This is a genomic window from Mesorhizobium dulcispinae (genome assembly GCF_033977345.1).
Classification (GTDB): Bacteria; Pseudomonadota; Alphaproteobacteria; order Rhizobiales; family Rhizobiaceae; genus Mesorhizobium; species Mesorhizobium dulcispinae.
The window spans coordinates 1-375,980 of sequence record NZ_JAVIIY010000005.1 but is presented as its reverse complement, the minus strand read 5'-3'; the positions used below and the strand labels follow the sequence as shown (position 1 = coordinate 375,980).

At 64.3% G+C, this 375,980-nt stretch carries 327 protein-coding genes, 2 other RNA genes and 6 pseudogenes; 143 read left to right on the top strand and 192 right to left on the bottom strand.

Translation table 11 applies throughout. The features are described 5' to 3' along the window. Positions 1-197: 197 nt before the first annotated feature. Together ilvC and RFN30_RS14750 are read right to left on the bottom strand one after the other, a co-directional pair. On the bottom strand, positions 198-1,217 hold the full coding sequence (ilvC, locus tag RFN30_RS14755) for a ketol-acid reductoisomerase (protein WP_292417513.1): 1,020 nt from the start codon (positions 1,215-1,217) through the stop codon (positions 198-200). 128 nt (positions 1,218-1,345) lie between these two features. Continuing rightward, on the bottom strand, positions 1,346-2,023 hold the full coding sequence (locus tag RFN30_RS14750) for a TetR/AcrR family transcriptional regulator (protein WP_320262810.1): 678 nt from the start codon (positions 2,021-2,023) through the stop codon (positions 1,346-1,348). Between RFN30_RS14750 and RFN30_RS14745 the strand changes: the two genes are divergently transcribed. Beyond that, positions 2,001-2,561: an anthrone oxygenase family protein gene (locus RFN30_RS14745; protein WP_430699043.1), complete on the top strand. Its 561-nt coding sequence runs from the start codon at positions 2,001-2,003 to the stop codon at positions 2,559-2,561. The genes RFN30_RS14750 and RFN30_RS14745 overlap by 23 nt on opposite strands. A gap of 21 nt (positions 2,562-2,582) precedes the next feature. On the opposite strand, the gene RFN30_RS14740 is transcribed toward RFN30_RS14745, so the two are convergent. Then, a complete protein-coding gene (locus tag RFN30_RS14740) occupies positions 2,583-3,038 on the bottom strand; it encodes a MarR family winged helix-turn-helix transcriptional regulator (RefSeq protein ID WP_320262808.1) in 456 nt (151 codons plus the stop codon). 96 nt (positions 3,039-3,134) lie between these two features. Here RFN30_RS14740 and RFN30_RS14735 point away from each other — a divergent pair, with 96 nt between their 5' ends. Together RFN30_RS14735 and RFN30_RS14730 are read left to right on the top strand one after the other, a co-directional pair. Continuing rightward, positions 3,135-3,440 (top strand): Rieske (2Fe-2S) protein, encoded by a 306-nt coding sequence (locus RFN30_RS14735; protein ID WP_320262807.1) that lies wholly within the window; start codon positions 3,135-3,137, stop codon positions 3,438-3,440. Between the two features lies 1 nt (position 3,441). Continuing rightward, complete coding sequence (locus RFN30_RS14730) at positions 3,442-4,161, top strand: glutathione S-transferase family protein (RefSeq protein ID WP_320262806.1); 720 nt, start codon at positions 3,442-3,444, stop codon at positions 4,159-4,161. An 89-nt stretch (positions 4,162-4,250) separates the two neighbouring features. On the opposite strand, the gene RFN30_RS14725 is transcribed toward RFN30_RS14730, so the two are convergent. After that, positions 4,251-4,664 carry a winged helix-turn-helix transcriptional regulator gene (locus RFN30_RS14725; protein ID WP_320262805.1) on the bottom strand — a complete coding sequence of 138 codons (414 nt, stop codon included), beginning with the start codon at positions 4,662-4,664 and terminating at the stop codon, positions 4,251-4,253. Positions 4,665-4,834: 170 nt separating this feature from the next. Between RFN30_RS14725 and RFN30_RS14720 the strand changes: the two genes are divergently transcribed. Beyond that, the gene (locus tag RFN30_RS14720) at positions 4,835-5,728 is read left to right on the top strand and encodes an SDR family oxidoreductase (protein ID WP_320262804.1); all 894 of its coding nucleotides are present in this window, start codon (positions 4,835-4,837) and stop codon (positions 5,726-5,728) included. Positions 5,729-5,763: 35 nt separating this feature from the next. Here RFN30_RS14720 and RFN30_RS14715 read toward each other — a convergent pair whose 3' ends face one another. The 4 genes from RFN30_RS14715 to RFN30_RS14700 all read right to left on the bottom strand — a co-directional run bounded on the left by RFN30_RS14715 (position 5,764) and on the right by RFN30_RS14700 (position 11,639). Beyond that, positions 5,764-6,804, bottom strand: a complete 1,041-nt coding sequence (locus tag RFN30_RS14715) for an SDR family oxidoreductase (protein ID WP_320262803.1) — start codon at positions 6,802-6,804, stop codon at positions 5,764-5,766. A 34-nt stretch (positions 6,805-6,838) separates the two neighbouring features. Further along, positions 6,839-8,755, bottom strand: a complete 1,917-nt coding sequence (locus RFN30_RS14710; RefSeq protein ID WP_320262802.1) for a potassium transporter Kup — start codon at positions 8,753-8,755, stop codon at positions 6,839-6,841. Positions 8,756-8,904: 149 nt separating this feature from the next. Beyond that, positions 8,905-10,818 (bottom strand): potassium transporter Kup, encoded by a 1,914-nt coding sequence (locus tag RFN30_RS14705; protein WP_320262801.1) that lies wholly within the window; start codon positions 10,816-10,818, stop codon positions 8,905-8,907. Between the two features lie 80 nt (positions 10,819-10,898). Continuing rightward, positions 10,899-11,639, bottom strand: coding sequence for a pyridoxine 5'-phosphate synthase (locus RFN30_RS14700; protein ID WP_320262800.1), 741 nt, complete (start codon positions 11,637-11,639; stop codon positions 10,899-10,901). A 278-nt stretch (positions 11,640-11,917) separates the two neighbouring features. Between RFN30_RS14700 and RFN30_RS14695 the strand changes: the two genes are divergently transcribed. Continuing rightward, positions 11,918-12,322, top strand: a complete 405-nt coding sequence (locus RFN30_RS14695) for a SpoIIAA family protein (RefSeq protein WP_320262799.1) — start codon at positions 11,918-11,920, stop codon at positions 12,320-12,322. Positions 12,323-12,443: 121 nt separating this feature from the next. On the opposite strand, the gene RFN30_RS14690 is transcribed toward RFN30_RS14695, so the two are convergent. The 9 genes from RFN30_RS14690 to RFN30_RS14650 form a co-directional block, all read right to left on the bottom strand. After that, positions 12,444-13,571, bottom strand: a complete 1,128-nt coding sequence (locus RFN30_RS14690; protein ID WP_320262798.1) for an ATP-dependent DNA helicase — start codon at positions 13,569-13,571, stop codon at positions 12,444-12,446. 146 nt (positions 13,572-13,717) lie between these two features. Then, positions 13,718-14,068, bottom strand: a complete 351-nt coding sequence (locus tag RFN30_RS14685) for a nitrile hydratase accessory protein (protein ID WP_430699042.1) — start codon at positions 14,066-14,068, stop codon at positions 13,718-13,720. Then, positions 14,055-14,714: a nitrile hydratase subunit beta gene (gene nthB, locus RFN30_RS14680; RefSeq protein ID WP_320262796.1), complete on the bottom strand. Its 660-nt coding sequence runs from the start codon at positions 14,712-14,714 to the stop codon at positions 14,055-14,057. The genes RFN30_RS14685 and nthB overlap by 14 nt, the downstream gene beginning before the upstream one ends. A 13-nt stretch (positions 14,715-14,727) precedes the next feature. Then, positions 14,728-15,333, bottom strand: a complete 606-nt coding sequence (gene nthA, locus RFN30_RS14675) for a nitrile hydratase subunit alpha (protein WP_320262795.1) — start codon at positions 15,331-15,333, stop codon at positions 14,728-14,730. A 127-nt stretch (positions 15,334-15,460) separates the two neighbouring features. Continuing rightward, positions 15,461-18,613 (bottom strand): efflux RND transporter permease subunit, encoded by a 3,153-nt coding sequence (locus tag RFN30_RS14670; protein WP_320262794.1) that lies wholly within the window; start codon positions 18,611-18,613, stop codon positions 15,461-15,463. After that, complete coding sequence (locus tag RFN30_RS14665; RefSeq protein ID WP_320262793.1) at positions 18,610-19,887, bottom strand: efflux RND transporter periplasmic adaptor subunit; 1,278 nt, start codon at positions 19,885-19,887, stop codon at positions 18,610-18,612. Before RFN30_RS14665 ends, RFN30_RS14670 begins: the two co-directional genes overlap by 4 nt. A gap of 487 nt (positions 19,888-20,374) precedes the next feature. After that, the gene (locus RFN30_RS14660) at positions 20,375-20,971 is read right to left on the bottom strand and encodes a LysE family translocator (protein ID WP_320262792.1); all 597 of its coding nucleotides are present in this window, start codon (positions 20,969-20,971) and stop codon (positions 20,375-20,377) included. Positions 20,972-21,092: 121 nt separating this feature from the next. Then, the gene (gene ilvN, locus RFN30_RS14655; protein ID WP_320262791.1) at positions 21,093-21,668 is read right to left on the bottom strand and encodes an acetolactate synthase small subunit; all 576 of its coding nucleotides are present in this window, start codon (positions 21,666-21,668) and stop codon (positions 21,093-21,095) included. A gap of 83 nt (positions 21,669-21,751) precedes the next feature. Then, a complete protein-coding gene (locus tag RFN30_RS14650) occupies positions 21,752-23,533 on the bottom strand; it encodes an acetolactate synthase 3 large subunit (protein WP_320262790.1) in 1,782 nt (593 codons plus the stop codon). 336 nt (positions 23,534-23,869) lie between these two features. Here RFN30_RS14650 and RFN30_RS14645 point away from each other — a divergent pair, with 336 nt between their 5' ends. Further along, entirely contained in the window at positions 23,870-25,792 is a 1,923-nt protein-coding gene (locus RFN30_RS14645; RefSeq protein ID WP_320262789.1) for a sigma-54-dependent Fis family transcriptional regulator, read from the top strand. Positions 25,793-26,060: 268 nt separating this feature from the next. Then, a complete protein-coding gene (locus tag RFN30_RS14640) occupies positions 26,061-27,869 on the top strand; it encodes an NAD(P)-binding domain-containing protein (RefSeq protein ID WP_320262788.1) in 1,809 nt (602 codons plus the stop codon). 45 nt (positions 27,870-27,914) lie between these two features. Here the strand turns inward: RFN30_RS14640 and RFN30_RS14635 are convergent, their stop codons facing one another. The 4 genes from RFN30_RS14635 to tmpA all read right to left on the bottom strand — a co-directional run bounded on the left by RFN30_RS14635 (position 27,915) and on the right by tmpA (position 31,526). Further along, on the bottom strand, positions 27,915-29,075 hold the full coding sequence (locus RFN30_RS14635) for a PcfJ domain-containing protein (protein WP_320262787.1): 1,161 nt from the start codon (positions 29,073-29,075) through the stop codon (positions 27,915-27,917). A gap of 484 nt (positions 29,076-29,559) precedes the next feature. Further along, positions 29,560-29,760: a hypothetical protein gene (locus tag RFN30_RS14630; protein WP_320262786.1), complete on the bottom strand. Its 201-nt coding sequence runs from the start codon at positions 29,758-29,760 to the stop codon at positions 29,560-29,562. Between the two features lie 27 nt (positions 29,761-29,787). Next, on the bottom strand, positions 29,788-30,378 hold the full coding sequence (gene tmpB / locus RFN30_RS14625; protein WP_320262785.1) for a (R)-1-hydroxy-2-trimethylaminoethylphosphonate oxygenase: 591 nt from the start codon (positions 30,376-30,378) through the stop codon (positions 29,788-29,790). Next, positions 30,375-31,526: a 2-trimethylaminoethylphosphonate dioxygenase gene (tmpA, locus tag RFN30_RS14620; protein ID WP_320262784.1), complete on the bottom strand. Its 1,152-nt coding sequence runs from the start codon at positions 31,524-31,526 to the stop codon at positions 30,375-30,377. Before tmpA ends, tmpB begins: the two co-directional genes overlap by 4 nt. A 112-nt stretch (positions 31,527-31,638) precedes the next feature. Here tmpA and RFN30_RS14615 point away from each other — a divergent pair, with 112 nt between their 5' ends. Further along, positions 31,639-32,523, top strand: a complete 885-nt coding sequence (locus RFN30_RS14615) for a LysR family transcriptional regulator (RefSeq protein WP_320262783.1) — start codon at positions 31,639-31,641, stop codon at positions 32,521-32,523. On the opposite strand, the gene RFN30_RS14610 is transcribed toward RFN30_RS14615, so the two are convergent. Genes RFN30_RS14610 through RFN30_RS14600 form a run of 3 tightly spaced genes read right to left on the bottom strand, consistent with a single transcriptional unit; the run spans position 32,515 to position 33,971 of the window. Continuing rightward, the gene (locus RFN30_RS14610) at positions 32,515-33,054 is read right to left on the bottom strand and encodes a GNAT family N-acetyltransferase (RefSeq protein WP_320262782.1); all 540 of its coding nucleotides are present in this window, start codon (positions 33,052-33,054) and stop codon (positions 32,515-32,517) included. The genes RFN30_RS14615 and RFN30_RS14610 overlap by 9 nt on opposite strands. Before the next feature lie 37 nt (positions 33,055-33,091). Further along, positions 33,092-33,400: a hypothetical protein gene (locus RFN30_RS14605; RefSeq protein WP_320262781.1), complete on the bottom strand. Its 309-nt coding sequence runs from the start codon at positions 33,398-33,400 to the stop codon at positions 33,092-33,094. A gap of 4 nt (positions 33,401-33,404) precedes the next feature. Beyond that, positions 33,405-33,971 carry a helix-turn-helix domain-containing protein gene (locus tag RFN30_RS14600; RefSeq protein ID WP_320262780.1) on the bottom strand — a complete coding sequence of 189 codons (567 nt, stop codon included), beginning with the start codon at positions 33,969-33,971 and terminating at the stop codon, positions 33,405-33,407. Between the two features lie 152 nt (positions 33,972-34,123). On the opposite strand from RFN30_RS14600, the gene RFN30_RS14595 reads away from it, so the two are divergent. Then, a complete protein-coding gene (locus RFN30_RS14595) occupies positions 34,124-35,953 on the top strand; it encodes an ATP-binding protein (RefSeq protein WP_320262779.1) in 1,830 nt (609 codons plus the stop codon). A gap of 277 nt (positions 35,954-36,230) precedes the next feature. On the opposite strand, the gene RFN30_RS14590 is transcribed toward RFN30_RS14595, so the two are convergent. Beyond that, complete coding sequence (locus RFN30_RS14590; protein ID WP_320262778.1) at positions 36,231-37,022, bottom strand: GGDEF domain-containing protein; 792 nt, start codon at positions 37,020-37,022, stop codon at positions 36,231-36,233. Between the two features lie 125 nt (positions 37,023-37,147). Further along, positions 37,148-38,092 (bottom strand): tRNA (adenosine(37)-N6)-dimethylallyltransferase MiaA, encoded by a 945-nt coding sequence (gene miaA / locus RFN30_RS14585; protein ID WP_320262821.1) that lies wholly within the window; start codon positions 38,090-38,092, stop codon positions 37,148-37,150. Between miaA and serB the strand changes: the two genes are divergently transcribed. Then, on the top strand, positions 38,082-38,969 hold the full coding sequence (gene serB, locus RFN30_RS14580) for a phosphoserine phosphatase SerB (protein WP_320262777.1): 888 nt from the start codon (positions 38,082-38,084) through the stop codon (positions 38,967-38,969). The genes miaA and serB overlap by 11 nt on opposite strands. Further along, the gene (locus RFN30_RS14575) at positions 38,966-39,538 is read left to right on the top strand and encodes a GNAT family N-acetyltransferase (RefSeq protein WP_320262776.1); all 573 of its coding nucleotides are present in this window, start codon (positions 38,966-38,968) and stop codon (positions 39,536-39,538) included. The genes serB and RFN30_RS14575 overlap by 4 nt, the downstream gene beginning before the upstream one ends. Before the next feature lie 40 nt (positions 39,539-39,578). Here RFN30_RS14575 and RFN30_RS14570 read toward each other — a convergent pair whose 3' ends face one another. The 6 genes from RFN30_RS14570 to RFN30_RS14545 form a co-directional block, all read right to left on the bottom strand. Then, positions 39,579-41,093, bottom strand: a complete 1,515-nt coding sequence (locus RFN30_RS14570; protein ID WP_320262775.1) for a DegQ family serine endoprotease — start codon at positions 41,091-41,093, stop codon at positions 39,579-39,581. 146 nt (positions 41,094-41,239) lie between these two features. Next, complete coding sequence (locus RFN30_RS14565) at positions 41,240-41,425, bottom strand: DUF2065 domain-containing protein (RefSeq protein WP_320262774.1); 186 nt, start codon at positions 41,423-41,425, stop codon at positions 41,240-41,242. Between the two features lie 6 nt (positions 41,426-41,431). Continuing rightward, positions 41,432-42,373 (bottom strand): protease modulator HflC, encoded by a 942-nt coding sequence (hflC, locus tag RFN30_RS14560; RefSeq protein ID WP_320262773.1) that lies wholly within the window; start codon positions 42,371-42,373, stop codon positions 41,432-41,434. Continuing rightward, positions 42,373-43,470 (bottom strand): FtsH protease activity modulator HflK, encoded by a 1,098-nt coding sequence (gene hflK / locus RFN30_RS14555; protein ID WP_320262772.1) that lies wholly within the window; start codon positions 43,468-43,470, stop codon positions 42,373-42,375. Before hflK ends, hflC begins: the two co-directional genes overlap by 1 nt. Before the next feature lie 245 nt (positions 43,471-43,715). Then, a complete protein-coding gene (locus RFN30_RS14550; RefSeq protein WP_320262771.1) occupies positions 43,716-44,234 on the bottom strand; it encodes a dihydrofolate reductase in 519 nt (172 codons plus the stop codon). Next, positions 44,234-45,247, bottom strand: a complete 1,014-nt coding sequence (locus tag RFN30_RS14545; protein ID WP_320262770.1) for a DUF4424 domain-containing protein — start codon at positions 45,245-45,247, stop codon at positions 44,234-44,236. Before RFN30_RS14545 ends, RFN30_RS14550 begins: the two co-directional genes overlap by 1 nt. A 192-nt stretch (positions 45,248-45,439) precedes the next feature. Here RFN30_RS14545 and cobF point away from each other — a divergent pair, with 192 nt between their 5' ends. Continuing rightward, positions 45,440-46,204 carry a precorrin-6A synthase (deacetylating) gene (cobF, locus tag RFN30_RS14540; RefSeq protein ID WP_320262769.1) on the top strand — a complete coding sequence of 255 codons (765 nt, stop codon included), beginning with the start codon at positions 45,440-45,442 and terminating at the stop codon, positions 46,202-46,204. 62 nt (positions 46,205-46,266) lie between these two features. Here cobF and RFN30_RS14535 read toward each other — a convergent pair whose 3' ends face one another. From RFN30_RS14535 to modA, 4 genes are all read right to left on the bottom strand, one after another. Next, positions 46,267-46,608: a winged helix-turn-helix domain-containing protein gene (locus RFN30_RS14535; RefSeq protein ID WP_095783782.1), complete on the bottom strand. Its 342-nt coding sequence runs from the start codon at positions 46,606-46,608 to the stop codon at positions 46,267-46,269. 85 nt (positions 46,609-46,693) lie between these two features. After that, positions 46,694-47,806, bottom strand: coding sequence for a molybdenum ABC transporter ATP-binding protein (gene modC, locus RFN30_RS14530; RefSeq protein WP_320262768.1), 1,113 nt, complete (start codon positions 47,804-47,806; stop codon positions 46,694-46,696). Beyond that, positions 47,803-48,507 (bottom strand): molybdate ABC transporter permease subunit, encoded by a 705-nt coding sequence (gene modB / locus RFN30_RS14525; RefSeq protein WP_320262767.1) that lies wholly within the window; start codon positions 48,505-48,507, stop codon positions 47,803-47,805. Before modB ends, modC begins: the two co-directional genes overlap by 4 nt. A gap of 19 nt (positions 48,508-48,526) precedes the next feature. Continuing rightward, positions 48,527-49,321, bottom strand: coding sequence for a molybdate ABC transporter substrate-binding protein (gene modA, locus RFN30_RS14520; RefSeq protein ID WP_320262766.1), 795 nt, complete (start codon positions 49,319-49,321; stop codon positions 48,527-48,529). A gap of 159 nt (positions 49,322-49,480) precedes the next feature. Here modA and RFN30_RS14515 point away from each other — a divergent pair, with 159 nt between their 5' ends. Further along, a complete protein-coding gene (locus tag RFN30_RS14515; protein WP_320262765.1) occupies positions 49,481-49,687 on the top strand; it encodes a TOBE domain-containing protein in 207 nt (68 codons plus the stop codon). A gap of 37 nt (positions 49,688-49,724) precedes the next feature. Here the strand turns inward: RFN30_RS14515 and RFN30_RS14510 are convergent, their stop codons facing one another. Both RFN30_RS14510 and RFN30_RS14505 read right to left on the bottom strand, forming a co-directional pair. Continuing rightward, positions 49,725-50,519, bottom strand: a complete 795-nt coding sequence (locus RFN30_RS14510) for a thymidylate synthase (RefSeq protein WP_320262764.1) — start codon at positions 50,517-50,519, stop codon at positions 49,725-49,727. A 143-nt stretch (positions 50,520-50,662) separates the two neighbouring features. Further along, positions 50,663-50,974, bottom strand: coding sequence for a DUF2853 family protein (locus RFN30_RS14505; protein WP_320262763.1), 312 nt, complete (start codon positions 50,972-50,974; stop codon positions 50,663-50,665). 169 nt (positions 50,975-51,143) lie between these two features. Between RFN30_RS14505 and ssrA the strand changes: the two genes are divergently transcribed. Together ssrA and RFN30_RS14495 are read left to right on the top strand one after the other, a co-directional pair. Further along, positions 51,144-51,504: a transfer-messenger RNA gene (gene ssrA, locus RFN30_RS14500) on the top strand. Between the two features lie 103 nt (positions 51,505-51,607). Then, positions 51,608-52,164: pseudogene (locus RFN30_RS14495) on the top strand (AAA family ATPase). Positions 52,165-52,208: 44 nt separating this feature from the next. Here the strand turns inward: RFN30_RS14495 and RFN30_RS14490 are convergent. Beyond that, positions 52,209-53,414 carry a multidrug effflux MFS transporter gene (locus tag RFN30_RS14490; RefSeq protein ID WP_320262762.1) on the bottom strand — a complete coding sequence of 402 codons (1,206 nt, stop codon included), beginning with the start codon at positions 53,412-53,414 and terminating at the stop codon, positions 52,209-52,211. 229 nt (positions 53,415-53,643) lie between these two features. Here RFN30_RS14490 and RFN30_RS14485 point away from each other — a divergent pair, with 229 nt between their 5' ends. From RFN30_RS14485 to RFN30_RS14470, 4 genes are all read left to right on the top strand, one after another. Beyond that, positions 53,644-54,327 (top strand): TetR/AcrR family transcriptional regulator, encoded by a 684-nt coding sequence (locus RFN30_RS14485; protein WP_320262761.1) that lies wholly within the window; start codon positions 53,644-53,646, stop codon positions 54,325-54,327. Between the two features lie 117 nt (positions 54,328-54,444). Continuing rightward, complete coding sequence (locus RFN30_RS14480; protein ID WP_320262760.1) at positions 54,445-54,978, top strand: SspB family protein; 534 nt, start codon at positions 54,445-54,447, stop codon at positions 54,976-54,978. A gap of 8 nt (positions 54,979-54,986) precedes the next feature. Further along, on the top strand, positions 54,987-55,184 hold the full coding sequence (locus tag RFN30_RS14475; RefSeq protein ID WP_320262759.1) for a DUF4169 family protein: 198 nt from the start codon (positions 54,987-54,989) through the stop codon (positions 55,182-55,184). Positions 55,185-55,193: 9 nt separating this feature from the next. Next, positions 55,194-55,421, top strand: a complete 228-nt coding sequence (locus tag RFN30_RS14470; RefSeq protein ID WP_292112422.1) for a ribbon-helix-helix domain-containing protein — start codon at positions 55,194-55,196, stop codon at positions 55,419-55,421. Positions 55,422-55,515: 94 nt separating this feature from the next. Here RFN30_RS14470 and RFN30_RS14465 read toward each other — a convergent pair whose 3' ends face one another. Further along, positions 55,516-55,722 (bottom strand): hypothetical protein, encoded by a 207-nt coding sequence (locus RFN30_RS14465; protein ID WP_320262758.1) that lies wholly within the window; start codon positions 55,720-55,722, stop codon positions 55,516-55,518. Between the two features lie 187 nt (positions 55,723-55,909). On the opposite strand from RFN30_RS14465, the pseudogene RFN30_RS32395 reads away from it, so the two are divergent. Beyond that, a pseudogene (locus RFN30_RS32395) lies at positions 55,910-56,011 on the top strand (MarR family transcriptional regulator); the annotation flags it as partial. Between the two features lie 52 nt (positions 56,012-56,063). On the opposite strand, the gene RFN30_RS14460 reads toward RFN30_RS32395, so the two are convergent. After that, positions 56,064-60,161, bottom strand: a complete 4,098-nt coding sequence (locus tag RFN30_RS14460; protein ID WP_320262757.1) for an AsmA family protein — start codon at positions 60,159-60,161, stop codon at positions 56,064-56,066. A 211-nt stretch (positions 60,162-60,372) separates the two neighbouring features. Here RFN30_RS14460 and RFN30_RS14455 point away from each other — a divergent pair. Beyond that, positions 60,373-61,340, top strand: a pseudogene (locus RFN30_RS14455) (Dyp-type peroxidase). A gap of 15 nt (positions 61,341-61,355) precedes the next feature. On the opposite strand, the gene RFN30_RS14450 reads toward RFN30_RS14455, so the two are convergent. Next, positions 61,356-62,771 carry an FAD-binding oxidoreductase gene (locus tag RFN30_RS14450; protein ID WP_320262756.1) on the bottom strand — a complete coding sequence of 472 codons (1,416 nt, stop codon included), beginning with the start codon at positions 62,769-62,771 and terminating at the stop codon, positions 61,356-61,358. A gap of 165 nt (positions 62,772-62,936) precedes the next feature. On the opposite strand from RFN30_RS14450, the gene RFN30_RS14445 reads away from it, so the two are divergent. Both RFN30_RS14445 and RFN30_RS14440 read left to right on the top strand, forming a co-directional pair. After that, positions 62,937-63,422 carry a thioesterase family protein gene (locus RFN30_RS14445; protein ID WP_320262755.1) on the top strand — a complete coding sequence of 162 codons (486 nt, stop codon included), beginning with the start codon at positions 62,937-62,939 and terminating at the stop codon, positions 63,420-63,422. A 142-nt stretch (positions 63,423-63,564) separates the two neighbouring features. After that, positions 63,565-63,762, top strand: a complete 198-nt coding sequence (locus tag RFN30_RS14440) for a hypothetical protein (RefSeq protein ID WP_140674600.1) — start codon at positions 63,565-63,567, stop codon at positions 63,760-63,762. Between the two features lie 68 nt (positions 63,763-63,830). On the opposite strand, the gene RFN30_RS14435 is transcribed toward RFN30_RS14440, so the two are convergent. Next, positions 63,831-64,307, bottom strand: a complete 477-nt coding sequence (locus RFN30_RS14435) for an Lrp/AsnC family transcriptional regulator (RefSeq protein WP_320262754.1) — start codon at positions 64,305-64,307, stop codon at positions 63,831-63,833. 88 nt (positions 64,308-64,395) lie between these two features. Here RFN30_RS14435 and RFN30_RS14430 point away from each other — a divergent pair, with 88 nt between their 5' ends. Further along, positions 64,396-65,310 carry an EamA family transporter gene (locus RFN30_RS14430; RefSeq protein WP_320262753.1) on the top strand — a complete coding sequence of 305 codons (915 nt, stop codon included), beginning with the start codon at positions 64,396-64,398 and terminating at the stop codon, positions 65,308-65,310. A 38-nt stretch (positions 65,311-65,348) separates the two neighbouring features. On the opposite strand, the gene RFN30_RS14425 is transcribed toward RFN30_RS14430, so the two are convergent. Next, positions 65,349-66,224, bottom strand: a complete 876-nt coding sequence (locus RFN30_RS14425; protein ID WP_320262820.1) for a dienelactone hydrolase family protein — start codon at positions 66,222-66,224, stop codon at positions 65,349-65,351. 140 nt (positions 66,225-66,364) lie between these two features. Here RFN30_RS14425 and RFN30_RS14420 point away from each other — a divergent pair, with 140 nt between their 5' ends. Then, positions 66,365-66,748 (top strand): hypothetical protein, encoded by a 384-nt coding sequence (locus tag RFN30_RS14420; RefSeq protein WP_320262752.1) that lies wholly within the window; start codon positions 66,365-66,367, stop codon positions 66,746-66,748. Positions 66,749-66,764: 16 nt separating this feature from the next. Further along, positions 66,765-66,887 carry a hypothetical protein gene (locus RFN30_RS14415; protein ID WP_320262751.1) on the top strand — a complete coding sequence of 41 codons (123 nt, stop codon included), beginning with the start codon at positions 66,765-66,767 and terminating at the stop codon, positions 66,885-66,887. Between the two features lie 19 nt (positions 66,888-66,906). Here RFN30_RS14415 and RFN30_RS14410 read toward each other — a convergent pair whose 3' ends face one another. Next, positions 66,907-69,225: a glucose/quinate/shikimate family membrane-bound PQQ-dependent dehydrogenase gene (locus RFN30_RS14410; RefSeq protein WP_320262750.1), complete on the bottom strand. Its 2,319-nt coding sequence runs from the start codon at positions 69,223-69,225 to the stop codon at positions 66,907-66,909. Between the two features lie 183 nt (positions 69,226-69,408). On the opposite strand from RFN30_RS14410, the gene RFN30_RS14405 reads away from it, so the two are divergent. After that, entirely contained in the window at positions 69,409-72,042 is a 2,634-nt protein-coding gene (locus RFN30_RS14405; protein WP_320262749.1) for an ATP-dependent helicase, read from the top strand. 10 nt (positions 72,043-72,052) lie between these two features. Here the strand turns inward: RFN30_RS14405 and RFN30_RS14400 are convergent, their stop codons facing one another. From RFN30_RS14400 to RFN30_RS14380, 5 genes are all read right to left on the bottom strand, one after another. Further along, positions 72,053-73,111 carry an ABC transporter permease gene (locus RFN30_RS14400; RefSeq protein ID WP_320262748.1) on the bottom strand — a complete coding sequence of 353 codons (1,059 nt, stop codon included), beginning with the start codon at positions 73,109-73,111 and terminating at the stop codon, positions 72,053-72,055. Then, positions 73,111-73,905: an ATP-binding cassette domain-containing protein gene (locus tag RFN30_RS14395; RefSeq protein ID WP_320262747.1), complete on the bottom strand. Its 795-nt coding sequence runs from the start codon at positions 73,903-73,905 to the stop codon at positions 73,111-73,113. Before RFN30_RS14395 ends, RFN30_RS14400 begins: the two co-directional genes overlap by 1 nt. A gap of 82 nt (positions 73,906-73,987) precedes the next feature. Then, positions 73,988-75,001 carry a substrate-binding domain-containing protein gene (locus RFN30_RS14390; protein ID WP_320262746.1) on the bottom strand — a complete coding sequence of 338 codons (1,014 nt, stop codon included), beginning with the start codon at positions 74,999-75,001 and terminating at the stop codon, positions 73,988-73,990. Positions 75,002-75,120: 119 nt separating this feature from the next. Continuing rightward, positions 75,121-76,029, bottom strand: a complete 909-nt coding sequence (locus RFN30_RS14385) for a sugar phosphate isomerase/epimerase family protein (RefSeq protein WP_320262745.1) — start codon at positions 76,027-76,029, stop codon at positions 75,121-75,123. After that, entirely contained in the window at positions 76,026-77,057 is a 1,032-nt protein-coding gene (locus tag RFN30_RS14380; RefSeq protein ID WP_320262744.1) for a Gfo/Idh/MocA family protein, read from the bottom strand. Before RFN30_RS14380 ends, RFN30_RS14385 begins: the two co-directional genes overlap by 4 nt. 194 nt (positions 77,058-77,251) lie before the next feature. Between RFN30_RS14380 and RFN30_RS14375 the strand changes: the two genes are divergently transcribed. The 3 genes from RFN30_RS14375 (at position 77,252) to RFN30_RS14365 (ending at position 81,602) form a co-directional block, all read left to right on the top strand. Then, the gene (locus RFN30_RS14375) at positions 77,252-78,277 is read left to right on the top strand and encodes a LacI family DNA-binding transcriptional regulator (protein WP_320262743.1); all 1,026 of its coding nucleotides are present in this window, start codon (positions 77,252-77,254) and stop codon (positions 78,275-78,277) included. A gap of 163 nt (positions 78,278-78,440) precedes the next feature. Next, complete coding sequence (locus RFN30_RS14370) at positions 78,441-79,922, top strand: esterase-like activity of phytase family protein (RefSeq protein WP_320262742.1); 1,482 nt, start codon at positions 78,441-78,443, stop codon at positions 79,920-79,922. A 207-nt stretch (positions 79,923-80,129) separates the two neighbouring features. Further along, positions 80,130-81,602 carry an MATE family efflux transporter gene (locus tag RFN30_RS14365; protein ID WP_320262741.1) on the top strand — a complete coding sequence of 491 codons (1,473 nt, stop codon included), beginning with the start codon at positions 80,130-80,132 and terminating at the stop codon, positions 81,600-81,602. Between the two features lie 21 nt (positions 81,603-81,623). On the opposite strand, the gene RFN30_RS14360 is transcribed toward RFN30_RS14365, so the two are convergent. Then, positions 81,624-82,832 (bottom strand): MFS transporter, encoded by a 1,209-nt coding sequence (locus RFN30_RS14360; protein WP_320262740.1) that lies wholly within the window; start codon positions 82,830-82,832, stop codon positions 81,624-81,626. A gap of 142 nt (positions 82,833-82,974) precedes the next feature. Between RFN30_RS14360 and RFN30_RS14355 the strand changes: the two genes are divergently transcribed. Beyond that, complete coding sequence (locus RFN30_RS14355) at positions 82,975-83,550, top strand: TMEM175 family protein (protein WP_320262739.1); 576 nt, start codon at positions 82,975-82,977, stop codon at positions 83,548-83,550. 69 nt (positions 83,551-83,619) lie between these two features. On the opposite strand, the gene RFN30_RS14350 is transcribed toward RFN30_RS14355, so the two are convergent. Then, complete coding sequence (locus tag RFN30_RS14350) at positions 83,620-83,901, bottom strand: hypothetical protein (protein ID WP_126099445.1); 282 nt, start codon at positions 83,899-83,901, stop codon at positions 83,620-83,622. A 172-nt stretch (positions 83,902-84,073) separates the two neighbouring features. Between RFN30_RS14350 and RFN30_RS14345 the strand changes: the two genes are divergently transcribed. After that, positions 84,074-84,940, top strand: a complete 867-nt coding sequence (locus RFN30_RS14345) for an SDR family NAD(P)-dependent oxidoreductase (protein ID WP_320262738.1) — start codon at positions 84,074-84,076, stop codon at positions 84,938-84,940. A 28-nt stretch (positions 84,941-84,968) separates the two neighbouring features. On the opposite strand, the gene RFN30_RS14340 is transcribed toward RFN30_RS14345, so the two are convergent. The 3 genes from RFN30_RS14340 to RFN30_RS14330 form a co-directional block, all read right to left on the bottom strand. After that, on the bottom strand, positions 84,969-85,394 hold the full coding sequence (locus RFN30_RS14340; protein ID WP_320262737.1) for a low affinity iron permease family protein: 426 nt from the start codon (positions 85,392-85,394) through the stop codon (positions 84,969-84,971). Between the two features lie 301 nt (positions 85,395-85,695). After that, positions 85,696-86,337 (bottom strand): DapH/DapD/GlmU-related protein, encoded by a 642-nt coding sequence (locus tag RFN30_RS14335; protein WP_320262736.1) that lies wholly within the window; start codon positions 86,335-86,337, stop codon positions 85,696-85,698. 79 nt (positions 86,338-86,416) lie between these two features. Then, on the bottom strand, positions 86,417-86,953 hold the full coding sequence (locus RFN30_RS14330) for a CreA family protein (protein WP_320262735.1): 537 nt from the start codon (positions 86,951-86,953) through the stop codon (positions 86,417-86,419). Between the two features lie 174 nt (positions 86,954-87,127). Between RFN30_RS14330 and RFN30_RS14325 the strand changes: the two genes are divergently transcribed. From RFN30_RS14325 to RFN30_RS14315, 3 genes are all read left to right on the top strand, one after another. Continuing rightward, the gene (locus tag RFN30_RS14325; protein WP_320262734.1) at positions 87,128-87,712 is read left to right on the top strand and encodes an SCO family protein; all 585 of its coding nucleotides are present in this window, start codon (positions 87,128-87,130) and stop codon (positions 87,710-87,712) included. Between the two features lie 78 nt (positions 87,713-87,790). Further along, positions 87,791-88,663 carry a 50S ribosomal protein L11 methyltransferase gene (locus tag RFN30_RS14320; RefSeq protein ID WP_320262733.1) on the top strand — a complete coding sequence of 291 codons (873 nt, stop codon included), beginning with the start codon at positions 87,791-87,793 and terminating at the stop codon, positions 88,661-88,663. 97 nt (positions 88,664-88,760) lie between these two features. Further along, on the top strand, positions 88,761-90,605 hold the full coding sequence (locus RFN30_RS14315; RefSeq protein WP_320262732.1) for an aminopeptidase P family protein: 1,845 nt from the start codon (positions 88,761-88,763) through the stop codon (positions 90,603-90,605). Positions 90,606-90,608: 3 nt separating this feature from the next. Here RFN30_RS14315 and RFN30_RS14310 read toward each other — a convergent pair whose 3' ends face one another. From RFN30_RS14310 to mraZ, 23 genes are all read right to left on the bottom strand, one after another. Then, on the bottom strand, positions 90,609-90,905 hold the full coding sequence (locus tag RFN30_RS14310) for an AzlD family protein (protein WP_320262731.1): 297 nt from the start codon (positions 90,903-90,905) through the stop codon (positions 90,609-90,611). Further along, on the bottom strand, positions 90,902-91,630 hold the full coding sequence (locus tag RFN30_RS14305; protein ID WP_320262730.1) for an AzlC family ABC transporter permease: 729 nt from the start codon (positions 91,628-91,630) through the stop codon (positions 90,902-90,904). The genes RFN30_RS14310 and RFN30_RS14305 overlap by 4 nt, the downstream gene beginning before the upstream one ends. 206 nt (positions 91,631-91,836) lie before the next feature. Further along, on the bottom strand, positions 91,837-92,523 hold the full coding sequence (locus RFN30_RS14300; RefSeq protein WP_320262729.1) for a DUF2461 domain-containing protein: 687 nt from the start codon (positions 92,521-92,523) through the stop codon (positions 91,837-91,839). Then, complete coding sequence (gene ligA / locus RFN30_RS14295; protein ID WP_320262728.1) at positions 92,523-94,730, bottom strand: NAD-dependent DNA ligase LigA; 2,208 nt, start codon at positions 94,728-94,730, stop codon at positions 92,523-92,525. The genes RFN30_RS14300 and ligA overlap by 1 nt, the downstream gene beginning before the upstream one ends. Before the next feature lie 139 nt (positions 94,731-94,869). After that, positions 94,870-96,543 (bottom strand): DNA repair protein RecN, encoded by a 1,674-nt coding sequence (gene recN / locus RFN30_RS14290; RefSeq protein ID WP_320262727.1) that lies wholly within the window; start codon positions 96,541-96,543, stop codon positions 94,870-94,872. A 10-nt stretch (positions 96,544-96,553) separates the two neighbouring features. Continuing rightward, complete coding sequence (locus tag RFN30_RS14285) at positions 96,554-97,423, bottom strand: outer membrane protein assembly factor BamD (RefSeq protein ID WP_320262726.1); 870 nt, start codon at positions 97,421-97,423, stop codon at positions 96,554-96,556. Between the two features lie 202 nt (positions 97,424-97,625). Then, positions 97,626-98,573: a UDP-3-O-acyl-N-acetylglucosamine deacetylase gene (gene lpxC / locus RFN30_RS14280; RefSeq protein WP_320262725.1), complete on the bottom strand. Its 948-nt coding sequence runs from the start codon at positions 98,571-98,573 to the stop codon at positions 97,626-97,628. 354 nt (positions 98,574-98,927) lie between these two features. Further along, complete coding sequence (gene ftsZ, locus RFN30_RS14275; RefSeq protein ID WP_320262724.1) at positions 98,928-100,583, bottom strand: cell division protein FtsZ; 1,656 nt, start codon at positions 100,581-100,583, stop codon at positions 98,928-98,930. A gap of 67 nt (positions 100,584-100,650) precedes the next feature. After that, positions 100,651-101,958, bottom strand: coding sequence for a cell division protein FtsA (ftsA, locus tag RFN30_RS14270; protein ID WP_320262723.1), 1,308 nt, complete (start codon positions 101,956-101,958; stop codon positions 100,651-100,653). Next, complete coding sequence (locus tag RFN30_RS14265) at positions 101,955-102,896, bottom strand: cell division protein FtsQ/DivIB (protein ID WP_320262722.1); 942 nt, start codon at positions 102,894-102,896, stop codon at positions 101,955-101,957. Before RFN30_RS14265 ends, ftsA begins: the two co-directional genes overlap by 4 nt. Beyond that, entirely contained in the window at positions 102,884-103,810 is a 927-nt protein-coding gene (locus tag RFN30_RS14260; protein ID WP_320262721.1) for a D-alanine--D-alanine ligase, read from the bottom strand. The genes RFN30_RS14265 and RFN30_RS14260 overlap by 13 nt, the downstream gene beginning before the upstream one ends. A 311-nt stretch (positions 103,811-104,121) precedes the next feature. Continuing rightward, complete coding sequence (gene murB / locus RFN30_RS14255) at positions 104,122-105,087, bottom strand: UDP-N-acetylmuramate dehydrogenase (protein WP_320262720.1); 966 nt, start codon at positions 105,085-105,087, stop codon at positions 104,122-104,124. After that, positions 105,084-106,490 (bottom strand): UDP-N-acetylmuramate--L-alanine ligase, encoded by a 1,407-nt coding sequence (murC, locus tag RFN30_RS14250; protein ID WP_320262719.1) that lies wholly within the window; start codon positions 106,488-106,490, stop codon positions 105,084-105,086. The genes murB and murC overlap by 4 nt, the downstream gene beginning before the upstream one ends. Beyond that, a complete protein-coding gene (gene murG, locus RFN30_RS14245; RefSeq protein WP_320262718.1) occupies positions 106,487-107,611 on the bottom strand; it encodes an undecaprenyldiphospho-muramoylpentapeptide beta-N-acetylglucosaminyltransferase in 1,125 nt (374 codons plus the stop codon). The genes murC and murG overlap by 4 nt, the downstream gene beginning before the upstream one ends. A gap of 6 nt (positions 107,612-107,617) precedes the next feature. Then, positions 107,618-108,769, bottom strand: coding sequence for a putative lipid II flippase FtsW (gene ftsW, locus RFN30_RS14240; protein WP_320262717.1), 1,152 nt, complete (start codon positions 108,767-108,769; stop codon positions 107,618-107,620). Then, the gene (murD, locus tag RFN30_RS14235) at positions 108,769-110,169 is read right to left on the bottom strand and encodes a UDP-N-acetylmuramoyl-L-alanine--D-glutamate ligase (RefSeq protein WP_320262716.1); all 1,401 of its coding nucleotides are present in this window, start codon (positions 110,167-110,169) and stop codon (positions 108,769-108,771) included. Before murD ends, ftsW begins: the two co-directional genes overlap by 1 nt. An 8-nt stretch (positions 110,170-110,177) precedes the next feature. Further along, entirely contained in the window at positions 110,178-111,260 is a 1,083-nt protein-coding gene (gene mraY / locus RFN30_RS14230; RefSeq protein ID WP_320262715.1) for a phospho-N-acetylmuramoyl-pentapeptide-transferase, read from the bottom strand. A 26-nt stretch (positions 111,261-111,286) separates the two neighbouring features. Then, a complete protein-coding gene (locus RFN30_RS14225) occupies positions 111,287-112,720 on the bottom strand; it encodes a UDP-N-acetylmuramoylalanyl-D-glutamyl-2,6-diaminopimelate--D-alanyl-D-alanine ligase (RefSeq protein ID WP_320262714.1) in 1,434 nt (477 codons plus the stop codon). Continuing rightward, on the bottom strand, positions 112,717-114,171 hold the full coding sequence (locus RFN30_RS14220; RefSeq protein ID WP_320262713.1) for a UDP-N-acetylmuramoyl-L-alanyl-D-glutamate--2,6-diaminopimelate ligase: 1,455 nt from the start codon (positions 114,169-114,171) through the stop codon (positions 112,717-112,719). The genes RFN30_RS14225 and RFN30_RS14220 overlap by 4 nt, the downstream gene beginning before the upstream one ends. 54 nt (positions 114,172-114,225) lie before the next feature. Continuing rightward, positions 114,226-115,950 (bottom strand): peptidoglycan D,D-transpeptidase FtsI family protein, encoded by a 1,725-nt coding sequence (locus RFN30_RS14215; protein ID WP_320262712.1) that lies wholly within the window; start codon positions 115,948-115,950, stop codon positions 114,226-114,228. Further along, positions 115,947-116,342, bottom strand: coding sequence for a cell division protein FtsL (gene ftsL, locus RFN30_RS14210; protein ID WP_320262711.1), 396 nt, complete (start codon positions 116,340-116,342; stop codon positions 115,947-115,949). Before ftsL ends, RFN30_RS14215 begins: the two co-directional genes overlap by 4 nt. A gap of 4 nt (positions 116,343-116,346) precedes the next feature. Then, on the bottom strand, positions 116,347-117,363 hold the full coding sequence (gene rsmH / locus RFN30_RS14205) for a 16S rRNA (cytosine(1402)-N(4))-methyltransferase RsmH (RefSeq protein ID WP_320262710.1): 1,017 nt from the start codon (positions 117,361-117,363) through the stop codon (positions 116,347-116,349). Beyond that, a complete protein-coding gene (gene mraZ / locus RFN30_RS14200; protein ID WP_320262709.1) occupies positions 117,360-117,818 on the bottom strand; it encodes a division/cell wall cluster transcriptional repressor MraZ in 459 nt (152 codons plus the stop codon). The genes rsmH and mraZ overlap by 4 nt, the downstream gene beginning before the upstream one ends. Positions 117,819-118,215: 397 nt before the next feature. On the opposite strand from mraZ, the gene RFN30_RS14195 reads away from it, so the two are divergent. Then, entirely contained in the window at positions 118,216-119,331 is a 1,116-nt protein-coding gene (locus RFN30_RS14195) for a cystathionine gamma-lyase (RefSeq protein ID WP_320262708.1), read from the top strand. A 5-nt stretch (positions 119,332-119,336) separates the two neighbouring features. Here RFN30_RS14195 and RFN30_RS32390 read toward each other — a convergent pair whose 3' ends face one another. From RFN30_RS32390 to RFN30_RS14160, 7 genes are all read right to left on the bottom strand, one after another. Next, a complete protein-coding gene (locus RFN30_RS32390) occupies positions 119,337-119,444 on the bottom strand; it encodes a hypothetical protein (protein ID WP_430699045.1) in 108 nt (35 codons plus the stop codon). A 185-nt stretch (positions 119,445-119,629) separates the two neighbouring features. After that, positions 119,630-119,905, bottom strand: a complete 276-nt coding sequence (locus RFN30_RS14185) for a type II toxin-antitoxin system ParD family antitoxin (RefSeq protein ID WP_292112573.1) — start codon at positions 119,903-119,905, stop codon at positions 119,630-119,632. A 149-nt stretch (positions 119,906-120,054) separates the two neighbouring features. Then, positions 120,055-120,455, bottom strand: an RNA gene (rnpB, locus tag RFN30_RS14180) — RNase P RNA component class A. Between the two features lie 58 nt (positions 120,456-120,513). Next, positions 120,514-121,224, bottom strand: coding sequence for a lytic transglycosylase domain-containing protein (locus RFN30_RS14175; RefSeq protein ID WP_320262707.1), 711 nt, complete (start codon positions 121,222-121,224; stop codon positions 120,514-120,516). Between the two features lie 186 nt (positions 121,225-121,410). Continuing rightward, positions 121,411-122,178, bottom strand: a complete 768-nt coding sequence (locus RFN30_RS14170) for a peptidoglycan recognition protein family protein (protein WP_320262706.1) — start codon at positions 122,176-122,178, stop codon at positions 121,411-121,413. Then, positions 122,175-122,894, bottom strand: coding sequence for a TerB family tellurite resistance protein (locus tag RFN30_RS14165; protein ID WP_320262705.1), 720 nt, complete (start codon positions 122,892-122,894; stop codon positions 122,175-122,177). The genes RFN30_RS14170 and RFN30_RS14165 overlap by 4 nt, the downstream gene beginning before the upstream one ends. 133 nt (positions 122,895-123,027) lie before the next feature. Continuing rightward, on the bottom strand, positions 123,028-123,228 hold the full coding sequence (locus RFN30_RS14160; RefSeq protein WP_126099249.1) for a hypothetical protein: 201 nt from the start codon (positions 123,226-123,228) through the stop codon (positions 123,028-123,030). A 173-nt stretch (positions 123,229-123,401) separates the two neighbouring features. On the opposite strand from RFN30_RS14160, the gene RFN30_RS14155 reads away from it, so the two are divergent. The 3 genes from RFN30_RS14155 (at position 123,402) to RFN30_RS14145 (ending at position 129,148) form a co-directional block, all read left to right on the top strand. Beyond that, a complete protein-coding gene (locus RFN30_RS14155) occupies positions 123,402-127,031 on the top strand; it encodes a hydantoinase B/oxoprolinase family protein (protein ID WP_320262704.1) in 3,630 nt (1,209 codons plus the stop codon). Positions 127,032-127,223: 192 nt separating this feature from the next. Next, complete coding sequence (locus RFN30_RS14150) at positions 127,224-128,471, top strand: BtaA family protein (RefSeq protein WP_320262703.1); 1,248 nt, start codon at positions 127,224-127,226, stop codon at positions 128,469-128,471. Then, on the top strand, positions 128,468-129,148 hold the full coding sequence (locus tag RFN30_RS14145) for a class I SAM-dependent methyltransferase (protein ID WP_320262702.1): 681 nt from the start codon (positions 128,468-128,470) through the stop codon (positions 129,146-129,148). The genes RFN30_RS14150 and RFN30_RS14145 overlap by 4 nt, the downstream gene beginning before the upstream one ends. On the opposite strand, the gene RFN30_RS14140 is transcribed toward RFN30_RS14145, so the two are convergent. Further along, positions 129,142-130,530 carry a serine hydrolase domain-containing protein gene (locus tag RFN30_RS14140; RefSeq protein WP_320262701.1) on the bottom strand — a complete coding sequence of 463 codons (1,389 nt, stop codon included), beginning with the start codon at positions 130,528-130,530 and terminating at the stop codon, positions 129,142-129,144. The genes RFN30_RS14145 and RFN30_RS14140 overlap by 7 nt on opposite strands. 281 nt (positions 130,531-130,811) lie before the next feature. Here RFN30_RS14140 and RFN30_RS14135 point away from each other — a divergent pair, with 281 nt between their 5' ends. Together RFN30_RS14135 and RFN30_RS14130 are read left to right on the top strand one after the other, a co-directional pair. Further along, complete coding sequence (locus RFN30_RS14135) at positions 130,812-131,603, top strand: glycoside hydrolase family 25 protein (RefSeq protein ID WP_320262700.1); 792 nt, start codon at positions 130,812-130,814, stop codon at positions 131,601-131,603. A gap of 173 nt (positions 131,604-131,776) precedes the next feature. Further along, positions 131,777-132,955, top strand: a complete 1,179-nt coding sequence (locus tag RFN30_RS14130; RefSeq protein WP_320262699.1) for a lytic murein transglycosylase — start codon at positions 131,777-131,779, stop codon at positions 132,953-132,955. A 20-nt stretch (positions 132,956-132,975) separates the two neighbouring features. Here the strand turns inward: RFN30_RS14130 and RFN30_RS14125 are convergent, their stop codons facing one another. Beyond that, complete coding sequence (locus tag RFN30_RS14125) at positions 132,976-133,869, bottom strand: LysR family transcriptional regulator (protein ID WP_320262698.1); 894 nt, start codon at positions 133,867-133,869, stop codon at positions 132,976-132,978. A 120-nt stretch (positions 133,870-133,989) separates the two neighbouring features. Between RFN30_RS14125 and RFN30_RS14120 the strand changes: the two genes are divergently transcribed. After that, complete coding sequence (locus RFN30_RS14120; RefSeq protein WP_320262697.1) at positions 133,990-134,721, top strand: SDR family oxidoreductase; 732 nt, start codon at positions 133,990-133,992, stop codon at positions 134,719-134,721. A 100-nt stretch (positions 134,722-134,821) separates the two neighbouring features. Here RFN30_RS14120 and RFN30_RS14115 read toward each other — a convergent pair whose 3' ends face one another. Further along, the gene (locus RFN30_RS14115; protein WP_320262696.1) at positions 134,822-136,042 is read right to left on the bottom strand and encodes an alanine racemase; all 1,221 of its coding nucleotides are present in this window, start codon (positions 136,040-136,042) and stop codon (positions 134,822-134,824) included. 211 nt (positions 136,043-136,253) lie between these two features. Here RFN30_RS14115 and RFN30_RS14110 point away from each other — a divergent pair, with 211 nt between their 5' ends. Next, a complete protein-coding gene (locus tag RFN30_RS14110) occupies positions 136,254-137,174 on the top strand; it encodes a DMT family transporter (RefSeq protein ID WP_320262695.1) in 921 nt (306 codons plus the stop codon). A 379-nt stretch (positions 137,175-137,553) separates the two neighbouring features. Here the strand turns inward: RFN30_RS14110 and metF are convergent, their stop codons facing one another. Both metF and RFN30_RS14100 read right to left on the bottom strand, forming a co-directional pair. Continuing rightward, positions 137,554-138,471: a methylenetetrahydrofolate reductase [NAD(P)H] gene (gene metF, locus RFN30_RS14105; protein WP_320262694.1), complete on the bottom strand. Its 918-nt coding sequence runs from the start codon at positions 138,469-138,471 to the stop codon at positions 137,554-137,556. After that, positions 138,471-139,493 (bottom strand): ArsR/SmtB family transcription factor, encoded by a 1,023-nt coding sequence (locus RFN30_RS14100; protein WP_320262693.1) that lies wholly within the window; start codon positions 139,491-139,493, stop codon positions 138,471-138,473. The genes metF and RFN30_RS14100 overlap by 1 nt, the downstream gene beginning before the upstream one ends. Before the next feature lie 136 nt (positions 139,494-139,629). Between RFN30_RS14100 and tsaA the strand changes: the two genes are divergently transcribed. The 3 genes from tsaA (at position 139,630) to RFN30_RS14085 (ending at position 141,428) form a co-directional block, all read left to right on the top strand. Next, on the top strand, positions 139,630-140,136 hold the full coding sequence (tsaA, locus tag RFN30_RS14095) for a tRNA (N6-threonylcarbamoyladenosine(37)-N6)-methyltransferase TrmO (RefSeq protein WP_320262692.1): 507 nt from the start codon (positions 139,630-139,632) through the stop codon (positions 140,134-140,136). Beyond that, the gene (locus RFN30_RS14090; RefSeq protein ID WP_320262691.1) at positions 140,133-140,447 is read left to right on the top strand and encodes a DUF2293 domain-containing protein; all 315 of its coding nucleotides are present in this window, start codon (positions 140,133-140,135) and stop codon (positions 140,445-140,447) included. The genes tsaA and RFN30_RS14090 overlap by 4 nt, the downstream gene beginning before the upstream one ends. 138 nt (positions 140,448-140,585) lie before the next feature. Beyond that, positions 140,586-141,428 carry an SDR family oxidoreductase gene (locus RFN30_RS14085; protein ID WP_320262690.1) on the top strand — a complete coding sequence of 281 codons (843 nt, stop codon included), beginning with the start codon at positions 140,586-140,588 and terminating at the stop codon, positions 141,426-141,428. Positions 141,429-141,464: 36 nt separating this feature from the next. Here RFN30_RS14085 and RFN30_RS14080 read toward each other — a convergent pair whose 3' ends face one another. Next, complete coding sequence (locus tag RFN30_RS14080; RefSeq protein WP_320262689.1) at positions 141,465-142,082, bottom strand: MOSC domain-containing protein; 618 nt, start codon at positions 142,080-142,082, stop codon at positions 141,465-141,467. Further along, positions 142,057-142,863, bottom strand: coding sequence for a TetR/AcrR family transcriptional regulator (locus RFN30_RS14075; protein WP_320262688.1), 807 nt, complete (start codon positions 142,861-142,863; stop codon positions 142,057-142,059). The genes RFN30_RS14080 and RFN30_RS14075 overlap by 26 nt, the downstream gene beginning before the upstream one ends. On the opposite strand from RFN30_RS14075, the gene RFN30_RS14070 reads away from it, so the two are divergent. Next, entirely contained in the window at positions 142,850-143,281 is a 432-nt protein-coding gene (locus RFN30_RS14070; RefSeq protein WP_320262687.1) for a tautomerase family protein, read from the top strand. The two genes, RFN30_RS14075 and RFN30_RS14070, sit on opposite strands and share 14 nt — an antisense overlap. A 157-nt stretch (positions 143,282-143,438) precedes the next feature. Further along, positions 143,439-144,005, top strand: coding sequence for a methyltransferase family protein (locus tag RFN30_RS14065; RefSeq protein WP_320262686.1), 567 nt, complete (start codon positions 143,439-143,441; stop codon positions 144,003-144,005). A gap of 5 nt (positions 144,006-144,010) precedes the next feature. Here RFN30_RS14065 and RFN30_RS14060 read toward each other — a convergent pair whose 3' ends face one another. The 3 genes from RFN30_RS14060 to ettA form a co-directional block, all read right to left on the bottom strand. Beyond that, positions 144,011-145,132: a beta-ketoacyl-ACP synthase III gene (locus tag RFN30_RS14060; protein WP_320262685.1), complete on the bottom strand. Its 1,122-nt coding sequence runs from the start codon at positions 145,130-145,132 to the stop codon at positions 144,011-144,013. 124 nt (positions 145,133-145,256) lie between these two features. Next, positions 145,257-146,024: a trans-aconitate 2-methyltransferase gene (gene tam, locus RFN30_RS14055; protein WP_320262684.1), complete on the bottom strand. Its 768-nt coding sequence runs from the start codon at positions 146,022-146,024 to the stop codon at positions 145,257-145,259. 46 nt (positions 146,025-146,070) lie between these two features. Then, complete coding sequence (gene ettA, locus RFN30_RS14050) at positions 146,071-147,720, bottom strand: energy-dependent translational throttle protein EttA (RefSeq protein ID WP_320262683.1); 1,650 nt, start codon at positions 147,718-147,720, stop codon at positions 146,071-146,073. Between the two features lie 265 nt (positions 147,721-147,985). Here ettA and RFN30_RS14045 point away from each other — a divergent pair, with 265 nt between their 5' ends. After that, positions 147,986-149,263 (top strand): GGDEF domain-containing protein, encoded by a 1,278-nt coding sequence (locus tag RFN30_RS14045; protein WP_320262682.1) that lies wholly within the window; start codon positions 147,986-147,988, stop codon positions 149,261-149,263. A gap of 18 nt (positions 149,264-149,281) precedes the next feature. Here the strand turns inward: RFN30_RS14045 and RFN30_RS14040 are convergent, their stop codons facing one another. After that, positions 149,282-150,292 (bottom strand): ribonuclease T2 family protein, encoded by a 1,011-nt coding sequence (locus RFN30_RS14040; RefSeq protein ID WP_320262681.1) that lies wholly within the window; start codon positions 150,290-150,292, stop codon positions 149,282-149,284. A 207-nt stretch (positions 150,293-150,499) separates the two neighbouring features. Between RFN30_RS14040 and RFN30_RS14035 the strand changes: the two genes are divergently transcribed. From RFN30_RS14035 to RFN30_RS14025, 3 genes are all read left to right on the top strand, one after another. Beyond that, positions 150,500-151,432 (top strand): alpha/beta fold hydrolase, encoded by a 933-nt coding sequence (locus tag RFN30_RS14035; protein WP_320262680.1) that lies wholly within the window; start codon positions 150,500-150,502, stop codon positions 151,430-151,432. Positions 151,433-151,514: 82 nt separating this feature from the next. Then, positions 151,515-152,690, top strand: a complete 1,176-nt coding sequence (locus RFN30_RS14030) for a CaiB/BaiF CoA transferase family protein (RefSeq protein ID WP_320262679.1) — start codon at positions 151,515-151,517, stop codon at positions 152,688-152,690. Next, positions 152,687-154,336: a thiamine pyrophosphate-binding protein gene (locus RFN30_RS14025; protein WP_320262678.1), complete on the top strand. Its 1,650-nt coding sequence runs from the start codon at positions 152,687-152,689 to the stop codon at positions 154,334-154,336. Before RFN30_RS14030 ends, RFN30_RS14025 begins: the two co-directional genes overlap by 4 nt. A 51-nt stretch (positions 154,337-154,387) precedes the next feature. Here RFN30_RS14025 and RFN30_RS14020 read toward each other — a convergent pair whose 3' ends face one another. Next, complete coding sequence (locus RFN30_RS14020) at positions 154,388-154,834, bottom strand: CHRD domain-containing protein (protein WP_320262677.1); 447 nt, start codon at positions 154,832-154,834, stop codon at positions 154,388-154,390. A 165-nt stretch (positions 154,835-154,999) separates the two neighbouring features. Next, entirely contained in the window at positions 155,000-156,283 is a 1,284-nt protein-coding gene (locus RFN30_RS14015; protein WP_320262676.1) for a cystathionine gamma-synthase family protein, read from the bottom strand. Positions 156,284-156,405: 122 nt separating this feature from the next. On the opposite strand from RFN30_RS14015, the gene RFN30_RS14010 reads away from it, so the two are divergent. Next, positions 156,406-156,864 (top strand): Lrp/AsnC family transcriptional regulator, encoded by a 459-nt coding sequence (locus tag RFN30_RS14010; RefSeq protein ID WP_320262675.1) that lies wholly within the window; start codon positions 156,406-156,408, stop codon positions 156,862-156,864. 38 nt (positions 156,865-156,902) lie between these two features. On the opposite strand, the gene RFN30_RS14005 is transcribed toward RFN30_RS14010, so the two are convergent. The 4 genes from RFN30_RS14005 to RFN30_RS13990 form a co-directional block, all read right to left on the bottom strand. Then, positions 156,903-157,874 carry an ABC transporter substrate-binding protein gene (locus tag RFN30_RS14005; RefSeq protein ID WP_126099219.1) on the bottom strand — a complete coding sequence of 324 codons (972 nt, stop codon included), beginning with the start codon at positions 157,872-157,874 and terminating at the stop codon, positions 156,903-156,905. A gap of 39 nt (positions 157,875-157,913) precedes the next feature. Then, positions 157,914-159,068, bottom strand: coding sequence for an ABC transporter permease (locus tag RFN30_RS14000; protein ID WP_320262674.1), 1,155 nt, complete (start codon positions 159,066-159,068; stop codon positions 157,914-157,916). Then, complete coding sequence (locus tag RFN30_RS13995) at positions 159,065-159,943, bottom strand: ABC transporter permease (RefSeq protein ID WP_320262673.1); 879 nt, start codon at positions 159,941-159,943, stop codon at positions 159,065-159,067. Before RFN30_RS13995 ends, RFN30_RS14000 begins: the two co-directional genes overlap by 4 nt. Positions 159,944-160,353: 410 nt before the next feature. Continuing rightward, the gene (locus RFN30_RS13990; RefSeq protein WP_320262672.1) at positions 160,354-161,145 is read right to left on the bottom strand and encodes an ABC transporter ATP-binding protein; all 792 of its coding nucleotides are present in this window, start codon (positions 161,143-161,145) and stop codon (positions 160,354-160,356) included. A 116-nt stretch (positions 161,146-161,261) separates the two neighbouring features. Here RFN30_RS13990 and RFN30_RS13985 point away from each other — a divergent pair, with 116 nt between their 5' ends. Next, on the top strand, positions 161,262-161,666 hold the full coding sequence (locus tag RFN30_RS13985; RefSeq protein WP_430694677.1) for a cupin domain-containing protein: 405 nt from the start codon (positions 161,262-161,264) through the stop codon (positions 161,664-161,666). 23 nt (positions 161,667-161,689) lie between these two features. On the opposite strand, the gene RFN30_RS13980 is transcribed toward RFN30_RS13985, so the two are convergent. The 4 genes from RFN30_RS13980 to aptA form a co-directional block, all read right to left on the bottom strand. Beyond that, positions 161,690-162,067, bottom strand: a complete 378-nt coding sequence (locus RFN30_RS13980; RefSeq protein ID WP_320262670.1) for a hypothetical protein — start codon at positions 162,065-162,067, stop codon at positions 161,690-161,692. Between the two features lie 2 nt (positions 162,068-162,069). Beyond that, positions 162,070-163,521: a dihydropyrimidinase gene (gene hydA, locus RFN30_RS13975; RefSeq protein WP_320262669.1), complete on the bottom strand. Its 1,452-nt coding sequence runs from the start codon at positions 163,519-163,521 to the stop codon at positions 162,070-162,072. A 62-nt stretch (positions 163,522-163,583) separates the two neighbouring features. Beyond that, positions 163,584-164,834: a Zn-dependent hydrolase gene (locus tag RFN30_RS13970; RefSeq protein WP_320262668.1), complete on the bottom strand. Its 1,251-nt coding sequence runs from the start codon at positions 164,832-164,834 to the stop codon at positions 163,584-163,586. Positions 164,835-164,905: 71 nt separating this feature from the next. Further along, entirely contained in the window at positions 164,906-166,234 is a 1,329-nt protein-coding gene (aptA, locus tag RFN30_RS13965) for an omega-aminotransferase AptA (RefSeq protein WP_320262667.1), read from the bottom strand. A 254-nt stretch (positions 166,235-166,488) separates the two neighbouring features. On the opposite strand from aptA, the gene RFN30_RS13960 reads away from it, so the two are divergent. Continuing rightward, entirely contained in the window at positions 166,489-167,118 is a 630-nt protein-coding gene (locus RFN30_RS13960; protein ID WP_320262818.1) for a TetR family transcriptional regulator C-terminal domain-containing protein, read from the top strand. 282 nt (positions 167,119-167,400) lie between these two features. On the opposite strand, the gene RFN30_RS13955 is transcribed toward RFN30_RS13960, so the two are convergent. Next, positions 167,401-168,273: a helix-turn-helix transcriptional regulator gene (locus tag RFN30_RS13955; RefSeq protein WP_320262666.1), complete on the bottom strand. Its 873-nt coding sequence runs from the start codon at positions 168,271-168,273 to the stop codon at positions 167,401-167,403. Between the two features lie 103 nt (positions 168,274-168,376). Between RFN30_RS13955 and RFN30_RS13950 the strand changes: the two genes are divergently transcribed. After that, positions 168,377-169,222 carry an SDR family oxidoreductase gene (locus RFN30_RS13950; RefSeq protein WP_320262665.1) on the top strand — a complete coding sequence of 282 codons (846 nt, stop codon included), beginning with the start codon at positions 168,377-168,379 and terminating at the stop codon, positions 169,220-169,222. Further along, positions 169,219-169,941, top strand: a complete 723-nt coding sequence (locus RFN30_RS13945) for an SDR family oxidoreductase (protein WP_320262664.1) — start codon at positions 169,219-169,221, stop codon at positions 169,939-169,941. Before RFN30_RS13950 ends, RFN30_RS13945 begins: the two co-directional genes overlap by 4 nt. A gap of 27 nt (positions 169,942-169,968) precedes the next feature. Here RFN30_RS13945 and RFN30_RS13940 read toward each other — a convergent pair whose 3' ends face one another. The 6 genes from RFN30_RS13940 to RFN30_RS13915 all read right to left on the bottom strand — a co-directional run bounded on the left by RFN30_RS13940 (position 169,969) and on the right by RFN30_RS13915 (position 175,507). Next, positions 169,969-170,463: a DUF3592 domain-containing protein gene (locus RFN30_RS13940; protein ID WP_320262663.1), complete on the bottom strand. Its 495-nt coding sequence runs from the start codon at positions 170,461-170,463 to the stop codon at positions 169,969-169,971. Between the two features lie 145 nt (positions 170,464-170,608). Continuing rightward, positions 170,609-171,067 carry a carboxymuconolactone decarboxylase family protein gene (locus tag RFN30_RS13935; RefSeq protein WP_320262662.1) on the bottom strand — a complete coding sequence of 153 codons (459 nt, stop codon included), beginning with the start codon at positions 171,065-171,067 and terminating at the stop codon, positions 170,609-170,611. Positions 171,068-171,078: 11 nt separating this feature from the next. After that, positions 171,079-171,606 (bottom strand): RrF2 family transcriptional regulator, encoded by a 528-nt coding sequence (locus RFN30_RS13930; protein ID WP_320262661.1) that lies wholly within the window; start codon positions 171,604-171,606, stop codon positions 171,079-171,081. Positions 171,607-171,986: 380 nt separating this feature from the next. Then, complete coding sequence (gene preA, locus RFN30_RS13925) at positions 171,987-173,300, bottom strand: NAD-dependent dihydropyrimidine dehydrogenase subunit PreA (RefSeq protein WP_320262660.1); 1,314 nt, start codon at positions 173,298-173,300, stop codon at positions 171,987-171,989. Positions 173,301-173,302: 2 nt separating this feature from the next. Continuing rightward, on the bottom strand, positions 173,303-174,667 hold the full coding sequence (locus RFN30_RS13920) for an NAD(P)-dependent oxidoreductase (RefSeq protein ID WP_320262659.1): 1,365 nt from the start codon (positions 174,665-174,667) through the stop codon (positions 173,303-173,305). Between the two features lie 114 nt (positions 174,668-174,781). Beyond that, positions 174,782-175,507 carry a gamma-glutamylcyclotransferase gene (locus RFN30_RS13915; RefSeq protein ID WP_320262658.1) on the bottom strand — a complete coding sequence of 242 codons (726 nt, stop codon included), beginning with the start codon at positions 175,505-175,507 and terminating at the stop codon, positions 174,782-174,784. Between the two features lie 177 nt (positions 175,508-175,684). On the opposite strand from RFN30_RS13915, the gene RFN30_RS13910 reads away from it, so the two are divergent. After that, entirely contained in the window at positions 175,685-176,461 is a 777-nt protein-coding gene (locus tag RFN30_RS13910) for a VOC family protein (protein WP_320262657.1), read from the top strand. Between the two features lie 127 nt (positions 176,462-176,588). On the opposite strand, the gene RFN30_RS13905 is transcribed toward RFN30_RS13910, so the two are convergent. Further along, a complete protein-coding gene (locus tag RFN30_RS13905; protein ID WP_320262656.1) occupies positions 176,589-177,077 on the bottom strand; it encodes a hypothetical protein in 489 nt (162 codons plus the stop codon). A gap of 202 nt (positions 177,078-177,279) precedes the next feature. Here RFN30_RS13905 and RFN30_RS13900 point away from each other — a divergent pair, with 202 nt between their 5' ends. Further along, positions 177,280-177,678 carry a DoxX family protein gene (locus RFN30_RS13900; RefSeq protein ID WP_320262655.1) on the top strand — a complete coding sequence of 133 codons (399 nt, stop codon included), beginning with the start codon at positions 177,280-177,282 and terminating at the stop codon, positions 177,676-177,678. A gap of 18 nt (positions 177,679-177,696) precedes the next feature. Here the strand turns inward: RFN30_RS13900 and RFN30_RS13895 are convergent, their stop codons facing one another. Next, a complete protein-coding gene (locus RFN30_RS13895; protein WP_320262654.1) occupies positions 177,697-180,123 on the bottom strand; it encodes a GcvT family protein in 2,427 nt (808 codons plus the stop codon). A gap of 243 nt (positions 180,124-180,366) precedes the next feature. Next, positions 180,367-181,905 carry a trimethylamine methyltransferase family protein gene (locus tag RFN30_RS13890; RefSeq protein WP_320262817.1) on the bottom strand — a complete coding sequence of 513 codons (1,539 nt, stop codon included), beginning with the start codon at positions 181,903-181,905 and terminating at the stop codon, positions 180,367-180,369. Positions 181,906-182,116: 211 nt separating this feature from the next. Between RFN30_RS13890 and RFN30_RS13885 the strand changes: the two genes are divergently transcribed. Beyond that, positions 182,117-182,707 (top strand): transglycosylase SLT domain-containing protein, encoded by a 591-nt coding sequence (locus RFN30_RS13885; protein ID WP_320262653.1) that lies wholly within the window; start codon positions 182,117-182,119, stop codon positions 182,705-182,707. Between the two features lie 25 nt (positions 182,708-182,732). On the opposite strand, the gene RFN30_RS13880 is transcribed toward RFN30_RS13885, so the two are convergent. The 6 genes from RFN30_RS13880 to RFN30_RS13855 all read right to left on the bottom strand — a co-directional run bounded on the left by RFN30_RS13880 (position 182,733) and on the right by RFN30_RS13855 (position 197,311). Then, on the bottom strand, positions 182,733-184,931 hold the full coding sequence (locus RFN30_RS13880) for a dipeptide ABC transporter ATP-binding protein (protein WP_320262652.1): 2,199 nt from the start codon (positions 184,929-184,931) through the stop codon (positions 182,733-182,735). Between the two features lie 47 nt (positions 184,932-184,978). Beyond that, positions 184,979-186,136, bottom strand: coding sequence for an ABC transporter permease (locus RFN30_RS13875; RefSeq protein ID WP_320262651.1), 1,158 nt, complete (start codon positions 186,134-186,136; stop codon positions 184,979-184,981). 12 nt (positions 186,137-186,148) lie between these two features. Next, entirely contained in the window at positions 186,149-187,183 is a 1,035-nt protein-coding gene (locus RFN30_RS13870) for an ABC transporter permease (RefSeq protein WP_320262650.1), read from the bottom strand. 222 nt (positions 187,184-187,405) lie between these two features. After that, entirely contained in the window at positions 187,406-189,058 is a 1,653-nt protein-coding gene (locus RFN30_RS13865) for an ABC transporter substrate-binding protein (protein WP_320262649.1), read from the bottom strand. 274 nt (positions 189,059-189,332) lie between these two features. Continuing rightward, positions 189,333-195,380, bottom strand: coding sequence for a translocation/assembly module TamB domain-containing protein (locus RFN30_RS13860; RefSeq protein WP_320262648.1), 6,048 nt, complete (start codon positions 195,378-195,380; stop codon positions 189,333-189,335). 2 nt (positions 195,381-195,382) lie between these two features. Continuing rightward, complete coding sequence (locus RFN30_RS13855) at positions 195,383-197,311, bottom strand: autotransporter assembly complex protein TamA (RefSeq protein WP_320262647.1); 1,929 nt, start codon at positions 197,309-197,311, stop codon at positions 195,383-195,385. Between the two features lie 277 nt (positions 197,312-197,588). Here RFN30_RS13855 and RFN30_RS13850 point away from each other — a divergent pair, with 277 nt between their 5' ends. From RFN30_RS13850 to RFN30_RS13805, 10 genes are all read left to right on the top strand, one after another. After that, positions 197,589-203,069 (top strand): alpha-2-macroglobulin family protein, encoded by a 5,481-nt coding sequence (locus tag RFN30_RS13850; RefSeq protein WP_320262646.1) that lies wholly within the window; start codon positions 197,589-197,591, stop codon positions 203,067-203,069. Between the two features lie 67 nt (positions 203,070-203,136). Continuing rightward, a complete protein-coding gene (gene pbpC, locus RFN30_RS13845) occupies positions 203,137-205,242 on the top strand; it encodes a penicillin-binding protein 1C (RefSeq protein WP_430699016.1) in 2,106 nt (701 codons plus the stop codon). 247 nt (positions 205,243-205,489) lie between these two features. Further along, positions 205,490-206,203 carry a M15 family metallopeptidase gene (locus RFN30_RS13840; RefSeq protein ID WP_320262644.1) on the top strand — a complete coding sequence of 238 codons (714 nt, stop codon included), beginning with the start codon at positions 205,490-205,492 and terminating at the stop codon, positions 206,201-206,203. A 199-nt stretch (positions 206,204-206,402) separates the two neighbouring features. After that, positions 206,403-207,431: a sulfate ABC transporter substrate-binding protein gene (locus RFN30_RS13835; RefSeq protein ID WP_320262643.1), complete on the top strand. Its 1,029-nt coding sequence runs from the start codon at positions 206,403-206,405 to the stop codon at positions 207,429-207,431. A gap of 110 nt (positions 207,432-207,541) precedes the next feature. Then, entirely contained in the window at positions 207,542-208,393 is an 852-nt protein-coding gene (gene cysT, locus RFN30_RS13830) for a sulfate ABC transporter permease subunit CysT (protein ID WP_320262642.1), read from the top strand. Next, the gene (gene cysW / locus RFN30_RS13825; RefSeq protein WP_320262641.1) at positions 208,386-209,270 is read left to right on the top strand and encodes a sulfate ABC transporter permease subunit CysW; all 885 of its coding nucleotides are present in this window, start codon (positions 208,386-208,388) and stop codon (positions 209,268-209,270) included. The genes cysT and cysW overlap by 8 nt, the downstream gene beginning before the upstream one ends. A gap of 67 nt (positions 209,271-209,337) precedes the next feature. Then, a complete protein-coding gene (locus RFN30_RS13820) occupies positions 209,338-210,381 on the top strand; it encodes a sulfate/molybdate ABC transporter ATP-binding protein (RefSeq protein ID WP_320262640.1) in 1,044 nt (347 codons plus the stop codon). 204 nt (positions 210,382-210,585) lie between these two features. Next, a complete protein-coding gene (locus RFN30_RS13815; protein ID WP_320262639.1) occupies positions 210,586-211,572 on the top strand; it encodes a sulfate ABC transporter substrate-binding protein in 987 nt (328 codons plus the stop codon). A 246-nt stretch (positions 211,573-211,818) separates the two neighbouring features. Next, positions 211,819-212,268, top strand: coding sequence for an RrF2 family transcriptional regulator (locus RFN30_RS13810; protein ID WP_320262638.1), 450 nt, complete (start codon positions 211,819-211,821; stop codon positions 212,266-212,268). Positions 212,269-212,465: 197 nt separating this feature from the next. Next, entirely contained in the window at positions 212,466-213,617 is a 1,152-nt protein-coding gene (locus RFN30_RS13805) for a hypothetical protein (RefSeq protein ID WP_320262637.1), read from the top strand. Positions 213,618-213,739: 122 nt separating this feature from the next. Here RFN30_RS13805 and RFN30_RS13800 read toward each other — a convergent pair whose 3' ends face one another. The 10 genes from RFN30_RS13800 to RFN30_RS13755 all read right to left on the bottom strand — a co-directional run bounded on the left by RFN30_RS13800 (position 213,740) and on the right by RFN30_RS13755 (position 226,116). Then, complete coding sequence (locus tag RFN30_RS13800; RefSeq protein ID WP_430699044.1) at positions 213,740-214,234, bottom strand: gluconokinase; 495 nt, start codon at positions 214,232-214,234, stop codon at positions 213,740-213,742. A 53-nt stretch (positions 214,235-214,287) separates the two neighbouring features. Then, entirely contained in the window at positions 214,288-215,274 is a 987-nt protein-coding gene (locus RFN30_RS13795) for an ABC transporter permease (protein ID WP_320262635.1), read from the bottom strand. Continuing rightward, positions 215,271-216,251, bottom strand: a complete 981-nt coding sequence (locus RFN30_RS13790; RefSeq protein WP_320262634.1) for an ABC transporter permease — start codon at positions 216,249-216,251, stop codon at positions 215,271-215,273. The genes RFN30_RS13795 and RFN30_RS13790 overlap by 4 nt, the downstream gene beginning before the upstream one ends. Beyond that, a complete protein-coding gene (locus tag RFN30_RS13785; protein ID WP_320262633.1) occupies positions 216,248-217,795 on the bottom strand; it encodes a sugar ABC transporter ATP-binding protein in 1,548 nt (515 codons plus the stop codon). Before RFN30_RS13785 ends, RFN30_RS13790 begins: the two co-directional genes overlap by 4 nt. 78 nt (positions 217,796-217,873) lie before the next feature. Continuing rightward, complete coding sequence (locus tag RFN30_RS13780; RefSeq protein ID WP_320262632.1) at positions 217,874-218,998, bottom strand: sugar ABC transporter substrate-binding protein; 1,125 nt, start codon at positions 218,996-218,998, stop codon at positions 217,874-217,876. Positions 218,999-219,292: 294 nt separating this feature from the next. After that, a complete protein-coding gene (gene gntR, locus RFN30_RS13775; protein WP_320262631.1) occupies positions 219,293-220,321 on the bottom strand; it encodes an HTH-type transcriptional regulator GntR in 1,029 nt (342 codons plus the stop codon). 192 nt (positions 220,322-220,513) lie between these two features. Next, positions 220,514-221,296 carry an ATP-binding cassette domain-containing protein gene (locus RFN30_RS13770; RefSeq protein WP_320262630.1) on the bottom strand — a complete coding sequence of 261 codons (783 nt, stop codon included), beginning with the start codon at positions 221,294-221,296 and terminating at the stop codon, positions 220,514-220,516. After that, positions 221,289-223,538, bottom strand: a complete 2,250-nt coding sequence (locus RFN30_RS13765; protein ID WP_320262629.1) for an ABC transporter permease — start codon at positions 223,536-223,538, stop codon at positions 221,289-221,291. Before RFN30_RS13765 ends, RFN30_RS13770 begins: the two co-directional genes overlap by 8 nt. 81 nt (positions 223,539-223,619) lie before the next feature. Beyond that, positions 223,620-224,702: a substrate-binding domain-containing protein gene (locus RFN30_RS13760; RefSeq protein WP_320262628.1), complete on the bottom strand. Its 1,083-nt coding sequence runs from the start codon at positions 224,700-224,702 to the stop codon at positions 223,620-223,622. Between the two features lie 241 nt (positions 224,703-224,943). Further along, positions 224,944-226,116 carry an MFS transporter gene (locus RFN30_RS13755; RefSeq protein ID WP_320262816.1) on the bottom strand — a complete coding sequence of 391 codons (1,173 nt, stop codon included), beginning with the start codon at positions 226,114-226,116 and terminating at the stop codon, positions 224,944-224,946. Between the two features lie 233 nt (positions 226,117-226,349). Here RFN30_RS13755 and RFN30_RS13750 point away from each other — a divergent pair, with 233 nt between their 5' ends. Beyond that, positions 226,350-226,637, top strand: a complete 288-nt coding sequence (locus RFN30_RS13750) for a DUF3175 domain-containing protein (protein WP_320262627.1) — start codon at positions 226,350-226,352, stop codon at positions 226,635-226,637. A gap of 197 nt (positions 226,638-226,834) precedes the next feature. Here RFN30_RS13750 and RFN30_RS13745 read toward each other — a convergent pair whose 3' ends face one another. Continuing rightward, a complete protein-coding gene (locus tag RFN30_RS13745; protein WP_320262626.1) occupies positions 226,835-227,611 on the bottom strand; it encodes a FadR/GntR family transcriptional regulator in 777 nt (258 codons plus the stop codon). Between the two features lie 101 nt (positions 227,612-227,712). Next, positions 227,713-228,609 (bottom strand): NAD-dependent epimerase/dehydratase family protein, encoded by an 897-nt coding sequence (locus RFN30_RS13740; protein WP_320262625.1) that lies wholly within the window; start codon positions 228,607-228,609, stop codon positions 227,713-227,715. On the opposite strand from RFN30_RS13740, the gene RFN30_RS13735 reads away from it, so the two are divergent. Beyond that, positions 228,593-229,705 carry an NAD(P)-dependent oxidoreductase gene (locus tag RFN30_RS13735; protein WP_320262815.1) on the top strand — a complete coding sequence of 371 codons (1,113 nt, stop codon included), beginning with the start codon at positions 228,593-228,595 and terminating at the stop codon, positions 229,703-229,705. The genes RFN30_RS13740 and RFN30_RS13735 overlap by 17 nt on opposite strands. A 19-nt stretch (positions 229,706-229,724) precedes the next feature. Here RFN30_RS13735 and RFN30_RS13730 read toward each other — a convergent pair whose 3' ends face one another. Both RFN30_RS13730 and RFN30_RS13725 read right to left on the bottom strand, forming a co-directional pair. Next, positions 229,725-230,516 (bottom strand): FadR/GntR family transcriptional regulator, encoded by a 792-nt coding sequence (locus tag RFN30_RS13730; RefSeq protein ID WP_320262624.1) that lies wholly within the window; start codon positions 230,514-230,516, stop codon positions 229,725-229,727. Positions 230,517-230,680: 164 nt separating this feature from the next. Continuing rightward, the gene (locus RFN30_RS13725) at positions 230,681-231,670 is read right to left on the bottom strand and encodes a sugar-binding protein (RefSeq protein ID WP_320262623.1); all 990 of its coding nucleotides are present in this window, start codon (positions 231,668-231,670) and stop codon (positions 230,681-230,683) included. 453 nt (positions 231,671-232,123) lie between these two features. On the opposite strand from RFN30_RS13725, the gene RFN30_RS13720 reads away from it, so the two are divergent. The 11 genes from RFN30_RS13720 (at position 232,124) to RFN30_RS13670 (ending at position 242,410) form a co-directional block, all read left to right on the top strand. Next, entirely contained in the window at positions 232,124-232,867 is a 744-nt protein-coding gene (locus RFN30_RS13720; protein WP_040970155.1) for an ATP-binding cassette domain-containing protein, read from the top strand. Positions 232,868-232,922: 55 nt separating this feature from the next. Then, on the top strand, positions 232,923-233,921 hold the full coding sequence (locus RFN30_RS13715) for an ABC transporter permease (protein WP_320262622.1): 999 nt from the start codon (positions 232,923-232,925) through the stop codon (positions 233,919-233,921). 207 nt (positions 233,922-234,128) lie between these two features. Beyond that, a complete protein-coding gene (locus RFN30_RS13710) occupies positions 234,129-234,956 on the top strand; it encodes an AraC family transcriptional regulator (protein WP_320262814.1) in 828 nt (275 codons plus the stop codon). A 127-nt stretch (positions 234,957-235,083) separates the two neighbouring features. Beyond that, positions 235,084-235,527 carry an SRPBCC family protein gene (locus tag RFN30_RS13705; RefSeq protein WP_320262621.1) on the top strand — a complete coding sequence of 148 codons (444 nt, stop codon included), beginning with the start codon at positions 235,084-235,086 and terminating at the stop codon, positions 235,525-235,527. 15 nt (positions 235,528-235,542) lie between these two features. Continuing rightward, positions 235,543-236,337 carry an FAD binding domain-containing protein gene (locus RFN30_RS13700; protein ID WP_320262620.1) on the top strand — a complete coding sequence of 265 codons (795 nt, stop codon included), beginning with the start codon at positions 235,543-235,545 and terminating at the stop codon, positions 236,335-236,337. 59 nt (positions 236,338-236,396) lie between these two features. Then, a complete protein-coding gene (locus RFN30_RS13695) occupies positions 236,397-236,879 on the top strand; it encodes a (2Fe-2S)-binding protein (RefSeq protein WP_320262619.1) in 483 nt (160 codons plus the stop codon). Between the two features lie 11 nt (positions 236,880-236,890). After that, entirely contained in the window at positions 236,891-238,258 is a 1,368-nt protein-coding gene (locus tag RFN30_RS13690) for a xanthine dehydrogenase family protein molybdopterin-binding subunit (protein WP_320262618.1), read from the top strand. A gap of 1 nt (position 238,259) precedes the next feature. Then, a complete protein-coding gene (locus RFN30_RS13685) occupies positions 238,260-239,264 on the top strand; it encodes a xanthine dehydrogenase family protein molybdopterin-binding subunit (RefSeq protein ID WP_320262617.1) in 1,005 nt (334 codons plus the stop codon). Positions 239,265-239,272: 8 nt separating this feature from the next. Continuing rightward, on the top strand, positions 239,273-240,154 hold the full coding sequence (locus RFN30_RS13680; protein ID WP_320262616.1) for an AAA family ATPase: 882 nt from the start codon (positions 239,273-239,275) through the stop codon (positions 240,152-240,154). A 232-nt stretch (positions 240,155-240,386) separates the two neighbouring features. Next, positions 240,387-241,523 carry a vWA domain-containing protein gene (locus tag RFN30_RS13675; protein WP_320262615.1) on the top strand — a complete coding sequence of 379 codons (1,137 nt, stop codon included), beginning with the start codon at positions 240,387-240,389 and terminating at the stop codon, positions 241,521-241,523. After that, positions 241,523-242,410 (top strand): amidohydrolase family protein, encoded by an 888-nt coding sequence (locus tag RFN30_RS13670; RefSeq protein ID WP_320262614.1) that lies wholly within the window; start codon positions 241,523-241,525, stop codon positions 242,408-242,410. Before RFN30_RS13675 ends, RFN30_RS13670 begins: the two co-directional genes overlap by 1 nt. Before the next feature lie 280 nt (positions 242,411-242,690). Here RFN30_RS13670 and RFN30_RS13665 read toward each other — a convergent pair whose 3' ends face one another. The 6 genes from RFN30_RS13665 to RFN30_RS13640 all read right to left on the bottom strand — a co-directional run bounded on the left by RFN30_RS13665 (position 242,691) and on the right by RFN30_RS13640 (position 250,326). After that, the gene (locus RFN30_RS13665; RefSeq protein WP_320262613.1) at positions 242,691-243,098 is read right to left on the bottom strand and encodes a carboxymuconolactone decarboxylase family protein; all 408 of its coding nucleotides are present in this window, start codon (positions 243,096-243,098) and stop codon (positions 242,691-242,693) included. A gap of 384 nt (positions 243,099-243,482) precedes the next feature. Further along, positions 243,483-244,979, bottom strand: a complete 1,497-nt coding sequence (locus tag RFN30_RS13660; protein WP_320262612.1) for a sugar ABC transporter ATP-binding protein — start codon at positions 244,977-244,979, stop codon at positions 243,483-243,485. Beyond that, positions 244,979-246,034 (bottom strand): SMP-30/gluconolactonase/LRE family protein, encoded by a 1,056-nt coding sequence (locus RFN30_RS13655; RefSeq protein WP_320262611.1) that lies wholly within the window; start codon positions 246,032-246,034, stop codon positions 244,979-244,981. The genes RFN30_RS13660 and RFN30_RS13655 overlap by 1 nt, the downstream gene beginning before the upstream one ends. Next, a complete protein-coding gene (locus tag RFN30_RS13650; RefSeq protein WP_320262610.1) occupies positions 246,031-248,154 on the bottom strand; it encodes an ABC transporter permease in 2,124 nt (707 codons plus the stop codon). Before RFN30_RS13650 ends, RFN30_RS13655 begins: the two co-directional genes overlap by 4 nt. A 73-nt stretch (positions 248,155-248,227) precedes the next feature. Further along, positions 248,228-249,253, bottom strand: a complete 1,026-nt coding sequence (locus RFN30_RS13645) for a sugar ABC transporter substrate-binding protein (RefSeq protein ID WP_320262609.1) — start codon at positions 249,251-249,253, stop codon at positions 248,228-248,230. A gap of 86 nt (positions 249,254-249,339) precedes the next feature. Then, the gene (locus RFN30_RS13640) at positions 249,340-250,326 is read right to left on the bottom strand and encodes an ABC transporter permease (RefSeq protein ID WP_320262608.1); all 987 of its coding nucleotides are present in this window, start codon (positions 250,324-250,326) and stop codon (positions 249,340-249,342) included. A gap of 515 nt (positions 250,327-250,841) precedes the next feature. On the opposite strand from RFN30_RS13640, the gene RFN30_RS13635 reads away from it, so the two are divergent. Both RFN30_RS13635 and RFN30_RS13630 read left to right on the top strand, forming a co-directional pair. Continuing rightward, positions 250,842-251,843 carry an ornithine cyclodeaminase family protein gene (locus RFN30_RS13635; RefSeq protein ID WP_320262607.1) on the top strand — a complete coding sequence of 334 codons (1,002 nt, stop codon included), beginning with the start codon at positions 250,842-250,844 and terminating at the stop codon, positions 251,841-251,843. After that, a complete protein-coding gene (locus tag RFN30_RS13630) occupies positions 251,840-253,345 on the top strand; it encodes an HAL/PAL/TAL family ammonia-lyase (protein ID WP_320262606.1) in 1,506 nt (501 codons plus the stop codon). The genes RFN30_RS13635 and RFN30_RS13630 overlap by 4 nt, the downstream gene beginning before the upstream one ends. A gap of 83 nt (positions 253,346-253,428) precedes the next feature. Here the strand turns inward: RFN30_RS13630 and RFN30_RS13625 are convergent, their stop codons facing one another. The 14 genes from RFN30_RS13625 to RFN30_RS13560 form a co-directional block, all read right to left on the bottom strand. Further along, on the bottom strand, positions 253,429-254,232 hold the full coding sequence (locus RFN30_RS13625; RefSeq protein WP_320262605.1) for a 3-methyl-2-oxobutanoate hydroxymethyltransferase: 804 nt from the start codon (positions 254,230-254,232) through the stop codon (positions 253,429-253,431). Between the two features lie 36 nt (positions 254,233-254,268). Next, positions 254,269-254,583: a MocE family 2Fe-2S type ferredoxin gene (locus RFN30_RS13620; RefSeq protein ID WP_320262604.1), complete on the bottom strand. Its 315-nt coding sequence runs from the start codon at positions 254,581-254,583 to the stop codon at positions 254,269-254,271. A gap of 28 nt (positions 254,584-254,611) precedes the next feature. Further along, a complete protein-coding gene (locus RFN30_RS13615; protein WP_320262603.1) occupies positions 254,612-255,709 on the bottom strand; it encodes a fatty acid desaturase family protein in 1,098 nt (365 codons plus the stop codon). Between the two features lie 21 nt (positions 255,710-255,730). Continuing rightward, complete coding sequence (locus RFN30_RS13610) at positions 255,731-256,645, bottom strand: sugar phosphate isomerase/epimerase family protein (RefSeq protein ID WP_320262602.1); 915 nt, start codon at positions 256,643-256,645, stop codon at positions 255,731-255,733. A gap of 51 nt (positions 256,646-256,696) precedes the next feature. Further along, a complete protein-coding gene (locus RFN30_RS13605) occupies positions 256,697-257,776 on the bottom strand; it encodes a Gfo/Idh/MocA family protein (protein WP_320262601.1) in 1,080 nt (359 codons plus the stop codon). 83 nt (positions 257,777-257,859) lie between these two features. Beyond that, on the bottom strand, positions 257,860-258,957 hold the full coding sequence (locus RFN30_RS13600; RefSeq protein ID WP_320262600.1) for an ABC transporter ATP-binding protein: 1,098 nt from the start codon (positions 258,955-258,957) through the stop codon (positions 257,860-257,862). Continuing rightward, positions 258,957-259,745 carry an ABC transporter permease gene (locus RFN30_RS13595; protein ID WP_320262599.1) on the bottom strand — a complete coding sequence of 263 codons (789 nt, stop codon included), beginning with the start codon at positions 259,743-259,745 and terminating at the stop codon, positions 258,957-258,959. The genes RFN30_RS13600 and RFN30_RS13595 overlap by 1 nt, the downstream gene beginning before the upstream one ends. After that, entirely contained in the window at positions 259,745-260,614 is an 870-nt protein-coding gene (locus RFN30_RS13590; protein WP_320262598.1) for an ABC transporter permease, read from the bottom strand. The genes RFN30_RS13595 and RFN30_RS13590 overlap by 1 nt, the downstream gene beginning before the upstream one ends. A 27-nt stretch (positions 260,615-260,641) precedes the next feature. Beyond that, positions 260,642-261,700: an ABC transporter substrate-binding protein gene (locus RFN30_RS13585; RefSeq protein ID WP_320262597.1), complete on the bottom strand. Its 1,059-nt coding sequence runs from the start codon at positions 261,698-261,700 to the stop codon at positions 260,642-260,644. A gap of 40 nt (positions 261,701-261,740) precedes the next feature. Continuing rightward, a complete protein-coding gene (locus RFN30_RS13580; RefSeq protein ID WP_320262596.1) occupies positions 261,741-262,715 on the bottom strand; it encodes a PfkB family carbohydrate kinase in 975 nt (324 codons plus the stop codon). Continuing rightward, entirely contained in the window at positions 262,712-263,743 is a 1,032-nt protein-coding gene (locus RFN30_RS13575) for an ADP-ribosylglycohydrolase family protein (RefSeq protein ID WP_320262595.1), read from the bottom strand. Before RFN30_RS13575 ends, RFN30_RS13580 begins: the two co-directional genes overlap by 4 nt. Positions 263,744-263,745: 2 nt before the next feature. Beyond that, positions 263,746-264,471 (bottom strand): GntR family transcriptional regulator, encoded by a 726-nt coding sequence (locus tag RFN30_RS13570; RefSeq protein WP_320262594.1) that lies wholly within the window; start codon positions 264,469-264,471, stop codon positions 263,746-263,748. A 121-nt stretch (positions 264,472-264,592) separates the two neighbouring features. Then, positions 264,593-265,786 carry an MFS transporter gene (locus tag RFN30_RS13565; RefSeq protein WP_320262593.1) on the bottom strand — a complete coding sequence of 398 codons (1,194 nt, stop codon included), beginning with the start codon at positions 265,784-265,786 and terminating at the stop codon, positions 264,593-264,595. A 101-nt stretch (positions 265,787-265,887) separates the two neighbouring features. Continuing rightward, positions 265,888-266,658, bottom strand: a complete 771-nt coding sequence (locus tag RFN30_RS13560) for an IclR family transcriptional regulator domain-containing protein (protein WP_320262592.1) — start codon at positions 266,656-266,658, stop codon at positions 265,888-265,890. Positions 266,659-266,767: 109 nt separating this feature from the next. Between RFN30_RS13560 and RFN30_RS13555 the strand changes: the two genes are divergently transcribed. Genes RFN30_RS13555 through pcaF form a run of 3 tightly spaced genes read left to right on the top strand, consistent with a single transcriptional unit; the run spans position 266,768 to position 269,625 of the window. Further along, entirely contained in the window at positions 266,768-267,625 is an 858-nt protein-coding gene (locus RFN30_RS13555; RefSeq protein WP_320262591.1) for a CoA transferase subunit A, read from the top strand. Continuing rightward, on the top strand, positions 267,622-268,419 hold the full coding sequence (locus RFN30_RS13550) for a CoA-transferase subunit beta (RefSeq protein WP_320262590.1): 798 nt from the start codon (positions 267,622-267,624) through the stop codon (positions 268,417-268,419). The genes RFN30_RS13555 and RFN30_RS13550 overlap by 4 nt, the downstream gene beginning before the upstream one ends. Next, positions 268,420-269,625: a 3-oxoadipyl-CoA thiolase gene (gene pcaF, locus RFN30_RS13545; protein ID WP_320262589.1), complete on the top strand. Its 1,206-nt coding sequence runs from the start codon at positions 268,420-268,422 to the stop codon at positions 269,623-269,625. Positions 269,626-269,638: 13 nt separating this feature from the next. On the opposite strand, the gene pobA is transcribed toward pcaF, so the two are convergent. From pobA to pcaD, 6 genes are read right to left on the bottom strand one after another with little or no spacing between them, the layout of a single operon-like run. After that, positions 269,639-270,811: a 4-hydroxybenzoate 3-monooxygenase gene (gene pobA, locus RFN30_RS13540; RefSeq protein WP_320262588.1), complete on the bottom strand. Its 1,173-nt coding sequence runs from the start codon at positions 270,809-270,811 to the stop codon at positions 269,639-269,641. Positions 270,812-270,869: 58 nt separating this feature from the next. Then, entirely contained in the window at positions 270,870-271,922 is a 1,053-nt protein-coding gene (locus RFN30_RS13535) for a 3-carboxy-cis,cis-muconate cycloisomerase (protein WP_320262587.1), read from the bottom strand. Between the two features lie 11 nt (positions 271,923-271,933). Further along, on the bottom strand, positions 271,934-272,548 hold the full coding sequence (pcaG, locus tag RFN30_RS13530; protein ID WP_320262586.1) for a protocatechuate 3,4-dioxygenase subunit alpha: 615 nt from the start codon (positions 272,546-272,548) through the stop codon (positions 271,934-271,936). Continuing rightward, on the bottom strand, positions 272,548-273,300 hold the full coding sequence (gene pcaH, locus RFN30_RS13525) for a protocatechuate 3,4-dioxygenase subunit beta (protein WP_320262585.1): 753 nt from the start codon (positions 273,298-273,300) through the stop codon (positions 272,548-272,550). Before pcaH ends, pcaG begins: the two co-directional genes overlap by 1 nt. Further along, the gene (gene pcaC / locus RFN30_RS13520; protein ID WP_320262584.1) at positions 273,293-273,703 is read right to left on the bottom strand and encodes a 4-carboxymuconolactone decarboxylase; all 411 of its coding nucleotides are present in this window, start codon (positions 273,701-273,703) and stop codon (positions 273,293-273,295) included. Before pcaC ends, pcaH begins: the two co-directional genes overlap by 8 nt. After that, positions 273,696-274,508 carry a 3-oxoadipate enol-lactonase gene (gene pcaD / locus RFN30_RS13515; protein WP_320262583.1) on the bottom strand — a complete coding sequence of 271 codons (813 nt, stop codon included), beginning with the start codon at positions 274,506-274,508 and terminating at the stop codon, positions 273,696-273,698. The genes pcaC and pcaD overlap by 8 nt, the downstream gene beginning before the upstream one ends. Before the next feature lie 120 nt (positions 274,509-274,628). Here pcaD and RFN30_RS13510 point away from each other — a divergent pair, with 120 nt between their 5' ends. Continuing rightward, a complete protein-coding gene (locus tag RFN30_RS13510) occupies positions 274,629-276,290 on the top strand; it encodes an alkaline phosphatase family protein (protein WP_320262582.1) in 1,662 nt (553 codons plus the stop codon). Positions 276,291-276,298: 8 nt separating this feature from the next. On the opposite strand, the gene RFN30_RS13505 is transcribed toward RFN30_RS13510, so the two are convergent. The 5 genes from RFN30_RS13505 to RFN30_RS13485 all read right to left on the bottom strand — a co-directional run bounded on the left by RFN30_RS13505 (position 276,299) and on the right by RFN30_RS13485 (position 281,189). After that, a complete protein-coding gene (locus tag RFN30_RS13505) occupies positions 276,299-277,153 on the bottom strand; it encodes a sugar phosphate isomerase/epimerase family protein (RefSeq protein ID WP_320262581.1) in 855 nt (284 codons plus the stop codon). Between the two features lies 1 nt (position 277,154). Further along, positions 277,155-277,931, bottom strand: coding sequence for an ATP-binding cassette domain-containing protein (locus RFN30_RS13500; protein ID WP_320262580.1), 777 nt, complete (start codon positions 277,929-277,931; stop codon positions 277,155-277,157). Next, positions 277,928-278,920 carry an ABC transporter permease gene (locus RFN30_RS13495; protein ID WP_320262579.1) on the bottom strand — a complete coding sequence of 331 codons (993 nt, stop codon included), beginning with the start codon at positions 278,918-278,920 and terminating at the stop codon, positions 277,928-277,930. Before RFN30_RS13495 ends, RFN30_RS13500 begins: the two co-directional genes overlap by 4 nt. Positions 278,921-279,051: 131 nt before the next feature. Beyond that, positions 279,052-280,041 (bottom strand): sugar ABC transporter substrate-binding protein, encoded by a 990-nt coding sequence (locus tag RFN30_RS13490; RefSeq protein ID WP_320262578.1) that lies wholly within the window; start codon positions 280,039-280,041, stop codon positions 279,052-279,054. Between the two features lie 74 nt (positions 280,042-280,115). Beyond that, positions 280,116-281,189, bottom strand: a complete 1,074-nt coding sequence (locus tag RFN30_RS13485) for a LacI family DNA-binding transcriptional regulator (protein WP_320262577.1) — start codon at positions 281,187-281,189, stop codon at positions 280,116-280,118. Between the two features lie 144 nt (positions 281,190-281,333). On the opposite strand from RFN30_RS13485, the gene RFN30_RS13480 reads away from it, so the two are divergent. Together RFN30_RS13480 and RFN30_RS13475 are read left to right on the top strand one after the other, a co-directional pair. Next, complete coding sequence (locus RFN30_RS13480; RefSeq protein ID WP_320262576.1) at positions 281,334-282,365, top strand: hydroxyacid dehydrogenase; 1,032 nt, start codon at positions 281,334-281,336, stop codon at positions 282,363-282,365. Positions 282,366-282,587: 222 nt separating this feature from the next. Next, positions 282,588-282,896, top strand: coding sequence for a hypothetical protein (locus RFN30_RS13475; protein WP_320262575.1), 309 nt, complete (start codon positions 282,588-282,590; stop codon positions 282,894-282,896). Between the two features lie 52 nt (positions 282,897-282,948). Here RFN30_RS13475 and otsB read toward each other — a convergent pair whose 3' ends face one another. From otsB to RFN30_RS13435, 8 genes are all read right to left on the bottom strand, one after another. Continuing rightward, positions 282,949-283,773, bottom strand: a complete 825-nt coding sequence (otsB, locus tag RFN30_RS13470) for a trehalose-phosphatase (protein ID WP_320262574.1) — start codon at positions 283,771-283,773, stop codon at positions 282,949-282,951. Beyond that, on the bottom strand, positions 283,770-285,563 hold the full coding sequence (locus RFN30_RS13465) for an alpha,alpha-trehalose-phosphate synthase (UDP-forming) (protein WP_320262573.1): 1,794 nt from the start codon (positions 285,561-285,563) through the stop codon (positions 283,770-283,772). The genes otsB and RFN30_RS13465 overlap by 4 nt, the downstream gene beginning before the upstream one ends. Before the next feature lie 251 nt (positions 285,564-285,814). Further along, entirely contained in the window at positions 285,815-287,977 is a 2,163-nt protein-coding gene (locus RFN30_RS13460) for an amylo-alpha-1,6-glucosidase (protein WP_320262572.1), read from the bottom strand. A 42-nt stretch (positions 287,978-288,019) separates the two neighbouring features. Next, the gene (locus RFN30_RS13455) at positions 288,020-289,078 is read right to left on the bottom strand and encodes a glycosyltransferase family 4 protein (RefSeq protein ID WP_320262571.1); all 1,059 of its coding nucleotides are present in this window, start codon (positions 289,076-289,078) and stop codon (positions 288,020-288,022) included. Positions 289,079-289,175: 97 nt separating this feature from the next. Further along, positions 289,176-289,994 carry an ABC transporter permease gene (locus tag RFN30_RS13450; protein ID WP_320262570.1) on the bottom strand — a complete coding sequence of 273 codons (819 nt, stop codon included), beginning with the start codon at positions 289,992-289,994 and terminating at the stop codon, positions 289,176-289,178. A 2-nt stretch (positions 289,995-289,996) separates the two neighbouring features. Then, a complete protein-coding gene (locus tag RFN30_RS13445; protein ID WP_320262569.1) occupies positions 289,997-291,280 on the bottom strand; it encodes an ABC transporter permease in 1,284 nt (427 codons plus the stop codon). 18 nt (positions 291,281-291,298) lie between these two features. Beyond that, complete coding sequence (locus tag RFN30_RS13440) at positions 291,299-292,351, bottom strand: ABC transporter substrate-binding protein (RefSeq protein ID WP_320262568.1); 1,053 nt, start codon at positions 292,349-292,351, stop codon at positions 291,299-291,301. Position 292,352: 1 nt separating this feature from the next. Beyond that, the gene (locus tag RFN30_RS13435) at positions 292,353-293,501 is read right to left on the bottom strand and encodes an ABC transporter ATP-binding protein (RefSeq protein ID WP_320262567.1); all 1,149 of its coding nucleotides are present in this window, start codon (positions 293,499-293,501) and stop codon (positions 292,353-292,355) included. Positions 293,502-293,802: 301 nt separating this feature from the next. On the opposite strand from RFN30_RS13435, the gene RFN30_RS13430 reads away from it, so the two are divergent. The 5 genes from RFN30_RS13430 to RFN30_RS13410 all read left to right on the top strand — a co-directional run bounded on the left by RFN30_RS13430 (position 293,803) and on the right by RFN30_RS13410 (position 302,720). After that, positions 293,803-295,191 carry an aminotransferase-like domain-containing protein gene (locus RFN30_RS13430; protein ID WP_320262566.1) on the top strand — a complete coding sequence of 463 codons (1,389 nt, stop codon included), beginning with the start codon at positions 293,803-293,805 and terminating at the stop codon, positions 295,189-295,191. Positions 295,192-295,199: 8 nt separating this feature from the next. Continuing rightward, entirely contained in the window at positions 295,200-296,444 is a 1,245-nt protein-coding gene (locus tag RFN30_RS13425) for an NAD(P)/FAD-dependent oxidoreductase (RefSeq protein WP_320262565.1), read from the top strand. A 281-nt stretch (positions 296,445-296,725) separates the two neighbouring features. Beyond that, on the top strand, positions 296,726-298,435 hold the full coding sequence (locus RFN30_RS13420; protein ID WP_320262564.1) for a thiamine pyrophosphate-binding protein: 1,710 nt from the start codon (positions 296,726-296,728) through the stop codon (positions 298,433-298,435). A gap of 20 nt (positions 298,436-298,455) precedes the next feature. Then, positions 298,456-301,326: a peroxidase family protein gene (locus RFN30_RS13415; RefSeq protein WP_320262813.1), complete on the top strand. Its 2,871-nt coding sequence runs from the start codon at positions 298,456-298,458 to the stop codon at positions 301,324-301,326. After that, positions 301,323-302,720 (top strand): hypothetical protein, encoded by a 1,398-nt coding sequence (locus RFN30_RS13410; RefSeq protein WP_320262562.1) that lies wholly within the window; start codon positions 301,323-301,325, stop codon positions 302,718-302,720. The genes RFN30_RS13415 and RFN30_RS13410 overlap by 4 nt, the downstream gene beginning before the upstream one ends. Positions 302,721-302,781: 61 nt before the next feature. Here RFN30_RS13410 and RFN30_RS13405 read toward each other — a convergent pair whose 3' ends face one another. The 7 genes from RFN30_RS13405 to RFN30_RS13375 form a co-directional block, all read right to left on the bottom strand. Then, entirely contained in the window at positions 302,782-303,552 is a 771-nt protein-coding gene (locus RFN30_RS13405; protein ID WP_320262561.1) for an L-iditol 2-dehydrogenase, read from the bottom strand. A gap of 28 nt (positions 303,553-303,580) precedes the next feature. Beyond that, on the bottom strand, positions 303,581-304,339 hold the full coding sequence (locus RFN30_RS13400) for an SDR family NAD(P)-dependent oxidoreductase (protein WP_320262560.1): 759 nt from the start codon (positions 304,337-304,339) through the stop codon (positions 303,581-303,583). A 35-nt stretch (positions 304,340-304,374) separates the two neighbouring features. Continuing rightward, the gene (locus tag RFN30_RS13395; protein ID WP_320262559.1) at positions 304,375-305,103 is read right to left on the bottom strand and encodes an SDR family oxidoreductase; all 729 of its coding nucleotides are present in this window, start codon (positions 305,101-305,103) and stop codon (positions 304,375-304,377) included. 22 nt (positions 305,104-305,125) lie between these two features. Further along, positions 305,126-306,373, bottom strand: coding sequence for a sugar ABC transporter permease (locus RFN30_RS13390; RefSeq protein WP_320262558.1), 1,248 nt, complete (start codon positions 306,371-306,373; stop codon positions 305,126-305,128). Then, positions 306,370-307,185: an ATP-binding cassette domain-containing protein gene (locus RFN30_RS13385; RefSeq protein WP_320262557.1), complete on the bottom strand. Its 816-nt coding sequence runs from the start codon at positions 307,183-307,185 to the stop codon at positions 306,370-306,372. The genes RFN30_RS13390 and RFN30_RS13385 overlap by 4 nt, the downstream gene beginning before the upstream one ends. A gap of 161 nt (positions 307,186-307,346) precedes the next feature. Then, complete coding sequence (locus tag RFN30_RS13380) at positions 307,347-308,414, bottom strand: ABC transporter substrate-binding protein (protein ID WP_320262556.1); 1,068 nt, start codon at positions 308,412-308,414, stop codon at positions 307,347-307,349. Between the two features lie 227 nt (positions 308,415-308,641). Further along, positions 308,642-309,520 carry a helix-turn-helix domain-containing protein gene (locus RFN30_RS13375; RefSeq protein ID WP_320262555.1) on the bottom strand — a complete coding sequence of 293 codons (879 nt, stop codon included), beginning with the start codon at positions 309,518-309,520 and terminating at the stop codon, positions 308,642-308,644. 279 nt (positions 309,521-309,799) lie between these two features. Between RFN30_RS13375 and RFN30_RS13370 the strand changes: the two genes are divergently transcribed. The 7 genes from RFN30_RS13370 (at position 309,800) to RFN30_RS13340 (ending at position 319,251) form a co-directional block, all read left to right on the top strand. After that, a complete protein-coding gene (locus RFN30_RS13370; protein WP_320262554.1) occupies positions 309,800-310,402 on the top strand; it encodes an ANTAR domain-containing response regulator in 603 nt (200 codons plus the stop codon). Positions 310,403-310,404: 2 nt separating this feature from the next. Beyond that, complete coding sequence (locus tag RFN30_RS13365) at positions 310,405-311,631, top strand: CmpA/NrtA family ABC transporter substrate-binding protein (protein ID WP_320262812.1); 1,227 nt, start codon at positions 310,405-310,407, stop codon at positions 311,629-311,631. 363 nt (positions 311,632-311,994) lie between these two features. Next, a complete protein-coding gene (locus tag RFN30_RS13360) occupies positions 311,995-312,174 on the top strand; it encodes a hypothetical protein (protein WP_320262553.1) in 180 nt (59 codons plus the stop codon). Positions 312,175-312,238: 64 nt separating this feature from the next. Further along, the gene (locus RFN30_RS13355) at positions 312,239-313,540 is read left to right on the top strand and encodes an MFS transporter (RefSeq protein WP_320262552.1); all 1,302 of its coding nucleotides are present in this window, start codon (positions 312,239-312,241) and stop codon (positions 313,538-313,540) included. Between the two features lie 16 nt (positions 313,541-313,556). Further along, on the top strand, positions 313,557-316,007 hold the full coding sequence (nirB, locus tag RFN30_RS13350; protein WP_320262551.1) for a nitrite reductase large subunit NirB: 2,451 nt from the start codon (positions 313,557-313,559) through the stop codon (positions 316,005-316,007). A gap of 241 nt (positions 316,008-316,248) precedes the next feature. Next, complete coding sequence (nirD, locus tag RFN30_RS13345) at positions 316,249-316,578, top strand: nitrite reductase small subunit NirD (RefSeq protein ID WP_320262549.1); 330 nt, start codon at positions 316,249-316,251, stop codon at positions 316,576-316,578. A 3-nt stretch (positions 316,579-316,581) separates the two neighbouring features. Continuing rightward, the gene (locus tag RFN30_RS13340; protein ID WP_320262548.1) at positions 316,582-319,251 is read left to right on the top strand and encodes a nitrate reductase; all 2,670 of its coding nucleotides are present in this window, start codon (positions 316,582-316,584) and stop codon (positions 319,249-319,251) included. Between the two features lie 16 nt (positions 319,252-319,267). Here RFN30_RS13340 and RFN30_RS13335 read toward each other — a convergent pair whose 3' ends face one another. Next, a complete protein-coding gene (locus tag RFN30_RS13335; protein ID WP_320262547.1) occupies positions 319,268-320,485 on the bottom strand; it encodes an NAD(P)/FAD-dependent oxidoreductase in 1,218 nt (405 codons plus the stop codon). 15 nt (positions 320,486-320,500) lie between these two features. Beyond that, a complete protein-coding gene (locus RFN30_RS13330) occupies positions 320,501-321,265 on the bottom strand; it encodes an HpcH/HpaI aldolase family protein (RefSeq protein WP_320262546.1) in 765 nt (254 codons plus the stop codon). Between the two features lie 110 nt (positions 321,266-321,375). Between RFN30_RS13330 and RFN30_RS13325 the strand changes: the two genes are divergently transcribed. The 22 genes and pseudogenes from RFN30_RS13325 to RFN30_RS13220 all read left to right on the top strand — a co-directional run bounded on the left by RFN30_RS13325 (position 321,376) and on the right by RFN30_RS13220 (position 344,767). Then, positions 321,376-322,266 (top strand): 2-hydroxy-3-oxopropionate reductase, encoded by an 891-nt coding sequence (locus RFN30_RS13325; RefSeq protein ID WP_320262545.1) that lies wholly within the window; start codon positions 321,376-321,378, stop codon positions 322,264-322,266. 3 nt (positions 322,267-322,269) lie between these two features. Further along, positions 322,270-323,082, top strand: a complete 813-nt coding sequence (locus tag RFN30_RS13320) for a shikimate dehydrogenase family protein (RefSeq protein ID WP_320262544.1) — start codon at positions 322,270-322,272, stop codon at positions 323,080-323,082. Beyond that, positions 323,075-323,881, top strand: coding sequence for an SDR family NAD(P)-dependent oxidoreductase (locus tag RFN30_RS13315; protein ID WP_320262543.1), 807 nt, complete (start codon positions 323,075-323,077; stop codon positions 323,879-323,881). The genes RFN30_RS13320 and RFN30_RS13315 overlap by 8 nt, the downstream gene beginning before the upstream one ends. Positions 323,882-323,891: 10 nt before the next feature. Continuing rightward, positions 323,892-324,239, top strand: coding sequence for a RidA family protein (locus tag RFN30_RS13310; RefSeq protein ID WP_320262542.1), 348 nt, complete (start codon positions 323,892-323,894; stop codon positions 324,237-324,239). A 76-nt stretch (positions 324,240-324,315) separates the two neighbouring features. Next, the gene (locus RFN30_RS13305; protein ID WP_320262541.1) at positions 324,316-325,104 is read left to right on the top strand and encodes a FadR/GntR family transcriptional regulator; all 789 of its coding nucleotides are present in this window, start codon (positions 324,316-324,318) and stop codon (positions 325,102-325,104) included. A 296-nt stretch (positions 325,105-325,400) separates the two neighbouring features. Beyond that, positions 325,401-326,111 (top strand): SDR family oxidoreductase, encoded by a 711-nt coding sequence (locus RFN30_RS13300; RefSeq protein ID WP_320262540.1) that lies wholly within the window; start codon positions 325,401-325,403, stop codon positions 326,109-326,111. An 11-nt stretch (positions 326,112-326,122) separates the two neighbouring features. Then, complete coding sequence (locus RFN30_RS13295; protein ID WP_320262539.1) at positions 326,123-326,872, top strand: SDR family NAD(P)-dependent oxidoreductase; 750 nt, start codon at positions 326,123-326,125, stop codon at positions 326,870-326,872. 83 nt (positions 326,873-326,955) lie between these two features. Then, entirely contained in the window at positions 326,956-327,903 is a 948-nt protein-coding gene (locus RFN30_RS13290; RefSeq protein ID WP_320262537.1) for a LysR substrate-binding domain-containing protein, read from the top strand. An 87-nt stretch (positions 327,904-327,990) separates the two neighbouring features. Further along, entirely contained in the window at positions 327,991-329,025 is a 1,035-nt protein-coding gene (locus RFN30_RS13285; RefSeq protein ID WP_320262536.1) for an amino acid ABC transporter substrate-binding protein, read from the top strand. 77 nt (positions 329,026-329,102) lie between these two features. Further along, positions 329,103-330,269, top strand: coding sequence for an ABC transporter permease subunit (locus tag RFN30_RS13280; protein ID WP_320262535.1), 1,167 nt, complete (start codon positions 329,103-329,105; stop codon positions 330,267-330,269). Between the two features lie 4 nt (positions 330,270-330,273). Then, positions 330,274-331,353 (top strand): amino acid ABC transporter permease, encoded by a 1,080-nt coding sequence (locus tag RFN30_RS13275; RefSeq protein WP_320262534.1) that lies wholly within the window; start codon positions 330,274-330,276, stop codon positions 331,351-331,353. Positions 331,354-331,364: 11 nt separating this feature from the next. Continuing rightward, positions 331,365-332,120 (top strand): amino acid ABC transporter ATP-binding protein, encoded by a 756-nt coding sequence (locus tag RFN30_RS13270; RefSeq protein ID WP_320262533.1) that lies wholly within the window; start codon positions 331,365-331,367, stop codon positions 332,118-332,120. A 22-nt stretch (positions 332,121-332,142) separates the two neighbouring features. Beyond that, positions 332,143-332,895 (top strand): SDR family NAD(P)-dependent oxidoreductase, encoded by a 753-nt coding sequence (locus RFN30_RS13265; protein WP_320262532.1) that lies wholly within the window; start codon positions 332,143-332,145, stop codon positions 332,893-332,895. A 40-nt stretch (positions 332,896-332,935) separates the two neighbouring features. Then, a complete protein-coding gene (locus RFN30_RS13260; protein ID WP_320262531.1) occupies positions 332,936-334,663 on the top strand; it encodes a dihydroxy-acid dehydratase in 1,728 nt (575 codons plus the stop codon). 50 nt (positions 334,664-334,713) lie between these two features. Continuing rightward, positions 334,714-335,448 carry an aspartate/glutamate racemase family protein gene (locus tag RFN30_RS13255; RefSeq protein WP_320262530.1) on the top strand — a complete coding sequence of 245 codons (735 nt, stop codon included), beginning with the start codon at positions 334,714-334,716 and terminating at the stop codon, positions 335,446-335,448. Between the two features lie 13 nt (positions 335,449-335,461). Continuing rightward, positions 335,462-335,635 (top strand): annotated as a pseudogene (gene glnQ / locus RFN30_RS13250) (glutamine ABC transporter ATP-binding protein GlnQ); the annotation flags it as partial. 54 nt (positions 335,636-335,689) lie between these two features. Continuing rightward, positions 335,690-337,090: an FAD-binding oxidoreductase gene (locus RFN30_RS13245; protein WP_320262529.1), complete on the top strand. Its 1,401-nt coding sequence runs from the start codon at positions 335,690-335,692 to the stop codon at positions 337,088-337,090. A gap of 267 nt (positions 337,091-337,357) precedes the next feature. Next, positions 337,358-339,028, top strand: a complete 1,671-nt coding sequence (locus RFN30_RS13240; RefSeq protein ID WP_320262528.1) for a thiamine pyrophosphate-binding protein — start codon at positions 337,358-337,360, stop codon at positions 339,026-339,028. Further along, positions 339,025-341,121 (top strand): hydantoinase/oxoprolinase family protein, encoded by a 2,097-nt coding sequence (locus RFN30_RS13235; protein WP_320262527.1) that lies wholly within the window; start codon positions 339,025-339,027, stop codon positions 341,119-341,121. The genes RFN30_RS13240 and RFN30_RS13235 overlap by 4 nt, the downstream gene beginning before the upstream one ends. Then, a complete protein-coding gene (locus RFN30_RS13230; protein WP_320262526.1) occupies positions 341,118-342,752 on the top strand; it encodes a hydantoinase B/oxoprolinase family protein in 1,635 nt (544 codons plus the stop codon). The genes RFN30_RS13235 and RFN30_RS13230 overlap by 4 nt, the downstream gene beginning before the upstream one ends. Then, complete coding sequence (locus tag RFN30_RS13225) at positions 342,749-343,951, top strand: pyridoxal phosphate-dependent aminotransferase (protein ID WP_320262525.1); 1,203 nt, start codon at positions 342,749-342,751, stop codon at positions 343,949-343,951. The genes RFN30_RS13230 and RFN30_RS13225 overlap by 4 nt, the downstream gene beginning before the upstream one ends. 3 nt (positions 343,952-343,954) lie before the next feature. Continuing rightward, the gene (locus RFN30_RS13220) at positions 343,955-344,767 is read left to right on the top strand and encodes an NAD-dependent epimerase/dehydratase family protein (protein WP_320262524.1); all 813 of its coding nucleotides are present in this window, start codon (positions 343,955-343,957) and stop codon (positions 344,765-344,767) included. 34 nt (positions 344,768-344,801) lie between these two features. Here RFN30_RS13220 and RFN30_RS13215 read toward each other — a convergent pair whose 3' ends face one another. Next, positions 344,802-346,178 carry an aspartate aminotransferase family protein gene (locus RFN30_RS13215; RefSeq protein WP_320262523.1) on the bottom strand — a complete coding sequence of 459 codons (1,377 nt, stop codon included), beginning with the start codon at positions 346,176-346,178 and terminating at the stop codon, positions 344,802-344,804. Positions 346,179-346,397: 219 nt separating this feature from the next. Between RFN30_RS13215 and RFN30_RS13210 the strand changes: the two genes are divergently transcribed. Together RFN30_RS13210 and RFN30_RS32385 are read left to right on the top strand one after the other, a co-directional pair. Then, positions 346,398-347,507 (top strand): NAD(P)/FAD-dependent oxidoreductase, encoded by a 1,110-nt coding sequence (locus RFN30_RS13210; protein WP_320262522.1) that lies wholly within the window; start codon positions 346,398-346,400, stop codon positions 347,505-347,507. Between the two features lie 89 nt (positions 347,508-347,596). Further along, a pseudogene (locus RFN30_RS32385) lies at positions 347,597-347,659 on the top strand (3-hydroxyacyl-CoA dehydrogenase family protein); the annotation flags it as partial. Positions 347,660-347,732: 73 nt separating this feature from the next. Here the strand turns inward: RFN30_RS32385 and RFN30_RS13205 are convergent. From RFN30_RS13205 to ehuB, 5 genes are read right to left on the bottom strand one after another with little or no spacing between them, the layout of a single operon-like run. Next, positions 347,733-348,476, bottom strand: a complete 744-nt coding sequence (locus RFN30_RS13205; RefSeq protein ID WP_320262521.1) for a GntR family transcriptional regulator — start codon at positions 348,474-348,476, stop codon at positions 347,733-347,735. Continuing rightward, the gene (ehuA, locus tag RFN30_RS13200; RefSeq protein WP_320262520.1) at positions 348,473-349,252 is read right to left on the bottom strand and encodes an ectoine/hydroxyectoine ABC transporter ATP-binding protein EhuA; all 780 of its coding nucleotides are present in this window, start codon (positions 349,250-349,252) and stop codon (positions 348,473-348,475) included. The genes RFN30_RS13205 and ehuA overlap by 4 nt, the downstream gene beginning before the upstream one ends. Continuing rightward, positions 349,249-349,908, bottom strand: a complete 660-nt coding sequence (gene ehuD / locus RFN30_RS13195; protein ID WP_320262811.1) for an ectoine/hydroxyectoine ABC transporter permease subunit EhuD — start codon at positions 349,906-349,908, stop codon at positions 349,249-349,251. Before ehuD ends, ehuA begins: the two co-directional genes overlap by 4 nt. Further along, positions 349,905-350,633 carry an ectoine/hydroxyectoine ABC transporter permease subunit EhuC gene (ehuC, locus tag RFN30_RS13190; RefSeq protein ID WP_320262519.1) on the bottom strand — a complete coding sequence of 243 codons (729 nt, stop codon included), beginning with the start codon at positions 350,631-350,633 and terminating at the stop codon, positions 349,905-349,907. Before ehuC ends, ehuD begins: the two co-directional genes overlap by 4 nt. A 54-nt stretch (positions 350,634-350,687) precedes the next feature. Beyond that, positions 350,688-351,545 (bottom strand): ectoine/hydroxyectoine ABC transporter substrate-binding protein EhuB, encoded by an 858-nt coding sequence (gene ehuB, locus RFN30_RS13185; protein ID WP_320262518.1) that lies wholly within the window; start codon positions 351,543-351,545, stop codon positions 350,688-350,690. A gap of 245 nt (positions 351,546-351,790) precedes the next feature. Between ehuB and RFN30_RS13180 the strand changes: the two genes are divergently transcribed. From RFN30_RS13180 to RFN30_RS13155, 6 genes are read left to right on the top strand one after another with little or no spacing between them, the layout of a single operon-like run. Further along, positions 351,791-352,963 carry a M24 family metallopeptidase gene (locus tag RFN30_RS13180; RefSeq protein ID WP_320262517.1) on the top strand — a complete coding sequence of 391 codons (1,173 nt, stop codon included), beginning with the start codon at positions 351,791-351,793 and terminating at the stop codon, positions 352,961-352,963. 11 nt (positions 352,964-352,974) lie between these two features. After that, positions 352,975-354,162 (top strand): M24 family metallopeptidase, encoded by a 1,188-nt coding sequence (locus tag RFN30_RS13175; RefSeq protein WP_320262516.1) that lies wholly within the window; start codon positions 352,975-352,977, stop codon positions 354,160-354,162. 17 nt (positions 354,163-354,179) lie between these two features. Further along, entirely contained in the window at positions 354,180-355,436 is a 1,257-nt protein-coding gene (locus RFN30_RS13170) for a sarcosine oxidase subunit beta family protein (protein WP_320262515.1), read from the top strand. A gap of 13 nt (positions 355,437-355,449) precedes the next feature. Next, positions 355,450-355,731 (top strand): sarcosine oxidase subunit delta, encoded by a 282-nt coding sequence (locus RFN30_RS13165; protein WP_320262514.1) that lies wholly within the window; start codon positions 355,450-355,452, stop codon positions 355,729-355,731. Then, entirely contained in the window at positions 355,728-358,670 is a 2,943-nt protein-coding gene (locus RFN30_RS13160) for a sarcosine oxidase subunit alpha family protein (protein WP_320262513.1), read from the top strand. Before RFN30_RS13165 ends, RFN30_RS13160 begins: the two co-directional genes overlap by 4 nt. After that, the gene (locus tag RFN30_RS13155) at positions 358,663-359,187 is read left to right on the top strand and encodes a sarcosine oxidase subunit gamma (protein WP_320262512.1); all 525 of its coding nucleotides are present in this window, start codon (positions 358,663-358,665) and stop codon (positions 359,185-359,187) included. The genes RFN30_RS13160 and RFN30_RS13155 overlap by 8 nt, the downstream gene beginning before the upstream one ends. Positions 359,188-359,343: 156 nt before the next feature. On the opposite strand, the gene RFN30_RS13150 is transcribed toward RFN30_RS13155, so the two are convergent. After that, positions 359,344-359,958 carry a Crp/Fnr family transcriptional regulator gene (locus RFN30_RS13150; protein WP_320262511.1) on the bottom strand — a complete coding sequence of 205 codons (615 nt, stop codon included), beginning with the start codon at positions 359,956-359,958 and terminating at the stop codon, positions 359,344-359,346. A 499-nt stretch (positions 359,959-360,457) separates the two neighbouring features. Further along, positions 360,458-361,084 carry a hypothetical protein gene (locus RFN30_RS13145; protein ID WP_320262510.1) on the bottom strand — a complete coding sequence of 209 codons (627 nt, stop codon included), beginning with the start codon at positions 361,082-361,084 and terminating at the stop codon, positions 360,458-360,460. A gap of 410 nt (positions 361,085-361,494) precedes the next feature. Here RFN30_RS13145 and RFN30_RS13140 point away from each other — a divergent pair, with 410 nt between their 5' ends. The 10 genes and pseudogenes from RFN30_RS13140 to RFN30_RS13095 all read left to right on the top strand — a co-directional run. Continuing rightward, positions 361,495-363,585 carry a GumC family protein gene (locus RFN30_RS13140; protein WP_320262509.1) on the top strand — a complete coding sequence of 697 codons (2,091 nt, stop codon included), beginning with the start codon at positions 361,495-361,497 and terminating at the stop codon, positions 363,583-363,585. A 20-nt stretch (positions 363,586-363,605) separates the two neighbouring features. Beyond that, positions 363,606-364,169: a transcription termination/antitermination protein NusG gene (nusG, locus tag RFN30_RS13135; protein WP_320262508.1), complete on the top strand. Its 564-nt coding sequence runs from the start codon at positions 363,606-363,608 to the stop codon at positions 364,167-364,169. Positions 364,170-364,585: 416 nt separating this feature from the next. Continuing rightward, a complete protein-coding gene (locus RFN30_RS13130) occupies positions 364,586-366,190 on the top strand; it encodes a hypothetical protein (protein WP_320262506.1) in 1,605 nt (534 codons plus the stop codon). 189 nt (positions 366,191-366,379) lie between these two features. Beyond that, the gene (locus RFN30_RS13125) at positions 366,380-367,594 is read left to right on the top strand and encodes a glycosyltransferase (RefSeq protein WP_320262505.1); all 1,215 of its coding nucleotides are present in this window, start codon (positions 366,380-366,382) and stop codon (positions 367,592-367,594) included. A 136-nt stretch (positions 367,595-367,730) separates the two neighbouring features. Beyond that, positions 367,731-369,095 (top strand): polysaccharide biosynthesis/export family protein, encoded by a 1,365-nt coding sequence (locus RFN30_RS13120; RefSeq protein WP_320262504.1) that lies wholly within the window; start codon positions 367,731-367,733, stop codon positions 369,093-369,095. A 336-nt stretch (positions 369,096-369,431) separates the two neighbouring features. Beyond that, a complete protein-coding gene (locus RFN30_RS13115) occupies positions 369,432-371,288 on the top strand; it encodes a type I secretion system permease/ATPase (RefSeq protein ID WP_430694675.1) in 1,857 nt (618 codons plus the stop codon). Further along, positions 371,285-372,604 carry an HlyD family type I secretion periplasmic adaptor subunit gene (locus RFN30_RS13110; protein ID WP_320262502.1) on the top strand — a complete coding sequence of 440 codons (1,320 nt, stop codon included), beginning with the start codon at positions 371,285-371,287 and terminating at the stop codon, positions 372,602-372,604. The genes RFN30_RS13115 and RFN30_RS13110 overlap by 4 nt, the downstream gene beginning before the upstream one ends. Positions 372,605-372,672: 68 nt before the next feature. Beyond that, the gene (locus RFN30_RS13105; RefSeq protein WP_320262501.1) at positions 372,673-373,620 is read left to right on the top strand and encodes a sulfotransferase family protein; all 948 of its coding nucleotides are present in this window, start codon (positions 372,673-372,675) and stop codon (positions 373,618-373,620) included. A 71-nt stretch (positions 373,621-373,691) separates the two neighbouring features. Further along, entirely contained in the window at positions 373,692-375,197 is a 1,506-nt protein-coding gene (locus tag RFN30_RS13100; RefSeq protein WP_320262500.1) for a lipopolysaccharide biosynthesis protein, read from the top strand. Positions 375,198-375,355: 158 nt separating this feature from the next. Then, positions 375,356-375,980, top strand: a pseudogene (locus RFN30_RS13095) (RTX toxin); the annotation flags it as partial.

The window sequence follows — 375,980 nt, the reverse complement described above, 5'->3', positions numbered from 1 at the left end:
CCACAACCCGTTCGCGAAGATCGTCCGAAAGAGGTCGCGTCATCAGATGCTGGCCTCCATTCCAGCCAGCATCTTGAATCACAAATCCGACAAATCAGGAATCCCCTCCGATTCCGTCAAATCTTGAACCGCTCTAGCGGCGCAAAAAAGCCGGCGGAGTACTCCGCCGGCTTTCACCTACACTGTGGGTGCGAGGCTTAGTTCTTCGCCTTGTCGACCAGCTTGTTCTTGGCGATCCACGGCATCATGGCGCGCAGCTTGGCGCCGACTTCCTCGATCTGGTGGCTATCGTTCATGCGGCGGATGCCCTTGAAGCGGGACAGGCCGGCGCGGTACTCCTGCATCCATTCCGAGGTGAACTTGCCGGTCTGGATGTCCTTCAGGATGCGCTTCATCTCGGCCTTGGTGTCGGCGGTGATGATGCGCGGGCCCGAGACATATTCGCCCCATTCGGCGGTGTTCGAGATCGAGTAGTTCATGTTGGCGATGCCGCCCTCATAGATCAGATCGACGATCAGCTTCACCTCGTGCAGGCACTCGAAATAGGCCATCTCCGGCGCGTAGCCGGCTTCCACCAGCGTCTCGAAGCCGGCGCGGATCAGCTCGACCAGGCCGCCGCATAGCACCACCTGCTCGCCGAACAGGTCGGTCTCGCATTCCTCGCGGAAGTTGGTCTCGATGATGCCCGAGCGGCCGCCGCCGACGCCGCAGGCATAGGAGAGCGCGAGGTCGAGCGCATTGCCCGAGGCATCCTGGTTGACGGCGACCAGGCACGGCACGCCGCCGCCCTTCTGGTATTCGCCGCGCACCGTATGGCCGGGCCCCTTCGGCGCGATCATGACGACGTCGACCGAAGCCTTCGGCTCGATCAGGCCGAAATGCACATTGAGGCCGTGCGCGAAGGCGATCGCGGCGCCGTCGCGGATGTTCGGCGCGATCTCGTTTTTGTAGATGTCGGCCTGCAGTTCGTCGGGCGTCGCCATCATCATCAGGTCGGCCCATTTGGCGGCATCCGCCACGCTCATCACTTTCAGCCCGTCGGCCTCGACCTTCTTGGCGGTCGCCGAGCCGGCCTTCAGGCCGATGGCGATCTCCTTGACGCCGGAATCCTTGAGGTTGAGCGCATGCGCCCGGCCCTGGCTGCCATAGCCGATGATGGCGACCTTCTTGCCCTTGATCAGATTGAGATCGGCGTCACGATCGTAATAAACACGCATTTCGTCTTCCTTCCCGTTTTGAAGCTAGAGCATGATGCCGAAAAGTGTGAAGCGGTTTTCGGACGACATCATGCTCTATCTCTTTGATTTAGAACCGGATTCAGATTTCAGGTCCACTTGACCTGAAATCATCCGGTTCTAGAGGCCTTGCGGCCGGTTGTTTGCTCCCTGGTCTTCGGCCCGTGGAGAGCGAGAAACTGCTGCGTCGCGCGGGCGGCGTCGCCGCCGATCGTCGCCTCGGTCAATTGCAGCCGGTCGCCGAGCAGAAGCCGGATCTGCACGTCGCGGCCGACCAGCCCGAAAAAGGTCCGGAACGCTGTCTCGGCGTCGTCGAAGTCGAGCAGCCCGGCCTGTCGTCCCGCCTCCAGCACCGGCTTCAGGCGCCTGGCCAGCGCGAAGCGGCCATTCTGCAGCACGATCGCGCCAAGGTCATCTTTGCCGGAACCGGCATGGCCGACCGCCACCCGGTTCAGCGCGACGGACGTGTCACTGGAAATCACCCTCAGCCAGTCTGACGCGAAGCGCTCGAGGCTTGCCGTCAACGAGGCAAGGTCGAGACCTTTGCGGTCGACCGGCGCCACACGTACCTTTGAGGCCTGCCACTGCACCGTTGCCGTCAGCAGCCCGTCGCGGTCGCCGAACCATTTGTAGAGCGTTTCCTTGGAGCAGCTTGCCCGGCGCGCCACCGCAGTCATGGTGAGGTTGTCGCCTTCCTCGACCAGCAGGCGAAGTGCCGCGTCCAGAACGGCCTGTTGCCGCTCGGTCAGCGCCTCGCTGTTGTCGATGTCTGGCACGCTGTGCAACACACTTCCCTCGGGATACGGCCACCACGGGTCAATTGGCGTACCGTACGTTACGGTTCGGCTTCTATGCCGTATTGCCCGCAGCCATGCAAGCGCTATTTTCCGTCGATGGCTTCTCTTGCCGGAGGACGGAATGGCGGCCGCCTTCACGGGCGCCGCAGTCTATGTCAGCGTCGCGGAGCAACCGGCGCGGCTGGCCCTGGACGACAAGGCACTGCTGCGGGAATGGCAGCCTTCCTACAAGCGCGGCGCCGCCATGCAGGGTTCCATTGCGATAGTCGCCTGCGTTCTCGGACTGATTGCCTGGTGGCAAACCGGCGTAGCTGGCTTTTTGGCCGGCGCGGTGGCGATCATCTTGCCCTGGCCATGGACGCTGCTGGTGATGATGCCGACCAACCGTTTGCTGGAAGCGATGAAGGTCGAGGCCGACAATCCGCAGGCAAGATCAATGATCGTCAAATGGGGCAAAATGCATCTGGTCCGCGTCGCGCTTGGCGCGCTGGCCACGATCGCGTTTGTTTGGGCCTCGCATCCATCCTGAAAGGCCGGTCGGGCCGCGCAGTCATTCCGTGATTGGCGGGTCGCGCAACCTTCCGAGCAAACCAGCCAGCGTCCCTAGCTCCTTGGCGGAAAGCTTGTCGCCCATCAGATCGGCGATCGACGCGCCATAGACCGCCCAGATGTGGCGCCGCGTCTCCCGCCCCGCGGGCGTGATGCGCACTGTCTGGCCACGGCCGTCATCCGAGACAGGCAGCTTTTCAACCAGACCCTCCGCTTCCAATCGGGCTAGCAGCCGCGAGACGTTGTACTGCGCCAGCAGCACGCGATCGATCAGCTCGAAGGGCCGCAAGCCGCCCTCCCCCGCCTCGGCGAGCTCGTGCAGCACGTCGTACCAGGCGAGCGGCGGCAGGCCGCCGGCTTTCAGGGCATCCTCGGTCCTTTCGACCAACTGACGCGACACGCGCATCAGCCGGCCCCAGGCTTTGATGGTTTCGGGCGCAGGAGATTTTCTCGTCATGGAGGAACTCTATTCAATAGATGCAATTGCATCAAGCTTGACGATCGATGCAGATGCATCCATATAGATGCAATTGCATCGAAAAGGAGTTCTCCGATGAAAACTGAAATCTGTAAAGTGGCCGACATCCCTCAGACCGGCAGCCTGATCGCGCCCTTCTTCGGCCGCGAGGTCCATGTCTGGCGCAGCGGCGAGCGCATTCGCGCCGCTGCCAATGCCTGCCTGCATTTCGGCGGACCGCTCGATTGCAAGGACGGCGCCTTGGTCTGCCAATGGCACGGCGCCCGCTTCGACATGGAAAGCGGCGAGCGTATCGAAGGCCCGGCACCGAAGGGCTCGCGCCTGATGTTCCTGTCGACCCGCGTCGAGGACGGCGCGCTGAACTATGTCTGGGGAGAGTGAGATGACAGCAAGGCTCACCCTCGTCAGCCATCACCTTTGCCCCTACGTCCAGCGCGCGGCGATCGCGCTTGCCGAGAAAGGCGTGTCGTTCGAACGGGTCAATGTCGACCTTGCCGCCAAACCGGACTGGTTCAAGGCCATCTCGCCGCTCGGCAAGGTGCCGCTGCTCCGTGTCGGGCGAGATGACGCGGAGGAGGTCATTTTCGAATCTGCCGTCATCCTCGAATTCCTTGAGGAGACGGAGGCCAATCCGCTGCACCCGGCCGATCCGCTCATGCGGGCCAGGCACCGCGCCTGGATCGAATTCGGCTCGGCCATCCTTAACGGCATCGGCCGCTTCTATTCCGCAGCCGACGAGGCAGCTTTCTCCAAGGAAAGCAAAGCGCTGTCCGAAATGTTTGAACGCGTGGAGGCGGAACTGTCGGCGAGGCGGAGCGGTCCGTGGTTCGCCGGCGACCGCTTCTCGCTGGTCGACGCCGTCTACGGGCCCATCTTCCGCTACTTCGACACCTTCGACGGCATCGGCGATTTCGGCATTCTCGATGGCAAGCCTCTTGTCCACGCCTGGCGCGAGGCCTTGAGCAAGCGAGAATCGATCAAGGAAGCGGTCGATGCCGACTATCCGCGGCGGCTGCATGCCTTCCTGCTGGCGAAGGGATCTTATCTTTCGGAGATCATCAGGCTGCAGGCCATTGCAGCACCGCTAGCCCGGTCTGCCTGAACGGGTCATCATCGTACCGGTGACCATGGCGGCGACGAACTGCGAACTTGGCGGGACTTTCGCCAGCGCCGCCACCAGCCGGCCGCGCCTCAGGCTCGGGAAGACGCGTCGAACGTCGCGCGCGCCTCTCGCACTGCATCGTGGTTGAGCTCGGCCCATTGGATCAGCATCTGCAGGGGCGCAAACATCGAGCGGCCGAGATCGGTGAGACTGTATTCGACGCTTGGCGGCTTGGTCGGGAAGACCTCGCGATGCACATAGCCGTCCCGCTGCAGATCATAGAGCGTCTGCGTGAGCATGCGCTGCGAGATGTCGGGAACCAGCCGGCGCAATTCGCCGAACCGATAGGGTTTTTCAGCCAGCGCCATGACCAGCAGCGAGCTCCATTTGCCGCTGATGCCCTGGATCACGTCGCGAACCGGGCAATCAGCGAAATTACCGCCGCCGGTCATAGCTTTATAAACCTCGAGCTTCGATTTCAGATTGAAGATCTTGCTGTCCATGGCGACATCCTGTGGTCGAAGCGGCGGCCGGCCGATGGTTCCCCGGCTGTGCCTACCTCCCGAAAAACTGCCTTCTTTACGACCTGCGGTCAATTCCTATTTTAGCGCTGGTCTCTTTTTGAGACCGTCAATCGCACCCGCCCTCGGCGCAACTTCGGGAAAACCCTACCATGACCGAAACCCTCCTCGTCACCGGCGCTTCCGGCCATCTCGGCCGCGCCGTGATCAACCATCTGCTCGATGCGCGAAAGGTCGCGCCGGCCAACGTCATCGCCACCACGCGCAACCCCGAAAATCTCGCCGATCTCGCGGCGCGCGGCGTCATTGTCAGGGAGGCCGATTTCGATGACCCGGCCTCGCTCGAGAAGGCGTTCAAAGGCGCCGACCGTGTCCTGATCGTCTCGACCGGCGAGCTCGACCTCAAAAGCGACCGGCGCTTGAAGCAGCACCAGGCGGCAGTGGCGGCCGCCAAGGCGACCGGCGTCTCGCACCTGCTCTATACCTCGATGCCCAATCCCGAGCCGGTCTCGCCGGTGCTGTTTGCCGGCGATCACTACGGCACCGAGCAGGCGATCAAGGCGAGCGGCATTCCCTACACCATCTTCCGCAACGGCTGGTATCAGGAGAACCTGTTCCTGGCGCTGCCGCACGCCATCGCGTCGGGCAAGTGGTACAGTTCGGCCGCCGATGGGCGCATCGCGCACGGCGCGCGCGACGACATGGCCGCGGCAATCGCCGCAAGCCTCGCCTCCGGCTCCAAGGAAAGCCACGTCTATACCCTGACCGGCCCGCAGGCCTACACGACGAACGAAATTGCCGCGCTGGTAAGCGAAGTCACCGGCAAGCCGCTGGAGGTTATCCAATTGCCTGACGAGGCTCTGACCGAGGGCGTCAAGGCGGCCGGCCTTCCCGAGGACTTTGCCCGCATCATCGTCTCCTTCGACGCCAACACGCGCTCCGGCCGTATCGGCATGGTGACCGACGCGATCGAGACGTTGTCGGGTCGCAAGCCGCGGACGCTGAAGCAGTTCCTCGAAGCGAACAAAGCCGCTTTGCTCGGCTGAAACCGGCGCGCCCGGCGGCCGTTCCGCCGGGCGCGCTATTTTGACTTTCTGAGCAATCCGAGCCGGACCAGGCTTTCGCCAGTCGCAGCAAGCGCTTCCTCGCGCGATCGCGGCGCCCAGCCGAGCATGCGCATGGCCTTGGCGCCGGTTGCGTTCCGCGCCTTGCCCAGTTCCGTCACGATCTGAGCCGCTTGCCCGTCGAACAGCCCCACGATCCGGACCAGCCAGTCCGGCAGCACTCTCGTGGTAACGCGCGACGCAGCATTGCCCAGCCGCGCTTTCAGCGTCCGCGCGATTTCCAGCACCGTCATGAAATCGCCGCTGATAGCCAGGAACCGCTCGCCCTTGGCGGCGGGACTGGTCATGGCGCGCAGATGCAAATCCGCCACGTCCCGCGCGTCGACCAAGCCAAACGACATGCGCGGCAAACCCGGCATCTCGCCGTCCATCAGGCGTCTGATGAAATCCGTCGAGGTCGAATGATCCGGGCCGAGCACCGGTCCAAAAATCCCAACTGGATTGACGACAGCCAGTTCCAACGCTCCGCCTTCGCGACCAACAAAGTCCCACGCGGCCCGCTCGGCCAGCGTCTTCGACTTCACATAGGCGCTCACCTTTTCCGACAGGTCGCTCCAGTTCTCTTCGGTGAACGGACGGCCCGGAACCGGCGTCTGGCCATAGCCGATGGCGGCGAAGGACGAGGTAAGCACGACCCGTTCGACGCCCGCATCGCGCGCAGCCCGCAATACACGCAACGCCCCTTCGCGCGCCGGAACGATCAGCTCGTCTTCGTGCTTGGGCACGCCGGGCGGAAACGGCGAAGCGACGTGAAGGACGTACCGGCACCCGGCGGCTGCTTCCCGCCAGCCTGCATCGGCCGTGAGATCGGCATAGGCGAAGCAAAGCGCATCGCCCGGCTCGGCGCCGCCGACCTTCAGCATGGCGAGAACATCGGCTTCGCGCTTAGCCGAGCGGACGGTCGTGCGTACGCGGTAGCCTGCCTTCAGAAGCGCGAGGACGCAGTGAGCGCCGAGGAACCCCGAGCCGCCGGTAACGAGCACCAACTCACCGCTCATGCCCGCCTCGCGATCCCTCTAGCGTTGCGGCCCCTCAAATGGCCACCTGCGTGCCGATCTCGACGACGCGCCCCGTGGGGATCTGGAAGTACTCTGTCGCATCCGCCGCTGTTTTCGCAAGCCCGATGAACAGCCTGTCCTGCCAGATCGGCATGCCGGAATTGGGCGAGGCCTTCAGCGAACGCCGCGACAGGAAGAAGGACGTCGTCATGATGTCGAACTTCCAGCCCTGCTTACGGCAGATCGCCAGCGCGCGCGGGATGTTCGGCTGCTCCATGTAGCCGAAGGTCAGCGTCACCCGCATGAACAGCTCGTTGACAGTCTCCATCTTCACTCGCTCACTGTCCGGCACCACCGGCTGCGGCGCCGTCACCACCGAGAGGATGACGTTCTGTTCGTGCAGCACCTTGTAGTGCTTGAGACTGTGCATCAGCGCGGTCGGCGCGCTCAGCGGATCGCTGGTCAGGAAAACGGCCGTGCCAGACACTAGCTGCGGCTTTTTCTTGAGAAGGTTCGCCGCCAGGAAGTCGAGCGGGATCTCGTTGCGGCGGGTCTTTTCGAAGAGGTAACGGCTACCGCGCACCCAGGTCCACATGCCGAGGATGATGGCGAAGGCGACCGCGAGCGACGCCCAGCCGCCCTCGAACACCTTGACGATGTTGGCGGCGAAGAAGCCGACATCGATCAGCGCGAACGCCGCCGTCAGCGCGACGGCCGGCCAGATGTTCCACTTCCAGATGCGCGTCATGACGACGAAGAGCAGCGTCGTCGTCACCAGCATGTTCCCCGTGACCGATATGCCGTAGGCCGAGGCCAGTCTGCTCGAAGCGCCGAAGCCGACCACCAGCAGCATCACCACAAGCGCCAGCAGCATGTTCACGCGCGGCATGTAGACCTGGCCGGACTGTTTCTCCGACGTGTGCAGGATCTCGAGTCGCGGCAGCATGTTGAGCTGCACCGCCTGCCGGGTCAGCGAATAGGCGCCGGAGATCACCGCCTGGCTGGCGATGACCGTCGCCGCTGTGGCCAGCGCCACCATGGGGATGAGAGCCCAGCCCTCGTTCATCTCGAAGAACGGATGACCGACCGTGCCACCCTGGGCGAGCACGAAGGCACCCTGTCCGGCATAGTTCAGCAGCAGACAGGGGAAGACAATCGCCAGCCACGCCAGCACGATCGGCTTGCGGCCGAAATGGCCAAGGTCGGCATAGAGTGCCTCGGCGCCCGTAACCGCCAGGAAAACCGCGCCGATGGTGACGAAGGAAACGTCGGGCGAATTGATCAGGAACGCGACGATGTAATGCGGGCTGATCGCCCACAGGATCTCTGGATCGTCGATGATGTGATTGAGGCCGGAGAGACCAATGGCCAGGAACCATACCGCGGTCACGGGACCGAATACGAGGCCGACGCCACCCGTGCCGAACCGCTGCACGGCAAACAGGATGGCGAGGACAAGCAGTGTCAGCGGCACGACATAAGGCTGGAAGGCAGGCGTCACCACCTCCATACCTTCGACCGCCGAAAGCACCGAGATCGCGGGGGTGATCACCGCATCGCCGAAGAACAACGACGCCCCAATGATGCCGATGCCGAGAATGATCGCCGAGCGCGTCGGAAAGCTGCCGCGCGCCAGCGCCATCAGCGATAGCACACCGCCCTCGCCGCGGTTGTCGGCGCGCAGCACGAACATGATGTATTTTACAGTGACCGTGATGGTGAGCGACCAAATGATCAGCGACAGCACGCCGAGAATATCGGCCCGGTTGGCGACGTCGCCGCCGGACGAAGCGTGCAAAGCCTCGCGGAACGCGTAGATCGGGCTGGTTCCGATATCGCCATAGACGACACCCAGCGCGCCCAGCATCAGCACCTTTGTGCTGTGCTGCTCTATTTCCGGAATCCCGGTTTGATCGACGGGTTCTGTCTCAGCACCATTCGCAAGGGCCATGGACGACGCTCCGATAAAATGCGCGGTGCTCTACGCTTGCTGCAGCGCAATATCAAGTGCCCTGGCGTTAGGGCTCCCATGCCGCCGGTGCAGGGCTTGGCCTGTACCGGTTCATTTAAATCTATTGCGCAAAGTGCCGGCTTGAAGGGTCAGATCGCGACCTGCGTGCCGATTTCGACCACACGCCCGGTGGGGATCTGGAAGTACTCCGTCGCATCCGCCGCTGTTTTCGCAAGCCCGATGAACAGCCGGTCCTGCCAGATAGGCATGCCGGAATTGGGCGAGGCTTTCAGCGAGCGCCGCGACAGGAAGAAGGATGTCGTCATGATGTCGAACTTCCAGCCCTGCTTGCGGCAGATCGCGAGCGCGCGCGGGATGTTCGGCTGCTCCATATAGCCGAAGGTCAGCGATACCCGCATGAACAGCTCGTTGACCGTTTCCACCTTGACGCGATCGCTGTCGGGCACGACAGGCTGCGGTGCCGTCACCACGGAAAGGATGACGTTCTTTTCGTGCAGCACCTTGTAGTGCTTCAGGCTGTGCATCAGCGCGGTCGGTGCGCTCAACGGGTCGCTGGTCAGGAACACCGCCGTGCCCGACACGAGTTGCGGCTTCTTCTTCAGGAGATTTATCGCCAGAAAGTCGAGCGGGATCTCGTTGCGGCGGGTCTTGTCGAACAGATAGCGGCTGCCGCGGATCCAGGTCCACATGATCAGGCCCATGATCGATGCCACCGTGATCGATACCCAGCCGCCTTCGACGATCTTGACGACATTGGCCGAGAAGAAGCCGAGGTCAATGACGCCGAAAAGCAATGCCAGCGCCAAGGCAGCCGCCAGCTGCCACTTCCAGAGCCAACGCATGACGACAAACAGCAGCACCGTTGTCATCAGCATCTCGCCGGTCACCGAAATGCCGTAGGCGGCGGCCAGCGCGCTAGAACTGCCGAAGCCGACGACCAGAAGCATCACGCCGAGCGCGACCAAGAGATTGACCCTGGGCATATAGATCTGGCCGCTCTGCATCTCGGACGTGTGCTGCACTTCGATGCGGGGCAAAAGACTGAGCTGCACAGCCTGCCTGGTCAGCGAGAAGGCGCCGGAGATCACCGCCTGGCTGGCAATGACCGTCGCGGCCGTTGCCAGGCCCACCATCGGCATCAGTGCCCATTCGGGCAGCATCTGGAAGAACGGGTTCGTCGGCTTGCCGCCATGGGAGAGCACGAAGGCGCCCTGCCCGAAATAGTTCAGCAGCAGGCAAGGGAAAACCACCGAAAACCATGCCAGCACGATCGGCTTGCGGCCGAAATGACCAAGGTCGACATAGAGCGCCTCGGCGCCGGTGACCGCCAGGAACACCGCGCCGACGGTGACGAAGGCACCCGTCGGCGTCGTGGCCAGATAGTAGACAGCGTAATATGGGTTGATCGCGAGCAGGACGGACCAATCGTCGACGATATGATAGAGGCCGGCAGCGCCGATCGCCACGAACCATGTCGCCGTGATGGGTCCAAACACGGCCGCCACCTTGCCCGTGCCGAACCGCTGCACGGCGAAAAGCACCGCCAGGATCACCAGCGTGATCGGAACGACATAGGCATCGAGCGCCGGCGTGACGACCTCCAGGCCTTCAACCGCCGAAAGCACGGAGATCGCCGGCGTGATGATCGAATCGCCGAAGAAGAGGGCCGCGCCGCAAAGACCGATCGCCAGGATGAGGCTGGAGCCCTGCGGATAGGCGCTGCGCGCCAGCGACATCAGCGACAGCGTGCCGCCTTCGCCCTTGTTGTCGGCCCTCAGCACGAAGGCGACATATTTGATCGTGACGATGATCGTCAGCGCCCAGACGATCAGCGACAGCACGCCGAGCACATCGTGACGGGCAACCGAGCTCGACGAAGCATGCAGCGCCTCGCGGAAGGCATAGATCGGGCTGGTGCCGATATCACCGTAAACGACACCGAGCGCACCAAGCATGAGAACCTTGGTGCTGTGCTGCCGCTCGGCTTCGGCATGGCCCGAACGTTCGAGGGATTCTGTTTCGCCAGTGTTGGCTAGCACCATGAACCCCATTTCATCAGATACACTACGCTCCCAGGCTGCCGCAAAGCGCGGGACTCACCGAAAGAGCTACGCAAGGCGCCCTACCATCCGCAGGCCTTCAAGAACCGCCCAACCGTGCCGGCCATGCCATACTCCAGCGCATCGGCTGTCAACCCATGTCCGATCGATACTTCGGCCAATGCCGGAATGCGTTTGGCCAATGTCGGCAGGTTGGCCACCGTCAGATCGTGGCCGGCATTGACCCGGAGCCCCGCCGCGAGTGCCGCATCCGCGGTTTTTCCCAGTCTTTCCAATTCTTTGGCCGCCTTGGCGGAATCGGAATGGTAACCGCCATAGGGCCCGGTATAGAGCTCGATCCGGTCGGCGCCGGTATCGCGCGCGGCATTCACGCCGGCCGGATCGGCATCGGAAAACAGCGACACCCGAAAACCGCCCTTCTTCAGCCGCTTGACGATCGGTGTCAGGAACGCCGCCTGCGCGGCGAAGTCCCAGCCATGGTCCGAGGTCGCCTGCGCCGGGTCGTCGGGCACCAGCGTCACCTGCTCCGGCTGGTTCTTTTCGACAAGCGCCAGGAAATCCTTGGTCGGATAGCCTTCGATGTTGAATTCCGCCTTTGGGAACTCATCGTCGATCAGCGCCCTGATCTCCGGCAGGTCGGAGTGTCTCGTATGCCGCTCGTCGGGACGCGGATGGACCGTCAGTCCGTGCGCGCCGGCGGCAAGCGCGATGCGCCCGAGCCCTGTAACGCTCGGCCACGGCAGGTCGCGGCGGTTGCGCAGCATGGCGACAGCGTTGAGGTTGACCGAAAGCTTTGCGGGCATGATCCGACGTCCAGTTGGAGCAGTTCCAGGAAAAGTGCGTAGCGGTTTTCCGTCCGGAATTGCGTAGCAACAAATACTCAGAGCGGCTCGGCGGTTCTGTCAAACGCTGAACCGCTCTGCGTTTGGCGGGCATCTATAGCGCCTTTGCAGGGAACAGATAGAGGGTTTCCGGTGTTCCAGGGACGAGATGGTGGTTAAGGCTCTCTGTTTTAACTCAATTCCTGACGGAAAACCGTTTCGCACTTTTCCCGGAATTGCCGTAGCGCAAGGATTTGCCTGTGAAGTCCCTCGAAGCCGTGCCGGCGATACGCCGCCTCGATACAAACCGTGACGCGCTTTTTGCCATCGATGTCGTCGGCGATGTTTCGCCGGCGGACGCGGAAAACCTTTTCGGCCTGCTGGAAGCCGCCTATGCCCTGCACCCGAGGATCGACGTGCTGGTGAGGCTGACCGATGAGGAGAGCGTCGATTGGGCCAACATTTCGGAAAATACGATCCGACAAGGCGTGGCCGACGCGCTGGAGCATGTCGTCCGTTGCGCGGCTATCGGGGAACCGCGCTGGGCACCCCTTGTCGGAGGGCTCTTCCCGAAGGCGTTGCCGTTCGAGTTCAGGCATTTCGACAGTGACGACGAAACCGCAGCCTGGCAGTGGCTCGGCGCCAGGCCGGTGAGCGAAACTTAGAGCAATTCCAGGAAAAGTGTGAAACGGTTAGGCTCGGCGACTTCGCCGTAGCCCTCCGACCGGAATTGCGTCAAAACAAGGAGGTAGAACGGTTTGCCGTTTCAGTGAACGGCGAACCGCTCTACCGCACGATCGTCAGCCGCTCGGCGGCGCGGGTGATTGCCGTGTAGAGCCAGCGCTGTCGCGTCTCCTTGAATGCCCAGCTCTCGTCGAACAGTACGACATCGTTCCACTGCGAGCCCTGGGCCTTGTGCACGGTCAGCGCATAGCCGTAGTCGAAATCGTCGAAGCGTTTCTTCTGCTGCCAGGGGATCTCGGCCTCCGGATCCTCGAACGCCGCCTTCAAGAGCTTGATCTTGGCGACGCCGCGGTCGGGATCGTCCTCCTCGGGCGAAACCAGCAGGTTGATCCCGGGCTTCATAGTCTCGCGCGACGAGGTCATCACCTTCCATAGCGAGCCGTTGAGCAGCCCCTTGGCCGGATCGTTGCGCAGGCAGACCAGCTTGTCGCCGGCCTGCGGATAGTCGGCATTGAAACCCTTCAGCTCGCGCAGCCGCTGGTTATAGCGGCGTCGCGTGCGGTTGGTGCCGACCAGCACCTGGTCCGCCTTCAGCACGAGCTCCTGGTTGACGCCTTCCCTGCCGATCACCTGCGCCGTGCCGTAGTCGCCATGCATGAACTCGCGGCCTTCGCGCACGTCGAGCGCCAGCCGGATGATCGGATTGTCCTGCGCCTGGCGATGGATCTCGGTGAGCAGCACGTCCGGCTCGTGCTCGGTGAAGAAGCCGCCGCCCGAGATCGGCGGCAGCTGGGCGGGGTCGCCAAGCACCAGGATCGGCGTGCCGAAGCTCATCAGGTCGCGGCCGAGCTGCTCGTCGACCATCGAGCATTCGTCGATGACGACCAGCTTGGCGCGCGCGATCGGGCTTTGCCGGTTGAGCGCGAAGGTCGGCGACATCGAAGTCTTGCCGGTCACTTCGTCCTCGACCGACTCCTCGCCCTTCGGCCTGTAGATCAGCGAATGGATGGTGCGGGCGTTGACGGCCCCCTTCGAGCGCAGCACCTGGGCTGCCTTGCCGGTGAAGGCGGCGAACTGCACCTGCCCGTCGACATGCTCGGCGAAATAGCGCGCCAGCGTCGTCTTGCCCGTGCCGGCAAAGCCGAACAGGCGAAAGATCTGCGGCCGGCCGTCCTTCAGCCAGCGGCCCACCGCCTTCAAAGCCTCGTCCTGTTGGGGAGAGAATTCCATCAACGCGACAGACCGGATTCGCGAGCGAAATACAAGATTGGCGTGCCATCACCGGCGCTACCGGTGACGATCTCATTTGCTACAGGCCTGGCACGCTATCAGGCGCAAACAAGAACGTAAAGGGAACAAACCTGTTTTGGGTCCAGCTACCTGCCAAGTCCGGGATCGTTCTCCAGCAGGATCGGCTTGCCGTGCGGCGTGGCGTGCGCGGCGCGCTCCCAGGCGGCCGCGAGCGCGTCGACCTCGACTTTGCCGGCAACACCCTTTGTCGACAGCAATTTTTCCAGCGCCGCCAGCCAATGCTCGTAATAGTCACGGCCGTCACTCGCGGCGCCCGGCTTCTTCACCTCGGCGGACAAAGCCTCCGCCCACTCACTCCACGAAAACAGGCCCTCGTCGTGCAACGCGACCGTCATCGCGAAAGCCTGCGCCTGCCATGGTTCGGCGAATACCGGATCATCGAATCCGTCCGGCAGTTTGACCTCATGCCGGCTCAAGATAGCTCTCCCAGGCATCGATCGAGACGCTGAGCGTTGGATCGGCGCCCTCGCCCCAGATCTCGCCCCCATCGAAAACCACGGTATAGACCCATTGCGGGTTCTCGCCCTTGCCATGCGCATTGCTGTCGGGGAACACGAAGCCGTCGCGCACCGCCTCGATCGTCCCCTTCTTGCCGCGCGCATAGCGCGGCAGGCGCGTATGGCCGGTAGGGTTGAAATTCTTCGTCCGTACCCGGTCGCCCGCTCGGAATCGCGCCGGCGTGGCGACCGGACGATCGCAGGGCCCGCCCTTGGCGAGCACGGCGGGCACATCCGCAGCCTTCAGCACGCGCTTGGGTGTCGCGGCCGGATCGACCGCCTTGCCGGCCGAAAGGTCGCGCTGCGTGATGAAGCCGTGGCGCTTCAAGAGCACTTCCAGCGCCTTGATCCAGATCTGATAGTAGCTGGACGCATAATAGTCAGCCGGATGCAGCGACTCCCGCGCATGCCGGCTCTCATCGATGTTCCAGGCGCCCAATGCGCCGGCGGTGAGCGTCACGCCCAGCGCGCGCTTTTCCCATTCGGCGTGGAAATAGGGCTCGTCCTTCTCGGGGGCGACCGGCCCGAAACCCATCTGCCCGCCGAGATCCTGCGGCCCGTTCATTGAGGCTCCCCGTTCATGCCGGCTCCTTGGCCAGCGCTGTGCCGATCATCGCGTCGCGGCTGACCAGCCCGGCAAGCTGTTCCTCGCTCCAGCCCTCGGTGCCCTCCGGCCGCATCGGCACCACCAGATAGCGAAGCTCGGCCGTCGAATCCCAGACGCGGATCTTCTTGCTCTTCGGCAGCGTCAGCCCGAATTCTTCCAGCACGCCGCGCGGATCGATCACTGCCCGCGAGCGATAAGGCGGCGCCTTGTACCAGACCGGCGGCAGGCCGAGCACCGACCACGGATAGCAGGAGCAGAGCGTGCAGACGACGAGGTTGTGCGTCTCTTCGGTGTTGAAGACGGCCTGCATGTGCTCACCTTGCCGGCCGGTATAGGAGAGCGACGCGATCGCCGCCGTCGCGTCGCGCTTCAGCCAGTCGGCATAGGCGGGATCGCTCCAGGCCTTGGCCACCACCCTTGCGCCGTTGCGCGGGCCGATCTTCGTCTCGTAGGTATCGACGATGACGTCGATGGCCGCCGGGTCGATCAGGCCTTTCTGGATCAGGATCGTCTCAAGCGCGCGCACCCGCGCCGCGAACGGGTCGAGCTCGTTGTCGTGGTCATGATCATGGGACATGACGCCAGACTAGGATCGCCGCCGCGTTGCCGCAAGAACGAGACCTTGGGCCAAGCGCGGCCGCTTGGATTTTTGTTTTTTGAAACATGGTCTTCCGCGAAAAGTCCGCAACTTTTCGGGATCGTGCCTATTCGGCGGCCACCTTTTTCGGTTCGGCCTCTTCCTCGAAAAGCGAGGGCTGCTCGCTGCTTTCGACCGCATGCAGTGTCGGCCGGCTCTTCTTCGACGAGAAGCTGACCAGCCAGCCGGAGAAGTTCTCGAAATAGACATAGATCACGGGCGTGACGAACAGCGTGAGCGCCTGCGAGGCGAGCAGACCGCCGACCACCGCGACGCCGAGCGGCTGGCGCAGTTCGGCGCTGGCGCCGGTGCCGAGGGCGATCGGGAACGTGCCCATCAATGCGGCGAGCGTCGTCATCATGATCGGCCGGAAACGCATCAGGCAGGCCTTGTGGATGGACTCCTGGGCCGACATGCCCTGCCGCCTGAGCTCCAGCGCGACGTCGACCATCATGATGCCGTTCTTCTTGACGATGCCGATCAGCATCAGGATGCCGATCACCGCGATCACCGAGAGATCCATGCCGGCAAAGCGCAACGCCAGCACCGCACCGAGCACCGCCGACGGCAGGCCGGTAAGGATGGTGAGCGGATGGATGAAGCTCTCATAGAGCATCCCGAGCACGATATAGATCGTGAGAATCGCGCCGCCGATCAGCAGGCCCTGGTTGGCGAGCGAATCCTGGAAGGTCTTGGCGGTGCCGGCGAAGCTGGTCGAGATCGCTTTCGGCATGCCGATCTGCTCTTTCAGCTGGTCGATGCGGGTCACCGTGTCGCCGAGCGATACGCCCTGCGGCAGGTTGTAGGAGAGCGTCACCGCCGGCAGCTGGCCGAGCTGATTGACGGTCAGCGCGCCCGCCGTGCGATCGACATGGGCGAAGGCGCCGAGCGGCACCAGGCTGCCGCTCGCCGTCCGCACCTGGATGGCCAGCATCCGCTCCGGCGACCACTCGATCCTGGGATCGAGTTCCATGATGACCTGGTAGCTGTCCGCCGAGCCGAAGATTGTGGAGACCTGTGCGGTGCCGAAGCCGCCATAGAGGCTCGAACGCAGCGTGTCGGTATCGATGCCGAGCTGGGCGGCCTTGTCGCGGTCGACCACCAGTGTTGCCTGGAGTGAGTTGTTCTGCAGGTCACTGGTGACGTCGGTGAACGTCGTGTGATCGGCAGCCATGGCGTCGTTAAGCTTCTGCGCCCAGATATCGGTCTGGGCGGTATCCAGTCCCTGCACGACCAGCTGATAGGCGCTGGCGGACGACCGCGAACCAAGTCTCAGGTTCTGCACTGGCTGCATATAGGCCTCGATGCCGGCGACGCCGGCCAGCTGCCGCCTCAGGTCCGAGAGCACCTTCTCGATATCGGGGCGCTGGCTCTTGTCCTTCAGCTGAACGTAAAGCTGCCCCTGGTTCAGCGCATTGTTGCCGCTCCCCGCCGACCATGCGACGTGGTCCACATAGGGCGAGTGGGAAAAGACGTCAGCCACCTGCCCCTGCAGCTTGGCCATGGCGGCGAACGAAATGTCCTGGCGAGCGATGGTGGTCACCGAAATCTGGCCGATGTCTTCCTGCGGGAAGAACCCTTTCGGCGAGGCCTGGATCACCCAGACCGACAGCGCCGCCGTTCCGACGAAGACAAGGAACACCAGGAAAGTGTGCCGCAGGCAGAAGGTCAGGAGCCAATTGTAGCCACGGGTGAAGATGTCGTGCCTCTGACCGTCCCCATGCGCCTGGCGGTCGGCTTTCGTCACCGACAGTAGCCGCGAGCACAGCATTGGCGTCAGCGTCAGCGACACGAACATCGATGCCAGGATGGCCACCGTCACCACGACCGCGAACTCATTGAAGATGCGACCGATCACGCCATCCATCAAAAGCACCGGAATGAATACCGCCACCAGCGAGATGGAGATGGAAATGATGGTGAAGCCGATCTCGCGCGCGCCCTTCAGCGAAGCGTCGAAGGCCGACATGCCGTCTTCCTCCATGTGGCGGAAGATGTTTTCCAGCATGACGATGGCGTCGTCGACGACGAGGCCGACCGCAAGCGTGAGGCCCATCAGCGAGATGTTGTCGATGGAGAACCCGAACAGGAACATCGCACCCAGCGTTGCGATCAGCGAGATCGGCACGGCCACCGCCGGAATGATCGTTGCGGTGACACGGCGCAGGAACACGAAGATCACCATCACCACCAGGGCGATGGTCAAAAGTAGCGTGAACTGCACGTCGTCGACGGCCTGGCGGATCGAGGTCGACCGATCGTTGAGCAGCTTGATGCTGGCCGCGCCGGGCATCTGGTCCTGGAAGGAAGGCAGCATCGCCTTCACGTGATCCACCACTTCGACCGTGTTGGCGTCGGGCTGACGCTGCACAGCCATGATGATCGCGCGGGTACCGTCGTACCAGCTCGCCGTTGTCGTGGTCTGCACGGAATCGATGACGCGGGTCACCTCGCCCAATCGTACCGGACGACCGTTCTTGGTGGCGATGATCAGGTTGGAGAAGCCGGCAGCATTGGTCAGCTGGGTGTTGGCCGTGATGGTGAGCTGCTGTTTGTTGTTCTGCAGGACGCCGAGCGGCGTGTTGCTGTTGGCGGAAGCGATCGCCGTCTGCAATTGATCAATGGAGATGCCCCGCGCGGCGAGCGCCGTTGGGTCGATCTGGACGCGTACCGCATATTTCTGCTGGCCGAAGATTGAAACCTGCGCCACGCCATCGATGGTGGAAAGCGAAGGCGAGATGACGTTTTCGGCGAAGGCATCGAGCTCGGTGAGCGGAACCGTGTCGCTGACCAGCGACATCAAAAGGATCGGCGCGTCGGCGGGATTGACCTTGCGGTAGCTCGGCGGCGAGGTCATCTGTGGTGGCAATTGCCTCTGCGTGCGCGCTATGGCCGCCTGGACATCGGCCGCGGCGGCGTCGATGTCCCTGTTGAGCACGAACTGGATGGCGATCGAGGTCTGGCCAAGCGAGTTGGTGGTCGAGATCGTATCAATGCCGGCGATAGTGGAGAACTGCTTGATCAGCGGCGTCGCCACCGATGTCGCCATGGTTTCCGGTGATGCGCCCGGTAGCTGGGCCGAGACATTGACTACCGGAAATTCGGCGCTCGGCAGTGCCGCCACTGGCAGGAACTTGTAGGCGAAGATGCCGCCCAGCACGAGGGCGAACGACATCAGCAGTGTGGCGACGGGCCTGCGTATGCAGAATTCGGAGATCATGGCCGCGCCTCACCGGCTTTGCCGGCTTCCGCGACCTTGGGAGCGGCCTGATCGGCGCCATTGCCGGCCGTCTTGCCTTCGTGGACGGCGGCGCCGTTCTTCAGCCTTGTCTGGCCCTCGACGACGACTTTTTCACCGCTCTTCAGACCCTGGCTGATGGCGGTGTTTTCGCCTTCCGTCAGCGCCACCTGCACCGGCCGCATCTCGACGGTGTTGTCGGGCTTGACAACATAGACGAACGGCCCCTTCTGGCTGGGCTGCACGGCGACCGTTGGAACCGAGGTCATCTGCGGCATCGTGCCGGCATCGAGCACGACGTTGACATACTGGCCCGGCCACAGCGAAAGATCGGCGTTCGGTATGCTCGCCCGCGTGGCGATGGTGCCGGAAGCGGTATCGACGCTGGAATCGACGAAGTCGAGCGTGCCCTTGCCGATCGGCGTCGGATCGCCGTCCTTGGTCAGCGTCACGTCCCCTTGCTGCGGGTTCGCGATTTCCTTGTGCAGCAGCGCCAGATTGCTCTCAGGCAAGGTGAAATCCACCTGCAGCGGATCCATCTGCGTGATGGTGACAAGCGGCGTCGCGTTGCTCGAGTTGCCGTTGCTGGTTGTGACGAGGTCGCCGACGGAGACGTTGACCGCTCCCAGCCTGCCCGAGATGGGCGCGGTGATCGACGCGTAGCTCAACTGGACCGTATCGGCGTCGATCGTCGCCTTGTCGGCATCGATAGTGGCGGCCGCGGCCTTTTGCGCCGCCAGCGCCTGATCGTAGGTCTGCTGCGTGCCCGCCTGCCTGGCGACGAGGTCCTTGGCGCGCTGCAGATCGGCCTGGGCGCTCACCAACAGCGCCTGGTCCTTGGCGAGCGTCGCCCGGTCCTTGGCGAGTTGCGCCTTCAGCGCGCGATCGTCCAGCGAGAAGAGGAGATCGCCGGCCTTGACCATCTGCCCGTCCTTGACGGCGATCGACACGATCTGGCTGGAGACACGGGCGTTCACGCTGACCACCTCCGGCGAAGAGACGAAACCGATGGCGTAGCGGCGGATCGGAAAATCGGCGATCGTCGCGGTTGCCGAGACGATCGAGGCCGAACGCGGGCCGCCACCGCCGCCCTTCGGACCATCCGACGCCTTGGCCGTCTTCTCCGCGCTATCTGTCGCTGCCCGCTGACCCGAGATCAACTGCTGGACCTTGCCTATGGCGGTGGGCGAGAGATAAAGGCCGACACCTGCGAGGCAGGCCAGCGCAACGACTGCAAGAGCGATTTTTCTGCGCATCGACCATAAGTCCTCTACCGACACGCCGAACCCGGTGGTCTTATTCTAGCTCGATTCACGGCACGTCGCCGCGATTTTCGCCGAATAGATAGGACAAGGCTTTGGCGGGAAAGGGCCAAAGGGCGGCATTACGAAGATTTAATGTGCACTGCACAATCGCTGTGCAGCCGGCTAACGGGAGCTGGATCCGGCTTCTCAGCCGGTTCAAAAGGCCGCCAAAATGTATCGAGATTCAGGTCAGGCCGAGTCGAAAACCGTGGCTTGCGAGAACCGGCCTACGCCGACCGTAGCCGTCATAGAGCGGAGGCACCTATCAGGGCTTCGGCCGGCGAAGGCCGGAGCGGAGCGGACATTCGGTCCGTGAGCACCGGCCTACGCCGGCCGTAGCCTTAACTGCAACCGCTACTCATGAGTGCTTCTGCCGGCGAAGGCCGGAAGCGCAGGAAGCCGGCGTTTGCAGGCCGGCCTCACCTGAATATCGATACATCTAGCGGAGCATCGGCCAGAGCGTTGCCGCCAACAGCAGACCCATGGCGATGTTGAACCATTTCAGGCGCATGGGATCCGACAGGAAGCCGCGCAACGCGGTGCCGAACCCGGCCCAGACGGAGACGCTGGGCAGGTTGACGATGGTGAAGGCGATCGAGATCAGCGCCACCGAAACGAACGGGTGGTCGGGGTTGGTGTAGACGGCCATGGCGGTGATCGCCATCACCCACGCCTTGGGGTTGACCCATTGGAACGCGGCGGCGTCGATGAAGCGCATCGGCCGCGCCTCCGCCCCTTTTTTGTCGCTCATCGAGCGCGACATGGCGATCTTCCAGGCGAGGTAGAGCAGGTAGGCGGCGCCCGCGATTTTCAGCGCCGTGTGCAGCGCCGGAAACGCCGTCAGCACCGCGCCGAGCCCGAAGCCGACGGCCAGCAGCAGGATCAGAAAGCCGATGCTGATGCCCAGCATGTGGGGAACGGTCCTGACGATGCCGAAATTAACGCCGGAGGCCAGCAGCATCAGGTTGTTCGGCCCCGGCGTGATCGAGGTCACGAAGGCATAACCCAAGAGAGCAAGGAACGCGTTGAGAGACATCGTATCCTCCCTAGATACGTCAGCCTTATTGTCCTTTTTTGGCAGACGCGCAAAAGCCACGAATGGGCGACTGCAGGACCAGAGAGGGATTGATGCAGCGCAAGCAGCGATTGGCGCGCGCTCACATACCCTGCGGGCCGCGGTTCATCGCAGCGACGCCGGTGCGGCAGATTTCGACCAGGCCGAGCGGCTTCATGATGGCGATGAACTGATCGAGCTTGGAGCCCTTGCCGGTGATCTCGAAGATGAAATGCTCGGTATTGGCGTCGATGACGCTGGCCCGGAACGCGTCGGCCAGCCTCAGCGCCTCGACGCGGGCGTCGCCGGTGCCGGCGACCTTGACCAGCGCAAGCTCGCGCTCCAGCGGCCGCTCCTGGCCGAGTTCATGCGAGCGCACGGTTAGGTCGACCACGCGGTGCACCGGCACGATGCGCTCGAGCTGGTGCTTGATCTGCTCAAGCACATGCGGCGTGCCGCGCGTCACGATGGTGATGCGCGACAGATGCTTCTCGTGCTCGGTCTCGGACACCGTAAGGCTTTCGATGTTGTAGCCGCGCCCCGAGAAAAGGCCGATGACCCGGGCGAGCACGCCCGGCTCGTTGTCGACCAGCACGGAAAGCGTGTGCGTTTCCGGCTTCTCGGTTTCCTTGGAGATGAAATAGGCGGAGCCGGTCGGTTGAAGGTGCTGTGCGTTCATGACGTGAATCTCGATTTCAGACTTTTGAGCTAATTCTCTGTTTGTGCATGGCTTTCTCTCGACAGCCCCGCCTTGGTGGCTGCCTACACCAGTTCCCTGCCCTTGGCGTCGATGGCGTTGGCCACCGCCTCGTCGGTCGCCTCGTCCGGCAGGAGCATCTCGTTGTGCGCCTTGCCCGACGGGATCATCGGGAAGCAATTGGCCAAAGTCGCCACGCGGCAGTCGAACAGCACCGGCTTCTTCACCGAGATCATTTCCCGGATCGCGTCGTCCAACTCGTCCGGCTTGTCGCAGCGGATGCCGTGGCCGCCATAGGCTTCCGCCAGCTTGACGAAATCCGGCATCGCCTCGGTGTAGGAATGCGACAGCCGGTTGCCGTGCAAGAGCTGCTGCCACTGGCGCACCATGCCCATATATTGGTTGTTCAGGATGAAGATCTTGATCGGCGCCTCGTACTGCACCGCCGAGCTCATCTCCTGCATCGTCATCTGCACCGAAGCGTCGCCGGCGATGTCGATGACCAGCGCGTCGGGATGCGCGATCTGCACGCCGAGCGCTGCCGGCAGGCCATAGCCCATCGTGCCCAGGCCGCCGGAGGTCATCCAGCGGTTCGGCTTGTCGAAATGATAGTGCTGCGCCGCCCACATCTGGTGCTGGCCGACCTCGGTGGTGATGTAGGTATCCATATCCTTGGTCAGCGCGTAGAGCCGCTGGATGGCGTATTGCGGCATGATCACGTCGTTGTTCATCTTGTAGGCAAGCGAGTCCCGCGCGCGCCATTTCGCGATCTGCTCCCACCACGGATAAAGCGCCTTCTTGTCGGCCTTGGCGGTCGCCCGCCACAGCCGCACCAGATCCTCCAGCACCCGGCCGACATCGCCCAGGATCGGCACGTCCGCATGGACGTTCTTGTTGATCGAGGACGGATCGATATCGATGTGGATCTTCTTCGAGTTCGGCGAGAATGCGCTGAGCCGGCCGGTGATGCGGTCGTCGAAACGCGCGCCGATGCAGATCATCACGTCGCAGTCATGCATCGCCATGTTGGCTTCGTAGGTGCCATGCATACCGAGCATGCCGATCCAGTTCTTGCCTGACGCCGGATAGGCACCGAGGCCCATCAGCGTCGAGGTGATCGGGAAGCCGGTGAGATCGACCAGCTCGCGCAGCAGGTGGCTGGCTTCCGGGCCGGAATTGATGACGCCGCCGCCCGAATAGATGATCGGCTTCTTGGCGGAGGCCATAAGCTCGACCGCTGCCTTCACCTTTTCCAGATCGCCCTGGACCTTCGGCTGGTAGCTGGTGCGCGGCGCCGTCTGCGGCGGCACGTAGACGCCCTTGGCGAACTGCACGTCCTTCGGAATGTCGACCACGACCGGGCCGGGGCGCCCGGTGGTCGCGACATGGAAGGCCTCGTGGATGGTGGCGGCAAGCTCGTTGACGTCCTTCACCAGCCAATTGTGTTTGGTGCAGGGCCGAGTGATGCCGACCGTGTCGCATTCCTGGAAGGCGTCGGAGCCGATCAGCGAGGTCGGCACCTGGCCGGTGAGACACACCAGCGGGATGGAATCCATCAGCGCGTCCTGCAGCGGCGTCACCGCGTTGGTGGCGCCGGGACCGGACGTCACCAGCAGCACGCCGGCCTTGCCGGTCGAGCGCGCATAGCCTTCCGCCGCGTGCCCGGCGCCCTGCTCGTGCCTGACCAGAATGTGCTCGACCTCGTCCTGTTGGAAAATTTCATCGTAGATTGGGAGAACTGCGCCGCCCGGATAGCCGAAGACGTGCTTGACGCCGTTGTCCTTCAGCGCCTGCACCACCATTTCGGCGCCCGTCATTTCACGCCGCTCGTTCTGTCCACTGCTCATCGGTTTGGGTCCCGTATTGTTCGCCGCCTGGCGATTGCTGGTCGTTTAGTTGGGTTTTGGGCAATAAAAAAGGCCCCCGAGGGAGCCTGTGGGATGCGCATGGGAGGTTTTCGCCCGGCGGTTACACCGCCTTGCCCACGCGCCAGCCTACGAGAATGAGTGCTGTTTTCATGGCGGCGGACAATAAGGGCCAAAACGCGGACTCGTCAATGGGGTGCCGCGCGAATTCACCCGCCTGTGAGATCGGCGGCCCTCGCGCTACCATAGTACAGTTGAGCGCGCGGGGCTGAAGCACCACTATTGCCCGGCAAAGGACGTTGCCTGCGAGGAGGACGCATGGCCGGCGAACGGGAGCATATCCGCGAGATCGAGCAGGTTCTGTCGGGCGCGCGATCGGCCCGCGACGACATTGTGGTGCAGTCCTGGCTGCGCTGCGTCGACACGCACCGGCTCGACCCTGCCCGGCCGACCGAAGCCTATATCGTTCCCGACACTCAGTTGCGCGAGCACCGCGAGCAATCCGAACGGCTGATCGCCATTGCCCGCAGCGGCCTGGAGACACTGTTCAAGCAGGTGGCGGGCCAGAACTACGTCCTGTTGCTGGCCGACGCGAAGGGCGTCACCGTCGATTTCCTCGGCGATCCGCTGTTCATGGACCAGTTGCGCAAGGCCGGGCTCTATCTCGGTTCGGAATGGTCGGAGAGCCGCACCGGAACCTGCGGCGTCGGCTCCTGCATCGTCACCGGCGAGGCCATGACCATTCATCAGACCGACCATTTCGACACCACCCACACGCCGCTTTCCTGCACCGCCGCGCCGATCTTCGACACCAAGGGCGAGCTGACCGCCGTGCTCGACATATCGCTGCTGCGTTCGCCGCAGCCGAAGGGCAGTCAGAATCTGGCGCTGCATCTGGTGACCGCCTCGGCGCGCCGCATCGAGCTCGCCAATCTGATGGCGCAGATGCACTCCGAATGGGTGTTGCGCTTCTCGCGGTCGCCTGAGTTCCTCGACGTCGATCCGGAGGCGGCGATCGCGCTCGACGCCTCGGGCCGCATCCTCGGCACGACACGCGGCGCAGCACTGCTTCTGGCGCAGGCCGGCGGTGTCGACTGGAGGCACTCGCCCTCGCCGATCGGCCAGCCGATCTCGCGCTATCTCGACATGGGCATCGACGACCTGCCGAACCTGACGCGCGGGCGTCCGACCGAGGAGCGGCTGGTGTTCGGCCGCAACGGCGGCGCCCTCTTTGCGCACGCCATCGAGCCGCAGCCGCAGAGCATGCGCCGCGCTCCCGCTGAAGTGCTGCCGAAGCCGATTGCCGAGCTTTCGGGCGGCGATCCGGCAATGGCGGCGATGCAGATCAGGGCCGCCAAGCTGGCGCGCACGTCGATTCCGATCCAGATTCATGGCGAAACCGGCTCAGGCAAGGAGGTTCTTGCCCGCGCGATCCATGACAGCTCCGGGCGCCATGGCCCGTTCGTGGCCATCAACTGCGCGGCCATCCCGGAACATCTGATCGAGAGCGAGCTTTTCGGGCACATGGCGGGCGCCTTCACCGGGGCCGCGTCCAAGGGGCGCAAAGGGCTGATCGAGAGCGCCGACGGCGGTACGCTGTTCCTCGACGAGATCGGCGACATGCCCTACGCGCTGCAGTCGCGGCTGTTGCGGGTGATCGCCGAGCGCGAACTGATCCCGGTCGGCGGCACCGAGCCGCGGCCCGTCGACATCAAGGTCATCTCGGCCTCGCACCATGACCTGCGCAAGCTTGTCGCCGAGGGCCGTTTCCGCGAGGACCTTTTCTACAGGCTGAACGCCGCCTCGCTGGCCCTGCCGGCGCTGCGCGAGCGCACCGATTTCGAATGGCTGTTGGACCGGCTGGTGGCCGAGCGCGCCCGCCTTGCCGCCCGGCCGGCGAAACTGTCGCCAGCGGCGCGGCTGGCGCTGATCCGCCACGGCTGGCCCGGCAACATCCGCGAGCTCGTCAACGCCATCGATCTGGCGGTGGCGCTTTGCGACGACGGCACGATCCAGCCCGCCGACCTGCCCGACTTCGCGATGCCGCATGCGGCGCCATCGGTCCCGCATGCGAAGCTTGTCGCGCTACGGCCGCCCTCGCCCGGTGAAGAGCGAGAGGCGCTATTGAGCGCGCTGGTAGCGGCAGGCTGGAACATTTCCGAGGCCGCGCGCCGCCTTGGCATCGACCGCACAACGGTGCATCGCCGGATGAAGCGCCTGCGCCTGGAAGCACCGAACTAAAGCAATTCGAGGAAAAGTGTGAAGCGGTCTTCCGTCCGGAATTGCTTCAAAACAAAGAGATAGAGCGGTTCACCGTTTCCGTGAAACGGTGAACCGCTCTAGCGTTGCGGCGGCTGTGGCGCGCTGTAGCGCGCGCAACACTGCCGCAACAGGCAAGACGACGGAACAGCGCCCTAACAAATTGATTCCATTGTAATCCTCACCGGGCACCATGGTTGGCACGCCGCTTGCTGTTCGTACCTGAACTCTAGCAAGCGGAGGAGAACACATGCTCGAGAGGACACCAACCACCAAGGCGCAGGCGCTGCTCGACAAAATCGGCAAGGCGCTGGAAGCCGGCGACATCGACACCGCCGTCAACTGCTTCCAGGCCGACTGCTATTGGCGCGATCTCGTCGCCTTCACCTGGAACCTGAGGACGATGGAGGGCCGCGACCAGATCCGCGACATGCTGCGGGCGACGCTGGCCAACACCAAGCCGACCGGCTGGACGGTGGCCGAGGGCGAGGAAGCGACCGAGGACGGTGGCATCGTCACCGCCTGGATCACCTTCGAGACCGGCGTGGCGCGCGGCTTTGGCCTCGTGCGGTTCAAGGGCGACTTGATCTGGACGCTGCTGACCACCATTGCCGAGCTGAAAGGCCACGAGGAGAAGGCCGGCTTCACCCGCCCGCTCGGCGCCAAGCATGGCCACGGCAAGGGCCGCAAGACATGGCGCGAGGAGCGCGACGACGAGATCGCCGAGCTCGGCCACACCCGGCAGCCCTATGTCGTCATCATCGGCGGCGGCCAGGGCGGAATTGCTCTTGGTGCCAGGCTGAAACAGCTCGGCGTGCCGACCATCATCGTCGAGAAGAACGAGCGTCCGGGCGACTCCTGGCGCAAGCGCTACAAGTCGCTCTGCCTGCACGACCCCGTCTGGTACGATCACCTGCCCTATATCGACTTTCCGAAGAACTGGCCGGTCTTCGCGCCGAAGGACAAGATCGGCGACTGGCTGGAAATGTACACCAGGGTGATGGAGCTGAACTACTGGTCCTCCACCACCGCAAAATCCGCCACATATGACGAGAAGGCCAAGGAATGGACCGTCGTCGTCGAACGCGACGGCAAGGAGATCGTGCTGAAGCCGAAGCAGCTGGTGCTGGCGACCGGCATGTCCGGCAAGGCGAACTGGCCGAAATACAAGGGCCAGGACATCTTCAAGGGCGAGCAGCAGCATTCCTCGACCCATCCGGGCCCGGACAAATATGTCGGCAAGAAGGTCGTCGTCATCGGCTCCAACAACTCCGCCCACGACATCTGCGCGGCGCTGTGGGAAGCAGGCGCGGATGTGACCATGGTGCAGCGCTCGTCCACGCATATCGTCAAGTCCGACACGCTGATGGATATCGGCCTCGGAGCCCTCTATTCCGAGCAGGCGGTCGAGAACGGCATGACGACGCGAAAAGCGGACATGATCTTTGCCTCGCTGCCCTATCGCATCCTGCACGAATTCCAGATTCCGCTTTACCAGCAGATGAAGGAGCGCGACGCCAAGTTCTACCAGGATCTGGAAAAGGCCGGCTTCATGCTCGACTGGGGCGACGACGGCTCGGGCCTTTTCATGAAGTATCTGCGCCGCGGCTCCGGCTATTACATCGATGTCGGCGCCTGTGACCTCGTCATCGACGGCTCGATCAAGCTGAAGAGCGGACCGGGCGCAGCGGTGCAGGAACTCACGGAAACCGGCGTCAAGTTCGTCGACGGCACAGAACTGCCGGCCGACCTGGTGGTCTATGCCACCGGCTACGGCTCGATGAACGGCTGGGCCGCGGACCTCATCTCACAGGACGTGGCGGACAAGGTCGGCAAGGTCTGGGGCCTCGGCTCCGCCACCACCAAGGACCCCGGCCCGTGGGAAGGCGAGCAGCGCAACATGTGGAAGCCGACACAGCAGGAAGCGCTGTGGTTCCACGGCGGCAACCTGCACCAGTCCCGACACTACTCGCAGTATCTGTCGCTGCAACTGAAGGCCAGGCAGGAAGGCATCGCGACGCCGGTCTATGGGCTGCAAGAGGTCCATCACAAGGGCTAGTCATCAAAGGACCCGCGCGGCCTCTCCGCCGCGCGGGTCTTTGTTTCAGGCCCTGAGCACCACGCCTCTCGCCTTGGCCCAGCGCTCGACGACCTTGCGCTCCTCCGGCAGGGCCAGACGATTGCCGAAACCGCGCACCTGGACCGCACGGTTCTGGGGATCGAGCTCGATCGTCAAGAGCCGCTCGATCTTGCCCAGCGCCGTGCGCCGCAGCACCCAGATCGAGGCGTTGCCGGCGATGCATTTGGCCGCGCACGTCGACACGCAGTGATGCATTGCGCGGCTCTCGGCGACCAGATCCTCGGCCGTCTTCAGCTGCCGGACGAAGAAGCGCTCGCCGCGCACCTTCGCCTCCTTCGCCGATGGCTGCCATTCCCAGTCTTCGAGGCGCGAGCCGTCCCAGGCGCCGCGCTCGGCCTGCGTTCCGGCGCCTCGCTGGGTGCGTCCGGCGGCGCGGCGGCGCATGGCCTCGATGCGTTCGATCGCGGCGATGTCGCGGTGCCAGTCCACCATCTGCCGGCGCAGCGAGGCAAGCGTGCGCCCCTTCAGGCTGTAGGCCGCATCACGCTGATGCATGGCGCCGATGTAATCGCAAAGATCGTCGATCTCCTCCTTCGAGGCGGGATGTCCACAGAAGAAGCGCGCCACCTCGCGCCAGAAGGCCAGTTCGTGGCGCGGTGTGCGCGCGATCTTGGTGCGCGCAAGCCGGACCGCCAATCCCTGGTCATCCGTGTAGGACCGGGCGATCGCCAGCCAGAACGCCTCGGCGAAACCAAAATCGCCGGACACGTTGAGGAAGCAATGCACCTCCTTGCGCGACAGCCATGCGTTGGCGCCCGCCTTGTAGAGCGAGTCGCCGCGCGCCACCGTCACATACCAGGCCTTGCGGAGCGCAATCTCGTTGGCGTCCAGCCCCGTGCTGTCCAACCAGACGCTCTCGAGCGCGGCCGAAACCGGATAGCGCGCATAGAGATAGCGCGCCGCGGCCAGCCGCAGGCGCGCGCGGTCGCGCGTCTTCAGCTTCGGGCGCCACAGCGCGCCGTCGCGGATCGCCATGCCGGCAAGACCCGAGCGTGCGTCGTCCAGCGCCCGTTCGAAATCCGGAACGGGACGCGCTGCGGCGAAAATCTGCCGCAGCCTTGCATCATAAGCTTCAATGCGTTCGCGCTCGGCGTCCTGCCTGCGCTGGATCATAGACCTGGCCATGGCCGTTCTTCCCTGTTGGAACCCTGTCAGCCGCGCGCATTTCCAGCGTCGGCACGGACAGTGACGATCTGGATTGCGGGATCATTGACAGGTCTCCTTTCGGGGATGACGGGTTATGGATGGCGCGCTCTGTAGACGCGTTGCAAACTTGACGCAAGCGCCATTCTCTCAATGTTTACAATGGCCTGCCGGAGTGTTGCAAAGCCGCATCTGAGGCTTTCGGGCAGCCGCCATCGTTCGCGGAAAGCGCTCGGCTCGCCGTCGTTTCGTTCCACGCTGCATCAACGCGTGGAGAGGATAATGCTCACCGCACATCGCGGACGGCGTCGCATCGTCGGGAGGTGGGAGACCCGCAGGGGGGTCAACTGGTCCGTACGCCGCGAAGGCGCAAAATGCGTGAACAAGATCTCATCTTCGCCTCCATAAAAAGCGTTGTCGGTTCCGGCACGGCCGTTGAAACGGCCTGGCCGCATGTCGGGCGCGGCTAATACATGCGTTCGAGCAGGACAGCAAGGCGCCGGTCGTGCTCGGCGTCGCCGGGCTTGAACAAGCCGTCTGCATCTCGCTGGTCAGGCCCGGCGCGGGAAGCAATCAGGCCCAGCGCACCTGCGACAGGCAAACGGTCGCGGCAGTCGTCCGGCCGGTATGCACGCAGCGCGTTCTCGCCGTCGAAGCAAAAGCACATGGCCGTCTCCTCCCCGGTGATGCCTGGCTAAGCCGCCTTTTCAGCCGCAAATCTTTCCACCACGCGCCGCAGCAGCGGCACGTAATCGCGAAAAGCGCGTGTCTTCATGTTGGCGATCTTGCCGCCCTCATCCCAGATGCGCACCCGCACCGCTTCCTCGTGGAAAGGGTTGCCGCGGAACTCCGCCACCTCCTCGGCGCTCATCGGCCCGCCTTGCAGCGACAGCGTGTGGACCGAAGCCGGCGAGAGCTTGCCGAAATAGTTCGGGTCGGTTGCGCAGAGGTAGCGCTTGGCCGCGACGTGCAGCCGCACACATTCGACGATGACCGGTGGAAAGAATGGCGCCAGCACCTCGCCGCCCGCCTCGTCATGGTGCTTGTCCTCGACATCGTCGGGAGAATAGGTGCCGAACTCGCTGGTGTAGTGGCCGATGTCGTGCAGCAGCGCCGCAGCCACCAGTTCCTCCGGCGCGCCGTCCTGTTCGGCAAGCCACGCGCCTTGCAGCATATGCTCCGACATGGTGACCGGCTCGCCGAGATAGGATTCCGCCCCGCGGCGCTCGAAGATATCGGCGATGAATTCGACGATGTTGCCTGTGTTCAATTCCTGCGGGTTCATTCCGCCGCCTCCCTGAAATCGTATTCGATCGCGGCAAGCGTCGACAGCAGGCCGTCCTTATCGGCGTAGCAGCCCTGCAGCCAGCGCTTGCCGCTGCCGGAAAACGCCTTGCGCGCATGCATGACGCGGGTGTTGTCGACGATGAAGGATTGCCCCGCCTCGAGCTTGAAGGTCACCTCGAAGGAAGGGTCCTCGATCAGCTCGGCGAACCGGCGATAGGCGGCGTAGTATGTGTCCATCTCGGCGAACGGCACGTCGACGGTCGGCGCCAGCGAGCGGTTGTTGAAGCGGATGCAGATGAGTTCGCCGTCGGGTCCGAGTTCGATCATCGGCCGCTTCGACTGCAGCCGAACGCCGGAAGAGCCGGCATATTCGAAGCGCGCGGGATAGGAGGAGAGCAGCCGGAAACCCGCAGGGTTTTCCGCCTGCAGCGCGGCGGCGACCGCAAATCCGTCGACGACGCTGGATTCGCCGCCGTCGACCGTATTGTCGATGCAGGCCAGGATCTGCAACGTCGGCACCGGATCGCGATAGGGATTGTCGGTGTGCGCCTGCAGGCCGAGATTGGTATAGGCGAGATTGTTCGGATTGACCTCGGCCCGCACCTCGAACCAGCGCCCGTAATTGGTCTCCCTGATGTAACCGAAGAGATCGGCCACCTTGCACAGCGCCCCGGATTCGGCCGGCAGACCGTCCATGACGGCGAAGCCAAAGCGCCGCACGGCGGCCAGCCATTGCCGCAGGACGTTGCTGTCACGGCTGGCCTCCGTATAGGCCGCGCGCGGCACCGAACTCTGCATCGTGGCCTTGGTCCACCGCTGAATGTCGCTACCTGTCCAGCCGGGCTGCCGATCCTCCTCGCGGTCGTATGCATGGGCGTGAAGCCAGTCTGCCGGAAAGCCGACGGTCTTGTCTTCCGGAACGAAGGTGACTTCCAGCGTTTCGCCCTTGATCGAGGCAGCGCCGATCCGTGTCTCCGCTGGAATGTCGAGAATGGTGATCAGCCGCTGGCCGTTGCCGGCGCTGCGTGTCTTGTCGTCCAGCGCATTGTCGCGCAGCCACATGGCGTGGAAGCGGCAACGCGTTCCGTCCTCCCAGCCGAGTTCGATCGTTCGCCCGTCATCGGCAAGCGTTGCTCTGGTCAGCATGTTCCTGAAGCTCCCGTCTTCGACCCCGCCGCCGCGGGTAGCGATTGCATGCTGACCTCGCCAAAGGCATAATTCAAATTATCGTTTTTCGGGCAATGGCGTAGAAATTCTGATGGCTGGGAAGACTTTCGACACAATGCCTCCTCTCGACTGGCTGCGCAGTTTCGAGGCAGCGGCGCGTCTGTCGAATTTTACCGCTGCGGCCGCCGAGCTCGGGCTCACGCAAGCTGCCGTCAGCCAGCATATTCGCTTTCTGGAGGAGCGGCTCAAGACGCGATTGTTCGCGCGGCTGGCGCGCGGTGTGGCTCTCTCGCCGGAGGGCGCCGCCTATCTGCCACACATCCAGTCGGCATTCGCGATCATCGGCAACAGCACCAGCGAGCTGTTCGAGCCCCGCGCCATGCAGACCGTCAGCATCCGCGTTCCCATCTCCTTCGCCCTTCTCGTGCTCGTGCCTGCCCTTCCCGATCTGGCAAAGGCGCTGCCACGGGTCAGGCTCGATCTGGTGACCATCCATCGGCCGGCCGATTACGACCAGCCGGGCTCCGCGCTCGACATACGCTTCGGCAACGGATCCTTCCCCGGCAGGGAAGCCGACCGGCTGACCGTCGAGCGGCTTGTCCCGGTCGCAGCTCCGGCGCTCGCCCGTGACGCCGATTGGACGACCTTGCCGCTGCTGCTGGTGGCCGGCGCACGCGAAATGTGGGCGGAATGGTTTGCCGCTTCCGGGCTTGCTGGACATTCCCGACGTTCGCATCGCTTCGACAGCTTCGTTGCCGCCATGGAAGCGGCGAAGGCCGGCGCCGGAGCGCTGCTGGGCTCGCGGCCACTGATCGACACCACTCTCAAAGACAATCTACTCGTCAGGCTTTCGGATTTCGAGCTGTCCAGCCCATCGGGCCACTTCCTGACAAGGCCGTCATCATCGCGGCTGACCGGCGCCGAGCAGGATTTTCGCCGCTGGCTTTTGTCGCGGCTCGCCAGGGTTTCAGGGTAGCGCCTCAGCCGTTGCGCCGATCCGCTTCCAGTAGATGAGCGTGCCGGTGAGCCCGCCATGCGGCTTCAACGCATAGTCCGGAATTTCCCCGGTCAGCGTGAAGCCGAGTTTCTCGTAAAGGCCGGCAGCCCCCTCCTCGGCTGCGGTGTCCAGCACCAGCAGGGTGCGACCCCTCTGGACGGCCAATTCCTCGGCGGCTCGCATCAGGCGGGCCGCGATGCCTTTGCCGCGATGGTCGAGGCGTGTCATTAGCTTGGCGATCTCGGCGCGGTGCGGCTGGTTGGGCGGGCAGTCGAGAAGCAGCGTGACGGTGCCGACAAGCGTCTTGCCGTGCCATGCGCCCAGCACGGCCCTTTCTCCCCGTGCGGCGGCAGCCAGCGATTTGCGCCAGAACTCATGGGCCGTGTCGGGAGACAGCGGATGCATGAAGCTCACCGATCCGCCGGCGGCGACCGTCTCGATCAGCAGGTCGGCCAGCATCCCGCTGGTTTTGGCGTCATCTCTCAACGCCCTGATTTCAAGGGAGTTCATGTCCATGCTCTCCAGGTGGTGAGGTGTCGGGCCGCGGTCATTCGAAATGACTGCTCCGTTTTCGTCGGCGCGCTTTGCGGATTTCCGCGATGCGCTCGGCATCGTCCTCGCTGAGGTGCCGTCCACGCTCGAGGATCTCGAGCGTGTATTCCTCATAGGTCAGGCCAAGCCGCTCGGCCCTTTCCAGACGCATCAGCATGACGCTGTGGCTCGGCGCCTTCCAGGCCCTGTCATGGGCGTCGCGCCAGGCGAGGAAGATGTAGGCATCGCCCTTGCCCCAGGGCGGGCCTTCATAATCGTCAAGAGGCGGCCCGCCATTGTGCGAGCGTCTCGGTCGGCGTGCCATGCGATCAGCCCCGCACCAGCGCCACCAGATACTCGGCGGCTTCCGGTCCCGGGGCATGGAAACTGCAGGCCGACGGGGCGCCAAGCGCCAGGCAGTCGCCCGGCTCGAGTCTGTGCACGACATCGCCTTCAGTGAAGTCGAGGCGGCCGCCGATAAGCCAGATCTGCTGCTTGATGAAAGCATAGGACGCTGCCGGGAAATCGACCTTGGCGCCTGCCGGCAAACTGACCCGGATCAGCTCGAGCGGCATTTGCGTCGCCGGTGACAGGTGCCGCCTCACATAGCCCGTCGCCGGATCCTGCCAGACCGGCTGCTCGTCCTTGCGGCAGACGCCCCCGCTCTGCATTTCGGCGCGGGCAATCAGCGTCGACAGCGTCATCCCGAACGCCGACGCGATGCGCACCAGCAGCGCCGCGGTCGGACTTGTCATGCCGCGCTCCATGGCGCTCAGCATCGCCTTGGAAACGTCGGAACGCTCGGCGAGCTCCGCCAGCGACCAGCCTCGTAAATCCCGCTCGGAGCGTATCCGCCTGCCGATCGTGGACGTGATGTCGTTCGATATATCAGCCATCCGTCCAATATATCGAAACATCGGCATGACGGAAGAGGTTATTCGATCGAATTTTCGCGACTGCCTTAACTGGCCCTACACCATCCGACCTCACGCGACTTTAACCCCCGATTGGATAGGTTTGACCCCGAGGGGAATGGGACAGGTCACCGATGTTTGTTGAACGCGAAGCCTCCGTAGGGGAACCGACCTCGCAGGAGCGCCGCGACGCCCAGCAGAGCGACAAGCGCATTCTGGGCAATGTCGTGCAATGCGACGGCGCGCGCGCCACCATCAGCGCTTATGCCGAGGATGCCGAAGGCACGGTCACCGGCCTGTGGACCGTCGGCAAGATGATTTCCATCAATCTTGGCTCGACGCGCACCGTCGGCCTTGTCTATGCGATCGGCAAGTCCGACCGCGTCTGGAGCAACGAGGGCCAGAACGCGATCGAGGTCAGCATCGAGCTGATCGGCGAGGTGCGCGACGGCGCCGAGCCTGGCGCCAAGCCGGTCTTCGACCGCGGCATCACCACCTATCCGCATATCGGCGCCGTTGCCCATCGCATCCGCAGCCGCGACCTGCAGGCCGTCTACGACCTCGCCGGCCGCCATTCGATCACCATCGGCACGCTGTCCCAGGACGAGGCGATCGACGCCAACATCGCCATCGACGACACGCTGGCGCGCCATTTCGCCGTTGTCGGCACCACCGGCGTTGGCAAATCCACGGCTGTCTCGCTGCTTTTGCGCAAGTCGATCGAGGCCCGGCCGGATTTGCGCGTGCTGATCCTCGACCCGCACAACGAGTTTGCCGCCTCGCTTCCGGAACATTGCGTGAAGGTCGATTCCAAGACGCTCGACCTGCCGTTCTGGATGTTCAGGCTGGAGGAATTCGCCGAGGTTCTGTTTCGCGGGCGCGAGACCGTGCCGGAGGAAGTCGACGTCCTGCGCGACCTCATCCCCGCCGCCAAGAACCTTTATCGCAACCCGAGTTCCGGCTCGTATATCAGGCGCGGCAGCGATGCACTGACGGCGGACACGCCGGTGCCTTACCGCATCGCCGATCTCCTCAAGCAGATCGACGAGCGCATGGGACTCCTGGAAAGCAAGAACGATCGGCCGACGCTGAAGTCGCTGAGGACGCGCATTGAGTCTGCCGCTTCCGATCCGCGCTACCGTTTCATGTTCAATTCGCGGCTGATCGAGGACACCATCCACGAGACCATCGGCAACATTTTCCGCGTGCCGAACCACGGCCGTCCCGTGACCTGTTTCGAGATGGCTGGCATGCCGTCCGAGGTCGTCAACTCCGTCTGCTCGGTGCTGGCGCGTCTCGCCTTCGACCTTGCGCTCTGGAGCGAGGGCCGGCTGCGACTGCTTTTGCTGTGCGAGGAGGCGCATCGCTACATGCCCGCCGATCCACGCCTCGGCTTCGCGCCGACCCGGCACGCTTTGTCGCGCATCGCCAAGGAAGGCCGCAAATATGGCTGCTACCTCGGCGTCGTCACCCAGCGTCCGGGCGAGCTCGATCCGACGATCCTGTCGCAATGCTCGACCTTCTTCGCCATGCGCCTCGCCAACGAGCAGGACCAGGCGATCATCCGCTCGGCGATCGCCGATTCCTCGGCCTCGACGCTGGCGTTCCTGTCCTCCATGGGCCAGCGTGAAGCCATTGCCTTCGGCGAAGGCGTGGCGACGACCATGCGGCTCAAATTCGAGAAACTGTCCCGCGAATTCATCCCGGGAACGGCCAAGCGCGAGCAGACCCTGCCAGCGGAAGCCGGCGACGATGTCGACCTCGCCGGAATTGTCGAGCGGCTGCGCAACGTGCCGAAACCGCAACAGGCCATGGCCTTTGCCGAGGTTGTGGATTCCGCCCGTCAGGCTGGCGATCCGGACTATCGCAAGCCGCCGGCGCCGCGCGCACAGCCGGACGATGATTTCGACCTGCGCTATGGCCTGAAGCCCTCGACCTTCGGCATGCGCCAGCAGAACGACTGAGCCCCGCGCTTTCCCGTCGTCCCGATTGGACCTTCGGCAGAATTGCTTCTCTGCTTGTCGGCCAACGTGGGTAAATCCCGTCAGGGAATTCGTCAGGCCGAGTCGGATGGTGCCGCTTTCGAGAACCGGAGCGGAGCGGACATAAAGTCCGTGAGCACCGGCCTACGCCGGCCGTAGCCGTAACTGCCACGTCCTCCATGAGTGCTTCGGCCGGCGAAGGCCGGAAGCGCAGAAAACGGCAGCATACGGCCGGCATCACGAATTCAGTGATGGGATTTTAGGCGCAGACGCGGTTGCGGCCCTGCTTCTTGGCCTCATAGAGCTGCCGGTCGGCGCGGCGATAGAAGTCCTCGGCGCTCTCCTTGCGGTCCCAGACGGCAAGGCCGACGCTGGTGGTGACCTTCAACCGCACATTGCCCGACAGTATCGACATGTTGGCGATCGCCTTGCGGATGCGCTCGGCGAACCGGGCGAGCAGTTCCGCGTCCATGTTGGGCGTGACCACGGCGAACTCCTCGCCGCCAAGCCTCGCCACCACATCGTGATAGCGCGTCATGCCGCGCACGCATTGCGCGACGGCGCGCAGAACTTCGTCGCCGACATCATGACCATGCGTGTCGTTGACCTGCTTGAAATGATCGAGGTCGAGGATCATCAGGCCCACCGGCTTGTCGATGCGGCCGAACTCGTCGAGATATTCCCTCAGCGCGTCGTCGAAGTAGCGGCGGTTCTGCATGCCGGTGAGGCCATCGGTGAGCGCGGCCTGCTCGAGCGTTTGCGAACGGGCGCTCAGCGACACCGTCATGGCGCGCAGCTTGCCTTCTTCCCGCACCTGGCCGCGGATCAGCGGGTAGATGAAGAAGGTCCCGAAGAACAAGGCGGCGGCCAGCAGAGCGCCGGTCACGAACAGCAACTTGTTGAGATAGATGATCCTGTCGAGACGCGATGCTGTGTCGAGATCGGTCGCAATATCCTGCAATTGGCCATAGGCGTGGAAGGTCACCAGGCCGGCAGCCAGGATCACGAAAATAAAGACAAAGAATGCGGATTCCGCCTTGTGAAAACGCATAACTCCCCGCGGAACTGCGACCCATAGTCGTTATGGCATGCGCGGCCTTACGGACCGTTAACCTGAGCAACCGTGACGGGAAGCTGCGCTGATTTCTTTAAGCCCCTGATTGAATTAGCAATCTGTCAATCAGAGACTGACGGGCCATCGCCTGGGCGGAGTCTTTGCCACTCCGGTCCCAGCTGGTGTCTGAACCAGGTCGCCTGACGCTTGGCATATTGGCGCGTGGCGATCTTGGCGCGCTCGATCGCCTCCGCGAAGCTCATCTCCCCGGCCAACGCGGCCTGCAGCTCTCGAACCCCGATCGCCTTCATCGCCGGCAGGTTCGGAGCAAGGTCGAGCGCCATCAGCTGCCTGACCTCGTCGAGCGCGCCCTTGTCGATCATCCGGTCGAACCGCGCCTCGATGCGTGCGACGAGATCGCCGCGATCCGGCTCGATCACCAGGAAGCGCGTGCTGTCGCGGTCGATAAGCGGCCGGCCGCGCGCCGCCTGCCAGTCAAGGATCGATCGTCCCGACGCGTCGAGCACCTCGAGCGCCCGCACGATGCGCTGGCCGTCGGTCGGCCTGAGCTGCATGGCGACGGCCGAGTCTTCACGCATCAGAATGCGGTGCAGCCGATCGGCCCCTTGTTCCTTGAGCTCGTAGCGCCAGCGCTCGCGCACCGATGGCGGAATGTCCGGCATATCCGAGATGCCTTCGGCTAGAGCGCGAAAATAGAGCCCGGTGCCGCCGACGAAGACGGCCGGCCGCCCGGACAAAGCGCCTTCCTCGATCAGCCGGGTGACGTCGCGCAGCCAGGCGCCGGTGGAGTAGGCTGTCGAGGGATGCACATGGCCGTAGAGGAAATGCGGCACGCGCGCCGTTTCATCTGCGCTTGGACGCGCCGTCAGCACGTCGAGCACCGAATAGCCCTGCATGGAATCGGCGTTGACGATGACGCCACCCTGGCGCTCGGCAAGATCGAGCGCCAACGCCGACTTGCCGCTGGCGGTCGGCCCGGCTATCAGGATCGCGTTCTTCACGCGGCCTTCGCCCGCCCGTCTGCCGGAATTTTCGATGCCGCTGATCGCCACGCTTGTATCCCGTCCCAAAGACCGTCGAGTGTCGGCCTCGCTTGCGAATATGGCCTCGCGGGCCGCCGGCGCAAGCGCCCTTCACTGGCTGGCGGAAGATGTCGCTTGTGATCTGGTTCTGCCGGAGACGCACGACATCGGTGAATTGACGGCCAATCTGCGCGCGGCATTGGCCTCCGAACCGGTCGATATCATCGTCCAGCCGGCCGAAGGCAGGAAGAAGAAGATCCTGCTTGCCGACATGGATTCGACCATGATCGACCAGGAATGCATCGACGAGCTCGCCGACGAGATCGGCGTCAAGGAGCATGTTGCTGCGATCACGGCGCGGTCGATGAATGGCGAGATTGCGTTCGAGCCCGCCTTGCGCGAGCGCGTCGCCTTGCTGAAAGGCCTCGACACGGCGGTGGTCGACCGCATCATCGCCAACCGCCTGACGCTGGCCGCCGGCGGCCGCGCGCTGGTGCAGACGATGCGCGCCAACGGCGCGTGGACGGCGCTCGTCTCCGGCGGCTTCGACGTCTTCACCAGCCGCATCGCCGCGCTGCTCGGCTTCCAGGAGAACCGCGCCAACCGGCTGATCGAGGAAAACGGCAGGTTCACCGGCACGGTGGCCGAACCGATCCTCGGCCGCGCTGCCAAAGCCGAGGCGCTGCTCGACATTGCGGCAAGGTTCGGCTTGACGACTGAGGATGCAGTTGCCGTGGGCGACGGCGCCAACGACCTCGACATGATCCGCCTGGCCGGCACCGGCGTCGCCCTGCACGCCAAACCGGCGGTGGCGGAGCAGGCACGGATCCGCATCGATCATGGCGACCTGACGGCGCTGCTCTACCTCCAAGGCTATCGCCGGGAGGAATTCGTGCAATGAAGCCGATCCGCACCGAGCGCCTCATCCTGCGCAACTGGGAGGAGCGCGACCGCGCGCTTTTCCATCGCATCAACTCCGACGAGCGCGTGATGGAATTCTTCCCGTTCCGCCGCGACCGCGCGACAGCCGACGCCATGATGGACGAATTCCGCGGCTGGATCGAGGAGGATGGCTACGGCTTCGCCGCCGCCGAGATCGCGGCCACCGGCGAATGCATCGGCTTCGTCGGTCTCCTGGATACGGATGATGTGCCATCGCTGCCGGCCGGCACGATCGAGATCGGCTGGCGGCTGGCGCCCGAATTCTGGGGCAAGGGCTATGTCACCGAGGCGGCCGAAGCCTGGCTCGCTTACGGGTTCGAAACGCTGGACGTCGACGAAATCGTCTCCTTCGCCGTCGCTGAAAATCACCGCTCCATCGCCGTCATGAAGCGGCTAGGCATGCGCGCCGACCCGGACGCGGATTTCGACCACCCGTCGGTTCCGGACAGCCACCCACATCTTAAGCGGCACGTCCTCTACAGACTGTCGCGCTTGGACTGGCAGGCACGAAAAAGGGCGGCCCGCTAGCCGCCCTTTTGTTGGAACCCAGTTGGACGATTTCCCGACTCTAATCCATCCGGATCGTCACGAAGCGCAGCTCGCCGGTTTTCGAGGCCAGCATCAGCAGCGCGTTCTTGCGGCCCTGCTCCTTCAGCGCGCCGATCCGATCCATGACGTCCTTCGGCGTGCCGACCGATTCCTGCGCGATCTCGGTGATCACCTCGCCGGGCTGGATGCCGCGCTCGGCGGCGGCAGAGTCCTTGGCGACGTCGGTAATGACCACGCCCGACACATCGGCCGCGATGCCGAACTTCTGCCTGGTCTGGTCGTTGAGCTCGCCGACGGTCATGCCGAGCACCGAGGCCGTGGACACCGGAGCCCCCTTGTCGCCCTTGTCCTGGTCGGTATTGCCGTTCTCGCCGCTGGCCAGCTTCTCGCCGTCCTCGAGCCGGCCAAGCGTCACCTTCACGGTCTGCTCGACGCCCTTGCGCACGATGACGACGTCGACCGCCTTGCCGACCGGGCTTTCCGCGACCACGCGCGGCAGGTCGCGCATCTCGTGAATGTCCTTGCCGTCGAACTTGATGATGACGTCGCCGGCCTGCACCGAACCGTTGTCAACCGGACCGCCCTTGATGACGCCGGCCACCAGCGCGCCCTTGGCCGTCGCCATGCCGAGGCTTTCTGCGATGTCGTCCGTCACCGGCTGGATGCGCACGCCAAGCCAGCCGCGCCGCGTTTCGCCGAACTGGCGAAGCTGGTCGACGACGCCCGCCGCAAGCTGCGAGGGAATGGAGAAGCCGATGCCGATCGAACCGCCGGACGGCGAGATGATCGCCGTGTTGATGCCGATGACCTCGCCGTTGCTGTTGAACAGCGGACCGCCGGAATTGCCGCGATTGATGGCGGCGTCCGTCTGGATGAAGTCGTCATAGGGGCCGGAATTGATGTCGCGGTTCCGCGCCGAGATGATGCCGACCGTGACCGTGCCGCCGAGGCCGAACGGATTGCCGATCGCCATCACCCAGTCGCCGACGCGCATCTTGGTGGAATCGCCGAACTTCACCGCCGTCAATTTGTGACCCTTCGGATCGACCTTCAGCACCGCGACGTCGGTCTTTGTATCGGTGCCGACGAGCGTCGCCTTCAGCGTCACGCCGTCGGAGAAATTGACCTCGATGTCGTCTGCGTCGGCGATGACGTGATTGTTGGTCACCACGATGCCCTGCTCGGCGTCGATGACGAAGCCGGAGCCCAGCGACTGCACCTTCTGCCCGCCGCCGCCCTTGTCGCCGCCGCGGTTCTTGAAGAAGTCGTCGAAAAAGTCCTGGAAGGGCGAGCCTTCGGGAAGTTGCGGCATCGGCACCGCGCCCGGCCCTTCCGTGCCTTTCACCGTTTGCGAGGTCGAGATGTTGACCACCGCGCCGAGCAGGCGTTCTGCGAGATCGGCGACCGAAGGCGGCCCGTCGGATGCGATCGTGGGCGTGACGAAGGACGGGACGGCAATCATGCCGACGACGAATGCGGTAGCGCCGGCGAAAAATGTGCGCCGCGCCGCGCGCAACAGGGTGTCGGATATCATCGTGGCCTCCCGGCGTTTCTAGAAAAGGAAAAGCGCTTCCGCAAAGGCGCCTGTCCAATCCATGTTGGCAAGAAATAAGGCACGTTTGCGGCTATAGCTATCGGCGCAAGATAAATCGTCAATCGCTTCGGCACCAAGGAATTTCGTCAGCCGCGGACCAGCCAGACGATGCCGACGCCGACGGCGATCGCAACCAGCCCGCCGATCCGCAGCACATTCTCAGGCGTTGACAGCACTTCCGCCGCGAGTTTCCGCGCCAAAGCCGGAAACCCGCCATAGACCAGCCCCTCGATCACGAGGACCAGGCCGATTGCCGCCAGGAAATCCTGCACTGCCCGCTACTGAGCGGTGCTGGATTGCGGCGCCGGCGCGGCCGGCGCAGTCGGCTGCCCGGCCACAGGCTTGCTGGCCGGGTCGCGGAAATAGCGGAAGAACTCGGACTCGGGCGACAGCACCATGGTCGTTCCGGTGTTGTCCAGCGCGGTGCCATAGGCATTCATCGAGCGATAGAAGTCGAAGAAGGCCGGATCGCGCTTGTAGGCATCCGCGAAGGTGGCGCTGCGCTGCGCTTCGCCTTCACCGCGCAGGATTTCCGATTCCTTCTGGGCTTCGGCGACGATCTCGACGACTTCGCGGTCGGCCCGAGCCCTGATGCGTTGCGCCGCCTCGTTGCCGCGCGCTCTCAGCCGCTCGGCTTCAGCCAGACGCTCGGCCTTCATGCGGTCGTAGGTCTGCTGCGAGACTTCCGCCGTCAGATCCGTCCGGCGGATGCGCACATCCTCGATGTCGAGGCCGAGCGACGTCGCATCCGGGCGGAGCTGGTCGCGCACCTCGCGCATCATGACGCCGCGCTCCTCGGAAAGTGCTGCCTCGAAGTCGCGCAGACCATAGACGCGGCGCAGTGCTGCATCGAGGCGCGTCTTCAATCGCGCTTCGGCGAGTTCCACCTGGCCAGATACCGCCGCGCGGAAGGTGCGCGGATCGGAGATGCGGTAGGCGATGAAGGCATCGACCTCGTAGAACTTGCCGCCGGAGACCTGGACGCGGATGTTGTCGAGGTCGAAGCGCATCACTTTTTTCTCGATCGTCTGAACGCTGTCGGCATCGAAGAAGGCGAATGGCGCCTTGAAGTAGATGCCCGGCTCGGTCTTGACGTCGATGATCTCGCCGAACCTCAGCACGATCGCCTGCTCGCCCGCCTTGACGACGAACACCGACGAATAGAGCAGGAACAGAAGGACGGCCGCGATGACCGCGATGATGGGAAGACGGTTGGCCATCACTGGTTACCTCCCAGCACCGGCGCCGGCGGCACCTTCGGCTGCAGTGCCGGCAATGGCAGATACGGAAGCACACCTTGCCCGTTGCCCTGCTCGACGACGACCTTGTTCGAGTCCTTCAGGATCCGCTCCATCGTTTCCAGATAAAGCCGCTTGCGCGTCACGTCGGGCGCCTTGGCGTATTCGTTGTAGACGGAGATGAAGCGCTGCGCCTCACCTTCGGCTTCCTGCACGACGCGGTTCTTGTAGGCGGCGGCATCCTCGCGGATCTGTGCCGCCTGGCCGCGCGCCTGGCCGAGCTTCTGGTTGGAATACTGATTGGCCTGCTCGACGAACTTGTCCTCGTCCTGCTCGGCGCGCTGCACCTCGTCGAAGGCATCGGCGACCTCGCGCGGCGGCGCCGCATCCTCGATGGAGATTGCGTTGACTTGCAGACCGGTCTTGTAGCCGTCGAGCGTGTTCTGGACGATCTCACGCACCGAAGTGGCGATACCCTGGCGATCGTCGCGGAAAATATCCTGCGCCGGGCGACGGCCGACGACCTCGCGCATGGCGCTTTCGGCCACCTGCGTCAGCATGCCATCGGGATCGGAGACATCGAAGAGGTAGGCCCTTGGATCGGAAACCTGATAGGCGACCGAGAACTGCACGTTGACGATGTTCTGGTCGCCGGAGAGCATCAGCCCGGAACCGCTGCTCGATCCGCCGCCGATGCTGACGAGCTGCTCGGAGATCTTGGCCGTTTCGACCGTTTCAACCGGCCACCAGTGGAAATGCAGGCCGGGCTGCGAGAGTTCTGCCTTGGGCTTGCCGAAGCGCAATTCGACAGCAACCTCGTCAGGCTGCACGGTATAGATCGCCTTGAAGGCCCAAAGCACGACGAGCGCGAGCGCGATCAGGCCGAGAACCGCGGGGCTGGCGCCGCCGCCGCCCGGAAGCGCGCGCCGCAGCCTGTCCTGGCCGCGGCGGATAATGTCCTCGAGATCGGGAGGCGAGCCCGGCGGGCCGCTCGGGCCTTTCGGTCCCTGCCCCCAGGGCCCCTGGTTGCCGCCGCCGCCCCATGGGCCGCCGCCACCGCTCTTGTCGTTCCAGGGCATGAATGTCCTTTCGCTTCGGTTCCCTCGGGCCTTGCGGCGCAATCCTAGCGCATGACCTCGAAAACCGGTACCGGTTTTCGGAAGGAATCATGCGCCAAATCAAAGTTTTACAGCAGCCTTTTGCGGGTCCAGTTGGACGCGCGGCGCTGTACTGTCGTTCTTCTATAGGGACGCCGTGACGCGCTTTCAACGCGCTCTGCCGCCCGCGCCATCCGATTTGGGCCGGCAGCGACCCTTTGTCATCGTCACTGACCGCTGCGGCGGCGCTCGTAGACGATATAGCGTGTCGCGTGGCTGTCCTTTTCGCCGGCCGGGAAATCCTCGGATCGCACGATCCGCCACACAGCCGGGTCGATCGGCGGAAAATGCGCGTCACCATCGACCGCGGCCAGCACATGGGTGACATGGAGACGATCGGCGAGCGGCAAGGCCTGGGCATAAATCTCGCCGCCGCCGACCACGCAGATCTCGTCGGCTCCCGCCATGCAGCGGCCGCGCGCCTTGGCCAGCGTGATCGCTTCGTCGAGCGAATGGGCGACTTCGATGCCCTCGGCGCGCCAGTCCCTGGCGCGCGTCACCACGATGTTGAGCCTGCCGGGCAGCGGCCGGCCGATGCCTTCATAGGTCTTGCGACCCATGATGATCGGCTTGCCCATCGTGTCGGCCTTGAAGCGCTTCAGATCGCTGGAAAGCCGCCACGGTAGCCCACCCTCGCGTCCGATCACGCCGTTCTCTGCAATGGCGACGTAGATCGCGATGTCCATCAGCCGCCGTTCCCGCCATTGTCCGACGGCTCGAGCAGCAGGATGTCGATATCGCGCTCCGGATAAAAATCCTTGGCCGTCATCTCGAACGTCGTCGGGCCGACCTTGCGGACGTTGTCTCCGCAGAACGAAACCAGATTCTTGGCGCTGCCCTTGTCGATGGTGAGTTTGAAATTGCCGATACTGCCGGACGCCCAGTTGCCGCCCGTAGTCAGGATATAAGCGATGCGGCTTTCGAAATATTTGGGATAGCCGTCGGGATTTTCCTTCGCTGCCTTGCGCACCGCGCTCTCGAAGGCGCCGTCCATGCAGTAGCGGGTCTTGTAGGTGTCGTACTGCCCCTGGAACTTGCCATCGTAATAGAAGCTGACCGATGACGTGCCGCCGACGCTGGGCTTATAGCGGTGCGAGACATGAACTTCCTTGTTGGCCGGGAAGGTCGAACGCCACCAATAGGTCGAGCGCAATTGCCAGAACGGGGCGTAGGCGGTTTGCATGCCCGAGCCGTCATCGGCGGTGTCCTCGATGACGATGCCGCGGTTTTCCCAATCCTCGGCGACATCCTTGGGCAGTTTCGCCAGCGCCGCCTTGGCGGCGTCGCCGAACGGATAGAGCGGCACGTTCTGCGCCTTGAGGTCGGCGGTGATGTCGATGCCCAGGGCAAACGCCTTCTGTTCGAGCTGCGGCTTGGCGTCGACGCCGTCGATCGTCACCTCGAAGCCGAGGAAATTGTCGCTCTGCGCTTCGGGAAGCGCCGGCATCTCGTTCGGATCGCCCTCGATGTCGGGCATCGGGAAGGCGACGATGGCGCTGACGTCCTTGTCGGTGTTGTTGCGGAAGACGTAGTCGACGGTCACCTTCTCCTGCGAGATGAAAAGGTTCTCGCTTTCCATGGCGACGGCGTCGCTGCGTGACAGGATCAGCCCGCCGGTGCCGAGTTCGGCGACGGAATCGTTGGCCAAAGCCGGCGCGGCAAAAACAGCTAACGCTGCGGCGAGGATAGTGCGGAACATGAATCCCCCTCTCGACGGCAATACCGGGACCACCCCGATGCGCGCTTCCATCTAGAGCAATTCCACGAAAAGTAGCTAGGGCAGTTCAGCGTTTCTGCCAAACGAAAGACTGCAGGTTTCAAAGTCGTTTGCGTTCTGGCCGCCTGCGCCCCGTCTGGACACCGGCCGCCCGATCGGGCAGGAGAAGCGCTCATGCGCAAGCTTCTCGTCATCGGCATCGGCGCCGGAAATCCCGATCACATGACCGTCCAGGCCATCAACGGCCTGAACCGGGCCGACGTGCTGTTCATTCCCGACAAGGGCGCGAGCAAGAGCGATCTAGCGGAACTCCGCCGGCAGATCTGCGACCGCTTCGTCACCAACCCTAAATCGCGCCGCGTCGAGTTCGACGTGCCGGTTCGCGCCGAGCCGGCGCCGTCCTATCGCGCGACGGTCGACGACTGGCACGAGGCGATCGCCGAGATCTATGAGGGGCTAATCCGCGACGAGCTTGCCGAAGACGGCTGCGGCGCTTTCCTGATCTGGGGCGACCCTTCGCTCTATGACAGCGCGCTGCGCATCCTCGAACGCGTGCGCCTCAGAGGCAATGTCGCTTTCGAGCTCGAGGTCATTCCTGGCATCACCGCCATCCAGGCGCTGGCAGCCAGCCACGCGACGGCGCTGAACCGTATCGGCGATTCGATCCTGGTCACCACCGGCCGCCGGCTGACCGAAGAAGGGCTGCCGGCAAACGCCGCAACCACGGTTGTCATGCTCGACGGCAAATGCGCCTTCAACACGCTGGCCGATCAGGATGTCTTCATCCAGTGGGGCGCCTATCTCGGCACGCCGGACGAGATCATCCTCTCCGGCCGGCTCGGCGATGTCGGCGCCGAGATCGAAAAGGTCCGGGAGGAAGCCCGGCGGAAAAAGGGCTGGATCATGGACACCTATCTGCTGAGGAAGCCGGGGGATTAGGCAGTAGGGCGATTGGCAGTCGTTGATTTCGTGCTCGTCGAGCAACTCCAGGACATCACTGCCTACCCAGTATCGATCTCCGCCTGCAAAGCCTGCATATGCACGGCGGCCGCTGATGCGGCGGCGCGCTCTATGGCCCTGAAGCGACTGACGACGGCGAGGCCTACCGCGGTCAATTGCGCGCCGCCGCCTTTCCTGCCGCCGGTCTGCGCCGCGACCAGCGGCTTGCCGAACACCCGGTTCATGTCCTCGACCAGGTCCCAGGCGTGCTTGTAGGACATCTCCATGCCGCGCGCCGCGGCCGAGATCGAGCCGAAGGCGGCGATCTGTTCCAGAAGCTCGATCTTGCCCGGGCCAATTCGTCCGTCGGGATCGAGATTTATCCGCAGGCTCAGCGATGGCATCTCTCGTTCTCCGCGATCATGTCGAGATTACCCCCTCCGCCGCCATATCGCTATTCCAAAGCAACATAGCGATATTGCCCTTTCGTCAACCATCGGCCTCTACCGGCAATCCGAGCCCCGTCGTCGTATCGTCGAAGCTCACCGTCTTGATCACCGCGAAGACCTTGCGGCCGAGCGCGAGGCGCAGGCTGTGTTTCGATTGCTCGGTGATGCGCGCCAGCACGATCGCGCCGTTGCAGTCGATGGCGATCTCCACTGTGGGTCCGATGCCCGGCCTGACCGCGGCAATCGTCCCCGCCAATATGTTGAGCGCGCTGAGGCCCGCTGGCTGCTCGGTCGCGATCATGACGTCGCGGGCGCGAATGCGGAGCCGCACCAGAGCTCCCGCCGGCCGCGGAAGGCGCGGCACGCGGATCTCGCCGGCCGGCGAGCCGAGCACCGTCATGCCGAAAGCCTCGTCATGACGCAGCACCCTGGCGTCGAGCACAGCGCCGCCCTCGCCGCGTTCCTCCGCCGGCAAAAGGTCGAGCCGCTGCATGATCGCCTCGGTCGAGCCGAAAGCCGCGACCTTGCCTTGTGAAAGCACCACCACATCGCTCGCCAGCCGCGCCACCTCGGCAACGGAATGGCTGACATAGGCGATCGGGATCTTCGTCTTGTCGCGCAGCCGCTCGATATAGGGCAGGATCTCGGCCTTGCGCGCTTCGTCGAGCGAGGCGAGCGGCTCGTCCATAAGAAGCAGCTTCGGGCTGGCGAGCAGCGCACGCCCGATCGCCACGCGCTGCTTTTCGCCGCCGGACAGTTTCGCCGGACGCCGGTCGAGCAGATGGCCGATGCCAAGCAGGTCGACCACCGCGTCGATATTGGCGTAGCGCTCGGAAGGCGGCGTGAACCAGCGGCCATAGCGCAGATTGCCGGCAACGCTCATATGCGGGAAGAGCCGCGCGTCCTGGAACACCATGCCGATCCGCCGCTTGTGCATCGGCACGAAGATGCCGGCAGCGGTGTCGACAAGCACGCGGCCATCGACCACGATGCGCCCCTTCTGCGGCCGGATCAGCCCGGCGATCAGGTTGATCAGCGTCGACTTGCCCGAACCCGAGGGCCCGAACAGCGCCGTCAGCCGGCCGGCGCTTTCGAAATTCGCTTCGATCGCGAAATCGCCGAGGCGATGGCTGATGTCGATGGAGAGCGTCATTCGATGTCCATCCGCCGGCCGACCCGCCGCGCAAGGACTTCCGAAGCCACCAGCGCGACCATGGAGATGACGATCGAGATCAGCGTCAGTCTGATCGCCCCCGCATCGCCGCCCGGCACCTGCGTGAAGGTGTAGATCGCCGAGGGCAGCGTCTGCGTCTCGTTGGGGATGTTGGAGACGAAGGTGATGGTGGCGCCGAACTCGCCCATCGCCTTGGCGAAGGAGAGGATCGCGCCGGCGATCAGCCCGGGCAGGATCAACGGCAGCGTGATGGTTGCGAACACCCAAAGCGGGTTGGCGCCGAGCGTGCCGGCGGCGGCCTCCATCTTGCGGTCGACCGCCTCGATCGACAGGCGGATCGCCCGCACCATCAGCGGAAAACCCATCACCCCGCAGGCGAGCGCCGCACCCGTCCAGCGAAACGAAAAGACGATGCCGAGATGCTCTGCCAGGAAGGCGCCGGCGGGTCCACGCCTGCCGAAGGTGAGCAAGAGCAGGTAGCCCGTCACCACCGGCGGCAGGATGAGCGGCAGATGCACCAGTCCGTTGAGCAGGGTCTTGCCCCAGAACCGACCGCGGGCCAACAGCAGCGCGATCAATATGCCCGGCGGCAGGCTGGCGATCATCGCCACCGTCGCCACCTTGATCGACAGCCGGACCGCATTCCATTCGTCGGGAGTGAGGTCCAGCAGCCAATTCATATGCGGTATAAGGTCTTTCTCAGTTGCTCGGCGCGAGCACCGTAAAACCCTGTTCCTTGAAGAGCGCGGCGGCCTTGGCCGACTCGACGCACTTCAGGAAGGCAGCCGCATCCTTGTCCTTCGAATTCGCCGTCTGGGCAATCGGGTAGATGATCGGCGGGTGCGAATCCTCGGGGAAGGTTCCGACGACCTTCACGCCCTTTTCGGCATGCGCGTCGGTGGCGTAGACGATGCCGAGCGCGGCCTCGCCCGTCGACACCAGCTTGAGGGCTGCGCGCACATTCTCGGCCTGCGCGACCTTGCCTTCGACCGAGGACCAGACGCCCAACGATTCCAGCGCCGCCTTGCCGTATTTGCCGGCCGGCACCGCCTTGACATCACCAATTGCGAGCCTGCCGTCGCCGATGAGCTTGGCGAGATCGAAACCCTTTTCGATCTTAGCTTCGACCTTGGAATCCTTCGGCGCCACCAGCACGATCTGGTTGCCGAGCAGCTTCACTTCGGTGTCCGGCTTGATCAGCTTCTTGTCGGAAAGATACTTCATCCAGTCGAGGTCCGCCGAGACGAAGACATCGGCCGGCGCGCCGCCTTCGATCTGCTTGGCCAGCGCCGAGCTTGCCGCGTAGGAAATAGTGGCGGCCTCGCCCACCTCCGGCTCGCAGGCCTTGTTGACCGCGTCGAGCGCGTCCTTGAGGCTTGCCGCGGCGAACACGACCACCTTGTCGTCGGCATGAGCCGCCGGCACGGCCGCCATCAGCGCTGCCGTCAATCCGCCGATGGCGACCGCCTTCAGCCCAAAGCCCTTGCCCGCCATGAAACCTCTCCCTGTTTGAAAATCCGTTCGGCCCAATGCCTTTGATCGATATATCCGGATGAACATAACAAGGGAAGGCTTTTTAGCCTCGACACCATTGTACGGCATGGCTCTCCCAGCCTACGATGAAGCCCGCTCGATACAGCGAAGGAGAGGCATATGAAGATCAGCGCCCGCAACATCCTCAAGGGTAACGTGACGGAAATCGTGAAGGGAGCGACCACCTCGCATGTCAGGATCGACATCGGCGGCGTCATCGTCACCGCTTCGATCACCAACGAAGCGGTTGCCGATCTGCAGCTGGAAAAGGGCAAGCAGGCCTATGCGGTGATCAAGGCGTCCGACGTCATGGTCGGTATCGACTGACGATAGTTGAGTGCACTGGCAACGGCCGAACCTGGCCTTACACCGCGATCGGCGCCTTGATGGTTGCGTCGGCAAAATAGTTTTCGAGGCGGAAATCCTCGAAGCGGAAGGCAAAAAGATCCTTCACCTCCGGGTTGATCCACATCGTCGGCAGCGGCTTCGGCGCGCGCCGCAGCTGCTCGCGCGCCTGCTCGAAATGGTTCGAGTAGAGATGCGCGTCGCCAAGCGTGTGGACGAAGTCGCCGGGCTTCAGACCGGTCACCTGTGCCACCATCAGCGTCAGCAAGGCATAGGACGCGACGTTGAACGGCACGCCGAGGAAGATATCGCCGGAGCGCTGGTAGAGCTGGCAGGAGAGCCGGCCTTCCGAGACATAGAACTGGAACAGGCAGTGGCAGGGCGGCAACGCCATTGCCTCCACTTCGGCCGGATTCCAGGCCGAAACGATCAGCCGGCGCGAATTGGGATTCTTGCGTATCTCCTTGAGAAGGCCAGCGATCTGGTCGATCTCGCCGCCATGCCCATCCGGCCACGAGCGCCACTGCTTGCCGTAGACAGGGCCGAGATCGCCGTTCTCGTCAGCCCATTCGTCCCAGATGGTGACGCCGTTGTCGTTGAGATATTTGATGTTGGTGTCCCCGGCCAGGAACCACAGAAGCTCGTGGATGATCGACTTCAGGTGCAGCTTCTTGGTGGTGGTGACGGGGAAACCGCGCGAAAGGTCGAAGCGCATCTGGTAGCCGAACACCGAGCGCGTGCCGGTGCCGGTGCGGTCGCCCCGGTCGGCGCCGTTTTCCAGCACGTGCTTCAACAGGTCGAGATATTGGCGCATCGGCTCCGCCTTGATTCGGATGACAAGCGATCATAACCGACTGGCTGCCAGTCGAATACCGTCAAGCCTGTTACAAATGTGGATCGCGCGCCCGTAATTCCACGGCGCCGGCACGATCCCGTGCCGGCCGCCGACGGGATGCCTTAGAGGGAGCCGAGCTTGCCCAGGTCCTTCGCCACCAAATAGTAGAAGGTCACGCGGCTCTTGGTGTTGTCGGCGGCCATCGCCTTGCAGGTCTTCTCGATCGAGGCGTCTGCCTTCTTGGCGTCGGCGACGCCGAGCTTCTTGCCGACCCAGTTCTCCCGGACGCGCTCGAGTTCCTTCGGGTCCGTGCAGGAGACCAGCGAGGAATCGCGGTTCCGGAGCGCTATGCCCAAATGCTTGACGATCTTGTCCACCGCGTCGGCGCTGGCGCCGGCATCGTATTTCTTCACATCCGCAAGATAGTCGGCCATCGAAATTCCCCTCGTCGGCGCCACGGATCCGGTGGATGAGGCGTGTGGCGCGCCGCGCAACCTGTGCGCTAGGTCAGAGATTCCTCATCGCCGGCGGAGCTTCGATTGTGTAAGGGCGCAAGTCAACCCTCGGCTGTCGAGTTTGGGCGCGGGGGACAAGTGCCGGTTTGGCCTTTCATTTTCCACCGTCGGTCCCTATATTCGCTTCGTCGGCTTGGCCGACTATGGCGATAAACAGGCGATGAAATAAGCCGTTCGGACCCGGGGGCGGTACCCGGCGCCTCCACCAAAAACCGCTCTGGATGACGGAGCGGCTTTTGCTGGGGGCGAAATAGGATCGACGAAGGTGTAAAGATCGTACTTTTGCCCGGCATTGTACCACCGTCATCGGGCTAAACTTATAGTTGCCAACGACAACTATGCGGAAGCTCGTCTCGCCGCTTAATGCGGTGCGAACGCTTCAAATCAAGCCCTAGAGGTTCGCACTTCTAGGCGGGGTTCGGAGGTACCTGGCAACAGAAACCTCCACCTTCTCCCCCTCTTTGCTTCCTTCCCAATTCAACCGAACGGCCGAGGCTCGTCCGGCGCGTTATGCGCCGTCTGCCTTGCGGTTGCTCAGCCATGGAAAAAATCATGCAGAACGATCCCGATCGATTCTTCGTGCTGACCGGCGGTCCCGGCTCCGGCAAGACCACACTGATCGAAGCGCTGAAGGCCGCAGGCTTCGCGACGGCGCCCGAGGCAGGACGCGGCATCATCCGCGATCAGATGGCGATCGGCGGCCCTGCCCTGCCCTGGCAGGACCGGGCGCTTTTTGCCGAGCTGATGTTTTCATGGGAGCTGCGCTCCTGGCACGCCGCGCACGGCGAACCCAGCCCCGTTTTCTTCGATCGCGGCGGGCCGGACGTGATCGGCTATCTCAGGCTCTGCGGCCTGCCGGTGCCTGATCGCATCAAAAGCGCGGCGACCAAATTCCGCTATGCCCGCCGCGTCTTCATCGCGCCGCCATGGCCGGAGATTTCACTCAGGACGAAGAGAGGAAACAGACCCTCGACGAGGCCGAGCGCACCTTCCAATCGGTGGCCGAGGCTTACGCCGAACTCGGCTACGACCTTGTGCCCTTGCCGCTTGCACCGGTCGAGGAACGCGTGCGCTTCGTCCTCGATGCAGCCGGATTGTCGCGGGCATGAAAAAGGCCGGGCAAACCCGGCCTTTTTGGATCTTTCGTGAGTTCTTACTCCGCCGGCGCTTCAACCGCTTCGCGAGCGCGGCCGAGTGTCATCTTGGCCAGAGTGAAGGAGATCACCGCGCAAAGCGTGATACCGGCAACCATCGGCAACGGCGTGCCATCGAAGAAGAGGCCAGCGACGCCCATCGCCAACGCGCCGATGGCGAAGTGCAGCGTGCCCATCAGCGCCGAGGCCGTGCCGGCGATCTCGCCATGCTCTTCCATGGCTAGCACGGAAGTGGTCGGGATGACCAGGCCGAGGAAGCCGTAGCCGACGAAGAGCAGCGCCGCCATCACGTCGAGGCGGTCAACGCCGGACGCCATGATCGCGAACAGCGCCACCATCACCGTGGCATATCCGGTCACCGCCACCCACACGACGCGCTTCAAACCGAAGCGGTCCGCCAGCATCCCGGTCAGCTGCGACATGCCGATGAAGGCGACCGCATTGATCGAGAAGAACACGCTGTAGACCGACGGCGACAGGCCGTAATGGTCGATCAGGATGAAGGACGAGCTAGACAGGTAGACGAAGAAGCTCGCAATGCCGAAGCCGGCGATCGCCACCAGGCCGAGGAAGTTGCGGTCGCCCATCAGGTAGCGGTAGCCCGCCAGCGCCGTGCCGAAGGACGAATTGGCGCGCTCCTCCACCGACCGCGTCTCCTTGAGCGAGGTCGCGAGCAGGACGGTGGCAAGGGCCGCGGCGCCCGTCACGGTCCAGAAGACCGCGCGCCAGCCGAAGCTCTCGATGATCTGGCTGCCGGTCAGCGGCGCCAGAATGGGCGACACCGAGAACACCAGCATCAGGAGCGACATCAGCTTGGCGGCCTCGTTGCCGGTGTGCAGGTCGCGCACGATGGCCCGCGGAATGGCCATGCCGGCGCTGGCGCCGAGCCCTTGCAGGAAACGGAAGGCGATCAGCCACTCGATATTGGGCGCCATTGCCGAGCCGACGCCGCCCACCATGAACAGCGCGAGGCCGGCATAAAGCGGCAGCTTGCGCCCGGCCATGTCGGAGATCGGCCCGACCACGATCTGGCCGAAACCCATCGACAGGAAGAAGATCAAGAGGCTCATCTGCACGGCAGCCGTGCCGGCATTGAGGTCCTCCCCGATCGAGGGCAGCGCGGGAAGATACATATCGATGGCGAAAGGGCCGATTGCGGACAACAAGCCGAGCACGACCGCAATGCGGAGGAATTTGGGACTCATGATAGGGTTCTTTCGGATCTGGTTGCCGCCGGGGTCCGGCGTCTACCAAGGACGTTCCATCCCGTGGGAATGCGACATCCAAGAGCGAATTCATTCGTCTCTTCAAAGCGAACTTGTTCGTCTTTTCGGAGCGAATCTATTCGTCTCTCGTGGAGCGGACTCCCCTTGTTGTGTCCACAAATTTAGACAGACTTGTCCAATTCGTCAATCACCGCTATATAGATTTTTTATGAAGCTCGGCGTTTCTCCTGACACTTTCCCGCCACGCAGCCATGAGGCCAAGCGCATATCGGTGGTCGATGCCGCCGCTTCGGTTTTCTGCAGGGAAGGTTATGCCGGCGCCAATATCGACCTGATCGCGGCCGAGGCCGGCGTTTCGCGCCAGACCGTCTACAATCACCATGGCGACAAGGAAAAGCTCTTCATGGCCGTCGTGCGCGACCTGACGGAGCGCTGCAATGCCGGCATCTTTGCCACCATTGCCACCTTCCCCGACCGGCCCACTGATCTCGAATCCGACCTTGTCGCGTTTGCGGTGCGCATGAACCGCAACTGCATCTGCAACCGCGACGGCCGGTTCCTGCGCAAGCTGATCCAGGCCGAGGGCGAACGCTATCCGGAGCTTTTTGCCGAGTGGCGCGAACAGGGACCGGGTCGCACCTGGTCGGCGCTTGCCGCCCGCTTCGCGCGGCTTGCCTATGCCGGGCACTTGTCGATCGACGATCCGGACGTGGCGGCGCGCCAGTTCCTCGCGCTCGTCAACGCCGAATTGCAGACTACCTTCATGCTCGGCGGCATGCCGACAGAGGAAGAGGTATTGCGGTCCGCGACCAATGGCGTGCGCACCTTCCTGGCCGCCTTCGGCCGGCGGAAAGCGCCAGCCGCCCGGCAGGCCGCCCTCGCCCACGCCTGAGCGATCAAATCGCCGCCGCCCCCTCTTGGCCTTAGCTTTCGGCGCCTATATGCGGTTTACGCCGCGCTCAAGCTTGATTACAGCTATGCGGACGATTCAACGGAACCCGACCGTCACATGGCCGACGACCACATCCGCTACGACATTCTGGCCCAGGAGGCATTGCGCGGCGTCATGCGCAAGGTCCTGGCCGAAGTCGCGCGCACCGGCCTTCCTGGCAACCATCATTTCTTCATCACCTTCCTGACCGGCGCGCCGGGCGTGCGCATTTCCTCGCGGCTGCGCGAGCGCTATCCGGAGCAGATGACCATCGTCATCCAGTTCCAGTACTGGGACCTGAAGGTGACCGACACCGGTTTCGAGGTGGGCTTGTCCTTCTCTGACGTGCCTGAAAAGCTCGAGATCCCCTTCTCCGCCGTGCGCGGTTTCTACGACCCTTCGGTGAATTTCGAGCTCGAGTTCGACGTCAAGGCCGAAGGCAGTGTGGAAGACGACGATGCCGCGCCGGCCTCGGAGCCGGTTGCCGTCGTATCCGAGAAGAAGCCGGAATCGAAGAAGAAGGCTGCCGAGGCCGAGAAGAAGCCGGCTGTCGCCGACACTGGCAGCAAGAGCGCCGACGTGGTCTCGCTCGACGCCTTCCGCAAGAAGTGAACCGGGAAATGGGCGAGGTCGTCAATCTCCGCCAGGCCCGCAAGCAGAAAGCGCGCATCGAGAAGGAACGCCTGGCCGGCGAGAACCGAGCATTGCACGGCCGCTCCAAGGCCGAGCGGGAGCGTGACAGGCTGTCGTCCGACAGGGCGGAAAAATTCATGGACGGCCATCGCCGCGAAAAGCTCGGCGATCCGGACGGACGCTGAGCGCCTCCGATGGCCGCAGTCGAAAAGCGCTCGGTGACGATCCGCGGCCACCGCACCAGCTTTTCCCTGGAGCAACCTTTCTACGATGACCTCGTCACGATCGCGGCGCAGCGCTCGATCTCGCTGGCGGCCCTTGTCGCCGAGATCGACGAGACGCGAACACGCGACGCCAACCTCTCCTCCGCGCTGAGGCTCTACGTGCTGGCCTGGGCAAAGCGTGGCGGCAAGGCGCCTTGAAAGGTCCCCGGAGCAATTCCACCAAAAACGCGTAGCGGTTTTCCGTCCGGAATTGCGTAAAGAAAATAGTTCGAGCGACACGGCCATCCGCTAGTCAGTGAAGGCGGGCAAGCCTGACCAGTGCAAAAAGAAAGTTGCCTAATTGACTGATCCCCAGCCAATCACCAACGACACCATCCCGCGAATTCTGCATATTGTTCTCATCGAAATTCGTGCGACCGATAATCTCGATAAAGCTCGAATGCTTGCTGACGCGCTCCACAATGCGCCAAGCTTGATTGCTTCTGGCTGTGAGCCGCAAGACACTTGGACAAGCGTCCTCTCCACCGCACATCGGCTTGAGATTGAGCCTTATATCACTTCGCTGCTGAGACACGTTCGATCGCAGCAAAATTCAAACTGAGACACTACCAGCCTCCATCAAAGGCTGAACCGGCTGTGACGCTCTGCTGCGCCTTGCGCTTGGCGCCGAAGCTGAGCACGCACTCGCCGATGACCGCCTGGCCGAATTGTCGGCCGCCCATCTCGACGAGCTTTCGCGCATCGAGCCCATGCTCAAGCGCCTGCTCTTTCGTCAGGAGCCGTCCTGAAAGACAAGGCAGCCCGGTCGATGCCCAGGCCCACGGCTTCGGTGGATGAGCCTCAACCGCCGTCCAGCGATTTCAGCAGATTCTCGATTGTGAAGGGGTTCGCCTTGGGTTTCGGCAGCTCCGGAGCGGAACTGTCATTGACGCCGGGAAGCGACCGGTCGACCTTTGGTGCCTGCTCGGCCGCCTTGCGCTCGGCTTCCAGTCTCGCCTGCTCGGCCTTCCTGCGATCGGCTTCCAGTCTCGCCTGCTCGGCCTTCCTGCGATCGGCTTCCAGCCTTGCCTGCTCCGCCTTCTTGCGATCGGCCTCGGCCTGGGCCTTTGCCGCTTCATCGGCTGCCTGCTGTTCGGCCCTGGCCTTCGCGTCGGCCTCGGCCTGGGCCTTCGCATCAGCTTCCGCCTTGGCGCGCGCCTCGGCCTCGGCCTGAACCTTGGCATCGGCTTCTGCTTTTGCTCTTGCCTCTTCTTCCGCCTTGGCTTTCGCCTCCTCTTCCGCTTTGGCTTGTGCCGCCGCTTCCGCTTCTGCCTTGGCCTCCGCCTCTGCCTTGGCTTGTGCCTCCGCCTCTGCCTTCGCTTGCGCCTCCGCCTCGGCTTTCGCCCTGGCCTCAGCCTCGGCCTTCTGCCGCGCCTCTTCCTCTTGCCGGCGCAGTTCCTCGGCCACGCGCTCGCGCTCGGTCTGCAGCGCCGCGTAGTAGCGCACCTCGCGCCGCAGCCTCTGCTTCTCGAGCAGTTCCGCCTGCATCGCCTCGACCCGCTGCTGCTCCTTCTCCAGCGCGCGCTGGGTCAGGAACTGCGCCAGCGGCGCGCTGTCGAACTGGGGCGCCGTTGCCCCGAGCGGGCCGGCAAGGCTGAAATTCACCGCCGGCTCGGAGCCGACCAGCGCCTCGTCGCCGGGACGATAGGTGATAGCACCCTTGGCGGTCACCGTGCTCGCATCGAGGTCGGCGGTGACGTCCGCCGACAGCGTCGCCGCCGGATTGTCGAGGCTGATCGGCGGCGCCCGCAGCGTGCCGTTGGCAACGGTGAAGGCGATGTCGGCGTCTCCTGCCGTGAAACTGCCGTCACCGGCGATCTGCGGTGCGAAACCGGCGGTCTTGGCGGCATCGATGTCGCGCCCGATCGCATCGGCCTTGGCGATGATGGCGGCAAAGGCATCGGGATTGATGCCGCCGACGGTCAGCCCCTTGAGCGCCGCCGTGCCGGACCCGGACAGGGCGGCAACCATGGCATCGACGGACTTGCCGCTGGTCGACAGCGCCGCCGAAATGTCGCCGCTGCCGCTGATACCGGCGTCCGGCAGCACTGCGGAAAGATCGCTGCCGGCCAGCTTCAACTGACCCGAAAACAAGCCGGTGCCGTCTGTGTTCTTGAGTTCGAACAGGCCGGTCAGCGCCCCGCCATGGAGCTTGGCCTTGAGGTCCGAGACATGGATGCCTTCCCGGTCGAGCTTCAGCGTCAGCGCCGCGTCATGGGCGGTGGCGAACGGTCCGGCGGCAAGGGCTTCCGTGTTGAGGTCGAGATCGGCGCTGAACGGCAGGGTCGACTTCTGGCTGAATGGCGTCGTCGGCCAGCCGCGCTTGGCGGAAGCGAAGGACTGGTCACCGAACAGCGACACCGCCAGCGGATCGAGGTCGAGCTCGTCGAGCGCCAGCGCGCCGGCAAGATGCGGCAGCCCGTCCTTCATGTCGACATTGACGTCGCCCGACACCGCCGCCTTGTTGATGGCGCCGCTCAGCCCGCTCAACACCAGGAGCCCATTGCCGAAATCGGCATCGGCGGCAAGCGATGCCGACGTGCCGGTGCCCATGCCCGGCAGCCCGACACCGGTCGTCATCAGCCACGGCTCGATATCAGCAGCGTCGAGATTGATCTTGCCCTTGGCGGTGGCGCCTTGCTGCGTCTCGGCGACGGTCCCGTCGAAGCTCGCCCGGAAATCGTCGGCCGTGAGATTGAAGCTGGTCGCCAGACCGCCGCCCAGCGAGCCCTTCGCCGAGAGGTCGGTGGTCGCCTGTCCGAGCATGCCGAGCGGCAGCGCCGGCAGCCCATAAAGCGCAAGCAGCGTGGCGGCGTTTTCGTTGCGAGCGTTGAAGGTCAGCGCTACCGGCGCCTCCAGAAGCCGATCCGCCGTGCCCTTGCCCGAGAGCGAGGCCGAAAAAGCGGAGCCGCCGGCCTTGCCTTGCGCGGAGAGCGCGAGCCCCGTGGTGCCGTCGCCATTGTCGGCAGCACTTGTCACAAGGTCGACACGGGCGTCCTGGAACAATTCGGGATAGGCGGCCGCACGGGTGGCCAGGCCCTTCAGAACCTGATTGTCCGGATAATGCTGAGCCGCGACATCGACGAGCGGCTTGAGATCCACGGCCACGACGGATGCGTCGAGCTTGCCCGTCGGGCTTTCCGGAAAGTCCTTGATGCGCCCAGTGGCGCTGATCGAGGCGCCGGCAAGCCCGCCGACCGAGAGCCGGTCGATTTCGAGCAGGCCCTCACGCAGCCGCAACGCCGTATCCACCGTGTCGGCGGTCAGCCCGCCGGCGCTGACCGGGCCCGCCTTGATCTGGAAATCGAGGTCGCGATCCGAGAAACGGTTGGCGCCCTTGTCGCTGACGAAGATCGAGGCGAAGGCCGCCAACCCGTCGACATCGAGCTCGCCGCCTTCCAATCGCATCAGCACCGAGGGCCTGGCGCCGTCGGGCTGGCTGGAATCGATGCTGCCCGAGAACTTCGCCTTGCCGAGGATGAGTTCGAGATCGCTGAAGGACTGCCGGTTCTCGCTGAGATCGACCTTGGCCTTGAAGCCCGCCGCCGGCAGGCGGCGGATCGCGTCGTCGACATCCTTCGACAGCCAGGCGGCGAAACCGGAGGGCTGTCCGACGGCAAGCAGCAGCGAGCCCGTGAAGCCGAAATGGTCCTCGACGCTCAGCATGCCGTCGGCCTCGAGCGTTGCCCGGCCCGGCAGCGTCGCGGCAAGCGACTTCACCGACCAGCCGCCTTCGACCGGCTCCGCCGACAGCCGCACGTCACGCACCGTCGTGTCGCCCGCCACCACCGCCGGCAGCCTGACCTCGACCGTGCCCGGTATCGTCGGCTTCGGCATGTGCTGAAGCGTCTGCTCGAAAGCCGCAATGCGCTGATCGAGCGTCAGCCCGGCTCCGGCGGATGCGCCCACCGCCTCGTCGAACTGCACCTGCGCACCACTCGCTTCGATCGAAAAATGCGGCTTGAGGCCGAGATCGACCGAAGCCTTGCCGTCGGCGGTGTAGGGATTGTCGAGCGGCCCGGTCTCGAAGCGGAATTCGTCGACGCCGAGTTCCTGGTGGTCGAGCGCGAACTTGCCGTTGAGGCGGAAGCCAGGGTCCGGCTTGCCGGTGCTGACCTTTACAGGTTCGCCGTCGGTGCCGCGCAATTCGGCCGAGTTCCTGTCCGCTCCAGAGACCTTGAACTGACCGGAATAGACCGCCGCGCCCTTGATGATGCCGGCATTGCCGTCGGTCTCGATGATGAGCGGATAGGCATCCGGATCGGCCTTCACCCTGAGCCGCATCCGGCCGTCGGCTTCCACCCTGCCGGTGGAGGCAGAGACGTCCGTACGCAGGCCGTCGAAGCGCAGCGTGCCGTCCATCCGCCATGGGCCGGCAAGCGACTTGGCCGAAACGGTCGAGTTGATCTCGGAGATAAAATGGCTGCGCCCGCCGGCCGCATGGCGCAGTTCGATCTGGCCTTCTGTAACCGTCAGCTTCTCGATCGCGATCTGGCCCGCATCGAAGGGTGTCGACGGCCGGATGGCCCAGTCGACCGTGCCGTCGCCGGCGACGTCGATCGTCGCCTTCGGATGCACCAGCCGCATGTCGAAGATCAGCAGCTCGCCGCGCAGGAAAGGCGCAAGCTCCGCATCCATGGAGAAGGTCTCCATCGTCATCGCCGGCTGGCCGCCAGGGCCGCCGGCGACCTCGACATTGGAGAAGGTCACCGAGGGGAACGGCAAAAGCCGCGCGGTCGCATCGCCTTTCACCGTCACCTTGCGGCCGAGGATGGTGCTCGCCTCGCGCTCGAAATCGGCGCGGTACCCGGTCCAGTCGATGAAATACGGCACCACCAGCGCCGCGCACAGCACCAGCACGAACAGCCCACCGAAGATCACGAACAGGCGTGCGAGCATTTTCTCCCCGGATTGAAAGTCAGCCGCACTCTACCCGCATCCGCGTGTCGATAAAGAGGCAATTCGGCCCGATTCGCCCGCCGATCCGGGGTAACGGCCGTTGTTGCGGAACCGCTCGCGGTCGCGATATCCTTTTGGAACGCACCTGCCGCAAGCGGCCACGCCCGGCCGCGGTCATCTTAACCAAATCGTCAAACGCGGAGCATTCCCGATGTCAGGCAATAACTGGGACAGGGTGCCGATCGATGCGCAGAGCGTCGATGCCCCGCTATCGCTCGCCGCGGTTTTCCTGGTCGTGACGGTCGGCAGCGATCGCGCGGCCCTCTCGAAGGTGGCCTCGGTGCTTGGCGGGCTTGACGATGTCGTCAAGAATGTCGGCTTCCGCGACCTGTCCGGCCGGTTGTCATGCATCGCCGGCATCGGCGCCGATCTCTGGGCGCGCCTTTCCTCGGACCGGCGGCCGCGCGAGCTGAAGGCCTTTGCGCCGGTCAAGGGACCGGTCCATTCGGCGCCGTCGACGCCTGGCGACCTCCTCTTCCACGTCCGCGCCGAACGCTCCGACATGTGCTTCGAGTTCGAGCGCATCCTGCTGGACAGCCTGGGCGGCAGCGTCACCGTCGCCGACGAGGTCACCGGCTTTCGCTATTTCGACGCGCGCGATCTGCTCGGCTTTGTCGATGGCACAGCCAACCCCACCGGTCTCGACCTGCCAGCCTCAGCCCTTGTCGGCGACGAGGATGCCGACTTTGCCGGCGGCAGCTATGTCGTCGTCCAGAAATACCTGCACGATCTTGGTGCCTGGGCGGAAACGCCGACGCACGTCCAGGAAGAAATCATTGGCCGCACCAAGATCGACAACATCGAGATCGATGATGACGACAGGCCGCGCAAGTCGCACAAGTCGCTGGCGACCATCGAGGACGACGCAGGCAACGAATACGACATACTGCGCGACAACATGCCTTTCGGCCGGCCGGGGCAGAAGGAATTCGGAACCACTTCATCGGCTACACCCGCTATCTGTGGGTGATCGAAAAAATGCTGCAGCGCATGTATGTCGGCGAGCCGCCGGGCGCCTACGACCGGTTGCTCGACTTCTCCACGCCGCATACCGGCACGACCTTCTTCGCGCCGACACGGCCAACGCTGCAAAAGCTTGCCGAGGGGATGCGGGAATAGCGTCTGGCGACCAGCCTATCCTGCACCCGGCAAGATCTTGCCGGGGTTCATGATGTTCAGCGGATCGAGCGCCTGCTTGATGGTGCGCATGACGTCGACGCCGTGGCCGAGCTCGTGGCGCAGGAAGCCGACCTTGCCCTGGCCGATGCCGTGCTCGCCGGTGCAGGTGCCTTCCATGGCGATCGCTCGCATGTTGAGCCTGCCGACGAATTTTTCCGCGAGCGCGATCTCTTTTGGGTTGTCGACGTCCATCAGCACCAGCACATGGAAATTGCCGTCGCCGGCATGGCCGACGATCGGCGCGATCAGGCCCATTTCGGCGATGTCGGCTTCGGTTTCGGTGACGCATTCGGCAAGCCGCGAGATCGGCACGCAGACATCGGTGGACAGGCCTTTGGCGCCGGGGCGCAGCGTCAGCGACGACCAGTAGGCGTCGTGCCGCGCCTTCCAAAGCTTCGTGCGCTCTTCGGCGACGCTGGTCCACAGGAACGGCCCGCCGCCATTCTCCTCGGCGATCATGCCGAAAGTCTCGGCCTGCTCGGCGACGCCGGCATCGCTGCCGTGGAATTCGACGAACAGGCATGGGCTCTCAGGATAGTCGAGCTTGGAATAATTCTTCATCGCCCGCATCTGCAGCGCGTTGACCAGTTCGATCCGCGCCACCGGAATGCCCATCTGGATGGTCGCGATCACGGTGTTGCAAGCTGCTTCAAGAGTCGGGAAAGGGCACACGCCGCCCGAGATCGCCTGCGGAATGCCCTGCAGCCTGAGCGTCAGCGAAGTGATGATGCCGAGCGTGCCTTCCGAGCCGACCAGCAGCCGGGTCAGGTCGTAGCCGGCCGAGCTTTTCTTCGCCCGCTTGCCGGTCGTCACCGCCTCGCCGTCGGCCATGACCGCGGTCAGCGACAGCACGTTCTCGCGCATGGTGCCGTAGCGCACGGCGTTGGTGCCGGAGGCGCGCGTCGCTGCCATGCCGCCGAGCGAGGCATTGGCGCCGGGATCGATCGGGAAGAACAGGCCGGTGTCGCGCAAATGCCGGTTGAGGTCCTCGCGGGTGACGCCGGGCTCAACCGTGCAGTCGAGGTCCTGCGGATTGACCGAAAGGATGCGGTTCATCCGCGAAGTGTCGATCGAGATGCCGCCGCCAGGCGCATTGGTGTGCCCCTCGAGCGAGGAGCCGACGCCAAAGGCGATGACCGGGACGCGGTGCGCGGCGCAGGTGCGCACGATCTCCTGCACCTCGGCTGTGCTCTCAACAAAGACGACGCCGTCCGGCGCCTGGGTCGGGATATAGGTGGTGGTGTGCGCGTGCTGGCCGCGGATCGCCTCGCCGGTCTGAAAACGCTCGCCGAACTGCTGCTTGAGGATGCCGAGCACCGCGGCGATGCCTTCCTCGTTGCGCTCGACGGGGTTGAGGTCGCTCAAAGCCATGAATTCCTCCGCGAATGGACCAGCGGCCACTCTTGCTATGCAGCTATGGATGATGCCTAAAGCAATTCCAGGAAAAGTGTGAAGCGGTTTTCCGTCCGGAATTGCGCCGGAACAAAGAGAACCTCACCAGCCACGCCCTGTCCAGCGACGATCAAGGAAAACCAGATGACGATGCCCGCGCCAATCATTTCCAAGCCGATGGCGATCGAGAAGGACTGGATCGACTATAACGGCCATCTCAACATGGCCTATTACAACGTGCTGTTCGATCGCTGCTCGGACGAGGCGTTCGAGCTGATGGGCATGGGGCCGAACTATGCCAAGGAGCGCCGCCTGACCATCTACACGGCCGAGGTCCATGTCTGCTATGTGCAGGAACTGCACCTCGACCACAAGGTGAAGGTCTCGTTCCAGCTCATCGATCATGACGAGAAGCGGCTGAGGGTCTATCAGGAAATCCGTCACGTCGACGGCTGGCTGGCCGCGACGTCGGAGCAGCTTGCGCTGCATGTCGATATGGCCGGACCGAAGGTCGCCCCCTTCCCGGCCGATGTGATGGCGCAGGTCGAGGCCATGCGCGCCGCCCATGCCGCGCTGCCGATGCCCGAGCGTGCCGGCCGTTCGATCGGCATCAAACGCAAGAGCGCTTGAAAACCCCTCCGCCCGCGTTAACCTTACCAAGGTTTTAACGTGAACAAGTCGCTTGAGTCCGTTGAACGACTCAGTGGGACGTTCGAAAACCGCCGTGCCGGGTTGCGCGGGTGGCAGGCGGAATGCGGTGCGAGGATAGTGCATGAAGACCGATATCAAGGTGGAAGTGGAGCGGTTGGCGGCCGATCCGCGCATCACCGATTATGATTTCTGGCGATCGTTGAAGAACGTCAACAACGAGATTTTTCACATCGCCAACAACAATGAGCCCATCCCCTTCGACATGATCCGCTGGCGCGCGATCCTCAAGCAGGCGCGCATGAGGCGCGGTCACGCCTAAACAATTCCAGGAAAAGTGCGCAGCGGTTTTCCGTCCGGAATTGCGAGAAAATAACCCGCTCTCAACCCTCAGCGCTCCCTTAAACCGCCAAGTGGCGAGCGCGGCTCGACCGGCGACGACTGGATGATGGCGGTGTTGGTCATCGCATAGGGAATGATCTTGTCGATCACCCGCTCCAGTTCGGCGACCGAGCCGACATGCGCCAGCGCAATGAAGCAATCCTCGCCGGTCACCCGGTCGCATTGCGCGATTTCCGGCAGCTCGCGGATGATCTCGGCCACGACGGCGAGCTGCCCGGGCACAGGCCTGATCCTGAGCCATGCCGACAGCTTCATGCCGAGCGCCGCCGGATTGATCCTCACCGTATAGGCCTCGATCACGCCATTCTCCTGCAGCTTGCGGATGCGTTCGGCAACGCTCGGCGCCGACAGCCCGACGGCACGCGCCAACTCAGCTGTGCTGGTGCGGGCATCTTTTTCCAGAAGCCGTAGTATCTTCAGGTCCGCCGCATCCAGGTCGACATTTTCATTTCGAAGGCGTTTCAACAAAATCCACTTTCTTCTGAACGTTAGCGGCGGTCAAACCCGTTCATCACCCATATAAGCCGCGGAGTTCGCCTGCGATAATGAGCGCATGAATTCTGAAGCGCAAGTTCGTGCGATACATCGGGCCGCTGGCGACACCGGCGCCGCGCGTCCTGCCCTCGCCGGCCTGGCCGATGCGCTGCCGCCGCATGTCTGGTTTTGCGTCAGCGCCATCTTCCACTATCTCGGGCCGGCCTTCGCCGTGCTTTTGTTCGCGCAGGTCGGCGTGCTCGGCATGGCCTGGCTGCGCATCGCCGCGGCCGCGCTCGTCTTCGCGCCGCTCACCAAGCCATGGACGGTTTTCGCGCGCGCCGACCGCTCAACACGGCTGCTGCTGTTGGCCTTCGGCGCCTGCCTGGCGGTGATGAACTGCGCCTTCTATCTGGCTCTCGACCGCCTGCCGATCTCGCTGGTGGCAGCGATCGAATTCGTCGGCACGATCGGCGTGGCGCTCGTCGGCTTGCTAAGCCGGCGCAATGTCGCGGCGCTCGCCATCGCCATCGCCGGCACCTTGCTGCTGATCGATATCAAATGGTCCAGCGATCCTGTCGGCCTGTTCTGGGCCTTTCTCAACGGCGCGCTGTTCGTTGGCTACATCGTGCTGGGCCACCGCATCGCCCAGACCGGCATCGGCATTGCGGGCCTCGGCACCGCGATGGCGATCGCCTTCCTGGTCGTGCTGCCCATCGGCTTCAGCGAGGCGTTGCCGGCATTCTCGGCGCCGCAACTGCTGCTCGCCGCCATCGGCGTCGGCGTCTGCTCCTCGGTCATCCCCTATATCTGCGACCAGCTCGCCATGGCGCGGCTACCGCGCGCGAGCTTCGCCTTGATGCTGTCGCTCCTGCCGCTGACCGCAACGCTGATCGGCGTCATCGTGCTCAGGCAGGTTCCGAGCCTGACCGATTGCCTCGGCATCGCGCTGGTTGTGGCTGGCGTCGCCATGCATAAGCCGGCGCGGGAATGATCCGCCGACAGCACCGGTGAGGTGTGTCGAGATTCGGGTCAGGCCAGCTTCTGTTTCAGAAACGCGATCGTCCTCCCCCACGCCAGATCGGCCGCCTTCTTGTCGTAGCGCGCGGCCGAAGTGTCGTTGTTGAAAGCGTGGTTGACGCCGTCATAGACATAGACGGTGTACTCGACATGCGCGGCATCGAGCGCCTTCTTGTAGGCATCGATGCCGGCGTCGATGCGCTCGTCGAGCCCGGCATAATGCAGCAGCAGCGCCGCCTTGATCTTCGGCACGTCCTCCGCCTTCGGCTGCATGCCGTAATAGGCGACGCCGGCGTTGAGGTCCGGCGCATTGACGGCGAGCATATTCACCGTGCCGCCGCCCCAGCAGAAGCCGACCGCGCCGACCTTGCCGTTGCCGTCCTTGAAGCCCTTGAGATAGGCGACCGTCGCCACGCCGTCGGCCGCGACTTGGGCAGCATCGAGCTCGTTGAACATGTCGCGCGCCTTGTCCTCGTCGGCGGGCGTGCCGCCGAGTGGCGACAGGAAGTCCGGCGCCAGCGCCACGAAACCTTCCAGCGCCACGCGCCGGGCAACGTCGCGAATATGCGGGTTGAGCCCCCGGTTCTCATGGATGACGATGACAGTTCCCGCCTTGCTGGATTGATCGGCCGGCTTGACCAGATAGGCCTTCATCTCACCGCTGCTGCCGGGATAGGTGATGTCCTCGCCCTTCACCCTCGGATCGTCCTCGGCGACGATCGCCGCCTTGGCCGAGTTCGCCGCCAGCATCGGCGCGATCGCCGCGGCCGCGGCACCTGACCCGGCGAGCCGGGTCAGTTGCTCCATGAAGCGCCGTCGGTCGAGCGTCAGATGCGTGTATTCGTCAAAGGCATCGATCATCGCCTGGGTGATGATGGGCTGCGTGATGTTGGGCTGCGTGATGACGGGCTTTGCGACAGGTTCGGTCATGGCTCTCCTCGACGGCTGCTCGATGCGCAAGATAGGGTTGCAACGCGCGCGGTCCAGTCACCTGCCGGCGACAGCGGCACTCGACTGAAACCTCGACCATGACGATCGCAGGCAGCCTCTGCATCCATCACATTTTGGTCATTTCCAAAAGCGTTGACCGTGCTGTCACATTAGGAAGGGAAGCTGCCGGCGCGGCCTCGCCCAATCCAGACGACGAAAAGGGGAATGCCATGAACGTCCAGGACATCGTGAACACCGTTTCGCAATCGGCCGGGCTCGACCAGCCAACCACCGAAAAGGTCGTCGGCACAATATTCTCCGTGCTCGAGCACGAAGCCGAAGGCACCAGCATTTCGTCCTTCTTCGACCAGATCCCCGGCGCCGGTGCGTTGGCCCGGTCTGCTGTCGTCGCTGCAGGGAGCGCTTGGCGGCGTGCTCGGCGAAAAGGCAGGCGCACTGATCAACGGCGTTGCGGCGCTTAAAGAGTCCGGCCTTGACATGGCGCAGATCCGACAGGCCGGCGAAACCTTGATCAAGCAGGCGGAAGTGGCCGCCGGTCCGGATCTCACCAACCAGGTGCTCGGCCAGGTGCCCAGCCTGAGGAGCCATCTCGGCCTCTGAACGGGCGAGCGCAGCTCCGCTATTTGGCCAGCGTGTAGGCCATCACGTAATCGCCCGGATTGGTGCCGACCGAGCCGTGACCGCCGGCGACGATGACCACGAACTGGCGGCCGTCGGCGACCGTGTAGGTCATTGGCGTCGACTGTCCGCCCGCCGGCAGCCTCGCCTGCCAGAGCTGCCTGCCGGTGGTGAGGTCGTAGGCGCGCAGATAGTCGTCGACCGCGGCGCCGAGGAAGGCGACGCCGCCGGCTGTGATCGTCGGGCCGCCGATGCCCGGCACGCCGACCTTGAACGGCAAGGGCAGCGGCGTCATGTCGTAGACGGTGCCGTTGCGATGCCTGTAGGCGATCTGGCCGGTCCTGAGGTCGACGCCGGCGACATAGCCCCATGGCGGCGCCTGGCAGGGAATGCCGAGCGGCGACAGGAACGGTCCCATCACCACCGCGTAAGGCGCCCCTTCGTTGCGGTTGAGACCCTGCTCGCTACCTTTCGTGTTGTCGCCTGGCGGCGGCACGTCGGCGCGCGGAATGAGCTTCGACGTGAAGGCGAGGTAGGTCGGCATGCCGAACATCACCTGCCGCACCGGATCGACCGCGACGCCGCCCCAGTTGAACACGCCGAAATTGCCGGGATAGATCAGCGAGCCCTGCAGCGAAGGCGGCGTATAGCGCCCCTCGTAGCGCAATTTCCTGAGCGCGATCCGGCACGCCAGCTGGTCGAACATGGTGATGCCCCACATGTCCGCGCCGGTCAGCCGCTTGGGGTTGAACGAAAGCCCAGATTCCGGCTGCGTCGGCGAGGCATGGTCGCCTTCGATCGCGCCGCCCGGCGCCGGCATCTCCTTCACCGGGATGATCGGCTCGCCGGTGCTCCGGTCGAGCACATAGAGGTCGCCCTGCTTGGTCGGCCCGACCAGCGCCGGCACGACCTCGCCGCTGGCCGAGGTGATATCGATGAGTGTCGGCTGAGCCGGCACGTCCATGTCCCACAGGTCGTGATGCACCAGCTGCCGAACCCAGCGCATTTTTCCGGTGTTGAGGTCGAGCGCCGTGATCGAGGAGGAGAATTTCTCGACATTGGCGCTGCGGCCCATGCCGAGCTGGTCAGGCGTCTGGTTGCCGAGCGGCAGGTAGAGCAGGCCGAGCTTCTCGTCGGCGCTCGCCGTCGACCACATGTTGGGCGAGTTGTTCGTGTATTTTTGCCCCGCCGCCAGCGGTGTCGTCTGGTCCGGATTGCCGGAGTCCCAGTTCCACAGCAAGGCGCCGGTGCCGGCATCGTAAGCGCGGATGACCCCGGACGGCTCCTCGGTCGAATAATTGTCGTTGACCGCGCCGCCAACGATGATCTTGCCGGCGACGATCAGCGGTGCCGAGGTCGAATAATAGTAGCCCGATTTGGGATAGGGCATGTTGGTCATGAGGTTGAGCGTGCCGCCTTCGGCGAAGGACGGACACACCTGGCCGTTGGCCGCATCGAGCGCGATCAGCCTGGCGTCCGAGGTCGGCAGATAGATGCGCGCAGCGCAAGGCTGCCCGGCCGCGATCTTGGCATCGGCGTAGTAGGATACGCCGCGGCAGGTCTGGTGCTGGCGGTTGGGGTCCAGCTTGACCTTCGGATCGTAGCGCCATTTCTCCTTGCCGTTCGCGGCATCGATGGCGATGGCGAAATTGTGCGGCGTGCAGATGAACAGCGCATCGCCGATCTTCAGCGGCGTCACCTGATAGGTCGTCTCGCCGATGTCGTCGGGGCCTTTCACGTCGCCGGTGCGGTAGGTCCAGGCCGGCTGCAGCTTGGCCACATTGTCCGGCGTGATCTGGTCGAGCGGCGAATAGCGCTGGCCGAACGGCGTGCGGCCGTAGAAATGCCATTCGCCGGCCGGCATGTCGCCGCCGAGATTGGCCGTGGGCGTCACCTTGTCGGTGTCGAGCGTGCCGCCGATATCCATGGCATCGGTGGTCATCGAATAACCGGCCACCGCCAGCGAGGCGAGAACCGCCAGGATCAGCGGCGCGCGCCCGTCCGGACCCTTGAATCCACGTCTGGCCCACGGCGTCAGCAGCCACAGCGCGATGAGGACGATGATTCCGCCGCGCGGACCGAGCTGCCACCAGTCGAATCCAATCTCCCACACCGCCCAGCACAGCGTGCCGAGCACGAATACCGCATAGACCCACAGTCCCGTCGAACTGCGCCGGAGGATGAGCCAGGCGGTGATCAGGAACACGAGACCGGCAATCAGGTAGTACCAGCTGCCACCCAACGTGACGAGCCAGATGCCACCAGCGCCAAGCACCAGACCAATGAGGAAGAGGACGAGGGAGGTGATCGTGACAGCCAAGATGATACTCCTTCGACTGTTGCGCGGTTGCGGCGCCTCTCAGGCGACGGCGTGCCGTCCCTGCCCTGCCGGCAGCTTTCCCCCCGCTGGCCGCGCCTGTCAAGCGAACCGGGGCGGTGCAAAAATGGAACAAAACGTAGACACTTCTGGCCTTTCGCTGCCGAATCACTACATTCGGGGGCGATGTCCGGCTTTTCGGAAGACATGCCCTTCTTTGATGAACCGAATGCGCGGCCCGCAGCCCCATCCGGCATTGCTGCGCGCGCCATGGCCGCGCGCAGCGCCCAGAACCGTGCGCCCGACTACCTTAACGGCCTCAATCCAGAACAGCGGCTGGCCGTCGAAACAACGGAGGGCCCGGTGCTGGTGCTGGCCGGCGCCGGCACCGGCAAGACGCGGGTCTTGACCACGCGCATCGCCCACATCCTTTCAACCCATAGAGCAAACCCGTGGGAGATCCTCGCCGTTACCTTCACGAACAAGGCGGCGAGGGAGATGAAGACTCGTATTGGCCTGCTCGTAGGCGAGAAGATCGAAGGCATGCCGTGGCTCGGCACCTTCCACTCGATCGGCGTCAAGCTGTTGCGCCGTCACGCCGAGCTTGCCGGTCTGAAGTCCGATTTCACCATCCTCGACACCGACGACGTGGTGCGGCTGATCAAGCAGCTGATCCAGGCGGAAGGTCTGGACGACAAGCGCTGGCCTGCCAAGCAGTTCGCCCAGATGCTCGACAACTGGAAGAACAAGGGCCTTGGCCCGGACGAGATTCCGGAAGGCGATGCGCGCAGCTTCGGCAACGGCAAGGGCCGCCAGCTCTACAAGGCCTATCAGGAGCGGCTGCAGACGCTGAATTCCTGCGACTTCGGCGATCTGCTTTATCATCCGATCCGCATCTTCCGCGCCTATCCGGACGTACTGAAGGACTATCACCGCAAGTTCAAATACATCCTGGTCGACGAGTACCAGGACACCAACACTGCGCAATACATGTGGCTGCGGCTTCTGGCGCAGCGGCCCAGTGCGGGACGCCAGCAATCGGCCGAAGGCCGCAAGCCCGACCGGGCGTCGGCCGGTCAGGCCGCCCCCGCGGAGGCCAGCGAGCGTAGCGAGCGCGCGGCCGTGAGCGAAAACAAGGTTAACATTTGCTGCGTCGGCGACGACGATCAGTCGATTTATGGCTGGCGCGGCGCCGAGGTCGACAACATCCTGCGCTTCGACAAGGATTTTCCGGGCGCCACCATCATCCGGCTGGAGCGCAACTATCGCTCCACCGCGCATATCCTGGGCGCGGCTTCCCATCTCATCGCCCACAATGAGGGCCGCTTCGGCAAGACGCTGTTCACCGACCGCGACGACCCCGAGGACGAGAAGGTGCATGTCCATGCCGCCTGGGATTCCGAAGAGGAGGCACGCGCCATCGGCGAGGCCATCGAGGCCTACCAGCGGCAGAAGCACAATCTCAACGACATGGCGATCCTGGTGCGCGCGTCCTTCCAGATGCGCGCCTTCGAAGACCGCTTCATCACGCTCGGCCTGAACTATCGCGTCATCGGCGGTCCGCGTTTCTACGAGCGGCTGGAAATCCGCGATGCGCTGGCCTTCTTCCGCGTCGTCGCCAACAGCGGCGACGACCTCGCCTTCGAGCGCATCGTCAACGTACCGAAGCGCGGGCTTGGCGAAGCCACTATCCGCCAGATCCACGACACGGCGCGCGCCATGCAAATCCCGATGCTGGAGGCCGCAGCGACGCTCGCCGAAAGCGACGAGTTGAAGCCGAAGCCGCGCGCAGCACTCCGCGAGGTCGCAGCCAATTTCGAGCGCTGGCAGAAGGCGCTGGAAACCACACCGCACACCGAGCTCGCCGAGACTATCCTCGAGGAGAGTGGCTACACCGACATGTGGAAGAACGATCGTTCGGCGGAAGCGCCAGGGCGGCTGGAGAACCTGAAAGAGCTGATCCGCTCCATGGAGGAGTACGAGTCGCTGCGTTCCTTCCTCGAGCATGTCGCGCTGGTCATGGAGGCCGAGCAAGGCGAGTCGCTCGATGCGGTCTCGATCATGACGCTTCACTCGGCCAAGGGCCTCGAATTCGAGACCGTCTTCCTCCCCGGCTGGGAGGAAGGGCTCTTTCCCCACCAGCGCGCGCTCGACGAAGGCGGCCGCTCCGGCCTGGAGGAAGAGCGCCGCCTTGCCTATGTCGGCCTGACGCGGGCGAAAAAGAACCTGCACATCTGGTTCGTCTCCAACCGCCTGATCCATGGGCTGTGGCAGTCGACCATCGCGTCGCGCTTCCTCGACGAATTGCCGGAAACCCATGTCGATGTCGCCGACGGCGGCAATTCCTACGGCGGCTACGGTAATCCTTACGGCGGCGGTTCATTCGCCTCAGGCCGCGGCGGCGGCCGGCAAAATCCCTATGGCGCGTCGCGCTTCGACAATATCGGCGCCGAGAAATCGGGCAGCTTCTCCAACACCTACGCGACGCCCGGCTGGCAGCGCGCGCAAGCCAACCGCACTGAGGCGACTGACCGCAACTGGGGCACGCGCTCCGGCCATCAGGTCGAGCGCATCGGCTATGGCGAGACCGACAGCGGCTACGGCGCCGGCCGCACCAGCGTGAAAGGCCGCACCATCGAGGGCGAGCTGGTCGCCAAGTCGGTCGCCGATACGCCGTCCGCCTTCAGCGTCGGCGACCGCGTCTTCCACCAGAAATTCGGCAACGGCAACATCGCCGCGATCGACGGCAACAAGCTCACCATCGACTTCGACAAGGCCGGCCAGAAACGCGTGCTCGACGGGTTCGTGACCGGCGTTTGAGGAGGCCCCCTCACCGATACCGCGCCTGGTTCCACTTATGGCCGAGCAGCGACAGGATGATGATCAGCCCGTTGAAGAACTGGACGTAGAAGCCACTCAGGCCCGCCGCCACCACGCCGGTCTGGATGAACGACACCGTGACCGCGCCGATCGCGCCGCCGACCACGGTGCCGATACCGCCCCAGGTCGGCGTGCCGCCGACGAATACCGAAGCCAGCACCGGCAGCAGATAGCCGTCGCCCGCCGTCGGCCACCAGGTGAAGTTGATCATCACCGAGAAGGTGCCGGCGATCGCCGCCCCGATACCGACGAAGACGAACACCTTGACCCGCACGCGCTTGACGTCGATGCCCATCTGCTTGGCGCTGTCCGGATTGTCGCCAACCACTTTCACCTGCGCGCCGAAGCGATGGCGGTTGTAGAGCAGCGCCGAAAACACAACGAAGGCGATCGCCCAGAAGATCTGCACCGGGATGCCCCAGATCTGGCTGGAGAAGATCGCGTAGGCTGAGCTGTCGGCGAGGTTGGTCAGCGCCGTCGACTTGCCCTCGTTGATGATCTGGATCAGCCCGCGCAGCAGGAAGTTCATGCCGAGCGTGGCGATTAGCGACGACAACCCGCCATAGACCACCAGCGAGCCGACCAGGAAGCCGAGCAGCGTGCCGGTGACGAGCGCCGCGGCGATGCCGAGGAACGGATCGTAGCCGGCCTGCACGACCAGCGCGAAAACCCAGGAGGCAAAGCCCATGGTCGCCGGGAACGACAGGTCGATCTCGCCGCAGGTGACCACGAAGACCAGCGGCACGACCACGAACAGCGCGACGGGGAGCGTCGTCAGCACGGAACTGTAGAGATACCAGGTGGTGAAGACGGTCGGGTTGGCGATCATGAACACCGCCATCATGACGATGAACACGACGAGCGTGCCAAGCGATGCGCGGTTGTCGAGGACGAAGCCGCGCAGCCAGTGGTCGGACGGATGGTTCCATTCCTTACCTGACTCCTTGGCTACCTGGCCGCTGGCCCTTCCAAGAGGCGTTTGCAGATCGGGTTCCATGGCCTTGCTCATCACGCTCTCTGCTCCGCTTCGCCTGCCCCGTGCAGCCCCGGCAGCCCGCCCGGGTGTGCTATGTCTTCCATGAAGTTGATGAGGTCTTCGGCCGACTTGACCTCGCTGCGGTCGGCCGTCAGCGCCACCCTGCCGCGGTCGAGCACCACGAAACGATCGGCGATGTCGAAGACATGGTGGATGTTGTGGCCGATGAACAGGATCGAGCGGCCGCTCGCCCGCACCTGGCGCACGAAATGGAAGACCTTGGCGGTCTCGGTCAGCGACAGCGCCGTCGTCGGTTCGTCGAGGATGATCAGCTCCGCCTGCTTGTAGATGGCGCGCGCGATCGCCACGCCCTGTCGCTCGCCGCCCGAAAGCTGGCCGACGATCGACTGCGGCGTGAACACTTTCGAGGTGAAGCCGATCTCGCGCATCAGGCGGCTTGCCTCCTCGATTTCCTTGCCGACCTTCAGCCAGCCCATGAAGCCGGTGAGCTCGCGGCCCATGAAGATGTTGCGCACGATCGTCTGCTGGACCGCGAGCGCACGGTCCTGGAACACGGTCTCGATGCCGGCGTCGCGCGAGCGGGCGGCGCTCCATCCTGTCACCGGCTTGCCACGGACAAGAATCTCACCGCTGGTCGGCTTGACCACGCCGGACAGTATCTTGATCAGCGTCGACTTGCCGGCGCCGTTGTCGCCGATCAGGCCGACCACCTCGCCGCGGTCGACACTGAGATTGACGCCGCCCAACGCATAGACCTGACCATAGGATTTCTTGATGTCGCGCAGTTCGATGATGCGTTCGGCCATGGCAATCCTCATCTGATGTCGGCAGCCGGCTGTTCGCCGGCGGTCCCGCCGGCCGGGCTCGACCCGACCGGCGGCTTGGGAGTCAGCGCAACGCCTGCTTGGCCAGTTCCGACACGACCTGGTAATTGTCCGGCGTGACGAAACCGGCGCCGGTGTCGACATTCATCGGCGCTAACCCCAGCACCACTTGCTGGCATAGGCTGAGGATCGGCAGATAGCCTTGCAGGAACGGCTGCTGGTCGGCAGTGAGTTGCACCCAGCCGCCCTTGAATCCTTCGACGATCTGCGGACTGGTGTCGAAGCCGAAGTTGAAGATGTCGCCCGGCTTGCGGCCCGCCGCCTGCATGTAGGTGGCGACATTGCCGAGCATCTGGCCGCCGGGATAGCCGACGGCCTTGACGTCGGGGTGGTTGAGCAGCGCTGCCGTGATCACTGGAATGGCGAGGTTGGGGTCGGACGCCCATTCGCCGCTCGGCGGCGAGGACAGCTGGATGACCTCGACGCCGGCCTCCTTCAGGGCCGCCACCGTGCCGCGCTCGCGCGCGCCGCGGTTCTCGTTCTCGAACGGACCGATCATGATCGCCTTGTCGCCAGCCTTGAGCTTGGCGAGCTTGAACGCCTCGGCGCCGAGCGCCCGGCCCTGCTGCTCCTGCTGCGCGCCGACATAACCGCCGCCGAACGCCGCCACCACCTTCGGCACCGGCACGTTCTGGTACATCATCTGGATGCCGTCCTTATGCGCCTGCTCGGCCAGCGGCATGATCGCGGCGTCGCCCGGATGACCCATCATCGCGATGCCCTGCGGCTTGACCGCGACCGCCTCGCGCAGCTGCTGCACCATCTTCTCGACATCCCACTGGGAGAAGATGTAGTCGACCTTCGGCCCGAGATCGGCCGCCGCCTGCTTGGCGCCATTGTAGACGATGGTGCCGAAGGCGTCGCCCTCTGCGCCGCCGACGAAGAAGCGGATGTGGACGTCCTTGCACCATTGGGCGTCGAGCGCCTGCGCCGGCAAGGTGGAGATCGAGGCGCAGAGCGCCGCGGCAGCCGCCACGACGGTCGAGCGCAGAACAGTCCTTGTGGTCGTGATGCTCATGCACGTTCCTCCCTTTGTGTCCCTCGCAATCGAGGGTTTTCGACAATTGCTTCGGCCTGATGCCGCAGTCCCTTGCGACCGGCTCCTCCCGCCGGCCAATCCTCACATCAAATTTGGCCTCACACCGGATTAGGCAGGTAGCTGGCTCCTCCCCGGCATTGCTTGAGATAGTCGAGCGCCCGCACCTGGCCGGTGATCTCGAGGTCGCCGCGATAGACCGGATCGTGCCAGCCTTCGATGTCGATCGCCCCGCGATAGCCGGCGAGCCGCAGCTCGCTGATCACGCGCGTCCAGTCGCTGTCGCCGAAGCCCGGCGTGCGCATCTGCACGAATGGCAGGCGGCCGAACACGCCGTGCTCGCGGATCACGTCCCAGCGCACCGTCGCGTCCTTGCCGTGGACATGGAAGATGCGCGGCGCCCATTTGCGGATCTGCGGGATCGGGTCGATCAGGTAGACGAGCTGATGGCACGGCTCCCATTCGAGGCCGAGATTGTCGTTCGGCAATTCGTTGAACATCAGCTCCCAGGCATCGGGATTGTGGGCGATGTTCCAGTCGCCGCTCGCCCAGTTGCCGTCCATGGCGCAATTCTCGAAGGCGATGCGCACGCCCTTGTCGGCGGCGCGTTTCGCCAGCGGTGCCCAGACCTCGCGGAAGCGCGGCAGGCTGTCGGTCAGCGGCTTGCCCCGCACGCGGCCGGTAAAGCCACTGACCGTGGAAGCGCCGAACAGATGCGCATTGTCGATCACCGCCTCCCAGGCCGCGAGCACGCCGCGATCGACCTCGCCGCTTTCCAGCGGATTGCCGAAGACGCCGATCGAAGACACAGTGACGTCGGCATCGCCGATCGCCTCGCGGATCTCTCCGGCCAACCGCGGCAGGTCCTTGCCGCCCAGCGTCTGCCAGAAGAAGGGCTGGATGCTCTCGAAGCCGAGCGGCAGGATCTGTCTGATATAGGCAGCCGGATCGTCGAGATTGGCTCGCACCATGGTGCCGATCCTGATGTCGAGAAGCGGGTTTGGCATCATTGCGTTTCCTGTGCGATCGCCACGCGGCGGCCGGTCTCGGCGCTTTCGATCGCGCCGAAGACCATGGCCAGGCTCTTGATGTTGTCGCTGCCGCGCGTCTCCGGCTCGGTCCCGGCTTCGATCGCGTGCATGAAATCCTTGATGATACCGAGATGGCCACCGACGCGGTCCGACGCGTCGAGCGGCGGCACGTCGATCGGCTGGGTCTTATCGATGATACCGTCGCGGCCGGACGCAACCACCTCCGCCTTCAGCCCGTCATGGCCGTCCCAGAGTAGGCTGCCGCGCTCGGCGACGATGCGCCAGCTGCCTTCCCAGCTGGTGCGGAAGCCGTCGGCGCACCAGCTTCCGGCATAGGTGAAGACCTTGCCATCGCCAAAGTCGAAGACGGCGCTGGCGGACGATCCCTGCCGGTACCAGGAACTGGCCGGCTCCCATTCCTGGCAATAGACGCTGGCCGGCTCGCCGGCGACCATATAGCGGGCGGCGTCGAAGGTATGGATCGCCATGTCAAGCAGCAGCACATGCGCCATCTCCTCGCGAAAGCCGCCGAAATGCGGCGCGACGAAAAAGTCGGCATGGATGCTGGTCGGCTTGCCGATGGCGCCGGAGTCCAGAAACCGCCGGATGCGCCTGACATTGGCGACATAGCGGCGGTTCTGCACGACGGCATGGATGCGCCCGGCCCGGTGCGCAGCCTCGATGATCGCGTGCGCGTTTTCAGGGCTGTCGGCCAGCGGCTTCTCGGTCAAGAGATGGCAATGGTGGGCGAAGGCGGAAAAGGCCACTTCGCGCCGGGCGGCGGGAACCACGACGTCGAAGACGGCTTCGGGCTTTGTCTGGTCGAGGACAGCGTCAACGCTGGTGCCGATGACGGCATCGGTGAGGTCGTACTCGCGCGCCCTCGCCCGTGCACGCTCGGCATCGAGATCGACAAGGCCGGCAATCGTCAGCCCGTCGATCTGCCTTGCGGCATCGAGCCACTGCCTGCTCATGGCTCCGCACCCGACCAGGACGACCTTCATCATCCAGCGCTCCTCCCGTTCGGCCCCTCCAGGCCGAATGTCACGGCATCCACGGCATCACCGTAAACGTTTTTCCGTAAACGTTTACGACAACACACCCAATAGCGTAGAATGTCAACCGGCTGCTTCTCGAAAATCGTCCCTAAGCCTTGGCCTGAGCGGCAGCCGGTGCTAGCCAAGGCGGGGGAGAATTGGCTTTGGCGTCCAGCATCCACGACCTTGCGCGTCACCTGAACATTTCGATCGGCACCGTGTCGCGGGCGCTGAACGGCCGCGCCGACGTCAATGCCGACACCCGCCAGCGCGTGTTGGAAGCCGCCAAGAAGCTGAACTATGCGCCAAACCAGTCCGGCCGGAGTCTGAGGCAAGGCGCCACGCATTCGATCGCTTTCATGCTGCAGCCGCATCCGGGCGACCAGCAATATGGCGAGCCCTTCTTCATTCCGTTCCTGACCGGCCTGCAGGCGCGGCTCGCCGAGAGCGGCCTCGACCTGTTCGTGGTCATGGGCGCGCCGGGCGACTACCAGCAGGAGCGCCTGCGCCGCGTCGTCGAGACGCGCCGCGCCGATGCGGTGGTGCTGGCCTGGACGCGGCGCGAGGACGAGCGCATCGATTATCTGACCGAGAGAGGCTTCCCCTTCGCCACGCTTGGTCGCAGCCGCTCGGGCGGCAAATCCTACCCGTCGCTCGACCTCGATTTCGAGAAGGCAGGCAGCGACGCGGTCGACAGGCTGGTGGCGCGTGGTCACCGCCGCATCGCCGCCATCCGGCCGTCCCTCGACCTGAACTTCGGCCACCTGTTCATGACCGGCTACCGCAAGGCGCTGAGGCGGCACGGCATCGAGGTCGATCCCGGCCTGATCGCGGAGGATTTCATCAACGAAGCCGGCGGCTATCATGTGACGCCGCGCGTGATGCTCTCCAAGGACAGGCCGACGGCCATCATCTTCAACAACGACGCCATGGCGCTCGGCGGCTGCAAGGCGCTGGCCGAAATGGGTATCAGGCCCGGCCACGACATTGCGGTGATCGTCATCGTCGACACCCCGCTCTGCCGCTATTTCTCGCCGGCGCTGACCGGCTTCCGCCCCGCGCTGGAGCCGATGGGCCGGCGGCTGGCCGAAATGCTGCTCGCCTCGCTGCCGGCCCATGCCGGTCCTGAGGGGCCACGCACCATCCGCGAAGTCTGGCCGCTGGAGCTCATCGCACGCGAGAGCGATTGAGCACCCTCTCCTTCTCCCACAAGGGGCGAAGGGAAGTGCACGCCGCCTGTCATGCAACCATCACGTTCACGTCCTAGACCGCTCGACGGAAACCGCTCGCCGCATCTTCGATGCCGCGTCCTTCCAGGCATTGGCCGCTCTGCTCGTCAAGAAGGGGATATCCATGAAACATTTGAACCGAACCGTCTCGCTCGGCGTCGTGCTCGCGCTGTTCACCGCGATGACACCGGCGCTCGCCGACGGCGTCGCCTATGTCAACAAGGGGCTTGTCGGCGTCGGCCGCATCCCCGCCAGCCAGAAGGACAAGTTCGGAGAAACCTTTGGTTCGGGCTCCGGCATGGCGATCGACACCAAGTCCTGGGCGCGTGACGGCGCCGGCTACAAGGGTTCGCTCTGGCTGCTGCCGGATCGCGGCTACAACGTCGAAGGCACCACCGACTACCGCCCGCGCCTCAACACCATTGCAATCGAGCTTGCCCCGACCGCTCCGGGTGCCGTGCCCGCCGCCGGCCAGGAACAGTCGGGTGTAAAGGCGACGCTCGCCGACACCATGCTGCTCACTGACGACAAAGGCGCCGACGCCACCGGCCTCGATCCCCTCAACGGCGTGCATCCGGCCGCCGGCGACATGCCGATCCTGCCGCAGGCCGACAACGGCAAGTTGGCGCTCGACGACGAGGCGATCGTGCGCCTGCCCGACGGTACCATGTTCATCTCTGATGAATATGGCCCGAACATCTATCGCTTCTCGGCCGACGGCCGCCTGATGTCGGCAACGCAGCCTCCGGCGGCGCTGGTGCCGATGCGCCATGGCAAGCCGAATTTCGCCTCCAACAATCCGGGCCCGGGCGCCGCCGAACCCGATCCGAAGGATCCCGAGTCCGGCCGCCAGAACAACCAGGGCCTCGAAGGCATGTCGATGACGCCGGACGGCAAGTACCTGATCGCGGTGTTGCAGTCGGCGCCGCGCCAGGACGGCGGCGATTCCGGCTCGACGCGCCAGAACACCCGCGCACTGGTCTATGACGCCTCCGACCTTGGCCATCTCAAGCTGGCGCACGAATATGTCGTGCCGCTGCCAGTGTTCAAGGACGCCAAGGGCAAGACCAAGGTGGCCGCGCAGAGCGAGATCGTGGCGCTGTCCGACAAGAGCTTCCTGATGCTGACGCGCGACAACGGCAACGGCCAGGGCCTGAAGGACGCCGAGTCGGTCTACCGCAAGATCAACATTGTCGACCTGACCGGCGCCACCGACATCGCCAACGGTCCCTTCGACGCCGCCGACAAGCCGGTCGCGCCGAAGGGCGTGCTCGACCCGTCGGTGACGCCGGCCAAGCTCACCTCCTTCATCGACATCAACGACAAGGGCGAGCTTGGCCGCTTCGGCCTGCACAACGGCGCGCCGAACGACAGGAACAACCTCTCGGAGAAGTGGGAGGCGATGTCGCTGGCGAGCGTGCTGGACCCGAAGCTGCCCGACGACTATTTCCTGTTCGTCGCCAACGACAACGATTTTCTCACCCAGGACGGCTTCCAGGTCGGCGCCCCGTACAAGGCCGAGGACGGCGCCGATGTCGACACCACCTTCCTCGTCTATCAGGTCACGCTCCCCGGCCTGTCGGGCAACAGCCTCGCCGCGAACTAGAGCAATTCCAGGAAAAGTGTGTAACGGTTTTCCGTCCGGAATTGCGTAAAAACAAAGAGATAGAGCGGTTCGCCGTTTCCATGAAACGGTGAAACGCTCTAGCCCCGCCATGGGGTGCGATGCCGCGAGGCATCCAGCCCGGCAAGGGATGCATCACCATCAGGCCTGCGATAGCATCGCGGGCCTGATTCATTTTCGGTGCCCGCCATGGACGACAACAAGCCCGCTCGCCGGCGGACCGGCGACCTGACCAGCGGCCCCATTCCTCGCACGCTGCTTTTGTTTGCCCTGCCGGTGCTCGGCTCCAACGTGCTGCAGTCGCTCAACGGCTCGATCAACGCCGTCTGGGTCGGGCGCTTCCTCGGTGAGGCGGCGCTGACTGCCACCTCCAACGCCAATCTGGTGCTGTTCCTGATCCTCGGCACGGTGTTCGGCATCGGCATGGCGGCGACTATCCTGGTCGCGCAGTCGGTCGGCGCCCGCGACTTGGCCGAAGCACGGCGCATCGTCGGCACCAGCGCCACCTTCTTCTTCCTTGTCTCGGTGGTGTTCGCCGTCTGCGGCTGGATCTGGGTCGACGCCATCCTCACTGGGCTCGGCACGCCGGCGGATGCCTTGCCGCTGGCGCGCTCTTACCTACGCATCATCTTCGTCGCCGTGCCGATGATGAACCTTTTGTCCTTCGTCATGACGGTGCTGCGCGGCGCCGGCGATTCGCGCACGCCGTTTGTCTTCATGGCGCTGGCGGTCGTGCTCGACGTCGTCCTGAACCCGCTGCTCATCCGCGGCATCGACCCCTTCCCCGAGCTTGGCATCGCCGGGTCGGCCACCGCGACGCTGATCGGACAGACGGTGAGCGTGGTCGCCATCCTGATCGTGCTCTACGCGCGCAAGCACCCGTTGCGGCTGGCAGGCAGCGACCTCGCTCTGCTCAAGCCCGACCCGGCGCTTTTGCGCATCGTCGTCTTCAAGGGCATCCCGATGGGTCTGCAGATGATCGTCATCTCGGCGGCGGCGCTGACCGTGATGGGCATCGTCAACTCCTACGGTTCGCAGGTCGCGGCAGCCTATGGCATCGCCGCACAGCTCTGGACCTATATCCAGATGCCGGCTCTGGCCATCGGCGCCGCCGTCTCCTCGATGGCGGCGCAGAATGTCGGCGCCGGGCGCTGGGATCGCATCGGCAAAATCGCCGCTTCTGGCGTCGGCTTCAACCTCGTGCTCACCGGCGCGCTGGTGGCGCTGATCTTCCTCTTCGACCGCCCGGTGCTCGGTCTTTTCCTGAGCGGCGACAGCACGGCGATCGATATCGCCGCCCACATAAACAAGTCGGCGTCCTGGTCCTTCATCCTGTTCGGCGTCACCATCGTGCTCTTCGCCACGGTGCGTGCTACCGGCGCCGTGATGCCGCCGCTGATCATCCTGATCGTCTCGGTGCTGATCGTGCGCACCGGCTTTGCCTATTCCATGCGAATCGTCATCGGCCAGGAAGCGCTGTGGTGGAGCTTTCCGGCCGGCTCGATCGCCTCTCTGGCGCTTGCCGCCGCCTACTATCGCTTCGGCCGCTGGCGCACCCTGCATATGATCGAGGACCGTCCGGCTGCCGGCGAGCCGCCCGACACCGGTCTCGGCGTGCCGCGCCAGCGCGCGCACCTCTCGCCCGAAACGCCGAACGGCTGACATCGTGTTGGAATAGGCAAACTATCGGGCGTATTTGGCGCCGAACCCCAGCGCCACCAGCGAGAAGATCGTGATCATGCCGGCAAAGGCCAGGCTTGCGACGGTCGCGCTCGTCAGACTCGACAAGACGCCGATGCCGATGACCGGCAGCGCATTGCCGCAGAAGCAGCAGACGAAGAAGGCCGAGACCACTTCGGCGCGCCGGTCGGCCGGCGCGATGTGGTTCACCACTTGCAGGCCGCCACGATAGCCGAACGCGGCGGCAACTCCGCATAACGCCGTGCCGATGACCATGATTGCCGCGGAGGCGAAGACCTGCGCCGCCACAATCAGAGCAACCGTCGGGATCATCAAGACCAGGGCGGCGAGCATCGTGAAGCGGCTGGACAGCCGCGCCGTGGCCAGGATTGTGGCCGCCGCCACGATCGACAGTTCGAAGAACAGCCCGCCGGCCTCGGCGTGGTTCGTCGCATGAAGCTGCTGCGCCAGGATGCTCGGCGCCAGCGCCGCGTAGAAACCGACCAGCGCCATAGCGCCGAAGCCGGTGATCGCCGGCGCCACGAACCGCGCGCGGATGCCGGCGGGAACCGAAAGCCGTGGCCGCATCGAAACTTCGGCGAGCCGCCTGGTTTGCGGCACGGTTTCTTGCGTGCGCCAGAGCATGAGGGTCACCAGCAGAAGCAGGGCGAGATAGACGGCGAATGTCAGCCTGAGCGGCCAGGGCGCGTATTCGGCGAGCAGCCCCGACGCCAACGCACCGGCTCCGAGGCCGACGAAGTTGGTGCTGGTGGCAATAATGGCGGCGCGCGACTTGTCCTCGCCTTCGATCAGTTCTGCGAGCCAGGCGGTGCCGGTCCCTGCGCCGATCCCGATGCCGAGTCCGCTGAGGATGCGGGCGATGTCGAGCCAGGCCAGGTTTTCGGCAAAGAGGAAAAACAGCGCGCTGACTATGGCAACGCCCATCGCCGCCATGGCCGCCGGACGGCGGCCGATGACATCCGACAATCGGCCGAAAAACAGCAGCGCCGCCAGATTGCCGACCACATAGACGGCATAGACCAATGTCAGGGTGATCTGCGAAAACCCGAAGGCCTGTTTGTAGATCACATAGAGCGGCGTCAAAGCCGTGCTGCCGGCAAAGAGTACCGCGATCATGGCGGCAACGACGGCCATTGCGATACCGCCGCTTAGTTCATTGTCGCGCGTGATTGTCTGAGCGTAGCTGGTCATCGGAACCTCCGGCCAGTTTGCAAACCCCCACGCCCATGTAGTGGCGGCCGCTCCGCTTGCCGAACGCCCTCCTGACAATTCTGGCAGTATGGCCTTGCGCGAAATCCTCCCGTAACCTTTGTCGATCAATCGCGGAGGAACCATGGGCAAGGGAAGAGTCGAGGCATTCACCGACGGCGTCGTGGCCATCATCATCACCATCATGGTGCTGGAGTTGAAGGTGCCGCACGGCGAGGATCTTTCGGCGCTTTTGCCGCTCTGGCCCGTCTTCTTCAGCTACGTGCTGTCCTTCATCAATGTCGGCATCTACTGGAACAATCTGCACAACATGTTCCACACCGTGCAGCGCGTCGACGGCCGGGTGTTGTGGGCCAATCTCAACCTTCTGTTCTGGCTGTCGCTGATGCCGGTGACAACGGCCTTCATGGGCGAGAACCACTTCGCGCCGGTGCCGGTCGCCGTCTATGGCGTCGACCTCGCGCTCTGCGCAGTAGCCTACAACATCCTGGTCATCAAACTGCGTCATCTGCACGGCGCCGAGACGACCTTTGCCCGGGCCGTGGGCCAGGATCGCAAGGGCAAGATTTCGCTGGCTCTCTATCTGGCCGGGATAGCGCTGACCTTCGTCAGCCAATGGATCGGCGTGGCTGTCTATGTGCTGGTGGCGACCATCTGGTTCGTGCCCGACAAGCGTTTCGAACGTCTGATCGAAAAATAGCCAGAGCGATTCCAGGAAGAGTGCGTAGCGGTTCGCCGTACGGAAACTGCGAAAAAAATAATTCCGCTCTTACTTCCGCATCGCCTTCAGCTTCTCGGCCGCGGAAGCCGCAAGATCGGCATAGCGCTCTTCCAGCCGCTCCGCGGCCTTGATGACGGGAAAGTCATGGCCGAACTTCTCCAGCGCCAGGCGCAGCTTCTCGGCGAAATCCGCCTGTTGCTCCAGCGCCGAAAACAGCGTCTTGACCTGGGTCTCGCTGATGTCGGGATCGGCAAGCATCTTCGGCACGTCTCGGCCCATCTGCTCACCGGTGGCGGTCTGCTCTTTCAGGATTCCGATCCAATCGGTCAATACCGAGCTCCTTTTCCTTGCAGCATGCGCGGGGGACGCCATTGCGGTCAACCCGTTGCCGCTATGCGGTCAACCCGTTGCCGCCATCGCGGTCAACCATTGCAGCGATCGAGGCTTGTCTCGGCTCCGACCGGCGTTAAGTTCGGCTCACCTCGAAACAAGGACATGGATCATGACCAGCGACGCCGAAATCCAGACCGCTCTGCCCGCTTTTGCCTCCGGTAATGTCGCCGTGATCACCGGCGGCGCCAGTGGCATCGGTCTTGCCGCAGCCAAGCGGTTCGCGGCAATGGGCATGAAGACGGTGATTGCCGACGTCGACGGCGCGCGCCTCGACCAGGCCCGGCAAGCGCTAGCCGCGATCGGAGGCGATGATGCCGTTCGCGCCATTGCCGCAAACGTTTCCTACATCGACGATGTCGACCGCCTGGCGGATGCCGCCTACGCTGCCTTTGGCGCGGTCTCGGTGCTGATGAACAACGCCGGGGTCGGCAACAATCCGGGCAAGCCGTGGGAAAACCGCGTTGCCTGGAGGCGGCTGATGGATACCAATTTCTGGGGGGTCGTGCATGGCGTCGAGGTTTTCGCGCCGCGCATGCTCGCGGCCGGCAAGCCGGGCCTGATCATCAACACCGGCTCCAAGCAAGGCATCACCACACCGCCCGGCAATCTCGCCTACAACGTCTCCAAGGCAGGCGTGAAGACCTTCACCGAGGGTCTGGCGCATGCGCTGCGCAACGAGCCTGGGGCGAAGGTCTCTGCACACCTCTTGATACCGGGGTTCACCTATACCGGCCTGACCGAAGGCGCGACGGAAAAGCCGGCCGGCGCGTGGACGGGCGAGCAGGTGATCGATTTCATGCTGGCATCGCTGATCGACGACGACTTCTACATTCTCTGCCCCGACAACGAGGTCACGCGGCCGACTGACGAAAAACGCATGGCCTGGGCAATCGGCGATATCATCGAAAACCGCCCTGCCCTGTCGCGCTGGCATCCGGATCACAAGGACGCGTTCGCGGCCTTCATGGACCGCTAGAGCCGAAGCCCGGACGACAAGGCGGCGCTCAAGCGGCGTGGTTTTTGGGGGCACGCTTTTGCGCGGCCTTCTTGACAGCTGCCGCCGCAACCTCCCGGTCATGCCGTTTTGCGGCTTTTTCGCATTTTTCGCGGATCTCCTCGACCTCGGATTCGGTCAGATGCTCGATGCCGATGAAGGTGTTGTGGGCCCGGCTCACCCGGATCAATTCGTCGAGTTTGGTCTGGATAGCCGCGCTGTCACGATTTTGGGTGTTCTGGATAAGGAACACCATCAAGAAGGTGACGATCGTAGTCCCCGTATTGATGACGAGTTGCCAAGTATCCGAAAAGCCGAAGACCGGTCCGCTCAGAGCCCAAACGATGATGACCAAGCAGCACAAGGCAAATGTCGGCGGCATGCCGGCGAGATGCGCTACGGCATTGGCGATCTTGGTGAAAAACTTCTCGATCATCGAAAATCCCTGAACGGCCAAAGCGATATGATTTCGGCCGAAGGCTCAAATCCTGGTCAAAAACAAGTGGCGGCCGCTCCTGGTTCCCTGGCAAGAGTTTTTTCGCGACCGCATCCCGCACAATTGAACACACGCCAGAAGGGCAGCTTCCGGAAAAACCACCTTATGGGTTTGTTGCGATAGTACCCGCGCAGGCAAAAGGCCTGCTCCTTCCGCTTCACGACGGTTTACCTCCAGCCCCTTCCGCTGCGCCACCCCCGCATGGCGGAAGGGGCACCGTCTCCCTGTAATCGTGCAGAAATCAGAGCGCTTCGTGTTCCCAACGATCGAGGAAGGCCTCGATCGGCAATGACTGCATGTCCGGGATCGCCCTGGCGAGTTTTTCCGGCGCCCAGTCCCACCAGGCGAGGACTTCGATGCGCGCCGCGACGTCAGCGGTAAACCGCTGCCGCAGCGGTTTCGCCGGCACGCCGGCGACAATCGCGTAAGGCGGCACGTCATGGGTCACCACCGCGTTGGCGCCGATAACGGCGCCATTGCCGATCGAAACACCAGGCATGACGACGGCGCCGTGGCCGATCCAGACATCATGCCCGATGCTGACCGGCTTTGCCTGCCGCCACTCACGAAACGCCGCGTCGACGCCAAGCCAGCGGAAATACTCGTTCGGCCGGTAGCTGACCTTGTGCTGGGTCAGCCGCTCGATCGGATGCTCGAGCGCATTGATGCGGCTGTTGGCGGCGATCGAGCAGAATTTGCCGATCGTCGTGTAGATCGCTTCCGAATGTCGCTCGAAATAGGAAAAGTCGCCGACCGTCACCTCGCGCAGGATCACCCGCTCGCCGATCGAGGCATAGCGGCCGAGCTTGCATCCCTTCAGCTCCGCGGTCGGATGGATGCGCGGTTCGGGATCCTTCAGGACGAGGTGTTCAGGACGATCCATGGCGCGGCTTTACGCCGGCCAAGATCACCCTGCAAGCCATCGCGAGCCAAGACCACCCCGGCCGCGGTTGTCCCGCAAGCTATTGCGGCTTGCCCTTGGTCCATACGACGTTCTGGCCGTAGAGCGGCACGGTGGTCACCGACATCTTCGCCGAACCGTTCTGCACCTGGCGCGAATGCGACAGATAGATCAGCGTCTCGTTCTTCCTGTCGTAGATGCGGTTCACCACCTGTTTCTTCCAGATCAGGCTGAGGCCTTGCTTGAACACCTCCTCGCCGCCTTCGCTCATGTCGATGTCGCCAATGGTGATCGGCCCGGTCTGGCGGCAGGAGATCGACGAATCCGACGGATCCTCGAACCAGTTGCCCTTGTGCAACCGATCGATGATACTGCGATCGAAATAGGCGACATGACAGGTGACGCCGTCGACTTTCGGGTCCTTGATCGCGTCGATCATGATGTCGTTGCCGACCCAGTCGACGCCGACCTTGCCGACCTCGTCCGCCACCGCGGCGCCGGCGCTCAGGACAAGGCACGCGGCAATCAAGCCGATCAGTTTTCGCAAGGAAGCCTCCTCGGGTTCGCGTTCAGCCGATGTCAGGTGGGATAAGACCATGGCATTTGCAAGCCGTTCGACCGCTGCTGCGCCAGGCCGTGTGCGGGCACTCAACCCGTCACGGTTGCGGCAACGCGACATCTTTGCGCGCGCGCCGCCAAACCGTTAAGACTGTCGCCGAAACAGGCTCGCGCCCGAACGGCGCGCCACGGCAGTCACGGCGGATAACTTCTGATGATGCGCTCAATTCTGGTCGGCATTCTCGTCCTGATGGCGGCGGGCATCGGCTGGCTCACTTTCGACTGGTACCGCGGCCATTATGGCGGGGAGCCCTACGGCGCGCCCTTCACGCTGATCGACCAGAAAAAAGCGCCGATCACCGAGGCCGCGTTCCGAGGTCATCCGAGCGTTGTGTTCTTCGGCTTCACCCACTGTCCCGAAGTCTGCCCGACCACTCTGTTCGAACTGGCCGGCTGGCTGAAGACGATGGGCGACGACGGCAAGAACCTCAACGCCTATTTCGTCACGGTGGACCCGGAGCGCGACACGCCGGAGATCATGAACTCCTACGTCAGCAACTTCTCCGACCGCATCACCGGCATCACCGGCGATCCCGATAAAGTCCATGCCATGGCCAAGGCCTTCGGCATCTACTGGAAGAAGGTCGACACCGGCGACGGCGACTACACGATGGACCACACGGCCTCGGTTCTGCTGCTCAACGCCAAAGGCGAGTTCGCCGGTACCATCGCCTATGGCGAAAGCGCCGACACCGCGATTGCCAAGCTGAAACGGCTTGCAGCGGGCGGCCAGGCATGATCCCGAGAAGTGGGAACCGATTTTTGCTGCGCTGACCTTCGGTTCGGAAATGATCATGCTTGAACAAGAGCGGCCCTGATGGCACAGATTAGGCTTCACCTTACCGCCGGCAAGGCCGAGGCCGACCGCATCTTCGCGGCGCTCGACGCCGCCTTCGAGGACGACGGCCTGCCGCTTGCCGTGCTGGAGGTCGACGAGGCCGCCGACATCCACGAAGTGTCGCTCTACGCCGAGAGCGATGTCGATGCCGTCGAAGCCCGGATCAACGATATTCTCGCAGGGCTCGACCTCCCCAAGCAGGTCGAACGCGAAGCCCTCCCCGACATCGACTGGGTGGCGCGCTCGCTCGAAGGATTGAAGCCGGTCCGCGCCGGACGTTTTTTTGTCCACGGCGCGCATGATCGCGGCAAGCGCCGCAGCGGTGATCTCGCCATCGAGATCGAGGCGGGTCTTGCCTTCGGCACCGGCCACCACGGCACCACCGCCGGCTGCCTCGAAATGCTGGAGCAGGTGGTGCTGCGCGAGCGCCCGCGCAACGCGCTCGACCTCGGAACGGGCAGCGCCGTGCTGGCGATCGCGCTGGCGAAGCTCGCGCATATCCCCGTGCTGGCGACCGACATCGATCCCATCGCCGTTCGTGTCGCTGCCGCCAATGCGCGACTGAACCACGTGAAGGCGCTCGTCGAGACGGTGACGGCGCCCGGCCTCCATCATCCGATCTTCGCCAGACGCGCGCCCTTCGACCTCATCGTCGCCAACATCCTGGCGCGGCCGCTGATGCGGCTGGCGCCGCAGATGGCCAGGCACATCAGGCTCGGCGGCTCGCTGGTGCTTTCCGGCATTCTCGACCGCCAGCGCGATGCGGTGATCTCCGCCTATGTCGGCCAGGCTTTCCGCCACGTCCGCACCTTGCATCGCGAGGGCTGGGTGACGATTCACCTCAAGCGGTGAACCAGACTCGATTCAATCCCGCCTGGCCCTGCCGAAACTGATTCCGGTTTGAAGGTGTATGCGTTACGGTCGCGGCTCGCATTCGAGGGAGACGACCATGTTCCAGACCTTTGATTCCGCCGGCGATCCGGCTGTCGGCAGGCCGCGTGTGGCGATGCTGCGGCAATGGCTGGCAGAGAACGGCCTGGACGGTTTCATGGTGCCGCGCGCCGACGAGCATCAGGGCGAATATGTCGCCGACCGCTCGGCGCGGCTGAAATGGCTGACCGGGTTTTCCGGCTCGGCCGGCGTCGCCATCATCCTGCGTGATCGCGCCTTCATCTTCGTCGACGGTCGCTACACGCTGCAGGTGCGGGGCGAGGTCGACCTTTCGATCTTCACCGTCGAGAGCCTTGTCGACAATCCGCCGGCCTCCTGGATCAAGGACAATCTCGGCAAGGGCGCCAGGCTCGGCTTCGATCCCTGGCTGCATACGATCGGCGAGGTCAAGGCGCTGCAAGCTTCGGCCGAGCAGTCCGGCGCGACGCTTGTGCCGCTCGACAAGAACCCGATCGACGTCATTTGGAAAGACCAGCCGGAGCCGCCGCGCGCACCGGTGGAGCTCCATCCGATCGCCTTTGCCGGCGAACTCGCCAAGGACAAGCTGGCGCGCCTGGCGGGTGCGATCGAAAAGGATGGCGCAACGCACGCCGTGCTCACCGACCCCTCTTCGATAGCCTGGGCCTTCAACATCCGTGGCGGCGACGTCGCGCACACGCCGCTGGCGCTCGGCTTCGCCATTCTGGCCGCCGACGGCAAGCACCAGCTCTTCATGGACCCCCGCAAATTCTCGCGCCAGGTCGCGGCCTATCTCACCCAGCTAGCGGACCCGCACGATCCGGGCGAGTTCGAAGCAGCCATCGCTGGGCTTGCCGACGATGGCGCAAAAATCGCGCTCGATCCGGTGCTGGCGGCGGAAAAGCTGAACATGCTGGTCGAGGGCAATGGCGGCAAGGTGATATCCGCCGCCGACCCCGCCCGCATCCCGCGCGCCACCAAGAACCAGGCCGAGATCGCCGGCAGCCGCGCCGCGCATCGCCGCGACGGCGCGGCGGTCGCCAAGTTGCTCTGCTGGCTCGACCGGCAGAAGCCGGACTCGCTCGACGAGATCGACGTTGTGACCAGGCTCGAGGAGGTGCGCCGGCAGACCGGCGAGGAAACGCAGATGCCGCTGCGCGACATCTCCTTCGACACCATTTCCGGCGCTGGCCCGAACGGCGCCATCATGCATTATCGCGTCTCGCGCGCCACCAGCCGCAAGCTTCGAAGCGGCGAGCTTTTCCTGCTCGATTCCGGCGGACAGTACCAGGACGGCACCACCGACATCACCCGCACCGTGCCGATCGGCGAGCCGACGCAGGAGATGCGCGAGCGCTTCACGCTGGTGCTAAAAGGCATGATCGGCATCTCGACGCTGCGCTTCCCGGCCGGCACGCGCGGCTCCGAGATCGACGCGGTCGCCCGCATGGCGCTGTGGAAGCACGGCTGCGACTTTGCCCATGGCACCGGCCATGGAGTCGGCTCCTACCTCGCGGTGCACGAAGGCCCGCAGCGCATCGCCCGCACCGGTACGGAGAAGCTGCTTGCAGGCATGATGCTCTCCAATGAGCCGGGCTACTACAAGGAAGGCGCCTACGGCATCCGCATCGAGAACCTGATCCTGGTCACGCCCGCCGAGCCGATCGAGGGCGGCGACATCGCCATGCACGGCTTCGAGACGCTGACGCTGGCACCGATCGACAAGCGCCTCATCCGCACCGATCTGTTGACGCGCGACGAGTTGCACTGGCTCGACCAGTATCACGCACGCGTGCTGGCCGAGATCGGTCCGATGGTGGACGGCGAGACGCTGGCCTGGCTGGAGAAAGCCACCGCGCCGCTACCGCACGACGCCAAGATTTGATTTCTAGCCGACGAACTGCCTGGCCAGAATCAACACCGCAGCGCCGGCCAAAAACATCGCCATCAGGCCGCCGCGCAGCGACATAATCGCCGTGACGATCAGCGCCGCCCATTCGGCCGGGCCGGCGCCGAGCGCGGCCGGCGCGACCAGCGTTGTCAGCACCGCGGCCGGAACGGCGTTCAAGCCCGCCTCGACACGCGGATGGATGTTGTCGAAGCGCGAGATGACGAGGTGGCCGCCGACGCGCGTGAGATAGGTGGCGATCGCGCCGGCAAGGATGATCCAGAAGGTGGTGCTCATGGCCGCTTCCCCACGCCGCTGTGATGCGGCGGCAGGATCACCGCCAGCAGCACGCCGGCGATAGCGCCGATCGAGACATGCCAGGGCGAACCGACCGTCTTGTAGGCGACGATCGAGGCCGCCGCGCTTGCCACGACCACCGGCAGCCACAGCGGCCGCTTGCGGAAGCCGAGGACCAGGCCGAGGAAATAGATCGGCAGCAGGAAATCGATGCCCAGCGCATGCGTGTCGGGGATCATCTTGCCGAACACGGCGCCGAGCGCGCTTTCGATCACCCAGAACACATAAACCGGCAGGCCGAGCCCGAGATACCAGACGAAGCCGACCGGTTGGCCGGAGGCCGCCCGCGCCTCGGCCACGGCATATTGCGGATCGGTCAAGATGAAATAGCCGAGCGCCTGCTGCAGCACCGGCCAATGCGCGATGCGCCGGCCGATGCCGGCGGAATAGAGCACGTGGCGGAAATTCACCGCGAAGATGGAGAGCACGATCAGCCACGGCGCGACATGCTGGCCGAACAGTTCGATGCCGACCATCTGGCTGGCGCCGCCATAGATCATCGCGCTCATCAGGAAGGCCTCGAGCACCGAAAAGCCGTTGTCGACGGCTAAAGCCCCAAACAGCACCGCGAACGGCGCCGAAGCGACGACGACCGGCATGCTCAATCGCACGCCGTCCCAGAAATCGCTTCTTACGCCGCTTTCGGAGAGAGCTTCCGCCGACATCCAACTGCTCCCTTTGCATGTCGCCCAGAAGTGCGCAGCGGTTCTGGGCAACGACATGCATCAAAACAAGGATTTAAAATGCGTCGCCTGAACCCGTTTCAGACGACGCGCTTCAGGCCGCCTGATGTAGGCAGCGTCGTCCTCCTTGTCACACCAATTCGCTTGAGCCGACGATCAGCGGAACTGATCGCGAAACGGATTTCCGGTTATCCGGTCTTGCCCTGGATCGCCCTGCCCCAGTCGAGCAGCGGCTTGGCGCGGAAGGTGAAGTCGACAAGGCCGTCGACCAGTGCCGCCGTGTGGATGGTGGCGGGATCGATGTCGTGCCGGACCACGAAATGGCGGTTGCGCACCGCCTGTGCGAGATCGTCTTCACTGACGTCTTCGAAGCCGCGCGGCGCACGCTTCAGGCAGTCTTCCGCATCGAGCGCCAGACCGCCCTTCTTCAGCGCCGTCACCATGCCACGGAATGCCGCCGGCTTCGTCACGATCGCCTCGCGCATCGCCTGCAGCAGTTCCGGCGCCGGCTGCCACCAGGCGACGCCGGCGAAGCAGCGCTCGAGCCCGATATGCACATAGAAGACGCCTTGCTCCATCTTGGTGCCGTCCGGCGACAGGATGGCCGACAGATGCCGGTTGTAGGGCCGCTTGTCCTTGGAAAAGCGTACGTCGCGGTTGATGCGGAACAGCGACTTCTTGCGATCGCCGCGCAGGCCGAGCTTCGCTGCTTCAAAGCGCTCGCTGAGCGTCTCGACGAGATCGCAGAACGGCTCATGCAGCTCGCTTTGATAAAGGTCGCGGTTTTCCTGGAACCACTCGCGGCTCTGGTGGAAGTCGAGCGCCTTCAGGAACGGGATGGCTTTCTCGCCAAAACCCTGGAACGCGCCGGCCATCAGCCGCCCCTGCCGATGCGCTGCAGCCAGGTGTCCTCGTCGATCACCTCGATGCCGAGATCGGTCGCGACCTTGAGCTTGGAGCCGGCGCCGGGGCCTGCCACCACGAGATCGGTCTTCGCCGAAACCGAGCCCGCGACCTTGGCGCCGAGACGCTCCGCCATCGCCTTGGCCTCGGAGCGCGTCATCTTCTCCAGCGTGCCGGTGAACACCACAGTCTTGCCCGAGACCTCGCTGTCGGCCGAAATCTCGACGACATAGGGCTTCGGATGGACCTGCGCCAGCAGCGCATCGAGCACGTCGTCATTGCGCTCGTTGCCGAAGAAATCGCGCAGCGCTCCGATCACGGTGTCGCCAATGCCGTTGATCGACGGGAACACGGTGTGTGGATCCTCCGCCTTCGCCGTCTCCTTGCCGACGCGGATCAGTTCCTCGATGGTCGTGAATTGGCGGGCGAGCACCGCGGCCGTCGTCTCGCCGATATGGCGGATGCCGAGCGCGAAGATAAAGCGGTCGAGCTCCGGCTCACGGCGAGCGTCGATGGCGGTGAACAGCTTGTCGAGGCCCTCGTAGTTGCGCTCCTCGACGCTGCGCACATTCTTGCGCGTCTTGCCCGATGCCTCCTCGCGCAGCCTCGCCTGCTCCTCTCGCCGCTCGGCCAGCGCCTTGGTGACGGCCGGCCTGCGGTCCTTGAGCGTGAAGATATCGGCCGCGGTCTTGACCAACCCGGCATTGAAGAACAGGTCGATGTTTTCGGCGCCCAGGCCCTCGATATCGAGCGCGCCGCGCGACACGAAGTGGCGCAGCCCCTCCACCGCCTGCGCGGCGCAGATCAGCTCGCCGGTGCAGCGGCGGCGCGAATCCTCCTTGCCGGTCTTCTCGTTGATCTCGCGCGTCGCCGGCGAGCCGCAGACTGGACAGGTATGCGGAAATTCGTAGGGCACGGCGTCCGCCGGCCGCTTGTCGATGACGACGCTGACGATCTGCGGGATGACGTCCCCTGCCCGCTGGATGACGACTGTGTCGCCGATGCGGACGTCGATGCCGTCGCGGATCGGCTGGCCGTTGCTGTCGAAGCCCTTGATGTAGTCTTCGTTGTGCAGCGTAACGTTTTCCACCACCACGCCGCCGACCGTCACCGGCGCCAGCCGGGCCACCGGCGCCAGCGTGCCCGTGCGGCCGACCTGGATGTCGATCTTCTGCACCGTTGTCATCGCCTGCTCGGCCGGGAATTTGTGGGCGACCGCCCAGCGCGGCTCGCCGGTGACGAACCCCCAGCGCCGCTGCAGCTCCAGCTGGTCGACCTTGTAGACGACGCCGTCGATATCGTAGCCGAGCGAGGAGCGCTGCTCCTCGATCTGATGGTAGTGGGCAATGAGCTCGTCGATCGACTTCGCCCGCACCATCAGAGGGCTGACCTTGAAGCCCCACTCGGCGAACTTCTGTACCGAACCATACTGGGTTGGAGCGGGATCCGCGGTCGTATAGCCCCAGGCATAGGCGAAGAATTTGAGGTTGCGGCTTGCAGTGACCGCCGGATCCTTCTGGCGCAGCGACCCGGCCGCCGTGTTGCGCGGATTGACATAGTCCTGGCCGCCGATCGCCGCCGAACGCTGCTTGAGCGCCTCGAACTCGGCATAGGTCATATAGACCTCGCCGCGGATCTCGATGACCTCCGGCCAGCCCGAGCCGTGCAACCTCTTCGGAATATCGGCAATGGTCTTCAGATTGGCGGTGATGTCCTCGCCGACGGCGCCGTCACCACGTGTCGCGCCCTGCACGAACACGCCGTTCTCATAGCGCAGCGAGGCCGACAGCCCGTCGATCTTCGGTTCGGCGGTGAAGGCAATGTCGAGATCCCTGTCGCGGTCGAAGAAACGCCGGCCGCGCTCGATGAAATCGGCGACATCCTGGTCTGTATAGGCCTTGGCGAGGCTGAGCATCGGCACCGCGTGCCGCACCTTGGCAAAACCTTCGGCCGGCGGCGCGCCGACCCGGCGTGACGGCGAATCTTCGCGAACGAGATCGGGAAAACGCTCCTGGATGGCGAGGTTGCGGCGCGCCAGCGCGTCATACTCGGCGTCCGAGATCGTCGGCGCGTCCTCCGTATGATAACGCCGGTCGTGCTCGGCGATCTCCTCGGCAAGCCGCCTCAGCTCCTCCGCGGCCTCGCTTTCGTTCAGCGATTCGACTGGTTTTTCCGACATGAAACGCGGTCCTCGAATTATGGCGGGCCACTATAAATCAGGATTCGCCGGCAGGGAGTCGACTTGCACAAAAATCATTCCCGGACAGCAGGATGCAGTCATCTGCTGACTCAGCTTTCGAGCGGGAGAAATCCGGCTTCTACGCCGCCGTGATGTTCTCGCGCAGCAGCCGCTCCGCCGCGGCGCGTGCCTCATCGGTGATGGTGGCGCCGGCCAGCATGCGCGCGATCTCTTCCTGGCGCGCCGCGCGGTCCATCTCGGCAATGCCTGTGGCGACGCGGTCCTTGCCGCCGGATTTCGAGATCAGGAAATGCGTGGCCGCGCGGGCGGCTACCTGCGGCGCGTGGGTGACCGAAAGCACCTGTACCCGCTTCGAGAGCCGCGCCAGCCGCTGGCCGATGGCGTCGGCCACCGCGCCGCCGACGCCGGTGTCGATCTCGTCGAAGACAAGGGTCGGCGCCGAGCCGCGATCGGCAAGCGCCACCTTCAGGGCCAGCAGGAAGCGCGACAGCTCACCGCCCGACGCAACCTTCATCATCGGCCCCGGCCGTGTGCCCGGATTGGTGCGCACCCAGAATTCGACCTGATCGATGCCTTCTTCCATGCGGCTTTCGCCATCGCTCACCATCTCGACGATGAACTCGGCCCGTTCGAGCTTCAGCGCCGGCAATTCGGCCATCACCGCCTTGGTCAAGCCGGCTGCCGCTGCGTGGCGCAGCGAAGAGAGCTGCGCCGCGGAAATGTCGTAAGCCTCGCGCGCGGCGGCGGCTTGTTTCTGCAGCCCGTGCAGCCGCTCCTCGCCGGCATCGAGATCGGCAAGGTCGGCCGCCATCGTGTCGCGCAGCTGCGCCAGGTCGTCGACCGCGACATTGTGCTTGCGCGAGGCCGCGCGCAGCGAGAACAGCCGCTCCTCCGCCTTTTCGAGGCGTTGTGGATCGTATTCGGTGGCGCGAAGCGCCGTCTCGACGCCGGACTGCGCTGCGTCGAGCGAGATCATCGCCTCGTCGAGCGACTTCACCACGTCGTCGAGCAGGCCAGGCACCTCACCCGCCTTGCGCTGCAGCCGCCTGAGCAGGCTGGCGAGTTGCGGCAAGGGCGAGGACGGCCCCGACAGCACATCCTGCGCATCGTGGATCTCGGACGCGATCTTTTCGGCGCGCATCATCTGGGCGCGCAATTCGGCCAGCTCGGTCTCCTCGCCTGGTTGCGGATCGAGCTTCGCGAGCTCGGCGACGGAGGCCCTGAGATAATCGGCCTCGCGCGCCGCCGCCTCGACCTTGGCGCGGTGCCGCGAAAGCTCCTGCTCGCAGTTCCGCCAATAGCGCCACGCCTCGCCCGTGCCGCGCATGGCGCCGAGATGGCCGCCGAAACTGTCCAGCAATTCGCGATGCGCGCCGGGATCGACGAGCGCGCGCTCGTCATGCTGGCCGTGAATCTCGACCAGCGCGCGGCCGACGTCGCGCATCAGGGTGACGCTGGATGGCTGGTCGTTGACGAAGACGCGCGTGCGGCCATCGGCCGTCTGCACACGGCGCAGGATGATGTCGCCGTCATCCTCTATGTCGTTGTCGGCGAGCAGTGCACGGGCCGGATGGTTGCGCGGCACGTCGAACACGGCGATGACCTGACCCTGGGCCACGCCATGGCGGACAAGCGAAGCATCGCCGCGCGCGCCAAGCGCCAGCGACAGAGCATCGAGCAGGATGGATTTGCCGGCGCCGGTCTCGCCGGTCAGCACGGAGAGCCCGGGCAGGAAGTCGATGTCCAGCTTCTCGATCAGGACGATATCGCGGATCGACAGTCTGGACAGCATCAGAGAAGCTTCAGGCGCCGGTGATCAGCTTCCCGGCCTTGGAGATCCACGACCCGGCATTTTCACGCGGCTGAAGCCCGTTGCTCTGCAGGAGCTTGTAGGAATCCTTGTACCACTGGCTGTCCGGATAGTTGTTGCCGAGCACCGCCGCGGCCGTTTGCGCTTCCGAGGTCAGGCCCAGCGCATAATAGGCTTCGGTCAGGCGCGCGAGCGCTTCCTCGACATGGCGCGTGTTGGAATAAGTCTCGATCACGGTGCGGAAGCGCTTGACGGCGGCGATATATTCGCGGCGTTCGAGATAGTAGCGGCCGATCTGCATCTCCTTGCCGGCGAGCTGGTCGGTGGCAAAGCGGATCTTGTCCTTGGCGTCGTCGACATATTCGGAGGTCGGCCAGCGTGTCACCAGGTCCTGCATGGTCTGCACGGTCTGGCGTGCCTCCTTCTGATCCTGGGTGACGTCCTTGATCTGCCGGTAGTAGCTCAAGCCGATGATGTACTGCGCATAGGCGGCATCGTCGGTCGACGGATAGAGCGTCAGGTAACGCTTGGCGGAACCGATCGCCTCGTCGTAGTTGCCGGCGCGATAGTCGGCGAAGGCGCCCATCACCATCGATTTGCGGGCGAATTCCGAATAGGGATGCTGGCGGTCGACGGCGTCGAACTTCTTGCTCGCCTCATCGAGGCGGCCGGCATTCAGGTTGGCGAGGCCCTGGTTGTAGAGAACGTCGGCCGGCTCGGTCTGGTCGACATAGGTCGCCAGATTGACGTCCTTTTCGGACGACATGCAGGCCGACAACACCAGCGACGGGGCAATCAACGAAAACGCCAGGAAAACAGCCCGATGCGGCGCCTTCGATTGACCAACTCGCGAAAAAAACATGTTTGAATTCCGCCCTTTCGGCGTCGTTTCGGTCCGGGCCGCAGCCATAAACCATTATCCCCTTGCCCGGCAACGCTATGTCCGGCCAATCGCACATTTTTGTGGCGGCCTGGCGCGGCGCCCCAGGCTGCGCAATTTCACCGGCCCGTGATGCAATTGTGCAACACAAGCTCCCGGTACAAAGCCAGAAAACGGTTAAAAATCAGATCACCCAGGGCGCGTAGACCGGTCCGCTGACGGCGATCATCTCGGCGACGCGGCCGCGCTCGCGGCGCCTCGTCTCGACGATCTCGAAGGCCGTGCGGTCGGACAGCAGCCGGCGCAGCGCCGCCGCGTTCATCCGGTGGCCGCCACGATAGGAGCGGAAGCAGCCGATGAAGCGCGCGCCGGCAAGCGCCAGGTCGCCCATGGCGTCGAGCGTCTTGTGGCGGGCGAACTCGTTGGGATAGCGCAGTCCGCCGACATTGATGACGCGGTTGTCGTCGCCGATGACCAGCGAGTTCTCCAGCGACGAGCCGAGCGCGTAGCCGGCGGCCCACAGCCGCTCGACATCCTTCATGAAGCCGAAGGTGCGCGCCCGCGCGATGTCGCGGCGGAAGATGTCGGGGTTGATGTCGGAGGCAAAGAGCTGGCGGCCGATGGCCGGGCTCTCGAAATCGATCTCCACCTCGAATCGCGTGCCGTCATAGGGGCGGAACTCCGCCCAGGATGCGCCGGCTTCGATACGAACCGGCTTGACCACCCGAATATAGCGGCGCTTGACCAAAAGCGTCTCGATGCCCGCCTGGTCGAAAGCCTCGACAAAGGCCATGGCGCTGCCGTCGAGAATGGGAACTTCCGGACCGTCGATTTCGATGATGAGGTTGTCGATGCCGAGCCCGAACACCGTCGCCATGAGGTGCTCGACGGTTCCGATATGCTCGCCAGCCGGATCGCCGAGCATGGTGCAAAGATCGGTCGCGCCAACCTCGGAGACCAGCGCGCGAAACTCGCGCCCCTCGCCGCCATTCGAAAGGTGGAACACGATGCCGGTATCGGCGTCGGCGGGCAGGAAATGAACGGTGACGGGCTTGCCGCTGTGGACGCCCGTGCCGGTCAACGTCACGCGCGCTTTAACTGTCGTCTGATAGTCGTGCAAGACAAACCCCATAAGCCCCAGCTGCCAGCGTCCGCTTTGTCGGCCTCTGAGCATTTTCAACCAGATGGGTCATCCGGCATCCGCGCAATGCGGCAAACGAACAGGGCATGCGGCTCTGATGTGATCGGCAGGCAGGGCAACTCCCCGAATCCCGGCAAACCGACTTAAGTCGGACGCGAAGATAATGGCCCGTCTGGGAGACTCCAAATCACGGTTTCTTACCCTCTGTAACCGCTATCCTGAACGAGGAAACGTCCGTAACCCTTTGTTCTATAAGCCATTTTTAACACAAACAGGCAGACGATCTCTCGTCTGCCTGTTAACAACCGTTATATATCGTTAACGATCAGCGGCCTGCTGTATCGATCAGTTGGCCTGGCGGCGCAGGAACGCCGGAATCTCCAGCTGGTCGTCTTCCTGCACCGTGCGGCTCTGCGGCGTCAGGCGCCCCTGGTCGTCGAGCTGGCCGCGGCGCGGTGCGTAGAGCTGCGGATCCTGGCTGGCGAGGCGGCGCATTTCCGGTGCCGCCTGGCGCAGTTTCGGCTCGCGCGGCTGCGCCGGCTGCAGTCGGGCCGGCTCTTCCTCGCGGCGGGTCAGGCCGTTCGTCAGCCGCTTGATCAGCCCCATCGGCCCGCTGTTCTCATGGTCGGCGGGACGGCTCTTGGCTTCAACTTCCGCCCTCACCACCGGCGGAAAGTCCTCAACACGCGGCATGCGCTGCGGCGCCGCCGCCATCGGCTGCGGCATCTCGCGCTGCGGCGCGGGCTGCATGGCCTGCTGCGGCACCACCGGCTGCGGACGCGGCTGGGCCGGCGGAGCCTGGAAGATCTTGCTCTGCGGCTGGAAGTCGTCCACCGGCACCGGGCGCGGCTGCGCCATCGCGGCGGCGTTCGCCTCGGCAAGCTGGATGGCTTCCGCGACCGGATCGACGGCGCGCGGCTCGTAAGCCTGCTGCTGAACCGGTGCGGGGCGGCTTTCCTGAGCAGGCGCCGCGGGACGGGCGACTGGCTTCTGCGGCGCGCGGATCGAGATCGGCGCCGCGGCGATTTCGGCCGCCGACTTGTCGATGCCGGTGGCGACAACCGAGACCCGGATCACGCCTTCCAGTTCCTCGTCGAAGGTGGCGCCCAGGATGATGTTGGCGTCCTGGTCGACCTCCTCGCGGATGCGGGTCGCGGCCTCGTCGACCTCGAACAGGGTGAGGTCGCGGCCGCCGGTGATCGAGATCAGCAGGCCCTTGGCGCCCTTCATCGAGGTTTCGTCGAGCAACGGATTGGCGATCGCGGCTTCCGCGGCGGCCATCGCCCGGCCCTCGCCTGAAGCCTCGCCCGTGCCCATCATAGCCTTGCCCATCTCGCGCATCACCGAGCGGACGTCGGCGAAGTCGAGATTGATCAGGCCTTCCTTGACCATCAGGTCGGTGATGCAGGCGACGCCCGAATAGAGCACCTGGTCGGCCATGGCGAAGGCATCGGCGAAGGTGGTCTTGTCATTGGCCAGCCGGAACAGGTTCTGGTTGGGGATGACGATGAGCGTATCGACGCATTTCTGCAGTTCCTCGATGCCCATGTCGGCCGTCTTCATGCGCCGCTGGCCTTCGAAATGGAACGGCTTGGTGACGACGCCGACGGTGAGGATGCCCTTTTCGCGGGCGGCGCGGGCAACGACCGGCGCTGCGCCCGTGCCGGTGCCGCCGCCCATGCCGGCGGTGACGAAGCACATATGCGTGTTGGACAGATGATCGATGATCTCGTCGATGCATTCTTCCGCGGCAGCGCGGCCGACTTCCGGCTGCGAGCCGGCGCCGAGCCCCTCGGTGACATGCGCGCCGAGCTGGATCAGCCGTTCCGACTTCGACATCGTCAGCGCCTGCGCGTCGGTGTTGGCCACCACGAATTCGACGCCGCGCAAGCCGGCGGTGATCATGTTGTTGACCGCGTTGCCGCCGCCGCCGCCGACACCGAACACGGTGATGCGTGGCTTCAGCTCGGTGATGTCCGGCTTTTGCAGATTGATGGTCATTGTCTCCGTCCTTTGCCTTTCCCGCCGCTTCGCCGCTGCGGCCGCCTATGGGGCTGTCCCCGTCAAATTAAAAACTGTCTCTCAACCACTGACTCATGCGATGCAGTTTTCCGCCCGTTCCGGTCATTCTGAAACCGGAAAGTCCTTTCGCCGAATGGCTCTCGAAGCTCGCCATCTGCGGATAGATCAGAAGCCCGACCGGGGTCGAGAACGCCGGTCCCTTGGCCGCTTCCGGCAGGCCCGCCACGCCGAGCGGCCGGCCGATGCGCACATTGCGTCCGAGGATGCGCCGCGCCGCTTCCGGCAGGCCGGCCAGTTGGCTGGCGCCGCCGGTGAGAACGACGCGCTTGCCGACCGCGTTGCCGTAGCCCGACTTGTTCAGCCGGTCGCGCAGAAGCTCCAGCGTCTCGTCGATGCGCGCGCGGATGATGCGCGTCATCACCGAGCGTGGGATCTGCAGCGGCAGTTCGCCCTCCTCGCCGATCGGCTGGATGGAGACCAGGTCGCGGTCGTCCGCGCTTCCCGGCAGCGCGGAGCCGTGCATCACCTTCAGCCGCTCGGCAGCGTCCAGCGAGGTCGACAGGCCCTTGGCCATGTCGAGCGTCACATGGTTGCCGCCGATGGCGATGGCATCGCCATGCACGAACTTGCCTTCCGAGAACACCGAGATCGTCGTGGTGCCGCCGCCCATGTCGATGCAGGCGGCACCCATTTCGAGCTCGTCGTCGACCAGCGCCGCGAGGCCGCTGGCATAGGGCGTCGCCACCATGCGCTCGACCGACAGATGCGAGCGGTTGATGCAGAGCTCCAGATTGCGCATCGGTGCGGCGTCGCCGGTCAGCACATGCATGTCGACGCCGAGCGCGTCGCCGACCATGCCGCGCGGGTCGCGCACACCGCGTTCGGCATCGAGCGAGAAGCCGACAGGAAGCGAATGCACCACCTCCCGCTCGGCCCGCAATGCCTGCTTGGCGCCGGCAGCGAGCACGCGCTTGATGTCGGCTTCCTCGACCTGGTGGCCGCCGAGATTGATGGTTGCCGAGAAGGCCTCGCTCTTCAGCCGGCCGGCCGTCATGTTGACGATGAGGGAATCGACGGTGAGCCCGGCCATGCGCTCGGCCGCGTCGACGGCGAGACGAATGGCATGCTCGGCGCGGTCGAGGTCGACGACGACGCCCGACTTCACGCCCTGCGACTTCTGATGGCCGATACCGATCACCTGGATGCGATGCGAGCGCCCGCGCAGGAGCTTGCCGTCCTCGCGCGGCTTCAGCTTCGCCACCACGCAGCAAACCTTGCTCGAGCCGACGTCGAGGACCGTCAGCGTGCCCGACCGCCGTGCAGAAGCATCACCGCTGCCGCCAAGCCAGCTCATATCTTCGTCTCCGGCTTGCGCTTCGTCAGGCTCTTCGGCTTTTCGCTGAGCGCGGCCTCGCGCTGCGTCGCCGCCTCCGGCGAGAGTTCCACCACCAGCCGATCGGAGAGCCGCATGTCGACGGCGGCGATGTCGCGCGTCAAAAGCCCGTTGTCATGGTCGAGCTTGACGAGGTTGGCGATCGCCTGATCCTCGTCGTCCTCCGGCAGCTTGATCGTGATGCCGTTCTCAAGCTTGAGGTCCCAGCGCCGCTCGCCGACACGGATATAGCCTTTGACCCGCGCCGCCAGCTCGGGATAGCGCTTGACCTTCTCCAGGAAGTCCGGCGCCTTGGCCGGCGCGCCCGTGCCGATGATCAGCGGCAGCAGAGCCTCTTTGCCGCCCGAGAACGGCGCGATCACCTCGCCCGACCGCTCGATCACCGAAAGCGAGCTGCCCTGCTGCCAGAGCGCGAAAGGTTCGCGCTCCTCGACGCGCACTTCCAGCGTATGCGGATAGATCTTGCGCACCGCCGCCACCTCGACCCAGGGCAACGTCGCGATGCGCTCGCGCGCGGCCTCGGCGTCGAAGCCGATCAGCGATGTCCAGCCATCGAGGCCGAGCCGGTCCAGTATGTCGATTTCCGAGGTCTGGCGGTTGCCGACAACCTTGATCTGATCGACGGCAAAACCGGTCCGCGCCGTCACGCCCTGCACGATGCTGTCGGAATAGCCGCCAAGATAGGCGCCATAAGCTCCGGCCGAAGCCAACAAGGCAGCGGAGAGGATCGCGGCCGAAAAGCGCGGCGGCTCATACTCGCCACCAAAGAGCCGGGCAAGCAAGCGCACCGGCCGGCGAAGCTGACGCGGCAAAACGAAATGGTCAAACGACAGCGGCACGCAGAACAGCGCAGGCCCAGCCCCGTCGCCCTTGCCCTGTCCCCACCTCAACGCAGACACGAAGCGTCCTCCACCATCCAACTCAACAGATCGCCGAACGAATGCCCCGCTTGCGCGGCGATTTCTGGCACCAGAGACGTCGGCGTCATGCCCGGCTGGGTGTTGATCTCGAGCCAGACAACCTCGCCGTTTTCGGAGTGACGGTCGTCGTAACGGAAGTCCGACCGGGAAACGCCCCGGCAACCGATGGCAAGATGAGCCTTGAGGGCCAGTGTCTGTATTTTTTGGTAAATATTCGGTGAAATTTTTGCAGGGGTTTCGTGTTTTGATCCGCCGGGGACGTACTTTGAATCGTAGTCATAGAAGGAATGGCCGGTCGGGATGATCTCGCAGACCCCGAGCGCCACGTCGCCCATTACAGCGCAAGTCAATTCGCGCCCATGGATGTAACGCTCGACCATGACGATCTCGCCATACTTCCACTCTGACGAGCCGATCACCTGCGGCGGATGCGACTGCCCCTCATGCACGATGACGACGCCGAAGCTCGAACCTTCGTTGACCGGCTTCACCACATAAGGCGGCTTCATCGGATGCTTGTTCTGGACGGCGAAGCGGTTGACCACCTTCGATTCCGCGACCGGAATGCCGGACGCCTTGGCAACCTTCTTGGCCTGCTCCTTGTTCATGGCCAGCGCCGAAGCGAGCACACCCGAATGGGTGTAGGGAATTCCGAGATATTCGAGAATTCCCTGGATGGTGCCATCCTCGCCGAACGGGCCGTGCAGCGCGTTGAAGGCGACATCGGGCTTGAACTCGGCAAGCACAGACCCGACATCGCGCGAAACATCGACGCGGGTGACCTGATAGCCTTCATTCTCGAGCGCATCCGCACACGCCTTCCCCGAGGACAGAGACACGGGCCGCTCCGAGGAGAATCCACCCAGGAGAACAGCCACATGCTTCTTCTTCATCCCGTCATTCCCTCTCACGCCGGGTCTGCAACCGATATTTCCGCACGCAACATTCCCGCATAGTGAGTCCGAGTCTTCCGGCAGGTTGCCCCCCAGACGGAAAACGCGGGTAACGCGTCAAACGACTCAAATCAGGAAACGCTTTAGGGCAGAGAATCAGAGAGTTGATTCCCTGGCAAGTGCCTATGATTCCGAGGGATTCACTTTCCGCGAAAACGGGCGAGAAAAGTGTGTTGTTGAGTCTTTATGGCAACGATCGGCGGCCATTGCCTGTCACGGAAGTTCACGTACTACTTGAACTTCACGGCGAGCTAAAGGAGCTGCCCCAGGAATTCCTGGACCGCGTGACCCGGCCGGAAGTTGCCCAGCCGCTTGATCTCCCAATGCAGGCGGATGCCCGAATTCTCCAGCACCCGCGCCCGCACCGTCTCGCCGAGATATTCGAGATCGTAACCGGTCGCCGTGCCGGTGTTGATCATGAAGTTGCAGTGCATGGGAGACATCTGCGCGCCGCCGATCAACAGCCCGCGGCAGCCGGCCTTGTCGATCTCTTTCCAGGCAGAAGTGCCTTCCGGATTCTTGAAGGTCGAGCCGCCGGTCTTCTCGCGGATCGGCTGCACCGTTTCGCGATGGTTCTGCACGGCGTCCATCGCCGCCTTGATCGCCGCCCTGTCTTCCGGAACGCCCTCGAAGACGGCAGAGGTGAAAATCAATCCGCCAGGCGCCGACGAATGGCGATAGGCATAGCCCATATCGGCATTGCTGAGCGTATGGACATTGCCCGTGCGGTCGAGTGCCCGCACCTCGACCACGCGCTCGCGCGTCTCGGCGCCATTGGCGCCCGCATTCATCCTCAGCGCCCCGCCGACGGCGCCCGGAATGCCGTGATAGAAGTGGAAGCCGCCGATACCGGCTTCATACGCGACGGCCGCCAGGCGCTTGTCCGGTGTCGCGGCGCCGGCCTTGATCGTGGTCGCTCCGGTGACTTCGGCCTCGCCAAAGCCTTTGGCCGATAGCCTCACCACGAAACCGAAGATGCCGCCGTCGCGCACCAGAAGGTTCGAGCCGACGCCGACGACCGTGATCGGGATTTCCTCCGGCACCGCGCGCAGGAAGGCCGCGAGGTCCTCCTCGTCGGCCGGCTGGAACAGCGCCTCCGCCAGGCCGCCGGCGCGGAACCAGGTGATCTTGTCCATCTCGGCATTGGGTGTGACGCGGCCGCGCAAGCCGGCGAGCTTGTCGCCGAGTTTATCGATCAGGTCCTGGCCGCGCATCATGAGGGGGCTCCACCGAGTTCCTTGGGCAATGCGTAGGCCCATTGCGTGATGTTGCCGGCGCCCAGGAACACGACGAAGTCGCCGGGCTTGGCAAGCTCGCGAATGGCCGGCGCGACCGCCGCCGGACCTTCGATATAGCGCGCGTCGCGGTGGCCGCCAGCGCGGATGCGCGACACCAGCGCGTCCGAGGTCACGCCCTCGATAGGCTCCTCGCCGGCCGGATAGACCGGCGCCACCAACACCGTGTCGGCATCGTTGAAGCAGACCGAGAACTCTTCGAACAGATCGTGCAGCCGGGTGAAGCGGTGCGGCTGCGCGATCGCGATGACGCGGCCCTTGGTGGCACCGCGCGCCGCTTTAAGCACCGCCGCGATCTCGACCGGATGGTGCCCGTAATCGTCGAAAACCTCGACCCCGTTCCACGAGCCGGTGTGGGTGAAGCGCCGCTTGACGCCGGCGAAGGACGACAGGCCTTTCTTGATCGCCTCGGCGGACAGACCGAGCTCATGCGCGACCGCGATCGCCGCCGTCGCGTTGGAGACGTTGTGGCGGCCGGGCATCGGCAGCCGCAGGCCGGCGATCGTCGTTGTACCCCGCCCCTTACGATCGCGGATCACCACGTCGAACTCCGACACGGCTCCGTCCATGCGATGGTTGGTGAAGCGCACGTCGGCCTGCGCGTTCTCGCCATAGGTGATGACGCGCCGGTCCTCGATGCGGCCGACCAGCGCCTGCACCTCAGGATGATCGGTGCACATCACGCCGAAGCCGTAGAACGGCACGTTCTCGACGAACTGGCGGAACGCCTCGCGCACTTTGTCGAAGCTGCCGTAGTGGTCGAGGTGCTCGGGGTCGATGTTGGTGACGACCGCGATGTCGGCCGGCAGCTTGAGGAAGGTGCCGTCGCTCTCGTCGGCCTCGACCACCATCCACTCGCCGTCGCCCATGCGGGCATTGGTGCCGTAGGCATTGATGATGCCGCCATTGATGACGGTCGGGTCGAGCCCGCCGGCCTCGAGCAGCGTCGCGACCATAGATGTGGTCGTCGTCTTGCCATGCGTGCCGCCGATGGCGACCGACTGGCGGAAACGCATCAATTCGGCGAGCATCTCGGCGCGGCGCACGACCGGCAGCAGCTTTTCGCGCGCGGCCTTGAGTTCCGGATTGGACTTCTTGATGGCGGTCGACACCACGACCACCTCGGCGTCGCCGATGTTCTCGGCCTTGTGGCCGACGAAACATTCGATGCCTTTGTCGCGCAGCCGCTGCACATTGGCACCGTCCGCCTGATCGGAGCCCTGCACCTTGTAGCCGAGATTGTGCAACACCTCGGCGATGCCGCTCATGCCGATGCCGCCGATGCCGATGAAATGCACGAGGCCGATCGTCTGCGGCATCTTCATGCGCGCGTCCTCCTGTAGTCCAAAACCGTTTTGCCGGACGCAATAGCCTCTGTCAGGTCGGCGAGCAACCGCGCCGCGTCCGGTTTTCCGGCCGAACGGGCAGCCGCGGCCATAGCGGTCGGCCGGCCGGGATCCTCCATCAGCCCGCCGACCAGCGCGGCAATCCGCTCGGCCGACAGCGTCGATTGCTGGTGGACCTCGGCCCCACCGGCGGCGGCAAGTGCCTCGGCATTCGCTGCCTGGTCATGATCGAGCGCATGCGGATAAGGCACCAGCAGCGCCGGACGGCCGATGACGGCGATCTCGGATACCGTGGAGGCGCCGGAGCGCGACATCACCAGATGCGCCGCCGCCATGCGCGCCGCCATGTCGGTGAAGAAGGGCGAGACCTGCGCGTCGACGCCGAGATTGGCATAGACGGCCTTCACGCGCGCCACGTCTTCGGCGCGCGCTTGCTGGGTGACTATCAGCCGCTTGCGCTGCGCTTCGCTCAGAAGCGCGATCGCCGCCGGCACGGCATCGGAAAAGAACTGCGCACCCTGGCTGCCGCCGAACACCAGGAAGCGGAACGGCTCGCCGTTGTTGGATGCTGTGTAAGGGGTCTTCGCCGCTACGAGGATCTGCGGCCTGACCGGATTGCCGGTGGTCACCGTCTTGGCGCCTTCGGCACTTGCGCCTTCCGGCAGGAAGCCGCCGGCGATCGCGTCAACGCGGCCCGACAGCGCCTTGTTGGCGCGGCCCATGACGGCGTTCTGCTCATGGATCAGCGTCGGCACCTTGCGGCGGGTCGCCGCGTAGAGCGGCGGCAGCGTCGGATAGCCGCCGAAGCCGACAACGGCCTCGGGCTTGATCCTGGCGATCACCCGCCCCGCTTGCCGCACGCCTTGCCAGATCGTCCAGAAGGCCGAGAGCATGGCAATCGGATTCTTCGAGCCTAGTGTCGCCGACGGGATCGAGTGGACTTCGACAGCGGGAAACTGGCGCGAATAGCGCTCGGCGCGGTGATCGGTGGCAAGATGCACCTTCCAGCCGCGCTCGTTCAGCTCATGCGCAAGCGCCTCGGCCGGGAACAGATGTCCGCCGGTTCCGCCGGCCGCAAGCAGGATGACACCCTTCGACATCCCGCCTCATTCCGCCGCGATCGTGCGCTGCGAGAAGGCATAGCCTATCTGCTTGCGCTTTTCGGGATGTCTGCGCGTCAGCGCCAGCACCATTCCCATCGAGACGGCAATCGCGATCTGCGAGGAGCCGCCATAGGAGATGAAAGGCAGCGTCATGCCCTTGGCGGGCATCAGCTGCAGGTTGACGCACATGTTGATGGCCGACTGCAGCCCGAAGATGGTGACCAGCCCGCCGACGGCGTAGCGGGTGAAATCGTCATGCTCCTTCAGCGCGATGCTCAATCCGCGCAGCACGATGAAGGCGAAGATCGACATGATGAAGAAGCACATGATCAGCCCGAACTCCTCGCCCGCGACCGAGAACACGAAGTCGGCATGGCTGTCCGGAATGACGCGTTTCACCGTGCCCTCGCCCGGACCGACGCCGAACCAGCCGCCATTGATCAGCGCCTCGCGGCCCATGTCGACCTGGAAGGTATCGCCCTCGCCGGTGAGGAATTTGTCGATGCGGGCGGCGACGTGCGGAAACACCGTATAGGCCGCGAACACGCCGCCGATGCCGGCCGCGCCCAGCGCGACGATCCAGAGCCAGGGCAAGCCGGCCATGAAGAACATCACCCCCCAAGTACCCAGCACCAGCATGGTCTGGCCGAGATCCGGCTGCGCCACCAGGAGAGAGATCACCAAAGCGAGCAGCAGCATGGCGAAGAGATTGCCGGGAATGTCGGGCTGGCGCTTGTGCTCGGCAAAAAGCCAGGCGCAGATGATGACGAAGGCAGGCTTCAGGAATTCGGACGGCTGGATGGAGAGCCCGGCGAGCGATACCCAGCGCCGCGCGCCCTTCACCTCGACGCCGATATAGAGCACCGCCACCATCAGCACGAGCATGATGCAGAGCATCACCAGCGACATGCGCCTTATTTGTCGCGCCTCGAGGAAGGAAACCGCCAGCATCACGATGAGGGCCGGGATGGTGAAGATGATCTGCCTTGTGGCGAAGTGGAAGCTGTCGAGGCCGATGCGCTCGGCGACCGCCGGACTTGCCGCGAAGGACAGAACGATCCCCAGCCCCATCAGCGACAGGAATGCCGCCAGGAACCAGCGATCGATCGTCCACCACCAGGTTGCGACTGGACTTTTGTCGAGACGGCTTTGCATCAACGTGGCCCTCCGATGGGTTTCACCCCATCAATAGCAGTCGCAGCTTGCCTGAAGGCTTCGCCGCGAACCTCGAAATTCTTGAACTGGTCGAAACTGGCGCAGGCCGGCGAAAGCAGCACCACCGCCTCGCCGCCGGTGTCGCTCGCGGCGTCATGGGCGGCATGCTCGACCGCGGCGGCCAGAGTTCCGGATATTTCGTAAGGCACCGCCTCTCCGAGCGTGGCGGAGAAAGCAGGTGCCGCCTCGCCGATCAGATAGGCCTTGGCGATGCGCGGGAAGAAGCCGCGCAGCGGCTCGATGCCGCCTTCCTTGGGCAGGCCACCGGCGATCCAGTAGATGCGGTTGAAGCTCGACAGCGCGGGCGCCGCCGCGTCGGCATTGGTCGCCTTGGAATCGTTGACGAACAGCACATGATCCTTGCGGCCGACCTGCTCCATGCGGTGCGCCAGCCCAGGGAAGCTTTCCAGTCCCGCCTGGATCTCGCCGAGCTCGAGGCCGACCCTCAGGCAGGCGGCGACGGCGGCCAGCGCGTTCTGCGCATTGTGCTGGCCGCGAAGCGAGCCGATGCCCTCGAGGAAGGCGACGCGGCTGTAGCGGCCGTCCACGGCTTCCATCAGGTTGGTGCCGTCGGCGAAATAGCCGTCGGTGAGCGGCAGGCGCTTGGAGATGCGGATGACCGGCCGGCCGGCCCGCTCCAGCCGGTCGGCGATCTGGGCGCACCAGGAATCGTCGACGCCGATGATCGCGGTGTCGCTGCCGGCGACCAGCCTTTCCTTGATCGAGGCGTAATGCGCCATCGTGCCGTGCCGGTCGAGATGGTCGGGCGTCAGGTTGAGCAGGATGCCCGCGGTCGGGTTGATCGAGGGCGCGAGATCGATCTGATAGGAAGAGCACTCCACCACATAATGCCGCTCGGGCTCGGGCGGATCGAGCGTCATGATCGCCCGGCCGATATTGCCGCCCATCTGGGTGTCACGACCCGCCGATTTCAGGATATGCGCCGTCAATGCCGTCGTCGTCGACTTGCCGTTGGTGCCTGTGATCGCGATGAAGGGCGCGGCCGGCGCGCGCTGGATGCGCTCGCGGCAGAACAGCTCGATGTCGCCGATCACTTCCACGCCGGCGCCACGCGCCAGCTCCACAGTCCAATGCGGCTTCGGATGCGTGAGCGGCACGCCCGGCGACAGGACGAAGGCCGCGAAGCGCGACCAGTCCGCGCCGCGCAGGTCGCCGGTCGCAATGCCGGCGGCCGCCGCCTTGGCGACGCTGTCCGGATTGTCGTCCCAGGCGAGAATATCGGCACCGCCCGCGATCAGCGCATGCGCGGTCGCCATCCCCGAACCGCCGAGCCCGAAGAGCGAAACGCGTTTGCCTGCAAAGGAAGCGGCGGGGATCAAGCGGTGTCCTATCTGAGCTTGAGGGTCGAGAGGCCGACCAGCGCCAGGATGACGGCGATGATCCAGAAGCGGATCACCACCTGGCTTTCGGTCCAGCCGAGCTTTTCGAAATGGTGATGGATCGGCGCCATCAGGAACACGCGCTTGCCGGTCATCTTGAAGTAGCCGACCTGGATGATGACTGACAGGATCTCCACCACGAACAGGCCGCCGACGATGACCAGCACGATCTCGTGCTTGGTGGCGACCGCGATGGTGCCGATCAGCCCGCCCATGGCCAGCGAGCCGGTGTCGCCCATGAAGATCGCGGCCGGCGGCGCGTTGAACCAGAGGAAGCCGAGGCCGGCGCCGATGACCGCGCCGAGCACCACCGAGAGCTCGCCGGTGCCGGGAACGAAATGGATTTGCAGATATTCGGCGAAGACCGCGTTGCCCGAAAGATAGGCGATGACGCCGAAAGATGCCGCAGCGATCATGATCGGCACGATTGCCAGGCCGTCGAGGCCGTCGGTCAGGTTCACGGCATTGCCGGCGCCGACGATGACGAAGCAGGAGAACGGCACGAAGAACCAGCCGAGATTGATCAGGAACTCCTTGGCGAACGGAAAGGTCAGCGAGGACGAGAACGGCGCTTGGCCGTTGTGCATGATCACCCAGGCGGCGATGCCGGCGACGACGAATTCGATCGCCAGCCGCGCCTTGCCGGAGAAGCCCAGATGCGACTGTTTCGTCACCTTGAGATAATCGTCGTAGAAGCCGATCGAGCCGAAGCCGAGCGTCACCAGCATCACAACCCAGACATAGATGCTGGAAAGGTTCGCCCACAAAAGCGATGAGCCGATGATGCCGCAAAGGATCATCAGCCCGCCCATGGTCGGCGTGCCCGCTTTCTTGAAATGCGTCTGCGGCCCGTCGGCACGGATGGGCTGGCCCTTGCCCTGACGAAGCCGCAGCGAATTGATGATGGTCGGCCCGAATATGAAGACGATCAGCGCCGACGTGATCAGCGCGCCGCCGGTGCGAAAGGTGATGTAGCGGAAGACATTGAAGGCCGAGATCTTGTCCGCGAAATCAACGAGTAAAGTGAGCATGCGCTTCCGTCCCCCGGAGCCCGACCTCAGGTCGGTTCAATGGTTGTGGCTTCCGCCGGAAATTTGCCGAGCAATGCCTCGACCAGCTTTGAAAATCCAATGCCTTTCGACGACTTGACCATCACCACGTCGCCGGGCCTGATTGCCGACATGACGACCGGCTTCAGCTCTTCCGCGCCTGCCCGGTATTCGGTTTCGACGTCGGAAGGCAGAACCTTGGCCAGCGCCCGCATCTCCGGGCCGCCGAGAAAGACGTTGCGCGTTTCCGTGCCGACGATGAGTTCGGCAAGCGCCGCATGGAGCTTCGCCGAATGGCTGCCGAGCTCCAGCATGTCGCCGAGCACGGCGATGCGCCTGCCCTCGCCCGATACCGGCGTGGCGTTGAGCAGTGCCATGGCTGCCGCCATCGACGCCGGGTTGGCATTATAGCTCTCGTCGATCAGCGTGATCGGGCCGCTTGGGTGATGCAATATGTGGCGTCTGCCGCGCCCGCGCTCAGCCGAAAGGTCAGCAAGTGCTGCCGCTACCTTGTCGAGGTCGGCGCCGACCAGTTGCGCGGCCCCCAGCACGGCCAGCACATTCTGCACGATGTGTCGGCCAGGCGCTCCGACACGGGCCGTCACGTCCTTCTTGCCGATCTTGACGGCGATATCGGAATGATCGGCGTAAAGGTCGCAGCCGGCAAGGCGGAAGGCCGAGCGGCCGTTTTCGCCGAAGCCGAAGACATGCTCGACACCGGCCTCTTTCGCCATTTTGCCGAGCAGCTTCCAGCGCGGATCGTCGCGGTTGAGCAGCGCGGCGCCGCCGGGCTCGATGCCTTCGAAAATCTCGGCCTTGGCCGTGGCGATCTCGTCGAGATTCTTGAAGAAGCCAAGATGGGCGGCGGCGATCAGCGTGACGATCGCGACATGCGGTCTGACCATCTTGACCAGCGGCCTGATCTCGCCCGGATGGTTCATGCCGATCTCGAAAACCGCGTAGTCGCAGTCTTGCGGCATGCGCGCCAGGGTCAGCGGCACGCCCCAATGGTTGTTGAACGACTGCGCCGAGGCATGCACCTTGCCGACCGCCGACAGCACATGGCGCAGCGCCTCCTTGGTGGTCGTCTTGCCTGCCGAGCCGGTCACCGCGACGATCTTGGCCCTTGAGCGTGCGCGCGCCGCAACGCCGAGCTTCTCGAGCGCCGCAAGCACATCCTGCACCACGATCATCGGCGCCGTCAGCCGGCCGAGCGACGGCAGCTTGCCTTCCGCGACGACCAGTACGGCAGCGCCCGCCTTCACCGCGGCGGTCGCGAAATCGTGGCCGTCCATCGTCTCGCCCTTAATGGCGAAGAAAGCGTCCCCCGATTCGAGGCTGCGGCTGTCGATGGAAATGCCGGTGATGCCTTCCGGCAGCGAGCCGATCGGCCTGCCGCCCATGGCCTCGACGAGTGCTTCCGATGTCCATAGCAAGCTCATGCGGCGCGCTCCTGGAGCGCCTCGCGCACTTCCTCATGGTCGGAGAAATGCAAGGTTTCGGTGCCGATGGTCTGGCCCTCCTCATGCCCTTTTCCGGCGACGATCAGCGTATCGCCGGCATGAAGCATCGCCACCGCCTCGTGGATCGCCTTGCGGCGGTCGCCGATCTCGATGGCGCCGGGTGCCGCGGCAAGGATAGCCGCGCGGATGGTTTCGGGGATTTCCGTGCGCGGATTGTCGTCGGTGACGATGACGACATCGGCGAGCCGGGTGGCGATCTCGCCCATGATCGGCCGCTTGCCGCGATCGCGGTCGCCGCCGCAGCCGAACACGACAACGACCCGGCCCGTGGTGAACGGGCGAACCGAGGTCAGCACATTTTCCAGCGCGTCGGGCTTGTGCGCGTAGTCGACATAGACCGGAGCGCCGGCCGGCGTCGTGCCGACAAGGTCGAGCCGGCCCGGCGCGCCTTTGAGTTTCTCCAATGCGGCCAAGGCTTTGCCGACGGATGTTCCAGTCGAGATGGCAAGACCGGCCGAAACCAGCGCATTGGCGATCTGGAAATCACCGGCCAGCGGCAGATCGATTTCGTAAAGCACGCCGTCGGCCTCGACTTCGGCGCGCTGCCGCCGCCGCTCATGCTCGACGCGCTTCAGGGTGAGGAATTCGCCGTGACGGCCGACTGTCAGCACTTTCAGACCCGCTGCCCGCGCGGCATGAACCGTCGGCTCCGACCAGGGATCGTCGGCGAAGATCACAGCAGGCGCGCCTTTCGGCAGCAGCGTGTCGAACAGGCGCAGCTTGGCATGATGATAGTCCTCGACCGTCGGATGGTAATCCATGTGGTCGCGGCCGAGATTGGTGAAGCCGCCGGCGGCGAGCTTCACGCCGTCGAGACGACGCTGATCGAGGCCGTGGCTGGAGGCTTCCATCGAGGCATGGGTGACGCCGGCTTCCGCCAGTTCCTTGAGCAGCTGGTGCAGCGCCACCGGATCCGGCGTGGTCAACGAACCATATTCGTTGCGGCCAGGCGCCACGACACCCGTCGTGCCGATCGAGGCGGCGGCAAGACCGGCCTGTTCCCAGATCTGGCGGGTAAAGGCGGCAACCGATGTCTTACCGCTGGTGCCGGTGACGGCGACCATCGTTTCTGGCTGCTTGCCGAAGAAGCGCGCGGCGCTCAGCGCCAGCGCCAGGCGCGGATCGTCCACGGCAAGGACGGGGATCGACAGTCCGGAAATGGTATTCCCTTCGGCGGCGACAACTGCAGCCGCGCCTTTTGCCGCGGCGTCGGCCGCATAGGCCGAGCCATCGGCCTTGCTGCCGGCGAGCGCGAAGAAGACGACGCCCGGCCTTACCTGGCGGGAATCGGAGGAGAGACCGGTAACCTCCAGATCGCGGGAAGCTATTCCCTCGACAGGCAGGATACCGGCTAGATCTTTTAGATGCATTGAGTCCCGTTCACCGCAACAAAATAGCGCGCAGTTGCCGGCGCGCCCCAAGAATCACTGATAGGAAACCAGCGTTGCACCATTTTCATGGCTGAAATCTGGCTTCACGCCAAGCATGGAAGCCGCACGCCTGATGATGTTGGCTGCCATGATGCCCGCATTCGAGGCGGCGGTGGCCCCCATGCCGGGCTTTTCCGGCTTCGGCTCGTCGGCGATCGTCAGCACGATATATTGCGGATCGTCCATCGGGAAAGCCGCGACGAAGGCATTGAAATTCTTTTCCTTCGAGTAGCGTCCGTTGACAACCTTCTCCGCCGTGCCGGTCTTGCCGCCGACGCGGTAGCCCGGAACCCTGGCGTTCTTGCCGGAACCCTTCTCGGCGTTGAGCGCGTAAAGATAGCGCATCCCTTCCACGGTCTTTTCCTTGACCACCCTTTTGGCCACCTCCATTGCCTGTTCTGCCGTGCGCGGCAGAAAAGTCGGCTCGATCAGATAGCCACTCATCAATGCGGCGCAGCCGACGGCGGTCTGCAGCGGCGTCGTCGAGACGCCATGGCCGAAGGCGATGGTGATTGAATTGACCTGCTTCCAGACTTTCGGTTCGGTCGGACGCGCCACTTCCGGCAATTCCGTCTGCATCTTTTCGAGCACGCCAAGCCGATGCAGGAACTCGCGATGCCCTTCGATGCCGACAGCCTCGGCTTCTTTGGCCGAGCCGATGTTGGACGAATAGATGAACACTTCAGGCACCGAAAGGACACGGCCCTTGCTGTGGAAGTCATGGATGGTCTGGCGGCCTATTCTGATCGGGCGGGACGCGTCGAAGCGGCTCTCCAGCGTCACCTTGCCGGAATCGAGCGCCATGCCGGTGGTGAAGCTCTTGAAGGTCGAGCCCATTTCGTAGAGGCCGGCCGACATGCGGTTCAGCCGGTCCTTGTCCTGGGCGTTGTAGGGATTGTTGGGGTCGAAATCCGGCACCGAGGCCATGGCCAGCACTTCACCGGTCTTGATGTTGAGGACCACCGCGCCCGCAGCGATCGCGTGGAAACGTTCCATGCCGGTCGCCACCTCGTCGCGCACGACGTGCTGGACGCGCAGGTCGATCGACAGCTTCACCGGCTTCAGGTCCCTGGCCACCGCCAGCCCCGACGCCTGCAGGTCGGTCAGGCCCTGGTCGTCGATATATTTCTCCATACCGGAGATGCCCTGATTGTCGATGTTGGTGAGCCCGACAATATAGGAGGACGTCTCGCCGCTCGGATAGAAGCGACGCTTTTCGGTGCGGAAGCCGAGACCGGGAATGCCGAGCGCCATGATGTCGGCCTGCTGCTTCGGCGTCAGTTGCCGCTGCAGCCAGACGAAGCCGGCGCCGCTTTTCAGCTTGTGGTAGGTCTGCTCATAATCGATCTCGGGAAGCACGGTCGACAGCTTCTCGATCGCCTCGTCGGCGTCGACGATGCGGCGTGGCTCGGCAAACAGCGACGCCGTCTTGATGTCGGTCGCCAGCACCTCGCCGTTGCGGTCGACGATGTCCGGCCGCGACGCGGTGACGCGGCTCTGCGGGCCGCCCGACATGTCCGGATTCTGCAGGCCGAGATAGACCAGCCGGCCGGCGATCGTCGAATAGATGGTGAAGAACACCGCCATGGTCATGACGATGCGGGTCCTGGCCTTGCCGCCGGTCGCCTTGCGGGCGGCATCGACGACGATCGACCCGTCCTCGGCCACCTTCTTTCGACGTTTGAGCAGGTTGCCGATCCTTGGAAGCCTGCCGATCATTGCACGGTGCTCCCGGTGACCACCGGATCCTTGCCGGCCGGAGGCTCTTTACCGGAATTGTCGGCCACGCCGCCAAGCCGCTGCGACGACAGGTCCTCGATGTTGACAGGCTTCATCGGCACGTCGTCGAGCCCGCCGATCTGGCGGGCGTTGAGCGGCTCGAGCCCGAGCTGCGACTTGTAGATTTCGGCAAGCTTCTGCAGCCGCGCGGGCTGGGTGAGCAGGCTCCAGTCGGCCTTCAGAAGATCGATCGTGTCTTCCTCGTAGCGGATCTGCGCCTGCAGCTTCTGCACCGCCGCCAGCTGGTCCTCGGCTTCGCGCTTGGTCTTGTAGGTCAACGCCGCCGCCGAGACCATGACGGCGATCAGGACAATGTCGCTGGTACGAAACACGTGCTTACCTCTCCCCCGGCCGCTCGACGGCGGGAAGCCTTGGAAGGCCGAAAATCGAAAAGTCGCCGGGGCGCGCCGGCACGTCGGTGCGGATCGCCGCGCGCAGCCTGGCCGAACGCGCCCGCGGGTTGGCAGCGATCTCGGCCTCCCCCGGCGTCACCCCGCCGCCGGATTTGCGGAAGGTCGCCAGCCGCGCCGGCGCGTCGGGCATATGACGCGATCCGCTGGCTGCGTCGGCGCGATCGGCGATGAAGCGCTTGACGATGCGGTCTTCCAGCGAATGGAAGGTCACAACAGCCAGTCGTCCGCCGGGTTTCAGCACCCGCTCGGCGGCGAATAGCGCGCCCGCCAGTTCGCCGAGCTCATCGTTGACGAAGATGCGCAGCGCCTGGAAGACGCGGGTGGCCGGATGGATCTTGTCCTTCGGCGCGCGGCCGATATGGGTGGCGATGGCGTCGGCCAGATCGAGCGTGCGCTCGAAGGGCCGCTTCTCGCGCCGGCCCTCGATCATGCGGGCGATGCGGCCGGCATGCCGCTCCTCGCCGAGGAAACCGAAGATGCGTGCAAGGTCGCCCGCTTTGAAGGTGTTCACGACGTCGGCGGCGCTCAAGCCCGCCTGCGCCATGCGCATGTCGAGCGGCCCGTCCGCGCGAAAGGAAAAGCCGCGCTCGGCCTGGTCGAGTTGCATGGACGAGACGCCGATGTCGAGCACGACGCCGTCGGCGCTCCCGACATACTCGTCCAGCGTCGAGAACGGCGCCTCCACCAGCTTCAGCCTGCCGCCGGCCTGCCGTTCCAGAGACCTGCCCGCGGCGATCGCATCCGGGTCGCGGTCGATCGCCACGACCGAAGCGCCGCGCTCGAGGATGGCGCCGGTGTAGCCGCCGGCGCCGAACGTTCCGTCGACGATCGTCTCGCCCGCCTTCGGCTCAAGCGCCTCCAGCACTTCGGCAAGGAGGACCGGAATGTGACGGACCAGTCCGCCAACGGCGTGAGGATCATCGCCGTGGCCAGCCATCATTCCGGTCGCTCCCCAGGCTTCGTCCCCTGCCGAAGCTGCAAAAGCCTGGCCCGCGCCTGCGCCCCATAGGCGGCAAGCCGGCCCGGTTCCCAGATCTGAAAGAAATTGCCGCGGCCGACAAAGGCCACCTCGTTCGAGATGCCCGTGTGCTCGCGGATGAAATCGCTCATCGTAATGCGGCCGTCCTGGTCGAGTTTCAGGAACGTCCCGTCGCCATGACAGAAGAAGGACATGTCGTCCGCCGTCTGCAGGAAGGGATCCTCCAGCGCGATCCGCTGCTCGTAGCGGTCGAGCAGGTCGAGCCCGCCGACGTCCATCGCCGGAAGGTCGAGGCAGCGTAGCGCATAGAGCTCCGCATAGCCACGTTTCTGCACGACCGCGCGAAAATGCGCCGGAACGGACACCCGCCCCTTCGCATCGATCCTGTTCACTGCGTTTGACAGAAATCGGTCCACTACACGTTACAGCCGCTGTCGCCGCCGCACCCCTTCCCATGTTTTTCTCCGCGCCGCCGCCGCGCATCGCCTCGCGGCAAATCGCCTCATTCACCAGGGCGAAAACCGGCAAACGCACAGCCGCCGCGACTGCCCGATTGGCGTACGCTTCACCCTGACGCGGAACGAAAGCTTGATGATGCGAATGGGATATCATGGGGTACTATGGGCGTCAACGGGAACAGGCATCACAAACGCGCGCTCTACAACCAAGAAGAGCAGGCTGACGGCACGTCTCGTCTTTATCCTCTATTAAGCCTAACGAAGCGTTTAGAACGCCCTGGCCCAAAAAGACGCGGCTTGCTGCGAGCCTTCGCCGCGCCTAGCGTCGAACCTCTGTTCAGCGAGGAATGAGCCCATGGCCGAAACCGCGAAGTCACGCGCCGCGACACTTGCCCATCTGCGCAGCGGCGATTTCGCCAAGGGCGATCCCATCCCCCTGCCGCTGACAATGGCCTCGATCTTCCATTCGCCGGGCGACGCGACGGGCTTCGATCAATACGGCCGATTCAGCAATCCGACATGGCACGCCGTCGAGCATGTGCTTGGCCATCTGGAAGATGCGCAATGCGTCGCCTTTCCGTCGGGAATGGCCGCGATTTCGGCGGCGTTTTTTTCGCTCGTCAAATCGGGCGACCGCATTCTCTTGCCCTCGGACGGCTACCACACGACACGTGCGCTGGTGGAGCGTTTCCTGAAGCCGCTTGGCGTCACTTATGATGTGAGGCCGACATCGAGCATGCTCGACGGCGGTTTCGCCGGCTACCGGCTGGTCTTCGTCGAAAGCCCGTCCAATCCGCGGCTGGATATCTGCGACATCGCCGCCGTCGCCAAGGCGGCTCACCAACAAGGCGCGGTCCTGGTCGTCGACAACACGACGATGACGCCCTTTGGCCAGCGTCCGCTCGACCTCGGCGCCGACATTGTGGTGTCGGCCGATACCAAGGCGATCAACGGCCACTCGGATGTGCTGTTCGGCCACGTCGCCAGCCGCGATCCGGATATTATCGCCAGGGTCAAGGACTGGCGCGAGACGGCAGGCAGCATTCCTGGGCCGTTCGAGGCATGGCTCGTGCATCGCGGTCTCGAAACGCTGGACGTGCGCTTTGACCGCATGTGCTCTTCGGCCGAAACGATCGCCCGCCGTCTCAAGGGACATCGCGCCGTCAGCGGTCTGCGCTTTCCGGGCCTCGAGGGCGATCCTTCGCACAATCTGGCGCGTGCTCAGATGGAGCGCTTCGGCTTTTTGATCTCGTTCGAACTGGCGTCGGAAGAGAAGGCCGAGGATTTCATCAACAATTGCGCGCTGATTGAATCGGCGACCTCGTTCGGCGGCGTGCATACATCGGCCGAGCGGCGCTCGAAACGCGGCGACGCCGTGCCTCCCGGCTTCGTGCGACTGGCCATCGGCTGCGAGCCGGTCGAGGAGCTCTGGCAGGCGATCGAGGCGTCTTTGGACAAGGTCGGCCGTTGAGTCGATCACCTCGTGAGATCGTCGGCTCCGACCTTGCGATGTCCGTGCAGCACACGGAGGATTTCGACCGCATACTCGCCAACTCGATACAGGATGAGGTAATCGCCGACGATGAGATGGCGAACACCTGGCGCAATGTCGTCGCGCGGAGGCCCGGAAAAGGATAGGCAGCCAGTTGCTGCCAGCGGCTTTCAATCGAGGAGACGATCCGCTGCAGCTTCATTGTCGGCTGCGACGTAAAGCCAGATGGCGATCAAATCTTCTTCAGCTTACGCGGCTCGAACGATGCGCAGAGAGCTCATGCCGCCCCGTTTGACTTCCAGCGCCTGCGCGCCTCGGCCTTTATTTCATCCATCGAGACGAACCGGCCAGGGCCGCTGTCGATTCCCTCTTGCACCAGCTTGCGCAATTCCTCGACGGTGTAGCCGAGCAGGTCGCGCCGGTCCTTCCACTGCCTGAGCGCGTCGCGGATCACCTCGCTCGCCGAGGCGTACTCACCGGCGGCAACCACGTCGTCGACAGCCTGCGCCAGTTCGGGAGAAAGCGTTATGCTGCGTTTGTCGACCTGACCCATCACCGGCTCCTGATATTTGTCCGCCGGTTACAAGGTACGATTTAATCGTACCGGCTTCAAGAAGTGCGTGTTCGCTGTCCTGAATCATCCGGCGAGCCTGATGGCACAACTCGCTGATTTCAGGAACTCTGTTGGATGTCGCGGAGAAAAATGCCAGCTGGCCTGTAAGCCGGGTTCTGTATGGCCCTCGCGCCTTGCGGCGCGAGAACGTGGCGGCCATTCATCTTGGGCGCGTGTCGCCACACGCCTCACGCAACCTACCCGGGCGGTGGGCCGGAAACAGCCCTCGAAGGTTTCCCCTCGCACCGCCCCTATTCGGTTTTGCTCCCGGTGGGGTTTGCCGTGCCGCTCCTGTTGCCAGTCGCGCGGTGGGCTCTTACCCCACCCTTTCACCCTTGCCGCGGCATTCGCCGCGGCGGTTTGCTTTCTGTGGCACTTTCCCTGGGGTTGCCCCCGCCGGCCGTTAGCCGGCACCGTGTCTCCATGGAGCCCGGACTTTCCTCACCCGCAGCCTTTCGGCTCTTGCGGGCGCGGCCGCCCGGCCAGCTGGCAAGCGCGTATAAAGGGATTCCCGCCTGAAAACGCAAATGAAAAAGGCAAACTCGCCTTTAGGCGGGCGAACCGAGCGCCGCCATCTGCACCTTCACCTTGCTGCAATAGGCGGCAGAAACCGGGTTCATCCGCCTCGCGCCATGGCCGGCATTGTATTTGAGGATCGTGCCGCAGGTCGTGCCGCCGCCGAGGCCTTGCGCCATGGCGAGGTACTTCATGCCGTATTTGATGTTGGTGTCGGGATCGAATAGTCCCTTGGCCGAACCGGTATAGCCCATCATACGCGCCGTCGCCGGCTTGATCTGCATCAGGCCGATCTCGCCGGCGCTGCCGACCATGTTCGGCCGGTAGTTGCTCTCGATCTTGATGACGGCCCTGGCGAGCGACACCGGAACGCCGTAGCTTGCCGCATAGCGGGCGATGATTGCCGAGTACTGACCGCCGCCGGCGGGGGCAGCCGACAACGATGCCTTTTCTGGATGGATGGAAGCTGTGGCCATCAGATCGATGGTCTGCCTGCCGCGCTTCGCATTGCGCTTGACCGTTGATTTCGCCGACCGCGCTGCAGCGACTTTCTGCACTTTCGCCTCGGCGACTTTCTTGGTTTTTACGGTTTTGGGATCGGGGGCTACCTTCGGCGCTGCGGGGGTCGCTGCGAACCCATTGTCGGCCGCCCGCAAGCTAAGGGGGGCACTGTTCGCCGGGCTGAAGGCAAAAGTCATCACTCCGGCAGCAACGGCTGCCGCTACAACGGTCAATCTTGGCATGTAGTCCTGTTCTGTTAGAACCGCGCGAAGAACTTCGCGCGGCTGGGCCAACTCAACATCGGAGCATCTTGGGGGGATAGACGTCCGACAACTTGCGGGGGATGCCTTTGGAGACGGAATTGGCGCCAATGAAGGCGAGGCAATTCACTTTGTATGACAAATTGTAATTTAGGTAGCCTGGCCAGACTATTTGGGCGAGGCCGCCTTAACGGAAGCCAGCAGCCTTTGCAACGTGCGGATCGTCGAGCCGTCCGCCACGCCGTCGACGAGTCGCCGCCGGAAATGCCGCTGAAACGCCGCCACCACGATCTCCGTCTGGCGATCGAAGGCGCCCGATATCTCGACGCTGTAGCCGTAAAGCGCCAGCATCGATTGCAGTGCCTCCACGTCAGCGCCGGTGTCGCCCAGCTTCAGCGCCGCGCCATTGCTGATAGGGGTCGCGGGAACGAGGTGGCCGACGCCGGCCGCAAAGAGCGCTTTCCAGGGAAACTTCTCGCCGGGGTCGACCTTGCGTCCCGGCGCCACATCGGAATGCGCGAGCACCCTTTGCGGTGGAATGGAGTGCCGGTCGATGATCCCCTCGCACAAACCGATCACGGCGTCGATCTGCTGCTTCGGGAAGGCTTTGTAGCCCAGCGAATGCCCGGGATTGACGACCTCGATACCGACGGAGCAGGAGTTGATGTCGGTGCGCCCGAACCACGAACTCTTGCCTGAATGCCAGGCGCGGTCGCTCTCGCGCACCATCTGCACGATGCGGCCGTCCTCGTGGACGAGATAATGCGAGGACACCTCGCTTGCCGGATCGCACAGCCACGCCTCGGCGCCGGCGCCCGTCGGCATGCCGGTATAGTGCAGCACGATCATGTCGGGCTTGAGCGTCTCGCGCCGCGGACCGAAATTCGGCGACACCCTGACCTCGGCACCTGGCTGGTCGGGCAAAAAACCACTCATGCGTGCCTGAGGCCCCGTTCGATCATCTCATAGGCGGCATTGATCGCGGCGACCCTTGTCGTGGCGATCTTGATGAATTCCTGCGGCAGGCCGCGCGCGATCAGCCTGTCGGGATGATTGTCGGATATCAGCTTGCGGTAGCGCTTCCTGACCTCCTCGAACGGCTTCCCCCGCTCGATGCCCAGAATGACATAGGGATCGGCGGCACCGAGATTGACGTGCCGCGACAGGATTGCCTGGTAGTGCGCCTCGTCGATCCGGAAGATCTCGGCGATGCGATGCAGGAATTGCCCTTCCCGCTCGTGGATCAGCCCGTCGGCTTTGGCGATATGGAACAGGCCGTCGAGAATGTCTTCCAGCATCATGCAATTCGCATGGCCGGAACCGCATAGCTGCGCCATGCGCTGGGCATAGATCTCGAACCCGGCAACGTCGCGCGTGGCGAGGTCGTAAAGGCGCGCCACATTGCGCGTTTCCTTGGGCGGCACCTCGAAGATTTCCTGGAAGGCGCGCACCTCGTCCTGGGTGACGATGCCGTCGGCTTTGGCCATCTTGGCCGAGAGCGCGATCATCGCCACCGAGAAGGCAACGCGCCGGCGCAGGTCCGCGTCGCCGGAGAACACGGTCCGCACGGCTTCGACGACATCGGCGACGCCCGAGGACGCCGACGACGAAACACGAGCGATGAATTCGCCGAGGCGGTCCCAAATCGACATGCCGGCTTCTTAGTGCGAACCGGGCACCGCTATCAAGCCGGGACAATGCCGCAGGTCGAATAGCCTTGATGGCAGTCCCGCCAAAGGAAAGGCCGGCACAAGGCCGGCCTTCCTCATTTCATTGGATGAACTTCTACTGCGCGGGCGCAGCAGGAGGTGTTGCCGGAGCCGGTTCAGCAGGCTTAGAAGCGTCAGGCGTGGCTGGCTTCATCGGCTGCTCATTGGCCGGCGGATTGGTGCTTTGGGTGGTCGTGTTGTCCGTGCCGCTGTTGCTGCAAGCCGCGACCCCCAGCAGGGCGAGCGCCGAAACAGACGCCAGAATGAGCTTCTTCATGGTATCTCTCCTTCAGCAAGCGTTCACGTTTCGGTGAACGGTCGCAGGAGAAATGCGTCAGGCGGCTCTCTGGTTTCGTAACGTTGCGTTTCCAAATGTAACATCAACTGCCGATTGCCGGGGCCAAAAAGCCGAACTAACAAGGCCTTAGCTCGCAAACATTGGATAAGCAGATGTCGGACGCCGCAGCCAGCAACAAGAAATGGGATTTCTGGATCGACCGGGGCGGCACCTTCACCGACATCATCGGCCGTAACCCGCAAGGGCGATTGCATCCCCGAAAGCTATTGTCGGAGAACCCTGAGGCCTATGCCGATGCCGCAATCCAGGGCATCCGCGACCTGCTTGGACTGAAAACCGGCGCCGCCATCCCCGCGGACCGGATCGGCGACATCAAGATGGGCACCACGGTCGCGACCAACGCGCTGCTCGAGCGCAAGGGCGACCGCGTTCTCCTGCTCATCAGCAAGGGCTTTCGCGACGCGCTGCGCATCGCCTATCAGGCGCGTCCGGATATTTTTGCCAAGGAAATCGTCCTGCCAGAGCAGCTCTACGAGCGCGTGATCGAGATCGACGAGCGCGTGCGCGCCGACGGCTGCGTCGAGAGCCTGCTCGATATCGCGGCTTGCCGCCCGGCGATCGAGCAGGCCAAGGCCGACGGCATCGAGGCGGTCGCCATCGTCTTCATGCATGCCTGGAAATATCCGGACCACGAAAAGGCGGTGGCCAAGGTCTGCCGCAAGATCGGCTTCAGCCAGGTCTCGGTCAGCCACGAGGTGTCACCGCTGATCAAGCTGGTCGGCCGCGGCGACACCACGGTGGTCGACGCCTATTTGTCGCCGATCCTGTCACGCTATGTGCAGAAGGTGGCAGGCGAGTTGGGCACCGGCCCTCGCCTGATGTTCATGATGTCGTCGGGTGGGCTGACCGCCGCCGACATGTTCCAGGGCAAGGACGCGCTGCTGTCGGGTCCGGCCGGCGGCGTCGTGGGCATGGTCGAGACGGCGAAGCTCGCCGGCTTCGAAAAGGTCATCGGCTTCGACATGGGCGGCACCTCGACCGACGTCGCGCATTACGACGGCGAATACGAGCGCGCCTTCGACACCGAGGTTGCCGGCGTGCGCATCCGCGCGCCGATGATGCGCATCCACACCGTTGCGGCCGGCGGCGGCTCGATCCTGCATTACGAGGCCGGCCGCTTCCGCGTCGGCCCGGACTCAGCCGGCGCCAATCCCGGCCCCGCCGCCTACAGGCGCGGCGGGCCGCTCGCCGTCACCGACGCCAATGTCATGCTTGGCAAGCTGCAGCCGGATGTCTTCCCGGCGATCTTCGGTCCCGGCCAGGACAGGCCGCTCGACGTCGGCACGGTGCGCGAGAAATTCGCGGCCTTGGCCGCCGAGATCGGCGATGGCCGAACGCCGGAAGCGGTGGCCGAGGGCTTCGTCACCATCGCCGTCGAGAACATGGCCAATGCCATCAAGAAGATATCGGTGCAGCGAGGCTACGATGTCACCGAATATCTCTTGAACTGCTTCGGCGGCGCCGGCGGCCAGCATGCCTGCCTGGTCGCAGATGCGCTCGGCATCGAAGCGGTGCTCATCCATCCTTTTTCCGGCTTGCTTTCGGCCTATGGCATCGGGCTGTCGACGGTTTTCGCCTCGCGCCAGCAAGCGTTGCTGAAGCCGCTCGCCGAGGAGTCCCGCCCATCGGTCGAGGACCTGATTGCGGCACTGCGCCAGGGCGTCGTCGCCGAGCTTGTGGCGCAAGGAATTGCGGAAACCGCCATCGCCTCGAGACCGGTCCTGCAGATCCGCTATGACGGCACCGACACGACTTTGCCGGTGAATTTCGAACACGGCTCGATCTTTCGCGCGAGAAGCGATTTCGAGGCCGCCCACAAGGCGCAGTTCGGCTTCGTCTACGAAAACAAGCCGATGATCGTCGAGGCGGTCGGCGTCGAAGGCGCGGACACAGGAACCACAGGCCGCGACGAAACTGAATCAAGTCTCGAAGACAAGGCGGCAAGCCCCTGGCAGACCCGGCAATTCTTTGCCGACGGCGCCTGGCGAGATGCCGGCATTTTTCGGCGCGAGGATCTGAAGCCCGGCCACAAGGTGGCTGGCCCCGCACTTGTCATCGAGCCGAACCAGACCATCGTCGTCGAGCCGGGCTGGCAGGCCGAGATCACGGTCAGGAACCATGTGCTCCTGCGCCGCATCGAGAAAAAGCGCCGGCAGGCGGCGCTCGGCACCGAGGCCGATCCGGTGATGCTGGAGGTGTTCAACAACCTTTTCATGTCGATTGCCGAGCAGATGGGCGTGACGCTGCAGAACACCGCCTATTCGGTCAACATCAAGGAACGGCTGGATTTCTCCTGCGCCGTGTTCGACCGCCATGGCGCGCTGGTCGCCAACGCGCCGCATATGCCGGTGCATCTGGGCTCCATGGACCGCTCGGTCGAAACCGTCATCCGCCTGAACTCGGGCGACATCCATCCGGGCGACGTCTTCGCGCTGAACGCACCTTACAATGGCGGGACGCATCTGCCCGATATCACCGTGGTGACGCCGGTGTTCGATGACACACGCAAGGAAATCCTGTTCTGGGCAGCCTCGCGCGGGCACCACGCCGATGTCGGCGGCACGGCGCCCGGCTCGATGACGCCTCTTGCCACCACCGTCGACGAGGAAGGCGTTCTGTTCGACAATTTCCGCATCGTCGATCGCGGCCGCTTCCGCGAGAAGGAGCTCGAGGCGCTCCTGACCGACCATCCCTATCCTGCCCGCAATCCCACGCAGAACATCGCCGACCTCAAGGCGCAGATCGCGGCCAACGAAAAGGGCGTGGCGGAGCTGCGCAAGATGGTCGCACATTTCGGCCTCGATGTCGTCGAGGCCTATATGGGCCATGTCCAGGACAACGCCGCCGAGAGCGTGCGCCGCGTGCTGGAACGGCTGCCCGACAGCTCCGATTACGAATATCCCACCGACACCGGTCAGGTGATCAAGGTCAGGATCACCGTCGACCGACAAAAGCGCCAGGCGACGGTCGATTTCACGGGTACTTCGAAGGTCGAGAAGAACAATTTCAACGCGCCGGAGCCGGTGGCGCGAGCCGCCGTGCTCTATGCCTTCCGCGTCATGGTCGAGGACATGATCCCGATGAATGCCGGATGTCTGCGGCCGATCAACATCGTCATTCCCGACGGCTGCATGCTGAAGCCCGCCTATCCGGCCGCGGTCGTCGCCGGCAATGTCGAGACCTCGCAACATGTCACCAACGCGCTGTTCGGCGCCATGGGCGCGATGGCCAATGCGCAAGGCACGATGAACAACCTCACCTTCGGCAACAAGCAATACCAGTATTACGAAACGATCTGCTCCGGCTCGCCGGCCGGCCGGATGAATTCCGGCCGCGGCTTTGCCGGCACTTCCGGCGTCCATACGCACATGACCAATTCGCGGCTCACCGATCCGGAAGTGCTGGAACTGCGCTTCCCTGTCGTGCTGGAGGATTTCCACATCCGCGAGGGCTCCGGCGGCAAAGGCAAATGGAACGCCGGCGACGGCACCAAGCGCACCATCCGTTTCCTCGAAAAAATGGAATGCGCCATCCTCTCCTCGCACCGCAACCGCCCGCCCCAGGGCCTGAACGGCGGCGGCGACGGCGAGGCCGGCTCGACCAGGGTCAGGCGCAATGACGGCTCGGTAGACGTGCTGAAGGCCTGCGACCAGACGACGCTCGATGTCGGCGAGGCCGTCACCGTCATCACGCCGACGCCGGGCGGGTTCGGCAAGGCCTGATGCATGTCGCCCAAAAGTGTGCAGCGGCTTTGGGAAAACGACATGCATGGGAACTAAAGACCAAAGCGCGTCGCCCGAATCCGGTTCAGCGCGACGGGCTTTGACGTCAACTTAACGTCAACAGGCTGTCACCCGCCTGTCACAACGCTGCGCTACCCGCTTGCGCCAACGCAAACGGGGAATCACCTTGCCATGTCGGATGTATCGGGAGAACTCGTTTTTCGGCGCGGCAAAGAAGTTGGAAAAGCCGTCTACCAGAACCGGGCTCTGTCGAAGGACGGCATTTCCGAGCGGCTTTTCGCTTTCCTGTTTTCCGGCCTGGTCTATCCGCAGATCTGGGAAGACCCCGATGTCGACATGGAGGCCATGCAGCTCGGTGCCGGGCATCGCATCGTCACAATCGCGTCAGGCGGCTGCAACATTCTGGCTTACCTCACCCGCTCGCCGGCCCGGATCGACGCCGTCGACCTCAACGCCGCGCATATCGCGCTGAACCGCATGAAGCTCGAAGCGGTGCGCCATCTGCCCTCGCAGGGCGACCTGTTCCGCTTCTTCGGCGCCGCCGACACCAGCCACAATTCGGAAGCTTACGACCGTTTCATCGCGCCGCATCTCGATCCGGTGAGCCGCCACTACTGGGAGCGCAGGAACTGGCGTGGCCGGCGCCGCATCTCGGTCTTCGACCGCAACTTCTACCAGACCGGCCTGCTTGGGCTCTTCATCGCCATGGGCCATCGCGTCGGCAAGCTGTTCGGTGTCGATCCGGCCGGTATCATGAAGGCCGAGAACATCGGCGAGCAGCGCCGTTTCTTCAATGAAGAGCTGGCGCCGATCTTCGACAAGAAGCTGTTGAGATGGGCGACGTCGCGCAAGGCCTCGCTCTTCGGCCTCGGCATTCCGCCGGCGCAGTACGATTCGCTGATCACCTCCGGCGACGGCTCGATGGCGAGCGTCCTGAAGGCGCGGCTGGAAAAGCTCGCCTGCGACTTCCCGCTGAAGAGCAACTATTTCGCCTGGCAGGCGTTTGCCCGCCGCTACCCGGAGCCCGGCGAGGCCGCGCTCCCTGCCTATCTGGAGCAGCGCAATTACAAGACGATCCGTGCCAACATCGATCGCGTCGCCGTCCATCATGCCAACCTGATCAAATTCCTCGCCGGCAAGGATGCAGGCTCGGTCGATCGCTTCATTCTGCTCGATGCGCAGGACTGGATGACCGATGACCTGCTCAACGATCTGTGGACCGAGATCACCCGCACGGCCTCGGTTGGCGCGCGCGTGATCTTCCGCACCGCGGCCGAACCCAGCCTGCTGCCGGGACGCGTCTCCAACTCGCTGCTCGATCAATGGCACTATGAGAACGAGGCCTCGCGCGAATTCTCGGCCAGGGACCGCTCGGCGATCTATGGCGGCTTCCATCTTTATGTGAAGCGCGCCGCATGAGCGCCACGGAGGTGCCGGCCAGTCATGCCGAGCTGATGGACGGTGTCTATCGCTGGCAGCGCCATATCTACGATCTAACCCGCAAATACTACCTGCTCGGCCGTGACCGGCTGATTGAGGGGCTCGACGTGCCGCAAGGCGGCAGCGTTCTCGAACTCGGTTGCGGCACGGGCCGCAACATCGTGCTGGCCGCCCGTCGCTATCCGGATGGCCGCTTCTTCGGCCTCGACATCTCGGCCGAAATGCTGGAGACGGCGAATGCCGCGATAGCCCGTGAAGGTCTGGCAGCGAAGGTCAACCTGGCGCGCGGTGACGCCACCGACTTCGACGCCAAAGCGCTTTTCGGCACTGCGCGCTTCGACCGTGTCTTCGTGTCCTATTCGCTGTCGATGATCCCCGGCTGGGAAAAAACCGTCTCGGCAGCGCTCGCCGCGCTCGCACCCGGCGGTTCGCTGCATGTCGTCGATTTCGGCCAGCAGGAAGGCCTGCCGCGCTGGTTCAGGACCTTGCTGCGCGGCTGGCTGCGGAAATTCCATGTCGAGCCCCGCGCCTCGCTGCGCGATGTCCTTGGATCGGAAGCCGAGCGGACCGGCGCAACCTTCCGTTTCAGAACGCTTTATCGCGGTTATGCCTGGCTTGGCGTGATCGGCGCTCCGAATTTGGCAGGCCCCTATTGATGTAACGCCTTCACCAGCGCCGCCACCATTGTCTGCGGCCGGTAGCCGAGCTTGGCAGGCGTCAGCCCGAGCCGCACCACGACCAGTTGCTCCGACGGGATAATGGCGACGGTCTGGCCGTCATGGCCCTCCATCCAATAGGTATCCTTGGGCAGGCCCGCGGCCGCGCCCGCGCCGGGATTATCCTCATCGCCCGGTCCCTCGATCCAGACCTGGCCCTTGCCGTAGACTTTCGAGGCCGGCGCGGGTGCCCGCATCCAGTCGACGAAACCGGCGGGCAGGATCTGCGCGCCGTTCCAGACGCCGCCCTGCAGCAGGAACTGGCCGAAGCGCGCCCAGTCATGCGCCGTGGCATAGAGATAGGACGAGCCGACGAAAGTGCCCCGCTCGTCGGTTTCGAGCACTGCACTGTGCATGCCGAGCGGCTCGAACAACGCCGTTCGCGGCCAGGCCAGCGCCTTCGCCTTGTCGCCGATCGCGTCCTGCCAAAGGCGCGACAGCATCACGGCCGTGCCGCTCGAATAGGAAAACACCTTGCCCACCTCGCCGGTGAGCGGCTTGCCATCGGCAAAGCCCGCCATGTCCGCTTCGAGATAGAGCATGCGCGTCACGTCGGCGACGTCGCCATAGTCCTCGTTGAACTCGAGCCCGCTCGACATCGCCATCATGTCGGCAAGGCTGATCGCCGCCCGCCCGTCGGCCTTCCACGGCGCGAACAGGCCCTTTTTGTCGAGCGCCATCTTGCCGTCCTTCACCAGCGTGCCGACGATCGCGGCATTCACCGTCTTGGTCATCGACCAGCCGAGCAGCGGTATCCTGGCCGAAAAGCCGTCGCCGTAGCGCTCCGCGACGATACGGCCGTTCTTCACGACAACGATCGCGCGCATGCCGGTCCCAGCCATGGCAGCATCGTCGACGATCTTTGCAACCTCCGGATTTTGCGAAGTGTCCACCCGCTCGCCGTCAGGCCAGAGCGCATCCGGCTGTGTCGCTGCACTGGGCGGCGCCATATGCAGGACGGTCTGCCGCGCCTTGCCGGTGTCGCCGTCGGGAACCGACGCGCAGCCGATCCCGTCGCGCTCGACGGCGACGCTCTTGCCCAGAACCCAAAGCAGGCCAGCCGAAACAAGCCCCCTTTCCTTGTCGACGGATACTTTCATCAGCTTGAGCAGCGGATGGCCCGGCGCCTGCACGTCGACCGCCAGCACTTCGTTCGCGTCGCGGCCGGCGATGAACACGTTGGAGCAGACGATCTTGGCCGAATAGCCGGAGCCGACACGGATCAGTTCGGGCGGCGCAAGGTAAAGCCAGGCGAACAGCGCGACCACCGCCAGCATCACGAGGCCCAGCAGCCATTTGACGAACTTCACGACAGTCCGCATCTTTTCCCGCCCTTTGGACTTTCCGGCTCGCTTTATGTCATCGATTTGCCGCCATTGCTTCCGCAAAATCATGTCCGATGTCGAGCGCCGTCAACGGATTATCAACCATGTTCGGCGATCACGGAGGGATGTCGCTCAAAAGCGCCAAGCTGCTTTGGGAGAACGACATGCGTGAAGAACGGGCGGTCCTGTGGGGCGATCGTCCGGAGGGGGCCTGCGTAAGCGACCACCATCAGTGAAGGACCCATCAGCGGCCGGCTGATCCCGGCTCGGGGGATATCATGCGCCGTCTTGCGGCCATCCTGATGCTTACGCTGTTGGGCGCCTGCTCGACCGTCGAGGATCTTTCGCCGCTGTCGCCGTCATCGCAGACGGTCGCGGTGCATGCGCCGCGTTTCGAAGATTCCAAGCCGCATGAATGGGACAGCGGCGCGCCATGGAATTACGCCATCCACGGCACCGACGTCTCCAAATACCAGACCTCGGTCGACTGGCCGACGGCCAAGGCCAGCGGCATTTCCTTCGCCTTCATCAAGGCGACCGAGGGCGGCGACCGTTTCGATGACTATTTCAACGAACACTGGGCACGCACCAAGGCCGCCGGAATCCCGCGCGCCCCCTATCATTTCTTCTATTTCTGCACGCCGGCCGCCACCCAAGCGCGCTGGTTCATTGCCAATGTTCCGAGAGACCCGTCGGCGATGCCGCCGGTGCTCGACATGGAATGGAACCCGAAATCGCCGACCTGCCGGCTGCGCCCCGATCCTGCGACCGTGCGCAGCGAAATGAGCACCTTCCTCGAAATCGTCGAGCGCCATTACGGCAAGAAGCCGATCATCTACACCTCGCTCGACTTCTTCGACGACAACCAGTTGGCGACGTTCCGCGGCTATCCCTACTGGCTGCGCTCGGTCGCCGGCCATCCGCGTCAGAAGTATGGCAGCCATCCTTTCACCTTCTGGCAGTACACCGGCACCGGCATCGTGCCCGGCATGACCGGCAAGTCCGACATCAATGTTTTCAACGGCTCGGAAGCCGCCTGGAACAAGTGGCTGCGGCAGAACACCCGTTGACATCGGCCCCCGTGCCTGCTTTTCGACACGGCGGGCGGCGATATATGCAACCGCTGGTGATGCGGAGCGGCGCGCCCCTAGGGGTGCCGAACGGCGCTCCTGAATTTTGAAATCTACGCATGGTTCTGTCCGCACCGGGCCGCGAATCATGCGCCGGTCTCGAAAGGGAAGCGATGCGATTGCGCGTTGAAATCCTGGCGGCGCTGCTGGTCGGCGCTTTCGCCTGGCCTGCGGCCGCGCAGGAATGCGGTGGCGATTTCGAAGCCTGGAAACAGGGCGTGGCAGCCGAAGCCAAGGAAGCCGGCGTCGGCGCCGTCGGCCTGGACGCGCTGGAAAAAGCCGCGATCGACGAGAAGGTGCTGGCGCGCGACCGCGCTCAGGGCGTGTTCGCCCAGACCTTCACCCAATTCTCGAACCGCATGATCTCGACTTATCGCCTGAAGCAGGGCGCGGCCAACCTCAAGAAATATGCCGACGTCTTCGCGCGCGCCGACAAGGAATTCGGTGTGCAGCCGGCCGTCATCACGGCATTCTGGGGACTGGAGACCGATTTCGGCGCCGTGCAGGGCGATTTCCATACGCTGGACGCGCTGGTCACCCTCTCGCATGACTGCCGCCGCCCTCAGCTCTTCCGGCCGCAACTGGTGCCGCTGCTGACCTTGATCGACCGCGGCGTGCTGCCGGCGGACGTCAAGGGCGCGTGGGCCGGCGAAATCGGCCAGACGCAGATTCTGCCCACCGACTATCTCGCCCGCGGCGTCGACGGCGACGCCGACGGCAAGGTCGATCTCAGGAACAGCGCGCCGGACGTCATCATGACCACGGGCGACAAGATCCTGTCGCGCGGCTGGAAGCGCGACCAGCCCTGGGTCGAGGAAGTGCGCGTTCCGGACGAGATGCCCTGGGACCAGACCGGCCGCACCAACAAGCTGCCGATCTCGCAATGGGCTGAATGGGGCGTCACCAATCCGAACGGCACGCCGCTTGTCGATAACGGTCTCAAAGCTGGCCTGGCCTTGCCGATGGGTCGCAAGGGCCCTGCCTTCCTGACCTACGACAATTTCGACGTCTATCTGGAGTGGAACCAGTCCTTCACCTATGCGCTCACCGCTGCGGTGCTCGCGACCCGTCTGGCCGGCGCGCCGCAATTCGACCCGCGCACGCCCGAGCAAGGGCTCAACGGCGACCAGATGAAAGCGCTGCAGACCAAGCTCGAAGCCAAGGGCTACGACGTCGGCACCGTCGACGGCATTCTGGGAACCAACACGCGCGAGGCGATCCGCAAGGAGCAGATGCGGCTTGGCCTTCCTGTGGATGGCTGGCCGACACCTGAGTTGCTGGCGAGGCTGTGAATGGCAGCGAGATTTCGCTACTATCGTCTCGACCGCACGAAATCGATGAATGCGCGCAGCGCCGGCGGCACAAGCCGCCGACTTGGATGGTATAGATAGAAGCCCGGAAAGCTCGGCGACCAGGCTTCGAGAAAACGGATGAGCCTGCCTTTCTCGATCCATGGCTGGACTTGATAGTCAATCATGTAGGCCACACCTGCCCCATCCAGCGCCGCGCTGAGCATCAGCTCTGTATCGTTGACGGTGAGACTTCCCTTGACCGCGATTTCCAGCGATCGCTTGCCGCGCGAAAACTCCCATCGGTAGATGTTGCCACCGCCGGGCCATTGGAAGTTGATGCAGCGGTGCTGCTGCAGGTCCTGTGGGTGACGGGGGACTGCGCGGCCCTTCAGGTAGGCCGGAGCAGCCACCGCTGCCATTTTGAGGTCGTCACTCAGCTTCACCGCCACCATGTCTTTTTCCAGCCGCTCGCCGAGGCGGATTCCGGCGTCGAAACGGCCCTCGACGATGTCGGTCAGCATGTCGTCGACGATGACAGCCAGCGCAACTTCGGGATAGGCGCGCTGGAAATCGCCGAGGGCCGGCGCGACGAAGCGCATTGCGGCAACGCGCGGAACATTGATGCGCAGCGAACCGGCCGGCCTGTCGCGCGCGGCCTGAACTTCGGCGACAGCGTCTTCCAGCTCTCCGAACGCAACGCCAAGGCGCCTAAACAGCGTCTCGCCAGCCACTGTTGGCGAGACGCTGCGCGTCGTGCGATTGAGCAACCTTACGCCGACACGCGCCTCCAACTGTCGGATCGTCTGGCTGAGCGCCGGCGGCGACACTCGCAGCCGCGCCGCCGCACGAACGAAACTGCCCTCTTCCACGATCGCCGCAAACGCCTTGAGCTCGGTGAATTCGGACCCGCGCATTATGTATTCCTGGGTTAACAAGATATTCAGATAATAGGCGATTATTCGATCAATTCCATGTCGCTATCTCTCAACCAGCCGCCACATCGGCGCGGTCGTGAAGAGGTGAAGGAATCGATCATGTCTCAGTCGCTGCAGGGCAAAACCGCAATCGTCACCGGCAGTTCACGCGGCATCGGCCGTGCCATAGCCGAGGGTCTAGCCGCCAACGGCGCGTCCGTCGTCGTCAACTATGCCGGCAACAGGAAAGCCGCCGATGATGTGGTCGCCACCATCTTGGCCAACGGCGGAAAAGCGTTGGCCATTCAAGCGGATATTTCCATTCCGGCCGATGTCCGCAGGCTGTTTGACGAAACCGAGAGCCAACTGGGCGCCATCGACATCGTGGTTGCCAATGTCGGCATCGCCGTCATCAAGCCGTACATCGAGGCGAGCGAAGCCGATTTCGACCGCGTCTTCGGCACCAATGCCAAGGGCACCTTCTTCACGCTCCAAGAAGCGGCCAAGCGTGTCCGCGACGGCGGCCGCATCATTGCCGTCTCCACCGGCGGCACCAAGATGTTCTTCACGCAGACGGCGCTCTATCTCGGCAGCAAGGGCGCAGTCGAACAGTTCGTTCGCGTGCTCTCGCGTGAGCTCGGGCCGCGCCGCGTCACCGTGAATGCGTTGTCGCCAGGCTTCACCGACACCGACCTGTTGCCGGAGCGGGATCGTGCCGTGGCGGCCGGCATGTCGCCGTTCGGCCGGATAGGCGCACCACGCGATGTTGCCGATGTCGCTGTCTTCCTCGCCAGCGACGAAGCCCGCTGGCTGACCGGCGAGAACATCCAGGCCGGCGGCGGAGTTGCCTAAAGCATGTCTCCCGAAAGTGGGAACCGGTTTCGGGATAAAGACATGCGTAAAATCAAAAACCTAAAGCGCATGGAGCGAATCTGAAAGATCGCGACGCGCTTTAGTCCGCCATCGTCTCCAGGCTCGCAAACCCTTCCGGCGCGTCACCCTCGTCAAACGGCGTTGCCAACTCCACGAACGTGTCGGGGAAGAAGCCGTTGAAGCGCGTCCTCAGCGACAGCGAATAGGCGCCGATATGGCCGATCTCGATCCAGTCGCCGGTGTCGACCGTTTCGGGCAGCCAGAACGGTCGCGACAGAATATCGACGGAATCGCAGGTCGCGCCGCAGACCTTGAACGGCACGATTGTCTTGTCGCTGCCATTGCGCGTGCGGATCGCGGGATCTGGGATGAAGCGCGCCGGCAGCGTGATCTTGCCGGTCCAGGAATCCGAGAGCGACGCCCAGATGCCGTCATTGATGTAGAGCCTTTTGCCCTTGCGCAGCAAAACGCGCACGATCAGCGACAGGCAGCGCGCCACGATCACGCGGCCGGGCTCGGCAACCAGCGGCATCTCGTCGAACTGGTATTCCTTGAGGTCGCCGGCCAGCCGCGACATGAGTTGGCCGAGCGACGGCATCTCGAGGTGCTTGCGATTGGGATCGTGACCGTACTCGGCAGGAAAGCCGCCGCCGACATCGAGCCCGGCAATGTCGAATGTCAGCCGGTTGCGCACCCAGTCGGCCGAGGCCAGCGCCCGCTCATAGGTGTCGGGGTCTTCGATCTGGCTGCCGACATGGAAGCACAGGCCAACCTTGTAGCCGGTGCGGTTGAGCCGCTCGGCGAGCTCGACCGCGTTGGCGGGTCCGGCGCCGAACTTCTTCGACAGCTCATAGGCGGCGAGCCCCTTGGTCTGGATGCGCACGAACACTGTCACCGCGCCCGGGTCGATATCGAGCGCCCGCACGACGCGCGTCAGCTTGGTGATCTCGTCCTCGTGGTCGAGCGAAATAACGCGGATGCCGTATTTCTCCAGCGCCAGCTTGATGTCCGACTGGGCCTTGACCGGGTGCATGTAGAGCATCTCGGCATCCGGCGAGACGGCGCGGACGGCGGCGAACTCGCCGGGAGAGGCGACATCGAAGGCGCCGACGCCGGCCTCGACCAGCGTCCTCAGCACGATCTGCTCGCCATTGGTCTTGACCGCATAAGCGGTCTTACCGGGGAACATACCCATGAACTGCAGGGCATCCGCCTTCAGCACCTGCGGGCGGAAGCAATAGACCGGATCGTCCGGGCGAAGCGCCAGTGCCGCCTCGCGGGCATTTTCGAATCGCTGCATGGACGAATCCTTGATCTGGGCGCGCACAATTAATCCTAGCTAGCCGCCAAAGAAAACAGTTCTGTGTCTCGCCTTCGCGATCGGCGGACCGCACCCTTTCCGCCAACGCTAAACCATCGGTCAGGTTTCGGGTGGCCCTTGCCGCTAGACCGTTTATCGATTGGAGCTGTTCGGCGGCCGAGATTGCGATCGGCCTGGGAGGGTTGACGACATGACGATGACGGCTGCCGCCGCGACGACGCGCGGACCGATGACGCTCAAGGACTGGGCGCAACTTCTGCTGCTCGGCGCGATCTGGGGCGGTTCCTTCTTCTTTGCCCGCATTGCGGTGTCGGAGATCCATCCGCTGGCGCTGGTGCTGTTTCGCGTCACGATCGCCGCGGCCGCGCTTCAGCTCTATCTGGCGGTTCGCAGCCCGTCCTTCCGCCTCGCCTTTCCTTACGCCGGCCTGTTCTTCCTGCTGGCGCTGACCAACAACGTCGTTCCCTTCTCGCTGATCTTCGCCGGCCAGACCGAGCTTGGCGCCGGTGTCGCCTCCGTGCTCAATGCCACGACACCGTTCTGGACGCTGATCCTCGCCAACGCGCTCACCACGGACGAAAAGCTCTCATGGAACAAGCTGGCCGGCATCGCGCTCGGCGTTGCCGGAACGGCCGTGATGATCGGCCCTGGTCTGGCTGCCGGCCTCGGCGGACCGGTCTGGGCCAAGTTCGCGCTGATCGGCGCCTCGCTGTCCTACGCGGTCGCCCTGATGGTCGCGCGGAGCTTCAAGGGCGTGCCCTCGCCGGTCATCGCCACCGGGCAACTGACCGCATCGACCATCATCATGATCCCCGTCGTGCTGGTTGCCTACGGCCCGGCCGGACTGCTTTCGGCCTCGCCGCCGGTCTGGGCCGCCGTGCTGGGGCTGGCGCTGCTCTCCACGGCCTTTGCTTACATCCTCTATTTCAATCTTGTCGCTTCGGCCGGCGCCACCAATGCCTCGCTGGTCACTTTGATCGTGCCGGTCAGTGCCGTGTTGCTCGGATTCCTCTTCCTCGGCGAACGGCTGCAGCTCTTCGAAATGGGCGGCATGGCGCTGATCGGACTCGGCCTGATCACCATCGACGGGCGCCTGTTCGGTCGCTGGTAGCGATGCCACGCCACGGCTTCGCCACAATTTTTTCACAACTTTTGGATCGATTTTTGCCGAAGAGTTTCAACGGCTAACGACAAATCGGCGGTCGCAAATTCCACAATCACGTCGCAATGCAGCATATTTTCCGCTTGCCTGTGACCCAAATGACTCTAGATTCCGGCCATAGCTCTTAAGAGGAGGCTATGACATGGGACTGACGAGGCCAATCAACGCATTGATGATTTGTGCTGCGTTTGCATTCATCGGCGCCCTTATCATAGGCGTTCTTCCCTGACCCGCCGAAGCCGGGAAGACCAGCACCGAGAGTAGTCCAATCAGTTCGAAAAGGCCGGGTTCTACCCGGCCTTTTCCGTTTCAATCTGGGCGACATGCATCAGGCCGCGGCCGACCCGGCCGCCTCCGCCTCATGCGAACGGATGCCGATCATGTGGCAGACAGCAAAGACCAGATCGGCACGGTTCATCGTGTAGAAATGGAAATCGCCGACGCCGCGCTCGACGAGATCGTGGACCTGCTCGGCCGCCACGGCGGATGCCACCAGCGCATGCGTCTGTGGGTCGTTCTCCAGTCCTTCGAAGCGCTCGGCCAGCCATGCCGGCACCAGCGCGCCGCAGCGCGAGGAAAAATTGGCGACCTGGGTGAAGTTGTGCACCGGCAGGATGCCCGGCACGATCGGGATATAGATGCCGGCACGCCGCGCCCGCTCGACATAACGCTCGTAGAGATCGTTGTCGAAGAAGAACTGGGTGATCGCCCGCGTCGCGCCATTGTCGACCTTGCGCTTCAGCATGTCGATGTCGGTGGCGAAATCCGGGCTTTCCGGGTGCTTTTCAGGGTAGGCCGAGACCGAGATGTCGAAATCGCCGACGCTCTTCAGCGCCCCGACCAGCTCGGCGCCGTTGGCATAGCCATCCGGGTGCGGACGATAGGCGGTTCCGACGCCCGCAGCCGGATCGCCGCGCAAGGCGACGAAACGGGTTACGCCCATGCCGGTGAATTCCTGGATGACGGCGTCGACCTGATGACGGGCCGCGTCGACGCAGGTCATATGCGCCGCCGGCGTCAGCGTCGTCTCGTTGAGGATGCGCTTGACCGTGCGCGCCGTGCGCTCCCGGGTCGAACCGCCGGCGCCGTAGGTGACCGAGACGAATCTCGGCTTGAGCGGCTCCAGCCGGGTGACGGTGTCCCAGAGCCTGGCTTCCATCTCGTCGGTCTTCGGCGGGAAGAACTCGAACGAAACCCGGACCTTGTCGCCAATGTCGGGGCGGCGGGAAAAGCGGAACTGGTTCATCAGGCTGTTTCCCCCAGTGGATATGCCTTGGCTGGAAGCGTGTCGTTGGACGGGTCGGCGATCAGCAGCCGGCGATCGCGGCCGAGCCAGAGCTTGACGGTGAGCCTGGCCTCGGCCTGCCCGCGCGGCTCGAATTCCTGGCTGTCCTCGAGATCGAGCCCTGCCTCCTCGAACCAGTCCGCGATCTGCCGGTCTGAGAAGCCGAGACGCATATGGGCGTGCTGGTCGCGCAGGAACTCCAGATTATGGGGCGCGAAGTCGACGATGACCAGCCTGCCGGCCGGACGCAGCAGCCTCGCCGCCTCGCCGATGGCCCGTGCCGGATCGTCGAGATAGTGCAGCACCTGGTGGATGGTGACGAGATCGAAGGCGTTGCGTTCGACGGGCGGCGAAAAGATGTCGCCCTGACGCACCTGCGCGTTGGCGATCCCCGCCTTGTCGAGATTGGCGCGCGCCACCGTCAGCATCTCGCGCGACATGTCGATGCCGATGCCGCGCCGGTAGAGCGGCGCAAAGATCTCCAGCAACCTGCCGGTGCCGGTACCAAGGTCGAGCATCGACTGGAACGGCCGTTTGCCGACGAGCTTGAGCAGCGCCGCTTCCACCGCGCGATCCGGCACATGCAGCGAGCGGATACGATCCCAGCTCGCGGCGTTTTCGGAGAAATATTCGGCGGCCCGGTCCTGGCGCTTGCGCTTGACCGCGGCCAGCCGCTCCAGATCGCGCACCACCTGCGGATCGGCCTCGCGCACGCCGGAGACCAGGCGCTGCACGAAATCGCGCGAGCTGTCCGTATCCGACAGTCTGAAGAAGGCCCAGGACCCTTCCTGGTAGCGGCCGATCAGCCCGGCATCGAGCAGCAGCTTCAGGTGTCGAGAGACCCGCGGCTGCGATTGGCCGAGGATTTCGGTAAGGTCGGAGACCGTGAGGTCGCCACGCGACAGCAGCACCAGGATGCGCAGGCGGCTGGATTCGGCCGCCGCCTTCAATGTATCTACCATCGTGTCGAGCGTGACGTGCATGAGCGGCTTCTCGCTGAAAGATATAAAGATATGTTTATGTCGAATTTGAAACCCTGGCAAGCCCTATGTCGCTTCCGGACAAGAAAATGGCGCAGCCATGATCCGCACACCGCGAACGGTTGAACGGACAAAGGCGATGTTCGAGACGCGCGAGGGTGAGAAGTTCCTGGAGACCGACCCGGCGGATATGCCGCCGGATGGTCATGTCGTCTTCATCGGCCATATCGTCTCGCCCTGGGTGAGCCGCGAGGATTGTCCCAAGAACATGCGCGTCGCCCGCGAGACAGGCCGGACGGCAACGGTTCTGATCGACGAGCCCTACCGCTCGGGATTGCAGAACCTCGACCGCGCCAGCCACATCGTCGTCCTGTCCTGGCTTGATCACGCGCCGCGGACTCTGATTGTGCAGAAACCGCGCCATGCCGCGGAACCGAAAGGCGTTTTCTCGCTGCGCTCCCCTGCCCGGCCGAACCCTGTCGGCCTGCATGTCGCGAAGCTTGTCGCGGTCGACATCGAGGCCGGCCGGATCGAAATCGACGCCATCGACGTGCTCGACGGCACGCCGGTGATCGACATCAAGCCATACTACGCTTCGACCGATGCCTTCCCCGAAGCGACCATCGTCGGACGCGACGAGAAATGAGCGCGCCGACCGGCCGTCGCCGCGCCATTGCCAAGGCGCTGACCGCGCTTTTGCCGCTCGCGCCCTACTCTGACATGGAAAAGATCCGCACCGATGCCGGCGCGGTGCATATGAAGACCCTGCCGCCGACGATCGCGGTATGGCTGGCAACCATCGCTCATGTCCGCCACGCTCATACCGACTACGAGAAATTGCTCGCCGAAGGCTATGACCGGGACTCGGCGCGCTTCTTCGTCATCGAGCAGACCAATGCGGTGCTGACCCGCTGGCGCGCGACGCGCCTGTTGGAGGAGGACGACGAGGACGAGTGAGGCTTGGGTAACGGCGCCAGATTAATAATTCCGGCGCCGCATCTGGAAAAACGCCGAGGGCGCCGTATATGCCGCAAACGGAGCTTCCTCCGCTTCATCCCCCGAGAATTCACGCCCGCAGGGCAAGGATCGTAGATCATGACAAACAAGGTTTGGTTCATCACTGGATCGTCTAAGGGCTTTGGCCGCGTCTGGGCCGAGGCGGCACTCGCTCGCGGCGACCGTGTCGCCGCTACCGCACGCGACGCCGGCACGCTTGCCGATCTCGTCGAGAAATATGGCGATAAGGTCGCCGCTATGGCGCTCGACGTCACCGACAAGAAGGCCGTGGACGCCGCGATCGCAGAGGCGCACAAGCGCTTCGGCCGGCTCGATGTCGTCATCAACAACGCCGGCTACGGCCATTTCGGCGCGGTCGAGGAAGTCAGCGAGCAGGAGGCCCGCGACCAGATCGAGACCAACGTCTTCGGCGCGCTTTGGGTCACCCAGGCCGCGTTGCCGATCATGCGGGCGCAACGCTCCGGCCATATCATCCAGATATCCTCGATTGGCGGCGTCAACGCCTTTGCCTCGCTAGGCCTCTATCATGCCTCCAAATGGGCGCTTGAGGCGTTCAGCCAGTCGCTCAGCCAGGAAGTCGCCCAGTTCGGCATCCATGTCACCCTGGTCGAGCCGGGCGGCTTCTCCACCGACTGGGCAGGCCCATCGGCCAAAGTCTCCAAGCCGTTGGATGCCTATGAACCGGTCCGCGCGGCGATGGCCGAACGCCGCAGCCGCGCTGTCGCCGGTGATCCCGAGGCGACCGGACCGGCGATGCTGGCGGTCGTCGATTCTGCCGAGCCGCCGCTGAGAGTCTTCTTCGGCGATGGCGGCCTGCCGATGATCCGTCAGGAATACGCCAACCGTATCGCCACCTGGGAGAAGTGGGACCATGTTTCGGTGATGGCGCAGGGCGCGAACAAGAACCGCAAGGCTGCTTGAGTGGTCTGGGCCGCACCGCTATAGCGGCGCGGCCGATCAGCCCCGATAGATCCACTGCTCCGGCACACGCACCGAGATCTCCTCGCCAGCTCTGATCGTGCCAGGCTTCTCCACCCAGGCGACGAGGCCGCGCAACCGCTTCGCCGCCTTCGGGAACAGCAGCGATCCCGCCTCGCGGTCGGCCATGCCGGCATTCTCGGCAACGGAGCGCCCGGCGATACGGCAAGGTCCGTTCTGGGCATCGACCTTGATGGTCACGCCACCCTTGAAGAACAACAGCGATCCTGCCGGCAGCATGGAAAGGTTCGGCACGCCTTCGATCAGCAGGTTGGCGCCGATCCACTCCGGCTTGATCTCCGCGATGCCCATGCGCTCCGCCACGATGGCAAGCTCGTCCGCGGCGACAAGCGACAATTGCCTCTCGTTGCGCATCTCAGTGCCGCGCGGATACCAGGGCTCGCGTCCGCCGGAACGCCGCGTCGCGCCGGCGTGAAAGTCGCCCACGATGCCGTCGAAGCCGAGCCGCAATTCCTCCACCGGCCTTGTCTCGAAGTGATCGAAGGGCGCGGCATAAAGTGCCGCGGCCTTGGCGGCAAGCTTGCGGCCCGGCACGATTTCGACGGGCGCTTCAATTGTGGACAGCAGATCCTGCATCGGCATCATCCTTCGGGGCAGCCGCTTTTCGCATCTCGGCCATCCAGGCAGCAAGGGCAGTCCCGGCCAGAGCCCTGAGATCCTCGGTCGAAGCGCCGTCGCGTGCCTGGATCGACATTCCGTGCATGACGCCGGTCAGGTATTTTGCAAATCGCTCGACGGATAGACCCGCCGGCAATTCGCCCGCATCACGCCCCTTGGCCAGCCGCGCCGCGATCGCCGCTTCGGTCGCCTTGCGATATGTCTTGAGTTCGTCCGCGATGCCTTGTGCCTGCGGCGATGCCGCCAAAGCGCCGCTGATGAACAGGCAGCCGCCGGGCTTATCCGGTCGCGTGTAAGCCTCAGCCGCCCCCGTCAACAGCAGCCGGATCGCCTCCCCGGCCGGCACCGGCGCGCTGAGCGCGTCCAGCGCAAACCCGATCTCCCGATCGTGGTAACGCGCCAACGCCCGGCGGAACAGCGTCTCCTTGTCCGTGAAGGCGTTGTAGATCTGCGGCGGTGTCAGGCCCATGGCCTCGCGCAGCATGGCAAGCGAGGTCGCCTCATAGCCATGTTCCCAGAACAGATGCATCGCGGCGTCGAGCGCTGCCTCCGGGTCGAACGCGCGCGGCCTGCCCCCACGAGGCTTCTCAGAGTTTTCCATAATGATTGATACGAAACTTATTGACTCGCTTCTTTTGATTAACGTAACAATCGATATGTAACCTGGCAAGCGGAAAGCACGCGAGCCGTTAGGACCATTCGCAGCAAGGAAGGGAGAACCCAATATGCCGATCACCATAACCGCGCCCGAAGGCGTGCTGACTGCAGCCGGAGAGCGCGAAATCCTGCCTCGCCTGAGCGCCGCACTCATCGAAGCCTCCGGAGCCACAGGGAATTCATTCTTCACCGCAATTGTCGGCGGAACGGTCAATGTCCTGCCGCTCCAGCGGATCTATGCAGGCGGAACCAACCGGCCTGTCGTCATGGTGGAATTGAAACTGCCGAACATCGGCCTGGCTTCCGTCGAGGCCCGCGAGGCATTCATCGCCGCCGCCACCGGGATCGTCGCCGACCTTTGCGTGCCGGGCCACAGGCCCGAAAACACCTGGATCAATATCCTCAATGCGCCCGACGGCGGCTGGGGCATCGGCGGCCGGCAATATTCGGGCGATGCGCTGATCGCGGCAGCGATGGCTGCCGCGCTACAGTCAGGCTGACAAAGACCTCAAAGAGGCGGTCCTCGCAGTTTTTCAAGCGCGAGGTGGCATCTCGCGGCGCGGTCTCGGGTCGTGCGTTCGTGGCGATCACGACGTTCTTACTGGCCTTTCGCCGCGTCGCATCGTTTTGATGACGGCACAAAGATGAGGGTCGAACATGCAGGTCGGACACGCAATCGCCGCGCTCTGGCTGATCTGGGTGGTGTCCTGGGCTCTTGCGGCTTTCTGGGCCGACCCAGCGCAAAAGCGCGCCGGTTTCGGGGCTGAGGCCCGATATCGCGTAATTTGGCTCGCCGGCACCGTCCTGCTGTTCGTGCCGGCGCACGGCTATGTCGGCCGCCTGCGGCTGTGGACGCCGACGCTAGCCGAGGCCTGGATTTGCGTCGCCCTGATCGCCGTCGGCATCGCCTTCGCCTGGTGGGCGCGCCTGCATCTCGGCAGGCTGTGGTCGGGCACCATCACCGCCAAGGCCGACCATCGCGTGGTCGACACCGGTCCCTATCGGCTGGTCCGCCATCCGATCTATACCGGCCTGCTGCTTTCGATCCTGGCCACCATGGCGGCGAAGGGCACCGTCTGGGGCATCGCCGGCGCCGCGCTGCTGCTTATAGGCATCGTCGTCAAGGCCAAGCTGGAAGAGAGCTTCCTGCGCGGCGAGCTCGGCCCCGCCTATGACGACTACGCCAGGCGCGTGCCGATGCTGGTGCCTTTCGCGCCGGCCTGAGCCGCTTACAACATCCTGAGCAGCGCGCCACCAATCGAATAGCCGGCGCCGAAGGCACAGAGCAGACCGAAATCACCGGCCTTCATGTCGGCATGGTTTTCCGACAGCGCGACGATCGCGCCAGCACCGGCCGTGTTGCCGAGCCGCTCCAGCACCATCGGCGCGCGGTCATGGCCGACGTCGTGGCCGAAGGCGAGCTTCAGGATCATCGAGTTCATGCGCTCATTGGCCTGATGCAGCCAGAAGCGGCGGATGCCTTGCGGCGTCAGCCCATGCTCGGCCAGGAACTCGACGATGAATTTGTGGCCGGCGACGGTGACTTCCTTGAACACCTTGTTGCCGACCTGCTTGATCAGATTGCCCTCGAGTTTGATCTGGTAGGGATCGTCCTGGGCGGTGCGGGTGTGGTAGCCGAGATTGGTGCGGATGTTGTTCGACATCTGCGTCCAGGTGCGCGTGTCGAGCACCTCGAAGCGCCCCGGCCGCTTTTCGCCCTGGTCGAGCCCTTCGACGATCATCGCGACCGAAGCATCGCCGAAGATGAAATGCGTCTGCCGGTCGCGGAAGTTGAGATGCCCGGTGATGATCTCTGGCGTCGACACCAGGATGCGCTTGTGCGCCCCTGCCCTGACCAGATTGACCGCGATGTGCAGCGCCGCCGCGGCGGATGAGCAGCCGAGCCCCATGTCGAAGCCGGCGCCCTTGGTACCCAGCGCCTCCTGCATCTCGATGGCGATCGCCGGATAAGGCCGCTGGTGATGCGAGGCCGAGCAGATCACCAGATCGATATCCGACGGTTCCACGCCGGCATGGGCGATCGCCTTCTTGGCGGATGCGATGCCGAACTCCGCCTGCAGCGACAGCGCGTCATCCGGCCGCGCCGGAATGCGCGGTGCCATCCGGGTCGGATCTAGGATGCCTTCGCGCTCGATCACATGGCGCGTCCGCACACCTGACGCCTGCACGATGAAGTCACTGTCCGATTTTTGCAGCAGCGTCTCGCCGGTGACGGCGCGGCGCGCATTCTCGGCCTCGACCCAGCTGTTGAAGCTTTCGACCAGCTCTTCATTGGTGATGACAGGCTCGGGGATTTCGGCGCCGATGCCGCTGATGATGACGCGATGCATGTCCAATCCGTCCGAGGCACGGCCTTTTGTTCCGAAGCGCGCTACCCTTGAAGCATTTGCCCGGTTTATGCCAGCTTAAACCTCTGCTGCGCGCGGCTATCGCGGCGAGTTGACCGGAAGACGGTCAAGCGCGCTTGGCGATGATGAAGATGCGCGGGAAACGCAGCAGAACCTTGCCGTTCGCCGTCTTCGGATAGGCCTTTGCGATTTTGGCGGTATAGCTTTCAAGGAAAGTCTTCTTCTCGTCCGCATCGAGCGGATCGAGGAACGGTTTTAGCCCTGTCGCCTTGACCCATTCGACGATCGCTTCCGCATCCACCAGCGGATGGTTGTAGATCGTGTGCCAGATATCCACTCGGTCGGCGAGCGGCGACAGAAGATCGTAGTAGAAGGAGACCGGCGGCAGCGGCGCGCGTGCCGCGCCCTCGAGCTTGGCCGAGAACGGCATCTCGGCGGCTGTGTCGCGCATCAGCCGATGCGAGGGCTCGCCGAGATTGTCGGGCATCTGGATGGCCAAGGCGCCGCCGGGCGCGAGCAACCCCACCAGCCGCCGGAACACCGCCGGATGCTCCGGCAGCCATTGGAAGACGGCATTGGCGAAGATCACGTCGACGGGCTGTGCCGGCTGCCATTCGGCGGCATCCGCGAGCGCGAAATTGACATTGGGCAGCCGCGCCTTCGCCTTTTCGATCATGTCGGGCGAGGTGTCGAAGCCGCTGACCTCGGCATCCGGCCAGCGCTCGACAAGCAGCTCCGTCGAATTGCCCGGACCGCAGCCGATATCGACGACGCGGCGCGGGAAATCGACAGGCACCTGCAATACCAGGTCGCGCGCGGGCCGCGTGCGCTCGTCCTCGAACTTCAGATATTGGGCGGCGGACCAGTCAGCCATTTGAGGGCTCCTCTCGTGGTTTCTCCGGCATGCCGCCCGGATACTCCTACCGCGTCAGCCGCTTGTGCGTCATGCGGTGCGGGGTTGCCGCTTCGGCGCCCAGGCGGCGCAGCTTGTCCTTCTCATATTCCTCGAAGTTGCCTTCGAACCATTCGACATGGGCGTCGCCCTCGAAGGCGAGCATGTGGGTCGCCATGCGGTCGAGGAACATGCGGTCGTGGCTGATGATCACCGCGCAGCCCGCATAGGCTTCCAGCGCGTCTTCCAACGCGCTCAGCGTTTCGGTGTCGAGGTCGTTGGTCGGTTCGTCGAGCAGCAGCACGTTGCCGCCCCCTTTGAGCATCTTGGCCAGATGCACGCGGTTGCGCTGACCGCCCGAAAGGTTGCCGACCTTCTGCTGCTGGTCGCCGCCGCGGAAGTTGAACGACGAGCAGTAGGCGCGGCTGTTGACCTCGTGCTTGCCGAGCTTGATGACCTCGGCGCCGCCGGAGATCTCTTCCCACACCGTCTTGTTCGCATCGAGCGCGTCGCGGCTCTGGTCGACATAGCCGAGCCTCACGGTCTCGCCCTTGCGGATCGAGCCGGCATCCGGCGTTTCCTGACCGGTGATCATCTTGAACAGCGTCGTCTTGCCGGCGCCATTCGGGCCGATGACGCCGACGATGCCACCCGGCGGCAGCTTGAACGACAGGTCCTCGATCAGAAGCTCGTCGCCAAAACCCTTGTTGAGACCTTCGACCTCGATGACGACGTTGCCGAGGCGCTCGCTCGACGGGATGACGATCTGCGTGTCGGTCGGCTTGCGGTTCTGCGACTGCTCGACCAGCTCTTCATAGGCCTTGATACGCGCCTTGGATTTGGTCTGACGCGCCTTCGGCGACGACTGGATCCACTCGCGCTCGCGCCAGATCGCCTTCTGGCGGGCGTCGTCCTCGCGCCCTTCCTGGATCAGGCGCTTGGCCTTGGCGTCGAGATATTTGGTGTAGTTGCCCTCGTAGGGGATGCCGCGGCCGCGATCGAGCTCGAGGATCCAGCCGGTGACGTTGTCGAGGAAGTAGCGGTCGTGGGTGATGATCAGCACCGAGCCCGGATAGTCGCGCAGGTGCTTTTCCAGCCACTGCGTGGTCTCGGCGTCGAGATGGTTGGTCGGCTCGTCAAGCAGCAAGAGATCGGGCTGTTCCAGAAGCAGCCGGCAGAGCGCCACGCGGCGCCGCTCGCCGCCCGACAGGTTGGTCACCTCGGAATCGGCCGGCGGGCACTGCAGCGCGTCCATCGCCATCTCGACCTGCTGCTCGAGGTCCCAAAGGTTGAGGCGATCCATCTCGTCCTGCAGCTTGGCCGACTCGTCCGCCGTCTCGTCGGAATAGTTCATCATCAGCTCGTTGTAGCGCTCGATGATGGCGGTCTTCCTGGCGACACCGTCCATGACGTTTTCGCGCACGGTCTTGGTTGGATCGAGCTGCGGCTCCTGCGCGAGGTAGCCCACGGTCGCGCCTTCGGCCAGCCAGGCCTCGCCCTGATACTCCTTGTCGAGCCCGGCCATGATGCGCAGGATGGTCGACTTGCCCGAGCCGTTGGGGCCGAGAATGCCGATCTTGGCGTCCGGGTAGAAGGACAGGTGGATGTTGTCGAGCACCTTCTTGGTGCCGTAGGCCTTCGACAGGCCGGACATGTGATAGATGAACTGGCGAGCCACGCGCGCTTTCCCTGGAAACTGAGGTGTCAGGTTGAATGGGGGTTGCGCGCTATGTAGGCGATGAAGCGCCGAACGGCAATCGCTTTCGGCATGCCGCAATTTGTCCCGGAGCTTGCGCCGGGCTGGAGCATCCGTCCCCGGTATCGATCTTTTCGTCGCCCGTCCCCGGCTGACGAAAGCAGCGGTTAACCATTCGCCGTCAAAACGATGACAGGTTGAGCAAAATCGCGTGAGGGCGCGATTTCGGGAAAGACGGATCGACGCAGTGCTGAACGCTGTCCTGCTCCTTGCCGAAGCTGTTCTCTACTTCGGCGCCATGGTCACGCTCTTCAGCTTCAGGAGCCGCATCGGGCTTGGCGTGTTTGTCTGCGCGCTCGGCGTCATGCACTTCCTCGAAACCTATCTCGCAAGCGTCTTCTATGTCGCGCTGCCCTTCGGCTTGGTCTCACCGGGCTCGGCCGTCATGTTTTCCGGCAAGCTGGTGATGCTGCTCCTGCTCTACATGAAGGAGGATGCGGCGACCGTCCGTCAGCCGATCTACGGCCTGCTGCTCGGTAATGCGGTGATGATCGGGCTCGTGCTGATCCTGCGCCTGCATGCGATCTCGCCGCTTCCGGACGGCAAGATGCCGGATATCGGCTTCATCGACGAGATGGGCTGGCTGATGGTGTGGGGCACCTCGCTGCTCTTCGTCGACGCCGTTCTGATCATCCTGCTCTACGAGAAGCTCGGCGCCCATCTGCGCCACATGCCTTTCACCCGCATCCTGGCATCTGTCGCCTGCGTGCTGACATTCGACCAAGCCGGCTTCTTCACCGCGCTGCATTTCGTCGCCGGCGCGCCGATCGAGGTTTTCTTCGGCGGCTGGTTCGCCAAGATGGCGGCGGCGCTCGTCTACAGCGGCATGCTTGTCGCCTATCTGAGATGGGTCGAGGATCACGAGATCGCGCTGCCGCGCGGCCTCTCCGACATTTTCGATACCCTCACCTATCGCGAACGCTATGAGGCGCTGGTCAAGCATGTCGGCCGCGATGGGCTCACCGGGCTGCTGCATCGCGGCAGCTTCGATGCCGACGGCGAGGCGGCCGTCGCAGCCGGCATCAGGACCGCCAAGCCGCTCAGCCTGTTGATCGTCGATGTCGACCACTTCAAGTCGATAAACGACCGCTTCGGTCATGCCGAGGGCGACAAGGTGCTGAAGTCTGTCGCCGCCGTGCTGATCGAGACTGTCGGCAGCGAAAAGCAGGTTTTCAGGATTGGCGGCGAGGAGTTTGCGATCCTGTGCCCGCAACCGCATGCGCTGGCGAGGCTGCTCGGTGAAGGCATCAGGAACGCGATCAAGACTTCCGCGCACACCAGTCGCTTCAACATCACGGTCAGCGCCGGCGTCTCCACCGTCGGCGAGACAACACGCTGCCTGGCCGACATCTTCGCGCTTGCCGACCAGCGCCTCTACAAGGCCAAGTCGAGCGGCCGCGATCGTGTCATCGGCGAGCCGGGCAGCGAGGTCGGCGCCCGCGAGGCGGCCCCGAAGACAGCCTGATCCGGCTGCCTGCCTGTTCTACTGGAACCCGATCGCGTCGACCGTGCCCTTGGGGCAGCCGGCCTTGCCCGTCGGCGCCGAGGCGATCAGTAGGTCGGCGAGCTTGCTGTCAGGGCCGATCGACCCGGAGAGACCGAGCGTCAGCTCGCCGATCAGACGCCGGCCGCTCGACGGATCGACAAGGCAGGAGACGCGCACGCGGTCGCCGGCACCTTTGCCGAAGGCCTGGTCGAAGGCATCGCGGATCTGGTCCGACGTCAGCTGCTTGCCGATGTTCTTGGTGAAGAGATCACGCACCGGCGAGGCGTTCACCGCGCGCATCAGATTGAGCGCGTCGGAGAAATACTCCTGCTGGCTCTTGCCGTAGCAGGTGCCGTGCTTGATCCATTCGTGGCGCTCCAGCTTGGAAGCTGTGCCCGGCATCACCTGGTTGAGCTCGGCGCGCGTGTTGGCGTCAAGATCGACGGGCGGCAAATCCCCCCAATGCGCGGGATTGTCGTTGGCCTTGTCGCCCGCCGACACCTGGCAATAGAAATTGCCGTTCGGCTGCGGCCAAAGCCCGTGCAGCGTGAAGTGCGAAGCGTCGAACTCGTTGGGGCTCTGCGCCTTGCATTCGGGCTTGCTGGCCTTGGTCTCGCAGAAGGCGGGCTGCCAGCTCAGCGCGAAGACATATTCAGGCTTGCCGGAAGCAGGCTGTGACGACTTGTTCTGGCCGGCGGGAGCGGGCGTGGCCGACGCGCTGCCGCCGGTGACATGGCCGCAGTTGATCTTCACCCAACGCCGTTCCGGATCGGCGCCCGGAACCTGGATGAGGTAGTGCGTGGGTTCGTCCTTGTTGCCGGCCAGAAGCTGATAGCTCTGTCCTGCTTGGGTCGACACGTCGCCGGGGTTCTTGCCGCTCTTGATGGCCTGCGTCGCCGGACAGGCGCTGTCGGCGACGAACGAGCCGCTCATCTTCACATCGGCTCGCGCCGTGCCGGTGCCAACCAGAGCCAGGACAACCAAACACCACAGTGCCCAAACCCGCATTCCGCTCTCCCGGCGATCATTGAACCGTATTGGATTCGTCACACTAGAACAGGCGAAGTGTCAGAATTACGATCTTTTTCGCCAGTCGAAAATAATCCCCAGGTGAACGCCTCAGCTCCTGCACATACTGCAACATAGCCCACGCGGGAGCGCTGCTCTCTTGACGCCGCCTAAACCCTCGCCCATCAGTCGCGAAGGGAGCAAGACATGCCATTCGACAAGCAGATCAGGCTGGCCTCACCGACCGGGGCCGATCTCAACATCTATGTGAAGCACGCCGGTGGAAATCCGCGCGCGGCGATCCAGATCAACCATGGCCTGGCCGAGCATGCGGCGCGCTATGCCCGCTTTGCCGAATTCCTCGCCGCGCACGGTTTCCATGTTTACGCCCACGACCATCGCGGCCATGGCGCGACAAAGGCGCCCGACGCGCCGCTCGGCAGGTTCGCCGCCGTCGACGGCATCGCCAAGGTGATCGCGGATGTCGGTGCGGTCCACGACCTGATCGCCGCCGAGCATCCCGGTTTCCCGGTCATCGTCTTCGGCCATTCGCTCGGCGCCTCGATTGCGTTGAATTTCGTCCTGCGCCGCAACCAGCGCGTCCATGCCGCCGCGATCTGGAACGGCAATTTCTCGCAAGGCCTGCTCGGCCAGCTGGCGTTGGCCATTCTCGGCTGGGAACGGATGCGGCTGGGCTCCGACGTGCCCTCGCGCCTGCTGCCGAGGCTCACCTTCCAGGCCTGGGGCAAGGCCGTGCCCAATCACCGGACCTTGTTCGACTGGCTGTCGCGCGACCCGGCCGAGGTCGACAGATACATCGCCGATCCGCTCTGCGGCTGGGATGCCTCCATCTCGATGTGGCGCGATGTGGTCAGGATGGCGCTCCATGCCGGCAAGGATTCGAGCTTCGCCGGCGTGCGCCGTGACCTCTTCATCAATCTGGTCGGCGGCGAGAAGGATCCGGCGTCGGACTACGGCAAGGCGGTCCGCCACCTCGCCCGGCGCATGGACGCGATGGGCTTTTCGAATCTGGTTTCGAAGGTTTACGCCGACACCCGCCACGAAAGCCTGAACGAGATCAACCGCGACATCGTCATGAGCGATTTCATCGCCTGGGCAGACCATGTGCTGAAGTCGTGACCGGCGTGGCCCACAGCATGAGTCGTGACATGACCGGCTACGATTGATAGAGGCTGCGCTTTCGACCCCATCACGGTGATCCATGGCCGAACCCCCGCTGAAAGGCATCCGCGTTATCGAACTCGCCCGCATCCTGGCGGGCCCTTGGGCCGGGCAGTTGCTCGCCGACCTCGGCGCCGATGTCATCAAGGTCGAGAGCCCCGACGGCGGCGATGACACCCGCAAATGGGGTCCGCCCTTCGTCATGAGCCATGACGGCGAGAACCTTTCAGCGGCTTACTATCACTCCTGCAATCGCGGCAAGCGCTCGATCGCCATCGATTTCTCCAAGCCCGAGGGCGCCGACACGCTGCGCCGCCTCGTCGCCACCGCCGACGTGCTGATCGAAAACTTCAAGCTCGGAGGCCTGAAGAAATACGGCCTCGACTATGAGAGCCTGAAGAAGATCAATCCGCGCCTCATCTATTGCTCGATCACCGGCTTCGGCCAGGACGGACCCTATGCGCCACGCGCGGGCTATGATTTCATCATCCAGGCGATGGCCGGCATGATGTCGATCACCGGCGAGGCCGGCCGCGAGCCGCAAAAGGCCGGCGTCGCCATCTCCGACCTGTTTACCGGCCTCTATTCGGTGATCGCCATTCAGGCGGCACTTCGCCACGCCGAGAAGACCGGCGAAGGCCAGCACATCGACATGGCGCTTTACGACAGCCAGATCTCGGCGCTCGGCAATCAGAACCTCAACTATCTGGTTTCCGGCAAGTCGCCGGTGCAGATGGGCAATGCCCATATGAACATCGCGCCTTACGAGGTGCTGCCGGTGAAGGACGGCCACATCATCCTGGCCGTCGGCAATGACGGCCAGTTCGGCAAGTTTTGCGCTGTCGTCGGGCTGACCGACCTGCCCGCCAATCCGGATTTCGCCACCAACCCAGCTCGTGTCGCCAATCGCGCCAGGCTGCGTGAACTGATCATCGAGACGCTGAGCACTTGGGATCGCGACCCGCTGCTGGCGAAGCTTGAAGCGGCCGGCGTGCCGGCCAGCCCGATCAACACGATCGGCCAGATGTTCGCCGACCCGCAGACGGTCGCGCGCGGCATGCGACTCGACCTCGACGATGGCCACGGCAATTTGCTGCCTTCCGTGCGCGCGCCGATGGTGATGTCGGGCACGCCGCTCGTCTACGAGCGCCCCTCGCCGCGTCTCGGCGAGCACACCGAGGAAATTCTCGCCGAACTGGAGAGGTCAGCAAAATGAAAACCGGCGGACAACTGATCGTCGAGGCGCTCGAAGCGAACGGCACCGACCGCATCTTCTGCGTGCCGGGCGAATCCTATCTGGCTGTGCTCGACGCGCTGCATGACTCGCCGATCCGCACCATCGTCTGCCGTCAGGAAGGCGGTGCGGCAATGATGGCCGACTGCCAGGGCCGTCTGACCGGCAAGCCCGGCATCTGCTTCGTCACCCGCGGCCCCGGCGCCACCAACGCTTCGGCCGGCATCCATATCGCCATGCAGGATTCAGTGCCCTTGATCCTGTTCATCGGCCAGGTCGCCAGCCACGCCAAGGAGCGCGAGGCTTTCCAGGAGGTCGACTACAAACGCTTCTTCGGCGACATCGCCAAATGGGTGGTCGAGATTGACGATGCCGCGCGCATCCCGGAATTCGTCACCCGCGCCTTCGCGGTGGCGACATCCGGCCGTCCTGGCCCCGTCGTGATTTCGCTGCCGGAAGACATGCTGACCAGTGAGGTCGAGGCGCCGGATGTCCTTCCGCACACGCCGGTCGAGACGCGCCCCGGCGAGGCCGAGCTCGATGCGCTGGAAATGCTGTTGAGCAGTGCGAAGCGCCCGTTCGTCATTCTCGGCGGCACGCGCTGGGACGAGCAAGCGGTGGCACGGATGCAGGCGATCGCCGAGACATGGTCGCTGCCCGTCGGCTGCTCCTTCCGCCGCCAGATGCTGTTCGACCACCTTCATCCGAACTACGCCGGCGATGTCGGCATCGGCATCAACCCGAAGCTGGCGGCGCAGATCAAAGCGGCCGACGTCGTGCTGCTTATCGGCGGCCGCATGGGCGAGATGCCGTCCTCGGACTACACGCTGCTCAAGAGCCCCTACCCCGACCAGGTGCTGGTGCATGTCCATGCCGATGCCGGCGAGCTCGGCCGCGTCTACCGGCCTACCTTGGCGATCAACGCCTCGCCCTCGGCTTTCGTCGAGGCCTTCGCCAGGCGCAAGCCGGCCGGCGCGCCGTCCTGGGCGGAAGAGACGGCGAAAGCCCACGCCGCTTACCTCGAATGGTCGACGCCGCCTGAGACCGGCCCCGGCGCCGTCCAGATGGGGCCGATCATGAACTATCTGGAAAAGGCATTGCCGGAAGACGCCATCCTGACCAACGGCGCCGGCAACTACGCCACCTGGGTGCATCGTTTCCATCGCTTCCGCCGATTTGCCACGCAAGCGGCGCCGACTTCCGGCTCGATGGGCTACGGCACGCCGGCTGCGGTCGCGGCCAAGGCGCTGCACCCGGATCGCGAGGTCATCGCGTTTGCCGGCGACGGCTGCTTCCTGATGAACGGGCAGGAGTTCGCGACAGCCGTGCAATACGACCTGCCGATCATCGTCGTCGTCGTCAACAACGGCATCTACGGCACGATCCGCATGCACCAGGAGCGGGAATATCCGAGCCGCGTCGTCGCGACCGACCTCAAGAACCCGGACTTCGCCGCCCTTGCCCGCTCCTATGGCGGCCATGGCGAGACGGTCGAGAAGACCGAAGACTTCGCTGCCGCTTTCGAGCGCGCGCGCGCCAGCGGCAAGCCGGCAATCGTCGAGATCAGGCTCGATCCCGAAGCGATCACCCCGACCCGCACTCTGACACAGATACGCGACAAGTCCTGACCGGCAGGAACGAGGTGGTCGTCCGCCTCGTTCCTGGCTGCGGAAAGTCCGCTACATTGACCCGGCAGCCTTCTCGATCTGCCCGCGAATCTCGCCGTCCGGATTCGCCTTGGTGTGGATGTTGACGTAGTACTTGCCGGCCTCGAGGTCGGTGGCCTGCGTATCGGTCAATGTCGCCGAACCCTTGATCGGGCTCTTGAGCTTCTTGAACGGGATTACCGGATCGGCGCTCTGACCCATCGCGGCCGGGCCGTGAATGTGAGCGCCCGACGGCGGCCCGCTGAGGCCGGAATATTTGACGTTCCAGCTGAGCTTCTTGCTGGTGGTATTGAACGTGAATGTGGCAGTTCCCTTGCCCTTGGTGGTGACAGGCGGGGTCTGCTGGCCACCATCGAGCGTCGCCTTGAACTTCATCGTCTCGGCCATGGCCGGCGATGCGAGCAGGAAGGCGGTCGAAACGGCTAAAGCCGAAAGCATCGACACGGATAGGATGCGCATTGAGAACCTCCGTTTGGCTTACGCGTCCGCCACGGCTCCCCCCGGCGCGCGGATGCACCACTGCAACGGTTGGCCGGCGCTTTGTATCCCGGCACACGCATATTTTACCGCGCCACAAAAAAGGGGCGGTCGCCCGCCCCTTGGTGGATTCCACCATGGCAATGATCAGACGGCCGCCAGCGCCTGCGCTAGATCGGCGATCAGGTCGTCCGGATGCTCGACACCGATAGACAGCCTGACCGTGGTCTCAAGCACGCCGATACGCTGGCGCACATCGAAGGGAATGCCGGAATGGGTCATGGCCGCCGGATGGCTGGCCAGCGATTCCGTGCCGCCGAGGCTGACCGCCAGCTTGAAGATCTGCAGGCTGTTGAGAAAGGCGAAGGCTGCCTTCTGCCCGCCGCGTATATCGAACGAGAAGGTCGAGCCGGCGCCACTGCATTGTGCCCGATAGGTGCGACCTGCGGCAGTGTCTTCGCCCACGAACGGCAGATAATGCACCTTCTCGACCTTGGGGTGGTCGCGCAGGAAGTCGGCGACCAGGCGCGCATTGTCGTTTGCCCGCTCCATGCGGATCGACAGCGTTTCCAGCGAGCGGCCGAGCATCCAGCAGGAATGCGGGTCGAGCTGCGTGCCGATCGCGCCGCGCAGCGCCTTGATCGGCTTGGTGACCGCCTTGCTGCCCATGGCGGCACCCGCGATCAGGTCGGAATGGCCGCCGACATATTTGGTCAGCGAATAGACCGAAACATCGGCACCGTGTTCGATGGGCCTCTGGAATACCGGGCCGAGCAGCGTGTTGTCGCATACGATGATCGGCGTCGAGCCTTGCCGGACGCCGATCTCGTCGGCGATCCTCCGCATCAGCGCAATGTCGACAAGGCTGTTGGTCGGGTTTGACGGTGTCTCGATCAGGATGACCGACACCCGGCCCTTGCCGACGGCGGCGTCGGCGGCCACGCGTACCGCCGCCTCGTCGACGCCGTCCGCGAAGCCGACAGCCTCGATGCCGAAGCCGGCGAGCGTACGCGTCAGAAGCGTCTCGGTGCCGCCATAGAGCGGCTGCGAATGCAGGATGACATCGCCCGGGCGAGCATAGGCGAAAAGTGTCGTCGCGATCGCCGACATGCCGGACGAGAACAGGATGCACGCGTCCGTCCCCTCATAGACCGCCAGCCGGTCCTCGACGATCTCGCTGTTGGGGTGGTTGAAGCGCGAATAGACGAGACCGGCAGCCGTGCCGCTCGGCGGCTCCTTGCGGCCCGAGGTGTAGTCGAAGAAGTCGCGTCCCTCTTCCGCCGATTTGAACACAAAGGTCGAGGTGAGGAACACCGGCGGCTTGACGGCGCCCTCCGAAAGCTGCGGATCGAAGCCATAGCTCAGCATCAGCGTCTCCGGATGGAGCTTATGGTTGCCGATATGGGTTTTCGAAGGGCGCGGCGCGGTCATGGCTTTTCCTGCTTTTCGAGAAGTGTAGCACCGCAATTTATGCCATCCCGATCATGCAGTCCTTGCTATTTTCGGGCTCCCATGGCCGCGTTGCCGCAATGAATTGCCTGGAGAAACCGAAAGTGCAGCAGAAGATAGCCGACGACTTTGACCGCAAGATCCTGCGTGAATTGCAGGCCGACGCCCGCATCACCAACAACGAGCTTGCCGAGCGGATCGGTCTGTCGCCGTCACCCTGCCTGAGGCGCGTGCGGCGGCTGGAGGAAACCGGTGTCATCAGAGGCTACACCGCGCTGGTCGATCCGGCCGCTTTCGGCTGGGGCATGGTCGCCATCGCCACCATCCGGCTCAGCCGCCAGAACGAGGACGAGATCGTCATGTTCGAGGAAGCGATCCGCGGCTGGGAAGAGGTCCTGGAATGCCACCTCGTCACCGGCTCGCGCGACTATGTGCTGAAGGTGGTGGCAGGAAGCCTCGAACAGTACGAGCGCTTCATCAAGGAAAAGATCGCGCGGCTGAAATGCGTCGCCTCGATCGAGACCAGCTTCGTCATGAACACCATAAAGGAACGGCGCCTCTGAGGCGCCGTTCGCAAGATCGGAATATTGCTTGATAGGCCCTACTTGATCGCCTTGTCGGTGATCGCCGTCGTGTAGGCGCCCGAGGGCTCCTTGGCGATGATCTTCTGGTCGAGCAGCGCCTTGGCGGTGCGCTCGTAGGTCGCCGGATCGAGCTTGCCGTCGGCATTGTCGATCAGCTTGGCGACTTCGCCCATCATGCGCTTCTGGTGGTTCTCGTCCTGGCCGCCATTGTCCATGACGATTCCTGCCGCCTCATCCGAATTGTCGACGGCGTACTTCCAGCCCTTCATCGAGGCGCGCACGAAGCGCACCATCTTGTCCTCGAAGGCCGGATCCTTGAGCTTGTCCTCCAGCGCGTAGAGCCCGTCCTCAAGCAGGTCGTTACCCATCGCCGAATAGTTGAAGACGGTGAGCTGCTCCGGCTTGTAGCCGGCGTCGATCAGCTGCCAGTACTCGTTATAGGTCATGACCGAGATGCAGTCCGCCTGCTTCTGGATCAGCGGCTGCACGTCGAAGCTCTGCTTGAGCACGGTGACGCCGTCCGGGCCGCCCTCGGTCTTGAGGCCGAGCTTGTTCATCCAGGCGTAGAACGGATATTCGTTGCCGAAGAACCAGACGCCAAGCGTATGGCCCTTGAAATCGGCTTCGGTCTTGATCGGGCCGTCCTTCGGGCAGACCAGCTCCATGCCGGCCTTCTTGAAAGGCTGGGCGATGTTGACCAGCGGCACGCCCTTTTCGCGCGCGGCGAGCGCGCCGCCCATCCAGTCGACGATCACGTCGGCGCCGCCGCCGGCGATCACCTGCTCGGGCGCGATGTCCGGACCGCCCGGCTTGATGTCGACGTCGAGGCCTTCGGCGTCATAGAAACCCTTGGCCTTGGCGACATAGTAGCCGGCGAACTGGGCCTGCGTTACCCACTTCAGCTGCAGCGTCACCTTGTCGGCGGCCATCGCCTGGAAAGCGGCCAGCGACATCGCGCCGGCCAAAGCAGAAATTACAAGTCTTTTCATGTTTTTACCCTCTGAAGTTAGCACCCAAACCCACCGCCCCTATCCACCACGGACAGAGGGATGCCAAAACGTGACGGCCCTTTCGACAAGAGCGACCACGCCATAAAAGACCGAACCCGCAAGTGCTGCAACTGCGATTTCGGCCCACACCATGTCGATGTTCATCCGCCCGACTTCGGTCGAAATGCGGAATCCCATGCCCACCACAGGCGTGCCGAAGAACTCCGCGACGATGGCGCCGATCAGCGCCAGCGTCGAGTTGATCTTCAGCGCATTGAAGATGAACGGCATTGCCGCCGGCAGCCTCAGCTTCAGCAAGGTCGGCCAGTAGCCCGACGCATAGGTGCGCATCAGGTCGCGCTCCATATGGCCGGAGGCGGCAAGCCCGGCGACCGTGTTCACCAGCATCGGGAAGAAGGTCATGATGATGACGACCGCCGCCTTGGACGGCCAGTCGAAGCCGAACCACATGACCATGATCGGCGCGACGCCGATGATCGGCAGCGCCGACACCATGTTGCCGATCGGCAGGAGCCCGCGCCTGAGGAACGGCACGCGGTCGGCGAGGATGGCGACGATGAAGCCGGCGAGGTTGCCGACGACGTAGCCGACCAGCACCGCCTTGAAGATCGTCTGCCGCACGTCCGACCCCAGGATCGGCAGCGAGTTGGCGATGCGCGCGCCGATGGCGCTCGGCGGCGGCAACAGGATGAAGGGAATGCCGGCGCCGCGCGTCACCGCTTCCCAGATGATCAGGATCCAGGCGCCGAAGATCGCCGGGACGATCAGGCGCAGTGCAGTCTTCGCCCCGCTGGCTGCGGGCCGTAGCGAGGACAACAGCGCGACGCAGCGCCAGGCAAGCAGCCAGGCGGCTGCGAGAGCCAAGAAATATGGCGCCAGCGCCGTGCCCTCGAAGCCGGCGATGCCCTTGATCAGCAGCCAGGCGGCGATGTGGGCGCCGATGAACAGCACGACGGCTTCGACAAGTGGCGCGAGCCTCACCGCGGAAACCAGTGCCGCGATCAGCAGCAGTCCGAGGATCAGACCCTTCGTGCCCATATACGGATAGGCGATCGTCGCCGCGGGCTGCGCCAACGCAGTCGTTTCCGGCTTCGACATCGCGCCGAGCGCAAGGGCGACGAGGCAAAGCAGAATTGTCAGCATTGCTTGCCAGGATGGTTTCAGCCAGGTCATGCCGGCCTCCCGCCCATGGCGCGGTCGACCAGGCGGCCGGCGATGCCGACCACCATGACCAGAAGTGCGGCGACCACCGAGCCCGCGACCAGCGCTGACCAGATGTCGATCGTCTGGCTGTAGTAAGCGCCGGAAAGCAGCTTGGCCCCAATGCCGGCGACGGCACCTGTCGGCAGCTCGCCGACGATGGCGCCGACCAGGCTCGCCGCCACCGCCACCTTCATCGAGGTGAACAGGAACGGCACCGATGCGGGAACACGCAGCTTCCAGAAGGTCTGCGAGGCGCTGGCATTATAGGTGTGCATCAGGTCGAGATGCATGATCTCGGGCGAGCGCAGGCCCTTCACCATGCCGACCGCAACCGGGAAGAAGGACAGATAGGTCGAGATCAGCGCCTTCGGGATCAGGCCGGTGATGCCGATCGCCGCCAGCACCACGATGATCATCGGCGCGACCGCCAGGATCGGAATAGTCTGCGAGGCGATGATCCACGGCATCAGGCTGCGGTCGAGCGTCGTCACATGCAAGATGCCGACGGCGATGACGATGCCGAGCGCCGTGCCGAAGGCGAACCCGAGCAGCGTCGAGGACAGCGTCACCCAGGCATTGTAGACCAGGCTGCGGTTGGAGGTGACGCTGCGCAGGAAGGTGTTCTGGAAGAAGTTCACCGCCACCTGGTGCGGCGCCGGCAGCGTCGGCTTCGGCTGCGACAAAGTCTTGCCGATGAATTCGACCGCGCCGGGCGTTTCGTTGGCCCGTTGGTCGAGATCGCGCTGGAACGGCGCGTTGAGGATGACGGCGAAGACATACCAGATCACCACCACACCGGCGAGGATCGAGGTGACCGGGATGATTTTGGAGCGGAAGCTATCCATGGAGCGGCGCTCCCGAAACTTGCGTGAGGCGCGTCCGCATCGAGGAACGGGCGCCGTCCCTGCGCTCACCCGGGGTGAAATGATCGCGGCGTCCGAACTTCGTCATCCTAGGGCGGAGCAAGGAGCGAAGCGACGCGGCGCAGACCCTAGGATCCATGCCGTTGCTCCTCCGCTCCGCAACGGTAGAGAACAGGGCTCTCTGCGCCTTGCGGTATTTAGCGGGCATTCTGCACCGTTTTGACCCTTCGGCCGAGATCACGGCATGGATCCTAGGGTCTGCGCTCCGCTTCGCGTCGCTCCGCCCTAGGATGACGAAGACGTGGTTGGCCCAGCACTCTGCGCAAGCCGCTTGGCGCTTGCTCTGCCCATACATGACGAAGGCGTCGCGGGCCGCCCGGTAGTGACGGCGCTCAATCCTCATAGCTGTGCCCTGCCCGCAGGCCGTCGCGCACGCGCGCGGCGATCGCCAGGAATTCCGGCGTCTCGCGGATGTCGAGCGGCCGCTTGCGGGGCAGCGTCGATTCGATGACGTCGGTGACACGGCCCGGCCGCGGCGACATCACCACGATGCGCGTCGACAGATAGACCGCCTCGGGGATCGAATGGGTGACGAAGCAGATCGTCTTGTTGGTCCGATCCCAAAGCGAAAGAAGCTGCTCGTTCAGATGGTCGCGCACGATCTCGTCGAGCGCCCCGAACGGCTCGTCCATCAAAAGCAGGTCGGCATCGAAGGCGAGCGCGCGCGCGATCGAGGCGCGCTGCTGCATGCCGCCTGAAAGCTGCCAGGGATATTTCTTCTCGAAGCCGGAGAGGTTGACCAGTTCGAGCGTGCGCCTGATGCGTTCCGCCTGCGCGGCCTGGCTGAGGCCTATGATCTCCAGCGGCAGCGCCACGTTGCGCTCGATCGTGCGCCAGGGGAACAGCGCCGCAGCCTGGAAGACATAGCCATAGGCGCGTTTCTCGCGCGCCTGCTCCGGCGAAATCCCGTTGACCGAGATCGTACCCGAGGTCGGCTTCTCCAGGTCGGCGATGACGCGCAGCAATGTCGTCTTGCCGCAGCCGGACGGGCCGATGAAGGAGACGAACTCGCCCTTGCCGATGGTGAGATCGACATTGGACAATGCCTGCACCGGACCGTCATTGGTCTGGAAGGTAAGGCCGAGCTTGCTCGCCGAAACGACGGCTGGCGACTGTCCGCTCATCGGCAGAAACCTGTCTTTCGCAGCCGCTGCCGCGCAGGATGAAATCCCGTTGCTTTTGCGTTGATGTTGTTTTCCACTCGTCCAGTCCCATTCGATCGACGCCCGGAGCCTTGCCGATGTCGCCTAAACCCACTTGTCATCTTATTCGCCCTGAAAGCACTTATGAAGGCAAGCAGGGGCTGAGCTATTTCGCCGGTATCGCCGCCGAGACCGTCGGCTCCTCCGGCATCTGCATGCATCTCCTGACCCTGCCGCCTGGCGCCCGCGCCAAGGCGCACATGCATGAGAACCACGAGACGGCGATCTATGTGCTCTCCGGCGAAGTCCATACCTGGTATGGCGACCGGCTCGAGCAGCACATCGTCGTCAAGGCCGGCGACCTGTTCTACATTCCGGCCGGCGTGCCGCATCTGCCCGCCAATCTGAGCGGCGCGCCCTCGTCGGCGGTCATTGCGCGCACCGATCCCAACGAGCAGGAGAGCGTGGTCCTGCTGCCGGAACTGGATGCGCTGGTCGCCTGAAGTTGACGGGTGGGCTCTCGCCGTCATTTGCACCGGGAGACTTCGCCCATCGTATTGCCCTCCTCGTCGGTCACCACCAGCTTCTTCGCATTCTTTTTGCTGCGCTTGATGATGAACTTTGTCGGCGACTGCCCCTCTTCGCCTTCCGCCTCACATTTTGCTGTCACCACAAGCGAACCATCGGCCTGCGCCTGCTTGTCGCTGAAGGTGCAGGCGCTGGCCGCAGTGATCAGCTCCTTGTCGGTCAGAAGCAGCATCTGATCGGCGGCGACTTCCTGGCCGTTTCTGTTGATACAGCCATACTTGTCGCCGTATGGCTTGCTGAGGTCGATGCCGGCAGCAAAGGCCGAACCTGCGGTCAGCAGCGAGGCAGCCGCGATTGCAAGATAGAGAGCCCGCACGCTCAAACTCCCGTCGCCGGAATGCCCGTGCGCTCCACCTTGCGCGGCGCGCTGATCTCCTTCCAGGTCGACAGCGCCCGGTTGACCGCCGCATTCGGCTCGCGGGCGACGAATTCGCCATGGCCGATCTTGGCCTTGACGTCCGACTCCTCGATCGACAGCTCGCCCCGCGAGAAGACGAAGCGCGGCAGCCCGGTCACCTCGAAACCTTCGAAGACGTTGTAGTCGATCACCGACTGCTGCTTCTTGGCCGAGATCGTCTTCTTGCGCTTCGGATCCCAGACCACGATGTCGGCGTCCGCGCCTTCGACGATCGCGCCCTTCTTCGGATACATGTTGAGGATCTTGGCGATATTGGTCGAGGTCACCGCGACGAACTCGTTCATCGTCAGCCGTCCGGTGTTGACGCCTGTGGTCCACAGAATAGGCAAGCGGTCCTCGAGGCCGCCGGTGCCGTTCGGGATCTTGGTGAAGTCGCCGATACCGTTGCGCTTCTGCTTGGTCGTGAAGGAGCAGTGGTCGGTCGCCACCACCTGCAGCGAGCCGGCCTGCAGGCCCGCCCACAGCGAATCCTGATGCCACTTGCTGCGGAAGGGCGGGCTCATCACGCGGCGTGCCGCATGGTCCCAGTCCTTGTTGAAATATTCGGTCTCGTCGAGCGTCAGGTGCTGGATCAGCGGCTCGCCGAAGACGCGCATGCCCTTCTGGCGGGCGCGGCGGATGGCCTCGTGGCTCTGCTCGCAGGAGACGTGCACGACATAGAGCGGCACGCCGGCCATGTCGGCGATCATGATGGCGCGGTTTGTGGCCTCGCCTTCCACCTCCGGCGGACGCGAATAGGCGTGGCCTTCGGGGCCGTTGTTGCCGGCGGCAAGCAGTTTTTGCGAGAGCGCCGCGACGACATCGCCGTTCTCGGCATGCACCAGCGGCAACGCGCCGAGATCGGCGCAGCGCTGGAACGACGCATACATCTCGTCGTCGTCGACCATCAGCGCGCCCTTATAGGCCATGAAGTGTTTGAACGAGGTGATGCCCCTGTCGACCACGGTCGCCATCTCGTCGAACACCTGCTTGCCCCACCAGGTGATGGCCATGTGGAAGGAATAGTCGCAGGACGCCTTCGAGGTCTTGTTGTCCCACATCTGCAGGGCTTCGAGCAGCGACTGCTGCGGCGCCGGCAGGCAGAAATCGACCACCATGGTCGTCCCGCCGGAGAGCGCGGCGCGCGTGCCGGATTCGAAATCGTCGGCCGAGTACGTGCCCATGAATGGCATTTCGAGATGGGTGTGCGGATCGATGCCGCCAGGCATGACATAGCAGCCTGTGGCGTCGAACTCGTGGTCGCCGTGCAGGTCCGAACCGATGGCGATGATCTTGCCGTGGCTGAACACCACGTCGGCCTTCCAGGTGCGGTCGGCCGTGACGATGGTGCCGTTCTTGATGACTTTGGTCATTTCTGTTCCCCTGATCTTTCGCGCTTCTTTGCGAGCGGCTTTTCGAGGTGACGTCTAGTCGGTCATTCGACAATCCCCGCCGTCTCGACCACCGCGTGGAACAGCACGTTGGCGCCCGCCGACGCCCATTCCTTGGAGATGTCCTCGGCCTCGTTATGGCTGAGCCCGCCGACGCAAGGGCACATGACCATGGTCGCTGGCGCCACCTTGGCCGCCCAGCAGGCGTCGTGGCCGGCGCCCGAGATGATGTTCATGTGGCTGTAGCCGAGCTTTTCGGCAGCCGTGCGCACGCGGCCGACCAGCGTCGGATCGAAGGTCACGGGATCGAAATGGCCAACCGCCTCGACCGAGCATTTGACCCCGAGCGGCTCGCAGATCTTCGGAGCTTCCTTCTCGATGCGGCCGCGCATGCCGTCGAGCTTGGCCTGGTCCGGCGAGCGGATGTCGACGGTGAAGATCACCGTGCCCGGCAAGACGTTGCGGGAATTCGGCGAGAACTTCACCTGGCCGACACCGCCGACGGCGCCCGGCTGGTTCTCCATCGCGACCGTCTGCACCATCTCCAGGATGCGGGCCATGGCAAGGCCGGCATTGACGCGCATGGTCATCGGCGTCGAGCCGGTATGCGCCTCCCTGCCGGTCAGCGTGAACTCCAGCCACCACAGGCCCTGGCAGTGGGTGACCACACCGATCTGCTTGTCCTCGGCTTCGAGGATCGGCCCCTGCTCGATGTGATATTCGAAATAGGCGTGCATCTTGCGCGCGCCGACCTTCTCGTCGCCGACCCAGCCGATCCGCTTCAGCTCGTCGCCGAAGGTCAAGCCGTCGAGGTCTTTGCGGGCATAGGCGTAGTCTTGGCTATGCACGCCGGCGAACACGCCGGAGGCGAGCATGGCCGGCGCGAAGCGCGCGCCCTCCTCGTTCGTCCAGTTGGTGACGACGATCGGATGCCTGGTCTTGATGCCGAGATCGTTGAGCGAGCGCACGACCTCCAGGCCGGAAAGCACGCCGAGCACGCCGTCATATTTGCCGCCGGTGGGCTGGGTATCGAGGTGGGAGCCGACATAGACCGGCAGCGCGTCCGGATCGGTGCCGGGCCGCGTCATGAACATGGTGCCCATCTGGTCCACGCCCATGGTGAGCCCGGCCTCGTCGCACCAGGACTTGAACAGCTCGCGGCCCTGCTTGTCGGAATCGGTCAGCGTCTGGCGATTGTTGCCGCCGGCGACGCCGGGGCCGATCTTCGCCATCTCCATCAAGGAGTCCCACAAACGGTCTGAATTGATTCGCAGATTCTCGCCGGGGGTGGCCATTCAAAGTCCTCTCATTTCTTTGTCTCCGGTCGGGCGGCGGTTCCCGTCGCCGCCCGACCGGTCTGAAGCAGTTAGTCTATCGAGCGCAGAACATCCCTGACATGATCGATCAGTTCGTTGATCTGGCCCTTGGTGATGATCAGCGGCGGCGACAGCGCGATGATGTCGCCGGTGGTGCGGATCAGCGCGCCGCGCTCGAACGCCTTGACGAAGGCCGAGAAGGCCCGCTTGGTCGGGCTTCCGGCGATCGGCGCCAGCTCGATCGCGCCGATCAGGCCGATGTTGCGGATGTCGATGACATGCGGCTCGCCCTTCAGCGAATGCAGCGCGTCTTCCCAGTAGGACGAAAGCTCCTCGCCGCGGGTCAGCAGGCCCTCTTCCTTATAGGTGTCTAAAGTGCCCAGCGCCGCGGCGCAGGCGATCGGATTGCCCGAATAGGTATAGCCGTGGAAGAACTCGATCATGTGCTCGGGGCCGGTCATGAAGGCGTCGTGGATCTCCTTCTTGACGAACACCGCACCCATCGGGATGACGCCGTTGGAGACGCCTTTTGCCGTGGTCATGATATCCGGCGTGACGCCGAAATAATCTGCCGCGAACGGCGCGCCAAGGCGCCCGAAACCGGTGATCACTTCATCAAAAATCAACAATATGCCGTGCTTGGTGCAGATCTCCCGAAGCTTCTGCAGATAACCCTTCGGCGGTAGGATGACGCCGGTTGAGCCGGCCACCGGCTCCACGATGACGGCCGCGATGGTCGAGGCGTCATGCAGCGCGACCAGACGTTCGAGATCGTTCGCCAACTCGGCGCCATGCTCCGGCACGCCCTTCGAGAAAGCGTTCTTCTCCGGTAGGTGCGTGTGCGGCAGATGGTCGACGCCGCCGAGCAGCGTGCCGAACATCTTGCGGTTCGAGACGATGCCGCCGACCGAGATGCCGCCGAAATTGACGCCGTGATAACCGCGCTCGCGGCCGATCAGGCGCGTGCGCGAGCCCTCGCCCCTGACGCGATGATAGGCGAGCGCCATCTTCAGCGCCGTCTCGACCGATTCCGAACCGGAATTGGTGAAGAAGACGTGGTCCATGCCCTTCGGCGCGATGTCGACCAGGCGGTTCGCCAGCTCGAAGACGATTGGGTGACCCATTTGGAAGGCCGGCGCATAGTCGAGCTCGGCAGCCTGGCTCTGGATCGCCTCGGTGATCTTCGGCCGGCAGTGGCCGGCGTTGACGCACCACAGACCGGCGGTGCCGTCGAGCACCTTGCGGCCGTCGCTCGTCGTGTAGTGCATGTCCTTGGCGGACACGAACATGCGCGGCGCCTGCTTGAACTGCCGGTTTGCCGTGAACGGCATCCAGAATGCGCTGAGATCGTTCGGCGTGACTTTCAGCCGGTTGGACATGACCAAGATTTCCCCTTGTAACCTGTTTCGGTGCGCTAACGCTTGGTCTTCCCAAGGCTTGGTCTTCGTTGCGTTTTCGTGCTACGCAAAATTTTGACCGGTTGGACAAACGTTAGCACCGCCCTGTCGGCGGTCAAGGGACTACTAACGGAAATGCGGCATCGAAAGCGCGCTCCACGGCTCGGAGAAAAACTGGTCCAGAGAATTGGTCCAGAAAACCCGCGCAACGGCGGCCGGCAAGGATGACGGACACGATGGAAGGCTCAGCTCCCCGCCGCACCCGCATTCAGCAGGAAAAGCGCGAGCTGATCCTGGAAGCCGCGCTCGAAGTCTTCTCCGCCAACGGCTTTCGCGGCTCGACCATCGACCAGATCGCCGAAGCCGCCGGCATGTCGAAGCCGAACCTTCTCTATTACTTCCGCCGCAAGGAAGACATTCACGAGACGTTGATGCAGCGGCTGCTCGACACCTGGCTGGCGCCGCTCAGGGAGCTCGACGACATCGGCGATCCGATGACCGAGCTCAGGAGCTACATCCGCCGCAAGCTCGAAATGGCGCGCGATTTTCCGCGCGAGAGCCGGCTCTTCGCCAACGAGATCCTGCAAGGCGCGCCGCGCATCATGCCGATGCTGGAGGGCGAGCTGAAAACGCTTGTCGACGAGAAGGCCGCCGTTATCAAGGGCTGGATGCGCGCCGGCAAGATCGCCCGCACCGACCCCTGGCACCTGATCTTCTCGATCTGGGCGACGACGCAGCATTATGCCGATTTCGACGTCCAGGTGCGCGCCGTGCTCGGCCCCGACCGCGGCGGCGATGGCCGCTTCGAGGATGCCGCGCGCTTCCTCGAGCAGCTGTTCCTCGACGGGCTGAAGCCGAAAGGTTAGCGACTGGTCGAATAGCTTAATGGACGGGATCGACCTACCAGCCGTTTGGCTGTTGCTGATCTTGGAGATTGGCCGCAGCTCCTCAGCTTCGTCATCCACGGGCGGAGCAAGGAGCGTAGCGACGCAGCGCAGACCCGAGGATCCATTCCGTGACTTCAAAGCTCCGCTACGGACCAGAATTCTGCTCCGCTGCACCCCACGGCAAAGGTAACGGAATGGATCCTCGGGTCTCCGCGTCCGCTTCGCTCCCGCTCCGCCCGTGGATGACGAAGCCGACGGGCCTCAGGCGCTGCGCCGCTCGGTCGGAAGCTCCTCAAGCAGCTTCCGCAATTTCGCAACCGAGTTCTGCTCAGGCAACGGCGTGTAGACGATCAGCCGCATGTCCGAGCCGTCGTCGATCGACAGGCTCATATGCTCGAAGGCCATCGCGCCGGCGCTGGGATGGCGGACATGCTTCACCCCGGTCAGCCTTCGCGCCACGTCTCGCCGCGGCCACCAATCCCGGAATTCCGGGCTCGAGCGCATCATCAGCGCGATCAGCCGCTCGAAATCCGGATCGCCGACATATTTGGCGCTCTCGGCGCGAAACGAAGCGAGCACCACGCGGGCAAGCTCTTCCCAGTCGACCAGCAGCCGGCGGTGATGCGGGCTGGTGAACACCAGATGGACGATGTTGCGGGCATCGCCCTCCAACTGCCCATAGTCGCCGAACACGGCCACCGCAGCATCGTTCCAGGCCAGCAGGTCCCAGCGCCGGCCAACGACATAGGCCGGCTGCAGGACGAGGCTCTGCAGCATGTGAAGTAGCGTCCCGTCGACCTTTTCAGGCGCCGCCACTCGACGTTCGGGCTGTTGTCGGCCGGCGAGGATGAACAAATGCCGCTTCTCGACAGGGTCGAGGCGCAACGCTTCGCAGAGTGCCGTCAGAACTTCCACTGAGGGCCGCACGTCCCTGCCCTGCTCCAGCCAGGTGTACCAGGTGGTGCCGACGCCGGCGATCATCGCCACCTCCTCGCGCCTCAGCCCGGGCGTACGCCGCCTGGCGCCGGTCGCGATGCCGATGTCGGCAGGCGACAGTCGCTCGCGGCGCGAGCGCAGGAAGGCGCCAAGCTCACGGCGGCGGCTGTCCTCGGGGGAATGGGTCACTGCATCCATGAAGCTATTATAGCAGTACCGATACCAGGATAAAGTTTGAACTGTTTGGGATGCGCGCCGCGCCCCATCTTCCCGTTCAGAGCAGCACAAGGAGGCTCTGAACATGGAACTCAAGGACAAAACCGTTCTCGTCACCGGCTCGACCGACGGTGTCGGCCGCCTCGTCGCCGAAAGGCTCGGCGCTGCCGGCGCCCGCGTGCTGGTGCATGGCCGCGACGAAGGCCGTGGCAAGGATGTGGTGGCCGCGATCGAGGCAAAGGGCGGCAAGGCCGAATTTCTCGCCGCCGACCTCGCCTCGCTCGCCGAAGTGCGCCGCCTCGCTGAAGCCGTGCGCGAAAGGACCGACCGGCTCGACATATTGATCAACAATGCGGGCGTCGGCACTGGCGGCCAGGGCGCGAAAAGGCAGGTGAGCGCCGATGGCTGTGAGCTGCGCTTCGCCGTCAACTATCTCGCCGGCTTCCTGCTGACGTCGGAGCTGCTGCCGCTGCTCAAGGCCGGCGCGCCGGCGCGCATCGTCAACGTCGCGTCGGCCGGCCAGCAGGCGATCGACTTCGACGATGTCATGCTGACCCACGGCTATAGCGGCGTGCGCGCCTATTGCCAGAGCAAGCTGGCGCAGATCCTGTTCACCATCGACCTGGCCGAACAGCTCAAAGGCACCGGCGTCACCGTCAATGCGCTCCATCCGGCAAGCTACATTGACACGACCATGGTTCGTCAGGCCGGCGTCACGCCATGGAGCTCGGTCGAGACCGGCGCCGACGCGATCCTCAACCTGGCGGCATCGCCGGCGCTCAAAGGTCGCAGCGGCCTCTACTTCGACGCCCAGCGGGAATCGCGCGCCGATGCGCAGGCCTATGACGAAAAGGCTCGCCGTCAGTTGCGGGCGCTCAGCCTCGAACTGACCGGACAATCTTCCACGACATCCAGGGAACAACACTCATGAGTGAGAACATCGAACACTGCGTGATCATAGGCGGCTCGTCCGGCATCGGCCTTGCCACGGCCAAACGGCTAGTCAGCCCCACGATGAAAGTGACGATCACCGGCCGCAATGAGGAGAAGCTGAAGAGCGCCTGGAAGAGCCTTGGCGGCACCGTCGGCAAGGCCGCTTTCGATGCGAGCAGGCCGGACGAGGTCCGGCGCTTCTTCGATGGCCTCGGACCGTTCGATCACCTCGTTCTCGCGGCGAGCGGCGGCAAGGGACTGGGACCGTTCGCGACGCTCGACCTTGCCGACATCGGCAGCGGCGTCGACGAGAAGGTCCGGCCTCAGCTGGCCTGCCTGCAGGCGGCACTGCTGACCTTGAACAAAGCCGGATCAGTCACCCTCATTTCGGCCGTCTCGGCGCAGCTCGCGGCGCCCGGCGTCGCCGGCATCGGCGCCATCAACGGCATGCTGCTCACCGTGGCGCCGATCCTGGCCGTCGAGCTAAAGCCGCTGCGCGTCAACGTCGTGGCGCCCGGCGTCATCGACACGCCCTGGTGGGACTTTCTACCGGCCGAGCAGCGGCAAGCGGTCTTCGCCGAATATGCCGGCAAGACGCCGGTCGGCCGCATCGGCCGCGCCGAAGATGTCGCCGGCGCGATCGCCTTCCTCGTATCCAACGGCTTCATGACCGGCCAGGTGCTGACCTGCGACGGCGGTCTGCGCTTTGCCGCCTGAGCGGAGAACAGATCCGCGGCGAATGGATCAGTTAGAAATGAGGCCGGGCAAGAAGGCGAGCACCATCAGCCCGGCGACAACGGCACACCAGACAAGAAGGTGGACCGCCTTCATCAGCGGGCGGCCCACCTCGCGTGCCCGCTTCGGGTGAAGGGGATCGTACATCACCTCGACCGGCGCGCCGACGTTCCCGGTCGTTTTGTTGACCGGCAGATATGACTCGAAACGCCACGTCTTGCCCAGCCGATCGGCGAATTCGATGATCGGCGTATCCGGCCCGTCGCTCGACTTATCGATGCGGACCACCTTGCCGGTGGTAGGGACGCCGCGCCGCTTGAGCACGATGTTGCCATAGGTCTGTATGCCGAGGAGCGCCAGGAAGAAGACGCCGCACAGGAAGCACCATATCTGAATGTCGCTCGGATGCCCGCCAAGGGCTTGGGCAACAGCCCGGAACGGAAACAACGCCTGGTGGAAGGCTTCCGAAACGCGGGCCCAGAATGCGGTCCAGCTCTGCTCCATGAACGCTCCGACGGGCGAACCTGGGTTTGCTAATACAGGACAATCGCGACGGAGCGATTAACGCGCAGCCGTCAATTGCGCGGAATCCGCGGAAGGATCAGAGAAGGCGCGGGCCTCTGGCAGACCCGCGCCCTCCGGTGAACGATCACGCTGCCTTGGCGGCCGGCATCGGATGGATGGCGTGGAAGGACACGCAGAGCCGGTTCCAGGTGTTGATCATGCCGATCACCACCGTCAGCTTGACCAGTTCCTCTTCCGAGAAATGCTCCAGTGTCCTGGCGTAGAGATCGTCCGGGACGCCGTTGTCGGAGATGTTCGTCACCTTCTCGGTCCAGGCCAGTGCTGCGCGCTCGCGCCCGGAAAACAGCGGCGATTCCTTCCAGGCGGCGACAAGATAAAGCCGGGTCTCGGTCTCGCCGTCCTGCCGCGCCTCGCGGCTGTGCATCTCGACGCAATAGGAACAGCCATTGATCTGCGAAGCCCTGAGCTTGACCAGATGCATCAGGCTTTCCTCCAGCCCGCACTCCTCGACGGCCTTGTTGAGCGCCAGCACCGCCTTCATGATTTCAGGCGCCTTGGCGAAGAACTGCAGCCTCTGTTTCATTCTCTTACCTTTCACGCTTGTTGATTTGGTTGATTGGATTGATTTTTCTGCGGCCGCTGGTGGCGCTCGACGAAGGCGCAGCTCGCAGCGACCGTGCGAGGATCGGCGTCGTTCATGAAATCGGCGACGATGTCGGAGAGCTTTGCCTCGGCAAGAGCGGCACGATAGGCGCGCTCGGCCTTGAGCATCGCGGTATTGATGCCGCATGGCTTCACATAGGCCGAGGCGTCGAGCCTGACCGGACCGCGCTGGCGGATCTCGCCGCAGCGGAAGGCGGGCTCTCTACCCTCGACCGACAGCACGATGTCGAGCAGCGTGATACGCTCCGCCGGCCGCGCCAGCCGGTAGCCGCCGGCCGGTCCTGGCACCGATTCCAGGATACGCGCCGTCGTAAGCTGATTGAGATGTTTCAACAGATAGCTCGGCGACAGGCCAAAGGCCTCGGCCATGGCCGCGCCCGACATGGTGCTGTTGCCGTCGATGCCGGCAAGCATGGCGGCGCAGTGGATCGCCGCTTCGACGCCCTCTCCCAGCTTCATGGCTTGCAGCTCCTATTCATGGATATTTTTTATCATGGATACTTTTTATCTGCAATAGTGAACTGTGATAACCCCGTTGGGCGGCCGCGCAGTGGGGATTTCTCCAAAGGTTGGCGCCGCCCCTCATTGCCCTGCCGGGCATTTCTCCCCGTATAGTGACGGGGAGAAAGATGCTCCCGCGGATGGTTTCGCCAACCGCAATCGTTGGAGGAAGAGTGCAAACGCGGTCACAGCTCCCTTCTCCCCGTCACTATACGGGGAGAAGGTGCCGGCAGGCGGATGAGGGGCGGCGCCGACTTCGACAATTGACGTCGTGCGCACAAAAAAATCGCCCCGTGCGAGCACAGGGCGATTGAGCCAAACCGATAAAGACGAAAAACCTACTCCACCGCCACCTTGGCCATCGGGTTGTTCGGGTGCGTCGTCCAGTTGGCGTAGATCGGCGACACCGGCTTGCCGGTGCGCTCGTCCATCGCGCCGGCCGCCAGCGGCTCCATCGTGATGCAGCCTTCCACCGGGCAGACATTGACGCAGAGGTTGCAGCCGACGCATTCGGCCTCGATCACCTCGAAATGCCTGACGCCGTCCACCATGCTGGTGATTGCCTGGTGCGAGGTGTCCTCGCAGGCGATGTGGCAGCGCCCGCACTTGATGCAGGCGTCCTGGTCGATATGCGCCTTGGCGACGTAGTTGAGGTTGAGGTACTGCCAGTCGGTGACGTTGGGCGTGGCGCGGCCGATGATGTCGGAGAGCGAGGCGTGGCCCTTCTCGTCCATCCAGTTCTCGAGCCCTGCGATCATCTCCTGCACGATCTTGAAGCCATAGGTCATCGCCGCCGTGCAGACCTGCACGTTGCCGGCGCCGAGCGCCATGAATTCGGCCGCGTCCCGCCAGGTGGTGATGCCGCCGATTCCCGAGATCGGCAGGCCATGCGTTTCCGGATCGCGCGCGATCTCGGCCACCATGTTCATGGCGATCGGCTTCACCGCCGGGCCGCAATAGCCGCCATGCGAGCCCTTGCCGTCGATGGTCGGCTGCGGCGCGAAACTGTCGAGGTCGACGCCGGTGATCGAATTGATGGTGTTGATCAGCGACACCGCGTCGGTGCCGCCGGCCTTCGCTGCGCGGGCCGGCTTGCGGATGTCGGTGATGTTCGGCGTCAGCTTGGTGATGACCGGCATGCGCGTGTACTGCTTGCACCAGCGCACCACCATCTCGATATATTCCGGCACCTGGCCGACAGCCGAGCCCATGCCGCGCTCGCTCATGCCGTGCGGGCAGCCGAAATTGAGCTCGATGCCGTCGGCGCCGGTCTCCTCGACCAGCGGCAGGATCGCCTTCCAGCTCTCCTCGACGCAAGGCACCATGATCGAGGCGACCAGCGCCCGGTCCGGCCAGTTCATCTTGACCTGCTTCATCTCGCGCAGATTCGTCTGCAGGTCGCGATCGGTGATCAGTTCGATGTTGTTCAGACCGAGCAGGCGGCGGTCGGCGCCCCAGATCGCGCCGTAGCGCGGGCCGTTGACGTTGACGACCGGCGGGCCTTCTTCGCCCAGCGTCTTCCACACCACGCCGCCCCAACCGGCCTTGAAGGCGCGCTCGACATTGTAGGCCTTGTCGGTCGGCGGCGCCGAGGCCAGCCAGAACGGATTGGGCGACTTGATGCCGACGAAAGTGTTGCGGATGTCTGCCATGCTCATGCCCTCCCGTTAGAGGCCAGTGCCCGATGGATGCTCTCGGCGGCGTCGCGTCCTTGAGCCACAGCCGAGACCGTCAAGTCGTCGCCGCCGAAGATGCAGTCGCCGCCCGCCCAGACTTTCGCCAGCGAGGTGCGGCCTTCGGCGTCGACCTTGATGCGGCCGCCCTCGAGCTCGATCGAGGCAACGCTGCCGTTGAGCACCGCCGGCGTAAAACTCTGGCCGATCGCCTTGAACACCTGGTCGGCGGCGAGCGTCAGCCGTTCGCCTGTGCCGGCGAGCTTGTCGCCCTTGATTGCGGTGTATTCGAGCTCGATGGCCGACACCTTGCCGTTCTCGGCGATGACGCGCTTCGGCTGCACCCAGTGGCGGATGGTGACGCCGTTGGCGGCGGCAAGATCCTGCTCGAAACCGGAAGCGTTCATATGCTCCTGCCCGCGCCGGTAGCAGATCGTCACCTCCTCGGCGCCGAGCAGCTTCGACTGCACAGCGGCGTCGATCGCCGTCATGCCGCCGCCGATGACGACGACACGCCGGCCGACCGGGAGGCTGCCAAGATCGCTTGCCTGCCTGAGTTCGGCGATGAACTCGACAGCGTTGGCGACACCGTCCGCGTCCTCACCGTCGGCGCTGAGCGCATTGATGCCGCCGAGCCCGAGGCCGAGGAACACCGCATCGTAATTGCGGATTAGGTCGGCCAGCTGGAAATCGCGGCCGAGCGCCTTGCCGTTCTGTATGTCGATGCCGCCGATCGCGGTGACATAGTCGACTTCCGCCTGGGCGAAATCGTCGACGCTCTTATAGGCCGCGATGCCGTATTCGTTGAGGCCGCCGGCCTTCGGCCGCGCCTCGAGGATCGTCACGTCGTGACCGTGGCGGGCGAGGCGATGCGCCGCCGCGAGACCCGAAGGCCCGGCGCCGACCACCGCGACCGTCTTTCCGGTCGGCTCGGCGCGTTTGTAGAACTGCTTGTTCTCATCCATCGCGACGTCGGTCGCGTAACGCTGCAGCCGGCCGATCTGCACCGGCTTGCCTTCCGCCACCTCGCGCACGCAAACCTCTTCGCACAGCGTCTCGGTCGGACAGACGCGGGCGCACATGCCGCCGAGGATGTTCTGGTCGAAGATCGTCTTGGCCGAACCCAGCGGATTGCCGGTCGCAATCTGCCGGATGAACATCGGGATGTCGATCGAGGTCGGGCAGGCATTCATGCACGGCGCGTCGTAGCAGAAGTAGCAACGGTCGGCCTCGACCAGCGCCTCGTGATGATCGAGCGGAGGATGCAGGTCGGAAAAATTGTCGGCATATTGCTCGGCAGACAGCCGGCCGCCGGCTATGCCTTCGATGAAATGACCAGTCGCCATTCCAGTTTCCCCTTGTTTTGTTTTGGGGAAGGCTAGCACGTTTTATTTTTTTATCAATTGGTCAATTTTCCGCCAAGCCGCTGAAATGGTTCGACAAAAACATGATAATCACAGTCATGTTATAGCCGCCGCGGCCGGCTCGGCGGTTTCAATCCTGGAAGGATGAATCGACCTGATCTCGTCGGCGACGAGCTCCTGCAGCCGCCACAAATTGCGGTCATGGATGCCGAATGTCTCGAGGTGGCTGACGGTGTTGTAGAGATACTCGGCGCCGGAGCCGACATGGCCGCACGCGCGTGCCAGTATCCTTGCCACCCTTTCGAGAGGCTGCCTGAGCGACGTGCCCCTGCCCGTCACGCCGACCCAGAAGCCCAATGCCCGCAGCGATCCTTGCGCCGTGCGCACCGGAACCCACCGGACCGAGCTTACGCTTTCATGGTCGTCGATTTCACGCCGCAGCAACCTTTCGATCTGGGCCGGCTTCTCGCCGTCCGGGAGGCGATAGATGACGCCGTCGCAGCGTCCGCCGCGTTCGAGCGCCATCATCAGTCCCGGCTGCGCGGCGCTGCCTCTCCAGCGCACCAGGTCCAGACAGAACGACCGGTGCCAGCCATAAGCGGAGGCGCACCGTTGCTCGACGGATTCGAAGGCCGGCTTCCAGATCAGCGAGCCATAGGCGAACACCCAGAGCGGCCCCTCGTCGGCTTCGCCTGACAGGCGCAGCGCAAGCGCCCGGAAATCGTCATCGTTCAATTGAGTCCACTCGCCGCTCGGACCAGGATCGATCTCCTCCCGATGGCACAGAGCGACAAGCTCAGGCGTGAGCGACATTCGGCGCAATGGAAACAGAGCCCCTCTTTGACGCCAGCAAAGTCGAAAATCGCATGACACGCAAGATCACGGGGCCGGCACCTTGCCGCTCGCGATTTCTGGCCCAGATGTCGGATTTCTGTCGCCGAGATCGTCCTAGGATGGATCGAACCGCGATCGCTGCCTGAACCGGTGAGGAGACCGACCATGCCGAATTCCCCCCAACCTTTCTTCTGGTACGAACTGATGACCACCGACCTCGACGCCGCCGAGGCCTTTTACACCGCCGTCGTCGGCTGGAGGGCCGAGCCCTTCGACAAGGTGCCGGGCATGCCCCGCTATATAGTGATGAATTCGGCCATGCGCGGCGTCGGCGGATTGATGACCATGCCGGAGGACGCCGCCAAGATGGGCATGCCGCCCGCCTGGCTCGGCTACATCTACACCAAGGATGTCGATGCCTCGACGAAGGCGCTGCAGGAGGCTGGCGGCACCGTCCATCGCGCTCCCGATGATATTCCCGAGGTTGGCCGCTTCGCCGTGGTCGCCGACCCGCAGGGCGCGACCTTCATGTTCCTGCAGCCCAATCAGCCCGAACAGCCGCCGGTGGCCGCGACCACGCCAGGCCATATCGGCTGGCACGAGCTCTACACTTCGGACTGGAAAGCCGCCTTCGACTTCTATTCCGGCCAGTTCGGGTGGACCAGCGCCGGCGAGTTCGACATGGGCGAGATGGGCATTTACAAGACCTTCGGCGCAGGCCCGGAGTCGGGAGGCGGCATGATGAACAAGCCGCCGCAGATTCCGGTGCCGGTCTGGCAGTTCTATTTCAACGTCGACGCCATCGACGCGGCGGCCAAGCGCGTCACCGACAATGGCGGCAAGGTGCTGATGGGGCCGATGGAAGTGCCGAGCGCGCAATGGGTGGTCCAATGCCAGGACCCGCAAGGCGCGCATTTCGCGCTGCTGGCGCCTGGGCGGTAGAAACTGCCGATCTCCCCTTTGCGGGGAAGGAGACCGAGCCATCCTTCGCAGCCGCAGCGCAGCTGCTGCGGAGGATGGACAGGACAGCGGAGGGTGCTGTTCGGCCGGCCTTGTGCACCTTTAGGCGTCACTCCGGCGTCAGCACCGCCACCTTGAGGTCGGCCTTCTTGGCGCCGCTGAGCTGCACGGTGGCCGGACCGGCGGCCAGCTTGAAGCGCACGCTCTTGCGAATTCCCGGGCAGGTCTTCACGCCGCTGAAAGCCGTCGACTTCACGGCATGGCCGTCCTGCACGACATCGATCCAGGCCTCATCGGACAGGCTGAACTGGAGCTCGCCCTCGGGTGGCACGGTCACGCTTGCCGTGGCGCCGAACGTGCCGGCTGCCGGTGCGCGTTGCGGCGGCACTTCAAAGCTGACCGTGTCGACCGCTGCGAGCGTGAAATCCATCGCTTGTCCGACCGTCAGGGCAGCGCCGGACTGCGCGGCCGACGCCGACGGAAACAGGGCCTGCTCGCGTGTCACCGGCCATTTGAAGGCATCGCAATTGGCCTCGCCGGCCATTGCGAAACTCGTGCCTGCAAGGATTGCGAATAGGCTGATGACGACTTTTTTCATGGCAAAGGTAACCCGCATGGTTTGGTGTCTCGACACATTACTACAACCATAAGGATATGAATGCAACCATAGAGAGAACAGATTGAGGGACGAGACTGGAACGATTTCCACTCACCGATTGTTGATGGCAGGCCATGGGAAGTGAGTGGTCCATTGGCGGGCGATAATTTGTGGCCGGCGCCGGGGGTAAATGGAGTTCTGCATGAAGCTTTTCGAAAGCCTTGCCCAACACCGTCCGCAGGCGTTGGGCGTGCTTCGCATCATGACGGCGTTGCAGTTCGTCGAGCACGGCACCCAGAAACTGTTCAATTTTCCGCCCGGCGCGCATGCCGAGGCCCTGACCGGCCTTGCGCTGACGTCCGGGATCCTCGAGTTTGCCGGCGGCCTCCTGCTGGCGCTGGGGCTCTTCACGCGTCCGGTGGCGTTCCTGCTCTGCGGCGAGATGGCGGTTGCCTATTTCATGGCGCACATGCCGCGCGACTTCTTTCCGGCCAACAATGGCGGCGACGCAGCCATCCTGTTCTGCTTCGTCTTCCTCTATCTATTCTTTGCCGGTCCGGGCTCCTTCGCGCTCGACAATCGCGACAGCGCCAGGGCCTGATGGCACAGCGCGCCTGGTTCAGGCGCGCATCCGCTCGAAATTGGCATCGAACAGCGGCGCCGCCTGAATGCGCGCCGCATGGCGCTTGCCGAGGATCTCGATCTCGAAGCCGTCCGGCTTGTCGGCGATCTCCTTCGGCACATAACCCATCGCGACCGATTTCTTCGAATGATGCGCATAGCCGCCCGAGGTGACCCAGCCGCGCACGGCGCCGTCATGCCAGATCGCCTCGTCGCCGATGACGTCGGCACCGTCGGCCTCGACGATGAAGGCGCGCAGCCTGAGCTTGCCGCCCTGCTTGCGCTCGGCCAGCGCCGCTTGCTTGCCGATGAAGTCCGCCTCCTTGCCATAGGCGACGAAACGGTCGAGCCCGGCCTCCAGCGGCCCGTAGATCGGCCGGTATTCGCGCGCCCATGAGCCGTAATTCTTTTCGAGCCTGAGCGCATTGAGGGCGCGCGAGCCGAACAGGCCAATGCCGAACTCCTCGCCCGCCTCGATCAGCGCCTGGAAAGCCGCGCGCTGATATTCCGGCGCCACCCAGATCTCGTAGCCGAGGTCGCCGGTGTAGCTGACGCGGCCGACGAGGCACGGCGCCATGCCGATATCCATCCGGGCGACGGCCATGAAGGGGAAGGCAGCGTTGGAGACGTCGGCGCGGGTGGCCTTGGCCAGCACCTCCCTCGCCTTCGGGCCGGCGATGGCGAGACCGGTAAGCTTTTGTCCCAGCGCCTCGATGCGGACCGAGCCGTCCCCGGGCAGATGCGCCTCGAACCAGCGCATGTGGTACTGCTCGGCGACGCCGGAGCCGGCGACGAACCACTCGCCGTCACCTATATTGGCAAGGGTGAAGTCGCCGTTCAGCCTGCCGTCTTCCTTCAGCATCGGCGCCAACGTCATGCGGCCGGGCTTGGGCAGCTTGCAGGCGAGAATGCGATCGAGCCAGGCCCCGGTGCCCTCGCCTGTCACTCTGTATTTGGCGAAGCTCGAGATCTCCGACAGCCCGACACCATTGCGAACGGCGGCAACCTCCTTCGCGACATGATCGAAGTCGGTCGAACGCCGCCACGAGAACTCGTCCTTGACGCCTTCGGGCGCATACCAGAGCGGCACCTCCAGCCCATAGGCCACGCCCCACTGAGCGCCCTTGGCCGACAGCGTGTCGTAGACCGGTGTCGTCTTCAGCGGGCGTCCGGCCGGCAGCTCCTCGTTCGGGAAGCGGATCGAGAAGCGGCGGGAATAGTTCTCGCGCACCTTGGCGTTGGTGTAGGCCATCGTCGCCCAGTCGCCGTAGCGCGCCACGTCCATAGCCCAGATGTCGGCGCCAGGATCGCCCTCGATCATCCAGTTGGAGAGCGCCAGCCCAACGCCACCGCCCTGCGAAAAACCCGCCATGACGCCGCAGGCGACCCAGAAGCCCGGCAGGCCGCGCACCGGGCCGACCAGCGGATTGCCGTCCGGCGCGAAGGTGAAGGGGCCGTTGATGATCTGCTTGATGCCGGTCTTCTGGAAGGCCGGGAAATGGCGGAAGCCGACTTCCAGCGAAGGCGCGATGCGGTCGATGTCCGGCTCCAGCAGCTCATGGCCGAAATTCCAGGGCGTCTGGAACTCGGACCACGGCTTGTTCGCCTTCTCATAGGTGCCCATCAACATGCCGCCGCGCTCCTGGCGCAGATAGAGCTCGCCGTCGAAGTCAACAGCATGGATGATCTCCGTGCCGGTCTTCTTGTTCCAGTCGGCGACCTCGGGCATGTCCTCGGTGATCAGATACATATGCTCCATCGCGAGCACCGGCAGCTCCAGCCCGATCATGCGGCCGACCTCGCGCGCCCAGAGCCCGCCGGCGTTGACGACATGCTCGGCCACCACCTCGCCCTTGTTGGTGATGACGCGCCACAGGCCGTCCGGCCGGCGCACGATGTCCTCGACCTTGGTGAAGCGTTCGACCTCGGCGCCCAGTTTCCGTGCGGCCTTGGCATAGGCATGCGTCACGCCGGACGGGTCGAGATGGCCGTCCTCCTTGTTGCGCACCGCGCCGACGAATTGTTTTGGGTCGATGAGCGGCATCAGCTCGGCCGCTTCCTTCGCAGAGATCACTTCGAGGTCGATGCCGAGATAGCGGCCCTTCGAGACGACGCCGCGCAGCCAGTCGAGCCGCGCCTCGGTCGCGGCCAAAAGCACGCCGCCGGTCAGATGCACGCCGGTCGCCTGGCCGGAAAGCTCTTCGATCTCCTTGTAGAGCGAGATCGTGTATTTCTGCAGCTTGGCGACGTTGGGGTCGCCATTGATGGTGTGCATGCCGCCGGCCGCGTGCCAGGTCGAGCCGGAAGTCAGCTCATCGCGCTCCAAAAGCACGACGTCGGTCCAGCCGTGGCGGGCAAGATGGAACAGCACGGAGCATCCGACGACACCGCCGCCGATGACCACGACCTTTGCATGCGACTTCATGGGTTCTTCTCGTTATTTCAGGGAGTTGGATTGGTGAGATGAATCGGCACGGGAGGCGCCAAGCACCCCCCTCTGGCCTGCCGGACATCTCCCCCTCAAGGGGGGAGATCGGCAGCGGCAACGCCGCCGAATTCTTTTCAACGCTGATGATTGGCGAAGGCAGATGTGACAGCCAATCTCCCCCCTTGAGGGGGAGATGTCCGGCAGGACAGAGGGGGGTGCCTCGCGCCGACGCCAATGAACTCACGGCTCGCCCTGCCCGATCGCTTCCTTGCGGCGCGCCATGTAGGCTTCGAGTGTCTCGCGCACGGCGGGGTCCATGGCCGGCTGGACATATTCCTCCAGCGCCTTCTTCCAGAGCCGCGTCGCGCGGGCCGTCGTGTCCAGCGCGCCGGCCTCCTGCCAGGCTTCGTAATTCTGCCAGTTGGACAGCATCGGCTGATAGAAGGCCGTGGCGTAGCGCTCCAGCGTATGCGGTTCGCCGAAGAAGTGGCCGCCGGTCGGCACAGCGCCAAGCGCCTCCACCGCGAGCTCTTCTTCGTCGACCACGATCGGCCGCAGGAATTCCATCATGTGCTGCATCATCTCGACATCGATGATGAGCTTTTCGAACGATGCCGTCAGTCCGCCCTCCTGCCAGCCGGCGGCATGGTAGACGAGGTTGCCGTGGCCGAGCACGGCGCCCCACAGCGCCATCAGCGTCTCATAGGCGCCTTGCGCATCGGCGGCATTGGAGGCCGAGCCCGGCGTCGTGCGGTACGGCAGATTGTAGCGCCGCGCCAATTGCCCGGAGGCGATGTTGGCCTTCGTATTCTCCGGCGTGCCGAAGGCCGGCGCGCCAGACTTCATGTCGACATTGGAGGTGAAGGCGCCGTACATCACCGGCGCGCCGGGACGCACCAACTGGGTCAGCACGATGCCGAACAGCGCCTCGGCATTTTGCTGCGCCAGCGCGCCGGCCAGCGTCACCGGGCTCATCGCACCCATCAGCGTGAACGGCGTCACCGCCACCGACTGGCCGTATTCGGCCATGGTCATCAGCCCTTCGGCCATCATCTCGTCGAAGCGGCGCGGCGAGTTGACGGAAATGATCGTGGTGACACCGGGATCCTGGCCGATCTGGTCGAGCGTCAAGCCACGTGCAATCGCCATCATCTCGATGCCGTCGAGCGCCCTGCCCCGCCCGATCGCCGAGACATGGAAGCATTTGTCGGTCAGCGTCAGATTGGCGAAATAGGTGTCGAGATGGCGCGAGTTCGCCGGCAGCTCGATCGGCGCGCAGACCTCGTTGCCCAGCATGTGGATGCAGTTGAAATGCTGCGCCAGCCGGACGAGGTCGCAGTAGTCGGCGAGATTGCCGGCGCGGCGGCCGCGCTCCATGTCGTGCACGTTGGGCGGCCCGGCGACCAGCGTGAAGTTGATGATGTTGCCGCCGAGATGAATGGCACGGGCCGGGTTGCGCGGGGTAAGCGTGTAGCTGGCGCGCGTCGTCTTCAGCGCCTCATCGACCATGCCGCGATCGAGGCGCACATTCATCGAGCCGTGGTCGACTTTCGCGCCGGCGCGTTCGAACAGGGCGAGCGCCCTCTTGCTCATCACCTCGATGCCGAAATTTTCCAGGATATGCATCGACGCCTGATGGATGGCCTCGATCTGGTCGGCCGAAAGCACCGCCATCGGCGGGTAGGGATTCATCACGCGCCTTGGCGGCAACTGCGGGATGGCGGACGGCCCCCGGTTGCTGGTTCGCTCGGCGCCGCGTTTTCGTCTTGGTTCGGTCATGCGCGCATCAGAGCGCTGGCCGGGCGCGGTGGCTGTCAGGAATTCGCCATTTGCCGGCGTGATTTTAGCCACGGCGGCATTTTCTCAAATCGACGAAAAGAAATGCGACGCATTCGGTCGAATTATCGATAGACCCATGATCGCCCCGTGCCGGCCGGCGTTAAGGAAGCTCGAAAGACTCCTTTTATGATTTACGCCTATTCGTCTTCCGATGCGTAGGTCGAGTTTTAGTAAAATTGTCGCTGTCTCTGTGCTGCTGGCGCTTTCGGCCTGCGCGACGGCGCCTAGTCACATCAACAATGTCTGCGCCGTCTTCGACCAGAATGATGGCTGGTTCGACAACTGGCAGTCCGCCGCCGAGCGCACCGAGCAGAAATACGGCATTCCCGTGCCGGTGCTGATGGCGACGGTGCGCAAGGAATCCGGCTTCAAGAGCAACGCCCGGCCGCCACGCACCAAGCTGCTCGGCTTCATTCCCTGGAAGCATGTCTCCACCGCCGCGGGTTATTCCCAGGCGCTCGACGGCACATGGTCGCAGTATCAGATGGAGACCGGCAACTGGGCGGCGCGCCGCAGTCGTTTCGCCGACGCCATCGATTTCGTCGGCTGGTACCACTCCAAGACCGTCGACACTTTCGGCGTCGCCCGCAACGACACCTACAATCTCTATCTCGCCTATTATCTCGGCTGGTCGGCCTACGGCCGCGGCAATCGCGGCGACGCCGGCGTGCAGAACTACGCGCGCGCCACCGACCAGATGGCCCGCGACTACGCCCAGCAGTTGCGGCAGTGCGGCAGCTGATGGCGGCGCGGAACCGCGCCGCCCTTTAGTTCGGTTTGGGCTTCTTGCCGCTCGGCCGCTTCGGCGGCGAACCGGCAAAGCCCGGACCAGGAACGTGCGGGGCGTCATCCGGCACGCCCTCATGCGCTGCGTGCTCCTTGTCGAATTTGATGACCGGCTCCATCTTGGCCAGCACATCGTCGGCCAGCCAGCAAAGGCTCATATGGCCGTCGCCGAGATTCTTCACCGGCGGCACCTTCGTCTCGCACAGATTGTCCGGCACCAGCTTCTTGTAGCCGCAGCGCGTCTGGAACGGGCAGCCGGTCGGCGGGTTCATCGCCGACGGGATGTCGCCCTCGAGCACGACGTGCTTCTTGACCACGCTGGTGTCGGCGATCGGGATCGCCGAGAGCAGCGCCTCCGTATAGGGATGATAGGGCGGCGAGAATATCTGGTCCGTCGTGCCCTGTTCGACGATGTAGCCGAGATACATGACGACGACGCGGTCGGCGATATAGCGCACCACCGACAGATCGTGGCTGATGAACAGCATCGTCGTCTTGTTCTTGCGCTGGATGTCCATCAACAGCTCGGTCACCGCCGCCTGCACCGAGACGTCGAGCGCCGAGACCGGCTCGTCGGCCACCACCACCTTGGCATCGCCGGCAAAGGCGCGCGCCACGCCGATGCGCTGCTTCTGCCCGCCCGAGAGCTGTCGCGGCTTGCGGGTCTCGAAGGCCCGCGGCAGCTTCACCAGGTCGAGCAGCTCCAGCATGCGCTTGCGCCGCTCGGCGACCGTCTTGCCGACATTGAACTTCTCCAGCGTGCGGATGATCTGCGAGCCGACCGTATGGCTGGGATTAAGCGTGTCGAACGGGTTCTGGAACACCATCTGGATCGAAGACACCGTCTCGACATTGCGGCTCTCGATGCCGGTCGACTGGATCTCCTTGTTGCCCAGCGTCACCGTGCCGGAGCTTGCGGTCTCGAGACCCAGAAGCACCTTGGCGAGCGTCGACTTCCCGCAGCCGGACTCGCCCACGATCGCGACCGTCTCGGACTCGCGCGCGGTGAACGAAATCGTCTCGTTGGCCTTGACGACGCGGCCTTCGCTGGAGCCGAACACCTCGCTGCCGCCGACCTTGTAGTATTTCTTGAGGTCGTCGATCTTGAGCACCGGCGCGCCGGGCTCGACCTTTTCGTTGACCTTCTTGGCGCCGGGCGGCAGCGCTTCCCAGTCGATCTCGTTGAAGCGCACGCAGCGCGAGAAATGACCCTCGTGCCCTTCGACCGGAACCATCGGGATTTCGGCGGCGTTGCAGACGCCCTCGACGAAATGGTGGCAGCGGGGTCCGAAATTGCAGCCTCTCGGCCGCTCATGCGGCAGCGGCAACTGCCCGGGAATGGAGATCAGCGGCCGCGAATTCTTGTCGGCGCCGGGCAGCGGGATCGAGCGGAACAGCCCTTGCGTATAGGGGTGGCGCATGCGGTCGAAGACGTCCTCGATCTTGCCGGTCTCCACCGCCTCGCCGGAATACATCACCGTGATCTTGTCGCAGGTCTCGAGGATGAGGCCCAGATTATGCGACACGAAGATCATCGAGGTGCCGAACTTCTGGCCAAGCCCCTTGACCAACTCGACGATGCCGGCCTCGACGGTGACGTCGAGCGCCGTCGTCGGCTCGTCGAGCAGAAGCAGCGCCGGCTTCGACAAGAGCGCCATGGCGATGACGATGCGCTGCTGCTGGCCGCCGGAAAGCTGGTGCGGATAGGAGCGCATCATGCGCTCCGGATCGGGTAGTTTCACGGCCCGAACCATCTCGAGTGCCCGCTTGTAGGCCTCTTCCTTCGAGACCTTGTCGTGGATCAGCGGCACTTCCATCAATTGCTGGCCGACCTTCATCGCCGGATTGAGGCTCGCCATCGGCTCCTGGTAGATCATGGCGATCTTGTTGCCGCGGATGGCGCGAAGCTCCTCCTGGGACATCTCGCCCATGTCCCTGCCCTGGAACTTGATCCGCCCGCCGACGATCTTTCCGATGTTGGAGAGGTCGCGCATGATGCCGAGCGACACGGTCGACTTGCCGCAGCCGGATTCGCCGACGATGCCCATCGCCTCGCCGGGCATGACCGTGCAGGAAAAGTCCATCACCGCCGGGATCTCGCCCTTGCGGGTGAAGAAGGAGATCGAGAGGTTCTCGATCTCGATGATCGGTTGAGCCGGATTTCGAACTGCCTCGTTCATGGGTCGCTCCAATCCTTGTTTTTCAAGTAGGGCCGAAGACCCCGCCATCAATCCTTCATCGACTGTTCGCGCAGCGAGTCCGCCAGAAGGTTCAGCCCCAGCACAAAGGACATCAGCGCGATCGTCGGCGGCAGCGCCGGATGGATGAAGGAGCGCAGCAGGCGGCTCGCATCCTTGATCGCCGTGCCCCAGTCGGGGCTCTCCGGCGCCAATCCTAGACCGAAATAGCCGAGCGTGCCCAGCAGGATCGTCGTGTAGCCGATGCGCAGGCAGGCATCGACGATCAGCGGTCCGCGCGCGTTGGGCAGGATTTCCCACAGCATGATGTACCAGGGCGATTCACCGCGCGTCTGCGCCGCCGCCACATAGTCGCGTGTCTTGATGTCCATGGTCAGCCCGCGCACGATGCGGAACACGCCGGGGCTGGAAGCGAACACCACCGCCACGAAAATGTTGAGCTGGTTCGGATCGATGTGGACGATCTTCAGCGGGTCGGCGTCGAAGACGAGGCCCGCATAGATCCAGCCGCCGATGACGAGCGTCAGGCCGAGCAGGATGTAGAGCCGGTCCGGCCGGTTCTTGAAACGGGTCCAGAACAGCACGCTGAAGAAGATGATCGGGAACAGGAAGAACAACCCTGCCATGGCATAGGGGATCGGCGTGTCCATGATCCCGGGCGTCACCAGCAGGTAGAACAGGAGGATGACGGGGAAAGCCAGCACCAGATTGGCGAGGAACGACAGCAGCGTGTCGATCTTGCCGCCATAGTAGCCCGCCGGCAGGCCCAGCGTGATGCCGACCATCAGCGCGAAACCAGTCGCCGCCGGCGCGATGATCAACACGATCTGGCTGCCATAGACCATGCGCGAGAACACGTCGCGCGCCAGCTTGTCGCCGCCGAAATAGTAGATGAGCTTCGAAGTCGGCTCGATCGCGCCGGGCAGTGCATCCTTCATGATCGACACCTGCGCCAGCGGATCGAAAGGCGAGATGGTCGAGGCAAAGATTGCCGTGAACAGCCAGAACAGGCAGATGCCGACGCCGGCAATGCCGACGCCGCTGTCGAAGAGCTGGCCGTAGAGGCCGAGCTTCTTCTTGTAGGCAAAGCTTGCGCCCATCAACAGGACGAGCGCGACCCATACCGGCCAGAAGCGCCAAAGCACGCCGACCACGACATCGAAGGCGCTGATATGTTCGATCTGCATCCGCCCTGCCCCCTATTGAACCCTGATGCGCGGATTGAGAAACGCGTAGCCGACATCGGAGATGAGCTGCGTGATCAGCACGATGAACACCGAGACCAGCGAGCAGCCAAGCAGAAGGTCGATGTCGTTGTTGCCAGCGGCCTCGACCAGCGTGTAGCCAAAACCCTGGTAGCGGAACATCACCTCGACGATGACGACGCCGGTGAGCAGCCAGGGGAACTGCAGCATGATCACGGTGAACGGCGCGATCAGCGCGTTGCGTAGTGCGTGCTTGACGACGACGCTGCTGAAGGAGAGCCCCTTAAGGCGGGCCGTACGAATATATTGCTGCGTCATCACCTCGACCATCGAGGCGCGAGTCATGCGCGCTATGTAGCCGGTGCCGTAGATGGCCAGCGTCATCACTGGAAGCGTGAAATTGTAGAAGGTGAGGCCCTGACTTGCCGATGCGGCCGAGCCGTTCAGCCAGCCGAGCCACGAGGCGAAGATAACGGTGAAGATGACGCCCGACACATATTCGGGCGTCGCCGTCGAGGCGATCGAGGCGACCGACAGCGTGCGGTCGGTACGCGAGCCCTCGCGCATGCCGGCGAGTATCCCGATGAGCAGCGAGATCGGCACCATCACCGCCAGCACCCAGAACATCAAAAGCCCCGTGGCGCCGAGCGCCGGAAACAGCTTGGCCGCGACCGTCGTCTTGAACTTGGTCGAACAGCCGAAATCACCCTGCAGCACGCCGGAGAATTTCGGCTCGACCGGGTCGTTGCAGAAAGAGAAGCGCTGCGCCGGCTTGCCCGTCGCCGGATCGGTCGCCGGCTGCTTGGGCAGCAGGCCAAGCCACTGCCCGTAGCGAACGAAGAAGTTCTGCCGGTAGCCATGGTTGACCAGCCAGTCCTCTAGCTGCTCGGCCGACGTATGCATTTCAGTCTGGCTGATCGCCAGCTTCTTCAAATTCGGGTTGAGATTGATCAGAAAGAAGACGACCAACGTCAGGCACAGCATCGTCAATGCCATCGTGCCAAGACGCCTGAGGATGAAAGAAAGCATGGCAGCCCCTGCCGGTCTGGTTGGGGTTGGAGCCTGTCTGGAAACCAATCCGGCCGCCAGCGACCAGGTTGCCTGTCAAACGGACCCTCGAATGCGATCAACCCTGTTTTTTCGTTGCATGCCGTTACCGGAAAAGCCCACGCCCTTTGCGGCGTCGGCTTCCGGTTCCGGCATTGTGCGGGGATTGAGGGGAAGGGGCAAGGCCCTTCCCCGACGGTTCGATCACGCCTGGTCGAGCCAGACCTTGCCGTAATCGCGCTCGAAGGTCGGGTGCATTTTGTAGTTCTGCACCGCCTTGACCGAGTGGCTGTAGAGCTTGCGCCAGTAAGGCTGGATGATGATGCCGGAATCCTGCAGGATCTGCTCGATGTCCTTCATCATCTCCTTGCGCTTGGCGGCGTCGGCGACGGCCAGCGCGGCGTTGAGCTTGGCGTCCCAATCGGGATTCGACCAGGCCGTCTCGTTCCAGGCTTCGCCGGAGCGATAGCCGATCGCCAGCACCTGGACGCCAAGCGGCCGCATGTTCCAGTTGGTCATGGACAGCGGATACTTGGTCCAGTCGTTCCAGAAGGTCGAGCCCGGCAGCACCGTGCGCTTCACCTTGATGCCGGCGTCGCGCATCTGCGCGGCGATCGCATCGCCGGTATTCTTGTGCCAGTCCTCGTCGACCGTGATCAGTTCATGTTCGAAGTCGGCCTGGCCGGCTTCCGCCAGCAACGCCTTTGCCTTGGCCGGATCGCGAGCGACCTTCGCCAGTTCATAGTATTCCGGGTGGATCTGGCAGACGTGGTGATTTTCGGCAACCGTGCCGGCATTGCCGTAACCGAGCTGGAGAACGACATTGTTGTCGACCGCGAGCTGCAACGCGTTGCGGACCTTCTGGTTGTCATAGGGCTTGTTGTTGACATTGGTGCGGCACACGATTGTCGAGGCCGTCACCACTTCAGACTTCACAAGGTCCATGCCGTCGAGGATCGACACATAGTCGGCCGAGGTCTCGAAATTGGTGTGGACTTCGCCAGCCTCGAAGGCGCTGACCATGGCTCCCGGGTCGGTGCCGTAGTCGATGAACTCGATGCCGTCGAGGAACACCTCACCGTCCCACCATTTGTTGTCTTCGCGGCGCTTGTAGACCACCTTCTGGCCGACATCGTAGGAGACGAGCTCGAACGGACCGGTGCCGATCGGGCAGGCTTTGAAATCGCCGCCCTTCTCGTCGAAGCTCTTGTGGACGATCAGGCCCGGGTAGTCGCACATGTTCGGGATCAGTGCGATGTCGGGCTTGCCGAGCTTGAGCTTGATGGTCATGTCGTCGACCTTGGTCACGGCGCTCTCGTCGAGCTTGTCGTCCTTGACCAGGGTGCCGAGGCGGCCGGGCATCGAATTGCCTTCGGCCTTCTTGTCGGCCCAGCGCTTGAGGTTGAAGATGACGTCATCGGCGGTAAAGGCATCGCCGTTCGACCAGGTCACGCCCTTGCGCACATGCAGCGTGTATTCGGTAGCGTCATCGTTCACGTCCCAGCTTTCCAGCAGATAGGGGCGGAACGTATATTCGGTGGTGTACTTGACCAGCGGCTCGAGCGCCTGGCGCTCGGCATTGGCGATTTCCGACCAGTCGGCCTTGCGCGGATCCTTCGGATCCTTGATCCACTGCGCGACCTTCAGCGTGCCGCCCTTCTTGCCCTTCACTTCATCGGCCTTTGCCGGTGTCGGGTCGGCCAGGCCAAGCATGCCGTAGGCCATTGCCGTCGATGCGCCGAAGACGCTGGCCAAGGCCAGGAATTCGCGTCGATCCACCTTTCCTGCCTTGGCTTCTTCGGCCATGGCCAGGATGTGGTCCGGAACGCGGTCACCGTTACTTTTATAGATTGCCATCACTATCTCCCATTGTTGGCTTTCTGCCTTTTAACATTCCGCATCCGGACCGTGATGTCAAAAGACGGTGTGGAATGGGAACATGTTGGCGAATGTGCAACTTTGGAATGAGACCGGTTCGCGCGATAGCGACAGTCATGACGCAAATTTGTTAGTGCACCGCACATTTCTGAAAAAATCGACGGGCGGATTAAATCAAGACATTTTAGGCGGATAACGGCCTTGCGCGCGCGGCAAAAGTCCTCTTGAGCCCGCCGAGGCGAGCACCGCGCCGTCAATATTCGCGTTCGTAGAAGACGCCGCCCTTGGCCTCGCCCGCGTCGTTGGCCTCGCCGCGCAGCTTCACGCCCCGCCCGACATTGAGGTCGATCGTCGCTTTGCCGGAGCCCGGCTTGTCGCCCTTCTGGATCGTCACATAGGTGCGGTCGTTGAGGTATTTGCCGGCCGAAACCGCGGTGCCGCCCTTCTCGTCCGTCGTCACGTCGAGATCGTCGACGCCGATCGCGCTGCGCAGATTGTCGAGCAGCGAGGTCGTGCCGCCGCCGCCGGCAAGCTGCGCGGCCGCATCGGCGAGCTGGGCGATTTGCAGCGGCGACAGGTTCGACATCGAGCGACCGAAGATCAATTGCGCCAGCACCTCGTCCTCGGGCAGCGCCGGCACCGAGGAGAAGGTGAATTTCGGGTTGGTCGCTTCGCCGGAGACCACGATCGTCACGGTGCCGCTGCTGGTCGTCGTGGTCGCCGTCAGGTTGAGGTAGGGCACCAGCGAGCCCTGGAACCCGACCGTGCCCTCGGTGAAGGTCAGCCGCTTGGCAAGGATCGTCAGCCGTCCGCGCTGCAAGGTGAAGCTGCCGACGGCCTGCGGCGAAGATGCCGGGCCGGTCAGCTTCAGCGAGCCGCCGAGCTCGGCGTCGACGCCCCTGCCCTGGATGAAGATCTGGTTCGGCGCGTTGACCGTCACGTCGAGGGCGAGGCCGCTGCCGCTGTTGCCGCCGCCGGATGTCGGCGGGTTCAGCGCCCTGTCCTGCGCGCGCACCGCGCGCGGGGCGTTCTTGTGCTTCACGTCCAACGCCGAGAGCGAGCCCGGCAGCTTTTCCGGCACGGTGATGACCGTTCGTGCCAGGTTGATGGTGCCGGCGATCACCGGCGCCGACACCAGCGGCCCCTTGATGGTCAGGTCGCCGCCGAGATTGGCGGTCACCACCCTGCCGTCGGTGTAGCGGCCGTCGGTTAGCTTGATCGAGAGGTCGGCCGGAAAACCCTGCGCCGGATTGATGCCGACCGTGCCGCTGGCCGAAAGACTGCCGCGCGTCGACAGCGTGCCGGTCAGGCGATTGATCCTGGCGACGCCGCTGCCGATCGAGACGTCGGCCGCGATGTCGTTGACCGCAAGCCCGGAACGAGCGTCGATGAGGCGTGCGCCGGACGTGGTGACTTTGCCGCTGATCACCGGTGCGTTAGCGGGACCGCGCACCTGCACATTGACATCCGCGGTGCCGTTGAGCGCCAGGCCTTGCGCGGCAAGTCTTGAGGCAAGGAAAGAAAACGGCACCTTGCCGTTGAAGTCCAGCGCCAGGGTCGGCGTGCCTGCCGTTGTCACCATGCCGCCGCCCTTGAGGCCAAGGCCGGCACCGTCGCTGATATTGGCGTCGAATGTGAGCTTGTTGCCGGCAAAGGTTCCCGACGACGACACATTCATGCCGCCGAGCCCGGCGCCGCGCGTTTGCGAGCTCTGCACGCCGGAAGCGTCGACCTTGAAGGCGACCGCCGGAGTGGCCGGGGCGCCCGACACCTTCACCGTGCCCGAGATCGAGCCTGCCGCATCGAGGCCCGGCGAGAAACTGTTGGCGAGCGAGACCGGCACCCTGGCCAGATTGGCGTTGATGTCGAGCGTCTGCGCGACCTTGCCCGTCACCGTTGCCGTGCCGCCGCCGAGATTGAGCACCAGCCGGTCGAGCGTCGTCGCGCCGTTGGCGATGGTCACGGTCGAGGCCTGCGAGATCGCCACCTTGATGCCTTGCGCCGTCGCCTGACCCGACGCGAGCTCGATTGTCGTCGTGCCGTTCGCGACTTTCACGCGGCCGGCCGCCTTCGCTGGAATGTTCTTGACGGTGGCGCCGCCGGAAAAGCCGGTCCAGTCGCCATCGCGCTTGAGGTCGACATCGATGCCGGTGACGGCGGTGCCGCCCGAATTCACGCCGTCGGCGCGAATCTTGCCGGAGATGACCGGTGCGGCCAGGTAGTTGGTAATCTGCGCGTCGATGGCGACGTTCTTGGCGGAGAGATCGCCGCGCTTGATGGCCGAGGTGTTTGCCTTGACCACGACGTTGGGTCCGCTGGCGGCCTTGGAGAAGGCGATCGTGCCGCGCACATTGCCCTCGGCCTTTTCCAGCGCGAGCGCGGCGAGCGGTCCGATATCGGGCAGGTCGAGCGTAACCGTGCCGACCGGCACGAAGGCATCGTCGAGCGCCAGATCGCCGGAAATCTTGTTCGGACCGAGCGACAGCAAGAGCCCGTTGATCGCGCGGCTGCCATTGGTCGTGGCGAGCACCGCGCTGCCTTGCAGGTTCTGCCCGGCGACATTGCCGGTGAGCTCGACATTGGCCGCCGGATTGGCGGCATCGGCCTTGCCGGTGGCGGTCAGCTTCAACCCGGTGATCTCTCGCGCCGCCACCGAAAGCCGGTCGCTGTTCACCGTCATCGACAGATCGGGCGCGGTGACCGGACCTTGCGCATTCAGAACAAAGGCGATGGCCCCCTTGGCGTCTTGCGAAAGCCGTGAAACATCGCTTAGCGCACCCTTGATATCGGCGGCCAGCTGGCCGTCGGCGAGACTCGCCTGCCCGTCGGCGCTGAGCGCGCCCGAATTGAGCTTCAGGCCCTCGACATTGACATTGCCATTGGCATCACGCTTCAGCGCGGCGCTCAATTGTGCGCTCTCGCCAAGCATGCCGCGCACTGCCGCCGGCAAAGCCGAAGAAGCAACATCGGCCTTCAAATTGAGATCGACGGCGCCGTCGCCCAACGATATCCGGCCGGCGACCTGGCTGTTGAGCGCATCGCTCTTGAAGGAACCGCTGTTGACGGCCACGGCATCGGTTGTCAGGCGGCCGTTGACCTTGGCCGTGACCTTGCCGGCGATCAGCGGCGCGAGCATGGGATTGTCGAGGCCGATCCTGTCCACTGACACCGTGCCGGAAACCGGACCTGCCCGCCCCTTGAGGTCGAAGGCATCCGAATGCAGCGTCAGCGCCAGACCGTCCACCTTCGTCTGGCTGGCGGCAATGGAGGGTAGAATAGCGGACACATCCAGCCGCGCTTGCGTGCTTTCGCCCGCCATCTTTGCCGACAACGACTGGACCTCTATTCTGACCGGGCTCTCGGCGCTGCCGACCGTCAGCGGCAGGCTGGGTCCGGACGATGTAAGGTCAAGCGAGAAGTCGCTGGCGCCATTGGGATTGATGGTGCCGGCGGCCTTGCCTGAAATCTTGTCACCCGAAAGCGTGGCGTGGTCCAGGGCTATGCCGCCCGCCATCGTATAGCTGCCGGCGGCGTCCAGATCGAGCGGCCCGAGCCCCGCCTGTCGGGTCTGGCTGGTCTCGGCGCCGGCGAGCTTAGCGTCGAACTGGACGTCGGGATTGGCGGAAGCGCCCGTGACACGCGCCGTGCCGTTGAGCAAACCGGCGGCGTCGAGGCCGGGCACGAAATCATTGGCGAGCGCTGCCGGCAGGTTGGCGAGATTGGCCGTCAGGTCGAGGGCCTGACCGGCGCTGCCGGAGACCGTCGCCGAGCCGCCACCGAGATTGAGCGCGAGCTTCTCGATGCTGGTCACGCCATTGGCGATCGACAGGCTCGATGGCTCGGCGATCGCCGCCTTGATGCCGCGCACCGTCGCTTCGCCGGACGCGATCTCGACGCTGGTCTTGCCGTCGGCGATCTTCACGCGACCGGTTGCGGTGGCCGGAATGCCGGATGCCGTTGCGCCACCGGAGAAGTTGGTCCAGTCGCCATCGCGCTTCAAATCGATGCCGATGGCGCTGATCACGGTAGCGCCGGAAGCAACGCTGTCGGCCTTGATCGTGCCCGAGATCGCCGGCCCCTTGAGGTAGTTGGCGATCAGCGCATTGACGGTGATGGTCCTTGCCGCCAGATCGCCGCGCGCGATCGATGTGCTGGCCGCATTGATGGTGACGCTCGGCGCTTCGCCATCCTTGGCGAAGGCGATCGTGCCGTTGATGTCGCCGGTCGCCGTCTGACCGCCAAGCGCCGCCAAAGGCCCGATATCGGGCACGGCCAACGTCAGCGTGCCGAGCGGCAGGAGCTGATCGTCGAGCGCGAGGTCGCCCGAAACCTTGTTATCGCCAAGCGCAAGGCTAAGTCCCCTGATCGAGCGCTTGCCGTCGGCGGTCACCAGCGACGCTCTGATGTCGAGCGGCTGCTCGGCGCTGCCGGTCAGCGAAACGTCGGCCGAGGGGTTTGCGACGTCGGCCTTGCCCTTTGCCGAGAGCTTGATGTCCTTCACCGTGCGGCCCGCCGCCGTCAGGCTGGCGCTGTCGGCCGAAACCGAAAAATCCGGCGCCCAGCGCGGCCCGCTGGCTGTCAGTGCGAAATTGACCCCGCCGGCAAGCGGTGTGCCGGCGAGCGAAGACAGCGCCGAGACATCGCCCAGCGTTCCCTTGACATTGGCTTGGATGTCCGAGCCTTGCGCGCTGGCGGTGCCGCTGGCGCTGAGCGAGCCGGAACTGAGTTCCAGCTCGTTGGCCGCGAAGGCGCCTTCCGGATCGCGGGTCGCGGTGGCCGAGAACCTCACCCGCTCTCCAAGCAGCGAGCTGATCTGCGGCGGCAGCGCCTTCGATACGGCGTCGGCGTTCATCTTCAACGTCATCGACAGATCGGCGAGCGAGACGCTCGCCGTCAGCGCGGCATTGAGCGCATCGCTGCGCAGCGTGCCCTTGTCGACGGTCACGCTATCGCGGCTGATCGAACCGGCGAGGTCGGCGGCGAGCTTGCCCGTCACCAGCGGCGCCAGCGTCGCCACGTCGGTCTTCAGGCCGGCGGCGGCGAGCTTGACGCCGACCGGGCCGCTGCGGGTCTCGACATCGAAGCCGTCGGAGTGGATTTCCCCCGTCACATTGTTGAGCTGCGTGCCGCCGACAGCGATCGAAGCCAGCGAGGTGCCGACATCGACCATCGGCGCCTTGCCGTCACCAAAGGCGCGCGCGGTCGCCTTCTCGACCGCGACCAGGATCGGGACCGCGCTGGTGCCAACATCGATGGTGACGGGCTTGCCCTTGGCCGAGAGCTCGACGGCAAGGTCGCTGGCGCCCTTCGGGTCGACATTGCCGGTGGCCGTGCCGTGCACGGCATCGCTCTCTATGATGGCGCGCTCGATATCAATCCCGCCGGCCGTGGTCGCCGTCCCGGCCACGTCGAAGCTTGTCTTGCCGGCAAACAACGACTTGAACTTCTCCGGCAGGAAGCGCTCGAATTCGCCGTCGCCCTTGGCTTCTATATAGTGCCCCTTGTCGTTCAGCTGGTGGCGGCCGGTGAGCTGCGTGACGATCTGGCGGTCGACGACGAAGGTGCCTATGCCGCTCCAATTGGCGAGCGGCCCGGTGCCGGAAACGACAATATCGACGGGCGGCGCATCGGGCAGCTTGAGCAGGTTGGCGATGATGCCGCCGGCCGGCTCCGAGGCCTTGAGATCGAGGTCGAGCTTGTTGTCGGCCGGCGCGAAATGGACCTTGGCGTCGACATTGCCTTGCTTGCCGTCGTGGCGGGCGACTTTGAGCACCGTGTCGATCGCCAGCGGCGACGGATCGGCCTTAAGCGAGCCCTTGGCGGCAAGTTCCGCAATGCCGCTACCGGCGAGTTCCTGCCCGAGCGCGATCTCGGGCAGGTCGATCGCTCTGACGTCGATCGAGACCGGAAGGCCGGTCGAGCCGCCCTGCGAGGGCTGTTGGCTGGCTTGCGGCAGCCGCGCCAGCTCGATGCGTTCGGCCGCGATGCGGTCGGCATTGAAATTGCGCGACAAGAGCGCGGTCGGCGACCAGTCGAGCGCCACCTTTCGCGCCACCAGCCAGGGTCCGGCGCGATCCTCCAGCACGACATGGTCCAGCCGCAACGCGCCGGACCATATGCCTTCGATGCCGCTGACGGTGACCTTTCGGTCGTCGGTCGAGGCCATTTTCGAGATCAGACCGGCGAGATTTTGCCGGCCGCCTTCGGTCCCGGTCAGAACCACGAGCGCGCCTATCGCCACGACCAGCAGCAGGAGCAGCGCGTAAAGACAGATGCGAAGGATGCGCCAGAAGATCTTCATCGTCAGAACGCCTGGCCGATGCCGGCATAGATGCCGAAATGCGGATCGCTCGGATCGCGGTTGAGCGGCACGGCGGCATCGATGCGCAGCGGCCCGAAGGGCGTAAGATAGCGCAAGCCGACGCCGGCGCCGACCTTGACGTCCGAGAAATCGGGGAAGGATTTGGTCGAGACCGTGCCGGCGTCGACGAAAGGCACGATGCCGATCGTGTCGGTGACGGCGATGCGCATCTCGACCGAGGTCTCGAAGAAGGACAGGCCACCGATCGGCTGGCCGTCGATGTCTTTCGGGCCGATACCCTGATAGGCATAACCGCGCACCGAACCGCCGCCGCCGGAATAGAAGCGCCGGTCGGCGGGCACGTTCTGAAGGCCGGTGCCGACGATAGAGCCCAGCGCAGCGCGTTCGGCGAGCACGAATTTGCTGGCGGTATCGAGCGACTGGTAGGCGGAGCCTTCGCCCTTCAGCTTGAGGAAGGTCGCACCGTTCAGGATATCGTAGCTCGGCTCGGCATAAGCGAGTGCGCGAAAACCCCTGGTCGGGTTGAGCTTGTTGTCGCGGCTGTCATAGACATATTGCAGCGGAACGCTGGCGATCAGATAGGTGTGCTTGCCGAAGACGTCGGTGATCCGCGAATAGTCGAGCGCGAATTCCGCCGAAACCCTCTGCTTCTTGTCGAGGTCGTAGGAGACGCCGATATTGCCTTTGACCGAGAAATGGTCATAGGCGTCGGGGTGCTCGAACACGGTCTTGATGCCGGTGAAGAACTTCGATGTCGGCCCGAGCACGCCAGGCTTCTCGAACATGATGCCGGCATTGTAGTTGAGCGCGGAAATGCTGTTGCTGCCGATGCCGCTGATGGAACCGTCGATGCGCAGCTTCTCCGCCTTGCCGAACAGGTTGCGGTGGCCCCAATAGCCTTCGAGCCCCAAGCCTTCCGTATTCGAAAACGTGCCGCCGACGCCGAAAAAGCGCGGCTTGCGTTCGCTGACCTGGACGTCGATTGGAATATTGCCTTGCGCGTCGAGGCTGTCGCCTTCCTTGATGGTCACGCTGTTGAAGACCTCGAGCCCGAGCAGGCGATCGCGGGCATCGTCAATCTCTTGCGGCGAATATTGCTGGCCGCGCTTGAGCCCGGTCATGTACTCCGTGAAGTCGCGATCGACCTTCTCCGTGCCTTCGACCGTGGTGTCGCCATAGCCGGCAACCGGCCCGGCCGCCACCGTCAGCGTGACGTCGAGCGTCGAGGTGGCATGATCGGCGACGATCTCGCGATCCGTCACCTTGGCGAGCGGCCTGCCCTCTTCCTTGAGCGCCCGGACGATCGCCGCTTCCGCCTTGAGCACCGCGCCCGATCCCGCATCGCCGCCGGCGATCAAGCCGAAATCCGCACTCGCCAGCCCGGCTGCATCGCCTTTCAGCCTGATGTCGCCCAGCGTGAATTTCGGCCCGGCGGCGATGCTGACGACCACCGGGATGGGCTGCGGCCCCTTGAATTCGGCGTCCGGCGGCAGTTCGTCTATCGACTTGCCCTGGATGGTGATGGTGACCACGCCTTCGTAGCGCGCGTCCGCATAAAGCGCGGCAACGAGTTGCTCGCGGTCGCTGCGCGCCTTGGCCATCAGGCCGAGCGACCCCGACACCGGATGCTCCTCGTCATTTTTGAGCGCCGAGGCATTCTCCAGCTTCTTGACCAGATCCTTGTCGGCATCCGGCGCATCGATGGTCACGGAATAGCGCAGCGGGTCGACGATGTCGGCATCCTCGTCTTTGGACGAACCCCAGAGCTTTATGCCGAAAATTTCGAAAGCAGCCGCCGGCCGCGCTTCGGAGGCGAGCATTGTCGAGCAGACAAGCGCGAAAAGCAGGGCGCGCGGAAGCCCGCGCCCTGGCGCGATCCCTCCTGACATCTGCGTTTCATGCGCCGGCATTAAGACAACCTAGTCGACAAAACTAAAATTGGAATGAAGTTCTGAAACGCTCGTAAAGGGGCCACAATCCAATTGTCTGAAATAGACAGGGCTTGGAATTCACACCTTTTGCATCTTCGCAAGAAAGTGTGATCCATCTCATAGAGGTTCTGTCGAAATACCGGCCTTTGGCCGGCTTGGAAACCGTTGGCGGGTTGAAAACCTGCCGCGTTCCGGCGTTGACAAGCCTTACCGAAGCTTGATCATGCCCGGACGCTGGCGATGTCTGGAGGGTGATGTGGCAATGCGCGCGGCTCGTGGTCTCTCTTTCCTTCTCCTTATCTTTTTCGCCCTGGGCGGCGCGGCACTTGCGGCCGAAGCCCGGCGAATCGTGACGACCGACAATTCGGACTATTTCGGTTTCGACCTCAGGTCCGACCAGAATGTCAGCCTCGACCAATGCAAGACCACATGCCTCGGCGATCCTGCCTGCCGCGCCTTCACCTACAACACGAAGGCCAAATGGTGCTTTCTCAAATCCGACTTTAATCAGCTCAAACCCTTCACCGGCGCCGTCGCCGGCAAGATCGCCAATGTTGATGGCGACCCCGATATCGGCGCACCGCCGGCGCTTGCCTTCTTCCCCAACTGGATGGCCGACCAGGCCCAGCAGTTCCGCAACAAGCTCACCGATCCGGCCTACGACAAGCCGACCGAAGGGCTGGCGGCGCTTCAGGCCGCGGCCGAGCAGGCGGCGCTGACCGGCGACCATCGTCTCGCCATGCAGAAATACCAGGACGCCCTTTCCGTGCTGCCGGACGACGGCGCGCTCTGGCTGGCGCTGGCGCGCGAGACGCTCGGCGTGCAGCCGGCTTCCAACACCTCCGAGCCCTCGATCTTGCCGGCAAACGTCACCTCGGCCGCCTTCAACGCCTACAAGCTGGTGCGCACGGCAAAGACCCGCGCCGAAGCGCTGGCGCTGCTTGCCGCCGGCCTCGACAAGCGCGACCTCTTCCGGCCGGCCATTCAAGCCTATGAGGCGAGCCTCGCGCTGGTGAGCTCGCCCGCCGTGCAGGCCGACTACGCCGACCTCAAGGCGCGCAAGGGTTTCCGCGTCATCGATCACTCGGTCGACGCCGATTCGACTTCCCCGCGCATCTGCGCCCAGTTTTCCGAGGAGTTGGTCAAGACCGGCGTCGACTATTCGCAGTTCGTCACCGTCGACAACGCCGCCCCCAAGGCCGTCGAGGCCAAGGACAAGCAGATCTGCGTCGAGGGGCTGGAACACGGCCAACACTACGACGTGACCTTCCGCGCCGGCCTGCCGGCCGCGATCGGCGAGACGATCGCCGCCCCGGTCGTGCTGTCGATCTATATCCAGGACCGCGCCCCGTCGGCCCGCTTCACCGGCGACAGCTTTGTTCTGCCGGCCGGCGCCCGCCGCGGTATTCCCGTCGTCACCGTCAACATGAACGCCGCCAAGATGAAGCTCTACCGCATCGGCGACCGCTCGCTGGCGCAGCTTCTGTCCGGCTACCAGTTCCTGAAGCAGCTCGACGGCTACGACATTTCCACCATCTCCGACCAGATGGGCGCCCCTGTTTGGGAAGGCACGCTCGACATCGCCAACGACCTCAACAAGGAGGTCTCCACCTCGTTTCCGGTGGACGAGGCGATCCCGCAGCGCAAGCCGGGCGTCTATGTGCTGACCGCCCAGGCGGTCGACGACAAGAGCGACGACTATGGTTCGCTCGCCACCCAGTGGTTCGTCGTCTCCGACATCGGCCTCTCCACCTATGCCGGCCAGGACGGCCTCAATGTCTTTGCCCGTTCGCTCGGCTCCGCCAAGCCGATCGCCGGCGCCGAACTGACGCTGCTCGCCAAGAACAATGAAATCCTCGGCACCGCGACCTCCGACGCCGAAGGCCACGCCGTCTTCAACCCCGGCCTGACGCGCGGCGAAGGCGGCATGGTGCCAGCCGTGCTGATGGCCAAGCAGGGCGACAACGACTTCGTCTTCCTCGACATGGGCCGCGCCGGCTTCGATCTGTCGGATCGCGGCGTTGCCGGGCGTGCCGCGCCCGGCGCGCTCGACGTCTATGCCTGGACCGAGCGCGGCATCTACCGCGCCGGCGAGGACGTGCATGTGGCCGCCCTTGCTCGCGACGGCGCGGCCAAGGCGGTCGACAACCTGCCGCTGACCTTCATCTTCACCCGTCCCGACGGCGTCGAGAACCGCCGCATCGTCAGCGACGGCGCGTCGGCCGGCGGCCATGCCGTCGACCTGGCGCTCGAGGCCAACGCCATGCGCGGCACCTGGACGGTGTCGATCTACACCGACCCCAAGCAGGCGCCGGTGGCGAGCCAGATGTTCCTGGTCGAGGACTTCGTCCCGGATCGCATCGAATTCGACCTGACCGCCGACAGGAAGGAGATCGCCCAGGGCGAAACCGCCAATGTCAGCGTCGACGGCCGTTTCCTCTATGGCGCGCCGGCCGCCGGCCTCGCGCTCGAAGGCGAGATGACGCTGTCGACCACGAGCAGCTGGGACCGGTTCAAGGACTTCACCTTCGGTCTTGCCGACGAGCAGTCGGCCGAGCCCTCGGTGACGCCTTTGGCCAACCTTCCCGTCGTCGGCGATGACGGCAAGGCGACCTTCCCGGTCTCGATCGACCAGCTGCCTTCGACCACCAAGCTGGTCAACGCCAAGGTCACTGTCCGCATGCGCGAAGCCGGCGGCCGCGCCGTCGAGCGCTCGCTCGATATCGCCGCGCATCCGGAAAAGGAAATGATCGGCATCCGCCCGGATTTCGAAGGCGGCGAGGTGCCGCAAGGCGGGATGGCGAAGTTCAGCATCATCGCCGTCGACCCGAACGGCAAGCGCGAAGAACTGAAAGGCGCCCAGTGGTCGCTGGTCAAGGTCGAGCGCAATTACCAATGGTACCGCTCCAACAATTCCTGGAACTATGAAGCGGTCAATCTCACCAAGGCGGTTGCCAACGGCCAGATCGACCTCAACGCCGACGGCGACGCGACCGTGTCGCTTCCCGTCGACTGGGGCCGTTACCGGCTCGAAGTCGAGACGGCCGACCCGGACGGGCCGGCGACCAGCTATGAGTTCGACGCCGGCTGGTATGTCGCTTCGACCACCACCGAAACGCCGGACGGCCTGGAGGTCGCCCTCGACAAGGATACTTATGCCGCCGGCGAAGTCGCCAAGCTGAAGGTCTCACCGCATTTTGCCGGCGAACTGCTCGTGACCATCGGCGCCGTGAAGCTGCTTAAGACCGTTACCGCCTCGGTGCCGGCCGGCGGCGGCACGGTCGACATCCCGGTCGGCGACGACTGGGGCGCCGGCGCCTATGTCACGGCGACCTTGTTCCGGCCAGGCGATGCCGAGCAATCGCGCATGCCGGCCCGCGCCATCGGCGTCAAATGGCTGACCGTCGATCCGGGCTCGAAGAAGCTTGCCGTCACGCTGACGCCGCCCGAAAAGACCGCGCCGCGCCAGCAGCTGTCGATCCCGGTCGCCGTCAGCGGCGCGCAGGCCGGCAGCAATGCCTATGTGATGGTCGCGGCCGTCGATGTCGGCATCCTCAACCTTACCAACTACAAGGCGCCCGACCCGGAGGACTGGTTCTTCGGCCAGCGCATGCTGGGCCTCGAGATCCGCGACCTCTACGGCCGCCTGATCGACGGCTCGCTCGGCACCACCGGCAAGCTCAGGACCGGCGGCGACGGCGCCAACATGCAGTCGCAAGGCAGCCCGCCGACCGAAAAGCTGGTGGCCTTCTTCTCAGGCCCGGTTGAGCTCGACGCCAACGGCAAGGCACGGATCGATTTCGACATCCCGCAGTTCAACGGCACCGTGCGCGTCATGGCCGTCGCCTGGACCAAGGAGGCCGTCGGCCATGCTCAAACCGACGTCATCGTGCGCGATCCGGTGGTGATCACCGCCGGCCTGCCGCGCTTCCTGGCGCCCGGCGATACAGCGACCATGCGCCTCGACATTGCCGACACCGACGGCCCCGCCGGCGACTACAAGCTCTCGGTGACCACGACCGGCGACCTCTCGACCGGCGACAAGCCCCTGCCCGAGAAGCTGACGCTCAGCCAAGGCAAGCGGCAGACGCTCTCCTTCCCGCTGATCGCGCGGACGGCGGGCGATGCCTCGATCACCGTCAAGCTCGCGCATGACAGTGGAACGGAAGTCGAGCAGACGCTCTACCTGCCGGTGCGCCCGGCTCAGCTTCCGGTCACCAATCGCATGGTGGTGAACCTGAAACCCAATGGCGGCGCGCTTCGCGTCGACAAGGAGCTGCTCGCGGCAAGCGTGCTCGACGGCGCCTCGGTCAGCGTCGGCGTCTCGCAGGCGGCGGCCTTCGACGTGCCTTCGCTTTTGATGAGCCTCGACCATTACCCCTATGGCTGCGCCGAGCAGACCACCAGCCGCGCCATGCCGCTGCTCTATGTCAACGACATGGCTACCAGCATCGGCATGGAAAGCGACCCCGAACTGCACGGCCGCATCCAGGACGCCGTCTACAAGGTGCTGAGCTATCAGGCCTCCGGCGGCAGCTTCGGCCTCTGGGGGCCCGGCTCCGGCGATCTCTGGCTCGACGCCTATGTCACGGAGTTCCTGACCCGGGCGCGCGAGCAGAAATACGATGTGCCGGCGCAGGCGATGAACCAGGCGCTGAACAACCTGCAGAACTCGCTGGGCTACGACCAGGACGTCCAGGATCGCGGCAGCGAGATCGCTTACGCGCTCTATGTGCTCGCCCGCAACAAGAAGGCCTCAATCGGCGATCTGCGCTATTACACCGATACGCAGCTTGAAGCCTTCTCCAGCCCGATGGCGGTCGCGCAGCTCGCGGCAAGCCTCGCGCTCTACGGCGACACGCAGCGTTCGGAATCGACCTTCCAGACGGCGCTGCGGCTGGCGCAAGGCAGCACCGAGTACGACTACTACCGCTCCGACTACGGTTCGCCGCTGCGCGACGGTGCCGCGATGCTGGCGCTGGCCGCGGAATCGAAGCCGGTGCCGAGTATCGTGCCGCAGCTGGTCAGGCTGGTGGCCAGGGAACGTGCCGACGCCGGCTGGATGAGCACGCAGGACGAATCCTGGATGCTGCTGGCGGCTCGGGCGCTGAAGGAAGGCAATGATTCCATCACGCTTTCCGTCAACGGCGCGCCGCATGCCGGCGGCTATTCGGACCGTGTCTCCGGCAGCGACCTCGAGGACAGCCCGCTCACCATCGCCAACACCGGAAAGACGCCGCTGCAGGCGGTGGTCACCGCGGTGGCGGCGCCGGTCGAACCGCTGCCGGCAGGCGGCGACGGCTTCACCATCGATCGCACCTACTACAGGCTCGACGGCACCGAAGCCAACGTCACCGAGGCCAGGCAGAACGAACGCTATGTGGTCGTGCTCAAGATCTATGAGCAGAACAAATGGCCCTCGCGCGTCCTGGTCACTGACCTGCTGCCGGCCGGCTTCGAGATCGACAATCCGAGCCTGGTGTCCAGCGCGCAATTGTCGAACTTCTCCTGGCTGGCGCAGACTGACGCCGCGCATCTGGAGTTCCGCGACGATCGCTTCGTCGCCGCCTTCAATCCGAACGAGGGCGACGGCGACCGCAACATCACGCTGGCCTATGTCGTGCGCGCCGTGACGCCGGGCACCTATGCCCATCCGGCAGCGTCGGTGGAGGACATGTACCGGCCACAATATTCGGCCCGCACCGCCTCCGGCATGATGGAGGTCAAGGCGGAATAGCGATGAAGACGTCGCCAGAAATCCTCTTCTCCCCGTCACTCTACGGGGAGAAGGCGCTGGCAGGCGGATGAGGGGCAGCACCATGCTCTCCAAAAAAATCCTCAAGCGAACGGCCGTTGCAGGCGCATGCCTCGCCGGCTTCGCAGCCTTTTCCTCGGCCGCCCTCTGGGAACTCGACCGCGCCTTTCCGCCACCACTGCCGGCAACGCTGACGGTGTCGACCGAGGTGCAGGACCGCGACGGCCAGCTGTTGCGCGCCTTCGCCACGCCGGACGGCTACTGGCGGCTCGGGACCCGGCTCGACCAGGTCGACAGAGAGTTCGTCGACATGCTGGTCGCCTATGAAGACAAGCGCTTCTGGGACCACCGTGGCGTCGACCTGCTGGCGCTCTGCCGCGCCGCCGGCCAGTTCGCCACCAGTGGTCACATCGTGTCAGGCGGCTCGACACTGTCGATGCAGCTTGCCCGGCTGATCGAGCCGCGCGACAGCCGCAGCCTGGGCTCCAAGCTCAAGCAGATCCTGCGCGCGGTCCAGATCGAGCGGCGGCTCTCAAAGCAGGAGATCCTCGAGCGCTACCTGACGCTGGCGCCCTATGGCGGCAATCTCGAAGGCGTGCGCGCCGCTTCGCTCGCCTATTTCGGCAAGGAACCGAAGCGGCTGACCGTGTCGGAATCGGCCCTGCTCGTGGCGCTGCCGCAACTGCCGGAAAAACGTCGGCCCGACAGCAACCTCGACATCGCCCATGCCGCGCGCGACCGTGTGCTGACCCGCATGGTTTCGGCCGGCCTGCTCGGCGAAAGAGAGGCCGCGCGCGCCGCGCTCGACGATGTCTCCGGCCTGCGCCGCAAGCTGCCGGCGCTGGCCGCGCACGCTTCCTATGCCATGCTGCCCAAGGCGGAGCCCGGCAAGCCACTGCAGCTCACCATCCGCAGAAGCGTCCAGCAGGGCCTCGAGCAGGTGGCAAGGGAGGCCGCCAGGAATCTCGGCCCCAAGCTTTCCATCGCCATGGTGATGGCCGATGCCCGCACCGGCGATATACTGGGCGAGGTCGGATCGGCTGATTTCTTCGACGCCAGCCGCTCCGGCTGGATCGACATGACCAAGGTCGTCCGCTCGCCTGGCTCGACGCTGAAGCCGTTCATCTATGGACTTGCCTTCGAGCAGGGCCTGGTGGCGCAGGAGACGATCATCGAGGACAGTCCCGCCGATTTCGGCGGCTACCGTCCGAAGAATTTCGACATGGGCTACCAGGGCGACGTCAGCATCAGGCAGGCGCTGCAGCTGTCGCTCAACGTGCCGGCGATCCGGGTGCTGGACGCCGTCGGACCGGCGCGGCTCACGGCGCGCTTCCGCCAGGCGGGCGTCAATCTGGTCCTGCCGCTCAACGAGGCGCCGGGCCTGGCGATCGGCCTCGGCGGCGCCGGCTTGACGCTGCGCGATCTCGTGCAGCTCTATACGGGGCTCGCCAATGGCGGCAAGATGCACACGCTGCATGACGGCACCGAGCCAGCCAATGCCGAGCGCACCACCGCCACCATGCTCGACGACCAGGCCGCCTGGCAGATCGACGACATCCTGTCCGGTGTGAAGCCGCCGGAAGGCGCCATGCAGCGCGGCATCGCCTACAAGACCGGCACCTCCTATGGCTATCGCGACGCCTGGTCGGTCGGCTTCGACGGCCGATACGTGCTTGGCGTCTGGGTCGGCCGTGCCGACGCCAGCCCGATCCCCGGCCTCTCCGGCTACGTCTCGGCCGCGCCGATCCTGTTCGAAGGCTTTGTGCGCTCGGGTTTGGCCGGCGTGCCTCTGCCCAGCCGGCCGCCGGGCGTCTTCAACCCCAAGCGCGAGGAATTGCCGGTGACCCTCGCCCGCTTTGGCGCCGGTTCGGACGGGCTGGTACAGGCAACGCCGACCGAGCCGGCGCCGACCATCGTCTTCCCGCCGGACGGCGCCCGCGTCGATCTCGGCACCAATTCGGCTGCCGCCACGCCGCTGGTGTTGAAGCTGCAGGGCGGCCGCGCGCCGTTCCGCTGGCTCGCCAACGGCAAGCCGCTCGCCGGCGTCGACCGCCGACGCACCGCGACCTGGCAGCCCGATGGCACCGGCTATTCGACGCTGACGGTGATCGATGCCGCCGGACGCGCGGCCAGCGTGAAGGTTTTCGTTGAGTAAGATCCGGCAAGCGATTCAGGGGATTGGGCTTCGTGGCTTAGTTGGAAGCACCCTTCCCTGTATGTTGGGCGCGAGGCACCCCCCTCTGGCCTGCCGACCATCTCCCCCGCAAGGGGGGAGATTATTCGCTTCGCTGCCTTCGCCAATCTTCAACGTTAGAAAGATAGAGCCTGCGCCGAAGCCGCCGATCTCCCCCCTTGCGGGGGAGATGCCCGGCAGGGCAGAGGGGGGTGCCTCGCGCCATTCCTTGCTGACTACAATCTTCGCAACGCTGACTCTTCTGACCACAATCTCCTTCCCTGCCGCCGCCGATCCCCTGCCCGCCGGCTTCGTCCGGCTGGACGATGTCGACCCGACCATTCGCCAGGACATCCGCTATGCCGGATCCGAAAACTTCCTTCGCCGCAAGGTTGACGGCTACGAAGCGCCGGTCTGCATTTTGACCGAGCAGGCGGCGAAGGCACTCTCCAGCGTCCAGAAAGCAATGACGGCCAGAGGCCTCACGCTGATAGTCTTCGACCGCTATCGCCCGGCGCGCGCCGTCGCCGACATGGGCGAATGGACAAGAGAGGGTGGCCCGCCCGACCCGCAATGGTATCCGAATGTCGAGCGCGGCGACCTCATCGCCAAAGGTTATGTCGGCGAGCTATCCAGCCATTCCCGCGGTTCGACGGTCGATCTCGCCATCGCCGAGCCCGGCAAGAAAAGCACCGTTCGTCCTGCCTGTGGCGCACCGGACACCGGCACGCTCGACTTCGGCACCGGGTTCGACTGTTTCGATCCGGCGAGCGAGACGGCCCACCAACCTCTCGCCGCCGAGGCGGCGGCGAACCGCAAGACTCTTCTTTCCGTCATGCGCACCGCCGGCTTCCGCAATTACGCGCGCGAATGGTGGCATTTCATGCTTGCCGAAGAGCCCTTTACGAAACAGCGCTTCGATTTTCCGGTGACCGCCGACTAGTCCCAGGACTTGCTCTCACCGCGACTGGTTCTAGTTAGGCCGCGGACGGGAAGCCGCGCTGCCGCCAAGTGAGGAAGATATTTCCTCGATTGCCCGAAGCTCGGCGAAAAATTGCTGCAAGGAGGTGAAAAAGGCAACATTCAATGCATCTAATTTCTATAAATTCGCTAGAGTTCGGCCGTCATCAATGGAGGCGGAAATGACCAACCCTCATTTCAGGAAACTGCTCGGCGCGCTGGTCGCCACATCTGTCCAGTTCGGCACGCTCGGTTTCGCGTTTGCCGATACGACCATTCTGAACGTGTCCTACGACCCGACACGTGAGCTCTACAAGGCCTATGACGAGGCCTTCGCCGCGCACTGGAAGGCCGAGACCGGCGAAACCGTCACCATCCAGCAGTCGCATGGCGGATCGGGCGCGCAGGCCCGGGCGGTGATCGACGGCCTCGACGCCGATGTCGTGACGCTGGCGCTGGAAGGCGACATCAACGCCATCGCCACGAAGACCAAGAAGATCAACCCGGACTGGCGCACGAAGTTCGAGAACAACTCAGCCCCCTACACCTCGACCATCATCTTCCTGGTGCGCAAGGGCAATCCCAAGGGCATTCACGACTGGAGCGATCTGGTCAAGGACGGCGTGCAGGTGATCACGCCGAACCCGAAGACTTCCGGCGGCGCGCGCTGGAACTATCTTGCCGCCTGGGCCTATGCCAACGCCAATGACGGCAACGACGAAGCCAAGACCAAGGAATTCGTCGGCAAGCTCTATCAGCATGTCCCGGTGCTCGATACCGGCGCCCGCGGCTCGACGGTGACCTTCGCGCAGAAGGGGCTCGGCGATGTGCTGATCGCCTGGGAGAACGAAGCCTATCTCGCGCTCGACGAATTCGGCGCCGACAATTTCGACATCGTCTATCCGCCGACCTCCATCCTGGCCGAGCCGCCGGTCGCGGTCGTCGACGCCAATGTCGACGCCAAGGGCACCCGCAAGGTCGCCGAAGCTTATCTGGGCTGGCTCTATTCGAAGGAAGCCCAGACAATCATCGCCAAGAACCACTATCGTCCGGCCAAGCCCGACCTGGTGCCTGCCGAGGATCTCGCCAAGCTGCCTGCAATCAAGCTCGTCACCATCGACGATCCGCAATTCGGCGGTTGGAAGAAGGCGCAGCCTTATCATTTCGGCGATGGAGGTATATTCGACCAGATTTACAAGCCCGCCCAATGAGGCATGGCGGCCATGGGCCGGATGAAACCTGATTGGGTCTATTGTACGACCGCCCAAGTCGATGTAGCGGGGCGGACTGGTCCGAATAAGAAGGGACGATCCAGAACAGCATGACCTTAGCACCCGCCAAGGCGGGGTGGCGGTTCAGACAGCCGAGCGTCATTCCGGGTTTCGGATTGACGCTCGGCTTCTCGCTTGCCTACCTCACGCTCATCATCCTCATCCCGCTTTCGGGGCTGATCTGGCGTTCGGCCGCGCTCGGCTGGACCGATTTTTGGGCGATCGCCGTCGACCGGCGCACCCTCAACGCGCTCAGGATCAGCTTCGGCACCGCCTTCCTGGCCGCTGCCGTCAACGCCGTCTTCGGCACCATCGTCGCCTGGGTGCTGGTCCGCTACCGTTTCCCCGGCCGCCGCATCGCCGACGCGATGGTCGACCTGCCCTTCGCCTTGCCTACCGCGGTCGCCGGTATCGCGCTCACCACGCTCTATGCGCCGAATGGCTGGATCGGCCATTTGCTGATGCCGCTCGGCATCAAGGTCGCCTACACGCCGCTCGGCATTGTCGTCGCCTTGGTGTTCATCGGCCTGCCCTTCGTCGTGCGCACCGTCCAGCCGATCATGGAGGAGATCGACAGGGAAGTGGAAGAAGCAGCGGCCTCGCTCGGTGCCAGCCGTTTCCAGATCATTACCCGCGTCCTGTTTCCGGGGCTGGCGCCAGCCATCATCACCGGCTTCTCGCTCGCGTTCGCGCGCGGTGTCGGCGAATACGGCTCGGTCATCTTCATTGCCGGCAATCTACCCTTCAAATCGGAGATCGCGCCGCTTCTGATCGTGATCAGGCTGGAGGAGTACAACTACGCCGCGGCGACCGCAATCGCGGCGATCATGCTGGCGCTGTCCTTCGCGATGCTTCTGGTCGTCAATCTCGTCCAGACATGGAGCCGCAAGCGCTATGGCTGACTCCGAGGTCAAATCCCACGAACCGCATCGCGCGAGCCAGTCGGCGGCGGTGACCGAAAGCCGGCCCGTGAGGGCTGTGCTGATGGCAATTGCCTTCGCCTTTCTCGCCGTCTTCCTGCTTCTGCCGCTGATCGTTGTCTTCCACGAGGCGCTTGCCAAAGGCTTCGGCGCCTACACGGAAGCGCTTTTCAGCCCCGATACCCGCTCGGCGATCCGCCTGACACTGCTGGTGGCGGCGATCTCGGTGCCGCTCAACGTCATTTTCGGCATCTCGGCCGCCTGGGCGATCGCCAAGTTCGAGTTCAAGGGCAAGGCGTTTCTGACCACCCTCATCGACCTGCCGTTCTCGGTGTCGCCCGTCATTTCCGGCCTGGTCTATGTGCTCCTCTTCGGCGCGCAGGGCCTGCTCGGCGAATGGCTGAAGGCCCATGGCATCGTCATTCTGTTCGCCGTGCCGGGAATTGTGCTCGCCACCATCTTCGTCACCTTCCCCTTCGTCGCCCGCGAGCTGATCCCGCTGATGCAGGAACAGGGCAGTGGCGACGAGGAGGCAGCCCTTTCGCTCGGCGCCAATGGCTGGCAGACCTTCTGGTATGTAACGCTGCCCAACGTCAAATGGGGGCTGCTCTACGGCGTGCTCCTATGCAACGCGCGCGCCATGGGCGAGTTCGGTGCGGTGTCGGTGGTTTCGGGCCACATACGCGGCCTCACCAACACCATGCCGCTGCATGTCGAGATCCTGTACAATGAGTACAACGCCGTCGGCGCCTTCGCGGTCGCTTCGCTGCTTGCCGGCCTGGCGCTGGTGACGTTGGTCTTGAAAACACTGCTCGAGATGCGCTACGGCGCCGAGATCGCCGCGACGCGCGGACACTAGATGCATGTCGCCCAAAAAAGTGTGTAGCGGTTTTGGGCGACATACATCTACTAACTGAGGGATCTGTATGGAAGTTCGCGTTGTCAACGTGCGTAAGGAGTTTGAGCGGTTTCCGGCCCTCCACGACGTATCGCTCGACATCAAGTCCGGCGAACTGATTGCGTTGCTCGGGCCGTCCGGCTCCGGTAAGACCACCTTGCTCCGGCTGATCGCCGGGCTGGAACGGCCGACCAAGGGCGCAATCTTCTTCGGCGACGAGGACGCTTCGCAGAAGTCGATCCAGGAGCGCAATGTCGGCTTCGTCTTCCAACATTACGCGCTGTTCCGCCACATGACGGTCGCCGACAATATCGGCTTCGGCCTCAAGGTCCGGCACGGAGCATCCCGCCCTTCGGCGCAGGAGATCCGCCGCCGCGCTTCGGAACTTCTCGACCTCGTCCAGCTGTCGGGGCTGGAAAAGCGCTATCCGGCGCAACTTTCCGGCGGCCAGCGCCAGCGCGTGGCGCTGGCCCGCGCCATGGCGATCGAGCCCAAGGTGCTCCTGCTCGACGAGCCGTTCGGCGCGCTCGACGCACAGGTGCGCCGCGAGCTTCGCCGCTGGCTGCGCGAGATCCATGACGCCACCGGCCACACCACGGTCTTCGTCACCCACGACCAGGAAGAGGCTCTGGAGCTTGCCGACCGCGTCGTCGTCATGAGCCAGGGCCGCATCGAGCAGGTCGGCTCGGCCGACGAGATCTACGACATCCCAAACTCGCCCTTCGTCTATAGCTTCGTCGGCGAATCGAGCACGCTACCGGTCAAGGTCGAGGGCGGTGAACTGTGGATCGCCGATCGGCCGATCGGGCTATCGGCACCGCAGGGAGCGCCTTCGGGCGAAGCGTTGCTCTACTTCCGTCCGCACGATGTCGAGCTGCTCGACGGCTGCAGCGGCTGCATCGCCGGCACGGTCGCCGCCAGCCGCCGCGTCGCCGGCACGAGGCGGGTGGAGCTCGAGGTCGGCGGCGAGCGTCAGCGCGTCGAGATCGAGCTGCCGGTCGACCATCCGGCGGCACAGAAGAGCCGGGTGGCTTTCAGGCCGAGGCGCTGGAAGCTTTTCCCGGCTACCTGACGCACATTTCTGCTGTGGCTTCCTGCGGCGACAGGCGTGGCGCAGAGACGATCCGGTCTGGAAGAAAATCCTGCCGAACAGCTGTTTGGGCGGCGCGTTTTCCTGGTGCCTGTCATTCACTCGGAGCAAATGCCTCGTCGAGCCAGGCTTTCCTTTTTATGGTCGCATCATAGTTTCTGACTATTCCGAAGGAGACCCGTTTCCATGAAGCGCCTACTGCTTGGCATCGCCACGTGCGCCGGCCTCGTCCTCGCCTCCCCCCAAGCCTGGTCGGCTGACAGGCTCTTGAACGCCTCCTACGACGTTGGCCGCGAATTGTTCGCCGACATCAACAAAGCCTTCATCGCCGAGCACCCCGGTGTGACCATCGACCAGTCCCACGCCGGCGCCTCCGCGCAGGCGCGCGCCGTCGCCGATGGTTTGGGTGCGGACGTCGTCACCTTCAACCAGGTCACCGATGTCGATTTCCTGGTCAAGAAGGGCCTCGTCTCCGCCGATTGGCAGAAGGGTTTCCCGCACAATGCCTCGCCCTTCTATTCGCTGCCGTCCTTCCTGGTGCGCGCCGGCAATCCCAAGCACATCAGGGACTGGAACGATCTGGTGCGCGACGACGTCCAGGTGATCTTCCCGAACCCCAGGACATCGGGCAACGCGCGCTACACCTACCTGGCGGCGACCGCCTATGCGAAGGAAGCCTTCAAGGGCGACGACGCCAAGGTGAAGGAGTTCATCACCAAACTGTTCAACAACGTGCCGATTTTCGACACCGGTGGCCGCGCCGCCACCACCACCTTCGTGCAACACGAGATCGGCGACGTGCTGATCACCTTCGAATCCGAAACGCGCGGCATCCGCAAGGAATATGGCGACGACAAGTTCGAGCAGGTCACGCCCTCGGTCAGCCTGCTGGCCGAATTCCCGGTGGCGATCGTCGACAAGGTCGCCGACGAGCACGGCAGCCGCGATCTCGCCAAGACCTATCTCGACTTCCTCTATTCGCCCGAGGGCCAGGACATTGCCGCCCGCAATGGCCTTCGGGCGCGCGACGCGGCGGTCGCCGCCAAGTACAAGGCCGACTTCCCGGACGTCCGCCTGGTGACGGTGGAGGACGTCTTCGGAGGCTGGGACAAGGTGCAGAAAGAGCATTTCGCGGCAGGCGGTTTGCTCGACCAGGCTTACGGCAGCCGCTGACCCTCGATCGAAAAGAACTGGAAAGCCGGCTTTGCCGGCTTTCTTCATATCTGGAACCGGCATCGCCTCCCCGGCGAAACCATCGCGGCCATTGTGAAAAACGTTACGAAGAATCAACGCGTTTGTGCCTAAACCTGTGTTGACGAATTGTTGTGCCAAATCGCGATGCTCGGCCAAACTGTCATGATTTGCACACAAACAACCGCCAGATGCAGGGCGATTGGGGTTTGATGAACTGAATCGGGCATGCTGACCAAAAAAGGCAAATACGGCCTCAAGGCCCTCGTGCATCTTTCCAGCCTGCCGGCTGGCCAGCTTGCATTCGTCAACGACATAGCGGTCGCCAACAACATCCCGAAGAAATTCCTGGATGCGATCCTCGGCGAATTGCGCAACGCCGGCTTTGTCCAGAGCCGCAAGGGCAAGGATGGCGGCTATCGCCTTGCCAGGCCCGCATCCGAGATCAAGATCGGCCATGTCGTGCGCGTGCTCGACGGACCGCTGGCGCCGATCCCTTGCGCCAGCCGCACGCAATACCAGCGCTGCGAGGACTGCGACGAGGCAACCTGCCAGGTCCGCCACATGATGCTGGAAGTGCGCCAGGCGATCGCCGAGGTGCTCGACAATCGCAGCCTGGCCGCCATGCGCGACGCCGACAACGACGATTTCCCGGCCGAGCTGACCTCGCAGATCTGATACATGTCGCCCACAGGCGCGCAGCGGTTTTGGGCGAACGACATGCATCAAACAAAATTTGAAGCGCATCGGCTGATTCCGTTTCGACGCGTCTCGCTCTAACCGCCCCGCCACGGCGCCATACCGTAGTTGTCTATCCGCGACAGACGCAGTAAAGCGGCTGACGGACGCAAACAGGTCTTGGGGGTATCTGACGCATGTGGCGGCCTTGGCTTGGCAAGTCCCGCAGGGCCAACCGGCAACCGTCATCCGCCAACATCTATCATACCGAGATCATCGCCGACGTGGCAGTGCCGGAGCGCGGCGAGACCGTCCGCTTCTTCAGCCGCAAGCTCGTCCGCCCCGGCAAATTGCGCAGCGTCTCCAACAAGGACCTGCGCGAAAGCCTGCTTTCCTTGTTCTATCTCGGCGTGGCGGCGGTCCTGCCGGTCGCCTGGTGGGGCCTGGTCTGCGATTGGGTTTCGACGCTTCGGCGCAAGCGCCATTTTCGCAAGGAATTCGCGCGCTATGACGTCGCGATCAAAGCAGTGCTTGGCGATGACGTCGACACGCGAAGCCTTTTCAAGGGCCATCTCGCCGCCGCGCACCGCCGTCGCCTGATGCTTGCCGCTCATCTGGTGCCTGGCAGGCGCTGGTCGCCCACGATCCGGCTGGAAGGGCTCGACGGCTTGCGCGAGGCCTTGCAGCGCGGCCGCGGCGCCATCGTCTGGTGCGATCAGTTCATCGCCCAGACCATCATCGGCAAGCGCGCCCTCTTCGAAGCCGGCATCGAGGCGCATCAGGTTAGCGTCAACTTCCACGGCTTCTCGGAAAGCAAATTCGGCCTGCATGTGATCAACAGGCCGCTGGTCGAGGTCGAAAACCGCTTCCTGAAAAGCCGCATCGTCTTCGAGCGCGCCGACGCCTACCAGGTCACGGCGCGCATCCAGAAGACGCTGAAGGAGAACGGCGTCGTGCTGATGACCAACACCATCCATGCCGGTTCCACCTTCATCGAGATCGCCATGGGCGATCATGGCTGGACCCACCTCGCCTCGGCGCCGGCGAATTTCGCGGCGCGCGCAGGTGCCGCGCTGTTTGCCATGTCGACCTTGGAGACCGTGCCCTTCCGCGAATATCGGGCGATCGTCAGCCCGGAACTGAAGCCCAACGCTGCCCAGCCGGCATCCCTGCCGGCAAAGGACGTGGCGGCAAAGAACCTCGTCCTGCAGGCGGGCTACATCCTGCTCAAGCGCGACCGTCTGCTGGAAGCGGTGAAATCATATCCGGACCAGATGATGGCCTGGTCCGGCGCCAATCGGCTGACCGGGCAGCAGGATCAACCCGCGATCGGTGGCGACGCCGCATAGAGCGTTTCACCGTTTCATGGAAACGGCGAACCGCTCTATCTCTTTGTTTTTACCCAATTCCGGACGGAGGGCTACGGGGAAGTCGCCGAGCCTAACCGTTACACACTTTTCCTGGAATTGCTCTAACCAAGTAAGTCCTTTACGATCCCGGCGACGCTCCGCGCCGCATCCACCGTTACCGCCGGCTCGTCCGGGCCCGGCTCTTCCAGGGTGGCGAACTGGCTGTCGACAAGGCTTGCCGGCATGAAATGGCTCTTGCGGCCCACGACCCGTCGCCACGCGGTCTCGCGATCGATCTTCAGATAGAGGAAAACGATGCCGGGGCAGAAGCCGAGCAACCGGTCGCGGTAGCTGCGCTTCAGCGCCGAGCAGGCCGCCACTGCCTTGTGTCCGTTGGCGACGGCGCTGGCGATGCGCTCGCCGATGGCGTCGAGCCAGCCCTCGCGCAACGCGTCCGTCAGCGGTTCGCCGCGCGCCATGCGCGCCACGTTTTCCGGCGGATGCAGCCGGTCGCCCTCGATAAAGACCGCGCCCAGCGCCTCGGCCAGCGCTTCGCCGACGACCGTCTTGCCGCAGCCGGCAACCCCCATCACGACGATGGCCGGCGCTGACCGGATGTCGTTCAATCGAGCCTCCGACGGCTGTGACCTTGCCGATCCTTCATCCACGATCAGCGACTTGCCGGCGCGCGGCCATAGAGCAAAAGCATGGCGACGATAACGACGCCATAGATGATCTGCCGCCCCGCCTCCGGCATCTGCATGACTGACAGGATCGATTGCAGCAGCGTGATCAGGATCACGCCGGCGACCGTGCCGAGATAGGAGCCGCGGCCCCCGAGGATCGAAGTGCCGCCAAGCACCACCGCGGCGATCGACGGCAGCAGATAGGCATCGCCCATCGACTGCGCGGCTTTCGAGGCATAGCCGGCGAGCAGGACGCCCCCGAAGGCCGACAGTCCGCCGGACACGGCAAAGGCGATCAGCACCACGCGGCGCGTGTCGATGCCGGAAAGATAGGCGGCGCGCTCGCGGTTGCCTATGCCGTAGACGGCGCGGCCGAAGCTGGTACGGGTCAGCACGAAGACGATTGCCGCTCCTATCAGCGCCCAGATGATCACGGCGTTCGGCACCCCCGGAATGGTAAAACCGGTCGCAAGATATCGCATCGCCGCCGTCGCCGAATCCTGCGGCGAGAACCCGCCCGTATAGACCACCATCAGCCCTTGCGCGACGGCGTTGGTGGCTAGAGTGATGATCATCGAAGGAATGCGCAGGTAGGCGACGCCGATGCCGTTGACGATGCCGATCGCCACCCCGCACAGGACGCCGAACGGGATGGCAAGAGCAACACCAGCCGGCCCGTAGGCCGCGGCCGCGCAGGCCATCATCGCGCCGGTCGCCACGGCCCACGGCACGGAGAGGTCGATCTGCCCGAGCAGGACGACCAGCATCATGCCGGTGGCGATGACGCCGAGGAACGAAGCCACCTTCAATTGCTGCAGGAGATATTCCGGCGACAGAAAACTGCGCGAATAGAGGCTGCCCACCAGAAGCAGGATCACGATGCAGGCAAAGGCGGTCGCCACCGCCGGATCGGCGCGGCGGATGAATTTCGGCATGCGGCTGGCGATGCCGCCAAGCGTCGTTTCGCTCACAGGAACCACTCCAGCCGGTTGCGCACCCGAAACAGCGCGAAAGCGCCGAGGCTCACCGCGATCAACAGGATAATGCCCTGGAACAGCGGCTGCCAGAGCGGATCGAAATCGAAGACGAACAAGAGGTCGCCGATGGTGCGGAAGGCGAGCGCGCCGAAGATCGCGCCGATGGCGCTGCCTTTGCCGCCGAACAGCGAGACGCCGCCGAGCACGACCGCCGCGATCGAGAACAGCGTGTAGGCATTGCCGCTCGCATAGGCCGCCTCGCCCGTGTAGGTGAAGAAGGTTAGGAACAGGCCGCCGATCGCGGCAAGCAGGCCGGCCAGCGTATAGGCGAGGAACTTGCCCCTGCGGATCGGCACGCCCGACATATAGGCCGCGGTTTCCGACGAGCCGGCAGCATAAGCCGCGCGGCCGAGTTCGGAGCGGCTGAACGGCACCCAGACGACGATCACGACGACGAACAATGCCACCAGGCTCGCCGGCACGACGCCGAAGAAGCGCCCGGTCAGGAAATCGGCGAGGTCCTCGTTGACGGATCCGCCGGGAACCGGCCGCAAAAGCAGCGCAAGGCCGAAATAGACAGCACCTGTGGCGATCGTGGCGACGATCGGCTGCAGGCGTCCGTAGATCACGATGGCGCCGTTCATCGCCCCGCAGACGAGCCCGGTGCCAAGCACAGCCACCAATCCAAATGCAGTCTCGAGCCCCGTGCCGATCACCAGCCAGGAGGCCATGCAGTTGGTCAGCGTGAAGATCATGCCGACCGACAGATCGATGCCGGCGGTGATCACCACGAGCGTCTGCGCCATGGCGACGAAGGCAAGCAGCACGCCCTTGTTCGCCGCCGTCTGCACGACATTGGCGGTGAAGCCCGCCGGATGGTTGCCGCTGTAGATCGCGAACATGACGATGAAGATGCCGAAGGCAAGCAATGTTCCCCGCTGTTCGGCCAGCCAGTAGCGCCAGTCCTTCACGCGCCCTCTCCCTGCCTCGGCCCGGAACCTTCACCGTGGATGTTGAGCGCGCTGGCGATCAGCGCGTGCTCGGTGATCTCGGCGCCGACGAGCTCACGCTTGACCGCGCCGTCATAGAGCACCAGCACGCGGTCGCAGCAGCCGATCAGCTCGTCATAGTCGGTCGAATAGAACAGGATCGCGGCGCCGGCCTCGGCCAGCTTGCGCATCAGTTGGTAGAGCTCCTGCTTGGTGCCGACGTCGATGCCGCGCGTCGGGTCGTTGAGCAGGATGATGCGCGGCTGCCGCATCAGCCATTTGGCGATCACCACCTTCTGCTGGTTGCCGCCGGACAGCGCGCCGACCGGAATGTCGAGGCCCGCCGTCTTGATGGCCAGCAGCCCGACCATGTCATCGATCAGCCGCTGCTCGGCGACGCGGTCGATGACGCCGGCCTTGGACAGCTTGTCGAGCGCGGCGAACGACAGGTTCTCGCGCACCGTCATCGGCAGCATCAGCCCTTCCGTCTTGCGGTCTTCCGGAATCAGCGCCATGCCGATGCGCGCATCGCTCGCGGCTGCGGGACTGGCAATCGAGACCGGCTTGCCGTCGACCAGGATCTGACCGGAAAGGCCCCGCAGCACGCCGAAGAACGCAAGCAGCAGCTCGCGCTGGCCCTGGCCATCCAGCCCGCCCAGCCCGACGACCTCGCCGACGCCGATCGAGAAGGAGATGTTGTGCAACCGGTCGCCCCATGACAGATTCCGGGCCTCCAGCACCTGAGCCGCGCCGGACTGGGGCCTGGTCGGCTTCGGCGGAAAGATGTGGCTGTATTCCCGGCCGATCATCAGCTCGACCACCTCGTTGTCGCTCTTCGATCCAGCCGCGTAGCTGGCGACATTGCGGCCGTTGCGGAATACCGTGCACTGGTCGGCGAGTTCGGCGATCTCGTTCATGCGATGCGAGATGTAAAGCAGCGCCAACCCTTCCGACCGCAGCCGCTTCAGCACTTCGAAGACCTTGGCGACATCGGCCGCCGTCAGGGCCGAGGTCGCTTCGTCGAGGATCAGGATGCGTGGCTTCCTGGCCAGTGCCTTGGCGATCTCGACCATCTGCCGGCGCGACAGCGGCAGGTCCTTGACCAACGCGCAAGGATGGATGTCGGAAGCGCCCGCGCGCGCCAGCGCCTCTTCGGCGATGCGCCGCTGCGCCTTGCGGTCGATCATGCCGAAGCGTTTCGGCGGATCGGAAATGACGATGTTGTCGGCGACGCTGAGCTCCGGAATGAGCGACAGCTCCTGGAAGATGCAGACGATGCCGGCCTGGTTTGCGGCGGCCGGCGACGCGAAGGCCACATCGCGGCCATCCAGTGCCATGCGGCCTTCGTCGGGCGCGACGACACCGGCCATGACCTTGATCAGGGTCGATTTGCCGGCGCCGTTTTCGCCGAGGATGGCGTGGATGCTGCCGGCCGTGACCGTAAGGTCGGCCTTTTCCAAGGCCCGCACACCGCCATAGCGCTTGGATATGCCCTCCATGCGGAAGAGCGGAGCCGCGCTGTCCATCAGCCCTCCCCAGGCCCGGTTGCGATTGGCATCACAAGGCCGGCGCCGCGGCTCGCCCGCGGCGCCGGTTGCTTAAGGCTACTTGTTTTCCTTGGTCTGGCCCATGATTTCCTGCGCGGTGAAATTGATGCCGCAGGTCGGGAAGGAATTGCCGACGAAGAAATTGTCGGACTGGTCGGGGAAGAAATCCTGGCCTGCCTTGAAGTTCGGATCCTCGACGATAGCCAGAGGCAGCTTGACCGACTGCGGCACGACATTGCCTTCAAGTGCGGCGATCGCCGTCTTGATGGCGACCGCGACTTGGGCCGGGCCGGTGCCGGCAGATGAGCACTTCAGCCCGTCGGCCGCATGCGCCGCGCAGAATTTGCGGAAGCCGTTTTCCGTCTCGCCGCCAAACGGCACAAAGGGATGCTTGGCGTCGATCATCGCCTGCACGATGCCGGTGTCGCCGCCCTGCCCGGTGATGCCGTCGAACGGTCCGCTGGTGGCGATCGCGTCGGCCGTCGCCTTCTGCGCCACGCCGTCGTCCCATTTGCCGACGACCTCGGTGACCTCCCACTTCTTGCCGGACCCGTCGAGAACCTCATGGATGCCGTTGTGACGGTCGGTGTCAACAGAGGTACCGGCAACGCCGCGCACCTCGAGCACCTTGCCGCCATTCGGCACATGCGAGACCAGCCACTTGCCCCAAAGCTCGCCGAGGCCCTTCTGGTCGACATTGACGTTGATGGCGTCCTTGGTGTCGAGGATGTTGTCGAAGGCGACGAGGATGACGCCGGCCTCCTTGGCGCGCTTGATGACCGGCCCGAACGCGGTCGGGTTCTGGGCGTTGACGACGATCGCGTCGAAGCCGGAATCGATGAAGTTGTTGATCGCCGAAATCTGCGCCGGCACGTCTTCGCCGGTCGACACCACCTTGAATTCCTTGAGCTTCTTGGCGACGTCCGGTTGTGCGGCATAGGCCTTGGCCGTCTGGATCATCTGGATGCGCCAGGTGTTGGCGATATAGCCGTTGGCGAGCGCGATGCGGTATGGCCCATCCTTCTTCGGATATTTGAAGAACTGCGTGTCGGCGGCCCAGGGCGCGAAGCAGTCCGGCTCGGCCGCCGGCCCTTTGACGACCTCAGGCCCGGCGATCGCCGACGAGCTCAGCATGACGAATGCAGTGGCGGCAATGACGCCGCCAACGAGTGACTTGATCATCGGTATTCCTCCCAGTTGCAGTTCTGCTTGTTGATGAAGTCCCGGCACCGGCGGCGAGCACCCTCCTGCCAGCCCCGATGCTTCCGAGGTGACTTGCGTCGCCCCTCTTTCCTCCCCTCACGCCCCTCCAGGCGGCTTACAAAACTATCATATTATACATAATAAACAAGCATGAGCTGTTGCTTATGTATAATAAACAGCCTTGTTCGCTCCAATCGCATACTTCACGGAAAAGATGGTAGCGCTACCATAAATGAGTGTAAACCGGCATTAGCACAGTCGCCTCTGCGTGTTTCAACGTGCGGTGCTCTCGCGCCGGATGAGCTCGAAACCGAGATCGACAACCCGCTGCTGCGACCTCTGGCCGGCGATCTCGGCAAGCGCCATCGCGACCGCCCGGCGGCCGATTTCGTAGCGATGCGTGCGAACGCTGGTGACCGATGGGAACGCCGCCTGCATCATGTCGAGATCGTTGAAGCCGATAATGCCGATCGTCTTTGGCACTGCGATCGCGGCGCGGTGGCATTCGAACAGAACACCAAGCGCGATATCGTCATTGTTGCAGAAGACGCCGTCGAGCGACGGCATCTTGGCCAGCGCATCGCGTAGAAGCTCGCGGCCGAGCGTCACGCTGGAGAGCAGCGGTGTGGTCGTGACCAGGCGGGGATCGAACAGGCCGGCAGCTTCCATGGCCGCGCGATAGCCGGCAAGGCGCCTTTGCGAGCGCGGATCCATGCGTGCGCCGATGAAGCCGATGCGACGATAGCCCGCTTCGATCAGGTGCTCGGTCGCCGTGCGGCCGCCGTCGAAATGCGAGAAGCCGACCAGCATGTCGACCGGATCGGGTCCGGTTTCCATCACTTGCACCACCGGGCAGCCTGCCGTCTCCAACAGCTTTCGCGACAGCGGGGTCTGGTCGATGCCGGCCACGATCAGCGCCGCCGGGCGCTGTGGAGCGAACACCTGCAGCAGCCGCTCTTCCTCCAGGCCCGAGTAATGCGTGTTGCCGAGCTGGATGCGGAACGGGCTGTCGGAAAGGCTGTCGTAGATGCCGCGCACCACTTCGGCAAAGACATTGTTGGTGAGCGACGGCACCAGCACGCCGAAGACCTCGGCGCGCGCCGAGGCCAGGGCTCGCGCATTCGGATCCGGCACATAGCCGAGCTCGTCGACGGCGGCCTGGATCTGCCGGCGCAGATCTTCAGAAACCCGCCCAGGCTCGCGCAGGGCGCGCGACACGGTGATCGCGCCGACACCGGCCTTGCGCGCCACGTCGGCGATGGTCGGGCGGCCGCCGCCGCGCCGCGAGCGCGGCCTCGTCACCGCCTTGCCCTTTTTGCACGAAAGGAGCGCAGCGGCGAGTTGAGGATCAATAGTTTAGCCACAGCAGCCATGTTTCGCAGCCCGTCCCATTCCGGTCTGGGTCGCGCAGGCCATGGCCATTGTCAAGCCGACGAATATTGGTTCAGCCCACCCCGGTAGAGGCGATAAGCTCTCAGGCCAACGCCTCGGTGGTCAGACCGCCCTCGCCTGATCGGCCGTAAGCGCCTGCTCCTGCGTGCCGGAGACTATGATCTCAAGGACCTCGTGCTCGTCGGTGTTCCGGACGTGACGGTCGCCGACATTCTCGCCGCGCTTGAGCACCATGACACGGTCGCCTACGGCGAAAATGTCGACCAGCCGATGCGAGATGATGATCTGGGCGACGCCCTGCTTTTTCAGTTCCAACATGGTCTCGAGGAGCCGATCGGTCGCCATCACCGAGAGGTTGGCGGTCGGTTCGTCGAGGATCACGACGCGTGGCTCGAACGAGATAGCGCGGGCGATCGCCACCGATTGCTGGCGACCGCCAGACAGGCTCTCGACCTTCTGGAAGACGGAATTCACGTCGACCTTGAGCCGCTTCAGCACGCTGTCGGCTTCCGCGTACATTTTGCGGCGATTGACGAAGGGTCCTTTGCGCGGCCAGCGGCCGAGAAAGATGTTCTGGCCGACATCCATGTTCCCGCAAAGCGCGAAATCCTGGTAGATCATCTCGATGCCGGCATCGCGGCTCTCATGCGGGCTTTTGAAGTGCACCGGTTGTCCGGCAACGACGATTTCGCCGGCATCGCGTTGATAGGCGCCTGTCAGGATTTTCATGAGCGTCGACTTGCCGGCCGAGTTGTCGCCGACCAGGCCAAGGATCTCTCCGGGATAGAGCACCAGGTCGACCTTGCGCAGCGCCTGCACGGCGCCGAAGGCCTTTTCGATGCCCCGCATTTCCACGATCGGTTGAGGCAGGGCAGCATCAGGCATCGACGGTTTCCCGGGTTCGTGCGCGTCGCGCGAGGCGGGCTCGCAGGCGACCGAAAAGGTTGGCCTGGCGTACCCAGATGTCGATCAGCACCGCCGCGATGAGTATGACGCCAATGAAGACGTTTATCCAATGCTGCGGCATGCTGAAGCCCTGGACATTGAGCTGCAGGAGCGATCGAACCAAGGTGATCACGGCAGCGCCTGCGAGAGAACCCAGCATGGTGCCGTAGCCGCCGAAGATCGACCCGCCGCCGATGATGACCGACGCGATGGCGTCGAGCTCACGGAACTGGCCCGCTACAGGGTTGAAGCTTCGGAAGTAGGCGACGTTGATGATCCCCGCCATTGTCGCGCAGAGCGCCGACAGCATCAGCGCGATGAAGCGCGCCCGGTTGGTGTTGATGCCCGCATAGGCGGCGGCGCGGATGTTGCCGCCGGTCGCATAGACCTTCTGACCGAATGGCGTGTAGGCGAGAACGATGCCGGCAATGAGGGCGACGAAGGCCATCCAGATTGTCTGCACGCTGACCACCTCCGCTACCGTCCTGAGGATGCCGTCGGGAAGCAGGATGCCGAAGTGAAGCAGGATGTCGTTCACCTTGCGGCCTAGCAGGTTGTAGCCTTCCGGCCAGCCGGTAAGCTGCTGGCCGGCGACGAACCATGCAGCGAGGCCGCGGGCGATGTAGAACATGCCAAGCGTGGCGATGAAGGCCGGCAGCTTCAAGCCGACGGCGACGGTGGCGTTGACGAGGCCGGCGATCATTCCCGCAAGCAGGCCCATCGCGACGGCAGTGACGGGGTCGGCGCCCAGAACCTTCAGGAAATAGGCCGCGGCGCTGCCGGCGAGCGCCAGCACCGCTCCGACGGAGAGGTCGATGTCGCCAGCCGCGATGACGTAGGTGAGTCCCACCGTGATCAGCGCCAGCTCGGTATAGTTGAGCAGGATCGCGAAAGTGTTGGACAGATTCCACCAGTAATCCGGCCTGAGGAACAGACCCGTGAGCCACAGCACCACCGTCAGGATGACGGCGAGGGCATCGCGCCGGGCGAGGAACTTGCCGAACCCGGTTGCCGACAGCGCGATGTCAGTCGCCATCGCGCCCTTGGTCACGACGCCCTCGAGCGCGACGCCGCCGATCTCGAAGGCGGGCGGCGGCGGCCTTCCGCGCAGCCATGCCCAGAGCCGCGCCGCGACCTGGCGGCGGATCAGATAGGGCTCGATCAGCACGGCGATGACGAGCAGCAGCCCGAGAAAGACTGGCACCGCGCCCACCGGCAGGGAGTAGATGGCGTTGACCGTCACCTCCTCCTCGCCGATCTTGATGGTGCGCGTGATCGGCAAACCCTCGCGCAGCACCTTGTCGAGCAGCACGACCAGCATGGCGCCGAGGCAGGATCCGGCAACGCGGCCGCGACCGCCGAGAATGGAAGCGCCGCCGATGATCACCGCTGCGATGACGGTCAGTTCGCCGCTGACGCCGTAAAGCGGGGTTACGCCTTTGTCCTGGGCGGCCGACAAGAGGCCGGCGACGGTGGCGCAGAGCGAGGAGAGCAGATAGGCGCGGATGCGCACCCAGTTCGTCGGTATGCCGGCATAGACCGCCGCCTGCTCGTTGCCGCCGGTCGCGAAGGTCTCGTAGCCCCAGCGTGTGTTGGCGAGCACGTAGGCGCCGATCACGGCAACGACCGCGAAGATCGCGATCTGGTTGTTGAAGCCGAAGACGTTAGTCTCGCCGAGATGGAAGAAGAGCGGGGCCTCCTTCGCTTTGCCTGGATAGTAGATCGCCTGACCGTGGGTCAGGGCAAGGACGAAGCCGCGGCCGATCAAAAGCGTGGTCAAGGTGGCGATGAACGCCGGCACTTTTAGGATGGTAACGAGCACGCCGTTGACGAGGCCGATCACCATGCCGAGAAGGACGCAGACAATCACCGATGTGACGATGTCGAGATCGGCAAAGCTCGGCGCGAACAGCCTGGCAAAGACGACGGCCACAAGGCCGTAGATGGAGCCGACCGAAAGATCGAGGTCCTTGTCGATGATGACGAAGGTCATGCCGACGGCGATGATGGCGACCCGCGAGGTGTCGCGAAGCAGCGCATGGAACGCCTCCGACGAGCCGAAGAACGTCGGATTGACGATAGCGCCGCCGAGATAGATCAGCGCCAAGAGGGTAAGCAATCCCATTTCCCAGCCGCCAACGAGCTGGGGTGGGAGGCGGCGAAAGAGAGCTTCGGCGGTCATATGTACGCGGGTCCGAAGGGCGAATGCGCGGGAGGATGGGATGGCCGCCCTCCCGCTACGGATTCAGAATCGCTTCTCAGTTCAGTTCTCGAAGCGCTTGCCTACCTTTGTCACAGTCTCCTTCGTCACGAGTTGGGCGCGCGTGTCGAGATTGGCGGCTGAGATGCCGCGGTCGATCTGAAGATAGAGCTGCATGACCGGATAGAAGCCTTGCAGGAAGGGTTGCTGCCCGAGCGCGCCGGTCAGGTCGCCGCTCTTCAGCGCATCCTGCTGGGCCGGACCGATGTCGAAGCCGTAGGCGCAGATCTTGCCGGTCTTGCCGGTCTGGGCGACGGCCTTGGCGAGCGCCGGCGTGAACACGTTGTTGCCGGCGAAGGCGCCGACGACGTCACCGCGCGATTCGAACAGCGTCACGATGCCGTTGACCGGATCGTTCGGATTGGTGTCGATGCCGGTGTTCTCAGGCCCCGCGTCGACCTTGAAGGCCTCGAGCTTGCCGGCGGCCTTCAGGCCTTTGACGATCGCGTTGAAGGCCGAGGTGACGCGATTGTTCACCTCGATGTTGCCCATCGCGGTCGATGACGGCAGAACGATCGAGCCCTTCTCGATACCCTTGTCGGCCAGGCACTTGACGAGCGCCTCGCCGGCGATCGCAGCGGCGGAGGCGTCCTGACCGGTGTGGCTGATGCCGCTGCGGTCGAGGATCGTGCCGTCGAAGGAATTGGTCGTGGCTACCGGTATGCCCTTGGCCTCGGCGGCCTTGACGATGTCGTTATAGGCGCCGACCTGGGGCGTTGTCATGATCAGCCCGTCGATCGTCGGATCCTGCACGATCTGATTCAGGATTTCGATCTCGCGGGCCGGGTCGTCGGTCGGAGATTCCGAGCCGAGCAGCAGTATCTTGGCGCCGATCAGATTGCCGGCGGCGGTTGCGCCGACATAGACCGGATCGAAGAAGCCGTTGCCGGCCGTATGTGTGACGATGGCGAAGGTGAGATGGCCATCGGCCGAATGGAAATCCTTGGTGGTGGGGGCTTCCTTTGCGGCTTCCTCGAAGCTGTAGCCGCCGACTGCTTTCTCGACGCCGCCGGACTGCGCGAAGGCGGAGGGCACGCCGAGCAACAACGCCGCGGCGGATGCCGCGAGCGGGAAAGTACGTCTCATGATTATCCTCCCTTGCATTCAACGGGCGGAAGCCGTTCGAGCGCATTTATTCAGGAGATTTTCCGAGTGCTTCCTCCCACTTCCCAATTTTCCGCCCAAAGCCTGTCCAAGTAAATAGCCTGCTGCATCCAGTATTCGGGCGCGACGTCATGCGAAAGAGCACGGACGAGTTCGGCCGCCCCACCTGGCCCCTCCCTTTGCGCCGGATGACAACCTGCAACGGCCAGGTTGCTGGCGAACATCAGGCCAGCGCTTCCACGCTTCGCCTTGCCTTCCACATGAGCAACAAGATCGCCGCGAGATTGACCAGGTTCCAGGCGATGCCGTTGAGGAACGCGGCGGCGTAGGAGCCGGTGAGATCGTAGATCCAGCCCGACATCCAGCCGCCGACCGCCATGCCGAAGATCGTCGCCATCAAGACGATGCCGACCCGCTGGCCGGCTTCCTTGGCCGGCATGTAGTCGCGCACGATGATCGCATAGCAGGGCACGATGCCGCCTTGCGACAGGCCGAACATCAGCGAGACCACGTAGAGCGAGGCCAGCCCGTCGAAGGGGATGTAGAACAACAGCGACAGGCATTGCAGCGCCGAGCCGATGATCAAGGTTTTCACCGCGCCGATGCGATCGGCGAGGAAGCCTGAACCAATGCGGCTGACGACGCCCGCCGCCAGCATGATCGACAGCATGTCGGCGCCGCGCGCGACGCCATAGCCGAGGTCCATGCAATAGGCGACGATATGCACCTGCGGCATCGACATCGCCATGCAGCAGCCGAAGCCGGCAACCACCAGCAGCATCTGCAGCGCCGCCGGCGACAGCGAGATCGGCTGCGCCGGCCGGCTTCCCGGCGAGCCATGCGCGGCTTCGCGCGGCGCGCCGCGGCGCAGCATCAGCACCAGCGGCACCATGGTGGCGAGGCAAAAGATGCCGATCGCAGCATAGGTGAAGCGCCAGCCTTCGCCTTGCATGATAAAGGGCATCGCCGTCGGCCAGACCGCCCCGGCAAGGTAGCTGCCGGATGCGGCCGCCGTCACCGCGACGCCGCGGCGGCGGTTGAACCAGTGCGAGATGTCGGCGATCAACGGGCCGAAGATCGCCGATGTGCCGAGACCGATGAGAAGTCCCTGAACCAGCGTGAAGGCAAGGATCGAGGTGGTCAGCGAGGCGAGCAGGAAGCCCGCGCCGAGCGCCATCGCCGAGACAAGCGCCGGGATCCAGTAGCCCATGCGGTCGATAGCGCGTCCGACCAGCACATTGCCGGCGGCGAAGCCGACCATGGTCGCGGTATAGGGCATCGAAGCCGCGGCGCGGTCGACGCCGAATTCGGCCTGCACGGCGGGCAGAACGACGACCACAGTCCACATGCCGGCGCCGCCGATCGTCGACAATAGCATCGAGATGCCGAGCCGCATCCATGCATAGGCGCTGTCGATGCCTGGGCCACCGGCCCGGCTGGAGACGGTTGTCGTCACGGCGTTTCCTATCCGCGCTTGTTGTGATCGGGCGGTCTCGCCCAATATCGGCGCATTTCCCGTGCCGAGCAGCGCCACAAGGGACAAATCCGTGACTCCAGCAATCGGGAACCGGCCACGCCGCCCAAAGTTGTGTCCAAGAGGGAGTTGTGCCCCAAGGAAGGAGTTTCGCCATGACCGCCAGGAAGAAATGGTCGGCCGAAGTGACCGAGCACAGCGACGCGCTGGATCTCGAGGAGCACGTCTTCGAGTCCGACGATGCCAAGAAGATCGCCGCCTCGTTGAAGCGCTCGGCCGAGCTCAGCCACCGCCGCAAGGCGGAGCCGTTCCGGTCCGCGATGTCGATGCTGAATTTCTACATCAACCGCGCCGGCAGGAACCTGCCGGAGGAGCGTAAGCGGGTGCTGGAAAAGGCGAAAGACGAGTTGCGCGTCGCCTTCGGCCGCGAGAAGCAGGATTGAGGCCTGCCGAGATTCAGGTCAGGCCGAGCCGAGAATGGTGGTTTCCGAGAGCCGGCCTACGCCGGCCGTAGCCTTCATAGAGCGGAGACACTTACGAGGGCTTCGGCCGGCGAAGGCCGGAGCGGAGCGTACTTAAAGTACGTGAGCACCGGAAGCCGCCGGTTCGCAGGCCGGCCTCACCTGAATATCGCCAGGCCCTAACGCGACCGGATGACGTCGTCTGTATTGGCAAGCAGCTTGCGCACCGCGTTGCGCGCCGCATCGGGCCGCTGCAGCCGGATATTCCTCTCGATCGCTTCGTGCAGTTTCTGGGCGTGCTGCAAATCGTCCAGTTCGCGTGTCGTATAGGCGAAAAGATGGTCGAAGGCGGATTCGATCAGGACGCCCAGCGGCACCAGGAGGTCGTTGCCGGAGGCCCGGAGGATGGCGAGGTGGAAGCGGGTGTCGGCGCGGGTGCGCTCCTGCAGATTGGTCGCCTCGCCCATCTCGCGGCAGGCCTGGCTGATCTCCGCCATCTGCTCGTCGGTGCGCCGCATCGCCGCGAAGGCCGTCGCCTCCGGCTCGATGATGTGGCGGAACTCCTGCACTGTCTTCAGGAACACCTCGCGATCCGGCGACGTCGCGTACCAGGAGAGCACGTCGCGGTCGAGCAGGTTCCAGCGCTCCTTCGGCTCGACCCAGCTGCCGATCTTCGGTCGCGACGCCAGAAGGCTCTTGGCCATCAGCATCTTGATCGCCTCGCGCACCGCCGAGCGGCTGACGTCGAAGGTTTCCGACCATTTCGCCTCGTTGGGCAGGATGGTTCCCGGCGGATAGTCGCCGCGCACGATCCGAAGGCCGATTTCGCTCGCCAGCGACGTATGCACGCTGGCGCCGGGGATGCGCGGCGCATCGGACCGGCGAACGCCAGCCATACGCTCGGCGGATGCCGCTTTCGTCGGCCTTTTCTCGTTATTCGGCTTTGCGTCCCGCATATATCCAGAAAGTCCGGTTTTCAGAAGCTGTCAAGCACCGGCAACGCCAGCTTTGCCGCTACGCACCGGGATGTGCACAGCTCAGCCGGATTTAGCTCCCTTTACGCCGTCTTGACGTATTTGCGCCAGCTGTGCTCAGGCTGGAAGCCGAGCACGTCGCGCGCCTTGCGGTTCGACAGCAGAGTCTCGAATTCTCCGAGCTCGGCTTTCACCGGCACGCCCGGATAGAAACGCTTCAGCAGCTCCGCCGTCGGCAGGTCGGACGAGGTGTCGTCATTGGCGGCGTTGAACACCTGATAGCCCAGCCCATCCTTCTCGATGGCGCGCAAGGTGATCTGGCCGAGATCGCGGGCGTCGATATAGCTCCAGGCGATGCGCTTGCGGAAACCCGGATCGGCGAACCATTTCGGGAACAGCGCATATTCATGCGGCTCGATGACGTTGCCGATGCGCAGCGCATAGATGTCGAAGCCGCTGCGCAGCGCAAAGGCGCGCGCCGTCTTCTCGTTGACGATCTTCGACAGCGCGTAAGAGTCCATCGGATCGACGTCATAGTCCTCGTCCAGCGGAAAATGCGTCGGATTGCGCGGCTCGTTGGCGAAGACCAGGCCGTAGGTCGTCTCGCTCGAGGCAATGATCGCCTTGCGGATGCCGAGCTTCACCGCCGCCTCGATGACGTTGTAGGTGCCCATCGCGTTGATGCGGAACACCTCGTTGTCGGGTGTGATCATGATGCGCGGGATGGCGGCGAAATGCACCACGGCATCGACCGGCTGCGCCCGCAGCGACGGGTCGAACTCGTGCAGCCCCGCATAGCTCGACAGCGCGTTGAACACCTGGCCGCTGTCGGTGATGTCGGTGATCAAAGTGCGCACCTTCGGGTTGTCGAGCGGCTTGGTGTCGATGTTGAGCACCTGGCAGCCATGCTCGACCAGATACTGAACGACATGGCGGCCGGCCTTGCCGCTGCCGCCGGTGAACATGATCCGCTTCGTCATTTTGCTCTCCACATCGCTTGGGGATTATGTGTATTGTCGGACAATATGGCGTTCCGCAATCGCTTGCCAACCGCGATCCGCGAAAACCTTCTCCAGCAATCGCCCGCCGACCGGTCGCGCCGGCGCCGATCATCAACAAAGACAGGGACGAAACGACATGACCACCACCGCTGCCCGCGAAAACATCGGTTTCATCGGCCTCGGCCTGATGGGGCACGGCATCGCCAAGAACATCGTCGACAAGGGCTATCCGCTCACCTTCCTCGGCCGCAAGAACCGCAAGCCGGCGGAAGACCTGCTCGGACGCGGCGCGAAGGAAGTGGCCACATCCAAGGAAGTGGCGGCGGCGTCCGACATCGTCTTCATCTGCGTCACCGGCTCGCGCGAGGTGGAGGCGATCATCCGCGGTCCTGGTGGCCTGAAGGAAGGCTTGAGGAAAGGCTCCGTGGTCGTCGATTGCTCGACCTCGGACCCGGTCTCCACCGTCGCGCTGGCCGCCGAACTCAAGGCGCTCGGCGTCGATTATGTCGACGCGCCGCTCAGCCGCACGCCGAAGGAAGCCTGGGAAGGCACGCTCGACGCCATGGTCGGCGCGGCCGACGCGGTTTTCGCCAGGCTGAAGCCGGTGATCGACACCTGGGCCGGCCGCATTGTCCATATCGGCGACACCGGCGATGGCCACCGCATGAAGCTCCTCAACAACTTCATCTCGCTTGGCTATGCGGCGATCTATTCCGAGGCGCTGGCACTCGCTCAGAAGGTCGGCATCTCGCCGCCGCGCTTCGACAGCGTGATCCGCAACGGCCGTATGGATTGCGGCTTCTACCAGACCTTCATGCGCTGGACACTGGAGGGCGACCGCGACGCCCACAAATTCTCCATCGCCAATGCGTTCAAGGATCTGACCTATCTGGAATCGATGGCGGGCGCGGCAGGCATTGCCAATCCGCTCGGCAACGCCACCAAGAACTCATTCGCGACCGCCTTCGCCGCGGGGCCGGCCGAACAGTATGTGCCGATGCTGGCCACGCATATCGGCAAGCTCAACGGCGTCGACCTGATGCCTTCGAAGGACGGCGTGAAGCAGACGATCTGACAGCCGCAGGCAGGCCCGCTCACCGCCGCGACCGTTCAATCACCTCGTCGGTATTGGCGAGCAGCTTGTGTACGGCGCTTCTGGCGGCGGCCGGGCGCTGCAGGCGGATGTTGCGCTCGATCGCCTCGTGCAGGGACTGGGCCCGCCGCTGATCGCTGTGCTCGCGCGTGACGAAGACGAAGAGATGGTCCAGCGCCGATTCGATCAGCACGCCGAGCGGCACCAGCAGCTCGTTGCCGGAGGCGCGCAGGATGGCGAGATGGAACCGCGTATCGGCGCGCGTGCGCTCCTGGATATGCGCCGCCTCCCCCATCTCCCGGCAGGCCCGGCTGATCTCGACCATCTGCTCGTCGGAGCGCCGCATCGCCGCGAAGGCTGCCGCTTCCGGTTCGATGATGTGGCGGAACTCCTGCACCGTCCTCAGGAACACCTCCCGGTCGGGCGAGGTCGCGTACCAGGCGAGCACGTCCCGGTCGAGCAGGTTCCAGCGTTCCCTCGGCTCGACCCAGCTGCCGATCTTCGGGCGCGACGCGAGCAGGCTCTTGGCCATCAGCATCTTGATCGCTTCGCGCACCGCCGAGCGGCTGACATTGAAGGTCTCCGACCATTTGGCTTCATTGGGCAGGATGGCGCCCGGCGGATAGTCGCCGCGTACGATCCTGAGGCCGATCTCGCCAGCCAGCGACGCATGCACGCTGAGACCGGCAATCCGCGTCGCCTCAGACCTGCGGATCGTGGCCGGCTGCGCTGGCTCTGCCAGGCGCTTCCCTGACTTTTCTCGCAGCAGCTTCCCTGACTTTTCCCGTGGCATCCGCGTTCCGGTGCCTCCCGACGCAGGCGGAAGTCGCCCGCAAAATATCCGCCAGAAATTCGGGCGCGCGAAGCCTGTCGCCTCCTGCCGGGGCAAAGGCCGCGTTCAGCGTCCGAGCGGAAAGGTGAAGGGGCGCCCGTAAAAGGCGCCCCCGGGATCGAAGCCTATTTCTGGATGCAGGTGTCGACCGTATCCTTGGTGCATTCGTCGAGGCCGGTGAAGACCGGATCGTCGACCTTCTTGCCGCCGATGAGGTCGAGCATCACCGAAGGCGCCTTGTAGCCCATTTCGAACGGCCGCTGGCCGACCAGCGCGGTCACCAGACCGTCCTTGGCGATCGCCACCTCGTCGCCGATCGTGTCGGCGGCGCCGATGACGAAATCGTTGCTGGCGATCTTGTCGGCCATCGGCTTGAACAGGTCGCGATAGGGCTGCGGAGCGCCGAACAGCGGCCAGCCGCCCTCGATCGCGAAAGCGTCGAGCTTTGGATTGGCGGCGAGGATGTCGGTCATCGCCTGCACGCCCTTGGCGCCGTCGTCATTGGTGAACACCGGGCAGCCGGCGACTTCGGTCCAGCCTCCTTCGCCGGCGAGCGCCGACAGGCCGTCCTTGCCCGAGAGCGCGTCGCGTGTGCCCTGGGCGCGGCGCAGGATGTTGTCGGCAGCGGGATTGCCTTCGATCAGGCAGACCGTGCCGCCATTCGGCTTGGCCTTCTTGATGTATTCGCCGATCTTTTTGCCCATCAGATAGTTGTCGGTGCCGAGATAGGTCTTGCGCAGCGCTGCATCTTCCTTGGCCAGGTCGGCGTCGACCGTCATGATCGGGATCGACGGGTTGGCGCTCTTGATCGTCTGCGCGATCAGCGGCGCGTTGGACGGTGAAATCGCCATCGCGACCGTGTCCGGCTTGCTCAGCATGTCCTGCACGATCTGGGCTTCGCCGGCCTCGTCCGAGGTCGAGGCCGGACCGGTGTAGAAGCATTCATACTCGGAGCTGGCGTTTTCCTTGTTCCACTTCTCGCAGCCCTGGTGGATGGCTTCGAAGAACGGGTTGTCGAGACCCTTCACGACGATGACGAGCTGTTTCTTGGCCAAAGCCGGCCCGGCGCCCAACGCCATTGCGGCGACGGCGGCGAGCAAAAGTGATTTCCTCATATCAGTCCTCCCTTGAAAACAGACGGACACGACGTGCCCGCCACACCGATCGGCCCGGATGAATGGGGACGCGGGAATTTCCTCGAACGTCCGTGTCTCAAGCCGGGACCGATAAGCATTTGCCGATCCGTTCCAGGTCGAATGGACGCTGGCGTTGCCGGATCAAATCCCCTGCCCGCCGCTTCCGCCGAACGGCGATTTGCACGGGCAGGTTCTTCCTCCGACGCTAGCTAATATCGGCTCGCCGCCGACGTCAATTCCTATTTGTCCTACAAAACCGATTTTTCGACGAGTTCCGAAATAAATCGCCCGACAGTTGATTGACGCCCATGTCCGCATTTGCCTAAATGAGTCCATCGCACCTGCTCGGGAGGAGCTGGAGGCGCGAGACCATGCGGCGCCGGCAGCTATGGCAAGGCGGTCGCGGGACGAAAACGGGGAGGCTTAAGGCTAGTGTCGGTTCTCGAACTCGCCAACATCTCGAAGCATTTCGGCGCCATCCAGGCGGTGAACGACGTTTCGTTCACGCTGCAGGCCGGTGAAGTCGTTGGCCTGATGGGCGACAACGGCGCCGGCAAGTCGACGCTGGTCAAGATGATCGCCGGCAACTTCCGCCCAAGCCACGGCACGATGCGCATGGACGACAAGGAGCTGATCCTGCACAAGCCGGCGGAAGCCCGCCAGCACGGCATCGAGATCGTCCACCAGGACCTGGCGCTCTGCAACAACCTGACGGCCGCCGCCAATGTCTATCTCGGCCGGGAACTGCGCCGTGGCGTCGGCCCGTTCCGCATTCTCGACTATGCCGCGATGTACAAGCGCGCCGGCCAGCTCTTCGCCGAGCTGAAATCCGAGACGCGCCCGCGCGACCTCGTCAAGCAGATGTCGGGCGGCCAGCGCCAGGCGGTGGCGATCGCCCGCACCATGCTGTCGCAGGCCAAGATCGTGCTGATGGACGAGCCGACGGCGGCGATCTCGGTCAGGCAGGTCGCCGAAGTGCTGAACCTGATCCGCCATCTGCGCGACCAGGGCATCGCCGTCGTGCTGATCAGCCACCGCATGCCCGACGTCTTCGACGTCGCCGACCGGGTCATCGTCATGCGGCGCGGCAGGAAGGTCGCCGACAAGAAGATCGCCTCGAGCTCGCCCGAGGAAGTCACCGGGCTGATCACCGGCGCCATCGAACAGGTAGCATGAAAGCACTGGAATTCTTGGCGTTTGGCGCCTTCAATGCCGGCAGGAAAGGTCGATAATGGCAGTCACCCTTGACCAGACGATCGCGCAGAAGCAGCACACTGTCCTGTCGCGCATTCTGTCCAGCCAGACCTTCTGGGTGGTGATCGCGGTCATCCTCGCCTGTCTGTTCCTGTCCTTCGCCACCGACGCCTTCGCCACGCAGAAGAACCTTTACAACATCACCCGCAACATCACCTTCGTCGCCATCGTCGCGCTCGGCATGACCTTCGTCATCATCACGGGCGGCATCGACCTGTCGGTCGGCTCTGTGCTGTGCCTGTGTTCGATGGTGCTCGCCGTCACCATGCATGCCGGCTATTCGATCGAGGTCGGCATCCTGGCCACGATCGTGACGGCGCTCGCCATCGGCGCCTTCAACGGCGTGCTCATCGCCTATCTGGGCTTCCCGCCCTTCGTGGTGACGCTCGGCATGCTGTCGGTCGCCCGCAGCCTCGCCATGGTGGCCTCGAACAACACCGTCGTCTTCCAGTTCGGGCCGGACCACGACAAGCTTCTGTCGCTGGGCGGCGGCGCCTGGCTGTTCGGCATCGCCAACCCGGTGCTCTACATGATCATCCTGGCTCTGATCACCGGTTTCATCCTGCGCTGGACCAAGTTCGGCCGGCACATCTTCGCTATCGGCGGCAACGAGCATGCGGCGACGCTGACCGGTGTCCCGGTGCGTCAGATCAAGGTCGCGGTCTATATGATCTCGGCGCTCTCGGCGGGTCTCGCCGGCATCATTGAGACCGGCTGGCTGGGTGCAGTCACCACCAATATCGGCACCGGCATGGAGCTGCAGGTGATCGCCGCCACTGTCATCGGCGGCGCCAATCTCGCCGGCGGCGTCGGCACCGCATTCGGCGCCATCGTCGGCGCCGCGCTCATCGAGGTGATCCGCAACAGCCTCGGCCTGCTCGGCATCAACGCCTTCTGGCAAGGCACCTTCATCGGCGGCGCCATCCTGCTCGCCGTGCTGTTCGACCGCATCCGCAACTTCCGGCGCAGCGACTAGCTTTCCCCTTCTCTCCTTGCTTTCCCCTTCTCCCCTTGTGGGCCCCTTGTGGAGAAGGGGACGCTCCTATCGCTCAGTCTGAAAATCGGCCCGGACGGGCGATGCGAGATGACCGCCGCTCCGCCACGCCTTGACGCAGGCCGGACGCCGGTCGCACAATCTCCCGGCAGGCGAAGGGAGGCCAGTCGCCTGCGGGAGGAACTATACCTGACGGACGCGATCAGGCTCTACTGGGGCCGGTTCGGACATGTCTCTGTCCTGAATGTCGCCAACGACTTCGTCACCCATGCCCATGGCGAGGCGCATCTCATCATCTGGCTGGAAGGCACGGCCGGCGAAATGACGATCGGCCGCGAGACGGTGCGGCTGGGACCGGAGACCGCTGCCGGCATCAACTCCTTTCAACCGCACAGCCATGCCCTTTCCCACGACGGCAAGCCCGGCCTTTTCCTAGCCTTCTATATCGATCCCGACTGGGCGCGCCGGCGCCGCGACCTGCCGCCGTCCGCGCCGCTGTTCGCGCAGGCGGCAGTTACGCTGGAGCCGTGGCTGCACCAGGCAGCGGCGAACCTGCTCGATCACCTGACCGACAACGAAAGCATCGATGACGTCGCCAATTACGAGATCGAGCGCTTCATCGACAGCGTGCTCGACGCCGCCGATGCTTCGGCGCCGCAAGCACCGCGCGCTCGCATCAACACGATGCTGGATTTCCGCGTCCGCAAGGCGATCCAACTGATGAAGGCCAATGTCTGCGAGCGCATCTCCTTCGACGACGTGGCGCGCAGCGTCGGCCTGTCCAGGCCGCATTTCTTCGCGCTGTTCAAGGAACAGACCAACCTGACGCCCAACGTCTACTGGAACACGCTGCGTATGGAGGAAGCCGTGCGCCAGCTGCAGTGGTCGCAAGAGCCGCTGATCTCGGTCGCCTGCAATCTCGGCTTCACCACCCAGGGCAATTTTTCGCGCTTCTTCCGCGACCATGTCGGCGTGCCGCCGACGCTCTACCGCGAAGCTGCTCGAGCGATGTCCTGAGCGCCTTTAAAGGCTGATCCGTCGCCGCTTTTTCAGACTGATTGATAGGCGCGCAAGACGCGTTGATAAGCGCAACCCCGGTCCGCTGCCCTAGCCTCCTTCTCATCTTTGCGAAGGGAACGGGTTCATGGCGAAAGTCACCATCTCCAGCATCATCGACGCGCCGGTCGAACAGGTCTGGGCACGCATCCGCGACTTCAACGGCCTGCCGAGCTGGCACCCGCGCATGGTGGAAAGCCATATCGAGGACGGCAAGGACGCCGCCGCGATCGGCTGCGTGCGCAACTTCAAGCTAGTCAGCGGCGCGCGGCTGCGCGAAAAGCTGCTCGACTTCTCCGACGACAATTTCCTGGTCAGCTATTCGATCCTCGAGACGCCGCAGCCGATCACCAACCATAAGGCGACGCTGCAATTGCGCCGCGTGACCGACGGCAACCGCACCTACGCCGAATGGAGCGCGAGCTTCGACGCCGCGCCCGAGGAAGCCGACAAGCTGGCCGAGGGCATGGGCGCCAATGTCTTCCAGGGCGGCTTCAATGCCCTGAAGAGCCATTTCGCCGGCAACAGCTAGACAGGGGAGCGCGCCATGTCGCTTGCGCTGCAGACCTTCTCCTCCGTGAAAGACGCCAATGCTGCGCTGCAGGCGTCGGGCACGCGCTATCTCGGCGGCGGCACGCTGGTCGTTCGCGCCGCCAATGAGGGCGATGTCTCTGTCTCCAGCCTCGTGCGCGTCACCGATCCCGACCTTTCGCAGGTCGCCGTCTCCGGCGACAGGGCCCGGCTTGGCGCTTCCGTCACCATGGCTGCTATTGCCCGGCACCCCGAGCTTGCCGCGCTCGCGCCGGCCGCGCGCGCCGTCGGCGGGCCGGCGATCCGCAACATGGCGACCGTCGGCGGCAATCTGTTCGCCCCCGCCCCCTACGGCGATTTCGCGGTTGCGCTGCTGGCGCTGGACGCCGCCGTCGCCGCCGAGGCGGGCGAAATGCCGATCGAGATTTTCCTGGCGGACCGCGACACCCGCCGCGCCGTCGTCACCGCTGTCGGCTTTTCGTTGCCCAAGCCAGAAAGCTTCCGCTTCCTCAAAGTCTCGCGGGTCAAACCGAAAGGCGTTTCGGTGCTGAGCATCGCAGCGCACCTGCAGCACACCGCCGACGGCACGATAACTTCCGCGCGCATCGCGCTTGGCTGCATGGCCGATCGGCCGATGCGGGCCAAGACGGCCGAGAAGGCGCTGCTTGGCTGCAGGCTCACGGCTGAGGAAATCGCGCCTGCACTGTCTGCGGTGGGCGAAGGCATCTCGCCGATCACCGACCCGATTGCCAGCGCCTGGTATCGCGCCGAGGTCCTGCCGGTCCATCTCGGGCGGCTGTTGCTGGCTTAGACATCCGTGGGGGACGCGCGTCTGTCCGGTTCATCCGGGCAAGCGCGCAAGGAGGAAGAATGGCGAAGGTTCCGGTTCAATTCACGCTCAACGGCTCCGAAAAAGCCGAATTCATCGAGAGCGGCACGACGCTGCTGCATGCGCTCAGGGAAAAGATCGGCGACACCTCGCCGAAGGGCGGCTGCCATCAGGGCACCTGCGGCGCCTGCTCGGTCATCATCGACGGCGAGCTGAGGCTCTCCTGCCTGACGCTGGCGGAAACCTGCAACGGCGCCGATGTCAGGACGACCGCCGGCCTCGCCGAAGGCGGCGTGCTGCATCCGCTGCAGCGCGCCTTCCTCGATGCCTTCGCCACGCAATGCGGCTTCTGCACGCCGGGCATGATCATGGCCGCCAAGGCACTGCTCGACCGCAAGCCGAACCCGAGCCGCGAGGACGTGGTCGAAGCACTGTCCGGCAACATCTGCCGCTGCACCGGCTACGAGCCGATCATCCAGGCGGTGCTCACCGCCGCGCGCGCCAATTCGCAGAACGCCGCCTGAGGGAACGAGCCATGGAACTGCGCAAGGATTATTTCGCCGATGTCCGCAAGGACGGCCTCAACGAGATCGGCCAGCCACGGCCGCGGCTCGATTCGCCCGGACATGTCACCGGCAAGACCGCCTATTTCGCCGACCGCAATTTTCCCGGTATGCTGCATCTGAAGATGGTGCGCAGCCCGCACCATCACGCCCGCATCCGCTCGATCGACACGTCGGAAGCGGAAAAGCATCCGGGCGTGGTGAAAGTGCTCACCGCCAAGGACGTGCCGCACAACGTCTACATCATCCTGATCCTGATCCAGATCGGTCCCGAGGACGAGACGGTGCTTGCCGACGGCAAGGTGCGCTGGAAGGGCGAGGCCGTGGCGGCGGTTCTGGCCGAGACGGAGCGCGCGGCGCAGGAAGCCGCCGCCAAGGTCGAGGTCGACTACGAGGTGCTGCCGGCCGTCTTCGACATGGAGGAGGCGCTGAAGCCGGGCGCGCCGGTCGTCAACGAATATCACGGCCAGAACTACTATCTTTACGACAGCGGCGAGTGCCGCAAGGTGCGCTTCGGCGATGTCGAGGCAGGTTTTGCCCAGGCCGACCACATCCTCGAGCAGAGCTACCAGTCCTCGCCGATCGAGCATGCGCCGACCGAGACCACCGGCTGCATGGTGGCGCCCGAGGGCAATGACCGCTTCACCTGCTACACCAACACGCAGGCGATGTTCTTCACCCTCGACAATGCCTCGATCATCCTGCAGATGCCGGGCAGCAAGCTGCACTTCGTCGGCGGCACGGTCGGCGGCGGCTTCGGCGGCAAGGTCGACGTCATCGTCGAGCCGATCGCCATCCTCGGGGCCAAGCTAACAGGACGCCCGGTCTGTTTTATCTACAGCCGCGAGGAAGAGATGCAGATTTCGTCACCCCGCGCGGCCGAGAAAGTCGTCATCAAGGACGGCGTCATGAAGGACGGCCGCATCGTGGCGCGCAAGGTGACGGGCTATACCGATGCTGGCGCCTATTCGCGCCATTCGCCTTACGGCGCGCAGAAGGGCGCCGCACATTATCCCGGCCCTTACACGATCCCGAATGTCTGGATCGACACCTACTGCGTCTACACCAACCGCACCCCTTCGTCGGCCATGCGCGGCTTCGGCGTCACCATCGGCGACTTCGCGCTTGAGGTGCAGATGGACAAGCTGGCGCGGCTCATCGGCATGGACCCGCTCGAATTCCGCTTCATCAACGCCTATCGCGACGGCGACATGAAGGCGCATCGCCAGCCGACCGAGGGCGCCGCGCTGATCGAATGCATGCAGGAAGCCGCGCGCGCCGCCAACTGGCCGCTGGCGGAGAAATACATGGCGATGTCCTCCTACAGGAAGGGAGCCTGAGATGGCGATCCGGCGTGGGCGCGGCGTCGCCGCGATCAACTATCCGACCGGCATGAACCTCGGCGGCGACCCGACCCAGGCGCTGGTGCACTCGACGCCGACCGGCAATTTCATGGTGACGCTCTCCAGCGTCGATCTGGGTCAAGGCATGAAGCAGATCATGGCGCAGATCTGCGCCGAGACGATCGGCGTGCCGACCGACCGCGTCATCGTCGACACCGCCGACACCGACACCGGCCCGCACTGCATGGGCACCTTCGCCTCGCGCGGCACGCACCGCGCCGGCAATGCCGTCATCCAGGCGGCCAAGGAAGCGCGCCAGGTAATGCTGGAAGTGGCGGCGGAAGAGCTGGAGGTGAACGCGTCGGATCTCGAAACCGATGGCCAGGGCAACATATTGGTCAAGGGCGCGCCGCAGAAGTCGATCTCGATCTTCGACGTCGCGCTGTCCGCGCACTTCAAGCGCGGCCGCTCGATCTCCGGCCGCGGCATGTTCCTGATTCCGCGCTCCTATCCAGAGAAGGAGACCGGCGCGATGAAGCCATCGACCTGCTATGCCCATGCCTGTACGGTGGCCGAGGTCGAGGTCGACGACGAGACCGGCGAGGTGACGGTGCTCACCGTGAAGAACGTCTTCGAGATCGGCCGCGCGCTGAACCCGAAGATGGTCGAGCAGCAGCTTGTCGGCGGCTCCTGGATGGGTATCAGCCACGCGCTCTACGAGACGACGGAGCCTTACTACCCCAGCCGCGACCATGGCGGCACCGACTTCAACCAGTATCTGATGCCGGGGCCCGGCGATCTCGCCGAGACCGAGATCATCGTTTTGGAGCGCCCTTCCGCCGACGGGCCGTTCGGCGCCAAGGGCCCTGGCGAGATGTGCGCCAACCCGCAGATCCCCGCGGTCGCCAACGCCGTCTTCGACGCGGTCGGTGTTCGCATCGACACGCTGCCGATCACGCCCGAGCGCATCCTGCGCGCCCTGAAGGCGAAGACCGCGGGCTGAGCGGAACGATGACCCGCGCCGACGCCGAACAGATCGCCGCCTCGCCCGAGACCGTGGCCGCGCGCCTCGCTGCTTCGTGTTACCTGGCGGATGACAGCCTTGCCACCGCGATCTTCCTGGCGATCCGCCTCGGCAAGCCGCTGCTGCTCGAAGGTGCGCCGGGCGTCGGCAAGACCGAAGCGGCGAAGGCGATTGCCGAACTGCTCGGCCGCGAGCTGGTGCGGCTGCAATGTTACGAAGGCATCGACGCCGCGCATGCGCTCTACGAGTGGAACTACCAGCGCCAGCTGCTCGCCATCCGCCATGCCGGCGAACACGAGATCGACATCTATGACGACCGTTTCCTGATCGCGCGGCCGCTGCTGCAGGTGCTGCGCGCGCCGGACGAACGCGTGCTGCTGGTCGACGAGATCGATCGTTCCGACCATGAGTTCGAAGCGCTGCTGCTCGAATTCCTCTCCGACTTCCAGATCAGCATTCCGGAGCGCGGCACGATCCGCGCCGCAATGCAGCCGATCGTCATCCTGACCTCGAACCGCACCCGCGAGCTTGCCGAGGCGCTGCGGCGGCGCTGCGTCTACCACTGGATCCGCTATCCCGACGCCGCGCGCGAGGCCGAGATCATCATGCTGCGTGCCGGCGACGTGGCGGAAGCGACCGCGCGTGCGGTGGCGAATGCCGTGCGGGAGATCCGCGCGCGTCCGCTGGCCAAGCCGCCAGGCATTGCGGAAGCGGTCGAATGGGCAAATGCCGCGACCATCCTCGAAAAGGGCGGCAGCCCGTGGCCCGAAGCCTTCCGCCGCGCCATCGGCGTGCTGATCAAGGACGAGGAGGATCTTTCCTCGATCGCGCCGGAACTGGGGAGGATCGTCGAGGAGGCGCTGGCGTGATGCGGTATCTCACTGAGCCGGCGGCCGATCGGCATCGCTCGCCTCTCCCGCAACGCTGGCGGGACAGAACCCCCCTCTGTCCTGCCGGACATCTCCCCCTCAAGGGGGGAGATCAGATGTCGCGCCGGCTTTCGCCAATCTTCAGCGCTGCAGAATTGAGCGGCGCGCCAAAGCTGCCAATCTCCCCCCTCGTGGGCGAGATGTCCGGCAGGACAGAGGGGGGCGCGAAGGAATGATGCGTGGGGAAAGTTTGCCCAGTGCCGCGCAGCCATTCTTGGGCTTCGCGAGACTGCTTCGCCACCACGCCTTCGCCGTCGCGCCCGAACAAGTCACCAGTTTCATGCAGGCAGTGACGCTGCTTGGGCCGCGTTCGATGAACGACATCCGCGAGGCCGCACTGGCAACACTTGCGCCGCCGCCCGATCGCCGCAACGAGTTCGAAGCGCATTTCCGCGGTTATTTCTACGGCGACGCCAGGCCTTCGATCGCAGGTGAGGAGGACGACGAAACCCGGATCAAGGACGATCGCAGCACGCTTGAGGAACAAAGCCGCGCCCTCCGCCGGGAGAAAGGCGGCGAGCTGTCCTCGGCGCTCGAACAGCTGAGCAGCCGAGATTTCCAGCGCGATCGCGATAGCCTCGGCTCGTTCCGCCGCCGGCTCTCTTCCGCCCTGCCCGCTCGCCGTTCGTTCCGCACCGCGCGCACCCGTTCGCGCGGCACGCTCGACCTCAGACGCTCGCTGAGCGAGATCGTCAGCGCCGATGGCGACATCCCCTCGCCGCTGCTGCGCCGTCGCCAGACCGTGCCGCGCAAGCTGCTTTTGCTCATCGATGTTTCCGGCTCGATGAAGTTGCACACTGCCGACTACCTCAAGCTGGCGCATGCTGTGGTGCAAGGCGCCGACCGCGCCGAAGTCTTCACCTTCGGCACGCGGCTTACCCGCATCACCTCGGCGCTCCGCATCCGCGATCCTGGCCAGGCGCTGGCCCGCGCCGCGGCACTCGTCGACGATTGGGACAGCGGCACCCGCATGGGACCGACCCTGCTTGCCTTCCTTTCGGTGCCGCGCTTTTCCGCTTTCGCGCGCGGTGCCTGCGTCGTCATCCTGTCCGATGGCCTGGAGCGCGGTGACCATGCCGATCTCGAAACCGCGATGCGCCGTCTCAGCGCCCGCGCCTTCCGGCTCTCGCTGGCGACGCCGCTCGCCGGCGATCCGCGCTTCCGGCCGGCGACGGCGGCGCTGCGCGCCATCCTGCCGGTGCTCGACGATCTGGTCGACGGCTCGTCGGTCGGATGCCTCACCGATTTCATCCTGTCGCTCGCCCGCCCCGCTCCGGCGGCCGAAACCATCTGGAAAAGGGTATCGTGATGCAGAAAGCGATCGACGCGCATTTCCACATCTGGCGCCAGCAGGACCAGCCCTGGCTGGTCGGACCGATGGTGCCGCGCATCTTCGGCCCCTACGAGCCGATCCGCCGCGACTATCCGATCACGGAATTCCTCGAGGACCAGAAGGGTTCGGGCGTCGAGAAGGCTGTCTATGTCCAGACCAACTGGGCCAAGGAGGATTTCGAGAAGGAGGTCGCCTTCCTGCAGAAGACCGCGGATGAAACCGGCTGGCCGCACGCCATCGTCGGCTATGCCGATATGACGGTCGACGATGTCCGCCCGCAGATCGACCGGCTGATCAAATACAAGCTGCTGCGCGGCGTGCGCATGCAACTGCATTGGCATGAGACGCCCGCCTTCCGCTTCGCCGCCTCGGCCGACCAGGTCATCGATCCCAAGGTGCGCGCCAATGTTGCGCGGCTGAAAGACTACGGCCTCTCCTTCGACCTGCAGCTTTTCCCGGCACAGATGAAGGACGGTCTGACGCTGGTCGGCGAAAACCCTCAGACGAATTTCATCCTCACTCATGCCGGCATGCTGACCGGCATGGAACCGGAAACGACTGAAGCTTGGAAGACCGGCCTGCGTACGCTGGCAGTGGCGCCAAATTTCTACGCCAAGCTGTCTGGCCTCGGCACCTTCGTCCACCGCAACGATCCGGACCTCATCGCCTATATCGTCGACAATGCGGTCGAAATCCTCGGCAGCGATCGCCTGATGTTCGGCTCGAACTTCCCGATCGAGAAGCTGTGGACCAGCCATGCCAAACTGATCAAGGCGCACCGCGCGGCAGTGGCCAGGCACGGGCCGAAGGCCGGGGCGGATATTTTCTGGAATACGGCACATCGAGTTTATCGGCCGGTGTAGCGCAGCCTCTCCTTCTCCCTTGTGGGGTGAGAAGCGGTCCGCGCAGCGGACGAAAAGCCAATTGCTTGGCTTTTCGAGCTTCGAACGCCCTGAGCATGCGAAGGGCCGGGGGTGGATCGGCGCGCAGCGCCGAGACGGATGAGGGGTGCCGGAAGGAATGAGGCGTTGAAAAATCAAGTGCTTTCAGCATTTTAGATCCTGACGCTGCACTCCGTCCAACACCCCTCATCCGTCCGAGCTTCGCTCGGCCACCTTCTCCCACAAGGGGAGAAGAGGAAGTTCACTTCACCTCGAACTGTGGATCGAGCGGGATCTGCATCGCCGTGACCAGATGGTTGGTCTGCCCCGCCAGCCCGATGATCGACACCAGCTCGCCATGCTGCGCGTCGGTCATGCCCTTGGCCCGTGCGGCGGCCGTATGCGAGTGAATGCAGTAGGAACAGCCATTGGCCGTCGAGACGGCAATATAGATCATTTCCTTGGTCAGCGGATCGATGGCGCTGTCGGCGACCATCACCGCCTTGAGCTGCTCCCACACCCGCTTCAGCGATGCCGGATCGTTGGCGAGCCCGCGCCAGAAATTGTTGACGAAATCGGATTTGCGCGTCGCGCGGATATCGTCGAACACGGCCTTCACCGCCGGGATTTTTTCGACCTCGGCATCGCTCAGGAGTCTTGTGGTTGCCATGGCGTGGTCCTTTCGTTTGAATCGTTGATCGAGGTTGTTGAATCAGACCCGCCAGAAGTGTCGCTAACTGCTTTGGATGACTTGGCAATTGATGCGCTGGCAAGAACTCGTGGGGCCGCCCCTCAGCTTCGTCATCCTAGGGCGAAGCAGCCGCGAAGCGGCGTCGCGGAGACCCTAGGATCCATTCCGTGACCTCAGCCAGGGAGTGCAGCGGAGCAAAAATTCTGCACCGTTGCGGCACTCGAACGTCACGGCATGGATCCTCGGGTCGGCGCGCGTCGCTACGCTCCTTGCTCCGCCCGTGGATGACGAAATGACAGACGCCTCGGCCAATCTCCATGGGTGTTCGATCCAACGGGTGCGATCATCCATCTATCCCCGCCCCTAGTGCACCGCCGCGTACATGATCTTCTCCTCCGTCGCCTCCGCCGGCGAGAACTCTTCGACGATGCGGCCTTGGCGGCAGACCAGAATGCGGTCGGAAAGGTTCATGATCTCCGGCAGGTAGGACGAGATGACGACGACGGCCAGCCCCTCGTCGGCCAGCCGGTTGATGATCTGGTGGATCTCGGCGATCGCGCCGACGTCGACGCCGCGCGTCGGCTCGTCGAGGATGACGATGCGCGGCCGCTGCACCAGCCCCTTGCCGATCACCACCTTCTGCTGGTTGCCGCCGGAAAGCTCGACCACGCGCGCATTGTCGTTGATTGCCTTGATGTTGAGCGTCTTCGTCCATTCGGCCGAAAGCGCCCGCATCTCCTGCTGGTTGATCACCCAGGCTTTTTCACGCCCGGCAGCCAACAGCCCGCCGAACAGGTTCTCGGCGATGCCCATCGTCTCGAAAATGCCTTCGCTCTTGCGGTCCTCGGTGACATAGACGATGCCGTCGGCGACCGCCTCGGCCGGCACGAGATAGCGTACCGGCCTGTCGTCGAGCTCGATCGCGCCGCCGCGCAGGAAATCGCGCTTGTAGATGCCCGACACGATCTTGAAGGTCTCGGTGCGGCCGGATCCGATCAGTCCGAACACGCCGGTGATCTGGCCCTCGAAAATCGAGAAGGAATTGTTGCGCACGATGTTGCTCATCGAGATGTCCTGCACCGAAAGCACCTTCCGGCCGGCCTTGCGCAGCTTCGTCTCGTCGCGCTGGCGGTAGATCTGCCCCGACAGCGAGCGGCCGACCATGGCGGCGACGATCCTGTCGCGGTCGAAGGCCGAAGTGTCGTCGGTGATCACCAACTCGCCGTCGCGCAGGATGGTGATGCGGTCGGCGATCATCAGCGCCTCCTCCAGCGCGTGGCTGATGAAGACGATGGAGACGCCCCGCGCCTTTAGCCGGCGGATCAGCGCGAAGAAGTGGCGCTTCTCCTCCGGCGTCAGCGTCGCGGTCGGCTCGTCGAAGATGATGATCTCGGCATTGTGGTGGACAGCCCGCGCGATCTCCACCATCTGCCGCTTGGCCGCGCCCAGCGTGGCCACCATCGCGTTCGGATCGACGGGGAAGTTCAAGGACTGCAGGAATTGCTGCGCCGAGATATAGGTGCCACGCAGCCGGTTGAGGAATTTTTCGGTGCCGAGATAGAGGTTCTGCGCCACTGTCATCGACGGCACCAGGCTGGTCTCCTGGAACACCATTGCGATGCCGGCTTCCAGCGCGGCGTGCGGCGAGGCATAGGCCGTCTCGACGCCCTTATGGAACATTCTCCCCGAGGTCGCGTCGACGACCCCGGCGATGATCTTGGTCAGCGTCGACTTGCCGGCGCCGTTCTCGCCGAGCAGCGCGTGGATCTCGCCTTTCCTGAGGTCGAAGCTGACGTTCTTCACCGCCGGCACGCCGCGATAGGTCTTGGTGACGTTCTCCAGTCGCACGATCGGCTCCATCAGAAACCTCCTGCGATCGCGTCGAACGCCAGCACGCAGTCGCCGCCCTTCGAGGCGACAAACAGGCGGCCGTCCTGTTCGGCCACGCTGCAGATGCCGTGGCGCGTGCCGTTGGCGCGGCTGTGCAGGCTGAACAGCGGCTGCATGTCCTTGTCGAGCTTCGCCACCAGCCCATAGGAGCGGCTGGGCGACCACGGCTTGTGGATGCCCATGGTGCGGATGCCGCCGCATTGCAAAGGCTCGAGGAAGCTGCGGTTGGAAGCGAGCGCCGGGGCGATCCAGTAGGCCGGCGGCACCTGGCCGATCATGTCCTCGCGATAGCGCTTCTCCTGCAGCACGAATTCGATCAGCCGGTTGCGCGGCGCGAACAGCGCCAGCCATGCCCCGCCGTCCGCGGCCGGCGACAGCCGCGCAGGATATCCGGGCAGATGCGTCAACACCGTGGAACGGTTGCCGGTTGCGCCATCGAAGCGGACAAGCTGGTGGCGCCAGCTTTCGCTGACCAGCACGTCGCCGCCGATCGGATGGAGCCCATAGGGAAAGGCGATGCCACCGGCGATCTTTTCGAAGCCAATGCCTCCCGGTCCGCACCGCCACAGCGAGCCGGACTCGCCCTTCTTCATCAGGTCGGCGGCCCATTGCGACGGCGCATGGTCGTCCGAACCGTTGGACAGCCACAACGTGCCGTCGGCCGCATAGGCAAGTGCCGTGACGCAGCGCACATCGGCCGGAAGCGAAACCTCCCGGCCCGCGAGCAGCAGCTTGCCGCTTTCCAGCCCGACCGCAAGCTCGCCCGATGGTGAAAGCGCGAGCGCCGTCACCGGCGCTTGAAAGCGCTCGACCACAGCAGGTTCTGCCGCTGAGCCTATCGAATAGATCGCATTGCCGCTCGAGGCCAGCAGCCTTTCGTCGGCGGCGAGCAGATTGTCCGGCTCCGAAAGCGTGGCGAATACCGGCTCGTCATCGAGCTTCGTGTTGGGCCGGAAGGCGCCGTCAAGCGGCGGTATGGTGACGGCCTTGCCGCGGAAGATATCGAGCAGCGGATCGAGGATCATGGCTTCGCCCCCCAATAGGAAACAGGGCTGGTCCAGTTCGGGTCCGCACCTGAAATCTTGTAGCGGCCGATACGGTTGTTGAGGATGCCGCCGACGAACAGAAAACCCTTGTGCTCGCGCATCGAGGTGACCATCGGATGCGCGGCGCCGGAGAGGTCGCCGAGCGTCTCGACGATGCCGCCCTTCTCATTGAACTTCACCACGCCGCCGGTGTTGATGTTGGGGAACAGCCATTCGTCCTGCGGCAGGCGCCTCGTCATGCGCTTGCGCATATCGGGGTGGCGCAGCGACAGGTCGAAGCTCGGCGTGCGCATGCCGAGCCAGGCCATCCAGTAATTGCCGTCGGAGGCGCGGTTGATGTTGTCGGGATAGCCCGGCATGTCGCGGATGACGCATTCGGCGGTACCGGCCTTCGGCCCTTCCAGCCAGTAGCGATGCACGCGGCAGGCCCAGCTTTCGGCGAAGAACAGCGACTTGCCGTCATGCGCCACGCACACACCGTTGGTGTAGCGGTAGCCGTCGAGCAGCGTCCTGGTCGAACCGTCCTTCGGATCGTAGACCAGCAGCCGGCCGGTGGCCCGGTTCTCGATCGAGTCCAGCGCCCAATCGTGGGCGTCGTATCGCTTGGTCGAGTCGGTGAAATAGATCCGGCCGTCGGGCGCGATGTCGCAATCGTTGGGGTCGCGCAGCCGCGCGTCGTCGACGATCGACGTCCAGGAGCGCGTCGTCTCGGCCGACAGCCGCTTGACCTCGCGCTCCGGCGAGACCGAATAGAGCCCCATGGCGCCGACGCAGCTGATCAGGTTCCCTGCCTTGTCGAAGGCGAGCCCCAGCGGGAAGCCGCCGATATGGGCAAAGACCTCGGAACGCCGGTAGTCCGGCGCGAAGAAGCGGACGATCTCGCCATGGCGGGTGCCGCAATAGAGATGGTCGTCGCGATCCAGAATGACGTCTTCCGGTCCTTCCAACTCGCCGAGCCCGATATGCTCGGCTTCCGACAACCTGTTGTCGAGCTCATAGGACGAGCCGGAGCCGGGCGCCGCCGACTGCGTCTCGCCCATCTTGAGATAAACCGGTGCGACATAGACCTCGTTCAGCACCTTGTGGCGGTTCTTCAGCCAGCGGATGTCGATGGTGACGGCGACCGCCAGCAGAATGCCCAGCACCATCTGGTTTGTGCCGGTGCCGTAGCCCAGCCGGATCAGGCCGTTGGTCATGGTGAGCACGATGATCGCGCCCATCAGCCCCTTGACCACCGAGCCTCGGCCGCCGCCGAGGCTGACGCCGCCGACCACCGCCGCCGTCAGCGCCATGATCTCGAGGTTGAGGCCGGTGCCGGGTCCGGCGCCGCTCAGGCGGCATGCGATGAGGAAGCCGCCGATCGAGCAGCAGAAACCCGAAAAGACATAGGTCATGAAGACGGTGCGGCGGACACGGATGCCGGCATTGTGGGCCGAGCGGCGCGAGCCGCCGACCGCCAGCACGTGCCAGCCTGGCCGCGAGCGCGTGAGCGCAATGTGGGTAACGACGGCAAGGATGATGGCCAGCCACACCGACACGGAGAGACCCCAGAATGTGCCGTCGCCGATGAAGTCGAGCACATCGGAAGAAGCCTGGGAAAGCTGCACATCGGCGGCATAGGTGCTGACCAGAATGTCGAACAGCGCTCGCCCGAAGATGAAGGTGACCAGCGTGGTGAGAAAGGCGCGCAGCCTGAGATACCCGACGAGATAGCCATTGATGGCGCCGAAGACGAGCCCGGTGGCGAGCGCTGCGACCAGCGCCAGCCAGACCGACTGTTCGAGGATGAAGAAGACATAGACAGCCGAGAAGCAGGACAGCGCGAAGATCGAGCCGACCGAAAGATCGATGCCCCCACCCAGCATCACCACGGTCATGCCGATGACGACCAGGGAGAACTCGCCGAGCTGGCGGGTCGATTCCTGCAGCGAGACGGGCTTGAAGAATCCGGGAATGATCGAGCCGAACACGCCGAGCGTCGCCACCAGCGCCAGGAATGGAATGGCGTTGTCGGTCCAGCGCTTGGTCAGGATCTCTCCGACCAGATGGTCGGGCACGAGATTGTAGCGCCAGGCCTGGAGGCGTTCGCGAAAATTCATCGGCGCTGCTGTCAATCAAGAGAAAGAGGTGGCCGGACATCCGGCCACCTCGTGGGGTGCTTGGTCGGCGGCCTTACTGTGCCGCCGCTTCGGCCTGCAACGCCTTCAGGTCCCAGCAGCTGTCGGGCTTGAGGTCGGCTTTGGTCGTCGCCTTCTCCAGCGTGTAGATGTAGGTGTGCGAGGTGCCGGCCGGCTGCCCGCTCTGCAGCAGGAACTTGATGATGGCGTTCATGTCGCCCGACTGGCGGGCAAGATCGGTCATGACCACGGCGCCGTAGGTGCCGTCCTGAAGCTTGTCGCAGTCGGCGGCTTTTTCGCCGCCGCCGGTGGTGACCAGGAACACCTTGCCGTCGAGCTTGGCGTCGCGGATCGCGGCGGAAGCGCCGGTGGCATCGCCGTCCCAGAAGTCGATGATCGAGCAGATGTCGGGATGTTGCTGCAGCATCGTCGTCGTCACGTTGCGCGACGTCGTAGCGTCCCAGTTGGAGTCGGGCTTGGCCACTACCTGGAAGTCGGGGTGTTTCTCCAGCACCTTCATGATGCCGGCATATTGATAGAGGCTGGACGAGTTCGCCTGATCGCCCTGCACCAGCCCGATCTTCTTGGAGGAATTGTCGCCGCAGCCCTTGATCGCCGCCTCGGCCTCGAGCTGGCCGAGCTTGTCCCAGTCGCTGCCGACGAAGGCGTCGGCCGGGAAGTTCGCCGGATTGTCGACGAGCAGCACGTAGGTGCCGACGGCCTGCGCCTTCTTCATCAGCTTGGAATAGGAGTTGAGGTCAGGGGCGTGGATGATCAGCACGTCCGGCCTGGTGTCCGAAGCGATGGCGTCGGTGATCGCCTGCGCGCCGGCATCGACGACCCAGTTCGGGTCGCGCGTCTCGAAGGTGCCGCCCCAGGCCTCGACTTCCTTCTTGAGGTAATGCGCCCAGCCCTGAGCCAGGTCGAAGCCCATCGCCAGCGGCACCAGCATGACGCGCTTGTCGTTCAGCGCCTTGCTATAGGCGGCTGGGCCCGGATCATCTGCGGCGAAGCTGGGAGCAACGAAGGCCGATACGGCAAGCGCCGTGGCCGCCGCCATCAATGTCCTGATCAGTTTCATGTCACATCCTCTGGTTTCGATTGTTGCCGGCCGGTCGGCATGACTTGGCCGGGTACCCGAGAGCAAGATGGGCTAGCCCATCTGCTCTAAATGTCGCCTTGCTGCGCGGTCTGCTCGTCGCGCGGATTGATGATGCCGTCGACGATGATGGCGCCGAGCAGGATCGCAGCCTTGATCAGGTTCTGGTAGAGCAGCGGAATATCGATGATGGTCATGGCGTTGAGCAGGATGCCGATCAGCGCGGCTCCGACCAGCACGTTGCGCACCCCTCCCCGTCCACCCGACAGCCCGATGCCGCCGATCACCGCCACCAGCACGATGTCGTAGAGCAGCGTCGAATTGACGACGCGCGTGTTGATCGAATGCAGGCTGGCGGCCGTCAGCAGGCCGGCGACCAGCGCTACAAAAGCCGAAAGCACGTAGCGCAGCACCAGCATCGGCCGCACCGGAATGCCGATGTTGCGTGCCGCCACGGGGTTGTCGCCGGCGAAATAGATGAAGCGGCCCCATTTGGTGTAGCGCAGGAACAGGAAGACCTGGAAGGCAAGTCCGGCAAAGACGAAGACCTCGACCGGAATGTCGAGGAAGCGCAATCCCCCGAGCAGCTCCACCCAGTGGCCTTGCGGCACCGGCACCGCATCCTGCGTGATCAGTTGCGAGCGAACGTAACCGAAGACGAACGAACCGGTCGCCAGCGTGACGAAGATCGCCGGCACATCGGCATAGGCAACCAGGAAACCGTTGAGCAGTCCGATGGCGAGCACGCCGGCGAGCACATAGGCGAAGGCCAGCCCATCGGACGTCCCGGTGTTGAGCAGTTGCAGGTACCAGGCGACCGACATCGCCATGATCGCCACCGCCGACAGGTCGATGCCGCGGCCGATGATGACGACGGCCATGCCGAGCGCCAGAATGCCCAGGACGGAAACCGAGCGGACGATGGCGACCAGGTTGTCGGCGGTCAGGAAACCCGGCAGGCCGATAGCGGCCGCGGCGAACAGCAGGATGGCGATGGCAAAGACGATGCCCTCTTGATTGAGGCGCCTCCAGTTCGGCCAGCCGATCGCGTTCATCGCTATGTCTTTCGCCCCGATGGAAAAGGCCCTGCCGGGCCTCCATCCCGGACGAAAGCTAATCGGCTCAACAGCGGCTCGTCAAATGAATCCACGTTCAAGAACCGTGCCTCTTCGACTATTTGCCGAGTGGACGCATCGATTGCCGAAACTGGCGCAATAGGCGGAAACTCTTGGGCTTTTGGCAATTCGTTGCAGGGATCGCACGGCCCACGGAAGAGCGCGTTCGAAGCGAGCGCGCTTCACGGAATTAACGCCTGCAAAATGCGGCAGGAGCGATGTCAATTGTCCGCTGAGTGGCCCCGGCGCCCAAGGCAAACGGCGACGATGAGCGGCACACGCCGCGACCGCCGGGCCGAAGTCGCCGGCTGGAACACGGCCTCGTTGTCGGAGCTGCCGGTCATGACGCGCTGGTTGAACAGCATAGGGCCGCACCAGTCCAGAACTTAACCAACAAACTTTCGTGTCGCCTCGCCGCCTGTTATGGATGAGCGCGGGCCGGCCGAGGGAAATGCATGAAGCCGATCTATATCGACTACCTCAATGCTCTCGACATTGAAGCTCTTGCCATGACTGATGCCGAGATCATCGGCGCCGTCGAAGCCGGGCTCGTCGCCCAGGGCAACGGCCAGACGGTGATCGAGCCGCGCGTCCACCTCGAGCCTGACCCGTCCTTCCACGGCCATTTCAATGTGCTGCGCGGCTATGTGGCGCCGCTCGATGCGGCCGGCGTGAAGATCGTCGGCGACTATGTCGACAACTACCTGCATGGCCTGCCGTCCGAATTCGGCATCCTAAACCTCTTCGATCCGCGCACCGGCACGCCGCGCGCCATCCTCGACGCCACCGTCATCACCGATATGCGCACCGGCGCCGTCACCGCCATCGGCGCCAAGCATCTGGCGAAGAAGTCGTCCAAGGTGCTCGGCCATATCGGCGCGCGCGGCACCGCCTACTGGAACGTGCGCCTGCTCGATCACCTCTTCGATTTCGACGAGATCCGCGTCCATTCGCGCCGGCCGGAAAGCCGCGACGCTTTCGCCGCGAAGCTTGCCGCCGACCTCGGCAAGCCGGTCATGGCCGTGGCCGACTGGAAGAGCTGCGTCGAGGGCGCAGACATCGTTGTCGAGGCCTCGCGGCTGCCGGAACCGCAGCCGCTGCTCAAGACCGAATGGATCAAGCGCGGGGCGCTGGTCGTACCCTATGGCACGATGAGCGCGGTCGAGCTTTCGCTCACCGAGATCATGCAAAAGATCGTCGTCGACGACTGGGGCCAGTGCAAGGGCGGCAAGTTCGGCTCGCTGCGCGCCCATGTCGAGACGGGACGGCTGAGCGAGGCGACGCTGCATGCCGAGCTCGGCCAGATCGCCGCCGGCCGCAAGGCGGGCCGGCAAAGCGACGGCGAGACGATCCTGTTTTGGCATCGCGGCCTCTCGCTCTCCGATATCGCGCTCGGCAAGGCGATGCTGGCCAAAGCCGCGGAACACGGCATCGGCCAGAGGTTGCGCTTCGCATGACCTCGCTCGTTCTCACCGGCGCCGGTGTCAGCATCGAGGATGTGGCCGCCGTCGCGCGCAATGCGGGTAAGATCGAAGTCACGCCTGCCGTCATCGAAAGACTGGTCAAGGCGCGCCAGGTCCTCGACGCCGCCGCTGCCGACGGCCAGCAGATCTATGGGCTGAACACCGGGCTGGGCGCCAATCTCGGCACGACGGTCGAAGGCGATGCCGGCGCCTTCCAGCGCCAGCTTCTCGATGGACGCGGCGCCGCGGTGGGAAACGCATTGCCTACCCAGCTCGTGCGCGCGGCAATGTTCGCCCGCATCGCCATGCTCGCGGCAGGCGGCTCCGGACTGTCGCCGCATGTCTTCACCGCGCTCGTCAATCTGCTCAACGCCGGCGTCCATCCGGTGATGCCCTCGCTTGGCTCGATCGGCGCCGGCGACCTGGTGCTGATGACGGCGGTCGCCCACACGCTGATCGGCGAAGGCGATGCCGACTATCAGAGCAGGCGCATGCCTTCGGCGAAGGCGCTGACGATGGCGCGCCTTGCGCCGGTCGTCCTAGCGCCCAAGGACGGCCTGTCGCTGATCAACGCTTCCGCCGTCTCCGTCGGCGCCGGCGCCCTGGCGCTGACCGATGCGCTGTCGGCTCTGGAACAGCAACAGCAGGCCGGGGCGCTCACCATGGAAGCGCTTGGCGCCAACCGCACCATTCTTGATCCCCGCCTCCATGCCGCGCGACCCGCCGCCTGCCAGCAGGTGGCGGCAAAGGCGTTGCGCGACTTGCTCGCGCGCGACGAGGCGCCCGCGCCGACGACGCTTCAAGATCCGCTGTCGATCCGCTGCATGCCCTCGATCCACGGCGCGCTGATCCAGGCGATCGACCACGCCAGGCTGGCGGTCGAGATCGAGCTAAACGCCGCTGCCGACAACCCGCTGGTCCTCGCCGATGACTCACTCGTGCTGTCGACCGGCAATTTCCACACCGCCTCGCTGGCGCTGGCTTTCGAGACGCTGGGCCTGGCGATCGCCCAATGCGCGGCGGCGTCCGCCGCCCGCTTCATCCAGCTCACCGGCTCGACCCGCCACGGCCTGCCGAAATATCTTTCGCCCGTCGGCGGTGCCTCCGCCGGCTTCGTGCCGCTGCAGAAGACGGTGACGGCGATCCTGGCTGGCATCCGCCACAAAGCCAATCCGGTGATGCTCGACTTCCTGCCCGTGTCCGAGGGCGTGGAGGATCACGCCACACAGACGCCGCTTGCCGTCGCCAAATGCGCCGAGATGATCGTGCTGTGGCGGCGCCTGATCGCCTTGGAACTGATGGCCGCCGCGCAGGCCGCCGACCTTCGCGAAGGGCTGAAGCTTGCTCCGGCCACGGCAACAATCCACGCGGCTGTCCGCGCCCACGTGCCGGTGCTCGAGGAAGACCGGCCGCTCGGAGCCAATGCCGACGCGCTCCACGCCGTGCTCGCCGATGGATATTGGCGCCCTGCGTTGCACCAGATACGGCTTGTTTAGAGCAATTCCAGGAATAGTGCGTAACGGTTAGGCTCGGCGACTTCGCCGTAGCCCTCCGTCCGGATTTGCGTAAAAACAACGCTCTAGGCTTTTTCGTCCACCTTCTTCATGAAGGCGGCGAGCTCGTCCGGATCCATATGCACGATATGCCTGTCTTCCGGATAGGTGCCGCTGTTGACGTCGGCGACGTATTCGGAAAACGCCGCGATGCGCTCCGCCTGCAGCCGGTCGTATTCGGCGGCAAAGTTGCGATAGACCTTTGAATGGCGCGGCATGTGACCGCGATTGGTGCCGAGGATATCTTCGGCAAACAGGTATTGGGCATCGCAGCCCGTGCCCGCGCCCATCGACAGCATGATCAGCGAGGTGCGCTCGGAGATCGTCTTCGCCACCTCCACCGGCACCACTTCGATCTCGGCGCCGATCGCGCCGGCTGCCTCCAACTGCTGAACCGCCTCAAACACTTTGATCGCCGTGTCGGCGGTCTTGCCGACGGCCTTGAAGCCGCCCGTCCAGGTGGCGCGGGAAGGAATGAGGCCAACATGGCCGATGACCGGAATGGCATCGTCGGCCATGCGCTTGATCGTGGCGTAGCCGGCGCTGCAATAGACCGCATCGGCGCCGGCCTTGTAGAGCCGGAAGGCCCAGCGCAGGAAATCGTCCGCCGTACCGATCTCGAAGAAATTCTCGCCCGGCATGGTGAAGAGGCTGGGTGCCGCGTCGCGGTACTGCGGGTTGAGCACCAGTTCCGGCGGCACCGAGACGATGTCGATGCCGGCGCGCTCGGCGGCTTCGGCTTCTTCCAGCGTCAGCACGCGCAGCATGGTCAGCTGCCGCTTGCCCTTCATGGCGCGCAGATCGGCGACGGTCGGTCTCTTTCGGCTCATCGAATTCAGTTCCTTCCTGGCGTGGCGGGCGGCTGATCAGCCGATTTCGATCAAGACTTTACCGGCCTCGACCATGACCGGATAGGTCTTGAGGTTGACGCAGACCGGCGCGCCCTTGGCCTGACCGGTCTTGTAGTTGAAGCGTCCATTGTGCTTGGGGCATTCGATGATGTCGTCCATCACCAGCCCGTCGGCCAGATGCGCCTTTTCATGCGTGCAGAAGCCGTCGGTGGCGAAGAACTCGTCGTCGGGCGAGCGGTAGATCGCGAAGCTGCGGCCGCCATGGTCGAAGCGGATCACGTCCTCCTCATCCACATCGTCCACCGCGCATGCTTCGACCCACTCCGCCATCGTCTTTCTCCGGATTGCTGCGCGACGCCTATTCAGCAGCCGCTGCCGTTATATCGAGCTCGTGGAACTCGCCGCGATAAGGTTTGGCCGTCGGCGGCAGTTCGCGCTTGAGGTAGTAGTCCTCGTATTTCAGCTGCCTGAGCAGCACCGGCCAGACCTCGCGATAGGCGTGCCACATCGACGGGTTCGGCTCCGGCAAATCGTGCTTGATCAGCTCATGCAGCTTCGGCAGCGCATGGTAAGGCACCATCGGGAACATGTGATGCTCCACATGGTAGTTCATGTTCCAGTAGATGAACCGGCTGATCGGGTTCATGTAGACCGTGCGCGTGTTGAGCCGGTGGTCGGTGACGTTGTCGGCGAGCCCGATATGCTGCAGCAGGCCGGTCATCACCATGTGCCAGGTGCCGTAGAGGCGCGGCACGCCGATCAGCACCAGCGGTATCCATGATTTAAGCGCGATCGCAACAGCGATCGTCGCGGCGTAGACGACCATGTGCCAGCGCGCCGCGATCACCGCCTTATGCTGCTCCATCTCAGGGATGTAGCTCTTCTCGTCGTCCGACAGCTTGCCGAAGGCCTGGCGCACCAGCGTCGGCAGCGAATAGCGGAAGTCGAGGATGCCGGTGAAGGCGAGCGCCGCCTTGATGAGGTCCGGCGGCCGCATAACCGCGATCTCGGCGTCGCGCCCGACGATGATGGTGTCGGTGTGGTGGCGGGCGTGGCTCCAGCGCCACTGCACCGGATTGCGCATCAGCATGAAGGACGCGATGTGATAGACGACATCATTCATCCAGCGCGTGCGAAACGCCGTGCCGTGGCCGCATTCGTGCCAGCGCGAGTCGCTCGACGAGCCATAGAGCACGCCATAGACGAACAGGAACGGCACGACCCACCACGTGCCCCAGAACCAGACGATGCCGGCGGCGGAGCCCAGGATCGCCGCGATCCAGATGATGGTGTCGCGGATTGCCGGTCCGTCGGAACGCTGCATCAGCTCCTTCATGGACTTGCGCGCCACGTCGGTGTGGTACCACTCGGCCGAGGCGAGCCCGGTCTCGATCGCCTTGCGCGTGCTATCGCCGACAAGGCTGTAGTCGCGCTTCGTCCCGGCAGCCGTCGTCATGGTTGCCTCCCCGGTCGGTGCTCAAAGGCCGTTGGCGCGGAATTTTCCGTCCAGAAATGTCTTGGCGCGCGGCACGTCGTCTTCTGTCAGATGCTCGATGATCACCGGAATATTCGGATGCTTCTCGCTGAGCCTCCTGAGATAGAGGTCGTAATTGAGCGAGCCGAGTCCGGGCGCCGGCAGTTCGATCTCGCCTACGCCGCGGAAGGTCAGCCCTTCATGCGCATCCGAGTCGCCGATGTCGGCATGCTTCTCCGTCTTGTCGCTGCCCGAGCGCTTCACGTCCTTGGCGTGCGCGATCCTGATCTTGTCGGTCAGCGTGTCGAACACCTGGTTCAGCACCTGGTCCATCCGGTCGATGTTGTGCGCCTCGAAATAATTGGTCGGATCCATCAGCAGGCCGAGGCCGGGATGGTCGACCTGAGCGAACATCCTGACCGTCTCCTCGACCGACCCGACGACGTTGTTAACATAGGTTTCGAGCAAGAAAACTGCGCCGTGGTCATAGGCCGTCTGGGCAAGGTCCGAGATCACCGCGCGGCATTCCTCGAACCCCTCCTCTGTCTTGTTCTTGGGGTGATGCACCCAGTCGGAGTCGGTGTTGTAGGTGCCCGTCTCCGAGATCACGTAAGGACTGCCGAAATGACGTGCATTGCGGATGATCTCCTTCAGATAGGCGAGCCGCTTCTCGCGCTCGGCTTTGTCCGGATGGATGATGTTGGTGTAGCCCGACACGCAGCAGACCGGCAGATTGTGGTCGCGGAACGTGTTACGCACCGTCTTCGCCTTGTCCCTGGTGATCTGCCCGGCCGACAGGTCGATATCCTTGAAATGCAGGTCGAGCTGCACGGTGTTGAAATCGAGCGCGCGGATGCGCCTGGCGACTTCCTCGAGCTCGTAGGGGAAATAGCCTGTGAAGATACCTGCCTGCATCATGAGGTGAACTCCTCCGGGTAAGCGATTCTGTCGTCGTGCCTTTTGGCTGCCTCAGTCGACGCGGACTTCGGAGAGCTTGATGGTGCGGCCTTCCGCCATCGATCGATAGCCGGCCTCGACCAGCGCCATGGTCTTGACGTTGTCGGCGACGGAAAGCGCCGGCGGCGTGCCGGTCTTCAGCGCATATTGCAGCTGCTCCATGACGCCGATGAAGGCATGCGGGAACCACATCGTCTCCCAGCTTGGGCTGACCCATTTGCCGCCTGTCGTCTCGGTCGAGGCGTAGGTCAGCGTCGAGGCGACGCCCTTCGGCCAGCCGATGGTGCCTTTGGCAACACCTTTGGTGCCGTCGACACGCCAGTTGATGTGCTGGTCGTCCCGATAGCCTTGCTCACGCGGGCCGGACCAGACATCTTCAAGCGACACGGCAAGCACGCCGGACGGAAAGCGCAAGGTCGAGACGGTGATGCCGTCGGTATGCTCAAACTGTGTGCGCGGGTCCTGGCGCGTCATTGTGGTAATCTCATCGGGATCGCCGAACAGAAATCGCAACACGTCGAGATGATGCACGCTCATATTGGCGAGCGTCAGCCGGTCGTAATCGGCAAGGAAGGTTTGCCAGTGCGGGATCGCGTGCATGTCGATCTCGGCAAAGACGATCTCGCCAAGCGCGCCGCTGTCGATGATCTGCTTCAGAACGCGCATCGACTGGTCGTAGCGCATGTTCTGGTTGACCGAGAGTATCTTGCCGGAGGCAGCCGCCTCGTCGCGCAGCTTCACTGCTTCTTCGACCGACAGCGCCAGCGGCTTCTGCGCCAGGACCGCCTTGATGTGCGGCTGCTTCAGCGCATGGCGGATCAGCGCCGGCTGCTGGTCGGGAGGGAAGGCGAGGTCGACGATCTCGACGCGATCGTCCTCGATCAATTGTTCCGGCGTATCGTGAACGGTCTCGATGCCCCAGCGAGCGGCGACCTTTTCGGCATTCGCCCTGGTGCGCGAAGCAAGTGCGACAACCGGAAAGCCAGCCTCGCGGTAAGCGGCAAGATGGCATTCGGCCATGATCATGCCGGCGCCGACACAGCCGATCCCGTATTCCCTGACCCGAACTTTTACATCCGGCTCGAACTCCATTCGGGGCATCCATTCCTCCCGTCGAGGACTGGATATAACGCCATGGCCTGCCGATCAGCCAAGGCCTGCACCATCATTTCCCATCAGCCTTGATGACCGCCAGAAGGCGTCGAAGAGCTCGGCGCGATCAGAACCGTGCTCTCCGGCGACCAGCGCAGCACCACTTCCTGGCCCTCGGCCAACCTCTCGGCGCCGGTGTTCTGCACGATCACCTTCAGCGTCTGCCCATCGCGATCGACGAAATAGGTGCTGTTGTTGCCGGCAAAGATGCGTTTCGAGACCTGCCCCTTGAGCGTGTTGGAATTGCCTGAAGCAGATTTCCCGGACTCGGTCGAAATCTGGATGCGCTCCGGCCGAACAGCGCAGCTCGCTTTGGCGCCTACCGCCAGCGAAGGCCCCGAGGCGGCGGCAATCGTCGTCCCGTCGGGCAGCCGGATTCCGTTGCCTGTGGCATTGCCGCGAAAGATGTTGGCGTCGCCAAGGAAGGTCGCGGCGAACTCGCTCTGCGGCCTGTCATAGATCTCTTCCGGCGGCCCCTCCTGCACCAGTCGGCCGTCGCGCAGGATGCCGATGCGGTCGCTCATCGTCAGTGCTTCTTCCTGGTCGTGGGTGACGAAGATGGTGGTGATGCCGATCTCGCGCTGGATGCGCTTCAACTCGATCTGCATGTCGACGCGCAGCGCCTTGTCGAGCGCGCCGAGCGGCTCGTCGAGCAAAAGCACGCGCGGCTTGGTGACGATGGCCCGGGCGAGCGCCACGCGCTGGCGCTGGCCGCCGGAAAGCTGGTGCGGCCGGCGGCCGCCGAGCTTGCCGAGCTGGACCAGATCGAGCGCGCGCTGCACCTCGGCCGCGATCGCCGGCTTGGATTCCCCGCGCACCGAAAGGCCGAAGGCGACATTGTCGGCAACGCTCATGTTCGGAAACAGCGCATAGTTCTGGAACACCATGCCGATGCGCCGCTTCTCGACCGGCACACGCTCGACGCTTTCGCCGCCGATGGCGATGCGGCCTGTATCGGGAAAGTCGAAACCAGCGATCTGGCGAAGCAGCGTTGTCTTGCCGCTGCCCGAAGGGCCGAGCAGCGCGTAGAAGCCGCCGTCGGGAAAATCGATGGAGACGTCGTCCAGCGCCTTGTGCGCGCCGAAGCTGCGGGAGACGTTCGCTACCTGGACGCCTGCCATTATTTCTCTCCGCCGAATTTGAAGAAGCGCGCCGTGAGCAGCATCAGCGCCATCGACACCACGATGATGATCGTCGACACCGCGTTGATCTCTGGCGTGAATCCCTTGCGGATCGCAGCATAGATTTCGACCGGCAGCGTCGTCTGGCCAGGCGTCGACAGGAAATACGAAACCACGAACTGGTCGAACGAAACGGCGAATGCGAACAGCCCGCCGGCAATGACGCCGGGCATGATCCAGGGCAGCGTGACGCGGTTTGTAACCTGCCACTGGTTGGCGCCGAGAGAGCGCGCTGCCTCCTCCAGTTCGGGCGCAAAAGTCTGCAGCCGGGCGGAGACGACGACGATGACATAAGGTAGCGCCAGCGCCACATGGCCGAGCAGGATCGCCACCAGCCCGCGCCCGATGCCGATACCGAAGAAGAAGATCAGCATGGCAGTGCCGGTGATCAGCCACGGAATGGCGATCGGGGGAAACAGAAGCGCCTGCAGGAATTTCTTGCCTCGGAACTCGTAGCGGTAGAGCGACAGCGAGGCGGCCGAACCGAGTACCGTCGAGATGACGGTGGTGATGACGGCGATCTCGATGCTGTTCGAGGTCGCCGCGATCAGCTGGTCGTTCTGCCAGAGCGAAGCATACCAGTCCGTCGTCCATTCGAGCGGCAGCTGGTAGAAAGGCGAGGCATTGAACGACATCAGCGCCATGATGATGATCGGCAGATAGAGGAAGGCGAGCAGCAGGGCGATGTAGAAGCGCCCGAGCCATTCCAGAATGCGCGTCGTCGCCATCAGCCGGCCCTCCGCAAGACCGGTGCCGCGAGTGCTAGGATCACCAGCACGACGGCGAGCAGGATGAACGAGAGCGCAGCACCCAACGGCCAGTTGAAGACCGCGACGAACTGGTCCTCGATGATTGTGCCGTAGAAAGTGCCGGTGCGCCCGCCGAGGATGCGCGGCTCCATGAAGGAGCCGACGACCGGCACGAAGATCAGCGCTGAGCCCGCTATCAGGCCGGGCATCGACAGCGGGATGATCACCCGCCACAACACCTGCCGCCGCGAAGCGCCGAGCGAACGCCCGGCCTCGATCAGCGAGTCGTCGATCGCCTGCAGCGTTAGATAGCAGGTCAGCACCATGTAGGGCACATAGGAGTGCACCAGGCCGATGATGACGGCCGGATAGGAATACATCAGATCGATGTTGATCTTGAACGGCAGCACGGCATTCAGCGCCGTATCGAGAATGCCGCCTTCGCGCAGCACCATCGCCCAGGAGAAGATGCGCACCAGCCCGTTCGACCAGAACGGCAGGATGACGAGCAGGAAGATCGCCTCGCGGCTGCGCCCCTTCAAGACCTTCGCCAGCACATAGGCCGCCGGATAGCCGATGACCACGCACCACAGCGTAACCTCGAGCCCGAGCCGCAACGAGGCAAACAGCAGTGTCGAGTAGATACCTTGCGAGAAGAAGGCTGCGTAGTTGCCGAGCGTGAACGCCCATTCCTTGCCGGCCAGCGGCAGGTCGGTCATGAAGGAGAAGAACACCATGGCCGACAGCGGCAGGAAGATCGCCACCGTCAGCCACAGATAGGCGGGAAGGAGAAGCGGCAGGGCCGGCTTCAGTCCGCGGCGCGAACCGGTCGCGAGCTGCTCAGCCATTTTGCCTCTCCTCCCCGAGCGATGCTGTTACTTCACGTTGACCTTCAGCTCCTGCCACAGCGCCAGGTATTTCTCGCGCTGCTCGTCGGTGATCGGCGCCTGGAACTGGATACGCTTGGCGACCTCGGGGTTGCCCATGACCTTGCGGTTGAAGGCATCCTCAGGCAACGCCTCGACCGCCTTGGTGTTGGCCGAGACCGGCGCGCCGACCTTGGTGACCCATTCGACGTAGAATTTCGGGTCGATCATGTAGTTGATGAAGGCTTCGGCGCCGGCGACGTTCTTGGAGCCGACAGGGATCGAGAAGGCGTCGAGCCAGGCGACGGCACCCTCCTGCGGGATGACAAGCGAGACCGGCAGCTTGAAATGCGTCTTGGCGCGATCGGCCGAGCCGCTCCAATAGGTGCCGATGTCGATCTGGTTGGAGGCGACCATCTGGTTCCAGTCGTTCTCCGAGCTCCAGAAGGTCTTGATCTGCGGCATCAGCGATGTGAGCTTCGCCTTGACCGCTTCCATGTCCTTGATGTCGTTGATGTTCTGGCCGCTTGCGATGGCGCCGAACTGCACCGCTTCGACAGCGTCGTCGCGGATGATGACGCGGCCCTTGTGCGCCGGATCCCACATTTCGGCGATGCTCGTCGGCGGCTTGTCGAAGGATTTTTCGTTGATGGCGACCGCCGTCAAACCCCAGACCCACGGCACGCCATAGACCTTGCCGTCATGGTTGAGCATCGGCGAGCCGGCCTTGTCCTTGGCGATATCGGCATAGTTGGAGAGCTTCGAAACGTCGATAGACTGGATCAGCTTGCCGGCCATCGCCTGGTCGTTGAAGGCGGCGTTGATCATGACGACGTCGTAAAGGCCGGGATTGGTCCTCAGCTTCGTCAGCATCTCCTGCTCGGAGTTGAAGAAGTCGTTGACCACCTTGAAGCCGGTCGCCTTCTCGAAATTGGCGACCGCCCACGGCTCGTCGGCGCCATAGCCCTTCCAGTTGAGCACATGCACTTCTTCGGCGGCCTGGGCGGCCAGGGCTGAAACGAAGACGGCGGTTGCCGTCACGAAAGCGGTCAGTCTGGGCATGCGCATGTTTGTTTTCCTCTCATTGTTTGCCCGGTTGATGGGCTTGTTAAGTTGTGGCCTCTTGCTCCTCGCCATGCTCGATCACCGCTTGATCGTGAAGGGCAAGGAATTCCTCGATTTCTGTGTCCGTCGGCGCTGATGAGCCGCCATGACGCGTAACGGAAAGGGCTGCGGCGGCGTTCGCATAGCGGGCCGCTTCGTAAGGCGACAGGCCACGCGACAATGCGCTGACGAAGGCGCCAATGTGGGTGTCGCCGGCACCATTGGTGTCGACCGCCGTCACTTCAAAGCCGGGGATGGCGCGCGTGCCGCCTTCTGCCAGCCGCACCAGGCAGCCACGCGCGCCGGCACGGATGACGACGCCTGCAGCCTTGGGGCAATGCTCGGCGAGCAATCGGATCGCGACGGTCTGCGCATCGCCCGCGCCGGCGATTTCGGCGGCCTCGTCGGTGTTGCAGCTCAGCCATGTCGTGCGCGCGAGAACCCGGTCCAGGATCGGCCGCGGAATCTCGGCGATTACCGGCGTCGGATCGAACACGAAAGGAATGTCCGCCGGCAGCGCCTCGATCCAGTCGGCGAGCGCGTCGCGGCTGCCGGGATAGCTCAGCGTGTAACCGGAAGCAAAAACCCAATCCCCAGCTGTGACTTCGACCGGAACCATCATGTCGAGCGTGAGCTGGCTTTCGGCACCTGGCCAGGAGACGAAAGTCCGTTCGGCGTCGCCGCTGATCATGGCAACGCAATTGCCGCTGTCCATCACAGGCGATGGCGGCGTCAGCGTCTCGATGCCTTCGGCTGCGAAAGCGGCGCGCAGGAAGTCGCCGTCAGGTCCTGTTCCCAACTGGCCACCGAACACCACCTTCATGCCGGCACGACTCGCCGCGACCACCATGTTGAAGCCGCCGCCTGCGACTCGCGCGTAGCTCGACGCGGTCTTTTCCGTGCCCGGTGTCGGCAAGGCGTCGATGCGGTAGACATAGTCCACCACCGCGCTGCCGACATGGACGAGCCGCGCGCTCATGCGGCGGCCTCCTTGCCGGAGCGGGCCTTCGCGTTTCGCGCGGCGACCAGATCATCGGCCAGCGCGCGAACCTCGGCAAGGTCGACGCCCTGCAGCCTCGCGATGGGGTCCTGCGGCAGCCGCGCCAGACCCGAGCAGGCGCCGGCCATGCCGGCGGCAATGGCGCCGATCGTATCGGTGTCGCCGCCGAGATTGGCGGCAATGACAGCCGCCCGCCACGCGTCGCCTTGCGCCACCTCCAGCACTGCGAACGCCGCCGGCACCGATTCCTGGCTGGCGACACCGGTGCCGACCAGGTCGACGATCAGCTTGATTGCGTCCTTCTCCGCCTTACCGCGCACGAGTTCCCGCGTCCACGCGATCCGCGCGGCGATGTCGCCGCCGGTGACCCAATGTCCGAGCTTCGTCCCCAGCCGCGCCGCCGTCACGGCCTGCTCGGAAGCCGCGCGCCAGTCGCTGCCGGCGACGCCGCTGCTGATGGCCGCCGCGACTGCTGCAGCGGAGGCAATCGCAATCGACGTGTTGTGCGTAGCCCGGCAGGTTTCCGCGACGTTCGCAACCAGTGCATCGAGCGGTTCCGGGGGAGTCATGATGCCAACCGGCGCGATCCGCATCGCGGCACCATTGGTGTCGCCGCTGCGTCCCGCCTCTTCCGCCGGCACGCCGTCATTGATGGCGTCGATGGCGCGTTTGGTCGAAGGTCCAAGCAGGTCGTAGCTGCCGCGCGCCTTCACATCCCGCTCCCAGTCGAGCAGCGCGTTCACCCAGCGCGAATGGTCGAAGCGCTCGCCGGAACTGACCAGGATGCGGCCAAGCAGCAGCGCCTGCTCGGTATCGTCGGTAATAGTACCGGCCGGCAGCCCCTTCGACACCGGATGGTCGGCGGCCGGCGCGACGAAATCCTCGACATGGCCGTAAAGCTCGGCGATGCGGGCGGGCGACAGCAACTGCGTCGGCATGCCCAGCGCATCGCCGAGCGCCCCGCCGATCAGCGCGCCCATTGCCCGGTCGATCGCGTCGGCCGCCATGCTCAGAACTCCAGATGCAGCGCGAAATGCGCCGGGTTGAGCAGGCTGGTGACGAATTCGATGGCGCGGCCGTCGGCGGCGCGCGTCAGCCGCCGCGTCCTGAGGAATGGCGTGCCCGGCGCGCAGTCGAGGATGGCGGCATCGGCGGCGCTCAGCATCTCGATATCGACCCACTCCTCGCCATGGTCGGGCACCAGCCCTGCTCCGCGCAGCGTCTGGTGCAACGAGCCCTCGCGCAGACCGCGCAGGGGCACCTCCTCCAGTTCCGGCGACAACGGCAGGCGGCTGCGCTCGATCGAAATGGCATGGCCGTCATCGGCATTGGTGCGCACACGGTCGACGGCGATGAAGGACGGGTTCTCGACGCCGAGTCTTGCCGCGAGATCGACGTCTTCGATGATCTCGAGCCGCAAAGTCCGCGTCTCGGCATTGGCGCCCGCATTGGCCAGCGCGCGCGACCAGCCGATCGCGTCATCAACGGGCATGCCGTCGAAGGTGACGAAGGAACCGATGCCGACCTTGGTGGTGATGAGACCGCGGCTGGAAAGCTCTTCCAGCCCCTTGCGGACCGTATTGCGGCTGACCGAGAAGCGCTGGACGAGTTCGTGTTCGCTCTGCAGGCGGTCGCCGAAGCCGAGCACACCGGAGCGGATCTCATGCTCCAGCACCGTTGCGATCTGCTCGGGCTTGCCGGTGCCGGGAGTGAGCTGCGTCGCGCGACGGGCCATATCAATACCTGTTCAGTGAACCTGTATAACCCTGTTCAATATTGCATTTGAATGGCGGCGTCAATCGCGGAATGGGTTCCCGTGAGTCATGCCGAACTTTCAGCAGCTCGGCCCGGTCTCGTCAGCGTTCCTCTGGAGGTTTCAGGCGGCGGAATTGCGCTAGCAACAGGAGATCGTAGACGATCTTCAGCGTACCGCAGATCAGCAGCGGCCATGCTCGGAATGACGCGGCAAAGAGAGCTCCGGCAAGCACAGGGCTGATCGAGGCGGCAAGGCTGCGCGGCACCGACGTGAAGCTCGCCGCGGCCGCCCGTTCCGCCTCCGTTACGACGGCCATGACGTAGGACGAGCGCGTCGGCACATCCATCTGCGACAGCGCCGCCCGGATCAGCAGGAAGACCAGCGCCAGGGGCAGCGTCGGCGCCAGCGCCGCCAGCATCAAGGCGACACTGGACGGAATGTGGGTGAAGACCATCGTGTTGATCAGGCCGATGCGCCGCGACAGTCGGGCGGCCACAGGAAACGAGAGCGCCGACAGCACGCCCGACCAGAAGAAGAAAACACCTGCCTGCGAAAGCGAGAGGTTGAACTGCTCGAAAAGCCAAAGGGCGAGCAGCGATTGGACGACGAAGCCTCCTGCGAAGGCATCGAGACTGAACAGGGCCGCAAGCTTGAAGACAACGTAGCGAGAGGGACCGAGCGCGGCGGCTGTGCCGATAGCCAACGCCGGGCGGCGCGGGATGCACGCGTAGAGCGAACCGCCGAGCAGACCGAGAAGCGCGTAAAGGACGAACATGGCCTTGATGCCGGCAAGTCGGTCGAGGCCAACCGGCGCCAGAAGGTCGGGTATCCCCGCTGCGAGTCCGCCTGCGGCGCCCGCGAACGCGCCCACGAGACTGTAGCGTGCGAACATCCTGGTACGCTCACGCTCCGTGACCTCGCGCGTGAGCACGGCATGCTCCAGCGGCACGAACACGCTGACACTGCCGGCCGAGGGGTTGATCGTGCCGGCGAGCGCGACGACCAGCAGCAAAGCGTAGTCATGGACGACGGCAAAAGCCACGCCAGTAGCAATCATCAAACCAGCGCCGGCCAGCAGGAGTTGACGATGATCGTGTCTGGCGCCGAGGAATCCGACACCTATAGTCAGCAGCGCGGAACCGAGCAGCGAGGCCGTGGCGATGACCCCGACCTGCAGAGGCGTGAATCCGAGGGCGAGCAGGTAGACGGGCAGCAGCACGGCCACGAAGCCGTCGCCGAAATCGCGCAGGGCGCGGGCGGCAAAGAGAAAAATCGCCGGATGTATCCGCCCCACCGGTCTGGTCTCTCGACGGTTTCACTCCAGCATCGTAGCTGGAGTTGAGGATATCATGCTGGAAGGGAGTCAAACCTGCCAGCGAGCGGTGTTGGCCGCTCTCAAACGAAGAAAAACGCCTCCACGCGCTGCCTTGCCTTCAGCAGCGCCGGCAGGATGTCGCGCTCCATCGCCTCGACCGAGAAGCGCGCCGACTGGGTCGAGACATTGATGGCGGCCACCGTGCGGCCGGCGCGATCCTTGATCGGCACGGCGATCGAGCGCAGGCCGAGCTCCAGTTCCTCGTCGACGATGGCGAAGCCATCCGCTTTCGCCTTGTCGATGGCCTTGCCCAACGCGGCGCGGCTGGCGATCGTCTTCGGCGTCCGCCGCTCGATCCTCGCCTCGGCAAGAAAGGTCTTCAACTCGTCCGCGCCCAGCCCGGAGAGCAGCACGCGACCCATCGAGGTGCAATAAGCGGGCAGCCGCGTGCCGATATCGAGCGCAACGCTCAAGATGCGGCGCCCGGGAATGCGGGCGACATAGACGACATCCTCGCCCGACAGCACCGCCGCATTACAGGCTTCATCGAACCTCGCCGCCACCTCGCGCATGATCGGCATGGCAAAGGTCCACAGCGAAGCGCCGCCGAGCCATGTCCGGGCGACGGTCAGAAGCCGCGGCGACAGCGAAAACAGACGGCCCGATTGCGTCGCATAACCGGTGGCGGTGAGCGTCAGCAGGAAGCGGCGGGCGCCGGCTCGGGTCAGGCCCGCCTCCTCGGCCATCTCGGTCAGCGTCATGCCGGCCGGATGGCGGGCGAGGATCTCCATCACCGCCAGGCCGCGTTCCAGCGAGCCGACATGATCGCGCGAAGTTGCTTCCTTTTCCACGGACGTTTCCAGGCTGGCGTTGACTCTGGGCTGGTTGTCACGATAAGAATATCACATAGAAAACTTATGTTCGCAATGCGAACTTTCTTACATCTCCGGAGCCGCCACGATGGTCAAGTTCCTGCCGCTGAAAGAAGCTGTCGCGGAGAATTTGCATGATGGCGACACGGTCGCCTTCGAAGGCTTCACCCATCTGATCCCGACCGCCGCCGCGCATGAGGCGATCCGCCTGGGCTTTCGCGACCTGACGCTGATCCGCATGACGCCCGACCTGATCTACGACCAGATGATCGGCATGGGCATGGCGAAGAAGATCGTCTTCTCCTATCTCGGCAATCCGGGCGTCGGCCTGCTCAGGCGCGTTCGAGACGCCATCGAAAACGGCTTTCCGCGCGAGATCGAGGTCGAGGAACACAGCCACGCCGGCATGGCCAACGCCTATGAGGCGGGCGCGGCCGGCCTGCCCTGCGCGGTGTTTCGCGGCTATCGCGGCGCCGGCCTTGCCGCGGTCAACCCGAACATCAGATCCGTCACCTGCCCGTTCACCGGCGAGGTGCTTGCCGCTGTTCCGGCGATCCGGCCCGACGTCACCTTCATCCACGCACAGAAGGCCGATAGGATGGGCAATGTGCTGGTCGAAGGCATCATCGGTATCCAGAAGGAAGCCGTGCTCGCGGCCAGGCGCGCCGTGGTGACCGTCGAGGAAGTGGTCGACAATTTCGACGACCTCCACCCCAACCTCACCGTGCTGCCGAGTTGGACGATCGCCGCGATCGCGGTCGTGCCCGGCGGCTCGCATCCCTCCTACACGCATGGCTATTACGAGCGCGACAACGCCGCCTATCTCGAATGGGACGAGATCGCCGCCGACCGCGACCGCTTCCAGGCATGGATCAGGAAGAACGTCATAGAGAGCAGCGCCGACGACTTCGCCGCCCGCGTCGAGCATCTGAGGAAAGCCGCATGAGCGAGGATTTGGGCTTTACTCCCAACGAGATGATGACGATCGCCGCCAGCCGCGCGCTGAGAAACGACGATGTCTGCTTCGTCGGCATCGGCGCGCCGTCGGCCGCCTGCAACGTCGCGCGGCTGACGCATGCTCCGGACATCACGCTGATCTACGAAAGCGGCACGATCGGCACCGCGCCGGACGTTCTGCCGTTGTCGATCGGCGACGGCGAGTTGTGCGAGACGGCGGTCACCACGGTCGCGGTGCCGGAGATGTTCCGCTACTGGCTGCAGGGCGGCCGCATGTCGATCGGTTTCCTCGGTGCCGCCCAGCTCGACAAGTTCGGCAACATCAACACCACGGTGATCGGCGACTACGCGCATCCCAAGACCCGCCTTCCCGGCGGCGGTGGCGCGCCGGAGATCGCCACCTCGTCGAGAGAGGTCTACATCACCATGGCGCAGTCGAAGCGCGGTATGGTCGAGAAGATCGACTTCTTCACCTCCTTCGGCCACGGCGAAGGCGGCGACCACCGCAAGCGCCTCGGCATCGACACGGCGGGGCCGACCTTGTTGATCACCGACCTCGCCATCTGGAAGCCGGACCCGGTGAGCAAGGAATTCACCGTGGTGTCGCTGCATCCCGGCGTCACCCGCGAAGAGGTGCAGGCGACCTGTGGCTGGGTCGTAAAGTTCGCCGAGGCGCTTGACGAGACGCCGGCGCCGACAGAACTCGAGCTGAAGACATTGCGCGACCTGCAGGCCCGCACCAAGGCCGCGCATGCGGGAATCGCCAAAGGGAAAGCTGCATAAATGACTGACGCCTTCATCTGCGATTACATCCGCACGCCGATCGGCCGCTTCGGCGGCGCCCTGTCCTCGGTGCGCGCCGACGACCTCGCCGCAGTCCCGCTGAAAGCACTCATTGAGCGCAACCCGCGTGTCAACTGGGCGGCTGTCGACGACGTCGTCTATGGCTGCGCCAACCAGGCCGGCGAGGACAACCGCAACGTCGCCCGCATGGCGCTGCTGCTTGCCGACCTGCCCCAGGACATTCCGGGCTCGACCGTCAACCGTCTCTGCGGCTCCGGCATGGACGCCGTCACCATCGCCGCGCGCGCCATCAAGGCCGGCGAGGCCGAGCTGATGATTGCCGGCGGGGTGGAATCGATGAGCCGCGCGCCTTTCGTCATGCCGAAGGCCGACGCCGCCTTCTCGCGCAACGCCGAGATCCACGACACCACCATCGGCTGGCGCTTCATCAATCCGCTGATGAAGAAGCAGTATGGCGTCGATTCCATGCCGGAGACCGGCGAGAACGTCGCCGAGGATTTTTCCGTCAGCAGAGCCGACCAGGACGCCTTTGCCGCGCGCAGCCAGGACAAGGCGGTCGCGGCGCAAGCCAACGGCCGGTTGGCGAAGGAGATCACGCCGGTGACGATCCCGCAGAAGAAGGGCGACCCGGTCGTCGTCGCGAAGGACGAGCATCCCCGCGCCGGCACGACCGTCGAGGCCCTGGCCAAGCTGCCGACGCCGTTCCGCGAGCGCGGCACCGTGACCGCCGGCAATGCCTCCGGCGTCAATGACGGCGCGGCCGCCCTCATCGTCGCTTCGGAAGCGGCGGCGAAGAAACATGGCCTGACGCCGATCGCCCGCATCCTCGGCGGCGCTGTGGCCGGCGTCGCGCCGCGCATCATGGGCATCGGCCCGGCACCGGCGACGAAAAAGCTCTGCGCCCGTCTTGGCCTGACGCCCGACCGGTTCGATGTCGTCGAATTGAACGAAGCCTTCGCCTCGCAAGGCATCGCCGTGCTGCGCCAGCTCGGCATCGCCGAGGATGCCGCGCACGTCAATCCGAATGGCGGCGCGATCGCGCTTGGCCATCCTCTCGGCATGTCCGGCGCGCGCATCACCGGCACGGCGGCGCTGGAGCTGCGCGAGCGCGGCGGCAAGCTCGCTTTAGCCACCATGTGCATCGGCGTCGGTCAGGGCATCGCGGTCGCGCTGGAACGGGTTTGACAGCTCCGGCCGATCAATAAGGCAGGCCGACATAGTTTTCGGCGAGCGCCGTGGAGGCCGCCTTCGAATGCACGAGATAGTCGAGCTCGGCCTCCTGGATGCGCTGGCCGAACTCGCCGGTCTCGGGGAAGCGGTGCAGGATCGTCGTCATCCACCAGGAGAAGCGCACCGCCTTCCAGACCCGCGCCAGCGCCTTCGCTGAATAGGCGTCGAGCCCGGCTTCGGATTTGTCGGAATAGAATTCGCGAAGCCCGGCAAAGAGATAGCGCACATCGCTGGCGGCAAGGTTGAGGCCCTTGGCGCCTGTCGGCGGCACGATATGGGCGGCGTCGCCGACCAGGAACAGCCTGCCGAAGCGCATCGGCTCGGCGACGAAGGAGCGCAGCGGCGCGATCGATTTTTCGAAGGACGGCCCGGTGGTGACGGCCACCGCCGACTGCGGCGGCAGGCGCCGGCGCAACTCGTCCCAGAAACGGTCGTCGGACCAGGCCTCGACGCGCTCATCGGCGGGAACCTGCACGTAGTAGCGGCTGCGGCGCGGCGAGCGCATCGAGCAGAGCGCAAAACCCCGCTCGTGATTGGCGTAGATCAGCTCATGGTCGGCCGGCGGCACTTCAGCCAGCACGCCCAGCCAGCCGAACGGATACTGCCGTTCGAACGTCTTCAGCGCGCCCTCCGGCACCGACCTGCGGCTTGTGCCGTGATAGCCGTCGCAGCCGGCGATGAAGTCGCAGTCGACGCGATGCGTGACGCCGTCCTTGTCGTAAGTGACGAAAGGCGATGCGCCGGCAAAATCGTGCAGCGCCACATTCGAGGCCTCATAGACGGTGACGAGCCCCACCCCTTCGCGCTTGTCCATCAAATCATGCGTCACCTCGGTCTGCCCGTAGACGGTGACGTGCTTGCCGCCGGTCAGGCCAGTGAGGTCTATGCGGTGCAGACGCCCATCGAAGGCGAGCGAGATGCCGGAATGCGGCAGACCTTCGGCATGGAGTCTCTCCGCGGCGCCCGCCTCGCCAAGCAGGTCGACCGTGCCTTGCTCGAGCACGCCGGCGCGCACCCGTCCAAGCACATGCTCGCGGCTCGACCGCTCGAGGATGATTGTCTCGATACCGATGGTCGCGAGAAGCTGACCGAGCAGCAGGCCCGACGGTCCCGAGCCTACGATGACGACCTGCGAGCGCATCAAGTCCCTTCCCACATGTCGTTATCCCAAAACCGCTGCGCACTTTTGGGCGACAGCGTTAGTGCCCAAGGCTCTCGATCTGACCGGCGAGCTCCGCCGCAAGCCTCAGCGCGGCAGCCGTCGCCACCACCATCTGCGGCAGCAGAAGCCATTCCAGCGTCCAGGCTGCGCCCGAGCGCTCCTGCTCATGCACCAGCGTCTGGTAAATGCCGGAAAGCTGGCTTGCGTTGAAGCGGGCAAGTGCCACCAGCGCCTCTGCCTTCACCGGGTTCTGCTTGTGCGGCATGGCCGACGAGCCACCGCCACCCGAGAGCTCGATGTCGGTGCCGGCTTGCGCCATCAGCGCGACATCCTGGCCGAACTTGCCGAGGCTGCCGGTGACGAGCGACAGCCAGCCGGCGAAATCGGCCAGCGCGTCCCGCTGGCTATGCCATTGCGGCGCATCGCCGAGGCCGAGCTTCGCGGCAAGTGCCGCGCGTACTACCGGCGCTCTGTCGCCGAGCTTGTCGAGTGTGCCGGCCGCGCCGCCGAACTGCACCACGAGCAGCCGGCCGGCCAGTTGCTTCAAGCGCTGCTGGTGGCGCTCGAGTGGTGCCCGCCACGCAACGATCCGGTCGGCCACCGTGATTGGGATTGCCCGCTGCATGCGCGTCATCGCCGTCAGCGCCCTGCCCCCGAACTCCTGTTCGAGGCTGGCAAGGCGCACGATGTTTTCGCTGAGCAGTAGACCGATATGCTCGACCGCTTGGCGCAGCCTGAGCACCAGCGAGGTATCGATGACATCCTGGCTGGTCGCGCCGAAATGAACGAATTCGCGGTGCTGCCCGCCGACCGCCGCCCTGATCTGGCGCACCAGTTCCGGCACCACGACGCCGTCCTTGGCGACCCCTGCCCTCAGCTTGGCTGTGTCGGGCCGGAACGCGGCCAGCGCTTTGACGATCGCTGCCTCGGTATCACGCGAAACCACGCCGCATTCAGCTTCCGCCTCGGCCAGTGCCCTTTCGAAGGCGAGCATCGCGGCGATATCGGCTTCCAGGGAAAAATGCCTCGCCGCCTCCTCGTCGCCGAGCAGGCCGGAAAGCAGCGGATGATCGAAAGGCGAAACAGTCATGTCGGCCACGGTCAGCTGTCGAAGAAGACCGTCTCCTTCTCGCCCTGGAGGTGGACATCGAAGACGTAAGTGTCGCCCTGGCGCTCGGCGATCAGCGTCGGCACCCGCACGCGATGCTCGATGCGGGCAAGGATCGGATCCTCGGCATTGGCCTCCTCCTCGTCGGAGAAATAGAGCCGCGTGTTGAGGCCAATATTGATGCCGCGCGCCACGATCCACAGCGTGATGTGCGGCGCCATCAACCGGCCGTCGCGGAACGGCACGCGCCCGGGCTTGATCGTCTGGAACCGGCAAACGCCCGTTTCCATGTCGGTCGGTTGTCGGCCCCAGCCCAAAAAGTTCGGATCGGCCGCGCCGCGCAATTCGGCGGGCGAATTGTAGAGCCCGTTGGCGTCCGCCTGCCAGATCTCGACCAGCGCATCCTTGAGCGGCGTGCCGGTGCCATCGAGCACCCGGATGCGCAGTGCGACCCGCTCGCCCCTGGTCTGGTCGTTGACCATGGTCGAGCCAAGGTCGTTGTCGTAGACGCCGCCGATGCCGCAGAAATTCGGAGTCAGCCCAATATGGACATAGGGTCCGGCGGTCTGCGAGGGGCTCTCCTTCAGCCGGTCGAGCGACTGCGCCATCAATTGCCCTCCGGCCTGTTCTCGAACAGCGTCGAACGCCGCCCGCGCAGCACGATGTCGAACTTGTAGGCGAGCGCGTCCATCGGGATGGTCGACTGCATGTCGAGCGCGGCGATCAGCGCTTCGATGGCGGCCCTGTTGGAAATGCCGCCGACGATCGGGCAGCGCCAGATCAGCGGATCGCCTTCGAAATACATCTGCGTGATCAGCCGCTGCGCGAAGCCGTGGCCGAACACCGAAAAATGGATATGCGCCGGCCGCCAGTCGTTCGGGCCGTTCGGCCAGGGATAAGGACCCGGCCTAACCGTGCGAAAGGCGTAGCCGCCGTCCTCGGCGGTGATGGTGCGGCCGCAGCCGCCGAAATTCGGATCGAGCGGCGCCAGATACCCATCCTTCTTGTGGCGGTAGCGGCCGCCGGCATTGGCCTGCCAGAACTCGAGCAGCACGCCGGGCATGCCCCTGCCGCGCTCGTCGAGCACGCGTCCATGGACGATGATGCGCTCGCCGATGGCGCTTTCGCCCGGCCTGGCGAAATTGTGGATCAGGTCGTTGTCGAGCTCGCCGAGCATGGCATGGCCGAACACCGGGCCGGTCAGTTCCGACAACGTATTATCGAAGGCGATCAGCGCCTTCTGCGGCGAGCGCAGCACCGAGCTCTTGTAGCCCGGCGTGAAGGGCGGTGGGTGCCATTGGCGGTCGCGCTGGAAGAAGGCGCCGGTTTCCGGCGTCCGGTTGGAGCCGGGCTCAGGCATGCGTGTTCTCGCCTCCGTCCATCTGCGAGAACACCTCCTTGGCTATCCTGAAGGCGCGGTTGGCGGCCGGCACACCGGCATAGATCGCGACATGCAGGAAGGCCTCGCGGATGTCGTCGCGCGAGGCCCCCGTATTGGCGGTGGCGCGCACATGCATGGCGACCTCCTCGTCATGGCCGAGGGCAGCAAGCAGCGCCAGCGTCACGATCGAGCGCTCGCGTTTCGACAGGCCGGGTCGCGCCCACACCGTTCCCCAGGCAGCCTCGGTAATCAGCTGCTGGAACGGCCGATCGAAATCGGTCGCCGCATCCCCGGCTCGGTCGACATGCGGGTCGCCGAGCACGGAGCGGCGGACCTCCAGTCCGGTCCGGTAGCGGCTGGTGTTCTTGGGGTCGTCATCCATGGGCATGCTTTTCCGAAGGCAACGAGGCGACGAAGTCGCGGATCAAGGCGGTGAGCGCGTCGGGCTGCTCGATGCAGGGGATATGCCCGGCGCCGCGGATTACCTCGAAGCGCGCGCCGGGGATCAGGTCGGCCAGCGCGCGGACCAGATCGGGCGGCGTCGAGCCGTCCTGGTCGCCGACGATGCAAAGCGTCGGCACCGCGATGCGGCGCGCGCTGTCGGTGAAATCGGCGTCGCGGACCGCCATGCAGGTGCCGATATAGCCGGGCAGCGCCTGCCTAACGAGCATGTTGCGGCAGCCGGCAAGCTCGGCTGCGCGATCGGTATGGAAATCCGGCGTGAACCACACTTTCAGCACGCCGGCGGCGATCGCCTCGATGCCGTCGCGCTCGATCGTCGCGATGCGCGCGTTCCAGCTTTCGGCGGTGCCTATTCTGCGCGCGGTGTCGCTGAGGATCAGCGCCTCGACGAGTTCGGGCCGCCGCGCATAGAGCCCTTGCGCCACCATGCCGCCGACCGAGAGGCCGAAGAGCACCACCTTGTCGAAGCCGAAGTGGTCGATGAGCGCGCTCAGATCGTCGACATGGTCGTCGATCGAGTGTACGCCGGCGCCGATATCGGAGAGCCCATGGCCGCGCTTGTCATAGACCAGCATCGGCATCTCGCCGGCAAGCCGCGCGACGACATCGTCCCAGATCCGGAAGTCGGTGCCGAGCGAATTGATGAAGATGATCGGGCGCGAAGTGCCGGTCGCATCGATGACGCGGTGGTGCAGCGTGATGCCGCCTATGCTGACGAATGGCACGGTTTTCGATCCTCCAAGGTGACATTGCACCAGTTGGCGGTTCAAGAAAATGATATTTGGCCGCGTTTCATTCACTTCGCCGTTCTGGCATTACCGCTCGTCCGAGAGCCACGGATAGCAATGACCTCAAAACGCAACGTCCTTTTCATCATGTGCGACCAGCTGCGGTTCGATTATCTCAGCTGCGCCGGCCACAAGAGCCTGAAGACGCCGAACGTCGACCGGCTCGCCAGCCGCGGCGTGCGCTTCACCAACGCCTATGTGCAGTCGACGGTCTGCGGTCCCTCGCGCATGAGCGCCTATACCGGCCGCTATGTGCGCTCGCACGGCTCAACGCATAATGGCGTGCCGCTGAGGGTCGGCGAGCCGACGCTGGGCGATCATCTGCGCGAAATCGGCGTGCGCTGCGCGCTCATCGGCAAGACGCATATGACAGCCGACGAGGAAGGCATGGAGCGCCTCGGCATCGCCAGGGATTCCATCATCGGCGTGCGTGTCGCCGAATGCGGCTTCGAGCCGTTCGAGCGCGACGACGGCCTGCATCCCTCGACCAGTTACGACCCCGATCCGGCCTATGACAGCTATCTGCGCGAGCACGGCTTCGACGCCGGAAATCCATGGGAGCATTGGGCCAATTCCGGCGAAGGCGAGAACGGCGAGAATTTCAGCGGCTGGCTGCTCGTCCATGCCGACAAGCCCGCGCGCATCCCGGACAAGCACTCCGAAACGCCCTACATGACCCGCCGCGCCATGCGCTTCATCGAGGAAGCCGAAGCTAAGGGCGAGGCCTGGTGCGCGCATCTTTCCTACATCAAGCCGCACTGGCCCTATATCGTGCCGGCGCCTTATCACGACATGTACGGCAAGGCGGATATCCAGCCGCCGATCCGCAGCGAGGCCGAGCGCGCCTCGCCAAATCCGATCTTCGAGGCCTTCCTGCAGGAGCGCTACTCGAAGAACTTCTCTCGCGACCAGGTCCGCGAGACGGTCATCCCCTGCTACATGGGCCTGATCAGGCAGATCGACGACCAGCTCGGCCACCTGTTCGACTTCATGGAGGAGCGCGGCCTGTTCGAGAACACGTTGATCGTCTTCACTTCCGACCACGGCGACTATCTCGGCGACCACTGGCTCGGCGAAAAATACCTGTTCCACGATGTCGCGGTGAAGGTGCCGATGATCGTCTACGATCCGCGCCGGGAAGCCGACGCCACACGCGGAACCAGCTCGGACGCGCTGATCGAGATGATCGATCTGGCGCCGACCTTCCTCGACTACCTAGGCGGCAAGGCCAAGCCGCATATCCTCGAAGGCCGCTCGCTGCTGCCGCTCACCTCCGGCGAACGGAAAAACCTGCGCAACTTTGCCGTCAGCGAATATGACTATAGCGGCGACGCGGCGCGGCTGAAGCTCGGCATGCCGGTGTCGGACTGCAAGCTCTACATGGTCACCGACGGCCGCTTCAAACTCGTCCATGGCGAAGGTGTGGAGCCGATGCTCTTCGATCTCCGGAACGATCCTGGCGAACTGCGCGATCTCGGCCGGGAGCCGTCGGCGGCGCCCGAGATCGAGCGGCTGCGAAGAGCGCTGATCCGCTGGCTGGCGCTGCCCAACAACCGCATCACCGTCCCCGACGAATGGCTGACCGAAATCGACGACAAGATCGAACATTTCGATCCGATCGTCGGCTCCGGCGTGCTCATCGGCTATTGGGACGAGGCCGAGCTTGCAGAGCAGCAGGAGGCGCGCCGCCGCTGGCTGGCAAGCCGCGCCGGCAAGTAGGACGCCCGCTATCCCAGAGTGAGCCCCGCCTTCCTCGCCTCCTCGCGCAGGAAGGGCAGGCCGACCTCGATGACGTCGCGCGGGTCTTCCGCCACCGGCCGCCACACGGCGAGCCCGCCGGCGATGTCGACATCGACATGGTTCATGCTTTCGAGCGTGATCGGGCCCTCATAGCCGATGTCGGCGATAGCCTTCATGCAGGCCGCCCAGTTGAGCATGCCGCGCCCGGGCACGCCGCGATTGGCCTCCGACACATGCACGTAGCCGAGAAAGGGCGCCGCCGCCTCGAAGCCGGCGGCAAAGCTCTCCTCCTCGATATGCATGTGATAGGTGTCGAGATGGATGAAGATGTTGTCGGCGCCGATCCGCTCGATGACCCGCGCCGCGTCGATGCCGCGGTTGATGAGATGCGTCTCGTAGCGGTTGCAGGGCTCGATGCCGAGCTTCAGGCTGCGTGACTTCGCCGACTTCGCCGCGCGTTCGAGGAAGCGGCAGATACCATCGATCTCCCTTTGCGTCGGCGCCCGCCCGGTCGTCTTGCCGATCGTACCGTAGGTGACGCCGCCAAGCGCCTCGGCGCCCACCTCGTTGCAGACCTTGAAGGCCGGCTGCAGGAAGTCCAGCGCTTCCTCCGGCCGCTCGACCACGTCGAGCGACCGCGGCAGTCCGAGCGAGGGGATGAGCTCGACGCCATAGTGGTTGGCGAAGCCGCGTGTGCGCTTGGTGTCGATCTCCTCAGGGCGAAGCAGCGGGATTTCCATCAGGCCGATGCCGAGCTCCTTCAGCCGGTCCATCTGCGGCTCGATGCGAGCAAGGTCCCAGACCGGCGCGATGGCGAAAGTGTGCAGTCCGAAGGTATTCATATCAGCCTCGTTGTTCATGCGCCGCCGCGGCGGCTATGTCGCCGCCGCCGACGATGCGGCTGACGACTTCGTTCATATTGGTCCTGGCGGTGACGAGATCGGCGTCCGCCCTGCCATGCCGCAGAACGACGATGCGGTCGGTGACCGACAGCACGTCGTTCAGCCGGTGCGAGATCAGGATGACGGCGATGCCTTCCGACTTCAGCCGCCGGATGAGATCGAGCACGCTCTGCACCTCGCGCACGGCAAGGGCCGCCGTCGGCTCATCCATGATCACGAGCTTCGGATTGAAGGTGAGCGCCCGCGCGATCGCCACCGTCTGCTGCTGTCCACCGGAGAACGAACCGACCGACCGGTTTATCGACGGCAGATGCGCGCCCAACCGCTCGATCATTTTCGCGGCCTGGCGATCCATCTCGCTTTTGTCGACGAAGCCGGGGAACAGTCCGAACAGCCGTTTCGTCGGCTCGCGCCCAAGGAAGATGTTGGAAGCCACATCCTGCTGCTTGGCCAAAGACAGATCCTGGTAGATCATCTCGATGCCCAGACGTCGGCGCTGGCCGGGGTCGAGGGCGAGGATGTCCTTGCCGTCGAACTCAATCGAGCCCATGTCGGCGCGGTAGATGCCGGTGATGGTCTTCATCAGCGTCGACTTGCCGGCGCCGTTGTCGCCGACCAGCCCGACCACCTCGCCAGCCGCGACCGAGAGATCGACGCCATGCAGCACGTCGACGGCGCCGAAGCTTTTGCGGATGCCATGAAGCGAAAGCAGCGTCATACGCGCGACTCCTTCCGCACCTGGTACTGGTCGATGAAGACGGCGAGGATCAGCACCGCGCCGATCGCCATTTGCTGGTAGTAGGACTGCACCGCGAGCAGCGTCAGCCCGTTCTGTAAGACGCCCATGATCAGCGCCCCGATCATCGTGCCGAGGATCGAGGCACGGCCGCCGAACAGGTTGGTGCCGCCGATGATCGCCGCCGTGATGGCGGTGAGCTCGTAGTTGATGCCGGCGGTCGGGTCACCGGCATTGACGCGGGCGGTGAAGAGCAGGCCGGCGAGGCCGGCGAGCGCGCCGGAGAGCGTGTAGATGATGCGGCGATGATGCTCGACGCGGATGCCGGCGGCGCGCGCGGCGCCCTCGCTGTCGCCGAGCGCCAGCGTGTGGCGGCCGAAGCGTGTATAGGCGAGCACCGCGTGCGCGACGATCGCGGTCAGCACGAAGATGATGACCGGCATCGGAATGCCGAGCGGCCTGCCCTGCCCGATATAGACGATCTCGGCCGGCAGGCCGTAGATCGCCCTGCCCTGCGAGATGACGAGCGCCAGCCCGCGCGCCAGGCCAAGCATGCCGAGCGTGACGATGAAGGCCGGCACGAAGGCGCGGGTAACGAGCTGTCCGTTGATGTAGCCGGCAATCGCGCCGGCAAGGATGCAGGCGATCACCGCGAAGATCGACGGCCAGCCGAGATTGACGGCGACGAAGGCTCCCGCAACGCCGGCAAGCCCCATGACCGAGCCGAGCGACAGATCGAGCCCGCCTGAGCCGACGACGAAGGTGGCCGCGATCGCGAGCACACCGATCGTCGATGTGGCGAGCAGGATGTTGAGAAAGTTGCTGAGCGACAGGAAGAAGGGCGACAGCAGCGCCATCGCGGCGCTCAGCAAGACAAGCACCAGCAGCGACTCCAGCCTGATGTGGAGCCTCTCGACGGATGCGCGCTGCACCCGAGCCCAGAAGCCGGGCGCCGTTGTTTCAGAAGCCATTTTTCACCCTTCGGTAGGGGAGTAAGGCAGTAGGGATTAGGCAGTAGGCAGGGACCAGGCATGTCCTGTCCCTCAGACCGCATCACCTACTCGCCTGCTACCCTACTGCCTAATCCCTACTGCCTATTCCCTTATTTTACATATTGCAGCATCGGCTCCTTGCCGGCGTCGAGCATGTCCTTGGTCAGCACCAGGGTGGGCACGGCGATGCTTTCCTCGACCTTCTCGCCGGCGAGCGCCTTCTTGACGTTCTCGACCGCCTGCTTGCCGACCAGATAGGGAAGCTGCGCGACGGAAGCGTTGAGGCGCCCTTCCTTGATCGACTTCACCGCATCGACATTGCCGTCGACGCCGATCATCGTCACCTGCTCACCCTTGCCGGCCGCGTAGACCGATTCCACCGCGCCCAGCGCCATGGTGTCATTGGCAGAGAAGATGGCGACGAGATCGGGGTGCGCGGTCAGCGTGTCGGTCGCGATCGAGGCCGCCTTGCCGCGATCCCAGTCGCCCGGCAGCGAAGCGACGATCTCCAGCCCCGGCGCCAGTTCCTTCAGCTTGTCGGCAAAGCCCTTGGCGCGCTTCTCGCCGGTGATGTTGCCGGAGAGCCCCTCGATCACCAGCACCGGCCCCTTGGCGTCCTTGCCGAGCTTGGAGACGAGGTATTCGGCTCCTTGGGCACCGGCCGCGACATTGTCGGAGCCGATGTGGAAGGTGACCTTGACGCCTTCCTTGTCGAGCACCGCCTGGTCAAGATTGTTGTCGAGGTCGACGATCTTCATGCCTGAGGCCTGCGCCGACTTCAGGCAGGGCAAAAGGTTGGTCGAGTTGATGGCCGCGGTGATCATCGCCACCGGCTTGCGCTCGAGCATCGTGTTGCAGAGGTTGAGCTGCGGCTCGGCCGCCTGGTCGCTTTCGGCCGCCTGCTGGAAGTACTTCACGCCGGCTTCCTTGGCGCCGTCCGCGACGCCCTGGGCCATCGCGCCCCAGAACGGATTGGCCAAGGTCTTCATCAGCACGCCGTATTCGCCATCCTCAGCCTTGGCGACACCGATGGCCGAAAATGCCAGAGCCACGCCCAAGGCAAGGGTAAATCGATTTATCTTCAGGATAAGCGATGTCATTCCAGTCCTCCGTTGATCTTGCACCGGATGCCTCGGCCAGGGCCGGCGCTTTCTTCCGTTGTCGACAATGGGGGCTATTGTCGGTCTCCTCCCCCGGAATGCGGGACGCTGCCTGGCGAGCCAACGGATTCCCGCATCAACACCTTGCAAGGCTCGAGCCGCGCCCTCGGTGGGCCGCGCTCGCCTTCGATCCTGCGAAACAAAACCTCCATCGCGTTGCCGGCGATCTCGCGCACCGGCTGCACCACGGCGGCAATCGCCGGCCACGTCACCTGCATCCATTCGGCGTCGTCGAAGCCGACCAGCGAGATGTCGTTCGGGCAATGCCAGCCGCGCCGCCGGAACTCCGACAGCGCCACCAGCGTGCCTTTGAGGAACAGCGAATAGACCGCCGTCGGCCGGTCGCCGCCGGCTTCCCGCTTGCTGAAATAGTCGTGAAGCAGCGCCCGCAAAGGTCCGACATCGCTTTCGCAGAGCACGACGTCGATGCGGATGTCGGGTGCAAGCTTGAGTGCCGTGTTGCGAAACCCTTCGAGGCGGGCGCGCACCGTCGCCGCCTGCTGGCCGAGGCCGACGACAAGGATGTGGCGATGGCCGTGGCCGACAAGCGCGCGCGCCACTTCGGCGCTTGCCGCCGCGCTGTCTGCCGAAACCGTGTCGAAGGCGTCATCGGCAAGCACGCGGTCGATCAGCACGCCGGTCATACCGTTCGCCTTCATGAAACCGGCCGCCGGTCCGTGCTCGTTGCGCACCGGCGCTAGCACGACGCCGGCGACGCGCCAATCATGCATGCGGGCAAGGATCTCCTTCTCGCGCGCTTCCGATTCACGGCTGGAGGCAGCGACCAGCGTATAGCCGCGCTGCTCGGCGAAGCCTTCGAGCTCGCTGACCATCTGGCCGAAGAACTCGCTTTCGAACTCGGGCATGATGGCACCGATGATACGACGCTTGGCACGCCGCATATCCGAGGCGAGCGGGTCGACGCGGTAGCCGAGCAGTTCGACGGCATCAAGGACGCGCTGAGCGTTTTCCGGCTTCACCGTGGTGACGCCGGAAAGGACCTTGGAGACGGTGGCGGCGGACACGCCCGCATGGCTTGCCACGTCGTGGATCGACGGGCGCCGCTGTTGGGCTTCCTTCTGCGCCATTGGCTTCCTCCCAAGAGCGGGCAGCCACTTTGCCGCCATCGTCAAAGTAACCGATAAATCGATTTTTCGCTATTGTAAATCGTTTCATCCGGGATAAAACACGGACGTGATTGACGCGATCCAATCACACTGGGAGGATGAACCATGTCCGACAAGTCCTTGCCGCTGGTCATCAGCGCGCCCGAACCGCGCACGCTCGACCTGATCTTCACGCCACCGCAGCTGGCCCTTTTTCGCAGAAAATATCGCATCGTCGAAACAACGCCCGAAGGCGTCTCAAAGTTGCCGGCAGACGTACTGGCCGAAGCGCGCTACATCGTCGGCCAGCCGCCGATCGCGCCTCAGACGCTGGAGAAATTAAAGGCGCTGCGCTGTATCTTCAACGTCGAGACCAACCTCATCAACAACATGCCCTATGAGACGCTGTTCGCCCGCGGCATCCACGTCGTCACCACCGGGCTGGTCTTCGCCGAGCCGGTCGCGGAGCTCGGTCTTGCCATGGCGCTCAACCTGGCGCGCGACATCGTCGATGCCGACCTCGCCTTCCGGCAAGGCAAGGAGCTGTGGGGCGGCGACGGCAACCAGACGGCACGCCTTCTTTCCGGAGCCGATGTCGGCATCATCGGCTTCGGCGATCTTGGCCGAGCGCTCAATCGACTGCTGACCGGCTTCCGCACCCGCACCAGGGTCTTCGATCCCTGGCTGCCGCCGTCGATCCTCGTCGACAATGGCGTCGACCCGGCATCGCTGGATGACGTGCTATCGCAGAGCGATTTCGTTTTCGTCGTCGCCTCGGTGACCAGCGAGAACCAAGGTTTCCTCGGCGCCGACGCCTTCGCCAAGATGCGCAAAGGGGCTGCCTTCATCCTGCTGAGCCGCGCCGGCGTCGTCGATTTCCCGGCCTTGATGGAGGCCGTGCGAAGCGGCCATATCGTTGCCGCCAGCGACGTCTTCCCGGAAGAGCCGCTGGCGAAAAAGCATCCGGTGCGCGCCCTGCCCGGTTTCCTGCGCTCGGCCCACCGCGCCGGCGCGCTCGACGTCGCCTTCAAGCGCATGGGCGACATGGTGCTGGAAGACATGGACCTCGTCGATCGCGGCCTGCCGCCGATGCGCTCCAAGCGCGCCGAGCGCGAGACCGTTTCCCGGATGCGCTCCAAGCCGGTCGACAGGAACTGAGCGCGCCTGTCGCCTGGAGCCGGCTGCGTTCCTGCCGATGATTGCTTGCCGGCGTAGTGCAAGCAAACTTAATGGCGGACGATGGGAAAGTTCGGCCCTCGTCGGCGCGTCTATTCAGAATCTTTTTCTGCATTGCAGGGGAATAGAGGAACCTTGATCCAGACCTTCCGTTGGTAATCCGATCGTTTCTCGAACGATCCGGAGAAACAGGAGGTCTATGTCATGAACGTCAAGATGATATGCTTCAGCGCGGTGGCGCTTTCGATGGTTGCGGGCTCCGCGCTTGCTGCCGCTTCGGGTTCCGGCACGTCGGCACTCGACGATCCAGCCAAGATGCAGCCCTTCTATACCGACTCCAGCATGAAGACGATGGTCAGCAAGGACGCCTTCACAAAGGCGTGGAAGGCACTTTCGCCCGAGGATCAAAAGGCGATGATGACGGCGTGTGCGGACGAGGCCAAGAACGCCAACGCAGCCAACACCCATCCGGAGTTCTGCAGCAGCGTCAAGGAGAATGGCGGCAGCAAGTAGCGGCCCGCGCAGGCGCATATACGGCCCCGTTCGCGGGGCCGTTTTTACATGATCAACGGCTTGGCGGTGAGGCCTCGGTCGGAATGCGGCTGGCGGCCATCACATCGTCGCGGTTCGCATGTTTGTCGACTGCGCCGAAATTCGCCTCCAGCCAGGCAATTGCGCTGGCGACATCGGCAATGGCGAAGCGTGCCGCGGTCTCGCCTTGCGGCTTCACGCGGATCGAGATCCCGCCCGCGGCATTGACGGTCTCAAAACCGTTTTCATCGGACGTGTCGTCGCCGAGGAACACCGGCCGCCTGCCGCTGAACGGATCGAGCTGCATGAAGCGCCGGATCGCGGCGCCCTTGGCCGCTTCCAGCGGCATCAGCTCGACGCCGGCGTTGCCGGCAATCACCCGGTAGCCTTTTGGCAGCCGGGCAAGCGCCGCCGCTTCGACCAGTTCGGTCGCGCGGATGAGCAAATGCGGCGCCGCCCTTGTGTGGATGGCCAATACCGGGCCCTTGCGCTCGACATAGACGGCCTGGCTTGCCAGCTCCAGCTCGATCTCGTCGGCAAGTGCGGCCATATCTGCCGGCTCGTCGGCGGCCTCGATCTGCCCGTCCGGCGTCAACCTGTGCTCCAGCCCGTAGAGACCGGCGATCCGCAGCTTCAAGGGATCGAACAGTCCATCGACAGCCGCGATCGAGCGGCCGGTGATGAAGGCGAGCGCGCCGTCCAGCCGGCGCTCGACCGTCTCCAGGAGGAGCCGCAGGTCGTCGCTGACCGACACGCTATCGGGATGTGCGGCATGCTCCAGCAGAGTGCCGTCAATGTCGAGGAAGAGCGCCCACCGGCCGTCGGGAAGGCGCGGCGTCAAATCTGTCTGAATATTCATCGGTATCCGGCTGCCTGTTTGCGTTCGAATATGGAGACGACATTGTCGCCGTTGGCGATCGCCGGCCGTTCGGATAATGCGGTGACCCGGTCGAGCTCGCCGCGCTTCCTCAGCCGCGCCGCGTCGAGCAGCATGCTGCCGGCCCAGCGATAGACGTTATTGTCGCGCACGATCTCGCGCATGCGCCGCATGCGCTCGCGCTGCTCGTCGGGCCCCATGATCAGCGCCTGACGCATGGCTTCGCTCATCATCGCCGCGTCGTAAGGATTGACGATGAGCGCTTCCAGCAATTCACGCGAGGCGCCGGCAAACGTGCTGAGCAGGAGCACGCCCTCTTCGTCGTCGCGCGCGGCGACGAATTCCTTGGCCACGAGGTTCATGCCGTCATGCAGGCTGGTGACCAGGCAGATGTCGGCCGCGCGGTAGATCTTGTAGACGTCCTTCTGCGAGTGATGCTCGGCCACGAGCACGACCGGGCGATAGCTGCCGCTGCCGTAGCGCTCGTTGAGTTCCTCGGCGAGGCGCTGGCATTCCTCATGCAGATGCTTATAGGCCGGCAACGTGCCCCGGCTCGGTGCGGCGATCTGCAGGAACACCGCCTTGCCGATCATTTCGGGGTAGCGGATGAACAGTTCCTCCAGCGCATGGAAGCGGTCGAGAATGCCCTTGGTGTAGTCGAGCCGCTCGACGCCGACGCACAGCTTGGCGTCGGCGGGAATCCCGAACCGCTCGCGGATGTGCGCGCGGCATTCCTCGACCGGCGGCAGGCTCTTCAGCAGCTGGACGGGCCATTCGATGGAGATCGGATAGGCGTGGACCAACGTCGTCTGGCCGCCATAGGACACCGCGGCATCCGCCCGTTCGATCCGGCTTTCCATGAAGCGGTCGACGCTCTCGGTGAAGTTGTTGGCATGGAACTGGGTGTGGAAGCCGATGATCGAGCTGCCCAGCAGCCCGTCCAGGATGCGCTCGCGCCACGGACAGATGCTGAACACTTCCGAGTTCGGCCACGGAATGTGCCAGAACGTGATGACGATCGCCTCGGGCAGGCGTTCGCGGATCATGCGCGGCAGAAGCGCGAAATGATAATCCTGGACCAGCACGATCGGCCGCTCGTTGCGGGCCTCGGCAACCACCGTATCGGCGAATTTGCGGTTGACGGCCTCATAGGCCTCCCAGTCCGACTCGCGGAAGATCGGTCGGGTGAAGGCGATATGGCAGAGCGGCCACAGCCCTTCATTGGCGAAGCCGAGATAATAGCCCTGGTATTCCTCTTCGGTCAGCCAGACCCGGCGCAGCGCATAGGATGGATTTTCGGGCGGCACCTGCACGCGGTCGTCGCCGTCGACCACCTGACGGTCCGCGCTTCCGCCGCCATAGGCGATCCAGGTGCCGGCACAGGCGCGCGTGATCGGCTCCAGCGCCGAGACCAGTCCGCTCGCCGGCACGACGAGCTGGACATCGCCGTTCTTGTCCTCATTGTGGATGTAAGGCTCGCGGTTGGAAACGACGATGACCTGCGCGTCCGGCAGATCCTCGGCAAGAATCTTGCGCAGCGTCTCCGGTGACCAGGTGACGAGGGCAGCGTCCACCGACTGCCCGTTCTTCTCGACCTCGCGCAACACCTTGCGCGCGGCTTCCGAAGCGACGTCGTCACCGAAAGAAGGCGAGTTCACAACCTTGGAATGCTGACGACGGTGCCTGGATACTGAAATGAAGATCGCGAAAGCGGAAAGTCCCAGACTCGCCAGAATAAGGACCCACAAGAGGTCGACGCCATACTGTGCCATTGAATGCCAGGTTGCCTCCGGCTGTCCGCTATTTTGTTTTTCGTTCTTGCCGGCTGCGGACCGGTAGGGCCGGTACGGGTCTGCAACGCATAAGGCAGGCATCGGTTCCGACATTTTTCGATTGCGGGACACGGAGTTGCACTACTTTGTTCCAATGCATGTTGCCCAAGCGCGCAGCGGTCTGGGAGAACGACATGCACAGAAACAAAATTCGAAGCGCGTCGCCTAAGTCCGTTGCGCCGCGACGCGCCTCAGGTTCGTACGATGAGCGGCACCATGCCCTCATGCCGGTCGGCAAGGAAGGCGACGACCCGGTCGCCGACCCGCTGGAAGGTCAGGTCGATGGATTTGTCGCCGACGGTCAGATGCCGGAGCGTGAGTGTGTCGATGCCGGCCGGCAGCCTTGGGCGCGTAATGTGCAATTCGCCCTCCCAGCCATCGATTTCCAGGCCGAGGCAGGCTTGCATCAGCATGAAGGTGGAACCTGCCGACCAGGCCTGCGGCAGGCAGGCGACAGGATAGGCGATCGGCGCCTCGCCCGGCGCCCGGATGAAGCCGCAGAACAACTCCGGTAGCCGCATGTTGAAGTGCACGGCCGACTCGAAAGTGCCGCTCATCAGCCGCACCACGCTGTCGCGTTCGCCGTAGCGCGCCAGGCCGACGCCGCAAAGCGCGGTGTCATGCGGCCAGATCGAGCCGTTGTGGTATGACATCGGGTTGAAGAACACCGCGTCGTCGGCGAGCGTCCTCAACCCCCAGCCGGAATGGAAAGAGGCCGAGAGCAGTTGGTCGGCGACCATCTTTGCGCGCTCCGGCTGCGGCAGTCCGACATAGAGGAGGTGACCGGCGTTGGAAGTACGGACCTCGCAGGGTTTGCCCTCGCCGTCGATGGCCAGGGCGTAGAAGTTGAGATCGTCTATCCAGAAATCGCGTTCGACGGCGACCCGCATTTCTTCGGCGCGGTTTTCCCAATGCTCGGCCTCGGCATACTCGCCGCGGCGGCGCGCCAGCGCTGCTAGCCCCCGGTAGGCGGCAAAGACATAGCCCTGCACCTCGACCAGGGCGATCGGCCCTTTGGGAATACGTCCGTCGGCATGGAAGACCGAGTCGATGCTGTCCTTCCAGCCCTGGTTGGCGAGGCCGGACTCGGCCGCGCGCTGGTAAGTGACGAAACCCGTTGCCCGGCTTGCCTCTTCCGTCCATTCGGCGGCCGCCTTGAGCGATGGCCAGAGCTTGTCGATGAAAGCCATGTCGCCGGTGCGGTCGGCATAGGCGCAGGCGAGATGAATGTAGAGTGGGGTCGTGTCGACGCCGCCATAATAGCGGCCGAAGGGAAGCTCGCGCAGCGCCGCCATCTCGCCCTTGCGCGTCTCGTGCATGATCTTGCCCGGCTGGGAATCGATGAAAGGCGAGGTCTCGGTCGCCTGGTGCTCGGCGAGAAAGGCCAGCACGCCGCGCGCCAGGCCGGGATTGAGCCACAGCATCTGCAGGCCCGAGATCACGCCGTCGCGGCCGAAGGCCGTCGAGAACCAGGGGATGCCGGCATAGGGATAGGGCCCGGTCGCGAGCTCGGTCGTGAGCAGGGCGACATCGGCGCGGGCGCGCTCGACCCAGTCGTTGAAGACGCGGCCGGAACTGCGCACGGTGGCGCCATGCCGGCGCTTGGCGCGCATGCCGAAACGCGCGCGGGCGGCGGCGGCGCGGAAACGGTCGCGCCCGGGCGTGTCGGCGATCTCGGGACCGACCTCGACATACAGCACCTTGCTGCTGCGCTTGGTGACCGCGATCAGGAAGTCGGCGCGATTGTCGTGCAGCTGGTCGGGAGCTTGCGAGAAGGAGATGGCCGACAGGCGCGGCAAGCCGTCGAGGCCGTCATAGCCGAGCAGCACCGAAGCCTTGTCGGTTCTGGCGACATGGACCGTTCCGCGCCTTGGCCGCGTCGACCCGCGCACCTCGAACATGTCGCGGAAGTCGGCAGCGAAATGCAGCGACACGGCAATGGTGGAGTGCTCGCGGCTGTAGTTGGAAAGCGTGATCCGTTCGAACAGCCTGTCCTGCCAGATCAGTCTGACGCGCTCGATATGGATTGCGCCTTGCGGAATGTCACGGCCGGCGGCGCTCTGAATCGGCAGGTTGGTCAGGTTGCTGGTGAACAGCACATTATCCTGGCTGAGCGAGGCACCGAGCAGCGACATCTGCCTGCCGCCGACGGTCAGGCGGAATTCGGAAAGGACGCGGGTGTCGTCACGGAAGAAGCCGTCGCCGGCGCCCCTGATTTCGCCATAGGCGTCCGCGACGACAAAACAGTCGCCCTGCTTGAGCGCGAACAACCGATGTGGTTCCCGTGGCGCCGTTTCGTCCAGCGAGGCAAGGGCCACGGCGGGATCGAGCTTGCGCTCGTCGAGTTCCATCATTCAAAACCTCTTCGCTAGCTACGCCCCCCTAAGGCACACAATTCACGAAGCCTTGACCGCATGAGCACCGATCAGACGCATATAGGCGGCAAGGTAGTCGCGCGCCATCCTGGTGACCGAAAACCGCTTTTCGAAGACCGCCCTCACCTGCCGTCGATCAAGTTCGAGAAGCGCCGGCATCGCAGCGGCCGCGTCTTCGACCGTGTCGACGACGAAACCGGTCACGCCCTGGTCGATGATCTCCGGCAAGGCGCCGCAGTTCCAGGCGATCACCGGCGTGCCGCAGGCCATGGCCTCGATGGGAGCCAGGCCGAACGGCTCCGGCCAGTCGATGGGAAACAGCAGACCCGCGGCGTTGCCGAGAAACTCGGCCTTCTCGTCTTCCGCGATCTCGCCGACATAGTCGACGCGATCGCCGTCGATGAGCGCCTCGATCTGGTCGTGAAAATAGGCGCGGTCGTCGTCGCCGATCTTGGCCGCCAGCTTCAGCTTCAATCCCGAAAGCCGCGCGATCTCGATCGCGCGGTCCGGCCGCTTGTCGCGCGAAAGCCGTCCGAGAAAGGCCAGATAGGGCTCTCCGGCCGGCTTCTCATAGGTCAGCGGATAGGCATCGACCGGGATCCCATGGTGGATCGTCGCCAGCCAATTGGCGTCGGGCAGTCCCCGCTTCTGGCTGTGCGAGATGGAGATCATCGGAAAGCGCGGAAAGCGCCTGTAGGCCGGCGCAAGATCGACATAATCGAGCCTGCCATGCGGCGTCGTCACCGTCCGTTCCGCCATGTGCTCGAAGAACGGAAAATGCACGAAATGGCTGAGATGGAAATGGATGACGTCGAAATCGCCGGCCCGTTCGCGCACATCGCAGAGCATCGCCAGATGCGCCGCGATCTCCGATTTCTTCGGCCGCGGGTCGAGGCGGATCGCCTGGTCGCGCCCCGGCACCAGCCGCGCCGAGGTCTCGCTGTCGCCGCTCGCGAACAGCGTCACGTCGTGCCCCAGTTCCACCAGCGCTTCGGTGAGATAGAAGACGATCCGCTCCGTGCCGCCATAAAATCTCGGGGGGACGGATTCATAGAGCGGCGCGACATGGGCGATGCGCATGGGTTCCCTCAACTGTTGAGGGAAGCAAAATGCATCAGCCGCGAGATCGTTCCTCTCAATCGGCTGCAAGCGACAGGTTGGGCACGGAGGCCGCCGGCTAGACGGAGGCCTTCCGGCCGCGTCGCGAAAGAATATTCGCGACCAGCAACAGCAGGATGGAGAGCGCCATCATCAGAGTTGCCGCCGCGGTGATGGCAGGGCTGAGCTTCTCGCGCAGGCCGATGAACATTTCGAGCGGCATGGTGCGCTGGCTGGCGCTGGCGAGGAACTGCACCACCACCACTTCATCGAAAGAGGTGACGAAGGCGAAGGCGGCGCCCGAAAGCACGCCGGGCAGGATCAGCGGCAGCATCACCCGGAAGAAGGCCGTCAACGGCCTCGCGCCGGAGATCGCGGCGGCGCGCATCAGGTTGCGGTCGAAGCCGGTGAGGCTCGCGGCTACCGTCACCACGACGAACGGGCTGGCCAAAGCCGTATGCGCCAAAATGATGCCGGCATAGGTGCTGGCAAGTCCGATCCGCGCGTAGAAGAGATACGAGCCGACGGCCGTTATCACCACCGGCACTATCAGCGGCGACAGAAGCAGCGGCATGACGATGCGTCGCCCCGGGAATTTCTCGTCGGAAAGCGCGATCGCCGTCAGCGTGCCGAGCACGGTTGCAATGAAAGTCGTGCCGAAGGCGACGATCAGGCTGTTGCCGATCGCCGATTGCCAGCGCTGCGTGCCGAGCACAACCTCGTACCAGCGCGTCGATATCCCCTCCAGCGGGAAGATGAAGAAGGCGCCGCTGTTGAAGGAGAGCGGCACCGGGATGAGGATCGGCACCAGCAGGAAGAGGATGACCAGCCCGCACCAGATCCACAGCAGCGTGATGCGGATGCGTTCACCGACAGTTGGGTAAGGAGAAAGGAGCATGGCTACACCAGCTTCAGGCGGTCAAAGCCAAGGATACGGGCGAAGATGCCGAACAGCGCCAGCGTGAAGACGAGCAGGATGAAGGAGAGCGCCGCCGCCATCTCCCAGTTCAATTCGACATTGACGTAGTTGGCGATAAAGTTGCTGATCAGTTGGTCGCTGGCGCCGCCGATCAGCGCCGGCGTGATGTAGTAGCCGAGGCAAAGGATGAAGGTGAGCAGGCATCCGGCCATCACGCCGGGGAACACCTGCGGAAGATAGACGCGCCGGAAGGCGGTGAAGGGTTTTGCTCCCAGCGAATACGCCGCCTTCATTTGCGAGGGTTGGATGGTGCGCATGACGCTGTAGATCGGCAGCAGCGTGAACGGCAGCTGGATATGCGTCATGGCGATGATCAGTCCCATGCGGCTGTACATCAGGTCGAGCCGGTCGCTGGTGACGCCAAGCCAAAGCAACAGGTCATTGACCAGGCCGAATTTCTGCAGAAGCACCGTCCAGGCGGCGGTGCGCACCAGGATCGATGTCCAGAATGGCAAAAGCACGGCGACGATCAGGATGGCCGCCAGCCCCTTCGGCACGCTGGAAATGAGATAGGCGAGCGGAAAGCCGAGCAGCAGCGTTGCAAGCGTCACCGAGGCCGCGACGAGGAAGGTGCGCATGAACACCTGCAGGAAGATCGCCTGCTCCGGCGGCACCCGCTCGATGCCGCCATCGGCGTTCCAGCGCAGGTCGAGCGCGCTGAGCAGATAGAAGGAGGTCAGCTTGTGCGCGCCGCTGGCGATCGCCGGCCACGTGCCGGGCGCGGTCCAGAATGGCACCGATTTCATCACGTCGAGCGGCGGCTGGCCACCGGCGTTTTCCAGCTTGCGCACGGTCTTCAGCACCTGGCTGCGCGCGCCCGGCAGCCGGGCGTTGATGCTCTTGGCGAGTTCGTAAGCCGTGCCCTTGGCCTGATTGTCACTAAGGTCCGCAGCAAGCGCCGTCAGCGCAGCGTCGCCGGGCAGGCCCTGGCCGTTCCAGTCAACCAGGGCCGCGGTCGTCCTGGGCAAGGCATCCGCGATTGTCGGATCATAGACGGCGCGGGACAGAAGCAGCACGATCGGAATGCCGAAGCTCAGCGCCAGAAGCAGAAGCAGTGGCGCCGCCAGCGCCAGCGAGCGCAGCCGGTCGCCGAATTCGGCGCGGCGGAGCGCCGCCGACACGGACTTCAGATCCGCGTCGGCGGCCGCTGACCGGCCGCGGGCCAGCGCGGGCCGGTCGAGGTCGCTGGGCTGGAGCGCCGACATCGTCGCTTCCCGGACCGCCTACTGAGCAAGCCAGGCGTTGAAGCGCTTGACGAGATCCTCGCCATAGTCGCCCCAGAACTCGGTGTCGGCGACGAGGTAGGCGCCGCTCAGATGGTCCGGAGCGTTGGGCAGCTTCGGCAGCGCGTCGGCCGCGACGAAGGACGCTGCGTCGGTGCGCACCGGCCCGTAGGTGATGTAGCTGGCGAGCTTGGCGTTGTTCTTCGGCTCGCTGATATAGGCGAGATATTTGTAGGCAAGGTCCGGGCTCTTGGCGCCTTTCGGAATGGCGATCATGTCGTATTCCAGGATCTGGTTGTTCCAGACGATCTTGAATGGCTTGCCGTCATTATCGATCGCATTCTGGATGCGACCGTTCCAGGCGGTGGTCATCACCACTTCCTTGGAGGCGAGAAGCTGCGCCGGCTGCGCGCCGGCATCCCACCAGACAATGTCCTTCTTGATCGTGTCGAGCTTCTTGAAGGCGCGGTCGACGCCTTCCGGCGTGGCGAGCACTTTGTAGACGTCGGCTGGCGCTACGCCGTCGGCCATCAGCGCCCATTCGAGATTTTGCGCCGGGAATTTGCGCATGGCGCGCTTGCCCGGGAACTTCGTCGTGTCGAAGAGGTCGAGCACCGAGGTTGGCGCCTCTTTCAGAACAGTCGGATCATAGGCGAGGATGTCGCCGTAAGCATCGAGTCCGACACCGCAATCGAGCGCCGAGCCTTGGATGAACTTGTCGCGCGGACCGATCTTGGAATAGTCGAGCCGCTCGAGGATGCCTGCGTCGCAGCCCTGCAGCACGGTCGCGGTCTCAACCGTCACCAGATCGATCGGCACGTTGCCGGTATCGACCATGGCCTTCACCTTGCCGAGGTCGCCGAGATATTCCTGCTCGAGGATCTTGACGCCGGTGTCCTCGCTGAACGGCTCGAACCAGGCCTTGCGCTGCGCGTCCTGCCAGGCGCCGCCGCTCGCCATGATGGAGAGCTCGTCGGCGAAAGCCGCGTGACCGATAGTCATGCAGGCGGTGGCGGCCGCAAGCGCGAGCAAATTCTTCCTCACATGTTTCATGTCATTTCCCCTGTTTTGGAATGGCGCCACCCGTTCCGGCATCGGCCGGAAAGGCGCGGCAATCATTGGCCGCGCAGAAGACAGTCACTGTCTCGCCGTTTGCCATCGTTGCTTCGGGGCCGACCTTGACGGTCAGCACCTGGTCGTTGGCGAGCCTGGCCAGCAGGCGCAGGTGATCCCCGAGATAGATCCGCCCATCGACCGTGGCCGGCAGCGAATTGCCGCCATTGGCTGCCGACAGGCTAAGCCGCTCGGGCCGCACCGCGACATGGCAGGCAGAACCCTGGGTGACGCCGACGGCCAAAGCCGTGATCTCGCCGCCGCCGTTCAGTCGGACCCGGCATTCCTGTCCCGACACGCGGTCGACCACGCCTTCCAGCGTGTTGTTCTCGCCGATGAAGCTCGCCACGAAGGAGCTTTGCGGCGTGTTGTAGAGATCGTCCGGTGAGCCGAGCTGGGCGATCCCCCCATTGTTGAAGACAGCGACGCGGTCCGACATGGTCAGCGCCTCGCTCTGGTCGTGCGTCACATAGACGATGGTGACGCCGAGCATGGTGTGGATCTGCTTGATCTCGAGCTGCATGTGCTCGCGCAGTTTCTTGTCGAGCGCGCCGAGCGGTTCGTCCATGAGGACCAGGCGCGGTTCGAACACCAAGGCGCGCGCCAGCGCCACACGCTGCTGTTGGCCACCGGAAAGCTGTGCCGGCCGGCGGTCGCTGAACTGCTTCAGCCGCACCATGTCGAGCGCGCGCGCCACCCGGGCTGCGATGTCGGCTTTGCTGACTTGCCGCACCGAAAGCGGGAAGCCGACATTGTCGGCGACGCTCATATGCGGGAACAGCGCATAGTTCTGGAACACCATGCCGATGTTGCGCTGGTATGGCGGCAGCCTGTCGACCGCCTGCCCTTCCAGCGTGATCGTTCCGTGCGTCGGCCTCTCGAAGCCGGCAAGCATGTTGAGCGTCGTCGTCTTGCCGGAGCCGGAAGGCCCGAGCAAAGTCAGGAATTCGCCGCGTGCGACGCTGAGGTTCATCCGCGTCACCGCGAATGTCCGCCCGTCATAGGACTTCTCGACCTCGGCGAACTCGACGAAGCCGGGACCGGCGGCGGACGCCGGTGATGCCGACAGAGCGGCCTGACCGGCGCTCATCGTGCGCAATCCCGAAAGGCGCCGGACAGGCAGCAGACCAAAATAATGTTCGGCTTGTGATGCATGTCTCCATCCCGTCGGAATCAGCCAGCGCTCGGCCGGCCATCCAAACTTGTATGCTCACACAATTGACCTGAATTCGACCATAGATGCATACAACTTTGGTCGTCAAGTGTGTTTTTACGACGATTGTGTGATAATTTTACGCCTCCCGCGTCGGATGTATGATCACACAATCGGTGTTGTCCGGGACAATGTCTTATGCTAGAGGCAGGCAACGTCGTAGCCGAATCCTGTCCGCATGCTCCAAGATCTTCGCCTTACCGAGGATGAAAATCCGGTCTATCGCCGTCTCGCCGACGCGATCGCCGAGCGCATCGCCACCGGCCGCCTCGCCGTCGGCGAAAGGCTGCCGCCGCAGCGCGAGATCGCTCGCGCGTTGGGCATCAACGTCACCACTGTGACGCGCGCCCTCTCGACACTGCAGGAGCGCGGTCTTTTGGAGGCGCGGCCGGGGCGCGGCACGACGGTCGCTGCCCGCGAACAGGCCGAGCGGCCGGGCTTCGTCTCGGCGCCGAGCGACGAAACCGGCATCATCGATCTCTCCGTCAACCGGCCGCCCACGTCGGCCTATCTCGACGCCGTCGCAGCACTTCTGCCACGCCTGCCGAAGGACAAGCACTATACCGCGCTGCAGGACTATCACCCGCCTGAGGGACCGCTCTGGGGCCGCGCGGCCGTTGCCGAATGGCTGAAATCCGTCGCCGGCGACGGCGACCCCGGCCGCGTCGTGCTTGCCGCCGGCGCCCAGCACGGGCTGGACGGTGTGCTTGGCGCGGTGACCAGGCAGGGCGAGGTCGTGCTTGCCGACGAAGTCACCTATCAGGGCATCAACGCACTTTGCCGCGTGCACGGGCTGGATCTCAGGGGCGTCGCCATGGATCGCGGCGGCATGCGCCCAGACGCCTTCGACGCCGCCTGCGCGCAGTTGCGTCCCCGCGCGGTCTTCCTGGTGCCGACGCTGCACAATCCGACGACGATCACGCTGAGCGAGGAACGCCGGCACGAGCTGGCGGCGGTCGCCAGGCGCCACAACGTGCTGATCATCGAGGACGACGTCTATCGCCCGCTGGCCGACGACCCGCCGCCCTCTTTCGCCAGCTTCGAGCCGGAGCTGACGGTGCATATCGGCGCCCTGTCGAAATGTCTGGCTCCCGGCTTGCGCCTCGGCTTCGTGATTGCGCCGCGGGTGATCGCCGGCCAGGTCGCGGCAGCACTGCGCATCAACTGCTGGAGCATCAGCCCGCTGACCGCGCTGATCGGCGCCAGACTGATCGAGGAAGGCGCCGCCGCCCGCATCATCGACATCCAGAAACAGGAACTGCGCTTGCGGCAAGCGATCCTGAGCGAGATCCTCGGCCGCTTCGACATCCAGGCGCATCCGACATCGACCCATGCCTGGCTGCGCCTGCCCGAGCCGTGGCGCGGCGCGGGCTTTGCCCGCACCTGCCTGGAACGCGGCGTCGCCGTGCTGCCGGGCGATGCCTTCGCCGTCGGCCGCGAGCCGGTCCAGCACGGCGTGCGCATCAATGTCGGCGCCGCGCGCTCGCAGGACGATCTGCGCACGGCGCTCACCGCCATGGCCGAGCTTCTGTCGGCCGGCCATCTGCAACTGCCCGGTTTCGTCTAGGAGCGAAAGTGTCCGCCTCCAACAATGTTGAGATTGCCGTCGTCGGCGCGGGCGTGGTCGGGCTGGCGACGGCCTTACGGCTGGCCGCCGAGGGTCGCGAGGTCATGCTCATCGATCCGAACGAGCCCGGCTCCGGCGCCTCGTTCGGCAACGCCGGAACGCTCGCCGAATATGCCTGCATGCCGGTCGGCACGCCGGCGGTGCTACGCGCCTTGCCGAAACTTCTGTTCGACCCGGACAGCCCATTCTCGCTGCGCTGGGCGGCACTGTTCCAGCTGGCGCCCTGGCTCACACGTTTCGTTCGCCAGTCGCTGCCGGCGGCGACCCGCGCCAACGCGGCCGCCCTGGCCGGCCTGCTGTCCGACGCCCTGCCCGCCTGGGAAGAGATGGCGTGCGAGGCCAAGGCCACGGACCTGTTGCGACGCAATGGTTGTCTCTATCTCTATCGCAGCCAGGCCGATCTCGCGGGCTCCGCTGCGAGCCGGGACGTGCGAGCCAGCTTCGGCGTCCATCAGCAGGTGCTGACGCCCAAGGAAGTTGCAGCGCTCGAGCCCGGACTGCCGCCCGTCGCCGGTGGCGGTCTCTATTTTCCGGACTCGTTGAACGTCACCGATCCGTCGCTCGTGATGCGCCGGCTGTTCGATGCGGCAGCGGCGCGCGGTGCCGTCCTGCGCCAGGCGAAGGTTACCGGCCTCGAAGCCAAAGGCGGCGGCGTCTGGCTGAGCGGTCCCGGCTTTGGCGTCACCGCCAGGAAGGTCGTGATCGCGGCCGGCGCCTTCTCGCGTCCCCTCGCCGCACAGGCCGGCGACAGGATCCCGCTGGAAACGGAGCGGGGCTATCACCTTGAATTTCCGACCGAGACGCCTCTGCTGACGCGTCCGGTCTGTCCCGTCGACCTCGGCTTCTACATGACACCGATGGCGGGCCGCCTGCGGGTCGCCGGCACTGTTGAGCTCGGCGGACTCCTTGCCCCGCCGAATCCGCGCCGCCTAGCGCTGCTCGATCGCGGCGTGCGGCAATTCTTCCCAAATCCGGGTAAGCCCTCCTCGCAATGGTTGGGCTTCAGGCCCTCCCTGCCGGATTCACGGCCGGTCATCGGGCCCTCGGCAAAGTCGCCGGACGTGATCTATGCTTTCGGCCATGGCCATCTCGGACTGACGCTGGCGGCTGTGACGGCCCGTTGGATCGTCGGCTTCGTCGCTGGCCGCACGAATCCATTGGCCGCGGATTTCGCCGCCGCGCGTTTCTCCTGACCCGGGTCCCTGTTCGGCAGCCAACGTCCGTGCTCGGTGTCGCCGCCCTTGCCGATGTTTTCGCGCGCCTGCAGTCCCCTTGAGCGGAAATACTTGGCATTTCTACCGAGAGCTTCGTCTCCATTTTCCGTGAATGTTAGCTGCTTCACAGTCAGCGGGCGGCAGGAAGCAGAAATTACCGCCTCTATTGATTTCATTTGTAAATATTTCTGCCCATTCCGCCCTGCGCCATCGGACCCCTTCGATCAAGCAGGCCGGAAGCGCAATCGGGGGCGATGCGGATGCGGGTCTACGAGGCGATCGTCAAAGGTCTGGAGGGGATCGGCGTCGGCGCCGCGTTCGGCGGCGCCGGCGAGAATGCAGCCGGGCTGATGCTGGCGCTGAAGCATTCGAAGTCGATCCGGCCGGTGATCACCCGCCATGAGCAGGCAGCATCCTTCATGGCCTGCGGCTACGCCATGTTCTCAGGCCGCCTCGGCGTCTGCTTCGCCACCGCCGGTCCCGGCGCCTTCAACCTGTTCTCCGGCCTGGCGGTCGCGATGTCGGATTCCTATCCGGTGCTTGCCATCTCTGGCTTCGCCTCGCGCAGATGGACCGGCAAGGGCGCGCTGAACGAGACGTCGGGCGTGAGCCGCACGCCGGATTCGCAAGCGATGTTCGCCGCGACGACGAAGAAATCCTTCCTGCTCACCGATGCCTCGAAAACCTGCGACGTGCTGGAAGAAGCCGTCAACATCGCGTTCGAAGGCAGGCCGGGTCCCGTCCATATCCATGTGCCGGAAGACCTCACCGATCACGGCGTCTCGGTCGACAATTTCCGCCCGATCGAACTTCAGGTGAAGCCTGTCCTACCGGACCCGGCAAGGGTGCAGGACGTGGCCGAAACGCTGGTGGAGGCGCTGGAGAAGGGCAAGAAGGTCCTGGCCCTCATCGGCTTCGGCGCGGTGAAGAGCGGCGCCGGCCACGAGCTGAAACAGCTCGTCGAGCGCTATCAGATACCCTTCGCCACCACGCTCGACGGCAAGGGCATCATTTCCGAGCGCCACCCCTTGCGCGTCGGCGTCTTCTGCGACAGCGGCCATAGCGCGGCGTGGCAAGCCTTCCTCGATGCCGACCTTGTTCTTGCCGTCGGCAACTCCTTCGCCCAGCACGCCACCTTCGGCTTCCGCGACGACCTGTTCGCCGACCGCAAGCTCCTCCATATCAACATCGACATCGGCGAGATCGATAAGGTCTACAAGGCCGACGGCGCCATCATCGGCGATGCTAGGCTGGCCATCGGCGCGCTGCTCAACAAGATGTCGGACATGCTCGAGCCGAGCGTCGCGTCAGACCGAACGGCGACCGACTACAGCGACGAGCACATCCTCCATCTCACCGGCAAGATCCATCCCGGCCAGATGGCGCAGGCTCTGTCGAAACGCCTGCCCGACAATGCCATCGTCCTCGCCGACGCCGGCGCGCATCTCGCCTGGCTCGGCTACTATCTGCAGATCGCGCCGGGCCAGAATTTCCGCAAGCCCGGCGGTTTCGGCCCGATGGCCGGCAACGTCAATGGAGCGCTCGGCGTCAAGCTCGCCCATCCCGAGCGTACAGTGATCGTCGGCTGCGGCGACGGCTGCTATCTGCTTTCGGGCTTCGAGCTGCTCACCGCCGTCCAGTACGACATCCCGGTGATCTGGATCGTCTTCAACAACGCCGAGTTCCAGCTGATCAAGCTCTATCAACTGCAGGCCTATCACGAATTCGGGCTGGTCGATTTCGGCAACCCCGACTACGTCGCCTACGCCGAGGCGTGTGGCGCAAAGGGTTATCGCGTCGAGACTCAGGAAGAATTCGAAGCCGCGCTCGAGGAAGCGCTGGCGCTCGGCAAGCCTGCAATCATCGACGCCCACATAACACGCCTGGCGCTGCCGCATTACAGCGCTTCGCCCGAGGGCGTGGTCGCGGGCGTCGCCGAAATGATCGCGGAACGCATCCGCTCGGACTGACGAGGAGGCACGTCGTGTTGATGCAACCAGGCCGGCAGGCAACAGCGATTTGGCGCGAAACACCTCAAGGCTCCGCGGAGGACGAGCGCCTGCTGTTCGAGCGACTGGCGCAGGACATGATGCATGTCCAGCTGAAGACCAGGCGGCGCTCCAAGGCGGCAGGCATCCAGCGCGCTTTCCACGCCAAGCCGATCTTCGCCTCGATCGATGCGACGCTGCGCTTCAATGACGATCTTCCCGCCGACTTCCGCGCCGGCTTCGCCCAGCCGGGAAAATCCTATCCGGCGATCGTGCGCTTCTCCAACGCGAACGGCTCGGGCCAGGCCGACTACAAGCCCGACCTGCGCGGCGTGGCGCTGCGCATCAAGGTTTCGGACCAGGAGCAGCACGATCTTTTAGCCACCAATTTTCCGGTCTCGCACGCCCGCGATGCCAGACAATTCGTCGCCTTCGCCAAGGCGACCGCCGGCGGCACGATCGGCAAGATCGTCGGCCTCCTCGGCCTCGCCTTCCGCTTCGGCCCGGCCGAAGTGATCCGCATGCTGAGGAACGTCTCCACGGGCCGCAATCGCAAGGTGCGCAGCGTCGCGCTGGAAACCTTCTGGAGCCGCGGCGCCATACGTTGGGGCGAAAGGCTCGCCGTGCGCTATCTGCTGCGGCCGGTGCCGAGCGCCGCACCCGCGCCCGACCCGTCGGACACGGATGCGAGCTATCTGTCGAACGAGTTCGCCGCGCGGCTGGCGGCTGGCGACATCCGTTTCGAGCTGTGCGTCCAGCCCTTCATCGATGAGCGCTCGACGCCGATCGAGGACACCGCGGTCGAATGGACCGAAACCGTTTCGCCGCCGGTGAAGGTGGCGGAGCTCACCATCACCCAGCCGTCGGCCGGCACCGCCGAGGCCTTCACCAACACCAGGGTGATCGACGAGCTCGCCTTCAACCCGTGGAACACGACGGACGAATTCCGTCCGCTCGGCAATCTCAACCGGGCGCGCAAGGTGGTCTATGACGCGAGCGCCGCGCATCGGCTCGCCTATCGCTGGCGCACCGAAGCACCGCTGCGCAACCGCGTGCTCGGCGCCATTGCGCGCCGGTCCTTCGTTGCCATCAATCGCTTCGTCGAATGGCACAAGCTGCCGTTGCGCCTCAGCCTGCTCAACCTCGACGCCTTTCGTTACGTGCTCAGGCAGAAGAACCTGATCGACACGGAAGTGGTCGAGGCGCCGCCCGAAGCGCGGCCGCAGCCACAACCGCTGATCGCCGAGCAGGTGCGGCAGACGCGCACCTATGACGGCACCTACAACGACCTGTCGGCGCCGAAGATGGGCGCGGTCGGCGCCAGCTTCGGCCGCAACCTGAAACCGGCCTACGCACCCGACCTGTTCGACACGCCGAACCCAGTTTTGGTCGCCGAAAAGCTACTGCACCGCGAGACGTTCATCCCGGCGCGCTCGCTCAACATCCTCGCCGCCGCCTGGATCCAGTTCCAGGTGCATGACTGGGTGAACCACGCCCGCAATCCGCTCGGCAAAAACGACATCGTCGTGCCGCTGCCTTCCGGCATGAAGTGGACGAACGCCGTCGGCGGCAAGCCGGAACAGGTGATGCGCATTGCCGGCAACCAGGAACTGGACCGCGGCCCCGGCTGGCCGCCGATCTATTTCAGCAATGCCGCTTCGCACTGGTGGGACGGTTCGGAAGTCTATGGTCCGAACAGCACCAAGGCGAACATGCTGCGCGAAGGCGCCAAGATCAGGCTGGTCGACAACCACCTGCCGGTCGATATCAAGGGCTTCGAGGTCACCGGCTTCAACGAGAGCTGGTGGCTCGGTCTCAGCGCCATGCACACGCTGTTCGCGCGCGAGCACAACCTGCTCTGCGACGAATTGCGGTCGCGCTACAGGAACTGGGACGACGAGCGCATCTACCAGACGGCGCGGCTCATCGTCTCCGCGCTCATCGCAAAGATCCATACCGTGGAATGGACGCCGGCGATCCTCGCCACACGGGCGATCGAGGTCGGCTTGTCCAGCAACTGGAACGGCCCGCCGGCCAATGACTGGGTGACCAAATTCGGTCTGTGGCTGCTCGACGAGCATGCATCGACAGGCATCCCGAAGACGATGCCGGACCACCACAGCGCGCCCTATTCGCTGACCGAGGATTTCACCACCGTCTACCGCATGCATCCGCTGTTGCCGGACGACTATTGCTTCTACCACCACCGGTCCGGTGAGAAGATCGCCGAGAAAGGCTTCCTCGACATACAGGGCGCCAACGCAGACGACATCATGCGCTCCTTCGGCCTGCGCAACACGCTCTATTCCTTCGGCGTCGCGCATCCCGGCGCGATCGCACTGCACAACTTCCCAAGATCGCTGCTGAAGCTCGAGCGCGACAAAGAGATCATCGACCTCTCGGTGGTCGACATCGTGCGCACCAGGCGGCGCGGCGTGCCGCGCTACAATGATTTTCGCGCCGGCCTGCACCGTCCGCGCATCAGGAGCTTCGAGGAGGTCACGGCGAGCCCCGAGGACGCGCGGCTGCTCAAGCAGATCTACGGCGATGTCGACAAGATCGATACCGTGGTCGGCCTGCTTTCAGAGCCGGCGCCGGCAGGCTTCGGCTTCAGCGATACCGCCTTCCGCATCTTCATCCTGATGGCGTCGCGGCGGCTGCAGAGCGACCGCTTCCTCACTGTCGACTACCGGCCGGAAATCTATTCGCCTTTCGGCATCGACTGGATCGCCAACAACGGCATGACCAGCCTCATCCTGCGCCACTGCCCCGACCTTGCCTCGGTGCTGCCGAGGACGCAGAGCGCTTTCGCACCGTGGCGGCCGATCGTGCCCGCAAGCACCGATCCGGCCATGGCGGGAGCGAAGCCATGACGGCGCCGATCAAGCCCGCCTCGGCCGTGAACGGCGGCTTCGCCTCAGGGCTCGACGTCCTTTTGAAGCGGCCGCTGATCGAGACGATCTTCCGCCGCCGCACGCATCGCGTCAGTCAGGGCAGCTCGGTGCTCGCCGGCAGCATGAGTTATCAATCCGACCAGCCGCGCGAGCCGCTGTCGGAACTCGAGGAGGCGGTGCTGATCGCCATGACCGGCTGCACCGGCCTCACCATGCCCGACCGGCCCTTCGAGGATCCGGCGACGAAACAGCCGGTGATGGCCAAGCCCAACCTGACCATGGCCGGCCGCACCGCGGGCAGCCCCGACAATGCGCAAGGCACGCATTTCTTCCTGATCAACGACAGCGGCACCTATTTCCTGCGCAAGCTGCCGCCGCCGGCCGACGGCAACACCGCCTTCGCGCCCGAGCGGCTGATCGAGCGCGCGCGGGAAGCCAAGGTAAGGATCCTCGATCGCCGGCTCGACGTCGCCGAAGGCCAGCGCGATTTTCCGGCCTATCTCGATTCCAACCGCTTCCTGTCCAACCTGCCGGGCACCACCATCCTGCTGCCGGTCGTCGATCTGTCGCGCCAGTACATCAACGGCATGATGTATCTGCTCACCCAGCCCGACGGCGCGCGGCCGCACATCGTCGACGACCGTAACTTCTATCGCTCGGCCGGCGTCAAGCGCTGGGTCAAGAAGGGCTTCCTCAACAAGGACCTGAAGATCCCGCTCGGCGCGATCGGCTCGCTGCGCACGCAGATCGAGGCGGATCTGCTGTTGCAGAACATCTTCCTCGTCGCCGACGCCATGGGGCTCGGCGCCTGGATCCACGGCTCGATCAGCCCGCCGGTGCTGCTCGGCGATCCGAAATTCTCGAAGACCTACGGCGCCATGCTCGGCTTCGACGTGGCGGTGCCGCGCTGGCGCCTTATGGACCTGCTGCGCTGGCACATTCCGCTGCCGAAATACTCGAACCTGCGCAGCAACCCGATCGGCCTGCGCTTCAAGGGCGAGCATCTGATCAAGGGCATGTCGCCGCCCTATTACGACACGATGGCCGACGCCGTCGCCGAAGTGGTCGAGGAGAAGTTCGGCAAGAGCGGCCTCTACTCGGACGAGCAGCTCTTTGCCGAAATCTACAAGGGCGACTACGGCCACCGCTATCTCAGCGAGGCGGCGGTTTACACGCAGGACGTCATCGACTGCGTGCGCGACATCTGCACCTACATCTTCAAGACGCATGGCCGTTTCCCGGCGCATTGCGACGCCATCCACGTGCCCGGCATCTGGCTGCAGGTTCATCACGTCGATGTCGGCTACTACCAGCGCTTCTTCCGCAACGGACTGACCGACGCGCATCTCAACCATGCGCGCGACTGGCACTGATCCGGATGGCCGCGCCACCGCGCTCGCCGGCGGTCGCTGGGGTAACCGCGCTTTTGGACGATCAGCTCATCCAGTTGCCGCCGTCGACATTGAGGGTCTGCGCCACGACATAGTCGGCATCGCTCGACGCCAGGAAGACGGCCGCGCCGCGATAGTCGTCGGGATCGCCCATACGGCCTGCGGGAACAGCTAGACCGACCTGCCGTTTCTTCTCGCCAATCGGCAGGTTCTCGTAGCGCGCGAACAGCGCGTCGACCTGATCCCACATCGGCGTGTCGACGACGCCCGGTGCGATGCCGTTGACGTTGATGCCGTGCTTGATGAGCGCCAGTCCGGCCGATTGCGTGATGCTGATCACCGCGGCCTTGGTCGCACAATAGACGGCGACCAGCGCCTCGCCGCGCCGTCCGGCCTGCGAGGCCATGTTGATGATCTTGCCGCGGCGGCCTTGCGCGACCATGCGCTTGGCCACCGCCTGCAGCGTGAACAACAGGCCTTTGACATTGACCGAGAATTGCAGATCGAAGCTCTTCTCGGAGATTTCCAGAAGCGGCCCCATGTCGAAGACGGCGGCGTTGTTGACCAGGATGTCGATGCCGCCATGCGTCCTTGTCACCGCATCGACCATCGCCTCGATCGAGGCGAGGTCGCGGACGTCAAGCCGCAGGGCGGTGGCCTTGCCGGCGAGCTCGCGCGCCAGCGCCTCCGCTTTGTCTGCTGCCATGTCGGCGATGACGACATGGGCGCCTTCATCGGCGAAGCCGCGCACGATGGCCGCCCCGATGCCTTGCGCGCCGCCGGTGACGACGGCGACCTTGTCCTTGAGCTTCATGGCAATTCTCCTGTCTCAGCGGCCCGTGTCAGCGCGTAGTATAGCCGCCATCGATGACCAGCACCTCGCCGGTCACGTAGCTCGAAGCAGGAGAGCACAGGAAAAGCGCGGCCGCCGCAACCTCTTCCGGCTGGCCGACGCGGCCCATCGGCGTCATGCCACGCCAGATCGGGAACCATTCCGGATTCTCGATGCCGCCGCGCGAAAGGTCCGTTTCGATATAGCCGGGCGCAACGGCGTTGACGCGGATGTTCTCGGCCGCGACCTCGCTGGCCAGGCTCTTGGTCATCATGTGCACCGCGGCCTTGGAGCTGTTGTAGGCGACCTGATTCTGCGGAACGTTGGAGACGATGCCGGAGATCGAACCGACATTGAGGATCGCGCCGCCGCCCTGGCGTCGCATCGGCGCCAGCGCCGCCCTGCAGCAGCGGAAGACGGCATCGACATTGATCGCCATCGTCTGCCGCCAGATATCCTCCGGATAGTCGCCGCTGTCGCCATGCACGGCGATGCCGGCGCTGTTGACCAGGATGTCGAGCCGGCCGGCCTTGGCGAGCGTGTCCGCGACCAGCCTGTCAGGCGTCTTTTCGTCGAGCATCTCCGCCGCGAGGAAATCGAAGGCGGTGCCCGAAAGCGCCTGTCGCGCGTCGTCCTTCATGGTCCGGCCCGCGACGACGACGCGCGCGCCGGCTTCGCCGAGCGCCTTGGCAATGGCGAGACCGATGCCGCGCGTGCCGCCGGTCACCAGCGCAACCTTGTCGTCCAGCCGGAAGCGGTCGAGGATCATGATTGCGGTTCCATCGTGCGGGTTGAACGGATGGCTCAGATGTCGACGCTCTGCGGCAGGATGACGAGGTCGCGGATCGTGATGTTGCGCGGCCGCGTCAGCATGAAGAGCACGGCGTCGGCCACCTCCTTCGCCTCCATCAGGCTGCCGGCGGCCAACGCTTCTTCCATCTTGGCCTTCGGCCAGTCGCTCAACAGCGCCGTCACCACCGGACCGGGAGCGACCGCGCCGACGCGGATGCCGTGCTTCAGCACCTGGCGGCGAAGCGTGTGCACGAAGGCCTGCACGGCGAATTTCGAGGCGGTGTAGATCGGCTCCCACACAACGGGAACGAAGCCGGCCACGGAACTGGTGACGATAATATCGCCGCTCTTCCTCTCGATCATGTGCGGCAGCACGGCATGCACCGTGCGGAAGACGGCGTTTATGTTGAGGTTGAGCATCTTGTCCCATTGGTCGGGATCACCGGATGCCACCTCGCCGCCGACATAGGCGCCGGCATTGGCATGGAAGATGTCGAGCTTGCCCGCCTTTTCCAGGATCTCAGGCATCATGCGGTCGACGCTCGCCGGGTCGAGCAGGTCGGTGACCACCGCTGAAGCATTGTCGCCTAGTTCGGCGACGAGCGCCTGCAGCCGGTCCTCTGCCCGATCGACCAGGACGACCTTGGCCCCGGCGGCGAGCATGGCGCGGGCGCATTCCAGCCCGATACCGGAGGCAGCACCGGTGATTGCGGCAACCTTGCCGGAGAGACTTTCAGACATTGCGATCCTCTTCGATGAGCCGTCAGGCGCGGCCGTGTGAGACACGCGAGCGGCGGGCGAGAGAATCGACGATGACCGCGATCGCCAGCACGCAGCCGGTGATCATGTACCGGAGCGAGGATGACAGATCGAGCAGCGTCAGGCCGCTTGCGATGGACTGGATGACGATGATGCCGAGCAGCGCCGAATAGGCGCTGCCGCGGCCGCCGAACAGGCTGGTACCGCCGATGACGGCCGCCGCGATGGCGTTGAGGTTGACGTCGCCGGTGCCGGCCTGCTGGCTGGCGGTTGCCAGGCGCGCTGCCGAGAGCAGGCCGCCGGTGGCAGCAAGCGTGGCGCAGAGCGCGAAGGCGCTTGCATAGATCAGGCGCACATTGATGCCGGCGCGGCGCGCCGCCTCGCGGTTGCCGCCGACTGCGGTCATCGAGCGGCCCCATTGGGTTCGCTTCAGCGCATAGTTCATCGCCACGACCAGGCCGACGAACAGCGCGAACATCCAGGGCACGCCGCGCGACAGGTTGAGGTAGTAAGCCACCAGTTCGAGCGCGACCGTGATCGCGACGGCCTGCAGCAGGAGCCCGCCGAACGAGCGCGACGACAATCCGGCGGCCTGGCGGCGCTGCGCCTTGCGGTAGCCGAGCAGCAAAGCGAGCACGCCGGGCACCACCGCCAGCGTGTACGACACCCAATGCGGCATCACCAGGAGCTGGCCGAAATTCACCAGCGGTGAATCGTAGGGCAGATTGATCGAGCCGGTCGGGCCGAGGATGTAGAGCTGCAGCCCGAGGAAGGCGAGCAGGCCCGAAAGCGTCGACACGAAGCTCGGCATGCCGAGCCGGTTGAGCAGCAGCGCATAGACGCAGCCGGTCACGAACCCGACCGCCATGGCCGCGAGGATGGCAAGCGCGACCGGCCAGCCCCACTGCACCCAAAGCACGCCGAGCAGCGCCGAGGACAGGCCGCTGACGGAGCCAACGGACAGGTCGATCTCGCCGACCATCAAGACGCACACGATGCCGAGCGAGATGATGCCGACCGTCGAGCAGTCGAACAAAAGGTTGACCAGGTTGTTCGGCGACAGGAACACCGGGTTGAGCGTCTGGAAGATCGTGCAGATCAGCACCAGTCCGACGACCACAGGCAGCGAGCCGAGATCGCCGGAGCGGACGCGGTCGAGAAAGCCCTTGATAGCGCCCTTCGCGCCGCTGCGCTCCTTCAGGCGCTCGTCGCTGCGATCGAGCAGCGCGCCGCGATCGGAAGCCGTCGTCATGGCCGTTCTCCCTCAGCCTTCGCCTCGGCGGCGCGCCTGCCGCGCCGCGAGACCGCATTGTCGTCGGCGCCGGTTATCGCGGTCACCAGTTCCTGGTTGGACGCGCCGGGCAGGAAGATGCCGTTGTTGCGCCCAAGCCTCAGCACCACGATGCGGTCGGCGACGGCGCGCACGTCCTCCATGTTGTGGCTGATCATGACGACACCCAGCCCGCGATCCCGCACACGCTCGATGAGGTTCAGAACCTCCGCCGTCTGCGCGACGCCGAGCGCCGCTGTCGGCTCGTCGAGGAGAATGACCCTGGGCTCCATCAGCAGCGAGCGGGCGATCGCGACCGTCTGCCGCTGCCCACCCGACAGCGATGCCACCGGCTCGCGCACGCTGGGAATGCGCGCCGAAAGCTCGTTGAGCAGCGTCCAGGCGCGCACCTCCATCGAGACGTCGTCGAGCCGAAGCGGATGGAGCTCGCGGCCGAGGAAGATATTGGCCACGACGTCGAGGTTTTCGCAGAGCGCCAGATCCTGGAAGACGGTGGCGATGCCGAGCTTCAGCGCCGCGGCGGGATTGGCGAGCGTCACCGGCTGGCCATCGAAGGTGATCGAGCCCGAACTCGGCATGTGCGCGCCGGCAAGGATCTTCACCAGCGTCGACTTGCCGGCGCCGTTGTCGCCGACAAGCGCAACGATCTCTCCGGCGTTGATGTCGAGATCGACATCGGTAAGCGCCGACACGGCGCCGAAATTCTTCGAGATGCCGCGCAGGCTGAGCACTGGCGGCCGGCTTGTCGTGGACGATGCGTCGGGTATTGCCATGACCTGTCTCTCTTCCCGCGTTCCGGTCGATATGTCCGGCCGCCAGGAGGTAGCGGCCGGACATGCCCGGCTGTCGCCTAGGCGACGCGCCGAGTATATCGCTGGCGATGCGGATGGCCGCATCGCCAGTAGAGACGATGCCGCCAGGGCGGCATTGCTCCTTATTCAATGCCGAGCTTCTTGCAGCCTTCGGCGTAGCGGTCGGTGCAGAGCTGGGCAGCGGTCTGGATCTTCTTGTCGATGATCTCGGCCTTGAGGTTCTCCTGCGTCACCACCGCCGGCACGAAGAGCTGCGAGGGCGTGTCGTAAAGCGTCGTCTCGGCTTTCGGAGTCTCGCCCTTCAGAAGCTGCACCGCGACTTTCGCCGCGGCCGCGGCGACGATTTCGCTCGGCTTGGAAATAGTATTGTACTGGTCGCCGGCAATGATGAGCTGCAAGGCGGCGATCGTGGCGTCGTTGCCCGTCACCGTCGGCACCGGATCGACGCCGGCCGCCTTGAACGCCGCGATGGCGCCGCCGCCCGTGCCGTCATTGGCGGCGACCACGCCGACGATCTTGTTGCTGAAGCGTGAGATCTGCCCCGCCGCCCATTGCTGGGCATTCGACGGCGCCCAGTTCGGCGTGTCGAACTCGGCGAGCGTCTTGTAGCTGCCGGTCTTGAGTCCCTCATGGATACCGTCCTTGATCAGGCCCGCCGCCGCGTCGGTCGGAGAACCGTTGATCTGCAGCACGCCGACATCGCCGTCGCTCGACACGCCCTTGGCCTTGAGATGCTCGACCAGCGAGGCGGCGATCGCCTTGCCGATGGCCTTGTTGTCGAACGACACGTAGAAATCGGCTTTGGCCGTGGGGATCGGGCGATCATAGGCGATGACCTTGACGCCCTGGGCCTGCGCGTTGTGCACCAGCGAGGCCGCTGCCGCGGAGTCGACCGGGTCGAGCACGACCACCTTGGCGCCCTGGGTGATGACCGAGTTGAACTGCTGCTGCTGCTTGGTGACGTCGGCGTCGGCGTTGAGGTAGAGCACCTTGCAGCTGTCGCAGAGCTTCTTCATTTCGGCGACGAAGCCAGGGTGGTCATGCTCTTCGTAACGCGTCGAGCCCTGGTCGGGCATCAGGAAAGCGACGGTGGAACCGGCAATATCCTGCGCATTGGCAAAGGTCGCGCCGAGTGCGAGGCCCGAAACGGCCAAAGCGGCCGCAGTCAATCTGGACATGTATCTGGACATCAGGTCTTCTCCATTCCCGTTGTTTGGTGTAACGGACCCCGACACTGGACCGCGGATGCCTGCTCGCGCTGCCCGATCGGAAGTCTAGCGAACTCGTGCAGCAGCCTCACGGCTTCCTCCCGCTGGCACGACACGAGGTAATACTCATCCGTCGCTGGTTCGCTTGCGCGACCCATCGTTTGATCTTGGCTCTTGTTTAAGGCTTGTTTCTCCTCCCAAACTCCTTTCTATGCGGCGCGCGCGGCCGCGAAATTGTCCGCAACCAGTCGTCTGAACTGCGAAGGCGGCATACCCTTCTCGGCCAGGAACTGGCGGTTGAAGTTCGACAGGTTGTTGAAGCCGACCTCGAAGCAGATATCCGAAATCTGTGCCTGCTCGTCGCTCATCAGGATCTGGCAGGCGAGGTTGATGCGCAGGCGTTTGATGTATTGCAGCAGCGACATGCCGGTATGCTTGCGAAACGAGCGCGAGAATGCGCTCGGCGTCTGCCCGGCAATCGCGGCGAGATCGCCTTCGTTGAATTGCTGTGTCAGGTTCTCGCGGATATAGGCGAGCGCCTGGTTCATGCCGGCGGACATGTATCCGGACGGGTCCGGCAGGTAGTTTTCGCTGGCGAGCACGCGCGGTGAGGTCTCACGGCTGAGCGCCTCCATGATCGACATGAACAGGCTGATCCGGTGCACGCCGTAGGCATGCGTGATCTCCGCCAGCAACGGCATGACTTGCCTGCTCACGCTCGTGCTGAACAGCACGCCGCGCCGCGACAGATCGAGCAGTGGGGAAACGGCGCCAAGCTCGGGAAAAGTGGTGATCGCGCCGCCGATGAATTCCTCGCTGAACTGGATCAGCCGGCAGCGCAGCGGGACGGTCTCCGGGACCTCGCTGATCCAGTTGTGCGGCAGGTTCGGACCGGTGAGCACGAGATTGCCGACCTCGAATTCGCCGATGAAGTCGCCGACGAAGTAGCGGCCCTTGGTCGCGACGATCTGGTGCAGCTCGTATTCGGGGTGAAAATGCCAGCGCACCGTATGGTACGGATAGCCGTGCCATTTCACCGCGAACGACTCGCCAGGCCTTATCTGTATGACTTCCAGATCGGGTCCCATGCTTCCTCCCGGAGGCTGTCGGGTGTTTTCAGCCTTCGAACCGCGGCCGTTTGTTTGGCTCATCTAGGGTCAGGATAATGGCAGCCAAGGGCGCACGCCACCTCGCCACGCCGCGCCGACTGATACGTTTTTGACCATTTTGGCCCAGCGAAAAACGCACCTTCGAAAATTAGAGGCTCCGAATATCTGGGATCGGCCAACGGCGCTTGGACGCGGGAAAGTTCGCTTCGGACCACGCTGCCGCATTGCACAATTCCGGCCGGGCTGCACAATAAGCGTATGTCCGCCGGTTCGTTGACCATCCTTGTTATCGACGAGAACCGCATCCGCGCCTCGATCATCGAGGCCGGATTGCGGGACGCCGGCCATCTTCATGTCACGGTGGTCCATGACGTTGCCGGCATCGCGCGGCGCATCGCCGAGATCGAGCCGGATGTCATCGTCATCGATCTGGAAAATCCCAACCGCGACATGCTGGAGAACATGTTCCAGCTTTCGCGCGCAGTGAAACGACCGATCGCGATGTTCGTCGACCGCTCCGACCAGGCCTCGATCGAAGCGGCCGTCGACGCGGGCGTGTCCGCCTATGTCGTCGACGGGCTGAAGAAGGAGCGCATCAAGCCGATCCTCGACATGGCGATCAGCCGCTTCAACGCTTTCTCGCGCATGGAGCGCGAATTGGAGGAAGCACGCAGCGAGCTCGAGAACCGCAAGGTCGTCGACCGGGCGAAAGGCATATTGATGAAGTCGCGCGGCCTGAGCGAGGAGGCTGCCTACGCGCTCCTGCGCAAGACCGCCATGAACCAGAACCGCAAGATCGCCGAGATCGCCCAGAGCCTGGTGACGGCGGCTGGATTGCTGGGACCGCTGGAGGGCGAATGAGCATGACAGCTGCGCACCAGATCACCGCCGGCTTCATGCCTCTGTTCGACAGCGCCGTCCTGGTCGTGGCCGGCGAGATGGGCTTTGCTGCCCGCGAGGGCATCGAGCTCAAGCTGCATCGCGAGACTTCCTGGGCCAACATCCGCGACCGCATCGCCATCGGCCATTTCGATGTCGCCCACATGCTTGGCCCGATGCCGCTCGCCTGCAGCCTCGGCCTCACGCCGCTTGCCTCAGAGACCATTGTGCCCTTCTCGCTTGGGCTCGGCGGCAACTGCGTCACCGTCTCCAATACGGTGTGGGAGGGCATGGCAGCGCACGGCGCCGCGCCCGATCTCGATCCTGCGCGTGCCGGCGCGGCGCTCTGCGCGCTGATTCGCGAGCGGGCAGCCGCCGGCCGCGAGCCGCTGCGCTTCGCCGTCGTGCATCCGCATTCCGGGCACAATTACGAGCTGCGCTACTGGCTGGCCGCCTGCGGCATCGATCCCGACCGCGATGTCGAGATCGTCATCGTGCCGCCGCCCTTCATGGCCGATGCGCTCTCCGCCGGCCGCATCGACGGCTATTGCGTCGGCGAGCCCTGGAACAGCGCCGCCGTCGCCGCCGGCACCGGCCGCATCGTCACCGTCAAGGCGCTCTTGTGGCGCAACAGCCCTGAAAAGGTGATCGGCGTCCGAAGAGCGTGGGCCGAGGAGAACCCGGACGCGCTGGCGGCGCTGCTGAGGGCGTTGCATCATTCCGCTCGCTGGTGCCAGGATCCGGCAAACCGCGGCGAGCTGGCCGCGCTTATGGCCAGGTCCGCCTTCCTCGGACAACCCCAGGCGATCCAGATGCCGGCGCTCACTGGACAGCTTCAACTCGGCGGCGGCGCGGAACGGCGCGTCGAGGATTTCTTCCTGCCCTTCGACAAGGCGGCGAACTTTCCCTGGAAGAGCCATGCGCTCTGGTTCTACACGCAGATGGTGCGCTGGGGGCAGTTGCCGCACACGCCCGAGAACCTGGCCATCGCCCGCGACTGCTATCGGCCCGATCTCTACCGCTCGGCGCTGAAGCCGCTTGGGGTCGCCCTGCCCGGAGCCAATGCCAAAGTCGAGGGCGCGCTGAAGGTTGCGACGCCGGTTGGCTCTGCGGGGGCCAGTCTCATCCTTGGCCCCGACGGATTCTTCGACGGCCAGATCTTCGATCCCGACCGCATCGACGCCTATATTGCAGGCCAGAAGCGCGCCTGATCATTTGCGCGTCATTCTTGTGCATTGCACAAAATTTATGCGCCCTGCCCCTCCCGTTGATCAATGTTTGACCGTATCGCCGCTTGGGCCGGTCGGCGCGGGAGGCAGGTATCAAATTGATTTTGCTTGAAAATCCTCATCAACACAAAACTGGCACGCTTCGTGCTTTGAAATAATCGAGCCCCTCACGGGCAAAAGAACAGGCGTCCAAGGGCGGGCGCCACAGGCAAAGCTGCCGCTCAGGTCACCACGCGATCCCGGATGTACGGACGCGAGAGGCCTGGACGGCAGCTTTTTTGTTTTTTGGACCGAACTCGAAAATCGACGGCGCCGATCCCAGGCCGGCGCCAAGCGGAGACGACGATGACGACAAGGATCGGAACTGCGACAACGCTCAAGGATTTCACGCGCCGCGACTTTATCGTCAGCAGCATGCTGACGGCGGTGCTGTTCACTGCGGCACTCCTGCTGTTTCCCCCAAGCACCATGACCGATGGCAAGCGCCCTGAAACGACCGCGCAGCACCAGCTCTCGCCGCACTGACCGATGCTGCGCCTCTGATCAACCCAACACGCGGTGCCTCCCACGCCGCAAACCGGAGCCGACCATGACCGCAAACTTCCCAGCCGCGCAAAGCCAGGACAGCAGTTCCCGGCAGGCGCTCGTCATGTCCACCATCGCCTTCACTGTCTGCTTTGCGGTATGGACGATCTTTTCCATCATCGGCGTGCGCATCAAGCAGGAGCTCGGCCTCAACGAGACCGAGTTCGGCCTGCTCGTCGGCACGCCGATCCTCACCGGCTCGCTGGTGCGCATCGTGCTCGGCGTCTGGACCGACCGCTATGGCGGCCGGCTGGTCTACACCATGACCATGCTCGCGGCCGCAATCGCGACCTTCCTGCTCGCTTTCGCGCACACTTATGAGCAGATGCTGATCGCCGCGCTCGGCGTCGGGCTCGCCGGCGGCTCCTTCGCAGTCGGCGTCGCCTACGTCTCGCGCTTCTTCCCTGCCGGCAGGCAGGGCACGGCTCTAGGCATTTTCGGTGTCGGCAATGTCGGCGCCGCGGTCACCAAGTTCCTCGCGCCGCTCGTGCTACTCGCCTGGGGCTGGCAGACGGTGGCGCAGATCTGGGCGGCCGCCCTCGTTGTCATGGCCATCGTCTTCTGGTTCACCACCGGCGACGATCCTGTCATCCGCGAGCGCCGCGCCGGCAAGGCAGCACCCGCGAGGAGCTTCTGGCAGGAGTTCGCGCCGCTGAAGAACCTGCAGGTCTGGCGCTTCGCCTTCTACTACTTCTTCGCCTTCGGCGCGTTCGTGGCGCTGGCGCTGTGGCTGCCGCGCTACCTGATCGGCGTCTACGGCTTCAACATTGCCACCGCCGGCATGATCGGCGCCGCCTATTCCATTCCCGCAAGCATCTTCCGCGCCTATGGCGGCGTGCTGTCCGACCGTATCGGCGCCCGCACCGTGCTCTATTGGACCTTCACGGTCTGTGCCGTCGCGACTCTCGTTCTGTCTCTCCCCTCGGCAGACTATGTCGTGCGCGGCATCAGCGGGCCGATCGCCTTCCATGTCGAGATCGGCCCGCTCGCCTTTATCGCTGTTGCCTTCGTGCTCGGCTTCTTCATGAGCCTCGGCAAGGCCGCCGTCTATAAGCACATCCCCGTCTACTATCCGCAGAGCGTCGGCGCGGTCGGCGGCGTCGTCGGCATGATCGGCGGCCTCGGCGGCTTCATCCTGCCGATCGCCTTCGGCGCGCTGAACGACCTCACCGGCGTCTGGTCGAGCTGCTTCATGCTGCTTTTCCTGATCGTCGTCTCGTGCCTTTTTTGGATGCACCTCTCCATCCGTCGGATGGAGCGGGCGGCCGAGGTCGAGACCGCGTCCCTCTCCTATGCCGCCGAATAGATCGGAGCAGACAGACATGACCGAAAAACTCGTCATCATCGGCAATGGCATGGCGCCGGGCAGGATGCTCGAGCACCTGCTGGAAGCCGCGCCGGACCGTTACAGCGTGACCATCTTCAACGCCGAGCCGCGCGTGAACTACGACCGCATCATGCTCTCGCCGGTGCTTTCGGGCGAGAAGGATTTTGAGGAAATCGTCATCCATGGCGACGGCTGGTACATCAAGCACGGCATCACCCTCTACAAGGGCCACCGGATCGTCGCCATCGACAGGGACGCGAAGACCGTCACCTCGGACCACGGTGTAACCGAGAGCTACGACAGACTCGTCATCGCAACGGGCTCGGTGCCCTTCATCATCCCGGTGCCCGGTAAGGATCTGCCCGGCGTGCTCACCTATCGCGATCTCGACGATGTCAACGCCATGCTGCTTGCCGCGCAATCGCGCGCCAAGGCGGTCGTCATCGGCGGCGGCTTGCTGGGGCTGGAAGCCGCGGCCGGGCTGAAGGAGCGCGGCATGGACGTCACCGTGCTGCACGTCATGCCGACGCTGATGGAGCGCCAGCTCGATCCGGCCGCCGGCTACCTGCTGCAGAAAGCCGTCGAGGCGCGCGGCATCAAGGTCATGACCAAGGCCAACACCAAGGCCATTGTCGGCAACGGCAAGGTCGAGGGCGTCGAGCTTATGGACGGCACGATGATCCCCGCAACACTCGTGGTGATGGCGGTCGGCATCCGTCCCAGCACCGCCCTGGCCAAGGAAGCTGGGCTTGAGGTCAATCGCGGCATCGTCGTCGACGACCGCATGCAGACGTCCGATCCCGCGATCATGGCGCTCGGCGAATGCGCCGAGGTCGGCGGCCATGTCTACGGGCTGGTCGCCCCGCTCTACGAGATGGCGCGCGTGGCAGCAGCCGGGCTGGCTGACGTCGAGGACAAGCGCTTCGTCCACTCCGACACGCCGACCAAGCTCAAGGTCACCGGCATCGACCTCTATTCGCTGGGTGACTTCGCCGACGGCGACGATCGCGAAGAGATCATCCTGCGCGACGCATCGGCGGGCATCTACAAGCGCGTCGTGCTCCAGGACAACCGCATCATCGGCACGGTGCTGTTCGGCGAGACCGCCGACGGCGCCTGGTTCAACGACCTCAAGAAGAAGGCGACCGACATCTCCGAGATGCGTGACACGCTGATCTTCGGACAGGCGTTCCAGGGGGGCGCTCCCTCGGACCCTTTGGCGGCCGTTGCGGCACTGGCGGATGATGCGGAAATCTGCGGCTGCAACGGCGTCTGCAAGGGCAAGATCACCGGCGCGATCACGGGCAAGGGGCTGACCGGGCTCGACGACGTGCGCGCCCACACCAAGGCTTCCGCTTCATGCGGCTCGTGCACGGGTCTGGTCGAACAGCTCCTGAAACTCACGCTCGGCGAGGCCTACAATCCGGCGGCGGTGCAGCCCATGTGCGGCTGCACGAGCCTCGGCCACGACGATGTTCGCCGCCTGATCAAGGCAAAAGGCCTGAAGACGATTCCCGCCGTCATGCAGGAGCTCGAATGGAAGACCTCCTGCGGCTGCGCCAAGTGCCGGCCGGCGCTGAACTACTACCTCGTCTGCGACTGGCCTGACCAATATGCCGACGACTATCAGTCGCGCTTCATCAACGAGCGTGTGCATGCCAACATCCAGAAGGACGGTACTTATTCGGTCGTGCCGCGCATGTGGGGCGGTGTCACCAGCGCCGGCGAATTGCGCGCCATCGCCGACGTGGTCGACAAGTTCCGCATCCCGACGGTGAAGGTGACCGGCGGCCAGCGCATCGACATGCTGGGCATCCGCAAGGAAGACCTGCCCGCGGTGTGGGCCGATCTCGGCAAGGCAGGCTTCGTCTCCGGCCATGCCTATGCCAAGGGCCTGCGCACGGTGAAGACCTGCGTCGGCTCCGACTGGTGCCGGTTCGGCACGCAGGATTCGACGGGGCTCGGCATCCGCATCGAGAAGTTCATGTGGGGTTCCTGGACGCCGGCCAAGGTGAAGATGGCGGTGTCGGGATGCCCGCGCAACTGCGCGGAAGCGACCTGCAAGGATGTCGGCGTGGTCTGCGTCGACAGCGGCTACGAGATCCATTTCGCCGGCGCCGCCGGCCTCGACATCAAGGGCACCGAAGTGCTCGGCCTGGTGAAGACCGAGGACGAGGCGCTGGAGGTGATCGTGGCGCTCGTTCAGATGTATCGCGAGCAGGCCCGCTATCTGGAGCGCATCTACAAATGGGCCAAGCGGATCGGCACCGCCGAGATCAAAAAGCAGATCCTGGACGACGCCGAACGCCGCAGGACGCTCTTCGACCGCTTCGTCTTCTCCCAGAAATTCGCGCAGGTCGATCCGTGGTCCGAACGCGTCTCGGGCAAGGACAAGCATGAGTTTCGGCCGATGGCGTCGGTCGGGTTTGCGGAGGCGGCCGAGTGATGGAGATGTTTGCGCCATTCACCCCCCTCTGGCCGATGTCCAGCTTGAACACCCCCCTCTGGCCTGCCGGCCATCTCCCCCGCAAGGGGGGAGATCGGGTGTCATTTCCGCTTTCGCCAATCTCCAACGCTGCAAGATGGGCGGCATGGCCAAAGCTGCCGATCTCCCCCCTTGCGGGGGAGATGGCCGGCAGGCCAGAGGGGGGTGCCTTGGCGCATTCATATCAAGCAAAGGCGACCCAATGACCTGGACACCTATCGGCTCCCTTTCCGATATCCCTCGCCGCGGCGCGCGCTGCGTGGCCACCCCGCAAGGCAAGATCGCGGTCTTCCGCACCGCCGGCGACCAGGTTTATGCCATCGACGACCACTGCCCGCACAAGGGCGGACCGCTCAGCCAGGGCATCGTCCATGGCGCGGCGGTAACCTGCCCGCTGCACAATTGGGTGATCTCGCTGGAGACAGGCAAGGCGCTCGGCGCCGATGAAGGCTCGGTCCGGACGATCCCGGTCAAAATCGAGGGCGAACGGCTCTTCATCGCGCTTGAAGCGCTGGCCTCGAAAGCGGCCTGAGGCATGGAAGAAGCACGCGAGGTGAGGACCACCTGCCCCTATTGCGGGGTGGGCTGCGGCGTGCTGGCGGAGATCGCCGCGGACGGCAAGACGACCGTCCGCGGCGATCCCGAGCACCCGGCCAATTTCGGCAAGCTTTGCTCGAAGGGCGCCGCGCTTGGCGAAACCCTCGGTCTGGACGGTCGTCTGCTCTACCCGGAAATCGGCGGTAAGCAGGTTGGTTGGGACGAAGCGCTCGATCTCGTAGCCTCGAAATTCTCGCAGGCGATTGCCGAGCATGGGCCGGACTCGGTCGCTTTCTATGTTTCCGGCCAGCTGCTCACCGAGGACTATTACGTCGCCAACAAGCTGATGAAGGGCTTCATCGGCTCGGCGAACATCGACACCAATTCGCGGCTCTGCATGGCGTCGTCCGTCGCCGGCCATCGCCGCGCTTTCGGCGAGGACATCGTTCCCGGCGTCTATGAGGATTTCGAGTGCGCCGACCTCATCGTGCTCACCGGTTCCAACACCGCATGGTGCCATCCCGTCCTCTACCAGCGCATGCTTGCGGCGCGGCGTGAACGTGGAACCAGGATCGTCGTCATCGATCCGCGCCGCACCGCGACGGCCGACGAATGCGACCTGCATCTGGCGCTCGATCCCGGCACGGACGTGCTTCTGTTCAACGGTCTGCTGGCGCATCTCGTCCAGGCCGGAACGATCGATGCCGGCTTCATCCGTGACCATACGTCGGGCTTTGACGCCGCGGCTGCGCTGGCCGGCGCCGATGCGCCGTCGGTCGCCCGCGTCGCGAAAGGCTGCGGCCTGGCCGCAGCCGACGTCCAGGCCTTCTACCATCTCTTCGCCGGCACCGAGCGAACGGTCACGGTCTACAGCCAGGGCGTCAACCAGTCGGCGCATGGAACCGACAAGGTCAACGCCATCATCAACTGCCATCTCGCCACCGGCCGCATCGGCAAGCCCGGCATCGGGCCGTTCTCGGTCACCGGGCAGCCGAACGCGATGGGCGGCCGCGAGGTCGGGGGGCTGGCCAACCAGCTTGCGGCGCATATGGACTTCGCGGACGAGGCCAATATCGACCGCGTCTCCCGCTTCTGGAACGCGCCCGGCATCGCGCGGCGCGGCGGCCTGAAGGCCGTTGACATGTTCCAGGCGGTCGCCGAGGGCCGCATCAAGGCGCTCTGGGTCATAGGCACCAATCCCGCGGTCTCGATGCCGGACGCTTCACGCGTGCGCGCCGCTCTATCCAAATGCGACTTCGTCGTGGTGTCGGATGTGACCCGCACGGACACCACGCGCTATGCCGACGTGCTGCTGCCGGCCGCCGCCTGGGGCGAGAAGGACGGCACGGTCACCAATTCGGAGCGACGCGTCTCGCGCCAGCGACCGTTCCTGCCGCCGCCCGGCGAGGCGAAGACCGACTGGCGCATCATCTGCGAACTCGCCGCCCGCATGGGTTTCGGCAATGCCTTCGCCTTCCGGGCGCCGGCCGAGATCTTCCGCGAGCATGCCGCGCTCTCGGCCTTCGAGAACAATGGCGGACGCTTGTTCGATCTGGGCGGCCTGCCGGATATGAGCGATGCGGACTACGCCGCCTTCGCGCCGCGCCACTGGCCCGCGCCGGGCCGCGACAAGCCGCAGGCAAGATTGTTTGCCGACGGTCGTTTCCCAACACCAGACGGCCGCGCACGCTTCGTGCCGGTGCGACAGGAGGCGACGGCTTTCACGGTCGATGCCGACTATCCGCTTGCCTTGAATACCGGCCGGCTACGCGACCAATGGCACACCATGACGCGCACCGGCAACGTGCCGCGCCTGATGGCCAACGCGCCGGAGCCTGCGGTCGACCTGAACCCGGCCGATGCGGCCGCGCACCAGCTCAAGGACGGCGACCTCGCCCAGCTTTCGACGCGCTTCGGCTTCGTCCGCGCGAGAGTGCGCGTGTCGGGAACTCAGCGGCGTGGCCAGGCCTTCATGCCTATGCATTGGAGCGGCCAGTTCGCGGCCAGGGCCGCCGCCGGTCTCGTATCCTCGCCCGTCACCGATCCGCATTCCGGCCAGCCGGAGCTGAAGCATGTGCCGGTCAGGATCGTACGCGAACACACCGGCTGGGCCGGCGTGCTCATCACGCGGCGCGATCTCAGGCCAACAGGTTTCGTCCACTGGAGCCGGCACGCGGTCGAGGGCGGCTGGGTCTACGAGCTGACCGGGACCGAACCGCCGGACCAGGGCATCCTTCTGGCACGCAAGCTGCTCGGCGTTCGTGGGCAGGATCAGCTACTGGAATACACCGATCGCCGCGGGCTCGCTTACCGTGCAGCGGCGGTCGACGAGAGCGGCGCCATGGCCGAGGCCCTGCTGGTCGCAGCGCCGGACCAATTACCGGCGCGGGACTGGCTGGTGTCGCTCTTGGCCACGCGCCAGTCGCTGTCGACCGCCGACCGCCATGCGCTCCTGTCGGGTCGCTCGCCCGCACCCGTGCCAGCCATCGGACGGGTCGTGTGCTCGTGCTTCCACGTCGGCGCCAACCAGCTTGCCTCGGCGGTCGCTTCAGGATGCGACAGTCTCGAGGCCATCGGTGCGACGTTGCGGGCCGGCACCAACTGCGGTTCGTGCCGCTCCGAGATAAGGGCGATCATCGACGCCCGACAGGTTCAGGCGGCCGAGTGAAATCCGCCCGAGCGACTCAGATCACCGCTTCCTCGAGGAACGGTTCGTTGCGCGGGATCCGCTCGAAGCAGAACGGCGACAGATCGAGCGTCTGGAAGGTGCCGTGGATGATGAGTTCGGATACCGCCCGGCCGACCGCCGGCGACTGCTGCAGGCCGTGTCCGGAAAAACCGTTGGCGAACATGAAGTTCTTCACCTCCGGGTGGAAGCCGACGATGCCGTTGTGGTCGAGCATGTTGTATTCATAGTGCCCGGTCCAGCTTGTCTGGACCTTTAGGGCGTCGAAGGCCGGAATGCGGTGCCACAGCGCCGGCCAGATGTAGTCGTCAAATTCCTCGAAATGCATCTCGAAGTCGTCATAGTCGGCTGGTCCGTCGCCCTGCGGCGTGTTGCCGGTGAGGAAAAGCTCGCCTTCCGGACGTACGAAGGTGCCGGACAGGTCGATGACATTGGGCATGCGGCCCGGGATCGGATTGGCGCTGGCAAAGACGAAGCTGTAGCGCTTATAGGGCGCGACGGGGATGGACAGCCCGGCCATGCCAGCCACCTGCTGCGCTCGCGGGCCGGCGGCATTGACCAGCGTTCCGCAGGCAACTGTCTCGCCGGTCGCAAGGCGCGCCGAGACTACCCGCCCATCGGCAACATCCAATGCCGTCACAGCATTGTCGATATACTCGACGCCGCTGGCCCGCGCCGCGCGGCGAAACCCGTTCAGCAAGCCCATGGAATCGAACCAGCCCTCTTCGCGAGCGCCCCAGGAGCCGCCGCCGAGATCGTCGACATTCAGCCACGGAAAGCGTTCCTTCAGCGGGCCGGGTTCGAGGAAGACCGTGTGAGCGCCGAGGCGGCGCTGCAGTTCGACCCGTTCGCGCGCCGCTTCGACACCCTCAGGCGAGCAGCAATAGAGATAGCCGTGTTCCCTGAAGCCGAGATCGGGGGCCGTCTCATTCGGGTAGAACGGCGCCATCCGCTCCCGGAAGGTTCGGATGATCCCGATGCCGAACTGGCTGATCTTGACGTTGATCGGATTGGAATATTGCTGGCGGATCGCGCTGGTGGAAAGCGCCGTCGAGGAGAACTCGTAGCTCGAGTCGCGCTCGACGACGAGGATCGAGGCGCGGTTGCCGAGCGCCTGGCTCAGCCAGTAGGCCGTCGAGGAACCGACGACGGCGCCGCCGACGATGACGATATCGTAGACATTGCGCGATGGGGCTTTGTAAGCGGGAATCGCCATGGCTGCCTCTCCGCTCTACCGGTTGAACGAGGCGATCAGAGCATCGGAGCCCCGCGCCAGCAGGCCGAGGTCGGAACCGACGGCGACCATTGTGAAGCCGTCGGCGAGATAGCGGTCTGCGTCTGCCTTCACGGGAGCCAGTATGCCGCTGGCCTTGCCTGCCGCGGCCGCGGCCTTGCGCACGGACGAAATCGCCTCCTGCACATGCGCGGCGCCGGGGTTGCCCATGGCGCCCATATTCGTCGAAAGATCACCCGGCCCCACGAAAAGGACATCGACGCCATCCACCGCCGCGATCTCGGCGGCATTGGCGACGCCGGTCTTGTCCTCGATCTGAACGGCGAGAAGCTGCTGCTCGCGCGCCTTGGCATGATAGCCGGCGATGCGGCCGAAAGCGTTGGCGCGGTGGCCGACCGAGAAGCCGCGGAAGCCGCCCGGAGCATAGGTCATCGCCGCGACGATTGCGCTTGCCTGCTCCGCCGTCCGCACGTTCGGGATCATCAGGCTGCGCGCGCCGACATCCAAGGCCTGCTTGATCAGATTGGGATCGTCAGACGGCAAGCGCACGACCGCCTCGCAAGGAAACGCCGCCGCGACCTGAAGCTGCGCCATGATGCTGCGCAGATCGTTCGGGCTGTGCTCGCCGTCGATCAGCAGCCAGCCCGCTCCGGAACCCGCGACGACCTCGGTGGTGAGCGCCGAAGCCAGCGAACACCAGATGCCGACATGGGGCCGGCCGGCTTGTACGGCCGCCTTCAGCGAATTGATGCGCTCTTGCATTTTGCGATCGGCCTCCAGCGAGAAGAAGAAGCATTGAAATTTGTATGATGTCCTATATCATACGCCTTACTTGAGCTGCAAGATACTCTGATGCGGCACGGGAGTTGCACATGAAAATTGGCTTCATCGGGCTTGGCGTCATGGGCGCGCCGATGGCGCGGCATCTCGCCGATGCCGGGCACGAGATCGTCACGGTCCTGAACCGCTCGCCTCTCCCGAAGGACTTGAGGGCAGCGGTCGTCGCCTCCCCTGCCGAGGTGGCGCGGGCCTCCGAGATTGTCATCACCATGCTGCCCGACACGCCCGACGTGGAGCGCGTGCTGCTCGGGCCAAACGGCGTGCTCGAAGGGATTTCGGCCGGCAAGCTGGTCGTCGACATGAGCTCCATCAGCCCGATCGCCACGGCCGAATTCGCGGCGAAGTTCAGGCAAGCCGGAGCCGGCTATCTTGATGCGCCGGTCTCCGGCGGCGAGGTCGGCGCCAAGGCGGCGAGCCTCACCATCATGGTCGGCGGGCTGGCCGCCGAATTCGAGCGGGCACGACCGATCTTTGAGAGGCTGGGCAAGAACATCACCTTGATCGGCGAGAAGAACGGCGCCGGCCAGACCTGCAAGATCGCCAACCAGATCATCGTCGCGCTCAACATCGAGGCGGTCGCCGAAGCCCTTGTCTTCGCAAGCAAAGCCGGCTGCGATCCGGCGAAGGTGCGGAGCGCCCTGATGGGCGGCTTCGCCTCTTCGCGCGTGCTCGAAGTGCATGGCGAGCGCATGATCGCCCGCACCTTCGCGCCGGGTTTTCGGATCCGGCTGCACCAGAAGGACCTCAATCTCGCGCTCGAAAGCGCCCGCGCGCTTGGCGTTGCCCTGCCGAGCACGGCAACGGCGCAACAGCTGATGCATGCCTGCTCGGCTCGAGCCGGCGGCCCGGAGGCCGACCATTCGTCGCTCATCCGGGCTCTCGAAATCCTGAGCGACCATGAACTGTCAAACGGAAAGGAATAACCGATGCGCGGAACCGGCAAGGCCGATGTTTTCGTCATGCTGGCCCATCCCGTGGGCCATGCGAAGAGCCCCGGCATCTTCAACGAGATCTTCGAGCAGAAGGGGCTCGACAGCCTGATGGTGCCGCTGAGCTGCCGTCCGGACGACTTCGACACGTTCTGGGCCGGCATCACCGCGGCCGAGAACATCCGCGGCGTGATCATCTCGGTGCCGTACAAGGTCCCGGTCTACCACAAATGCGCGGCCGCCCACGACCGCGCCGCGCGCGTGCAGAGCGCGAATTCCGTTCGCCGTCAGGCGGACGGCACGTGGTATGCCGACAATTTCGACGGCGTCGGCTTCATCGATGGGCTGAAGGCAGGCGGACACCGGATCGCCGGTCGGCGGATCCTCCAGGTCGGCGCCGGCGGCGCCGGATCGTCGCTGACCTACTGCCTTGCCGAAGAAGGCGCGGCGGAAATCCGCCTTGCCGACATCGACAGGGAGCGCGCGCAGAGGCTCGCAACGCTGGTCAACAAGTCCTTCCCCGATTGCCGCATCGAGGTCGGGGAGCCCGATCCGTCCGGAATGGATATGGCGATCAACGCCACGCCATCCGGCCTGAAGCCCACCGATCCGCTGCCGATGGACGTGAGCAGGCTGACGCCGGAGATGACCGTGGTCGACATCATCATGGAGCCGGCCGAGACGGCGCTCCTCAAGGCGGCGAAGGAGATCGGCTGCCGCATCCAGCCCGGACGCCCGATGATGGATTTCCAGGTCGAGGCCATGGCCGCATTCTTCGACATCGAGCGGAAGGATCGCCGCAATGGCTGAGGCTTTGACGGCAGTCGTCATCGGCGGCACGTCCGGCATCGGACGCGCCATCGCAGAGCGCTTCGCCGAGGACGGCTATCAGGTGGTCGTCGCCGGCCGCGATACCGTCCGGGGCAAGGAGGCGGCCGCCTCCTGCGAGAGCGTAGGCGCGCCGCACGCCCTCTTCGTCCAGACCGATGTCGGCAACCCCGCTTCCGTGGAAGCGCTGGCGCAGTCTGTCAGCGATGCGTTCGGCACGCCTCACGTCGTGGTCAACTGTGCCGGCATCCTGCAAAGCGGCAAGCATGTGCTCGACCAGGATCTCGCCGAAGACGAGCAGATGTGGCGGATTAACTATCGCGGCACGCTGCTCGGCTGCCAGGTGTTCGGGCGGCTGATGTCCGCGGCCGGGCGCGGCGCGATCCTCAATGTCGGGTCGCTCGCTTCTTTCGCGCCGCTGTCGCTGCCTGCCTACACGCCTGGGAAGCACGCGGTGCTGGCGCTCACCCAGATGCTTGCCGCCGAGCTTGGCCCGCATGGGGTCCGGGTGAACGCCGTGGCGCCGGGCTACACGCTTTCCGACGGGTTGAAAGCCAGGATCGCCAAGGGCGAGCGCAATCCGGAAGCGATACAAGCCACCACCGCGCTGCGCCGCTTCGTCGAGCCGCGCGATGTCGCCGAAGCAGCCCTGTTCCTCTGTTCCGACCGTGCCGCTTCGATCACCGGCGTCACGCTTCCCGTCGATGCCGGCTGGCTCGTCCAGGCGCCCTACGCGCAGTACCTGCAAGGCAATCCTATCCGGCAGAAGCCGGCAATCTGAGAGAACATCCGTGAACGACATCCAGCGCTTCGACTTCGACACCCGCATCCATCACGGCGTCATCCACAACGGCACGCTCTACCTCAGCGGCCAGGTCGCGAGGCCTGGCCAGTCCGCGGCCGACCAGATGCGCGAGGTGCTCGGCAAGATCGACGCGCTGCTCGCCAAGGCGGGCACGGACAAGACCCGCATCCTCCACGTCCAGATGTGGCTGGACGACGTGCGGGATTTCGATGAGGTCAACATTGTCTGGGACGCCTGGATGCCTAAGGAGCATGCACCGGCGCGCTCCTCCGGCGAAGGGCGGATGGCAAAACCCGGAATGCTGGTCGAGCTCATCGTCACCGCGGCGGTTTGAATGGTCTTGCCGGTTCGGGCATCATCCCGAATCTGAACTTGAACGGCCCTGATCAGGACTTGAACGGAAGGCCTAAATGACGAAGCGCAAGCCGCTTTCCACCGTCGTGGCGGAGAGCCTGGCCGAAAAGATCCGCTCCGGTGAGTTGCAGCCCGGCGCGCAACTGCCGACCGAGGCGGAGCTTTGCGCCGAATATGATGTCAGCCGCACTGTCGTGCGCGAAGCGGTAGCGCGGCTGCGCTCCGAGGGCATGGTGGTGCCGCAGCAGGGGCGCGGCATGTTCGTCAGCGAAACGCCTCTGCCGCGCAATTTCTCGATCCCGGACGAGGCGCTGAGAACCTTGCCGGAGACCATCGCGCTGCTTGAGCTGAGGTTGAGCGTCGAAGTGGAATCCGCCGGGCTCTGCGCCGAACGCCGCACCGACAAGGAAGCGCGCGATATCCGCGCCAAGATGGATGAGATCGACGCGCAGCAGGCCGACCCCGCCGCCGTCCAGATCCACTATGACTACGATTTCCACCTCGCGATCGCCAAGGCGGCGCGCAACGAATTCATCCATGGCTTCCTAAGCTATCTCGGGCCGATGATCGTGCCGCGCTTCCAGCTTGGCTATGTGGTCGAGCCGGCACTCAAGGACAGCTACTACGCGCGCATCCACGCGGAGCACAAAGCCATCGTCGATGCCATCGAACGGCAGGATGGCGGCAAGGCCCGCCAGGCCATGCGCAAGCATCTGCAGAACAGCCTGGGACGGGTGCGCGCGCTGGCGAAAGCCTCGGGCGTCGAGGCAACCGAAGCGGAGCAGAAAGCCGCCGCCGCCTCGCTTTTCACCAAAATGAAAAGGCCGGTGCCGACAGACGGCTAAGCCGCGGCGACCGGCGAGCCTGAAAGTCTGCACGGAAGAGCAGACGCCACGCGATTGCGAAAGCCATGTTTTTGTTCCGCCGATCAGCAGGAACCCTTTCCTGCACGCAGAAGACATTGTTTTCCTTTGGTTTGCAGCCCTGCGGATCATGCCGGCAGCGTAGAATGTTTCCAACGCCGAAAAAGGCTTTCGAAAGTTTATCTTTCCTTTTTGCTGGTTTTCTTGGTTTCGCGGCATCGGCCGAAGCCGCACACTGACGCCAGGCAATCGGGGAAGCCGCAATCGGGGAAGCCAAGGTGACGACAGCCTTCATCACAGGAGCGACGAGCGGCATAGGACGGGCAATGGCGATCGCGTTGAGCGACGCCGGCTACGATGTCTATGCGGTCGGCCGCAGCCAGGCGGCGCTGAAAGAGCTGCAGGCCGAGCGTCCGGGCATCGTTCCCATTGCCGTCGACGTCACCGATCGCGAGGCGCTGGAATCGGTCCTGGCCGATCTCACCATCGATGTGCTGATCAACAATGCCGGCATCATGCCGCCACTCGGCAATTTCGCCGACATGAACATCGCCGACATCGATACCACGCTGGAGGTGAACCTCAGCGCGACGATCCTGCTCACCCGCCTCGTCGTGCCGCAGATGCGCGAGCGCCAATCCGGCCACATATTGTTCACCGGCTCCGTCGCGGGCCACGCCGCATTCTCCAACATTGCCGTCTATGCAGCCACCAAGGCGGCGATCTCCGGCTTTGCCGCTGCGCTGCGCGCCGACCTCTCCCCGTCCGGCATACGCGTCACCGAGATCGTCGCCGGCCGCGTCGAGACGCAGCTCTACAAAGACATCCTCGACGCCGACGCCCGCGCGGCCATGTACGCCAGCAAGGTGGTGCAGCCGGACGACGTGGCCAAGATGGTCGTCGGGGTGCTCGCGCTCCCCGCATGGGCCGACGTCACCCGTTTCGACATCATGCCGACCTGGCCGACCTCGCCAAGCGGCACCAAGTAAGGAAAACTGGAATGAAGGATCTTTCCGTTCTGATCGTTGGCGGCGGAGCCGGTCTCGGCGCGCTTCTCGCCCGCATGGCCATCGAGGCCGGGGCGGCGAAGATCGGCATCATCGACATCAACCAGGAAGCCGCTGAGAGCGCGCTCGAGCCGGCGAAGGCCAAGGGCCTGCCGACCGCGGCCGCGGCTTGCGACATCCAGGTCGGCCCGCAGTGCCACACCGCCTTCGACGCCATTGTTTCGAAGCTCGGGCGCGTCGACACGCTGATCAACTGCGCCGCGATCTACCCTCGCCGACCGCTCCTCGAGATCACCGACGCCGAGTGGGATGCCTCCAACGGCATCAACATCAAGGGCACCTACCACATGATGGTGGCCGCCGTTCGCCACATGCAATCGCAGGAGCCGAAAGCCCACGTGCGCGGCCGCATCGTGAATCTCACTTCTGTCGACGCCTTCAAGGCGCATCCGCAGAACGCGCATTATGCGGCGACCAAGGCAGCCGTCGTCAGCCTGACGCGCTCCTTTGCGCATCACGTCGCCAAGGACGGCATCCTGGTGAACTCCGTGGCGCCGGCCGGCATGGCCACCGAGAAGGCAAAAGCTCTCGGCTTCCTCGAGGAGTTGGCCAAGGCAAGCCCGCTCGGCCGCGGCGCCGAGCCGACCGAGATCGCCGAATGGGTGCTCATGACCGGCGGACCGAAGAACACGTACATGACCGGCGAAAACGTAATCGTCTCAGGTGGTTACATCTACGCCTGAATCGATTTTCAGAAGCCGGCGGCGTCTGAAATAGCGCAGTGCATGATCAACGGAGTCTCGAACGAAAGGAGGCGGAACTTACGATGGCCGGCAAGCTTCGCCTTCCCTCGCTCAATGCTCTGCGGGTCTTCCATGCCGTCGTGCAGCACAAGAGCTTTCGCCAGGCCGCCGACGAGCTCTTGGTGACGCCGCAGGCCGTCGGCCAGCAGATCAAGCTCTTGGAAGACACGCTGCAGGTGACGCTGTTCGAGCGCAAGGGCCGCTCGATCGAGATGACCGAGTCGGCGATCCTTCTCTCGCACTACGTCAAGGCCGGCTTCGACGAGTTCTCCGAAGGCGTTCGCCGCGTCACCAAGTCGAACTACCGTGACCGCATCAATCTCAATGCGAGCCCCTACTTCGCCACGCACTATCTGCTGCCCAGGCTTTCGCTGTTCCGCGAGATCCTGCCGGGCGCTGATCTTCGCCTGACGACGATGGTCGACCTGCCCGACTTCGGACGCGACGACATCGATATGACTGTGCAGTGGGGCTACGGCAACTGGCCGGACTACGAGGTCACGCTGCTGGTGCCGGACCCGAAGATCATCTGCTGCACGCCGGCGATCGGCGAGAAGATCAAGTCGGCGCAGGACCTGACGCGATACACGCTGCTCGACACGGTCAAGTCGAAGCGGCTGTGGCCGGACATATTGCGTCACCTCGGAGTTGAGCTGACCGACGGCGACCGCAGCGTCAGCTTCGACGATGCGGCGACCATGCGCCGGGCGACCCTGCAAGGCATCGGTGTAGGCCTGGTCTCCGTGATCGACGCCGAGGAGGATTTCCGCTCTGGCGCGCTCGTCGCGCCGATCGGCCGCGACGCCATTGCCGATATGAGGCCGGAAGAAGTCCCCGGCTTCTACCTCGTCGTCCCGCGCGGGCATCTGCGCGTGAAGGCGGTGGCCGCGCTTCATCGATGGCTGGCCCAACAGGATTGGCGGAGTGAGCTCAAGCTCTCCTTGCCAAAACCGACCCCGCTTTCCGACTGAAAGCAGCCTCAAGACCGGGTCCCGAAAGGCATCTTGCGGGGCTCCAACAACAAGAAACGGAACAACCTCAACAGTGGAGACAACAACATGAAAATGATGAAATGGGGGGCCGCTGCCATGGCCCTTGGCCTCATGCACTTCGCGGCGCCTGCCGAAGCCGCCGGCGGAAAGACGCTGGAGACCGTCAAGGCGCGCGGTGTTCTCAACTGCACCGGCCATGACGGCTCGTTCCTCGGTTTCGCCGAGGTGGACGACAAGGGCAACTGGAAGGGCATGGACATCGACCTCTGCAAGGCGGTGGCGACCGCCGTGTTCGGCGACCCGGCAAAGCTGAAGATCGTTCCGATCAGCTGGGCCCAGCGCTGGCCGTCGCTCCAGTCGGGCGATGTCGACATCATCATCAAGGCTTCCGGAGGCACGCTCAGCCGCGACACCGAGCTCGGCCTGCAATTCTCCACGTCCTACTACCTCGGCACGACCAAGGTGATGGCGCACAAGGAGCTCAACCTGAAGTCGCTCAAGGATGCCAATGGCGGCACCATCTGCATTCCCGCCGGTTCCTCTCAAGAGCAGCAGGTCGCAGCCTATGCCCAGAAGCTCGGCATCAAGCTCGAGCCGGTGCTGATCGAGAAGACCGAGGAGCTCGAACAGGCTTACTTCTCTGGCCGTTGCGATCTCTACGCGCAGTGGGGACCGACGCTGGCCATTGCCCGTAAAGCTAAAGGCAAAGTCGAGGACCATGTGATCCTGCCCGACGTGCTCGCCGTCGAGCCCGAAGTCATGATCATGCGCCAGGGCGACGACAACTGGGTCGACATCGCCAACTGGACGCTCAGCACCCTGATCTTCGCCGAGCAGGAAGGCATCACCTCCAAGAATGTCGACGAGATCAAGGCCAAGCCGACCTCGCCGCAGGTGGCCAAGTTCCTCGGCGTGACGCCTGGCATGGGCAAGGGTCTCGGGCTTTCCGACGACTGGGCCTACAACGTGATCAAGAAGGTCGGCAATTACGGCGAGATCTTCGAGCGCGATCTCGGCAAGGACTCGCCCTACAAGATGGATCGCGAGCTCACCAACCTCTGGAACAATGGTGGCGTCCTGTTCCCGCTGGTGATCGACTGACTCCACCTCTCAACGCAGCTCGCTCTGAGCTCCGCCTGGCGCCGCCAGGCGGAGCCGGCGACAATTCGGGGAAGACCATGATGGTCAGCCTGCTGAGAAATCAGAGGGTACGCAACACGCTGCTGCAGGTTCTCTATGTCGGCTCGCTTGGCGGGTTGGTTCTTGCCTGCGTGATGATCGCCCGCCAGAACCTCGCCCAGCAAGGGATCACCTCCGGCTTCGACTTCCTGTTCAAGTCGACCGGCTGGGACGTGAACTTCTCGCTGCTGCCCGCCACCGCCAATGATCCCTATTGGTGGTTCTTCCTCATCGGCATCATCAACACGCTGTTTTTGGGAACCACCGGGCTGATCTTGGCGACGATCGTCGGCACGATCGTCGGCCTGGCGCGGACCTCCTCGAACGAATTGGCGCGGCTGCTTGGCCGCACCTATGTCGACATCTTCCGCAACATCCCGCTGATCCTCCAGGTCTTCTTCTGGTACGCGGTGATCACGCATCTGCCGACGCCGCGCGCCGCGCATGAGGCCTTCGGCATGCTGCTTACCAGCCGCGGCCTCTATGTGCCGACCCCCAATGTCGGCGGCGTGGCCTTCGCAGCGGCCGTCCTCGCCGTGATCGCGGCGATCGCGCTTCCGCTCTGGCTGGGCCGCACCTCGCGCCTCAGCCAACCGCTCGGCGAGCGGCTGGGCATCCAGCTCACCGCTGCGGCGACGGCGTTTGCCACAGCCGCCGTCATCCTGGCACTCGGTCGCCTGCCGGACAGGCCGATGCTCGACTTCCCTGCTTTGCAAGGCCTCAATCTGAAGGGGGGCCTGCGCATTCCGCCGGAGTTTTCCGCGCTGGCGGTCGCCATCGCCATCTATGGCGGCTCCTACATCGCCGAGATCGTGCGCGGCGGCTTCAAGGCCGTCGGCAAAGGCCAGATGGAGGCAGCACTTTCGCTGGGGCTCAGCCCCTGGCGGGTCTTCACACTGGTGAGGCTGCCGCTGGCGCTGCGCGCCATGCTGCCGATCCTCGCCAACCAGTATGTCTGGCTGATGAAGGCGACGACCATGGGCATTGCTGTCGGCTTCACTGACTTCTTCATGATCGTGGCGCTGACCATCAACCATTCCGGCCAGACGCTGGAGGTGATCGGCATCCTGATGGGCGGCTTCCTCGCCATCAATCTCAGCCTCGCCGCCGCGTTCAACCGCATCAACAAAGCCATTGCCCTCAAGGGCAATCAACTGAGGGGATGAGTGCATGGAGATGGTCATTGCCGCTCCCCCTGCCCCGGGCAGGCTCGAAGACCTGAAACGCCGCTTCTTCGCGACACCGTTTCAGGCGCTGCTGTCGTTGATCTCCCTGGCGATCATGGTTTTCATCGTCTGGAAACTGCTCGACTGGGCGGTCTTCTCGGCCGTCTTCACCGCGAGTGGCGGGCCAGAAGCCTGCCAGGCCGCGGCGGGCGCCTGCTGGTCGGTGATCGCCGCCAGGTGGCGCATCATCCTTTTCGGCCTCTATCCCTTCGAAGAACAGTGGCGCTCCGCGCTCGCCTGCGTGGCCGTGGTGGTCATGACTGTGCTGAGCTGCATCCCCGCCTTCTGGACCGGACGCCGCATCGCGCTCGTCTGGGGCGCCGGGACGGGCCTCTACTACGTGCTGATGAAAGGCGGTGTGCTTGGCCTTCCCTATGTCGGCGAGGAAGCCTGGGGCGGGCTAGCGCTCACGCTCTTCATCTTCGTGACCACCTGCCTGATCGGCTTTCCGCTGGCGATCTGCCTGGCGCTGCTGCGTCGGTCGGACCTGCCCTGGATATCGAGGACCACGGGTCTGATCATTGATAGCGTTCGCTCGCTGCCGCTGATATCGATCCTCTTCACCTTCGCCATCGTTCTGCCGTTCGCATTGCCCCAATGGCTGGCCGGCGACAAGCTCTACCGTGTGATCCTGGGCTCCGCGCTGTTCTTCTCCGCCTACCAGGCGGAGATCGTGCGCGGCGGCATGCAGGGCGTCCCGTCAGGTCAGGAAGAAGCCGCCATGGCGCTCGGCATGAGCTACTGGCAGCGCATCGGCCGGATCGTGCTGCCGCAGGCCATGCGCAACGCGCTGCCGGCGACGATCAACCAGTTTGTGGTCGCGTTCAAGGAAACTTCGCTTGTGGTCATCGTCGGCTTCTTCGAGATCCTGGCCTCCGGCAATGCCGCCTACGGCACCGGCGAATGGCGCTTCGCCTATGTCGAAGTCTACGCCTTCATCGCTCTCATCTATTTCGTCTTCGTCTTCAGCCTGTCCCGTTACGGCGCCTATCTCGAACGGCGCATGTCGGTCGGCGAACGATAGCGGAGGTGCACATGAATTCGACGAAGTCATCCGGTCCGGCGGTTCATATCGAAAGCCTCGACAAATACTACGGAACATTCCACGCGCTGCGGAAGGTGAACCTGTCGGTCGAGCGTGGCGAAAGGATCGTCATCTGCGGCCCGTCTGGCTCCGGCAAATCCACTCTGATCCGCTGCATCAACCGGCTCGAACAGCATAATGGCGGCCGCATCACCGTGCTCGGCATCGAACTCAACGACGATGTCGGCAACATCGACGAGGTCAGGCGCGAAGTCGGCATGGTGTTCCAGCACTTCAACCTGTTTCCGCACATGACGGTGCTGGAGAACTGCATGATCGCGCCGATGATCGTGCGCAAGCGGCCGCGCGCGGAAGCCGAGGCGACAGCCCGGCGCTTTCTGGAGAAAGTGCGCATTCCCGAGCAGGCGGCGAAATTTCCGGGACAATTGTCTGGCGGTCAGCAGCAGCGCGTCGCGATCGCGCGTGCGCTCTGCATGCAGCCGGAGATCATGCTGTTCGATGAGCCAACCTCCGCGCTCGACCCGGAGATGATTTCGGAGGTGCTGGACGTCATGGTGACGCTCGCCTCCGAAGGCATGACGATGATCTGCGTCACCCACGAGATGGGCTTCGCGCGCCGGGTCGCCGACCGGGTCATCTTCATGGATGGCGGCGAGATCGTCGAAGAAGCGCCGCCGGAGGAATTCTTCACCGCCTCCCGCAACGAGCGCACGAGGCAGTTCCTTTCGCAGGTGCTGAAGAATTAATATACGCAGAGGATATCAATAAATGCGTGGTAGAATTGCCATAGTAACTGGAGCATCGTCCGGGATAGGTGCCGCCACAGCGCTGCGAATTGCGAAGAATTTTGAGGGGCTTGTTTTACACGCTCGAAAATCTGTCGAGTCGCTAGAGAATATTGCCGCCAAAGTGCGTTCCGAGGGCGCAAAGGCAGTGACCGTTCTTGGCGATCTTACAGACGCCGCCACCGGTGAGAGGCTGGTGAGAACAGCGTCGGAGGCTTTTGGCCGCCTTGATTGCGTGATCGCCAATGCCGGGTTCCCGATCCTAAAATCTTTCGACCAGGGAACGTTGGCCGATCTGGAATATGGCTTTCGGGGGAATGTCTTCAGTTTCTTTTCAATCACCCGCGCGGCGGCGCCGTTGCTTGCTAAATCCGCGGCGGGGCGGGTGGTAGCAGTCGGAAGCTTCACTGCGAGTGTTTTTCGAACCGACGTTCGACAGTTCCCAATGTCAGCCGCTTCCAAGGGTGCGCTCGAGACAGCGGTACGCAGCTTGGCCATGTATTTGGCACCTAAGGGTGTCACGGTAAATTGCGTCGTCCCGGGCTTCATCCAAAAGGAAGCTGGCGCCGAGGACAGCGTCACCGACGATGAATTGGCCGAGAGCCGCGCCCGCATACCGCTTGGACGGATCGGCCAGCCTGAAGATGTCGCGGCAGCGATCGAATTTCTCCTCTCAACAGACGCCGGCTACATCACAGGGCAATCGCTTCACGTGAGCGGTGGTCTAAGGATCTAGTGCAGGTGTCGCAGTCCCTCCCTCCAGCTTGGTAACGGCAATGACTGACGAAACGAGCAATCTGAGAAGCAGAGTGTGGTTTGACCGGACCGATACAGCCGGCTTCTTTCACCGAACGCACCTGAAGTCTCAAGGCCATCTGAAGGAGATGTTCGAGGGTCGACCGGTGATCGGCATCGCAAACTCGGCATCGCAACTGGTTCCATGCAACTCGCATCTGACTGAACTGGCCGAGTGGGTTTCCCGTGGGGTGCTTGAGGCAGGCGGCTTCCCACTGGTATTTCCGACGATGTCCATCGGCGACTCGCTGATGCGGCCAAGCGGCATGATGTTTCGCAACCTGATGAGCATGGAGCTGGAAGAGCTGATCCGTGCGAATCCGATTGATGGCGTGGTCTTGCTGACCGGCTGCGACAATACCGCACCAGCTTATGCAATGGGTGCCGCAAGTGTCGACGTGCCGGCCATCATTGTTCATGCCGGTCCTATGATGAGCGGCAACTTCCGCGGTAGGACGGTTGGCTCCGGAACCGACATTTACAAGCTATACGACAGCAGTCGCAGCGGCCGCCTGCCGAGCGACGCGTTCGCCGAATCCGAGTTTGGAATGTCGCGAAGCGTCGGCACCTGCAACACGATGGGTACGGCGTCCACCATGGGATTGGTGCTGGAAGCAATGGGGCTTTCGCTCCTCGGCACGGCTGGAATACCTGCGGTCGACGCCCGCAAGAAATCTTCGGCCCAGAGAGCTGGGCGCCGTATCGTCGACCTGGTGAGGTCGGGCACTAAGATATCGGCCATCGCCACGCGCAAAGCATTCGAAAATGCGATCCGCGTCAACGCTGCCATCGGGGGCGGCACCAACACCACCGTACACCTTCTGGCATTGGCCGGTCGGTTCGGCGTTGAACTCACGATCGATGATATCGAGACCAACAGTCGTCCGATCAATCTGATGGCCAACATCATGCCGAATGGCGATTTCCTCATGGAGGATTTTTTCAACGCCGGAGGCCTTCCCGCGCTGATGAAATCAATGGGAGAGCTGCTGCATCTCGACGCCATGACGGTCTCGGGCCAAACCATCGGCGATACGGTGCGCGACGCCGAAATCTTTGATCCTCGCGTGATTGCAACGCCGGACTCTCCTTTCAAAAAGGAGCCGGCTCTGGCCGTCTTGAAGGGCAATCTCGCCCCGAACGGGGCGATCATCAAAGCGACGGCTGCAAGTCCTCACCTGCTAAAGCACACAGGAAAAGCCGTCGTGTTCGAATCGATCGAGGACATGGACGCGCGCATAGACAGTCCGGATCTGGAGGTAGATGCCGGTTCAGTTCTGGTTCTAAAGAATATCGGTCCCACGAGCTATCCGGGCGCGCCGGAACTCGGCAACATCAAAGTGCCGAAGAAGCTGCTCGATCAGAACGTGTTCGACGTCCTTCGTTTATCAGATGGGCGCATGAGCGGAACTGCCTTTGGCACGGTCATTTTGCAGGTGACACCCGAGACAGCCATCGGCGGGCCGATTGCTTTGGTGGAGAACGGCGATCTCATCGAGTTCGATTTGTCGGAGCGCCGCTTGACCCTGCACGTCTCGGAAGAAGAGCTGGCGCGTCGAAGGGCGAATTGGAGGCCCTCGACCATCGTTGCGGAGCGTGGCTTCCGTCGCCTGTTTGTCGAGCATGTCCTGCAAGCCGACCAGGGGCTCGATTTCGACTTCTTACGTGGCGCCTCCGGTTCAGACCCAAGCCAACGCCGCCCTTACTAGCCCAACCGCAATCCGGCCTCAACGCCGGCCACCAAAAACCAGGAGCTACAATGGCTGTCTATAAGTCGCGACTTCGGTCCCAGTCTTGGGCGGGGGAGACGATCGGCATCATCGTCCTTGAGTGTTACTATCCGTTCCTACCCGGAAATGTCGCCAATGCCAGCACATATACCTTTCCGGTGCGCTATGCGCTGGCCGAAGGGGTCACCGGTGAAAAACTGCTTTACGGTCCGACCGAAAGCCTGCTGGAGCCGTTTATAGCAGCAGCGCGTAAACTCGAAGCAGAGGGAGTAAAGGCGATCACCGGCGCCTGTGGGTTCATGGCACTTTTCCAGAAAGAGATCGCCGCCTCGGTCAACGTTCCAGTGTTCGTAAGTAGCCTTCTTCAAATCAATTTCATGCACCAGATCACAAACAAGCGGGTGGGCATTATCTGTGCGGATTCCACCTGCCTGAAGCCCGAGCATCTCGCCGGTACCGGCGTATCAACGTCCGTGCCCTTGGCGATCACCGGCATGGAGGGATGCGAAGCCTTCAACCAAGGGATCCGCGCGAACATCGGCGAGTTGGACGACGAAGGTATCCGGACAGGCATCGTCTCAGTGGCACAGAACCTTGTCTCACAGCATCCGGATGTCGGTTCCATATTGCTCGAATGCAGTGACTTGCCCCCCTACGCGCATGCCGTGCAAGAGGCGACGGGACTGCCGGTCTTCGATTTCATTACGATGATCAATCATGTGCATGAGTCGCTTAGCCGGACCCGCTATACCGGCATAATATAGAGCCAGGCTCTCCGAAGGCATGATGATCTGCGTCACCCATGAGATGGGCTTTGCCCGCCGGATCGCCGGCCGGGTGATCTTCATGGACGGCGGCGAGATCGTCGAGGAAGCGCCGCCGGAGGAATTCTTCACCGCCTCCCGCAACGAGCGCACGCGGCAGTTCCTGTCGCAGGTGCTGGGCCATTGAACGGCATTTGGGAAGATGCAACGTTCCGTGCGTAGCACATCACCAGGTACCTCAATGACCGATCCCACAGTCGCCTTGCGCGAGATACTCGGACCGAAAGGCTGGCTTTCGGGCGATGACGCCCAACCCTACCGGCGCGATTGGCTCAACCGTTATGGCGTCGAGCCTCTGGGCGTTGCCAGGCCCGCGAACACGGCCGAAGTTGCGGCAGTCGTAAAGGCATGCCGGGAGGCAGGCGTCGCGGTGATCCCGCAAGGCGGGAATACGGGCCTGTGCGGCGGCGCCGTCGCCGATCAACCGAACGCGGTCATCGTCTCGCTTTCGCGCATGACGGCAATCGGCGAACCGGATCCCGAGAGCGGGTCGATCGCGGTTGAAGCGGGCGTCGTCCTCGCCGCCCTGCACGAGGCGCTGGACCCGCATGGCCTGATGTTTCCGATGCATCTCGGAGCGGAGGGCAGCGCCAGGATCGGCGGCCTGATCGGCACCAATGCCGGCGGCAGTCAGGCGTTCCGATACGGGATGATGCAAGACCTCGTGCTCGGCCTCGAAGTCGTGACTCCGGACGGCTCGGTGTGGGACGGCCTGCGCGCGGTGCAGAAGGACAATGCCGGCTATCAGCTGCGCAAGCTTTACTGCGGCGCCGAAGGCACGCTGGGCGTCGTGACGCGCGCAGTGCTCAGGCTCTATCCCACGCCAAAACAGCAGGCGAGCGCGCTTCTGGTGATGTCCGACTTTGCCGCGGCCGTTTCCTTCGGCGCCTATCTCCGCGGCGAGGCCGGCGAGTTCCTTGCCGGGCTCGAATTCTTCTCCGAGGTCGGCCTGGCACTGGCGCTCAAGCATCTGCCCGATCTCGCTTATCAGTTGGAGACGCGAGGCGACGTCTACCTGCTCGTCGAGCTGGCCTCGGGCTCGCCGCGCGTTCCGCTGGACGAGATCCTGAATTCGGCGCTGGAATGGGGCATGGAGCAAGGCTCCGTCGTGGACGGCGCGCTGGCCTCGTCAGGCACGCAGCGGGCGCAGTTCTGGCGGCTGCGCGAGGAACAGCCGGAGGGACAGCGGCTGGAAGGCGAGCAATTGAAGCACGACATCTCGGTGCCGCCGGGCGCGATCGCCCGCTTCATCGAGGCCGGCGCGAAGATCTGCGACGACATCCTGCCCGGCGTGCGGATCAACCCGTTCGGGCATCTTGGCGACGGCAACATCCACTACAATCTGTCGCCGCCGGAAGGCCGCGCCGATTTCGACGGCAAGGCGGGACAATTCGCCGAGGCGCTGGCATCTTTAGCCACCGAAATGGGCGGCAGTTTTGCCGCCGAGCATGGGCTTGGGCGCGCCAAGATCGCCATGGCCGAGCGAAACCGCAGCATTGTGGAGCGAGAGCTCATTGCACGGCTGAAGGATGCATTCGATCCGCAGGGCACGATGAATCCCGGCGTTCTGGTGCGCACTTAAGGCGTGTTGAGATTCAGGTCAGGCCGAGTCGAAAATGGTGGTTTCCGAGAACCGGAGCGGAGCGTACTTGAAGTACGTGAGCACCGGAAGCGTAGGAATCCGCCATTTGCAGGCCGGCCTCACCTGAATACCAACGCGCCTTACACAGTAAAGAAAAACTTTCGAATGGACCGCATTTCTTGATTTCGCCACGACCGGCCACGGTGCAGGTATAGTTCGAAAGGCAGGCTCCGTCCGCTTGCCGCCAGCGTAAGAGGATGTCGAAGCATGGTCCGCAATGGCGGTCGCCTTCTTGTCGAGTGTCTTATCGCGCTCGACGCGACCAAGAGCTTCGGCGTTCCCGGCGAAAGCTATCTGGCAGTACTCGACGCGCTGCACGACACCCATGGCAGGCTGGACTACGTGCTTTGCCGCAACGAGGGCGGCGCGTCGTTCATGGCCTCGGCCTATGGCAAGCTGACCGGCACGCCGGGCATCTGCTTCGTCACCCGCGGCCCGGGCGTGACCAATGCCAGCATCGGCGTCCATACGGCCATGCAGGACAGTTCGCCGATGATCCTGTTCGTCGGCCAGGTCGGCACCGACATGAAAGGCCGCGAGGCCTTCCAGGAAATCGACTACCGGGCGGTCTATGGAACCGTCGCCAAATGGGCGGTCGAGATCGACGACGTCGAGCGCCTCCCCGAAATCGTGGCACGGGCCTGGACCACGGCCTTGACCGGGCGGCCCGGTCCCGTCGTGGTCGCGTTGCCGGAGGACATGCTGACGACCGCGACCGAGGCCGCACCGCTCAGCGGTCCGGCAGCGATCTTCGAAGCCGCTCCGGCACAGGATGCGATCGCGTCGGCGCTCAAGCTGCTGGCGGGAGCCGAGAAGCCGGTGCTGCTCATGGGTGGTGCCAACTGGACGGCGGACGGGCGCGCCGCGCTCCAGGCCTTCGCCGAAGCCTCCGACATCCCGGTCGTGGCCGCCTTCCGCTACCAGGACCAGTTCGACAACCACTCGCCGGTCTTCGTCGGCGAGGCCGGCGTCGGCATGGTGCCGCATGTGAAGAGCCTGATCCGCGATGCGGACGTGATCCTGGCGGTGAATGTCCGCTTCGGCGAGATGACGACCGACGGCTACACGCTGCTTTCCGTGCCCGTGCCGCGCCAGAAGCTGATCCATGTCCACGGCTCCGACCGCGAGATCGGCAAGATCTATGTGCCGACGATCGGCATCCATGCCGGCCCGAACGCCTTCGCCAAGGCGCCCACCCCGGTCAAGGGCGCCTGGGCCGACTGGCGCGCGGCGGCGCGCAAGGCCTATGAAGGCACTTTCGCCGCGCCCGTGCAGCCCGGCCCCGTCGACATGGTCGCGGTCAGCGGCTGGCTGCGCGAGACCTTGCCGGCAGACGTCATCCTCACAAACGGCGCCGGCAATTTCACCGTATGGCCGAACAAGTTCTTCAAGTTCGGGCGGCAAGCGCGGCTGCTTGCTCCGCAATCCGGCGCCATGGGCTATGGCCTGCCGGCGGCGATCGCTGCGAAGGTTGCGTTTCCGGAACGCACGGTCGTCTGCTTTGCCGGCGACGGCGACTTCCAGATGAACTGCCAGGAGCTTGGCACCGCCATGCAGGCGGGCGCGCAGCCGATCGTGCTCATCATCAACAACGGCATCTACGGCACCATCCGCGCGCATCAGGAGCGCAACTATCCGGCCCGCGTCTCCGGAACCTCGCTCGAGAACCCCGACTTCGTGGCGCTGGCCAAGGCCTATGGCTTCCACGCCGAACGGGTCGAATCCACGCAGGATTTCGCGGCGGCGTTCGAACGGGCGCTGAAGTCAGCGACCGGCGCCGTCCTCGACATCGCCGTCTCTCCCGAAGCGCTCACGCCCCGGCAGACCCTCTCCCAGATGCGCGACGCCGCGCTCGCTTCCCAGAAGGCCAAGGCATGACCTCCAGAACTGACGACATCCGTCTCGGCGCGGACATCGGCGGCACCTTCACCGACATCGCCCTCGACGTACGCGGAACGATGTTCTCGACCAAGGTGCTGACCAACTATGCGGCGCCCGAGCAGGCTATCCTCGACGGCATTGCCATCGTTATCCACGACGCCGGAATTTCTCCGTCTGAAATCGGCATCATCATCCACGGCACGACGCTCGCCACCAACGCCCTCATAGAGCGGCGCGGCGCCAAGACCGCGCTGGTCACGACGGAAGGATTCCGCGACGTGATCGAGATGCGCACGGAAAACCGCTTCGAGCAGTACGACCTCAGCCTGCAGCTGCCGACGCCGCTCATCCCGCGCGAGGACCGCTTCACGGTCAAGGGCCGCATCGGCGCCGAAGGCCAGGAACTGCAGCCGCTCGACGAGGCTGCCCTCGAAGAGATCGCCGGGCGCATCGCTGCCGGCGGCTTCGGCTCGGTAGCGATCGGCTTCATCCACGCCTACGCAAACCCCGACCACGAGCGGCGGGCGCGCGAAATCCTCTGCAGGAAGCTCAGCATCCCGATTTCGATCAGCGCCGAAGTCTCGCCGCAGATGCGCGAGTTCGAGCGCTTCAACACGGTCTGCGCCAACGCCTACGTGCGGCCGCAGATGGCAGACTATCTCGCCCGCCTGCAGACGCGCCTGAAGGACATGGGCGCCGCCTGCCCGGTCTTCATGATCCATTCCGGCGGCGGCCTGATCTCGGTCGAGACCGCTTCGGAATTCCCGGTCCGGCTGGTCGAGTCCGGTCCGGCCGGCGGCGCTATCTTCGCCGCCGATATCGCCAGGCGCTTCGGGCTGGAAAAGGTCGTCTCCTATGACATGGGCGGAACCACCGCAAAAATCTGCATGATCGAGGACTATGCGCCGCGCACGGCGAGAACCTTCGAGGTCGCGCGCACCTACCGCTTCTCGAAGGGCTCGGGCATGCCGATCTCGATCCCCGTGATCGAGATGATCGAGATCGGCGCCGGCGGCGGCTCCATCGCCTGGGTCGATGCCATGGGCCGCATCCAGACCGGACCGGAAAGCGCCGGATCGGAGCCTGGCCCGGCCTGCTACGGCCGCGGCGGAAGGCGGCCGGCAATCACCGACGCCGACCTGGTGCTCGGCAAGCTCGACCCCGACAATTTCGCCGGCGGGGCGATCAGGCTCGACACCTCTGCGTCCGAGCAAGCCATCCTGCGCGATGTCGGCGAGCGCCTGTCGCTCGATGCGATGTCGACGGCCTTCGGCATCTGCGAGGTCGTGGACGAAAACATGGCGAATGCCGCCCGCGTCCACGCCGTCGAGAACGGCAAGAACATCTCCGACAATCTGATGATCGCGTTCGGCGGCGCCGCGCCGCTGCACGCGGCAAGGCTGTGCGAAAAGCTCGGCATCGACCAGTGCATCGTGCCTAGAGGCGCGGGTGTCGGATCGGCGATCGGCTTCCTCAAGGCGCCGTTCGGCTACGAGGCGCTGGCCTCGAAGCTGACGCGGCTGTCGCGGTTCAAGCCGGCCGAGGTCAACGCCCTGCTCGCCGATCTCAAGGCCTCCGCCGAGGGTTTTGTGCGCACCGGCGCCAGCGGCAGGATCGTCTGCGAGATCACCGCCTTCATGCGCTATGCCGGCCAGGGTTGGGAAATCCCCGTGCCGCTGGCGGACGAGCCGTTCGGCGACGATGCCGTCGCCAAACTCAAGGCGCTGTTCGAGGAGAACTACCAGCGCTTTTTCGGCCGCGCCATCGAAGGGCTGGACGGGATGGAAATCGAGATCGTCACCTGGTCGGTCAAGGCGACCGACATTCGGCCCGCGGTCGCGAGGCACGATCTCACCACCGGCGGGAAGACGAGCGAGCCGACAACGACGCGCGCGGTGTTCGATCCGGTCAGCGGCGCGCCGCGCAGCTACGGCATCCTCGAGCGCGACACGCTCTGCGCCGGCGACCGCGTGTCCGGTCCGGCAGTCATTGTCGAACGCGAGACCTCCACCGTCGTCACCACCAGCTTCGACGCCGTCATCCAGAGCGACGGCGCGATCCTCCTGATCCGCAAAGGCAGCCAGGCATGAGCGACCCAGGCAACAACAACATCGCCGAAATCCGCATGCAGGTCATGTGGAACCGGTTGATCTCGGTGGTCGAGGAGCAGGCGCTCACCTTGCTGCGCACCGCCTTCTCGACCTCGGTGCGCGAATCCGGCGACCTGTCGGCGGGCGTGTTCGACCCGCGCGGCCAGATGCTGGCACAGGCGGTGACCGGCACGCCCGGCCATGTCAATACCATGGCCGAAGCCGTGCTGCATTTCATGAACGAGATCCCGCGCGATCAGATGTTCGAGGGCGACACCTATGTCACCAACGATCCCTGGCAGGGCACTGGCCATCTGCACGACATCACCATGGTGTCACCGTCCTTCCTGAACGGCGAGCTGGTCGCCTTCTTCGCCTGCACGGCGCATGTCGTCGATGTCGGCGGGCGCGGCTTCGGCGCCGACGGCAAGTCGGTCTATGAGGAAGGCATCCAGATCCCGATCATGAAGTTCGCGGAAAGGGGCAAGGTCAATCTCGACCTCGTCAGGATCCTGCGCGCCAATGTCCGCGAGCCGAACCAGGTCGTCGGCGACTTCTATTCTTTAGCCGCATGCAACGAAGTCGGCCACCGCCGCCTTGTCGACATGATGAAGGAGATCGGGCTCGCCTCGCTCGACGGTCTCGGCGAGTTCATCTTCTCGCGCACCCGCGACGCCATGCTCGAACGCATCGAGGCGCTGCCGAAGGGAAGCTGGTCGAACGAACTGGTGACCGACGGCTATGACGAGCCGGTGAAGCTCGCAGCGACGGTTTCGGTCCGTGACGACCATGTCGAGGTCGATTTCACCGGCACCGATCCGATGAGCCGCTGGGGCATCAACTGCCCGATCATCTACAGCAAGGCCTATGCCTGTTATGCGCTGAAATGCATGGTCGCGCCCGACATTCCGAACAATGCCGCCTCGCTTGCCTTCTTCACCGTGTCGTCGCCGGTCAACATCCTCAATGCCGTGCGGCCGGCGCCGGTGGCGCTCCGGCACATCTTCGGCCACATGGTTCCCGATCTGGTGCTGGGGGCGTTCTCCAAGGCGTTGCCGGGAAAAATCCTCGCCGAAGGCGCCGGTGCGCTGTGGAACATCCACATCTCGGCGCGGCCTGTCGCCGGCGCATCCGGCCGCCGTGCCGAAGTGCTGATGTTCAACTCCGGCGGGATGGGCGCACGCCCGGAGTTCGACGGCTTGTCGGCGACGGCCTTCCCGTCGGGCGTGCACACCATGCCGATCGAGGCGACGGAGCACACCGGCCCGATCGTCATCTGGCGCAAGGAGCTGCGGCCGAACTCGGGGGGCGACGGCGAATTCCGCGGCGGCCTCGGGCAGATCATCGAGATCGCCGCGACCGACGGTCACGAGTTCGACTTCTCGGCCATGTTCGACCGCGTCAACCATCCGCCGCGCGGGCGCGATGGCGGCAAGCCCGGCGTCGCGGGCGTGGTCAAGCTGGATGACGGCACGCGGATGCGGCCGAAGGGTTGGCAGCATGTGCCGGCCGGGCGCAGGCTGATCCTGGAACTGCCGGGCGGCGGCGGCTATGGCGATCCGGCCAGGCGCAGCGCCGCCGCGCGCGCCAACGACCGATCCAAGGGATACATTTCGGAGAACGAGCGATGAGTTATGTTGCCTCGCGCCTGGCGGCGGTGAAACCATCGGCTTCCATGGCGGCCTCGCAGGCCGCAAAGGCGCTGCGCGCCAAAGGCGTGGACGTGATCGATCTCGGGCTCGGCGAGCCCGATTTCCCCACCCCGCTGCACATCATCGACGCCGCCCATTTCGCGGCGAAGGCGGGCCAGACGCTCTACACAGCCGCCGCCGGCACGATTGAGGTGCGCGAGGCGATAGCCGGCAAGTTCCGCCGGGAGAACGGGCTGGACTACACGCCCGACGATATCGTCGTCGCCAACGGCGCCAAGCAGATCATCTTCAACGCGCTGATGGCGACGCTGGAGACCAGCGACGAAGCAATCCTGCCGGCGCCTTACTTCGTCTCCTATCCCGAGATGGTGAAGCTGCTCGGCGGCACGCCTGTCGTCGTCGAATGCCCGGAGACCACCGGCTTCCGGTTGACGCCAGCGTTGCTGGAAAAGGCAATCACCTCAAGGACAAAGTGGCTTTTCCTCAACATGCCCGGCAACCCGTCCGGCGCGGTGTATTCAGAATCCGACCTCAAGGCGCTCGGGGCGGTGCTGGCGAAACACCCGCAGGTGCTCGTCCTTTCCGACGAGATCTACGAGCACATCCTCTTCGACGGCCGTGAGTTCGTATCCTTCGGAAAGGCTTGTCCCGAGCTGAAAGACCGCACCCTGATCGTCAACGGCGTCTCGAAGTCCTACGCGATGACCGGCTGGCGCGTCGGCTATGCCGCAGGCCCCGCGCCGCTCGTCAAGGCGATGTCGACCATCCAGAGCCAGTCCTGCACCTCCGTGTGCTCGATCGCGCAAGCCGCGACCGTCGCGGCGCTCAACGGCCCGCAGGACGAGGTCGCGCGCTTCTGCCAGGCCTTCGAGGCGCGCCGCGATCTGGTCGTGGACGGCATCCGCAAGATCAACGGGCTGACGCTGTCACCGCCGGAAGGCGCCTTCTACGCCTATATCGGCTGTGCCAGCCTGATCGGCCGCAAGACGCCCAAGGGCGTGGCGCTGGAGGACGATGCGGCTGTGGCGAACTATCTTCTCAACGAGGGACGTGTGGCGTCGGTGCCGGGCGTCGCCTATGGACTGTCACCCTATTTCCGCATCTCGACCGCCACCAGCGAAGAGGTGCTGACCGAGGCGATCTCGCGGATCAACGCCGCCGTCGCGCAAGTGGAGTAAACGATGCCGCACTATGGACGTATCCTGATCACCGGCGCCGCCGGCCGGCTCGGCTCACAGCTGCGCAAGGGGCTGGTGCCGCTGGCAAGCAATATCCGCCTGGCGGGGCGCGAACCGTTCGGCGACCTTGCGCCTCATGAGGAGGAAGCGGTCTTCGACCTCGCCGATATGGAGGCGACGATCGCGGCGACCAAGGACTGCGACGCGATCGTCCATTTCGGCGGCGCGCCGCTCGAATGCGAGTGGCAGACAATCCTCGATTCCAGCATCCGCGGCTCCTACCACATCTACGAAGGCGCGCGGAAACACGGCGTGAAGCGCGTCATCTATGCCTCCTCGGTGCATGCCATCGGCTATCACGAGATCGAGGCGCATATCAGCGTCGACGCGCCGGTGCGCCCGGACAGCCTCTATGGCGTGTCGAAGAATTTCGTCGAAAGCCTCAGCCGGCTCTATTGGGACAAGTTCGGCATCGAGACGGTGTGCCTGCGCATCTTCTCGTCCTTCCCGGAACCCGCCGACCGGCGCATGCTGTGGTCATACCTCTCCTTCGCCGACTGCGTGCGCCTTGTCGAGGCATCGCTGACCGCGCCGCGCGTCGGCCACACCATCTCGTTCGGCATTTCCAACAACAAGTTGAAGATGGTCGACAACAGCGGCGCCGACCATTTGGGATTCATCCCGCAGGACAGCGCCGAACCGTTCCGCGCCGCCGTCGAGGCGAAGACGCCGGTTCCCGATCCGAAGAGGCCGTCGGTGAAATATCTCGGCGGCTGGTTCTGCGAGCTCGGCCATCCGGACGACAAGCCGGCATAACCGTTCTCGCCGGCGTGGCGGTAGAGTGGGATGGTCAGCCCTGTGGCCGGACCTGCGGCAACGCGGCGTCGAGGGACCGCTCGAACGCGTCGACCAAGGCGTCGACCTGGGCCTCGGTGATGATCAGCGGCGGACAGAAGGCGATGGCGTCGCCCATGTTGCGCGAGATGACGCCATTCTGCTGCAGCAAGCCGTTGACCAACGCGCCGAGTGCGGCGGGCTTGCCCCATGGCGCCTTGCTCGCCTTGTCCGCGACCAGCTCGACGGCGGCGATCAGGCCGACGCCGCGCACCTCGCCCACCAGCGGATGGGAACCAAGCTTGCGCAGCCGCGCCTGCAAATGCGCGCCGACCTTGCGCGCATTGCCGACCAGGTCGCGCTCCTCGATCAGCTTGATGTTTTCCAGCGCTACGGCCGCGGCGACCGGATGGCCGCCGCCGGTGAAGCCGTGGCCGAAGGTACCGATCCGGTCGCTCTCGTCTGCGATCGGCTCGAACACCTTGTCGTTGATGAGGAGCGCCGAGATCGGCAGGTAGGACGACGAGATCTGCTTCGACAGCACCATGATGTCGGGCTTGATGCCGAAGGTCTGCGAGCCGAACATCTCGCCGGTCCGGCCGAAGCCGCAGATCACCTCGTCGGCCACCAGCAGGATGTCGTATTTCGACAGCACTGCCTGGATCTTCTCCCAGTAGCCGGCCGGCGGAACGACGACACCGCCGGCGCCCATGATCGGCTCGCCGATAAAGGCGGCGATAGTTTCCGGTCCCTCGGCGACGATCAGTTTTTCGAGATCCTCGGCGAGCCGGCTGGAGAATTGCTCCTCGCTTTCGCCGGGCTCGGCGTCGCGCCAATGGTGCGGCGTCGAGGTGTGCAGGATGTTGGCGATCGGCAGGTCGAAGGAGAGATGATTGTTCGGCAGCCCGGTCAGGCTCGCCGCGGCGATGGTCACGCCATGGTAGCCGCGCTTGCGGCTGATGATCTTCTTGCGCGCCGGCTGGCCGAGCGCGTTCGACCGGTACCAGATCATCTTGATCGCCGTGTCGTTGGCCTCGGAACCGGAATTGGTGAAATAGGCCTTGCTCATCGGCACCGGCGCCATCTGCACTAGCTTCTCGGCCAAGTCGATCAGCGGCGAATGCGCCTTCGAGCCGAAGTCGTGATAGAAGGGCAGCTTCGACATCTGCCGCGTGGCCGCCTCGACCAGCCGCTTTTCCGAGAAGCCGACGGCGACGCTCCACAGGCCGGCCATCGCCTCGATGTAGCGGTTGCCGGCGATGTCCTCGACATAGACGCCATCGCCCTTTTCGATGACCAGCGGCCCGGTCTCCTGATGCTTGCGGGCATTGGTGTAGCCATGCAGGTGGTAGCGGATGTCGCGGGCTTCAGGGGAATTCGGTCTGGCGTCCATGATGGCTCCTGTCTGCGGCGTGCAAGCGAAAATAGGACCGCCTTGCTGACCGAGAAGTCCATCGCCAGCCGGCGAGCCGCTTGATGCATCATCGCAGGGTGCCGCCGCAAGAGCCGCCCTGTCATGATTGATAGCGCCATGGGATTCTTTAGGTCGGCAGAGGCGGTATAGTCCTGCCGGACCCTGGGCGCACCGTATGCGCAACCGAAAGGACTTACCATGGAACAAGTCGACTGCATCGTCGCCGGGGCCGGCGTGATCGGTCTTGCGGTCGCACGTACTGTAGCCGCGCAGGGTCTCGAGACGCTGATCGTCGAGGCAGCAGACGCCATCGGCACCGAGACGAGCTCGCGCAATTCGGAAGTCATCCATGCCGGCATCTATTACACTCAAGGGTCGTTGAAGGCCCGGCTCTGCGTTGCGGGGCGCGAGATGCTCTATCGCTACTGCGCCGAGCGCTCGATCCCTCACCGGCGCTGCGGCAAGCTGATCGTCGCGACCGACGAAGCGCAGGAGCCCGTGCTCGCCACGATCCGCGCCAGCGCTGCTGCCTGCGGTGTCGGCGACCTACGTTTCCTCTCCGCCGGCGAGGCGCACGCTCTGGAGCCGGCGCTGAATTGCACGGCTGCGCTGCTCTCGCCTTCAACCGGCATCATCGACAGCCACGCGCTGATGCTCGCGCTGCTCGGCGACGCTGAGGAAAGCGGCGCGATGCTGTCGCTCAACACCCGCATCGTTTCAGGCCGCATTGAAGCCGGTCGCCTCGTGCTTCAGACGACGGACACGGCAACCGGCCAAGGTTTCGAGATCGCCACGTCGCGTCTGGTCAACGCGGCCGGCCTTGGCGCGGTCGCGCTGGCTGGCTCGATCGAGGGATTCGACCGGCAGTTCCTGCCCACGCTTCGCTACGCCAAGGGCAATTATTTCTCGGCGGCAGGCCGCACCCCCTTCTCGCGGCTCGTCTATCCGGTGCCGGAGCCCGGCGGGCTCGGCGTCCATCTGACGCTCGACCTCGGCGGCACAGCGCGCTTCGGCCCTGACGTCGAATGGACCGATGTCCTCGACTATCGCGTCGACCCCGCGCGCGGCGAACGCTTCTACGCTGCGATCCGCAGATACTGGCCGGGACTGGCGGATGGCGGCCTGCAGCCGGCCTATAGCGGCATACGTCCAAAACTTTCCGGCCCGAACGAAGCCAACAGCGACTTCGTCATCCAGGATACCGAGACCCATGGCATCGCGGGTCTGGTCAATCTATTTGGCCTCGAAAGTCCCGGGCTGACCTCAAGCCTGGCAATCGCCGGGCAGGTGAGGCGCATCTTGCGCTAAGGCAGCGCTAATGGACAGAAAACGCTTCGGAGCTCGAGCGAGGACATCCTGCCGACAAGCCGGCTCCGGCCTTCGAACCGCCCCGGGACACCCGGGATCCTCGCTACCGGGCAAGTCTTTGGCTGCGACGGCGCGCCGAACTGGGGCTGCGCTGGAGGAACAGGCTGGCCGGGAGGAGACGATTTGGCCCGAAGCACCATCATCCATGCTGTGGGCGGCGGGCAATCACGACCCGTCCGCATTCCCGGACCAAGCTTCACCCTTGTCATTGCGGTGCAGCATCATCCGCCGGAAGCTCATCGAGATATGCGCCCGCCTGATGTGTCCGATCGAAGCCCAGTCGCCGATCTCGGCCGCTGCGAGCACCTCCGCGATTTCCCGGCGGAATGCCGTGAATTCCTCGGCCAGTCCTAGCCGCGGCATCATTTTCAGGACGACCCGTGCGACCTGGAAGTAGAGTCGCTCGCTGATGTCGCGCAACGGCTGGTTTCCGGTCATCGCGCTCAGTTCGTAGAAGAAATCCATGTTCAGGCGCAGGAAGGCACGCTGATCCGGATTGAGGATGTGGGCGTCGCAGCGCTCCATCAATGCGCGTATGCGGTCGAGATCGGCGGCCGTGCGCGGGATCGGCGACAATTTGCCGATCAGCTCCGCCAATTCCATGCGCAAATGATAGACCTGCTCCAGCTCCTCGATGTCCACGTCGGTAACGATCGTGCCCACGCCGTGGACGGACTGGACGAGACCTTCCGATTCCAGCCGCGCCAGAACCCGCCGCACCGGAGTCCGGCTGACTTCGAATTCCTGAGCAAGCTCTTCTTCCGACAGGTGGTTTCCGGGAGGATAGTCGAGCAGGCAGATGCGGTCGCGCAGGATCCTGTAGATGCGCTCCGACCTCTCCCGTGCAGAAAGCGGGCGGGTTTGACCGGTCATGGCCTGTTCTGTCACCGCATCGTCGTTGCGGGTCATCCCGCCTCCAGCACCGCGCGCAGGAATTGCCGCGTCCGTTCATTCTTCGGCGCGCCGAACAGCTCGCCTGGAGGTCCCTGTTCGCAGATCTTGCCCTGATAGAAGAAGCAGACCCGGTCGGAGAATTCCTTGGCGAAACCCATTTGATGGGTGACCATCAGCATCGTGAGGTCATGCTCCCGCCCGATCTGCCTTATCACCTGCAGCACTTCGCCGACAAGTTCGGGGTCGAGCGCCGACGTCACCTCGTCGAACAGCATGATTTTGGGCCGCATGGCGAGGGCCCGCGCGATCGCGACGCGCTGCTGCTGCCCGCCGGAGAGCTGCGCCGGATAATGATCCTTCTTCTGCGACAGGCCGACCATGTCCAGCAACTCGGCCGCGCGCGCCTCGGCATCGGCGCGCTTCATGCCGAGCACGGTCATCGGCGCCTCGATGCAATTGGCCATCGCGCTCATGTGCGGGAACAGGTTGAACGACTGGAAGACCATGCCGATCTTGGCCCGCACCCGCCTGATGTGGGCGAGGTTGGCGGGAACCAGCTTGCCGTCTTTCTCCATATGCGTGAGCGGTTCGCCTTCGACCCAGATAACGCCGTCATTGATGGTCTCGAGCGTCATCAGCATGCGCAGCACCGTCGTCTTGCCGGAGCCGGACGGCCCGATGATCGACACCTTCTCGCCGCGCCCGATATCGAGGTTGAGCCCGTCGAGAACCGTCAGCGCGCCATACCGCTTCGACACGTTCTCGAAGCGCACCATGGGCTTTTCCGTCATCGTGGGATCCTCCGGTTGAGCAGGCGTTCGAGAGCACGGATGATCGCGGCCGACACCAGGCTCATGACAAGGAAAAACAGGCCGACGAGCGTCATCGGCTCGGTATAGCGGAACGTGTCGGAGCCGATGATCTTGGCCGTCTGCATCAGCTCGAGGACGGCAATGGCCGAGAGCAGCGGCGTCTCCTTGAACAGCGCGACCAGGTAGTTGCCGAGCGCCGGAACGATCGGCGGAATGACTTGCGGGATGATGATGTCCCGGAAGGTCGCCCATTGCGGCAGATTGAGCGCGATCGACGCCTCCCATTGACCGCGCGGAATGTTGTCGAATCCGGCGCGATACACCTCGGAACAGTAGGCCGCGTAATGAAGTCCGATCGCGATCACGCCGGCGGTGAAGGCGTCCAGCACGACTCCGAATTTCGGAAAGACGAAATAGAGGAAGAAGATCTGGATGAGCAGCGGCGTCGAGCGGACCAGCTCGACCAGCACCGAGATCGGCCAGGCGGTCCAGGGTACGGCGATGCGCACCAGGGCGAGCACCAGGCCGAGCAAGGCCGCGATGACGAAACCGATCAGCGTCGCCTCGACGGTGATGATCGCCGCGCTTGCCAGCGTCGGCAGGATTTCAAGCGTGAAAGACCAATCCCACATCAGGCGGCCCTCCCTCGTGAGAGTCCCGCGGACGCCCGCTGCTCCAGGAACCTCATGCCGATCGTGATCACCAGCGACATGGCGAGATAGATCAGAAGCACCAGCGTGAAGATGGGAACGGTTTTCAGCGTGCTCTGGTTCATTTGCTGCGCCTTGAAGGCAAGGTCCGCGAGCGTGATGAGCGACACCAGCGCGGTCGACTTCAAGAGCTCGATAAACAGGTTGCCCCAAGGCGGGATCATGGCGATGAAAGCCTGTGGCAGGATGATCCTGCGCAGCATCTGGGCACGGCTCATGTTGAGGGCGATCGATGCCTCCCATTGGCCGCGCGCCACGGCGAGGACGGCTCCGCGCACCACTTCCGATCCGTAGGCTCCGACATTGAGGCCAAGCGCCAGCACGGCCACCGTGAAGGCATCCATCAGTATGCCGAATTGCGGCAGCACGAAAAACAGCCAGAAGAGCTGCACGAGCGCGGAGGTGCCGCGAAAGATCTCGACATAGACCGTCGCCAGCCAACGCAACGGTGCCGGCCCGTAAAGGCGGGCAAGCGCCGCCAAGACGCCCATCACCACGGCCAGCACGCTCCCCAGCACGGCGATTTCAATGGTGAGCAGCGCTCCTTGCAGCAGTCCCGGCAGGAACATGCTGTAGGAAGTCTGCGTGGCGAGCAGGCCGATCACCGCCAATGCGACAACCAGCATGCCGACAAGCGTCCGGATGCCCATCTGCCTCTCCGAAGAAAAAAGGCGGCGCCGGAGCGCCGCCCGGAGTTGGGACTTTTACTTGCCCGAGCAGAGCTCGGCGGTGGTCTTGTTCGGCAGATAATCCTTGCCGAAGCCGAACGGCTCGACCAGCGCGATGTGCTCGGGCGAGCCGATGAACTTCTTCAGCTCGGCGTTGAAGGCCTTTTGCAGGTCGGTGTCTTCCTTGCGGAACCCGAAGCCGCCATGACCTTTCACCGACTTTCCGTTCACCTCGCCGAAAGGCTTGGTGGATTCGACGCCGTCGGCCTTCTTGGCCATGTCGGCGATCGACAGCGCCGTCAGCGCGGCGGCGTCGGCACGGCCCGACTGAACCGCGGCAACCAGGCTCGACTGGTCCGGCAGGACCACGAGCTGACCTTGGGAGACGCCGGCATCCTTCGCTTCCCCCCCTTCGACGGCTCCCGCCATGACCGCGAGCTTGAGGTCGGCGTTGTCCTTGAAGGTTGAAAAGTCCTTGACCTTCTTCGGATTGCCCTTCTGCACAAGCATCGCCGCGCCGATGCCGTAGGACGGCTCGGAGAAGTTGATCTCGGCGCAGCGCTTGGGATTGATGAACATGCCGGCGGCGATGATATCGAAGCGCCCGGCCTTGAGGCCCGGGATGAGCGAGCCGAACTCGGTCAGGACGCCGTCGACCTGCTTGATGCCCATCTTGGCCAGCACCGCCTTGGCGACTTCCGGCGCCTCGCCGGTCAGCTTGCCGTCGGGCGTGGCGTATCCGAACGGCGCCTCGTTGGCGAAGCCGACCCGGATATAACCGTCCTTCTTGGCACGCTCCAGCGTCGTCTCGGCATGCGCGATCCCGGCGCCGGACAACACGACAAACCCCGCACCGAGCCCAAGCACCGTGCGGCGCGAAATTCTGATCGTCATCATCTTGCTCCCATTGTTGCGAAACCGCCGCTTAATCCGACCCCTTTTTTCGGCATTGAGCAGCTTGAACGCATGGTTGCAGATTTTTCGCCGCATTTCAATAGATGTGCACATCAATGCATACGCAAAAGCGGAAAATCCTTGACATAGTCGAAAATGGGAGCCGATATTGGTCGAAGTTGTACACAACTTGTCTCATGACAAGGCGTGCAGGCCGAGGCTGGGGGCATCAGCTCCGGAGGGGAATGAACATGCTCGACAAAGGTTCCGGCGAAGCGGTCGCGCCCTATTTCGAGAGCGAGGAATTCGACCGGCGCCGCGACGCCGTCCGCCATGCCATGAGCGGGCGCGGCATCGACACTCTTCTCGTCTCCGCGCCGGAGAACATCTTCTACCTGACCGGCCTCGATCACTGGGGCTACTTCGCGCCGCATATCCTGGTCGTCCCGGCCGACGGCGAAATGATCCTGCTGACGCGCGCGATGGAAAAGGTGACCATTGCCAACCAGGTCAGGAACGCGCGCTTCGAAGGGCACCATGACGGCGAGACGGTGGCCGATCTGCTGGGGCGTGTGCTTTCGGGCAGGCTTGGCTCCGTCGGCATCGAGTCATGGTCGTCCGGTCTACCGCACGGCCTTGCGGAGGCGCTGAAAGAGCGTCTGACCGCCTCGCGCTTCCTCGACGCCTCAGGCCTCATCGACGATATCCGCATGGTCAAGAGCCCGGCCGAGCAGGCCCTGATGCGGGCCACGGCGAAGGTGTCGGACGCCGGCGCGCAGGCCGCGATCGAAGCGATCGCGGAGGGTGCCAGCGAGCGCCACGTCGCCGCGGAAGCCGAGCGTGCCATGATCGAGGCGGGCGGCACATTTCCCGGCTTCGGCCCGTTCATCCGTTCCACCCGACGGCTCGGCGAAGAGCATACGACCTGGACCAGCGACCGGTTCGGCACGGGCGATGCGGTCTTCCTCGAACTGACCGGCTGCGTCGCCCGCTACCATGCGCCTCTCGGTCGCCTGATCCATGTCGGCCACGCCGCAAAGGAGACCTATGAGATGGCCGCGCTCACGGCCGACGCCTTTGCCGCCGTCGTCGGCGCGATGCGGGAAGGCGTCCTGTTCCGCGATGTCTACGCGGCCTGGCAGGGCGTGGTCGACCGCGCCGGCCTCTCGCACTACCGCCGGCATCATTGCGGCTATGTGGTCGGCATCGGCCTGCCGCCGAGCTGGACGGGCGGCAACAAGGTGACGGGGCTGCGCCGCGACAGCGACATCGTGCTCAAGACCGGCATGAGCTTCCATGTGCTCTCCTGGCTGATGGGCACCGGTCGCGGCGATTTCTTCGTGTCCAACGCGGTCCTCCTGGGTCCCTCCGGCGCCGAGGTGCTCACCAGGACACCGTCGGGCGTGACCGTGCGCTAAGGACATCGGCGATGCGGTTCGGCAGCAACAACACACCGTTCGAGCGCGAGGAATTCGCCGCCAGGTTGGCGCAGACCAAGGAGCGCATGGCTGAAGCCGGGCTCGACGCGCTCTATGTGTCTGAGCCCGCCAACCTCAACTACCTCACCGGCTATGACGGCTGGTCCTTCTATGTCCACCAGGGCGTGCTTGTCGCACAGGATATCGCGCTTCCGATCTGGATCGGACGCGGCCAGGACGTCAACGGCGCGCGGCTGACGACGATCCTGCCGGAGGAAAACATCGTCGGCTATTCCGACGACCATGTGCAGTCGCAGGCGAAGCACCCGCTGCAGGCAGTGGCGCGGGTGATGCGCGAGCGCGGCCTCGAGAGCGCCAGGATCGGCGTGGAGGCTGATTCCTTCTATTTCACCGCGAAGTCGCTCGACGTGTTGAAGGCGGAACTGCCCAACGCGCGCTTCGTCGACGCCGGCACGCTGGTCAACTGGGTCCGCGCGGTGAAGTCGGAGGCCGAGATCGCGCTGATGAAGCAGGCGGCGCGCATTGCCGAAAAGACGATGGCGCGGGCGATCGAGGTGATCGGCCCCGGTGTCCGCCAATGCGATGCCGCCGCCGAAATCCTCGCGACCGCCACGCGCGGAACCCAGGCCTTTGGCGGCGACTATGCGGCGATCGCGCCGCTGATGCCGACCGGCGTCGGCACCTCCTGCCCGCATCTGACCTGGCGCGATGCGCCGTTCGCTTCGCCGGCCGGCACGACGGTCGAGATCGCCGGTGTCAGGCACCATTATCATGTGCCGCTGACGCGCACGATCCATCTCGGCGAGCCGCCGGAAAAGATGCGCAAGGCCGCGGACGTAGTCGTCGAGGGGCTCGAGGCGGCGCTCGCCGTGGCAAAGCCCGGCGCCGGCTCGCGCGACGTGCACGCGGCATGGACCAAGGCCATCGAGCGGCATGGCTTCTTCAAGGATTCGCGCTGCGGCTATTCCATCGGCCTCGGCTATCCGCCGGACTGGGGCGAGCGGACCATCTCGCTGCGCTCGAACGACGAGACGGTACTGGAGCCGAACATGACGATCCACTTCATGCCGGGTCTGTGGCTGGACGACTGGGGCATCGCCATTTCGGAATCGATCCGCATCACCGAGACCGGTGTCGAAGCCTTCTGCGACTTCCCGCGCCGCCTCTTCGTCAAATAGAAGCCAAGAAGCCTCCGATGCGCCGCTATTCGGCCCTCTCCATCTTGCGCAACGGCCTTGCCGGCCACAGGCACTGGCAGCGCGCCTGGCGCGCGCCGGAACCGAAGCGCTCCTATGACGTGATCATCGTCGGCGGGGGCGGCCACGGGCTGGCGACGGCCTTCTATCTCGCCGAGAACCACGGCATCCGCAACGTCGCGGTGATCGAGAAGGGATATGTCGGCGGCGGCAATGTCGGCCGCAACACCACCGTCATCCGCTCGAACTATCTGCTCGACGGCAACACCCAGTTCTACGAATTCTCGATGAAGCTGTGGGAAGGCCTGACGCATGCGCTGAACTTCAACGTCATGTTCTCGCAGCGGGGTCAGGTCGTCACCGCGCACTCGGCCGACCAGCTCGACTTTTTCAGCCACCGCGCCAACGTCATGCGGCTGAACGGCATCGACGCCGATATCCTGAGCCGCGACGACGTCCGGCGCCTGGTGCCCTATCTGGACTATTCCGACACCGCGCGCTTCCCGATCCATGGCGCGATCCTGCAGGGCCGCGCCGGCACGGCCCGTCACGACGCCGTCGCCTGGGGTTACGCCCGCGCCGCCGACGGCCACGGCGTCGATATCATCCAGAATTGCGAGGTGATGGGCTTCCTGCGCGAGGGCGAAAAGATCGTCGGCGTCGAGACGGCCAAGGGCGCGATCGGCGCCGGCAAGGTCGGCCTCGCCGTGGCGGGGCATACCTCGCTTCTCGGCCACAAGGCGGGCCTGGAACTGCCGATCGAGAGCCATGTGTTGCAGGCTTTCGTGACGGAGCCGCTGAAGCCGATGGTCGACCAGGTCGTCGCCTACGGCGCCGATCATTTCTACGTCAGCCAATCCGACAAGGGCGGGCTGGTCTTCGGCGGCAATCTCGACGGCTACAATTCCTACGCCCAGCGCGGCAATCTCGGCGTCGTGCGCGAGGTCGCGGAAGCGGCGATCGCGCTGATGCCCTGCATCTCGCGGGTCAGGTTGCTGCGCCATTGGGGCGGCGTGATGGACATGACGCCCGACGCGAGCCCGATCATCTGCCCGACGCCGGTCGACGGGCTCTACCTCAATGGCGGCTGGTGCTACGGCGGCTTCAAGGCGACGCCGGCTTCCGGCTGGTGCTTCGCGCACACGATCGCGACCGGCAAGGCGCATCCGCTCAACGCCGCCTACAGCCTCGACCGCTTCCGCACGGGCCGCACGCTCGACGAGGCCGGCGTCGGCCCGTTCGCATGGCTGCAATAGGGGACGCCGAGACATGCTGCGCATTGACTGTCCCTGCTGCGGCCCGCGTGACCATGACGAGTTCCGTTATGGCGGCGACGCCTCGGTCATCCGTCCCGCCCACGACGATGCGGATTTCGAAGCCTGGTACCGCTATGTCTTCGTTCGCGAGAGCCCGGCTGGAGCGCACAGGGAGCATTGGCAGCACGTTCTCGGCTGCCGGCAATGGCTGATCGTGGAACGCGACACCCGCAACCATTCGATCGCCTCGGTCGCTCTCGCCCGAAAGTCTCCTCCCAGGAAACAATCTCGATGAGTTCCAATCCCAAACGGCTGGCCGAAGGCGGCCGCATCGATCGCGGCCGGCCGCTCGAATTCAGCTTCGACGGCAGCAAGCTCACCGGTCTCCAGGGCGACACACTTGCTTCGGCGCTGCTGGCCAACGGCGTGTCGCTGGTCGGCCGCAGCTTCAAATACCACCGGCCGCGCGGCATCTTCTCGGCCGGGGCCGAGGAGCCCAATGCGCTGGTGACGCTCGGCACCGGCGGGCGGCGCGAGCCGAACCTGCCCGCGACGATGCTGGAGCTCGCCGACGGCATGGTCGTCGAGAGCCAGAACCGCTGGCCTTCGCTCACCTTCGACGTGCAGAGCCTCAACAGCCTGTTCGCCCCGTTCCTTTCCGCAGGCTTCTACTACAAGACCTTCATGGGTCCGACCCGACGCGCCTGGATGTTTTACGAGCATTTCATTCGCAGGGCGGCGGGGCTCGGCCGGGCCGGCGTGGAGCCGGATCCCGATCGCTACGAAGTTCACCACGCCTTCGCGGACGTTGCCATCGTCGGCGGCGGGCCGGCGGGCTTGTCCGCCGCGCGTGCCGCGGCCAATGCCGGCGCCAGGGCGGCGCTGATCGAGCAGGATTTTCGTTTCGGCGGACAGCTTCTGTCCGAACGTCCCGGTTCGGCGGCTGGCACCTGGCTCGAGGCGTTGGAGACGGAACTCAAGGGTTTGAGGAACGTCAACCTCATGGCGCGGACAACCGCCGTCGGCCTCTATGATGGCAAGGTGCTTGGCCTCGTCGAGCGGCGGGACGATGCGCAGGTTGCCGGCCAGGCTCGTCAGACGTTCACAATCCTGCGCGCCGGCGCGATCGTCTTTGCCACCGGCGCCATCGAGCGGCCGTTGGTGTTTTCGAACAACGATCGGCCCGGCGTGATGCTTGCATCGGCGGTCAGGACCTATGTCAACCGCTTCGCCGTCCTGCCCGGAAGAAGGGCCGTGGTCGCCACGACGAATGACGGCTCCTGGCGCACGGCCTTCGATCTCGCCGCGGCAGGGGCGCAGGTCACGGTCGCAGATCTGCGGGCCACTCTTGCGCCCGCCCTGCAGGCTGAAGCCTCGCGCCTGGGCATCGCCGTTCACGCCGGCGCGCACATCGCCGATCTTCGGGGCGGCCACGGGGTCAAGGCGGCCAGGCTTGCCGGAGCGGGGACGGAAACCGAGGTCGATTGCGATCTGGTCTGCGTTTCCGGCGGCTGGTCGCCGACGGTGCATCTCACCTCGCAGCTTGGCGTCAAGCCGGTCTATCGCGAGGAGATCGACGCCTTCGTCCCCGGCCCCTTCGCGGCCGGCCAGTTCGGCGCCGGAGCGGTGGTCGGCGACTACACCACGGCGGAAGCGATCGAGACCGGTCACCGCGCCGGCATCGAGGCGGCAGCATATTGTGGGATGACGAAACCTGTGCCGGCCGCTCTCCAGTTTGAATTGGCGGAACCGGCCGTGGCTGCGTTCCGTAATATCCCGCCGGCGCGCGGCAAGGCTTTCGTCGATTTCCAGATGGACGTCACCACCGACGACATCGCGCTTGCCCATCGCGAGGGCTACCAGTCGGTCGAGCATCTGAAGCGCTACACCACGCTCGGCATGGGAACCGACCAGGGCAAGACCAGCAATTTCCCGGCGCTGTCGGCTATGGCGGCCTTGCGCGGCGCAACCATCCCCGAGACGGGCACGACCACCTTCAGGCCGCCCTATACGCCGGTGGCCATCGGCGCGCTCGCCGGGCGCGCCGTCGGCCATCATTTCAAGCCGACCCGCCGCACGCCGATGCATGACTGGCATATCGCCAACGGCGCCGACATGCTGGAAGTCGGCCTCTGGATGCGGCCGTATTTCTACCGCGATGCCGGCCGGGACGTGAACGAGGCCTATGTCGCAGAGATGCGTTTCGTGCGCGAGGCCGCCGGGCTGATGGACATCTCGACCCTCGGCAAGATCGACGTTCAGGGTCCCGATGCCGCCACTCTGCTCGACCGGATCTACGCGAACGGTTTCGCCAAGCTGCCGGTCGGCCGCGCCCGCTACGGCGTCATGTTGCGCGACGACGGCATCGTCTTCGACGACGGCACCACGACGAGGCTTGGGGAGCAGCGTTTCTTCATGACCACATCGACCGCCAAGGCGGCCGATGTGATGTCGCGGCTGGAATTCCTGCTCGACACCGTCTGTCCGGACCTGCGCGTCGCCGTCACGTCCGTGACCGACGAATGGGCGGCGATGTCGGTCGCCGGACCGAGGAGCCGGGAGATACTCGCCGCCGCCTTCCCTGAGCTCGACGTGTCCAACGAGGCTCTGCCGCATATGGGCTTCGTAGAAGGCGAGTTCGACGGCCGCGCGCTGCGGATCATCCGGCTGAGCTATTCCGGCGAGCGGGCCTACGAGGTCTATGTCGGCGCGAGCGCGGGCGAAGCCGCCTGGCGCCGGTTGGTGGAGGTCGGCGAGCCGTTCGGGTTGAGGCCCTACGGCGTCGAGGCGCTGGGCGCGCTGCGTGTCGAGAAGGGCCATGTCGCCGGCCCTGAAATCGACGGTCGCACGACGCTCGACGATCTCGGGCTTGGCCGCATGGTCGGAAAGCGCTCCGGATTCGTCGGCGACGTGCTTCGCCGCCGGCCTGCCCTCGCCGAGCCGAGCCGGCAGCGCCTGGTCGGGCTGACATGTTTGCAGGCGGGCGAGCGCCTGAGCGGCGGCGCCATTCTTTTCAAGCAGGGCGAAATCCGGCAGGGGCACGGCCGCGGCCGCATCACTTCGGTGACCTACAGCCCGACGCTCGGAGCCTATGTCGGCCTTGCGCTGCTCGCCGGCGACGTGGCGATGGGCGACGACGTGGTGGCGGTCCACATGATGAAGGACGAGGCCGTCCGCGCCCGCGTCGTCTCGCCGGTCTTTCTCGACCCGCAGGGAGAGAGGCTCCATGGCTGAAACCGTATCCGTCGAGGCTTGCACGATCCTTCAGGTCGAGGGTTGGCCCGAGACGCAAGCGGCATGCGAATCCGAACTGTCGCGCCAGCTGGGCGCCGCGCTGCCGGCGGACTTCGGCGAGGCCGCAGCCGTCGGCGGATGGTTTGCTGTTCGTATCGCGCCACGCCGTTTCTGGCTGATCGCAGACGATGGATCGAAGCCGAACTGGTCGATCGATCCCGCCCTTGGCTGTTCGGTGTCGCTCGGCGAAGGCCGGATGCGGCTCAAGCTGCGCGGGCCTCACACCTTCGACGTTCTGAAGGCCTGTGTAGCAATCGACTGGGATTCGCCGCAGGCAAGGCCGGGAAGCGCGTTGCAGACCGGGTTCCATCACGTGCCGGTGCTTCTCCTGCGTACCGGGGCTGAGGCCTGCGATATTTTTGCGCCGCGCAGCTTTACGCAAAGCCTGGTCGATTGGTTGGCGGATATAGGCGTGTCGCGCGATATTCAGGATGAAACGATCAGCCGTCCCGCCTGAGCGTCGTCTCGCTTGAAACCTGGCATTCGCCGCCGTCTGATGCATGTCGCCCAAAACTGCGCAGCGGTTTTGCGAGAACGACATGCATCAAAACAAAGACTTGAAGCGCGTCGCTCGAATCCGCTGCAGCGCGACGCGCTTTAATGATGCCCGGCGTCAGCTCGAAATGTAGGACCGATCAAATCCGGCTGTTTTGATGAGCCCAGCATGGTCGTGGAGCTCGACGACGCCATTGCGGAAAGAGGCCAGGGAGGTTTCTCGCAACGTTTTCAGCACACGACTCACATGCACGGCCGAAAGCCCCAATGCGTCGCCCAGTTCAGCCTGGGTCAGGGGGCATTCAAAGCGATCCGGATAACTCGTTGCCGACCGCTGCGAGCGGCAGGCCAGTTCGAGAAGCAAATGCGCCGTGCGCTCAACGGCTCCCCTTCTGCTGACGTTAGCCAGATGTTCCGCAACCCTTGAATATCGAAGCGTCTGAGCCCGCAGGATGGCTTCGCAGATGGACTGCGGATAGCGCAAAAAACATGTATGGACGGGACCAGCCAGCTCAATCGCGGTAACGTCTGACAGGGCCGTTACCGTCTCGCCTGCTTCTCCGGCGAACTCGATCAAGGCAATTTCGTGAGGAAGTGCAAAATCGACGATGAGACGCGAGCCGTTCGGCAATGTCTTGGCGAATGCAGCCCAGCCGGCGATCACAATCAGGATGAAAGATTTGGCCTGATATTCGCCTGCAATGGTCGCGTTGGCCGGATAGGTGCGACGCACGGCTCCAGGCAGTACAGATATCCCCCTTTCCCAACTTGCGTCAGCAAGCGTAGGTCCCCTTGCCAATCCAAGAGCCTGCTTTGATAAGCTCATTTCCCCTGAAAAACCCCAGACCCGCGTTCGCCCCCCGGTCAACCTGAAGCTGCAAACTATCGACTAGGCAAAAAGTTCCATCTGTCTTCTCATCCGAATAGTACAACAGTGTACCACCTTTGGCTAAGACTCTACCACCCCTTGGCGGATTGGAGCGCTCCGCAGGCGGCAGAGATCGGCTCGAGGGCCACGATAGGGCTGCGGAACATGTCGTGGTGCGGCGCCGACGTCAGGCAGCACGTCTCGGCGCATCGGCATGCCATCGATGCAGAAACCGGCTGTATCGATCCAGCGCGTACGGCGCCATCTCGTCGGAGCAACCACGGCTGAGCGCGCGACATTGCGGACGCAGTGAAAAGTCGAACCGGGCTGCCGATCTTCTCGACCGACGAACCCTGCAACTCACTTATCGACTCGGTCTGGACAAGTTGCCCGTGGACCTGCCGGCAGCAAACCGAAGATCCCTGTCCTCGAACTCGTCGTCAGGGCGACCCAACGATAAAGTAGAATTGGGTCCTGCCGATTGCGTTGATGCCGGAGCCGCCGATTCCGATCGTGGAGCGAGCGGTTGCAGCTCTTGCCAAGGCGGTCCGGGAATATATCGCGCCTCTTTTCCTGGGTTGTCCGTCGCAGCGGCCGAAACGGTTTGCTCGATTGCTCCGACTGCCGGTTTCCGGCGCGAACGCTTGGCGCTGTAAGTCTGTCGCCTTTCCTCGGCGACTTCCAGGCCCTCTATTGCCGACAGGACCAATGCGAGGCGATCCTCGATTTGCTTCAAACGCCTCCAGGTGGAAAGCAGGGCAAATGAAACCAGCACACAGTAGGCGAGAATGGCGGTGACTGATCCCGCCCAATTCTCGATACCGAACAGTATCAACGCGACGGCCCCGATGAGGGCCGCAAGGGTACCGTAGCCCAGCAGCCGGCCCTTAAGAAGAAGCAGCAGCGGCAGGGTTGCCGCCAGCATAAGAATGACTCCAGGACTGAGCGCCCAACCTATGAACGGCGGAACGATTTCGCTGTAAGTGTCCATGTCCACCTCGGAATCGCCGAGGCCAGTCGCTCTCTCACCGTCAGGAGCCACCCTGACGATCGTAGCGTTATGGCAGACCTCCCTGAAGCGCGAGAGGAACGTGTCCCGGTGACGCTCTAAAGCTCTGAAAGGTATACCGGGTAGACCAGATCGACCTTTAGCCGAATTACTACTCAATAATGGTAATGGCGGCGATGTCCGCGAAGCTGATATGTTTCTGGACTTAACCGGTGATGCGATCGGTCAGTGGGCGCAAAAGAGCGATTTGGACATGCAGGCGGGGCAATAACCCTTACGTTTCATGCGTTTAAGCGCGCTTAACAGCTAACTGCCCGAACCATTTCGAAGTGCAGCCACTCAGCCGACGCTGAGGGGGTGGGTGTCGCGTTGCTGATCGTAAGGATTCGGAAATGGCAAGTCCAACTGACAATCCGATGGTGATCCGGGAATTCCTGCCGCTCGATGTCAGGGAGATCTTCGACTTCTTTCTCCGCCGATGGAAGCTGGTAAGCGGAATTGCTGTCATCACCTTCGGCCTATTTGTCGCCGCTGCTTATGTTATCCCGCCATCTTACACAGGCGGGTCACAAATATTGCTCGATGCTCCGATCGACTACATGACTCCGCAAGATTATTCCAATTCCGACTTTGCCGACAATCCAACATTCATTGAAAGTCAGATTGCTGTCTTGAGGTCTGCCTCCCTTCTTCAGCACGTCGTCGATAGCGAGAAGCTGACGCAAGACCCCAAGATCGGGCCGGCAGCACTGGTATGGCTCCAGAGCGCGTTGGGGGTCTCGCGCGTCGGGCTTGGAAATGTCATCGAGATCGATGTCACTGTATACGACCCCCAAAAAGCGGCATCGCTCGCGAATGCGATCGCCCAGGCCTACGTCGCCGATCGGCTAAAGTCTCGTTACGAAGGGGTCCAAAAGGCCTCCACATGGCTTAGCGACAGGGCCGCGTATCTGCGAGCGGAGCTCAGTCGTTCGGAACAAGCTGTCCAGAAGTTTCGGATCGATCACAATTTGTTGGCGACGCCGGCGGGCAGCTTGACCGACCAGCAACTGTCTGAGTTGAACGTCGCCTTGATCAACGCGCGCGCCGAATTGTCGGCGAAACGGGCACAATATCAACAAGTTGAAAAGCTGCAGGCTGATGGAGGCGACATCCAGTCGATCCCGGACGTGTTGCAGTCCGTGGTCATCAACGCACTTCGGTCTCAGCTCTCTGGAGTGACCCGGCGGGAAGCCGATCTTAAATTGAAATATGGCGAACGACATCCCGATGTCCTGTCGGCTCAGGCTGAACGTCGCGACATCGAGGGACAGATCGCCGCCGAAGTCCAGCGCCTCATCGGCAATCTGAAGAATGAGGTCGACTCCGCCGAAGCCCGGGAAGCTTCTCTGACTCGCGCCTTGGACTCAGTGTCCAACCGATCCGAAGTCGAAGGTCAGGTTGGCGTCCAACTGCGCGATCTGGAGAGGATCGCAGCGGCGAACAAGGAACTCTTTGAGACGTTTCTGTCGCGCGCCAAGCTCACCGAGGAGAAATCCACTCTCCTCAACAGCGGCGTGCGCGTCATCACCGATGCCAGTATCCCGGGTTCGCCAAGCTTCCCGAACAGGCCTCTTTTTGCGGCTTTGGGTCTGGTCTTCGGCATCTTCTTCGGGGGCGCCGGAGCCGTTCTGCGTGAACTTTTCGCTGCCGGCTTCATGGCAAAGAAACAGATCGAGGACGAATTGGCCGTTCCGGTTCTGGCGTCCATGCCAAGGATGTCGGGCTGGTCGAAGGATGTCCATGCCCAGCCTGTGGCCTATCTCGAGCGCAAACCGCTATCCAGGTACAGCGAAGCGGTGCGGCGGCTTCGCCTCGGTATCCAGGCAACGTCGGAACTGGACCCTTCGCCGCGCCTGATGCTCGTGACGTCGGCGATGCCCGGCGAAGGCAAGACAACCCTGGTATTGAGTCTGGCCTGCTCGGCCGCTGCCGACGGCGAACGGGTTCTGGTCATCGACGCGGACTTGCGCCTTTCGGCCACCACGGCCTTCTTCGGCATGGCTGACAAGGTCGGATTGGTCGATCTTCTGACGTTGCCGGTGAAGGCGGCAAACGCAATCCACCTGGACGAACGCTCGGGGATTTCCCTGTTGCCGGCAGGAGCAAGGACCCGCAACCCGCCTGCCCTTCTTGCTTCGGCCAGAATGCGCACGCTGCTTGATGAGGTTCGGGGGAAATTCGACACGGTGATCATTGACGCACCGCCCGTCGGACCCGCAGCCGATGCCTCGATACTGGCGAGGCACGTCGACAAGGTCGTCTTCGTCGTGAGGTGGCGGGAAACCTCGCGCGAGGCCGTTGCCGAAGGAATTCGACACCTTGGCGATCGGTCCAAGCTTGCCGGCATTGCCCTGACGATGGTGGACGAACCAAAACTGCCGAGATACGGCCGTTACACGTCGCTCGAAAGCAGTGTCTCGGACAGTTACTACCTCAACTAGAGAAGAGACAGTATTGCGCCATGCTGCACACTGACTTATGCAACAACCGTTTTCCGGAGCTGGCGGAGAAAAGTCACGGAGGCGAAGCTGCGCGATGGTGCGTGGTCCAGACGCACCAGCATTCCGAGAGCCTGGCCGAGCGCCACCTGCTGTCGCAGAACTTCCGGACCTATCTGCCCAAGCGCAAGCGAACCGTCCGGCACGCCCGCAGGGTCAGAACCGTCTCCAGCGCGTATTTCGACTGCTATCTGTTCGTCTCGCTGGCTGTCCATCAGCAGAGCTGGTACCCGATCAACTCAACCGTCGGCGTGCGAAAGCTCGTCATGAGCAAGGGAATGCCGATACCGGCACCTTATGGTGTGGTTGAATCCTTGATATCGGCAACCGATGACGACGGAATCTTGCACCCCGACATCCTGTTGAGACCGGGCCAGACAATCAGGATCATAGATGGGCCATTTTCGGACCAGCTTGGGATTCTTGATCATGTCGGGAGCGCTGGAGCGGTCAGAATTCTTCTCGACATTATGAACCGGTCGATTCCTATCACTATTGATAGGGACAAATTGTCCATAGTTTCTTGAAATATTCGGTGAGTTTTCACTCACCGCTTTTGTTCCGGAAGACGCCGAAACCCTCGGCAGTGAGCGATGAGTTGGCACCCAATTCACCCTCGGTGCGGCAGCCTGCGAAGGCGACGTCAGAACCTGCGGGCCGACACTGAGACGATCGATCGTGCGACATCCCGGAGACACCGGCCCACCAGGGGGTTTGGACTTACCTCACGCCAATTCCACGACATTTCCGGCGACAATGGCCGAATGGCGCTCGCCGGTGATCAATCACGGGAAATCCCTTGCAAACTCCAAGCAAGTCAAGATCGGCAGCCTTCCGCGCGGCCGGGCCCGGAGAGCTTCGGGATCGTCTGCAGCCGCAACAGTATCGCCGTTGGGCTCCGGAGGCCAAGGCGGGGATCCTGGCGGAAACGCCGGCGCCGGGGGTGAATGTTTCATCGCCGGCGAAGACGCTTGGCCCGGGCGCATTGGGCAGCCAACCAGATGCAGCACCATATCGAACCGACGGAGATGCTCGTTTCAGGCCAATCGAAACGGTGCCGGCGCTGCCGATCGCCAGCGAACTGTTTCGGGCATTCAATGAAGCCGGCCTGAAGTACGGAATAATTCAGGACCTCGCGTCCCTGCATGACGGATTTGCCGGCCGGGATGATCTGGATGTCCTTTTGGACAAGCATGATTACCCGGTCTTCTGCTCGATCGTGTGTCGATTGCACGGCCGGCGCAGCGTGAGCCTCTCCTGCTACGACAATGTCTGCGCCGGCAGAGAGGACTGGTTCCTGCCTGACTTCTCGTGCGGCCGGTATCTCCATCTCGACATGCATATCGGCGCCCGGGTCGGCCGGGAGTTTCGCAAGCGCTATCCGGCATTCGATTATGCGGCGATCACGCGATGGGAGTCGATCTGCATCGACGGCGTGCTGGTTCCGGTGGTGTCTCCCGAAGACGAGCTTCGAATAGCGATTGCCCGTTTCGCATTCCGGGCCTGGGCGCTGCCGTGGAGGCAATGGATCACCGTCGACGATAGTTGGAAGCAGCACTTTGCCCGCTTGCCAGTGCCATCCGACGAGCAAGGCTTGCAAGTCGTGGACTACACGTTTGGCGGCGCGGAAACGGTGCGCTGCAGGTTCCTGCAAAGCGCCAACGGTTTGGCCGCCCACCGTGCAGACCTGGCCAGGCTGCGGCGTTCGATCCGCAAAATGTGTGGCTACAGCGGACGCTTCGCAATCGCCGATGCGGCGATCCATCTGGCACGCAAGACCTGCTATCTCTCCCTGAGGTCCCTTCAGCGCTTGATGCCGGGGCGCTTTCCGCCAAAGAGACGGCCCGCGGCCGGTGGATTCGTGGTGGCCTTGATCGGTCCCGATGGCATGGGCAAGAGCACTCAGGCTAGCCGGCTGACGCAGATATTCGGCTGGAAGTTCGGATGCGCGCAAGTCTATGTCGGAACGGGCGACGGCAATGGATGGTGGCTTCGCAAGGCGCTGCAGAGTGCGGTCTTTCCCCATAGACGCCGCCTGAAATCCCTGGCCCAGAACGATGGCAAGGATTCCTCCGGCCGGGCTTGGTCGAAGGGAGGCGCTGCCGCTGCCGCGCTGGCATTTTGGGCGGTCCTGATCGCGTTCGAGCGATACGCTGTCGTGAAACGTGCGCATCGATGGGCGACACGCGGCCTGATCGTCATTTGTGACAGGTGGCCGCAGGCGCTCGGCAGGGGATATCTGGACGGGCCGACCATCCCCCCTCGCCTGTTCTCGGTCCCAGGCTTGTCGGTTCTCGCCCGGCTTGAGCAGCGACTCTATCGGAAGATGGCTGAATGCCGTCCACACCTCGTTTTGCACCTCGTTTCAGATTTTGCCGTCTCCGAGCAGCGAAAGCCCGGGGACATCAGGAAGGAAGCGTTCGATGCGCGGCTGTCCCTGATGGCGGAGCTGCGAGCGCAGGACAAGGACATCCGAACCGTTGACGCGAGCGCCGGCATAGAGGCGGTCGGCCGCGAGTTGTTCAGGCATATCTGGCTGTCTCTCTGAGAGGCAAAACAGGCGGTCCATCCGCCCGCATCAACCCCGAACGTACAGCTTTTCCGCGATCGCGTCCCTCGACGGGCGATCCCGGCCCGCGCCCGAAAAGCCGCGGAAGGAGCCTCGGACGCTCCCGCTCGAAGCGCTCGATCCGCCGAATGCGCCGCCCCGGATTTCATGTCCCTGAGGTACAAGCAAATGAAGATCGTTCATGTGCTCACCAGATTGCTTCGAGCCGGCTCCGAAGAGAACACGTTGGCCTGCTGTCTCGCTCAGGCGCGGCATGGCCACGAGGTGCTGTTGGTTCACGGCGAGGAATACGACCCAAGGTTACGGGCATCTCTTACCGGAGCCCTTCGGGTGGTGACCGTGGAAAAACTCGTCAACCCGATTTCGCCGTCCCGCGACATTTCTGCCTTCGGGCGGCTCACTCGCCTTATGCGTGATTGGCAGCCCGATATCGTGCACACGCATCAAAGCAAAGCCGGCATCGTCGGCCGTCTCGCCGCCAGGGAAGCCCATGTCCCCGGCATCATCCATGGCGTGCACATCTTGCCTTTCGTGCATGTGGGCAGCGGACAGCGGCTGATGTTCCTCGCCGCCGAACGCCTGGCCGCGAGATTCACGCGCGCTTACATCGATGTGAGCCAGGCTATGTGCGACATCTGCATCGCCAATCATTTGGGCAGCCCCGATCAGCACCATGTCGTCCACTCCGGCTTCGATCTGGCGCGCTTCGCGAACGCGCGGTGGCCGCAAGAGCCGCATCTGCTCCTGGGGACGGCTGCAGGAGAGCCAAAGCCGCCGGTGGTCCTGATGCTGGCTGCGCTGGAACCGAGAAAACGCCACGTCGAGTTCATTGAAGCATTCGGGCATGTCGTCGACCGGATCCCAAACGTGCGACTGCTGCTTGCCGGCGACGGACCGGCGCGATCCGATGTGGAATCGGCGATCGAACGCTCCCCATTTGCAAACAACATCCGCATGATCGGCTACCATAGCGAGCCCGAACGACTGATCAGCCTGGCAGACGTATGCGTGCTGACGTCGATGCGAGAAGGATTGCCTCGCGTGATGATGCAGTATCTGGCGGGCGGTCGAGCCAGCGTCGTCTCGCATTTGCCCGGCGTGGAAGAGGTTGTCCGGCATGGCGTGAACGGAATTGTGACGCCGGCCGAGGATGTGGGCGCCGCGGCGGCGGCCGTCGCCGATCTTCTTGAGAACCAGCACCATCGCGCTCGGCTGGCCGATGGCGCGAAACGCACCGACCTGTCGTCCTGGGGCTTGGAATCCATGTGCGAAAGCGTCGAGCAGATTTATCAATCCGTGCTGGAGACCACCCTTTCGCCCGCAAGGCCGGACAAGGCGCGAATTCGCGACCGCCTCGCCGGGCAAACCTTTGGGCTGCACTGATTTTGACGGGCTTCTGCTCCTTCGACGGAGCGGAGTTCCAAGGCTTCCTTCTCAAACTGAGCAAATTCCCTCCCGTCACGATCCGGCCGACGACGCTCGGTCGATGGCGGCAGGCTGGACAACCGGAGTACCGACGATGCGTATGCGTGCTGACCAGCAATTTCCTTCCAGGCCTATGCCAATGAAGCGTTGGTGCCGATGGCTGTTTCCCGAATTCGAACCCGCGGTCGGCCGCATGCTCGCCGTGATCGGCAGCCTCGCCGTTGCCTTTGTTCTGCTCACCGCGGGCGCATCCCGTGCGGATGGATATACATTCGACACCGGTGACATCCTGCGCATATCCGTGATCGGCGAGGCGTCCTATCCGCTGGAGGTCGTGGTTGACGATCGGGGCTCGATATCGCTGCCAATGTTGGGTGATATCAAGGCGCGCGGCCTCACCAGCGTTGCCCTCTCGCAGGCCATTCAGCAGGCATTTCAGCAGCAGAAGCTCATCCTCGAGCCATTCGTGAAAGTGGAGATCGGCCAATACCGGCCATTTTTCATTTCCGGAACGGTGGCCCACCCCGGGTCGTATCCGTTTCAACCCGGAATAACGGTTCGCCATGCGCTGGCCATTGCAGGCGGGTTTCGCGCCACCGCTGTGGGAAACACGGAGCCGGCCCTGGAGATAGCCGATCTGCGAAGCACGCGCGCGAATCTGGCGATTGAAGAATATCGCCTGAAGGTTCGGCTCGCCCGGCTCCAGGCGGAAAGCCGACAAGAAAAGTCCTTCGTTGCCCCACCGGATCCGCCGGTCGAGTTCGGCGGATCCCTGATTGCCGACATCATCGCGACCGAACAGGCGCAGTTGAACGCGCGTCTTGCCGCGTATCGGGATGACATCTCCTTCCTCGAGGCCTCGCTGGAAAGGGCGAAGAAGGAGGCCAAGATGGTTGCCGCCAGCAGGGACGAACGGGAAAAGACCGCGAACCTTCAACTTGAAGAATTGCAGTCTGCCCGGTCGCTGCGGGAAAAGGGTCTGATAACGAACACGAATGTCATTACGGCGGAAAGAGCTCAAACCAGCTACCGGGCTGACCTGGCGCAGACCGAACTGCAGCAAGAACAGGTACGGCAGGAGATGCTCAACTCAGAGAGCGAGCTGCGGAAAAAGCAGCAAAGTCATGAAATGGAGCTGATCGCGCAGACGCAGGACACGCAGGTCGAGCTGGGAAAAATTCAGAGTCAAATCAGATACGTTGCCGACAAGCTTCTCTTTATTTTCACTTACGGCGAACAGAGAACGTTTGATGACCTGCAAGGCGCGGTGAAGATTTCGATCTTCAGACGCGACCAGAAGATCGCCCACGACATCGTCGCCGATCAGAACACGGAAGTGAGAGCCGGCGACGTCATCGAGGTTTCTGTCGTGGCCAACAAGGGGTTCTACGCTCCGGATTCGGGAGCGTCCCCCAATGCGCAAAATCCGGCCACCCAGCCCGCCATCGTCGGCCAGTAGCACGGCGCCGGTCTTCGGAACCTGATCGTGATCCTTGGTGCAGCATTGACGGCCTTTGGGGCCCGTCCCCACCGGAAGAATTCCCATGTCGAAACGGAGCGGAGGCGGCTAGACCTCGACCGTGCGCCGGCGCGCCGCAAGACGTCGCGCAGGGCGCCGCGCCGCCGCCTCGTCGCCCGATGGCGCATTCCAGCTGCGATCCTGCTCCTCCTCGCCGCAGCCGTTGCCTGGACGGACGTCATTGCTGGCTGGCGCTATTTTTCCGATCCGCTGGCCTGGCTGGCCGGTCCGGGTGCCCTCCCTGTTTTGGCGGCGGTCGCGGCCCTGGGCTTGCTCATGGCAGCCTTCCGCAGCGCAAGGCGGAGACGAAGAGGCGACTTGCCGGGCGCGTTCGCGAACGCCGCCGCCCCATCCTCGATCGGGGAGCCGGCGCCCGGCTCGGAACTGGCCTGCGCGTTGCGCTCCTGCAAGGCGGCGTTCGCGGGCGTCGCGGTTTTCAGCGGCGTCAGCAACATCCTGATGCTGACCGGCGCGATGTTCATGCTGCAGGTCTACGACCGGGTGCTGCCGAGCCGCAGTGTCCCGACCCTGGTAGCCATGGCGATATTGGCCGGCGTTCTTTTTGTCGGGCAGGCAACCATCGACCTCGTGCGCGGCCGGATCATGACCCGGATCGGCGCCGAACTGGACGAAGCGGTCGGGGGACGCGTATTCACCGCCGTTTCGAAGTTGCCTTTGTACATCGGCCAGCAGGGCGATGGATTGCAGCCGCAACGCGATCTCGACGGCATCCGTACTTTTCTGTCGAGTGCCGGGCCCGGCACGCTGTTCGATCTTCCGTGGCTGCCCTTCTACCTGGCGATCATCTGGAGCCTTCACCCGACCCTCGGGACGACCGCCGCTTGCGGCGCGTTGGTGCTGGTGACGCTGACGGTCGCGACCGAGATCCTCACGCGCAGACCGACGAGCGCCGCGGCTCTAAGCGGCGTGAAGCGCAACAGCTTCGCCGAGGCCAGCCGCCGCAACGCGGAGGTGCTTGCGGCGATGGGTATGGGCAAACGCCTGCACGACCATTGGCGCGAAGCAAGTCGCGAACATCTTACGCAGCAGCAGCGTGTCAGCGATATCGTTGGCGGCTTCGGCAGCTTCGCCCGCGCCTTGCGGCTGATGCTCCAGTCGGCAATGCTGGGTGTGGGCGCCTGGCTTGTGATCCAGGGCGAGGCGACCTCCGGGATCATCATCGCCGGCTCCATCCTTGCAGGCCGCGCGCTGGCGCCCGTCGATCTTGCCATTGCGCATTGGCGCAACTTCGTGGCCGCGCGCCAGAGCTGGAGCAGGCTGGCGAAGTTGCTCGCCCGCTTGCCGCAAGACGCTCAGCCGATGGCGCTTCCGGTGCCCGGCTCGAACCTGACGGTGGAGCGCATCGCGATCGGTGCGCCGGGCGCGCAGCGCATCATCGTGCAAGGCGTGGAATTCAGTCTGGACGCCGGCTCGGTGCTCGGCATCATAGGACCAAGCGGTTCCGGCAAATCGAGCCTTGTTCGCGGGCTGGTCGGCGCCTGGCGGCCGCTGGGGGGCCGTATCAAGCTGGACGGCGCCGCGCTTGATCAGTGGTCGTCGGAGCGCCTGGGCCGCTACATAGGCTACCTTCCGCAGGACGTCGAACTGTTCGCGGGAACGGTTGCCGCCAATATCGCCCGCTTCGATCCTGCACCGGACCCGCAGGCCATTGTCGCCGCCGCCCGCGCCGCGGGCGTCCATCAGCTCATCATCGGTCTTCCCAACGGCTACGAGACGCAGATCGGAGAGGGCGGAACAGCGCTCTCGGCCGGCCAGCGTCAGCGCGTCGCCCTGGCACGCGCGCTCTATGGCGATCCGTTCCTGGTGGTGCTCGACGAACCCAACTCCAATCTCGACAGCGAGGGTGAGACCGCGCTTGCCGGCGCTATCCTCGCAACCAAGGCGCGCGGCGGCATCGTGGCGATCGTGGCGCATCGGCCCAACATTCTCGGCACGGTGGATTTCCTGCTCGTGATGAAAGAGGGCCAGATGCAGATGTTCGGCACGAGGGAAAGCGTGCTGTCGAAACTCATGCCTGTGCCAAAGGTCGTCACCGCGGGCCTGCAGCCGGTTTTCAAGCTCACTCCGACCGCCGAGGTGATGTCCGCCCCGGACATGGAAACGGGGAAATGACGGCTGTCCTTTCGAACAGGTCGCTTTCCAACCGGCGATCCATCCGCCGCAACCTGCTGGGCGGAATGACCATCGTCGCATCGCTCGTCGGCGGAATGGGAGTCTGGGCCGGGACGGTGGACATTTCGGGAGCAGTGATTTCGCGCGGCGCGGTGGTCGTCGACACCAGCGAGAAGAAAGTTCAACACCCGACCGGCGGCGTGGTCGGCAAGATTTTCGTGCGCGACGGCGACCGCGTCCGGGCCGGAGACATTCTGGTCCAGCTCAGCGACGTCGTTCCGCGCGCCAGCCTGGCTTACGTGACGAAGAACCTGGATGAGCTTTACGCGCGAAAGTCCCGGCTCGAGGCCGAGCGCGACGGCAGCGATCGCATGACGCTTCCTCCGATGCTCGCCGCGGGAATGAACGACCCCGAAATAGCTGCCACGGTGGCCAGCGAACAACGGCTCTTCGATCTTCGTCGAACCGAGCTGTCCGGCAACAAGGCGCGCCTGCGTGAACGCATCGAGCAACTCGGCAAGCAGATCGAAGGCTATTCGGCGCAGGAATCGGCAAAGACGAAGGAGATCGAGCTGATCAACGACGAGCTCGCCGACATCCGCAGTCTTGTCGAAATGAGGCTCACCCTCAAGTCGAAGCTGACCGAATATGAGCGCGAGGCGACACGCATAGCGGGCGAACGGGCGCAACTTGTGTCGAGCATGGCGCAGGCAAAGGGGGCGATCGCCGAAATCGAGCTCCAGATTCTGCAGCTCGACAAGGAGTTCGCCAGCGAGACCGGCAGCGAACTGCGCGAGGTCGAAGCCAAGATCGCCGAGTTCGAGGAGCGAAAGGTCACCGCTGAGGACCAGCTTTCGCGCATCGATATTCGCGCCCCTGCCAGCGGCACGGTCCACCAATCCACGATCCATACCGTTGGCGGCGTCATCGGCGCGGGAGAGCCGATCATGCTGATCGTGCCCGACACCGATAGTCTCGCGGTCGAGGTGAAGGCTGCACCTCAGGACATCGACCAGCTCTTGATCGGTCAGCGCGCGCTTCTTCGCTTCACCGCCTTCAACGTCCGCACCACGCCCGAAACCGAAGGTGTGGTCTCCATGATCGCGGCCGACGTGACGCGCGACCAGCATACCAACGAAGTCTACTACGCGGTGCGCATCACGCCCGACCCGAAGGACTTTAAGAAACTCGGCCCTGTCTCGCTCATTCCCGGCATGCCGGTGGAAGCGTTCATACGAACTGGCGACCGCAAGGTTCTCTCATACCTGATGAAGCCTTTGACGGACCAGATGATGCGCGCGTTCAGGGACCAGTAGCTGCGCGCTGCAGCTTGTCGCGCGGGTCGGTGCAGTCTTCTCACCTGTGGCAAGGGAGATCCATCAAGATGGCAACAGAACTAAAACCTCCGATCTTTCTGATCGGCAACTATCGTTCGGGCACCACCATTACGCAGAAATTGATCGGGCTGCACCCGGATGTCGTTACCTGGTACGAACCAAAAACATTGTGGCTCTATGCCGATCCGGCGCGGCGACATGACGAATTTGTCAAAGCCGACGCCACCGAAAAGGTCGTCCGTTACATTCGCAACCGGTTCCTCGATTATCAGCTGCGGAATGGCAACCGGCAAATCATGGAAAACACGCCCGCCAACGTCTTGCGCGTGCCATTTATCCACCAGATCTTTCCGGAGGCTATATTTCTGTATATCACGAGAAATCCATTCTCCTACATAAGCTCCATGGAGCTTAAGTGGCAGCGTGCAAAGAGCTTTAAAGGTCTGCTGCGACTCTTGAGAGAGACGCCGATCACGCAAGTTCACTATTACGCTGGAGATGTTATAAAGCAGATAGTCACTAAAAGGATACTGCGAAGAAAATATACGTCGATCTACGGGCCACGCTACAGGGGAATAGATCGCGATTTGCAGGAGCATGAAAAATTGACAGTGATCGCGCGTCAGTGGGCGCGCGGCAATCGAATGGCTCGAGAAGATCTCGCCAGGCTGGGCGACGGCCGCGTATTCACGTTCCGCTACGAGGATCTCATCCAGGAACCCGAGCTGGTCTTGCAGCGCATCTTTGAGCATTGCGGGCTGAATTGCAGCGGCGAGATCGCTCGCACGGCGAAGGAGATGATCGATCCCGGCCGGCAACAGAAGTGGCTCCGTCTGAATCCCGGCGAATTGGCGGCCATCATCCCGGAGGTCCGGGATGAGATGGCGTTCTACCGCTACGAGATCCCTTCCCTTCTCGTTGAACACGGCTCGCGGCCGACGCGGGCTCCATTGGCGTTTCAGCAGGGCCATCCAGATATTCGGCCCTCCCGCTGAGCGGTGCGGGAAAAGCATTGGCCGCCGCTTGTGGTCGGTCGACTAAGCAAACGAAGTGAATGGAGAGAGGCGTGAGCGACAACCGGCGCGGGCTGGCAAAACACAGCGTCGTGGGCATGTTCTGGACGGCCCTGTCCATGGGTGCCCTCGCTGTCGCAGAGCTCGTCGCTCTCGTCATCCTGGCCCGGCTGCTCTCGCCCAAGGAGTTCGGCCTCTACTCCGCAGCCCTGATCATCATCAAATTCTCAGCCATCTTCCAGGGACTTGGCATTACCCCGGCGATCGTGCAGCGACCGCTGCTGGAGGAGCGGCACCTTCGGGTCGGGTTCACCTTGTCGTGCTTGCTCGGGCTCGCCGTGTCGGCGCTGGTCTGGGCGATGGCGCCCGCCATAGCGGATCTCCTTCGGCTTGCCGATCTGGCCCCGGTTGTGCGGGCGATCTGTTTCGTGTTCCTTTTTCAAGGGGCTTCCATGGTGGCTTTGGCCGCGGCCCAGCGCGCGCTCCGGTTCCGTTGGCTCGCCGTCATCGACGCGGTTGCCTTTGCCCTGGGCTACGTCGTTGCCGGCCCGATCCTGGCCTGGCTCGGCTTCGGCATCTGGGCGCTCGTCGGCGCGCTGCTGATCCAGCAGTTCATCCGCATGATCGTGCTGCTCGTCGGCCAACCGCACCCGATGCGGCCGTTGCTGGAGCGGCGCGCCATCGTCGAACTGCTCTATTTCGGAAGCGGCTTCACCATTGCCCGGGTGTGCAACTACCTCGCCACCCAGGCGGACAGACTGGTCGTGGGCCGCTGGCTCGGCGCCGATGCGCTCGGCCTCTACGGCCTGTCGTCGCAGCTCATGACCGCGCCGGCGGTCATCGTCGGCCAGGTTCTCGATCGCGTGCTGTTCCCGACCATGGCACTGGTCCAGGAGCAACCCGTGCGGCTGGCGCGCGCCTATCGCAGCGCGGTCGCGGGTTGCGCCCTGCTCGTCCTGCCGGCCAGCGTGGTCGTGGCCATAGTCGCGCCCGAACTGGTCGCGGTCATTCTCGGACGGGGATGGCTAGGGGTTGTCGCCCCGCTCCAGATCCTGGCGTTCGGCATGCTGTTCCGCACGAGCTACAAGCTTAGCGATTCCGTCTCGCGCGCGACAGGCACGGTCTACGCTCGCGCCTGGCGCCAGGCCGTCTTCACCATCGGCGTCTTCGTCGGATCCCTCATAGGGCAGGTCTGGGGCATCGAAGGCGTGGCATTCGGCGTCGGTGCAGCCTTCGGGATCAATTTCTTCCTCATGGCGCAGTTGAGCCTCCGCGTGACCGGGATGACGTGGGCGGATTTCTTCCTGGCGCACCTGCCCGGCCTCGCGCTCGCGGGTGTTATCGGCACCGGGGTATGGGCGTTCGTGGAATGGCTGCGCGCCTTTGAGCTATCTCCTCTGCCACTGCTCATCGATACGGCATTGCTGGCGTCAGCGGGGGGCCTGCTGCTGTGCTGGCTGCTGCCGTCGCTGTTCCTTGGGCGCGAAGGCCTGTCGCTGCTGCGCTTGCTCGCGGCAGTGGTGCCCGCGTGGCCAAGGATGAAACAGGCAACAGACTGATCAGGACACAGTTCGCACGACCGTCCGGCCCTGGATTTCATGTTCTTCACGCGCAACATCATTGCTGCCGTGCCCGATCATGGGATCGGCAGTGATGCCCGGTCGGGCGCGTAGGGATTCCGTCATCAATCGAGGAAAATGCGGAAAGGAGACCTGTAATGGCTGAACTGTTCGAAACGAGGGTGGCGACAGCAGGCGACGATGTCGAGGAGAAAGGCTCCGGTACGATCGGAACCAACATCAGCGACCTGGAGCTGGGTTATGACAGCAGCACCCGCCAGACCGTCGGTATCCGCTTCACCGGCATCGACATCCCGCAAGGCGCCATCATCACCAGCGCCTATATCCAGTTCCAGGCCAACGAGGTGAAGACCGGCGCGGCCTCGCTGCTGATCCAGGGCGACAATGTCGACGATGCCAGTCCTTTCACCACCGCTGCCTTCAATGTGTCCTCGCTCCCCAGGACGACCGCGTCCACGGCCTGGACGCCGGACCCGTGGACCACGATAGGCGAGCAGGGTCTCGCCGAGCGCACGCCCGACCTCTCGACGATCGTCCAGGAGATCGTCAACCGCTCTGGCTGGGCGGCGCTCAACGACATGGCGTTTGTGATCACCGGCACCGGCACGCGCACAGCCGACTCGTATGAGTACAACCCCGCCAGCGCACCGCTGCTGCACATCGAATACATCTTGCCGGGGTCCGGCAATCCGGTGGCTTTCAACACACCCGCCGATAGCAATTCCGCCGCCAACCAGATAGCCGAACTCGCCGCGGCCGGCG

Coding starts and splice junctions, on each gene's coding strand:
- RFN30_RS14735 (WP_320262807.1), top strand. CDS start 3,135: ATGAAAACTGAAATCTGTAAAGTGGCCGACATCCCTCAGACCGGCAGC.
- RFN30_RS14340 (WP_320262737.1), bottom strand. CDS start 85,394: ATGATCGAGAAGTTTTTCACCAAGATCGCCAATGCCGTAGCGCATCTC.
- RFN30_RS14155 (WP_320262704.1), top strand. CDS start 123,402: ATGTCGGACGCCGCAGCCAGCAACAAGAAATGGGATTTCTGGATCGAC.
- RFN30_RS14260 (WP_320262721.1), bottom strand. CDS start 103,810: ATGAAGAAGAAGCATGTGGCTGTTCTCCTGGGTGGATTCTCCTCGGAG.
- RFN30_RS13705 (WP_320262621.1), top strand. CDS start 235,084: ATGGCGAAAGTCACCATCTCCAGCATCATCGACGCGCCGGTCGAACAG.
- RFN30_RS13110 (WP_320262502.1), top strand. CDS start 371,285: ATGACGGCTGTCCTTTCGAACAGGTCGCTTTCCAACCGGCGATCCATC.
- RFN30_RS14220 (WP_320262713.1), bottom strand. CDS start 114,171: ATGCATCTAAAAGATCTAGCCGGTATCCTGCCTGTCGAGGGAATAGCT.
- RFN30_RS14120 (WP_320262697.1), top strand. CDS start 133,990: ATGTCTCAGTCGCTGCAGGGCAAAACCGCAATCGTCACCGGCAGTTCA.
- RFN30_RS13805 (WP_320262637.1), top strand. CDS start 212,466: ATGTGGCGGCCTTGGCTTGGCAAGTCCCGCAGGGCCAACCGGCAACCG.
- RFN30_RS13275 (WP_320262534.1), top strand. CDS start 330,274: ATGGAGATGGTCATTGCCGCTCCCCCTGCCCCGGGCAGGCTCGAAGAC.
- RFN30_RS14745 (WP_430699043.1), top strand. CDS start 2,001: ATGTCTGGCACGCTGTGCAACACACTTCCCTCGGGATACGGCCACCAC.
- modB (WP_320262767.1), bottom strand. CDS start 48,507: ATGAATTGGCTGCTGGACCTCACTCCCGACGAATGGAATGCGGTCCGG.
- RFN30_RS13410 (WP_320262562.1), top strand. CDS start 301,323: ATGACGGCGCCGATCAAGCCCGCCTCGGCCGTGAACGGCGGCTTCGCC.
- RFN30_RS13930 (WP_320262661.1), bottom strand. CDS start 171,606: ATGAAGCTGGGAGAGGGCGTCGAAGCGGCGATCCACTGCGCCGCCATG.
- RFN30_RS14610 (WP_320262782.1), bottom strand. CDS start 33,054: ATGAACTCCCTTGAAATCAGGGCGTTGAGAGATGACGCCAAAACCAGC.
- RFN30_RS13500 (WP_320262580.1), bottom strand. CDS start 277,931: ATGACGCTGCTTTCGCTTCATGGCATCCGCAAAAGCTTCGGCGCCGTC.
- RFN30_RS13210 (WP_320262522.1), top strand. CDS start 346,398: ATGGAACAAGTCGACTGCATCGTCGCCGGGGCCGGCGTGATCGGTCTT.
- nusG (WP_320262508.1), top strand. CDS start 363,606: ATGCTGCACACTGACTTATGCAACAACCGTTTTCCGGAGCTGGCGGAG.
- RFN30_RS13585 (WP_320262597.1), bottom strand. CDS start 261,700: ATGCGCATGCCCAGACTGACCGCTTTCGTGACGGCAACCGCCGTCTTC.
- RFN30_RS13510 (WP_320262582.1), top strand. CDS start 274,629: ATGACCTCAAAACGCAACGTCCTTTTCATCATGTGCGACCAGCTGCGG.
- RFN30_RS13875 (WP_320262651.1), bottom strand. CDS start 186,136: ATGCAGATCGAACATATCAGCGCCTTCGATGTCGTGGTCGGCGTGCTT.
- RFN30_RS14705 (WP_320262801.1), bottom strand. CDS start 10,818: ATGGTGCTAGCCAACACTGGCGAAACAGAATCCCTCGAACGTTCGGGC.
- hydA (WP_320262669.1), bottom strand. CDS start 163,521: ATGACCAAAGTCATCAAGAACGGCACCATCGTCACGGCCGACCGCACC.
- RFN30_RS14025 (WP_320262678.1), top strand. CDS start 152,687: ATGAAAACCGGCGGACAACTGATCGTCGAGGCGCTCGAAGCGAACGGC.
- RFN30_RS13340 (WP_320262548.1), top strand. CDS start 316,582: ATGGAAGAAGCACGCGAGGTGAGGACCACCTGCCCCTATTGCGGGGTG.
- RFN30_RS14665 (WP_320262793.1), bottom strand. CDS start 19,887: ATGCGCAGAAAAATCGCTCTTGCAGTCGTTGCGCTGGCCTGCCTCGCA.
- RFN30_RS14670 (WP_320262794.1), bottom strand. CDS start 18,613: ATGATCTCCGAATTCTGCATACGCAGGCCCGTCGCCACACTGCTGATG.
- RFN30_RS14150 (WP_320262703.1), top strand. CDS start 127,224: ATGTCGGATGTATCGGGAGAACTCGTTTTTCGGCGCGGCAAAGAAGTT.
- RFN30_RS14545 (WP_320262770.1), bottom strand. CDS start 45,247: ATGTTCCGCACTATCCTCGCCGCAGCGTTAGCTGTTTTTGCCGCGCCG.
- RFN30_RS13725 (WP_320262623.1), bottom strand. CDS start 231,670: ATGAGGAAATCACTTTTGCTCGCCGCCGTCGCCGCAATGGCGTTGGGC.
- RFN30_RS14175 (WP_320262707.1), bottom strand. CDS start 121,224: ATGCCAAGATTGACCGTTGTAGCGGCAGCCGTTGCTGCCGGAGTGATG.
- RFN30_RS14485 (WP_320262761.1), top strand. CDS start 53,644: ATGAAGCTCGGCGTTTCTCCTGACACTTTCCCGCCACGCAGCCATGAG.
- RFN30_RS14480 (WP_320262760.1), top strand. CDS start 54,445: ATGGCCGACGACCACATCCGCTACGACATTCTGGCCCAGGAGGCATTG.
- RFN30_RS13475 (WP_320262575.1), top strand. CDS start 282,588: ATGAACGTCAAGATGATATGCTTCAGCGCGGTGGCGCTTTCGATGGTT.
- RFN30_RS13235 (WP_320262527.1), top strand. CDS start 339,025: ATGACCTCCAGAACTGACGACATCCGTCTCGGCGCGGACATCGGCGGC.
- RFN30_RS13655 (WP_320262611.1), bottom strand. CDS start 246,034: ATGATCCTCGATCCGCTGCTCGATATCTTCCGCGGCAAGGCCGTCACC.
- RFN30_RS14420 (WP_320262752.1), top strand. CDS start 66,365: ATGACGATCGCAGGCAGCCTCTGCATCCATCACATTTTGGTCATTTCC.
- RFN30_RS14440 (WP_140674600.1), top strand. CDS start 63,565: ATGAAGACCGATATCAAGGTGGAAGTGGAGCGGTTGGCGGCCGATCCG.
- RFN30_RS13820 (WP_320262640.1), top strand. CDS start 209,338: ATGGAAGTTCGCGTTGTCAACGTGCGTAAGGAGTTTGAGCGGTTTCCG.
- RFN30_RS13390 (WP_320262558.1), bottom strand. CDS start 306,373: ATGACGACGGCTTCCGATCGCGGCGCGCTGCTCGATCGCAGCGACGAG.
- hflK (WP_320262772.1), bottom strand. CDS start 43,470: ATGCCCTGGAACGACAAGAGCGGTGGCGGCGGCCCATGGGGCGGCGGC.
- RFN30_RS14725 (WP_320262805.1), bottom strand. CDS start 4,664: ATGGACAGCAAGATCTTCAATCTGAAATCGAAGCTCGAGGTTTATAAA.
- RFN30_RS14515 (WP_320262765.1), top strand. CDS start 49,481: ATGAAGATCAGCGCCCGCAACATCCTCAAGGGTAACGTGACGGAAATC.
- RFN30_RS14510 (WP_320262764.1), bottom strand. CDS start 50,519: ATGCGCCAATATCTCGACCTGTTGAAGCACGTGCTGGAAAACGGCGCC.
- RFN30_RS14020 (WP_320262677.1), bottom strand. CDS start 154,834: ATGCGCATCCTATCCGTGTCGATGCTTTCGGCTTTAGCCGTTTCGACC.
- RFN30_RS13745 (WP_320262626.1), bottom strand. CDS start 227,611: ATGCGGGACGCAAAGCCGAATAACGAGAAAAGGCCGACGAAAGCGGCA.
- RFN30_RS13905 (WP_320262656.1), bottom strand. CDS start 177,077: ATGAAAAAAGTCGTCATCAGCCTATTCGCAATCCTTGCAGGCACGAGT.
- RFN30_RS13140 (WP_320262509.1), top strand. CDS start 361,495: ATGGCAAGTCCAACTGACAATCCGATGGTGATCCGGGAATTCCTGCCG.
- cysW (WP_320262641.1), top strand. CDS start 208,386: ATGGCTGACTCCGAGGTCAAATCCCACGAACCGCATCGCGCGAGCCAG.
- RFN30_RS14720 (WP_320262804.1), top strand. CDS start 4,835: ATGACCGAAACCCTCCTCGTCACCGGCGCTTCCGGCCATCTCGGCCGC.
- RFN30_RS14040 (WP_320262681.1), bottom strand. CDS start 150,292: ATGCGGGTTTGGGCACTGTGGTGTTTGGTTGTCCTGGCTCTGGTTGGC.
- RFN30_RS13335 (WP_320262547.1), bottom strand. CDS start 320,485: ATGGCGATTCCCGCTTACAAAGCCCCATCGCGCAATGTCTACGATATC.
- RFN30_RS14170 (WP_320262706.1), bottom strand. CDS start 122,178: ATGAGTGGTTTTTTGCCCGACCAGCCAGGTGCCGAGGTCAGGGTGTCG.
- RFN30_RS13375 (WP_320262555.1), bottom strand. CDS start 309,520: ATGGGACCCGATCTGGAAGTCATACAGATAAGGCCTGGCGAGTCGTTC.
- RFN30_RS13400 (WP_320262560.1), bottom strand. CDS start 304,339: ATGATCCTCGACCGCTTCCGGCTGGACGACAAGGTTGCGCTGGTGACC.
- murB (WP_320262720.1), bottom strand. CDS start 105,087: ATGATGCGCGGCCAGGACCTGATCGATAAACTCGGCGACAAGCTCGCC.
- pbpC (WP_430699016.1), top strand. CDS start 203,137: ATGAGGGGCAGCACCATGCTCTCCAAAAAAATCCTCAAGCGAACGGCC.
- RFN30_RS14360 (WP_320262740.1), bottom strand. CDS start 82,832: ATGACCAGCTACGCTCAGACAATCACGCGCGACAATGAACTAAGCGGC.
- RFN30_RS13615 (WP_320262603.1), bottom strand. CDS start 255,709: ATGACGACGGCTGCCGGGACGAAGCGCGACTACAGCCTTGTCGGCGAT.
- RFN30_RS13910 (WP_320262657.1), top strand. CDS start 175,685: ATGCCGAATTCCCCCCAACCTTTCTTCTGGTACGAACTGATGACCACC.
- RFN30_RS13265 (WP_320262532.1), top strand. CDS start 332,143: ATGCGTGGTAGAATTGCCATAGTAACTGGAGCATCGTCCGGGATAGGT.
- ilvC (WP_292417513.1), bottom strand. CDS start 1,217: ATGCGTGTTTATTACGATCGTGACGCCGATCTCAATCTGATCAAGGGC.
- cobF (WP_320262769.1), top strand. CDS start 45,440: ATGCGCAAGCTTCTCGTCATCGGCATCGGCGCCGGAAATCCCGATCAC.
- RFN30_RS13860 (WP_320262648.1), bottom strand. CDS start 195,380: ATGAAGATCTTCTGGCGCATCCTTCGCATCTGTCTTTACGCGCTGCTC.
- RFN30_RS13635 (WP_320262607.1), top strand. CDS start 250,842: ATGAAGCCGATCTATATCGACTACCTCAATGCTCTCGACATTGAAGCT.
- RFN30_RS13835 (WP_320262643.1), top strand. CDS start 206,403: ATGACCAACCCTCATTTCAGGAAACTGCTCGGCGCGCTGGTCGCCACA.
- RFN30_RS14110 (WP_320262695.1), top strand. CDS start 136,254: ATGACGATGACGGCTGCCGCCGCGACGACGCGCGGACCGATGACGCTC.
- RFN30_RS14575 (WP_320262776.1), top strand. CDS start 38,966: ATGAAGCCGATCCGCACCGAGCGCCTCATCCTGCGCAACTGGGAGGAG.
- RFN30_RS13590 (WP_320262598.1), bottom strand. CDS start 260,614: ATGGCTGAGCAGCTCGCGACCGGTTCGCGCCGCGGACTGAAGCCGGCC.
- RFN30_RS13535 (WP_320262587.1), bottom strand. CDS start 271,922: ATGACTGTTTCGCCTTTCGATCATCCGCTGCTTTCCGGCCTGCTCGGC.
- RFN30_RS14710 (WP_320262802.1), bottom strand. CDS start 8,755: ATGGCCCTTGCGAATGGTGCTGAGACAGAACCCGTCGATCAAACCGGG.
- RFN30_RS13120 (WP_320262504.1), top strand. CDS start 367,731: ATGCGTATGCGTGCTGACCAGCAATTTCCTTCCAGGCCTATGCCAATG.
- RFN30_RS13895 (WP_320262654.1), bottom strand. CDS start 180,123: ATGAAGTCGCATGCAAAGGTCGTGGTCATCGGCGGCGGTGTCGTCGGA.
- ftsW (WP_320262717.1), bottom strand. CDS start 108,769: ATGCAAAGCCGTCTCGACAAAAGTCCAGTCGCAACCTGGTGGTGGACG.
- ligA (WP_320262728.1), bottom strand. CDS start 94,730: ATGTCGGAAAAACCAGTCGAATCGCTGAACGAAAGCGAGGCCGCGGAG.
- RFN30_RS14305 (WP_320262730.1), bottom strand. CDS start 91,630: ATGTCGGCGGAAGCTCTCTCCGAAAGCGGCGTAAGAAGCGATTTCTGG.
- cysT (WP_320262642.1), top strand. CDS start 207,542: ATGACCTTAGCACCCGCCAAGGCGGGGTGGCGGTTCAGACAGCCGAGC.
- RFN30_RS14330 (WP_320262735.1), bottom strand. CDS start 86,953: ATGGTCTTATCCCACCTGACATCGGCTGAACGCGAACCCGAGGAGGCT.
- RFN30_RS13950 (WP_320262665.1), top strand. CDS start 168,377: ATGGAACTCAAGGACAAAACCGTTCTCGTCACCGGCTCGACCGACGGT.
- RFN30_RS14145 (WP_320262702.1), top strand. CDS start 128,468: ATGAGCGCCACGGAGGTGCCGGCCAGTCATGCCGAGCTGATGGACGGT.
- RFN30_RS13170 (WP_320262515.1), top strand. CDS start 354,180: ATGCGCCGCTATTCGGCCCTCTCCATCTTGCGCAACGGCCTTGCCGGC.
- RFN30_RS13315 (WP_320262543.1), top strand. CDS start 323,075: ATGGCTGAGGCTTTGACGGCAGTCGTCATCGGCGGCACGTCCGGCATC.
- RFN30_RS13600 (WP_320262600.1), bottom strand. CDS start 258,957: ATGGCAGGCGTCCAGGTAGCGAACGTCTCCCGCAGCTTCGGCGCGCAC.
- RFN30_RS13320 (WP_320262544.1), top strand. CDS start 322,270: ATGCGCGGAACCGGCAAGGCCGATGTTTTCGTCATGCTGGCCCATCCC.
- RFN30_RS14130 (WP_320262699.1), top strand. CDS start 131,777: ATGCGATTGCGCGTTGAAATCCTGGCGGCGCTGCTGGTCGGCGCTTTC.
- RFN30_RS13730 (WP_320262624.1), bottom strand. CDS start 230,516: ATGCCACGGGAAAAGTCAGGGAAGCTGCTGCGAGAAAAGTCAGGGAAG.
- RFN30_RS14035 (WP_320262680.1), top strand. CDS start 150,500: ATGCCATTCGACAAGCAGATCAGGCTGGCCTCACCGACCGGGGCCGAT.
- RFN30_RS13230 (WP_320262526.1), top strand. CDS start 341,118: ATGAGCGACCCAGGCAACAACAACATCGCCGAAATCCGCATGCAGGTC.
- RFN30_RS13920 (WP_320262659.1), bottom strand. CDS start 174,667: ATGGCGACTGGTCATTTCATCGAAGGCATAGCCGGCGGCCGGCTGTCT.
- RFN30_RS13630 (WP_320262606.1), top strand. CDS start 251,840: ATGACCTCGCTCGTTCTCACCGGCGCCGGTGTCAGCATCGAGGATGTG.
- RFN30_RS13700 (WP_320262620.1), top strand. CDS start 235,543: ATGTCGCTTGCGCTGCAGACCTTCTCCTCCGTGAAAGACGCCAATGCT.
- RFN30_RS14090 (WP_320262691.1), top strand. CDS start 140,133: ATGAGCGCGCCGACCGGCCGTCGCCGCGCCATTGCCAAGGCGCTGACC.
- RFN30_RS14730 (WP_320262806.1), top strand. CDS start 3,442: ATGACAGCAAGGCTCACCCTCGTCAGCCATCACCTTTGCCCCTACGTC.
- RFN30_RS13555 (WP_320262591.1), top strand. CDS start 266,768: ATGGTCAAGTTCCTGCCGCTGAAAGAAGCTGTCGCGGAGAATTTGCAT.
- RFN30_RS14550 (WP_320262771.1), bottom strand. CDS start 44,234: ATGGACATCGCGATCTACGTCGCCATTGCAGAGAACGGCGTGATCGGA.
- RFN30_RS13435 (WP_320262567.1), bottom strand. CDS start 293,501: ATGAGCGCCGGTCAGGCCGCTCTGTCGGCATCACCGGCGTCCGCCGCC.
- RFN30_RS14650 (WP_320262790.1), bottom strand. CDS start 23,533: ATGAGCAGTGGACAGAACGAGCGGCGTGAAATGACGGGCGCCGAAATG.
- lpxC (WP_320262725.1), bottom strand. CDS start 98,573: ATGGGGTTTGTCTTGCACGACTATCAGACGACAGTTAAAGCGCGCGTG.
- RFN30_RS14590 (WP_320262778.1), bottom strand. CDS start 37,022: ATGCGTTTTCACAAGGCGGAATCCGCATTCTTTGTCTTTATTTTCGTG.
- pobA (WP_320262588.1), bottom strand. CDS start 270,811: ATGCGCTCGCAGGTCGTCATCGTAGGCTCGGGACCGTCGGGCCTGCTG.
- modC (WP_320262768.1), bottom strand. CDS start 47,806: ATGACGCTCTCCATCGACATCAGCCATCGCCTCGGCGATTTCGCGATC.
- RFN30_RS14195 (WP_320262708.1), top strand. CDS start 118,216: ATGGCCGAAACCGCGAAGTCACGCGCCGCGACACTTGCCCATCTGCGC.
- RFN30_RS13670 (WP_320262614.1), top strand. CDS start 241,523: ATGCAGAAAGCGATCGACGCGCATTTCCACATCTGGCGCCAGCAGGAC.
- RFN30_RS14000 (WP_320262674.1), bottom strand. CDS start 159,068: ATGACCTGGCTGAAACCATCCTGGCAAGCAATGCTGACAATTCTGCTT.
- RFN30_RS13995 (WP_320262673.1), bottom strand. CDS start 159,943: ATGGATAGCTTCCGCTCCAAAATCATCCCGGTCACCTCGATCCTCGCC.
- RFN30_RS13940 (WP_320262663.1), bottom strand. CDS start 170,463: ATGGAGCAGAGCTGGACCGCATTCTGGGCCCGCGTTTCGGAAGCCTTC.
- RFN30_RS13260 (WP_320262531.1), top strand. CDS start 332,936: ATGACTGACGAAACGAGCAATCTGAGAAGCAGAGTGTGGTTTGACCGG.
- RFN30_RS14135 (WP_320262700.1), top strand. CDS start 130,812: ATGCGCCGTCTTGCGGCCATCCTGATGCTTACGCTGTTGGGCGCCTGC.
- RFN30_RS13735 (WP_320262815.1), top strand. CDS start 228,593: ATGATCCGCTTCGTCATTTTGCTCTCCACATCGCTTGGGGATTATGTG.
- RFN30_RS14490 (WP_320262762.1), bottom strand. CDS start 53,414: ATGAGTCCCAAATTCCTCCGCATTGCGGTCGTGCTCGGCTTGTTGTCC.
- RFN30_RS14085 (WP_320262690.1), top strand. CDS start 140,586: ATGACAAACAAGGTTTGGTTCATCACTGGATCGTCTAAGGGCTTTGGC.
- RFN30_RS13765 (WP_320262629.1), bottom strand. CDS start 223,538: ATGACCGCCGAAGCTCTCTTTCGCCGCCTCCCACCCCAGCTCGTTGGC.
- RFN30_RS13420 (WP_320262564.1), top strand. CDS start 296,726: ATGCGGGTCTACGAGGCGATCGTCAAAGGTCTGGAGGGGATCGGCGTC.
- RFN30_RS13985 (WP_430694677.1), top strand. CDS start 161,262: ATGTCGCCTAAACCCACTTGTCATCTTATTCGCCCTGAAAGCACTTAT.
- RFN30_RS14380 (WP_320262744.1), bottom strand. CDS start 77,057: ATGATGAAGGTCGTCCTGGTCGGGTGCGGAGCCATGAGCAGGCAGTGG.
- RFN30_RS14475 (WP_320262759.1), top strand. CDS start 54,987: ATGGGCGAGGTCGTCAATCTCCGCCAGGCCCGCAAGCAGAAAGCGCGC.
- RFN30_RS13990 (WP_320262672.1), bottom strand. CDS start 161,145: ATGAGCGGACAGTCGCCAGCCGTCGTTTCGGCGAGCAAGCTCGGCCTT.
- RFN30_RS13715 (WP_320262622.1), top strand. CDS start 232,923: ATGGCAGTCACCCTTGACCAGACGATCGCGCAGAAGCAGCACACTGTC.
- tsaA (WP_320262692.1), top strand. CDS start 139,630: ATGTTCGAGACGCGCGAGGGTGAGAAGTTCCTGGAGACCGACCCGGCG.
- RFN30_RS13215 (WP_320262523.1), bottom strand. CDS start 346,178: ATGGACGCCAGACCGAATTCCCCTGAAGCCCGCGACATCCGCTACCAC.
- RFN30_RS14315 (WP_320262732.1), top strand. CDS start 88,761: ATGTTCCAGACCTTTGATTCCGCCGGCGATCCGGCTGTCGGCAGGCCG.
- RFN30_RS13380 (WP_320262556.1), bottom strand. CDS start 308,414: ATGTCCAGATACATGTCCAGATTGACTGCGGCCGCTTTGGCCGTTTCG.
- RFN30_RS14660 (WP_320262792.1), bottom strand. CDS start 20,971: ATGTCTCTCAACGCGTTCCTTGCTCTCTTGGGTTATGCCTTCGTGACC.
- murC (WP_320262719.1), bottom strand. CDS start 106,490: ATGAAGATGCCGCAGACGATCGGCCTCGTGCATTTCATCGGCATCGGC.
- RFN30_RS13580 (WP_320262596.1), bottom strand. CDS start 262,715: ATGAGCGCGCGGCTCGTCCATGTCGGCAGCGCGGTGGTGGACTATGTC.
- RFN30_RS14075 (WP_320262688.1), bottom strand. CDS start 142,863: ATGGTGATCGGCATATTGGGTTCTCCCTTCCTTGCTGCGAATGGTCCT.
- ehuA (WP_320262520.1), bottom strand. CDS start 349,252: ATGACGGAAAAGCCCATGGTGCGCTTCGAGAACGTGTCGAAGCGGTAT.
- RFN30_RS14160 (WP_126099249.1), bottom strand. CDS start 123,228: ATGAAGAAGCTCATTCTGGCGTCTGTTTCGGCGCTCGCCCTGCTGGGG.
- RFN30_RS14615 (WP_320262783.1), top strand. CDS start 31,639: ATGGCTGGGAAGACTTTCGACACAATGCCTCCTCTCGACTGGCTGCGC.
- RFN30_RS13660 (WP_320262612.1), bottom strand. CDS start 244,979: ATGGAGCCGATCGTGCGACTGGAGAACGTCACCAAGACCTATCGCGGC.
- RFN30_RS14405 (WP_320262749.1), top strand. CDS start 69,409: ATGTCCGGCTTTTCGGAAGACATGCCCTTCTTTGATGAACCGAATGCG.
- RFN30_RS14060 (WP_320262685.1), bottom strand. CDS start 145,132: ATGCATCGCGTCATCATCAGCGGCATCGGCGCCGAAATCCCCGAGCCT.
- RFN30_RS13430 (WP_320262566.1), top strand. CDS start 293,803: ATGCTCCAAGATCTTCGCCTTACCGAGGATGAAAATCCGGTCTATCGC.
- RFN30_RS13605 (WP_320262601.1), bottom strand. CDS start 257,776: ATGGAGTTCGAGCCGGATGTAAAAGTTCGGGTCAGGGAATACGGGATC.
- rsmH (WP_320262710.1), bottom strand. CDS start 117,363: ATGATGGCTGGCCACGGCGATGATCCTCACGCCGTTGGCGGACTGGTC.
- RFN30_RS14005 (WP_126099219.1), bottom strand. CDS start 157,874: ATGAAAAGACTTGTAATTTCTGCTTTGGCCGGCGCGATGTCGCTGGCC.
- RFN30_RS13155 (WP_320262512.1), top strand. CDS start 358,663: ATGGCTGAAACCGTATCCGTCGAGGCTTGCACGATCCTTCAGGTCGAG.
- pcaF (WP_320262589.1), top strand. CDS start 268,420: ATGACTGACGCCTTCATCTGCGATTACATCCGCACGCCGATCGGCCGC.
- RFN30_RS13305 (WP_320262541.1), top strand. CDS start 324,316: ATGACGAAGCGCAAGCCGCTTTCCACCGTCGTGGCGGAGAGCCTGGCC.
- ftsA (WP_320262723.1), bottom strand. CDS start 101,958: ATGAGCTGGCTTGGCGGCAGCGGTGATGCTTCTGCACGGCGGTCGGGC.
- nthB (WP_320262796.1), bottom strand. CDS start 14,714: ATGAACGGGCCGCAGGATCTCGGCGGGCAGATGGGTTTCGGGCCGGTC.
- RFN30_RS14645 (WP_320262789.1), top strand. CDS start 23,870: ATGGCCGGCGAACGGGAGCATATCCGCGAGATCGAGCAGGTTCTGTCG.
- RFN30_RS13640 (WP_320262608.1), bottom strand. CDS start 250,326: ATGAACGCGATCGGCTGGCCGAACTGGAGGCGCCTCAATCAAGAGGGC.
- RFN30_RS13280 (WP_320262535.1), top strand. CDS start 329,103: ATGATGGTCAGCCTGCTGAGAAATCAGAGGGTACGCAACACGCTGCTG.
- RFN30_RS14535 (WP_095783782.1), bottom strand. CDS start 46,608: ATGCCATCGCTGAGCCTGCGGATAAATCTCGATCCCGACGGACGAATT.
- RFN30_RS13145 (WP_320262510.1), bottom strand. CDS start 361,084: ATGGACACTTACAGCGAAATCGTTCCGCCGTTCATAGGTTGGGCGCTC.
- ehuC (WP_320262519.1), bottom strand. CDS start 350,633: ATGGGCATCCGGACGCTTGTCGGCATGCTGGTTGTCGCATTGGCGGTG.
- RFN30_RS14630 (WP_320262786.1), bottom strand. CDS start 29,760: ATGTGCTTTTGCTTCGACGGCGAGAACGCGCTGCGTGCATACCGGCCG.
- RFN30_RS13750 (WP_320262627.1), top strand. CDS start 226,350: ATGACCGCCAGGAAGAAATGGTCGGCCGAAGTGACCGAGCACAGCGAC.
- RFN30_RS13780 (WP_320262632.1), bottom strand. CDS start 218,998: ATGATCAAGTCACTCGTTGGCGGCGTCATTGCCGCCACTGCATTCGTC.
- murG (WP_320262718.1), bottom strand. CDS start 107,611: ATGTCGAAGGGTGTCATCCTGCTTGCGGCCGGCGGAACCGGCGGACAT.
- RFN30_RS14370 (WP_320262742.1), top strand. CDS start 78,441: ATGAAACATTTGAACCGAACCGTCTCGCTCGGCGTCGTGCTCGCGCTG.
- RFN30_RS14165 (WP_320262705.1), bottom strand. CDS start 122,894: ATGTCGATTTGGGACCGCCTCGGCGAATTCATCGCTCGTGTTTCGTCG.
- RFN30_RS14125 (WP_320262698.1), bottom strand. CDS start 133,869: ATGCGCGGGTCCGAATTCACCGAGCTCAAGGCGTTTGCGGCGATCGTG.
- pcaG (WP_320262586.1), bottom strand. CDS start 272,548: ATGGCGCAGTCGCTCGACCGGCTGAAGGAGAGCCCCTCGCAGACCGCC.
- RFN30_RS14140 (WP_320262701.1), bottom strand. CDS start 130,530: ATGCGGACTGTCGTGAAGTTCGTCAAATGGCTGCTGGGCCTCGTGATG.
- RFN30_RS13480 (WP_320262576.1), top strand. CDS start 281,334: ATGTCCGACAAGTCCTTGCCGCTGGTCATCAGCGCGCCCGAACCGCGC.
- RFN30_RS13355 (WP_320262552.1), top strand. CDS start 312,239: ATGACCGCAAACTTCCCAGCCGCGCAAAGCCAGGACAGCAGTTCCCGG.
- serB (WP_320262777.1), top strand. CDS start 38,082: ATGCCGCTGATCGCCACGCTTGTATCCCGTCCCAAAGACCGTCGAGTG.
- RFN30_RS14100 (WP_320262693.1), bottom strand. CDS start 139,493: ATGCACGTCACGCTCGACACGATGGTAGATACATTGAAGGCGGCGGCC.
- RFN30_RS13770 (WP_320262630.1), bottom strand. CDS start 221,296: ATGCCTGATGCTGCCCTGCCTCAACCGATCGTGGAAATGCGGGGCATC.
- RFN30_RS13755 (WP_320262816.1), bottom strand. CDS start 226,116: ATGCGGCTCGGCATCTCGATGCTATTGTCGACGATCGGCGGCGCCGGC.
- RFN30_RS13105 (WP_320262501.1), top strand. CDS start 372,673: ATGGCAACAGAACTAAAACCTCCGATCTTTCTGATCGGCAACTATCGT.
- RFN30_RS14715 (WP_320262803.1), bottom strand. CDS start 6,804: ATGAGCGGTGAGTTGGTGCTCGTTACCGGCGGCTCGGGGTTCCTCGGC.
- RFN30_RS13645 (WP_320262609.1), bottom strand. CDS start 249,253: ATGAAACTGATCAGGACATTGATGGCGGCGGCCACGGCGCTTGCCGTA.
- RFN30_RS13785 (WP_320262633.1), bottom strand. CDS start 217,795: ATGGACAGCGCGGCTCCGCTCTTCCGCATGGAGGGCATATCCAAGCGC.
- RFN30_RS14115 (WP_320262696.1), bottom strand. CDS start 136,042: ATGCAGCGATTCGAAAATGCCCGCGAGGCGGCACTGGCGCTTCGCCCG.
- RFN30_RS13680 (WP_320262616.1), top strand. CDS start 239,273: ATGACCCGCGCCGACGCCGAACAGATCGCCGCCTCGCCCGAGACCGTG.
- RFN30_RS14470 (WP_292112422.1), top strand. CDS start 55,194: ATGGCCGCAGTCGAAAAGCGCTCGGTGACGATCCGCGGCCACCGCACC.
- aptA (WP_320262667.1), bottom strand. CDS start 166,234: ATGTCCAACCGGCTGAAAGTCACGCCGAACGATCTCAGCGCATTCTGG.
- RFN30_RS13220 (WP_320262524.1), top strand. CDS start 343,955: ATGCCGCACTATGGACGTATCCTGATCACCGGCGCCGCCGGCCGGCTC.
- RFN30_RS14345 (WP_320262738.1), top strand. CDS start 84,074: ATGACCAGCGACGCCGAAATCCAGACCGCTCTGCCCGCTTTTGCCTCC.
- RFN30_RS13295 (WP_320262539.1), top strand. CDS start 326,123: ATGAAGGATCTTTCCGTTCTGATCGTTGGCGGCGGAGCCGGTCTCGGC.
- RFN30_RS13445 (WP_320262569.1), bottom strand. CDS start 291,280: ATGTCGGCGCTCCAGCCCAGCGACCTCGACCGGCCCGCGCTGGCCCGC.
- RFN30_RS13395 (WP_320262559.1), bottom strand. CDS start 305,103: ATGTCTGAAAGTCTCTCCGGCAAGGTTGCCGCAATCACCGGTGCTGCC.
- RFN30_RS13270 (WP_320262533.1), top strand. CDS start 331,365: ATGAATTCGACGAAGTCATCCGGTCCGGCGGTTCATATCGAAAGCCTC.
- RFN30_RS13685 (WP_320262617.1), top strand. CDS start 238,260: ATGGCGATCCGGCGTGGGCGCGGCGTCGCCGCGATCAACTATCCGACC.
- RFN30_RS13625 (WP_320262605.1), bottom strand. CDS start 254,232: ATGAGCCGAAAGAGACCGACCGTCGCCGATCTGCGCGCCATGAAGGGC.
- RFN30_RS13620 (WP_320262604.1), bottom strand. CDS start 254,583: ATGGCGGAGTGGGTCGAAGCATGCGCGGTGGACGATGTGGATGAGGAG.
- RFN30_RS14605 (WP_320262781.1), bottom strand. CDS start 33,400: ATGGCACGCCGACCGAGACGCTCGCACAATGGCGGGCCGCCTCTTGAC.
- RFN30_RS13385 (WP_320262557.1), bottom strand. CDS start 307,185: ATGGCAATACCCGACGCATCGTCCACGACAAGCCGGCCGCCAGTGCTC.
- metF (WP_320262694.1), bottom strand. CDS start 138,471: ATGAACCAGTTCCGCTTTTCCCGCCGCCCCGACATTGGCGACAAGGTC.
- RFN30_RS14400 (WP_320262748.1), bottom strand. CDS start 73,111: ATGAGCAAGGCCATGGAACCCGATCTGCAAACGCCTCTTGGAAGGGCC.
- RFN30_RS14185 (WP_292112573.1), bottom strand. CDS start 119,905: ATGGGTCAGGTCGACAAACGCAGCATAACGCTTTCTCCCGAACTGGCG.
- RFN30_RS13890 (WP_320262817.1), bottom strand. CDS start 181,905: ATGACCGAACCAAGACGAAAACGCGGCGCCGAGCGAACCAGCAACCGG.
- RFN30_RS13245 (WP_320262529.1), top strand. CDS start 335,690: ATGACCGATCCCACAGTCGCCTTGCGCGAGATACTCGGACCGAAAGGC.
- RFN30_RS13570 (WP_320262594.1), bottom strand. CDS start 264,471: ATGGCCCGTCGCGCGACGCAGCTCACTCCCGGCACCGGCAAGCCCGAG.
- RFN30_RS13325 (WP_320262545.1), top strand. CDS start 321,376: ATGAAAATTGGCTTCATCGGGCTTGGCGTCATGGGCGCGCCGATGGCG.
- RFN30_RS14460 (WP_320262757.1), bottom strand. CDS start 60,161: ATGCTCGCACGCCTGTTCGTGATCTTCGGTGGGCTGTTCGTGCTGGTG.
- RFN30_RS13460 (WP_320262572.1), bottom strand. CDS start 287,977: ATGATGGAACTCGACGAGCGCAAGCTCGATCCCGCCGTGGCCCTTGCC.
- RFN30_RS13175 (WP_320262516.1), top strand. CDS start 352,975: ATGCGGTTCGGCAGCAACAACACACCGTTCGAGCGCGAGGAATTCGCC.
- RFN30_RS14740 (WP_320262808.1), bottom strand. CDS start 3,038: ATGACGAGAAAATCTCCTGCGCCCGAAACCATCAAAGCCTGGGGCCGG.
- RFN30_RS13255 (WP_320262530.1), top strand. CDS start 334,714: ATGGCTGTCTATAAGTCGCGACTTCGGTCCCAGTCTTGGGCGGGGGAG.
- RFN30_RS13205 (WP_320262521.1), bottom strand. CDS start 348,476: ATGACCCGCAACGACGATGCGGTGACAGAACAGGCCATGACCGGTCAA.
- tam (WP_320262684.1), bottom strand. CDS start 146,024: ATGGCTGACTGGTCCGCCGCCCAATATCTGAAGTTCGAGGACGAGCGC.
- RFN30_RS13440 (WP_320262568.1), bottom strand. CDS start 292,351: ATGAAACATGTGAGGAAGAATTTGCTCGCGCTTGCGGCCGCCACCGCC.
- RFN30_RS14030 (WP_320262679.1), top strand. CDS start 151,515: ATGGCCGAACCCCCGCTGAAAGGCATCCGCGTTATCGAACTCGCCCGC.
- RFN30_RS13815 (WP_320262639.1), top strand. CDS start 210,586: ATGAAGCGCCTACTGCTTGGCATCGCCACGTGCGCCGGCCTCGTCCTC.
- RFN30_RS13505 (WP_320262581.1), bottom strand. CDS start 277,153: ATGAATACCTTCGGACTGCACACTTTCGCCATCGCGCCGGTCTGGGAC.
- RFN30_RS13760 (WP_320262628.1), bottom strand. CDS start 224,702: ATGAGACGTACTTTCCCGCTCGCGGCATCCGCCGCGGCGTTGTTGCTC.
- RFN30_RS14015 (WP_320262676.1), bottom strand. CDS start 156,283: ATGACCGCGCCGCGCCCTTCGAAAACCCATATCGGCAACCATAAGCTC.
- RFN30_RS14445 (WP_320262755.1), top strand. CDS start 62,937: ATGACGATGCCCGCGCCAATCATTTCCAAGCCGATGGCGATCGAGAAG.
- nirD (WP_320262549.1), top strand. CDS start 316,249: ATGACCTGGACACCTATCGGCTCCCTTTCCGATATCCCTCGCCGCGGC.
- RFN30_RS13740 (WP_320262625.1), bottom strand. CDS start 228,609: ATGACGAAGCGGATCATGTTCACCGGCGGCAGCGGCAAGGCCGGCCGC.
- RFN30_RS14640 (WP_320262788.1), top strand. CDS start 26,061: ATGCTCGAGAGGACACCAACCACCAAGGCGCAGGCGCTGCTCGACAAA.
- mraY (WP_320262715.1), bottom strand. CDS start 111,260: ATGCTCACTTTACTCGTTGATTTCGCGGACAAGATCTCGGCCTTCAAT.
- RFN30_RS13610 (WP_320262602.1), bottom strand. CDS start 256,645: ATGATGCAGGCAGGTATCTTCACAGGCTATTTCCCCTACGAGCTCGAG.
- RFN30_RS14390 (WP_320262746.1), bottom strand. CDS start 75,001: ATGAGCATCACGACCACAAGGACTGTTCTGCGCTCGACCGTCGTGGCG.
- RFN30_RS13885 (WP_320262653.1), top strand. CDS start 182,117: ATGCGTAGGTCGAGTTTTAGTAAAATTGTCGCTGTCTCTGTGCTGCTG.
- RFN30_RS14395 (WP_320262747.1), bottom strand. CDS start 73,905: ATGGCCGAACGCATCATCGAACTGCGCGACATCAAGAAATCCTATGGT.
- otsB (WP_320262574.1), bottom strand. CDS start 283,773: ATGAATATTCAGACAGATTTGACGCCGCGCCTTCCCGACGGCCGGTGG.
- RFN30_RS13455 (WP_320262571.1), bottom strand. CDS start 289,078: ATGCGCATCGCCCATGTCGCGCCGCTCTATGAATCCGTCCCCCCGAGA.
- RFN30_RS13575 (WP_320262595.1), bottom strand. CDS start 263,743: ATGGCGGCCGACGCGATCGACCGGGCAATGGGCGCGCTGATCGGCGGG.
- RFN30_RS13290 (WP_320262537.1), top strand. CDS start 326,956: ATGGCCGGCAAGCTTCGCCTTCCCTCGCTCAATGCTCTGCGGGTCTTC.
- ehuB (WP_320262518.1), bottom strand. CDS start 351,545: ATGACGATCAGAATTTCGCGCCGCACGGTGCTTGGGCTCGGTGCGGGG.
- RFN30_RS13485 (WP_320262577.1), bottom strand. CDS start 281,189: ATGGCGCAGAAGGAAGCCCAACAGCGGCGCCCGTCGATCCACGACGTG.
- RFN30_RS13160 (WP_320262513.1), top strand. CDS start 355,728: ATGAGTTCCAATCCCAAACGGCTGGCCGAAGGCGGCCGCATCGATCGC.
- RFN30_RS13935 (WP_320262662.1), bottom strand. CDS start 171,067: ATGAAACAGAGGCTGCAGTTCTTCGCCAAGGCGCCTGAAATCATGAAG.
- modA (WP_320262766.1), bottom strand. CDS start 49,321: ATGGCGGGCAAGGGCTTTGGGCTGAAGGCGGTCGCCATCGGCGGATTG.
- RFN30_RS13870 (WP_320262650.1), bottom strand. CDS start 187,183: ATGCTTTCTTTCATCCTCAGGCGTCTTGGCACGATGGCATTGACGATG.
- RFN30_RS13365 (WP_320262812.1), top strand. CDS start 310,405: ATGACAGCTGCGCACCAGATCACCGCCGGCTTCATGCCTCTGTTCGAC.
- hflC (WP_320262773.1), bottom strand. CDS start 42,373: ATGGCCAACCGTCTTCCCATCATCGCGGTCATCGCGGCCGTCCTTCTG.
- RFN30_RS14325 (WP_320262734.1), top strand. CDS start 87,128: ATGATGCGCTCAATTCTGGTCGGCATTCTCGTCCTGATGGCGGCGGGC.
- RFN30_RS13665 (WP_320262613.1), bottom strand. CDS start 243,098: ATGGCAACCACAAGACTCCTGAGCGATGCCGAGGTCGAAAAAATCCCG.
- RFN30_RS13360 (WP_320262553.1), top strand. CDS start 311,995: ATGACGACAAGGATCGGAACTGCGACAACGCTCAAGGATTTCACGCGC.
- RFN30_RS13960 (WP_320262818.1), top strand. CDS start 166,489: ATGGAAGGCTCAGCTCCCCGCCGCACCCGCATTCAGCAGGAAAAGCGC.
- RFN30_RS13880 (WP_320262652.1), bottom strand. CDS start 184,931: ATGAACGAGGCAGTTCGAAATCCGGCTCAACCGATCATCGAGATCGAG.
- ilvN (WP_320262791.1), bottom strand. CDS start 21,668: ATGAACGCACAGCACCTTCAACCGACCGGCTCCGCCTATTTCATCTCC.
- RFN30_RS14430 (WP_320262753.1), top strand. CDS start 64,396: ATGAATTCTGAAGCGCAAGTTCGTGCGATACATCGGGCCGCTGGCGAC.
- RFN30_RS13415 (WP_320262813.1), top strand. CDS start 298,456: ATGCAACCAGGCCGGCAGGCAACAGCGATTTGGCGCGAAACACCTCAA.
- preA (WP_320262660.1), bottom strand. CDS start 173,300: ATGGCAGACATCCGCAACACTTTCGTCGGCATCAAGTCGCCCAATCCG.
- RFN30_RS14215 (WP_320262712.1), bottom strand. CDS start 115,950: ATGATCGGCAGGCTTCCAAGGATCGGCAACCTGCTCAAACGTCGAAAG.
- RFN30_RS13955 (WP_320262666.1), bottom strand. CDS start 168,273: ATGGATGCAGTGACCCATTCCCCCGAGGACAGCCGCCGCCGTGAGCTT.
- RFN30_RS13370 (WP_320262554.1), top strand. CDS start 309,800: ATGTCCGCCGGTTCGTTGACCATCCTTGTTATCGACGAGAACCGCATC.
- RFN30_RS13225 (WP_320262525.1), top strand. CDS start 342,749: ATGAGTTATGTTGCCTCGCGCCTGGCGGCGGTGAAACCATCGGCTTCC.
- RFN30_RS14570 (WP_320262775.1), bottom strand. CDS start 41,093: ATGATATCCGACACCCTGTTGCGCGCGGCGCGGCGCACATTTTTCGCC.
- RFN30_RS14080 (WP_320262689.1), bottom strand. CDS start 142,082: ATGCAGGATCTGCTGTCCACAATTGAAGCGCCCGTCGAAATCGTGCCG.
- RFN30_RS13465 (WP_320262573.1), bottom strand. CDS start 285,563: ATGGCACAGTATGGCGTCGACCTCTTGTGGGTCCTTATTCTGGCGAGT.
- RFN30_RS14355 (WP_320262739.1), top strand. CDS start 82,975: ATGGGCAAGGGAAGAGTCGAGGCATTCACCGACGGCGTCGTGGCCATC.
- tmpA (WP_320262784.1), bottom strand. CDS start 31,526: ATGCTGACCAGAGCAACGCTTGCCGATGACGGGCGAACGATCGAACTC.
- RFN30_RS14450 (WP_320262756.1), bottom strand. CDS start 62,771: ATGGCTTTGAGCGACCTCAACCCCGTCGAGCGCAACGAGGAAGGCATC.
- RFN30_RS13285 (WP_320262536.1), top strand. CDS start 327,991: ATGAAAATGATGAAATGGGGGGCCGCTGCCATGGCCCTTGGCCTCATG.
- RFN30_RS14595 (WP_320262779.1), top strand. CDS start 34,124: ATGTTTGTTGAACGCGAAGCCTCCGTAGGGGAACCGACCTCGCAGGAG.
- RFN30_RS14505 (WP_320262763.1), bottom strand. CDS start 50,974: ATGGCCGACTATCTTGCGGATGTGAAGAAATACGATGCCGGCGCCAGC.
- RFN30_RS13900 (WP_320262655.1), top strand. CDS start 177,280: ATGAAGCTTTTCGAAAGCCTTGCCCAACACCGTCCGCAGGCGTTGGGC.
- RFN30_RS14285 (WP_320262726.1), bottom strand. CDS start 97,423: ATGTTTTTTTCGCGAGTTGGTCAATCGAAGGCGCCGCATCGGGCTGTT.
- RFN30_RS14600 (WP_320262780.1), bottom strand. CDS start 33,971: ATGGCTGATATATCGAACGACATCACGTCCACGATCGGCAGGCGGATA.
- RFN30_RS13165 (WP_320262514.1), top strand. CDS start 355,450: ATGCTGCGCATTGACTGTCCCTGCTGCGGCCCGCGTGACCATGACGAG.
- RFN30_RS14635 (WP_320262787.1), bottom strand. CDS start 29,075: ATGGCCAGGTCTATGATCCAGCGCAGGCAGGACGCCGAGCGCGAACGC.
- RFN30_RS14415 (WP_320262751.1), top strand. CDS start 66,765: ATGGCGCAGATCCGACAGGCCGGCGAAACCTTGATCAAGCAGGCGGAA.
- RFN30_RS13650 (WP_320262610.1), bottom strand. CDS start 248,154: ATGAATTTTCGCGAACGCCTCCAGGCCTGGCGCTACAATCTCGTGCCC.
- RFN30_RS13865 (WP_320262649.1), bottom strand. CDS start 189,058: ATGGCAATCTATAAAAGTAACGGTGACCGCGTTCCGGACCACATCCTG.
- RFN30_RS13550 (WP_320262590.1), top strand. CDS start 267,622: ATGAGCGAGGATTTGGGCTTTACTCCCAACGAGATGATGACGATCGCC.
- RFN30_RS14335 (WP_320262736.1), bottom strand. CDS start 86,337: ATGGATCGTCCTGAACACCTCGTCCTGAAGGATCCCGAACCGCGCATC.
- nirB (WP_320262551.1), top strand. CDS start 313,557: ATGACCGAAAAACTCGTCATCATCGGCAATGGCATGGCGCCGGGCAGG.
- RFN30_RS13125 (WP_320262505.1), top strand. CDS start 366,380: ATGAAGATCGTTCATGTGCTCACCAGATTGCTTCGAGCCGGCTCCGAA.
- RFN30_RS14065 (WP_320262686.1), top strand. CDS start 143,439: ATGCAGGTCGGACACGCAATCGCCGCGCTCTGGCTGATCTGGGTGGTG.
- RFN30_RS13855 (WP_320262647.1), bottom strand. CDS start 197,311: ATGCCGGCGCATGAAACGCAGATGTCAGGAGGGATCGCGCCAGGGCGC.
- RFN30_RS14365 (WP_320262741.1), top strand. CDS start 80,130: ATGGACGACAACAAGCCCGCTCGCCGGCGGACCGGCGACCTGACCAGC.
- RFN30_RS13495 (WP_320262579.1), bottom strand. CDS start 278,920: ATGGCTTCTGAAACAACGGCGCCCGGCTTCTGGGCTCGGGTGCAGCGC.
- RFN30_RS13180 (WP_320262517.1), top strand. CDS start 351,791: ATGAACATGCTCGACAAAGGTTCCGGCGAAGCGGTCGCGCCCTATTTC.
- ftsZ (WP_320262724.1), bottom strand. CDS start 100,583: ATGACCATCAATCTGCAAAAGCCGGACATCACCGAGCTGAAGCCACGC.
- RFN30_RS14320 (WP_320262733.1), top strand. CDS start 87,791: ATGGCACAGATTAGGCTTCACCTTACCGCCGGCAAGGCCGAGGCCGAC.
- pcaH (WP_320262585.1), bottom strand. CDS start 273,300: ATGCCTGAGCCCGGCTCCAACCGGACGCCGGAAACCGGCGCCTTCTTC.
- RFN30_RS13970 (WP_320262668.1), bottom strand. CDS start 164,834: ATGGCCACCCCCGGCGAGAATCTGCGAATCAATTCAGACCGTTTGTGG.
- RFN30_RS13490 (WP_320262578.1), bottom strand. CDS start 280,041: ATGACATCGCTTATCCTGAAGATAAATCGATTTACCCTTGCCTTGGGC.
- RFN30_RS14310 (WP_320262731.1), bottom strand. CDS start 90,905: ATGAGCACCACCTTCTGGATCATCCTTGCCGGCGCGATCGCCACCTAT.
- RFN30_RS13330 (WP_320262546.1), bottom strand. CDS start 321,265: ATGCAAGAGCGCATCAATTCGCTGAAGGCGGCCGTACAAGCCGGCCGG.
- RFN30_RS13240 (WP_320262528.1), top strand. CDS start 337,358: ATGGTCCGCAATGGCGGTCGCCTTCTTGTCGAGTGTCTTATCGCGCTC.
- pcaC (WP_320262584.1), bottom strand. CDS start 273,703: ATGGATGACGACCCCAAGAACACCAGCCGCTACCGGACCGGACTGGAG.
- RFN30_RS13945 (WP_320262664.1), top strand. CDS start 169,219: ATGAGTGAGAACATCGAACACTGCGTGATCATAGGCGGCTCGTCCGGC.
- RFN30_RS13595 (WP_320262599.1), bottom strand. CDS start 259,745: ATGGCGACGACGCGCATTCTGGAATGGCTCGGGCGCTTCTACATCGCC.
- RFN30_RS13690 (WP_320262618.1), top strand. CDS start 236,891: ATGGAACTGCGCAAGGATTATTTCGCCGATGTCCGCAAGGACGGCCTC.
- RFN30_RS14070 (WP_320262687.1), top strand. CDS start 142,850: ATGCCGATCACCATAACCGCGCCCGAAGGCGTGCTGACTGCAGCCGGA.
- RFN30_RS14700 (WP_320262800.1), bottom strand. CDS start 11,639: ATGCCCGCAAAGCTTTCGGTCAACCTCAACGCTGTCGCCATGCTGCGC.
- RFN30_RS14385 (WP_320262745.1), bottom strand. CDS start 76,029: ATGATGCCAAACCCGCTTCTCGACATCAGGATCGGCACCATGGTGCGA.
- recN (WP_320262727.1), bottom strand. CDS start 96,543: ATGCTGTCCAGACTGTCGATCCGCGATATCGTCCTGATCGAGAAGCTG.
- RFN30_RS14300 (WP_320262729.1), bottom strand. CDS start 92,523: ATGGCCGGCGCGTTCCAGGGTTTTGGCGAGAAAGCCATCCCGTTCCTG.
- RFN30_RS14690 (WP_320262798.1), bottom strand. CDS start 13,571: ATGGAATTCTCTCCCCAACAGGACGAGGCTTTGAAGGCGGTGGGCCGC.
- RFN30_RS13115 (WP_430694675.1), top strand. CDS start 369,432: ATGGCAGCCTTCCGCAGCGCAAGGCGGAGACGAAGAGGCGACTTGCCG.
- RFN30_RS13675 (WP_320262615.1), top strand. CDS start 240,387: ATGATGCGTGGGGAAAGTTTGCCCAGTGCCGCGCAGCCATTCTTGGGC.
- RFN30_RS14225 (WP_320262714.1), bottom strand. CDS start 112,720: ATGAGCTTGCTATGGACATCGGAAGCACTCGTCGAGGCCATGGGCGGC.
- nthA (WP_320262795.1), bottom strand. CDS start 15,333: ATGTCCCATGATCATGACCACGACAACGAGCTCGACCCGTTCGCGGCG.
- tmpB (WP_320262785.1), bottom strand. CDS start 30,378: ATGAACCCGCAGGAATTGAACACAGGCAACATCGTCGAATTCATCGCC.
- RFN30_RS13695 (WP_320262619.1), top strand. CDS start 236,397: ATGGCGAAGGTTCCGGTTCAATTCACGCTCAACGGCTCCGAAAAAGCC.
- RFN30_RS13450 (WP_320262570.1), bottom strand. CDS start 289,994: ATGCTCCTTTCTCCTTACCCAACTGTCGGTGAACGCATCCGCATCACG.
- RFN30_RS13810 (WP_320262638.1), top strand. CDS start 211,819: ATGCTGACCAAAAAAGGCAAATACGGCCTCAAGGCCCTCGTGCATCTT.
- RFN30_RS13405 (WP_320262561.1), bottom strand. CDS start 303,552: ATGAAGCTCAAGGACAAGGTCGCCGTCGTCACCGGCGGCGCGCAAGGC.